We start from the raw sequence: 461,373 nt of genomic DNA, 5'->3' as shown, positions 1-461,373 counted from the left end.
GCGTATTCGGTCAGCAAGTCCGACACGATCGCGTCATCGTTCCCGGTGTACAACACGACGTCGTCGCTCCGACCGGCTTCCGCGACGGCGCGGACGACGTCCAATGTCTTGTAACGGTCAAACGGAGCCAGCTTGATGCCGACCAGATTCGGGATCTGCGCGAATCGTCGCCAGAAGTCGACCGACAAGGGACGCCCTCCCACGGCCGGCTGCAAATAGAATCCGAACAATGGAATCTCTTCGGCAACCGCTTCGCAGTGCTGCAACAAACGATCGTCGTCGGCTTGCGGCAGGGCGGCCAGCGACAACAGCCCCGCGTGATAGCCAAGCTCGGCAGCCAGGCGAGCCTCCGCGACGGCCTGGGAAGTTTCACCGCAGACGCCCGCAATCCGCACGGTCTGACGCTTGGTCTGTTGGTCGGCGGCATCGATCGCTTCCGCCGTCAACTCCAAAACGGGTTGCAGCAAACCGTGCTCGGCGGCCCGGATTTCGAACTGAGTGGTGTGAACACCGACGGCAATGCCTCCCGCCCCGGCGGCATGGTAGTAGCGCGTCAGGGCTCGCTGGGAACGCGTATCCCATCGGCCCTGATCGTCCAGGGCCAGGGGGTGCGCCGGGATCACGATCCCGGCATGAAGTGCCCGCCGCACCCAGGTCGGTGGCACCGGACCCACATGCCGCCGTCGCGTTTCAGAACGCCCCATCGCGGACCTCAAAGTGTGTCGGCTTGTTCAGCAGGCGTCCGCCATGTTGCACCCAGTGAGCGGTCCAGCGAATCAACGTTTCGGTCGGGATCGCCGGAGGGCCCAGCCGTTCTCGCAACGAAGTCGAGTTGCTCAAAAAGGCCGTTTCCGACTCGCGACCGGTCAACCGCAGCGTCCGTCCCATCAGCGACGCGAAGGTTTGGGCGACTTCACGCACCGACAGGGTTTCGGGCCCGGTCAAATTCAGCGGACGTGGCGGTGATTCGGCCAGCGCCAAACTGCGGATGATGCAATCGTTGGCGTCGCCTTGCCAAATGCAATTGAAATGTCCCTGCGTGACATCGATCGGCTCTTCCGACAGCACCTTCCTTGCGATGTCGGTCAGCACGCCGTATCGGAGATCCGTGGCGTAATTCAGCCGGATCTGAGCGACGGGCGTTCCGTTCAGCCGCGAGAAGTAGTCAAAGATCCGCTCGCGTCCCACCGCGGCATTGGCATACTCACCGACGGGCCTCAACGGATCGGACTCCAGCGAACCGCCGGAGTCGACCCCTGTGAACGCATACACGTTGCCGGTCGACAGGGCCGCGATCGGGGTTTCGCCATACCGCCGCATCACATAGCTGGGCGGCAGCGTGTTGAGCGCCCAGGTGTGGGACGGGTTCTGGCCGGTACCGAATTTTGTCCCCACCAGATAGATCACGCGTTCCGCGTCAGGAAGTTTCGCGACGGACTCCGGACACAGCAGATCCGCGCCCAGCGTTTCGACGTTTCGCTCGGTCAACCATGCACGTGCAGCCTCGTCCGAGAATCGACTGACGGCGATGACGCGCGCCGTTGAGCCCGCCTGATCGATGGCGCGCTGAGCAAGAACGGCCAGGCTGGGTCCCATTTTCCCCCCGGCACCTAACACCAGCAAGTTTCCCTGAAGCTTCGATGCAAACCGAACCAACTCGGCGGAGGGCGTCGTCAGCCAATCGTCCAACTGACGCTCGTCGGTGATCACATCGGGGCAAGAACGGACTGGCGGCATCAAGTTGCATCCCTTCGGGAGGTCGAATTTGGCCCGTCATTGTAACGCGGCTAGCACGCACCAGGGAAACAAGCGGTCAGGGAATCAACAAGCGGCTTCCGTCACCGCAAGGTGGCGAGGGCGAACCCCGGAGGAGCGATCGGATCGATCAAGATCTGCCCGGATCAAGATCTGCACGTCGGGACTGCCGGCCGGGTACACTGCGTTGCGACTCGATGCAATCACCGTGATCCGTGACCGGAGAGAGCCGTCATGATGCACAAACGCCCCACCGCCGATCGCCGCCGTCGGTTCCCCGCGTTCCCTGTCTTGTTCCTGCTGCTGGTTGTTTCCCCGGGCGTTGCGGAAGAACCACTCCCAGCCTGGAAAGCAGGTTTCGCCAAAGTCGACATCACGCCGACCGAACCGGTGCGGATGTCCGGGTACGGAAGTCGCGACCATGTCAACGAGGGTGTCGACATGCCCTTGATGGTGCGGAGCATGGCATTGCAAGCGACCTCACCAGACGCGTCGCCCTTGGTTTTGGTTTCCGTCGACACGATTGGACTTCCCGGTGCCTTGACTCAGGAGATCGCCGCGACGTTGAAGGATCGGAACGGTTTGAACCGGGAACAGATTGTGTTTTGCAGCACGCACACGCATTGTGCCCCGACTCTGGATGCGAATCTTTCCAACATTTTCACCGTTCCGCTGACTCCGGCCGAGGCAGCGGCGGCGGATCGCTATCGCAACCAACTTCGCGAGGCGATCTTGAAGGCCGTCGCAGAATCGCTCGCCAATCAATCGCCTGCCGAGTTGTCTTATGACGTCGGCAAGGCGGCGGTCGCGGCCAACCGTCGCGTGCTGGTCGACGGACGCTGGACCGGATTCGGAATCCAGAGGGACGGCCCCGTGGACCACTCGGTTCCAACCCTGCGAATCAACGCACCGGACGGAAAGCTGCGCGGCATCGTCTTCAACTACGCCTGTCACTGCACTTCGCTGGGCGGGGACCACTACCGGATCAACGGTGACTGGGCCGGCTACGCGACCGAGCAGTTGGAACGCGAGCATCCCGGCGCCGTGGCGCTCTGCACGATTGGATGTGGCGCCGACGCCAACCCCGTGACTCGTGGCAACCTGGAAGACGCGGTGATGCATGGCAAGACGCTGGCCGACGAGGTCACCCGCGTGACGACGTTGCCGATGCAGCCGGTGCGGTCGGCGCCGGTTGCCCACTTCGACTACGCGGCGTTGCCGTTCGACCTGCCGACGGAGGAAGAGTTGCGAGAACGGCTTGAGGATCCACGTCCGCAAATGCAACGCCACGCCAAAAAGCTTCTGGAAACCTATCAGTCCAAAGGACGCCTGCCCGCCACCTATCCCGTCCCCGTCCAGACTTGGCAATTCGGCGATGAATTGACGATGATCTTCATGGGCGGCGAAGTGGTTGTGGATTACGCCCTCCGGCTGAAGAAGTTGGTGGACGATCCTCAGCTGTGGGTCACCGCGTACGCGAATGATGTGCTGGGCTACATCGTGAGCGAACGGATGCGCCCCGAAGGCGGCTACGAATACGACTACTCCGGTGTTTTCTACGGTCTTCCTGGGCCCTGGGCTTCGGGATCCGAGGACAAGTTGATCGGCCAGATTCAGCGGCTGCTCGAATCGACCGAGAATCGATCTCCCGTTTCGGCTGACCAGTCACTCCACAAGCTGCGCGTCGCCGATCCGTATCGCGTCGAACTGGTCGCAGCCGAACCGCTCGTCGCCGACCCCATCAACTTTGCTTTCGACGGCGAAGGACGTCTGTGGGTGGTTGAGATGGGTGACTATCCAGAGGGGGAGCAAGGGGGAAGGGTGAAGGTGCTGCACGACACCGACCAAGACGGCCGGTTCGACACGGCGGAGACGTTTCTGTCAGAGCTTTCTTTTCCGACCGGTGTTCAACCCTGGGGCGACGGCGCGCTGATCACCGCTGCGCCCGACATCTTGTTGGCCCGCGACACGGACGGTGACGGCAAAGCGGACGACGTCCAAACCCTGTACAGCGGATTTCGATTGGCCAATCCGCAACACCGGATCAGCGGATTCGCGTTCGGTCTTGACGGCGCACTGCACCTGGCCGCGGGGGACAACTTGAGCGAGATCACCAGCGAGCGGACCGGTGAAGTCCTGGATGCGTCGGGACACGACCTGAAAATCTGGCCCGACGACGGACGCATGCAGACGACCAGCGGGCGCACGCAGTACCTTCGATCTCGCGACGACTGGGGGCATTGGTTCGGCAGCGACAACTCACGTCCCGGCTATCACTACCCCATCGAAGACCGCTACCTGCAGCGCAATCCGTCGGTCCGGTTCCCCAGCAACAACCAACCGCTGTTTCAGCCGGCCGTTGCGCCGCCCGTCTTTCCGATCACGCGAGCAACCGAACGGTTCAACGATCTGTACGCCGCGAACCGATTCACATCCGCCTGCAGCAGTCACGTCGCTCGCACGCCCATGTTTCGCTCGGGCGGCCACGATTCGCTGATGGTGTGTGAACCGGTTCACAATCTGGTCCACCGCAGCATGCTTGTCCCGGACGGCAGCACCTATCGCGCCGAGAGATTGGCAAGTGAATCGCAGAGCGAGTTCTTGGCCTCAAGCGATCCCTGGTTTCGTCCGGTTTGTGCCAAGATCGGTCCTGATGGGGCGTTGTGGATTGCGGACATGTATCGCGCCGTCATCGAGCATCCCGAATGGATCCCTGACGCCTGGCAACAACAGGTCGACTTGCGCGCCGGCGCAGACCGCGGCCGGATCTATCGGATCTCGTCCCCGCAAACCGCTGCCTACCAATCCCCGGGAATCAAGGACGCCTCGATCGACGCCCTGATCGCGATGCTGCGTTCACCCATCGGGCCTCGGCGCGACCTCGCCCACCGTCGCTTGCTGGAACTGTCCGCGGCCTCGGTTTCAGAAGCACTGAAACGGTTGGACCTGGACCAGGAATCGCCCGCGACGGTCGCTCATGTCATTTCACTGCTCGCCACCCACCGGTCCTTGGAGCCCGACACGCTCTGTGCCGCGTTGCAACGAGGGCATGCCGGATTGCAGTGCGTTGCCCTGCGACTGAGCGAATCCCAACTGGACAACCGGTTGGTGCTCGAATCAGTGTGTCGCTTGGCCCACCAGAAGGATCCGGCTGTCTTGCTGCAAACCGCCTTGACGCTGGGAGAAAGTCAATCCGATCGGGCCGGCGCAGCACTCGCCGCGATCGCGGCGCGCCCGGACCTCGATTCCTGGATGGCACGGGCGGTCGCCAGTTCGGCACAACCGCACGCCGAAGTGATCGCGGCAAACCTGTTGCAAACACTTCGCGAATCGGAATCGGTCCCCGCGGAAACGACGATGCAACTGTTCTCAGATCTGCTACTCACCGCCGGCAGCTCCAGTGACCAGCTTGCCGATTCGCTCCGGAAGACGCTGGAAGACGATCGGCTGCCAAAGGAAACCCGATGGCTGATCGCCGCGAGCGCGATGCAGGCCCAACGGACAACGAAACAAAACGAAAGCGAACTGCGAAAAGCAATCGAGCAGCTCTACCGGGACGCCATTCAGACAGCTGCCGATCAAGACCGGTCGGCGACGTTGCGGGTCAAGGCGATGGCGCTGGTGGGCTTAGGAATCGCACCGCGGGCCGAAGAACGTTCTTGGTTGCTGACGTTGATCTCTCCGGCTGTCCCGCCCGCTGTCCAATCCGCAGCGATGGACCACCTTTCGCAAGCCGGAGACGTCGAAGTCGCCGACGCATTGATCGATCGCTGGCCCAGCCTGTCGCAATCGCTACGCCAGCAATGTGTTTGGCAGTTGCTCTCACGATCCAAACTGCATCAGCAACTTCTCGACGCCATCGAATCCGGACGCATCGGCCTGAATGATCTGTCGCCGGCGGCGAAACAACAATTGCTGCAATCCGGTTCGCGCAGCATGAAAGTGCGTGCCGCACGCCTGGTCCACACTTATTCGTCTCCGGACAAGGGGCGGCTGATCGGGCGGTACCTGGAGCAAGATCCGGGACCCGGGACCGCCCCGGCGGAAGAGGGTCCAGCTTTGTTCAAGCAACATTGTGGAACATGCCATTTGCCGGGAGAATCGGGCGCGGCGGTCGGGGCAAGCTTGGAGAATCTCTCGGACCCCAGCGACGCTTCGTTAATGACATCGATCTTGGATCCCAACCGGTCGATGGAACCCAAGTACCAAACCTACCTTGTGCAAACCGTCGACGGACGATCGTTCGTCGGGACGATCGAAAGTGAAGCGGGTGAAAGCCTGACGCTGGCTCACGCTGACGGCAAACGCACTGTGCTGAACCGATCAGAAATCGAAGCGATGAAGAACACCGGTGTATCGTTGATGCCCGAAGGGTTTGAGAACACGCTTTCGCCCTCCCAGGTGCACGCGATCATCGACTACTTGCAAACGGCAACCACGCGGGCGAATTGACGGCCGGAATCGAAATGCCTGCGACAACGCCCGGCACCTCGCCTGTGCCACTTGAACGTTCCGCGCCGCCTTGACCGTTCAGACGGTTGCCGGATCAGAAGACTGATGAACCAACTTGTAAACGCAGGGGACCAACACCAAGGTCAAGAGCGTGGAAACGATCATGCCGCCCAGCAGTGCCCGGGCCAACGGGATCATCGCTTCATTGCCCGGCGCGAACTGGATCGACAGCGGGAGCATCGAAGCGACCAGCGTCAATGACGTCATCAGGATCGGGCGCAACCGGATCTGGGCCGCGGACATCGCGGCCTGATGAGCCGAGAAACCGGCGGCCCTCCGGCGATTGGCGAATTCGACCAACAGAATGGAATTGTTGACAACCACCCCGATCATCATCAGCGTGCCCATCAGGGACTGGATGTTGATGTACGTGTTGGTCAGATACAGGATCAGCATCACACCACCGATCCCCAGTGGTACCGCCAGCATGATGATCAGCGGGTCCATGAAGGATCGGAACTGGGCCATCAGGACCAGGTAGACGAGCAATGCGGCAACCGCTAGCCCCACTCCCAGCAAGCTCATCCCCGAACGCATTTTCTCGATCGGCCCACGGAGCGTCACCGACACGCCGTTGGGAAACTCCATCCCCGCCAACTTCGTTTCAATATCGCGAGCCACCGAGCCGAGGTCACGATCGGCGACGTTGACGTGAACGTCATTGACGCGAGAAATGTTGTAGTGGGCGATTTCGCCTGGAATGGTCACCCGCTTCACCGTGGCCACGTTGGACAACGGAATCGTGATCGGTCCGTCGGCCGTCTCCAATGAGATCGGGATGTTGCGAACATCGTCTAGCGATTGAAAGTCGTTGGACTCGTACTGCACGCCCATGAAAAAGTCGGTTCCCGACTTGGGATCAATCCAAATCGTTGGCGCATAGCCGACGCTGGACCCGAGTGCGGTCAAAATGGTTTGTGCGACCTGTTCCTGGTCAACACCAAGGTATTGGGCACGGGTGCGATCGACCTGGACGTCAAACTGCGGATAGTCCAGGGACTGAGCGATTTGCACGTCCGCTGTGCCGGCAATCGGTTCGATCGCTTCGACAATGCGTTCGGCAGCGTCCCGGCATTGTCCAATCGTTCCCGCAGAAACCTGGACACTGATGGGTGTGGGAACCCCTTCATTGAGCGCCATGTTGACGATGCCGCCGGAGACAAACAGGAATTGCTCCAACGGATATTCCGACGCCAATTCCTCTCGCAATCGCCGGATGTAGGTGTCGGTACCGGTGCTCCTTCCCTCCTGTCTCAGGTTGACGATCACGTAGGCGGTGTCCGGCCCGGAATTGGAACTGAGCACGGTCGAGAACCCGGCGCCCTTGCCGACGGGCAGACCGATGTTGGAAATCAGTGTTTCGATTTCGTCCTCCGGGATCACGTCCTTGATCGTGTCTTCGATCCGCGCGACCAGCTTTTCTGTTTCCACCAATGCCGTTCCCGGCAGCGTCTTGATCCGCAGCTCGAACGTGCCCGCATCCACACTGGGAAACAGTTCCGTGCCGATCCGCGGCCACAGCAGGAAGGTTGCCCCGACCGCAACGACAATCAACAGCGACGTGATGGCTGGGGCAGCCAAAACCGCACCCAACATTCTTCCGTACAGCCCGCGCGGCGGCGTTTCGGAAAGCTCGGACTCCGTCTCCAGATCCTGGCCGGACCGGACACGTTGCCTGACAAAGGTGGCGCAAAACGCCGGCACGACGGTCAGCGCAAGAATGTACGAAGCGCCAATCGTCAACGTGGCCGCAAGCGACAGCGGCGTGAACAGGTACTTGATCATTCCCGTCAGAAAGACCGCCGGCAAGAACACCGCCAACGTGGTCACGGTCCCCGCCAGAATTGCACCGGAGACCTCTTCGGTTCCATCACGAGCGGCTTCCAATGCGGACTTGCCCATCCGCTGATGCCGAATCACGTTCTCGACGACGACGATCCCGGCATCCACCACCGTGCCGATCGCCAGGGCGATTCCGCCCAACGTCATCACGTTGATCGTCTGCCCGGTGAAGGCAAAGCCCAACGCACCGATCAACACGGCGAAGGCGATGGTGGCGACAATGATCACCGTCGGAAGCACCCGACGGAGGAAAACCAGCACGACGATCGAAACCAACAGCGCCCCCAAACCGATTTGAACCAGCAGGTTCCGCATCGCCTTCCGGATGTAGCTGGATTGGTCCGAAACCAACGTCACCTCGGTGGCCTCGGGAATGTCGCCTCGCTCCTTCATCTTGGGGATTTCGGTTCCGATCCCGTCGTAGATCCGGTCCACGACCGCGATCGTGTTTTCGCCCGGCTCGCGGAGCAGCGGGCAGTAGACGCTGCGTTTTCCGTTGACACGCACGATGTTGTATTGCAAGGCCGCATCGTCCACCACGCGTGCGACGTCTCGAATGAAGATCGGACGGTCGTCGCGCACGGCGATCGGGATCGCTTCGATCTCGGCGGTCGTCGGCAACGTGTTGCGTGGATGAATTTGGTAGTCGGTTCCGCCCACGCGTGCCGTCCCGGCAGCCAACACCAGATTGGATTTGCGCATGGCCTGAACCACGTCGGTCGCGCTGACGTGGTAGGCCTGCAGTTTTGCCGGATCGACGTACACCATCATCTGGCGGAATTTGCCACCGAAGGGGTGCGGGATCTGCACGCCCTTCAGGCCGCCCATTTTGTTGCGGACCGCGTAGTATCCGATGGTGTAGAGTTCGGATTCACTGAGCCCTTCACCCGAGATCGCGGCCAGGACGACGGGCAGATTGGCCGGCTCGCTGCGCAGCGTGAAAGGCCACTCGATCCCCGGCGGCAGGTGAAACATGTCACTTGCTTCCAAGTTCACGATGTCATTCATCGCCGAACTGGGATCCGCGCCCGGTTGAAAAAACACCTTGATCACCGCCGCGCCCGGAACCGTGCGTGATTCCTGGTGTTCGATTTTCCCCGCCAGTGTCAGTGCGCGTTCGACCCGCGACGTAACCGACTTTTCCATCTCCATCGTGGGCAGCCCCGGATAGGAGAAGAAACTGACCACGACCGGCTTCTTGAAATCGGGCAGGATGTCAATCGTGATCGACGGGATCACGGCGGCGCCCAAAACGCACAACGCCACCACGGCCCCCAGAACGGCGAAACGGTTGCCAAGCGAAAATCGAATCAATCCCATCGAAGTGGTTCTCGTCTACGTTGCGTCATCGGTGATCGGCCGCGTTGCGATCGTCGGGGCGAAGTCGTTCCGCCCCCAACGCAATCCAACGCCCTGCGGGTTTGCCGGCAGCGAAAGTTGGCCAGCTGTCAAAAAGGGTGGGTGCTCAAATCGAGTCGGGGAGGTCGCCCGGTCTCGTGGGAGAGGGGGGCGAATTTGCGGCCAGGACGGCAACCTGCTCGCCGTCGACGAACCGTTTCAGATGAGCATCAATCACGTGCTGTCCGGCTCGCACTCCGGAAAGGATTTCGATCTGTGCCCCGTCATCGTTTCCGGTTTGCACCGTCGCGACCGACACTTTCTGGTCGTCCCCGACCACATACACATACGCTTGGCCGTCCTCTCCGAACCGGACCGCGCGTGACGGCAGGGTATTGGCCGCGACTTGCGTGGACAACTCAATCGTTGCCTGCCCGAACATCCCCGGGATCAGCTTGCCATCCGCGTTGTCGACCTCCACTTCGACCAACATGGTCCGCGTGCTGGGATCCAAACTGCCGCTCAACCGGGTCACGGTTCCTTCCACCGGTGACTCCGACGCGAAAGAAGGAAAGGTCAGCGAGACTTTGTCGCCGCGATTGACCAGCGCGGCATCACCCTCGGGAACGGGAATGTGAATCCGCACCCGATTCGTCTGGCTGACCACGAACAGCGGCGCGCCCGTTCCGACCTCGCTGGATTCACGCACCAACTCACCGGGCTCGACCCTGCGGTCGGTGATCACGCCGTCAAAAGGTGCCTTCACGATGGCGTAGTCCAGCAGCACGTCCGCCTGCTCCAATTGACGCTGGGCGATCTGCGTTTCAGCCTGGGCGACGCGGAGGTCGGCCTCGGCAGCAGCCCGGCGTGCCTGAGCGACGGCGACCTCGGCTTCGGCCGAATCAATCGATGACGCCACCGAATCGCGATTGGCCCGCTGGGAGTCACGTCGCTTGCGGACTTCGTCCAAAACGCGTGGCTGAAGTGATTGTCGCTGCACCAGGTCGTCGGTGCGTTCGTATTCGGCATCCGCGGCGGCCAAAGCGGCTTCGGCCCGCTTCAACCCCGACTTGGCTTCCTCGCGTTTGGCCTCCGCCGACCGCACGCCCGCTTGGGCCAAGTCCAAATTCGCCTGCGCCCGTTCCTCCTCGGCTTTCAACCGGCCGATGCGCGACTCGATGACCAACCGTTCCTTGTTCAGTTCGGGGACATCGATCTCGGCCAATTTGGCTCCGGCTTGGACGACGTCGCCGATGTCCACGAAGATTTGCTTGACGTAGCCGCTGGCCTTGGCCCGCATCTCGGCGCGGTAGAACGCGTGCACGGTCGCGGGTTGCGTGGTGGTCCGACGGACTTCCGTTTGCATCACGGCAACCGTCCGAACGGGAACCTTGCCGGTGGACGTCGACTTTTCCACCACCGGCTGATTCGGCGTGCATCCGCTGGCAACGATCATCGCTGCCACCAGCGCCATGGGCAGACATCGAGCCATGGGTAGACACCGGCGGTGCCGCGAGGGACGGAAACTCATCAAATCGGTTCCTTGGAATTCAGAGGCGCAACGTTCCGCCCGGACAAGCCGGGTCGGATCAAGTACGCCAGGGGCAAAGGCGAGTGCAGCGGCAAGCAGAGCCGGGGCGGGGAACTGCCGAGGAACCGGTACAACCCGTACGAGCGTTGTGACCGGTTCCAGCATCGGACTTTGGTCAGTTCAGCTATCCAGCATACATCGCACAACAAATGATTTCGACGTGCAACCAGCCGCGTTTTTCCGCCCCAGCGCCTTCAGCCGTCACCACCGGTCTGCCCGATTGCCGAAGCATGACCACTGCGATCATTGCTTTCGGAGCGACGCACACGACGGTACGGACTAGACCTGCGGAGGAGGGACGGATGCCCCGCCAATCGTTATTGCTATTCTTGGTGGCCTGCAGCGGATGCGCGGCTTCCACGGCGCTAACCTCGCACACCCCCAAGGACGTGATTTCCGCGTCGCGTGCGGCGCCCGTCGAACCGACGGAGCCGACCGCCCGCGGTGAGGTCGTTTCGGCGAAAACGAATGGCGTTGCAAATGAGCCGACCACCGTCGACAACGACACGGCCTTGATCGACAACGACAACTGGGTCGGCCAGCAGATTCTGCCCGTGACGCATCGCGTCGAACGCCCCGCGACGCCCGCCCAAGATCATTCCTGGTCCGGGATGCTCACTTCCGCCCCCCCGTTGGGCGAAACCGCCGATCAGGCGAAAGCGACCGCCGCGGAATGGATCGGCAGTCCCTCGGACCGGACGTTCGACAACCTGGTCGAACTGGAACCGACGGACGTGCCCGTGGCGTCGCCCGCCGGGTCCGACGCGCCGACGCGAGTGGCGTCGGCAAACCAAGGCCGGTCCGCCGATGACCGTCTGGTTGAATCCGACGCAAACTCCGCCGAAAACTCGGCGGCCGCTTCGCAGGTTACCGGCCAGGCGGATCCGACGATGGAATTGAATCTGCCCACTGCTCTGGCGATGATCGGCGGACAACACCCCGCGGTCGGTCTGGCGCGGTGGCGTGTCCAGGAAGCTTATGCCCAACTGATGCAAGCCGAATCCCTGTGGCTGCCGTCCATCCAATCCGGTTTCAGTTTCCATCGGCACGACGGAAACTACCAGGCAAGCAATGGAGAGATTGTCGACGTCAATCGCAACTCGTTCCAGTACGGATTGGGTGCCGGAGCGACCGGTGCGGGCACCACGCCTCGCCCGGGACTGGTCGCACGGTTTCACCTGGCCGACGCCCTATTTCTCCCCCAGGTCGCCGAAAAGCGTGCGTGGGCCCAGGGACACGCCGCGAAGGCGGTCGTCAACGAACAATTGCTGCGTGTTGCGATTGCCTACTTCGATCTATTGGCCGCCTGCCAGGACGCCAGCATCTTGCAGGATTCAAGCACGCGTGCGGCGGATTTGACCAAACTGACGACGGACTTTGCCGCCGCCGGACAAGGGTTACGCGCCGATGCCGACCGCGTGCGGACGGAACAGAATCTGGTCGACAATCGCCTGATCGCCGCACGCGAAGAAATCGCAATCGCCTCGGCTCGCCTGGCCCAAGCGCTCAGCATGGATGCGTCGGTGCAGCTGGTTCCGCTAGACGTCACGGTGGTGCCGCTGGAGCTGACGGCGTCGGGGCAGGACAAATCCAGTCTGATCGGCACCGCATTGGCAATGCGTCCGGAACTGAAGGAATCCCAGGCTTTGGTGGCGGCGGCCTGCGAAGCGTATCGACGTCAAAAGTACGCACCATTTGTGCCCAGCGTATTGCTGGGATTCAGCACGGGAGGATTCGGCGGCGGGCTGGGCAATGACCTCAACAATGTCGAAGGCCGCTATGACTTCGACGCTCTGGTTACTTGGGAGGTTCGCAATTTGGGCTTTGGCGAACATGCGGCGCGGCGTCAGTCGACGGCGCGACTTCAGCAGGCAAAGTTCGAAAAGATCCGCGTGATGGACCAGGTGGCGCGGGAAGTCTCCGAGGCTTGCAGCCGGGTGGAATATCGCCGCCAACGAATCGAGGCGACGCGGCAGGCAATTGCCTCGGCGGAGGACTCTTACCGGTTGAACGTCGAACGGATCCGAGACGGCCAGGGGTTGCCCCTGGAGGCACTTCAGTCGTTGCAAGCGTTGGAGTCGGCGCGACGCGCCTACCTGCAAGCCGTGGTGGACTTCAACCAGGCACAATTCCAGCTGCAGTGGGCACTTGGGTGGCAGGTCACGGGGCCGGCTTGAACCCAAGCTCGGTTGGCTCAATGATCGATCGTTTGGTCGAGCGCCGCGTTCTCGGTGATGTCGCTTTTGAAAGTTTCTTCGGCGGTCGGAGCACTCCGAGAATCTTCCGGACCGCCCGATTCTCCCGGATCACCCAGCGGGCGTGGGGCAAGTGCGTGCAACTCGCGGTTGTGACGTCTCCACCAGGCGTCTGCATCGCGGACGCTCCAATTTCCGGCTTCGGGAGAACGCTGAAGCAGATCCGCCAAATCGCGTGCGGTCTGCGGTCGTTGTGCAAGGGTCTTTTCCAAACAGGAGAGCAACGCGTTTTCGAGTTCCGGCGACACGGAACCTGGGACACGTTTGGATGGGGCTTCCGGCGTCGCCGTCGTGTGCAAGTTGCAGAGTTCGCCAATGTTTGAAGCAGAAAAAACCGGCTGGCCGGTCAACAAGAAATAGCCGACCGCTCCGACAGCATACAAGTCGCTTCGTCCGTCGACCGCATTGGGCGTCTGAAACGCTTCGGGCGACATGTACAACGGCGTACCGGTCAACGATCCGGCGCCGGACTTGTCAGAGGGATGGTTTTCGTCGACCGCCTTGACCAAGCCGAAATCCAGGACCTTGATGATGTCGGGCTCACCGCCACGGTGATTGATCATGATGTTCGCCGGCTTCACGTCCCGGTGCACCAGGCCACTGGAATGGGCCTCATAGAGCGAAGCACAGATCTGGTCGAGGATATGGATCACGCGGGCTTCCGGTTGCGGGCCATAGCGTTCAACCAGCGTCTGCAAATTGATCCCGTCAAGGTACTCCATCGCATAATAGAAAACGCCTTCGGGCGTGCGACCGTAGTCGTAGATCGCGATGGTGTGGGGATTGTTCAACTTGCAGGTAATCTGGACTTCGCGCTCAAAACGGCCGATCGAAGTCTCGTTCATCAGATCCAGGTTCAACATTTTGACGGCAGTCGGACGACGCAGCATCGAGTGATAGGCGCGATAGACTTCGCCCATCGCACCGGCGCCGATCTTTTCTTGCAGCGTGTACTGCCCGAGTTGTTTTGCCTCGATCGCCGCGCGCCGCGCTTCCCTTTGCAGACGCGCAACAATGATGGTGAACACGAAGATCGCAACCGCTGCAATTCCCAGCAGCAGGTACAGTCCCCAAAAAGTCCGCTGCAGAATCATCAGCGGCCGATAGGCCTGCGCCACATCCACCTCGGTTGCGACCCCCAGGCGGTACTTGTCCAACCAGGTCCAGGCGCCGACCACCGGAACGCCGCGATAGTCGTTGTAGCCATCCAGATCCAAATCCTGCTCACCCGCGATGGCGCTGGCCGCCATCTTCGTCAACGGGAGTTCGCTGCGGCGACGCGTCGGGCGATAGCCTTCGGTGATGTCGCCGCCCGGGTCCCGCACCTGCAACCTCAGCAGCGATCGAGCGTCCGGTTCGTCGGCAATCAGCCCCAACAAAATCAGGTCGTCATCGAATCGGCTGTTGGAAACCATCATGCCGTCCGCGTTGAACGCATAGGTTTCCCCGGATTCGCCCACACGTCCGAGTTGCATGATCCGGGTGAATTCCTGGTCGGGCCGGATCTGCAACGCGAGCGCGGCAACGACCTGGAAATTCTCATCCAGGATCGGCGTGGCGACATACATCGTCGGCTGACCGGCTCGCAATTCTCCCAGGGGCGTTTTCAAAGGCACGACGCTGGGAAACGGGACACTGACGGTTGTCTGGCCTTCGAAGACGCGGTGCAGGAATTCCGCGTACGCCGGCACATCCTTGCGACCGAGCAGCGAAGACTCGGATGCGGCGACAATGGTCCCCGTCTTGTCGGCCAAGAAATACCCGATGTAATCATGCGAGGAGATTGTCGGGGCCAGGCTGGCGGACAGCTGGCGCCGAAGCGTCTCGGGGTCAGTAACCGACGATGCGTCGGTCGGGTCCGCCTGGTTTCGCAGCAAGGCGTAGATGTGCTCTCGGATTTCCAAGTCCTTGGATTCAGTTTCCGCAATCTGCTCTTGATCCCGAAACCAGGTCTCCAACATCTCTGTTTCGAGATCAAGGATGGTTTTTAGCCCTGACGCCAGGTTGGCTCGCATCGTCCGTTCAATGGCGATTCGAGTTCCAATCCCGATTGCCGACAGGAGCAGAACGGCAATGATCGGCCAAACCCACAGTTGCCGGCGGAGGAACAGGGACGCGCGGCTGACCGAGCGCCCCATACTGCTTTGCGCCCATGTCATGTGCGCAGGTCGCTGGCGATTGCCTTGTGAGCTGCGACGAAAGACCGTGTCGACAAACTTCATGACGCGGAGGGCCGCCGGGGGCCGTGCAACGGAGTAAACAGAACATTCGTAACGATCGGCCCCTCCTAATCGCCGAGGCCACTACACTTTAGCTGCGTGCCACTCCGTCCGACGCAATTGGGAAAAAAATGATCCAGCTTTTGCCGGTGACCGAGACAATCTTCCGGATGGTCGCACGGTCCGTATTCATGATCGCTGCAACGTTCCCGGTGGCGGCAACGGCAACAGAAAACGAACCAACCGATCGGGAACCGGTTGCTCACCCCGTCGCGAAACAGGTCGCGACGGACGGCGACCCGATCCGGGTTCACGATGTGCGATCACGCTTCGTTCGTGGCCCCTGCCAGATTCGCGTGCTCGTGCCCGACAACATCTCCTCCGGCGATCGCTTGCCGGTCGTTTTCGTCTTGCCGGTCGAGGCGGGCCGAGAATCACGCTACGGCGACGGAATGACCGAAATCCTTCGGGCGGATCTGCACAACCACCACCGAGCGGTCTTTGTGTCGCCAACGTTTCCGCGGTTACCATGGTATGCCGATCATCCGACCGATCCGAAGTTGCGCCAGGAATCGCATTTGCTGAAATTCGTGGTGCCGTGGGTCGGTCAACACTACCCGGTGTCGGACGCGCGCTACCTGCTGGGTTTTAGCAAGTCCGGCTGGGGTGCCTGGACGCTGCTGCTGCGGCATTCGGACACGTTCCGCCGCGCGGCGGCATGGGATGCTCCGATGATGATGGATCGAGTCGGACGCTATGGCAGCGGGCCGATCTTCGGCAACCAGGAACAGTTCGACGCTTACCGAGTGACGACGCTGCTACGTTCCAACGCCGAGGAATTCACCGCCCGACCGCGTCTGATTCTGACCGGATTTGATAACTTCAGGGAACACCATCAACGCGTTCACAGCTTGTTGGATGAACTGGGGATTCCGCACCAGTATCGTGACGGGCCCCAACGCGATCACCGCTGGGACTCCGGGTGGATCGTCGAAGCGGCCGAACTGTTGATGAACGACAATCGATAGTTTGACCGTGACGCGTGGCGGGAAACGCCAGCGATTGTGAGCCCCGCGAACCGACCGAGAGAAAACCGACACACACCATTCAATTCAGGCAATGCTTTGAATTCCATGACGTGGCTTGATCGTCAAAGCGAACCATTGGTGAACCGCGTCACATCGCTGGCGGAGATCAACAGCGGCACTTCGAACCAGGCGGGAGTGGGGCGTGTTGCCGCGGTGGTCCGGCCGTGGTTGGAAACATTGGCGGACAAAGTTGAGATGGTCGAACTTCCCCCGATCCAGGAATTAAATGCCCAGGGACAATTTCAATCCCGCCAGTTTACCGATGCCGTCTTGGCGACGCGCCGGCCCCAGGCACCCCATCAGGTGTTGTTGAGCATCCATTTGGATACGGTTTATGGAACGGAGCATCCGTTCCAAACGGTCACGCATCCCGAACCGAATCGGTTGCGAGGTCCCGGCGTGGCGGATGCCAAGGGAGGGTTGGTGGTGATGCTGGCCGCCTTGGAAGCTTTTGAACAGTTCAGCGCGAACAGCGGATTGGATGTGCAACGGGTTGGATGGCGCGTCGTGCTCAATCCCGACGAGGAAATCGGATCGTTGGCGTCGGTCGGCCTGCTGCAAACGTTGGCCCGAGACGCCGACATCGGAATGGTGTACGAACCGACGTTGCCCGACGGCAAGCTGATTCGCCAGCGCAAGGGTTCGGGAAACTTTTCGTTGCTGGTCCGTGGCCGGAGCGCGCACGCCGGTCGCGAAATCGAACGGGGGCGCAACGCCGTCGCTATGCTGTGCCGCCTGTTTTCACAGCTGCAAACGTTGCACCGAGACGACAAATCCGTGACGGTGAATTTGGCGCGACTGATCGGCGGGGGGCCCGCCAACATCGTGCCCGATTTCGCGGCCGGCTGGTTCAACATTCGGATCGCCGACGTTTCGACCGCTGACGAAGTCATCCAACGACTGGAAAAGATGGTCGCCGAAGCCGACGGGGCCGACGGATTCAACGTCAGCCTGCACGGCGGATTCAGCAGCCTGCCCAAACCGTTCGATTCGGAAACACGCAGGCTGTTCGACCGGGTCATCGAAGCCGGACGAACGGTGGGGCTTTCCATTGAAACGGCTCAGTCGGGTGGCGTCTGCGACGGAAACAAGCTGGCCGCCGCCGGATTGACCAACGTGGATACACTGGGGCCCCGAGGTGGCAACATTCACAGCGACCAGGAGTATTGCCTGATCGACAGTCTGGTCGAACGGGCCAAATTGAGTCTGGCGATCCTGGAATCGTTCGCCAACGAGCCCGAACGATTTCCGTCGCGCGAAAGCCGGCCGAACCTCCCATGACTTCACTCGGCAAGGTGTCCCCATGGCGTCCTACAGCATTCGGTTGGTGCGTTCTAGCGATCTCTCCGACCTGGTCGCTCTGGCCCATCACGTCTCTTTCGGATTGACGACGCTGTCGCCAGACCCCGAGCGATTGCAGGATCGGATCGAAGCCTCCCACGCCGGTGACGCACCGCTGTTGGTGATGGTGGACGAAAGCGACAAGAAGATCGTCGGCACGGCGGGCATCTTCACCCGCGTCGGCGATGCGCGCCGTGCCGAGCCGTTTTATGCCTACCGGATAGAACGCAGCGTGCACCAATCCAAATCACTGGACGTGCATCACGAGATCGACACCCTGCATCTGGTCAAAATGTTCAACGGTCCGACCGAACTGGGAACCCTGTTCGTGCATCCCGAGCACCGTGGCGGTGGGAAAGGGCGTTTGCTGTCCCTGTCGCGGTTTCACTACATGTTCCAGCACCCGAAAATGTTTGATCGTCAGGTCATCACCGAGCTGCGTGGCGTCGTTGACGATCAAGGACATTCCCCCTTTTGGGATGCCCTGGGGAGGAAGTTTTTTCGAGTGGAATTCCCCGTGGCCGATGCGTTAAGCGCCCGTGACAAACGGTTCATCGCGGAACTGATGCCGCCACACCCGATTTACATTCCTTTCCTAGCTGAAGAAGGCCAGCGCGTGATCGGTGAGGTGCACCAGAACACGCGACCGGCCCGTCAAATGCTCGAGGGCGAGGGCTTTTATTTTTCGAAAATGGTCGACATCTTTGACGGGGGACCCTGCTTGCGATGCGACAGCGCCGCGATCCGATCGATCCGAGAAGCGATCGTCTGCGCGGTAGCCGAGATATGTCCACAAGCCATCCCCGCGACCGCATCGAATGAACCCACGTCGGGTGAAGCCGCACCCTTGGAATGCCTGGTCAGCTCCGTCGGCGAACCCTTTCGGTTGGTCGGGTGCGTCGCCGATCGTTCGCCCGGCGGCATCCGGATCGATGCTTCCGCCGCCGACCGGTTGGGCGTCAAACGCGGTGACAGCGTTTGCGTTTCCCCCTTGAAAGGCGCCGCGTCGCCCTTCGGCCGCGACCGTCCCATCCTTAGCGAACAAATCGTATGAGTACGCCATCAAAGAATCCGATCACCTTTGCCGTCACCAGTCCGGCCACCGGCGAAGTCGTTTGGGAAGGCCTGATCTGCACCCCGGAGCGACTGCACCAGGCGGTGTCCAAGGCTCGCGAAGCATTGGTCCCTTGGCGCAGCACCGCGGTGGAACAACGGATCGCCATCGCACGACACTTTGCGGATTTGGCCACCAAGTATCGAGACCGCCTGGCCGAAAGCATTTCGATGGAGACCGGCAAACCTCGCTGGGAGGCAACGGCTGAAGCCAAGCTGATTCCGGCCAAGGTGCAACTGTCGATCGATGCCTACCAGCAGCGGACCGCTGCTGTGCCGATCGACCTGCCCCAGGGAACGGGCTTCATTCGCTACCGGCCGATCGGTGTGATGGCCGTGCTGGGGCCGTTCAATTTCCCGGCCCACCTTCCCAACGGCCACGTGGTCCCGGCGTTGATTGCCGGCAACACCGTGGTCTTCAAACCCAGCGAGTACACGCCCGGCACGGGGGCTTTGCTGGCAGAACTTTGGCATCACGCCGGGTTGCCCGAAGGTGTCCTGCAAATCGTTCAAGGCGATCGACGGGTCGGCAGCCTGCTGATCGATGCCGACGTTGATGGCGTCCTGTTCACCGGCAGTGCCGCCGGCGGTCGATCGATTCACCGTGCCCTGGCGGACCGTCCGGAGGTGTTGCTGGCGCTGGAGATGGGCGGTAACAACCCCATGATTGTGCACGAAGTTCGGCAGCGCGAAACAGCGGCTTACTGGACCGCAGTGTCGGCATTCATCTCCGCCGGCCAACGATGCACCTGCGCTCGTCGCTTGATCCTGCCGGAGGGGGTCGAAGTCGAACCCCTTTTGGAGGAACTGGTGCGTCTGTCTCGAAATCTCCGTGCCGGTCTTCCCGGTGATTCTCCGGAACCCTTCATGGGACCGGTGATTTCTTCCGCCGCGGGGGAACGTGTTTTGCAGGCGCAACAGCGCTGGATCGACTCCGGCGGAACCCCATTATTGAAGTCGCAATCGATTGGTGAGAATCCGGCCCTGCTGACACCGGGTCTGATCGATATGACCGACGCCAAGGATCGCGAAGACGAGGAAGTGTTCGGACCGTTGTTGCAGGTGATTCGCGTGCCTGATTTTGACGCTGCTTTGGAGGAAGCCAACCGGACGCGGTTCGGATTGTCAGCGTCGCTGCTATCGGACAACCTCGATTTGCAAACCAGGTTCCGTCACGAAGTCCGGGCCGGAGTCGTCAATTGCAATCAGCCGACGATCGGCGCCAGTGGTCGATTGCCGTTCGGCGGACTGGGGATTTCCGGGAATCATCGTCCCAGCGGTTACCACGCGGCCGACTACTGTAGCGATGCCACGGCCGGAATCGAAATCGAGCACCTGGTTGCCCCGGAACGCTACTTGCCGGGCATGGGAACGTTGACATCGGAGTTGTGATGGCCCCAAACGCGGCAAGCGAATTCAATTTTGACGGACTGGTCGGCCCCACCCACAATTACGCGGGACTGGCGTTCGGCAATCTGGCGTCGCAGTCCCATCGCTTCCAAACTTCCAACCCTCGCGCGGCGGCACGTCAGGGTCTGGCGAAAATGGACCTCCTGCGTCGCTTGGGGATTCCGCAGGGGATCATTCCGCCGCAGCCACGCCCGGACATCGGCATGTTGCGTCGGCTGGGGTTCACCGGTGACGACGCGGCTGTTTTGCGTTCCGCCGCTCGCGATGCCCCCCGTCTGCTTGCCGCCGCGAGTTCGGGATCGAGTATGTGGACGGCCAACGCAGCCACGGTCTGTCCGTCGGCGGACTCCCGAGATGGTCGCGTCCATTTCACACCGGCGAACCTTGTCTCCAGCCTGCACCGCGCCTGCGAAACCGGCACCACGGCACGCTTGCTGCAAGTGATCTTTCCGGACCGCGACCAGTTCTGCCATCACCCGGCGCTGCCGGCATCGGCGGACCTGGGCGACGAAGGTGCCGCCAATCACACCCGGTTTTGTCCATCCTTCGATGATGTCGGAACGCAGCTGTTCGTGTACGGAAGCGACGCCGCGACGCGAAGCCGTTCAAGAAGTCGTCGGTTCCCTGCCCGTCAGAGCCGTCAGGCAAGTGAGGCGGTCGCGCGTCTGCACGGCTTGGACCGACGTCGCGTGGTGTTTGCTAAACAAAAGGACGCCGCCATTGATGCCGGCGTTTTTCACAACGATGTGATTTCGGTGGGACACCGCAACCTGTTTTTCTGCCACCAGGAAGCATTCGAAGACACATCCGCGGTGTGCCAAACCCTGCGGCGAGCGACCGATGATTCTGTGCGAATTCGCATGGTGCAATCACGCCAGCTTTCACTGACCGACGCCGTGTCGACCTATTTGTTCAATAGCCAAATCGTGACCGCCGCGGACGACCGCACGATCCTGATTGCGCCCTCGGAATGCTCGCAGCACCCGGCGGCACGCCGCGTGGTCCAATCCTGCCTTGCCGACCAGATCTTCGATCACGTGGAATACGTGGACGTCCGCGAAAGCATGTCCAACGGGGGCGGTCCGGCCTGTCTTCGGCTGCGCGTCGTGCTGACAACGAAACAGCAGGCCGCCGTGGCGACCGGGGTGATCCTGAATGAGCAACGGTTGGAGACGCTGAACGCGTGGATCGACCGGCGCTACCGCGAACAGCTTTCGGCCGACGACTTGGCCGATCCCAACCTGCTGCGGGAGTCACGCGAAGCACTCGATGAGTTGACGCAACTGTTGCAGCTCGGATCGGTTTACGATTTTCAATCGGCCGGAGGAACCGGATGAATCGATCGGGCGGCAAGAACGGCCGCCGAATCTTTGGCTTTCACTGGGCCACGGAGCGCGCCGGTCGCGGCAAGCCGGGAGTGCGGCGAGCCGATTGCCGTGGCAGCAACGTCTAACGTCGCAGTTCGTCCAGGCCGCATCGGCGCATGTGCTGGTCAGCGGCCAAACGCTGATCCATGGTCATGGACTCAGCCAGAATCTGCCAGTGATCCCGATCGGTCGACAACAGGCAAGCCAGCGACACCGGCGTGTCTTCGTCCGCGCGAGGACAGAGCGACATGATTTTCCGAATCCTGGCAAGCTGTTCAACGTCCAGATCGGTGCGAAGCAACGAAACCCTCAGCAAGGGTGCGGCCGTCAGTCCCAACCGCGTCAGTTCGATGGACGCCTGTCGCCGGTCGGCAATCCGCGGACTGCCAAGCTGGTCGATCAGCCGATTCACCTCGGATCGCGTGATCGCGGACAGACGGCTCGGATGCTCGCGGAGGTACGATTGCGTTTGACGCGTCAATTGGATCACACTTCGCCCCCGCAGCATCCGCGTCATCAACGATTCCAGATGGACTTCAAACCCGGCCTGGTCCTGTCCAACGATGTGCAGCATTGTCGCTCCGCGACATTCGCGGTCGACCGGGCTGGCGATGGCGGGATCGCGGCGCGTCTGCCAACAAATCTCCTCGCCTCGCGTTTGTTCCAAAACGGCGCACTCGCCCGTGGCGTGCAGAACCGACTCAATCCGCAGCGTCTGGCCGTATTCGGCGACCATTTGGACCCGCTGGTAGGAGTCGTTGTAGACGTAAAACAGCGACGGCAGGCCGCTGGAAGATGACACCGTGATGCTCTCGGAGAACGCATCGCAGGTGTCTTGGTGGGACCCTTTCTTGTATCGAACCGGATCCAAGACGATTCGCCCACCAACAAGCTGGAAGCGAACGAAGCCGGAAGCATTCAGCAGCTCCGGCTGGCGGTGTGACGACAACGCTCCGGGGCCGAGACGTTGATCGGCGGTCGGCTCATCCGCGAGAGTCGACACGGTCGGCATCGCCATCAACATGGCCAATGCAATTTGGTGGGTGTACCGCATTGCTTCACCGATCCCTTTCACGCGTGTGATCGCGTGAAAAATCATACCCGCCTTGGCCAAATTCGAACGTGAATTGGCCTTCGGCTATTACCCAATAGCGAATAATCGGTTTTGAACGTAGAGGAGTTCATCAAAGATTGAACAAAAAATCACTTTCGCCGGATCATTCGCCCCAATCCGAGGATTAGTGGCGGTCAAGCCCAAGAGTTTTTGATCGATCACTCGGTCACGCGGTAAATCAGCCGCACGTCCGAATCAAACCGGTCGACGCCCTGCAGGCGCATTTGGGGGGCGGAAGTGATTGGCCCGATCCCCCGGCCAGCGATGGGGCCCGGCGAGGCTTGACCGCCAAACAGTTTTGCCCCCACGTACACGTGACACTCGTCGATCAAGAACCGATCGGTGGTCGTGTCGAGAAAACTGCCCAGCAGCGTGGGGCCACCTTCGATCATCACGTTCGTCATCTCGTGTCCCCCCAGGTACCGCAGCACCTCGGGGATCATCGGTCCCAGCGAATCACCCGACACGTGAATGACTTTGGCACCGAGTTCGACCAGACCCAGCGTCGGGGCCTGCTGCAAGGCGTCGGAATGAAACAGCCACGTCGGAATCTCGCGAGCGGTTTGCATCAGCCGACTTTGCAACGGTGGCAGCCGACGGTTGCAGATCACCACCCGCGTTGCAACGCGCGGCGGCGACACCGGATCCCCCTGGGCAGACGTCAGCCGCGCATCCAGCCGAGGATCGTCGGCAATCACGGTCCCCATCCCGGCGATGATCGCGTCGACGCGTCCACGCAACCGATGGACATGATGACGCGACTGGGGACCGGTGATCCACTGACTTTCACCGTCACGGGTGGCGATGCGGCCGTCCGCAGTCATGGCCCACTTGGCGATCACCCACGGCATCCCGGTCCGCAACCGCTTCAGGTAGGGCGCGTTCAACGCCTCCGCTTCATGTTGGCACACACCCAGCTGGACCTCGATTCCCGCCTGCCGGAGTCGACTCAGCCCTCCACCATCGACCTTCGGGAACGGATCGGGCATGGCGACAACCACGCGTGCCAATCCGGCTTCAATCAGGGCTTCGCTGCAGGGAGGGGTCTTGCCGTGGTGGCAACAAGGCTCCAGCGTCACGTAAGCGGTGGCGCCCGCCGCATTGGCGATCGATTCGAGTGAACGGAGCGCGTCGATCTCGGCATGGGGACCGCCGAAGGCCTGGTGAAAACCTTGCCCGATTGCGTGGCCCTGTTTGACGATCACGCAGCCGACCATCGGATTCGGTTCGACCCTTCCCTGACCTCCGGCCGCCAGTTCCAGGGCGGTTCGCATCCAGCGTTCGTCTTCGCTCTCAGCGGGAAGCCCCCGCGCGGGATCGGCAGGTTCCGACGAACTCATGGGCACAGGTCCTCACCGCACACGTCCTCCGCCGCGATGAGCGCGACTCGGACCGGCGTTTGCGAATCGACGGTCGACAACTCCCAGACTCCCAGCTTCCGACCAGCGTCTCAGTCCATGCCGGGGACCCAAAGCTTGCCGCCACCCTGACCAGCCGACGCGTCCGGGGCATTGGGCTGATCGGGCGTCCATACGCCCCCGCCTCGCTGTTCCGGCGGTGCCGCCGGAGTGAACTCGGTGGGGCTGGCCGCTGCACCGCCGCCCGCTGCACCGCCACCGGCGGCACGCAACGACCCGTCGGGACGAATGATGCCCAGCTGCATCAGCAATTGCTGGACGCGAGCCATGACGGCGGGGTCGTTCCCGTAGTGCTTCTCCAATTCCATGATGGAGTTTCGGAACCCTTCCTGGTCGGCCATCCCCAAGGTCAATTCCACTTTAGCAAGCAATACCGAAGCAAAGGACAATTCGCGTGACTTCGCGAACGCGATGGCTTGGTCACCGATCTTGACCGACTCTTCCGGATCGGGGGTCGCCATCATCCACATCATGAACGCTTCCATCGTCATTCGCGGATCCAAATCGTCCGAAGCTTCCGCGTCCTTGGTCTTGTCGACCAGCTTGGAGGCAAACCGATTGCAAGCCTTCATGGCGCCCGCTGACCGCGAACGGGCCGCAAGGATGTACAGCATTTTGGGATCCAAATCATCGGGCTTGATTCGGAAGAAATCAGCCGGAGACAGATTCGACATCGTTTCGCTGGTCATTTCCAACGGCGGCATCGGATCGATTTTGGAAATCTGATACACGTCTTCCAACGCCTGGTCCAAGCTGACAATTCGCTCGTAACCCTCGATCGCACGAACGACCGAAGCCCGTTCGAACTGGACCGATCCGTCATCGGCCACCTCGGCCAGCGACTTGCCCCCCAGCATCGGAAGCGGCAGTTGGCACGCTCGCTTGCCGTCATGACTGGCGGCGAACTGGCGATTGAATCGGGTCAGCTGGGCCATCGACGTCGGCTGCGTCAGCCGGATGGGACGTTCGTCGATCACAAAGAACATCGGCACCGGTTGAGGATCGTCCAGAACCACGGTTCCGTCCGGAATCGTGTCCGTCAGCAGTTGTTGCAGATCCGCCACACGATCCTCCGTCACATCGAAGGCAATCGCTTGAGCACTTCGATCGGTTTGCTTGCCAAAGACCGCCAGCAACGTCAGGGATACCGGAGCTTCGGCCGGATCGGCGTCCGCCGACTTTTCGTCCATCGGGCGATCGCTGACAAAGAAGGCGCTTCGGGGACGCACTTCGCCTTCAGGAATCTGCAAATTGGCAAGCTGCTCCGCCGAGAGCTGTTGGGTGCGGTCGCTGGCAATCAGCGCCAACTCGGCCTGCTCCGCATTTTCAAACTCGATCCGGACGGTGCGTGTGTCGACCGCAATCGAACCGACCGGCTTGAGCAGGGCGCTGATCGCACGATACCGCCAACGAAGCTCCAGATCCATGGATTCGACCTGGGACAACAGCAGCGCGATCTCCGTTTGCTTTTCCAAGTCGCCGCGCCAAATCGCGCAGTGAAACAGACCTGACAACACGGCCGGTTGCCCCGCAGCGGATCGACGCAACGATTCGAACTTGTCTTGCGCCAGCAAAACCTTGTTGTTCCGCAGCAAGCTGACCGCTTCGTCGAATCGCTCGCCCCAATCCGCATCGGCGGGGCGCTCCATGAGCTCGGGGACATTCTTGAGCAGATGATTGACTTGCGGCGACGAATCGATCTGGGACAGAAACCCTTCCGCATCTTCGTTCTGGTAACCCTGGGAACTTGCCGCCAGCATGGCGTACAGCCGCGCCGACAAAATGATTTCGCTCTGCGCCAACCCCATCGCCACAATCAAGGCGACATCCATCAGAAAGGAGTCGACCTCACGGCCGCTTTCGTTCAGGGCCTCCAAAAAGGCTTCCGTTGCGCCGGGCATGTCACCGCTGAACACCCGTGCTGCGGCACGCTGCGTGAGGGCCAGAGGATTCGCCGGCTGCAACCGGATGAAACGATCGGCGTTCTCCGCCAAGGATTCGTACTCGCGGAGATCCAACAACAAACGGCCGCGAATCGCCAACGCCCAGGCGGCATCGGGGTGCTCTTCCAGAATGGACTTCAGCTTGTCCATTCCGGGGACAACCTGACCACCCTCGATCATCTTCAGAACTTGCTCCATCTGGCCGACAGAATTGCGGCACTTGCAGAACTTGATTTTTTTCCCGTTTCCGCACGGACAAACGGCATACAGATCGACAGACATAGCGGGGCCGAAAGGGGGGCAATTGAGTCGGGCAGGCAAAACCGACCGTGATCCTACCACGCTGTGGGCAATTGCCCCAAGCCCCGTGGCGTCTGTAGCAGAGGTTCAATTCCTCGGAGAATCGCCCCGCTCCAGCCTCCGCCCGACCTCATCCGGAGCGGCTGGCGGAGCCGGCATATCCGTGCGTTCCCGGGCGGGAGCCTTGGAACGAGTGAAACGAGGAGACGCTCTCCAAGCGCGTTCCCGGGCGGGAGCCCGGAAACGAGTGAGCACTCACAGGCTCCGCCTGGTGTCCGGCGGAGCCAATCGGCCGTGCCGATTCAAGAAACTTTGCCGTGAAACTGATCTTTCGTCGCGACGGGAAAACCTCCTATTTTGCCATCGACGGCCTGCCGCCGACCAACGCGTGAGACTCGCTCGCGGCCGGGACGTTGCCCCACCCCTTCTCATTCGATGGCCCCTCTCATTCGATGGCTCGAGCGATGGATCAACGCTGGCGACGAAATCACGATGTGTTTGAAGGGTTCCCCGGCTACCTGCCCCGTTCACAGGCCCCCCCTTCCACCGGGACGCCTCTGCCGCCCGGCGTCCCCCCGGCCACTCCCGTCGACGCCCGTGCCTGGCAGTTCGAGGTGCACCGACTGCAACAGATGCTGGCCGAAGCAAAAGCGGTCTTTGCCAAGCAGTTGTCGTCGGCTAGCGAAGCGGCCCATGCCCAGCGGGCGCGAGACCTGCAAGCGTCACAGGTTCGCCTGAACGAACTGGAGCACCAACTGGAGCAGTCGAAACAGCGGCACCAGCAGGAACTCCGCTCCGTTCGAACGCAACTGGACAATGCGCGCAAATCGGATCAGCACAAAGAAGACCAGCTCAGCAAGTTGAAGCAGGAGATTTCGAACCTCGCGGCCACCGCGGCCGCTGAACAACTGCAGCTGAGGGAGCGACACGCGGCCCTGTCGACACGGTATCAATCGCAGTTGGCCGAGACCGAAGCCCAGCTTCAGCGTCTGAAGGACTCCGCCGAACAGAAGCGACGGACGTTGATGCATTGGCAACAGGCTCATCGCCACGCCGTCGCATTGTGTGAATGGCAGCAGCTTCTGCGGACCGGTGATCGCAACCGCCTGCAAGAACTTGGCCAGGAATTGGAACAGACACGTGCCGAAGCCCAACAGGCCATCGCATCGTTGAACGAACAGGTCGAGTCGCTGGACGCGATGGCTTCCATGCTGCAGACCGACCACGAAGCGGTCGAGTTGATTTGCGCGGAGCTGGACCACCGAGTGGACGAGGGGCAATGCCTGGCGGAGGAGCTGCAAAAAGAGATCGGACATTTGCTCGATCAGGCGAATCGAGAACGTCAAGAATCGCTGCGGCGGATCGGTTCACTGGAGTCGCAGTTGCATTCCGCGGCGTGCCGACTGGAAATCGTTTCGGAAGAGAAACAGTCCTTGCTCGAATCCGTTTCGCGTCTAAAGCAGCAGGCACGTGACTATGACGCCTCCCTGTTCGCAAAAAATCAAGAACTGGAAGCGACACAGCGGCAGTCGGAGGATGCGTGCAAACAGCTGGAACAACTTCGCTGCGAACACGGGACGTTGGCCGGACAGAATGACCAACTCCGAAATCAGGTGCATGAGCTGGAAGGTTCTCGGGAGCTGCTTCAGGAACAGTTGGCCGAAACCCGTCAACGGTTAACGGAGTCTGAATCCAGCGTGACGCAGCGGGAACGTCAACTGCGTGAGTTTCAATCGGCCGCACGCGCTGCGGAGGCCCACGCCACCCTGCGGCTGAGCGAGGCTGAGCAGGAGTTCGCCATCGAAACCGAACGTCTGCAGGAGCAACTGGAAAATCAGCAAGCCGAGGTCGAGCTCCAACGCGAGCAACATGCCCAAGCCTTCGCACAACTGGAGGAGATGAGACACTCGCTGGCGACGGCGCAACAGTCGGCCGCGGCCGTCTCAAGCGAAAACGATCGCCTGCAAGAAGCCATTGACCAGCTGCGAGAACAACTGGTCGAATCCCGCCAATGCGTCGACCAACAAGCCGACCGGGTGCGTTACCTGGAGACGGCCCTGGAACAACAGAAGGCGGACCGAGAAGCATCGTCTGGCCGTCTGGCAAACTTGCAGCAAGATCTCGAAGCGTGCCGCCAAGAAAGGGCGCGCTATGCGAATCAGGTTGCCGACTTGCAGCAACAAGTCGCGGGCAAGGACTCCCGCTTGGCGTCGCTGGAAAAACTGGCCGACGACCTGCGCGCCCAACCGGCCCCATCCGCGTCGGCGGCTCCGACGGAAAACCAACTCCCCTCGGAACTCGAACAGGAATACCAGCAGCGAATCGTCGAACTTGAACGGACCAATCTGACGCTTCGCGAACGAAACTTTCAGTCATCCATCGCTCAGCAATCTGAAATCGAATCTTTACGAGACCAGCTTCGTGAACTTTGCCGCCAACGGGACGACTTGATGCGGCAGGCGGACGAATCAGCCGATCGGGCCGATGTGCTGGAAACCCAGGTCCAAACACTTTCGCAAAGCGTCGCGGAACTCAGCGAGTTCGAAAACCCGATCGGTGAAGTCAAACGGCTCAGCGGTGAACTGTCGCGTCAAATCGCAACGCATGCCCGCGAACGTGAATCCCTGATCCGCCGGATCGAACAGCTTCACGCCGCCACCACGGTCCGCTACGCGGCGTGACCGTCGCGATCACGCCGATCTTGACGAGGGCGTTTCCACCGGACGTTCTGCAGACCTTGCCGGATTTTTCCAGGTGCTGCCGAAGGTAAAACAACCGAGAAACGCGGCGAACAGCAAGAGCATCGACGCGAGATCCGGCGGGGTCATGGCCGCGGCGATCGCCGCGCAAACAAACACCGCGAAGGCCCATCGGAACCGCTTGTCACGGCGTGCGGCCAACACCAGAGCCGCGGCGCCGGCGATCAGGACCAGAAGAAGTTCAAGCGTACCCATTGAGAAGTGCATGGCATCGGTCTCCGAGAGAAAGTTCAGTGGAAGCCTCGCCGATAGCACTCCGTCGACAAACCGTCACGGATGTGGAGCGATCAATTCAAAATAGCCGCCTCCGATTTCGAGTTCAAGTTTTCCAGCATTCGGTCGCTCCAATCGCGAACCCGATCGCGTCAGTGGTGTCGCCTAGTGGATCAATTTCTCTGCATTTGTGGGTCAGTTCGGCAGAGGTCCACCTAGCGGTCAATGTCCGGCGTTCTCTGGTTCACCCTCCCGCGTGGGAGGGTCGCGGAGGAGCCCCGCGACGACGCGGGGAGGGTTATTGCTGGGCCATGCGTTGTTGAAATTCGCTTCCCGTTCTGCCCTCCCCGGAGTCTCGTGCCTCGCCTCCGACCCTCCCGCTCGCGGGAGGGTGAAGTGGCGGAATACGTCGTCGCTGGTCATTTCTGGCAGAGCCGAGCAGGCCTTTGTCCCGCGTCACGGGTTGGGAAGGGGCGTTGGCTTGTCCTCCGATTGAGTTTCCGTCACGTTGAAGGTCGTCCAACCGTTCCACCGTCGGTCTCTTTGCGAATCCGTCTTCCCGCATGAATTTCAAACCCTCCAGCCCCCGGCTGGACGACTCCTCAGCGCGCCGGCAACCGCTGGCCCCCACCGACGGCGAAACCGACAACCGATCGCCGGATGCTGACGCTTTGGCAACACCGGATGGGGAGCAACCGTCCGACTCGGCCGACGCTCCCCAGGGCTCACAAAAACCTCAGCGTTCACAGGAACCCCAACGCTCGTCAAGTAAGAAAGCCTCTGACCTTGTCCTGGCTGACGACGAAATCAGTTTGGATCACGCGATGCGGGTCGACCAGCATCGCTTGCGGCGCGCCCAACGCCGGCTGTCCGCCGAAGACTACCAGCGGCGACTCGCCGATTCGGTCGCGAAACGCAAACGTCGCGAAGCGTTCACCCCGGTGCTGGAGTATCCCGAAGAGCTTCCGATCACCGCCTACCGCGACGAAATCATTGGGTTGATCCGCTCGCGGCAAGTGTTGGTCGTGTGCGGCGAGACCGGCAGCGGTAAGAGCACGCAACTGCCAAAGTTTTGCCTGGAGGCGGGGCTGGGGCGCGGAGCCATGATTGGCCACACGCAGCCACGGCGGCTGGCCGCGCGAAGCATTGCGGACCGGCTGGCCGAAGAACTGCGGTGCCCGTTGGGCGACCAGGTCGGATACCAAGTTCGATTCGGCGACAAGACCAGCCCCGACACGCTGATCAAACTGATGACCGACGGCATCCTGCTGGCGGAAACGCAATCCAACCGGTTCCTCGATCAGTACGACGCCATCATCATCGATGAAGCTCACGAACGGTCGCTGAATATCGACTTCTTGCTGGCCTACCTGAAGGGCCTGTGCGACAAACGGCCCGATCTGAAACTGATCATCACGTCGGCCACGATTGACGCAGAGCGCTTTGCCGAACATTTCGGCGACGAAACGGGCCCGGCACCGATCTTGAATGTCGAGGGCCGCGGATACCCGGTGGAGATTCGCTATTTGCCGTGGGAAGACGTGGCCGCCCAACAGGATCGTAATCCTGATCTTGCCCGGCACGTGATTGCGGGGATTGAGAATCTGGGACGGGGATCGCAATCCGGTGGCGGCGACACCCTGATTTTCCTGCCGACCGAACGCGACATCCGCGTGGTCTCTCACCGCGTGCAAGGTCATTTCAAGCGGTTGGGGCTGGACGGCCGCGTCGAGGTTTTGCCGCTTTATGCCCGCTTGCCGCAAAAGGACCAGCAAAAGATCTTTCATCCCTCCGGCCGGCAACGACGCTTGATCTTCGCCACCAACGTTGCCGAGAGTTCTCTGACGGTCCCGGGAATCCATGCGGTGATCGATGCCGGAACCGCGCGGATCAGTCGCTACAGCCCGCGTAGCAAACTGCAGCGGCTGCCGATCGAACCGGTCAGCCGCGCCAGCGCGGACCAACGCGCCGGACGCTGCGGTCGTGTCGGACCAGGCACCTGCGTGCGTCTTTACTCTGCCGAGGACTACGCCTCTCGCGACGCCTTCACGACACCGGAGATTCGGCGAACCAACTTGGCCGCGGTTGTCCTGCAGAGCAAGATCCTGGGATTCGGGTCATTGGAGTCGCTGCCCCTGTTGGACATGCCTCGGCCGGAATCGATTCGCGAAGGGGTCCAAACCCTGATCGAATTGGGCGCCATCGATGCGGCGGGAAAATTGACCGAGATCGGTCAGACGCTCGGCCGGATGCCGGTGGACCCGCGGATCGGCCGGATCATCCTGGCGGCGGAGGAATTGAATGTGCTTCCGGAGGTGCTGCCGATCGCGGCGGCCATGGAGATTCCGGATCCCCGCCAACGGCCCCAGGACCAACAACAAGCGGCCGACGAAAACCACGCCGAGTTCCAGGACGGCGAGAGTGACTTTCTTTCGCTGCTGCGTCTGTGGCGATTCTACGAATCCACCCGCGAGAACGCCTCGCGCAGCAAGCTGACCCGCGTGTTGCAGCGCCGCTTTCTCTCCCCCACGCGGATGCGGGAATGGTCCGACACCTATCGCCAACTGCGTGAGATCGCGTTGTCTTTGAACTCGGCGAAGGGGGCAACCGGTCGAGGTAAGTCGTCGAACCTGGGAAAAATCCGCTATGCCGAACCGGGTGCCGATGGCATTGTCGACCAGGACCGTTACACCGCAATTCATCAGGCACTGCTGACAGGATTCCTGTCCGGAGTGGCCACCGCCGGAGACCAGAACACCTACCTCGGTCCGCGGAACTTGAAGTTGTACTTGTGGCCGGGCAGCGGGGTGTTCGCCAGCAAACCGAAATGGATCGTCGCGGCGGAGCTGGTCGAAACCGGAAAACAATACGCCCGCACCGTTGCCAAGATTCAACCACAGTGGATCGAAGCCGTGGGAGGGCACCTGCTCAAGGCCTCCTACAGCGATCCGCATTGGAGCACCCGGTCCAATGGTGCGTTCTGCTACCAGCGGCTCAGCCTGTTCGGATTGCCGGTCGTCACGCGTCGGAAAGTCCCGCTGGGTCCGATCGATCCGGCGACAGCCAGAGACCTGTTGATCGAACAGGGCCTGGTCGAACAACACTTGATTACCAACGCCCGGTTCGTCCGACACAACCGATCGCTGCGCGAGTCCATCGCCCAACTGGCTGCCAAAACTCGACGGCGTGACATGGTCGTCGACTCGTTTGACGTCCAGCAGTTCTATCAGCAGCATTTGCCCTCGGATGTTTGCGATCGTGGACGGCTGGAGAAGTTTGATCGCTCCGTCACGGTGCCCGAGTGGACCCAACGTCTGAAGGACTCGGCTGACTTGGCGACGTGGCTGTCGGATCCTCCCGAGATCGATGGCGACGCGAGCCACTGTTTCATGCAGCCGGCCGACCTGATGTCCATCGAGTCCCCGTCGATCACCGCGGAGGCCTTTCCAGACCAGATCACCGTCGGACGCAGCGAGTTACCGTTGCGTTATCGGTTTGAACCGGGCGCCGAAGACGACGGGATCACCGTCCGCATTCATCAGACCGCGGTCCCGCAAATCAGCGACGAACGGTTGGGGTGGATGGTTCCGGGACTGTTGCAACCCAAGATCACCGCGATGATCAAGTCGTTGCCGAAACGGATTCGCCGCAATCTGGTTCCCGCCGCAGAAGTATCGCAGCGGATCTGCGACGAACTGATGCCGCAATTTGGAACCGTCCCGTTCATGCCGGCCGTCTGCCAGGCGATGTCAAAGCACGCCGAAATGCCGGTGACCGAGGCGGACTTCCAAGCCGAGAAACTGGACGACCATCTGAACGTTCTCGTGCAGGTCGTTGATGATGAGGGAACGACGATCGCTTCAAGCCGTTCGGCCGAACCGCTGAAACGTCAATTTGCCTCCGACGCCGGTTTGGGCGAAACGCCGAATGCGGCCACCGCCGACGCTGACTTCCCCTCCGAAGTGACCACCACGTTCTCGGTCGAGACCCTGCCCCGCGAGGTCGTCCGCGAACGCGGCGGCGTGCGTGTGGCCCAGTATCCCGCCTGGACCGACCAGGGGGACGGGGTGAAGGTGGAACTGTTTCCTGATCAGCAGACCGCCGACGCGGCCATGCAACGGGGCCTGACCCGACTGTTCGCCATCGCCGAACGAAAGGAGCTTCGCCGCCAGGTACGGTGGCTACCCGGCTTGGAGGAAACCAAGATCCGGCTGGCCACCGCCGTTGGCTCGGCGAGCGTCGAAGCTGCCCTGATGGATCTGCTCGCCCGCATCGCCTTCGTGGAACAAGACGAATTGGTTCGCACCAGGGAGGCGTTTGAACAACGACGCAGTGGGCGTGCCGAACGAGTTTCGGTTGCCGTGCAGGAGCTCGCCCAATGGCTGGTGGAGCTCGGCGAGAACTACCAAGAAATGCGAGCGGAGGTCGAATCAACTTCTGCCGGACACTTTGCCGCGACGCTGGCCGATGTCCGACACCAATCCGAGTGGTTGCTCGGGCCGGACTTCCTGTCGAACACCCCCTGGCAATGGTTAAAGCATTACCCCCGGTACTTTGCCGCCATCACTTACCGGCTGCAAAAACTTCGCAGCGGCGGCGCCCCGCGCGACGCCCAAGCGAGCCAGACCGTCCAGAGCCTGTGGACACGCTGGCTGGACACGTTCCCGGAGCCGCAACGACGGTCGGAACTCCGGGCGGCCGACGAGTTCCGATGGATGATCGAAGAACTCAGGGTCAGCCTGTTTGCCCAGCCGTTGGGGACCTCGATCAAGATATCCCCCCAACGCTGCGAAAAATGGCTGGCGGGCCGCTGACGGGCCGAATCCAAAACGGGCTCCGCTGCGGCGGGTTTTCCGGTTGAATTTCGGACGAGATGCCGGTTGGATGCGGAACGCCGCTCCAAATCACGCGTCTAAAAGTGACGCAAGGTTCGGAGACCAGAAACGAGCCTGCGTTGAGGGCGGCAGCGGAGCGAATCGCCATGACGCGGCGGCGGACGAACCACGGCCACATGAACATTCTTTGGGCGGCGGAAAACCGAACCTGATCCTGACGACTGGCTGGATCCAAATAAATTTTCGCGAACTTGGGTTCGACCGAAGTAACAAAAGTCGCCTATTTCCCGCTAAGGGTGTTTAAGGGGATATAGTTCCACAGAGCAAATGTTCTGGGCAGCGTTTCGGAGGAATGCCCGCCGATGTGGCAGTTTGAGATCACGGCGCCGCAAAATCGACACGCTGCGGGCTGCCGGGCATAAAAACGGGCCACAAAGAAATGTTTTTCCGAGTCGATTCCGATCGGCAAATTACGATACAGGACTTCAAATCGAGGCTTTCCGCCGGCGGCGTTTTTGCGAACCGGCATACAGCTTGCACGTAGTGAACATCAGCTTCGGCGAATCAACGCGGCCTTCCGCCGCAAAAACTCCCGGGCTGGAAGTTGGCCTGAAACTGAACCCGGGACATAACGGACGTGTCTCTTCCCCCAACAACAAATCACGGTTCCATCACGCTCACCGAGCGATCAAAATATCCCGTACCGGAGGGTTTTGACATGTCTGCGTCTAGCGATCATACGACACCCACTCCACCGAACGAGCTTCACGACCGCGACGCGGCAAGCAGCTGGGATGAGCTTGCCACTTGTGTCCGCCGCGGCAACCGCGATGCGTTTGACCAGTGGCTGGACGCTCAATTGACAGCGATGGAATCGGATCTGCAACGATTCAGCACGCCCAACTCTCGGTTTCGGGAAGGACGCCGCTAGGCGGAGACGGATGACGTGTCGACAACGTCATCGCAGTGGGGTGTACCGCCGTCTGGCGACGTCGGCTACGGCTTGGTCAGACCTCCATCAGCGTTCATGTGGGACCCAACCAACGTAAAACCGCAGCCGAATTCGGCTGCGGTTTTTTTATTGCCGGTGAATCCGACGCCGGTCGCAAATCGTCTGCTTTACTCTTCTTTCAGCTCGCCGCTGTCGGCGATCACGATGGGCAAGCGGGTGCGTCCGCTGGAGGTGCCCAGCTGCTCGATCCGCTTGACCACGTCCATGCCCTCGATCACGCGCCCGAAGATCACGTGCTTTCCGTCCAACCAGGGGGTCGGGACGGTCGTGATGAAGAACTGCGACCCGTTGGTGTTCGGTCCGGCGTTGGCCATGCTCAGCAGCCCCGGCACGTCGTGCTTGTAGGCAAACTTTTCGTCGGCAAACTTGGCACCGTAAATGCTTTCTCCACCGGTGCCGTCTCCACGGGTGAAGTCGCCGCCCTGAAGCATGAAATCTGGGATCACGCGGTGAAAGGCGCTACCTTTGTAGTGCAACGGCTTTCCGGACTGTCCCTTGCCCTTCTCTCCGGTTGCCAGGGCGCGAAAGTTTTCAACCGTCTTGGGAACGTCCTTGCCGAACAGCCCCATGACGATGCGTCCGGCCGGCTCGCCGTTGATCTCGATATCGAAGTAGACCTTGTCAGTCACGGGGGCGTTCTCGGCGCTCTGGGCCGAGGCGTCATCGGTGCTCATGGTGATGGTGGTGGCAACAGCCAACGTAAGGAGGGTTCGAAGCATTGCTTAATTCCGAGGCGGGGGAGTCTACAGGGAACAGATCGGACGAACTAGGCATTGAAGCAAATCGGGCGGCGTGACGGACTCCGACGACGGAGCGCCGGCAAGCCCGCTCAATTCCGCAGCCGCGGGATTCAACGCACCGCCAGGCAAAATGGTTCGTCGCGCCTTACAGCGTCGTCCAAACAGACAAATCGACTGCCGCACTTGCAAGTCCCGTCGGGCCAATCTGCCACGACACTGGTCGGCCATTATCACGGAGCGGTGCCGTTTGGCCAGGGCCAAGTCACCCTCGCTGATTTATCCAGTCAACGCCGGAGGCCCGACAGCGCGCTGCCGTCCCTTCGGGACTGGAGCGAATGGGACGGCCGGAAACCGGCGTGCAAGCACGCCGGTTGCGGTGCCCACACCCCCATCCAGCGAGGTCGTTTAGCTTTTAATCACCCTCCCTCCGGGAGGGTCGCGGAGCCCCGCGACGACGCGGGGAGGGTTGTCCGGCCCGATTGATTTCAGTGGGTTCACGAACACACCCTCCCCAAAGGCTCGTGCCTCGCCTTTGACCCTCTCGGAGGGAGGGTGAATTTCAGAAAAGCACGCTTTTTCCTGGCTCGGAAAGCTGCACGACCTCCAGCCCCGAAGGGGCGACACCCGGACGGATCCGACAAGACGGATCAGACAGAACCTAGCTGAGGACGCCTTCGACAACGCGTCCGTGAACGTCGGTCAACCGGAAATCACGGCCGGCGTAGCGATACGTCAGTTGCTTGTGATCGATCCCCAGCAGATGCAACATCGTGGCGTGAAGGTCGTGCATGTGCACGCGATCCTCGCGCGCGTAGTAGCCAAACTCGTCGGTCTGACCATAGGCGAATCCCGGGCGAACGCCACCACCGGAGAGCACGACGCTGAAGCCTTGCGGGTTGTGGTCTCTTCCGTTGGAACCTTGGACCACCGGTGTGCGGCCGAATTCACCGCCCCAGACGATCAGGGTGTCATCCCACAGCCCGCGTTGGCGCAAGTCACGAATCAGCGCCGCGACAGGCTGGTCGGTTGCCAGGGCATTCTTTTCGTGGCCCGATTTGAGATTGCTGTGCTGATCCCAGACCTGGCCACTGCTGACGGTGATGAAGCGGACGCCGTTCTCCGCCAAGCGACGAGCCAACAGACAACTGCGGCCGAACGCGTCGGTCGACTTTTTCCCAATCCCGTAGGCGCGGCGCGTCCGTTCGGTCTCGTCCTCCAGATCGAACACGCCGGGTGCAGCCTGGCGCATGCGGCGCGCCAGATCGACGGCCTCGATCGCCCCTTCGATCTCTCGGTCCGGCCCGCTCCGCGCGAGATGATCGCGATTGAGTGCTTGAATCATCTGGATCCGCCGGTCGACCCGTTCGTCCGCGACGCGGCCCGTCAAATTAGCGATTCTGCCCGACCCCGGCTTACCGTTGCTGCCGATTGCCGTGGCCTGATGCATCGCCGGCAGAAACGCGGCACCGTAGTTACGCGGCCCGCCGTGTGCGGTGGCCGGACCGATCGCCACGTGGGCGGGCAAATCGGGGTGCCCGCTGCCCAAGGCGTAACTGATCCAGGCGCCCACGCTGGGGCGAACCAGGTTGTCGCTGCCGGTGTTGATCATTCCCACGGCTTGGCCGTGCGATTGACCGCGGGTGTGCATGCTGCGAATCACGCACAGCGAATCCGCAACGGTCGCCATGTGGGGCAACAATTCGCTGACCCACAGTCCCGATCGTCCGCGGCGGGCGAACTTCCAGGGCCCATTCATCAGTTTGGGAACGGCGTCCAGGTTCGGCGGGAGATCGAACGGCAACGGCTTGCCATCCTCCCGGGCCAAGCGAGGCTTGTAGTCAAATGTGTCGACGTGGCTGGGGCCGCCGTGCATGAACAAAAAGATCACGCGTTTGACCCGCGGGACGGGGGCGCCCGCCCCGGCGGAATTCGCCAGCCCGGCATCGGCACCGCGGACACCAAGCGGCGACATGGCCGACACCGCGATGGGGCCGAGCGAGAAAGCCGCGCGACGCAACAAGGTGCGTCGATCCAATGGGGACGGCGCGTTAAAAGGGTTCACGTCTGCTTCTCCGGTCAACTCAGTCGGTCATTCGAAATTCGCTGCTGGCAAAAATGGCGGCCACCAAGTCGGTCAACCGCTGCAAAGGTTCAGAGCCCGACTGTCCATCGGCATCGCCCAGCCACCGGTGCCCCAACCGAAGCTCCTTTGCCGACGGCTCACGTGACAAACACGTGCGGTAGACGTCGACGATCCATTCCGCTTCCCGCCCTTGCTGCCGCGAGGGATGCCTCGCCAGCACCGCCGCAGCGGTTTCCGCCGCCCAAGCATTGACCTGGTCACTGTTGATCAGCACCAGGGCTTGGGCCGGAACGTTGGTCGTCGGCCGCTTGCCGACCAGCAAGTCGGGATCGGCCGCGTCCAGGGCCGTCAGCATGGGGTCGATGTTGCCGCGGATGACGGGCAAGTAGATCGTTCGCACGGGTCGCTCGATTCCCGATTCGCCGTTGGTCGAATCCGCGCGATTCTTGCTGACCAAAACGCCTTTGTCGGCGACCGGCTCGATGGGCTGCTGTTGCGTCAACACGTCGGCCGCGCTGAGCATTGCGTCGCGTATCGACTCGGCCGTCAAACGTTTGCGATGGGCCCGCCACAGCAATCGGTTTTCCGGGTCGATCGCCGCCGCTTCGACGCTGTATGTGCTGGAGCGGGCGTAGGCATCTGTGAGAACCAGCTTGCGGACCAGCGGTTTCAACCGCCAACCGTTTCGCATGAAATCCAGCGCCAGCGAGTCAAGCAGTTCCGGATGCGTCGGCCGTTCGCCGCGACTGCCGAAATTGTCTACGGTCCGCACGATGCCTTCACCAAAGACCCAACCCCAGATCCGGTTGACCAGCACGCGAGAGACGAGCGGATGGTCCGGGTCGGTCAACCACTGCGCCAATTCCAATCGCCCGCTGCCGCTGGGCGATCCGATCGTCGCCTCGCCGGGCCCGCAGACTCGCACAAATCCGCGTGGAACGGGGTCGCCCAGATTCCGAACCTCGCCGCGGATATGGACCGGGCTGTCGGCGATTTCCGTGGACGGCAAATCACGCGGCGCCATCGCGACGGGAACCGGGCGCGGTTGATCTTGCTCCAATTGTTTCAACCGCTCGCGAAGAGTCTCCAGCTTGCCTCTCGCGTCGGCGAGCTCCGCTTGAGCGGACTGACGCTTTTGGTCGACCGCAGCCGGATCCACCGCGAGAAACTGGACGGCATCGGCGATCACGTAACCTTCGGTCCCGTCGTTTCGCAGCACCAACACGGCGTCCTGGCTGGCGAGAAAGGGGAACGTCCCCAACGTGAACCAGGGCCCGTTTTCGGTTGGCTGCTGCTGATTGATGACCAACGCCTGCGGGCCGTCGGCGGTGGTCAGGGTGGCGGGAACTTTCCCGGCTCGATTTCCGCCGGCGCTGTAGGCGATGCGCACGACGTAGCGGCCGTCCTCGGGTAACGCAGCGCGAAACTCGATCGACGCCTTTCCCTTGTCCGTGTTGTTGTCGTGCACGTAGCCGACACCGACGAAGCCCTTCGTGTAGGTTGACTGGACCCATTGCCCGGTCCGCGTGGCATCGGCGTCGTCCACGACAATGCCTTGTTCCACGCTGCGTTCGGCGTCCAGCACGTCCTTCTCAGCTTGCTCGATTTGTTCTTTGACCGAGCGAACCTGTTTCTGATGGTCCCGAATCGCCCGTCGATGCTCCTCACTGGTCGGCAGTTCCACCCGGTTCCAAGTGCTGACATATTTTTGCGATTCACCGCGCAGCGTCTGAGTGCTTTTGAAGATCCCGGCCAACGCGTAGTAGTCTTCCGTGGCGATCGGATCAAACTTGTGATCGTGGCATCGCGCGCATCCCAACGTCATACCTAGAAAGGCGCGGCCGATCGTGTCGATCTGTTCGTCGACCACGTCCATGGTCAATTTGACCTTGTCTCGCTCGCTTAGCATCTTCGGTCCGAGCATCAAGAAGGTGCTGGCCACGACGTTGTCGTAGCGTTGTTGTTCCGATTCGGAGGGCAACAAATCGCCGGCCACCTGCTGCCGAATCATTTGGTCCAGCGGCCGATCTTGATCAAAGGAATCGACCAGGTAGTCACGGTAACGCCAAGCATCATGGAATGTCGCATTGAAGTCGCTGCCATTGCTGTCGGCATAGCGAGCGACATCCATCCAGTGCCGTCCCCAATGCTGGGCGAAGGCGCGTGAGTTCAACAGTTCATCGACGATTCGTCGCCAGGCATCCGGCGTCGGATCTTGCAGCCATCGTTGGCGGAGCGATTCCTCGGGCGGCAGCCCCGTCAAATCGAACGCCAAACGGCGCAGCCGCGTCTCGGGCTCCGCCACCGGGTTCGGCTCCGCGCCCCGGGCCTGCAGGGCGTCCACCAGGTGGACATCGATTTGACGCGCCACGGATGAGTCCCCGTCGGGCTCGGTCAAGGACGGTTCGTACCCCGACGATGACGGTGCGGCAGGTTGCGGATGCGACAGGATTCGTCCCGACAAAGGTTGAAACGCCCAGAATTGGCGTCCCCGCTCCAAATCGATTGTTTCATCTTTCGGGACGGAACGGGGTGCTCCCGCTCGCGGGTCGATCGCGCCGGCGTTGATCCAACGGACAAAGTCTTCGACGACCTCCGCGCCCAGCGGCTCATCGGGCGGCATCTCGCTGGATTCGTAGCGGATTGCAGAAACCAGCACGCTCGCATCGGCGTCGCCCGGGCGGATGGCCGGCCCGCTGTCACCGCCGGAGCGCATCGCGCCCGCCGAATCCAACCACAGCGACCCGCCAATCTCATCGGCCTCTGCCGAGTGACAGGAATAGCAGCGTTGGACCAGCACGGGACGGATCCGCTGTTCGAAGAATTCGACCGAATCCGGCTCATACCCACGGGCTCGATTTCCGTAGATCAGGCCTGCGGTGAGCACCAGCAAGATTCGGACGCCGAGGCGGCCGGGCAGGGAATCGAACATCAAAAACAGTGCTCCAGCGAAGAGAACCGCGGCGTCAAACTCCGCAGCGTCAACGACCACGGGCCTCGAAAATCGCGCGGTCGAGGCCAGCCGCCTTGCGTCCCGCGGACTCAAGATCGGCGCCATCAGGGGGGTAGCGACAGGATCGCCGTCAAACGAGTCTATCACAAACCCACCGGCCCCGACGAACATTCGTGCACCAAGGCTCTGGCGTCGGCTGCCGAATTCGCTCAGGATTGCGCGTTCAGGGCTGCGCGCGGTGGTTGAGGGTCCGCAGCCAGATCAGTATTTTGTGGCTGCGGAAAATGGGGAGTTTTCCAAATGGGCGGAGATTGAGGCTGCCGATACTCAGGTAGCGCCACGGAGGACTCCCCCCACACGTCAGGGTTTTGCATACGCGTTGGTCGCGACTCCAGCGCGGTCCGAGCAATAAAAAATTAGGGAATCTGGGCAACCTTGTTGTCCCCAGTCGCAGGACCCGCACTCGTGCACAGTCTGAAGTGAAGTACCGCCAACTCGACCGAATCGTTTCGCTGACGCCCGGAAAGCGGCTGGTAGCCGAGCGGACCCTGCGTGCCGACGAAGAGTATCTCCGCGACCATTTCCCGCGGTTCCCCGTGATGCCCGGGGTGATGATGTTGGAGGCCCTGCATCAGGCGGCGGTCTGGATGGTTCGCACCGGAGAAGACTTCGCCCATCCGCTGGTGCTGTTGCGTGAGGTCCGTAATGTCAAGTTCGGGGATTTCCTGTCCCCCGGCCAAACGCTGCTGGTGACCGCCGAACGGATCAAGGAATCCGAGGGCCGGGTGACCGTCAAAGCGGCGGCGGAAAAGGATGGTCGGGTGACCGTCAGTGCCCGGCTGATTCTGGAGCCCTCGGGTAGCAACGAACCGCCAGAGCTTGGTACAGACGAAGACGTCAAACAGCGGGTCCGGACGCAATTTATCGAACTATTCGGTGACGTCCCCGTCACCGCGACTCAAACCACCTAAGGTTCACTGAAGGAGGCGTCGCCGGTTCGATCGGCCGATCCCAGATTTCAGCGAATGGCAAAATTTCCTAAGGAATTCACACAATGGCTCTGACAGACGAAGAGATCTTTTCCAAGGTTCAATCCTCACTGGAAGACGCGTTGGGCGTCGACGATGACGAGGTCACGATGGACGCGACCCTGGTTGGCGACCTGGGCGCCGAATCGATCGACTTTCTGGATATCGTGTTCAAGCTTGAAAAAGCCTTCGACATCCAGATTCCGCGGGAAGAGCTTTCTCCGGAAGACATCCTGACCAACAGCCAATACGTCCAGGACGGCGTGGTGACCGACGACGGCATCGCGGAACTGAAGAAGCGCATGCCGTGGGCGGATCTGAGTGATTTCGAAGCCGACCCCAAAGTTCAGAACTTTGGCAACCTGCTGACCGTCGGCGACCTGTGCCGGTACGTTGGCAGCAAGGTCAACGCCTAACCCGATCTCGACAACCGCGACCGGCCCGTCGACACCAGGCGAGTTGCCTCCGGGGGGATTCTCCATCGCGGGAGTCTCCACCGGGAACACGGGCCACCGCGCGGGAGGCCGACCCCGAAATGGTGCGGCTGATCGGGATCGCGCGGCGTCCGTCCAGGTCATGCCCCCGAACCGATGACCGCAAGTAGAAATCGGTCGGCCCCCCATCCTCATTTACACCTCACAATCGTCCATGCGCTGGTTCTGGGTCGATCGATTCACCGAATTCGTCAGCGGCTCGCACGCCCGCGGCCTGAAAAATGTGTGCTTGGACGAAGAGGTCGTTGATCGCTACTGTCCCGGGTTTCCGATGCTGCCACCGACCTTGATCATCGAGGGCATGGCGCAATTGGGCGGGATCCTGGTTGCTGAGCACTTCCAATTCAATAAACGCGTGGTGTTGGCAAAGGTTGGCAAGGCGCAATTCCATGCGCCCGCTCGCGTGGGCGACCAATTGTGCTATGAAGTCCGTTTGGACGCCGTGCAACCCGATGGCGGAACGGTGACCAGCACCAGCCATTGTGGGGATCAGTTGCAGGCCGAGATCGATCTGATGTTCGCCTTCCTGGAAGAAGGGCATCTGGTGGACGGGCCACTGTTCGAACCGGGCGACCTGAAGGTCATGCTGCAAATCATGAACTTCTTTTCGGTAGCGGTCGACGCGGACGGCAACCGATTCCCCACTTACGAAAACCTGTAGACCGAAATCAGTCCAGCATGAACAAGCAACGTCGTCGCGTCGTCGTCACCGGAATCGGGATGATCAACCCCATGGGGCACGATGCCGCCACGGTTTGGGCGGGGCTGCAGGAAGGTAAAAGCGGGGTGGGATACACGACCCTGTTTGACGCCAGCGGTTTTCCCACGCGAATCAGTGCCGAAGTCAAGAACTGGGACCTGACCGACGCCGGTGAATCGGCCGAGCGTTCCGCCAAACTGGGGCGGCACACCAAATTCGCCATCGGTGCGGCCAAACAAGCCATGGCCGATAGCGGTGTGATGGACTCAATCAGCGACCCGGTACGGTTCGGCGTGTACCTGGGCAGCGGCGAAGGCAACCAGGATTTCGCGGTCTTCAGCACGATGATGACCGCGGCCCTGGTCGACGGCGAATACGATGCATCGAAGTTCATCGCCAAGGGCCTGGAGTTGCTGGATCCCGCCAAGGAGTTGGAACAGGAACCCAACATGCCCGCGGCGCACCTGGCGACCCTGTTCAATGCCCAGGGGCCCAATATGAACTGTCTGACCGCCTGCGCCGCGAGCAGCCAGGCCGTCGGCGAGGCGACCGAAATCATTCGGCGTGGCGATGCCGATGTGATGTTGGCCGGCGGCACCCACAGCATGATTCACCCGTTCGGCGTGACCGGCTTCAACCTGCTGACGGCGCTCAGCGAAAGCAACGACGAACCCACCAAGGCATCGCGTCCGTTCGATCGCCTGCGAAACGGATTTGTTCTGGGCGAGGGCTCGGCCATGGTCGTGCTGGAGGAACTCCAGTCGGCTCTCGATCGCGGAGCCACCATCTACGGCGAAATCGCCGGGTACGGCACCACCGCCGATGCGTTCCGCATCACCGACATTCCCCCGGACGGACACGGAGGCATCGCGGCGATGCGGATGTCGATCGCCGACGCCGGCTTGACCCCGTCCGACATCCAGTACGTCAACGCCCACGGCACCAGCACGACGGTCAACGACAAGGTCGAAACGCTGGCCTGCCACGAAGTTTTTGGCGATCACGCTGCCAAGGTTCCCGTCAGCAGCACGAAAAGCATGATGGGGCACCTGATTGCGGCCGCCGGCGTGACTGAGATGATCGTCTGCCTGCTGGCGATGCGTGACTCGGTGCTGCCGCCGACCATCAATTACGAAAATCCCGACCCGCTGTGCGATTTGGATTACGTCCCCAACGAGGCACGGCCAGCCGAGATCAAGTATTCGCTCAACAACAGTTTCGGATTTGGCGGCCAAAACGTCACGCTGTGCTTGAGCCGATTCGACCGCTGAGGTCTCCATGGCAGATTTCACTGACGCCGAACTGATCGCTTTCCTTGACGAAGCGCTTTCGGACGAACGCTCCACCGAATTGGAATCGGCGCTTCGCCGGGACGGCCAACTGCGGGACCGCCTGGTGGCGGTCCGAGGCCGCGAGATGGCGGGGCTGCACACGCTGGGGGCGATCTGGCGACGTTCCCGATTGTCCTGCCCGTCACGTGAAGAACTGGGACAGTTTCTTTTGGAAACCCTGCCCGAGGATCATGCCGACTACATTCGCTTTCACCTGAAAGCCGCCGAGTGCCGCTACTGCCTGGCAAATTTGGCGGACCTGCAAGCCGCCGCCCAAAGCGACGAGAGCGAAGTCCGCCGGCGAAAGTACTTCCAGACCAGTGCGGGCTATTTGAAATAGGCGTTGCTTGAAGCGGTGTGGCTGCGCCCGCCCGAGAGTGACTTCCCGCGCTATTCGCGTTGCTGACGCAACTTCCGCCGGTGATGTCGGTGCGTTCGAAACGCATCCAATGCGGCCAACACCAATATCACCATCAAGGTGATCGTGACGATCGACCACGCGGCCACGAAGACCAAGCCCACGCCCGCGAACGTGGCGACCGCGATCAGCGCGCCACACAAGCCGATCAAGATGTTGACCAGCCGGCGAGACTTCTTCCGCTGCGCCAGGTACTCTTGATCGTCTTTGCCAGTGAAAGAATCATGCGGCCAGCCGTGATTTTCCGTCCATTGCAGCCAGAATGCAAAAAACAGCAACGTCCCTGCCAACAACAGACCCCCTGCAAACATTTCATCTCCCTCCCGACTGCGCGTCGTCCGAATCGCTGTGAGACAGCAGCCACCGGTGGGCCACCCACACGACCGCGGCGATCGATTCACCACTGCAATTGGCGGGCACGTCCTGTTCGGTGTGCCAGTAGGAAGGCGCGCCGATCCCGGGACGCGGATAATCAAAGTCGATCACATCGATGGTCGGAATCCCGGCGATCTCGTTCAGCGGTAAATGGTCGTCGCGAATCGTGTGACGCGATCGCATCACAAAAGCCCGCACTCCCAGATCACGAGCGGTCATCCAGAACGATCGAGCCACATCCTTGGCGTATCGCAGGCTGTTGGCTTCGTAGTAGATCTTCAATTCCTTGTCGCCGATCATGTCGAACAGAACACCGGCGCGATAGCCCGTCGCCGGCGGATTCTGTTTGTATTGATCGGCGAAATACGTCGATCCCAGGAAATAGCGGTCCCGGCGTTCTTGCCAGACAAATTCTTCACCATCAAACAGCACCAAATCGACACCCAGATCCGGCGGCAGGTCCTGGAATTGATTGGCCAGTTCCATCAGCCCGGCCACACCGCTGGCGCCGTCGTTGGCTCCCAGGAACGTCCCACGTTTGTTTTGCGGATCCCGGTCGGGAAACGGCCGTGTGTCGTAGTGGGCGCAAAACAAGAATCGTTGTTCGCGGTCAGGAAACCAAGACGCGATCAGATTGGTCATGGTCACCGGAGTCCCATCGTTCGGGTTCCGCGTCTCGAAGGATTGACGCTTCACCTCGGCACCTCGCTCCCGAAAGAAGGCCTCCAACAAATCCTGTTGGCGTTGCATGGCCGCGGTGCCCGAAGGACGTGGTCCCAGGTCGCACAACTGTTTCAGGTACGACATCGCGCGGTCCGGGTCGTACTGCGCCGGGATCGCACCTTGGGACGGACTCTGCACCGTCACGCCGCGGTTGAAAACCCCGGAAGCGAACGCGATCCACATCAATCCGGCCACAATCAGCCCGACCGACAGGGCCAGGATGGCAACGGACTGCGGTCGCCCGCTGCGCGGCCGATCGGATGCGGACGGATAGCCCTGGTCCGATTGGGGGACCGCCGCCGAAACCGGATGGGCCGTACGCGATCTCGGAGACCTGGTGGAGGCGTCGGCAGAAGTTTTGACCATTGAAAAATTCGGATGGTTCACGATCGGCGGTTGCGGCACAGCCCCGATTGTAAGGGGACGACCGGATCGCCGGCTAGCTGGACGGTGACACTTTGCGTGAACCGCGTGGTGCTGGGATCTGCCTGGAAACCAGCAAACCCCCGTGGCTGGCATTGCGATTGCGCTGGAACGCCACGCTCTGGCGAGCGTAGCTACAGGTTTTCAGACACGGCCTAGCCGCGTCAGAAAAGACGGTTCATCCCATTGAGCGCTGCGACGCGGTAGGCTTCGGCCATCGTGGGGTAGTTGAACGTGGTTTCGGTGAAGTACTCCAGATTGTGACACTTTGAATTCATCACCGACTGTCCGATGTGAATGATTTCGGAAGCGTTGGCGCCAAAGCAGTGCACGCCCAAAACTTCCAACGTGTCACGGTGAAACAGGATCTTCAACATGCCGACGGTGGCACCAATGATCTGCGCCCGAGCCAGACTCTTGAATTGGCTTTGGCCGACTTCGTAAGGGACGCAGGCGGCGGTCAATTCGCGTTCCGTTTTCCCGACCGAGCTGATTTCGGGGCTGGTGTAGATGCCGGTCGGAATGTCATTGATGCGCAGGTTTCCGTCTTTGCGTCCCAGGATGTGCATTCCGGCGGCGCGACCTTGCGTGTAGGCGGCGCTGGCCAGCGACGGGTACCCGATCACATCACCGACGGCGTAGATGTGCGACTTGGCGGTTTGAAACTTCTCGTCGACTTCCAACTGGCCGCGGCCGTTGGGTTCCAAACCGACGTTTTCCAATCCCAGGTCATCGGTGTTTCCGGTGCGGCCGTTGGCCCACAGCAGGATGTCGGTCTTGAGCTGTTTTCCGCTTTTGAGATGCAGCACGACGCCGTCGTCATGGCCTTCGATGCGGTCGACCGATTCGTTGTGACGAATGACCACTCCCTGGTCGCGGAGGTGGTAGGACAGGGCATCGACGATTTCGTCGTCCAAGAATTCCAGCAAACTGCTGCGGGTATTCACCAGATTCACCTTGATGCCCAGATTCCGAAACATCGAGGCATATTCCACGCCGACGACACCGGCGCCATAGATGGTGATCGAGCTCGGTTTCTCCTCCAACTGCAGAATGGTATCGCTGTCGAAGATACGTGGATGCGCAAAATCCACGTCGCTGGGATGGTAGGGTCGCGCGCCGGTCGCGATCACGAAACTGCGGCTGCGAATCCGTTCCCCTTCGTCGATCGAGATCGTGTTCTCATCGACAAACCTTGCCTGGCCGCTGATGATGGGCACGTTGTTGCGGTCGTAAAATGACTGCCGCATCGACACCTGTTTTCCGATGATCGCTTCGGTGCCGCGGCGCAGTTGCTCCATCGTCGGGCTGGCGTGAATGCCCAATTCTCGAAAGACCGGGTTCTTCAGCACGTTCATCGTGCTGGTGATGGTGTACCGCAGGGCCTTGCTGGGGATGGTGCCCCAATGGGTGCACCCGCCGCCGATCTGACGGTATCTTTCCGCGACGCCGACCCGCAGCCCGCCTTTGCATGCCTGCATCGCCGCCCCCTCACCCCCCGGGCCGGTACCGATCACGAACAGGTCAAAATCAAAGTCCTCGTTGCTCATTTTCTGTCGCTTATTGGTTCGAAATTCCGATTCGTCCGAGCTTGTTTTACGATGTTGATCGCCGGTGTCCAATCCGATGTGTCTCACGCCGACCCTGAAGCCAACGTCGCCCGCGTCCTCCGTTGGATGCGGCTGGCGTCACAATTGGGGCCACAATCGCGAGGGTCGATCGATCCTCCCGAACGTTCGGATTCCGAACAGGAACTGCCAGATTCTTCCGCCCGCCAATCGGCCGATTTGGTCGTGTTTCCCGAATGCATGCTAACCGGCTACGCCTTCGATCGCCGCGAAGATGCGATGGAAGTGGCCTTGCCGATCGACTCGCAGCATTTTTCCACGCTGTCCGAGGCGGCAAAACGCTATGACCAGTTCGTCACGCTCGGCTTTGTCGAACGCGATGGAGACCGACTGTACAACTCCGCTGCAATGCTCGGACCGCAGGGAATCGTCGGCTGCTACCGAAAAATTCATCTGCCGCATTTGGGGGTGGACCGTTTCGTCACCCGCGGCGACCGACCCTACCAAACCTACGTCGCCAGCGCGGGGGAGGGAGAAATCGCGAACATCGGACTGGGAATCTGTTACGACGCGTCGTTTCCCGAGCCGATGCGCGTCCTTGGGCTATTGGGGGCCGACGTGATCGCTTTGGGAACGAATTGGCCCGCCGCCGCCTCGCACACCGCTGAAATCGTCCCTCCGGCACGCAGCATGGAAAACCATCTTTATTTCGTGGCGGCCAACCGTGTCGGCTGGGACAACGAGTTTTCGTTTTGCGGGAAGAGCAAAATCTGCGGGCCTGATGGCGTGATCCTGGCTCGGGCCGAAGATGACCGAGAAACGCTGTTGTACGCGGATGTCGACTTGGCGATCGCCCGCAACAAACGCATCGAGCGCACACCGGGTGCCCACGTGATCGATCGATTCGCCGATCGACGCCCGCAGTTCTACGGCAGAATCACCGAGGGCTTCGGCAGCGGAAACGCGTGACGCCCAACGACGACCGAGCGATCGTGTTCGCGATCGACGCAGCCCGATCCCCATCCATCAACGCACTTCAATGTTGATCGGGCTCAACCGGTAAATGCCACTGGAAAACACCTGCTCGGCCCAGTTGTCGAATCGTTCGATCGGCTTGTCAGGCACGATCACGACGTCGCCATCTCGCAACCAGATTTCGTCGGCCGGCGTGGGTCGCTTTCCCAGGACCGCGCCTTGCAGATCCAACATCGTGGACACCAGACGCCAGTCCTCCGCGCGGCGAAAGATGACGACCTGCCGCATGTTCCCACCGGGCAGGTGGCCGCCGGCCCGCGCGATCGCCCCCAGCACGGTCGTGGGGCCGTCCAACTGAATGCGGTTCGGTGACCGCACCTGACCAAGGACATGCACGAAGTGGTCCGCCTGCCGGATCAGCACGGGTTCGGTTTCCAGCCCCACGACCCATTCTCGATAACGAAGGTTGATCTCCTTCTTCAATTCCGCCAAGGAGAACCCTTGGACGCAAACACCGCCGATCCCCGGCAACCGAATCTCGCCGTCGGGCATCACGGTGACGGTAAGCGCTTGCGGTTGCAGACCGCTGGCGCCGCCGACCGCGTTGCGAATATCCTCGGCCAATGTATTCGTCTTCACCGGCGTGACGTCGATGGACGGATCGTCGTAGAGTTTCTTGTAGCGGGCTTCCAGCAGTTGACGCAGTTGGGCGATCGTCAATCCGGCGGCCGGAATCTGACCGAGCAGTCGGACCGTGATGGTCCCGTCGGGTTGCACCGCCAGCCCGCGCTCCAGCGTGCCCCGTGTCAGGTCCTGGTCGGCGATCGATTCGATCAGCACCTCATCACCCGGCATCAACCGGTACTCGCCGACATCCTGCCGTCGCGTGATCAGGTAAATGATTTGCAACTGGTCACCGGGCCGCAGCCGATATTCCCCCAGATGCGCGAACCGGGATGGTCCCGCGTAGCCACCCGGACCGTAAGCGTCAAACGCCGCGGGCCGCATATCGCTCCAGCGTCCTTCACGTCCGCACAGGTCGGCACAATCCACCGCCCGCATGCATTTGACGCACCCCGATTGCCCTGGAGACCCGCAAGACGGATGGTGACAGTCGCAAGTCGAACCAACCGGCACAGCGGGTGAAACCAGCGGACCTCGCGGAGTCAATGGAGACGCAACGGACGGAAACGACGGCACCCGTTCCTGACCGGCGGCGGTCCGGCTTGTCGCTCCGACGACCAGCAACGCAACGACCAACGCCATTTCGGCGGCCTTCGTTCGTGCGTCCAACCGAAAGTCCATGGCGACGATTCAGGATGAATGAAGTGGGTTACAAGCAGTCACTTGGCCGAGTTCCAGTTCGCTTTCGCGGCATGGGCTCTGCCGATTGCGACACGCTTACCAATTTCGAATTCGATTGAAGAAGCGTTTGATACCCGAAGGTTCCGTGGCTTCGGGAGTTTCGCTCGAAGTGTCTGTCGCCGATGGCGATGCAACTTCCGAATGTTCGGTCTTCGGCGTCGGCTTTCGGAAGCTGGCAAACCACGCGCGGGTGGAACCGCCCGGTTCGTCGGAGTTTTCTTCGCCGCGATTCACATCCACCGGTGTCGACGTGTCGGCCGTTTGCGCCGGGGCTCCGCCGGCCGCGTGCACTCCGGCATTCACCGCCGGAGAAATCGATGCGAACTCGGACGGCGACAACTCGAACACTTCGGTAGCCCGCTGTTGCGACGGCGTCGCCGAGGCACCCGCCGAAGCGGTGCCCGCTGCCAGCTCGGTATTCCGCGACCGCTGCGTGACATCGGCCAAGGCTTTGGCAACTTCCGGGCTGGCCGACAGCTTCATTGCATGCTGCAACGTGCGCGTCGCCTCCTCATCCAACCCCATGTCGGCCAATTGCATTCCCAAGCGAGACGCCAGGCTCGCATTGCCGGGCTGCCCCTGCAGCGCGGCGCGACGCAGACACAATGCGGTCTCGACCGCCAGCGTTTTGGAATCGTTGCGGCCCAGTTGGACGGCGGCGATCAAGTCCATCGCCTGCGCCGCTTGGACCCGGCGGATGGCCAGCGGGACCAATTGACCACGGGCGTAGTCCAAATAGGCATCCACCGCCGCGGCGGCGGTAACGTCCGCCAGCGTCTGCTCTGAAAAGACGGGCGTTTGATGCGAAACGACGATCGCCCGGATCTGCCGAGGATCGATCACTTGTCCCGCCGCGGCAAAGTCGCGTGCTTCGCGGATGGCGGTGCGGGCCTCGGTGACGTGACCGGAGGCCCAGCCGGCGGGCAACGCCGACGGCGGATTCTTGGCTTCGCGAAGCGAAACATCGATTCCCGTGGCAATCATCTGCAAGGCGCGCCAAGCGGAATCTTCCGCCGAAGCCCAGGCCGCCACGGAGTATTCGCGATACGCATCATCCAACAACTCGGCAGCCCGCTTGATGCAGGTGTCCTCGGTCACCGACTGCAGCCAAGGATCGCCCATCGCTGAATCGTGGGGGGCGGTCGGACGCATCGTTGCTGGGCCCCGGTGGGCAACGGCTTCGACCGGCGTGCCATGACGAGACGACGCAGCCGCGGTGACGGCATTCGGAATGCTGGACCGACTGTTGACGTGCGTGTAGGGATTCGCGTGAACGCGTCCCACGTCGGGAACATGCGGCTTGACGGGGGACACCGTCAATTTGGCCCTGCCACTGGGACGGACCGATCCGTCCCGATCGTCCGGCGCCACGCCGGATTCAGCGGGCGTCGATGCCGTCGGTTGCGCGGGAGTCGTTGACCGGGCGCTTGTCCGAACCGGCGGCAACCGGCGAAACCCTTTCGCCATCGGCGTGTCGGAACTCGTTTGCGATGCCTGGTCATTTCGCGACAGAGGCGTCTCGGCGGCGACCGCCGTCGCCGGCACGGAACCGCACACCAGGATCACGGCCAACAACCGCAAACGTCTCCGGGTCCGGTCCAGGTGTGAAACTCGCTGATTGCGTTTCATGAATACGGCTTCCCTGCAATGAATCCTGGACGAGCAACCGAAATCGCCTTGTTTGGATGTGGCGTTCCGACGCCCGTTAGATCGGACAGGTCATGACGATGATTCCTGCCATTCCGCCCCGCCACAATTGTTGCCAGCGGTCCCTGGCGGTTGATCCCGCACAACCCGCACAGACCGCCAAAGAATCAGACCGCCAAAGAATTTACGTGCGTCGACGGGAAGACGGCCGGGGGCGTTTGCACGTTGATTTCAACGGGCGCCGCGGCGGATCACGCCAGAAGCAGAAGATGCGGACACGCCGGCAAGTGCTTCACCGCAAGGGTGTCGGTCGACCGAAATGGAACCCCTGCGCCAGATCAAACCCCATCCGACGACATGTTTCCGCTTCGCCGGGGGTTTCGATCCCTTCGGCGAGCGCCCGAATCTCCAATTCTTCCACCATCTTCACCAGGGTCTCCAGCATCCTCTGCCGGCTGGCGTCGGCCTGATCGATCCCGTGGATGAGCGAAATATCGAATTTGACGTAATCCGGTTTTGCGGCGATCAGCTCGCCAAGTCTGGCTTGGCCGGCCCCGAAGTCGTCAAACGCCAGCTCGATCCCCAATGCTTTGACCGCCCCGGACAGTTCCTTCATGACCGCCCCGTTGGTGACGCTGGCCTCGTGAATCTCCAACACCAACTCCGTCTGCCCGGACATTTCTCGGACGGCTTTCAGGGAATCGATCAGCCGTCGGAGATCCTGCAGCTCCTTCGGGTGCGTGTTGACGAAACATTTCGGACGGCCGGGGAGGTCGCGTCCGATCCGGATCCCTTCCCACCGCAACAATTCGCTCAGTTCGATTTCCAGATTCAGCTGACTGGCGGCCGTGAACATCGCTGAAACGGATTCCAGTCCGAACACGCTGCCACGTCCCAGGATTTCATGTCCCACGGTGTTGCCCGTGTGAATATCGACGATGACCTGAAAGTGGGGACGCACCAGCTTTTCGCTCATCATTCGGTCGAATTGCACCAGCGCCAGAGCTTCGTCACAGACGTTGCGCGCGATGGTCCCTGGCGATTGCGCGGTGGGTGACTGACGCAACAAGCGAAACGGAGCTTCGGCGAAGTGAATCAAGTCTTCCTGCTGGACCGCGACCTCGCCGGAAATCCGTTCCCCGTTGACATAGGTCCCGTTGGTGCTGTTAAGGTCGCGCAGGAACAATCCGCCGTCGCGCTGCGACAGCACGGCATGGTTTCCGCTGACCGTCTTGAACTGCAGCCGCAACGAGCTGCCGGAATTGCGTCCGACGGTAAACAGGGGTTCGTCGATTGCCAAATGGCGCAAAGAATCGCGCGGTTGCAAGGCGCCCGAGAGAAACCACACGTCGGCGCCGACCGCTTCGCCGGATGGCAGCGAATCAGTGACCGAGTTGTCCGTCGAGCTCATGATGGATCAGGGATGGCGTGCGTTGATGGGGGAATCGCGAACACGACGATTGCCCGCCGCCGCATCCGATGTCCAACAGAAATGTAGGTTGCGAATTCCCCCCCGCCGGATACGGAGGGGATTTTTCTCACCCGGCCGGTGTCACATTTTGTCACCGCAACCCGTTCGCCGGCGAAAGCTCACCGCCGAACGTCTCCCCCCGCATGGCACCCGGCAGGCTAATTGCGAGCTAGCTTTCATCGTCACGCGTCCTGGCCCGCGACGGCTCTGCCCCGCACGCCAGATCGTTGCCAACCCAATCATTCACCCAATCGTCATGACCACTGCGATTCACGAAACACAGGCCGTCGATACCGGACTGCTCAGCAGCCTGTTGACCGACGACACGTTCTGGCCGGCCGAAACGCAGGATCTTGCTGAAACGGGGCTCAGCGATTCTTTCGTTGAAGGACTGGTGCTTAAGACGGTGCTTAGCATCGGAACCCTCAGCGGAAGGAACCTGTCCGAGCAATTGGGGCTGCCGTTCAAGGTGATCGACCCGCTGCTGGATGTGATGCGGACCCGAAAACTGATCGCCCACGTCCGCCCGGCTCCGTTTAACGACTACTACTACTCGTTGACCGAACTGGGCCAACAACGCGCCGTCGCCCAGATGAAGCAATGTTCCTACGTGGGGCCCGCACCGGTTCCATTGTCCGACTACGTCTTAAGCGTGGAGGCGCAAGCGGCCGGATTGGAAGCCGTCACCCATGAACAGTTGCAGCAGGCGTTAACGGGAATCTCGTACCAGGAGGACTTACTGGATTCTCTCGGTCCGGCGATCAACAGCAACACCGGACTGTTCCTGTTCGGCGAGCCGGGCAACGGCAAAACGACGATCGCCAAATGCCTGACCCACTGCCTGGGGCAAGAAGTGTGGATTCCGCACGCGATCCTCGATGACGGCAATCTAATCAAGCTGAAGGACGACGCCTACCATCGTCCCTCACCTGTCCCCAAAACGGAATCGAAAATCCTCAAGGCCCAGCAATGGGACCGGCGATGGATCCGTATTCAGCGGCCCACCGTGATGGTCGGCGGGGAATTGGTGATGGAAAACCTGGAAGTCCGCCACGACGCCCGCAGCAACATCTGCGAAGCACCGTTGCAAATGAAAAGCAATTGCGGGTGTCTGCTGATCGACGATTTCGGACGCCAGCGAATCCAACCGGAAGCCTTGCTCAATCGCTGGATCGTTCCGCTGGAGAGCCACTGTGATTTCCTGACGTTGCCGACCGGAAAGAAGATTCAGATCCCCTTCGAGCAGCTGCTGATCTTTTCCACCAACCTGGATCCCAACGATTTGGTCGACGAAGCGTTCCTGCGACGCGTCCCGTACAAGATCTTCGTCGGTGATCCCAATCCCGACGAATACCGCCAGCTGATGAAGACCGTCGCCGAGCAGATGGGGTTTCCCCCCACGCCGGAAGCCGCCGAGTACCTGCTGGCCTTCTACGAACAACAAGACCGCCCGCCGCGACGCTGCCACCCCCGCGACCTGCTGAAACAGGTTGAAAGCTTTTGCCGCTACCGGCAGCAGCCGTTGGCGATTCGCCCGGATTTTTTGGAACGTGCCTGCCGCAGTTATTTCAGCCGGCTGTAGCGGAGGCATTCAGGTAATGACGTCAACCCAATCACAAAGAATCCAGGCTGGCTACGAACCGATCGATGGTTACATCCTGGAAAAGCGGCTCGGTCGCGGCGGCTACGGCGAAGTCTGGCTTGCCGAAGCGCCCGGCGGACTGAAGAAAGCGGTCAAGTTCGTTTTTGGCCAGCACGATGAACGACGTGCGACGCAGGAATTCAAATCGCTGGAACGGATCAAACGCGTCAACCATCCGTTCATCCTGACCCTGGAACGCTTCGAACTGGTTCAAGATCGCCTGGTCATCGTGACCGAACTGGCCGACGGTTCATTGGACGACGTCTTCCGCCGGTACCGCGAATCCGGTTCCTGCGGAATTCCGCGCGAAGAACTGCTGGGGTACCTCCGCGACGCCGCCGACGCGCTGGACTACCTGCACCAGTTGTACAAGCTTCAACACCTGGACATCAAACCGGCCAACCTGCTGATCGTGGGTCGACACGTGAAGGTCGCGGACTTCGGACTCCTGAAGGACCTGGGCGAGGTGGAGTCCAGTTTGATCAATGGGCTGACACCGATTTACGCACCGCCGGAAGTGTTCGATGGCCGCCCCAGTCTGCACAGCGACCAATACAGTCTGGCGGTCATGTTCCAGGAACTGCTGACCGGCTCCCGGCCGTTCAGCGGTCGCTCGCTGGCGCAGCTGGCCACACAGCATGTTCACAATGCGCCCAACTTGAACCCCCTGCCGCCTTCGGATCGCCCCTGCGTCGCGCGGGCGTTAGAAAAGTCGCCGGATCGGAGGTTCCATAGCTGCACCGAGTTTGTCGAAAAACTGTTCAACCCGCACCGTGCCGATCGCGAGCGTGATCGGGCGAACGCCAATCGTCCGCCCGAACCGGTCTTCTATCCGGTGGAGAACCTTCCCGATCTGGCCGCGGGTGCCCCGTCCAAATCGTCGGTCGACCAGACGCACGCCCTGGTGATCGGGCTGGGCGGCACCGGATCCGATTGCCTGCACCGCTTGCGAAGTCGCGTCGAAGAACTCGGCGCCGACTCGCCCCTCGTTCTCCATAGCGTCCTGATTGACACCGATCGCTTGTCGATTCAATCGGCCGAAATGATCGAGGCGACGCCTCAAGCACCGCGGAGCCATGTCCTGCACACCGCCTTGCGACAACCCAGCGAATATCGAGACTCAGGCACGTCGCGGCTGAAGACCATTTCTCGTCGATGGATCTACAACGTTCCCAGGAACCATGCGACCGGTGGAATGCGTCCGCTGGGTCGATTGGCGGCGGTCGATCACGGACCGCAGTTGTTGCAATTGCTGAGCGACGCGATCAGCGAACTTGGTCAGTCCCCCTCGCCCCGCAAGGTCTACGTCGTCGGCTCGCTCAGCGGGGGATCCGGAAGCGGCATGTACGTCGACGTCGTGCACCTGCTGCGGCACCTGCTCGATGAGTCCCGAATGGAGGACCAATGCGTGCTGTCGCTGCTGACGACAAATCGATTTCAGGGGGATCCGGCGCGTCCGCTGGCGCTGCACACCACGAAATCCGGCCTGATGGAAATCAACCACTTCCTTGCTCCGGGGAACGGATACCCGGGTGACGCGGGAGCCGGATGGCCGGCCGTCCCCGCCGCTCGCACGCCGCTGGGAGACGCCTACCTGATCACCCCGTCGGACCAACCCGGCGCAACCAACGTGATCGAAAGCGCGGTCAACTACGTCTGGGCCGACGCAACACTGTGCGGCGACTGGCTTCAACAAACCAGGGAGAGCGACCCGCGGGAATCCCAGGGACCACCGTGCATTCGATCACTCGGAATCGTGCCCATCGGAGACTCCGATGACAGCGAGATTGAACAGCTGGCGTCGGTTGCAAGTGAATCCGTTTTGATCGGATGGATCGGCGACAACACCAACATCGACGACGCGGTCCGGGCTTTCGTCCACCACGTGGAGGAACGATGCCAGAACGCGGCCGACGCCACTGTCGAATCGATCGAAGCATCGCTCGGATCGGGACGTGACCAACAGCGTGGCCGTTTGCGGAATGGATTGAAGTCGTTGGACTCCGACCAACTGGCGGACGCCGACGCGATTTGCCGCCACCTGGCCGCTGTCCTGGATGCCAACGCTGTTTCCCGTGACGCGAACGACCCGACGTCCACCTTTCGGCAACGGATCAAGCATGAAGTCACGTTGTGGCTGCACAACGGCCGATTGGACCTGGCGTCCGCGCGTCGCGCCGTGGAGTTGCTGCGCGAAGAACTCCGCCACATCGCCGAAGAATTGCTGCTCAGTAGTGAAACGGCAATCCTGCAAGTCAAGAAGATTTGGTGCCAGCGACGCAGCGAAGGGGGTCCGCGTTACGCACTGCTGGGTCGTCGTCGGGCACGCTCCGTCCACAACCTGTTGCGTGACGCCTGTGACCTCGGCGAACAACTGCTTTCGCCGGTCGCCTACCAAGTGGCAGCCGCGCGAATGAAATTCCTCGCCCAGCAGCTCCGCCGGCTGGAAAATGAGATCGCCGCCGGTTCAGCAATCCTGGAGCAGGCGTTGAAGTGGCAGCAGCAGGGCGCCCGCTGGACGACCGCCCGCTGGGGATCGATGGACCAAGCAAAACGCCAATGCCTTGCCGCAGCCATCAAACGGCTGCACTCCGATCACGCGTTGACGCTGCTGGCAGCTTCGCTGGAAGATGGAACACCGCAGGCCTGCGAAGAACAGTCGCGGCGGGTCTTGGATGTACTGACCGAATCGTCCATCGGCGTGGCCGGCGAACTGTTGCAACCGACGGCTGAAACTGCCCCATCCGAATCGACGGCCAGCCCGGAAGACACGACGTCACTGAATCATCGATCGACGGAGCATCGCAGCGGGTCGGATGCCGACGCGGACTCGCCCCACAGCGACGCACGGACCACCGACTCGACGTCTGTCAGTTCCACGCGTTCTTGGTCCTCGTCGGTCACGATCATCACCAGCTTGGAGGCCGCGTTGGCGGCCGCGAGGCCCTCGCTGCTGGATTGCGGCGGAAAGCAACGTCGTTTGCTGGTTTGCCGCAGCGAAGCAGAGAAGCAGCGTCTGATGTCGCAGCTTGACGAACCGACCCGCGCCGGGATCACCTGCATCGTCGCAACGACGTCGCTGCCGTTGTTGATTCACGAGGCGCAGCGGATCGAAGTGTCCCGGCTGATTTCCTGGCTGGACTCGATCACCGGCGACGACGGAAGCATCAGCGGGCGGTTGATCTCACGTTGCGACCTGGATCTTTCGCCACCCTGAGCCTGGCTGACATCAACACTGCGGAAATCAACGCTGCGGCAATCAACACTGCGGCAACCGAATCGTGAACGCGGTTCCCACGCCGACGCTACTTTCGACGCGGATCTTCCCGTGGTGCGCGTCGACGATCTCCTTGCAAGCGGCAAGCCCCAAGCCGGTCCCGCCTTTACCGGAATCATCCGGTCCGCTTTTGGTGGAGAAAAACGGGTCAAAGATTCGTGGCAACGTCTCCGCGGGGATTCCGGATCCGTTATCGCGAATCACCAAGTCCACAAAACCGGTCTCCTCGCTGTTGCGAAGCCGAACCGTCAATTCGCCCCCATCGGGCATCGCCTGACGGGCGTTGATCAGCAGGTTCAATAGCACCCGTTGGATCTGATTGCCGCTGGCGTTGACCTTGGAGGTCGCCGGATCGATCTCGGTCGCAACGTTGATCCGATACTTGTTCATCTCGCGTTCCAGCAGAACCAACGTGTCACGGACGATCTCGCCCAGATCGGTCGGCTCCAGCGATTCGCTGCGGTTCCTGGCCTGGGCCAGGATGGTCCCCGTGATCTTTGCCGCGCGTTCAGAAGCCTCCAGGATCTTCCCGAGCGCTTTGTCACGCGTCGCGGCGTCCTGATTGCGAATCCCCAGCCTGGCGTAGTTGATGATGGTCATCAACACGTTATTGAATTCGTGCGTCGCCGTGCTGGTCAGTTCTCCCAGTGCCGCCATCGATTGACTTCGACGCAGCTGCATTTTCAGTTGCTGGACGGCTTGCGAATCGTCTCCCATCGGGCTGCCACCCGCCGGTGGGAGCTCCCCCACGCGGTTTCTCGTCGTGGAAATGCTCGCGGACGAATTGGGGGAATCAGACGAGTTGGCAGACGTATGCATCGATTTCCTTCAGCACGTTGGTGGGTGACCGAAACGGTGTCACGCCGTGATTTCCTGGGGTGAGCGACCGATCCGTCGCGTCGCAGCGTCCTGACAGCGGGTGCGTCTCACTGTTGGCCTATCGTCGGTTTGAGCAACTTTGCTACACCCGCGATGGCTCGGTTGGCAAAGCTTGCCAGTGCTGCGTCCGCCCCGCACAACCGTCAAAGTCCCCGAGGGCGACTTTTTCGATTCTTTACTGAACGATTCTGCTCAAGCCCAAGAGTGCCTCGATGGGAACAACATCGGATGGTTCACGCGACTCGGAACAGCCGAATGTCGCCCAGCGGTTGCGGCAACGCTTGAACGAGGCCAAGGCTTTGGGGTTTGAGGTCCGATCTGAATTGTTCGACGGCGAAAACGCGAACTGGTGCATCCTGGGCGGAAAGAAGGTGTTGTTTCTGGATCTGGCCGCATCGACCAGCGAACAATTGCAACAGATCGAAGACGCCCTGCAGGATTATTCGCTCCAACGAGCCGCCTAGTGGACACACGTTCGATGTGGCTACCGTCGCCAGACGGTGGCACCGCCGCATCGTCCACGCTCTGGCGAACCTGCCAACCCGCCCCCTCGAGACGATTACCTTTGGCACCCCCGGGACGCGGGCAACCGGGCCGACGCGGGCAACCGGGCCGACGCGGGCAACCGGGCCGACGCGGTCGACCGGGACGCGGGCGATTTTCGCAACCGGATCTCACGGGATGATCCGACGCTACAATGCGTTGCCGACGGTTGACCTTGATCAGCCGACCTGTTTTTTCGCGCGCACCATGCCGGGCACCGAGGATGTTTTTTCAGCGAATGAGTTTGTCCGCCGCGGGGTCATTTAGCCGCCGGCTAGGAACCGGATTGCGCGCCGGAGCCGATGTGGTGCGGCTGCTCGAGGCCGAGTCCAAACACGGGTCTCCCCGCGAACGCGAAGCTTTCAGCCACGTCGCCGAAGAAGTCAAGGCGGGGGAAGAGATCAGCGAGGCGATGAGTCGACGCCCACGCTTCTTCCCACGATTGATGATTTCCCTGACACGGGTGGGCGAGTCCACCGGCAAATTGGAGAAGACCTTTTTGACCCTGGCTACGCACTACGAGCACCAGGTCCAACTGAGGCGTCAATTTGTCTCTTCGATCATCTGGCCTTCGATTCAGCTGGTGGTCGGGCTGGGGGTGATTTCCCTGTTCATCTACCTGATGGGGATTCTGAGACCGGCAGGCGGCGGGCAGATGGAAGACATGCTGGGATTCGGACTCCGCGGCGGGAGCGGCGTCCTGGTGTTTTGGGGCTACATCGCCGCAGTCGCTGCCATCCTCTGGGCCATGTATTTCGCGTTCACTCGAAACATTGGCGGGATCCAGAACATCCTGCCGGTGATCTACCTGATTCCCAAACTGGGGCCTTCCTTTCAAACGATCACGCTGTCGCGATTCACTCGGACCCTGGCATTGGCGTTGGGTTCCGGTTTGGACCCGATCCGGAGCGTGCGATTGAGTCTGGACAGCACCGATAGCGACTACTACCGCAGTGGAGGCGATGCGTTCGAGTCCGCGATCCGAGATCGCGGCGCGACGCTAGCCGAAGGACTTCAATCCACGAATCTGTTCCCGGAACCGTTTCTGCATTTGGTCGAAGTCGCCGAACTATCCGGCACCGAGAGCGAATCGATCGATCACTTGGCCGACGAGTACGAAGAACAATCGAAATCGGCGATGAGAACGCTTTCGGGGTTGGCCACTGCCGGCGTCTGGCTGATTGTGGCCGGGACCTTGATCTTCTTGATCCTGCGGCTCGCGATGAAGATCTTTGGCGCTTACAACGAAGCGTTGCAACAGATCTGACCGATGACGCCACCGCCAACCGGACGGTGCTGCCGCTTTGGGCATCGAACCTTCCGCTCAGGGCATGTCACCGAAAGCCGTGTCACGGGCGGCGCGTCACGGGAGCGGCGTCGACCGACGGTTTACCGCCCTCGGGCCACTCCGACGGGATCAGGCGGATATCGCCGTCGCCGCCCGGCGTCGCCACCCGCAGCGAATCGCGGACATAGTTGTGGCACTCCACGCACAAACTGGTCATGTGCAGATACGTGAAGGTCGCCCCCTGATGATTGCCTTCCTGGGCAAGCTGCTCCAACTGGTTGCAGTGGCGACGAAACTCGGCACTGAAGTGTTCATACACCGCATCGCGAGCCCTCGGCCATTCCGCGGCCTCGCTAATCAATTTCATCTCGTGAGCCCCCTGGGCGATGGCGGCAAAGTCCGCCCGCACCAGCCCCTCCAATACGCGTTGGGAACGCTTCAGCTTTGAACGCATCAGCACCCCTTCGGCGTGTTCAATCGGACTGACGGGCGGATCCGCGGCGAGCATTTTGAACGAGACCAAGCTCACCGAAACAAACACAACCACCAACGCAACTTTCATTTTCTTCGGCCTCATGCCATCGAGGTTCGCCAGGGAGCGAAAACCGCGTTGTTCCCCAAAACAACGCCGCGCGGCAAGACCGATTGAGTTGATTTCTGATCGCGGCTCGCGGAACACCCAAAAACGTGCCAATTCGCACGCGATCGCCCCATTCGACCAGCCTTTAAACCGCCAGGCGCGCGGTTGGGGACGGCAGCCATTGAAAACCGCGAAGCTTGACCAAGCGTCGCAGCTGCGCTTTGGCGACGGTCGTCAAGGTGCATTCATGCGCTCAGATCCGTCGTCGGGCAAAGCCTGACCTATTAAATCGCCCCACAAGAGCAGGGCGGCTCATTCCTAGAACAACCCTTCGTCGAGCACCGCCAGGAGGCCTTCATCGGTCATCCTTTCCGAAGCTTCTTTGCCAATTCCGTCGACCGGCGCGGAAAGCCAGTCCGAACCGATCGATTCCGATTCCGCCGAGGCGGACGGTTGCTGACGGCCGAGCATGTTGATCACCCACAGGGCATCGATCGGTGAAACCTCACCATCACCGGAGACATCATAGGAGTACGAAGCGTGGATGGATCCGGCAGACTCACCGGACGCCCCGCCGCTGCCGCCGAGCAGGTTGATGACCGCCAACGCATCGGACGGGGAAGTCGATCCGTCGTGGTTGACATCCGACGGTGACGACGAGTTTTGGAAAGGCTCCTGAAAGCTCGACGATGAGGTGGCGAACGTGGTTTGAGTCGACGAAGTGGAACTGAGTGTCGCGGTTGATTCCACTTCGATCTGGAAGAACGTTCCCGTGACTTGGAACTCGCCAAAGTTGTAGCGGTCATTCCATTGATTGGCAAAGTATTGCAGGTCACCATCAACGTAACCGGCATCGACTCCTGAAACCGTCTCCTGAACGCCGACCAACGACTGAATCGTGTCCTGCCCGTAATCAATCGATGCGAGCAATCGATCGCCGTCCGTGATCGTGAATTCGATCCAGTCGACGTTGTTGTTGTAGTACCACGTGCCTCCTTCATTTCGCACGGCCAGGAAGTGGTCGCTGTTGTCCGACAGAACCGGATTCAGCGGGAACCGCTCATGGACCGATTGCACGCTGTACATCAAATACCCGGTCCCGGTGGTCTTGTCGTCCACACCCAACCCTTTTCCCGGCGGATCAACGCTGACGGTCACCAACGTCGTGGTCGGTTCTTCGGGCGTCGTCGGATCTTCCGGATTCGTGGGGTCTTCCGGATTCGTGGGATCGCTGGTCGATTCCGCGGTGACACTGAAATAGGTCCCGGTGACTTCAAACTCGTAACGGTTGTACTTTCCGTTCCACTGATCCGGGAAGAATTGCAAATCGCCGTCGTCGTAGCCGAGATCAATTCCCTCGAAGACATCCGATTGTCCCAGCAGAGAATTGATTTCCGACGTCGCGAACTGAATGTCGGCAATCAATCGGTCCCCGCTGGCGGGCGTGAAATTGAACCAGGAGGTGTTGTTGTTGTACTGCCACGCACCGTCGTTGAAACGAACGACAATCAGGTAGAGGGCCCCGTCAGGCTCGGGTGAATTGGCGGCGAATCGGTCGTACACCGACGTCGCGCTGTACATCATGAATCCGCTGCCGGTGTTCTTGTCGGAAACTTCCACGCCACGATTCAAGGGCGCAACGGGATAAATGACCACGGGATCAGGGTCACCGCCGGGATCCCCGCCGGGGTCTCCACCCGGATCCCCACCAGGGTCGCCGCCGGGGTCGGTCACCGTTCCGGTGCGGTACTCCGTTCCGCTGACGTAGTACTCACCTTTGTTGTATTTCTCGTTCCACGTGTCCTGGAAAAACTGCAGGTCGCCGCTGACGTAGCCCAATTCGATGCCGCCAATGGTGTCGGAGGCGCCGGCCAGATCGACGACGGTCCGTGTCTCGAATTCCACCGCGGCAATCAATCGATCGCCCGGTTCGGGCTGAAAATTGCGCCAGGCCAGGTTGTCGTTGTACTGCCAGATTCCGTTCTGATAGCGGACGGCAACCAACTGATCCGCACCGCCGGCAACCGGCGGATACTGGCTGAACCGTTCGAACACCGAACGTCGACTGTGCATCAGGTAGCCCGGCCCGGCGGTGGCGTCATCGACCTGAATGCCCTTGCCGGGATCTCCCAACGGAACAATCTCCCCGGTGTCGCCTCCGGTTGTTGTGATGGAGAGTGTCGCCAATCGCGTCGACGGGTTTCCGGCAACGTCCGTCACCGTTGCTTCAATCGCGTAGTCACCGGCGGCAAACGACGAACCGCTAAGATCAAGCTGCCAGCTCCCCGCGGAGTTGCTGGTCAGCAGGGACGAACTGCCCAACAGATAGTCCACACCGTTGAAGCGAACGTTGAACGACGGATTCGTGTTGTCCCAGGTCCCCACCAGGATCGGGGACGTATCGTCGGTCGTCAGATCGCCGAGCGTCGCGTCATCTTGCAACACCCCGTCAATGGTTGGAGCGGCCGGCCCGGTCAGATCAATGATCAACGTTTGCGTCGCGGCGACATTCGCACCATTGCCGGTGCTGGCGGTCGCCCGAACAAGGTACTGCCCTTCGACCAGTGACAAAGCCGAAACATCCAGAGACCAGACGCCGTTGTTGATGGACAACTCGGCGGATGCGTCGTCGTATGGAACCCCATCCAATTCGACGACCAGGGACTCTCCGGCAAACGTCCCGTCGATCGTTGTGACCGGTTGCGATGTGATGAAGTCGCCCGCGACGCCCGTGTCAGGAGAAACCGAATCGATGCTGACGCTGACCGGGGTGCAGTCGTGGGGCAGAGCCACCAGGGGAGAGTTGTCGGCAACCAGATTTCCCTCGACCGCGTGCTCCTGACCTACGAAGGTCGGGAACATCGACGCGTAGCGGTACTGCGCCGTGCTGCCGGAACGAATCACCGTGGGTTGATAGATCCCACGGGTGTATTCTCCGCCGATGATCCAGAACGGTGCGGGCCGGTTATGAAAGATGTTCAGGTACTCACCGGTCTGGTCGTTGACGATTGCGTCGCGGACCGTCAGTCCCACGTTCCACGGCGACTCGCTGGAGACATCGGTGATGTTGGTGGGATTGCGTTCGTAGGTTCCCCCGACACGAACGATCTTCACGCTCTCGTGCACCGTGGAGCCTTGAGAGTTCCACAACAGATCCCGACCGTTGTCGGCCGCCAGCACAAACGCTTCCAAGACCTCCATGGGTTGGCCGTTGGCGTTGGTGTAACTGAAACCATCGCCGGCATTGTCACGAGCGATTGATTGATAAACGACAACGTCGGTCGTATCGAAGACGTTCAATCCGTCCAAACGGGTCGAATTGGTGAATTCGGTATCGACGATGGTCAACCGGTCAGAATTACGGACGTCCAGGGCGATGTCACCGCCGGAAAACGTCATGCCCTCGATGTAGGCTTCGTTTCCGCGAAGCTGTGCCGCAAAACGATTCAATCCCTGATGCGTGACCACCGTGTTGCCGATTCCTTGACCGATGATGTTGAATCGGAACCCGACGTTGCCGACGTCTCCCCAAGTGTACGTTCCGCTTGCGACTCGGATTTCGGCGGTGTTGGTGCCCGTCGCATCGATGGCACTGAATGCCTCGGGGATGTCGCGGAACGCGGTTCCAGGCGTCAAACCGTTCCCACCGCCGGGTGCCAGGCGGTCGACGTAAAACACTTGGCTGGTGGCCACCTTTCGAGCCTGCAGATCAATGTCGAGCAGGCCTTCCCCCGCCGCATTGATCGTGACATGCCCCAGCCTGCTAATCGGCTGGCCGTCGGGCCCGATCAAATCGTATTCCAAGGCCACGTCGCAGACGTCGATGATCTTCACGACCTGGCTATCGCTGGTCTCGTTGCCCGTCGAGTCGATGCTGGTTGCCACGACCGAGTACTCGCCCAATGGCAGCGCGGTCGCGGAAAGATCCAGCGTCCACTGATCGCCGTTGTGGGTCAGTTCGTTCGAGGCGAGCGTGTAAGACGTGCCGTCAAAGACGACTTCCAGATCCGCGATCTCGTTGTAGGTCCCTGTCAGCACGACTGTCGTATCGCTGGTGACAAAATCGCCGACGATCCCGGCATCCTGGCTGAGGCTGTCGATCGAAACGCCAATCATCTCAATCGCCCGCACCTCCGTCGCGACGCTGCCGCCCGGCACGCTCGCGGAGGCGGTCACATCGACGGTGCCGATCGGCAGCGGAAAGTCGGTCAGATCCAGCGTCCAACCACCCTGGCCGTCGGAAGACAATTGCGAGCTTGATCCGAGTGAATACTCCACGCCCGCCACGGATACCGCCAGATCACTGGCCTGCGAATAGGTCCCGTGAATCGACAATTCCCGATCGCGGGTGATGAAATCTCCGTTGACCCGCGTGTCAAAAGTAATCGATTCGATGCCAACGTCCGGCGGCGACGGATCGATCGTGATCGACCTTTGATCCAACACTTCGCCCGCCGCACCCGAAACGGTTACCAATTGAGTGCCGGCCGCAATCGGGTTGGCGGCAGAGCCGATGTTCAACGTCCAACGATCTCCGACGAAGGACAATGCATCGTCCGACGCCGCGTCGTAGACCGTTTGGCCCACCTGGACTTTCAGGGGTGTCCCCAACGCAGCCTTTCCGGAAAGCGTCAGCGTGGTTGCACTGGTGACCAGGTCGCGCTGTCCGGTGTCCGGCGTGATCGACACCAGCGCGCCGCAGGATTGATAATTGGTTTCGAAGGACGTGCCTTCGACAAAGAATTCTCCCAGGTTGAATTCTCCGTCGCCCTGGTTGGGCGTCACGTCAAAATCGGAATTCGCATACCCCAGGCTGATGCCATCGATCGTACCGACGCTGCAGACCAACGTTTCGGCGGTGTCGGAATCGAAGTTCAATTCCGCCAGCAATCGATCGTTGGCGGCCGGTGAAAAGTCGTACCAGTAAAAGTTGTCGTTGTACTGCCACTGCCCGTTCACATTCCGTGTCGCAATCAAGTGATCGCTGTTCCAGCCGATCGGGCTGCGGTCGAATCGGCTCTGAACGTTCGCCTGGCTGTACATCAGGAAGCCGCTGCCGGTAGCGGCATCGGCAACTCCCACACCTCGTCCGAGATCTCCCAACGAAAACGTCGTCAGCAGACGACGACGCTCCAAAGATTCCGCCCGTGGCCGACGAAACAGTTGAGATCTGCGTTGCGACGCTCGAGAACGTGCTTTCAAAAAATCTTGACGCCGGATCATCAAGTTTGACCTATGTTTTGCTTGACGCGGTGGATGACCGCGGGCGTGCCAGCGTCTGAGCAGTCCCCCGCCGAGCGCCACCGCGGTCGAATCGTCCCCTCCAAACCGTGACGATCAAAACGCCGCGGCAGGCGAAATGGATCCGCTAACCCGCAAGCTCGCCCCAGCCGTCACCGATGGATCGATGTACACAGACGTTAATCTGCCCACCATGCCTGTGGTAGGGTAAAAGCACACCTCAGCGGACGCATTTACACGGGTGCGAGCCGCTGCGCGAATCGTGCCGAAATCGCATGGCGAACGAGGAAATGCCGGCGTTTTTTCCCCTCACGGCCAACCGGAAGACTAGCTTCCGAAGCAGACGTCTACGGCAAGATTCGCCTCCATTGAGCGAGCAGCCCGATGACATGGCAAACCGACGCGGACGGTCCGTTCAACCAGCGTGTTGTCCTCACGCAACACCCGTCGACTCCGGTGAACTTTTCGCGTTCCACGCGATCACCGCTCGGCACCATCCGCAGAACCATCAAAACCGTTGGGCTCAGCAAAACCGGTGGCCTCAGTAAAACCGACGGCTCACGCAACCGGTCACCTGCGGGATCAGCGGTATCCGGCCCCGCTACCTGCCGGCCGGGCCGGGCGACGATTCCTCCAACGTCGTGTTGATCGCCGTGGTCAACTCGTCCAACGCGGATTCCAGACGGTTGGGGACGCCGCGATCGCCCGCACCGTAGCGCACCCCCTCGAAGCCTTCGGTCAGCACTCGCAGACCGGGCAGCAGCCTGGTGAACTGCGTTCCGACGCGTTGCAACAGCTCCCGCGGCGTTTCATCCGAATGCCGCTCGATCCCCACGCGACGCAGTTGCCGGAGCGTTTCTGCGTAAAACCGCTCGCCCGGTTCTTGGATCGCCGTGTGCCCACGCCGAGAACGGCTGAACCGAAACCAACCAGGCCAGCGAGCCTTGAGCAACAACAGAAGAATTGCCAGGCTGACGATCCCCGCGAACAACCAACGCAGGGGGACGCGTCGACGAAGACTCAGTTCACCGCCCCCCAAGTTTCCCGCCCGCAGAGAAGCAAGCTTTTGTTCGATCGTTTGGAACAGACTCTTGTAGGACGAACTGACCCGCCTCAATCCGGCAGCTTCGGCCAATTCATCGGACTGCCGTTCGGCGTCCATCTCAACGACGTAATCTTCCCACAAGTTGTTTGCCAAGCCGACGATTCCACCGGCGCGGCCGTCCGCTCGATCTTCCACCAGGCTTGCTCCCGGCGTCGGGTCCAACCGCATCCAATAGTGGCGTGTTTTTGGTTGACCGGGCACGACCAGACGACCCGGCATTTGATCGGCATCGATCAGGGCTTCAACCCATGAATGGGCGTGCAATTGGCGGGCAACATAGTATTCACCGATCTGGTTGTATTCCTCGGTGCGGTATCCGACGACCACGCGGCAGGGGATTTGCACGCTGCGCAACATCATCGCCAAAGATGACGCGAAATACTGACAGTGGCCACGGCGATCGGTGGCCAAGAACTGCTCGATCGGGTCAACGCCGGGAACCGGCGAAGAGTCCAAATTCAATGTGTAGGTGAAGTTGGCGTCGTTTGCCAAAAACGTCTCCATGGCCCTGGCAATCCCCGCCTCCGTGCGTTCATCGGGCGGCAATTGCTTCACGATCCGATCGGCCATCGCGGCGGCGGTGGGGACCAGCGATGCGTCGTATTGCAGCAGTTCACGGCGGTAGCGTGGGACCAGACTTTGCTCCCAGAACACCCGAGCAAGATCGAATCCGGACGAAGACAGCGAGCCTTCGATCGCGGACGGCTCGGCAATCCAACCGGTCTGGACTCCCTGATAAAACGCGTTCGTGCCGAACCGGTACGCGATCCGCGGGTAGGGCGGGGTGGTGTACTCGCGCGACAGGGTCCCTTGTTCGACGTTGTGGACCACGTCGGTCGCGTCACCGCTGACGTAGTACGGGGCGATCGCAAACAGCGCCGGTCGGCTCATTGCCTCGCAAGTGACTTTGACATCCACCCGATCGTACAGTGTCGCGGCATCACCGCTTCTCGGGAGGTATCGTTCAGGAAGCCGGCGAGAGACAGACGTCGAATCATCGGCCGAAGTCCACATGGACACCGGACGGGAACGAGAGAAATCAACGGAGTACCTTTCCAGCACTTTGCCACGCAGGTACAAGCTGCCGTTCAGCCGATACGGACGATCGGTCGTCTGGTCGGTCAATTCGATCTTGAGCGCTCGCTTGGGGTTTTGCATCACCTGCCCAAGCTGCTGCAGCCGCACCTCGTCGTCAAACCCGACCAACGGTGCGCCGCCCCCCACCGACCGTTCGGCATCCACCTTTCGTGGCAGGACGTAAAAGAAGGCCGCGGCGATCAGGAAGACGGCGGGCGAAAGCGTCAGCAGTGCGTAGCGAGACCAGGCCGTTGCCGAGCGACGGATCGAACGGACCGACGCGGGGGTTGCCGTGGAAACGAAGGAACTGGCCGCTTGTGTTTCGTCCGGATAGCCGATCAACAGATGCAGCAGCCGTCCCCAACGCGACTCCGCGGTGGGCGACGTCCGGGATGCCACACGCACCTCCAGACTTTCCAGTGTTGCGACAAACCCCAGCAAGCTGAGCGCGCAGGCGCCGACCAGCCCGATCGGGATCATCAGCAACCCAAAACTGATCGCATCATTGAAGATCGCGGCGACGACCAACTCCAGCAAGCAAAACACCGCCAACTGCTCCAGGATCCTCCGCGACTTCCGTTGCATCATCAAGACCGCTTGGACCAACACCAGCAGCAATGCCACGGACACCATCTGTGGCTCGCCACGCTGTTGCAGGCCCCAAAAGTCGCGCACGCAGTAGGCCGCCGCACCGCCCATCGCCAGGTAGGCACCCACCGGCGGCAATTCAAACCACCGCAGCCAATCGACGAACACGAATCCGAAGACGGCGGCAAACACGGCCAGCACCGCGATCCCTTCCGTCCCCTGCCCGCTGGACAGAACCAAGCCGCCGGCGGCCGACAGCAACGCGAATTGAAATTCCAACCGTCGCCGAACCGGCGCATCGGGCTCCGGGGCAACCGTTGGGTCGAACGCGCGATCGTCCTGCCCGGTGGGAACACCGGTGTCAGCCAATGACATGCGATGCCTCCGTGGAAGACCAACGCCGCTTCATCGGACCGGCAGGCTCATCGGCAAGGTAGCGTCGCACGCGCGGCGACTCCACATCCAGCCAACTGAGCCGCCCGGACTGGTCGAAATAGTGCCAAATCCCCCCGGCACGTTTCGCCATGGCACGGCTTTCCGCAGCACGGTGCTGACGTTCTGCCGGCGCAGCGGTTTGCGATGCATCGACCGCGACCGACGGGGCCCGCGTGATCGCGGAAATCGGCCGGTTGCTGATCGCGACGATGTCGAAGCGTCGAAGTTCGTTGGCATGCTCGGTCACGACGTCGGTCAGCCGATCGAGGTCCTCGGACGGCGACGCACCGCGGCGCCCCGCGGGAAGACGCGACAAGCAGGGGCGGGCAATGGCCAAACGACGCAACAATCCCGTCAAGTCGCTTCCACTAGCTTGCAGAAACGCTGGCTCCTCGCAAGCGTCGGCAACCAGCAGACCGACCGATCGGGTGCGCGTGGCCAGTTCCATGATCATCGTCGCCGCCAGACTGAGAACGGTTTCGAACGACCGCATGTCGCGGGCGCTCCGCGTGGAGACCAGGCCATCAACCAAAAGACAGACTCGGTGCCGGTTGCGTTGTTCGAACTGCCGAACGGCCGGAACGCCAATCCGAGCGGTCGTCCGCCAATGGACGTGCTTGATGTGGTCCCCGGATTGCCAGGGTCGGAGCCCGAAGAACTCTCCGTCGTGATTCGTTCCGCCGGTCGATCGGTTGCCTTCCCCGCCCCGGCGCGGCGGCAACAACACTTGCCATCCGCGACGCAGGGGAATCAGGTTCGGATAGACGTACAACCATTCCGCAGTCGACCGGTTCATCCGGTCGCATTGCATCAACGAAAACGGAAACGTCGTCGACGCGTACGTTGGCCCCAGCTGATAACATCCCCGCTGGTGAAACTGGCAACGCACCGAAGTGGTGGTGATCCCGCCCGGCGGCACCAAACCCACGCTGGCGACGAGGGGTGCCCGTTCGATCCGTTCCGTCCCCCCGGCTGCTTCCCTCTCGCCGGCGGGAAATCGCCGCTGCAGGGAATCCTGGATCCGGATCAACCACAACGGAAAAAACCGACTTGTGTTCCGCACTTCGTAGTGGATCAACACTGGCTCATTCGCAAACGCACCGGCAACCGGCAACCGCCGCATCTGCGTGTGACGGATGTCATGACGCCCCTGGCGCCACTGAACGATCACCACGCTGATCATCAACCCGGCCAGGATCAGCAATAAGTTGAATCCCCGCAACGAACCGCCAATGATGGCGAATAGTGCGACGAACAAGAAATGGAATCCCAGACGCGTCAGTCGATATCGATAGCGGGGTCGCAAGAGACGAGGCACCATGGGTGGTATGCGAAGAGAGATTGGACCATCACTATAGTACCAAACCGCCGACCGATCGTCGGCGGAACGTGGCACTTGGGACCTGAGCGAGCATGGCGACCGAAAACTTCCACAGCGACTTTCTGGTGATCGGCGGCGGGATCATCGGACTGGCCACGGCGTGGAAGCTGCAACGACGGTTCCCCGACTGCACCGTGGCGGTACTGGAAGCCGAACGTGAAGTCGCCCATCACCAAAGCGGCCGGAATTCGGGAGTGATCCACAGCGGAATCTATTACAAGCCGGGTTCCCAGAAAGCCCTGACCTGCCGCGACGGCAAGACGCAATTGGAAGCGTTTTGCCAGCAGTACAACGTCCCCTGGGAACGCTGCGGAAAGGTGGTCGTCGCCACCAGCGAATCGGAATTGCAGTCGCTTGATGCGATCGCCCAACGGGGAACCCAAAACGGCGTGGCCATGGAACGGCTGGACAGTGACCAACTCCGACAACGTGAACCGGCCGCCGCGGGAATCGCCGCGCTGTTGGTGCCCGAAACCGGCATCGTGGACTATCCGCAGGTTTGCCGGCAACTGGCCGAACAGATCAATCGCGGACGCGGCGTCGTCCGGCTGGACAGTCGTGCCGTCGCGATCAAGATCAAATCAGAAAGCGTGCGGGTCACCGATACCCGGAACCGGACTCACGACGCGGGGCTGTTGATCAACTGCGGCGGATTGCACAGCGATCAGATCTGTCGCCTGTGCGGGCTGGCCCCCGGAGTCCGCATCGTGCCGTTCCGTGGTGAGTATTACGAACTGAAACCGGAACGGGAGAACCTGGTCCGTCATCTGATCTATCCGGTCCCCGATCCGTCGTTTCCGTTTCTGGGCGTTCACTTCACGCGGATGATCGGCGGCGGGGTGGAATGCGGCCCCAATGCCGTCTTGGCCCTGGCGCGCGAAGGCTACGGTTGGTCGAAGATCAATGTGTCGGAACTGTGGGGGACGCTCCGCTATGCCGGTTTCCGCAGGCTGGCGAGAAAGCATTGGCGGATGGGACTGGGCGAAATGCATCGCTCGCTCAGCAAGTCCGCCTTCGTGACGGCCCTGCAGAAGTTGCTGCCATCGGTCACCACCGACGATCTGGTTCGCGGTCGCGCAGGAGTCCGCGCCCAGGCGGTTGCCAGTGACGGAAGGCTGGTCGACGATTTCCTGGTCCACAAGGCCGAAGCGGCCATCCACGTGCTGAACGCCCCCTCGCCGGCTGCCACGGCTTCGCTGGCGATCGCCGATGCGATCCTTGACCGAATCGGAACGTCTTGACATGTCGGCCGCTTCGTCCATCGAGTGCTGCAGTGTGGGGGTCGCTTTCGGACGCAACGACTTCGCCGTGTCGGATTTGACCCTGCACGTCGGCGGTGGTGAAATCATCTCGCTGATCGGTCCCAGCGGCTGCGGAAAGACAACGCTGCTGCGGGCAATCGCGGGGCTGCAACCGATGACGGTGGGCCGCGTCGAAATGAACCCACCGGCGGACACCTCCCGCGGACAGATCGGATTTGTGTTTCAACAACCGTCCCTGCTGCCCTGGGCGACGGCGCTGGAGAACGTCCAATTGCCCTTGGACATCATCGGTCGCGGTCAGCCCCAAGAACGCCGCCGCGCCGCCCTGGATGCCCTGCGGTCGGTGAAGCTGGCCGACGCGGGTGAGAAGCGACCGCACGAGCTTTCCGGCGGGATGCAAATGCGAACGTCCATCGCACGTGCACTGGTCACCGACCCCAGCGTGCTGCTGCTGGACGAACCGTTTGCCGCCTTGGACGACATGCTCCGCGGCGAGTTGGGAGAATTATTGCTGTCGCTTTGGGACCAAAGACGATTCACCGCGGTCATGGTGACCCACAACATCGCCGAGTCCATCCTGCTCTCCCGACGCATCGCGGTGATGCGCGGTGGCATCCTGGAATCGGTGTTGGAGAACCCGATCCCTTGGCCGCGCGACCAATCGCAAATGCGAACCGCCGAATTCGCCGCCTTTTTTGGCGTGGTGAGCGATCATTTGCGGGGCGCCGTCGACAATCCCGGCCGCACGCCCGACGGCGTTTGATCGGCACCACGAGAACCTTTCAAGACCAGAGAACTTTTCGACCGGGGACGAACCGTTGAATCCGCTTGCCACCGAACCGACCACCCGCCACGGGCAATGGGCTGCGGTCTTGCTGGTCGCCGCGGTTTCGGTCGGACTGTGGCAACTGCTTGCCTGGGGGATGGATCTGCCGCGTGCCCTGCTGCCCCGCCCCAATCAGGTCTGGGAAGCGGCGATCGAAAACCGGCTGGCGCTGACCAAAGCGTTCTATTCCACCGGCGTGGCCGCCACCGCCGGACTGGTCTGGGCGATCGTGATCGGATCGCTGGTCAGCGTCGTGTTCTCGCTTTCGCGGAAAATCCGGTTTGCCTTTTTTCCCTACGTGATCTTCTTGCAAACCGTTCCGATCGTCGCGATCGCCCCCCTGCTGATCATCTGGAGCGGATACGAATTGCGAACCGTCATCATTGTGACCGTCATTGTTTGCCTGTTCCCGATTATCAACAACGTGACCGCGGGCCTGACGGCGATTGATCGACAATGGGCGGACCTGTTCACGCTTTACGGCGCCGGACGCGGAACCCGTCTGTCACGCCTGCAGATTCCCGCCGCCGTTCCTTACCTGGTGCTGGGGGCAAAAACCAGCGCCGGCTTGGCTGTGATCGGCGCCATCGTGGCCGAATTCTTTGTCGGCAACGGGACCGATTATGACGGTCTGGGAACATTGATGACCAAATGGCAAGGCTTTGTGCGAACCGATGCATTGATGGCGGCCGTGTTCGCTTCCACCCTGCTGGGCGTCTTGCTGTTCGGGGCGGTGCACTTGATCGGGCTGACACTGCTGCGACGTTGGATGCCGGCGGATCACGCCAGGGCCAATCCTTGAAACTTGCCAAACAATCGATCGCGGTCCAAGCGGAATCCTGTGAAAGCGGGACGGTTCGCGCGAAGTTGCCGACGGTGCGTGCCGGTCGAACCGTCCGGCACAGGAAAAAAAAGTGTTTTGGATGCATTGCGATGGTCGATTGGAACCGATGCGAATGACCAACCTGACCGGTCATTCCGGCCCGCCCCGTCAATCGTTCCCGTTGCAGCATTCGGGCGACCCGCGGGACGCTTCGATCTGCCGCTACCGTCGTGAGTGACTGTGACAACGCTAAGAATCTTCTCCAATCAATCCGCTTCGCAAAGCAATCTGCGCGTTGGAGCGCGTTTGGATAAGTACCGGATTCAAAAGCGTCTTGGCGAAGGCGGATTCGCAACGGTCTACGCGGCCTTCGACACAATCGAAGGGCGTCATGTCGCGATCAAAATCCCCGACGATCGCTACGTCAGCAATAGCCAATCGCTGGACGACTTGCAGCGTGAGGTCCGGATCATGGCTCGCTTGGACCACCCCGGTGTGCTGCAGTTGAAAAACGCCCAGTTCGCCGGCGATCGGTTCCTGATGGTCTTTCCCTTGGGCGAAGAATCTTTGGCCGACCGCATGTGCCGGCGGATGTCGCGGGCGTTGATCGTCGATTATCTGATCCAAATGGTCGACGCGGTCGCATTCGCCCACGAAAACCGAGTTTTGCATCGCGACATCAAACCGGAGAACTTCATTCTGTTTCCCGACCAGGAAATCCGGTTGACCGATTTCGGTTTGGCGCGGATTGAATCCGGCATGCACGACGTGTCCGCGTCGGGCACCCTGGGCTACATGTCGCCCGAACAGGCGATGGGACATCCGAGTTTTCGCAGCGATGTGTTCTCGTTGGGTCTGGTGCTGTATCGCATGCTGTCCGGTGAGTTGCCCGAGTACCCCTTCGAAGCCCCGTTGCCCGGATACAATCGTCTCCGCCGCGGCGTCTCGTCCGACCTGATCGCGATCATCCGCAAAGCGATCGACCCGTCGCCCCGCAAACGCTTCCGCGATGCCGTGGCGATGAACAATGCCTTGGCCAAGATCCGCTATCCGCTGTCGGACCGCAGCGTCGCGCAGCGTGTCGGGGCCGGCCGTGGGACGCGACGGTCGACGCGACAGGCTGCTTGATGCAGTGGCCCCGCCCGCACCTCCGCTGCTGGCAATCGCGGAAGCGTCGCCGGGTGACTTCGGTCGGGCCGCGGCGATTCATTCGCTCGCCTGATCAGCTCGCGGAATTAGCTCGCTGAATTAGCTCGCTGAGTTAGCTGGCCGGGGGCGTCTCCGCCTCATGCACGAACCCCAAGTGGCCCTCGAAGTGGCGACACTGCAGCGCGTCATGCTGTGCCCGCGTCATCCGGCCAAAGATCGGATGGTCGGGCAGTTCGGCCGGAGCACGAAAGTGCTCGTAGGAATCGCGAAGATGTGCCAGCCCTTGATCGGTGCTGACCGGTTCACTGGGCCACAGGATGCCCTGCGCCTTGGCCGGCAGCTTGAATCCGGTACTCGCTTTTCGCAACACGAACGGTCGCAACAAACGAGCCGCCATTCGCATCGGTCCAGAAACGGGAGGACCGGACAACCGGCCGGTGACGATGTCCAGAGTTCGCGCCAGGTGTTCCAGAATCTGGCCCAAGGAGAACTGTCCGGTCGTTCGGACGTCGATTGAAGCCAACCGCTCCGCCTCCGCCATCGCCTGCTGGATCGATTCGAAACGCAAGCTTCGATGTTCTACGGACACGTCAAATTCTCCGGTTTCGATGGCCGTGTCTCGACACCCTCGGTGACGGATACGCTTGGTGACTGAGCGGACAGTGACTGGGCGGGCGATGGTAAGGACGCCAGCCTGCTGACATCCGATTGCGTGGACGACGACTTTGCCAAAATTGCCACTGGCGTCAGCGGCAAGGATTCGTGAGCGTCCCGATCCCCTCGATGATCACACTGCAGCGGTCGCCGGGCTTCAGGTACACGGGCGGGTCCTTGGCATCCCCGACCCCGGGTGGCGTGCCGGTGTAAATCAAATCGCCGGGTTTGAGAGTCACGAATTGTGACAGGTGGGCAATCAACGACGGAATGTCAAAGATCAGTTGCGCGGTGGTGCTGTCCTGCACGGTGTGACCATTGAGTTCCATTCGGACGCGAAGATTCGACGGATCGGGGAGTTCCGATTTGGTCGCGATGCAGGGACCCAAGGGAGCAAACGTGTCAAACGTTTTGCCCAGCAACCACTGACCGCCCGGTCGTCCTTTTTGCCAATCTCGCGCCGAAACGTCGTGGCCGCAACTGTAACCGAACACAAAGTCCATCGCCCGATCGGCGGTCACGTTCTTTGCCTCGCGACCGATCACGACCACCAATTCCGCCTCGTAGTCGACCCGCTTGGAGATGGCCGGCAATTCAATGGCTTGACCGGGCCCGATCAGCGCGGAACTGAATTTGCCAAACACCACCGGCTCGGTCGGGATTTCCGCTCCGGTTTCGATCGCGTGATCGCGATAGTTCAACCCGATGCAAATGATCTTTTCCGGCGGAGGAACTGGCGGCAACCATTGGGCCTGGTCCGACCAGCGATCGGCCGGAATCGCATCGGGATCTCCGATTGATGTCCAGTCAAAGGAGAACAGTTCGGCTTCGAACGGCGGCTGGTCGGTCAGGTGGCGCAAGGGGCACACCGCATCCTCGCGATAGATCGCATACTCGGGCTGGCCGGTGGGGCCAACGATTCGGCAAATCGGCATCGGGATCCGACCCTCCTGAATGGTGAAGGTGCTTGGCGCGCCGGCGACCGTGCCGGTTGAACGTGCCGACGGAACTGGGGGCATCGTCGCGGCTGGAGCGCCCCCCCGCAAGCCGGCACCGCGGGTCGATCAACCCAGCGACCGGACATAGCAGAAAAAGAAAAGTCCCAGATGCAGCACCAGCGTTCCCATCGACGCATAGCGGAACCTGGCCGCCGCGAATAGTCCGCCGACGGAGAGCACCGTTCCCAGCATCGCCACCATGGCACCTCCGGCCGGAAACCACCAAGCTCCCAGCACAGCGAACAGCAACACCAGGATGCCGGCCGTCGACGCGCCGATCGCGGTGTACTGCATGGGCCCCAGGTCATCGTAGGTCGGCCGCCGCCGGGCATCGCCCGCTGCAACTGCCGCGAGTGCCGGGCCGGACGGATCGGTACGAAACGGCGATCCGACCCGGACGTCCGACGCGTCCTCCGCACGGGGATCTCCGCTGACCGACGGGTTCTCCGAAACGCTGCTCGACGGAGGGTCCGACGACTGAACCAACTTCGCAACGAACGGCCTTTCATCGGCAGCTGCGTTCGCCGACGGGGGTTCCACGTTCCCCGAGGCCGCCTCGTCCGCTGGCGGCGGATCGGTGGGGGCACCCAACAACTTGCGCACGGACTCGGGCTGAGTTTGCTCGGGCTGAGATTGCTCAGGCTCAGGTGGCTCGGGCTGAGATTGCCCGGACCGCGGCGGCGTTGGATCCGGCTGGCGATGATCAGAACTCATGTATCCACTTTGATCGACGTTTTCACGGAACTCGATTCACTCTTTGCGGTGTTCCTTACCCAATTCTAACGGGTGACCGATTCCAGTGGCTGTCGGGCGGACCGCGTCGCCCCCGATGCCCGCTCCCGACCGATGGGCATGATCCGAGTCAAACATCGAACCAGAATGCCTCGGACGACCTACAATCGGTTGCTAAGATAGGGGCGGACGGCCGCCGTCGGTCGCGATTCAGTTTTTTTGCCTTCGAAATGCAGATGAGACCTTTGCAACGATACCTGACCGGCCGTGCGACCCGCGTGGCCCAATCCGCACTGGCCTGGGGCATCCTGGCGTCGCCGTTGTTGGCGGCCGATCTGGGATCGACCAAGCCGCTGACGCCGGAAATCGCGGAAGCATCGGGCGAAGCTCGCGATGCGATGGCGGCCATCCGGATTCCCGACGGCTGGCAGATCGACCTGTGGGCGGCCGAACCGGATCTCGCCAACGTGGTTGCGTTTGATATCGATTCTCGCGGCCGCGTCTACGTGTGCGAGACCTTCCGTCAGAACCGTGGGGTCACCGACAATCGCGGCCACGACCGGCAATGGCTGCTGGCGGACTTGGCGGCCAAGACCGTGCAGGATCGGATCGATTACCACAAGCGGTTGCTCGGCGAGGCGGCGGTGACGTACGCGCAGCACGACGACCGTATCCGCCGGCTGACCGACACCGATGGCGACGGCAAGGCCGACGACAGTGTGGTGTTCGCTAGCGGATTCAACCGTTTGGAAGAGGGCACCGGGGCCGGTGTCCTGGTGCGTGGCAATGACGTCTATTACACCTGCATCCCGAAGCTTTGGAAACTGATCGATCAGGATCAGGATGGCGTCGCCGATGAACGGGTCGTCCTGTCCGACGGGTACGGCGTGCGCGTCGCCTTCCGAGGCCACGACATGCACGGGCTGATCCGCGGGTACGACGGCCGGCTGTATTTCTCGATCGGAGACCGGGGTTATCACGTCCGCACCAGCGAGGGTGAGGTCTTGGCCGATCCCGCCAGCGGCGCGGTGTTCCGCTGTGAAATGGACGGTTCCGGTTTGGAGGTCTTCGCCACCGGGCTTCGCAACCCGCAAGAATTGGCGTTCAACGACAAGGGCGACTGGTTCACCGTCGACAATAACAGCGACAGTGGTGACCAGGCCCGTATCGTGCACCTGCTGCAAGACGGCGACACGGGTTGGCGGATGTATTACCAGTACCTGCCGGACCGCGGCCCGTTCAACCGCGAGCGGATTTGGGAACCGCAAAACGCTGACCAACCGGCTGCGATCGTTCCGCCGGTCGCAAACTTTACCGACGGTCCCAGCGGTTTGGCCTACTATCCGGGAACCGGGTTTGGCGACCTGCTCCGGGACGCCTTTTTCATCTGCGACTTTCGGGGCGGTCCGAGCAACAGCGGCATTCGGTCCTTTCGCGTCAAGCCGGACGGTGCGACGTACGAACTGGCATCTGACAGCCAACCCATTTGGACCTGCCTGGCAACCGACGTTGCCTTCGGCCCCGACGGCGCGCTGTACGTCAGTGATTGGGTGGACGGCTGGGACGGCCTGGGCAAAGGACGACTTTATCGTTTGACCGATCCGAAACACATCGATTCGGACATCGTTCGCGAAGTGAAGTCGCTGCTTGCCAGCGACTGGACGAAGCAAGAAACCCAACAGCTGGTCGACCAACTGGGACATCAGGACCGCCGCGTGCGTCTGGAAAGCCAATGGGAGCTGGCCCGCCGCCAACAAGTCGACGCTTTGATCGCGGTGGCCAGCGAAGCGTCCGGCGCCTCGGTGCCGCGGCGCCACGCGGTGTGGGGACTGGGCCAGCTTGCTCGTCACGGCGAGTCGGATTCGAAGATCCAATCGGCGCTGACGAACGTTTTGGCGGATGAAGACCCGATCGTCGTTGCGGCCGCTGCCACCGTCGCCGGAGAATTGGGCTGGGAATCAGCGGTCGAACCGCTGAAAGCCCAGCTGGACGCGACCGATGCACGCCTGCGTTATCACGTCATCGATGCCCTGGGGCGGTTGGAGGCCGGTGACGCCGCCGACAACATCATCAAACACCTCGTCGCGAACAACCGCCAGGACCCAGCCCTGTTCCACGCCGCGGCGATGTACCTGAGCCGCGCGGCCGACGAAAACCAGTTGACGGCGTTGCAGAAGCACGACAGCTCGACAGCCCGATTGCTGGCCGTCGTTGCCCTTCGTCGTCAGAAAAGTGGTGCCATCGCCGGTTTCCTGCAAGACTCCGACCCGGCGGTGGTGCTGGAAGCCGCACGAGCCATCCACGACGAACCGATCGCGTTTGCCACCGAAGCATTGGCTAAACGGATCGACCAGCCGATGGAATCGGAACAGTTGGTACGTCGCGTGTTGAACGCGAACTTTCGCGGCGGCGGTGCGGAGTCGGCGGTCGCTCTGGCCAAGTACGCCACGCGGACCGAAGCCCCCGAAGCGATGCGAATCGAAGCCCTGGACATGCTTTCCTCCTGGGGCTCCCCCGATCCGCTGGATCGGGTTCTCGGCGACTACCGTCCCCTGGAACCTCGCGACGCGGTCATCGCCGCGAAGGCCCTGGAACCGCAGATCGATCTGCTAATGACCGCACCGGAACGTGTTCGACTGAAAGCGATTGATGTTGCCTCTCAGCTGGGAATCAAGAAGATCGCAGGCGCGTTGGCCAAGCAAGTGGGTCAGGAATCCCGTGCCGCCGATTCCCGCGGCAAGGCCTTGGTGGCGTTGGCCCGGCTGGAACCGTCCGTGGCCGTCGACATGGCCCGCAAGATCCCGGCCGACCAGGGCGGACCATTGGGTCTGGCCGCACTGACGGTGTTGGCCGACCACGCCGCGGAATCCTCGGTCCAACGCTTTGTCGGAGCGACGAAAACCGGGGACCTGAAATCACGGCAAAAAGCTTGGGACACCCTGGGCAAGCTGAAACTCCCCGAGGCCCAGACGGCGATCCGCGACGCGGTCAACGCCTACGTGGCGGGGCAACTGTCTCCGGAAGTCCAACTGGAGGTGCTCCGTGCCGCCCAAGGCCGTTTGGGCGACGCACTGCAGCAAAAACTGCAATCCCATCGCCAGACGATCGCTCAGGAAGATCCACTGGCCACTTGGTTGGATTCCTTGTCCGGGGGCGACCCGCAGCGAGGCAGTGAACTGTTCTTCAACAAAACGGAGCTGTCCTGCGTCCGCTGCCACAAAGTGGACCGCGCCGGCGGCGAGGTGGGCCCCGAGTTGACCACCATCGGCAAACAACGCGACGCCCGCTATTTGCTGGAAGCGATCTGTTTGCCCGACGCCAAGGTGGCCGAAGGCTTTGAAACCGCGGTGATCATCGACATCGACGGTCGTGTCTTCAGCGGCATCGTCAAATCCGAAACCGACGACTACGTGGAGCTGATGCTGAACGACGGCACCCAGCAGCGGATTCTGCAGGACGAAATCGAAGCCCGCCGAAAAGGCAAGTCTTCGATGCCGGCGGACCTGATCAAACACCTGACACCCGCCGAGCTGCGCGACCTGGTCGCGTACCTGGGCAGCTTGAAGGTCAACCGGCGTGGCGAAGGCGAGGTCGAGTGACCACCGTTGCTAATCGTCACGCGATCCGTTTGACGCCTGGTCCAGATCGATGGTCGTGATCCCGACGTTGGTTTCGGCGATCATCAGGTAGCGATCATCGGGGCTGATCTGAACCGCGACCGGAGCGACCTGCCGAGGCTCCAAGGAAACCAATTCCAATCCGCTCCGCGTATCCCAAACCCGGATCACGCGGTCCAATCCGACGGTCACCAGGCGATCTCCCGAGAAGGACGCACTGACGCGGGTGACCGCTGCACTGCTGACCAACAACCGGTATTCCAGAATGGGATCCCCGGTTGACTCGGGCGTGGTGGCGCCGGGGTGCGGCCGGGCTCTCCAAATCGCACAGGTCCCGTCGTCGCTGACCGTCGCCAATCGGTCCCCGCCTCCGATCCAATCGAAATCCTGAATCGCACGTTCGTGTGCCTTCCACTTCATGATCGGTCCGTCGAACCACCTCGCCGGCTCGGCCAATCCCCCGTCGTTCGGTTGTCCGAGCGCCAAAACAAACGCGTGGCCATCCGCGGTGACACCAAGCACGGCGGACCGGTCTGGCGAAAGGCCCAATCGCAGAATCTTGCCAAGCTGCGGCATCGGACGCGTCAGCCGAAGTTGACCGCTGTGGCGATCAAACAGCAGCAGCCGCGTTCGCGCCGGGTCGTTCGCATTCCGCTCCTTGGGCTCTGATTCTGTTGCTGCGGTGGCCGCGAGCATCCAGTCCGAACCGATCAGACACGCGGCCGAAAATCGCTCATCCGGGGTCGTGTTCTCATAGGTGACAACGACCTCCTCCGCGCCGGACTGGCACAACAAAATGCGATCGCGGCAAGCGACCAGATACTCAGGTGACGGCGCGGAAGTCATCCCCGGTCGCAAGGACAAACGTTCGACACAGGTCGTGTGGCGCTGTTCGACGATCAAAGCTGAATTGTTCACCTGCCGCTCGCGATAGATCACGACCGGTCGTCGACCGCGGCTGGCCGTCGCCACGGCGATACGATCGTCCGACACCCAGGCCGCGTCGGCCAAATCCACGTTCGGCAAGAAGAGCCTGCGGACTGAGGGAGGATCGGGATTGCCCCATTTCAAGACACGGCCATCCGCACCCGCCGTCAACAGCCAATGGACGCTCCGCAAAGGGGCCTCTGATTCAGAATCATCGGCCGCCTTGATTTCCCGTCGGGCGACAAACATCAGCGAGTCTTCGACCAGGTTTTCGTGCCCTCGAAAACGATCATACGCCAACGATTCCATCCGTACCCGGCTGCCGTTGATGGGTGTCTGCTCGACAGGATCGCCGATGGCGGGATTGGGCAACTCGCAACGAGCAACAAAACCTTTTTCCCCGCCAACGGACAGGAACCTGCCATCTGGCGAGAACCGGAGATTGCGAATGACGTGGTCACCGATGCGGAACGCCCGGACCCGCGTGGGGTCCGTGTGGTCCATGACGTACACGACCCCGATCCCGTCGCACCAGGCCAAACGATGGGCATCCGGATCGAGGGCCAAACCGTTCACATTCAACCCCCGCCAAAGCAGGTCATCGCGTCGCTGCAATGGATCGGCAATCGTCCACCGTTCCACCATCCCGTCGGATTCCGGCAAACCAGACTGTCCGCCGCGACTGATGACGAATTGACCCGCGGCGCTGGAAACGATTCCCGTCACGGCGGCCTGACCGTTCCAACCGCGTTCGACGACTTCGCCTGGGATTCCGTCGGGATCAAGCGGATAGCAGGCCAGCCAACTGGTCTGAGGGGCCGAATCATCCCGAGAACCACCGCCGACCAACAGATGACGGCCGTCGCCAGCGAAAGTGATTGCCAAACCTGCCTGCCAATCCGGCCGCGCCAGTTGGGTAATAAATTTGCCCTTTCGGAGGTCCCACAGGGCGACGTCCGCCGATCCCTGGATCCAGGCCAGAAATCGGCCTTGAGGGTCCGTGACCAGCTTTCGAACCGGCGCCTCGGTTTCGCAAATCAGTTCGTAGTGATGAGGATTCCAGATTGTCCAATCGCCTTGCTCGTTCTGGACCTCTCCCGGATCGATCTGCCATTGCCAAACGCAACCGTCTTCGGCAGAGGCAAACAGATGACTTTGATCGGGCGTCATCGCCAGTGACGTGATCGGCGTGTCGCCGCGTCCTTGACGCGGGAGAAGTTGCCAGTTGGGCGATGTGGACAGCGAATCGAGCAGCCTCCACTCCCAGCCACGCAGTGCTTCTGGAATGTTATCCAGAATCTGCAGGCCCCGGGTTCGATTTCCCAAGGACATCTCCAACGAAGCCCGCGCCAGTTGAATCATATCCCGTTCGACCAGCAGATCACTGCGTTCCTCCACCAGCACGTTTTGCTGCTCTGCCAACGCATCGGCGCGATCACTCAGCTGGTGCTGTTTGACTTGCGAAACGGTCATCGCCATGGTGAGAAGGGCGACCAACGGGACGCCGATAGCGAGCAACGCATACACCGGGTGCGAACGGCACCACGACCACGCGTTTTCGAGTGCCGAAACCTTGCGAGCGCGGATCGGCTCGCGGCGACGGAATCGTTTCAAGTCGTCGCGCAGGTCGGCCGCGGAACGGTAACGTCCCTGCGGCGACTTGGTCAAACAACGTAGGATGATCGTTTCCAAGTCACGGGGCACCCCCGCACGCCGACTTCGGGGAGGCGCGGGCATCGTCGACTTGGTCGCCAACAAAACCTCCCGCGTCTTGCCGACAAACGGAGGCGAACCGACGATCATCTCGTACAGAATCGTCCCCAGCGCGTAGATATCCGAGGGTGGTTGGTTGGCGTCGGACGTCCCCTCGGCCTGTTCGGGGCTCATGTAGGCCGGCGTCCCAAGAACCGTGCCCTCGGTCGTCAACCCGGAAGAGAATGCGGGATAGCTGGCCAAGCCGAAGTCCAAAACCATCGGGCGGCCTTCGTTGAGCATCACGTTGGCCGGTTTCAGATCCCGGTGAACAATTCCCCGGTCGTGCGCGCACGCGACCGCGTCGGCAATTTGCGTCATCCAGTCGGCGGCCAAATCATAGTTCATCGGCCCGTGACGTTTTAGATGCTGCGCCAACGACGGACCGTCGATCCACTGCTGCACCAGAATCGGCAAACCGTCTTCAATCAACACCTCATAGACTTGGACCACATTGGGATGCGTGATTGCCGCCGCGGCGCGGGCTTCGGTTTGAAAACGGGCCGCGGTGGTATCGCTCATCACCCGCGTGGCATGCGGGATCTTCAACGCCACCCAACGCGCCAACCGAGCATCGCGGGCACACCAAACGCTGCCGGTTGATCCCGTCCCCAGCCGTTGCTTGATTTCAAAGCGTCCCAGCCAAACCTTTTTGGAACCCAAGCTTGCCAATTTGGACACGTTGCCCGGGGTGCCCAGACGATGTCCGCCGGAGTCCGCATCAATGGCGGTGCCGGCCCGCGTTTCGGCGGCATCGCGATAGGCGGCATCAATCGCATCCAACTCCGCCCCCAATTGATCGCGCCAGGCATCGGGAACGCCGGCCAGGAAGGGCGCGCGTTCGACGCGACCGTCCTGCAGCGAAGCTTCGTAGGCATCGCAAAGACGGTCGATCGTGATCCACTTCTCGCGTGACTCGTCCGGCATTCCTCCGGCGGTCTCACTCTCCGGCCCGTTCATCTCGGTCCTCCAGGATTGGGATCCATAGCCGTCGGATCAGGTTCAGTTTTCGCTCGACGGTTCGCGTCGCGCATCCCAACTTGTCGGCGATCTCGTCATTGGTGAAACCCTGCAGTTTCAATCGCACGATCCCTCGCAGAGTCGCTTCGGAGAGCTGTTCCAGAAACTGGTGCAACACCTCATCATAGGCGAGTTGTTCGTCGACCGGTCGCTGCGCGCGATCCCGAACCGCATCCAGCGACACCTGAGAATGCTCGATCGATTCTCCACCGCCGGCGAACGGCGTTTCGCGCGACTCGGGTTCGTCCTCGTTCCACCGCAAAGGCGATCGAATTTGCGAGTCTCCGGCCTCGGAAGCCGCAGGCATCCCCGGTGCCCGCCGGGGCGGCGTTGGAGGAACCGGTGGGAATCGCTCCGCCGGAGGAACGCGCCGCGCCCCGTCGCCACCGCGTCGCTTGGCGTTGTCGTATCGGACCGAATCGATGGCTTTGTTCTTGGTCAGTTTCGCCAGGATCGCCCACGCCTGACCACCGGAGACGAGTGCGTCCAACTGGCCGGTTTCGATCCGATCAAAGAAACTCCGAAACGCGCTCTGCGCGACATCCTGCTCGTCAGCCAATCCGCCGCTGCCCGGCAATCGCCCCCGGGCGACACGTTCCACACGAAGACGGTACCGCGCGTGCAGTTTCTCCGCCGCCACCTGACGAGCTTCCTCGTCGGCCGCATTGCGAAGCTGGCGCAGTATTTGAGTGACAGAAGAATGCGAAGAAGAGTCAGTCATGAGCTCGGGGCAGAAAAGATGAGACCGGAAGGGTTTCCGCCGTGCCGCCTCGCGTGCGAAACCATGTTCGCATAAATCGTCACCACTCGTCAGCACAATTCCGCTCGCGCGGCCAATCTTCTGCTGGCTCTGATCCGATCCGGACCGGACCAGTGGGGGATCCCGAACCGGTCTGCCCGGACCACCCGCCGTTCGACTCAAGCCATTGGGGTAGGTGCCGGAGACTTGCGGCCACCCCGCGGCGGTTCGTAGCGCGTCGCTCGACCGTGCGGCACGTTCCGCCGTCTGGCGACGGCGGCTACGGAGGTATGCCACCTGTTGCAAACCGGCGTTCGAGAATCAGCGAATCGCTAATCGATCATCACCAGATCTTCAAACGGCAACCAACGGATGTCCGGCGGCTGCCGGGGATCAGGCGTCACGATCGCTGCCGACGCGATGAACCCTTCGCGTGGTCGAAAACAGACGAACTGCCAGTGGCGACCGTCCTGCAGGTCCGAAGACAGGAAGCGGATGGTGGGACGGTCCGCGTCCAGTGACTCGAATGAGAAATCGCACAGGGGCGTGTGCAAACCGGTCCCGATGGCTTTGATGTAGGCTTCCTTGAGCGTCCAAATCTGCAGAAACCGCATTTGCTGCTCGCCCCGCGGATAGCTCCGCAACAGTCGCACCTCCGGCTGAGAAAAGTATCGCTCGGCCAGCTCGGTCGACGTCCGCCGGTCCAGACACTCCACATCCACCCCGATCAATTCGACCGCGGGGTCGGCCACGCCGCACAGCACCAGACCGTCGGTATGGGCGATGTTGAACGGCTGACAAGCTTGGGGCGGGTCGGTGACAAACGGCTTGCCGTGTGGGCCGATCCCGAACCGGATCTGATCCGGGCGGATGCCCTGACTTCCCAACAACCGGCGGGCCATCGCCCGGCCGACCACGTGTTGGTTGCGTGTCGTCGGCCGCCGAAATCGATCGGCCTGCCGCACCTCTTCGATCGGCAAACACTGCTCGCAGCGCGACTCGAAGGCCCCGGGGGCGTCCACCGAAACAGCGGCGTGCCAGATGTGAACCGACGCCGATTCCGTCGGTCCGCTGGAAGAACGGCTGGTGATCTGATCGCGCATCTCCCGATCCTCGCACGGCGTCAGGGCGAATCGGTGGTCGAGCAGTCCACATCCGTCTGACAACGGGTGGCCACCAGCGTCGGCGCGTCGGCGGTCGCGGCCAGTCGTTCCAACTCCGGACGCAGCTGTCCGGCCAGAAAAAATGATCCGCAAACGACGACGGTCCCGCCGATCGCAGCCAACCGCACCGCTTCGGCCAACGCGACCGCAGGATCTGCCTGGCACTGGATTTCGATCTCGGGGCGACGTCCACGCCAAATGGATGTCAGTTGCTGTGCTGACAACGACCGCGGGTTGGTCGTGAATTGCGTGCAGAGGATCTGATCAAAGGCCCCCTCCATTTCGTCGATCATCGCGGCGGCGTCCTTATCACGGCTGATGGCCACCACACCGACCACCGGGCCGCGAAGCTTGCCGGGAGAGCCCTCCTCGACGGCCCGTCGACGCTGCAGGGTCCGCTTGAGGGCCCGCATCGAATCCGGGTTGTGCGCCGTGTCGACCACCACCTGGACCCCGGGCGGGACTTCAAAGCGTTCCATCCGCCCGATGCATTGGACGTGCCGCAGCCCACGCCGAATCGCCTGGTCGTCGACCGAAAACGTCTCCTGCAACAGACGCACCATCGCGATCGCCAGGGAAGCATTTTCCACCTGGTGACGTCCGTCCAGCCGGACATCGACGATCAGCCGGTCGTCGTCGGCAGCGGCCGCGCGAAGCTCCTCCGCTGCGGCGCGGAACTCGAACCGGCTGCCCTGCTCCAGCGGCAGTTCGTGGGACGCAAAGAAATCACGGTCCCGTTGAAAGAGCGGCGCGCCGTTGCGGTCGGCCGCCGCAGCGATCACGTCGGCGGCTTCCGCGGTGATCGCTCCGCTGACGACCGGGGCGGCGGACTTGATGATCCCGGCTTTCTCGCCGGCGATCTCGGCGATCGTCTCGCCCAGCACCCGCTGATGGTCCAGCCCGATCGAGGTGATCGCGGCAACGCTGCTGGCACAAACGTTGGTGCTGTCCAGCCGCCCACCCAGCCCGACTTCCAACACAATCACATCACACCCGCTGCGGTCGAAGTGGTAGACAGCCATCGCCGTCGTCAGCTCAAAGAACGACAACATCCCGCCGGCCGATTCGTCGGCATCCCCCTGGGAATCCATCGACTCGACCACCGGAGCGACGGACCGGACCAGATCTATCAGGCAATCGGGTGAACAGGGCTCGCCATCGATGCGAAACCGCTCCTCCAAGTCGGTCAAATGTGGCGACGTGTACAGCCCCACGCGATAGCCGGCCGCGGTCAGGATGGCACTGACCATGGTGGCCGTGGAACCCTTGCCCTTGGTCCCGGCGATGTGCACCAGGGGAACTTTGGGGTGGCCGGTCGCGGCGTTGCCTTCGGGATGCAGGTAGCCGCCCAGCCCCAAGCGCCGGAACAGTTCCGCGGTCCGCTTCAACCGGAACTGGTAGTCCTGGTGACCGCCGCCACGTTCATAGTTGATCCGGTCGTAGAGAAACGCCAGCGCCCGGCGATAGCGGTCGGACCCAACAGATCGGGCGGGCTGGAGCGGTCGGTCTGGGGGCGGCAGGTCGTTCAACGGTTTTTCAGTTCCGGGGGGCTCGTCAACGACGCGTCTTTCGTCAGGTCAACGGCGGCATTGTTGTCGCAGGGACCGGTGGTTGGCAACGCGGCCCAATTCAAGCAAGATCCCCGATCGGGCAACATCCCCCGCATCGGAATCGGCCCGGGAAAAACTTCGAACCGTCCGCGAACCACCCGCGTAGCTCTGGGAGCCCTCGATTTTCCCGGCGGAATTTGAAATCATTTCCGGCTATTCGTCCGCCCCATTTCTGACCTTTTCGACGGAAGTCCTTGTTCGTGGATACCGAATCAACGGCGGTCGCCCAATCGGGTGACGGCACTCAACCAGACAGCGAAACGACGGCAGCGGTCACTGCGGCCACCAAGAATCCCGGTGACGTGGTGATCGAGACTCGCAACCTGAGCAAGATTTACAAGGATTTCTGGGGCCGCAAGAAGGTCCACGCGCTTAAATCGCTGGACATCGAGGTCCGCAAGGGCGAAATCTTCGGGCTGCTGGGGCCCAACGGAAGCGGCAAGTCGACCACCATCAAACTGGTGCTGGGCCTGCTGTTCCCCACCAGCGGCCGCGTGCTGGTGTTTGACAAGGATGCCAGTGAGACAAAGAAGAACGAACACATCGGCTACCTTCCCGAGGAGTCGTACCTGTACCAGTTTTTGAATGCCGAAGAGACGCTGGATTTCTACGGTCGCCTGTTCGACATGTCGGGCGAGCAACGCAAGAAGCGGATCGAGGAGCTGTTGCAACTGGTCGGTCTGCAGGGGGCCCGGCACCGCCAGCTGCGTGAGTACAGTAAAGGGATGCGTCGCCGGGTCGGATTGGCTCAGGCGCTGATCAATGACCCCGACCTGATCCTGTTGGACGAGCCGACCACCGGCTTGGACCCGATCGGGATCCGCGAGATGAAGGACCTGATTCTGGCGTTGCGGGACCAGGGCAAGACGATCCTGCTGTGCAGCCACCAACTGGGCGACGTCCAAGACGTTTGCGACCGCGTCGCGATCCTGCACCAGGGCGAATTGAAGGAACTCGGACGCGTCACCGACTTGCTGAAGGTCCAGGACGTCACCGAGGTTCACGCCAGCGGGCTCAGCGAGGACGCCAAACGCGAGATCGCGGAAGTGATCCAACGCCACGGCGGCGACCTGAAGTCGATCGACAACCCGACCACGACGATGGAAGACCTGTTCCTGAACATCGTCCGCGAAAGTGAAGCCCGACCCGGGGCTCGCCGTGTCTCGGCATCGCCCGAATCCGCTCCGACCGATGAAGGATCTGACACGGAGAGCGCCTCGTCATGACATTGCAACCAGATGATTTCTGGAGTTTCTACGAGTGGCTGCTGCGGCCGGGCGCGTTTTTGGAAAGCGCCCTGTTGCAGGGAATCGTGCTGATCATCCTGGCGATCGTCCTGGGATTGATCGTGGCCTACGTCATTTCCGCGGCCCGCTATGGTCCGGGCGAAGGTTTCTATGCGGTAGCCCGGGCGATCCGTGACTTCTTTGTGTCCGACCTTCCGGGCACCAGCCCCGGGCGTATCTACGCGCTGGCGCGACTGGCTTTCAAAGAGGCGATCCGCCGCAAGGTGTTGTTCGTAATCGGACTGTTCGTCGTCATCCTGTTACTTGCCGGATGGTATTTGAATCCCGAAAGCGACGATCCGGCGCGCCTTTACATCAGCTTCGTCCTGACAGCCACCAACTACCTGATCCTGGCGTTGGCGTTGTTCATCAGCGCATTTTCTTTGCCGCAGGACATCGAGAGCCGGACGATTTACACGATCGTCACCAAGCCGGTCCGGGCGACCGAGATCGTGCTCGGACGGATGCTGGGCTTCATCGGCGTGGGGACGGTGATGTTGGTCCCGATGGGCCTGGCCAGCTACATCTTCGTCAAACGCGGCTTGGACCACACGCACCAGGAAGTCGTCGAGGCGGAAGAGGACAACGGCCGGATCATCGGCGAAACCGATTTCGTCCGCCGTCACTCCCATCAATTCACGATCGAGCCGGGGGAAACGCAAGGTCTGACCGATTTCGTGCGTGGGCACCGACACGTCGTCACGCGTGTCGATGACGCCACCTTCACCGTCGGCCCGCCGACCGGACACCTGCGGGCCCGGATCCCGTCCTACGGATCGATTCAGTTCTACGACCGCAGCGGTGAGAAAGAAGACGCGGGAATCGACGTCGGTGCCGAACGGTTGGCCGGCGGTTACAGCAACCTGGGCATCTCGCGGTTGATCGGCGTCGCCCGAGAAACTCGCAAGATGGAACACGGATACGTCGAGGGCGGCACCTTGGGTGCTGCGGAGTTCACGTTCGACGACGTGACCGAGGCGCGGTACCCCAACGGCATTCCGGTCGACATGTCGATCCGAGCCTATCGCTCCTACAAAGGCGACATCGAAACCGGGATCCGCGGCTCGCTGACCATGCGCAACCCGGACACGAAGGCGGAATCGAATCCGATCGCTTTCATCGTCGACGAATATCAAGTCGATGAGCGCACGCTGCCGCTGGAAATCGGCGGCACCGATGCCAACGGAGAAACGCGAACGCTGCAGGTGTTTGACGACCTGGTCACCGAGGACGGTCGGTTGCAGATCGTGTTGCGGTGTTTGGACCGGAGCCAGTACCTGGGCGTGACCAAAAGCGGAATCTACCTGCGCCCGGCCGAGTCCAGCTTTGAATGGAATTTGACCAAAGCCTACCTGTCGATCTGGCTGCAAATGACGATGGTGATTGCCTTTGGTGTGATGTTCAGCACGTTTCTGAGCGGTCCGGTGGCGATGGTCGCCACGGCGGTTTGTGTCCTGCTGGGCTTTTCCGCCGAAAGCATCTACGACACGCGACACTACATCGATTCGAACGTCTCACGCGGAGGCGGACCGATCGAATCGCTGGTGCGTTTGGTCAAACAGGACGCGATGACGACCGAGTTGGACGTGGAGGGCGTGGCCAACACATTGATCAAGTCGGCCGACGCGATCATCGTCTACACCATGGACGCCGTTGCCACCGCCCTGCCGAACCTGCCCAAAATGGTTCGCACCGCCGAATACGCCGCCAGCGGGTTTGACATCTTCAATGCGATCCTAGGCCGACACGCCGTCGCCACGTTGGGCTACTGCTTGCTGGCTTTCCTGATCAGTTACTTCTTCTTGAAATCTCGCGAGATCGCGGCATGAACCAGACGAATGCTTTTCGTCGCAAGATCATCTACATCGTGATTTTGGTGGCGACCCTGGTCCCACTTTTCCTGTTGGGGCAACCGTCCGACGGCACGCCGAACTCCGGCGGTCAACTCGCGTCGATGCGCGAGAGCTACGGCATCGCCGAAAGCGACCTGGGCGAAATCAGCCCGGCCAGCGAAACGATGAAACTTGCTTCGCTGGGTTTGCGTGGCGTCGCCGCAACGCTGCTGTGGGAAAAGGCTCACGAGTATCGTGTGTTGCATGAATGGGACCGGCTGAAAGCGGCTCTCAACAACATCGCTTTGCTGCAACCACACTACGACAAGGTCTGGGAACACCAGGCGCACAACCTAGCGTACAACGTATCGGCGGAGTTTGACGACTACCGCCAACGCTATGAAATGGTCCGCGAGGGTACCGAGTTCCTGACCCGCGGCGTGCGTCAAAACCGCAAAGCCCCGCGGCTGATCTGGTACACCGGCTGGTTCTATGGCCAAAAGCTAGGCATGTCGGACGAAAAGCGACAGTTTCGGCGTCTGTTCGCCGACGACACCGTGTTGCACAACGATCTGGCCGCCGAAGGCATTGCCGTCGATAGCAACGAAGCGTTGGGACCGCTGGGTAAGCCGGACAACTGGTTGGTCGGACGACTGTGGCTCAATCGCGGCTACGACATCGTCGATGCCGGAGTCAAAATCCGCCGCCAAACGCCGCTGAACTTTTACGAAACCGGTCCCAAGTGGTCGTTCAAACACGCCGAAGCGATCGAGAAGGAAGGCATCCTGAACCAGGACGCCGAACGCGCCTGGACCAAAGCCTCCGAGGACTGGGATCGCTTCGGACAGCGCAGCATCCCCACGACGTCGCCTTTCACGATCAAACTTGGCGGCCTGGAAGACTTGCAGGAACAAAAGAACGACAAGATCGATCAGTTCCGACGGCTGGCGGGTGATTCCTACCAGAAAGCCAAACAACGCAACATCGACGCCCTTCCGGACGACCTGAAAAAGGTTCTGGAGAAGTCTCCCGAAGAACGCACCGCGGCCGGCAACGCCGCGGCGCCCGACATCCTGGCGTCGGTCGAACCGGATATGGAAACGATCGCTAAGGAGTTGCCTCCCGGGAAGCAGCTGACCGCGATGCAAATCAAGAAAGAGATTGCGGACATCGATGCCCGCATGCAAAAGACCGACGGCTACCGCAACCAGATCAATTACCCCTACTGGGAAAACCTGGCCCTGGCCGAACAAGAAGAGCGGACCGTCCGGGCCCGAAAACTGATCTACGAAGCCGAGAAAGCGAACGCCGATGCCGAGCTGGATCGGGCGATCAATCTTTACGAACAGGCCTTCGCCATCTGGGCAGAAATCTTTGACGACTACCCGATCCTGACCATCGATGATTCGGCCGAAGACCTGTTCTCCTCGATTCGTCGCTACATGATCGCAATCGACTCCCAGGACCTGCCGCCCGATTTCCCCCTGGCAGCGTTTGCCGAGATGATGCGTGAGGGCCAGGGCATCAACGATGCGGCGCTTTATGAGAAGGTTCGCAAGGAGCAAAAGCTGCTGGCGGAAAAACGCCGCAAGGAACTGGAGGCCGAAGAACGCCAACGGGAGGCCAAGGCCGCGGCCGACGCGTCGGCACCCATGGACGAGAAGCAACCCGCAGCGGATAGCGGGACCGACGAGGAATCCGAAGCGAAACCCGCCGGCAGCACCGACGCCCCGAAGGATCAGACCGAAAAGGACGCAGCCGAGACTGCTGAGCCGGCTGCCGAGGAAGAGCCCACTGACGCCTCTCCCAGCGATGACTCGCCCAGCGATGACTCATCGGACACCGACGACAAGGCAACCGACGGCGCCGAAGACGCCGACCAGCCCGCCGACAGTGATTCCGCAGACAGTGATTCCGCAGACAGTGATTCCGCAGACAGTGATTCCGCAGACAGTGATTCCGCAGACAGTGATTCCGGAGAGCCCGAAGCATCGACCGAGTCGGAACCGGAGGGTGACGAGGCCGCCAACGGCTGATCAGCTTCCGAATCGCGTCGCACCCTCATCGCCCATGCCGCGATGCTAGAATCGGCGACTCCCTCTACTGGAGTCACCGTCATGCGTGCCTGTCTCGCCCCACTTCTGCTGCTGCTCTGCATGGTGCCAAAGGTTGGCGCCGAAACACTTGTCTACGTCGGGACCTACACCCGTGGCGACACCTCCAGCCAAGGCATTTACGTCGCAACGCTGGACGAATCGGACGGATCCCTGTCAGCTCCGCGATTGGCTGCGACGGCGGAGAACCCTTCGTTTTTGGCGATCCATCCCGACGGCAAAACGCTGTACGCCGTCTCGGAGGTGTCGGACGGCGAAGGGAATTCCGGGGCCTTGATTGCCTATTCCATCCATGCTGACGGCACCCTCAAGGAGTTGAACACGCGGCGGACCGGCGGCGGTGGGGCCTGTCATGTGGCCGTTGATCCGACCGGCCAGTGCGTCGCGGTCGCGAACTATGGTGGCGGAAGCTGCGCGTCGTTTCCGATCCGCCAGGACGGTTCGCTGGGGCCCACCGCTTCGTTCCACCAGCATGTTGGTGGAAGCGGCGTGAACCCGCGTCGTCAATCGGCTCCCCACGCCCACTCCGTCAATTTCAATCGGACCGGGACGCAGGCCTTTGTCGCGGATCTGGGGATGGACCAAATCAGGCTGTACGACGTTGATCCGCAATCCGCAACGTTGACGCCGTCGTCCCCACCCTTTGTAGCACTGCCGCCGGGAAGCGGTCCCCGACACTTTTGCCTGACGCCGGACGAACAAATTGCCTTCACCAATTTGGAGATGACCTCCCAGGTCGCGATGTTGGATTACGCACCCTCCGAAGGCACGTTGTCGGTGGGGCCGATTCTTTCGACGCTTCCCTCGGACAACGCCGTCGAAGGCAATAGCACCGCGGAGTGCCTGGTCCATCCAAGCCAGAACGTCGTCTACGTCTCAAATCGGGGACACAACTCGATTGCCATGTTCCGATATGACGAGGCCCCGATGAGTCTGACTGCGCTGGGAAATCAGTCCACCGAAGGCGAGATTCCGCGGGGCTTTGGCATCACGCCCAGCGGCAACTACCTGGTGGTGGGCAATCAACGTTCTGAAACGGTCGTGACCCTGGCGATCGATCCGAAAACCGGACAGCTGTCATCGACGGGACATCAGATCCAAATCGGGTCTCCGGTCAATGTGCGGTTTCTGCAACGTTGACGTGCCCCCGCTTGTTGCCGCGGGCCACGGTCTGCAGCTGCATGCCCCGGCGAGCTCAGCGTCGGTAACCGAGCATCAGGTAGGCGAACAGATCTCGAAGCTGTTGATCGCTCAATTCACCGAGCAGATTCTCAGGCATCAAGGAGGTCTTCATCGGTTCCAATGCTTCCAGCCGGTCCCGCGCCAACGTGACGGTCTGATCATCCGCGGTTCGCAACACCACCGTATTGGGATTCCGGTCCGCAATCATTCCCGTCAACACGCGGCCGTCGTCGGTCAAGGCTTTGAAGCTTTGGAAACCCTCACGGATTTCCAAGCTGGGATCGACGATTCCCGGCAGCCAGAATTTCAAGCTCCCGCGTTCGTATCCGTCCAGGGGCGGGCCGATGGACTTGCCCTCGCCGAATAACTGGTGACAGACGGCACACTTCTTTTGAAACGACTCGCGTCCCCTTTTTGGGTCGCCGGACGAATGATCGAGCAACTCGGTCAGCCGATGGATCTCGGCGATCTTCTCGCCGGCGGACACCTTCGATGGTTCACCGAACACCTGCCGCACCCGATCGGCCAATTCGGCGTCCTCGTACGTTCGCAACAGCTGAACCACGTCCTCGGGGACTTCCGACGGCTTCAGTCGCCACTCGGTCAATTCGTCCAACAGTCGTCCGGCCCAGGCCTTTCGACTGGCCAAAGTTCGACACGCCGCATCACGCAGCCCATGTTCGGCGGAGATACGGCTGTAGAAAGATCCGATCAGCTGGTCGGCGATGTTCGGCTGGTCGTAGCTGGCTAAGGCGGTGATCGCGACGCGTTGCAATGCCGGTTCGGACGTGTCACGACCGGTCGCCAAGCGGACCAACGCGGGAACCGCCCGGTCTTCGCGGAGCTCACCGAGCGTGCGGGCGACTTCGATTCGAATCCCCAGCTCGGTTGTCGAATCTCCCAGCAACTTGATCGCCGATTCGACGGCGCCCGGTTGCCCACTCCGCAGCGCCAAGACCGCCGCGTCGCTGCCTCGGGATTGAAGATACGTCTCCAGGGCGTCGGCGAGTCGATCTGGCAGTTCCGGCATGCTTCTTCCCTGAAACGCCTTGTTCAAACCGGTCAGCAAGATCTCGCGGGCCTGGGCGGTCGGCGCCAGAGCGATCAGTTGATCACAGTGTTTCAAATCGGTCGGTAATCCGCTCGCCGCGTACCGCTGCATCAATCGACTCAGCAACGATTGCCGAGCGAGCGGAGTGTCCCAAAACGTGTCGTCCGACAGCAAATTCGCGACCGCCGACCAGTCCTCCGCATGGGCCTCCAATGCCCACCAACACAACAGCGGCAAATGCGGATCACGCAGGTCTTCCTCGTGTCTCGCAAGCTGGTCAAGGATCCCCATGGCTGTGACCGCATCGACCCGAGCCGCGGTCGAGGCCAATTGGCAGCGCACTTGCACGTCCGATTCCTGTTCCGTCATGGAAATCATTTCCGGAACACCTTCGTGGCGATCCCCCAACAGACGCACGACCCAGCGGCGGATGTCGGCGTTGGAATGTTCCAACCAACTCACGGCGCGGTCACGCGTCAGCTCGCCCATCAGGTGGATCGCCCACAGGGCTTCCAGCGACCCGGCCTGCTCCAATCGATCTTCCAGCAGATTCAGCACGTCGGAATCGCCACGCCATCCCAACTCCAACGCGGCTCGCCGACGAACCCACTTGTTGGGGTGATCGAACTTGGCTACCAACGTTTCATTTGGCAGCGTTCGCAAATCGCCTTCTTCGTAGCGGGGCCGCGTGCCAGCGGGATGCAGACGGTAGATCCGTCCGCTTTCCTTGTGCCAATTGTCGACCGGGCTCAGATGGCTGAGCCGCGTGTCGTACCAGTCGGCCAGGTAGATGGCGCCATCAGGCCCCACACCGCAATACACCGGACGAAACCAGCGGTCATCGGTTTCCACCAGGTTCTCTCGATCGACGGTGCGATAGGTCGATCCGTCGCGAATCCGACTGCTGTTCCAAACCAGGTTGTGAAGTGAATTCGGCGCCACGATCGTTCCGTCCATCGATTCGGGAAACAGCCCACCCTCGTAGATCGCGAATGCCTGCGCGAACCGCCGCGCGTCGCCTTCGAACCCCATCCCGTTGAAGTAACCGAAAGCGTAGGGATTCGTCAGCGGTCCATGTTTTCCCCAGTTCTTGTCCGCGTAGCTGCCTTGCGGGTAGTGATAGCCGCGTTTGCTGCCACCGTTGGTGCCGGAAAACACACGGCCCTTCGAATCGATTTCCAAGCTGAACGTGTTGCCGCCACCCTCGGCAAAGATTTCAAAGACCTTGGTTTCGGGGTGATACCGCCAGATGCATTGACCTTGAAAGCGAACTCCTTTGGTCACTTGCGAACTGATGGTACCGGCGGTGGTACTACCGTTGGCGCCGTACAGCCACCCGTCGGGCCCCCAGGTCAGGCTATTGGCGACGGAGTGCGTGTCTTGAAGCCCGAACCCGGACAAGTGGACTTCGGGATCTCCGTCGGGAACATCGTCATGGTCCTTGTCCGGATAGTGCAGCAGGTAGGGCGGGTTCAAAACCCAGATCCCCTTGGGCCCGACCTGCACTGAGGTGGCAATGTTCAATCCCGTCAGCACGTCTTTGCTTTGATCGTACCGGCCATCGCCGTCGGTGTCTTCAAACACGGTCAGGCGGTCGGCTCCGGGCGTTCCCATCGGCGGCGGCTGGGGAACACGATCAAACACTGCTCGCAGGTATTGATCGAACCGAACAACCTTCAACCCCGCGGGATACTGGTACTGGCGATACTGCACGACCCACATGCGGCCACGGGAGTCCCAGGACAGAAACAACGGCTGCGAGATCGCCGGTTCGCCGGCCACCAAATCCAACTCCAAGCCGTCGCGAAGGCGGAACTGTTTGGCGGCGATTTCCGGGGGCGTCGGCTGCGAGTCGTCTTGGAGCGCCCCGCGTGGCGTGAAGGACCGGATGATCGACTCGACCCGATCGTTGCCGGCAACCGCCGTGGGCCTGTCTTCTTCCTGGGCCGGCAGGGTGGTGGAAAACGCGTGCAAAATCACGCACAAGAGCGAACCCAAAGTCCAGTTGCGTCGCATGACTACTTAGCGGGCCAATCGCGGAGTGGAGGCGGGGGATTCCCGGCGGGGGCATGCGCAGTCGCCGCGCTGACCGGGTGGGGGCCAATGAGTATAGCCAACGCAGCGTGGTGAAATCGGACCGGGTCGGTTCGCCCCCGACATGTCGCCAACACGACGGGTTGGCGGTTACAATGGTTGCCCGTGATTGCCGTCGCCGCTTCCCGGTTATTCCTTCGCTCCTCAATCGGCAACGGTCACGCGTGGAATGGTTCTTCCCGGCCGTCTCGAATCCGTCTCTTCCTCCGGCACCCGAGCAGGGGATGTGACGTAGAATCGATCGTGACGGCCGCCGCACGTGTCGACAGATTTTTCGACTCAACACCGCGAGTTCTTTTTGATGCATCGCTTCATACCTTCGGGCTCCGCCCCCGCCGGATCGCTCCCTCTCCCTGGTCATTCCGGAACGCTGTGGGCTTTGCTGGCCCTGGTGGTGTTCTCGATCGTTGGCCCCCTCGGTTCGATCGGGCCGTTTGCGTTGACCGGTCCGGTCGCCGCGCAAGAGGCCGACACGACACTGCGCGTGCTGTTCCTGGGCGACAACGGTCATCACCAACCGCAACGTCGATTCTTGGAACTGCAGCCCTACCTGGAAGAGCAGGGGATCGAGCTTTCCTACACCGATCGCGTCAGTGACTTGAACCTGCCCAATCTGAAACGCTATGACGCCTTGCTGTTGTACGCCAACATTGACGAGATCGCGCCGGATCAGGCCGAGGCGCTACTGCAGTACGTCGCCGAGGGGGGCGGGTTTGTGCCGCTGCACTGCGCGACGTATTGCTTCCGCAACTCGCCCGAAGTGGTGGCGTTGATGGGGGGACAGTTTCAGCGACACGGGACCGGTGTGTTCCGGACGGAGATTGCCGCGCCCGACCATCCGGTGATGAAAGGCTTCGGCGGTTTTGAAAGCTGGGACGAAACCTACGTGCACCACCTGCACAATGAAAAGGATCGCACCGTCCTTTCGTACCGTGTCGATGACGAAGGCCGCGAACCTTGGACATGGGTCCGCACGCAAGGAGACGGGCGCGTGTTTTACACCGCATGGGGACACGACCAGCGCACCTGGACTCATCCCGGCTTTCAGAATCTGGTCGAGCGTGGAATCCGCTGGGCTGCCGGCGGTGACCCGCAGATTGCCGGCCCCTACCAGGCGGAGCGCCCGTTCCCAGTTCCCAAGATGACGGAGATGCCTACCGATCGCGCCGATTTCGAGTACGTCGACGTGGGCGGCAAGATCCCCAATTACACACCTTCATCGCGTTGGGGCACCCAGGGCGAACCGTTGAATTTGATGCAGAAACCGTTGCCGCCGGAAGAGTCGATCAAGCACCTGGTCGTTCCGGAAGGTTTCCACGTCGAACTTTTTGCCAGCGAGCCGGATCTGGGCGGCAAGCCCATCTGCATGGCCTGGGATGAACGCGGCCGCCTGTGGGTTGCGGAAACCTATGACTATCCCAACGAGCTACGTCGCAGCGGCGAGGGCCGCGACCGCATCCGGATTTGCGAAGACACCGACGGCGACGGCCGGGCCGACAAATTCACCGTGTTCGCCGAGCAATTGAGCATTCCCACCACGATGGCCTTTCACCGCGGTGGCGTGCTGGTCCAGAACGGAACGCAAACGTTGTTTCTGAAAGATACCGACGGCGACGACAAAGCCGACCAGCGCGACGTGTTGATCGAAGGCTGGGAACTGGGTGACACCCACGGCGGCGTCAGCAATTTCCAGTACGGTCTGGACAATTGGATCTGGGCCATGCAGGGCTACAACAACTCCGCCCCCGTGATCAACGACCAGCGGACGCAACGCTTTCGCATGGGATTCTTTCGGATCCGTCCGGACGGATCCGAAATCGAATTCATCCGATCCACCAACAACAACACCTGGGGCCTTGGCATCAGCGAGGAGGGATTGATTTTCGGCTCGACAGCCAACGGTTGCCCCAGCGTCTACATGCCGATTCCCAATCGTTACTACGAACAGGTGCAGGGCTGGACTCCGTCGCTGACGCTGAACTCCATCGCCGACACCAATAATTTCTCACCCATCACGGACAAGGTCCGGCAGGTGGATCATCACGGCGGTTACACGGCCGGTGCCGGGCACGCGTTGTACACGGCCCGTGAGTACCCGCGCGAATACTGGAACCGCGTCGCGTTCGTCAACGGTCCGACCGGGCACCTGGTCGGCAGCTTTGTGCTCAACCACCGCGGCACCGAGTTCCACTCGACCAGTCCGTTCAACCTGCTCGCCAGCGACGACGAATGGACCGCACCGATCATGGCCGAGGTCGGCCCCGACGGTCAGGTCTGGGTGATCGATTGGTACAACTTCATCGTCCAACACAACCCGACGCCGATCGGCTTCAAAACAGGCCGAGGCGCCGCCTACGAGACCGATCTGCGCGACAAAAAACACGGACGCATTTATCGAGTCGTCGCCGATTCTTCGACCGGATCGCCGGTACCGGACCTGTCCTCCGCCGACGCGGACCAACTGGTCCAAACGCTGACACATCCGACGATGTTGGTCCGAAAGCATGCCCAACGGTTGCTGGTCGAACGGGGCCAAAGTGATGTGGTCGATGCCCTTTTGGCCTTGGTTGCCGATCGCCAAGTGGACGAAATCGGTTTGAATGTCGGTGCGATTCACGCCCTGTGGACGTTGCAAGGTTTGGGTCTGCTGGATGGCTCCCACGAGAACGTCAATGAAGCCGTCTTCGCCGCGCTCCAGCACCCGTCCCCGGGGGTTCGCCGCAACGCCTTGCAGGTGCTGCCGCCGCTGCCCGCGTCGGTCCAAGCGTTGGTCGACGCCGGCTTGCATCGAGACAACGATCCGAATGTCCGTCTGGCGGCGATCCTGGCCATGGCAGATCTGCCCGCCGGTGAAGCCGCCGCGGGGGCCATCCGCAGCCTGCTGAATGACCCCAACGAAATGAATGACCGCTGGATCCCCGATGCGATCACCTCGGCGGCCGCGCACAACAGCGAAGCCTTCCTGACCTCGCTGGCTGATCTGCAACCGGCCGGAAACCGCGTCTTGGAACTCGTCGCACTGGTCGCCGAACACCACACGCGAAGCGAATCTGGCAGCGATCCGGCAAAGCTGCTTGCCGCGATCTCGGATGCCGACCCGCGGGTGGTCGCTGCGGTGCTGGAAGGCGTCAGCCGCGGTTGGAAAGCCGACCGCGAGATTGAATTGGCGGACGCAACCGAAAGCAAATTGGAATCCATGATCCAGCGGCTGCCTTCGGCGTCGCGTGGAACCCTGGTCAAGCTGGCCGGGCAATGGGGAAGCGAACGTTTTCGCCGTTACCAGAAAGAGATTGCCGACTCCCTGCTGAAACAGGTGCGCGACCAAGACCTGGGCGACCGGGCCCGGATCACCGCCGCCGACCAATTGATCGAGTTCATGCCGGATGACCGAGAAACCGCCGTCGACTTGCTCGACGAGGTCACGCCGCGAACGCCGCCCGAAGTGGCAGCCGGAATCATGCGAGCTTTCGATGCCTGTCGCTGGGACGGAATCGGTGAAGAGATCGTCAGCCGGCTGGGGACGCTGACTCCTGGCGTCAAAAAAGTCGCCTACGAGCAACTGTTGCGTCGCCCCCAATCGACGATGGCTCTGCTGGACGCGGCCGACGCCGGAACCGTCTCACTGGACCAACTGGCGTTGGATCAAAAGCAATCGCTTCGTTCGCACCCCAGCCAACAGATCGCCGAGCGGGCCAAGGAGATTCTCGAACGGGGCGGATCGCTGCCCAACGCAGATCGCCAGGAAGTACTCAATGACTACCTGGTGTCAACCAAATCCGAAGGGGATGTCACCGCCGGTAAAGCAGTCTTCAAAGAACACTGTTCCAAGTGCCACATGTACGGAGACATGGGAGCCAACATCGGTCCCAACTTGACCGGGATGGCCGTCCACCCCAAGGAAGAATTGTTGACCCACATCTTGGATCCCAGCCGCAATGTGGAAGGGAACTTCCGCGCCTACAACGTGCTGACCGTCGACGGCGTCGTGCTCAGCGGCATGTTGGCATCGGAATCCAAGACCGCTGTCGAACTGTTTGACACCGAAGGGAAGCGGCAAAGTGTGCTCCGCGACGACATCGAGGAACTCGTGATGTCAACCAAGTCGATCATGCCCGAAGGCTTTGAGAAGTCGATCAACAAAAAGGCGATGACCGATTTGCTGGAGTTTTTGACCGACTCCGGTCCCTACGTGCCGATTCCCCTGGATCGCTACGCGACCGCGATCAGCACCAAAGGCTTGTTCTCCGACAGCGACAACGGCCCGGACCGTCTGATCTTTTCGGACTGGAAACCCAAGCTGTTCGAGCAAGTGCCCTTCCTGTTGACCGATCCCAAGAACGGGACTCAGCCCAACATCATCTTGCTGCACGGCCCCCGCGGCAGCCTGCCGCCGAAGATGCCCCGATCGGTCTCGCTGCCGTGCAACACGGCCGCCAAGGCGATCCACCTGCTCAGCGGCGTCGGCGGCTGGAGCTTTCCGTTCGAACAAGAGAAGTCGGTCACGATGATTGTGCGTCTGCATTATGCCGATGGCAAAACCGAGGACCACGAACTGATCAACGGTGTCCACTTTGCCGATTACATTCGACGCGTGGACGTGCCCAAGAGTGAGTTTGCTTTCGAACTGGGCAACCAACAGATTCGTTACCTCTCGGTCGCTCCCGAGCGGTCGGAGAAAATCGAATCGATCGAGCTGGTCAAAGGTGAGGACGCCACCGCGCCGATTGTGATGGCCGTCACGATCGAAACCCCGCAGTCTTCCGAAGAAGGCTGATCCGGTTTCGTCGCGCGTTCGGCGGTGGCGGACCGGTCATCGTCGAACGGCGGATGCCGTCTCGTGAGCCTGGCACACGGTGTTGCCTGGCAGGCAGTGCTGACCGGAACGCGGTGCTCACTGGCAGGCAGTGTTGACCGGGAGGCAGTGTTGACCGGGAGGCAGTGTTGACCGGGAGGCAGTGTTGATCAGGCCAGGATGTCTTTGACGACGTTGCCGTGCACGTCGGTCAGACGAAAATCGCGACCGGCGTAGCGATAGGTCAAACGCGTGTGATCGAATCCCAGCAGGTGCAGGATCGTGGCGTGCAAGTCGTGAACGTGCATGCGATTTTGGACGGCCTCCAATCCGACTTCGTCGGTCTCCCCGTAGGCCATCCCGCCGCGGACTCCGCCACCCGCCATCCAGATCGTGAATCCGTCGACGTGGTGGTCCCGACCGGTGTTGGCATTGACCGGTAACTGGACCGTCGGCGTCCGCCCCATTTCGCCGCCCCAGATGACCAGCGTCTCATCCAGCAGTCCCTGCTGTTCCAGGTCGGCAAGCAGCGCCGCGATCGGCTGGTCACACTCGCCGGCCAGGCGACGATGATTGCGATCCAGGGCCGCGTGCGAGTCCCACGGCTGGCCCGCTCCGTGATACACCTGGACGTAGCGCACGCCGCGTTGAGACAATCGCCGTGCGATCAACATTTGCCGCCCCTGCAGCGTGTCGCCGTACAGGTCGCGAATGTGTTTCGGCTCGTCCGACAGGTCAAATGCGTCGCGTGATTCTCCCTGCATGCGAAACGCAAGTTCCAGCGACTCAATTCGCGCCGACAACGCCTGGTCCTCGCCGCGTTGATCCAAGTGCAACTGGTTCAGATCCTGGATCAGATCCAGCTGCCGTTTCTGGCGATCCCCGACCAGAAAATCGTTGCCGATATTGGCGATCAACTCCTCCGGATCGGTGTACTGCGTATCGACGTGCGTCCCCTGAAAGATGCCTGGCAGGAAAGCGCTCCGCCAGTTGGCGGTCGCTGCCGTGGGCAAGCCTTTGGGGCACATCACGATGAATCCTGGCAGCGACTGATTCTCCGTGCCCAACCCGTACAGGGTCCAGGATCCGACGCTGGGTCGTGGGCGAACGATGTCGCCACAATTCATCATCATCAGCCCCGGTTCGTGGTTCGGGACGTCGCTGACCATCGAACGGATCACACAAAGCTTGTCGACGTGCTGGGCGATGTTCGGGAACAGCTCGCTGACCTGCAGCCCGGATTCACCATGACGCTGAAACTTGAAGGACGACGGGCGCGCCACGCCCCCCAGGCGTTTGTCCCGCGCCAGCTTCGGATCCAATGTCTTGCCGGCGAACTTCTTCAATGCCGGTTTGGGATCGAACGAATCGATCTGGCTGGGGCCACCGTTGGCGAACAGGTGAATGACACGCTTGGCACGCCCCGGGAAATGCGGCTCCTTGGCTGCCTGCGAGTACGCTGCTTCGCAACGCTCGTCGTTCAGCAGACCGGAAAGGGCCAGCATCCCGATTCCCATTCCGCTTTGTCGCAGCAGTTGGCGACGATCGATCGACATCAGGTGCGGTCGTTGATTCATCAGATTTCAAGCCAAAGGGGAATCAGTCCACAAACAGGAATTCATTGGTCAACAGCAGTGCCTGGGCAAGTTGCGCCAGTGGCTCCAGCGGCGGCGGTGGCGGTGGACCGAAGTCCTGTTGCGATTCCCAACGCTGACCCGCCAGGTCGCCGCCGATTCCCAGGATCACCGCCTGCCAGATAAATGCGTCCGCGGTCGTGGTCGGGCCGGGTGCGACGGCCAGATCGATCACCTGCCCCTTTTGCACCTGGATCGGCGGCACAACGGTTTTGATTTCACGGTTCTGGGCGTGAAACCGCTTGTCTTGCGACTGGTGGCGCACGACCGCCGTCACGCCGTCACCGTTTTCGCGACTGTGACGCAACGACCCGGTGACTCGCACGATTCCGTCGGCGGGGGCGCGCCATCGTCGAATCACGGCATGCTGTTCATCAATGCCGGGATGTCCGCCGGCGGCCGTGAGCCGCGCGTGACGGTGCACCGGATCCGGAAACGCTTCGCTGGGCTGGTACGCCTTTCCAGTCCAAAACGGCAACGGATGCAAGGTCGGATCGGTTCCGTCGTCGCTCGCCGCGGCGCCCCAACCGTAGGACCAGGTCTGATTGACCGACTGCGGTTCGGACGCGGCTTGCCGAAGGTAAGCTTCAGCCAGCTGTTGTTCGGTGGCACTCGGCTGGCGTCCGAACACCTGTCGGTAAAGTCCGATCACTTGTCGCGACGTGGCACCGGTCTCTCCCTGGGAAACTTGATCTCCTGGCAGGGACCTCTCTGCCGCAGCAACTTGCTCGGCAATCCCCCGAGCCATTTGGGCAACGAAGGGATGATTCATGCTGAACAAAGCCTGCTGCGGAATCGTGGTCTCCGCCCGCGAAGCGGCCGAGGAAGTCGGCGAAGCAAAATCAAACGTCCGCAGAATCGGATCCATTTCGACCCGATCAACGTAGGCGTAGACGGTCCGGCGACGCGTGAAGGGCTGCTCACTCAGATGCACGCTGCGACCGCCCAACTGTGGGTCCAGTTGACCGCTGACCGCTAACATCGAGTCCCGCATCGCTTCGAAATCCAGCCGGCGTCGGTTTTGTCTCCAAAACCATTGATTCTCAGGATCCGCTGCGAAGGCGGGTTGCCGCATCTGGCTGGATTGTGCGTACGTTTGACTGGTCGTGATCATGCGGTGCAGCCATTTCAGTGACCAACCGTTCTCCACAAATTGTGACGCCAGAAAGTCCAACAATTCGGGGTGGGTCGGCGGGTCACTGCGGAGCCCGAAGTCGTCAAGGGATGTCGCCAATCCGCGGCCGAAGTAGCGTGCCCAGACGCGGTTGACGATCACCCGCGACGTCAGCGGATTGTCCGGCGCTGTCATCGCCTCGGCCAGTTCGCGGCGTCCGCTGCCGTCGACAAACGGGGCCCGATCGTCGCCAGCCAAAATGGCCGGAAACTGACGCGGCACGCGATCTCCCCTGCGGTTCGGCTCGCCACGCAGCAACACAAACGGATTGACGATCTGCTCGGCGTCTTCGATCACCATGGCGCGCGGAGGCGACCCGGGGTGATTCGCTTTGACTTCGGTGATCGCCTTTTCGAAGTCCCCCAAAATCTTTCGGCCTTTGCCGAACAGCCGAGACGCCGCCGTGACTTCGTCGACATCCAGATCAAACCAGCCACCATCTTCCGCCATCAAGACCTGACGCACCTGCTCCAGTTGATCATCGGGAAGCCGTTGCCCATTGGGTTGCTCCTGTTTCCACTCCTGCCAGGCCGACAAAGCCTGTTCGAACAGCTTCGCGTAGGATTGCACCAATGCGTGGCGACTGTCGGGTGCGTCGGCGGACAAATGTTGTGCCACGATCGGCAAGACCTGATCTCCGGATTGCCACTCGCGGAGCCACCGGTCGATTGACTTCTTGAAGACCTTTTCGTCGACCGACAACGCCTGTTGCCAGGGGCCAAGCACCGGATGTGTTTGATCGCTTCGATCTCGCAAACGCCGACTGAGTGTCCGATCCAGCGGCGTGATCGCCGTTTCAGAAAGTTCCAGCTTGTCGATCACTCCGCGAACCTGCTGACTCTTGGCGACGCTCAAACGGTAAAAACCTTCCAAGTAGATTGGCAGATCCGAAGTCAACGTCTCGACCGCTTCGCGACGAAGTTGCTGTTGATAGTCCGCCAGCTCTTGCTTCTTCGCGGACAACGCTTGCTGGAATTCGGCCCGCAGTTTCCGATCAAATTGGTCGTCGCGGAGCTGTGGCAGCTTGTCCGGAATCTCGCTGCTGGCAAAAACGCCGTACAGCGAATAGTAGTCTTCAATCGGAACCGGATCGTACTTGTGATCGTGACATCGCGCGCACGCGACCGTCAGCCCCATCACGCCGCGACACACCACATCGATCTTGTCCGCCGCCTGCTCCAACCGGTTGTTTCGAAACCGTGGCCCAACCGTCAAGAATCCCAACGCAGCAAGCTCCGGCGCGTCCGGGTCGTCGGTAAAAAAGTCGGCGGCGATCTGTTCACGAATGAATTGATCGTACGGTTTGTCGTCATTCAAACTGCGAATGACGTAATCGCGGTAGGTATAGGCGAACGGGTAACGAAGATCCGCCTGGGCCTGCCAGTCCCGGGTATCGGCGTACCGGGCGACGTCCAACCAGTACCGGGCCCAGCGTTCGCCATAGTGCTCACTTGCCAACAACCGCTCAATGGCCTCGGCAACGACAACCGAATCGGGACGGGAATCCTCGCGGAAGTAATCGATTTCGTCGGCCGTCGGAGGCAGTCCGACAATGTCAAAGGACAACCGACGCAACAACGTCGCCCGGTCCGCCGGCCGGCTGGGGTGCAGCCGATGCTGCTGCAGCTTGCGCCAGATGAACGCATCGATCGGATTGCGTCCCCAGGACGCGAACGTCCCGTCCGGCGGTGGGACGGGTGTGGGCGGGGCGACATCCGCTACCGGCTGAAACGCCCAGTGGTTTTTCGCGGCACGGCCGATCGCTTCCTGATCCCCCAACGCAATCTCGGGTTTCATTCCCGACCGGTCCGTGGCATCGTTCTTGGGAGTCCAGGGCATCCCCATCCGTATCCAACGCCGCAGCACGGCAATCTGCTCAGCCTCCAGTGGCTCGTCGGGCGGCATCTGCTCGACGCCCTTGCCCAAAACCGCGCGGAGCAGCAAGCTTTCGTCGACGTTACCCGCGATCGCAGCCGGACCACTGATGCCGCCCTGCAACACCGCTTCGAGCGAATCCAATCGCAAATCCGACTCCTGAAGCGAATCGCCGTGACACTCATGACAACGTTCGATCAGCAGCGGACGAACCTCGCGTTCGAAGAACTTTTCCTGCGGTGAGAGTCCGGCAGCCGAAACGCTGGCGACCGTCCCGACGGCCAGAATCCAGGCAATCAGAAATCGTGGCATTGGAAGTGCTGAACGGAGCAGGAGGGAGAATCACACCGGGAACGCAAGCAGAAACGCCCGGCAGGCGGGATCCTTCATTTTAATCGCTCGGGATCGTCGGCGGAAACAGCCATCCGCTTCTTCCTTTGGCTGATTGTTCACCGCAGCGGATTTGGCAAAGTGAATGCTTGCAGCGTGATGGCCGGGACGCGGCTACTTTCGCGTTGCGAACGACGACACGTCGATCAATGGTGGCGGTGGCACCAGATGGCCAGCAATCGGGAAACGAATTGCAAGTCCCGGGAATTTTTGGCCAACAGATGATCCGCGTCCGCCAACGTGACCAGACTGACCGGTCGCACGGGTTCCGCCGGGTCCCCGGGAGGGGTCTGGATCAACGACATCAAACGCAAGGCGTGTTCGTAGCCGACCGTCTCGTCCACCGGAGAATGCAACAGCAGGACCGGGCAAGTGACCTGCGCCATCGACTTCGTCACATCGTGTTTTCGAAAATCTTCCAGCATCTGTCGGCGAATCTTCCAAGTGATCCCGCCGATCGTCACGGTCCCCACACCGTCGGATTCGATCTGCGGCGACATGCGTGCCAGCAACGTCGCCAAGTGACGCGTGTCACTGGGAGCCGCCAAGGTCGCCACAAACCCCAGCTTCTGCAGGGGAGCCGCGTCGGCGTCGGTCGCGTGGGATGCGGTCACCAAGGAAGCAATGCCACCAAAGCTGTGTCCCAGCAGCGCGGTGACGGGCCCCAACTCCTGATCGGCGAAACGAATCGCGGCCGCCAGGTCCGCGAGATTGGTGGTGAAATTCGATTCCGAAAAGTTGCCACCGCTACCGCCAAGCCCCATCATGTCAAAACGCAGCACCGCAACACCAAGTTTGGCGAGTGCACGACTGATCCGAACCGTCGCTTTCAAATCCTTGTTGCAGGTAAAGCAGTGCGAAAACACGGCCACGGGACATCCGTCCGCACCGCCGTCGTCGGGATCCGGACGATCCACGATTCCGGTCAACTCCATGCCCGGCAGGCCGCCCGGGAACTTCACACGATACGCTTTGGTCGAAAATGATTTCACCGGCTGATGTCGCCCGAGTTGCGGTTTGGATGCGGGAAGCGGAATGTTGGTTTGTCACGAATTCGATGGATCCATCGTCGCCAGACCGTGGCAACCCAGTAATCTCCATCCTCTGGCGAGCGTAGCGACTTCCAACGGACGCTGTCCAGCTAACGATGATTGGACTTTCGAAAGATCAGAACGATTGCAGCACTCAGCACTGCGACCACCAATAACGCGAGCAATCCGACCAGGGCCAATTCAAAGGGGCCAGGAAACGTTTGAACCACGACGGTCTCCGTTAAAAGGAAGGAAGCTTGATTTCACGGTGCTCCGATTGACCGTGCTTGGAGCTGTCAGCCCTTGGCAGTTGACTGCCGGCCCGCCGGCAGAATTCACCGAAGAGCAGAACTCACCGATGATCTGGGAACGGCGCAGCGTCCGCTGACAATCTCTTTGCAACACATGGGGCAGATTCTGTGCCACGCCGTGGGCGCTCCGATCTGGCCAAGACCACGCCGACGCGTGGCAACCGATCCGCGGACGACGCCCTCACCAATCCTGCAGCCCAAACGTCCGCCGCCCACCACGGGCGCCGATTGCTGTATCATCGTCCCGGTCGGGAAGGTATTCTCCCCTTCGGAAGGTTTTCTGCCCGGAGCGGTGCTGACGCGACCGTTGAATCAGAGGTGCCGGATGCGTTTGGGGAATCGCAGACGGGAGACCGGACCGGAGGGCACCGGTTTGTTCCGCCTGATCGGATTCATCTTGCCTGTGCGACGAAAGTTTCTCACCACGGTTTAAGGATTGGAGCGATGTTGGTTTTGGTCGTTTGGCTCTTCGCGATGTTGGCTTCGGTGGTTGCTCTGGTTTGGGCCTACCGATTCTTTCGGGAGATGATGAATCAGGACGAAGGCACGCCGGAGATGCGTGAGATCGCCGCGAGTGTTCGCCAGGGCGCCGACGCTTACCTGAAACAGCAATACACGTGGGTGACGATCGTCTTTCTGGTCGTCGCAGCACTGCTGGCGCTGGCTTCGCTTCAGTTCAAATTGTTGAGCGCGTTCACACCGATCGCCTTCCTGACCGGCGGGTTCTTCAGCGGGTTGGCCGGATGGTTCGGGATGAAGACCGCGACGCAGGCGAGCAGCCGGACCGCCGCGGGTGCCCAGCGGTCTTTGAACGAAGGCTTGCAGGTCGCCTTCCGCAGCGGAGCCGTGATGGGATTGACGGTTGTCGGACTGGGGCTGCTGTACATCTGCCTGTGGTTTGCAATCCTGTTCTGGCTGGTTCCCATGTTCACCGGCCAGACCGAACCGCCCAACCTGGCCAGTATCTCAGTGACCATGCTGTCGTTTGGCATGGGAGCCAGTGCCCAGGCGCTGTTTGCCCGGGTTGGCGGCGGCATTTTCACCAAGGCGGCCGACGTGGGAGCGGACCTCGTGGGCAAGGTCGAACAGAGCATGAAGGAGGACTCGCCACGCAACCCCGCGACGATTGCTGACAACGTCGGCGACAACGTGGGTGATGTCGCGGGGATGGGAGCCGACCTGTACGAGTCCTACTGTGGGTCGATCCTGGCGGCAGCAGCGTTGGGCGTGGCGGCGTTCAGCTCACCGTCGGTGATTCCCGACGGCATGCAGGCCTACCAGGCTCAACTGCAAGCGATGATGCTTCCACTTGCGATCGCTGCCACCGGCATTCTGCTGTCGATCATCGGGATTTACGCGGTGCGAACCGGCGAAGAACTGTCGCAGAAGGCGCTGCTGAACGCATTGGCCAAGGGCATCAATTTGGCGGCGCTGCTGGTCATCGTTGCCGCGTTCGTCGTGACGTCGTTGCTGATGCCGAAAGTCCCCGGAACGATGTTGTTTGGCGTGCTTCCCGGCTTGGCGATCAGCATCATCGTGGGCTTGGGCGCCGGTTGGCTGATCGGAAAATGGACCGAGTACGCCACCAGCGATGAATTCAAACCGACGCAGGACCTGGCCCAGCAGGCGGAAACCGGGCCGGCAACCATCATCATCAACGGCATTGCCGACGGCATGAACAGCACCTGGGTACCCGTGCTGGTCGTTTGCGGCGCGATGCTGATGGCTTTCGGCTTTGCCAACGGCGGGAACTTCAACGACCAAAGCTTCTTTCCGCTGGGGCTTTACGGAGTGGGGATCGCAGCCGTGGGGATGCTGAGCACTTTGGGAATCACCCTGGCAACCGACGCCTACGGACCGATTGCCGACAACGCCGGTGGCAACGCGGAAATGGCGGGACTGGAAGAAACGGTCCGCAACCGAACCGATGCCTTGGATAGCTTGGGCAACACGACCGCCGCCACCGGCAAAGGGTTCGCAATCGGATCGGCAGCCCTGACCGCCCTGGCCCTGCTGGCGGCCTATGTCGAAGGCGTGCGTGACGGCTTCGTCCGCTGGGGCGCCGATGTCGCCGCGTCGGTCAGTGACGACGGCCACTACAAGATCAACGAAACCATCATCGTTCGTCGGGACGCTGACACCAGCCAAGTCTTTCTGGTTTTGGAATCGCCGACGCTCGCCGAGGAAGGTATCAACCGGTGGCGAGAGATTCCCCATCGAGAACGTTTGGACGCCGCACTCACCTGGCCGTCCGAAGAGTCTCGATTTGGTCTTCTGGAAACATCCGGCGCCAGCGTGGTCGCGATCGACCGGGCAACCCTGCGTGACTTCCTGACGTTCTACGATGCGACGCTGATGAATCCACGAGTCCTTGTCGGCGTCTTTCTGGGCGCGATGAGCACCTTCCTGTTTTGCGCGATGACCATGAAGTCGGTGGGGCGCGCCGCCCAAGGAATGGTCTTGGAAGTGCGGCGACAATTTACCGAGACCCCGGGGATCCTCGATGGCAGCGTCAAACCCGACTACGCCCGCCCGGTTTCGATCAGCACGAAAGCGGCCCAGCGCGAAATGATTCTCCCCAGCCTGCTGGGATTGTTGCTGCCGATCCTGGTCGGTTTGCTGCTCGGTGTCGGCGGCGTCGTTGGGCTGCTGGCCGGCTGTCTGACCAGCGGATTCTGCCTTGCCGTGTTCATGTCCAATAGCGGCGGTTCCTGGGACAACGCCAAGAAATACATCGAGTCGGGGCAGTACGGTGGAAAGGGCAGCGATTCCCACAAGGCAGCCGTCGTGGGCGACACGGTCGGCGACCCGTTCAAAGACACGAGCGGCCCCAGTTTGAACATCCTGATCAAGCTGATGAGCATGGTCAGCGTCGTGGTCTCCGGTCTGATCGTCCGCTACTCCCTGGTCGCGATGGGAGTGTTCTAATCCAGTCGCGAGGCGGCGACAGCCCCCTGCGTCACCGTATGCCGACGGAAACGGCTGCCGAAAACGGCACCAGCCGCGAAGCGGCGACAGCAATCCGGTTCAGCGAGAGGCGAGGCAATCCTCCCCTCGACCCTCTTTGGAAAGGAGGGTGAAATAAAGCTGCCCGCTCGTCCGAGCGGGGGGTGCGCTGAGGAGCTTGCGACGTACGCCACATCTCCACGCTCTGGCGAGCGTGGCTACAAGTCTGGCGAGAATGGCTACACGGCTGGCGAGCGTGGCTACAAGTCTGGCGAGAATGGCTACACGGCTGGCGAGCGTGGCTACAGGAACGGACAGCGGTCCGGCTAATTCACCGTCCCGTTTTCCGGAGCGCTGATGCGTCCGGCTCGAAACGCATCGGCCATGGCCAACGGCACTTCGGCTTCGGCCAACACCAGATGCGACCGGTTGCTGGCGACCTTGGCACGCATTTGCTGCTCCTCGGCAACCGCCTCGGCGCGACGGCGTTCCGCCTGCGCCCGGGCGACGCGGGTGTCGGCTTCGGCCTGGTCGCTCTGCAAACGGGCGCCGATGTTTTCGCCCACATCGATGTCGGCAATATCGATCGAAACGATCTCGAAGGCCGTCTGAGCATCCAACCCTCGCTCCAACACCACCCGCGTGATCATGTCCGGGTTCTCGAGCACGGCAAAGTGGGTTTCGGCGGAACCGATGGAGCTGATGATGGCCTCACCGACGCGAGCGATCACCGTGTCTTCGGTCGCACCCCCGATCAGTTGTTCCAGGTTGGTCCGCACCGTCACGCGGGCTCGCACACGAAGCTCAATTCCGTTCTTGGTGATCGCGCTCAGCGTTGTCTTCCCGCTGCGACTCGGCTCGGGGCAATCGATGACTTTGGGATAGACACTGGTTTGGACGGCGTCCAAGACATCACGTCCGGCCAGATCGATTGCTGCCGCCTGATCAAAATCCAACGGGATCTCCGCTCGATGGGCGGCAATGATCGCATGGATCACGTTCATCACGTTCCCACCGGCCAGGTAGTGAGCTTCCAAGCGTCGCGTGCTGATCCCGGCTTTGCGACTGATGTCCAATCCGGCTTGGGCGGCCATCACCTTGGCTTGCACGATGACGTTCGGATTGACCTTCGTGAAGTGCATCCGAATCAGGCTCGGCGCGCTGACGTCGGCAACCGACATGTACGCCTGGATCCATAGCTTGCCGTACCGCAGGGCAAAGAACCCGAAGATCGCGGCGAATACCAGAAACACAAATCCGCCAACCGCGATCAACGCGGCGTAGAACGCGGTGTTGGCCAGCGGCAACGGGGAAAGCGCCAGCGCGGGAATCGGCCCCAGCGGAGAATCACCGATCAAAGAACCGACAACGGCGGGAGAAGCTGTCGACGGCGAAACGGAGAAGAGCATGACACGTTCCTTGTGACTGGCCTTGTGACGGGAGAGGCCGTGTGACGATCGGTCGGGTGTCCGGCGAACCGGTCTCAGCGATCGACCATCTTAAAGGTGACGACGACCGACTGGCAAGTGACCGGCCAGACGCCAAATCGCTCCCTGCGGTCCGCCCAGTCGACCGCGACGCGTGCTGAGGGGGGCTTCATTGCGGGTCGGATCTCGCCGCCGCAGCCTTTTTTGGAACGACTTTTGCACGATGAGCAAGCGGGCCCGGCGAACGCAATGCTGTCAAAGGTTCGTCCGGCGTGATCCGCACCGTTTGCATTCCGTTTGACGAGAAAACGATGAAGTTAGGTTGGAAATCGCTCCCCAGGTACATTTTCAACTATCGTTTTTTGGGCGTTCTATCTACGGTTGATGTCTGATGGAGCGGCTTCGTTTGCATCCGCTGGGCGCTCTACCTGCGGCTGCGACTTGGCAGAAGTTCGACATTGTTTTGGTGTCGGCGTCAGTGATTGGGGTGATCGCGGGTTCTGGACACGTCCAACTCGCCGATAGAGCAAAGCGGCGAGACGTGCGGAACCAGAGGAGACTGGAGCAATGAAAGGCAATTGGAAACGCGGCGATTGGGCCGTTTATCGAAAAAGCAAACAAGGTTCGACGCCGGGGCGGCGAGCTGCCCAGGTGATTGCATCGCCCAAGGGCGAAACCTACCGCTACGTGGTCGACAAGTTTTGGGTCGTCGACGACGTGTTGTCCGACGGCCGGCTCCGCTTGGTCACGGCCCGTGGCAAGGTCCACACGATCAACGTGGACGACCCGAACCTGCGACGCCCTGGATTGCTGCAGCGGTTGCTGTGGCGTGAGCGCTTCGTGCAGGTCGAAGAAGGGCGAGAAAACCCGAGCGACCGATCGCACCAAGTGTTCGGCGCCTGAGACCGGCAAGACTCTGCAACGCAGGCACGCTGCCCGCGTTGCTTGAAAAGTTGTGTGTCGTCTGAGAACGCGTGGCGACGGCAGCGACTAAGCCGCAAGGCGACACTTCGAAATGGCCACGCTCGCCAGAGCGTGGAAGCTGCAGCATCGCCGCCGTCTGGCGACGGCACTTCTATCCACTTGGCCAGCTTACTCGCTTGCCGGGTACAGCAGCTCGCCTTGGCCACCCACGCTGCGGTCGCACCGGACCCGCCAAATTGCCTTCGGCAGCTCATCGCCGCCAGCAATTTTGCGCAGGACTCGGTCGAAATCGGCATCATTCAACAGTTGCAAGAATCCGGCTCGGAACGGCACGGGTTCGGTAAACCGCTGGCTGGCTTCGCCCCCCGATTCCGTGACCATCGAGTCGGCGTCGGCTAGCAGGATCGTCCCCCGTCTCATTCCCATCGCCGGCTGGCGACCAACGCTGCCCCCGACGGCAATCGTTCCGGCGATCATCAGCGCCGCCAACAGCTCCGAAGCGTCTCCGTCGACCAACAGGCAACCACGCCGCATGCGATGCCCGGCATATCGGCCGACACTTCCCCGAACGCTGACGGTCGCACCATTGATCCCCAGCCGGGATGCTCCCAGCGGCGCCCCGACCCAGTCACCCGCGCTGCCTGACAACTGGACCACGCCGCCCGTCGCTGCACTGGCCAGGTAATCTCCGACGTCGCCTTCGATCAAAAACTCCCCTCGATCATGCCTGGTCGCCAACCCGTGGACGTGACTGAGCGGACCTTCAAAAACGATCTGCTCGGAATCGGACGGGGAAACGCGAACGTCGAAACAGTCACCGAGTTCGGTGGGGACGCCGTCGACGATCAGGGAAAGCCGTTGGATTTGGGCCAAGTCCCGCGCAGCCAACTGACTTCGGTGAATGGACGAGGCATCGATGTGCGCCGGTCCCGCCCGGCGCAGTCGGAATTCCCACCGCGTCATGACATCAGCTCGGACAGGTGAAAATGATGGCGTCCCAGTTTGCCGCCGTAGTTTCCGGCGGTGACCGCATGCAGCCCTCGGCCGCCGCAACAAACACACGCCGCCGAAATCCCCTGGCGCATGGCGTGGGCGATCGCGGCTTCACTCAAGCCGTCCAGCACGATTTCCAACACCGCGTTGTCGGCGGCTCCCAACCGAGATGGCGTGACGCCGCGCAGCGTGGGGCAGAAGGCATCGTTGGTGGACGCGACCAGCGACTTGTACTTTGAACCGATCTTCGATCCGCTGCGAGTCACACCGCCGGGAAACGGCAACACCACATCGGCCAGCGGCTCGATGGCAGACACGGCGGCCCGAGCCGCCCGGCTGGCCGATTCCAAATCGCGAGCGATCAACAAAAAGTTCCCGCCCCCGATTCCGTCGGTGCGGGGGACTTCGTGCTCGCAGATGAATTCCCCGTCCATCACCGGAATCCGCCAATACCTCCTGCCGCCGAACAGCTTGCTGATTTGATGGCCGTCACCAAAGTATCGCAGCGATTTCCCCAACGCCAAACGTTTCGGACACACCGCCGGGTCCAGTCCGCCGAACAGGGCGGTGGTCGGACAGGTCAGCACACACTGACCGGCCCGACGAACAATTTGTTTCTGCAGTTCGTCGGCGGACATGGCGAAAGCCAGCACGGAAACCCCCGGTCGTCCGTCCGGCGTTTCCGCCGCCGTCAGCCGTTGCTCAAGATCGATTTCCAATTTGCAGTCGATCACGCTGGTGCCGAACCCGCTGATCGCCCGGGCGGCCTGTTCGGCCCACTCCGCATCGCTGGCGGTGATCACCAGCCGCGTGGCCTTCATGTCAAACGCTTCGGCAAACGTCGGCTCGATCCGGACACCATTGATCTCGAGGGCCTCGGCGGAATCGTTCATCGCTCGCGCCCCCGGCTGAATTGTTTGACCGGTTCGCTGCCAATGACGCTGTGCAATTCGTCGTCGCTGATCCACAGCCGGCGAAGGTCAAAACAGGAACGTTGTTGAAAGCGTTCGGCAAACCCGTCGACGGATTCCGGATTCGACACGAGATCCGCTGTCAACGTCTGCGGCGGAAGCTTGGATCGATCGCTGGCTACCGCTCGCAAGCGATCGGACGAGGTGGAATCGATCACATGTTGACCCCGCACGAAGACGTGCTCGGGCGAACGAAACATTTTTTCCAGGTTCTGATCGTCGCGACGATACAACGCCAGATCGGCGATCGCCCCGGCGGCCAAATGCCCGCGATCCGCCAGGCCCAGAATCGATGCCGGTCCGCTGCGTGTCATCGTGGCGATCTCATGGACCAAGTATTCACGGTCAATGCCGGCCAACGATGAAGCCGCGGCGGCGTCGGGATGAATCTCGGCCAACGCCGTCTCGCGAAACGAACGGTCGCCGAGCAGCCGGATCAGATGCGGGTACGCGGTAAACGGCGCTCCGTTGGGATGGTCGGTGGTCAAGAACACGCGAGCGGGGTCATCGATCGTCAAAAACAGTTCCAGGCCGATGGCCCATTGCAACGAATGAACAAACCGCCGGCGCCGGTACCGAAACGGGACGACACCGCAGCCCGCTTCGCACTCGATGTCGACCAGCGCGGTCTTTCGCGGCGTCGCCCGCTTGCGGTTGGCGTGCTGGTGCATCGAATCGGCACTGATCGTCACGGTTTGGCCGAACATGACCTGGCCCACGTCCACCGTCACGTTGGGATGACGGTTCAACGCGGCAACCAACTGTTCGGCGGCTGACGACATTCGGTAGGGACCCTCGTTGCCGTAGCAATGAAACTGCACGTGCGTCAAATGAATCGGCAGCCCGTCGGCGGCTTCAATTGTGGCCAGGGTGGAGGCGATGTTGCCGGGCACGCCCAGATTGCTGCAGTGGACATGCAGCGGATGCACCAGCCCGATCTCGTGGGTCGCGCGCGCGAGAACCCGGATGATTTGGGCCGGTGTCACGCCGTAACGGGGATGCGGGGTATCGACGTCAAACTCGCGGAGCCCAAATTTGAAGGCCGAAATGCCGCCGGGATTGACCACCTTCACCGCGATGGCCTGCGTGGCTTTGACCATCCAGGCCACGTAGTCGTTGATCAGCGACTGGGGCAGCTGATCGGCGATCATCGACAACAGGACGTCGTCATTGCCCAGGATGCAATAACCGCCGGTCGCCAAGGCCGGCATGTCATTCATCTCGCTGTGAGCGGCCCGCGCATTGGTCGGCAACATCGCGGGCTCAAAGCCGACGGTGTATCCCATTTCCAGATACCGCTTGGCGGCCACGGCAGCGACGGGCAGGAAGGCACTTTCCCCAGCAGGCTCCTGGGCGGACCGCGCAGAAGCTTGCAGCACGTCGTCCAACAACATCCGCGCGATCGCCAGCTTGCCGCCACCGATGTGCGTATGGATATCGATCCCGCCGGCCATCACGACGCAATCGGTCGCGTCGATCACGACGTCGGCGTCCTGCGGCCGAAGCGACGCACCGTCGATGATGCGGTCCCCATCGATCCAGATGTCTTCCAGGCGATCAACCTCTCGTGACGGATCGACCAGGTGTCCTCCTTGAATCAGTGTCTTCATCAATCTTGTTCTGCAGCCGCCTTCGGTCCGTCACCCTCTTTCGGCCCAGCGTTCCCATCACCGGGTACCTCGGCCGCGTCTGCTGCCTCACCAGGCGCTCCATCAGCGGGTGCCGCGTCACCCTCGCCCCGGCGACGGCGTCGCTGCCCTTCTTCGGCCGGCGCTTCGCCGTAGACGCGGTCGGTCGTGATGGTGATTCGATCCGCTTTCACCTGGTTTTCATTCGGCGGCTGGTAAAAGCCGGCGACGCTGACCGTGTCGCCCGGTTGCGCCAGTGACAGGTTGTTGTACTGAATCTGCAGTTCGGCGTCGGCCGACAAGGGGATCTGCACGGGAGTCTTTCCGGCCTGGACCGCCAGCACCCCGTTGGGTGTCAAACCGAGCAGCGAACCGACCACCGTCAACTTGCCGGCCATCATCTGCTTGCCGCGGCCCCGCTGATCGCTGTGGACCCCCGGGGTGAATTGTTCTTTGGCACGGCCATGCAATGACTGCAGCGGGACGGGCTGGAACAACGTGACCTTGTTAATCGGCGACACCGGGATTCCCCCGGGCCCGAAATCACCGCTGAATCGCACCAGCATCCCGCGTCGCAGGAACGCCGGCGAAGCCTTGGCGACAAACTGGAAGGACGACACCGTTTCCGGCAACATCACCATCGCTTCGCTGCCATCTTCCTTTTCCACCATCACAACACCGCGCCGCATGCCCTTCAACTTGCCTTTGAAATTGGTCACCTCGTTGGCTGGTGTCGCCCCGGGCCCGCCGGCGGCGAACCCGGGTGGAGCCGCATCGACGCGGGCGATGCCACAGCTCGCGGACAACCACAACGTGAGGATCCCACACAGCGTGTTGACGGTCGCGGCGCGGGGGAAAGGGAGCAGGGCAAATCGCATGGCCGGGGGCTCCTCGCGGGTGCCGGGTCGGGAGAATACTTTCGCCGACAGTTTAATCGCAACAGCCCCCGGACGCGGCGCCCGACGTCGCTATCCAACGCGTTGGAATCGACGAAAGTACAAACGCTCCAAAACAACCTTCACCCTCCCTTCGGGAGGGTCAAAGGCGAGGCACGAGCCTTTGGGGAGGGTGCCTTCAAGAATCAGCTGAAATCAATGGCGCTCGACGTGCCCTCCCCGCGTCGTCGCAAGCTCCTCCGCGACCCTCCCGGAGGGAGGGTGAAGTGGCAATCAGCCTCGCCGGCGGAGCCGGCCAGACAGCGGGTCCCAAGGCGGGAGCTTTGGAACCAGAGCCCGCTCCGCGCGGTGGCAACTGCCTCCGCAACCTCCTTACCCGCCATTTTTCCCCCGGCCGCCTTGGGCTACTTTGAGTGCAGTTCTTGCCCTCCAATTGGCCCGCTTGACGTCAATGCCATGACCGCACCCACGCCCCCCGAGCGTCTCACGACCCGCACGCTGCAAAAACGACGCGACAAAGGCGGATCGATTTCGATGCTGACCGCCTACGACTACCCCACGGCCAAGGTGTTGGATGAAGCGGGGATCGACGTGTTGTTGGTCGGCGACAGCCTGGCGATGGTCGTCCAAGGTCACTCAACCACGTTGCCGGTGACCATGGATCAAATGATCTACCACGCCGAAATGGTCGGCCGCGCGGCTGAACGGGCGCTGGTGGTCGTCGACCTGCCGTTTCCCGAAGGTCAATTGGAAATTGGCCGCAGCATTCGGTCGGCCGCGCGGGTGCTGAAGGAAACACAATGCCATGCGGTCAAGCTGGAAGGCGGCGCCGAACAGGCCGCGCGAATCGACGCCATGGTGACCGCCGGAATCCCGGTGATGGCCCACGTCGGATTGCGGCCGCAAAACGTAAACGTTGATGGCGGCTACCGGGTCCAACGAGACCAGGAGGCCCTGGTCGCCGACGCCGTGGCCGCCGAACAGGCCGGGGCCTTCGCCGTGCTGATCGAATGCGTCCCCGAATTGGTCACCAAGGCGATCCACGATGCGATTCGGGTTCCGACGATCGGGATCGGCGCCGGGGGGAACACCACCGGCCAGGTCCTGGTAACGCACGACCTGATCGGTTTGACCGCAGGCTACACGCCCAAGTTCGTTCGAAAGATGGCATCGGTCGCCGAAATCGTCCGAGACACCGCCGCATCCTTTCATCAAGCGGTCGCCGACGGATCCTTCCCAGGACCCGACGAAACATTTCGCTAAAGCTTTCCAGGGGCCGACGCCGATGCGACCGCGGAAGCCCCTGATTGCTCTTGCCGCAACGGGGTTCTAAAACACCCCGGGTAGTTCGATTGCCCCGCTTGGCCCTCCAATCGCGAGACGACATGTCCCAGACCAACACGTTGCCACGTCGCCAGGAAGTCCCCCAGCAGGACTGCTGGGATCTTTCCAGCCTGTTTTCCGACGACCAACAGTGGGAAAAAGCTTTGGCCTCGCTCGGCGAGCGGATTGAGACCTACGAATCGTTTCGGGGGCGATTGGGCGAGTCGGCCGAAACGCTGTTGCAGGCTCTGCAATTCGACTCCGACTTTTCCCGCGACGCCGAACGGGTGGCGATCTACGCGTTCCTGAAAACCACCGAAGATCAGGGCGACAGCGATTCCCAGGCGATGAAGTCGCGGTTCCAAACCCTGGCCGTTCGGGCCAGTCAGGCCGCCAGCTATCTGCAACCGGAATTGCTGGCCATCGATCCGGCGGCGATGCAAACGCTGGTCGACGATCCGATTCTGGAACCGTTTCGGCTGCAACTGGAACGTGTGCTCCGCGAACGTCCGCACACGCTGAGTGACCGGGAGGAAAAGCTGCTGGCCATGCAGGGCGAAATGGCCTCGGCCGCCGGCAACGCGTTTCGGCAATTGAACGACGTCGACCTTCGCTTTGGCACGTTGAAAGATGCCAACGGCAACGAACAAGAGTTGTCGCACGCGACGTTCATCCAGTTCCTGCACAGCCCGTCGCGTGATGTTCGTCGCGAAGCTTTCCTGCAGTATTACAAGGAAGTCGGCGAGCACGAGAACACGTTCGCCGCGACGTTGGGCGGCAGCATCCATCGCGATGTCTACTACGCCCGCGCTCGCAATCACGAATCGTCGCTGGAAGCGGCGTTGTTTCCCGATAACGTGCCGGTGGAGGTGTACGAAAACCTGATCGCGGCCGTCCGTGACTCACTGCCCAACGTGCATCGCTACTTTGACGTCCGTCGCCGCAAGATGGACTTGCCGGACATCCATCATTACGACACCTACGTCCCGATCCTCAGCGGCATGAAAAAGGAGCACACCTGGGACCAGGCAGTGGACGTCGTGATCGAATCCCTGCAACCGCTCGGTGCCGAATACATCGGGACGCTGGAGCAGGGACTGCGGAATCGGTGGGCCGACCGCTACCCGAACCGAGGCAAGCAAAGCGGTGCGTTCAGCTGCGGGTCCTTCGACGGTGATCCGTACATCCTGATGAACTTCAAACCGGACGTGCTCAATGACGTGTTCACGTTGACCCACGAAGCCGGCCATTCGATGCACAGTTGGTACTCGGCGCACCATCAACCGTTCCAGTATTACAACTACACCATTTTCGTCGCCGAAGTCGCCAGCACGTTCAACGAGCAACTGCTGACCGAACACCTGTTGAAGAAGGCCACCGACGACACCGAAAGGGCGTATCTGATCAACAACGAACTGGACAGCATTCGGGCCACCGTCGTCCGGCAAACGATGTTCGCCGAGTTCGAGAAGCGGACACACGAAATGGCCGAAGCCGGCGAACCGCTGACCGTGGCGTCGTTCCGCTCCGTCTATCGCGAACTGCTGGACGCGTACTTTGGTCCCGAGTTTGTCGTCGACAAGGAATTGGAACTGGAGTGTTTTCGCATCCCCCACTTTTATCGTGCGTTCTACGTTTACAAGTACGCCACCGGGCTGAGTGCAGCCGTGGCGCTATCGCGGCGGGTGCTCGAAGGCGGCGAATCGGAATTGAAGGACTACTTGAAATTTCTGTCCGAAGGCTGCAGCAAAGACCCGCTGGATTTGTTGCGTGATGCGGGCGTTGACATGACCAGCCCCGAACCGATCAAGACGACGCTGGAGCGGTTCAAGACGTTGACCGACGAATTGGATGCATTGCTTTGAACCGGCCGGTCCGCCTGACCAAACAGGCGATTGCCGACGGCGCCGCGGAATTGGCCGGGCGGGACCCCGCCCTGGCCAAGGTGCTCCAGGCCCACGGTCCGCCTCCACTGCTCCGCCGCCCCGCTTCGCTGGGGACACTGGTCCAGATCATTTTGGAACAACAGGTTTCGGTGGAATCCGCCAAGGCGACTTACCTGCGATTCCGGGAGGCCTGTGGGACGCCGATCCGTCCGGATGCTATCGTGCGATTGGATGTGCCCGGTCTTCGCCAGCTGGGATTCAGCCGACAGAAAGCGCGTTACACCCTGGCCCTCGCACACGACTGCCTGGAAAAGCGGTTCCGCATCCAATCGCTCTCACGGATGAATGACGAAGCGGTGCGGGAACAGATCGTGGCTCGACTGGGGCTGGGACACTGGTCGGCCGACGTGTTCTTGATGACCGCCTTGTTGCGGCCGGACGTTTTGCCGGTGGGCGATCTTGGATTGATCAAGGGCATCGAAGAAATCGACCAGACGGAGTACGCCACGCCCCAGGCGGTCATCGAGCGGGCGCGGTCCTGGCGTCCGCTTCGGAGCATCGCCACGCGAATGGTGTGGCAGTGGTATGTTCACGGACGCGGACGCGATATCTTCTAGAACGTGTTGCCCCATGACACCAGACTCGCCATCGTCGCCTTTCGCTCCGCGAATGTTGTGAAACGCGGCGTCTTTCGCGGTGCGAAAGACCGAACGTCTGTTCCCCGTGCCACCACCTTTTCTCTCCTCGGGACTCCATCGGATCCATGACGCAATTGACCTTCTGCGGTGCCGCCGGCACCGTCACCGGATCGTGTTCGCTGGTGGACACGGGAAAGCACCGATTTCTGATCGACTGCGGCTTGTTCCAGGGAAGCAAAACCACCCAGGAACTGAACTACAACGACTTCCCCTTCGATCCCAAATCGATCGATTTCTTGTTGCTGACGCACGCCCACATCGATCACTCCGGCCTGTTGCCCAAGCTGGTCAAGCAAGGCTTCAAACAAAAGATCGTGACGACCCAGGCGACGTGCGACCTGCTGCAATTCATGCTCACCGATGCCGCCTACATCCAGGAATCCGGCGTCAAGCGGCACAATAAAAACCTCCGCCGCCGCGGCCTGCCCGCGGTCGAACCGATCTACACGATGCCGGATGCGGAAGCCACCCTGCGCCTGCTCAGCGCCCAACCCTACGAAAAGTGGTTCGAACCGGCCGAAGGCATCCGCGCCCGGTTGTGGAACGCCGGCCACCTGCTCGGTTCGGCGTCGATCGAGTTGAAAATCAGCCAGCCGGGGTCCACCGAGCTTTCGCTGTTATTTTCCGGTGACATTGGTCCCGAAGAAAAAGCCTTTCACCCCGAACCGGATGCGCCGGTCGGCTACGACTACATCATTTGCGAATCCACCTACGGCGACCGACAACGGGAAGACTACACGCTGGAGAAGCGTCGCAACGCCCTGCGAGACGAATTGACCACGGCGCTCAATCGGGGCGGCAACGTCGTCATTCCCTCCTTCGCCGTCGAACGCAGCCAGGAACTGCTGCACGACATCGGCTACCTGCTGTCCAAGGGGCAGATTCCGGATGCCAACGTGTACCTGGATTCGCCGATGGCGAGGCGGGCAACGGAAGTCTTCATCAAACACGCCGACAAGCTGGAAGACGTGGAGGTCGATGAATCGGAATTGTTCCGCCATCCCAACTTCCATCTCGTCCAGTCGCTCGATGAAAGCAAGGCGATCAATAACATCAAACGCGGTGCGATCATCATTTCGGCCAGCGGAATGTGCACGGCGGGACGGATCAAGCATCACCTGAAGAACAACATTTATCGGCCCGAATGCACGGTCCTGTTCGTCGGCTACCAGTCCCCCGGGACCTTGGGGCACATCATCACCAGCGGTGCCAAAGAGGTCCGGATCTTCGGGGCCGAGTTCAAGGTCCGCGCGAACATTCGCAGCCTGGGAAACTACTCGGCCCACGCTGACCAGGATGAATTGCTTGATTGGATCATGGAGCGCTGTCCGATCACCGGCGGTCTGTTCCTGAATCACGGCGAGGAAGATGCTCGGGCCACGCTGCGAGAGTTGCTGATCAAACGCGGATTGGACGGCGACCGCATCTACCGACCGCAATTCGACGAAACGTTCGATCTGAGGCCCGGCACCAAACCGATGTCGCAGGGGGCCCCCAAGCCTCGCCTGGACGTCACCAAAACGGCACACGATTGGCACAACGACTATGCCGAATTCATGCTGGGCCTGACCCACGCCTTGGAAGGCGCCAGTGAATCCCAAAAGTACGAACTGTTGCAACGACTGAAATCGAACCTCACCCCCTCGTCCTGAGAGGTCGGGCCGCAAGCGAACACCTAAGCGTCACGCACCACCTATCAACGGGCAGACCGGCGACGCATTGGCATTTGAGTTTCAACGACGACCCCATCACCCCCACTCCACCAGACGGAGTTCTGTTTTGAAAATTAGCGACTTCCTGGAACGTCACTTTCGTCACTTCAACGCTCGTGAAACCGTGGCCGCTGCGAAGTCCTTTCGATCATTGATCGAGGACCAAGACGGGCGCATGATGGTCACCTTGGCCGGCGCCATGAGCACCGGCGAACTGGGGTTGTCGCTGGCCGAGATGATCCGTTCCGGAAAGGTCCATGCAATCACATGTACGGCGGCCAATCTGGAGGAGGACATCTTCAATCTGGTCGCCCACGACGAATACCGTGTGATCGAGAACTGGCGTGCCCTGTCGGTCGATGACGAAATGGAGTTGCTCGAGGGCGGGTTCAACCGTGTCACCGATACCTGCATCCCGGAAACGGTGATGCGGCACATCGAGGCGCGGCTGCTGAAGCTCTGGAAAGCGGCCGCCGAATCGGGCCAGGGTCGGACGCCGGCGGAATTCATGTTCGCTTTGCTGGACGATCCGGAACTGCCGCAGCACTTTCAGGTCCCCCGCGAAAACAGCTGGGTCGCTGCCGCCAAAGATGCCGGGATCCCCGTGTTCGTCCCGGGCATCGAAGACAGCACCCTGGGAAATATCTTTACCGCACGGGTGATCGACGGATCGCTGCCCGGCCACCACGCCATGCTCTCCGGCACCGTCCAGTTGCAACGGCTGTCAGAATGGTATCGCCAGACCAGTGCGGACCACCCCATCGGCTTCTTCCAGATCGGCGGCGGCATCGCGGGTGACTTTTCGATCTGCGTGGTACCGATGATGCGTCAGGACCTGAAGGAAGACATTCCGCTGTGGAGCTACTTCTGTCAGATCAGTGATGCCGTGACCAGCTTTGGCGGTTACAGCGGGGCCGTGCCCAATGAAAAAATCACGTGGGAAAAGTTGGCCCGTGACACGCCCAAATTCATGATTCAAAGTGACGCGTCGATTGTCGCGCCGCTGATCTTTGCCTACGTGCTGAACTGGTAGCGATGCAATCCGATGCCCAGTCGTTGTTGCGGCTTCACCCGGCCGCCAGCGGCTTGTCCGAAGACGAAATCCGCGAGATCGCGGCGCGGACCACCGTCAAAGCGTTCGCGACGGACGAAGCGGCCATCCGGGCCGGCGGGATGCCCGAGTCGCTCTCGCTGGTGATCGGTGGACGTTTCCGCATGGAGTCGCCGGACGGTCCGTCCGGCGCACGGATCGCCAACTACGGCCCCGGCGATCAACTGGGATTGATGCCACTTCTGCACGATGAAGCGTCGCCGGTGGACGTGATCGCCGACGAACCGTCGATGACGTTGGAGATCCAACCCAGGACGCTGTTCCGGCTGATGCGACAATACCCGCTGATGGCCAAAAACCTGCTGCGCGGCAGCACGTTCGGGATGAACGACCGGGCCGTCCGCCATCGGCTGCACCCGCGTCCGCGAACGATCACGTTCTTGCACACCTGCACGCCCACCCGCGGCGTGGTCGACCGCATCGTCCGGCGGCTGGAACAACTCGGCGAAACGGTCGGCATCATTAGCGATGACCCGCACCGATCCTCCGGCCCCCGCACCCTGGTTCACCGCGACCCGATCGACGAAAAAGCCGAAGGCCAGGTACGTGCCCAATTGGCGGATTGGAATTCGCTGGATCGCATCGTGTTCGACGTCGACCTGCACTGCAACGACATTCGCTGGCAACAGCTCGCCCACCTGTACAGCTACTCGCAGCAGATCTACCTGATGGTGACGCCGGATTCGGCTCTCGGCGAGACCCAGGCCTTGGTCAAGGTGATGAAGCAGGCGTCGGCCTGGAAGCACAAACTGGACGTGATTTGGGTGCTGCCACCGCCGGTCCAGGTTGCTCCGGCGATCAGCCCGATCTACGAACTTGCCAATCACGACTACAAGGTCGGCGAGCCGCCGGAATCCGGATTGGATCACGCGATTGAACGCGTCGTTCACGCGTTGCGGGGCGTGCGAATCGGCATCGCACTCGGCGGCGGTGCGGCACGTGGCATGTCACACTACGGCGTGCTGGATGTTTTCGAGAAAGCGAACCTGGTGATTGATGAAGTCGCGGGAACCAGCGTGGGAGCCATGCTGGGCGTAACCTATTGCAGCGGCTACGACATCCAATACGGCATCGATTGCTTCACCGCCGACCTGAAACTGCCTCGGTTGTACCGCGGCATTCGTGGCGGCAGCAAATGGTACCTGGTGCGAAAGTTTCGCTCCAACTCCTGGGACGCGATGCTGCGCAACTACCTGCAAGACTGGCGTCTGGAGCAGCTTCCGATCCCGATCCAGACCGTCGGGGTGGATCTGGTCCGGGGAGAAGAAGTGATCCGAAAAAGCGGTGATTCAGTCGACGCGATTTTGGAGAGCATCAACCTGCCGTACCTGTCGGCACCCATCTGCCGGGACGGCCAAGCGTTGGTCGACGGCGGGATGTTGAATGTGATCCCCGCCGACGCCCTGGTCCGATCGGGATGCAACTACGTGATCGCCGTGAACGTCTCGACCAAGGTGCAACCGCTGTTCGCAGGCAACACGCCGCAGACGCCCACCGAGCGGATGAAAACGCCCAACGTGCTGCAGGTCTGGGCCAGGTTGCTGGACGTTCAGTCGCGCAACCTCAGTCAGATGGGTGCGGCCTCCGCCGATTTCACGATTTCACCGGACGTCGCGAAGGTCGACATCGGAGCGTTCGAGCAAACGCCGGAGATCGCCCGGCGAGGCGCGGAGGCGGCCAGCAAGTGCCTGCGAGACCTGCAGCAACAGCTCAATCAAATCGATCACCGTCTGTTCCCGCTGCCCACCTGAGCGGCCGACAGGGGCTTGCCCACCGGTTGCATGCAGTCAAACAGCCGCAGAGCCCCGAAGGGGCGACACTCACCGGTGCCCGATCAATTCTCGAATTCAACCACTTGCAGATCTGGATACTTCTCGGCCAATTCGTCGATCACGTCGAAACCGATCGAGGTGTTGGCCACGTTCATGCTCTTCAGGTTTGGCAGCGATGCCAGCTTCAAAAAGCTCTCGTCACCGAGTTGGGTGCCGGCCAGGTTCAATCGTTCCAACTTTTGGAACTTCATCAGCGTGTCAAGCGACTCGTCGGTGATGTTGGTGGCTTTCAAATCCAATTCGGTCAGATTTACCAGCGGCGCCAGTGCCTGCAACGCTTCGTCGTTCAGTTTGGTTTCCCAAAAACCCAGGTAAGTCAGTCCGTCCAAAGAAGCGAGTTGCTTGATCCCCTCGGGGCTGATCAAACGACATTCGCTCAGGTCCAAGTAGGTCATCGCGGGCAATTTGGCGATCACGCCCAGTCCTTGGTCGTCGATGGAAGTGTCACGCAATTCCATGCGGTACATCTTGTCGGCATCGGACAGGTGCTCGATTCCTTTTCCGGTGACGTCGGTTCCACGGATCCGCAATCGCTTCAGCCGATCCAGCCCTTCCAATGAATCCATGCCCTCATCGTCGATCTTGGTGTAGTCCAACTGGATCTGCTCCAAGGTCGGGATGCCGCCCAGGGTCTTCAGCGTCTTGTTGGTGAGTGACGTGCAGTAGTTGGCGTTGAAAGATTTCAGCGGCAGATCGGCAAGGTGCTGAACGCCGGCGTCGGTGACCTTCGATTTCTCCACCTGCACGTCGGCCAGGGAGTGAAGCTTGGCCAGTTCCTTCATCGCCTCATCGCCAACGTTGCTGTTGCGAAGATCGATCGCCCGCAACTTTTGCAGCCCGTCCAGTTTCGCCAGCCCGTCGGCGCTGACGGCCGTACGGCGCAGGGCCAGCACTTCCAAATTGGTCAACTTTCCGACGGCCTCCAAAGTCTGGTCGGTGATCTTCGTGTCAGTCAGATCCAACCGTTTCAGGTTCTTCATCTCCGACAGGGCATCCAAACCCTTGTCATTGATCCCGGGCCCGGTGAACCTAGCCTCGGTCACGTTGGGAACACCGGACAGGTATTGGTACGTCTCACTGATGTCAGAGTCGCTGGCCACGGCAAGTCCGGTGACGGTTCCGGCATCGTTTCGCGTCAGCAGGTATCCGGCCTTTTCCAACGCCGCGACCGCTTCGGAATCATCTTCCGGTTGCGGTTCCGGCTGCACCTCGGGCTCGGCGGTCTGCGGTGGTGCTTCGGGGGTCTTCGAACTGCAGCCGACCAGCGCGACGCCGAAACTGAGGGCCAGGATGGAGCAGAATGCAAAGAAACGGTGGGCAGGGCTCATATCTGGATTTGCTGAAACGTTGGGAGGGGGGCGACCGGCCGAGCTCCGATGGGGGACGGACTGGGTTCGCGACAACCCTCAATTGGAGCCGAAAACGGCCCGGCTGACAACGAAGTGAAACGCCGGACGGGGACACACCACCAGAAAGGCTCGACGGGGGACCGGTCCCGGCGATCGGCAAAGGTTTGCCGGCGAACCGACAAATCCCCGCAGAAATGACTCACCGCGGCGCGGCCAAGTTGCCGCCTAGGGGCCCGGGGGTTATCCTTACAAGCTTACTAGGTTGGAGTTTTTGCGCATTGCAATGGGCTTCTCTGCCTTCGCATCCGTGCCGTAACGCCCGCCATGACTGACACACCTGACATCCTCCTTTTTTCGACAAGGAATCATTGAATGACCCACCAGACCAACCGCCGTGGTTTTTTAGGTCGTAGCGCCGCAGCCGGTGCGATCGGCGTCGGCTACTGGGCCGGCACCAGCCCCGTCTTGAAAGCACAGGAATCGTCTCTTGAGGGTCTGAGCGCCGCTTGCATCGGTGTCGGGGGCAAAGGCGGCAGCGACACCAGCCACATCGCCGAGCAAGGCGTCAACATCGCGGCCCTGTGTGACGTGGACGGCGACACGCTGGACAAGAAGAGCCGAGAATTCCCCAAAGCGGCCAAGTACCAGGATTTTCGTGAGATGCTGGACGAGATCGGCGACAAAGTCGACATCGTGACCGTCAGCACGCCGGACCACACGCACGCCGCCGCAGCCGTCCGCGCGATGCGGATGAAAAAGCACATCTACTGCCAAAAGCCGTTGACCTGGTCGATCAGCGAAGCCCGCTTGATGCGCGACACCGCCAACGAAATGGGCGTCGTCACGCAGATGGGCAACCAGGGAACCAGCGAAGACGGATTGCGCGAAGCCGTGGAAGTGATCCGCAGCGGCGCGATCGGGGACGTCACCGAAGTCCACGTGTGGTCCAACCGACCCGTCTGGCCGCAAGGCAAGGGACGCCCGGAGGGTGAAGATCCGATTCCGGAAAGCTTGAACTGGGATTGCTGGATCGGCCCGGCGCCGATGCGTCCGTTCAAGAAGGGTGAATACCATTCGTTCAACTGGCGCGGCTGGGTCGACTTCGGCACCGGTGCCCTGGGCGACATGGCCTGCCACACCACCAACATGCCCGTCATGGCCCTCAAGCTGTGGGACCCGGTGGCCGTCACGGCCGTCAAGAACCCCGGCATCTTCGAAGGAGAAACCTACCCGGCCAGCAGCGCTCTGATGTTCGAGTTCCCCGAACGCGAAGGTCTTCCGGCTTGCAAGTTCCACTGGTACGACGGTGGCGAACTGCCCAACGATGAGTTGATCAGCAAACTGCCCGAATCGTTCCAAAAGCGGATCGAGCAACAACGCAGCGGTGGCCGCAAGACCAGTGGTGCCGTCCTGGTCGGTAGCAAAGGGGTCTTGTTTTCGCCGGACGACTACGGCGCCAAGTACTACCTGTTGCCCGAAGAAGATTTCGACGGCTACCAACCGCCGGAACAGACGCTGCCGCGGATCCCGTACAAGGGCGGCGGTGACCAACGCCAGAAGTGGGAGTTCGTCAGCACCGTCAAGGGTGAATACGAGCCCGGCACGATGTCCAACTTCAACTACGCAGGACGCCTGACAGAAACCATTCTGGTCGGCAACCTGGCCCTCCGCGCCGGCGAGGGCGAGCGAATTGAGTGGAACGCCAAGGAACTGAAAAGCTCCAACCTGCCGGCCGTCAACGAATTCGTGGCCCGCGAATATCGCCAGGGCTGGGAAATCTGAGATCGGATTCAGGCGTTGCCAGCAACGCCGATGGAATCAAACAACGAAACCCGTCGCGGAACACTCCGCGGCGGGTTTTTTCTTGCCCCGAGCCGATACAACGATCGCTGATCAGCACTGCTTTCACGGAGTGACAGCCAACGATCGCGGATCCACCGGCTGTTAGCGGATCCGAGAATCGGAGACGGCGCGCGCCGCCGTTTCGCCGTCGCGAGCGACAATCTCCTTGATCATCGGAACCGTCACGCCCTGCTTGGCGCCTTGATATCGCATCGCCCGCTCAAACACGGGCAGCGGAAAGTAGGGGCTCTTGCGGCGCGCGTAACGTTCCATCGCCAACACCAAGCGGCGTTCCAATTTCTTCTCGTCGACCAGTTTGACAACCTCGCGGACGTAGCTTTGCTGACCCGCGGTGGTGGCCCGCAAACGATTGATCAGAAACTCATCCAGCGAAGCTTGCTGGGACGGAACGGCCGACAGGATTTGGGGCGCAGTGATCTGCGCCGCGACGGGTGATTCAGTCGCCAGGACCGCCAGCAGCGTCAGCGAAAGGATCGAAACGGAAGCAAACTTGCTGTGCATCACATCTACTCGTGGAATCGAGAACAGGGACCTCTCTGCGCGTACCAATTTTCCGGAGCGGCCGGCAATGGCATTTCCCCTTCACGAATTGCTTTCAAAGACTAGGTAATTTGCGAAATCTGTGACTTTCGTTTTTCGCACTCCTCGGTCCGGTCGCGCTGATTGTGTGCACGGCATGGATTGAGCCGCCGAAAAAACGGGTATTCCAGACGTTCCCGCAGCTGAAGTCCCCTGGCCGCTGACGCACTTGGTCGCGGCGGTCGGATGGGCGACAGCGCGTCTGGTGCAAACACGAAAAGTCGGCGTTGCTTCGTTCCAAGAAGATGCCGTCCTGTATTAGATGCCCAAAAGGATTCGGCGATGAACCGTTGGTTGTGGATTGGATCGTTGGCCGGTTTGCTGGTCGTCAGCACCGGATGTTTGCATCACCAAACGCGAGGCGGTTGTTCCGATGGCTCTTGCGCAACCGGCGGATGCCCGACCGGAAACTGCGGTCAAGGAACCGGCTTGCTCGGCAAGCTGAACCTGGGCTGCGGTAAGAATTGCGGTGGTGCCTGCAATGGCGGCGCCTGCAACGAGGGCGCCTGCATGTCGGGCGGCTGCAACAATGGCGCCTGCGGTGCGGTCGCCGGCTGTGGCGGCAATGGCATGTGCAGTGGCGCCTGCGGCGGCGTCTGTGGTGGACGCACCGGTTGCGTCGCCGGCCCCCTGGGTTGGCAACAAGGCGGGCTGGACTACAGCTCTCACCTGCAACCGGGTTTGCTTGGCCACCACGCTCCGGCCCAGCTGAACTCGCGGCCCTTCCAGCCGGGTCCCCCCAGCGGTCAAGTGGCCTACCCGTACTACAGCGTCCGCGGACCGCGTGACTTCCTGCTGAACGATCCGCCGACCATCGGACGCTAATCAGCGTCCCCTTGGCAGTGAAAACGCTCGCTTCGCCGGCGGTCCGATGGGACCGCTGGGAGGCACAGGCGGCTTCCGGTGAACCGAATAGCGTGGGGCGTCCCAGCCAATTGGACAACTTGGCGGCTGGGCCCCCGGAGGACTATGATCCAATTCCGGTGACGACGACTGTGGATCGGGGCCAGCCGCCAGGGGGTGATGCATGTCGCGGATCCGATTTCAATCGGAACCGGATTGGGCAAGTCCGAGTGGATCGGCGAAGTCGGCTGGGTGAACCTGACTGGGTGAACCAGACTGGCCGAACCTGACGCGGCTCGGTGCTGTCGTGGCGACAGACGGCTTGTTCGGCGATCCGGTTCAAAAGAGGATCGCGACGCCCCGACGCATTCGCCAACCATCCTCAATGAATCTCCCCGTAAGCAGACCTTCGCGAAGGGTTCGGTGTCGCTGATCCGATCCGATTCGAACCGTCGTGATCAAACCGACACAGGACAGATTTTCCTCCGTCCCCTGGAGCTAGCCGTGGCGTCCGACTTCCGATTGAAAGAACAGCTTCCGCGGCTGACCGACCGCATCGTCGCGACCTACACGCCGGATGACGCCATCAATCACCTGGGACACTGCGCCCTCCCCAGCTATGAAGCGATCATCGAAATCGTGCTGGATTTGAAGGACATTTTCTACCCCGGGTATCGACGCAAGGTCGGCCTGCACGCCGGAAACATCGTGTATCACGTGGGCAGTCTGGTGGATTCACTCCACGATCGTCTGACCACACAAATCGCCCGCGCCCTGCGACACGAGGACCGCGTCCGCAACAAGCACTCCGACTGTGAGAGCGATACCGACTTTGAAGCCAAAGGCCAGGCGATGGCGATCGAATTGCTGGACCGCATCCCCGCGATTCGCATGATGCTGGCGCGGGACGTGCAAGCCGCATTCGAAGGCGATCCGGCATGCCAGACCACCGACGAAGTGGTGTTCTGCTACCCGGGGATCGAAGCCATCACGGTGTACCGCATCGCCCATGAACTCGTGCGTTTGGACGTTCCATTCATCCCTCGCATGATGTGTGAATGGGCCCACCAGCGGACCGGCATCGACATTCACCCGGGGGCCAAGATCGGCGAGTATTTTTTCATCGATCACGGCACCGGCGTGGTGATCGGAGAGACCTGCGAAATCGGGGACCGCGTCAAGCTTTACCAAGGGGTCACCTTGGGGGCGTTGAGCTTCAAGACCGACGACAGCGGCGCGCTGATCCGGGGCCAGAAGCGGCACCCGACGATCGAAGACGGGGTCGTCGTGTATGCCAATGCGACCATCTTGGGTGGCCGCACCGTCATCGGGCACGATTCGGTGATCGGCTCCAGCGTGTGGATCACCAAAAGTGTCTCCCCTCGTACCACGGTTCTGTTGGAAAAACCTTCGCTCCGCGTCCGTGGCAGCGAAAACGATGACTCAGCGATCGAACACGCCAATTATCAGATTTAGCGGGTCCCGAAATCTGGGGGCTCCTTCGGTGGGCATTCCCGACCGGCTAGAATGTTGCGGCACGACAGGGCGTTCAGAGGCGCCCGGTCTCTGCGGGAAGACTGCTCTGGGGGAGCCTGCATTTGTCCATCTGCCCCCCGGTGGCATGTTCATTCTTCCGCCTTGCGGGAGAATGCGGTTTTGACTTCACCCTCCTTCTCACGGCGGGTCAAGCAACGGCGAGGGGAGGAATGTCGCTCTTCTGGCTGACGCTGGACTCTCGCGAAGGTGGAGCGAAGAAATTGCCGTCGATTTCCCCAGCCGGAAAACTGCACGACCGCCAACGCCGGGCATTTCCGAAACACGCCCGCCTTCCCGCCAACCAGCGCCCACCTTCCATGCCCGCACTCCAGTCGTCCGCGCTGCAACCCTTTGATGCAACCAGCCGCACCCGAATCATCTTTGGCCAAGGAACCTTTGCCAGGTTAGGGGCCCTGGCGGCGGAGTTCCGTCCGGAGTGTGTGTTGGTGGTCAGCGACCGCGGGCTGATCGATGCCGGACACTTCGCCGCAGCGGTCGATTCCTTGCAGCAGGCAGGACTGCGAGTGGAGTCGTTCCACGATTTCAGCGAGAACCCCACGTCCGACATGGTGGATGCGGGAGTGGCCAAGGCGGCGGAAGTCCAACCGGATCTGCTAATCGGACTCGGCGGCGGAAGCAGCATGGACTGTTGCAAGGGGATCAACTTTGTTTATTCCGGTGGCGGCAGCATCCATGATTACCACGGTGTCGGGAAAGCCACCGCCGACATGTTGCCGATGATCGCCATCCCGACCACCAGCGGCACCGGCAGCGAGGCGCAATCGTTCGCGTTGATCAGCGATGCCGAGACGCACGTGAAGATGGCATGTGGCGATCCCAAAGCCGCCTGCGCGATCGCGCTGTTGGATCCCGAATTGACGCTGACACAACCGCGACACGTGACCGCCCTGACCGGTATCGATGCGATCTCTCATGCCATCGAAACCTACGTTTGTACGCGTCGCAATCCGATGTCGGTGACCTACAGCCGCCGCGCCTTCGGGCTGCTGGCATCTGGCTTTTCACACGTGCTTTCTGATCCGGAAGACTTGGAAGCACGCAGCCGAATGCAGCTGGGAGCCTGTTTCGCCGGTATGGCCATCGAATCGTCCATGCTGGGCGCGGCGCATGCCACCGCCAATCCGCTAACGGCCCGACACAACATCACGCATGGCCAGGCGGTCGGGTTGATGTTGCCCGCGGTGATCCGCTTGAACGGACAGTATCACGCGGACTGGTACGCGGAGCTGTTGCGTGAAGTCGAACCCGCGGCGGTCGAAGACGAGGCGCCCGAGCAATTGGCAACGATGGTCACCCGGTGGCTGGAAGAATCGCAACTGAAAACCAGTTTGAATGCGCTCTCGATCCCGGAGAGCGGCATCGAGGGCTTCGTTGAAGAGGCGTTGCAACAATGGACCGGAACCTTCAATCCGGTACCATTGGACAAGAGCAACGCGGAAAGGCTGTACCGATCGGTCGCTTGAATCGGGGCGTCTCCGGTTGCACCACGCGCTGCCCGATGCCGCTTGGGCTCGTCCCGATGCCGCTTGGGCTCGTCCCGATGCCGCTTGGGCTCGTCCCGATGCCGCTTGGGCTCGTCCCGAATCAGGCGCCCCGCTCGGAACGGCATTCGCTCACCAGCATTCTTGCCAGGAACGTCGCGTTGCGTGCGTATCGAGGTGCCAAACGTCGTGGATCGGTGAGCATCCGATGCACCCATTCGGCTCCCAAGCGTTGCCACAACTTTGACGCGCGCTGGGCTCCCCCGGCAACAAAGTCGAACGACGCGCCAAGTTGAATGCTGACGGGTACACCCAACCGCTGGTAATTCTGAAAGATCCAACGTTCCCCTTTCGGTTGGCCAAAAGCAACCAACAACAGTTGCGCGCCCGAGCTGCGGATTCGGCGGTCCTGTTGTTCTTGCTCCTTGGACGTCAGCTCGCGAAACGGCGGCGATTCAACGCCCGCAATCCGCAGGGTGGGGTGAGTCTTTTGAAGTGCCTTGGCGCATCGCATCGCCACGCCGGGGGCGCCGCCCAGGAAATAGATTCCCCACCGGCGCCGTGCGGCCAGCTTTGCCAGGTTATAAATCATCTCACTACCGGCTACGCGTTCGGGCAAACGCGGTGATCCGAATCGGCTGCGCCACACGATCGGCTGGCCGTCGGCGACAATCAGGTCGGCCTGCTGAGTGATCTCGGGAATTCCCGCCTGCTGGTGATGCAACATCACATAATTCAAGTTGGCCGTGATCACGTAGCTGGGACGCCCGCGATCGATCAGCTGTTCAATTCTGTCGACGGCTTGCGGCAACGTCACCTTGGCAAAGGGGACTCCCCAAATGACCCGGCATTCGGGAGCTTCCGGGATGGGAGCTGACGGGAGGTCTGCCTGCAGCGGTTCCCTCAAGTTCGGTGGCTGCGATCCCGGCACGAACGACGTTGGCGCGGGGCATGCGGAGTGCGTCGGAAGAGGCGACTGCGACATCAAAGGAACCAAACTGGAATAGCGTCACCGCCGAGAGAATTCCCGGACCTTGCCCCACAGCGTGCGGGACTGCAAAACGCTACCTCGCTGCCACGAACGTCCGCCGCCCGTCCCCCGGATAGGACTTTGTCGGCGCGGCTGATGCGTCGCGTTGTGCCGCCGATGAGGCCTGTAGGGTGATTGGCGTCCCCGGCTTGAACTCATTACTCTCTTCCGTCAGCGCCCCGGCCCGACCTCTCCGTTTGCTTCTCGCCGCCAGATCGACATGCCCAAAATCACTCTCCGTCCCCCGCTGACACTCGTCATGACGCTGGAGGGATTGGCCACCGCACCGCTGGGCTGCTACGGATGTTCGTGGAATGACACGCCGGCCATCGACCAGCTGGCCGCCGAGGGAATCGTCTGGGATCGCTGGATCTCGCCGCTGGACCACCCCAACGGACTGATCGAAACGTGGCTCCGCGATTCTCAAGAAGCGGTTCGCGACTACGGAAAGGAAGGGTCGACTCGGTTCCTGACCGACGACAAAAACCTGACCATCCCGCCGGACCTGTTCGGATTTGGGTTCGTGACCCGGCTGAAACTGGATCGGTCCGAGGCTCCGGCGGAACAGTTTGATCAAACACGACTGGTTCAATTGGCCGCGGCGGCACTCGACCAGGTCGAGCCTTCCACGTCATTGATCTGGCTGCACTCGGACAGTCTACGCGAGGTGTGGGACGCCCCACTGGAATCAGACGACGACACCGAAACGGAGGACCGGGCCGAACCGGAACAGGACGCCAACGAGGTGGATAAGCCCAAGGAACCTGCCGCCGTTCGATTGCCCGACACGAGCGCGGTCCCGAAACACCAGATGCTGGCTGACGACGATCCAGATTTGCTCTTCGCATGGATGCAACGTTACGCGGCGCAGGTCCGAGTGTTGGATGGCGTCGTCGATTCGCTGGTCGAGTCGCTGCGTGGCCGCAAGCTGACCGTGCTGTTGGCAGGATCCAGCGGTTTTTCGCTGGGACAGAACGGTTGGATCGGGCATCGCGTCGGCCCGCCCCGCAGCCACGACCTTCGTCTGCCGATGATCGTCTCGACGGGCGGCCCCTTGCGGGTGCCTTCGCTGCGACGCGCGACGGAGCTCTCCCATCTGTTGCAGGCCCACGCCCGGTCCGAACCCCTGATCACGCCGCCAAGCTGGTGCGCGGTCGACGACGAGTTCTCGCCCGCGATCGTGACTGAATCCGATCGCGCCCGTCGCCTCGTTTCGACCTCCAAATGGTTCTTCCTGGAGGACGAGTCGGCGGGCGAACAATTGTTTCTCAAACCGGACGATGTCGAGGACGTCAACGACGTCGCCAGGCTCCGGCCCGATGTGATCGATCGGCTGCTGGAGACTCGTTAGCCCGACGGTGACTGACGGGTTCGAAAGCGATCGCTGGCATGCCGGAGCACCTCCCGCTCGTCGTCCGTCAACGACTCACTCCCCTGGTTCTGGATTTTTTGCAGGACCCGATCCAGATCCTGATCAACCGCGGGTGACGTTGGCGTGGACGCCGAACGTTCGGCCGGACGGTGCAACTTCAACATCGCGGCGGATTCATTGCTCAGGGATTTTTTATTTCTCAGGGATTCTTGATTGCTCAGGGATTTGGCTTTCCGCCGATGGGCGTCCACGTAACGGACTACCTTGTTCCAGGACGGGGCCAGACGCCATTGCCGTTTGAAATACAAGAAACCGAAGGCGGCGCCGCCCACGTGCGCCGCGTGAGCAATCCCGGTATCCAGCGAACGGTACCCGAACAGCGACAACGCAACCGGGTACATGTCCAACGCAAGGTAGAACAATGCCAAATGCCGGATCGGGAATGGGAACATCCCAAACATCTCGATCGAATCGTTGGGATGGCTGATCGCGTACACAACGATGATCCCCCACACCGCGCCTGAGGCCCCGATCGCCGGATTCGTTCGACCGGTCCACAGGTTGAAAGCGAGGAACGCCGCTGCGGCGGCAATCGCGGCGGCACAATAAAACAGGCAAAACTCGGTCGAACCCAAAAAGTGCTCCAGCCGGGTTCCCAGCCAAATCAGCAGGGCCATGTTGGCAACGATATGCCACGGGACGAATCGGTCGTGACAGAATGCGTAGGTCAGCAGACGCCACACTTGGCCTTTGGCCACTTTGGCTGAATCCAATGCCAGCCATTGCTGAACGAGCGAAACCTGCGGCACCATCGGCATCCAGAGCCCGACAAACTCGCCATCGACATCGGTCACACCTGGAGGCAATCCGATTCGTGGACTTTCAGGCGGTTGGGTCAGAAGGATTTGGGCAAAGAACACGACGACATTGACAATCAACAGCCAACGACAAACCGGGGGCAGATAGAAACCTGGTCCGCCCAGAGAAGTCGCGTGTGAATCACGGACGTAGTCGCGATTATCAATCCCCATTGCGGCCCCAGAATCGTTGCGTCCCCAGAATCGTTGTTTCGCCTTGGTCGGGCCGCGATTGTATCACGCCCGCACCCCCTGGCGGAGCCGCGGTCGCAGTCGGGGGCATCAAAGAATTCGCGCACGAGGAGTCATTGGTTCGACGCGACACCGGCTCGACGGGGAACTAGCCGGACAGCGTCGCTTTCCATCAAAAACACCCTGATTTGCAGTGCAATGAGCGGCAAGGCGCTGGCCGACGTTTGAAGCGAAACAACCCGCGGCTAGCGTCACGCGGCTGACTCAGAGTGGAACTGTCCAGCTAGCCGAAGGAGTCATGGAACGTCGCGATCGACGCTATCACCCCCGTCCACTTGCTCGGCCAGCAAGCGAACCCGCATTCGCACGTGGGGGCCTCCACGCGAGATCTGATGGCTGACCGCCGGACGATAGCCGTCCGCGGAAATGCGGAAACGCATCACCGAAAAGCCGCTGGTCCGGGGCCACTGCAAGCGACCGGCCGACATCACGCGTTCCAAGTTATCCCGCCAGCGGATTCGGATCTTGCCGTCCTCGTCGCTGGAAAGCGTCCCGGGAGTGATTCGAAAGGACTCGATCGCTGCCCCGGTCTCCGCATCCACGACCGTTCCGTCGATCAGCCACTTTGCGCGTGTCTCGGCATCCACCGACGCCACCGGCGGCAAGGACGCCGGTGGCTCTGCGACGGCCCTGGCCGAGCACGCGGCAAAGACCACCCACGCCAGACATTGCCACGACGAGCGGTGATGACAGCAGCGAGCCATGCCGGAATTCATTGACAGGAACAAAGGAAGGATCGGGTATTTCGGACTAATCGAGTGGACGTCCTTAGGTATCAGTCACGGAGCGTTCTCTGCTTCACCCTCCCTCCGGGAGGGTCGCGGAGGAGCTTGCGACGACGCGGGGAGGGCACGGCCGGGGTCGTTGTATTTCAGCGGGTTCTATAGGACACCCTCCCCAAAGGCTCGTGCCTCGCCTTTGACCCTCCCGGAGGGAGGGTGAATTTCAGAAAAGCAAGTCTTTTCCTGGCTCGGTTAGCTGCACGACCTCCAAGCGGCAGGGTGAAGGTTGATGTCGAGTGTTTCGCGAACGCATTACCAACATGACAATTAGCAATGGACCGACCGTGACGAGTCTCGCTCCCCAGCCTACTCAATGATCACCAACAAGTCACCGGCTTCGACCTGCGTTCCGGCGGGGGTCTGAATCCGTTTGATCATGCCTGACTTCGGAGCGTTGATGGTGGTCTCCATCTTCATCGCTTCCAGCACCATCAGCTTTTGTCCCTCCTTCACCTTGTCGCCTTCGTTGACCGCGACGGTGATCACCATTCCCGGCATGCTGGCGGCGACCTGGTTGTCATCACCGGGGTCGGCCCGGACGGCCGCCTTGGTTTCGGGCTCCAACGATTTGTCAACGACAGTGACTTCGCGAGGTTGACCGTTGAGCTCGAAAAACACGGTCCGTGTCCCGTCCGGATGAGGCTGGCCGACGGTCAAGAATCGGATGATCAAACGTTTGCCCGTCTCGATGTCCACCGCGATTTCTTCCCCTGGTTCCTGGCCATAGAAGAAATTCGGGGTCGGCAGTTTGGCGACATCCCCATAGGTGACCCGATGCGCGGCAAAGTCGGCAAACACTTTCGGATACAGCAGTTGCGTCACGGCCAGGCGATCGCTTTCTGATTCGCCCATCAGCATGGCGGATTCCTTCCGCGCCGCCGCGATGTCAGCGTCGGGCATCGATTCGCCGGGCCGCGTCGTCAACGGTGTTTGGTCGCCTAGAATTTTATCCATCACCTTTTCCGGAAAGCCTCCCGGTGGCTGGCCCATGCGGCCGCCGATCAGATCCAGCACGCTTCCGGGGTAGGCCAGGGATTTCTCACTCGCCAAGACTTCGGCGGCGGACATTTCATTGGCCACCAGGAACAACGCCATGTCCCCGACCGCCTTGCTGGTCGGTGTGACCTTCACGATGTCACCAAACAACTCATTCACTTCGGCGTAGGCTTTGCAAACTTCGGCCCATTGATCGGCCAGTCCCAGTGCCCGCGCCTGTTGGAACAGGTTGGTGTATTGCCCGCCGGGCATCTCGTGCTCGTACAGATCGCCCGTCGCCGGCAGGACGGAGCTTTCAAACGGAGCGTAGAACTCTCGCGCCGCCTGCCAATACGTGGCCAGTTGCGTCAGCGACTCGGTCTCCAAATCACTTTCACGTGGAGTGTCACGAAGCGCTTCGACCAGCGAGTTCAGATTCACCTGGCTGGTCCCGCCGGACAACGGCGCAAACGCCGCGTCGGCGATCTGCAGTCCTTCATCGGCGGCGGCCAGCAGCGTCGAAGCTTGGATCCCCGCCGTGTCGTGGGTGTGCAGATGGATCGGCAACCCGACTTCGTCGCGCAACGCACGAATCAGTTTGACCGCGGCCTTGGGCTTCAACAGCCCCGCCATGTCCTTGATGGCCAGCATGTGGGCGCCCATCTTCTCCAGTTGCTTGGCCATGTCGACGTAGTAGGCCAGGTCGTATTTGGTGCGCCGAGGATTCTGCAGATCGCCCGTGTAGCAGATGGCGGCTTCGCACACGCCACCTTCCTCGATCACGGCTTCCATGGCGACGCGCATGTTGTCTTGCCAGTTCAGCGCGTCGAACACCCGAAACACGTCCATGCCCGCCTGAACCGCCTCGCGGACGAACAACCTCACGACGTTGTCGGGATAGTTCGTGTAACCGACCGCGTTGCTGGCTCGCAGCAACATTTGCGTCAGGATGTTCGGAACGGACTCGCGCAAATCGGCCAAACGTTGCCAGGGAGACTCCTTCAGGAACCGCATGCTGGTATCGAACGTCGCTCCGCCCCACATCTCCAGCGAAAACAGGTGCGGTGCCAGACGCGCGTACGCCGGTGCGATCTGCAGCATGTCGTAGGTTCGCACCCGCGTCGCCAGCAACGATTGGTGGGCGTCGCGCATGGTGGTATCGGTCAATAGCAGTCCGGGTTGGTCTTGAATCCAACGGACCAGACCGTCGACGCCGGATTCGCGCAGGATGTCCTTGGTCCCCCGCGGCGGCTTTGCCATCACATCGATTTCCGGCAGCGGTGCCGGCGTTCGTCGCACGGCAACGGGACGATCGGCAACCAAAGAATTTCCGTTGACGATGGTTTCGCCCAAGAAGGTCAACAGGCGGGTTGCCCGGTCACGACGCTTGGGCAGTCGGAACAACTCCGGCGTCGTGTCGATCAATCGCGTGGTCGATTCGCCTTTCAAAAACGTCGGATGATTGATCAACTTCAACAAGAACGGGATGTTGGTTTTGACACCGCGAATCCGGAATTCTTGCAGACACCGATCCATTCTTGACGCCGCCGCCGCCAGCGAGGAGGCACGCGCGGTGACTTTGACCAGCATGGAATCGTAAAACGGATTGACGACGGCTCCGCTGAACGCCGTGCCGGCATCCAGGCGAATTCCCAATCCGGCTGCCGATCGGTAGTGGCTGATCCGACCGTAGTCGGGTCGAAATTGATTCTCAGGATCTTCCGTCGTGACGCGACACTGCATCGCGTAGCCGGTCGTGCGAATCTCTTCCTGGGCAGGAATCCCCAGGATCGGATCGGAAAGCGAGTTTCCCTGGGCGATCAAAATCTGGCTGCGAACGATATCGATTCCGGTGACTTCCTCGGTCACCGTGTGCTCGACCTGGATACGCGGATTCACTTCGATGAAGAAGAACTGGTTCGAATCGACGTCCAACAAGAATTCGACCGTGCCGGCGTTCTCGTAGCAGGTTCCCTCCGTGCCCACCGCGCGACCGATCCGCAGCGCCGCGTCGCACAATTCGTCTCGCACCTCCGGCGACAGGTTGGGTGCCGGGGCAAGCTCGACAACTTTCTGGTGGCGTCGCTGGACACTGCAGTCGCGTTCGAACAGGTGCACCAGATTCTTGCCGTCGCCGATGATTTGGACTTCGATGTGGCGTGCCCGTTGGACGAATCGTTCCAGGAAGACTTCGTCGCTTCCGAAGGCGGTTTTCGATTCTCGCATCGCCGCTTCCAGGGCCGCCGGCAATTGATCGGCCGATTCGACCACACGCATCCCACGTCCGCCGCCACCTTTGGCGGCTTTCAGGATCACGGGGAATCCCATCGATTCGGCCAACGCCACGGCTTCATCTGGATCCGTCAGCGGCTTGTTCTCACCGCCCAAAACCGGCACGCCGGCGTGTTCGGCCAATTGCCGAGCCGACATCTTGTCGCCCAACTGGTTCAACGATCGGACACTCGGTCCCACGAAGGCGATCCCGGCCTCACGCAGCGCCTCGGCAAACTCCGGGCGTTCCGATAGAAACCCGTAACCCGGATGCACCGCGTCGATCTCGTGCTTCTTGCACAGGGCCACGATGGCTTCAATATTCAGATAGGAGCGGATCGGTTCCCCCGGATCACCGATCTGATACGCCTCGTCGGCTTTGAAACGGTGCAGTGCGTAGCGGTCTTCGTACGAATAGATGGCCACCGTGCGAATGCCCAACTCCGTGGCGCTGCGGAAAACACGCGTCGCAATTTCGCTGCGGTTGGCAACCAAAAGTTTTCGGAAAGGCCGAATCGTCATCAATCAAGCTGTCCGTCTGGGATTGTCCGCCGGCGTCGCGCATGGTTCCGATCCCAACACGCCAGCCAGGGAAGAATCGAGAGGGACGCAATTTAGCCGATCGATGCAGCCGAGACAGCCGCGTCCCCCGCTCGCAACGACGCGATTTCAATCTTCTCCGGCCACGTCGTGAACGGGCGGCCCCGCCACCCGTCGCAGCGTTCGATCGAGCAAGACCAGTGCAAGCACCAAGGAGCCGCTCGTCAACGTCGCCAGACCAATCCCCGCCAACGCCAGCGTTCCCGTCGCCGTGCGGCTGAAGCCCGGCCAGAGCGCCGCTGCGGAAACACACACACCGGCGACGGCAAACAGCAAAACCTGCAACTCCAGCAGCAGCGTCAAGCGTGTCGCCCGGCAACGGAGGGACCACACGCGTAAGAAAATGGCCAGCAGGGCCAGTGAAGTCAGCCACGCCGAGAAACTGGACGCGGCGAACAGCGGAGCAAGCCCCAACAGAGGCTCGCCCGCGGCGACGCGTTGGCAGACCCCATACACTCCGCCGACCCCGATCGCGGACATCAACACCGTCAACCGCCCCAGACTTCGGTGCTTCCCGCGGACGCGGTTGCCGACCACGACTCCGACGATGATCAGCACCGAGCACAAAGCCGCGATCGGGACAAACGATCCCAACCCGCTTTGCGACAAACCTGCACCGATCGCCCCGCCGTACCGCGTCACGCCCAACCCGATGCTTCCCGCGGCCAGCAGCCAGCCGGGAACGAGACCACACAGAATGATCCGCACCGCCACGCCGCCCAATCGTGCCTCCGCAGCCGTCAATGCTCGTTCGGTTTCGATCGCTGGCGGACTCTCGGTGCCATCGTGCCACGGCCTGGGACTACGGTAGGGGTTGGCTGGCACCGTTTCTCTCCGCGCAACGTCATCAGGCAGGAGCGCCTTGGGCACGTTGTCCTCCGACGAAGACAGAACGGTTACTCGATCGCCAGACATGGTTGATTCCGCCAAGACCTCTTGCGATGGGGTCGCACCGACAAGTCGCCGCAATCGGACGCCGATGCATCCGCACGCACCCTGGGAAGACGCGCGGCTTCAAGGTACCGCAGCGCGACCGCGGCGGCACGTCACCGTCGGGGGGATCGTCAGGAGTCTCACGCGATCTTCAAATTCCGCCGTTTCCGTCGGCTCACGCCAAGCGGCCACTGCAGATGGTTTTCAGACAGAGCCTGGCTGGACAGCGCCACTCTCAATCAAAAAAACCGTGATTTGCGGCGCAATGAGCGGCAAATCGCTAGCCGCCGGTTGAGGCGAGAAAACCCGCGGCTAGCGTCACGCGGCTCATGTAAAGTGGCGCTGTCCAGCTGGGATCAATGAGGGGTCGAGCGCTATCCAGGGGAGGATCGCGTTGTTTTCCCCTGGCTCCCGATTCAGCCGCAAGGCATGCGAAGGGATCCCGTGTTTTCCGCACTCGGAAAACTGCCCGACCTCCAATCTCAAAAGAAAGACGACCAGCCGCATTGCTTGATTGATCCCATCATCTTCAATCGTTAGCGTGATTGAACGGGGGTCCGGCTCGGCCCGGCGCACGGGCGGTCTTTTCCGCGAGCCTGGGCAACGACGACCTGTCTGCAAGAACCGCCCGCCAAGATTCCTCCCAAGCATCCTCCCCTCCTCCATCGGCGAACCTTCCCATGATGCGATCGTGCTGCTTGTTGTTAACCGCCGCGGCGATGCTGTGCGGATCAACCTCCACCTGCCCTGCCGCCTCCAAACGTCCTCCCAACGTCGTGCTGGTGTTCATCGATGACATGGGATGGGGCGATTTTTCATGTTTCGGCGGAACCGCGGTGAAGACGGAAAACATCGATCGCATGGCTGCCGAAGGCATTCGATTCGAACAGTTTTACGTCAACTCGCCGATCTGCTCGCCCTCGCGCGTGGCAATCTCCACCGGCCAGTATCCTCAACGCTGGCGAATCACCTCGTTCTTGAACAACCGTCAAAGCAACGAAGCGCGCGGCGTCGCCCAGTGGCTGGATCCTGCCGCTCCAATGCTTGCGCGTTCGCTGCACCAGGCCGGCTATGCGACCGGTCACTTCGGCAAATGGCACATGGGCGGCCAACGTGACGTGGGCGAGGCACCGCTGATTACCGAATACGGCTTTGACGAATCATTGACCAACTTTGAAGGGTTGGGGCCACGCGTCCTGCCGCTCAAAGACGCCTACGATGGCAAGCCGCCGCAAAAACATGCCCTCGGAAGCGACCGCCTGGGACGCGGCCCCATTTTGTGGGAAGACCGCTCGACGATCACCCAAGCCTTCATCGAATCAGCGACGGAGTTCATCCGATGGGCGCATGCCGCACAGAAGCCGTTCTACGTCAACGTGTGGCCCGATGACGTTCATTCGCCCTACTTTCCGCCGAAGGCTCGTCGCGGATCGGGCCAACGGCGCGAACTGTACCATGGGGTCCTGGACACGATGGACGAGCAACTGGGCGTCCTGTTTGACTTGATTCGCGATGACGAATCCCTGCGGGACAATACTTTGATTCTGATTTGCAGCGACAACGGACCCGACATTGACGCGGGTACCGCCGGACCGTTCCGGGGACTGAAGGCGACCCTTTACGAAGGAGGCATCCGGTCTCCGTTGATCGCCTGGGGGCCCGGACTGATCGCTCCCGATGCCGCGGGCAGCACCAACCACCAATCGGTGTTTTCCGCCATCGATCTGGTCCCCAGTCTGCTATCGATCACCGGGGTCCCGAGTCCTTCCGGTGTTCAATACGACGGCGAGGATCTGTCGTCGACGTTGCTCGGTCAAGCCGAGCAGTCCAGGCAGCAGCCGTTGTTCTTTCGCCGCCCCCCGGACCGCGATGCGGCCTACTCCTTCACCGAACTGCCGGACCTGGCTGTTCGGCAGGGCCCTTGGAAACTGCTGTGTGAGTATGACGGAAGCCAGACAGAGCTTTACAACGTCGCCGAAGACCCTGCGGAGGCCAATGAGGTTTCCGAGCAGCATCCCCAGATCACGGAGAATCTCAAAAACGAAGTCTTGCAGTGGGACCGAACGATGCCGGCCGACAAGGGAGCGACCTACGAGCCGCCGGCTCGGAAACGCGCGAGACAGCAGCGCCGATCGCCGAGATGACGGTCCGAGGCGATTCCCACGCTCTGGCGAGCGTGGCTACCCGAGGATGTTTGCCAAGCCAGCGTCGCAGCAGCTACCGTCGCCAGACGGTGGTATTGCTCAAACTCCCAACCGCCGCGACCACGCTCTGGCGAGCGTGGCTACCCGAGGATGTTTGCCAAGCCAGCGTCGCAGTAGCTACCGTCGCCAGACGGTGGCATTGCTCAAACTCCCAACCGCCGCGACCACGCTCTGGCGAGCGTGGCTACCCGAGGATGTTTGCCAAGCCAGCGTCGTAGGAGCTACCGTCGCCAGACGGTGGCATTGCTCAAACTCCCACTGCCGTGAGCACGCTCTGGCGAGCGTGGCTACGGGCGAGCGTGGCTACGGGCGAGGCTCCTCGCAATCGTTAGAAAAGCCGACTAAGGGAACTGATACTCCGGATTGCTGACGTCGAAATCCTGTTCGCTGAGCCCGACATTCGTCTTCAAATCCCGGTACTCATAGGACTCCAACAACGGCAATTCCTTCGATTCACCCTCGGCGTCCGGCCATCCAAAGCTGCGATAGCTGAGGATCAACAACCGCTCAGGGTCGTAAACGACCTCGGCCAACGAGAAGTCTCCTTCTCGTCCGCTGGGAGTTTGACGGGTGACACGGATCAGCTCGCAAGCGGCCGAATCAAATTCGTGATCCCGGGTGATGGTGACGGACACGTCGGGATTGTTCACATCCTCGCTGCCGCGTTCGATCAGTTTCTCGACCAAACGAACCAACCCGATTTCGTAAATCGGATAGCGTTGGCCGTTCATTGCGAGCATTCCGTCGGGGTCCAACCACAGCGTCTTCCAGCTCAGCAGCATCGTGTTTTCATGGACCGCCATGTTTCCGTCGTACAGGTCTCCGCCCCAAATGACTTCGCGTCCCGCGCTGGACTCGGGCCGAGCAAATTTCATGTAGATCCGCATCGGTGCGTCATCGGACTCGTTTCGCATCCGCGTTTGGACCTTCAGCGACATCTCCGATTTCTCGCTCAGTTTGCCGTCGGGATTGCGTTCCTGTTTGACAAATCGCGTGGTGTAGTCTTCCAGCGAACTGGACATGTTGGCTTTTGCTTCACCGGCCAACTGCAGAACTTCCGCGATCGACGACGGCCGCACTCGCGGCATTGACGCGACTTCTGCGTCGGGATTCACGTCCTCGGTGACCGTCGGCGCGGTGTCCTGGGTGACGTCGCGACTGAGCGGATTGGCGAAAACGAGCGCCGCCCCGGCCAGCAACATCACGGTAGTCAGAATCAACCAGCGGCTGCGATTCGCTTTGAGTGACATACCCATTGGTTCGTTGTGGAAACGGTGAAGAAAATGGCCCCAAGTTCCTAAGCGACTCTCCCAATTACCATTTGAGAGGTCGCCAACGCCAGCCTGCTTTCGGCGCGGGCTGGTCGTTTGTGGCAATGCGGCGTCTCCCACGCTCTGCCGAGCGGGCGACGTCGGAGTTGTAGCTACCGTCGCCAGACGGTGGCGTCACCAATGCGGTGGCGTCACCAATGCCGCCTCCACGCTCTGGCGAGCGTGGTTTCAAGTTTTCAGCACAGACTAGAACGCCGGTTGGCCCAGCTGCTGTTGCTGCTGCTGACCGAGGATCGCGGCGGTGCCGAGCGCCCGCAGCAACCCTTCGCCGATCTTGACCTTGGACTCGGATCCGTTGTCGATGGACAGACTGACAACGGACAGTTCACCACCGTCCTGAATGCCGCTGAGCGAATTGATCACGGCGGCAACGCCAGCGTTGTCATCGACCGACTGGGCAAATTGCAAGATCGGCAGCAAACGCAAATTGAACTGACCCAATTCCTCACGCGCGCCGGCACCAGCTTCTCCGCTCTGAATGAATTCCTTCAGCAGCGATTCGCTTCCCTGTCCGACCGCGATGTAAACCGCCTTGGGCGCGGTACCGATGTGGACCTGGATCTTTTCGCCGAACACCTGACGCGCTTCGTCTTTATCCGCCGGCACATCGGCTTCGATCAGGTGCATGGTCACGCCTTCGAATTCGCTGGCGTCAAACGTGAACCGCGGCGCATCGGGGCTGTCCGGGACTTTCTTGGCCAAGTCTTTCGCCAGATCGGCGACCTTGGTGCCGTCGGCGACGAATGTTCCCATGACGAACTGGAACTGGTTCTCGCCGGCCAACAACAGACCACCCATGTCGGCTTTGCCTTCGGCCAGCGACTCGGAGATGATCTCGACCAGGCGTCCGACGTACTGATCAATTTCGTTGATCTGATCTTCGGTCAGGTTCCCTTCGTTGCTCAGAGCCCCCTTCAACATGCTCATCGACCCTTCAACGCTCTCACGAGCCTGGGTCACGGCTTCGGGACTGATCGAGCTTGCCGCGTGCAGGTAAGCTGCGGCGTCATCGCGAATGACCGAAGCGAACCGCGACGGGATCGGGTGTTGGCCGCCGTAAACGGCTGCCAACTGCGTTCCGGGAACGGCGGTGAACGAGAAATCGATGCCGATGTTTCGACCGGCCGGATCGATATTCAGCCCCAGTTTCAACTCGTCAGCTTCTTGGATCAATTGTTCGATCTGTTCAATCGACCGCTCGGCGACTTCCCGCGCCGCCTCGGCGTCCCCTTGCGTTTGATTCGCCTGTTTCTCCATCGCCTGGGTGAATCCCTGACGCATCTGGTCGATCAACATGTTGCGGATTTCGACCGGAATCTGCTGGACGTTCAACCGGACGGCCACGTCATAGGAGTTCCCCATGCCTTGGAACATCTTGGTCGAATCGGCCGGGATCAACTTCAGCGCATCCCGCGCCTGGGCCGCAACTGCCGTCTGCCCCATCTGCTTGATGTACAGCGTGTTCTGATTGATCGTGACTACCAACGTGCCGTCATCCAGTTCGTCGACCGGACCGGTTTGCGCCTCCAGACGCTTCAGGATTGGTTTGATGTCCGAGGTCGGCAGCACAATGATCGGCTGCGGCGTCCCATTGACCATCGGCACCACGACGCCGATCGGCTGGTTCATGTCCATGCCCTGGGCAAACGTGCCCGCCATCATGGAAAACATGCCGCCGAATTGCGGCTGACCGACGACGCCGGTGATGTAGTTGACGTCCTGCATCAACTTGTTGATCGATCCCAACGTCACGACGACAACGGGACGCGTCCCATCAGACAACGTGGTCGGTGTGCCTTCCGACGGGAGCAGACGTTCTTGGGCGGAAGCCACGGGGGCCGCAACGATCGACGCGGCCAGCAAGGCAACGGCCAAAACCGTCTTGCCAGCGTAGCGGGGGTGGAAACAAGCAGTCATGAAACCCTTCATCCTTAGGTGTGAATTGTGTGAGGAGTTTGATTGGAGCAACAATGTATCAGTCCATTCGTTGAGAACGTAACCAGCTTCGCCGCCGGGTTGAAGGAACCCGAAAATTCCGGCTTCCGTCATCCCACGTTCGACATGTGCACTGGCTCTCACCCGCCGCAACGGCGGTGCCCACTACCGGATCCCTACCCGTCGGCCCCGGGCAAGGTTTCACCGCAGTCAGAAAAACCACCCGATTCGCTCGGCCAACGCTTTCTCGGCCGGGCGTCAAATCCGCCGCCCGATGAGGTCGAACCCGGTGAAGTGGAAAGGGTGTCAGAACGCCGGATCCGCCGAGCTTGCAGACGCCCGACCCATTGCCGCAAACAGCAGGACGCGGGCTGCCCCAAGGCAACCTGCTCCGCCGGTCTTCTGACTTCTCCGCCAGTCTTCTAAGCGAGACTGAGCGAGCCGCAAACTGCGTTCCACTGCAAAAACCCACGAAAAAACGGCTGGTGCCACCGGGCACCAGCCGTTGATTTGCTTGCATTTCGAACGTCAAGCCCGCCGACCGAGCGGCGGTCCGCGTTTCGGTCCGCACCGGCGCGCCTCCGCTTCGGACGCACGCGGCTCAGCCGTCAGATCAGTTTCCGAATCCGCCGCCGATGCCACCGCCGCCGCCGCCGATGCCACCAGCACCACCGCCGATGCCACCGCCGATGCCGCCCGCTCCGCCACCGCCAGCTCCCCCCCCACCGGTCGAGCCGTCGACGAAGTTAAACGTCGTCACGTCACCCACTTGGGAAAAGAACGGAGCCGGGGAGATCCGCACGTAGCGTCGGTCGGCCGAGATGATGGCCAGGGTCGAAAGTGATGCCCCGGTCGGCAACACGGTCAGTTGCGGCTGGAAACCCACCGCGTTGCCCCGGCCGAAGAACGGGTTTCCGGCGATCCCGCCGGTGCCACCGGTCAGCCGCTGCACATCGCTGAACAGATCGCGCAGGACTTGGGCGGAGTCATTGCCGCCGACAAATTGCCCCAGGACTTGCTGGTTCATGTCCCGTTGCACGTCGCGCAGGTGAGCCAGCTGTGCTTCACCCAGCTTTTCTTTGCGTTTGCCGTTTTTGACCTGAAAGACACACAGCGCATCCTTTTCGGTCAGGGGGATCTCCTTGCGGATGAAATTCTGTTCGGGTCGGCCGGCATCGGTCACGATTTCAACCGTCACGTTGCCGGTCGAGACTTCGCCCCACACCTTGCGAACCAACAACCGGTATTGACCGCTGAAACCGCGTGGGCACAGATACGTTTCCGAAACCGTGCCGCTGCTGTCTTCTCCGTAGCCCGGATAAGCATCGGCCAACAGGGTCCCGCCACCGGCGGTGGACCGGTTTTCCATCGAGCAAACGGTTCCGCCGGGTTCTTCGACGGCCAGATCGATATCGGCATCGCCCGTCCAAGACACGCGGACGACGACATCGTGAGCAGCGGCCATCTTCAAGGCCTGGCCGAATTCCGCGGCTTCCTCGGTCCGGCCAGCTTCCATCAATTCAGCATACGTGCTGCGGGCGAGCAACTTGGCCTTGTCGACCACCGGCTTGTACTTGTCCGGCCAGGCTTGCGACAACACGCCTTCACAGGCCCAAGTCATCGCGCCGGGATCGTCCAACTGTTCCGCCAGACGCAAACCGATCACGTACGGTTCCCGGCGACTGGGATCCAAGTCCGAAACGCGTTTGCACAAACGCAAGGCCGCCGCGTGAGACCCGATGTCCTCCAGCCGCGCGGCGACGTGCAACACCGTGTCGGGGCTTTCGGCGAAGTCGACCGCCGACAACAGGGCCCGTTCGACCTCTTCGACCGGTGCGCCGGTCGCGGTCAATGCGATCGCATATGCCTGATACATCCACGGTTGGACATGGCCCGCGCGGATGGCTTCGGCGATGACATCCCGCGACTGAGCGAACCAGTCCACGGCCGCTTCGCGATCACCCTTCTCGTCAGCCACCGAGGCCTTCATCGAGTAGCGTGCGACGGTGGCACGAATCTGTTGGTCCAAGATTGTCAGCTGGCGTGCATCATCAATCTTCAGGCCGGCAAAATACTGCTCCCAGGCTTCCGCTTGGGTTTGGCCTTCGCTGGGGACGACATTCAGCGGCTCGATTTGGGCCGCATCTTCGCTGTCCAACACGCCGGCCGATTTGGCGGAGGCATCTTGCGATCGGTCGGTCGTCTGGGTCTTGCCACGCAGACTGGCATCGTCGGGAACGACGAACGCTCCGCCGCCGCCCATCATGCCGCCGCCCATGCCGCCCATGCCGCCGCCCATGCCACCCATGCCGCCGCCCATGCCGCCCATGCCGCCGCCCATGCCACCCATGCCGCCGCCCATCATGCCGCCGCCCATGCCGCCGCCGCCGAGCGAGACGATCGGAACGACCAGGTCACCAACCGGATACACCTTGGTGACCAAATTGTCTTCGGCCGCCTCGATCGTGGTGATCTGCATCACCTCGTCTTTGATCAGGTACGTCAAATCCAGATCCCGCAGCATCAGACGCAGGAACGAACGCAAGCTGACGTTCTTCAAGTCGATGGTCACACCGACATCGGCGTCCAAACCGATTTCCTCCAACGCTCGCGTATCGACCACGATCGGAATGTCGTGGGTCTGGCTGATCTGCTGAATCGCATCGCTGAGCGGTGTTTCGATGAACGATTGCGTCGTCTCGTCCGACAGGGCCGATTCGATGCGGCGTTCCGTTTCGTTGTCGCCAACCAGTTCGATCGAACCGTACCGTTCCAGACGACGGCGGCTCAAACGCTGCCAGACGTCGGCATCGGGGTACAGAATCGGGGGCTCGTCGACGAACGGGATGTTGCTTTTGAGAACCAACGAAAAGGCGTCGACAAAGTTCCGCTCTCGCATTTCCGTGTAGTAGCGGTCGCGGTAGTAGGTTTGCAGCGCCAAAGGTTGGTAAGCGAAGTGACGTCCGGCCACCGAATCTTCGGTGATCGTGTTTCCCGCGATCTCGGCAAACTTGACGGCGACCTCACCGTCGGCTTCGCGATAACGTCCTTCGTCGATCAAAGCGTTCATCTGCTGCGACAACGTCTTCAACGTGGCCTCGCGACGATACGTTTCCTCAAGCAACCGCGCCGTGGCCCGTGCTGCTTCGTCTTGGGCAACCAGGTTGGCTTGCTCGGCCAACCATCGTGCCTCGGCGGCGCTGGCCGCTTGGATTGCCGATTGCAGTTGGCTTTCCAGCTCCTGACGCAATTTCGGATCGATGTCCGGCAAGGTTTGCACGCGCGAGAGCACCGATTTCAGCTGCCCCGCCACACCGGTCGGATCACTTCGCAGGGTCAATTCGGCTTGACGCAACGCGGCACGGACTTCCGCACGCAGCCGCGCGTCGGCAATTCCTCGCTGAGCCTGGACGCGGTCCAACAAGTCACCGCCTCGCTCCAGAATCTCGTCATCGCCGATGATGCTACGCGACGGGGGAACGCGCGGGGCGCGACCGGCCGGTGGCGCCATCCGTCCGGCTTCCGCACCACGATCGGCCCGGGGTGCGGCGGGTTCGACCGGAACCGCAGGTCCCGGTTGCGCCGCCGGTGGCTGACTGACCGGAGGCTCCGCTGCGGGCGGCTGTGCGGCCGGCGGTTGCGGAGCAGGCTCGGCCGCGGGGGCTTCCCCAAACGGGTCTTCCGCGGGCGCATCGGCTGCCGGAGCGGAATCGCCGAACGGGCCAAAAGGATCTTCTTCCGGAGCGGTTCCGCCGGCGGCGGGTGCCGCGGGCGATTCCGGCTCGTCACCAAAAAGATCGCCAAAGGGTGAATCGTCGTTCTGGATGATCAGCGTGGTTCCGCTGCTGACCTTCTTGAGCACCTTGGCGTCTTCGTTATTCGGATCCGCCTCCAATGCCATTTCGGCAACCGCTTTGGCGCCCTTCTTGTTGCCACGTTTCAGCGCCAGCTTGCCGGCACGCACCAATTCCTCCGACTGCATCGCCAACGCGTTGGCCGTCTGACGCAACAGCAGGCTACTGGCGGTCGGCAACGTCAGGCCGTTGTTCGGTGCAGCGCTGCTGACCAATCCGGGCAAAAACGAGAAATCAGGATGGCTGGCTTCGACTTCCAAATCGGCTTTGATCCCCACGGTCGCTCCGGGGGTCTGTCCCTGCAAGGCCAGCGTGCCGGATTCGATGCGGTTCTCAAATTTGCCCAACAGGATCGTGTCGCGGTCGAGACGCAGCGGCGGCAGTCGGTCAGCCTGGACGATCGTCATCGCCTCAGGCAGACGAATCTGCTCGACCCAAATCGGTGATCGCACGGCGGATTCGGCGACACGCCGGCCGATCGCCGCCGCGGTGTTGCCGTCGGCTTCACTGACGACTCCCAGCACGCCGCCCGTCTGATTGGCCAGAATCGCCATCAGTTGCACGTTCGCCGTCGGGCCGATCGCCACACTGTGAACGGAAATTCGGTCGGCACGCAGCGCATCGACCAGGGCGGAGAATCGCTGCTCGTTTCCGGTGGCATCGATCGAAGCCCCATCGCCGATGTACACGATCGAACGCGTGTGGTCACGCGACTCGGCGAGCAACGAACCGCGAACCGCGTCAATCACGGAAACCATGTTCGTGTTGCCCAGAGGCAGTCGCCGGCCCAACCGCTCCATCGCCGCCGACACGCTGCTCTCGTCGGACTTGGCAAATGCATCGGTCAGCGACACGGCATCCACGTCCGCCGCGAAAATCCGCACGCGGTCGGAGGGCCGCAAGGAGGCCATCACCTTGGAAGCAGCCGCCAGGGACTCCCGGCGAAACTCACCGGACTGGCTGGCCGAGGTGTCAACGACGATCACCACATCGGCTGCCGCCTGAGCGACTTCACGCATCAGGGCCTCGTCGGCCGCCGGCTGGACCGAGGCCGCGAAAAAGGATTCGCCATCGGCATCGAAACTGGCGACCCGCACTTGGGCTCCGCCGGATCGATCCGATTGGGAATCGGCAGCTCCCACGGGCATTGCCAGTGACAACGAAGCCGCTGTGACCAACAGGCCTGACAGGGGGAAACGCTTCACCCCCGAAATGACCAAATTCTTAAAGCTGTGTGCGACGTCTCGCATCTGAATTCTCTCCGCGGTGCTGGAAGACAGGCATCTGCCAGTCTTCATCGGAACAACCGTTGTGTTTGCTAAGTTTCAAACCCGCCTGATGACCCGCATTTTGCGAGATCGTTGGGAATCTAGGGAAAAGGGGAAGAGTCGATCGGAAATCTTCTCGCCTGAGTCTATTTCCGCATCATTCGTCCCGCTACGAAAAAAACCGCCTTTCACCGACTCCACTGCCACTGGTGGCCGAGCACAACTGTTGCAATTTGCAACACCTGTATCGAAATCGAGCACGCAAACTCGGTGAAAATCAAGCCAAACCCCGGCTGACCTGAATTGATTGCTAGCGGTGTGCCAAACGCACGCCGTCCGACACCTCTTCACGCCGGAGGTCACGCCGTTTATTTCACCCTCCCTCTGGGAGGGTCGCGGAGGAGCTTGCGACGACGCGGGGAGGGTCGCGGACGGCGCGATTGATTTCAGCTGGTTTTGGAAGACGCCCTCCCCAAAGGCTCGTGCCTCGCCTTTGACCCTCCCAGAGGGAGGGTGAAGTGATCCGTGGATGGTCCGTTTCTCGCTGCAGCGTTTCCGCGTCGATTAAATGGCGTCACTCAAATTCGAACTTGGAGACCCCGCGGGCGTTGCTGGGCAACTGGCCGGTCACCACCACCTCTTCCACGCGATAGCGGCCGGGATTGAATCGCTGACTGCTCCGCTTGTCGGTGAAGATTTCTTGGGGCAGCACGATCGATTCACCGGCGGGCAGCGGGCTGGCCTGCATCAGCAGGTATTGACCGTTCAATTCAATCGTCAGGCGTCCGAGGGGAAAATCGGCCTGATTGGTTACCCGCACCACGGGCGTCAGGACGGCTCCCTGTCCGCCGGGCATCGTGACCGCGTCGCGATCAATCGAAACGGCAACCGGTAGCGACGGCCCCCCGACGCTGGCCGGAAACAGCGCGTACACCGCGAGTCCCGCCGCAATCATCACGGCGAATGCGACGATCAACCCGAGGCGGGACAGCCGCATCGAGGGGGCGACGTGAACGACATTCGGTTCCACCGAGCTCATGGATCAAGGTCCGCAGGACGTCGGTCTCCATCGCCCCATGAAGATCACTCGTGAAAGGTAAAAAAAAAGCCGGACGACAAATCCGGAGATCCGTCGGCCGGCAGTTGCTTCGATCCGTCGGCGGCAAAATGGAGCCGCTGGGAGAAACGCGTAAGTCTAAGCGTGCTACTGCACTTGCCGTTGAGTGACTTAGGCGAACCCTAAAAATGATCCCTCTGCCGAATTGGAAAGACCGAAGCGGGCGAGGCCTTTCTCAGGCAACGCCACTTAAGTGTAGGCTGCTCGACGTAGACAGCAAGCGCCGTTGTGTCACAGCCTCCCTGACATCGGCCCCCGCGATGGCAGGACGTGACGAAAATTTCGTTGATTGGAGGAATCACGCGCTGCCCCGGTCATGCGTTGCCGCTGGCCGCGGCGGGCTGCGATTTTTTCTTTTCGCCTGTCACATCGGCTACCGGCTGCCGCTTGGCAGGTCAGAACCCACTCCATTGGTCCGCGATTCCTTTTCCGCGAGCATCGAAACATGTGTTTTTCTGGTCATCGTCCCGGTCGGCTCCCCCAAAGTGTCTCATCCGGACGGCTCCCCGCCGCGTTGCTGCTTTTGGCCTCCGCCACGTGGGGCCTCGCCTCCCCGCTGGCCACGGCCGCCGATGGCGTCCCCGGGGACTTGCTCAGCGAGATCAAAATGTCCGACGTGGTCTCCGCCTCGGCGACCACCACCAAGCTGACCGAAGATCGCGGCACGGTCCTGGGAGTCGTCTCGCTGTCACGTTTGCTGACCGACGGCGGCATCCGCTGCGAAGTCAAATCGCAATCCGTGTTCGTCAGCTTGCAAGCATTCAACGACGCGACGACGACGGTTTCCCAGGACCAGGAAGCCGGGGAACAAGCCGGTGTCACGACAGCTGCGGGCAAAGACGAGTTAATGGAACTGACCGTCGATGCCGAAGCGGGCCGCGTCCGCGTGCGATTGCCCCTCGCCAACCGCGCCCCATCCCAACCGGTCGATGGCCAACCGTTGATGCGTCTGATCACGGCCGTCTCGCAGCAGCCGCGGATGCGGTTGCAAGCGACCGATTCTGCTTTGTCGCTGGTCGTCTCGGTGCCGAATCAAAAGCTGAACGTCACCGCGATCCGCAAGGCGGTCGTCGAGCTGTCTGGTTTTGCCGACCGGAACGCGGCAACGGTCAATGCGATCACGAAAGTTGACGCCAACCAACCCGACGCGTCGTCGAACGCTGCGTCGACCAACGCGGTCGCGAAGGCCTCCCCAACGAAGCCCACACAGCCGAAGCAAACTCTGCCGAAGCAAACTCAGCCGACCGACCCGCAAAGCTTGGTCGGGACCTGGTCGGCTAAAGTCTCCAACCAAGACGCCTGGGCGATTCGCATCAATGCCGACCAGACCTTCACCATGGTTCACACTCGAAGCGGCAAGAACGCGATCTCCAAAGGCACCTACCGGATTGCGGACCAGACTTTGGTGATCAGCGAATCCGGTGGCGTCTCGTTGTCGGGCAAACTGTCGGCGACCACTGCCAAATCGTTTCGATGGACGCTCCTGGATAAAAACGGAAAGCCCGCCACGTCATTGGATTTCCAAAAGCAATCAACCTGAAGACAGTCATCCTGACGGTGGCCTGCGAAGCCTTTCCCGGAAAGTCAGCGGAACACGTCGTGTCTGCTCAAACGCGGCAAGAACAAGGTCTTCAATCCCATTCGGGAAAGCGACGGAACGTCTCCTCTGGGTCCAGCAGCGCATTCCAACGTTCCTCGCACTCGATGCTCGGGTCGTCGGCCAGCGACTCCGACGGTTGGTTGTCACAGTCGGATTCGTCGACGGCGACTTCCCTGTCCGTCCATCCCTCGTCGGCCAACATTCCACCGAGCAGCTGGGCGACGTGAAACGACGTCTCCAATTCCTCCAGCAAGGCAGGCTGTAGCGTCCCGGCAATGATGCTGCCCAGGTGGGAATCCAGTTCGTGGCCGACGACCCAGTTCAACGGGAACCGCTCGGAGAGTTCGCACAGAAGTTGCAAGATTCGGTCGACCGCTTGACGCTGCTCGCCGCCTTCCGAAACCTCCTCCGTCGCCACCTCAAACCGAACCTGAAAACGGTTTTCAACGACGTCCGTCGCGTGATCGGCATCCACCGCGACGACCGCAATCGTCGCTGCGATGCAAACAGCGGGGTCCACGAGTCCGGCCCCCTGATGTCCTTGATCGCATCCGCTCTGAAACTGTGCAATGACCTCGTCGTACAAGCCCGGCGAGACCTGGGCGGGATCATCGATGTTGCCGAGACACAGAAAGGAAAGTTTCATCGTGAACGATCATTCGCGGATTCCCGCAAATCCAGGTTTGCGAGGATCGAAGGGTAAGGAGGAGGACCGACAGGCAGCGTGTCCCGGCGGGCAGCGTGTCCCATGCGGTTAGGGGACGCCGACGCAGGGTGTGCGGGCGGAGCGTGTGCAGGCAGAGGGGCGGCCGATTCCCGATTGTAGGTTGCTGTCGCACGTCCGGTACCAGGCGTTGCCACGGTCGCCCCGCCCTGTCGCCGTGGTGACCGTCGCTCGATCGAATGGATCGCTCCATCACTCCATCGCCCCGGTGAGCATTCGCTCTGTTACACTCACGCCGATGGGCGGAGACGTTTCCCTGGCAGCAAAGGAATGGAGCAATGTTGATTCGCGGTCGGACGTTCGCACCCTCATGGTCGCTCGCATCGCAACGGATGATCGGGTTGTTCCTGGCGGTCTTGCTCGCCGTGCTCGGCTGCCAACCGCGTTCGGTCGAAGACGCCGTTGGGATAGACCCGAGCAAGCCGACGGAGCCGCTGTCCGCCATCGAGGCGGTTGCGGAAACGCGACGTGACGGGAATGGCGATTTCATCGAAGTGGATTTGCGCGGCGCGGACTCGGTTGAAATCCTCTCGCAGTTGGCAGACCTTCCCAAGCTCCGCAGCTTGATTCTGGCGGGGACTCCGGCCTCCGACGAACACCTGGAATCCATCGCGAACATCGCGACACTGGAAAACCTTGATCTGCGTCAGTGCCCCGTCACCGACGGGGGCTTGGCCAAGCTGGCGGGCTTGAAGCGACTCAAAGCGATCAAGTTGTCCGGAAAAGACTCCGTCACCAAAGTCGGCGATGATGCCCTGCAATCGTTGGCCTCACTGCCCAACCTGAAAGTTCTGGCGCTGGACTACCTGCCGATCACCGACACGGGGTTCGCGGCGCTGGGTGCAAACAAACAATGGGTGGAGCTGTATCTGGCCGGGACGGAGATCACGGACGAATCGGCCGAAACGCTGGCGACCTTTTCGGAGCTGAAGAAATGCCGGTTGGCGGCAACCGATTTCTCTGATTCCGGCGTGAAGCAACTGGCCGGGCTCAGCCAACTGGTTGACTTGGATCTGAGCGAGTGCGTGGGCGTCGGGGACGCCTCCGGCCAGCCCCTCGGCTCGCTGGCCAAGCTTTCCAAATTGAACTTGTGGAGCACCGGCATGGGTGACGCGGGGGCCGAACAGCTGGCCGCATCCGATTCGTTGCGTTGGCTGAATCTGGACAACACCCAGCTGACCGATCGCGCCCTGCCCGCCATCGGGAAGCTGCGGGGACTGACGTTCCTGCACCTCGGATCGACCGCGATCACCGACGACGGGCTGCCAGCACTGGCCGATTTGAAGCAGTTGGAAAAACTGGTGGTCACCCGAACCGGCGTCACGGCGGACGGTGTCCAAGCGTTGCAGGAACAACTGCCGTCCACGGAAATCCAATTGGTGTATGTTCCCGGCAAGTAGTCCCGTCGGGCGAAAAGCGGTCGCTCGGCACGACGCGGGTCGCTTGACTTGGACGGACGCAGCACCAATCTTGTTAGACCGCTTCACCAGAGGGCGGGGCGATCGCTCGGCGGCCACGGCCGCCGGGAGGAAAGTCCGGGCTCCACAGGACAGGATGGTCGATAACGTCGACCGGCCGCGAGGCTAGGGCTAGTGCAACAGAGAGCAGACCGCCGAACGGTTCGCGCCTCGGCGCGGACGCGTGGTAAGGGTGAAACGGTGCGGTAAGAGCGCACCAGCGGTCAAGGTGACTTGATCGGCTCGGTAAACCCCATCCGGAGCTAGACCAAACAGGGTGCAGAAGCGGTCCGCTTCGTGACGACACCCGGGTAGGTCGCGATTGAGGCGACGAGCAATCGTCGTGCACAGATAAATGATCGCCGTCGCGCGGGCCCGGCTCGCGCGTCACAGAACCCGGCTTACAAGCCCTCTGGTGAATCGGCTTCCCGCGCCACTCGGCGTGGTTCGGCTAAGCCGACGGAATCGGCTGTCTCAAACCCCACCAGCCGCGAAGCGGTGACCGCGACACCGCGCCGGTGAGAAACGGGGGCATCGTCCCCTCTCTGAAGTGTCCGAATTCGTCTGGCGCGCCAACTCAACTTGCGTCCGGCGCCGACGATCCCGTACACCTGACGCGTCCCGTGAAGTGGCTCATGAACACCCGCAATTACCTGACCTGTCTCTGGCCCGGGCTCAGCGAGCTCTGGTGGCTTGGCCGGTTGTCAGCGCTCCCGCTGGCGATCGGGTTCGCTATCGTTCTGAATTCGCTGTTGGTGTTGCGGTTTCTGTATCCGACCTGGCTGGACCCGTTGCTGGTCCGCTTGGCCTGCTACTTGGTATTCATCAGCTGGATCTGCTGGACGATCAAGAGTGCCAAAGAGCTGCCCAAGTTGCTGCAGCCACGATTGCTCAGCGAGACCCCGGATCGGTTTCCGGACGCCCACCAAGCCTACCTGCAAGCCGATTGGCCGGCAGCGGAAAAGCTGCTGCTGGGCGTCCTCGCGATCGAGCCCCGCGACCCGCCGGCGTTGCTGCTGCTGTCCGGCGTCTATCGTCACACGGGCCGGCCGGAGTCCGCCGCGGCTCTGATTGACCAAATGAGATTGCTGGAGATCGCCGACCCCTGGCGAATTGAAATCGAGGCCGAAATGGCGAGAATCCGACGCGACCGGGAAACGTCGGACCACGGTCCCGTGGAGGACCAGGAGTCGAGCGCGAATGCGGATTCGGACGCAGAAAAACGCGTCAGTGGGGACGAGGACCAGGGCCCCTCGTGTGCTGCCGATTTGACAGCAGCCTAAGCGACCTTGGCGGTCGGCCAAATGAGCAGTGAACCGCTCGGACGGTTGCGAATTTGCCGCCCAAATTCACCTCGGTGACAACGTCATCGGAGTGATGACGGGAGGGACGTATTGCGAGCAAAACACCTGATTGTCGGTTCGTGATCACGACGTTTCGCGGTAAAGCCGGCGGGATTCGTCCGCACTCCTATCCCCCCAATTTCGTAAAACCGATAGAATCAACAATGAACGACGTCCGGTCCGTCGCCCAACCTGACCGTCGTCGCTTACTCCGTTTTCTGCGCAACGATTTTTGCCTTGTGGCGTACGGTTTGCAAAGAACAACTAGGGCCGAAAGATTCGCCAAGTTGACAGGCCGATTTTTGGACTGGCAGTCCTCGCTGGAGTGCCGACCGGATCACCCGTCAATCGAATTTCACCGGGCGATTGCCATGCGGGGTTGGAAGACGACAGGATGGTCGCTCTGATTTCCTTTGCTGGCGACAGCCGAACAATCAACCGATCGGCAAATCACATCCGATCTTGTCGTTGGGAACACCCGCCGGGTTTACGAGACTAATCAAATGTACGAACGATTTACCGACCGCGCCCGCAAGGTCATGCAATTGGCCAACCAGGAAGCGCAACGATTCAACCATGAATACATCGGCACGGAGCACATCCTGCTCGGGTTGGTGAAGGAAGGAAGCGGGGTCGCGGCCAATGTGCTGAAAAACCTGGACGTGGATCTGCGCAAGATTCGTCTGGAAGTCGAGAAGCTGGTGCAGAGCGGTCCGGAGATGGTGACCGTCGGCAAGCTTCCTCAAACCCCCCGTGCCAAAAAGGTGATCGAGTACTCCATGGAGGAGGCTCGGAATCTGAACCACAGCTACGTCGGAACCGAGCACATCCTGCTGGGATTGTTGCGCGAGCAGGAAGGTGTGGCCGCCCAGGTGTTGATGAACTTGGGTCTGAAATTGGAAGACGTGCGCGAGGAAGTGTTGAACCTGCTCGGCCATGGCCTGGAAGGCGCCGAAGTCGGCGAACGCGGCGGACGCGGCGGCGAAGAAAGCAGCAGCAGCGGTTCGTCCAGCAAGAGCGGCAAAAGCAAGACGCCGGCGTTGGACAGCTTCGGGCGTGACCTGACCGAATTAGCTCGCAAGGGCGAATTGGATCCCGTCATCGGACGCTCGCGCGAAATCGAACGTGCGATTCAAATTCTGTGCCGCCGGACCAAGAACAACCCGGTCCTGCTGGGTGAAGCGGGCGTGGGGAAAACCGCGATCGTCGAAGGGTTTGCCCAAAAGGTGATCGAAGGCGAAGTGCCGGAGATCCTGGCGGACAAGCGGATCGTCGTGTTGGACCTGGCGATGATGGTCGCCGGAACCAAGTACCGTGGTCAGTTCGAAGAACGGATCAAGGCCGTGATGACCGAAGTTCGCCGCGTCAAGAACACCATCCTGTTCATTGACGAACTTCACACCCTGGTTGGTGCCGGTGGTGCCGAAGGTGCGATCGACGCCGCCAACGTGCTCAAGCCCGCTTTGGCACGGGGCGAAATTCAGTGCATCGGTGCAACGACGTTGGACGAGTACCGCAAGTACATCGAAAAGGACAACGCCCTGGCGCGACGGTTCCAAGAGATCATCGTGGAGCCGACCGGAAAGGACGAAACCATCGAGATCCTGAAGGGGCTTCGCGAACGTTACGAAGAACACCACCGGGTGCAAATCACCGACGACGCCGTGGTCGCAGCCGTCGAGATGAGCGAGCGGTACATCACCGCCCGCTGCCTGCCCGACAAGGCCATCGACGTGATCGACGAAGCCGGTGCCCGCGTCCGTCTGCGGACCATGACCCGTCCGCCGGATCTGAAGGAAATCGACGAAGAAGTCGAACAGCTGAACAAGGAAAAGGAAGACGCGGTCGCAAACCAGGACTTCGAAAAAGCCGCCAATCTGCGTGATCAGGCCGAAAAACTTCGCAAGAAGAAAGACCAGATCACCCAGGAGTGGCGTGAGAAGAGCCAGCAAACCGATGGCGTCGTCGACGAAGAAGTCATCGCCGAAGTCGTCAGCAAGATGACCGGGATCCCCCTGACGCGTCTGTCGACCGAAGACAGCATGCGGCTGATGAAGATGGAGGAAGAACTTCACAAACGCGTCGTCAGCCAGGATCTGGCGGTTTCCGCCGTCGCCAAGGCCGTTCGCCGCAGCCGCAGCGGATTGAAAGATCCCCGTCGTCCGACCGGTTCGTTCATCTTCGCCGGGCCCACCGGTGTCGGGAAAACGTTGCTGGCCAAGGCGCTCGCCGAATACATGTTTGGTGACAGCGACGCGCTGGTGCATATCGACATGAGCGAATACATGGAGAAGCACAACGTCAGCCGATTGATCGGTGCCCCTCCCGGATTCGTCGGGTACGAAGAGGGTGGGCAGTTGACCGAAAAAATTCGGCGGCGTCCCTACGCGGTCGTCCTGTTCGATGAAATCGAAAAGGCACACCCGGATGTCTTCAACATGCTGCTGCAGGTGATGGAAGAAGGTCGGCTGACCGATTCATTCGGGCGCAACGTCGACTTCCGAAACACCATCCTGATCATGACGACCAACGCCGGCGCCGAAGCGATCAAGAACGAATCCGCCTTCGGGTTCCAACGGTCCGATTCGGATGCCAGCTACGAGTCGATGAAGAATCGGGTGATGGACCAGATCCAAAAGGTCTTCCGCCCCGAGTTCTTGAACCGGCTGGACGATACCATCATCTTCCGCCACCTGACCCGCATCGACTTGAAAGAAGTGATCGATTTCGAATTGTCCAAGGTTCGCGAACGCTTGCTCGAACGCGGCTTGGCGTTGGAACTTCGGGACGAGGCCAAGGAGTTCCTGATCCGGCGGGGTACCGACTTGGATTATGGAGCCCGTCCGCTGCGTCGCGCCATCGAGCAGCGGATCGAAGACCCGCTTAGCGAGGAATTGCTCCGCGGCGCCTTCGAAGGCAAGGACACGATCGTCGTCAAAGGCATCCTGGAAAATTCCGACGGGAAATCCATCGATCCCAAGGACATGACGGTCACCGAAGAGGGCAAGATGATCGACCCCGATGGCAAGAAGGTCAAAGTCGTTCGCCTGGAGTTCGTTGGTGAGAACCGCGGCCGGAACGAAAACAAGGAAGAACCGGTCAGCGCTTCGGTGGGCGACGGCGAAGACAACAAGAACGATTCGGACGGCTGATCGCCGGCTGAACAGCCTTGACGTCCAACATCACAAAGCCCCACGGTTCGCCGTGGGGCTTTCTCTTTGCGCCTCGCCCCAAAGCTGCCTCCCGTTTGCGGTCGGTGCAGTCTCCGCTGGCAGCCGTTCACCGGAACGCCTGGGGATTTGTTATGTTGGGCCTTCTCAAGAAACGTTTCAGTGTCGTCTTTCGCTCCGCGAAAGTGGCGAACCTCCGCCGGCACTCCTGCAACGTCTCCTTTCACAGCCAGGGCCCGGCGGCCTGAACGACCTGTCCCAGTTCGCGGTGGACGATCTGATGAGCAATGTCCCGGCCCCAACTCTGGATGACCTGCAAGGCGATTGGAAGATCGTCAGTGTGGGCCAAGACGGTGGAAAGGCACCTTTCTTTCTGCCCTGGCTGTTCAAAGCCAAGTTGCGCGTCGAGGGTGATCGCTACATCAAGTTCATGGGCGAAAACATTGTCGAGAAAGGGCGACTGCGGATCCAACCCGGCCCCGAGTTTTCGATCATGGACGAATTCATCGAGACCGGGGATGATTCCGGTCAACAGCACCTGGGCATCGTCCGCTGGGTGGGAAAAAAACTGGAACACCTGCAGGCGAAAATCGGTGATGAACGCCCGCCCGGTTTCCCCTACGGCAAGGACAGCCCCGTCGGCTACGCAATGATGAAACGCGCCTGACCTTCCAATCCGGCGTGACGGATGTCTCCCGAAGCACTCTTTCCGTGGGTCAACAACGCCACCTTGATCATGTGGTTGCTGTTGCTGTTCCTGCCCGGCTACCGAATCGTGTCCCGGTTGCTGGTCCCGGTTGTTGCCTGCGGCGCGCTGGCAACCGTCTACCTGGTCATCCTGGTCATGACGATCGGAGACGTCGAAGGCGGATTCACGTCGCTCGACGGAGTGTCCCAACTGTTCCAGAACCGCTGGGCGCTGCTGGCCGGATGGATCCACTACCTGGCGTTCGATCTGTTCATCGGGTCCTGGCAGGTGCGTGATTCACAGCGCAACGGACTCCGCCACCGCTGGATCGTCCCCACCCTGCTTTTAACCTTTCTCGTCGGGCCGATCGGACTGTTGGTGTACCTGGCGATCCGTTCTCTGGTAACCAACCAACTGGCGCTGGGCGCCCTCGAAACCGTATCGGATGAACAAGCCGTCGGTTGAACCAGCGGCCCCGCGCGGAGCGACTTGCATCAATCGGTTGTCAACGACTGCCGACTGCGTAGCGCGGACCGCAAACGCTTTGCCGCCCCCAAATCCGCCCCCGGCGGTTGATGCTCCAGCATCCAATCCACGTCATCAATCGCGGCCGCCGCGCGGCCGGTCATTCCACGCAACTGCGCACGCATCAGCCGATACTCCGGCAATTCGGGATTCAGGGCGACCAATCCATCGCTGTATCGCAACATCCCTTCCAAATCTTCATTTCTTCCGGCGATACCGATCAGATTGTTCAGCACGCGGGTCAAGATCTCCGTCGTCGAATTTGCCTGCAGGTCCTCCTCCCGAAGCCCGCGTCCGACGTGCATCAAAACGATTCGCTCCGCGTCGGCACGCATCAGCAATTCGCCACGGTCAAACACGTCGATCAAATCGGTTCGATCGGCATCGATCACCTGCCCCACGATGAAGTGTCCCGGCAGGCCGATACCGCGAACGTCGATTCCCAATCGCTGCGCCAGTTCGATGTACAGAATTGACAGCGTGATCGGCAGCCCTTCGCGGTCATCAATGACCCGATTCAAATGGCTATTGGCCGGGTGGTAGTATTCACTTCGGCTGCCGTGGTACCCGTTTTCTTCAAACAGGTACTGGTGCAAATGCTTTCGCTTGTCCACGGCATCGGCGTCCGAATCGATCCGCGTGGAGATTTCTTCTGACATGGCATCCACCCGGTCGCAATACGCTTGGATATTCACATCGGGATGATCCAATCTCGCAATCAGCAACGCTCCGCGCAGCAACCGCTGGTCCGATTCTAAATCTTCCAAATGCCTGAGCTGCTCAATCGGTTCAGCGCGTCGTACATCATCAGCAAGTTGTCGCAGACGCGCCGCCTGTTTCTCTAGCAACCTGGCCTTGCGGATGATTTCGCGCGATGCCAGGTCACCGGACGTACCCAGTTGGTGAATCTGCTCGGCACCGATTTGGTCGATGTCTACCTCGGGGACCTCCAGCTTTGCCAACCACTGCTTGGCCGAATCGCTCAGACTCGGATCCGACAGCTCGCGTCCCACCTCGAACTGTTTGAACTCGGCTTCGGTATCACGAAACTTTGCCAACCCAGCGCTCCCCCGGTCCAGCTGCGCATCGGCCGACTCGATCACCAGATGCCCATTGACGAAACACAGGATACGATCCTTTTCGATTCGGACTTTCAAGTGATTCCACTGCCCGGGCAGATAGTGTTCCGAGGAAACTTCGTCGAGCACCTGCCACGAGAACACGCTGGGACCACGGAAACAGGTCAGCCGCAGCCGACCGGCACTGGGATAGAACCCATAGTGTTTGTCTTGCCCATCGCTGTGAAACACCAAACCGGCCGCCCCGGACTCGCGGTCCAACCGCACCATCACGGCAACTTCAAACGGTCGCTCTGGGACATCTGTTTGTGAAAGCAACAAACTGCGTCCGCCGAATCCTGCCCCGGTCCCGCTGGCGGTGATCCGCCCGCCACGTTGCTGCCAGGTTGCGCCGTTGACCGACTTCCAACTTTGCGGATTCATCCGCGCAAGGCGCACCCAGCGATCGATCAACACCGGATTCGGATGTTGCTGCAGCGACAATAATTGGGCGGCGGGGATCGCGAATCCCAGGTTGTCATCGATCGCCGATTTCATGTTGATGATGCCGTGAACCCGTCCGTCAAGATCCACCAACGGGCCGCCGCTGTTGCCCTGTTCGATCGGCATCGCCAACTGCAGCAATTCTCTTCCCTGCATTTCCCGGCGGGCCGACACGATGCCCTCGACCACACTGTTCTGCAAACCCAGCGGATTTCCAAACGCCAGTACCCGGAGCCCTTGCGCCGAACGGTCATCGGAGACCAGTTCCAGTGCGGGAACGGGATGCCGGCTCACGTCCACTCGGATCAGCGCCAAATCCGAATTCACGTCCGACGCCTCCACGGACTTCACAGGCAGCATCGTCCCATCGGAAGCTTGCACGGTGAAGGGTCGACCTTCATTGATCACGTGAAAGTTGGTCGCGACCAATCCTTCGTCGTCGATCATGAACCCCGTCCCGATGCCGATTTCCTCTCCGTCGCGCCCTTGCACTCGAATGGTCGTGACGGAACGTTGAACCTGGGCGATCAACGCTTGGTCGGAGTCCTCCGGAGCGTCCTGCCCGCTCGCGAGATCCCCAGCAAGGATCCCCAACACAACGGACAGGGGCAACAAAAACATTCTGGCGTGCGTCACAAAGTCTTCTCATCGGGCGGAATGCGGACCGTTTCATGATAGCCCTGATGAACACCGCCGAACACGACGAACCGTTGCTGATTGCGTGCGGGCGCCGATTCCAGGGCTTATATTCAGTCGGAATTCATCCTCTCCCTCTCCCCCCATGCACCATGAATCGACTCGACATTGTGTGGCCGGCGACGCTGCTCTGGACGCTCTGCGTGACGACCGTGCTCGGCCAACCGCCCAACGCCCAGCGTCAAACGGTGGGGGGAATCGAGTTTCAGGTCCGCGACGGACTGACGATCCAAAAGGTTGCCGCCGAACCCCTGATCAAGTGGCCGATCGTCGTCGACTGGGATCGCCAAGGGCGACTGGTCGTGGCGGAGTCGGGAGGTGTCGGCTGGCCCATCCAAGAACACAACCAGTTGGGGCTGCACCACATCGTGCGACTGGTTGACGATGACGACGACGGGGTCTTTGATCGGCGGATCGTCGCCGCCTCCGGCTTGGCTTTCCCGGAGGGAGTGCTCTGCCTGGACAATGACATCCTGGTCTCCGCACCGCCGGTGATTTGGCGTTTGACCGATGCGGACGACGACGGCATTTGCGAACAGCGTGAGGTCTGGTTTGACGGCACGACGGTCACCAACTGTGCCAATGACTTGCACGGCCCCTACCTGGGTCCGGACGGATGGATCTACTGGTGCAAGGGAGCATTTGGCAAGCAGACACATGAACTGACCGATGGCCGAACCGTCACCAATGCGGCGGCCCACATCTATCGCCGGCACCGTTCCGGAGGTCCGATCGAATCGGTGATCAGCGGCGGGATGGACAATCCCGTGGAGGTCGCATTCACTCCGGAAGGCGAAGCATTCTTCACCAGCACGTTTTTGGTCCGCCCCGGCAACGGGCAACGCGACGGGATCGGACATGCCGTTGAGAACGCCGTGTTCGGCAAACAGAACCACGTGGTCGACGAAGTGGCACGCACCGGTCCACTGATGCAGCCGATGACGCACTTGGGTCCCGCGGCGCCCAGCGGATTGATCTGTCCCCAGTCGCCGGCATGCAAGCGTCTGATGGGCGTGCCGCCCGAGTCGAACGTCCTGGCCGCCGCCCTGTTCAACCTCCACAAGCTGAGCGTCCATCAGCTGCAGCCGGATGGAGCCACCTACCAGACGGTCGACCAGGATCTGGTGTGGACCGATCGAGTGGACTTTCACCCCACCGACCTGATCGAGGACAGCGACGGGTCGCTGCTACTGGTCGACACCGGGGGATGGTACGACCTCTGCTGCCCGACTTCACGGATCGATCAGAAAACAGCTTCCGGGGGAATCTATCGCCTGTCCCGGGAAGACCAAAGACGCGACGCCGCACCAGATTCTCGCATCGACTGGCAAGCGTTGACTCCCGCGAAATGCGTCGACCTGCTCCTTGACGATCGCCCCTGGGTTCGCCGTCACGCTGCGTTGCGGTTAGCGTCCGCCGACGCGGCCGTGATCCCGCGGCTTTTGCAGATCGCGTCCGACCAGGACCGCGCCCGTGTCGACCGCCAGGCGGCCCTGTGGGCACTGTGCCGCCTGGAATCAGCACCGGCCGACGAAGCGATGCTGGAGTTCCTTACCGATGCCGATCCGGGAATCGTCCAAACCGCCCTGCATGCACTGGCGATTCGCCGCGTGTCGATTCCGGAGCCGAAGCTGCAAATCCTGATGGACCATCCGTCGGCCCTGGTACGTCGATGCGCCCTCGAAGCTGTCGGCCGAGTGGCCGATGCGAACGCGGTCGATCTGCTGCTAGGTGCTTTTCAATCTGCGCAGGGAGACCGCCATCTGGAACATGCCGCGCTGGACGCGCTGATTCAAACCGGACGTCGCGATCCCGCGATTGCCTGGATGCGATACGCCGATACGGACACGAAACAGGTCGCGGCGTTGACTGTCCTTCAACAACTTGATCGAGCAAACCAGCTGGACACCGCCACACTGCTTTCCGCGCTCCGCAGCGACCACGCTGCCCTGCGATCGATTGCAACGCAAATCCTGGCCGACGATCCCGCAGCCGCAGCCGCGGCGATGGAGAATTGCACAGAACTGTGGCGGACCATTCCGGACTCTCAGCCCGCCGCGTCGACCTTGCACACGCTGGTGTCCAGTTGGAAGGACACGCCGGAGATCAAGACGCTGGTCGGCAGCTGGCTCGGCCGAGCAGCCGAACTTCCAGAGAGTCAACAACGGTTCCTGGCAACCAACCTCGCGAAAATTGTTTCGCAGCCGCCGGACCGCGAGACCGCCACGGCGATCACAACTTGGCTGACGCAGGCAACCGAGACCATTCACCAGGAACTTTTGGACCAGCTGGGCGAAATCAGTTTTGGCCCCCACCGCAATCTGCTGTCGAAATGTTTGCAACAACAAGCGTTGCGAGTGCCTGAGATTGTAGATCAGCTGACCTGGTTGAGCCCGATGCCCCAGGGCTCGGCGATCGACGACTCCGACCTGGAATCCGCAGTGGTCCAGGCATTCGTCTCGCGGGACGCCGAACAAGCCTTTCTGGCCGCAAAAGTCCTGCACCGAACCACGCTAAGCCAGCCTGGAGCGAGCCAATTGCTGCAATCGCTGCCGGAAGTGACACCGCGTCACTTGATGACTGCGATCGAAACGATCCATCGCTCCGGAGATTCGTCCCTGGACCAACAATTGCTTCAGAGCCTGACTTCGATCCGTTCGGCCCGCACCCTTCCCGAAGGTTTCCTGCAACAGCAATTCAAACAAGCTTCGCCATCGATCCGTCAGCGGGCCGAGCGTGTGGGGCGCGAATTGATTCAGGCTCCGGCCGACATCCGCACCGCCGTCACCAAGGTCCTCTCCGACCTGGGGCCGGGAGATCCCGTCCGAGGCCTGCAAATCTTTCGTGGCAACAAAGCCGCGTGCAGCGCCTGTCACAAAATGGGATACCTCGGGAAGGATGTGGGACCGGAACTGACCCGCATCGGTCGCAGCCGAACGCGGGAAGCGCTTTTGGAGGCGATTCTGTTTCCCAGCGCCCGGCTGGAACAGAGCTACCAATCGACACGTCTGCTGACGGTTGACGGCAATGTCCACAACGGTCTGATTCGAGATCGATCCGGTGGCATGTTGACCCTGCAGATCAATGCCGACCGCACCCTCACCTTGCCGCGCGATCAAATCGAACTGGAATCCCCCAGCGAGACCTCCGTGATGCCATCGGGACTGGGTGAATTACTGACGCAGCAAGAATTGGCCGACCTGATCGCGCTGCTGGAATCCGCGAAGTGAACCTGTCCATGCAGGGAAGACTTCACCGAGAGTCGATGGTTCAGCAACCAATGCCGCGGCCAATTCAACTCGCTTGACAGTGCCAGGTTGAGTGAGGCGTGTGGCGCTGGCCGCGGATCTTCTCGCATCAACCGGCGGCTAACGCCTTGCCGCTCATTGCACTGCAACTCGCCGTGTTTTTGATTGAAAGTACCGCTGTCCAGTTAGATCCCGATCGGCACCCATGACAGAACGAGCGACAACAACACCCACAAACAAGCACTCACGCACCAGATTCGACCCAACGTCACAAACGCCGGAATCGACTGGACGTCCAGCGACGTCCCTCGCTGTGGCGCAGCGAGGCCGATGACGATCAGAACGAACGGCAGCATGACGGTGTTCAGGACGCTCACCAGATAGAGCAGGTACACCAGCAACGGCCACACATCGAACAGTGCAAAGACCAGGGCAAAGCCCAACGTCACGATCAACAGCGTCTGAATTCCGTACCGCAAGACATTCCCCTATCCAATCAGTGAAAGAAATCGCAGCCTTTTCTGTTGGAAACGAATCAGAGATGAGTCGGGGCACGCTAACATGACGCGTTCTACCGGATCGTTCGCTGTCCCGGTCTTTCCCTTTTTGTTGCGGATCCGAAACGATTTCCATGAACGTGGTCGTTGAAATTCCGAGTGTACTGCAATCGCGTTGCGGCGTTCCCGCCGAATTGCGGATCCCGGCGGCCAGTCTGGGAGAGCTTTTTGAAGTCCTTCGCGTTCGGTTTCCCGAGTTGCACCACAGCATTTGTGATGAAACAGGTCACGTCCGCCGTCACGTGAACTTGTTTCACAATTCGTCGCTCATGACCGACAAGAATCCATCGTCCGTGTCGCTGACCGAAGGCGATGTCGTCCATATCTTCCAAGCCGTTTCCGGAGGGTGATGATGCCAGATCGCGTGCGTCTCTGCATCGGGACAAAAAAAGGACTGTTCGTTGCGGAGTCCACGTCCAACCGGGAACGGTTTTCGCTGTCAGGACCTTTCGGTGCCGGCGTCTCGGTCTATTCCGCGCTCATTGATCGCGACCAGCCCAAGCAAATCTATGCCTCCAGTTGCAATGCGTTTTTTGGCATGAAACTGTTGCGTTCCGACGACGGCGGTAAAAGCTTTAAGGAGACGCAATCTGCCCCCGCATTCCCGGAAGCTGACGGACGCGCCATTGCCAACATCTGGTCCATTGAGCGGGGACAGGATTCACGTGAACTGTGGTGTGGCGTCGAACCCGCCGCATTGTTTCACAGCGAAGACGCCGGCGAATCTTGGGAATTGGTCTCTGGGATCAGCAATCACGAACACACGCCTCACTGGCAACCTGGCAACGGCGGACTCTGTCTGCACACGATTCTCACCGATGGCGATCGGATCCACGTCGGAATCTCTACCGGAGGGCACTACGTCAGCGAAGACGGTGGAAAAGCATTTACCGCTTCCAACCGCGGCGTCGGCGCGGGATTTGTCCCGGATCCTTACCCGGAGTTTGGACAGTGCGTGCACAAGATTGCGGGCCATCCAGACGTTCCAGGAAGGCTGTACATGCAAAACCACGGCGGATGGGAAGATCGTCCCGGGATTGGTGTCTTGCGGAGCGACGATCACGGCCAAACCTGGCATTCGATCGCCGACGGGCTGCCTTCGGATTTCGGATTCCCGATCGTCGTGCACCCCCATGACGCGGACACCGTTTATGTGGTGCCGCTGGAACCGATGACGCGAACCTGCCCCGGCGGCAAGCCGGCCGTGTGGCGAAGCCAAAATGGCGGTGCGAGTTGGAATCCGCTTCGCACCGGACTGCCGGAGAAGGACAGCTACTTCACCGTGTTGCGCGACGCAATGTGTGTCGATGATCTGCCCAGTCCGGCCCTGTACTTTGGGACCACGACCGGAAAACTGTATGTCGGCCGCGATGCCGGCGAAAGCTGGAACTGCGTGTTTGATGCGCTCCCACCGATCAACGTCGTCAAAGTCGCGGTCGCCTAACCCGGCCGCCACCTGAGCCTGAACGGACATCCGGAATCTGCGTCCGAGTAGCGGTTTGCCTCTCGCAAAGGCAATTCGACCGAACTGCCGTCGATTCGCGAAGTACGGTACGAATTCTGCAGTCGAGCGGGGATCGATCGGACGCTCCAGGCCGCTTACCGGTGCGAATCCAAGATTCCGGTCCGCGTCGGCTTGACCGGATGATCCCGTCTGCAGGAACATCCGCGACGGTCCGGCGAGTCGTTCGTCGTGGTCTTGGAATAGGCGTGTGAATGAACCGGCAGTGCCCGCGGGAAGGTGTCGGTGACCGAAGGAACCCTTGATGGCAGAACCTGAACCGAACGAAACGCCGCGTGAGCGGTACAACCGCCTGAATGTCTCGCCGATCACGTTGAAGTACGTCACGGCGATGGAAAAACAATCGATGCGTCTGGGGTGGATCGCCGCTGGGATTTGGCTGTGCGGCATCCTGTTGGTCGCCTACACGTTGTACATCGGTCGCAACCTGTTCGTCCCCATTGCCGTGGCGACGTTTGCCTACCTGACCGTCCGACCGCTGGTCCGGGCGGCCCAGCGATTGGGAGTCCCGCCGCCGGTTTCGGCCGCCGTGATTGTCGTCGGCCTGGCCCTGCTGATCGGCGGCGGATCCTACATGCTCTCCGGGCCGGCCAAAGAAATGATGGCAGACGTCCCTCAATCACTCGGAGACGCGAAGAAAAAACTGAGCTTCATTTTTGACCGGCTGGAGACCGTCAATGAGGCCACCGAGAACATCACCGAAGCCACTGAGGAAGAGATGGAGGAAACGGAGGACAAACCGGTTCCCGTAGTGGTCAAGCAACCCGCCTGGACGACCTCGTCGCCTTTGATCGCCGGCACCGGAAACTTTGTCTCCTTCATGTCGATTGCGATCGTGTTGTTTTATTTCCTAACGGCAGCGGGAGAGCAATTGATCGAAAACTTGCTGCGAAGCCTTCCCACCTTTCGTTCCAAACGACAATTCATCGAGATTCTGAACAGCGTGCAGGACGGGTTGAGCCACTATCTGGCGTGGGTCACCGCAATCAACATCGCCCTGGGTTGTGCCATCGGTACCGCCATGTGGCTGTTGGGCATGCCATCCCCCGTGCTTTGGGGCGTCGCGGGAGCCCTGTTGAACTTCATCCCCATCGTCGGGGCGGTGTGCGGCGTGATCCTGGCTTTCTTTGTCGCCCTGGTCAATTTTGAACCCTCCTACGCATTCTTGGTCGCCGGAACGTACATGGCACTCACAACCCTGGAAGGTCAGTTCATCACGCCATCCTTGCTGGGCAAGTCCATGCGGCTCAGCAGCGTGCTGGTTTTTCTATCCATCGTGCTTTGGGGATGGATGTGGGGGATGATGGGCGTCTTTCTGGCCGTCCCGATCTTGATCGCGGTCACGATGATTAGCGAACGTCTGGAAGCGATGGCCCCCATCTCGGCGGTGCTCAGCGGAGGCGCCCCCGAGCCGCCGGAAACGGCGGAGTGACCACGCCCCGCTGCGTCGGCTGTCGCGCCTCCGGGGCTGGATCTTGCGGGGTGGCACCACCGGTGGGCAGCTTCTTCAAGATTCCTAGTCCCGAAGGGACGACAGACAGTGTCAACTCCTGGCCACGTTGGCATCCACGCAAGAGCCCCACTCAATCTTTCTTGCGCGGCGGATCAACCTTCCCGTCCAACGGCCACTGCACCACATAACGCTCAAAAAAGGTTTCATAAAAGGGCAAGATCTCTCGAACATCGGTTTCCTGCGATCCTGCCAATTTGAAACGCAACGGCACATCGGAAACCTTTTCCATCCTTGGTCTCCATTGGCTTGTTTCCGACTCATTCGCAGCAGAACCAGTTTCCATCCCCTGGAATCGCGGCAACCGAGGGCTCGGCAACACCTTTTCGGCCAATTGACTTTGGTTGGATGCAATACTGGCTCCGCTCCCGCTGCGAAAGTCGCTCGGCTGCAGGCCATCTGTGCCGACAGCCCCGGCCAGCAACACCGGTCCGTAGAAAAACGAAACGTACCGATTGCTGGCGGGCAACCGCTCGACACGGACGCCCATGGGCAAAGTCAAATCGATCGTATCCCCATCCTCCCATCGACGGTGCATTTTCAGATACGAGTCGGGCTGCCCACCGCCGTTGATGGAGGCTCCGTTCACCAGGCAGTCCCATTCGCCATCCAGCCAGGGCGGCCGGCGAAGACACAAACTGAACTCCCGCGGCTGCTTCAATTGCAACACCAGGCGAGTTGTCGATTCATGGGGAAAGTCGGTTTGCTGACGCAGTTGCAGCCCCAATGCATCGCATTTCAACTCCGATGCCATGAACAAATTCACGTACAGCGATTCGAAATCGGCATCATGTGCGTAAACGAAACCGCCGTACTTGCCGTGGTTTTCCATCCCCGTTCCCACACAGCACCAGAACGAATCATGCGGAGATGAAAACACGCGATAGTGCCCCGGCCGCTGCGACGTGTAGTACGCAAATCGCCCCGGTTCGGGGGCTTGGGACGCCAGCACGTGGTTGTAAAGGGCTCGTTCGATGTAGTCACAATAATGTGACTTCGGATCGTGCCGATACAGTCGTTTTGCCAGCTTGAGCATGTTGTAGGTATTGCACGTCTCTGGGCCGCACAGTTCACAAACCTGCTGTTCGAACTCGCGCGGCTTGAAGAAATGCTCCCACTGCGAATTCCCTCCCAAACTCCAAGTCCGACGTTGCACAACGTCCGTGAAAAAATTTCTGCTTGCCGCGCCATATCGCTCATCGCCGGTCAAGTCGAACAAACGCTGGTAGCCGACGAACTTGACGATTGCCGCATTGGCGTGCGTCTCATTGATCACGGAAACATTCCCGTCGGCCAACGCCTCCACCAACGGCTGCTGGTGAAACTTTTGCGCCAGACTCAGATACTTCTCCTCGCCGGTCTGGTGATAAACATCAGCCAGAATCTCATGCGGAGCACCGAATTCCGAGATCCCCATGGACATCATGTCCTGCCACGTTTCGGGCGACATTTCGCGAGTCACGTCGATCGCCCAGTCGCATAGTTCGATGAGCGTTGTTCCGGCTTGCTGATTCCCGCCCAGCAGCCACGCGTCGCGCAATCCCGCCATGGTTTTGTGAGTCACGTACCAGGCGGAAACATTGGTTCGGATCAGCCGACCCTCTCGCAAAGCTGGAAACCAGCGATCACGATCGAAAGCGTGCGTGTACAACGCCCCACCACCGGAGTGTTCCTGACAAAGAGCCATTTGTGAGACGACGTAATCGGACCGTTCCTTCAATCGTGGGTCGCCGGTGGCCAAATGCATCTGAATCAGAGCACTCAGGTAGTGACCGATCGACCCGGCACCTTCCGTGTCCCAGCCTCCATACGGCGGCGCCAACGGTTTCAGTCCCGCGAATTGGCGCAGATTCGACAACATCCGATCGGCCTCCAGCGCCAGCAGGTACTGGTGATCGACGCGTTGGGCCTCTTGAAAGGGTCCGTCCAGCAGTCGCACGTCGGCGATTCCAAAGAATTCGGCCTTTGGTTCGATCCGTTGCGTTACCTCGGATGCGACCGCCGGCTTGCCAGACGGAGGCCCTTCCGCTGACAGCGATCCCCCACTAAACCAAAGCGGCAAAATGGCGAGGGCGAACCAGCGTCCGCGGAAAGCAAAGCTTGAGATGTCGAAAACCATTGCTAGTCAGACCAAATGGCGGGATTCACTGTGCACAGATCCGGTGAACTTGCATCACGGGAAGCGAGAGAGCCCCGCAAACAACACACCCTCTTCTTACCCAATACCGGTCTGTTGTCGGGAAACAAGCTTAGCATTCGCCCTCGCATGAATCCAACGAATGGCCACGGTTGAATCATTCGACCGCCCGCTTGCGGACTCAATCCTCCGCTTCTGGATTGCCCTCGAAGTCTGCCGTCGCGGGCGGACGATAGCCCTCCAGGTCCTGCAGTGTTCCGTGAATCCAACCAGCCCCGCCGATACCGCTAACGATCTTTTCGTTCGACGTGCGGACCAGGAAATCCAGATCCCCGTGTCTCAATCGACGGACCATCTCGGATCGATCGGCGGTGTATCGGAGGTCCAATGCGGTTCCCTGACGCTGAAATTGCGCCAGCATTTCTTGCGGAAGGAATCCCCCATGCGTGCGATTCCAATTGTCCAAGTAGGCCCGAGAATTCACGCGATAGGCAAACTCCGCGAGTGCTGCCGATTCTCGATTCAAACGATTTCGATCATGCCACCATCCACAAACAACTGCGATCAAGGTCACGACAAGAATCACGGTCGACAATCGAAAACGGAATCGAGGTTGGCGCATGCTCGAGGTGATCGCTTACGGGGATAAGATTCGCTCGATCGCGAAGTGCAGGGACAGTGGATCGAGCTGCCTTGGGACGCACCATCCTACCGCTTCCCTGCGATTGTTTTTGATGGCGGGGCATCCCATCGCGTTAAACTGATCCCTGGCTGTCCCTGATTCGGGATAAACGCTGCCAGTGCGCGGCAACCGCAACATCCTCTCGTGCGTTCCCTGCCTCGACATCGCAGCCAATTGCAACACGAATCACACGATTGTTGGCCATGAATCCGTTCCGCCCGCCCACCCTCGATGACACTCCACCACCTCGTGCCGAGGATACCGGCGGGCGGTTTCGAATTCTGATCGCCCAAATGTTTTTGGCTTGGGTGATGGCCGCAATCATCGCCGGCCTGACCGCTCGATTCGTTTGGAGCCTGATGCCGTGATGGGCGACGCACGGGCCAGCGCTTCGATTTGTCACGCCACCGGGGAAGCTCCCGGCTAGGCGGTTCAAATTCTCTGGGCAGCTTCCACGCCCTTGAATTTGAACCGCATCGGCGCCTGGCAGCACAGGGGCGGCATTTCACACTTGGACCTGGGACTCCGCAGGTCTTAGCGAGACCCTGACGGGATAGGTACAGCCTTTGCATCTTTCTCGCTCACTCGTTCTACCGGAGGCCTGAGATGAGCAGCCACGCACACCATCCCCTGACGGTTGAGTCCGATGCCCACGTGGCCTCCCGTCACTTTCAAACAGCGGTACGTGTCCTCTTGGTGATCGCCTTGATCGCGACGATCGGCTGTTTGGCGTTTTACCGCCAGGCGGCCTATCTCCCCGCGATCGCCGTCCCCGTCTTGTACACCGTGCTGGCGATCGTCAACTACCTGGAAACCCGTTCGCGCGCCGAGAATCTGCGACGACCGGGCCAGTCAGAGTTGAGTGGCGAAGAATGGGAAATTGATGTGCAAACGGTTGGCATCATCACCGTTTTCAAATGCCTGTTGGCCATCGCGGTGGGGATGCTTCTTGTCGCCTCCGCTTTGTTCGACTGGGAGTTTGTCGGAGGGGTGGCGGCATGCGGGTTTTTGATCGCGGTTTTGATGAACCTGCCCTTCCTGACGCTGTTCTTCAGCGAGTCCGAAAAAGACGAATTGGACAAGCTGAATCGAGAATCGGACCAATCGTGACGGATCGTCGATCGATGTCATGCGGCGTGTGACACGACGCTTCGCATGGCCCTGGTTGGTTCAAATCCGATTCTCAGATTCCGACGGTCGAAGGCGATGCACCGATCGACGATCGCTGCAACCGTGTCGACACACAATTCTGCTGCTACCCCGCCAACTTCGTCACGCTCGCGACGATTCGTAGGTAGAATACTCCGCTGCGGCACCTGATCGATCGACCACCAGGGGCCGGCGAGTCACTCGAGAGCCGAGCCATGAAACAAAAGTCGCCGCTGACTGTGCTGATGTTTGGCCTGCTCCTGTTCGTCTTTGGGTTTCCCGTCGTGCTGTTCCTGCTAAACCTTTGGGGATGGTCCCACATAAGATGACTCGTCGCTCGCGGTCGTAACGACTTTGGGAAAGGCTCATGTGCAGTCGAATTGCTTGCCCTCGGGAGAATTCTCGCCCTCGCATCACGCGAGCCTGTCGCATCGAAAGAATGGAACAACGCATGCCGTTGTCCGCAAATCTGGGCTGGGACTTGGACGACGCGCCGGTGATTCAAGGGACCGACGCGAATGACACCATCGTGGTTCGCAAAAGCGACGACCCTTCGTTGGGCATTGAGGTCCGCGTCAATGATGCCGCGCCCCGGCACCTGCCCGCCTCACCATGGATCGCGATTCACGCCCTTCAAGGGAATGACACCATTGTCGTCGAAGGAGATCAAAACGTCTTCATCGACGCGGGAGACGGTGATGACGTCGTGGTCACATCAGCCGGCCATGATCTGGTGCTGGGCGGCCAGGGAAACGATTTTCTCGACGGCGGCGGCGGCAACGACTACCTGATGGGCGGAGCTGGCGATGACCGTCTTTTCGGCCGAGACGGTGGAGATACGCTTTACGGAGACGACCATTCGGTTTCGGCGGGAAACGATTTTCTCAACGGCGGCAACGGCGACGATCGGATCATCGCCGGTGGCGGAGCGGACACATTGTGGGGCGAAGCGGGCGACGACATCTTGGAAAGCAGTCGCGGGAGGAATGGTTGCAACACACAATCGCTGCCGCGTTTGGACAAGAACGGACAGTGGGCTTCCATCTCCACCTTGAAAGGATGTCTTGGAACCGACGCGGATGGTAGTCCCGACATGGTCGACGGCGGCTCCGGCATCGATAGCGCGTTGCTATCGCTGGAAGAAGGAGATCTTTTATTCGCCGTGGAATCGATTGTTGAGCCAATCGCTCCGATCCCGGTCAGGCCCGTCGTTCCGGACACCGACCGATTTGACGTCAACGACGACGGGCTGATCAACGGGGCCGATGCGGAGTGGATCATCGATCACCTCCATACCCGGAATGGCAGTCCAACGGACGTCTCCAAATACGACGTTTCCGGCGACGGCCGCGTCACCATTCTTGATGCGCTCAGAATCATCAACCGGCACGACGCCTCCCTACGTCAATCGGAAGGGCACGAGGGCGAACTTCTCTCGCTGGCTCAAGAACCTCAAGCCACAGCGATCTCACAGATCCTTTCCGATTGGCGAAAGAATCGCTGACCCCAAGTCGCCGCGACTCAAAACTGACTCGCTTCCGTTCCTGTCACGCGCATCTGTTGCCGGACCAACTGAATCCGGATCGTGGGCAAGCAAGTCTCAAAAGATCCGTTCAATCGTCTTCTGCATCCGGGAATGCGGGAGGAAATGGTTGCAGGTCATCAAGCCTTTGCAGGTCCCCGCGGCTCGCAGCCAAGATTCTCTCGCTCGCTGGAAAATACCGAAAAACGATTCCGAGAGACAGCAGTGTCATGACGAACGTCAATGGAACAATCGACAAGCTATAAACTCGCCCGTTCCACGGCACGCCCTGCGTCAAGATATAAATGAAATAGGGGTGAAAGACGTAGATCCCTAGTGAGTACTTCTGGCCTAGGCGAGCAGCGACCGCAAGTCGCGGACTTTCCGGCAATTGCATCGCGAGAAAAAATGCGCCCGTGGCGAAGGGGATCGTGCCGATCAGGAAATCAAATTGGAATGGTGATTTATCAAACAACTCTCGAAGTACGTAAGCCTCGACGTTCTGCAGCAGAACTCCCAAAAAGGTCAAACCCAATGCGGCTGACAAAGTCAGGCGGAGGTTTTTCCACCGTATCAGCATTCCAAGGTACAGAAACGGAAAGCACATCAAGTACCGGCTGAAGGTCTGGAATGGCCGACCGTTGGGATAATATGCGTCGAAAATCATGATTCCCAAGCTCAGAGCGACCAACGCCATGGCAGACCGATTTGTGCCGTAAATCCGCATCGCAAAGAAAACGAACAGGCCGAACGACAGCGAACTGAGAAACCAAAGATGGAAATGGGTTCCCTGGGAAAGTACCTCGGTGGAAATGATCTTTTTTGCCGCGTCCCCCAATCCGAGTTGCCAGACCAGCAAGGGAGTCATCGCGAGGCTCGACACAATCAACACCCAGAAGGCTTTCGCTGACTGATGAGCGATCCTGTTCGGATCCGAAATGAGAGAGGGGGCCGAAAAGAATCCTGAAAGCATGAAGAAGAAAGGGACCGCCCATCTACCAGAGAGTCGCATTTCTGCTCCGAAGATCCTTGGCAAGCCTTCGTAATAGCCGACGTGCAAAAAAATCACGCTCAGCGCAGCAAGCAACCTGAACGCGTCGAGCCCCAGCTGTCTTGAATTGTTGCTGGACATATTGCCAAGGAGTTCACCGTCAAGAGCATGCGGGTGGTGATCATAGCTGACTCCGGCTTTTCAGGAATCCTGACCGCACGACCACCATCTAAATCGGCTTCCACGCGAACCGGTCGGGATGCGGTTTGGGCGTTTCCGTCCATGTCACGGCGACCTGAATTGGGGTCCATTCTCTCCGAAAGTCGCGCCAAACTCGCTGGACTGCGTGGACTGCGTTCACCCGATTTCGTGCAGCAGATTCGATGTCGGTTAGAATGGGCCCGAATCGTTGGAGGTTGCGACCCGCCCCCGGATCCTACCCGGCCGAGAAAGTCGCGACACACGTCGCAAAGCCACTGGTTTCTATCAGCAAAAGGAAAACCCACCATGATGGTTTGCATGGTCCTGTTTTCGGACGAGCCGGAATTTGACCGCGACAAGTGGCAAGAGTGTGTCTCCGGGAAGCTTCCCGGCGGGATCCAGGTCGATCAAATCACCGACAAGGAGAACATCTGCCAGATCGATCTGATCGGCAAAGAGGGTGATCCAAAACCGGGCTCGTTTTTTGTTTCCAGGATGCCGGCCTTTCCCGCCGACGATGACGAACCCGGCACGCTGCTGTGGCCCGATGCAGCCGAGGAAATCCCCTCGAATCAGAGTCATTGGATCATTCCGACGGCCGAATCGGAGCTCTCGCCCGTCCAGGAAGCATTATTGCTGACGCGGATCGTCGATGCCATTCTTCGGTCGCATCCCACGGCGGTCGGCGTGCTTTGGAATCGACACGGGCTAAAGATCTCGTCGGAGAACTTTCGCGGGATCGTCGATTCGCTCGATCCCGGTGCAATTCCCAGTTCTCTGTGGATCGGCATCGAGATCGTTCCCGGACAAGACCAGGACGCGGCCACGAGCGCTTTCACGACCGGGATGGACGCGTTCGACCTGATGGAAGTGGAGGCCGTCGGCGCACCGGAACCGCCGGAGGAACTGTTTCTGCGGATCGACAGTGTCTGCCAATATCTGCTCGAGAACGGCCCCGTCTTGCGACACGGCGACACGTTGGGCGAAACCGAACACGAACGTATCCGAGTGCTGCATGCGAATTCCGCCTTCGGCCGCGAGGGCAAGGTCATTCAGTTGAAGTACGGCGGCGAAGAGCCCGGAGCGGTTTCCCCGCCCGACGACGGCTCTCCGCTGAAAGCGATTCTCGCGTTGGTGGGGATGCTGCTGGCCGCGGGGCTGCTTGTTTTCGGGATCGTCAAAGGAATCGGCGTCCTGGTCGCCGGCGGGCAGGATGATCTGCAAGCAGCAGCGTCCGCGCCGTTCCAACGCCGGTTAGCCGAACCGGCCGCTGCTCCGCCTCCCGTGCAGCCCGATGCCGACGCGCCGCAAACACCTGCTCCCTCGCCAGCAGATCGCCAGCCGACGGTGAACTCCAACACCATGGCGTCGAACACCAATCAACCGGACGAACCTTCGTCAACCGAAGTTGCTCCGGAGCAGCCGCCGGCCGCGGATGACGCCAGCGAAGACTCCGCGGATCCATCAGCGGATCCGAAGACGGCGACCCCGGAGCCGGAAATCAGGTCGCCCCAACCTGAGCAAGAAACCGCTGCCGATGCGTCGTCCGAGGAGAGCCTCCAAGAACGCATTGATGACCCGCAACAATCCAACACCAACGGCGATCCCACCCGATTCTGGCGAAACCGAAACGGAGCGGTTCTCCATCGCGCCGAAATCATTGCCGTCAAGCGGGTCGACGATATCACCCTCGTTCGGCTGCTCGAAGCCAGAGGCGAGTTCGTTGAGGTCCCCTACCTGGAACTCTCCAACGAGGACCAGGAGTATGCGAAACGCTGGTACAAAGACCAAGCCGCCAAGGACGCGACGGCTGGCAGCGAGGATGCAACGATGCCTGAGGTTGGCGACAAGGTGCGGGTCAAATGGGGCAGCCGCTGGTGGGATGGCGAGATCATTGAAATCGATGGGGATCGATTCAAGTTCAGCTACGAAGGCTGGAGTTCTCAGTGGGACGAATGGAAAAAGGCCGACCAACTCCGCTGGCCCGATGACACGCCGGTCGTCGGCGAAACGCCCGATCCTCAGTCACCATGACTTGTTTCGGTCAGCCAAGTTCCGTTGCCCGACGCACAAAGACTAAAACCGATTCATCAGGTTCTTTTCTTCGGCGCTCAATCCCACATCCTCCGAATCATCGCTGGCTTCCTGGTAAGCCTGGAAAGCGATGTAGGCGCCGGCGGCAAGGACCACCAGGCCTAGAACCATTGCGAGGACGATCGCCCAACTTTCACCCGCCATGACGCCATCGTAGAGATTCCGAATTGCACGACCCAAACGAAGCCTGGCAACGAGCAACAGTGGCATGAGAGTCATTGGGTTTTCCTCGACGGACAAAACGATCAGCGATTGAAAAGAATCGCCTGGTGGCAAGACGGTACGCTCCCCCAACCGCTTCCACCACGCCCATCCGCTCCCATCAGTCAGGAATCACGAAACCTTCATCGCGGCCTCTTGGATTGTTTTGAAATCCGTCGACTGAGACGTTCATGTCGCCACGCGCAGCGGTGCGCGGGACCAGAAGGATTGCCGCCGGTCGCTACGGAATCCAAGTAGCACGCACCGCGCCTACGAATTCGGCTTCTTCGGAGGAACCAGAGGCATGCGAATCACCAGAAACCCGGCCCTTCCAGATTGCCCCACGATAAAGACCTCGCCGTCCCGAACAATGCTTGCCCCAAGAACGGTGTTTGGGCTCTCCTTGAGTTCGATGTCGGTCTGATCGACTTGCTCACCATCCAGCCCCAGCCACCGGGCGCGAATGAAGGTCGAGCGATTCTCAATCAGGGGCGATGCCAAAAACAATGGTGCGTGCTGGTCGCCCGTGCTCAACAGCACCGACCGTCCGAAGGAATGAGAGGAGCTGTTTTGAACATCCTTTTCCCACACCCGATTCAATTGATTGTCGAATCGAGTCAACTTGATGTCGTAACCTTCCTTCAGCGATCTCCCAAATCCCTGGGGCGTTGAAAGAACAAACAAACTCCCATCGACTTCGGCGATTCCCGGTGACGAGCAGACCCGCCGAGCTTCGAGAACATGCCGGTCCTGTTCGTTTCCTGCTTCATCCATTCGCACCAAAAATAGGTCGGACGGTCCGGTACCAAACTTGCTCGTGCCGTATCGATGCGCACCGGAAAATAAGAGCGTCCCGTCGGCAAGTGGGATTCCGCCCGCGATCAGGCCGCCACCGTATCGCTTCGCACCTGGAGCCGGTTCTTTCCCCACCACCTCGCTGGGCAACTCGTCAAACACAATCGGCGTTTTCCATTGCAACATTCCGTGCTCGTTCAAACGAGCGATCCAAGCGTTGTCGATCGAATCGGGATTCAATTCTCCAGATCCGAAAGCGTAAATCCTCTCGTCGGACAGCCACAATGTCCCATCCGTTTGTTCGATTCGGCCGATCTCCGTCTCCCGTTTCACCTTGCCGTCCTTTGAAACATAGCGGATCCCGGTATCGACGCCGCGACGGACGACCAGGGCAGACCATGTTTCAGAAGGGTCCCTGGAGAACGGGCGTGGATACGCAAAAATCCCCGCGGTGTGAAGGTGGTCCGTATTGTGTCGCATCGGATCTAGCAAGATGAACCACTGCTGCTGACCGGATTCGTCAAGCGACATCATCCACAAGCGACTCTCTTCACCGTCGAACCGGGTTCCCGAGACCACCAAACGATCGCCGACCCAACCACAATCTCCGATTTGAATGCTCTTCGCGTCCTCGACGGGATAGAACTGGACAAATTTCACGCGAGTCGAGTCAAATCCGACGTCGGGCGAGGGAGTCCGATCCGAGTCCGGCTGAGCAAACCCCCGCGATGCGGACATGACCAGCAAGAACGAAGTGCAACTTGCAATGATGATCCGTTTCACTCCGGTGCCCCGTGCGATGGCGGCAGGTACGACTGCCAGGTTTCGGTCAGCAACGCGTCAACGCGACGACGCTGGGACGCGGACAATTCCAATGCGTCGACGAGCTGATCGCCAAGCGTCGCGGAACCATCCCTGTTTCACATCATAGACCAGACCGGACCGTTCGGCTTCTGAACTTCCAATCCCGCCCGATGGACCACGCCGACGGCAGGCGGCTTTCGTCGCGTCGCGACTGTAACGCATGCAGTCATCTTTGGCCCTCCTTTTCAACGAGGCTTTAGGGCCAGCGAGGGCTAACCGCGTCACGTTGACGCTCGGCCTGTTCGAAGGTCGCTACAATACCCGCCAGCCCTGCGATTTTCCGTGGACGGACGGAACCGGGGCGTGATCCTACCAAAGCTTCCCACCTGATTGATCCCTTCCATGATTCCAAGGCCGGCCCCGATGAGTCCCCAGTCATTTCGTCGCCACGTCGCCGTTGCGATACTCGTCATCTTGCCGCTCAGCTCCAACGCCAGGGCCGAGCAGCAACTTGATCTCGTGATCCAAGGGGGGCGGATCGTCGACGGGACCGGGGCTCCCTGGTACGTGGGCGACGTCGGAATTGACGACGGAGTCATTGTCAGGATCGGCCAGATCCCGGAAGCGGACGCGAAAGAGTTGCTTGACGCTCGCGGGATGATCGTGTCGCCCGGATTCATCGACATGATGGGGCAGACCGCCTCGCCCATGATCGAAGACCCGAACACGGCGATCAATCTGCTGACTCAGGGCATCACGACCATCAACGCCGGCGAGGGCGGCTCCGCGGCGCCCCTGGGTCCCGAGGAAGGCCGGCGTCAGGGATACACGACGATGGCGGAGTATTTCACTCTGGTCGAATCGAAAGGCTTGCCTGTCAATCTGGTCCAAACCATCGGCCACACGCAGGTCCGGCGGATCGTCTTGGGGGATGTCGAGCGGCGACCCAGCGACGAAGAACTGACGGAGATGCAATCGCTGGTCCATGAAGCGATGGAGGCGGGTGCGATCGGAGTTTCCACAGCGCTCATCTATCCGCCAGCGGTGTATGCACAAACCCGGGAGATCGCAGCCTTGGCGGCCGCGGCCGGAACGCACGGCGGGCGATACTACACGCACATGCGAAACGAAGGCGACTTGTTGCTCGAGGCCATCGACGAAGCACTGGAAATTGGACGCGAAGGAAAAACGCCGGTTCACATCTTTCACCTCAAAGCCGCCGGGATGCAAAACTGGGGCAAAATGCAACTCGCCATCGCGCGAATCAAGGCCGCCCGCGCGCAGGGGCATCAAGTCACCGCGGATATCTACCCCTACATCAACAACGGACTCGGCATCGCCGCACTCATTCATCCACGCCATTTCTCAAACGGTCGCCAGCAACTGTTGGCCCAGCTGGACGATCCAGACTTGCGACAAACCATCCGGACCGAAATGGAGAGTTCGGACGGCTGGGAAAACTGGTTTCGACACGCCAGTTCCGATTGGGATCGGATTGTCATCGGCCGAAGCAACGATTCGCGATACGCTGATCACGACGGAAAGTCGGTTGCGAAGATTGCCGAGGCGGTTGGCGAAGACCCCTGGGACACATTCTTTCAGCTCGTCAAAAGCGGTGCGTTCGCCTTGCCACAGACGATGTCCGATGCCAACAAGATTTTGGCAATGCAGCAGGAATTTGTCTCATTCTGCACCGACGTGGGCCCCGCGGGCGGCAGCCGATCGGCATCCCATCCCCGCGCGTACGGATCGTTTCCTCGCCTGCTTTCCAAATATGTCCGCGACCTGGGGGCGATCTCCTTGGAGCGTGCCGTCGCGCAGGCCAGTGCGGCCGCGGCGAACAACGTGATGGCCTACGATCGTGGTCGGATCGCCGTGGGGCAGGCCGCGGACGTGATCGTCTTCGACTACGAACACTTGACGGACCGGGCGGATTTCAAAGATCCGCACGCGGTGTCCGAAGGCGTCCGAGATGTCGTCGTCAACGGACGCTTGGTCCTTCGTGACGGCGAGTACACCGGAGAACGCCCGGGACGGGTGTTGCGCGGTCCCGGGTACAACGTTGAAACGGCCGCCTGCAATGTCTCCGCGGGGCCGCAGGATGATCGCTTTGCCCACTATGACCAGGCGATGCGAGATTTCATGCGTCAGCACCGTATCCCCGGCGCCTCGATCGCCGTCACCGATCAATCCAAGGTGGTTTTTGCCCGGGCCTACGGGTACGCCGACGTCGGCGCACGCCAGCAGGTCACGCCCGCCAGCCTGTTTCGAATCGCAAGCATTTCCAAGCCGATCACGGCCGTGGCAATCTTGCAGTTGATCGAAAAAGGCAAGCTGAATGCGGACGACAAAGTCTTCGACGTGCTGGATTTCGAGGACGACATCCAGTCCGCCGGTGATGCATTCGATCCCCGCTGTCGAGAGATCACGATTCGGCATTTGCTGGAACATCGTGGCGGCTGGGACCGCGACGAGTCATTTGACGCCATGTTCCAATCGGTGCGATTTGCCAATCAAGTCGGCGTCGATCCGCCCGCCGGGCCTGCGACCGTCATCAAAGCCATGCTGACGCAGCCTCTCGATTTTCAGCCCGGTGAACGCTACGCATATTCCAACTTCGGCTACTGTTTGCTCGGTCGCGTGATCGAAACACTATCCGAACAGCCCTATGACGAGTATGTGAAAGAGCATGTGTTGGCCCCGATCGGTGTGACAACCATGCGGATCGGAGCTACGCATCTGGAGGGACGGGCGGACGACGAGGTTCGGTATTATCATCCGGGCACGGCGGAGTCAGTCTTCGCGGACGACCTGAACCAAACGGTCCCGTGGCCCTATGGCGGCTGGTACCTGGAAGCGATGGATTCACACGGTGGTTGGATCGCATCCGCCACGGACCTGGCCAAGTTTGCTTCGGCGTTTGACGATCCTGACAACTGCCCGATCCTCAGCCGTGAGAGCATCGAATCGATGTATGCCTGCCCGCCAGGCTTGGCCGGACACGACGAAAACGGCGATCAGAAAGACCGCTTTTATTCACTGGGCTGGAGCAATGAAGTGGTCGCCGACGGAAAAGTCAATCACTCGCACAGCGGTTCGCTATCCGGAACCGCAACGATCATGATCCGTCGCAACGATGGCAAGAATTTCGTCGCGCTGTTGAATTCACGCGTCAGCCCCAACGCCTCGCACCTGGGCCGCGCCATCGCCGGCTTGCTTCACGAAATGGCCGACCAAGTCACCAACTGGCCAAAGCCTCAGGATCCACCGACTGTCGACCAATGATGAACTTTGATTTTGGCATTCTGGATTCAATCAACAGCATCCTCTGGGGTCCTTGGACACCGTACGTGCTGTTGGCTTGCGGGGTGCTTTTTTCAATCTGGACTCGTTTCATCCAGTTCACGGTGATGACGCACGGCGTTCAAGTCGTCCGCGGGGTCTACGACGACCCGGACGATCCGGGTGTCATCAGCCACTTTCAGGCGCTCTCCGCGGCACTTTCGGCCACGGTGGGGCTGGGGAACATTGGCGGTGTCGCGTTGGCGGTCGGCGTGGGCGGTCCGGGAGCATTGTTCTGGATGTGGATCGTCGGAATCTTGGGCATGGCGCTCAAATCGGTCGAGATCACGCTGGCGATGATGTATCGAAACACGACCGATCCGGAGAACCCGCACGGCGGAGCCATGTGGGTGGTCGAAGCGGTCGTCGGGAGCAGGGGCGGCGTTTGGAGCGTCGTGGCGCGTTGCATCGGCATCTTTTTCTGCATCACCCTGGTCATCGCGACGTTCACGAGCGGCAACATGTTCCAGGCGTGGAGTGTCGCCGAACTCACCGAGAGCTATTTCGCCGTCCCAAAGGTCATGACCGGCATCGTGATGGCGGTGATTGTGGGGCTGGTGATCGTCGGAGGCATCAAGCGGATTGGCAGCGTCGCGGGAAAACTCGTTCCGTTCATGTGCCTGCTCTATCTTGTGTCGGCTTTCACCGTGCTGGCTGTCCACATGAGCGAACTGCCCGGTATCCTGAATTCGATCATTCAGTCCGCCTTTCAGCCCACCGAGGCCAAAGGCGCCTTCATCGGTGGCAGCGCCGGTTGGGCTTTCATCCAGGGAATGAAACGGGCATTTTTCTCCAACGAAGCCGGATTGGGCTCCGCTCCGATCGCCCACGCCGCGGCCAAAACCGATGAACCCGCGCGGGAGGGAATCGTGGGCGGATTGGGGCCGTTCATCGACACGCTTTGCATCTGCACCGTCACCGGTTTGGTGATCTTGTCGACCCAAACCTGGAACCGTGCCGCGGTCGGTTCGTTCAACGGACCGGTTGCCATCAAAGCAGTCCCGAGCGATGAAGCAGCCGAGGCGACTCCCACCGCCTTCACGATCGATGCCTCGGATGACGCAACCTTGCTTCCCATCGACCCGTCGGGTGATTGGACCGTCGGTTCGCGGTTCTACTTTGTCGGCAAAGTCGGCGGTGCCTCGCATCGGGAATCGGGCAGCGGGCGAGTGAAGTTTTTCGGTGAGATTCGTTCCGATGACGACGCGGCCACAACGATCAACTGGATTCCGGTCACTGAGAACGGAGACAACTGGAACGGAGCCGTTACCGATGTGACGCTGGAGTCGGCGGAGGTTTATCGCGAATACGCGGGCGCGGAACTCACCGGATTCGCGTTCGATCGCGACTTCCCGGGTCTGGGCCGCTGGTTGGTCACTTTGGCTGCTTGGTTGTTCGCCGTGTCCTCCATGATCTCCTGGAGCTATTACGGTGAGCAGGGGATGGTCTACCTGTTCGGCGACCGAAGTGTCTTTCCCTTCAAATTGGCTTTTCTGGTCGGTGTGATTTACGCCGCCAATTGGATCGAAGATGCAAACCACATGATGATGTTGATGGACCTCGGTACCGGCGCCATGCTCTGGTCCAACATCCCGATCGTGCTGGCACTCGGGTACCTCGCGATCGGATCGTTGGACACGTACAAGAAAAGCCTTCGCGAGGGGCGTTTCAAAGTCCATCGCGGAGCATCGTCCAACGACACGTAACCGCCGTCGCCCGACGGCGGGTTCAAAACGCAACCATAGTATGCGCCCGAGTAGTAATTTGCGGTGCAATGAGCGGCGAGGCGCTAGCCGCCGGTTGAGGCGAGAAAACCCGCGGCTAGCGCCACGCGGCTCATGTAAAGTGGTGCTGTCTGGTGTTTTTTATTGAAAGTGGACGCCCCAAATCCCCCCAGCCCCGGCGGCCCTGGCCGCGGTCACGGCCGTGGCTCTCGCCTTCGCGCCCAAGCGTCATCGCCAGGCGGAATCTCAGTCGTCAAAACGCCAACTCGGCTGCATGTCGCTCTGGAGCGGAACGTCCGTCATGTAGTTGCGGAGCACTTCGATGGGAATCGAGTGCTCTCGCAGCACGCTGTCGTGAAAATCGCGATTGGTCATCTTGCCGCTCTCCACCAGGTCGCGGTGCAGGCTGCGAAGCTGAAGTCCCCCCAACATGTACGCGGCCTGGTAGAGCGGACTGTAGCCGCCCATGATCGATCGACGCACTTCCGCGGTGGCCGCGGAACGTTCGTGCCCAACCCGTTCGACCAGGTAGTCGATGCACTGCTCCGGTGTCATCGTTCCCAGGTGATAGCTGAGCGAAAAAATGATCCGCGCGCAGCGGTGTTTACGCCAAAACAACATTCCGACGCGGTCTTCAGCGCTTTGGGCAAAATCCAGATCCCACAACAGCATCTCCCAGTAGAGCGCCCAACCTTCGATCCAAAATGGGGTACTAAACACCGACCGGTAAGGTTTGTGGCGAGGCAGCATGTAGTGCTGCAGGTGATGGCCCGGAATCAATTCGTGATGAACCGTCGCACGAGCGAAATGTTCGTTGTTGCTTCGCATGCTCATCAGTTTTTCTTGATGAGTCATCTCATCGGTGGGGAAGGAAACGATGATGGTTGGACCGCCCAGGAAATAAGGATTCACACGTTGACGGTCGGGCGACATCATCGTCATCCGCCATCCGTTGGCCGCCAACGGCGGGACCGTCACCAAATCGTGCGTCTGCAAGAATCGGATCGCTTCCCAAGCCAAATCTCGAATTAGTTTGGGTTGATCACCCGGCGGAACGTGCTGCGACTTTGTGTGGTCCATCGCCGCCCGCCAATCGTCGCCAAATCCCAATTCACGCGATGCGATCTCCATTTGATTGTCGCACCACGCCATTTCACGCTTCGCCAGTTCAACCAATTCCTCGGGCGTGTGGGCGATCCATTCGTGGCGCAGTTCAAGCTCCAGGCCCTCGGCTCCGATTGGCAATCCGATGATCGTTTCTTGATCCGACTCGGGAACACCCACCAGTTTCTCGCGAATCGCGGCGCGATGCGTGTTCAAGGCTTTTTCCAGGCGGTCCATCGGTTGCTTGGCCCACCAGGTGTATTCCGGGTCATAGCCGGCGTAAAACCGATTCGCCTCGCTCGCACAGCGTTGAAGGTCGCCAATCAGCTGAGCAGCCCGCAAGCCGTCCAGCCGTTTCTTGGTCGCGGCGTCACTGCTATCGGACGGATCAAGTGTCTCAACGCCCGCAGACGCTTGCTCCGCGGCCGCGGCAACCCGATCCAGCACCTCAGCAGTCTGTGCTGCGTCGATCGGATTGACGTTCTCGCGATCCTGGCAAAACTGCAACAAGTCTCTCCAGTAGGGCAACAACTCAGCAGCTGCGTCATCCCGATCCCACTCCAGGCGATCGTTGGCCAATTGGTATTCCAACTCGGACCGCAACAGCAGGTAGTCAATCTGACCGATGCGATCGAGTGACTGAAAATCCACGTCGGCCAATTGGGTCAACCAGCCCTGGACCATTTGTTGCCGGTAGGTGCGAGCTTCCGTGTCCAGTGGTAGTCGAAAGCGACGATCCAGCGTCCGGACGTCGGCTTCATACTGAGTGATCCAGGTATCAATCTTCTGGCTGCGGGCATCCGACGAAAAGCACAGCGATAGCACCGAAAAGGCAACAAACAGAATGCTTGGGCGAACAATCATGAATCTCAATGAACCTGGCGTGTGAAGGATCCCGCGAACGAGCTGACGACAGTGTAATTGAATTCAGTATTTCATCACTCGAGACCTTTTCCGAAAACGCGCAGCCACGCTCTCCAGAGCGTGGATTTATCCCTCGTAGCTACGCTCGCCAGAGCGTGGATTTTTAATCTCGCAGCCACGCTCTCCAGAGCGTGGACTGTCTCTCTTGTAGCCACGCTCGCCAGAGGGTGGATTTTGCCGCACTGCCACCGTCTGGCGACGGTAGCTACATCGATTTCGTGATTGACGAGCATTCCGCGAAAAAGTGTTTCGCCCCAGCTAACGGCCCCCTCAAGCCCCCTTGCCCGAGCCAGAAATGAATCGGAAAAACTTCGTTCGTCGGTCGATTCTCCGGTTGGCCGTTCGACCAATGCCGTGAGCCGCGTGGCGCTAGCCGCGGATGTTCTCGCCTCAACCGGCGGCTCGCGCGCCTTGCCGCCGATCGCACTGCACATCACGGTATTTTTGATTGAAAGTGGCGCTGTTCAGGTTCGTCCGCGTGCCCGTTTCTGATCCTCTAGACTCTTAACTCTCGTCATCGCCCAGGAGATTCCGCAATGCATTTCCGTCACAAGATCACGCCTTTTCTCAGCTTCAATTCCCAGGCGGAAGAGGCCGCGAACTTTTACGTTTCGGTCCTGCCAAATTCGCGAATCGTCCAAACGGTGAAGAGCCCCAAATCCGACGCGGTGATCACCGTGGAGTTCGAATTGGCAGGGCTGACGTTCGTTGCCCTCAATACGGGTCAACCGTGGGAATTCACCGACGCTTTTTCGTTGGCGATCAGTTGCGAGACTCAAGATGAAATCGACACCTTGTGGGCCAGACTCACCGATGGCGGCGAACCAATCGCTTGCGGATGGCTCAAGGATCGGTTTGGCGTTCGCTGGCAGGTCGTCCCGGCAGCGATCGGCCAGATGATCGCCGATCCAGATCGCGACCGCGCCGGCCGTGTCTTTGACGCGATGGTGCAAATGACCAAACTGGACATCGCGAAACTTCAGGAAGCCTACGGCAAGTGAGAACGACCGATGAAATACATGTTACTGATCCACGCTGCGGAAAGCGGCTGGACGGATGATGAACGGACCGAATGCATGTTGGAGTCGATGGCGATCTGTGATGACCTGGCGGAGCGAGGCCAATGGATCGCGTCGTCTCCTTTGCATCCGGTCGCCACCGCAACGTGCGTGCGCGTCCGCGAAGGCGTCCGACAAGTCACCGACGGCCCTTTCGCCGAAACGACGGAGCAACTCGGTGGCTACTACCTGATCGACGTCGACGACATGGACCAGGCGATCGCCATCGCGAGCCGTCTGCCCCCGGCCGCCAAGGGAACCGTCGAGATTCGCCCTCTACTGCCGCTGCCCGATTCATTGTCGTTGCCGGAAGAGAAAACGGCCCTCGGGGCCGCGGCCGGCGAAGGTGATGACGATCGGACCAATTACCTTCTATTGATGTATGCCGAAGAAGGGGCCTGGCCACCGGATGAACACGCATCCGCCCTGGCGGAGTCGGTGGAGCTTTGCCATCAGTTGCACGCCCAGGGGCAATTCCTGTCCGCGGCGCCACTGCAGCCGCCGTCGACCGCCATTTGCGTTCGGCTCCGTCGCGGAAACCAGACGACCTTTGACGGACCCTTTCCAGAGACCAAGGAACAGCTTGGCGGATACTTCTTGATTCGCGTCGCGAACCTGGACGAAGCCATTCGGATTGCGGCCGCGATTCCCGGATCGCGACGAGGCACGGCAGAAATCAGACCACTATTTCCGCTACCGGAGCGCCGCTGATCCCCGCCTCGTCGGACCAGGCGATTGCAAGCTTTCGCGACCGAAGTTGTTCCCGACCCGAGGGCCCCGCGAGCGTCCCACGCTCGGTAGACTGGGATCTCGAGCGGTCTTGCTCCCATGCTCCCAACGACGTTCACTCTCTGTCGACTTGTTCGCCCGACCGCCGCCGCGCCGCCACGCTTCCTACCGCGAAGGTTCCCTCCATGAATCGCATCCTCGTCACCCTCGGCTGTTTCGTCTGGCTCCTCGGATCCATCTCCGCCACGGCGTTTGCCCAACCCGCCGATTCTCAGCCCAATCGCCCCAACGTGTTGATCATCTTCACCGATGACCAGGGCTACGCCGATCTCGGATGTTATGGGAACACAAAGAACAAAACGCCGCGACTGGATCAATTGGCAGAGCAGGGCACCCGCTTCACATCGTTCTACGCACAAACCGTCTGCGGTCCGTCTCGTTCGGCCCTGCTGACGGGTCGCTACCCGATCCGCAGCGGAGGCTGGGGTATGCCGGCATCGGAAGTCACGATCGGAGAGTTGATGCGAGACGCGGGATATCAAACCGCTTGCATCGGAAAATGGGATGTCTCCAACCGTCGCTCCATCGTGCCCCGAATGCCCAACGCGCAGGGATTTGACTACTACTTCGGTCCCCTGGGCGCCAATGATAGCGGTCGAGTGACTTTCCATGAGAACAATGAGAAAGCGGGGATGACCGACGACATGGGCAGTCTGACCAAGCTCTATACCGACAAAGCGATCGACTACCTGAAAGAAAAACGTGATCCCCAAGAACCGTTTCTTCTGTACCTCGCCCACACGATGATGCACACCATCATTGGTGCTTCCGATCGCTTTCGCGGAACATCCGAGGGAGGCTTGTACGGTGACGTGGTGGAAGAGTTCGATTACGAAACGGGACGACTGCTGGACGTGCTGGATGAGTTGGATCTACGCGACAACACGCTGGTGATCTACACGAGTGACAACGGACCGTGGAATCAGGAAAAGTACACGGACCGAAAGAAGGGACATCCAGAGGGTTCGATTTTCTGGGGCGAAGCCGGACCGCTGCGAAACGGCAAAGGCTCCTGCTACGAGGCAGGTTATCGCGTCCCGTGCATCGTCCGGTGGCCGGGAAAGGTGCCTGCCGGACGCGTCTCGGATGCAATCTTTGCAACCATCGATTTCCTTCCCACCTTCGCTGACTTGTGCGGTTTCGAGCCCCCGACCGACCGTCTGATCGACGGGATCGACCAAACCGACCTGTTGCTGGGGCGTCGCGAAACCGGGCGCGACAACTTCTACTTCCATGACGCGGGCATCCGCCAAGGAAAATGGAAATACCTCAAGCCGGATGCTCAATTCCGCGGCTACGCCGTCGAGGATAATCGGGAGAAGGTCGAAGAACTCTATGATCTGGATTTGGATTTGGGGGAACAGATCAACCTGGCAGCGAAGTACCCCGACAAAGTAGCCGAGCTGAACCGTCTGATGAAATCTGTCGAGACCGACGGCGCTGTGCCACCGCAGTTGGATCAATCGATCGGCATTCGCAAATAGGGTTTCCGCCACTCGTCAACCACTCACTTGCGGCGGTCAACGCCAGGCTTCCGCGCCATCGAAGTTATTGCACCTTTCGCGGTAGACATCATGCGAACTGATCGCCCGTTTAGCTCTTCAGCTATTCTCTTGGCCGTCTGTCTGTTTGGTTGGACAGCACGATTCGATTCCGTGTTGGCGACCGAACTCGCCGATGTGATGACCGACGCCGAAGACCAAGCCACCTTCCGATGGTTGCTTCAGCGTGCCGAGGCCGAACCGGAGTTTCACTTCCGGGGTGATCGGGTGGAGTGGGTCGGATTCGAGGGCCAAAGCAAGTACGACTGTGGATTGGTCCTGGACTCCGACGGCCACGTCACCCAGGCCTACTTCAACAAACAGGCCTTTGACAACAAAGAGCTGGCGAAGCTGGCCGGCTTCAAATACTTGCACTACATCAATTGCCAACACAACTTCGGAAGAGACAAGGGCGGACCGGGCGTTCCTCGGTCGGGAACCAACGTCCTCTCCGGAGCCGGCTGGAGCGCGTTCAAAGATCATCCGATTCGCTACATGCGTTTGGCCGGTTCGCCCTTCGACGGCGAGGGACTGAGCGCAGTGGCCGGCATCAAGGCGCTCCACACGCTGGATATTTTTCACACGGCCGTCACGGACGACGACCTCAGATCCCTGCGTGGCCATCCGAATCTGGAAGAAGTCATCGTGGGGCCCATGTGGGACGACAAGATCACCAACGAGACACTCGAGCACGTCTCTCACATCCCGAACCTGAAACGTTTCAAAGTTGTCGAAACCTACCTGTCGTATGACGGCGGCTTGGAACATCTGGCGAAACTCGGCGATCAGATCCAAAAGATCGACCTGGGCAACACGGTTGTGCCGCCCGAGGATTTACAGCGGCTACGACAAGAACTGCCCCACGCAAAGATCTCGCACGCACCGATCCCCGAAATCGGACAACTGATCATCGACAATTGGAAAGGCGCCGACCGGAAGCTCCGCAAGTGGGCACCCGCAGAGGTGATCGACCACTACGTGCGCGCAGCGAAAGAGCAGGCGCCATGACCGTGGCGTTGCTCGAGCCTGACGTGCACTAAGGCTCGTGCTCTAGCGTTCTCTCGGAGCCTTCGGGGCACACGATTCACGAGGCTGGGCAGGCGTTTGTTTGGGAAACCATCCGTCGACTCGTTTTGCCGCGAACGTGGTCACCGTCGCCGGACGATGAACGTGACGCACTTTCCACGTGGCGGCACTGCCACGGCGTCTGCCGAACTGGACGCGTTCGATCAAGGCATGCGGGTGTTTAGCCGAAACTGAAATTTAAACATTCTCCGTGGCTTTGTCTGACGATTCAGCGTTCCTGCCCGCAAGCCCGACAAACGCTTCCGCTTCAATTCTTCTTGCCATCCGTGATACCGCCGTCTTCATCCAGAACCGGTATATCCAATTGCCAAGTGGCGATTTGCCGACTGATGCCCCACCGCGCGACGCTTCAGAATCCGGCCTTAATGTTCTCGACCGAAAACGGCGCGAGCCATCTGCAATTCTTTTTGCGCGGCAAGAAACGCGATCGTCACGCCGATACGATTCAAACGCGTCGGCTGAGTCAATTCCTCGGCATTGCCGTTCAATTGCTCATCAAGGTGGATGTCGAAGCATTCCAGCCCGCCAATCAAACGCTTGCGAAATTCGGGCGACTCTTTGACCAGCTCGTCCGACATCAAAAACGGCGTCAACGCCTCCCAGCGTTGCGATGGATGCTCCAATTGCTTGACGCACCCGTTCGCCATAAATCTCGATAGCCAATTTCGCCTCCGCATTCCCATCGTGCATCGCCGGCAGGACATCCCGGGTGTCGTCGCTAATTCCCGACACTCCGAGCAAACCGCTTTGCCGGTTCAGCAGGTCGTCGACCTCATCGACCGAATGTCCATCGCGCATTGGTGGCTAACAGCAACTTGGCGCGGGCGATCACCTGAAATGATTCACACCGAGTTCCACTCGGGGCCTCCGCGACACAGAATTGATCTTTGCAGAACGATTTGCTGCTTGGCCAGCCAACGATGCCGCGGCGCCGAAATGTTAAAAAAATAACAATTTTAAGTCCTGCCCCCGCTTCCAACTGTTAGATTACTAACACGTTGGTCCTGACCTTGTTTTCCGCGAGGTGTGTGTTGCAAACTGACCTTTCCCGCCGCGAACGCGAAATTCTCGAGATCATCTACCGTCTCGGTGAATGCACTGCCAATGAGATTGTTGGTGCGCTGAACGATGACGTCGCCAACGCCACGGTACGCACCCAGCTACGGTCGCTCGAGTCGAAGGGAGCGGTCAACCACCGCCGCGTCGGGAAACGCTATGTGTATCGGCCCGCGGTCCCAAGAAAGAGTGCCGCGGCATCGGCCTTACGTCGCGTTCTCGACGTATTCTTCGCCGGTTCGGTCGAGGACGCTTTGGCGGCGCACTTGGCCGATCCAAAAACAGAGCTCACCGGAGACGAGATCAAGCGTCTCCGGAAGCTTCTCAATGCGCATTCACGGGGTGAGAAGAGATGACTCAGGAGCAATGCTGGGGGGCGGTGGACTGGTTGCTCGTCGATCCATTGGGACGAGTGATTGGGCTCAGCGTTCAGGTGGGATTGATCGTGCTGGTCTCCGCCGCGGTGGCCCGGGCGATGGCGCGTCGCAGTCCGAGCCGAACTCATTCGATCTGGTTGGCGGCAATTCTGGTCTGCTTGATCGGCTGCCCGTTAAGTCTAGTTCAAATCGGTCCGTTTTTTCGTGTCACCTTTGCTGAGCCTGTCACAGGCGAAGCGTCTCGCATGACCACCTCCGCTGTCGGATCAACGGAGAAACGCGATCCAGATGCCAGCGAGTTTGCAGGCACCGCCCGGTTGATGGAGAACCGATTTGCTGTTCGTCATTCTGATCAAATTGGTCCACTGCGAGCGGGTCCAATTCCAGCCAACCGGAAAACGGCGCAACCGAGTGTCGAAAGAATCCCTCGCCCCAATGACGATTCGGACGAGATTTCATTCCGCTCGGCAGGCATCGATGGATGGCTGATGATCTTTTATTTCGCGGGCGTTTTGTGGTTCGTCCAGCGGTTGGTGGTCGGGACGCTTCTGCTTCGCGGGATCGTGTCCCGGAGCCTAACGGCCGACGGTGACACGATCGCGATGGCGTCGGATTGTGCCAAGATTGTTGATCTCAAACAGATGCCAAACATTTTCCTCAGTCACGAGATCGCTTTCCCAATGGCATGTGGGCTCCTTCGACCCTTCGTCGTGTTGCCCACCGGTTTTACCACGTGGTCAGATCACGAGCGCCGTGCGACGTTGATGCATGAGTTGATTCACATTCGGCGTCACGACACTGTGATCCGCCACTTGTCCGCATTCAATCGGGTGATGTACTGGTTTCATCCCGCCAGTTGGTATCTCGATCGGCGCTTAACGGAATCGCGTGAATGGGCGACCGACCGGGAGTTGGTTGACCTGGCGTCCGTGTCGGGGTTGCCAGCAGAACGTTACGCGGCATGTCTGGTCTCTGTCGTCGCACGAGCGTCCGACTTTGCTCAACGCAGATCGCTCGCGACGACGTCGGCGATAGCGATGTCCGCGAGTGACGATTTGGAACAGCGACTTCGATTGGTTTTGGATGGAAAAGCGAACCGCTCGATATCTCACAAGCTTTGGATCAGGATTGCCGTTGGATTCGTCATTGCGTTTGCCGCGCTGTCGGCGGTGCCGTTCAGAATCACCCGAGCCCAAGTGCCACAAGACACGGATCAAAGCCCAGCCGACGCGGCCGCGTCTGTTCAGGAGCCCCGTCAAAGAGTTGGTCAAGGTGACAACCGCGGTCCGACTTCCGCCGCGCAGTCGTCGAACGGAACAGATCCTGCCGCTCCAATCGAGACGGCAATCAAACTGGATCCTGCCGATCCTGGCGACGAAGACTTGTGGATGAGAATCCAAAGGGCGGCACCGCGCGAGCCAGCTGAGCACGAGACTGCGATAGCGGTGATCGATCTATCGGGCACCGTTGTCGCACAGGATGGTCGGCCCATTGCCGACGCCATCGTTGTGCTTCGTGATTCCAGCACGCAGCGGATTAGTTGGGGGTTGATAAACAATCCCGTCGAATCTGACGAAGAACTCCACCTTCGCCAAGTCAGCGATGTGCTTGCCAGAACCATCAGTGACTCGCAGGGTCGGTTCGAATTCAAGGGCGTCACGGCACCCACCTACCGATCCACCGCGAAGGGCACCTGGAGCGGCGATGTGGTGGCCGCACATCCTGAAATCGGCGTCGGATTCGCAAAACTCGGACGCGAAAAAGGTAGACGCCGAAGATACGAAAATACCAGGGTTGAACTGACCGCGACGACATCGCTTTCGGGAACCTACGTCACACCCGCCGGTGAACCTATTCCAAATGCAACTGTCAGCCTTTTCCATCTGATCGCTCCCGCAGCGGATCCTTGGTCTGAGGAGAGCCTGGACCTGCAATGCAGTCAACTAACGTTGCGAACTCGAAGTGACCAGCAGGGCCAATTCACCTTCCACCATGTACCTCAGTCGATGTTTGCCTCCTTCTGGGTTTTGGACCCCGATTCCGCGGGAGCGGTAGGCAATGTGCCGACATCGGACGAGCTGACGCCTGCTGATGCGAACAGCGCCTTCTTTTTAAGGACGCCCCCAGCCTTCGACCGACCGATTCGCTTGGTTGCCGATCCCGGTGTGAAGATTTCCGGCCGCATCCGAGATTCGAACGGCAACGCCGTCGCCGACGCAATTGTCCACTTTGGCGGCTTGGTGAAACGCGCTCGCAGTGATCGGAATGGTCGCGTCGAGTACCTTGTTTCAACGAGAGACATCGCGGGATCCAATCCCGACAAATCAACCCGCAGCGACATCACGCTGGGTGTAAGGTTCGAGGATGGCAGCGGGTACCTGCCCAGCAGCCAGCGTCTGGATGTCGAATCATTGCTAGCGGGAAAGCCCTTCGATGTGATCGTCGAAAAGGGAGTCTCGATCAGTGGAACCGTCGTCGACCGCAACGGAGCATCCATTGAGGGAATCAGTGTGTTGGCATCGGCGCAGGGACTTGTGTTCTCGGATGAGTCGGATGAAAGTGGTCTATTCGATTTAACGCTCCCACCGGGCAAGCATGCCATTGTCTTCTGCAGCGAACAGGATGGGTGGGACCTTCCGACGGCAAGCGAGGCCCGCCGGCAGCTTGATGCTTCGGAAAGCATCGACGGCTCAATGCGATCCGTCGACGTATCCGACGGATCCCCGGTGACACTCGATCCGGTTGTGATCGCCAAGTCTCAGTCGATTCAGGTCATCGTCTCGCTGCCCGACGGCAGTCCCGCTCGGGACGCAAACGTGATTCTTCGGGATGAAGAAACTCGTCAGATGAGCTCCGGCCGGAATGACACAAGAGTGGTCGAGAAGGCCGATCCGGCCACAACCAATGCACTCGGTCGAGCCAGTTTGTTGCCGCGGGGCATCGTGAGCGATGGAGCGTGGGTGGACGTGTCATCGACCGGGGCCGACGACGTTCCCTACAAGGGATCGGCAAAGATCTCTGAATCAAGCAACGGAGTCCTATCGATGGTCCTCTCTCGAGCTCCCAGGCTCGAAGGTCGCGTGCTGCTGAACGGCAGACCCGTCGCCGGGGCCAAGGTTGCAATCGGCGAGTCTAGGCCGGCTGTAACTTCCAGCGGCGGACGTTCAGTGACTTCGTTTCGCGTCGCGAACAATCAGATCGTGACCACAGACGCGAAGGGCATTTACACGCTGCCGGTTTCAAATGACAAGCGTTATTCGGTACATGTCCAATCAATTCCGGGGGAGTCGAATTCGGTGGGAACTGGCTACAGTGCAACGCCGTCCGGAGGCGAGAAGGTCAGCGTTCGCGACTTCCAGTTCTATCGTGGTTCGGAGCAGATTGCCGGTCGAGTCGTCGATGCCGACGGTAACCCTGTCGCCGATGCGCGGGTGCATGTCCTTAGGCATTCCGATGCAAACCCCAACCTTTGGCTGGGACATCACGAAGCCAGCCAGTGGGCCACGGATTTGCAAGGCCGATTTGTTCTCCGACGAATGCCACCGGGAAAGTTTCGTATCATTGTCTCCGGCAAGCGCCCAGCGGACCGATCTCAGCGAGCACCTACAAATATGGTGACCGTCCCGACAGGCACGACGGATTTGACCGTACGGTTGGTCGGTGCGAATGTCGACCAACCGCTTCCAAGGCTGAAACCGATTCGTGTCAGAAAAACCAATTGATTTTTTCGCCTTTCCGCTTTTCTTTCCAACTGAATCGGGAGCCGGACGATGTCCATGTTGATGCTCGCCGCCTGCGTACTTCTCTCTGCCACGACGTCCGAGCTATCCGGCCGGGTTCTCGATTCGGACGGAAAACCGATTTCAAAAGCCATTGTCGTGGTCAGCACGGCGCGGCCGCGTCTCGGGCCCTTGACGACCTGTCCGTCGTGCTACCGAGACTGTGCGAAGCGGACGATGACCGATGAGAACGGTGATTTTCAAATCACCGGTCTTTCCGACAAGCTGCTGTTCACGCTGGCCGCTGGGGCACATGGCTACCAGGGTGCAGTGACCGAGTACTATGACCCCGGTGATGAGCCGGATGTCACCATCGAACTCAAGACGATTTCCAGTCTAAACCGAAACACGAACGTCCGCGGAAGCGTGGTCGACCTGACCGGACAACCCATCGCCGGGGCAGAAATACGCACGCGGATGATCCGCCGTGCCGGGGGACGAATCGGAGGTGCCGACGATTCGGTGACAACGTTGACTCTCACGGACGACTCGGGAGGATTCGAACTTTTGGTGGGAGATCACATCAGCGGATTCGACGTCCGTGCCGTTGCCAACGGTTTTTCCCCCGAAGACACCCAGTGGTTCAAACCGGATGACCAACCGCTCGTCATCCGACTCGGACAGGGGGCAAGTTTGAAAGGAAAGCTGGTGTTTGAAGGCCGACCTGTTTCGTCCGTCGAAGTCGGGTGTGTTCAGAAGAACCGGATGATCGGGAACGTCGTGACCCCGCGAGAGATCTTCACCGACGGGTCCGGAGTTTTCCACTTCCAAAACTTACCGCCCGATCGAGAGTACACCCTTTACACGCATACCGGGCAGAGTGCTCCGGCAGCGTTGCCGGTTAGCCTCGTTCGAGCGCCAGGGCACGGCGAGTGTGCCGAATTCGGGGATGTCTCGTTGGTGGAACCTTCAACCCTCACCCTCAGTTTCAAAACGGACGACGGATCGCCGCTTCCCAAGGACAGTTATGTGAGAATCGGTCGACCGGACGCGTGGCGAGGGTCAAAGGCAGTTCTTGCTCAACGGTCCAGTGTTGAAGTTCAACTCAATGATGTCCCTAACGAAAAGTTCGAAGTCAGCGTCCGCGTTCCGGGCTACTCCGTCTCCAGCGTGGTCCCGCCGTCCAATCTCGATCCGAATGCCCGCTACAGCATTTCGGTCAATGGCGACACACGAATGCGGTTCGTCGTGAAACGTGACAACGCCGCCGCGTCTGTGGTTCCGTCCAACCAGAGTCTCTGACGCGTTTGTCACTGGCGATGGGGATTCCGCCGACGCTTTTCACAGCCTACTTCGTTAGGTTCTGCCCAGCTGTCAGCACGCTGCAGCGGACTCGGTTCCGTCCGTGGCTGAATCTTCACCATCCGGCCGATCGCTGAAGCGTTCATTGGAAGATGCATGGTTCCGGGCCGGCTCTTTTGGCTCGGATCGATGTCACGTTCGCGATGACAATGCGGATACCCCGGCGATCAACACCAAACCAACAACGTCGCTTTGTTCGCGGCCAAGTCGATGCTTTTGACCTGCACCTTGGTGATGTTCATTCCGGTGCGGCCGCGAAGATCGTCCAGGAGGACTTGCCGAGTCGTCTCACCGAGTAGTTCGACCTTGTCGTACTCGATCGTGTACTTGCTCGCCTTGCCGTCACCGTTGCCATTCCCGTTCTTCTTCGGTTTGGCGGTCTCGGATGCCTCCGGCGGGACCCGCCCGACGATCCATTCTTTCAGCATCGCGGCGGAAAAGATCAGCGAGTTCACCAACACGATTTCCGCATAGCTTGTTTTCTTGTTCGAAAGCGAATTGATCACCGCGATGCCGATCAAGATGAACAGATACGTCATCTCCTTCGTCCCGATCGCATCGGTGCGATAGCGCAGCACGCCAAAGATGGCGAACAATCCGAGTGCCATCCCGATGTCGATCTCCAGTTTCTTCAGAGTGAAACAGATGAAGAACACCGTGACGTTCAGCATCACGGCGGTGAACGCGAAGTTGCGTTCCCGCTGATTCGGATAGATGACAAACGCGACGACCAGACTCAAAAAGACCAGGTCAATCCCAAACCGCACCAGCAGTTTGATGATGTAGTCGTCATACAAAGGGATTTCAAGAAATTCCATCGTGCGGTCCGTGCCGAAAGCCGCTCAGCCAGTTGTTGGTTTTCGATCGTCGCCTTTCACTCCGTGAAAGTTGCGTTCAATCCCGCTACGTTTGCGGAGCAGAAGGCGACATTGCAGGGCGCCCTGCCTGAAAACCAACAACCGGTTCGCTGGACAGCTCCACGTTGGGTGAGCCGCGTGGCGCTAGCCGCGGTTTTTCTCGACTCAACCGGTGGCTAGTGCCTTGCCGCTCATTGCACCGCAAATCACGGTGTTTTTGATTTAAAGTGACGCTGTCCAGTTAGGCTCTCGGATACATGGCTCAACTAAAGGTGAAAGAGACGAAAGGGTTACCAATGTTCGCTGCTCTACTCAACGACCCGCAGCAAGTACACACGTCGGGCGTCGGCGAACGCTTTTAGGTTCATCGCCCCGTGGCCGCCGCGATGTTCGGCTTGCGGTTTCGGCTGATCCCCGCTGGCTGTCGCCGCAACGAACGCTTCGTAGCTTCCCAGCTTTCGTGTTTCAGACTGGACTGCTTCATCGATTGTCTGAACGCATTGGGCGACGACGGGGCCAAGTTCGTCCCAATTCAGTGACTCTTCGGCAATTCGCTTGACGTTCCGCAGGTATTGCTCACGGTATTCGGGCACGGCCAGCACCTTGCTGCGAAGAGGCTTGCGCGGATCATCCAGACCGATCAACGGATCCAGTTCGACCGGAGACGCCATTTCAACATCGCTGCGGGACCGACGTGAGCGATCGCGAACTCCTCCGCGTCCCTCTCCCCCATCATCGCGGCCCCTGCCAAATGACGGCCGGGGTTCCCCCGGGGCCGGTCGGCCATTCCCCAGTCCGCCGGGCATACTCGGTCCGCCCGCCGTACCCGGTCCGCCCGGCATGCCCGGTCCGCCTGCGCCACGGAACGCTTCATTCATGTCGTGTGGAATGAAATGGAATTTGCCCTCCTTGTCCAGGTAGATGCTGTAGTCACTGGCGCGGATCCAATAGCCGTCAGAATTGATCAGGGCGTTGTCGAGTGCGAGAAACCACAACAATCCATCCACGTCGCAGATCGGTTCCAGCTGGGAAGGCAACTTTTCAGCCGGTGTCTCGTCAAGGACGCGACACAAATCGATCAATTTGGCCAGCGATTTCTTGCCACCGGACTTCTGCTCGTAGGGGTACTGGTAGCCGTCCGGATCTTCGCCACGGTAGTCCAAGCCGCCACCCCCGGCGGGTGAACCACTGACTTTCCAGCGGGCGCCCTTCGCGCTCGCATAGTTCTCCTTCAGGAAATCCTTGTTGAACTGTTGCACGTTCGTGTACACGCCCCAATTCTCTCCGTTGATCACCACACGCACAAAGTTGGCTTGAGGTGCGGGGATGTATTTGCGAGCGATGTGGGAATACAGCACCGTGCTGAGCATCGAATCATCGCCACTGCCGTTCAGCAAATTGAGAGTCCTGTATCCCATCAGTCGCTGGTCATCGTCGATCATGTCGACCGAAAGATTCAGCGAGCGTTTGTAGCCGGCCGGGACCATGCCGTAGGAAGACATGCCTCGAAAGCGAAGGCCGACGCCTTGGTACGTTTGACCGTCGACGGTCACGGTTGCCGGGACATCGACGTCCGTGCCGTGAAAACCCTCGAGTTCCGATTCCCAATCGTCATTTTCGAAGTCAATGAAGACGGTGCGAAAAACACCGAGGTCATACAGCCCGCCGGTTTGCGGTTGCACTGAGTCCTTCGCGACTTGGATGCCCACGCTTGCTTCCGGTCGGTCGCCCCTCGGTCCACCGGGGCCGGGACCGCGACGACCGAACCGGCCCGGCCCCCGGCCGCGACCGTCACGTTCCGCGTCTGGCGGCGGGCCGAAACCTGGGGGTGGCCCAAAACCTGGGGGTGGCCCGAAGTCGGGACCGCCGAATTCACCACCGCCCGGCGGAGGGCCGAACCCCGGACCGGGAAAGCCGCCACGTCCTCCGGGAGGGCCGGGCGGGCGTCCGCCTGGCCCTCCCGGAGGCCCATCGAATCCTCGACGTTCGGGCGGGTTCTGCTTCAACCACTCGCGGGCCTGTTCCCGTTCCGCCTGATCCAGCCAACCACTCTCGTCGGCATCAAACCGGTCCAGGATCTCGCGGTCCTTCCTACCCCCGCCGGGCGGCTGAGCGAATGTGAAGGTGGCCCAAACGAAGGAGAAAACGACAAGACAGCAGGTTCGACAGAGCATCGGCAAACTCATTTTCAATGCGACAAGACAGGTAGACCCAAGTCATTCGTTGCCGTGGGACGCCGGATCCGCCGCGAAATATTTGCCTTTTCTTCGACATCTTCATTCCGCTCCGAAATCAACCGATTTGCAGCGGCTGCGGCACAAGCAAGAAGGTCACGTTGGCTGGATTTGCCAACGGAGAGTTTATCGAAAAACAATAAAAAGAGTTGACACCAAGGCTTCGGAAGTGTTTATTGATAAACGATAAAACCGCGGAGCCGTCACGATGAACCGAAAACCGTTTTCGTTGAGTGTGCTGAAGTTACTTGTCAGCGTTTGGTGGTGGGGTCTGATCGTCTCGGGCATCGTCGCCGGCCTTTGGATCGCCGGCACGCCCGCAGACCAGCTGGAATGGGGATTGGTCGGATATGCCAGCGATATTGATACTTCTGCCCTTCAGGCAGAAGGCCGCGACGGCCAGTCAGTGAACGTCCAGTTTGATGGCCCCGCAAGAATCAAGCTCCTGTTCCCCAACAGCACAAACGTGGGGAACAGCCATTTCGGGCCCAAAGCAATGATCTTGTTTTTCCTCGGTCTCGCTTTCGCCGCGTGCATTTACTTCGTGAAGCAACTGAGAGACATTGTTCGCACCATCGACCAGAACGATCCGTTTGTGGCGGAAAACGCCCGTCGCATGAGAACGATTGGAGTCCTGATTCTCGTCTTCGCCTTCGTCAAAGGAATCGCCCAGCTGGCGATCTCTGGAATTGCCGATTCGATGGTCACGCCCACCGGTTTCAATTTGAATGGACGTCTTGAGTTTCCGGTGGGACTGATCGCGGTTGCCCTGGCAGTGATCGTGCTGTCAGAAGTCTTTCGCCACGGCTCAAGAATGCGCGAAGAACAATCGTTGACCATTTAGCAGTTCCAATGGCAATCAGAATCAAACTTTCCAACGTGATGGAACGGAAGGATGCGTCGCTGACGGAGTTGGCCGACGAAGTTGGGATCACCTTGGCAAACCTTTCGATCCTCAAGACGGGGAAAGCGAAGGCGATTCGATTCACAACACTAGATGCCATCTGCCGTGCCCTTGAATGTCAGCCTGGTGACATTCTGACATTCGAAGACGAATAGCGTCGTCTTCGTTTGCACCAACGCCCATCGAACCAAGAATGATCCTTGCCGCATTCTGCGGTCTGCCAACCGCACCAATCGCGTCACTTTGACGTGGGCTGGCCATCGTCGACCGCGGGCTGCGTTCGGGGCATCAAACGCAGCAACGCTTCCACTTGCCGGAGTGCTTTCTGCGTTTCCGGATCCGACAACATCCTGAGCGTTTCATTCGTCGATTCAATCGTTGCGGGCAGCGACACGACGGTCCGGATAAAATCTTCGACGACGTGCTTGGAATCCTGTATCTCGCGACCAACACCATCAACGAACGCTCGATCAAACTCAATGGTCGTAGTGCCTTCGCCCCGGGCGACGCCAACCCCGTCCACGCTGAACTCGTAGGAGCCTTGGACCTTCAAGCGAACGGTACCGGGTTCATCCCCGGTAGCGGCATGAGTCCAACACAGCAGAATCGAAACGAGACCGAGTCGAAGAACATTCATGGCGGATATTTCCAAAGAGGCCGATTCACGGATGACGTCCGGCCAGTATAGCCGACTTCCCACCGAGCTCGATCCAACGGTCGACGCCGCACATCGATCCAAAGCCAACGAAGAATGAGGACACGATGGCTTGGCGAGCGGTTGCTTTTCGATCGTCGCCTTTCACTCCGTGAAAGTTGCGTTCAATCCCGCTACCATTGCAGTGGCAACATTGCAAAACGACCAACTGGACCGCGATATTTTGTGTGAGCCGCGTCGCGTTAGCCGCGGGTTTTCTCACATCAACCGGCGGCCAGCGCCTTACCGCCTGCGATCCCTGGGATCCCAACGTCACTCCAATGTCAGGACGTACAACCGATGAGAGTGGTCTTTGCGATTCTGGCCGCCTGGCTGCCGTGGCTGGTGGAATCAGGCGACGCCGCTGAACCGCGTCCCCCAAACATCGTCTTCATCATGGCGGATGACCTGGGGTATGCGGACCTTGGCTGCTACGGCCAAAAGTTGATTCAGACTCCCAACATCGATCAACTTGCGACCGAAGGCATCCGGTTCACCCAGGCTTACGCCGGGGGACCGGTGTGCGCCGCGTCTCGCGCGGTTCTGATGACCGGACGGCACAACGGTCATGCTCCGGCCAGAGACAATGTCCCGCATTACCCGAGCTACCTTCAGGCCGAGGACGTGACGATGGCCGAAGTTCTCAAGCAGGCGGGTTACCGCTGTGGCGGAGTCGGCAAGTGGTCGCTCGGCGATGCCGGCACGGTGGGGCGCGCGACGAATCAAGGCTTTGATACCTGGTTCGGGTACCTCAATCAGGACCACGCACATCACTACTACGCCGAATACCTGGACGACGACGAAGGGCGTTTGGAACTTCCGGGCAACCGCAAGAACAGGACGAGCTACAGTCACGATCTGCTCACGCAACGGGCATTGGACTTCATACGCGAGGCCAAACGCGACGAACCATTTTTCCTCTACATGGCGTACACACTGCCCCACTTTTCATCCAGAAACGAAGATCAGCACGGACTTGCGGTCCCGTCAACGGCGCCGTATTCGAATCGCGACTGGGACCAGCCAGCGAAGAAGTACGCCGCGATGATCCACTTGCTAGATCGGGATGTCGGACGCGTGGTGGACTTGATCGACCAGAGCGGTTTGCGCGAGAAGACGCTGGTGATCTTCACCAGTGACAACGGCGGACATGCGAGCGTTTCTCAGCGATTCAACACAAACGGCCCGTTGCGAGGGTTCAAGCGTGACTTGACCGAGGGCGGCATCCGTGTTCCGTTCATCACTCGGTGGCCAGGGACGATTCCCGCCCAGCGGACGAGCGATGCGGTCATCGCGTTTCAGGACATGCTGCCAACGTTCGCCGAACTTGCGGGAGCGACACCGCCGCGAACCATTGACGGCAGATCGGTTGTCCACGAGCTGAAGGGACGCGAGCCCGCACAACGTCAGGGGTATCTCTACTGGGACTACGGGCACTGTCGCCGCCGCTATGACCAGGCCGTCCGGTGGAGAAACTGGAAGGGCATCAAACTCGGTGAAGACGGTGCGATTCAGTTGTACAACCTCAGTGATGACATCAGCGAAGAACACGATGTTGCAACCAAGCATCCGGACGTCGTCGAGCGCATCGCCCAAATCATGGAGTCCGCCCCGACACCCAGCAACCGGTACCCGATCGGCCAACTTTACCGCGGCAATCCCATCTGGAAACCGAGCCAGAATCCGGACCGGCCGGAACCTTGAAATCAGGTCGGGTCCGCCGTGGACCACACGCAAAGCGCAATCGCAAAAGACCGGAATGAACAGCCCAAGGCTCAATGCAATGCGACACCTACCGTTGTCGATAGGTTTTCTTGCCCTCTGTCTGATTGTGTGTCCCGCTGAAGCCGCCCAGCCCAACGTCTTGTTCATTGCCGTCGACGACCTGCGCGTCGAGTTGGGTTGTTATGGCCAATCGCACGTCCAGTCTCCCAACATCGATCGGCTGGCATCCCAGGGGACTTTGTTCGAACGGGCTTATTGTCAGCAAACGGTGTGCAATCCCTCGCGGGCTTCATTACTGACCGGGATGCGGCCCGATACGTTGCGGGCCTGGGATCTGCCGACGCACTTTCGACAGAACCGGCCCGACGCAGTCACGCTGCCACAATGCTTCAAAAAGCATGGCTACCACACACAATGCGTGGGCAAGATTTTTCATAACTGGCGGCAAGATGATTGGAAGGGCGACCCGGTTTCGTGGAGCGTCCCTTCCGTGCTGCACTACGGAACCCACGGCTCCGACAAGCCGGAAGTCGAAGGTGCGATGCCGCCTAATCTCGCATCGGGCAAAGACGGAATCGAATGTCGCGATGTGCCCGACAACGCGTACTTTGACGGTCGCGTTGCCGAAGCCGCCATCAACGCATTGGATGAGGTCAGCCGCAAGGGGAAGCCGTTTTTCCTGGCAGTCGGATTCTGGAAGCCACACACACCGTTCAATGCACCCAAAAAGTACTGGGACCTTTACGACCGGGCGACAATTCCAGTGCCGCAGCACGTCACCCCGCCGAATGACGTTCCTGACGTTGCGCTCACGAGCGCGCGTTATCAGGGCGGAGCAAACGCGGAGGTTCTCCGTGAAATGCACCACGGCCATCTGGCAGCGATCAGCTATCTCGATGCTCAGGTCGGAAAGGTGTTGGCGAAACTGGACGAATGGGGTTTGCGTGAGGAAACAATCATCGTCTTCTGGTCCGACCACGGGTTGCACCTCGGTGAGCACGGTCTGACGCGGAAGACCACCGTGTTTGAACTCGACGCCCGCGTGCCGCTGATCATTGCAACGCCGCAGCACCAACCGGGACAGCGCACCGGGGCACTGGTCGAATTGCTCGACCTCTACCCCACTCTGGCGGAACTGTGTGGACTGGATGCACCACAGGAACTGGAAGGAGTCTCGCTAAGCCCGCTACTCAGCAACCCGAAATCCCGGGTCAAGGAAGCCGCACTCACGCAGACTCCACGTCCAAATTATTTGCGTGGCAAATTGCCCGAGACCATGGGGTATTCCATGCGGACGAAACGATACCGCTACACGCAGTGGCAAGACTTTCAAACGGGACGGCTCCAAGCCCGTGAGCTCTACGACCATGACACTGACCCGCTGGAGATGACGAATCTTGCCGGTCGGGAGAAACATTCAGAACTCGTCGCCATGCTGGCCCGAAAACTTGATAGCGCATTAGGAAATCCGCCTGATCAAGTGGCGCGGCCCGGAGAGGGAGGCTATCTCCTGTCGGAGTTTCTGTATGACATTGATCAAAAACCGACGCCGCAGTGTCACGCTTCGACGATCGTCGAGACGCCGTCCGGGCTGGTAGCAGCATGGTTTGGCGGAACCAATGAACCTCACGTGGACAATTCGATCTGGCTGTCCCGGCACGTGGATGGCAAGTGGCTGAAGCCCGTCGAAATTGTCGATGGGTCCGAGGGGCGCCAGCAGGATCATCGGACCGGAAACCCGGTGCTGTTCCAGCCCAAGGACGGACCGCTGATGTTGTTCTATAAAGTCGTGCCGCGTGTCAACGGCCGGGCGAGTACGTGGTGGGGCATGCTGACGATCTCGTGGGACGATGGCAAAACGTGGTCGGCGCCGTGGAAGCTTGGTGAAGACAATGCGTTGGGCAGCCGGCCGCATCTCATCGGCCCGGTAAAGAATAAACCGATCCAGCTTGCCGACGGTGCGATCCTCTGTCCCAGTAGCAGTGAGCACGACGGGTGGCGCGTGCACTTTGAAGTCACACGCGATTTCGGCCGGACATGGAAAGTCATCGGGCCGATGAACGACGAATCAGCGTTCAACGCGATCCAGCCGAGCATCCTGACCTATCCCGACGGCCGGATGCAGATACTATGCCGCAGCAAAGATGGTGTGATCGCAGAGAGTTGGTCATCGGATGGCGGCCGGTCGTGGAGCCCCATGGCGGCAACGGAATTGCCCAATCCGAACGCGGGGACGGACGCCGTGACGCTGAACGACGGACGGCAGTTGCTGGTCTACAACCACACGGTTCGCAGCGGCCAGTTCCCGGCGGGCCGCAACATGTTGAATGTGGCGACATCACGGGATGGAAAGAATTGGAAACCGTTGCTGACCCTGGAAAGGGATCGTGGCGAGTTCTCATATCCCGCCGTGATTCAGACGTCCGACGGCAAAGTTCACATCACCTACACATGGAATCGACAAACCATCAAACACGTGGTGTTGAATCCGGAGAAGGTTGCATCAGCAACGCCAACAGAATGAGTGCGAGCGCCAAACAAATCACAGCGAGCTGGACAGTGCAACTTTGGTTGAGCCGCGTGGCACTAGCCGCGGGTATGCTCTTTAGGTGAGCCGCGTGGCGCTAGTCGCGGGTATTCTCGCCTCAACCGGCGGCCCACAAGGAAGAGCACATCACGAAGCGTCAGGTCCGGCATCTCCCATTCAACCTTTGCAGCTTTCGCCAGCGACGCGACGAGCCTTCCCTTCTAACTCAGCCGCAAGGGGACACACGGACGCTGCATCATGGCGAGCCGCCGTCGCCCGTCTTCAACCACCCGTCCGAAGGACTGGGAACGCAAGCTTGCCGCATGAGCATCAGTGCCTGGAACTTCCAGATCGCTACCAAGACGACTCGGGCCGGCGAGGTAGAATTCGCTCCTGAAAATCGTAACTCCAGGAGCAAAGCTTGCAAGAACTGCAATAAAGACAAGTGGGCGATACTGGATTCGAACCAGTGACCTCTGCCGTGTGAAAGCAGCGCTCTAACCAACTGAGCCAATCGCCCTTGAAGGGGTTCCTGGGTCTCTTTGAGTGACGGCTTTGGGAAAGGTTCGGTCGCCTTGCCAACTTCGCCCGTCTTTGGACCCGATCGGTGTGCGTAGCCTAGCCAGATTCGCACCATTTCACAACGCCCTCGATTCGGTTCTCGTTCGATCCAGAGCCACTTTTTTGTGCTCCCATTTGGTCGACCGGGATGGAATTCGCACCATGGGGGTGTGACGCACAAGGTCATCTACGCCGACGCCGAAAACCGCCCGAATCAACTTCAGGATTGGTGGTTTGTTTCGCGGGTTGCCAAGTTCTCGTCCAGGGGAACGAATAGAATCGTCCCCGCCGTGGGAACCGGGGGCGTCGACGGTGCGGCCGATACGATGGGCCCGGAACGTTTGGCACCACGGGCGAGATTTGGAATGCGGTCGTCAACAGCTGGCGCTGTTGCAATCAGGAGAGCAGAGATGGCTGATGAGAAGATTCTTTGGGAGGCGGAATTCAACCCCTCGGTCAAAACGTACTGGCTGCTCAGCGGTGGCTTGGGACTGGCCCTGTCGGTCATCGGGCTGCCGCTGGTTCCGATCTGGTTCCTGGTCGGCTCGCTCGTCACCGGTCGCTACCTGGCCAGCCATCGCTGCACGCTGACGAATCGCAATCTGAAATTCGCCAAAGGCATCTTCGTCCGTCAGGAGAAAACGGTCCCGCTGGACCGGATCACCGACCTGGGCCTGGTCCAGGGACCGATCATGCGGGCACTCGACCTGGAAGCCCTCCGTGTTGAAACCGCTGGGCAGTCCAGCCAGGGCGCGCTGGTTCAACTGACCGGCATCAAGGATGGTCGCAACTTCCGCGACGCCGTGCTCCGGCAGCGTGATCGCGTCGTCGGCAGCGACGAAGAACGAAGCACCACTTCACCGACAACCACCACATCCAACGCAAGTCAGGACGCGGCGATCCTGATCGAGATTCGTGACGCGCTGTTGCGGATGGAGAAGCGGCTTGAGGAGCGCGGCTGAAATCTCAGCCGAAAAGAGCCGGAACCGCTGAAGCCATTCCGGCGGTTGCAACCAACCAGTCGATCCTCGGACGACACGTCAACAACGTGCCTATCGCAGCCGTCGATGATCGAGACGGCGCAAGCGATGCCATCCTGCTCTCGCTGACGCCCAACCCTCCTTGAAAAGGAGGGTGAGCGGCTGTGGATGTGCCGATTCCAGAGTCGGAGATGGTCGGCGGCAATCAGCTTGGCGGGGTGAACTTGGGCGCCGAAGGCTCGTTGGACTCATCGTCCTCCTCCGCTTCGACCTTTGACGATTTCTCGTCGAAAGACATCGCACGAGTCGCCTCGTACTCCGCCGCCCGGAACTCCCGCTGGATCTCGTTGAGCCGATTTCGGAGTTCTCGGTACGTTCCGCCGGCCTTGCGCGCCACATCGGGCAGGCTGCCACCGAACAAAACGACCGCGATCACTCCGATCACCATCATTTCAAAGGGACTGAGCCCGAACATGCTATTCGCTCTTTTTCAAATCGGACTCGTCTTCGTCCTCACCCGATTCGCTCATCCCACGCTTGAACTCGTTCGCACTTCGACCGAGGTTGCGCATCAGCCCAGGCAGCTTGGCCCCGCCGAACAGCAACAAGGCCAGAAACAGGACGATCAGCATTTCCGGCATGCCGGGGAAACCGATCGCGTACAACGCCAACTGACCGACGGACAAGAGACCTACAGACATCGTTTCGCTCCAAAAGAGGCTTGAGACATTAAAATCCCTCACGCACAGATGCGGCGAAAGCGGGTCGGTCGGTTGGGCTTTCTCCTTCGGGGGGTTCGCTAAAAGAACCATCAACCCTCAGGGGCCTGCAACCACCTCCAGGACCGTCGTGTCGGGGGCGGGCGACGCCGGCAGTTGCCAATGGAAGCGGCACTACTCGCGGCGTCGTTCCCCTAGTTTATTAGATCCCGCCGCAGAGTCAAAGGCGGACGGGATCGGGAATGGCGACGATTGGTGTGAAATTGAGGTGGTTTTCACAGCCGCGGCGTCCAGTGAGCCGCAAAACGGCGGTCGGAATCCGCCGCGGATCCGAACCTCGGCAACCTAGGCCACCAACCGCAGGTCCTTGGCCACTTGTTCTTTGGCCGCGCAAATGCCTTCGATGAATTCTTCGAAAATTCGCACGTCCAATGCCGACGCGGCGGCACACTCCGGGTGGAATTGGGTGCCGACGACGAACCAATCCATCATTTCGCTCTCGATCGCCTCGATCACGCCATCGGGGCAGCGGGCGGTGACTCGGAATCCCGGGGCGACTTCGTCGATCGCCATGTGATGGCGGCTGCTGACGCGGATTTCCCCATCACCGAAGACGCGTCCGACCAACGAATCGCCTTCGACTTCCAGGGTGTGTCGGTGGTTGGGATCGTGGGGATCCAGGTGCGGCACCGCGGAGGGCAGATCTTCTTTGATGTGCAGGAACAGGTTGCCGCCCTGCTGGACGTTCAACAGCTGCATCCCGGCCCCGATGGCCAACAGCGGCAAACGACGCTCGGCGATCTCCGCCACCAGCAGGCGATCGCTGGTTTCACGCACCGGGTCCATCGGACGGACACTCGAGTGCAACATGAATCCGTCGTTGCGCGGATCCAGATCCGCTCCGCCGATCATCATGAACCCGTCGACCTGGTCGAGAATCTTTCCCAGGGAATCGGCGTCGTCCATCGGAGGAATCACGATCGGAATGCCACCGGCGGCGTGGATCGATTGGAAGTAACCCGCAGCCAAGTAGGCAAAGCCGGGTTTGTTGCGATCGGCTGCTTTGAAGTCGCAGTTGATTCCGATGACGGGCTTGCCGCTGTTGGATTCGCTTGACATCCGACGTTTCCTCTTAAAAGTCGCATAATGCAAGAATGGTGGCGCAACAGCATGCTGCGCCGCTAGACACCGAGAACATCCCAAACCTGGTCAGAACACAGGGGGCAACGCCGTGCCAAGAAAGACACCGGCGAAAATAAGAACACCTTTCCGTCGTGGAATGGGTCATGGTTCGTCCCTGAAATTCGACCGCGCTTCGAATGTGCGGTGCCGGACGGAATCACGCGACGACCGCGGATCCCTAAGGTGGCGGGAAATTACCGACGGATTTCACCGATTCCAAACGAACTCTACATCTTGTCCAGATTCGCGTCTGCTAGCACGACCAGCAGTGCTAGCAAGGCCGTTTTTTGCCAGCAATAGGCAAACTGTGCCGGCTGATCGCCAATCATCCGGGATGCTAAGCGGCCAAAAATCGGCGTGAATTGCCGTGTGCAAGCGTGTCCGCCGATGCACATCTGGCCCGGAGGGTGGCGGCTCTGAACGGGGAAAACCTTTCTCGGTCGGCGGTGCTGTCCGGTTGCAGTGCCCTGCCGCCCTGGGTGAAATGCACGTTTGCGGGCTGGATCCGCAGCCCATTCGGTCGACTTCGGCCGCCACGCCCGCCCAACCGTTTTGCTCCGAGGCAAAAGAGTGAAATTCGAGAACGTCCACCTGGCATCGATCGGCGCTTTGCTTCCCGAAGAAGTCTGGTCCAGCGACGATTTGGAGCAACGGTTGCAGCCGCTGTACCAACGGCTGAAGCTTCCCGAAGGACGGCTGGAGCTGATGTCGGGCATCGCCCAACGCCGTGTCTGGCCGGTCGGAACGGTGCCCAGTGGTCCGAGCATCCAGGCCGGAAAGCTGGCTGTCGAGGCGGCCGGGATCGACCCGGCCCAGATCGGCTGTCTGATCCACGCCAGCGTCTGCCGTGACTTCCTGGAACCGGCAACCGCGTCTCGGGTTCACCACGGGATCGGTCTGTCCAGTGACTGCTGGGTGTACGACGTGTCCAACGCCTGCCTGGGCCTGATCAACGGCGCGGTGCAGATTGCAATGATGATTGAATCCGGGGCGATCGAAGCCGGAATCGTTGTCGGTACCGAGAACAGCCGAATGCTTCTGGAGTCGACGATTGCGGCGCTCAATGCCGACACGTCGCTAGCACGCAAAGACATCAAGGGGGCGTTCGCGTCACTGACGATCGGGTCGGGCAGCTGCGCCTGGTTACTGGCTCATCGGCGGCATGCGCCGGCGGCCAGCGTGATTGAAACCGGTATCGCGGAGGCACGAACCCGCTACCACGATCTGTGTGTCAGCGACAGCGATTCGGCCGGGGCGGCGATGCAGCCGTTGATGGAAACCGATTCGGAAACGTTGATGGCCGAAGGCATCGCCACCGGCGTCGCGGCCTTTGAGAAGCTGTTACGGGAAAGCGGTTGGCGTCGCGAGTCCATCGACCGGTCCGTGTGTCACCAAGTCGGTTCGCGGCACCGATCCGCAATGCTTTCGGCGATGCAGCTTCCGCCGGAATCCGACAGCGTCTCGTTTCCCCGGCTGGGCAACACCGGCTCGGTTGCCCTCCCGCTAACCGTCGCCTCGGCGGCACAGTCGGGCGTTCTGCAACCCGGGCACCAGGTGGCGATGCTGGGAATCGGATCGGGAATCAACAGCGTCATGCTGGCGACCCGCTGGGGCGAAACCGTGATCGCGGGCAACATCGACCAGATCGCCGGTGGCACGACGGCCGAAGGGGTCTCGACGGGAGCAAATGCGAGCAGCTAACCGGCCGCCGGCGTGGTTGCTGGAAATTGGATGCGGGGACTGGTGGCGGGCGGCAAGGGATCGACGAGGGTTTGGCCCTGGGCGTTCGGAGTGTCCTGTCACCAGCGTGGGGACGCTTCTCGCAGTGCTCTGTCCCCAGCGTGGGGACGCGACTTTCGCGGAGCGAAAGGCGACTTTGGCGGACCGGCAAGAATTGATGGCTTTGGTTTCTGCGGTTGGTGCTCTGTCCCCGATTTGGTCCGCAAACTGTCGGGCTTTCAGCCTTGCGGTCCTCGAGGAAAGCTGAGACTGGGGACTTTGTCCGCGGCAGGGGGCTGCCAAGCCTTCGGCTCTCGATTAATTCCGGTGCTCTGTCCCCGATTGGTGCTCTGTCCCCCAGCGTGCGGACGCAACTTTCGCGGAGCGAAAGGCGACTTTGGCGGACCGGCAAGAATTGATGGCTTTGGTTTCTGCGGTTGGTGCTCTGTCCCCTTTCGCGGGGCGAAAGGTGGCTTTTGGCCGCCAGGCGGGCGGTTTCCAGCGGCTTGCCCGCGTTTCATACTGTTGGAGGTTCGTTCCTACCCCGTTTTGAGAAGCTCTCATGTCATTGACCATCATGCGTCGCATCAAGTTTTGCGCCGGGCATCGGCTGCACGGCCACGGCGGAAAGTGCGAGCACTTCCACGGTCACAACTACGTCGCCGATTTCTTCGTTCAGGGCCGCGAGCAGGACGACGTCGGCCGGATCATCGACTTTTCAGAGCTGAAAAAGCGGGTCAAAGGCTGGATCGACGAAAACTGGGACCACAGTTTCCTGATCTACGACCAGGACACCAACGCTCGGCAGGCCCTGGAGATGGTCAAACCGATGCGGATGTTCGTGATGCCCTACAACCCGACCGCCGAGAACATGGCCAAGTACCTGCTGGAGGAGATGTGCCCGCAGGTCTTGGAGGGCACGGGAGCGTTCGCCAGCCGCGTTCGAATCTGGGAAACCGAAGAGTCTTTCGCGGAAGCCGCACTCGATCCGGCGTCGGACGAAACCGTCGCCTACTCGGCCCTGTCCGCAGAAGCCTGATCGCTGACCGATGTCGACCGGCGGATCACGCGCCGCCGTCTGGCTACTGTGCCTCCGATTACTGGGCCATCGATGAGATCGCGACCAGAAGCACAATGATCGCCACGACGGCCCCCATGATGATGGCCAGTCGCCGCGTGTCGACTTGCCGAATCTTGGGCTCCATCCGCCGCCGAATCCGCGCCACCAACTCTTCGCGACCGGCGACGAACACGTGGCTGGTCGGATCCGTTTGCTCGGAGTCCGGCGTCGCATCCTGGGCAATCTTCAACATCACGGCCTGCACCTGGCGGGCGTTGAAGGGACGATCCTGAGCATTCTTCGCCAACAACTGCTGAATGATTTCGTCCAGCTCCTGGGGACAGTCGACGTAGTCGCGAACCGAGGGCGGCGGCTGCTTGAGGTGCTGGTCAAACAGCTGCGCATAATTCTCGCCGGTAAACACCTTCCGCGCCGTCAGCATCTCGAACATGCAACATCCGAGCGCGTACAAGTCGACTTTGCCGGACACGGAATGGTCCCCCACAATCTGCTCGGGCGCCATGTAGGCGTGGGTCCCCACAGTGATGCCGCTGGCGGTCAGGTCGCCGGCAGCCAAATCACGGGCGATGCCAAAATCTCCCAACTTGACTTCGCCGCCGCGGGTCAGAAACAGATTGCTGGGCTTCAGGTCGCGATGCACGATGCCGTGGTTGTGGACAAATTGCAGGGCACTGCAAACTTGCCGCGTGATTTCCACCACGGCGGTCCAGTGCAACGGGCCGCCGAAGTTGATGAGGTCATCGACGGTCCCACCGGGAACCACTTCCATCGCATAGAAAAGCACCAGGTCATCGCGTCCCCCGCCCAGGTACGACACGACGTTGGGGTGACGCAGACGCTCCAAAATCGTCATTTCGCGACGAAAACGGGCGCGGATCAGGGTGTTTTGACAGACACGCGGGTGCAGCTTCTTGAGCGCGACGGTCTGACCCGACTTTTTTTCCTGGGCCAGATAGATGGTGCCCACGGTGCCGACACCCAAGACATCCCCCAGCTCGTAGTCGGAGAGCTGGTTTGATGGCATGGAACAGGCTCCTGGACGTTAGGCGGTGCGGCCGTGCAAAAATTTGCAGTCGGTCGTTGGCTGGCCCGCATTGTAAACCGAGAAGCCGATTCAGTGTGACAGGGGTTTGGAGCGGGGAATTGCGTCCCGGTCTAGTTGCTGTCGAGCCTTTGGCTCTGAGGAGAGGTGGGAGCTGCGAACCGGGGACTTGCGTCCCCGGCAGGGAGCTATCGAGCCTTCGGCTCTAGGGACAACCAGAGACTGGGAGGCGGGGAATTGTGTCCCTGTTAGCGTGCTGTCGAGCCTTCGGCTCTGGGGACAACCTGAGACTGCGGGCCGGCGCTTTGCATCCCGGCAGAGTCGTGCTGCTCTAAGTTCGGCTCTGCGGAGCACCTGACCAAGAATCTGGCACCCGGGCAGGCGGAGCCTGCGAGACAGCGGGTTCCAAGGCGGGAGCCTTGGAACCAGGGGGACGATATGCGGCGGAATTAGACGCCGGCGATGTCGGTGATCTTGACGCGCGTGAACAGCTGGCGATGCCCGGTGCGGCTCTTGCTGTGCTTGCGGCGACGGAACTTTTGCACGTACAGCTTCTTGCCCTGCTTGGGGCCGAGTACCGAAGCGGTGACGCTGGCACCTTCGACCGTGGGGCTGCCCAATTTCAAACCGTCGTCGCCCTGGACCGCCAATACTTTTTCAAACGTCAGGCTTTCTCCAGACGGCGTTTCACGGTAATCCAGGTCAACTTCCATCCCGGGTTCCACGCGGTACTGGCGACCACCGTCAACGATAATGGCGTACATAGCTTCGAGTCAGTTTCTGTAAGAGTCTTCAAAATCGGGCCCCAGAGTGTATCGGCCGGCGCGCCGGACGTATAGGGCAAAAAACAGGGCAAAAACTCGCCTCCAGCGGGTCTCCACGGCGGCACCGGCACCCCCGACCGACGGGGCTGGCCGGACGGTCACGCAAGCCCCCGTGATCGGCTCAGCCGTCCAGGATTCCGTCGACCACTCTGGCCTTCTCCACACCGGTCAGCCGCATGTCCAAACCTTGGAATGGGACACTGAAGTGCTCGTGCCGAATCCCAAGCAGGTGCAGCATCGTGGCGTGCAAGTCGCGGACGTGGACGACGTCCTCAACGGCGTTGTACCCCAACTCGTCGGTCGCACCGTAGCTGATCCCGTTGCGGATGCCGCCGCCGGCCATCCACATGGAGAACCCTTTGATGTGGTGGTCGCGTCCCGGACCGCCTTTGCCTTGGAACATCGGGGTGCGTCCGAACTCGCCGCCCCAGATCACCAAGGTCTCGTCGAGCATCCCACGTTGCTTGAGATCCTGGATCAGCGCCCAGGTTGCTTGATCGGTCAGGCCACAGCAGATGTCCATGTACTTCTCCAGCCCGCCGTGGTGATCCCAACCACGGTGATACAGCTGGATGAAACGCACGCCGCGTTCGGCCAATCGCCGGGCCAACAAACAATTGCTGGCGTAAGATCCGTCCCCGGGCTTAGCCCCGTACATGTCCAGGATGTGTTGCGGTTCATCGGACATGTCAACCAATTCGGGGACGGATGTCTGCATCCGAAACGCGATCTCGTAGGCGGACAAACGTGTCTCGATCTCCGGATCGGGATACTGCTGGTAGCGATGCTGATTGATTTCGGCGATCGCATCGACCAGACGACGTTGGCCCAGCTGGCCGACGCCCGGTGGCGGATTGACGTAGTGCACCGGTTGGCCGGTGCTGTTGAATTCGACGCCCTGGTATCGGCTGGGCAAAAACCCGGACGACCATTGCCGCGATGCGATCGGCTGGGGGTTGCGTCCGCCGATGCTGGTCATCACCACGAAACCGGGCAGGTTGTCGCTTTCGCTGCCGAGCCCGTAGGTGACCCAGCTGCCCATCGACGGTCGACCGCTGATTGCGGTTCCGGTGTTCATGAAGGTATGGGCCGGATCGTGATTGATCTGCTCGGTGACCATCGACTTCACGATGCAGATGTCGTCGGCCATCTTCTGGTGGTAGGGCAGGAAGTCGCTGATGGTCTGGCCGTTCGTTCCCACGCGACGAAAGGTGGTCATCGGCCCCTGGACCTTCAATGCCTGGCCGGCCAACTGGGCGATCGGCTGGCCTTCGGTGAATGAAGCCGGCATGGGCTGACCGTGCAGCCGCTCCAGTTCCGGTTTTTGGTCAAAGGTTTCCAGGTGCGACGGCCCACCGGCCATGCACAGAAAAATCACCCGTTTGATGCGTTGGGGCAGCTCCGGCAAACCGGTAGTCCCGGGAGGCAGCCCCGGTGCCGATGCGGGCTGGCGCGCCGGGGAGGCGGTCGCGGCGGCGCCGTCGCGGGCCAACAGATTCGTCAGCGCCGCGGATCCGATGGACACACCGCCCTGGGAAAGAAACGTTCGTCGGTTCAGAAAGTTCATGAGCGGTCGGTGACAGATTCGGAAAGTGAAAGAGAGTAAGTCATGCGGCGGGAAGCGGATCGATCAAGGACGGTACAGCGTCTCATGCAGATTCATGATCGCCCGGGCCACGCTGGTCCAGGCCGCGCGTTGAACCGGTGACGCCTGGTCGGGCCAGACGATCCGGACATCGTCGGGGACCTCCAGAAAAACCCGCGCCGCGTCGTCGTCGGCCGAAAACCGCTCGGTCTCGCGGTGCAGCAGGGCCAACAGGACTTCCATTTCCTTTGGATCGGCTTGGCGTCCGATCGCGATCCGCATGGCCGAATGAATCCGATTGGCATGCTGGGTGGGATCGGTGAAGTCACCGCCAGTCTGACGCAAGATTCGGGCCGCAAACGCTTTGGCCGCGGTCACGAAGGTCGGGTCGTTCAGCAGCACCAGTGCTTCCAGCGGCGTGTTGCTGCGTGGCCGAACCGCGGTGCACTCTTCGCGACTGGGGGCGTCCAGGGCTTTGAGCATGGGGTGCAGGAATTGCCGTTGCCAGTGCGTGTAGACGCCCCGCCTCCACTGGTTCTGTCCGGAGTCTGCCTGGTATCGGCGCGTCGGAAAATTCAGGTGCCGGTAATAGCCTTGCGGTTGATACGGCTTGACGCTTGGGCCCCCGACCTGATGGTCCAGCAGCCCTGACATCTCCAACACCGAATCACGCACCGTCTCGGCAGGCAAACGATGCCCCGATTGGCCCGACGTCAGATCGTTGTACGGATCTTTCTGCCGTCGTTCCGCATCGATCGAAGGCTGCTGGCGGTACGTTTCGCTGGTCACGATCTCACGGACCGTTGCCTTCAGATTCCAACCGCTATCGAGCAGTCGGTTGGCCAAATAATCCAGCAACTCGGGATTGGTCGGCGGACTGCCCTGGCCACCGAAATCGCCCAACGTCGGGCTGATTCCGCGGCCGGTGTACAAGTACCACAAGCGGTTGGCAAACACCCTGGCGGTCAATCCTCCGACGCCGCGGTCGACATCGAACAACCAGTTTGCCAAATCCAATCGGTTGGCGCGACGCTCCGGATCCAATTCCAACGCGTCGTGAACGTCCCCCAGAAAACCGGGTATTGCCGGCTCCATGACCGGTCCGCTTTCGTCCATCCAGTTTCCTCGAGCCAACAAGCGAACCGTTCGCGGCTCGGTCGCCTTGGTGATCATCGTTCGCTGCGTGCGGGCCTTGATTTGCTCGCGCGCCTTTTCCAATTCCGCCACCCGATCCTGGTCGCCGGATTCGCTGGCCGCGTCCAGTTCCGCCTGGAGGTCCTGCAAACGCAAACGGTCGGTCCGGTTGAGCACATCCAACTCGGGCTCACGTCGAGTCGGTAAGGCGTTGGTGCCGTTGCTGAAGTGTTTCTCGTCGTCGATGTCCGCAAAGAATGCCGACAGCGAATAGAAGTCCGCCGAGGTGTAGGGATCGTACTTGTGGTCGTGACATTGGGCGCAACCCACGGTCGCGGCCATCCACACGGCTGAGAAATTGCGGACGCGATCGGCGGCGTAAATCGCTCGGTACTCTTTCGGTTGCAGCCCGCCCTCGTGCGTCGTCTGTAACAGGCGGTTGTAGCCGCTGGCGATACGCTGCTCGACCGTCGGATCTTCCATCAGATCGCCGGCCAACTGTTCCCGGCTGAATTGATCCAACGGCTTGTCGTCGTTGATCGAATTGATCACGTAGTCGCGGTAGGGCGCGATCTGGTGCACTTGATCGCCGTGGTACCCGACGGTGTCGGCAAATCGGACCAGGTCCAACCAATACTGGGCGAATCGTTCCCCGAAACTGGGCGACGCCAGCAACGCATCGACGCGGCGTTGATACGCGTCCGGCCGGGGATCGTTCCGAAACGCTTGGATCTGCTGGTACGTGGGCGGCAGCCCGGTCAGGTCCAGGTACAGACGCCGCAACTGATTGCGTCGGCTGGCGGGCGGCGACGGGGGAAGTCCCTGCGGGTCCAACGCAGATCGCACCAGCCGGTCGATCGGACCGGCGGCGGGCTGGACGCCCTCGGGCAATTCGCCGGCGGCCGGAACGTCAATTTGCTTGGGATCGACGTAGGCCCAGTAGGCTTCGTAGGGCGCACCCTGGTTGATCCAGCGGCGCAGGATCTCCCGTTCCTCCTCCGTGATCTTCTTTCCGGTTTCCGGCGGCGGCATCCGCAGATCAGGATCCGATTCGGTGATCCGCATCATGACCTCACTGTCATCGGCCTCGCCCGGAATGATCGCGTACTCGAGCGCGGATTCCTCCTGATCCAGCCGCAATCCGGCTTCACGATGATTGTCATCGGGGCCGTGGCAAAAAAAGCATTTGTCCGACAAGATCGGACGCACGTCACGATTGAACGAAAGCGGATCCTCGGCAGCGGAGGTCGGAGCGGCGAGTGCGACGACCAGGCTGGGGATCAAACACAAGGCAGAATATTTCACGAAGGACTCTTCGGGATTCTCGTTGGCGGTCGAACGGTCGGCCAGACCGAACAGAGGGGGAGGGGACCTGAGGATCACGCATGGCGCGCCCGGAACACCCTACCGACCCGGAAACGCATCCGGAGCCGAGATCAAGTCCCGGGTGGACGCTTTGGTCGGTCACGCGAGATAGCTGGCAGCCGCCACAACCGTATCAAGCTGAACGACTTTCAGCGGGACATCCGGCATCTGGACGACCGATCACGGGCCAACTCGTTGTGGGACCGATGATGGGGAAGGGGCACAATTGAGCACCGTGGGTCATTCATTATTCTAACCCGTCGCGGCATCGCAGTAAAACATTTGCCGAAAGTGCCCCGTCGTCGGGACGACTGTCTTCCCCGGGCGCAGCGGACATCGGCAGAATTCGGCTGGCATCGATCCCGTACCGGAAAAGAGGGAGTCTGCCCGCATCTTTGGCCCTCCGCGATCACTGCGGACGCTCCCGGGGCGTTTTCAAACACCGGTCGGAAATCGGCAACACGTTGTCAGCTGGACACCTTTTGGGTCGTCGGCGGGAAAGGATCTGCAGCGCTGGGCGAGAATCTGGATCGCTGGGCGGGTATCTGAATCGCTGTGCGGGCGGAGGCTTCCGCGCCCCGGTCGCGAAAAATGGAAAACAGTTGGTAAACTGCCCGCGCCAACACCTCCGCGATCGCCACGCTGCCAGCGTGTGGAGATCTCGGCAAAGCCGCCGCGCGTGGAGATCGGCACAGCCGCCGTCTGGCGACGGCAGCTACATTGAATCCGTCATCGGCAAGCTTTCCACTTCAAAGTGACGCTGTTCTACTCTTCAACCATTCGCCCCCCGCCTGAACCCGATTGAACAACATGACCGCCAGTTTGACGACCGAGCCGGCCTGGAAAAAGCTTGCCGCGCACCACAACCAGATCAAGGACCGACACCTGCGCGACTTGTTCGCCGCCGACCCCGGGCGTGGCGAAGCGCTTTCCGTCGAGGCCGAAGGGATCTTCCTGGATTATTCCAAAAATCGTATCGATTCCGAAACGCTGTCCCTGCTGGTCGAACTGGCTGAAACCGCCGGGCTGAAAGATCGCATTGAAGCGATGATGACCGGCCAAAAGATCAACACCACCGAGCAGCGGGCGGTCCTGCACACCGCACTTCGAGCCCCGCGCGACGCGAAAATCGAATTCGATGGCCAGAACGTGGTCCCGGAAGTGCACGCGGTGCTGGACAAGATGACTCGGTTCAGCGATCGGTTGACGTCGGGCGAATGGACCGGGCACACCGGCAAGCGGATCCGCAACATCGTCAACGTCGGCATCGGCGGCTCGGACCTGGGACCGGTCATGGCTTACGAAGCCCTGCGTCACTACAGCAACCGCGACCTGACGTTTCGTTTCGTGTCCAACGTCGACGGCACCGATTTCGCCGAAGCGACGCGGGACCTGGATCCTGCCGAAACGCTGTTCATCATCGCTTCGAAGACGTTCACGACGCAAGAAACGATGACCAACGCTCGCACCGCGCGAGCCTGGCTGTTGGAGGGGCTCGGTGCGGACGACAGCGCGGTCGCCAAGCATTTCGTGGCGCTATCCACCAATGCGGAGGAAGTCGCGGCGTTCGGAATCGACACCGACAACATGTTCGGTTTTTGGGATTGGGTCGGCGGACGCTACTCGATGGATTCCGCGATCGGACTGTCGACCATGTTGGCGATCTCGCCGGAAAGGTTCCGCGAGATGTTGGCGGGCTTCCACGCGATGGACGTTCACTTTCGCTCCGCCCCCTTGGCTCGCAACTTGCCGGTCATCATGGGCCTGCTGAACGTCTGGTACGTCAATTTCTTCGGATCGCAAACCGTTGCGGTCCTGCCCTACGACCAGTACCTGAAACGGTTCCCGGCGTACCTGCAACAGCTGACCATGGAGAGCAACGGGAAATCCGTCACTCTGGCTGGCGACCGGGTCAACTACGACACCAGCCCGATCTTTTGGGGCGAACCCGGAACGAACGGCCAACACTCGTTCTACCAGTTGATTCACCAAGGGACGCATCTGATCCCGTGCGACTTCATCGCCTTTGCCAAGTCGCTCAACCCGATCGGGGATCATCACGACAAACTGAACGCCAACGTGTTCGCCCAGGGAGAAGCGTTGGCGATGGGCAAAACCCGCCAGCAAGTGTTGGACGAAGGAACATCCGAAGCGCTGGCGCCGCACCGTGTGTTTGAGGGCAACCGCCCCTCCAACACGTTGCTGATCGAGGAACTGACGCCGGCGGTGCTTGGCAAGCTGGTCGCGCTGTACGAGCACAGCGTGTTCACTCAAGGCGTGATCTGGCAGATCAATCCGTTCGATCAGTGGGGCGTGGAACTGGGCAAGGTGCTGGCTAAACGGATCGTTCCGGAACTGCAATCCGATGACGGCGAATTGCAGCACGACAGTTCCACCAACGGTTTGATCCGCCGCTACCGGTCGCTGAAGGCTTAGCGGGTGGCGGTGCAATGAGCGGCAAGACGCTGGCCGCCGGTTGAAGCGAAGCAACCCGCGGCTGGCGCCACGCAGCTCACTCAAGTTGGCTGTCCACTTCGGCTCTCTCTAAATCGAGATGCTTGGTCGAAAGAGACCCAACGGCCCTCACGAATCCGACTCGGCTTCCAACACACGCATCGTCGTTTTCAGGATCGCGTCGGGCGTCAGCGACATGCTATCGATCCCCTGTCGCACCAGGAACTCGGCAAACTCCGGATAGTCGCTGGGGGCTTGTCCGCAGATGCCAATCTTGACGTGCTTTTCTTTGGCCGTCTTGATCACCGAGGCGATCGCGCGTTGGACGGCTTCGTTGCGTTCGTCAAACACGTGAGCGACGATTTCGGAATCACGGTCGACCCCCAGGATCAGCTGAGTCAGATCGTTGGATCCGATCGAGAACCCGTCGAAGATCTCCGCGAATTGATCGGCCAGGAACACGTTGCTTGGCAATTCGCACATGACGTACACCTGCAACCCGTCTTCGCCGCGCCGCAAACCGTGCTTGGCCATTTCGCTCTGCACGCGTTTGCCTTCTTCGACGGTGCGACAGAACGGGATCATGACCTTCAAGTTCTTCAGCCCCATCACGCTGCGAACCTTATCCACGGCGCGACATTCCAGCCCGAATGCCTCGCTGTAATCGGGATGGTAATACCTTGAGGCACCTCGGTATCCGATCATCGGGTTTTCTTCGATCGGTTCGTAGGCAGCTCCGCCGACCAGGTGGGCGTACTCGTTGGTTTTGAAATCGCTGAACCGCAGGATCACGTCTTTCGGATAGAACGCTGCCGCGATCATCGCGACGCCCTCGGCCAGTCGATCGACAAAGAACTGCGGCTTGTCGTCATACCCCTTGGTGACGTTCTCGATCGCCTGGCGCGTGGACTGATCCAGTGTTTCGAAATCCAACAACGCTTTGGGGTGCACCCGCACGAAATTGGTGATGATGAACTCTTCGCGTGCGAGCCCGATGCCGTCGTTGGGCAATCCGGACAACGCGAAGGCTTCCTCCGGAGAAGCGACATTCATCATCATCTTGGTGCGCGGCCGCTGCAAACCGGCCAGATCGATCTGTTCCACCTCGAACTCCAGGGCGCCCTCGTAGACACTGCCCGTGTCGCCCTCGGCACAACTGATCGTGACCTGTTGGCCGTCCTCCAGAACGCGTGTGCCCTCGACCGTTCCCACGATCGCCGGCAATCCCAACTCGCGGCTGACGATGGCCGCGTGGCAAGTCCTGCCGCCGCGGTTGGTGATGATCCCCGCGGCCCGCTTCATCACCGGTTCCCAATCCGGATCGGTCTTGTCGGTCACCAGGATCTCGCCCGTTTGAAAATCGCCCAACGCGTGCACGTCGCGGATCAATCGGACCGGGCCGGAGGCGATCTTTTCACCGACCGAACGCCCGGTCAGCAAGCATTTGGATTTCGATTTCAGATGGTAGCGTTGCAACGTGGTGGCCGCGGCACGCGATTGCACCGTCTCCGGTCGCGCCTGGACGATGTACAGTTTTCCCGTTTGTCCATCCTTGGCCCATTCCATGTCCATCGGACAGAACCCGCCGCGCAGCTCGCTGTAGTGGTCTTCGATCACGCACGCCCAGCGGGCCAATTGCAGAATGTCGTCGTCTTCCAATGCGAAACGTTCGGCGCGGTCTTTTGCCACCGGGACGTTCTTGGTCATCTTGCTGCCGCCGACGTCATAGACCATCTGCAGCTCTTTCCCGCCCAATGTCTTTTTCAGGATCGGACGAAAGCCTTCCTTCAGCGTGGGCTTGAAGACGTAATACTCGTCCGGATTGACGCTGCCCTGCACCACGTTTTCCCCGAGCCCGTAGGCGGCATTGATCAACACGGCATCCTTGAATCCGGATTCGGTATCGATCGAAAACATCACTCCCGAGGAAGCCAGGTCGGAGCGAACCATCTGCTGGATTCCGATCGATAGCGCCACCTGCATGTGATCAAAGCCGTGATGGACGCGATAAGACATCGCGCGATCGGTGAATAGCGATGCGAAACACCTGCGACAGGCATCCAACAGCGACGCCTGGCCACGAACATTCAGGTAGGTTTCCTGTTGCCCGGCAAAACTTGCATCGGGCAAGTCCTCAGCCGTCGCGCTGCTCCGCACGGCGACGTCGGCGACCGAGCCGCGCTGCTTGCAAAGTTCATGGTAGGACTCCACGATGGCATGGGAGATCTCGTCCGGAATCGGGGTCTCCAAGATCATGTGGCGGATCAACGCCCCGTGATGCTGCAGGCTGCCGATGTCGTCGACATTCATTCCGCTGAGGATCTGGGTGATCTTCGCGCCCAGACCGGTGTCATCCAGAAACACACGGTAGGCGGCCGACGTGGTCGCGAACCCCGGCGGGATCAGAACGCCGCGCGGCGTCAACTGGCGATACATTTCTCCCAACGATGCATTCTTGCCGCCGACGATACCGACGTCGTCCATTCCAATCTGGTCAAACCAACGGATGTACTCGGTCGCGACCGATGTTGCAGTATTCATAGTCGACTCGGCGAAGAATGCGTGGAACCCGAACGAACACGTCGGCGGTGACGCAACGGTCGTACCAATGAGCGCGTTCCGCCCGCTGGCCTGGGTTTCTCCCTTGGCCGCAACGAAAACAGCGCCCATTCGCACACCGTCCAATTCAGACGCTCCACTCCTGTCACACACCGGCGTGCGTCATTCCCACGTTCAACGCCACTCCTCCGACGGATCGGCGGCGGTTGATGTTTCGATTCTGCTCGACGGAGCGTTCCCCAAGCCCCCGAGTCAGGCATAAAACTTGCATCGATTCTGCTCGCATCGGTTTGCCCGGCGCGGCGACACGACCGTTTCCGCGTGGAGGTTGTCGGCATCGGTGATCCCGGCGACGGGGTGTCGGCATCCGCTACCCAAGGAATTCGCCTGCAATGAACGCTCCCGATTCTGGAACTCCCCAACCCAGTCTGTTCGCGACGTCAGACTTGCGAACAACTGCCGAATCGGACCCAGAGTCTTCCGGGGCGGCACGCTTGTCGCCGGCGACGGCAGACATACCCCGGAACCAACACTCCTCGGCCGATGCGACCGAGGGGACGCTTTCGGAGAATGCGGCCCTATCACAGTTGCTGCTGGAAATCGCCCGGCTATTGGAGGAGCAACACGCCGGTGAGTTTCGCGTTCGCGCTTATCGCAACGCGGCCGCAACCCTGCAAGAACTTCGCACGCCGGTTCGCGAGATCGAAGCTGCGGGCGGCACGCCGGCGTTGGAAGCGTTGCCCACGATCGGTCGCTCCATCGCCACGCTGATTGAACAGTACCTCCGAACCGGGCACCTTCCCCTGCTGGACCGCTTGCGGGGGGAAGAGAATGCGGAGCGGTTGTTTGCGATGATACCGACGCTGGGTCCCGAACTGTCGCACCGGATCTACGACGCGTTGCATTTGGAAACGCTTCCGGAGCTCTACGCGGCCGCCCGCGACGGACGTTTGAACAGCGTTCCGGGGATCGGCCGCAAACGTGTCCTGGCGATTCGAGACTATCTGGCCGGGAAGATCCGATCCGAGGTTCGGCCGCCGGCGGCGTCTCACCGCAACCCGCCTCAAAGCGAACAGAACCGCCAGATTCCGGTCACGGAATTGTTGTCCGTGGACGAAGAGTACCGGCGGCGTGCGGCGGAAGGGCGGCTTCCGAAGATCGCCCCGCGGCGATTCAATCCGGCTGCGGCGGCCTGGCTTCCGATTTTGCACACGGAGCGCGACGGCCGACACTACACCGCGATGTTTTCTAACACCGCTCGAGCTCACGAGTTGAACACGACGCACGATTGGGTCGTGATCTACCGCGATGACCATCAATCCGATGGGCGGTGGACCGTGATCACGTCACAGTTCGGTCCGTTGAAAGGGTGCCGGATTGTGCGGGGACGCGAAGACGATTGCCTGCACCATTACCGACGGGAGAACCGATGAGAGCGATGCGGCTGGAGAAGACGGGCTCACTTGCCGAATGTGAACAACCGCTGCGTCTGGTGGACCTTCCGATTCCCGAGCCACGGGAAGGCGAAATCCTGCTGCGGGTCACGGCCTGCGGCGTCTGCCACACGGAGCTGGATGAAATAGAAGGTCGGCTTCCGTGCAAGCTTCCGGTGGTTCCCGGACATGAGGTCGTCGGGCGGGTGGAAACCTTGGGGCCGGGCGTCAATCGGTTCGCCGCCGGAGATCGCGCGGGCGTCGGCTGGATCCACCATTCCTGCGGCGGCGCGCAGGAAAACTTGTCGCCGGAGTTCACCGCGACCGGCTGCGATGTCGATGGCGGGTACGCCGAATACATGACGGTACCGGCCGCGTATGCGGTGCCAATTCCCGCGGCGCTGGGCGATGTCGAATCGGCACCCCTGATGTGCGCCGGCGCCATCGGCTATCGCGCCCTCTCATTGACGGGACTGCACGACGGCGCGCCTCTGGGGCTGATGGGGTTCGGCGGATCGGGGCATCTGGTGTTGCAGCTATGCAAGCACCAGTATCCCAACAGCCCGGTTTATGTCTTCACCCGCGGCGAAGAGGTGCAAGCATTCGCGACCGAATTGGGTGCCGACTGGTCCGGCGGAATCAGCTCGAGCCCGCCGCAACCGTTGGCGGCCATTATCGACACGACGCCGGTCTGGAAACCGGTCGTGCAGTCGCTGGAGAAGCTTGCCCCCGGCGGCCGGTTGGTCATCAATGCGATCCGCAAAGAAGCCGGTGACCAATCCGAATTGATGCAACTGAGCTACCACAAACACCTGTGGATGGAACGGGAAATTAAGTCGGTCGCCAATCTGACCCACCACGACATCGCCGCCTTTCTGCCATTGGCGGCAGAGATCCCGATCCATCCGACCACGCAAACCTATCCGCTGGAGCAAGCGAATCGGGCGCTGTGCGATCTGCGCAACGGCAACGTCCGCGGGGCGAAGGTGCTGGAGATCTGAGCGAGGGATTGAGCACGCTCAGCCAACTTCGCGATGGACTGGGTCTCGCGACGGACCGGGTCTCGCGATTCACTTGATCGACGCCTGCTGCTTCATGACCGCGACCAGGCGATCGATCATCAGACGCTCTTTTTTGGAGATCTTCCCGAACCACATGTGGCCGCCGGTCGCCTTCGCCACGGCGATCATCTCTTGCTCAGTGAGTTCGATCAGTTTTTCTGCCGCTTGGCGGGTCATCTTGCTGAACACGCCGTGCGTGTAGCGTTTCCAGGCATCGATCCCCATGCCGCCGGGGCGTTTACGGAGCCAGTTTTCCAGCAACACATCGGCTGCCGATTCTTCTTGGATCCCGATTTTCCGTGCCTCGGCAAACACGGCGTCGTGTTCGCCATGATCGGCGTGTCCTTCCGCCCAGGCCACCAGGACCAGCGGGAACAGACGCAGGGCGAGCACGCCGTCCGCCGTCACGCCCAAGCGTCCTAGTTCATCAATCAGCGTCGGGTCATCGATTCCGGTGCTGCGGATCAGTTCACGACGGCCTTCATCGCTGGCCGCCTCACGATGCATGGTCTGGACCAGGATGTCTTCCAATTGGTCGAAATAGTGCTCCGAAGCAACCTTGGAATGCGGGTCAACGGGATCGGAATTCTTCATGGCAGGGATCGTTGGGGGGAGTTAACAAAGGACAGGAAATAGGAAACGGCAGTATTGCTTGAGCTCAGCTGGAAACGGATTCCGTCACGGCGATGCTTGAATGTTGATCGGCGGTGGAAGCGTCCGGCACATGTCGAAACAGGCTCCACAACCATTTGCACAGTTCGGGGATGACAAACACGGGCAACACCAACACCACCATTCGACCCCAAGTTTCAGCATCCAGTGGAACGGTCCGAAGCGCATTTTGCAGCACCGGAACGTACACCGCAGCCACCTGCAACGAAATCGTCAGCGCCAGCGCGGCCAGGACCCAGGGATTGCTAAAGAACCCGACGTGGTGCAGGGGCGATCGAAGGGACCGGAAATTCAGGACGTTGGCTTTCTCAATCAACACGATGCACGTGAACGCGGCGGTCTGGGCGGCGGCAACCTTGACCGGATCGCCGCTGGAAAGGTAGTCGTGAAAGAGCCACAAGGAAGCCAGTCCGATGTAGCTGCCCAGCGCCAGGATCATCGCGAAGCCGCGCGCATCCAGAACGGGTTCGGACGGTCGTCGCGGCGGACGCTGCATGACAGATTTTTCAGCCGGCTCCAAGCCCAACGCCACGGCGGTCATGCCGTCGGTCACCAGGTTCATCCAGAGAATCTGGACCGGCAGAAAGATCAACGGACCGCCGATCAGGATGTTGCAAAAGATGGCGACCACTTCGCCGGTGTTGGAGGACAACAGGTAGCGTACGAACTTTTGAATGTTGTCGTACTGACGCCGCCCTTCTTCGATTGCTCCGACGATGGAGCTGAAGTTGTCATCGGTCAGCACGATATCGGAAACGCCCTTGGCAACATCGGTGCCACGTTTGCCCATCGCGATCCCGATGTCCGCTTTTTTCAGTGCCGGCGCGTCGTTGACGCCATCGCCGGTCATGCCGACGATTTCTCCCTGACTCTGCAACGCCGTGACGATGCGCAACTTGTGTTCGGGCGTGGTGCGGGCGAACAAGACCCGCTCGCGAACCGAGCGGGCCAGTTCGTCATCGGACAGAGCGTTCAATTCCTGGCCCGTGATCGCGCGGTCGACGCGCAATCCGATTTGGCGGGCGATTGCCGTTGCCGTCACTGCGGAGTCGCCGGTGATCATCAGCACGCGAATGCCCGCCTGGCCGGCGACCTGGATGGCTTGCGGAACGGAAACGCGTGGCGGATCCATCATGCCGACGATCCCCAGCAGTTCCAGTTGCTGTTCGACCTGATCTTCGTCCAGGGATTGATCCCGCGACAGCGGACGCTGGGCGATGGCCAACGTCCGCAACCCCTGCGCGGCCATCTGGGAGAACGCCTGCCGGGCACGTCGCTCATCCGCTTCCTCCATCGGCCGCGTCTGATCTCCGTCGCGGATCTGGACGCAGCGTTCCAGGATGATTTCCGGGGCTCCTTTGACGTAGGCCAGCAAACCGTCGCGAGCATGTTCCACCACGGTCATCCGTTTGCGATCGGACGAGAAGGAGAACTCGGCCACCGGTGCAACCGACGCGGGCGGTTCCAGCCAGGCCTTGTAGGCCCCGACCACCAACGCACCTTCGGTCGGCTCGCCCCGCCCGTGCCATCCTGCCGCGTCATGAACCAGGGCGGCATGGTTGCAATGCAAGCCCGCTTCCAACAGCAAAAGCAGATCACCGCGGTCGCGATAATCCACCCGTTGTCCGCCGCTTTCAAAGTGCCCGGCCGGGTCGTAGCCGACTCCGGTCACATCAACCGCGCCGGCGCTCAACCAGATCTGCCGCACCGTCATTTCGTTCTGCGTCAGCGTTCCGGTTTTGTCGGTGCACACGACGGTCGCCGCTCCCAGACCCTCGGCCGCCCTCAACCGCCTCAACAAGGCCTTGCGACGGACCATTTCGCGAACGCCCAGTGCCAAGGTCAGCGTCACGACGGCCGGCAATCCCTCGGGAACCACGGCGACGGCCAATGAAATGGCGGTCAGAAACATCTCCATCGGCGGCTGCTGTCCCGCCCAGTATCCGGCCACGCCGACCGACAACGACACCAGAATCGCGATGATTCCCAGCTGCTTTCCCAACCGGCCCAGTTTCCGCTGCAACGGAGTCGTGTCTCGATCGATCGATTCGGTCAAGGCAGCGATCCGGCCAAACTCGGTCTCCGCACCAATGTTGACGACCACGCCGTCGCCGCGACCGGCGGTGGCGGCCGTCCCCATCCAAACCATCGACGCACGTTCGGCCAGCGGCGTCTCGGGCGGTACCGCATCGGCGCGTTTCGGCGAGGAAACCGATTCGCCGGTCAATGCAGATTCATCGATCGCCAGGTTCAACGTCCGGGTCAGTCGCACGTCCGCCGGAATGCGGCTGCCGGTGACGATTCGAACCAGATCGCCCGGGACCAGTCCCGACGCTTCAATGGTTTGTTCTTCGCCGTCACGGACCACCTGACAAGTCGGCTGCAACAAGTTGCGGAGGTCAGCCAGCGCCCGTTCGGCCTTCCATTCTTGAAAGAAGCCCAACAATCCGTTCAGCAACACGATCGCCAGGATGGTGACGGCGTCGGTCCATTCACCAATGGCCAGCGAAATGCCCGCCGCGATCAACAGGATCAGGATCAGAGCATCAAAGAATTGGCGCGCCAAAACTTGCGGCCAGGTTGGTCCGTCGGATGTCTGCAAGGTGTTGGCGCCATAGCGACGGCTGCGTTGCCGAACCTGATCGGACGTCAGACCGTCGTTGGCGTCGGTCTCCAGGCGTTTGAGCACCTCATCGACCGTAAGGGAGGCCCAAGGCTGTTTAGAAACCTTCCCCTGAGCCTCGTTCGACGGGATCGAGCGCGGCGTTTCAGTTTGATGCGTCATCGCCTCCAGCCCCTTGCACGCTGTGGCGAATCGCGGCGACCTCCTCGACCAGATCGATGCCGACCGGACACCAAGTGATGCAGCGTCCACAACCGACACATCCCGACGTGCCGAATTGGTCGTGCCAGGTCGCCAGCTTGTGCGTCAGCCACTGACGGTAGCGGCTGCGGGTCGACTGGCGAACCGTTCCGCTGGCGGTGTAGCCGAATTCGGGGTTGAAACAGGAGTCCCACTGACGGATCCGGGAGACGTCCGTTCGATCCAAATCACTGACTTCCTCAACGGTCGAACAGAAGCACGTCGGGCAGACCAACGTGCAATTGGCACAAGACAAACAGCGTTGGGCCACGTCATCCCAACGCGGATGCTCCAAGTGGTCGAGCAACAGATCATGAATGTCTTGTGTATCCAATTGTTTCGTGACGCTTTGACGGACGGCGGCCGTTTGCTGACTGGCCTGCTGCTGCGATGCGTCGTCGGCCGGTTGCAGTCGCAGTGCCGCGACCAACTCCGTTCCGGCCTGGCTGCCGGAGCGAACGCAAAACCCCGTCTCGGTTTCCGTCAAGGCGAGGTCGAATCCGCCGCCGCATTCCGGTCCGGTGTCCATCGAAGTGCAGAAGCAGGTGGGGGCAGCGGTCGAACACTCCACGGCGATGATCAAGGCCGACTGTCGCAGTCGGGCGTACACCGGGTCGGTGAACTGGTCGGACAGGAACACGCGATCCTGGATCTTGATCGCGGCCAAATCACAGGCCCGCACGCCCAAGAACGCGTACTTCACCTCAGGCTCGCTGGGCGGCGATTCAAACTGCCACCCGTCGTTGGTCAGACGCGCCCCGCCGAGCGATTGTCGTGACGGGAACAGAAACTTTTTCCACGAATCCGGACCGGCATTGAAATGAAACCATCGGGAATGCCCCGTCGGTTCGATTCGATACGTTGCCGGTTGTTGTCGGTCGCTCCAACCGGCCGGCAACTGGTCAACCGAATCGATCCGGTCATAAACAATCGCGGCGTTGCGCACGACCGGTCCGATCACTTCGTACCCGTCGTTTTGCAAGACATCGATCAATCGTTGAAATTGATCTCGCGGCAGCCAGGATGTCTCCGTCGTGGATGCTTGGCTCATCGGGGCGCACCGGGCGGGTGATGAAACAGGTCCAACAACTGCAAGCGGGTGGCAAGCAGCCGTTTGGAGATTGATGCGGCAACCGTCGTCATCACGCGGTAGCCGACGTCGTGGTTTGATTCGCAAAGCTGCCGCAACGACTCAGCATCGAAGGCCAGCAAGGTGGTGGCCGTCATCGGGACGGCGCTGGTCGTCATGCGACCGTCGCCCAGCAACGTCGACCAGGCCAGGATGTCTCCCGGGCCGACCGTCAAAATCGCTTTGCTGCCGGCGTGCGCCCCGGACATTTCCAAACGAATGCGGCCCAGATGAACCCAGTACAACCGGCGATGCACTTCGCCTTCGCGAAACAGGATCTCCTGTTCGGGCCAGGCGACGAATGACGCCAAGGTTCGAATGGCATCGGCGGACGGGGCGTCCAGATTCGCCGTCAGACCCACCGCTGCCAGGGCTTCGTCAATCATTGATTCGGTCGGTGAGGTTGTGGGCTCCCGGTCTCCGGTCGCTTGATCTTCAGGCGTTGGTTCTCGGCGTCGTTCTTCAGCTCTCCGTCGTGCGCCTCCCGCGTGGTCGCAAGCCTGTTCGCATCCGCGACCCTGACGGAGGGAGGGCGAATAAACGGGCACGATCTCCAGGGCGGTAGGGCAAAGCGAATGCCAAGCCAATTCCCGAGCCGCCATTTTTGGCCACCGGCGCCACCGGACGGCGTTTCCCGAGCGGTTGAATCCCTCACCGATCTGCGACAACGTTTGCCCTCGTCCTGGGACGGTCGCCTCCGATGCCAGGATGCCGGGCTTCTCGGACAGCGGGTACCGCGTCATTGAACTGTCACTCCGGCGAAGTCCTAAACCACTCACCAATATGCCCGAATCCGCACAGGCGCGCAGATTGGCACGTCGATCAGGAGTCGTGCAATCGCGGATTCGGCCGTGTCCCGCTGTCGGCACATCGCTTGCAAATGTCCGGCGATACCTGAACGAGGCCGTGCCCACCGAATCGGAAGTGAGCCGAGCGGCCCCGTGGACACTTGACCTACCGAGGGTTGCCCATGCCTACGACCGATGCGTTGCAGTCGTCACCGTTTCTGGTTCAGCCACTTCGTCTAGCCGGTGTGTTGACCGTTCCGGCCGACGCGAAGGGGCTGGTCGTGTTTGCCCATGGCAGTGACAGCACGCGGTTCAGCCCGCGGAACCAGGCGGTCGCGCGGCGGCTGCAGCAAGATCAGTTCGCGACGATCCTGTTCGATTTTTTGCACGAAGGCGAAGCGGCCGACCGTTCAAACACGTTCAACCCGAAGCTGTTGGGCGAGCGTTTGAAGATGGTTCTGGGCTGGATCCAAAGTCGAGACGACTTGCGACATCTGCCGCTGGGACTGTTCGGCGCCAGCACCGGCATGGCGGCGGTCGTCACCGTGGCCGCGGAGCCGAATTCGCGGATCGGTGCGATCGTTTCGCGTGGCGGTCGCACCGACCTGGTTCAACCGTTGCTGGGCCAGATCCAAGCGCCGACTTTGCTGGTCGTTGGCGAAAACGACACGCTGGTGTTGCAGTCCAACCGCTCGGCGATGCATGCCCTGACCTGCCCGTCAAAACTGGAAGTCATCCCCGGCGCCACGCACCTGTTTTCCGAGCCCGGCAAACTGGAGTCGGTCGCCGACATCGCGTCCAAGTGGTTTCGGAAACATTTGGCGGCGCCCGCGGAGTGAGTTGCAAACGAGTTTCGTCGGCGACTTGTTTTGCGTTCCAATCCCCGCAACGCTGCGATCGCTTCGCGGCTGTCAGCGGGCGGTGGACGGCGAAGATGACGGGGAATTCGATCCGCGGTTGGATTTTCCTGGACAATCGGCTACGAAGAGGATGATCCGACGCGTCTGACGTGTCTCTGCAGGTGATCCGCACCGCCAAATCGAATCGGTTCGGCGGCCCGGCAGACGCGACCTTCCGGCCCAATCCGTTCCCATTTCTGAAACGCCTTCATGTCCACGACCAAGCGAGGCGAGAAACGGACGAAGGTCTTGTTCCGGGCCACCGGGGTCACCAAGGTTTACCAGATGGGCGAGGTCGAGGTGCATGCTCTGCGCGGCGTGGACCTGGAACTCTATGCCGGAGAGTTTGTCGTCATTCTGGGAGCTTCGGGGAGCGGCAAATCCACCTTGTTGAACATTCTGGGTGGGCTGGATGTGCCGACCGGCGGCACCGTCGTGTTTCGCGATCACCGACTGACCGGAGCCGATGAAGACCAACTGACGGAGTATCGTCGCGAACACGTGGGGTTTGTGTTCCAGTTTTACAATCTGATCTCCAGTCTGACGGCGCTGGAGAACGTGGCACTGGTCGCCGACATTGCCCAGAACGCGTTGGCCCCGCGCGAAGCCTTGCGTTTGGTCGGCCTGGGGGAACGATGCGACCACTACCCGGCACAGCTTTCGGGCGGAGAACAGCAACGCGTGGCGATCGCGCGTGCGATCGGCAAGCGTCCGGACGTGTTGCTTTGCGATGAGCCGACCGGCGCGCTGGACGTCCGGACCGGCGTCGTGGTGCTGGAAGCCATCTCGCGAATCAACCAGGAGCTGGGCACGCTGACCGCCGTGATCACCCACAACGCCGCGATCGCCGCGATGGCCGATCGCGTGATTCACCTGTCCGACGGCCAGATCTCCAACATCGACACGAACGACGTCCGCGTCCAGGCGAAGGAGTTGGTCTGGTGAACCGCCTGCTGATCGCCGACCTCAAACGGATGTGGCGCCAGGGGCTGGCAATCCCCCTGTTGCTGGCCTGCGGCATCGCCCTGTTTGTGATGTCTAACAGCAGCGTCCGATCGGTGGAAAACACACGAAACCGCTACTACCAACAGTACCGTTTTGCCGACGTCTTCGCGGGACTGGTTCGGGCGCCGCAGTCGCTGGGCAACCGGATCGCGGAGATTCCCGGCGTCCAGCGGGCTCAGACGCGGATCGTCCGCGATGTGCTGCTGGACATCGACGACATGGTCGAACCGGCCTCCTGTCGTCTGGTTTCCATCGAGACCGACGACCCCAGTCCGATGAACGCGGTGTACCTGACGCGTGGAAGTTTTCCTCGCGATCCGGACCGCAGCGAAGTCATCCTGAGCGAGTTGTTCGCCGAAGCCCATCAACTGCTTCCCGGTGACACGATCGACTGCATCATGGGCGGACGCAAGCAGACCTTGCGGATCGTCGGTGTGGGTCTCTCACCGGAGTACGTGTACGTGGTCCAACCCGGTTTGATGCTGACCGACAACCGGCGCTACGGCGTCGCCTGGATGCCGCGTCGGCAAATGGAAGCGGCGTTCAACATGGAGGGGGCATTCAATTACGTCTCCATTCAATTGCAGCCGCATGCCAACACCGAAGAGGTGATCGCGCGGCTGGATCGATTGACCAAGCCGTTCGGCGGAACGGGTGCCTATGCCCGGGAGGATCAGGAATCGCACCTGAGAGTGGCCGACGAGATGTCGCAGATGAAAACGATGGCCTTCGTCATGCCCACCATCTTCCTGGCCGTTTCGGGGTTCCTGTTCAACATCGTGTTCACGCGTCTGATCAACCAACAAACCGAGCAGATCGCCACGCTGCGGGCGTTCGGCTATCGGCCTTCGGAAGTTGGCTGGCACTACGTCAAGATGGTGCTGTTGCTGGTCGGCATCGGATCCGCGATCGGATGTCTGGCCGGGATGCGGATGTCATGGTGGCTGACTGATGCGTACATCCGGTTCTTTCGTTTCCCCACGATCGACTATGAATTCGCCACGCGGTACGCGGTGATTGCGATCCTCAGCGCGGCGGCTGCGGCGATCGCAGGAACGTTTGCAGCGATCCGCAAAGCGGTTTCGTTGCAACCGGCCGTCGCGATGCGCCCGCCGGCTCCACGCGACTATCATGGCCTGTGGGCGGAGCGGACCGGGCTGTCACGTTGGCTCTCGCCCGTGGCCCGGATGGTCGTTCGTCGGTTGGAAACCAATCGGCTGTCGACCACCCTCTCGGTTCTGGGCATGGCGTTGGGAGTGGCAATCGTGGTATTGGGATCTTTCTTCGAAGACACCATCGACTACGTGGTTTCATTTCAGTTCGACAAGTCGCAACGCCAGGATGTCAATTTGACCTTCGTCGAAACGCTCTCGCCCAGCGCGGTGCACGACATGCAGCACTTGCCGGGAGTTTCGCAGGTCCAACCCTACCGTTCGGCACCGGTAAAGTTGCGTCATGGGCGACGCACCGAACGGCTTGCTTTGATGGGCCTGGACGAAGTCCCACAGCTGTACCGGATTCTTGACGACCAGGAAAAACAAGTCACCTTCCCGGTCCGCGAGGGGCTGACGCTTTCGGAAAAATTGGCCGAGACGTTGGACGTGCGGACGGGTGATCGGGTCACCGTGGAAGTCTTGGATCGCCGGCAGTTTGTCAAAGAAATGTTGGTTGCCAAGGTCTTTCCCAACTTTTCCGGGCCGGCGGCCTACCTGAACCGGCAACAGCTGCATCAATTGTTGCAAGAGGGCGAACAGTATTCGGGCGCGTTCCTGAGCGTGGACCCGGCGCGGTTGGACCAGCTGTACGAAGAAGTCAAACAGACACCCACGATCGCGGGAGTCACCGATCAGTCCGCCGCGCGCGCGGCGTTTGACGAAGCAATCTCCGAAAGCACGTCGATCATGCGGGTCGTGTACGCGGTCTTCTCGATCGGCATCGCTTTGGGCGTGATGTACAACTGCGCGATCATCATCCTGGCCGAGCGGGCGCGGGACCTGGCGACGCTGCGGGTGATGGGGTTTCGGCGACGCGAGGTTTCGATGGTGCTGCTGAGCGAATTGGCGGTGATCACGCTGCTTTCGCTGCCGATCGGACTGCCAATCGGCTACGCCTTTGCCTACCTGACGACGGTGGCCCTGGACACCGACACCCAACGATTCCCGCTGGTCATCCAGCCATCGACGTATGCTTACGCGACCGTCATCATCGTGGCTGGAGCCAGCCTGTCGGCCCTGTACGTCCGCCGGATGCTCAATTCGCTTGACCTTGTTTCCGTGTTGAAAGTGAAAGAATGATACGGCGTCTCACCGGAAAACTTCCCTGGTTGATCGTCCTGGCGTTGCTGGTTGGGCTGGTGGTGTATGGTTTTTGGCCGCAGCCGATCGAAGTCCAAACGGTCACGCCGCGACGGGGCGTGCTGGAGATCACCGTCAACGATGACGGCGAAACGCGGATCCGCGAAAAGTACGTCATTTCCGCCCCGGTCGCGGGAAAGATGTTGCGGGTCGGATTGGATGCCGGTGATCCCGTCGTTGAGGACGAAACGGTGCTGGCGAGCATCGAGCCGGCCGATCCGACGTTGCTGGACGCCCGCACCCGTGCCGAGGCGGAAGCCCGGGTGCGCGTCGCCGAAGCCGCCTACGCCCAGGCGAACGCAACAGTCGGTCGTGCCGAGGAAATTCTGGCCCTGGCCGAGCGAGAATCCGAGCGTGCCAAAAAACTGCTGGCCAAGAATGCGATTTCCCAGTCAGAGTACGACACCACGGACAACCGTCTGCGTCTGGCGATCGCCGATCTGCGTTCCGCCGAATCCGCCCGCCGCGTCGCGCAATACGAAATCGACCAGGCCGAAGCGGCGGTGTCGTACATCCGGTCCGCCTTCGACCCCACCGATGAAAACCTGTTCCAGCTGATTGCGCCCATCGACGGACGAGTCTTGAACGTCTTCCGCGAGGACTCCGGTGTGATCACCGCGTCGTCGGAAATTCTTGAGATCGGCGATCCCAAGGACCTGGAGCTGGTGATCGACGTGCTCTCGACCGATGCCGTCAAAGTCTGCCCCGGCGACAAGATCTACATCGAACACTGGGGCGGCGAGTCCACGCTGGAGGCAGTCGTCCGCAATGTGGAACCGTCGGCCTTCTTGAAAGTCTCCGCGCTGGGCGTGGAGGAGAAGCGGGTCAACGTGATCGCGGATTTTGTCGCGCCCTGGGAGCAACGCGACTCGCTGGGCGACGGCTTTCGGATTGAAGCGAGGATTGTGGTGGATGCCACGTCGCCGGATACCACCGTCGTTCCCTCCGGCGTGCTGTATCGACAGCGCGAACAGTGGCACGCGTTCCGCGTCATCGATGGCGTCGCCCGACAGATCGACGTCACGATCGGACGCTCCGACGGACTGGAAACAGAAATCCTGGGCGGCATCGAGCCCGACGACGTGTTGATCCTGCATCCCAACGAATCGCTGGAGTCGGGCACCCAGGTCGTGATCGACAACGACTGAACGGCAACCCACAACCGGCCGATCGGATCATTCCGGCGGCCAGCTTCGATGGAGCCGGTGTCGGCATTTCTTGACAGAGCCCGGCCGCACACCGGCGATGGGCCGGTGATCGAGGGCGATCGCCCGACTGTGCCAAGCGGTCCCACCGCCAAGCGCGACCATTCGCTCACCCGAGGCGCATCAGACAAGGTTTTCGCGCCGACGCTGCCGGCTTTCCGGCCCGCCGGCGGAAGGTACGCGATCTGCATTGGACCGCGACAAACCGTTTGATTGCGATTCTTCGTGCGTGGCAACCTGGCAATGCGTCCCACCGGCCAACCTTGGAAAACTGCGGCGATCCGCGTGGTGGGAATCCGCGTGGAAACGTCCGACGTGAACAGCTACGAGTTTCAGTTTCTGCGGGACCTGGACCGATCGACGTATGCGGCGTCCCCGGGTCAGTTCAACATGCTGTACTTGCCGGGGGTGGGCGAGGCAGCCATTTCGATCAGTGGGGACGCGGCTCGGAATGACCGCCTGGTTCACACCGTGCGTCACGTCGGCTCGGTCACCAGTGCGTTGAATGAGCTTCCCATCGGAGCCACGTTGGGGATGCGGGGTGCGTTTGGTTCGGCTTGGCCGATCGATACCTGCGTGGGAAACGACCTGATCCTGGTCGGCGGCGGAATCGGGCTGGCGCCGCTGCGTCCGGTCATCTACGAAGTGATCCGACGTCGCCAGGCCTTCGGAGAGGTTTCCGTGCTGATCGGGGCGAGGTCGCCTGGCGACATGCTTTATCGCGACGAGTTCGAAGCTTGGCGAAGGGCAGGCATCGATGTCCAAGCGACGGTCGATCGCGCCGACGGGAATTGGGACGGCCACATCGGCGTGGTGACCCTGCTATTGGATCGGCTGCCCATCGCCCGTCCCCAGGAGACGACGCTGATGACCTGTGGCCCTCAGGTGATGATGCAGTACGCAATCCAGACTGCCTTGGGACGGGGTCTGGCCAAACGCCGACTGTGGATCTCGATGGAACGACACATGAATTGCGCCGTTGGAACCTGTGGACACTGCCAACTGGGACCCTGGTTCATTTGCAAAGATGGGCCCGTCTTGGGATACCCGTCGATCGAACGTTGGATGGAGGTCGTGGACCTGTGAATCATTTTCCAGAAAAAGAAAAACAGCGACTGGCGGTTTTCAAACTGGCGTCCTGTGACGGCTGCCAACTTTCGTTGTTGAACTGCGAAGACGAATTGCTGGCGCTGGCGGACCGGCTGGAGATCGTCCACTTCCTGGAAGCGTCCAGCCGGTTCGGGCCGGGCCCTTTCGATCTGGCACTCGTGGAAGGTTCCGTTTCCACCCCGGAGCACATCGAACGAATTCGCGAAATCCGCCGCCAGTCTCGAATCCTGATCACGATCGGAGCCTGTGCGACTTCGGGCGGCATTCAATCGCTGCGCAACTGGGGGGACCACGAAGAATTCCTGAGTTGTGTTTATGCGCATCCCGATTACATCCAAACGTTGGCCACCAGCACGGCCATTGCCGATCACGTCCGCGTGGACTTTGAACTGCGTGGTTGCCCGATCGACCGAAACCAGTTGCTGGAAGTTCTGAAGAGCTACCTGCAGGGACGCAAGCCGCGACTTCCCACGCACAGCGTGTGTGTCGAATGCAAACGCCGCGGGACCGTCTGCATCGCGGTGGCCAGCGACCAACCGTGTTTGGGTCCGATCACGCAAGCCGGTTGCGGGGCGATCTGCCCGGCCTTCGAGCGCGCCTGCTACGGCTGCTTTGGACCCTGCGGGCAAGCCAACGGGAAATCGCTGTCCGAACACTACGTGAAGAACGGGGTGCCGGCCCGCCGGGTGATGGAATCGTTGCGACACGTCAACGCCGCGGCGGAGTTGTTTCAGATCGAAAGCGATCGCATCGAGCGCGAACACCTTGCGAGTCACCGGGATCGATGAGCAGCGAACGAATCATCACGGTGCGGGCATTGACCCGCGTCGAAGGCGAAGGAGCTCTGCACGTGCGTCTGGACGGCGACGAAGTGGAGGACGTGCGGCTGTCGATCTACGAAGCGCCGCGGTTCTTTGAAGCGTTCCTTCGTGAACGATCGATCGAAGACGTCCCGGACCTGACCGCACGAATCTGCGGGATCTGCCCGGTCGCCTACCAGATGTCGTCGGTGCACGCGTTGGAAGCCGCGTTGGGAATCACCATCACGCCCACGATCCGTCGGCTGCGACGATTGATGTATTGCGGTGAATGGATCGAAAGCCACTCGCTGCACGTGTTTCTGCTTCACGCAGCGGACTTTTTCGGGTGCGCGAGCGGGATCGAGCTGGCCAGGCAATTCCCCCAACAAGTCAACGACGGCCTGCAAATCAAACAGGCCGGCAACGCGTTGCTGGAGGTGCTCGGTGGGCGGGCGATCCATCCCGTCAACGTCCGCATCGGCGGTTTCCACCGGCTGCCCGCGGCCGGCGAGCTGACCGCGCTGTTACCCAAGCTGCGGGAAGCCCGATCGGCGGCCATTGCTGCCGCCGACTGGATCGCGGAGTTCGAATTCCCGGCCTGCGAATTCGAATGTGAATGGGTGGCCCTGACGCACCCGGATGAATACCCGATGAACGCCGGGTTGATCGGGTCGACACGGTTCCCCGCCATCGAGGTGGACGAATTCGAAGATCATTTCGAAGAGACGCAGGTTCATCACAGCACGGCCCTGCATGCGACGCGACGGGAGCGACAGACGCCTTACCTGTTGGGTCCGTTGTCGCGGTTGAATTTGAACCGTGACCGACTGCGTAAACCGGCCCGGGAAATTGCTCAACGGTTGCTGCCCCAGCGGGTGATCCACAACCGGTTCCTTTCGATCGCCGCGCGACTGGTCGAAATCGTCCACTGCCTGGATGAGGCGATCGAATCGATCCAGGACTATCGGGCCGAAGGCGAAGCGTCCTGTCGATATGCGGCCAGATCCGGTCGGGGGTGCGCCGCAACCGAGGCACCTCGCGGAACACTCTACCACGCCTATGAGATCAGCGACGACGGCCGGGTTCGTCGCGCCAAGATCGTTCCACCGACTTCACAAAACCAGCGTCAGATCGAAACCGATCTGGCCCACTTCCTGCCCGCGGTGCTGGACCAACCCGATGACCAAATCGCTTTGTCATGTGAAAAGTTGATTCGAAGCTATGACCCCTGCATCAGCTGCTCGACCCACTTTCTGAAACTGACGATGGAGCGGCGATGAATACTCATTCCCGAATCACCGCCGTTCTCGGTTTGGGATCGCCCCACGGCGACGACCAATTTGGTTGGTCGGTCGTCGATGCGTTGACACACTGCCGGAGGGCACTCCCATCAATTCACGTGCGGCTGGTCAAACTTCGGCATCCAATCGATGTGATTTCCTGGATCAATGATCAGACGCAAGTGCATCTGATCGACGCCGCCGTCGGGTGTCCAATCGATCAAGTCCTTCGATTGCGGTGCAAGGTCCCAACGGAATGGCGGACCATTGAATGCCTGCCGGCGAAAGGCACCCACGACCTCAGTTTGGGGACGGTCTTGGGAACCGCCGAATCGTTAGACAAGCCGATCGAATCGGTCACGCTTTGGCTGGGGCCCGCCCAGCAGTGTTCGCCGATCCAGCTGATGTCAGCGCGAACCGCGGAGGCCGTCGACGCCTGCGCGCGAAAACTGGAGCAAACCATCCGTGGTGCAGGACCTCTTGCCGATCCGAATTCGCACCTCACTCCGCAATCGGTGCCGCCTTCCGCACGTGCCGGTGCTGTCACGCGTGCCGAAGACTTCGACGGCGAAATGCCCGACTCCAGAATCGATCTCGAACGGTAATCGCCGCGTCCACTGTTCCCACATTTCTCTCAAGGTGAACCAGGCATGTCACGTCCCGCATTGTTCCCGTTGCTCGTGCTGGCATCCTTATCGTTGAGCAGGTTGGACATTCCGACCTCCGTCGCCCAGTCCCCGAGTCCAGCTGCGTCGGGCCAGATCCAATCGGATGCGGACGGCCCTCGCGAAGGCGGTGGATCGACGGGAATCATCCGAATGGACGTCTACGTCCGCGGCGATCGCGATTCGGCCGCCCAGGTTCAGCAGTTCGTGGACCAGCTTGCCGACCGTCGTCCCGGTTTGGAGATCCGGGTTCATGACTTGCTGAAAGAACGCGAGCGGACCGCCGATCTGTACCGGATCGCCAAACGGGCCGGCCGCGACAAACCGGTCCTGCCGGCGTTTCATTGTTGTGACCGGACGTATTTCGGATTCGTCGATCCGGCCACCAGCGGTCCGCAAATCGAACAGCTGTACACCGCGACGATCTACGCCCGAACCACGTGCAGTCGGTGTCAGAAGTTGAAGGCCTTTCTGCCGCAATTGAAGAAGCGATGGCCGGCGATCCAGTTTCAGATTCACGACGTCGACGAAGACGCCTTGGCCGGAGCCCGCTGGCAAGCCTTGTGTCGCGGTGCCGGCGCCGTGCCGGGGCTGCCGACGATCGATTTCGCTCGCCGCGTGCTGATCGGATACCAGAGCGACGAGGTGAGCGGTGCCGAATTCGAATCGCTGATCCGGCAGGTGTCCGGCGCCGCTGCGCCGCAACCGTCGCCGGAGCATGACACCGCGACGCCGGCGGTCCGGCGACCTGACCAGTCCAACCGAAAGCGTCAACAATCGCCCGTCATCGTGCTGACCGCCTGGGCACCGCAGGACACCCAAGGTGACGATGATGGGCAACAGGTCGCGCCGTCGGAAGCACCGGCCTCGGACGACTCCGCGTCGTGGGACGAGTTCGAGTTGCCCGAGGAGGCCGAGGACGCGGAAATCGGATTGGGCAGGGCTCCACCGATCGCGGTGCCATCAAGTCGCGACCTGGATGCCGTCGACGTTCCGTTGCTGGGCCGATTGCGAGTCAGCAAGTTGGGCCTGCCCCTGTTCACGCTGGCGGTCGGGCTGGTCGACGGATTCAACCCTTGTGCGATGTGGGTGCTGGTGTTTCTGCTTTCCGTTCTGGTCAACGTCCAGGATCGCAAGAAGATCTTGTTGATCGCCGGCACGTTCGTGTTCGTCAGCGGGCTCGCCTACTTTGCCTTCATGGCCGCTTGGCTGAACCTTTTCCTGTTGGTCGGGATCATCCGCCCCGTGCAAATCGCGTTGGGATTGCTGGCGGTTTTTATTGGAGCGGTCAACGTCAAAGACTTCTTCGCGTTCAAAAAGGGGATCTCTCTTTCGATTCCCGAATCCAAAAAACCGGGGCTGTACCGACGCGTCCGATCCATCGTCAATGCCAAGTACGTCACAGTGGCCCTCAGTGGCGCGGTGGCGCTGGCGATCGTCGTCAATCTGATCGAACTGTTGTGCACCGCCGGGCTGCCCGCGCTGTACACCCAAATCCTGACCGTCCAGGAATTGCCGACCTGGCAAACCTATCTGTATCTGGCTTTGTACATCGCCGCCTACATGTTCGATGACACACTGCTGGTCGGTGCGGTGATCATCACCATGTCCCATCGCAAACTGCAGGAGCGGGAGGGACGATGGTTGAAGCTGATCAGCGGGGTGGTGATTCTTGCGTTGGGCGGGGTGATGTTGCTGCGCCCGTCGTGGCTGCAATTTGGAAGCTGAGCCGCAGGACAACCGGTGGGCGGCAGCAGCAGTTCTACCGTGCCGCCGCGGGCTGTTGACAAACCAAGTCACGAAGGCGACTTCGGCATCGGATTTGCATCCCTTCGATTGATCCGAAGGCTCAATTCGGCGGTTTCCGTCGCAAAGGCATGTCCCATGGTCGTCCGCGACGCGCCCGCCAGAAAACCGATTTTGCAGAGGAGCGATACATCGATGAACGATCCATTCTTAGAAGCACAATGGAACGAGTTGGTGGAGAAGGTCAGGCAAACCGCCAGCATGGATGACGGCGGCGACCAAGCGGGGCGACTCCGTGATGCCGAAGAATTCGCACAGCTTCCAGTGCCAGAACGGTACGACGCGTACCTGGAACGTGTGCGTGAGTCCGCGGCGCTGGCAAACCGCTGGCGTGAATCGCGGGTCGAGCACGACGCGTCGCACGACGACGCGTTGGTCGACGAAGTGGGAGACGAAAGTTTCCCGGCCAGCGACCCACCGCCATTCAGTCACTCACACGCCTGAGACCATCCGCGCCGGTCAAAGTTCCGTCACGCGGGACGCGTCACTCGGTCACGTCCCGAGCGACGGCAAAGATGATCTGTTCGTCCAAAATCGCCTTTGCCGTCCACTCCAGTGTCTTGCAGTGTCCGTTGGCCGTCCAATAACGGTTGCGAAACCGCACCACCGGCTTGCCGTCCAAAAGCACGGCCATCACCGCCATCGTCTTTGCTCGGTCATCCTGATGGACAAAGTCGATGAAGGGCCGCGAGATCAGGTCGTGTTCCGTGTAGCCAAGCACGCGGGGAAAATTCGAATTGATCCGTTTGAAGACACCATCGAAGCCGGCGATGCAAAACAAGTCCAGTGACAACTCGAAGAACCGGTCCATGTCGCTTTCCAACTGCTCCAGCGCCGATTCATGATAATCGGACATCTCACTTGCAACTTCGCTCGCGTCGGTGGGTCGATCGTTCGGGTTCGGAGCCAGGCAGTGTTTCGCCAACCGAACCAATGACGGCTCCGCGATGCAACGATCCAGCCTCTGCATGGCTTGATCCAGTTTCGCCCGCCCGGCGCGAGAAAAAACCTGCTGGAGGTTCTTTCCCGTGTAGGGCGGAAAGCCCGTCAAGATTTTGCACAGCGTCGCACCGAGTCCAAACACATCCGTGCGAGTGTCGACCGGCAACGCCTTCGCCTGTTCAGGTGACATGTATGCCGGCGTCCCGCGGATGGTGGAGTAGCTCGGCGCGTGAAGCACCAAGGATTCTGAATCGGTCGATTCGGCAGATTCCACACTGGCTGGGTCATGGGACGGATTTGACGCCTTTCGGTTGCCGTCGACCACGCGCGCGAGTCCCCAATCCATCAGATGGATTTCACCGAATTCGCCCACCATCACATTGCTGGGCTTGATGTCCAAATGCAGAACACCGTGGGAATGCGTGTAGGCGAGCGTTTGGCAGACGACGGCAAACACATTCAGCACGGATCCCAGCCGAGTCCCAGGGCCTTGAGAGGTGGCGAGCCGATCACTCAGCGTTTCTCCCATCACCAATTTCATGACGTGGTACGGGCGACCATCACAACACACACCGCATTGGTAAATCGGCGGGATCGCGGGATGCTGAAGAAAACTCATCACCCGGGCTTCATTGGTGAACCGTCGTGCCAGGTTCTCGTTGCCGACCAACTCGGGCCGCAACACCTTCACCGCCACATCACGATTCAGTTCTCGGTCGCGGGCGCGATAGACGATGCCCATTCCGCCCCGCGCGATTTTTTCGATCACCTCGTAGTGAGAGGTCGCTTGCAACGCCACGGGTTGCCGCTCGTCAAGGAACTCCATGTCCTCGGTGTCGGAACTTCCGCCCAGCAGCACCGTCGTGCGTTCACCGGACCAAGAATCTTCGCCGTGAAAATCGCCCCCGGGAATTTCGCCCGGAGTCGATCCCGGCCCGCGACGCTTGGCAAACTTTGCTCGGATTCGTCGTTTTCGTTCCTCGTTTGGCGCCGGATCGCTCATGGCCGCGCCTCCTTGACTCCGCAACGCCACGCACTGAACGCCCGCCGGTGCAACGATCCGGCGGAAATAGAACGACGGATCTGGCGGAGGTCGAAGCAGCGCATCGTCGAAGTCGTTTCGATCGGGTGATTCGGATGACCCCACCCCGAATTTTATCAAACTGTTCGCTTCACCTTCCAGCAAGTCACGCCAAAACGACCATTTTTTATCCGAGTGCGTCCTCGGGCAAATCTGCCCCAGACGAACCTGTCCGAAACGGCGAACCCCGGGTCTTTCACTGGGTCTCTGCGATCCCTGTTTTCTGTGGTGATTCAAAACAACCTTCCCGTTTCGGTTGGGTAGACATCTGCGCCTTACCTGCCTCAAGACCAACTGGCGACGCCGTTTCATCAGTCGAGGCCGGCGACATTTCCACGCGAAGAAAATCTTCCCGACGTCAAAATTCTTCGTCGACACGTCGTCCGTTCGTTCGCCGGACCGCGGCGGGGAAGTCACTCACAACGAACCGAAACAAGATTGTTTCCTCGCGCAGACGACGTTTGCGGTGTCCAAGTTGTTATGCTTCAACCAGGACCGCTTGGCGTTTCAGGGCGGACCACATCTTCGGACGCAAGGACAGACACAGACAATGAAAGCTATTGCAAGAACGCTAATGCCAAGAACGCTAATGCTGTGCGCGGCGTCGGTCAGCCTGGCCGCCATCATCGGTTGCGGTGATTCGACCGAGACCACCACGACCAGCGGGGATGAGTTGAGCGAATACCTGAAAGAAAACCCCGAGCTCGCCAAGGAGGAAGAAGGCGAACCGGTTGATCCGGCGGACCTGGATGAATGACATCACGGCGAACGTTGTGATCGATGCGGTCGATGGTAACAACGTTCGCGAATGGTACTTTCTGAAACGCGGATCGCAGCGGTCGAAATCCATTGCTGTTTTCGACGATTGCGATTGGCGTTCATACGCACGGCGTTTTTTTGCGAAGCGTTTCATTGACGCGATTTCTTGCTCGTTCTGGATCCGGAGAATCGATCATGCCTTCACCTTCTTCCTATTTGTTCCAACGTCGGCGGATTCGGCGTGCGGGTTTCACCCTGGTGGAACTGTTGGTCGTCATCGCCATCATTGGCATTTTGGTGGGACTGCTATTGCCAGCGGTCCAAGCGGCCCGTGAAGCTGCGCGACGCATGAGTTGCAGCAACAACTTCAAGCAACTCGGCTTGGCGCTGCACAACTACCATTCGGCCTTCAAACAGTTGCCCAAGCAGATGGGCGGCACTTACCAATACGTCAACGGCATTCACCGAACCCCCGGGGCAACCCCGCAGAGCGCCGGTGGAAGCAATCGCAATGAATTGAGTGCCTTCCCCGGGATGCTCCAGTACATGGAACAGCAAGGTCTGTGGGAACAGATCAGCAACGTGTTCGAAGTCACAACGGGATCCAATTCGGGAACGTACTTCGCCTCCATGGGTCCGGACGCGAACATGATTCTGGCGAACCACGCGGCCAACCAGTACGACCCTTGGCTGACCGAGATCCCCACGCTGCGTTGCCCGAGTGATCCCGGCAGCGGGCTGCCGGCGAGTGCCCGAACCAATTACGCGTTCTGCCTGGGGGATGCCGTTCGGCAAACGCACGCCGGTCCCGCCAACCTGGCCGGTGTCATCAACACGGCGCGTTCGAATCGGACGGCAGCCTCCTGCCGCGGCTTTTTCGTCCCGCGCAAGTTCGTGAAATTCCGTGACGTCCTGGACGGCCTTTCCAACACCGTCATGATGGGCGAGATCAAAACCGATTTGGGCGACCGAGACATCAGCACCTACATCGCCCGCAGTGGAGGCAACCTGCGGACGAACCCGAACTTCGCCGCGTCCATGATTGACCCGGAACGACCGCGCTACTGGCTGCCGGGAACTCCCGAAGCTTCGGCGCGCGCGGACAACCGTCGCGGCTACAAGTTTGCCAGTGGCCGGGCCTGCTACACCGGATTCCACGCCATCCTGCCGCCGAACAAGCAGTGCAGCTCACACCAGAACGGTGACCTTTCGGCCGAAGGCGTCTACACGACCTCCAGCCGTCACCAGGGTGGCGTGCACATCCTGTTTGGGGACGGTGCGGTGAAGTTCATCACCGATTCGATCGAAGCGGGCAACAGCAATCACGCCACGGTGCGTTTGGCCGGCAGTGCCGCCGATCCGACCCTCTCTACGGTTCCCGGATCAGCCAGTCCGTTCGGTTTGTGGGGTGCTTTGGGAACCCGCGCCAGCAACGAGATCATCGACGAGCAACTTTAGTGGTGCGCGGTCGCCACATCGCGGCCGTTGCCAGATGTTGATCGGTCGCTGTAGCCACGCTCTGGCGAGCGTGGCTACAGCGCAGCGTCGCAGCTTCGCTGGACAGAGTCATTTTCAATCCATGAACACCGTGATTTGCAGTGCAATCAGCGGCAAAGCGCTAGCCGCCGGTGGATGCGAGTGGACCCGCGGCTAGCGGCACGCGGCTCACGCAAAGCGGCGTGGTCCAATTCGGTGCCTTGAGTTAAACCCCGGGCGCCGCCTGCCCAAACCCTGTCGGACGCGTGAACGGTCAAGACGCCCCGTCGACAACCAGTTCGGCTTCTTCGACACCGGTCCACCAGGTTTGCAAGTATCGCAGCGGTCGGTTGGGAATTCTTTTTCTCAGAAAGGCCAGAAACGGAAGTTGGTTGGTGACTTCCCACAACATGGAGACGCGGGCGATCGCGATCCGCAGCGATGTTTCGTCGTCGATGCGATACTCCAACTCCGCTCCCAGGTAATTCATGAACTGGAACGGTTCGATGGCCAGCACGTCCCGCCGCTGCACCTGGTAGCGCGCCGAGACGCCTTCGATCCAAAGGCGTCCCTGAGTTTCATCCATGCGAACCAGAACGTAGTCGTCGCCGTCGATCTGAATCTTCATTCTGGTGCGGTCGGTGTCGGAAACCTCCGCGGCGAACACGTCGCCATCGGGCTGGTCCAACAATTCTTTGCCGCGCCAACCGATGCACCAGGCCACCAGGTAGCGGTCGAGCAGCAGTGGCAGAAAAAACATCGCGATTCCCGAGAGCGAACTGGTCACGGCCAACAGGGTCAACAAGGTGGCACTGATGTCGTCGGCTTCCTCGTCGACGAACGAAAGGATCGCAACACCACCTCCCAGCAGGGCAAACCCCAGCACGAGGGCAACCAGCATGGTCTTGCCCGGAGTCCAGCCTCGTACCGGTCGATCACCGACGGGAACACAAAAGGACTCCTCGGTCGCAAACAGGTCGTCCGGAAAGTCGTCGCGGAACTTGCGCACCGATGCCTGCATGGCCGGATAGCGAAAATCACTTTCCCAGGTCTTTGCCGCCATGATCGATCTCGTTGGTGAAGAGGGCGATCCATCTTAGCGGATCGGTGGTCCGCGATGCTGTCAGCCCACGGTGGGAGAGCCCATGATAGAATGCTCTCCTTCGCAGCGAGATGCCCGTCACGATGCTCCACCGCATCGACGATGGCCCGATCACCACATCGTTGGCACCGCTTCGACGCCCGCCCCTCCCACCACAATCCCCGCGTCCGCTGCCCAGAACCTGTCCCTGGCGTCATCAACGCGTCCGACCGGCACCCATTCCCCCTGGAACGAGTCATGTGGAAAAAGCTTTGCTACCTGCTTGCGATCGCACTTCCGGCACCGGCGACTTGGGCTGAAACTGTCCCGGAGTTTTCCTGGGATGCGGTGCAAATCGATCGCATCGATATCGGATACGGGCTGGCGTTGGATGACGTCAACGGCGATGGCAAGACCGACATCGTGCTGGCCGATCAGCACACCGTCCAGTGGTACGAAAACCCGACCTGGACCAAGCACGTGATCGCCCGAGACCTGACCAAGCGCGACAACGTCTGCGTTGCCGCCAGAGACATCGACGGCGACGGCAAGTGTGAGATCGCCGTCGGCGGACAATGGAATTACAACGAAAGCGTTAAAGACGGCGCGGTATTTTACCTGATTCCGCCGGAGGACCGAACGCAGCCATGGAAACCGGTCCGATTGCACAACGAACCCAGCGTGCATCGCATGCACTGGATTCGTGCCCCGGGCGAACAGTACCGGTTGGTCGTCAAACCGCTGCGAGGACGCGGCAGCGTGGACGGCAACGGCCCCGGACTGCATGTGTTGGAGTACTTCCCGCCGACCGATCCGACCGAACCTTGGGACTACCGCGTTGTCTGCGACTTCCTGCACCTGTCGCACAACTTTCATCTGGTCAACTGGGACCAGGACGATGAGGAAGAAATGATCATCGCGGCCAAGGAGGGCGTTTGGCATTTCGACCGCCAGGGCGACACGTGGCAATCGCAACAACTGACCGACAAGTTTGCCGGCGAGATCCGTGACGGCCGCCTGCCCGGCGGCAAGCGATTCATCGCCGCGGTCGAACCCAAACACGGTGCGACCTGTGCGGTCTACACGCAACCGGATTCGCCCGACCAGCTTTGGCCTTCGTTGAAGGTCCTGGACGAATCGCTGAAAGACGGACACGCGCTCGCGTGCGCGGACTTTTTGGGAGTCGGATCCGACCAGGTCCTGGTGGGGTGGCGCGCAATGAACACTCCCGGGGTCCCCGGGATTAAACTGTTCAGCCCGTTGAATGATTCCGGCACCGAGTGGGCTGAGACTCGGATTTCCGGGGAACAGGTTGCGGTGGAGGATATCAAGGTGGGGGACCTGAACGGCGACGGAAGAATTGACATCGTCGCGGCGGCTCGTCAAACCAAGAACCTGGTGATCTTCTTCAACACCACCGACCCGGCGTCCGCCCAGGGCGGACAGTAACCCGCGCGATCTGAATGCAACCGTTTGCCTTTCCCTCCCTCCCAATCCCCTCTTTTTCGACCGATGAAATTTACACCGTTGCTGCGACTGGCCGCGTTCTCATTGCTGTTGTCTCCCTGGGCCGATGCGGCGCGACCCAACATGGTTTTCATCCTGGCCGACGACCAGGGATTTGGGGACGTCGGCGCGCTGAATCCGGAATCCAAGATCCCGACACCCAACATCGACCGCATCGCAAAGGAAGGAATGATCTTTGAGGATGGCCATTCGTCTTCCTCGGTCTGCACGCCGACGCGTTACTCCGTTCTGACCGGCCGTTATCATTGGCGGACACGCTTGCAACGTGGCGTGCTGGGCGGATTCTCCCAACCTTTGATCGCGCCCGATCGCATGACCGTGGCCTCGATGCTGCAGCAGCAAGGCTACGCGACCGCTTGCATCGGAAAGTGGCATCTGGGTTGGAATTGGCCGCTGAAAGACGGCGGCACAGCGGACGACAAAGGCAACTTTGCCAGCAGCTACGCGCAGGGTTGGGATGTCGACTACCAGGCTGACATCCAGAACGGTCCTAACACCGTCGGTTTTGATTACTTCTTCGGCATCAGCGCTTCGCTGGATATGCCGCCGTACGTGTTCGTGCGCAACGGGCGGCCGACCGAAGTCCCGACGGTGGAGAAAACGTTCATCCGCAAGGGCCCCGCGGCGGAAAGCTTCGAAGCGGTGGACGTGCTGCCGACGTTGACCGAAGAAACGGTCAAGTTCATCGACGAGCATGCCGGCGGTGACCAACCCTTCTTCGTCTACTTTCCCCTGAACGCTCCGCACACTCCGATCGTGCCGACAAAAGATTGGCAAGGCAAGAGTCAGGTGAACGCTTACGGTGACTTCACGATGCAGGTGGATTGGACCGTCGGCCAGGTTCTGGAAGCACTCGACAAGAACGGCATTGCCGACGACACGCTGGTGCTGTTCACGACCGACAACGGCTGTTCTCCGGCGGCCAAGATTGATGAACTGGAAGCCGCCGGTCACGACCAGAATTACATCTTTCGGGGGCACAAGGCGGACATCTTCGACGGCGGACACCGCGTTCCGTTTTTGGTCCGTTGGCCCGGCACCGTGCAACCGGGAACACGCACCGACCACCTGGTCGGCCAGATCGACTTCCTTGCAACGGCGGCGGAAATCACCGGAGCGGACATTCCCGACGATGCCGCCGAAGACAGCGTTTCGTTTCTTCCCACCCTGCAAGGTCGCGCCAGCAAGTCGGCACGCGATTCGATCGTTTCTCAATCGATCGGCGGTCAATTCGCGATCCGCGACGGGAATTGGAAGCTGTGTCTGTGCCCCGGGTCAGGCGGCTGGAGCAGCCCGCGGCCGGGACGCGACGACCTGTCCGGATTACCGCGTTACCAACTGTACGATCTGGCGCAGGATCCCGGCGAGCAGCAGAACCTGGTCGACCAGCACCCGGAGCGAGTCGAAAAAATGATGGGGATGATGCGCGACGCCATCGATCGGGGACGCACCACGCCCGGGGAAGCGGCGACAAATGACGTCGACGTGGTGATGATCAAACCCGTGGCCAAACCTCGCCGCAAGCGTTGACCGAGGCTGCCCGCCCGGATCCGACCGAGAAAGTCAATCGCGAAGTTGTTGGTACAACTTCGCGCGTGCCAGACGCCAGTCACGCTCGACGGTGCCTTCGCTGACGCCCAGAACCTCGGCCGTTTCGGGGATCGACAGGCCGGAAAAGAAACGCAGCTCAACCACCTCGCGTTGCCGCGGCGAGTCTTTTTCCAACGCCTCCAAAGACGCTTCCAGATCGACGAATTTGCACCCGTTGCTGGCTTCGAAATTCTCCAGCACCACGTCCAAAGAACCACGTTCGTAGTCGCCGCCGCGTTTACCGGTGTTACGTCGCCGGGCATGGTCAACCAGAATCTGCCGCATCGCACGGTTCGCTGCTGCGAAAAAGTAACGACGATCGGTCGCGTTGCCGATTGCGTCGGAGTCCAACAAGCGGATGCAGGCTTCGTTGACCAGGGCGGTGGCTTGCAGCGTGTGGTCGGCGCGTTCGCGACGCATCAGAGCGGACGCCATCTGGCGCAGCTCCTGCTGGAGTTGCTGAAACAACCGCTCCTTGACCGAGTCGTTTCCCCGGCTCAATTCGCGCAGCATCATCGAGACATCTTGCTCGGGCTGATTCATCTGAGGCGACCTTTCAAAGTGGAGTCCCTGCCGGCGTCTCGCCTGAACGGCAGTCTACTCCGAATGTCGGTCGCAAACCTCGGCGAAGTGCGATGATTCGCAAAATGTGCCGGTTCTAACTGGACAGCACCACTTTCAATCAAGAATACCGTGATTTGCAGTGCGATGAGCGGCACGGCGCTGGCCGCCGGTTGAGGCGAGAAAACCCGCGGCTAGCGTCACGCGGCTCACCCAAAGTGGCGCTGTCCAGCTAAGGACCGGTCAGCACCCTCAACATCGCGTCGGCCAGACGATTCTCTGCCGCATCATCAAACGCCACGAACATCGGAAACGAGTTGATCTCCAGGAACACCGGAGTCTCAAAATCATGCTGACAACGAAAGTCCAGCGCGCAGTAGTCGAATCCGATGGTTCCCACCAGCTGTCCGATCCGCTCGGTCAATTCACTGTCGATGACGTCGCCCGGAACCTCCATTGCGAAGACCTGGACATTCTGATCGGTGCGATAGTCGATTGCCGTCGTCGAAAGATGAAAGGCAAACAGTTCGCCTCCGATGGAAAACACACGCAGATTCTCGCCGGCCAGTTTCTCCTGCACGAACTGCGGGACCAACGCGGCCAGCCGCTCCGGCGTGCGATCCATCTCGCCGATCACCAGCGTGTGGTCGCCGCCGGCCAGCGGTTTGATGATCCTTTGGTGGGGATCGGGGACGGTCGCCAACGGTGACAGGTCGCCCAGCACCAACGATTCGGGAATTCGAAAGCCGCAATCTTTTGCCCGACGCAGGTTGCGAGACTTGTTGTTGGAATCGCCCGCGACGGCGCGATTGAGCAAGCGGATCTCCGGCCACGCCAAAGCGAACGATTCGACGGCGTCGAACGCGGCGTGGTTCTGCGCCGGGTCTCCCTGGAAAACGTTGTACCGCAAGAAAACGGATTGGGGGCGAATCGAATCGCCCCCCAAATCGATGACCGGTGACTGGAAGTCCCACGCGATTTGCCTGGCGTCCGGTCGGTCGGTGTCCCAGAACACATAGTCCTTGCCGCGCAGGTGCGCCTGGTCCACGATCCGCTGCGTGTTCGGATCCGACTCGCCGCCCACGATCAGTAATTCGGTTGCCACATCCGTCATCAAGCTGAATCCTGTTTCGGGGTCGACACACAGCCGGTTCATTTACCAGCGGCGAAAACTCTTCCAGTTTTGCGGCAACACGTTTCGGATGCCGGACGGCTCGGAGAACCGCGGGAGCACGCCGCCTTCTTCGCCGACAGCCTGGGTGGTGGCGGGCGGTGTCGGCCGCGATATCGGTTTTCCCCCCTCCTCGCCGACGGCCAGCGTGGTGGGTGTCGGCCGACCGGTGGACTCTTCGCCCCAAGCCCGCGTGGTGACCGACGATTCCTCGCCCACACGATACGTCGTGGGACGCGGCGTCGGACAGGTCGGAGCTTCCTCGCCGACGGCCAGCGTCTTCGGCGGCGAACCGCCTTCTTCACCGACGGCCTGGGTGGTCACCGGCGGACGCCCATTTTCGCCCACGGCCGCCGTCGGAGTTGGATTGCCTTCCTCTCCGATCGCGTACGTGGTCACCCGCCCGGGCGGGTGTGGATCGTGCGTGGGCAGATGGGGCAAAGAAGATTCCCCGTGCGTCAGCCGCGCACGGTGGGATCCCTCTTCGCCATGCCGCAGCGTCGTGTACTGACGACCGGACGGGCCATCCTGTGCCGCAGCCTGGGTTTTTCCAAGCAATTGGTACGCCGCCGACGAACTCAGTCCCAACGCGACGGCACGGCGCAACAGGCCGCGGCGGTCCAGGCGGCCACGGCGGGTCTGGTCGACCATTTGGTCCAAGGAATCGCCTTGTTTTTGAGGTTGGTCGCACATGATGGATCTCGGTTTAGAAGCAGTTGGGTTGGGTGTGTCGTTGCCGGACCGGCTTGCCAGTCTACTTGCAGCCGATCCCAGAAGGCGTGATTGGCCTTCGAAAGAGACCTGCGAGAACGCGGTCAGATTCCCTTAACGGAATATCTTTTTTTTGTGGGGCGTTTGTCCGGGTATCCATCGACAGGTGAAACGGTCGGGCCGTCGGCCCTGGCGGGGGACGGATCGGATCGTTTTCCCAGGCCGCAGGCCGGGGGAACCTGAGGCTATGACCCCATTGCTCGGGCTGAAAGCCCGACGTTTGCCACTCACTGAACGACGGGCACCCCGAGGGCTGAGCGAACTTCGTTCTTGGCGGCCGTCGGCAAATCGCTGGCATCCAATTCTCGCTGAATCTGCGCCAACGTTCCGCGAAACCGGACCGGCTGCGGCGTCAACTCGGGCATCGACATTTCCAGCGAAATCTGGTCACCGGTACGACTGATCGATACCGCCCGCCCACCGACTCCACCCCGCACTTCGGATCGACTGGACGCCGTCACGCCGCCGCTCGGAAAGGCCCGATTCGGCTGGACCTCGGTTCCCCAAGACTCATCCGGCCACCTCGGCTCGCGGCCGGTCAACGGAGCGCGACTCGGCGGCAGCATTTGCATCCGGCCCCGGCGGAGCACGACCATCGGCAGCGAAGGATCGGGTGCCGGCACTTCGCTCTGCCGATCCACGATCCGCCCGTTGCACTCCAACAAGATGTCGCCGGGGCGCAGGCCCAGTCGGGCGGCGTCGGAACCCGTCAAAACGGACTGGACCAACTGTCCTTCGCTTTCCGGCAGGTCGGGCAGATGCATTCGCAACAACGTCGGAACGGGAGCCAAAACCAGCGGAGGCTCCGGCACGGATTCCGTCGCTGCAGCCGGTCCGGACTCCTCGGCCGGGGAAGGCGGTTGTGCGAGGGCGGCCATGGAAAGCAATGCCAGGGCGGTCAAACCGCTGAAAAGTCGGATGGTCATCGGAGATATCCCGTGAAGGGGTGAAGGGAATGGCAGTGAGCGAAGACTGAGATTTGAAAGGGCCGGAAAGCGGTCCGGTCGGAAAGGTCATGGACCAAGTCACCGACCAGGCCGACCACACCCGGCACGCCAAAAACCTCCGGCGTCAGAAACGCCGGAGGCCGCGAGCGATGGGGCGGGGGTTTAGCGGTGGAACATTCGAATCACGTTGCGTTGCGTCCGAGGTCCGCGGTAAGTCGACTGTCCTTGGAAGTACTGGCCTTGCGAGGACTGCACCTGTGTCGGCTGCTGCGGGAAGCCGTAGTTGTTGAACTGACGGGTGTGGCTCTTGGAGTAGGCTTTGGTGTTGGTCCCGAAACCGGTCGACTGGCTGCCACCGTAGACCTGTCCGTTGCGAACCCCGGTCGATCCGCCGCTGATCACGCGTCGGTTGCCGCCTTCGCTGACAACGCCGCCGTGGCTGACGTGGGTCCCGTTGCGGCCGATGTTCAGCTGCAGGTTGTGAGCGGCTCCGACCGGCCCGCCGCCGACGCCGATGGAATTGCTCAGGGCGATCCCATCCGGACCGGCTCCGACGGCGAAGCCGTGACCGAAGTCAACGCCGTTCTTGGATTTGCTTTTCGATTTTGCGAACTGAAGCATGCTGCCGCTGGCGTTGGCACCGGCTCCCACCTTTCCCCGGCCGATGTCGACCCAGGATCCGGCCGATTGAGCCGAGACGTTGGTGGCTGACAGAGCCAGCACGAGAGCGAACAGGACGGCGGGGGCGGCGATGCGGAGGGTCAGGCGTTTCATGGCGAATTCTCAGTGGGTTGGAGTGTTTCTGGCGAACGGAAGTGCCCTTTCACCAGACCCCTGCGTGAGACGCCGCCAGCCCCCTTAAAAGAAATTGAAAAACTTTTGTGAGCCGATCTGGAACGCCCCCGGGATGCGGAATTTCGCGTCCGCCGCAGTCATCACCTTCCCGCCGCGCGCCCGCTACGCCGCCGCAATTGGGCCCTGCGAATGGCCGGCGACCCGTCCGTGACCGATACAATGAGTCGTTTCAACGTGCTTTCGGGTCAAGATTTCCCCGAGGACCTTCATTCCCCTGGCCTGAGATTCCCCTACCTGGAAGTCCCTGGCCTGAGATCCCCTGATCTGCAACTCGCCGACCCGCAATTCCCTGATCAACCGCTGCGAGGACGATGAAAGTCATCTCCCTGAACTGCAATCACTGTGGGGCGCCGCTGGAGGTGCCCAAGAAAGCCCGGTTCGTCACCTGCGGGTTCTGCGAAAGCAAGCTTGCAATCGAACACTCGGGCAACACTTACTCGACCGCCGTGATTGAGGAACTGCAGGAAACGACCCAGCAGCTGGCGCGCGACGTGGCCCGGATCAAATCCAGCTCCGACATCGAACGGCTGGACGCCCAATGGGAGCGGAAGCGCGAACAGCACATGATCACCGGCAAACACGGGGCCAAGAGCTTGCCCAGCAAAGGCGGTGCGATTGCCGCGGCGGTCTTCATGGGCGGATTCGGATTGTTTTGGACCGTGTTCGCGTTCTCGATCACCCGCGGCGCCTCCAGCGTGGGCGCTCCCGGCGCGGTCAACATCTTCCCGCTATTCGGATTGTTGTTTGTCGGGTTCGCAATCTTCGCGGCGGTGTCTCAGTTCTCCAAGGCGGAGGCCTACGAGCGAGACCTCAAACGCTACCAGAGCGAGCGTCGGCGGCTGGTCAACGACATGCAGGAAAGCGACTGACGGCGGCCGGAAACGCTCCCGCAAACCATTCAGTTCGAACGTTTCGGCGACGCGTCGGGATCCGAACTGGCCGGTTCGTGACCGACCGACTCCAAAAACGCGATCAGATCTCGAAGCTCGTCCACCGTCATGGTTTCGGACAGCCCCGACGGCATCAGGGAATCCGACAGGGCACGGTAGGCTTCGATCTCGTCGCCATCGAATCGCCGGTTCTGACCATCTTCCAGCGTCAACACGATCGCACCGCCGGCCTTGTGATCCAATTGCAGGCCGCGATGAATCTGGCCGTCAGTGGTCAAGACCATCCAGGCCTGGTACTGCGGCGGGAATTCGGCCGACGGATCCAGAATCGAGTCGATGATTTGTCGACGAGACTTTGAGACCGAAACCGAACCCAACCCCGGTCCCAAGGTGCCCCCGCGTCCGTCCAAACGATGGCACTTGGAACAGCCGACCCGAGGGTTGAAAAAGACATGACGTCCCAGCATCGCGTCGCCACCTTGGGCCAACACTTCGCGCCACCGGGAAATCGATTCGGGACGATCGTCTTTGGGTTCCGGCTGGAGGGCCTTCCGCACAGCCGGACGTAATCGTGACAGGTCGGCGGCGGCCGAACCCTCGTGAACCGTCTGGTCCCAATGCCGAAGCGTCCTCGCCGCTTGCACCGCGACTTCCAGCGGTGACGCATCAAGCAAGTGCCGCAGAGCCGATTTCGTTTCCGGGTCAGCTACCTGCTGGCCGCTGGCATCGACCAGCGCCAGCGCTTCGCAGCGGATGACGGCCGACCGCGAGGCGTCGGCAGCGATTTCGATCAACGCCTTCCGCACCGATTGGCCCGCGGTCTGTTCGATACGCGACAACCCTTTCATCGCCGCGATCACCAGCGTCTGCGCATCGGAGTCAGCATCAACATCCAATAGCTGACGCAAGAACGCTTGTTCGCGTTGACACGTCGGGTCGTCAAAACGCTCAATGGCTTGGGCCCGCACCGACGCGTCCATCGCTGGATCCTTGGCCACGTGAATCAATACGTCCGGATCCAACGTTCGTGGAATGGATTTCGCCGCATCGGCCCTGCGCTGTCGATAGGTTGTGACAAAGTCCGGTTGCAATATCTCCACGGTCGCCAAATAAGTCGCGAACAACTCCGGCGTCACCGGCGTGATTTCAATCACCCGTTGCAATTCGACCGCGAGCGAAAGATCCAAAGTGTCACCGGCCCAGATCAAGGCCGCTTGCCGGATTCGAGGATCGGGATCCGTCAAGAATTGCCGGACCTGTCCGACATCCCCTAGGTGGGCACGCTTGCCGGAAAGTAACGCCGCCATCCGTTGGCGAACGTTTCCGGAACCACACCGTTTGCGAAAATGCTCCATCTGCGGTTCAGCCAATCGCATCACCGCCACGTGATCCAGCATCGGGTTGGAAGCCTCGGTTCCGGCAAGCCATTCAACCAGCCGCGCACCATCGAAAGCTTTGATGGCAGCGATCTGGCGCTCAGCAGAATTGGTTTGGTATCCATCGAAAGACCGGAGGGGATGAATGCGTTCCACATTTGAATCGGTTGAAATCCGCCAGATGCGTCCGCGACCGTGATTGGGATAGTCGACCAACACCCAATCGGTCAGGTACACATTCCCGTTTCGATCGCTGTCGATGGCCACCGGTCGAAAGTCGGTGCCGCCGCTGATCAACACCGATCGCCCGGTCACCTCGCCGGTGTTGGCATTCATTTCAAATCGCTGGACGGAGTTCTCATTCCAGATCGTCGCCAGGACACTGTTGCCGTAGTCGGACGGAAACGACGTGCGTTGACAATCGATCAGCCCACAGGGTGCTTCGCCCGTGCCGGCCAGGAAGGGCAACGTGCCCGGCAATCGGCCGTCCCAGCCCTGGTAGGGATGCGTTCCGTCGCCACCGAACAACGAACGATATCCGTAGTCACCGCCCCGGATGACGTGCACCAATCGGTTGGGTCCTCGGGCGTCGGGATCGTTGTCCAGCAACAACAAGCGGCCCCAGCGGTCGAAATCCAAATCAAACGGATTCCAGAACCCGGTCGCGAATTCGGCCAATTCTGATCCGTCGGGTCGACAGCGGACGACGCTGCCGCCATCACCGTAGCCGGCCACCGCGGCCCCATCGGCAGCAACCAATCGGTAGGCCTTCGATGCCGTATTCCCGCGCGCGACATACATCCAACCGTCACGATCGAAGGTGATCGCCAACAAGCAGTTGTGGGCGTAGCGTTCCTTGGTCTCCAAACGCAACACTTCGCTTTGGGTTTCGAAGATGCCGTCACCGTCGCGGTCAAGCAACTCGAACACTTGGCGGGCGCAGACGACAAACAATCGCCCCTCGGGGCTGAACGCCAGGTTCATTGCTTGATGCAATCCATCGGCCACGACCGTCACGGAGTCGGCGTGGCCGTCGGCGTCGCGATCGTCAAACACCTTGATGCGATCGCTGCTGGGTCCGGGATAGTCTTCGGGCGGATGGTGCGTGTGTGATTCGATCACAAACAATCGGTCGTCGTCGGCAACCGCCAACCCGATCGGTGTTCGGATCTCCGGATCTTCGGCGAACAGAGTCAACCGCAGGCGCGGATCGGCCAGTTGTGGCTGGTCCGAACGGCAAATCTGTTCGCGGGCAACGAAGAAGGGCAGGGCGAACCAAAAGATGACCCAGGGACGGTGCAAGCGGTGATGGGCGTTGGTAAGCATGGCCGAATCATAGCCGATTCAGCGAAGCAACCTGGACACGTTGGCCTTCCTGCAACCCGTGCGGCGCCCCAAATCGTCACTCGCGGCCGCGCGGCGGCTCGGACAACGCGTCATAGCGAAATCGATGATCCGGCGCGAACAGCCGGTGCATCGCCAGGTAGACGACCAGCACGGTTCCCAAAGCGGTGGCTCCGGCGATCAGGAACATGATCACAATTTGGTACCGCACCGCCTGGGCTGGATCCATCCCGGAAACCAATTGACCGGTCATCATCCCGGGCAAGCTGACCAACCCCACGATCATCATCGAGTTGACGATCGGAATCATTCCCGTCCGAACGGCTTCTCGCATGGATTCTCCGGCCGCCTCATGCCGGGTGGCGCCCAGGGCGAGCAGGGTTTCCACCCGGTCGCGATGCCGTAGCAGCGATTCCGACAGCGTGCTCAAGCCCACGGAGATTCCGTTCAACGTGTTTCCCAGAACCATGCCCAACAGCGGAATCGCGTATTGGGGCTGGTACCACTTTTCCAGACCTTGTAGCACGAACACCAGGACGTAGGCGGTCACCAACCAGGCGCTGGCCATGACGGAACTGGTCGCAATGAAGCGGATCCCAGGAAACGATCGTCTGCTACGGCCTGCGGCGGTCATCCCGGCGATCACGGTCATCAGCGTGGCTATCAACAGCACCACGTACCAACGGTCGATCCGAAAGATCCAATTCAGAATCAAACCCAGCAACGACAACTGCACCACGGTTCGGACGCTGGCGATCAGCAACGTCTTTTCCATCCGCAAGCCCAACCAGATGGAAACACCCGCGTTGATCAGGATCAGCAGGCTGGCCAGGGCGACCTGCCCGATCGACAGTTCGACATACTCAGCCATCGCTGTCCTCCTGAACGGACAGGCTGCCGCCGCGCATCCGGTACACCGTGTCCGCAATGCGGCGGGTGATGGCCCAATCGTGCGTGACCCACAGGTACGCCCGATGGTCCGGTCGCTCTGAATGCCAGGCGGTGATCAGCGACGTGACCTGATCGGCCGTGGTCGGATCCAGCGATGACGTCGGTTCGTCCAGCAACAGGGCCGACGGTCGCAACTGCATCGCGCGGATCAGCGCAACCAGCTGCATCTCTCCACCGGAAAGCCGGTCGCCGCGTTGATCCAGAAACGATTCGTCGCGTCCGACCTGGGCCAGCCATTCCAACACCGCATCGCGATCGAATTGCCGATCCCGGTGCACCCGCAAGGCGAACGGGATTCGCAGGTTGGCTTCGACGGTCCCTTCGAAGACGGCCGGACGCTGGGCCACGTAGATCAGATCGCTGCGGTACTCGGTCGCCGTCGCGGGCGTGATCGGTTCACCGCGCCACCGCAAAGTCCCCGCGTCGATCGGTTCCAACCGTGCCAGGCTGCGAAGCAGCAGCGATTTCCCGCTGCCTGAGCTGCCGATCAGGGCGGCGCGATCGCCGCTGCGGAGCGTCAAGCAGACCTGGTCCAACAGGTTTCGCGACGCGTGGCGCCGCGAAACGTCTTCGGCGGTCAGCAGGGGCTCGCCCGCGATCAATCATCCGCCTCGGCAGCACCGACCGGCTCGCCGGCCTTCCAACGCAGAAATGCATCCAGAAAGCCTTGCAATTCACTTCCGTCCATCACGGCGTGAAAGTTGCCGACGTAATGTCCCGTGCGGGCATCCTTGACGCGTTGGTCGGGATGCAGGAAGTAGTTCCGGATCTGGCTTCCGAATCCGGTCTTGGCCTGCGTGGAATACTTCTTGGCTTCCTCCGCCTCGCGTTTTTCTTCTTCCAAACGTGCCATCTTGGCCCGCAGCATCTTCCAAGCCGTGGCGCGGTTTTGGTGTTGGCTGCGTTCGTTCTGGCACTGCACCACCGTGCTCGTGGGCACGTGGGTCAGCCGGATCGCGCTGTCGGTTTTGTTGACGTGCTGGCCGCCGGCACCGCCGGCCCGGTAGCGGTCCTCGCGAACATCCTTCTCCTGAATGTCCACTTCGATGGAATCATCGATCTCTGGTGCGACGCTGACCGCGGCGAAACTGGTTTGACGCTTGCCTTCGCTGTTGAACGGGCTGATGCGAACCAGGCGGTGCATGCCTTCCTCGCCTTTGAGGTAGCCATAGGCCATCGGGCCGCGAATCGCGATGGAGGCACTGTTGATTCCGGCTTCCTCGTTGTCGGATCGATCCAGGAGTTCAATTTTGAAATCCTGCCCGACCGCCCAGGCGGAGTACATGCGGAGCATCATCTCGGCCCAGTCGTTGGCATCGGTCCCGCCGTCGCGGGCGTTGATCGACAGGATCGCACCGGCTTCGTCGTTGGGCCCGCTGAGCAGTGCTTTGAGCTCCAAGTCATCGAGGATCTTTTCCAGCCGGCTGATTTCCGCCTCCACCTCGCCGGCAACCGATTCGTCCTCGGCAGCCATCTCCATCAACGCGGACAAATCCGCGGCGCTGCTGGACAATTCGTCCATCGGCCCGACAATGGACTTGAGCGACTTCAGCTGGCCGACCGTTTTTTGCGCCGCATCGTTGTCGTCCCAAAAATCGGGTTCCGACATTCGGGATTCGATTTCTTCGATCTGTTGGGCCTTGGTGTCGTGATCGAGGGATTGAGAAAGCTGTTTCAGGCGATTTTTGATCTCTTCACTACGCTGAACCAATTCGGCGTCCATCAGTGATCATATCCTTTTCGCCGCCGGCGAATTTTTTTGTTTCGAACAGAATCCAGGGTCAAAACTATACATGGCACGTGTTGTCCTGGCGATGAGTGGCGGGGTTGATTCGAGCGTCGCGGCGCACCTGTTGTTGGAGGCAGGGCACGACGTGATCGGTATTTTCATGCGCCACGGGGAAGAGTCCAGCCAGGTCTGCCAGGTCGATGCCTCAGCCGGCGATCAACGCCCCGATTCCTCCCCGGCCCTTCCCGTGCTGGGGGGGCGGGCGGATCACAAACAGGGCTGCTGCACCGCCAGTGACGCCGCCGACGCCAAACGTGTCGCGGCCAAATTCGGCATTCCATTTTACGCGTTGGACCTGCAGTCGGACTTCCGACGGATCGTCGATTATTTCGTTGACGACTACCTCAACGGTCGGACCCCCAATCCGTGCGTCAAGTGCAACCATTGGATCAAATTCGGGCGACTGTTCGACTACGCCGACGGCGTCGAAGCCGACTTTGTCGCCACGGGACACTACGCCCGCATGATCGACGGACAACTGCACCGCGGACGCGATTCCAACAAGGACCAGTCCTACGCGCTGTTCGGGATCCGCCGCCCGCTGCTCGCTCGGATGCTGCTGCCGGTGGGAGATTATCGCAAGAGCGAGATTCGTGAGATCGCCCAAAGCCTTCAGTTGGGCGTGGCGGGAAAGCGTGACAGCCAAGAAATCTGCTTCGTGACCCAAGGCCACCACAGTGACTTTGTCAAAGCAAAGCGGCCCGAGCTTGTTGGGTCGACCGCTGGCGAATTCGTCACCACCACGGGCGAAGTCGTCGGTCACCACCAAGGTTACGAAGCGTTCACGGTCGGACAGCGGAAGGGCCTGGGAATCGCGTTGGGGACGCCGCATTTCGTGATCCGCATCGAACCGGAAACCAATCGCGTGGTGCTGGGCGACAAGCAGTCGTTGGCCCGCGGAGAATTGACCGCGGTCGATGCCAATTGGCTGATCGATCCACGCCAGTTGAACGGTGACGACGGCGCCGGCGACGATCTGGCCGTCCAGATCCGTTACAACGGCTCGCCCGAACCCGCCAGGATCGAATTGGATCCGGATGCACCGGAGCGGTTCGTCGCTCGCTTCATCGAGCCGGTCGAAGCGGTCGCGCCCGGGCAGGCCGCCGTGGTTTACAGGGGAACCCGCGTCATCGGCGGCGGCTGGATCCAATGATCCGCGCGATGCAGCTGCCGGCGTCCGACGGTGGCGAAACTGTACGTTCCACGCTCTGGCGAGCGTGGCTACGTTTTGTACGTCTGGGCGAGCGTGGCTACGTTCTGTACGTCTGGGCGAGCGTGGCTACTTCGATGGAACGCGGTGAAGTCACCGCTTGACGACAATCCCATGGGCAGACAGAGTCCAGTTCCGGGGGCGAAGCGACCGGATGGAAGACGCGACCGAATCGGGAGGACCCACCGCATGGCGAAGAAAAAACGTTCCACACTGAAACCGACCGATGCGGAGTCATCGGAACCGCTCGACTTTGAAGCCACGTTGGAGGAGGTCGAAAAGGTTGTCACGCAGCTCGAAAGCGGACAACTTGGCTTGTCAGCCTCCTTGGTCGAGTACGAAAAAGGGATCGAGAAGATCAAACGGTGCCACGCGGCACTGGAGCAGGCGGAGCGACGGATTTCGGTTTTAATGAGCGTGGACGAAGACGGAACGCCGACGGTCGAGCCCGTCCCCGGTGAACCCGTGCCCAGTGAACCTGCGATCGGTGAACCCGAACCGGGCAAAACGACGACGTCGAACGCGGCACGCGACAACACTTGCGGGGAAAACGATCCCCCCGCAAGCGAGGTGGACGATCAAACAGGGCTGTTTTAGACTCTATCATTCCTCGCGAATGCGTTGCATTTGACATCTCCTGATCCGCGATCTCTTTTCCGCATTGTCAGCCTTGCCCTCCGATCCGACCGAATCACGGACCCGCCACCGGAATCACGCGCCGCAGGCAGCCGAATCGACCGTTCCGGATGCCGACATCTCGGCGGAGCGTCCGCTCGACGGTGTCGACAATCCTGTCGACGTTCAGGACGCCCTTGGCGATCTCTTGCCATCGATCGAACAGGCACTCGCCGAGGCGTGTCGGTTCGGCGAAGGATGCCCCGCGCGGTTGGCTGATGCCATCCGATACGCCGTGCTGGCACCGGGCAAACGTCTGCGTCCGGCTTTGGTCCTGATGGCCGCGGAAGCCTGTGGCGGGTCGGCCCGGCAGGCGATGCCCGGAGCGGTGGCGGTCGAAATGATCCACGCATACTCGCTGATTCACGACGATCTCCCGGCGATGGACGATGACGATCTGCGTCGTGGACGTCCGACCGTGCACATCGAATTTGACGAAGCCACCGCGATCCTGGCCGGAGACGCCTTGCAACCGTTGGCGATCGCCCATCTGTGCCGCCATTTATCCGATCCGGCGGTGATCGCCGAAGCGGTCCGGGTGTTGGCGACGGCGGCCGGGCCGGAACAGTTGGTGGGCGGTCAGGCCGATGATCTGGCGGCCGAAAAAGAACACCCGCCTGAATCCGATTCGCAACAACGCCCGGCAACTTTGGCGTTGCTGGAATCGATCCACCGCCGCAAAACCGGCGCATTGTTTGCCGCCTCCCTGGATTTGGGGGCGATTCTAAGCGGCGCTAGCGAGCCCGAGCGGCGGACGCTGGCCGCTTACGCCGCCGATCTCGGATTGGCGTTTCAAGTCGTAGACGATTTACTGGACTATACGGCCGACGAGGCCGAGATCGGAAAACGTGTCGGAAAGGACGCCCAACGCGGCAAGCTGACCTACCCGGGGCTGATGGGACTGGACCCCGCTCGGACCCGTGCCCGGGAACTGATCGCATCGGCCCGCGGCCACCTGGCGGTTTTCGGCCAGGCGGCATGGCGGTTAGAGACGCTGGCCCGATATGTTTTGAACCGCTCACGTTGAGGAGCGTCCGCGCTTCGACGCCCCACGATTGACCCCCAGCAGGACGGCGCATTGAACGAACCGAAACATCCCAATTTGGCAAGTCTGGAAGACGCGACGGCGTTACGTGAGTTTTCACAGGATCAGCTGAAAGCCACTGCGCTGGAAATCCGCGACGTCCTGTGCAATTTGCTGGCAACGCGGACGGCCCACTTCGCCTCCAATTTGGGCGTGGTCGAGCTTTGTCTGGCGTTGCACTGCGAATTCGACTTTCGCAAGGATCGGCTGATCTGGGACACCGGCCACCAAATCTATCCGCACAAATTGGTGACCGGCCGGTACTCGCAATTCCCAACCATCCGCACGCAGGGGGGCCTGATGGGCTACCCCAACCCGCACGAGAGCGAATACGACCTGTTCATGACCGGCCACGCCGGATGCAGTGTCAGCACGGCGGTGGGGCTCCGCAGCGGCGACCTGATGGTCGGGCAGGGCGACCGGCACACGGTGGCGGTGATCGGTGACGGTGCGTTTCCCAGCGGCATCGTGTTCGAGGCTCTGAACAACGCCGGGGAATTGAAAGACGACCTGACCATCGTGTTGAACGACAACAAGATGTCGATCTGCCCGCGGGTCGGCGCGGTCGCTGGCTATCTGGATCGGCTGCGGAGCAACCCCTACTACACCGGGCTGAAGACCGAAGTCGGCAAGTTGCTCGAACAGATTCCGATGTTTGGCGATCCCGCCGAACGGTTCCTGGCGCAGATGAAAGAGGGCGTCAAAGCCGGGTTGCTCGGCGGCATGCTGTTTGAAGAGTTGAATATTCGCTACGTCGGTCCGATCGACGGCCACGACATCACGTTGCTGCGAAAGTACCTGGCGATGGTCCGCGAGATGAAGGGACCGGTGCTGTTGCACGTGGTGACGGAAAAGGGGCACGGCTACAAACCGGCGGCTGCCGATCCGGTGTTCTTTCACACCCCGCCAGCCTTCGAAGACCAGGATGGAAAACCGGTCACCCGCAGCAGTGATGGGCTGCCGGCGTTCACCGTTCACGCTCGCGATGCGATCGGCGAGGCGCTGGCCGCCGACGAAAAGGTTTCGGTGATCACCGCGGCGATGTGCCAGGGAAACAAGTTGGAACCGATCCGCGAAAAGTTTCCCAACCAGTTCTTTGACGTCGGGATCTGCGAATCCCACGCGGTCGCCTTCGCCGCCGGGCAGTGCAAAGCCGGTGCGAGACCGATCGTCGACATCTACAGCACGTTTCTGCAGCGCAGTTACGATCAAATCTTCCAGGAGGTCTGCCTGCAGGACCTGCCGGTCGTGTTCATGCTGGACCGCGCCGGCCTGACCGGTCCGGACGGCCCAACACACCACGGCGTCTACGACATCGGCTACATGCGGCTGTTCCCCAACCTGGTCGTGATGGCACCGGGCTACGCCGAAGAGCTTGGCATGATGCTCCGGTTCGCCCTGAAACAAGATCACCCCTGCAGCATCCGTTATCCCAAAGCGTCGGCCATGAAGTGCTCGCGGTCGGTGCCCGCGATCGAATTGGGAAAAAGCGAAGTGGTTCGCCCGGGCGAGGACGGCACGATCGTCGCTTTCGGAGCGATGCTGGAAAATGCGCTTGCCGCAGCCGAATTGCTGGAGCAGGAGTTGGATGTGGAGGTCGTCAACGCCCGATTCGCCAAACCGATCGACGCCGCCATGGTCCGCCGCTCGATCACCAACGGACGATTCGTGCTGACCCTGGAAGAAAACACGGTCGTGGGCGGTTTCGGGGCGGCGTTCCTGGAATCTGCGGTCGCACAACGTTTGGACACGCGGGGCGTGCAGGTGCTGGGATTGCCGGATACCTTTGTGGAGCACGGTGATCGCAATGACCTGCTGCAGCAGAACGGGCTGAGCCCCAAAGCGATCGCCCAGCGGTGCCGCGAAGCTGCCTTGGCGTCCGAGGCGGCGGTGCCGTGACCAACCTGTCCTGATCGGCTTCATGCCGAGGCAAGAACCTGATCGGCTGCCTGCCGATCAAGCACCTGAGCGGTCGTATGCCGAGCAAGAAATCGACCAAATCGTCGCCTAAAAAAACCTGGCAGCAAAGCGATCAACCGCGACCCCGCGTTGTGATTCTGGGGACGCCCGGCCGAGAACGGGTGCGTCAGGAAGCCGTCCGGCTGGGTCCGATCATTGCGCAGCACGCCGAAATCGTCGCCCAAGATTTTTCGTTCGCCTACTCCTTCGACGATCCCGACATCGACCTGGTGATCGTGCTCGGCGGGGACGGTTCGATTCTGCAAACCGCCCGGCAGTTGTCTGGCCGGGAGATCCCGGTTCTGGGAATCAACTGTGGCAACCTGGGCTTTCTTGCGGCGCTCTCGCCCGACGACTTTCTGGAAGTTTGGCCGCAGGTCAGCTCTGGAAAATTCGCGATCGTCGACCACCTGATGTTGGCGGTGAAGCTGGTGCGCGACGGGAACTGCATTGCGGAGCAGCTGGCGCTCAATGAGGTCGCCGTGCTTGGCGGTCCACCCTACCAGATCCTGGGCATCGATCTGTTTGCCGACGGAAACCTGGCCACACGGTACCGCTGCGATGGGCTGATCCTGGCAACGCCGGTCGGTTCGACGGCGCACAATCTGTCCGCCGGCGGCCCGATCTTGCGGCGAACCTTGGACGCGGTGGTGATCTCGCCGATCAGCCCCCACACGCTGACCTATCGTCCGCTGGTTGATTCAGCCGATACGCGATTCGAGTTGACCGTCAGCGAACCCAATGAATCGACCAGCGTTGTCGTGGACGGCCGGATCCTGGGCCAGCTGCACGCGGGCGATCGCGTCCAGGTTGCACGGGCGCAGACGTCCTTTCAAATGCTGTCCGTCCCCGGCCAAAACGACTACCGAACGCTGCGGGACAAGCTGGGCTGGGGCGGATCGATCTGAATGCCCGGGACGCACCGTCTCCAAACGCCACCGGCGCATCACGCCACCGGAAACCTCCGGTGGCCGTGAGGCCCTGCACACCGAAATGACTATTTGCGGGCCGTGCGGACGATGTTATCGACCAGCCGTTCGGTCATTCGGGCGCGGTATTCCATCAGGCTGTTGTTGCCTTGAAACCCGACGACGGTTTCGTCCCAATTGAGTTCCTTGCTGATCATGTGACCGGCGTCCAGGTCGAATTTGATTTCGCCGTTGCTCAACTGCTGAACCACTTGCGCCTGCACCGAAGGTTCGTCAATCGGCGTCAACGGCTCGCTGCGGATCGACAACGTTGCCACGCCGGTCGACACCTTCTCCAGGGTGTACAGTTCACGAATCTTGATCGGTTTGACCAGACCCTCATCGGTGCGCGTTTTGATTTCGCGAGGAACCGACCAGGAGTCACCGACGGCGATCGGTTCTTCCGGCAGCGCCAAACTGAGTGATCCCATCCCCAGCGATGCCTTGCTGCCGCCGTTGTCCACGCGGTTGGTCTCCTGGCCGCGGGCGTTGATCGAGACGGTCGACAGGGTGTGGCCGATCCGCTCGGCGACCTTGGCGAACACCGGCGGGGCCAGCTCGCCGGAGGTGCTGGACCAGCGGACTTCTTCCTGATCGCCCTGCTTTTGAGTCATTTCCACCGAGTCGACGACGTGATCGAAGGTCATGTCTTTGTCGTTCACGTCGGCGACTTGCCAATGCCGCTGGCTGACGGTGTGGACCTGCGAGGATTCTTCTTTGCCTTGAAGCCGCGTCTTGGTCTTGGCGACGTGCGTGACTTCATAATTCAGTCGCTGGCCTTCGGTCAGCGAGTAACGCAGCAGGTAAGTCTCCGGTTCGGCAGTTGTCGCGACCTTGCAAACGAAGGTGCCAGAGAGCGCCAGGGCAATCATCCAAATGTTACGGCCCACAATCCATTCTCCTATTCTCGGCGGCGAAATACTTGGGTCGTGAAACTCGCAGAATCACCGACAAGTCGCAAGAGAGATTTCACCGTGGCGAGGCGTTACAAGTTGGACCGGACTCGCGGGCTGTCGCCCCTGCGGGGCTGGAAAAAAGGGGGCCGGCAACCGGGGACTGGCGTCCCCGGCAAGGAGCTTTCGAGCCTTCGGCTCATGAAAGCCGGCAAAGGTCTGGCAACCACCGGCCAAGTCAACGTGCTGCGTACCTGCCGTCGCGATCGCGGCGGAAAGCCACACTCCAGCCGGAGGTCAACGATCCAGATCGGCCATCTGCGAATTGATGGCCAGCCAGCGGTTGGTCAATTCCTTCAACTTGTCCGTCTGCTTGCCGCTGAGGTTCCGTTCTTCCTCCAGGTCGCTGGCCAAGTGATACAGCTCGAGCGGCTCGCCATGCTTGGGTCGAACGATCTTCCAATCGCCACTGCGAAGTGCCTGCTTGCCTCCGGGCATCCGCCAGAAAATCGTCTCATGGCCCTTGGCGATCGGGTCATTGATCCAATCGAACAGACACTTTCCATCGGAGGATGGATCCGCCGGCAGTCCGGCCAGGTGCAAGGCGGTCGCAGCGATGTCCAGACTGAGCACCGGGCGCGGTTCGGTCTTTCCCTCGGGCAAGCGTCCGAGAAACGACCAGACCATCGGCACCCGCACGCCGCCTTCGTACAGCGTCCCCTTTCCGCCCCGCAGCGGTGCATTGCTGCTGGTCAGCTCCTCAGTCGGTCCGCCGTTGTCGCTCAAGAACACGATCAAGGTTTCGCGTCGCAAACGGTGTTCATCGATCGCCGCGGTGATTGCTCCCACGCCGCGATCGAGGGCGACCAGCATCCCGGCAAAAATACGGCGTTGGACGTCTTGGATCCGCCGCAGCGCTTCGACGTCGTCCAGTTCCGCTTGCATCGGGCTGTGCACCGCGTTGTAACACACCATCAAACAGAACGGATCCTGATGATGTTGATCCAGAAAATCGACCGCCTCTTCGGTGATCGCTTCGGTCAGATAACGAGACTCTTCGATCACGTCCCGACCACGAAGGATGGGGTTGTCCTGGTCGTAGGCGGGTTCACTGATCCGGGCATAGTTACCGCGGATCAAATTGCCCTTGCGAACGCGTGTTCCGGCGGCCAGGGAGTTGTCGCGAATCATCGTCAGGACGTTCTGATGCGGCGGCCCGGGCACGTAAAAATGGCCCTCGTGAAGGAAGCCATAGAAGCGGTCAAATCCTCGACTGAGAGGATGCATCGGCTCCGTGGCTCCCAGGTGCCACTTCCCAATCAGTGCCGTCTGGTAGCCGGCGTCGTCAAGCTTTTTGACGAACGTCGTCTCGCTCAGCGGCAATCCCGCACCCGGCAACAAATTTCGTTTTCCGGTCGGGTTGATGTCGTAGCCGAATCGAGACTGATAGCGTCCCGTCATCAATCCGGCCCGGGACGGGCTGCAATAGGAGGAGGTCACGTAGCCGGCCGTGCAGCGGACGCCGCTTGCCGCCAGCGCATCGATCTGGGGCGTCGGGATCTCACGATTTCCCATCATCCCCGTTTCGCCATAGCCCAAATCGTCGGCAACGATGACCACCACGTTCGGAGGATTCTCCGCGGAAAAAGCCACGGAAACGGCGGACGCGAGAGCAAACAAGGCGAGAAGGAAAGACGTCGACTTCATGGCACTTGGGTTTCGAGGAGCGCGCGGGGGGGAACCGATCGGCGGGGCTTTCAGTGTAAGGCAACGACGGTCGTCCGATTCCGACTGGACACCGAAACGCTGAAGAAAGATCGGAGCCGAATCGTCCACCTCCCGTGACTCTTACTCCGAAACGGTCGAGCGCCGGCGCGTCGCGGGCGATGTTTCCCTCGCGATCGCTGGACCTTCCACTCGGACGGAAACAGAAAGGAGAACCGACACAACCCCTTGGCCCCAACGACGAACTGTCCGCCTATCGGCTGGCAACCAGAATCTGGCCGACGAACAACCAGACGAAGGTGAAGAGAATTCCGAAGGCGGTATGAATCATCTCAGTCGACACGGCAGTCTTAGGGGATGGTGGGACAACGCTTGAAAGGGTTGAGCCGCACTCCATGGCAGACGCGGAGGTCAGCGCGATCTGATCTATCGCTTTGATCGCAGCCGACGGACATCCAGTTTCACGCGCAGATTGTTTCACCAAGCCACGTCACGCGAATTCGACCTTCGTGGTCGATACGTCTGTGGAAAGTGTTGCGCTGTCCAAGTCGAAGTGAGAACAAAAACTGGGCTCGCTCCAAACGATTCCGCGAAATCACGGTTTGGGATTCAGATCAGCGAACCCAAACGCTTCAGGAGCACTTTGCCGGCCAGGCAGAATGCAGCGACTGGGAAGTTGGCACAGATGGTTCGTCTGATGGCGTTCGATGCCAGGATGATCATGCCGGGTCGGAATCTGGCCGATGCCGATCGATGACACGTGCCATTGGACGCGCGGGGGTCGATTGCGCGCCCAACTCCCGCCGGCCATGCCAGCGCCCCTTTCCTGGATATTTCATGTCGGCCGACTTGATCGACGAATCGCCAAGCCCGCCCGATTTCGCCCGCGACATCGGCGCGATTTTGTTGATCGCGCTGACGGTGCTGCTGGCGGTCTCGCTGGTCACGCGTGACGCCTCCGATCCGATCGAAACCCCGCTGTGGCCGATCAGCGCGTTGCACGTCCCCGACCAGTTGGTTTATCCGCCGGCGGACCAGATCAGCAACGCGTGCGGCTATTGGGGAGCGTTGCTGGCTTCCGGGTTGACGCAGGCCCTGGGCGTTGCGTCGGCATTCCTCGTGGCGGTCAGCGGCGGGGTCTCCGTGGCGCTATTGCGACGCGGACACGTCCGCGCGCCGGTGCTCAGATCGCTTGGCGGAACGATCACCCTGGTCGGAATCGCCGGAGTCGCCGCCATGCTGCCCCTGCAAATCGAAGGCATGCCGATCGTGGGCGGGGGCGGCTACCTGGGCGCCATGGTCTCGACTTGGCTGTTGGAGCACTTCGCTCCATTGGGGGCCTGGATCTTGATCCTGACGGTGCTGGCGATCGGCCTGCTGCTGACCACCGACTACGCCATTCTGTACGCCAGCCGAAAGATTTTTGCCGGCGGGGCCAAGGTTTCTCAGGCCGGCATGCGACGTGCCGCCGGGGCGATGCCGCCGCTATTGCGGAAACGGCGGCAACCGTTCAACGACATCACTCAGCCGTTTTCCAACGCGGACGAGTCCGCCGAAGGCTCGGCCGATGAAGAAGTCGAATTCGATTCGGCCGACGAAGCATCCGAGGAAGAAGAATCGTACAGCGAACCACGGATCAAGTTCCGCAGCGGAAAACGCAAGCGGGGGCAGGGACGTCCGACGCGCGACCAAGCGTCCACGTCGGTCGCGACTGTCGATCATGACAATTCGGCCGAAGACGTGGACCAGGGCGAAGAAGCTTACGATGAGGAGGAGTTTGACTCCGATTCGGAGACGGACGATCAGCCGGCGATCCGCGAGATCGAGGTCGAAGACGAAACCGTGGTCCTGCGTGGTGACGCCGAACACAAGGTCGCCGGTCCCAAAATCCGCCTGCCTAAAAAGCCCAAGGGCGAGGACGAATTGCAACAACTCTATGAGGACGTGGTCGAGAATGCTCCCGCCGGCAGCGAAGAATACCAACTGCCGCGGATTGAATTGCTGGAAGCCAGCGACGACATTGACTACGACGAACAACTCAGCGAGGTCCGCCGCAAGGCCAAGGTCCTGGAAGCGACCTTTCGTGACTTCGGCTTCAACATCCGCGTGGTCGAAATCGAAACCGGCCCGGTGATCGCGCAGTACGAAATCGAGTTGGAAGCCGGATTGCGGTTGAGCAAGATCACGGGGCTGGCCGAAGACCTGGCGATCGCCTTGCGGGTTCCGAGCGTCCGGATCGTGGCACCGATTCCCGGCAAGAACACCGTCGGTATCGAAGTCCCCAACGAAAAGCGTCAGGTCGTGCGTCTTCGCGATGTGATGGAAGAATCAGACACGCGATCGCTGAAGATGAACATCCCGGTCTTCCTGGGCAAGGACGTCTCGGGCAACCCGATGGTCGTTGACCTGGCCAAAATGCCCCACCTGCTGATCGCCGGTCGGACCGGTACCGGGAAAAGCGTTTGCTTGAATGCGATCATCACGTCGGTCTTGATGACTTGCCGCCCGGACGAAGTGCGGATGTTGATGATCGACCCCAAGATGGTCGAACTGAGCGGCTACGGAAAACTGCCACACCTGATGCACCCGGTGATCACCGACATGCGCAAGGCCGAAGCCATCCTGGCTTGGGCGGTCGAAAAGATGGAAGAGCGGTACTCGTTGTTGGCCAACGTCGGCGTCCGACACATCAACAGCTTCAACGATCTTGGACGAGACGAGATTCTGCGACGGCTGGAAGTCGATCCCGACGAAGACGACGGTAGCGTCCCCGACCGGTTGCCGTTCATCGTGATCGTCGCCGACGAAATGGCCGACCTGATGATGACCGCCGGAAAGGATGTCGAACAGCACATCATCCGGCTGGCGCAAAAAAGCCGCGCCGTCGGGATTCACCTGATCCTGGCCACGCAAAAACCAACGGTCGACGTGATCACCGGGTTGATCAAGAGCAACTTGCCGGCACGGCTGAGTTTCCAGGTGGCCAGCAAGACTGACAGCCGAGTGGTGCTGGACGAAAACGGGGCCGACAAACTGCTCGGAAACGGGGACATGCTGTTCCTTTGGCCCGGCACCAGCACGCTGATTCGCGGCCAGGGGACGTACCTCTCGGACGAAGAAATCGATTCGGTCTGCGCCCACTGCGGCATGGGCGAACAAAACTTTGTCGGCGAGTTGTTGAATCTGAAAGTTGCCGACGAGGACGGCGGGGACGGGCCTTCGATCGGCGAAGAACGTCCGGAGCTTTATGACAGCGCCGTGGAAGTGGTGATTCGCGAAGGCCGCGGATCCTGTTCTCTGCTGCAACGTTGCATGGGGATCGGGTACGGACGCGCCGCAAAACTGATCGACTTCATGGCCGAAGACGGAATCGTCGGACAGTACAACGGCAGCAAAGCGAGAGAAGTGCTGCTGACGATGGAGCAGTGGCACGAAATGCAGGGCATCGATCCCCCGGAAATCGACGACCCGTCCGAATCCACGACGCGGCAGGCGGGTTCATCTGATGACGATGAAGCGTACGACGAGTACGAAGACGAGGAAGAGGAAGAAGAGTACGAGGATTGGGACGAATGATCGACGCGGAAGTGCTGGCCCGGCGTGAGCCACCCCAAACGGTGGCACTGCCGTCGCGAGCTGTCGCCCCTGCGGGGCTGGAGAGAAAAAGGGGGTCCGCCAACCGGGGACTGACGTCCCCGGCAGGAAGCTATCGAGCCTTCGGCTCTTATGAGCTGCCGGCGCGATCGCGGTGGAAAAGCAAAGCTCCCACCCTCGTTCCCGGGCTCCGCCCAGGAACGCACTGCCCGCTGGCTCCGCCAGCCCTCTTGCGCGCCTCGCCACTCGATCGTCGTCGCGGGCTGTCGCCCCTGCGGGGCTGGAGAGAAAAAGGGGTCCGCCGACCGGGGACTGACGTCCCCGGCAGGGAGCTATCGAGCCTTCGGCTCTCATGACCTGCCGGCGCGATCGCGGTCAGGCCCTGTCTAACACTGCATCACGCGCTCAATGCGTGGGCAACCGTACTCGGCCGCTCCGGTATGCACTCGCAGATTCGGCTCGATCTGGGCGGTACCGCCATGGTGCGTGTGTCCGCACAAAACCGTCAACTCACGTTCCGGATGGCGTTGGGCAAACTGGCGGAGCACCCGACCGATTTGGCCGCAGACGAAAAACGGTGCCCAGGCATCGTCGGTCGTCTGGCCTTCGTACCAACAGGCTTCTCGAAACGGAGGGACGTGGGTCGCGACCAGAATGTGTTTCGCATCGTCGGGCAACGCGTCCAGCTTGACGGACAGCCGATCGGCCGACTGTGCGCCCTCACGCTTCATGAGCGAAGGCCAGTCGCTGGGATCGCTGTTTTGAAACTCGGCGATCAGCCGAAAATCATTCAGCCGGACAGGCGAATTCAGATAATCGCCTTCGGTACCGTCCCCCCAGCCATCCTCGCCCACCAGGTAGCTTCCGTCACCAAGTGGAACGGGACGGCAATCGGTCAGGTAGACCAAGGACGCCGTATCGCGGACCGCCGAGACAACGCGTTGCCGAGTCGCCGCGATCGAAGAAGCGTAGAAGTCGTGGTTGCCCAACACAAAAAAAATCTGCACCGGAAAGCTCTCGGCCATCCGGTGCAGTTGAAAGATCACATCATCGGCTTCAGAAATATCGCCGGTGATCAAGATCGCATCGGGGTTCGACGACAGCACCTCCTCGGCCCAGCGATCCCAGGCTGTCATCCGAACATGATTCAGGTGGAGGTCCGTCGTCCAAACCAGTCGCATGACCAGGCTCTGTCTGAAAACTGTTGAAACCCCGTCGCCGCTGTCCCTGGACAGCGGAAAGCGACGCTCTGACGAGCGTCGCTACACGTTTTCGGACAAGGCTTAGTTTGCCGCTGCAGCCAATGCCGCCGACGCCAGTGCTTCGGCCTTATCGGTCTTTTCCCAGGAGAAAGAATCTTCTTCGCGACCGAAGTGACCGCCGGCGGAAGTGATCTTGAAGATCGGACGCCGCAGTTGCAGGTGCTCGATGATCCCCGCGGGAGTCAGCGGGAAGTGTTCTCGGACCAGGGCGCACAACTTGTCGTCGGGGATCTTGCCGGTGCCTTCGGTGTCGACGTGCACGCTGACCGGTTCGGTCACACCGATCGCGTAGGCGAGTTGCACTTCGCAACGCTCGGCCAATTCGCTGGCGACGATGTTCTTGGCGACGTAGCGTGCCATGTAGGCGGCACTGCGGTCGACCTTCGTCGAATCCTTGCCGCTGAAGGCACCGCCGCCGTGCCGGCCCCAACCGCCGTAGGTGTCGACGATGATCTTGCGGCCCGTCAGACCGCAGTCTCCGTGCGGACCGCCAACGACAAACTTGCCGGTCGGGTTGATGTGGTAGTTGATGTCGCCTTTGACCAGGTCAGCCGGAAGCGACGGTTTGATGACTTTTTCGATGATAAACTTTTTGATTTCATCATTCGTCACGTCGGGACTGTGCTGGGCACTGACCACCACCGTGTCGATTCGCACCGGCGTGGTGCCTTCGTATTCCACGGTGACCTGGGCCTTGTTATCGGGACGCAACCAATCGACTTCGCCCGCGAACCGGGCTTCGGTGATTCGGTTGATGATCCGGTGCGAAAGCGCGATCGGCAGCGGCATCAATTCGGGCGTGTCCTTGCACGCGTAGCCGAACATCAGTCCCTGGTCGCCGGCGCCGACATCCTTGCCGGTGGCACTGTCGGAATTGACGCCTTGCGCGATGTCGGGGCTTTGCGTGTCCACCGAAACCATCACGGCACAGGTGTCGCCGCAGATTCCCATCTGGTCATCGGTGTAACCGACTTCGTTGATCGTCTGACGCACGATGTCGGAGTAATTGACGTTCGCCTGGGTGGAGATCTCACCGGCGATGATGGCGACACCGGTGGTGACCATGGTTTCGCAGGCGACACGGCTGTTGGGATCTTTCTCCAACAATGCGTCCAGGATGGAATCAGAGATGCGATCGGCCAACTTGTCCGGATGGCCCATGCTGACAGATTCACTGGTGAATAGATAACGAGCGTTGCTCACAAAGTTACTCCAAAAAAATTCGTCGTACCGGCGATTACGGGGAACGTTACACTGGGGCAGAGACGATCCCAGGGAGGGATCTGTCGCCGCCGACTAACCATGACAGCGCACCGGGAAGCGATTCGAAGAAGGTGGCGGGTACCGTCGATTCGACGCCCTGGCGACGGAGATCGACCGACTTTTTCGAACCGCTGCGACCCATAACGTAATTTGGTTCGGCCTTTGTGAGAACCGGCGATCCCGAATGTCCCCCGTCACGCCCAACCGTTGACCTGACCGCATCGATGCCTTCCTCGCCCGATCCGCCGCCCTCGACGTCATCACGCCCCTCCGAGGGCGGTCTGTCCGGCGTTGCGGGGGTTGATGGGTCCGAGCGGTCCGACCGGAGGGGCTCCCCAGCGGCCAATGCGCCGCCGCAAAATAACCCCTCCCCGCAGCCCGCCCCCCCGCAAGAGCCCCTGCCGCGATCCCGGGAAACCCCCGCCATGCTTTTATCGCTGGCGCTGCACACGGTCCTGCTGGTGGCCATCGCCTACTTCGCAGCCATCGCCCCGCGCGGCACCGGGGAGGCTCCCGACCGCCAGATCGGGATCGCGATGGTGCACCGTTTGCCGGACCGCGAGCAATACGAGGAGGTCACCCCTCAGACCTCGGAATCCGCGACCCAAAACGCCCAGGAAAACGCGTCCGACCTGGCCGCTGCCGCAGCACCCCCGTCGGACCTGTCGCCGCCGCTGGATCTGCAAGGCGTTTTGGCTGCCATGGAATCAACGCCGGCCCCACGCAGTGGCAGCGGCATCGCGGGGGACACCGAGCTGGGCGGGGACGCTTTCGGGAGCGGCGAGCGATCGGCCCAGAACACGCCAATCGGAGAACAGGCCACCACGCGACTGTTTGGTGTGTCCGGCAGCGGTTCCAGGTTTGTCTACGTCTTCGACCGCAGCGACAGCATGAACGGCTTCGGCGGCTTGCCGCTGCGAAGTGCCAAACGCGAGCTGATTCGCAGCCTGCAAAGCCTGTCCCCGCAACAGCAGTTTCAAATCATCTTCTACAACGAGAACGTCAAACCCTTTCAACTTGCCGGCACGCCGCTGCAGATGGTTTCGGGAGAACCGAACAGTTTGAATCGTGCCGAACGCTACATCGAATCGATACGCGCCTTCGGAGGCACGAAACACAAAGCCGCACTGTTGATGGCTCTGCGAATGTCACCAGACGTGATTTTCTTCCTGACCGACGCTCACATCCCCCGACTGTCTCAAAGCGAACTGAAACTCGTGCAGTCCCGCGCCGAGCAGGCCGGCACGACGATCCACGCCATCGAATTCGGGAGCAAACCGGTCGGTTCGGCCGACAGCTTCCTGCGCTCGCTGGCAGAAATGAACAACGGCCAGTACCAATACGTTGACATCCGACGCTTGGGTGATCGTGGGGCAGGAACTCCTGCGGAAGACACCTCAGGCGAAAGCGAGTCTGCCGGTAGTGAGTCTGACGCTCGGGGTTCGTCGGACACGACATCTACAGGCACGGCTTCTCGGGAACACGGTGACAGCGAAACGCCATGAAACGGTCCCTCGGCGTCGCACTGATCATCGTCTGGTCCCTCGGCATCCTGAACGGCCAAAGCCGGGCTCAAGCACCGCTTGACCAAATTCGTCTGGCTCCCCGGGTCGATGCGGCCGACTCAGAGGCGCCGGCCGGCCAGAATTCGGATGAACCGCGTTGGTATCCACGGCCGATTGTCACGGTGTCCGGGCGTCTGCAAACGCTGGACGATCGCCAGGTGTCCGTGCTGCTTCCCGACCAGACGGTGCCGACCCGCTACGCGTCCGAGCGCGTTCTGGAAGTCATTCCGGCAGAGGTTCCCGACGATCAGCAGACCGCGATTGAACAGTTCCTGGATGGCAACCACACCGCGGCGCTGACCGGTCTGATTCGCGCCGTCAACCAAGAGGACCCCAGCAAGCGTCCTCCGGTCTGGCGGCAACAGTGGCTCTCGATGATGGCCGCCCAGTCAGCGTGGCGCAGCGGGCGCGGCGAAATCGCGTTGGAGATCATCCAGCAGCTGGACCGCCGCCCCCTTCCGCCGTTGGTATTGAACCTGCTGCCGATCGAATGGACCGGCGGAACGGTCGACGCGGATGTCATCACGGTGGCCGCCGTACAGGGTGCGTCTTCGGATTCGCCGGCGGTGCGTTTGGTGGCGGCAAGTTGGCTTTTGCGTTCGGCCCAGTATCGCACAGCGGCGACTGCCGAATTGAAACGATTGGCAGCTCAGACCGAACGAGAGGAGATCGCCCGACTGGCTGCTTGTCTGCTGTGGCAAACGCTCACTCCGACGGAGGTCCAATCCGACTGGAAACGTTTGGAAGCGGAATGGCGCCGGTTACCGATGTCGCTGCGGGCCGGCCCCTTGATCGCCCTGGAGCGTCTGACGCGCAGCGCGGGGCTGGCCGATGTTGCCAAGCGATATCAGATGATGCTGCAGCTGGCGGCTCCCACTTGGCATCCGGATTTGCCCGAAGAGTCCGTGCGTACTCCATAGCCCATGCCCGCACCGTCACGAGAATCGATTGAAGAACTGTTCCTGCAGACGTTGGACGTGGAACCGTCCCAGCGGGCGGAGTTCTTGAGTCGTCACGCCGGCGGGGACGAATCCTTGCGAGCAGCCGTCCAGGAACTGCTGGATGCCGATGCCCAGGCCGGACAGGGCGACTTTTTGCAATCGGCATTGTTTGGTGGCGAGTCCCAATCAGCATCTTCCCGGGAATCGAAGGGAATCCGGTCACCCCTGCACGGCGATGCGCGGAGGCACGACGGATCTGGCGAGCACGCTTCCGATGACAATGGTCGGGGACACGGCGACCAACCGGAACGAGGCGACGGACCGGACAACCCACCGGCGGATCGCTTCCGGCTGCTGCACGCCTATCGGCAGGGCGGACTGGGAGAGGTGCTGTTGGCGCACGACCGCCAGTTGGACCGCGACGTGGCTATCAAACAGATTCGTTCCAAATGGAAGACCAGCAGCGAGGCTCGGGAACGCTTCATCCAGGAAGCCAAGGTGACCGGTCGTTTGGAACACCCGGGCATCGTCCCGGTGTACGCAATGGGCACCTGGCCCGACGGCAGCCACTACTACGCGATGCGGTTCATCGAAGGCGAAACGATGAAGGACGTGATCGCCAAGTACCACGCCGCCGATGGCGTCAGCGATGACGACAAGCTTCTCCGCCAGCGGGAACTGCTCTCGCAATTCGTCGACGTTTGCCACACGATCGAGTACGCTCACAGCAAGAAAGTGCTGCACCGCGACATCAAACCTTCCAACATCATGGTCGGCCCTTACGGTGAGACCTTGGTCGTGGACTGGGGTTTGGCCAAACTGTTGGACGCACCGTTTGAAGACTCCATGACCGCCGATTTGGCCCGCGAGTTGGCGGCCGAAAGCGGTTCCACGCCCACGCAGGTTGGCGGCACGATCGGGACGCCCCAGTACATGAGCCCCGAGCAGGCGGCGGGAAACCTGGATGACATCGGGACGAGAACCGACGTGTACTTGCTGGGCGCAACGCTGTACCAGATTCTGACCGGTGTGCCTCCACACGGTGGAGGATCGGTGGTGCGAATGTTGAAGCAGATCCGCGACGGATACCTGGTGCGACCGAGTGAATTGACCCCGGACGTTCCGCCGCCCTTGGAAGCGATTTGTTTGAAGGCGATGCAACAGCGTCCCTTTGATCGCTACGTGCACCCCGGACAAATCGCTGATGACGTCAATCGCTGGTTGGCCGACCAAAGCGTCTCGGTCTATCCGGACAGCCCATCGATGCGACTGAATCGCTGGATCCGGCAACACCGAACCGCGACGACCAGCATCGCGGTGGCGACCTTGCTTTTGGCTATCGGTGCCGTCCTGGGTTCTTGGATGTGGAACGAGGTCCGGATGCGTCAATTGCAAGCGGACCAGGAACGCCGATCAAAACAGTTGCAGTTGCGGCTGAACGCGGAACGTCGCATCGACGAACTCGCGACGGCAACCAGGTCTGCGGAACAATTGGCGGCCCAGGAAATCAGACGCGGCCGCTTTGCTCCGGCTCTGGAGATCTTGCTCAATGCGGTTTCGTCCATCGAATCGGAGTCGGAATTGGATGAACAAAGCACGCGGATCCTCGCGCGGACTCGGCGTTTGGACTCGCTGGTCAATTTCTACCGGCTTGCCGATGACGTGCAGGAACAAAACGTTCTCAGCCGCGACACCAAAGCATTGATGGCTTGCAGTGACGCGTTGAAGACGCTGGGAATCTGGGACCGTCCCGATTGGTGGAACGGGCTCCCGCACCAGGATCTCTCGCCCGCCCAGACCGATGCACTTTGCTGGGATGTCTACCAACAGCTGATGCTGATGGACGCCATGCTGATCAAGTCCATGGCCGTGCGGTTGGCCGGCGACGCGCCGCTGAGCGGAGTTGGAGGCATGTTCCGCGCCGCCGGTCGCATGCTGGGTACCGATGTCGGCAAGGCAGAAGCGGAAGCGGCGTTGATTGTCAGCGACCGCATCGATCGATTTCGACCGGCCGAAGCAACCCGCCTGTACCGCTCGGTCGCAAAAATGCGTCTGGGATCGGCAACACGTTTGCAAGGCAGTGACCTCGGCATCGCCAGGAACGGCGCCGACGCGCATTCCCTGGGCGTGCTGTGCATGTTGTCGGCCATCGACCCGGGATTCGAGATTCTGTTTCGTGGCTACCAGGGCGACGACGCGATGATCGCCGCTCGTGACTTGTTTCGCCGATCGGCCACGTTGCGGCCGGACCACTACTGGTCGCACTTGGCCCTGGGACAGATTGAATACCTGCTGGCCGAGCGCAATCCCGACCGACGCTGGGAAGACTTTGCCCCCGCCCTGATGGCTCTCGGGCACTGCATCACCTTGGCCCCCGATCGTTGTTTCGCCCTGGCCGACCGATCCAGCATTTACCGTGCCCAGGCCCGCTTGTTGCGTGATGACAAACGCTACGCGGCCGAGGATCGACGAACACGATCTGACGAACGATTGCGTTGGAGTCAGGACGATGCGCAACGGGCCATGCAATCGTCGCGGCAGCATCCCTGGGTCGGTTGGCAGTTCGGACTGGCTTTGGCCGAAGCCAACCAGATCGACCAGGCGATCGGATGTTTCGTCGAGACCGCGGAACAAACCTACCCGCTCGGCAGAATCACGGACGCAACCCTGCTGAAAGTCGACGACCTTCGGGGCCGCGCCGAAGCTGGTCAGTGGGTGCAGCAATGGGTGGCGGATGCGTCGGACAGCGAGCAGGCGTTCAACGTCGAACGTTCTTTGGCGCTGGCCGGCATCCGGTTGAATCAGTTCCGTCACGAGGAAGCAGCGCAGGCGGCGGAAGCGGCACTTTCGGCGGACCCGCAAAACGTGCGTGCCCACGCGATCCGCGCGATGGCGCGTCTGCACCAAGGCGATTTCGCGGTAGCGATGGAAGACTTGCGTACGGTTCTGGCCGCCCAGCCGCAACACCCTTGGGCGTCCTACGGACTCGGGGTCTGTCTGGAACAAACCAGAGATTCTGCGGGCGCGCTGGCGGCGTACCGCGACGCGGAACAGTTTGCCACGAACAACGAGAATCGCGCGGCCGCCGCCCTGGGCCTCAGCCGCGTGGCAGCACTCAACGAACAATTCGATCTGGCCGATCAGCAAGTCCGACTGGCGGTGGATGCGGAACCTTCCTGTGATCTGATGTCCGTCGCACGTCCGCTGGCAGAGAGATTGACGGAGCTGAAACGCCTGCGGCCCCCGACACCGGATCGAGTCGACGCCCTGTCGGACTTCATTCGCTCGCTCTCGGAGCTTCCGCGGGTGACCAAAGTTCAAGCGATGCCGGCAGCCGACCCTCAGACGCCGCGGAGTGTCGCGCTGCTCAACGCCGACTTTGAACTCGGGTCCCTGAAGTACTGGAGCGAGCCGAGCCGAGCGGGATGGGAGAGTGCCGGGGGCAGTCGGTCGTCCGCCGAAGTGACGGACACCGTGGCCAAAAGCGGACGCTATTCGCTGCACCTGCAGGTGCAGCCCCTGCGGGAGCCGCGGTCCAACGCCGCTTTGCTCAGCGCCATCTTCGGGTCCACACGGCAAGTCGTCAGCGTCCGCCCGGGGCAAACCTATGAAATCAGTTGTTGGGCCAAAGCCGAGGGGCTACAGAATGCCGCGACCGCGATCCGTGGTCCTGGCGGCGAAACGCTGTTGCAGTTCGACGGCGGCAGCTACGACTGGCGGCGTGTGGTGGCACGTTTTACCGCCCCGCCCCGAGACGACTCGCTGGACACCGCCGACACCTTCGCAGAGTTTGCTCTCCAAATCGTCGCCACCGGAAGCGGCGACTTGTGGTTGGACGATCTTCAATTGCGGTCCGTTCCGTGATCAGATCCACCTCCGCGCGTTTCAATCAGAAGTTTTTTCCGACGGTGTTTCGGGGCGCCGACGGTCCCTTTCGACCGACTCGCACCAGGCCTGCAGCGCTTCGCCCAGCCGAGTGGTTCGCTGGGCATGTTGTGACGAGACATCGTCCGATTCCGCAGGATCAGCTTCCATGTCATAGAGCCGAACCGGTTGATTCGATTCCGACTTGGGTAAACTGCGCGTGACGTAAGGCCGAACCAGCTTCCATCGACCCTCGCGAATCGCGGCATTGTGCGAGTACATCGGTTGACCGCGATTCCACTGCCAAAAATGCCGGACCGGCGGAAACGGGGTTCCGTCAATCAAGGCCTTGGACAACGGTCTGCCGTCAATCTGCAGGCCCTCCGAAACTGGAACGCCGCACATGCCCAACAGTGTGGGGAACAGGTCCACGAAATGGATCGGTTCATTGCGGTTGCCGGGCGACAATTGGCCGGGCCATCGGAAGATCATGGGCACTCGGATGCCGCCTTCGTAGATCGTGTATTTCGTGCCCCGCAGATCAAGGTTGAAGCGGGATTCCACCAACGGATCCGGTCCGTTGTCGCTGGCGAACACCACGACGGTTCGTTCGGACAGGTCCAATTCATCCAGCGTCTCAAGCAGTCGGCCGATCCCGCGGTCCAAGAGCTGGATCATCGCGTACACCGTTGCGACTTCTCGCGGCAAACCCGTCTGCATGAACGCCTTGACCTGCTCTTCGGGCGCTCCGATTGGTCGGTGAGGCGCGTAGTGCGCCAGGTGCAGAAAGAACGGTTGCTCGCGATGTCGCCGGACAAAGTCGATCGCGCGGTTCGTCAAATCCTCGGTCAAGTATTTGTCTTTGACGTGCGACGTCTCGCGTTGGATCGTCAGTTGGTAGTTGAAGTAACTGGGGACGTCCGTGTGGGTCCGAAATCCTTGAAACTCATCAAAGCCACGTTCCAGGGGATGGTAGGGTGCTCCCAACCCTGAATGCCATTTCCCGATGATTCCCGTGGCATAGCCGTTTTGCTGAAAAACATCCGCCAGCGTGGTTTCATCTTTGCGAATCCGTGTCAGCTCCGGGTACGTCTTCATGTTCAAAGTCACCACGCCGGTCCGATGCGGATAGCGTCCTGTCAGCATCGCGGCCCGCGCCGGCGCGCACACCGGTGATGCGGAGTAGGCTTGGGAGAACCAGACGCCTTCGCTCTTCAAGCGATCCAAATGGGGCGTTCGCGAACGTCCTCCGTTCAGGCTGGCAAAGTCACCCACACCCATGTCATCGGCCAGGATCAACACGACATTCGGACGAACGTCTCGCTGGTCCGCATGACAACGCGAGGCGATCAGGACGCCCAACGCAAGCAGTTTCAAAAAAAGCCATCGATCAGTCATCGGCGCGAACCAAAGGTTGGGATTGGGTGTTCAGCAAGCGGTCGGCTTTCGCCACGTCATTCGGCGGAATCACGTCATCCCGCGGAATATCGCCACGGCGCCGGATTGCCTGCCGGAGTCTGGACTGAACCGGACAGCCCCGATCGTATCAGAGTCATTGGCTCTAGCGCGGCAGCGCCGGCCGGATCAACCACGGTCCTGCCCGACGCTTGGGTTGGCATTTCGGCCGATTCAGCAACTCCGTCGGCTTGACGTCGAACGCTGCCGCGTTGCCTTCTGAATCACAAAACGCCCCTGCCAGGCGAAAATCACTTGTCCAGTGTGCCGCCACGGTGGATGATTGCGGTCTACAATGAATCGCTGCCGCGCGACTTCCGCCCCTCCCCCCGATGCTGTTTCATGAAACGCTTTCTCTTGTGCGTTTTTCTGGCTTTCTGGACTACCGCCTGCGTTGCCGGCAGCCCGGTGGAGTTGGTCGAAGCGGCAAACGTCATCCTGCGTGATCACTGCCTGGATTGTCATGGCGCTCAGGAGCAAAACGGCGGGCTGCGACTGGACGGCGTCGAACAAGGTCTCGGAGACTCCGGCAAACCAGCGATCGTGCCCGGGCAGCCGAAACAAAGCGAACTGCTCGCCCGTGTTCGCTCCTCCGACTCGGACATCCGAATGCCGCCCGAGGGCGAATCTCTGACGACCGAACAAATCGCCCAATTGGAAAAGTGGATCGCCGCCGGCGCGCCCTGGCCCAACGGAAGTGTTGCGGATGAGCGAACAGACGATCCGCCGGAGTCCGAACACTGGTCGTTCCAACCCGTGGGCGCACCATCGCCACCATCGGTCAACGACACCACATGGCCGCGGGGAGCGATCGATGGATTCATTCAGTTTCGGCGCGAGCAGGCGGGTTTGGCCGTGGCCCCCGACGCGGACGCCCTGACGTTGCTTAGGCGGGCGAGCTACGCCCTGACGGGATTGCCACCGACAGTCGCTGAAATCGATCGATTCCAGCAACAAGTGGCTCGCGTTGGCCGCCAGCGGGCATTCGCGGCGTTGATCGATGACCTGCTCAGCCGGCCCAGCTACGGAGAACGCTGGGGCCGCCACTGGATGGACTGGGTGCGTTACGCCGACACGGCCGGTGACAATTCCGACTATCCGATCCCGCAGGCCTATCTGTACCGAAACTACATCATCGACAGTTTCAACCAAGACCTTCCCTACGATCAATTTCTGACCGAACAGCTTGCCGGCGATTTGCTACCAGCGGATACCGCCGGTCAACGCGATCGACAAACGGTCGCCACCGGTTACCTGGCGATGGCGCGTCGCTTCGGCTCACTGGTGGAGCGTTATCCCTGGCATCTGACCATTGAAGACACGATCGACAATGTCGGGCGGACCATGCTGGGGATGACCCTGGCGTGTGCCCGCTGCCACGACCACAAGTTCGACCCCGTCAGCACGCGAGACTATTACGGCCTGTACGGAATCTTCGCCAGCACGCGTTACCCGTTTCCCGGGATCGAATTGTTTCAAACGCAACGCGATTTCGTCCCCCTGCTCAACGAAGTCGACCGTCGAAGCCAGCCGTCCGAGACCACCGACAAGACGAAACGACTGGTCAAAGAATTGGAATCCCAGTTGGCGAAATGTGAACGTCAAGCCGTCGAGAACGCTCAGAAAGAGAAGTCAAGTGACCTCGCGACCCAGCGTCGGCTGCGTGACGAACTTGACGCGATGCTGTTGAAGGCCCGCCGCGCCGGCGAACGGCTTGCCGATCATTTAAAAACATTGCCGACCGTCCCCGCGGCGTATGCCGTTCAGGATGCAGCGCCGACGGACGCGCGGGTTCAAATCAAAGGCGAACCGACCCGTCCCGGCGTGACGGTGCCCCGCGGCTTTCCAAGCGTGCTGGGCGGACAACGGTTGACGCCCGAAACGGCGTCATCGTCCAGTGGCCGGCTGCAATTGGCCCGCTGGATCACATCGCCGGAAAACCCGTTGACCGCTCGCGTGATCGTCAACCGGGTGTGGCAGCGCCACTTCGGAACGGGACTGGTGCCAACGACCAGCGACTTTGGAACTCGAGGCCAGATGCCCACCCATCCGGAATTGCTGGATTGGCTGGCAAGAGACTTCATGGACAACGGATGGTCCATCAAGCACCTGCACCGGCGGATCATGACCTCGCGCACCTACGCCCTTGCCAGCCAGGCCGTTGCGGACAACCACTCACGTGACCCCGACAACGCGTTGTACTGGCGATTCAACCGCCAGCGGATGGATGCGGAATCCCTTCGCGACACCTTGATGTTGCTGGCAGGCACCCTGGACACAACGCCTCACACCGAACCTCACCCATTCCCGCCACGCAAAGACTGGGCGTTCACGCAGCACCATCCCTTCAAGGACGATTACGAAAGCAATCGACGCAGCGTGTACTTGATGACCAAGCGGCTGACGGCGGATCCGTATTTCCAAACCTTTGACGGTCCCGATCGCAACGTTTGCACCAGCGACCGTGACCAATCCGTCACCTCGCTGCAAGCCTTGTATTTCACCAACGATCCGCTTCTGCATCACCACGCGACGCAACTTTCCAGCCGCCTGCTGGACGAAATCCCCTCGGCAGATCAGCGCGCTGCGATGGCGGTCCAGATGATCCTGTGCCGGCCTGCCGACGACCGGGAAGTGACGTGGCTGCTGCAACACGTGCGAGCCGCAAAACAAAGACTAGCGGAGCGACCGGATGCGGAATCGCTCGCGTGGGCCAGCCTGGTTCGCAGTCTGTTTCGTTTGAACGAATTCTTGTACCTGGATTGAGACGATGCCCGGTCCTACCACCAATCGCTGCACAATCGATCGACGCTGCTTGCTTCGGTCCATGGTCGGAGGCTCTCTGTTGATGCCGGGTTTGCTTTCCGAACTGTTGGCCGCCGAAAGCGCCCCGTTGGCACCGCGCCAACCCCATCACCGCGCCCCCGCCAAAAACGTCATCTTTATCTATGCCACCGGCGGCGTGTCGCACATCGATACGTTTGACCCCAAGTCGACTGCGTCCGGCCGGGACGGAACGGGCAAGGACCGATTGATGGGCAACCTGTTCGGTTCCGAAAGAAACAAACAGTGCGGGACGGAAGTCAGTAATCTGTTTCCCCATGTTCGTGAGGTGATGGACGAGATTTGTCTGGTCCGTTCGATGAAAGCATCTCACTTCGATCACTCCGAAGCGACGCTCGGTATGCACACCGGGTCGCCGACGTTTGCTCGCCCCAGCATGGGATCCTGGGTCAGCTATGGGCTGGGGACAGAAAACCAAAACCTGCCCAGTTTCATCGTGATCGCGCCACACCTGCCCTACGGCGGAACGCAGGTTTACGCCAACGATTTCTTGCCGGCCTTTCATCAGGGAACACGCGTGCTGCCGGGCGAGAATCCGATCGCCAATCTGCGTGCCCCCGGCAACACGGAAAACCTGCAATCGCTGGAGTTCGGCCTGGTCGAACGCATGAATCAAGCACACGCCGATCGGCGTGCCCACGACAGCGCGCTGGCGGCAAGGATTCAATCGTTTGAGACCGCTTTTCAAATGCAGCAAGCGGCCCCCGAGGCATTTGACGTCCAGCAGGAACCGGAACACATCCGGCGAATGTACGGGTTGGACCGACCGTCCAAAGGTCCCGGGGCCGATTTCGCCTGGCAATGTCTGGTCGCCCGCCGGTTAGCCGAGCGTGGCGTCCGTTTCATCGAGTTGATCGATACGGGTTCGCGCCCCAACTGGGATTCGCATGGCGAAATGCAGGAGCATGCACGTTTGGCCGACAATGTGGACCAACCCACTGCCGCCCTGATCAAGGATCTCCGACAGCGCGGCATGCTGGACGAAACCATCGTCTTGTGGGCCACCGAATTTGGACGCACGCCGACGCGCGAAGGCAAGAACGGCCGCGGCCACCACCGCGACTGCTTCAGTATTTGGCTGGCCGGCGGCGGATTCAAAGGTGGACACGTGCACGGGGCCACCGACGAGATCGGGAAGTACGCCGTGGAAAATCCTGTCGAAGTCCATGATTTGCACGCGACCGTCTTGAACCAGCTGGGGATCGATCACGAAAGGCTGACCTTTCGGCACGCCGGACGCGATTTCCGCCTGACGGACGTTCACGGCCGCATCCTCGATGACTTGATCGCCTAGCTGGACAGCGCCCCGTTCGGTGAGCCGCGTGGCGCTAGCCGGAACCGTCCAATTCTCTCTTGGCGGCGTCCAAGTAGCTTCGCACTTTCTGCTGCAGCGTTGGCAACGGGATGGATCCGGAACTCAGAACGACGTCGTGGAAGCGTCGCACGTCAAAGGTCTCGCCCAATTCGGATTCGGCCTGACGTCGCAAGTCACTGATGAACATCTCGCCCACCTTGTAGCCAAGCGCCTGACCGGGCCAACCGATGTAGCGATCCACTTCGGCGACGATGTTATGTTCCGACAGGGCGGTGTTTTCCTTCATGTAGTCGATCGCCTGTTGGCGAGTCCAACCGAGGGCGTGGATGCCGGTGTCGACGACCAAGCGACTGGCACGCCAGGCTTCCATACTCAAGCGTCCGAAGTCCTGATACGGATCTTTGTAGAAGCCAAGTTCACTTCCCAGTTTCTCGCTGTACAGCGCCCACCCCTCGATGAACGCCGTGAAGTTGCTTTGGCGTCGGATCGGATGCAATCCTTCCAGTTCGGCTTGGAGGGCCAGTTGCAAATGGTGTCCCGGAACTGCTTCGTGAAATGACAGGGCTTGCAACTGGTACAGCGGTCGGGCGGAAAGGTTGTACGTGTTGACGTAGTAAAAACCGCCACGCGATCCGTCCGTCGCCGGCGGCCAATAGTACGCGGAGGTGGTCTGCGGCGCGACGTAGGCGGGAACCTCACGAATTCCGTAAGGGATTCGCGGCAAGACGCCGAACAGTTCCGGCAGCCGCCCATCGACTTGCTTCAAAATGTAGGCCACTTCCTTCAGTAGCTGTTCCGGTGTTTCCGCGTAAAACTTCGGATCGGTTCGCAAGTGTTCCAGGAACGCCGGCAGATCACCCTGGAATTCCACGCGTTGAATGATCGCTTGCATTTCCGTACGGATTCGAGCGTTCTCCCGCTTTCCTTGCTGGTGCAGTTCTTCGGGTGTCAGATCCAAGGTCGTGAACGCGCGGATTTGTTCCTGGTACAAACGTTTCCCGCCCGGGAGCGCGCGGGCCGCAATGCTGCCTCGGCAGGCGGGAACGTAGGTCTCGCTCAGGAATTCGGCAAAACGTCGATACGCCGGAATCACGCTTTCCCGAATCGCATCGATCACCCGCGGGCGGATCGCCCGCCAACGCGGGTCACCCAACTTTTCGATCGACTGCTCGGAAATGTTTTGCAGCAGCAATGACGTTTCGGGATCGTCGACCACGTGAGCTTTTGCCTGGTTGGCACTGTCCCGCATGATGACCGCCGGCTGGACCAAACCCGCTTCGATCCCCGCGGTCATCAAGTCGATTTGTTCATCCACCAACCGGGGAAAATCGTTGAGGCGAGCGACGTAGTTGTCAAAGTCCTGCTCGGAATCAGGATTCATCAGCCGGGGGAGTTCCGGGAAACTGATGTGAAAGCCTTCGCGATTGTTGATGGGCATCAAGTGCATGCCCAACTCATAGTCCGTGCGGGCACGCTGCAGCCGCAGCCGCAGCAGATCGGCATCGACACGGTCTTCCGGATCCAATTGGTCGACGTCGATGCGTCCCAAGGCCTCCAAGAAGCGTTTCCTTTGCTGGTCGCGACGCTCATAGTCCTCCGACCGGTGACTTGCCAGCCGGTCCTGGCCCCGCGAATCGCCCACATCCGTCGCCAATAACGGATCCTCCCGCAGCTCGAAATCCCAAACCTGATCCATCAGTTCACGCAACTGCGGATCGGCGGGCCGCGCGGCGACGTCATCGGGTTCCGCCGCCAATCCGCTCGGCACCGAAACGACCAAGAACAAGACCACGAGGACGGAAGTTCGCCGCATCAGGGGCAAAAAGAATCGCATGGGGCAGCCAGTCGAAAGGACAAATTTGAGCGGAAAGGATTCAATCAAGTTTCATTTGTGCGCAAAATCAAGTGTTGCGCGGTGGAGCCGACAATCGTTTCGGCATCGAAGCAAATATAACAACCACATGAACGCATCATTTCACGTGCTCGATACCCACACCGGGGGCGAACTGACTCGCGTGCTGCTGGCACCTGAGATCGGGCTGCAGCCCGGTTCGCCTCGGGAGCAGCTCGACCAGCTCCGCACACGATTGGACTGGGTGCGGGTCGCGTTGACCAGCGAACCACGCGGCACCCCCTTCGCCGTCGGGGCGGTGGTGACGCCGCCGGTCCAGTCGACAGAGACGATCGGACAATCGTCCACCGCGGACGGTGACTCATGGAATGTGATCTTCTTCAACAACGTCGGCTACCTGGGGATGTGCGGGCATGGATTGATCGGGGTCGTGGAGGCTTTGCGGCACCAGCAGCGGATCGACACCGGTCAGCACGTTTTCCAGACGCCGGCCGGTCGAGTGACCGCCCAACTGGAACCCGACGGTCAGGTCACCTTTACGGGAGTCGAAAGCTACTGCTACCAGCATGACGTGCAGGTTTCCCTGGCAGACGGGTCCCAGGTGACCGGTGACATCGCCTATGGGGGCAATTGGTTCTTCTTGGTTGCGCATCCCGATGTCGCCAGCGATTCCATTGAATCTCTCTCGCGCCGCTGTCAACAGATCCGGGATGCGATCGACCGTGATCAAATTCGCGGGGAGGATGGGGCGATCATCGACCACATTGAACTGTGCGGACGTTTGCAGCCTGGCGAATCGGTCGGTCCTCACGGCCAGGAAACCGCCGGCTGCCACAGTTTTGTGCTGTGTCCGGGAGGCCACTTTGACCGATCCCCGTGCGGCACCGGCACCTCGGCCAAACTGGCCAGCCTGGCGGCGCGTGGTAAGTTGGAACCAGGCCAAACCTGGATCCAACAATCCGTCACCGGCAATCGTTTCCTGGCCAGGTACACGCCAGCGCGGCGCGGCGTCTTCGTCACCTTGACCGGCAAGGCGCACGTGATTGCCGAAACTCGCCAGATCATGGATCCCGATGACCCGCTGCGTTTGGGGTTGGGCTCTCGATTCGACGCGTCGGTGGCTCCCGTTCCTGAAGCCGTGGAGAGTGAATGATGCCCACAGAAACTGACGTGATCATCATCGGTGGCGGAGTCATCGGATGCTGGACCGCCTGGCATCTGCAGCAACAAGGAGCCCAGGTCACCATCGTCGATCGCGGACCGATCGGCGGTGGAGCATCGTTCGGCAATTGCGGCTACATCTGTCCCAGCCATGTTCACCCGCTTTGCGGACCTGGGGCGGTCCGTGACGGGCTGCGAAAACTGGTGCATTTCGACAAATCGTTTTCGATCACGCCCAGATGGGATCCGCAGCTTTGGCGTTGGCTGGTGGACTTCGCCAAGCACTGCAATGTGAACGACTTCCGTCACGCCTCCCAAGCCCGACACGCGTTGCTGGACTCTTCGATGTCCCTGTACCGCGAATTTGCCGAAGACCGTCGGGATCGATTGCGATGGCAAGAACAGGGGCTATTGACGGTGCACCGTCACCGGGGCTCGCTGGATGCCTACGAATCACGCGCCCGCGAGTTACAAGATGAATTCGGGTTGAACGTGCAGCGGTACGACGCTGACGCACTCTGCGATCTGGAACCGGCGTTGCGTCCGGGATTGGCCGGTGGCTGGTATTTTCCGGACGATGCCCATTTATCGCCCAGCGACTTGTTGGCCGAGTTGCGACGCGAACTGATTCAAGCCGGCGTCCAGATCCGCGAGCATTGCGACGTGGACGAACTGCAGCGGGGGAACGATCGCCTGGATTCGATTCGGCTGGGATCGGGAGAAGAACTGCGGGCCGACCGGTTCGTGTTGGCGACCGGAGCCGAGGCGGGGCGATTCGCTTCGATCCTTGGATGCCGAATCCCGGTCATTCCTGGCAAAGGATATTCGATCACTCAGCCGACCCCCACGGATGCGCCGACGATTCCGATGATTTTTGAACAGGACCACGTTGCCGTGACGCCCCTCGGTGACGCCCTGCGGATCGGTTCGACGATGCAGCTGGCGGGATTCAGCCGCACGCTACCGCGCAGCCGGATCGACCTGCTGAAACGCTCGGCACGGGCACACCTGGTGACCCCGCTGAGCGACAGCCACGAAAACCTGTGGTGCGGTTGGCGCCCAATGACCCCCGACGGCCTGCCGTGCATCGACCACGCACCGGCAACAAGCAACGTTGTCGTGGCGGCCGGAAACGGCATGGTGGGGATGGCCAGCGGCGCCGGAACCGGGCGATTGGCTGCGGAGCTGAGCCTCGGTCGTCCGCCCCACATTGATGCGACCCCGTTTCGCCTGAGCCGGTTTTCCAGCCAACGTTCGTGACCCTCCTCCACTTCCAGTGACTCCTGACCTCGGTAAATGATTCCATGTCGACTGTTTCTCAACCTCAAACACAACCTTCGATCAATGACGCCGTGTTTCGCGGCTGCATCCCCGCGTTGATGACGCCCATCGGGACGGACGGAAAGCCCGACTTGGATGCTCTGGTTCGGCACGCGACGAATCTGGTCGAAGCCGGAATGTCGGGCGTGGTGTATTGCGGATCGATGGGTGACTGGCCTTTACTAAGCGACCAGCAGCGGCGTGACGGGGTGAGCCGGCTGGTCGATGCCGGCATCAAAGTCGTCGTCGGAACCGGTTCCCAAAGCCCCAAGGTCGCCGTCGAACACGCTGCCCATGCCGCCCAGGTGGGAGCGGCCGGCTTGATGATCATCCCTCGATTGCTGTCGCGGGGAATTTCTGAAGCCGCCCAGGCAACGCATTTCGCCGAAGTGCTCTCGGCGGCGAGGGAATTGCCCGCGGTCATCTACAACAGCCCGTACTATGGCTACCAGACGAAAGCCGACCTGTACTTTCGGCTTCGCCGGGCCAACCCCAACCTGGTCGGTTTCAAAGAGTTCGGTGGTGCCGAATCGCTTCGCTATGCGGCCGAGCACATTACGTCGGGTGCTGACGGCGGCATGCTGTTGGTGGGCGTGGACACCCAAGTCTACTTCGGATTCCTGCAATGCGGGGCCGAGGGCGCGATCACCGGTATCGGCAACTGTCTGCCCGCCGAAGTGTTGCAACTGGTCTCGCTGTGCCGACGGGCCGCGGCAGGCGATAGCACCGCGCGACGGTACGCCCGTGAATTGGACGAAGCCCTGGCCGTGCTGTCACGGTTCGACGAAGGTCCCGACCTGACATTGTATTACCGCTTGATCGCCTCAGAGACGATCGATCCGGCGTACCGCCGCACGGCCCTGCCGACCGATCAACTGAGCCCTTCGCAGGAGCGCTACGCGATCGCACAGCTGCGATTGTTCCAGAGTTGGTGGAACGATTGGTCCGGCAAGGACTACTGACACCAACGCCCAGGGTGAAGCAGCCGGCGGAGCCGGCAATACAGCCGGTTCCAAGGAGGGAGCCTTGGAACCAGGGGAACCAGCGGATGGAATTCAGAAACCAGTGCCTCGTGCCCAGGCTCCCGCCTGGGTACGCACTGCAAAGCTGGCTCCGCCAGCCGGGATTGAGCATTTCAACGCCCAGGGTGAAGCAGCCGGCGGAGCCGGCAACGCAGCCGGTTCCAAGGCAGGAGCCTTGGAACCAGCGGATGGAATTTCCAGGAACCCGTGCCTCGTGCCCAGGCTCCCGCCTGGGTACGCACTGCAAAGCTGGCTCCGCCAGCCGGGATCGAGCATATCAACGCCCCGGGTGAAGCAGCCGGCGGAGCCGGCAATACAGCCGGTTCCAAGGCAGGAGCCTTGGAACCAGGGGATGGAATTCAGAAACCAGTGCCTCGTGCCCAGGCTCCCGCCTGGGTACGCACTGCAAAGCTGGCTCCGCCAGCCGGCGTCTGCGCACCGCCCCCATTCATTCGGGCGAATCCGAACCCCGCTTGGGTTCGATCAGGCAGTGGTATCCCAGACAGGGCTCCTCGGGGTCACGATGTCGATTCGCCTCGGCCAGAATCTCCTGCACCAAGCTCATCCGCTCCGGGTCCAGCGCGGCGGAAATCAGATGTTGTTGGCCGTCCGGTCCGATGGCAACGGTGGTCAACACGGCCACCGTGTCGTCATGTTCCAATGCCCGGATGATGTGCTCCCCGACCTGCTGCTCCGCGTTCTTGATGGTGGATACAAACTGTCGAATCGGGCCCGACTGCTGATCGTGAGGTGTCACCTGCGTGGGCGGCGACGACGCAGCCTGTTCGTCATGGGGGCCATCGGACGCCGAATTCATAGAAGTATTCCGAAAAGGTCGAAACGGGCTGCGGACTCAAAGTATGTCGTGAAAAACGGGCGGATCGCAAGACGGGGGTTGCTCACCGGTCACCAAAGCTTGCTTAGAACAATGGCGGAAAGTGTGCGAGCGTTCGAAAGGCATCTGGCTGATTGCGACACACCAATTCCCGGAGACCCAGCCGACGTTGCCGATTCGCGCCCGGAAGGCGTCACGGCGATCCGTCGTCCGTCGGAGTTTGCCAGAGCGGCGAAAGCTGCTGTCGCCAGTCGGATTCGCCGGCCGTCCCAATCGCCCGGTAAACCTCCCACGCGGGTTTTGGTTTGCCCAGCGGGTCGTCGCTGGTGGGTAAACCTCGCAAGCCCAAACGCAGCCCGCCCTCGTCGGGATGGTCACTGGGGCGATGATAGTCAAACGCAATGATCGAAGGACATTGGCGAAGTTTCTCCCACGCGTACAACAGGGCCGCCGCTTGCTGGCGCAACTGCTCCGCATCTGAAACATCTGCATGAAACCCCTGCTCGCTGCAGAGGACCGGTCGCACCGCCCCGTCGGCAAAGCGACAACGATCCTGATGCAGAAAACGATCCAGAACGGTCAGGTTTTTGAGAGTGATCAGTCGCGTTTCGAAGGCATCCGTGACCTGCGTATCATTCCAAGTGTCCGCCCGCCACAGGCTTTCGGGGTAAGGATGATACGCGACGCCCCACGGGTAATCTCCCTCCAACTCGCACTGTCTGATCAGCCAATTCAACATGTCGCGAGGCGCGTAGGTTTTCCACGGCCGATCATCGGGGACATTCCAGCGATGCGTCAGTGAAATAAACGCCCGGCCGTCCGGATTGTAGGTGCGCACAGCCTGGTCCACCAAACGCATGGATCGTTCGTAATGGTCCATGAAGACTTCCATCGGCTGCTGCCCCATGTTGGTCCACTGCCATCCGTAGTCGACTTCATTGTGAACGATCCAGTGATCGATCCGACCATGCATCGATTTTGTCTGGCCATAACGTTCGGCGAGCAAATGCAGAACGGCCCGGTACGCAGCGACGGCCGGTCGGGTGGTCAAATCCGGCATGGCATAGGTGCCCGCGTCAACCGCCTGGGGATGAGCCAGTTCGCCATGCGGCCGGATCAACAGGATCGCGGCCATTTGCATTCCGGCGGCGTTCCCCGTGAGCACGTTCCGGTCGACCCCAGACAAACGTTGTTCATTGACCCACCAACGGCGATTTAGAATCCGCCGTGGCACCCAACCCGGACGAGGTGAGTCGCTGATCAACCCGCTCAGCAAGATGTTCACCGAACCGTGGGTCAGCCCGAGTTCACGCAGTGTCTGTGGTTCAAACCGGCTCGTGATGCAAGTCAGCCCCTTGGCAACTTCGCTGACCGGCCGGGTGGTGCGATCGCGAACGACGGGCAGATCAACCGCTCGCGCAGGCGAAATCGGTTTCGATGCCGCCAAGCTTTCCGCCTGGACCAATCGAATCAGTTGCCAACGCACCCCCGGGAGCCGAAGCTCGGAGGCAGCATCGACCGGGACTTCGGTGGAGAACCGTCCGGACGCCGTGATTTCGACGGGATACCGGTGCTTCAACTCCTGGGAGTCCGGCCGTTCCGCCGAAATGCTTTCAGGAAATCGGGGAATCAAAAACACGTTCTTCTTTGAATCTTCCGGTGTGGAATCCGACGGTGATGCCGGCGCCAGCCATCGTCCCGTCACGATCAGTTGATCGCGCCGGGCACGGACACGCTCGACGACCGCATCCCAGGACTTTTGCTGATAGCGGCGGATATGATTTGCAAGTTCGATCTTTTCCCGGCGGAGTCGCTGTGCTTCACGTCGCTCGGTGAGTTCGTGATCGTTCATGGGACGCAGGCGGACGCCCCGCACCATCAGTTTGACTCCGGCATGATTGCCCAGGTCCAATCGAATCGCCACCGGACCTTCGGAACGGACGGCCTCGGGAGCCAGCTGGCTCAGGTTGACAACGTATTCAGTCCAACCCTCGGCCGGTGCCATCGCGGGCAGGTCCACGAAGCCATCGGCACGCGCCGGTCGTCCGGTGCGCCATTGGATTCCCGAGACGCCTTGAGGACAGAAGTAGGAAATCGAAAGCATCCAGTCGCGATCCGATGTCGGGATCGCCGGCATCTCAAACCAAAAGAATGGATCCTCGCCCATCGTTTCGATGCTCACCTGCGCATCGGTCGCGGCCACGGAGACGTCGTGGGCTTCGGCGGTGATCTCACGCCAATCGATCGAAACGTGTGAGACAGGTTCCGCTGAGTCCAATCCGGAATGGAGTCCCAACCAAACAATCAATGGGCAGATTGCAGACCGGTAGCGCGGGATCGTCATCGAATTAGGAAACCAACGGGAGCTCGGAAAGTGACGGGTCACGAACAGAATCAAGCGGATCCATGACCGCTCACACGTCACACACCATGTATGCCTGCTCGAGCGATGCGATCGGATCGTTCCCGGTCGGGATGAACTCCTGGGCGACATAGCCGTCGTATCCGGTCGCTTTGATGGCGCGGATGACCGCCGGATAGTTGATCTCTTGCTGGTCATCCAGTTCTCGGCGACCGGGATTGCCCGCCGTGTGATAATGACCGGTGATGTCTTGGTAGCGACGCACGTTTTCGATCAGGTCTCCGTTCATGATTTGAACGTGATAGATGTCGAACAGCAGCTTGAAGTTCTCGCTACCCACCGCTTGCACCAACTCCGCGCACAGGTGCACGTCATCGCCCCAGTATCCGGGATGCCCTTTCATCGGATGAATGGTTCCGTCGGGGTTACGGTGTGCTTTGCTGTTCAAGTGCTCCAGCACCAATCCGATCCCTTTCTCTTCCGCATAAGGAACCACGCGTTTCCAACAATCCAGACAGTTCTTTCGGGCCGCGGCATCGCTGATCCCGGTCTTTCGCATCCCGGTAAAGGTGATCACGTTGGGTGCCCCGAACTTGACTGCCAGATCGATCCCTTCGCGAAGCTTCTTTTCGACCTCGGCGTGATTCTCGGGATCCAGCGGTCCGTTTTGAAAACCATGGCTGCCCACCAGGGAGATCTTCAACCCCAGCGCCGTGACATCCGGATAGATGGTAGCCGGGATTCCTTCCATGGCTTCCAGTCCGATGCGTTTGCATTGACGGGCCAACTCCATCATGTCCATCGGTTTGAAGCACCAACCCATGACGGACTGTCGAATCGACCTTGGATTGTCGGCCGAAGAAGAAAATTCGGATCCCGAAGTGGATTCGGGCGACTGCCCAGCCGACGTCGACCAGGCCAGCGTTCCGCCGGCCAGGGCAAGCAAATTAGCAGACACAAAATCACGGCGTTTCACTTTCGGGTACCCTTTGGCACGATGGGGAATAACAAACGGGACCAACCGCCGTCGCCAGAGGTTCCACGGCGAGGCCCCGTGGAAACGATTCCGGATGAATTCATCTTCCGACGGCCAACACAACTGCGGCATCGGCGCGGCGCGTCAGGCGATCTAGACAGCTCTCATGCTAACCCAATTTCAACAGAGAATGTCGGATGCCGTGCGGGACCTGCGGCGTGGTGAAGTGGTCAGCTTTGGCGATGTTGCGGCCGCCGCGGGGCGGCCGACCGCGGCGCGGGCCGCCGGCCGACTGCTATCGCAAGGGTGCGACGACTTGCCATGGTGGCGCGTGGTCTACAGCGATGGTCGGCTGCCGCCGTGCAATCCGTCGCTGCAGGCGGAACGACTGCAGGAAGAAGGGGTGCAACTGCAGGGCTTTCAGGTTCGACGCGCCGCCCTGGGACGCTTCGCAAAACCGCTCCGCCGCTGACACAATTTGTCACTCGTGCGGATGCGATCACTTTCCAGCCGCGGCGACCGCAACAACCATCCCAGCGGGTGGACACCTGCCGGCCCAGCTCGCCGGCTTCTTCTTGAATCGGTCGCAGAAAACGGCCATCACAGTGGTTACGACCGTCACAGCCGGACTACACTCCGCACGATCGTTGTCGCAGGCCGCGACTCGAACGCTTACGAAAACCACCCTTGGGGTCAAAGTCTGATGCAGCGCATGAAGAGCACTTTGTCACGCCGACTTCGCATGGAGAGCTTGGAAAGTCGACGTCTACTGGCGGCAACACTGGACACCCTGTTCGACGGTGACGGCATCTATCAAGTGCCGGCGGCAGAACAAGGCGATCGGCCGAAAGCATTCCTGGACGGCGGACAAGTTATCCTTGGCGATGCCGGGGACTTCGACAACTACCTGTTGGTCGATCCCGATTCGAATCCGGTTTCCGCAACGCCGTTTGCCGCATCGGCCCCGGTGCTGGATGACCTGGATTTGATTCCTGGCGGTGGGTACATCGGCGCCGCGCGTCCATCGGGCAACACCGATCTGAACACGATCTACAAGTTGAACACCGACGGTTCCATTGACACCTCGTTCGGTGGTTCCGGTTCCGGGTTTGAAAGTTTTCTGCTTGAGGACGCGAGCACCAGCGGCAGCACCAATCCCGTCCGCTACCGATTCGACAATCCGTTCGTCACGGTCGCACCGGATGGAAGCATCTATGTTTCCGGGAACATCAGCGACGTGACGCCGGCTACGCCGACGACGGGAATCCAAACCATCCAGTTCGATCCGGTCGAGCTCTCTCCGTACCTGTCTCAGCGACGACGACTGGGGGCGATCGTCAAGCTGCAATCCGACGGGTCAATCGATCGCGGTTTCAATGACGAGTCCGCGACCAACCGTCAAGGCTTGGTTCAAACCCCGATGAATCTTCGAGATCTGGCGATCTCTCCGACCGGTGATGTCGTCGTGTCCGGACTGACCGATCCTGGATACTCTGGCGGCAACGGACCGAATGCGATCGGGCTGTCCTACTTGGAGTGGTCCACACGTGTCGAACAGTACAGTTCCGACGGCGTAGTGGATGTTTCGTTCGGCACCGGTGGTGCCACGGTAATCAGCGAGCTGAAGAATCTGGATTCGATCGGCGACATCAACAGCGTCGATTCGCTTGCTTTCGACAGCGAGGGAGGGTTGCTGCTGACGGGGTACTCTCCATCGACGCAAAACAACCCGAACGACCAAGGCATGTCGACCTACAATACGGGCGCGAGAGTGGCTCGGCTGCTGAGCGACGGTCAAATTGACGTCGACTTTGGATCCCAGGGGACCCAACAACTGACGTCGATCGACCTATTCAGCGTGCAGGGTGGCTACGCATCTCTGGCAAACCTGTCGACGGACCTGCCGATCGCCGTAGACTCCGGGACCGTCTTTGTCGGAGCCTATGAGCAACAGATGCCCGATTCGGTCAACGCTCAGCAACGGATCGCGGTCCAGGAGGGATTGCTGTACTCGTTTCCGTCGGACGATGTAACTCAAGCATCTGCCGGGCTCATCACCACTCCGCTGGGAGGCTCGACCGCGTTTTATCCCGCGGCCATCGAAGTCGACGGCGACGAATACCTCGTGGCGGGCGCCACCTTCGTCGATTCGCTGCAAGATTCGGCATTCCGCTATGGAATGACGGACGTGATCGTCGGATTGGTGCAGATGTACAACCCCAATCAGCCCGTCGCAACGGGATTCGCAACGAACCTTGCCGAGAACTCGCCGGCCGGTACTTCCGTCGGGACGGTGCAGGCAACCGATATCGATCCCGCAGACAATGTCCCCGGCGCGTTGACCTTTTCCATCACGGCCGGCAATCTCAATTCGGTCTTCGACATTGACTCGCAATCAGGTGAGATCACTGTTGGACAAAACGCGAGTCTGGACTATGAGATCCAAGATCGATATGAATTGGTAGTCACCGTCACGGACTCCGCAGGGCTGACCGATCGCGCCTCGGTGATGATCGATATCGATGACGTCCCCGAACCTAATGCGAAGCCCGTCTATGTGAACGGATCGGTTTTGGTCGTGAACGCCGAACAGAACGGGTCGACGGTTGCCGTGCGAGTTTCTCAAGGTCAGATCCAGGTCAGCTCCAGAGACTTCCCCAACGAATCTTTCCCGTTGACGGGAATTGAGTTGATCAGAATCAACGGCGGCGACGGCGATGATCGATTGATGGTGGCCAACTCCGTGACGATTCCGGTCGTGATCAGCGGCGGTGCGGGCGACGATTTCATCTCCGGCGGTTCAGCAAGTGACGCTCTGTTGGGTGGCCCGGGCAACGACTTCATCTTCGGCCGTGACGGGAACGACCTGCTTAGCGGCGGCGACGGAGTGGACGCCCTGTACGGCGGCGCCGGAGAGGACATCCTGTTCGGGGGCGCCGATGCCGACAAGCTGCTCGGCCAATCCGGCAGCGACTTCATCGTCACCGAGCAAACCGACTACGACGACGACCTCGCATCGCTCTTGCTGATTCTGCAAGAGTGGAACACGGCGGAATCGTTCGCCGATCGAGTCAACAACCTAATCCTCGGGACTGGCGAGTTCTTGTCGGATACCGAGATCCACCTGCTGATCAATGACACGATCACGAACGACGATGCATTGGACCAGGTGATCGGCAACAACGTGGACGATTTCTTGCTGCCCGAGGCGTAAGCCGACTTGATGAAACGATAGACAGTGGTCGGTTCGCACGGAAGGCGTGTCGCTTTCCGTAGCGACCGTCAGCCGTCCGTCCCCACTTTTGCGTTCGGGTGCTCCGGATCCAACGTCCACTTCGGTGGAGGCTGGAAACCTTTGGATCCCACCGAGTAGGGCGGCACCGCGTCGTCGGGCTGCAAGGCGCGATGGTCGATCAACAACCGGCCCAGTCGCTCCAATTGCTCGTTGTCGGTGGATGCCAGGTCATCGGCTTCCAATGGATCCTGCGAAAGGTGAAACAACTGGACCTGATTGGTTCCGGAACGCAATTGCGACGGCGAACGGAGACGCGGTCCGTTGACCTTTAGCTTCCATCCGTCGTGGATCACGGCCAAGTGTTCCGACTGTTCTCCCTGCTGGCCATGATAAGAAAACCAGGGGCGACTCTCCAACCGGGCCGTCAGCGGCTGCGCGGCCTCGCCCAGCAACAACGGAGCGATGTCGATTCCGTCCAGCGGTTTGTCGGTCATCGAATTCGCCTTGCCGCCAGCCAACGCGACCAACGTCGGCATCAAATCGACATAGCCCATCCGCGCATCTGACTTAGTTCCCGGTGCGATGTGACCGGGCCAACGCACACAGGCGGGCACCCGCGTGCCGCCTTCAAACACGGTCAGCTTGCTTCCGCGCAGCGGAGCGTTGTTGTCGCGAATCTTCCCGACGCCGCCGTTGTCGCTGAAGAAAAGCACGATCGTCTGGTCCGATTCGCCACTTTGCTCAATCGCTTGCAGAATCTTTCCGATCCCCTGGTCCATTTTCCAAATCATTGCCGCGTAGGTTTGCCGCACCGGCGACGACTTCCGATCACGTCTCGCCTGGCCTTGCGGTGACATCCGCTCAAAACGCTCAACGGCGGAATCGGGTGCCTGGAAGGGGGAGTGCGGTGCGTTGAACGGAACGTAGCAGAAATACGGTGCTTCTTCCGAAGCAACCTGTTTGATCCAGCCCGCCGCCGCCGCGGCAATCAAATCGGTGGAATATCCCTGCTCGTCCGACGCGTCAAAGTTCGTGTGCCAGTCACGCTCGCCCTCGCGGGTCAAGTCAAAGTAGTCAATCGCGCCGTTGTAGTGACCGTGAAAGTGGGTGAACCCCTGGTTCAGCGGATGCCATTTGGCGCGGCGGTGCCCCAGATGCCACTTGCCGAAAACTCCGCGATGTTCGTACCCCAATTCACCCAGTGCTTCGGCAATGGTTGTTTCGTCCGTCGGCAATCCAAAATCTCGCTGCGGCGGAATGACGGCCCGGGCGAGCCCGAAACGGATCGGATAGCGACCGGTCATGAACCCCGCACGCGTGGGCGAACACATCGGTGCAACATAAAACTGATCCAATTCCATTCCGTCGCGGACGATTGAATCGATGTGGGGTGTTTCAAATTCGCGGTTGTGGTACCCCACCGCGCTCCAACCCAAATCGTCAGCGAGCAGTACGACGATGTTTGGTTGGCTTTGAGCCGAAACAATCGCGTTCAAATAAAGAAAAAACGCGAAGGTTCCGATCGGGATTGATTTGATCATGCAAGCTCAGTCACGAAAGAAAACAGTCTGGTAGACAGGCCGGTTCCGCCGGATCAGGCGTGACCGGCAGCGGAGGGTTTACGCCAGCAGGCCGCGTTGGACGACACCGTGCACGTCGGTCAAACGGAATTGACGCCCCTGGTGGCGGTAGGTCAAACGCTCGTGGTTCAACCCCATCAGGTGCAACAGCGTGGCATTGAAATCATGAACGTGCACCGGGTCCTCCGCAATGGAGTATCCCAATTCGTCGGTCCGACCGTAAACCGTCCCCGGCCGTGTGCCTCCCCCGGCCATCCACAGCGTGAACGCATCGCGATGATGATCCCGTCCGGCGGAGGTCTTCTTTCCTTCACCGTTGGTACCCTGAGCCATCGGTGTCCGCCCAAACTCCGCGGACCACACGACCAGCGTCTCGTCCAAAAGGCCGCGTTGCTTCAGATCCTGAATCAAAGCCGCGACCGGGCGGTCCACTTCTTGACATTTCTTCGGCAACGATCCGGAAAGATTCCCGTGGTGGTCCCAGCCCTGGTCAAACAGCTGCACACACCGCACGCCACGTTCAACCAACCGGCGTGCCAGCAGACAGTTGTTGGCAAAACTTGGTTTGCCCGGCCCCGGACCGCCGCTGCGCAGTGTCGTGCCGTACGCGTCGTGCGTTGCCTGGGACTCGGATTCAATTTCCATCAACTCGGGGACGCTCGCTTGCATCCGGTAAGCCATTTCATACTGATCGATCCGCGTCGCAATCTCCGGATCGCCGACTTCTGATAGCGTGCTCGCGTTGATCTGGTTGACCGTATCGATCACGTCGCGACGTGATTCGCGGTCAATCCCCGGCGGATTGGAAAGAAACAGCACCGGATCTCCCTGAGACCGGAACTCGACACCCTGGTAGACCGTGGGCAGGAATCCGCTTCCCCATGCCGAATTACCGGCTCCCAGGACCGAACCGGTAATCAAAACGACGTAGCCCGGAAGGTTGCTGTTTTCCGTCCCCAAGCCGTAGTTGATCCAGGACCCCAGGGACGGACGGCCGAACCGCCCAAACCCGGTCAACATGAATAGCTGCGCCGGACCATGGTTGAATTCGTCGGTGTGCAGGGATCGAACCACACAAAGTTCATCGGCCACCGATTGCAGGTGAGGCATCAAATCCGAGAGTTCAATCCCGGACTGCCCACACTTGCGGAAGGTCCAATCCTTGGAAGTCCCAAACAGCGTGGGACGACTGCGAAGGAAAGCAAACTTCTTTCCCTCAAACATCTCATCGGGGCACAGTTCCCCGTGACGCCGCTGCAACTCCGGTTTCGGATCAAACAGATCCAAGTGCGAGGGCGAACCGACCAGATGGATGTGGATCATGTGCTTGGCACGCGCCGGGAAGTGCGGCGGACGCTCTGCCAACGGGTTGGCAACCGCGGGAGCGGCGGTCACCGATGACTCCTGAGCCAACATTTGCATCAGTGCGTAACTGCCGAAACCGAATCCGGCACGCTGCAAGATCTGTCGTCGATTGGTGGGAAGGACGTAAGGCATTAGTTCAAGGTGATTGTTTGGTCCAGATTCAAAAGCGCATTGGCCACCGCGTACCAAGCCCCCAGGCGTCGCTTGGCTTCGGACGCATCGGCGCCGCTGGCAAAGGCGGGATCTAAAAATGATTCGGGAAGAACGCCGATCCGTTGATCCACCAAGTCGGGGTTCTCAGCCAGCAGGGCGGATTGCGATTCGAACAGCGCCAGCAGAGACTCCACGGCCGACAGAGACGGTTCGCGACCGGTGGCAATCCGGTACCCATAGGCGGCCACTTCGCGTGGGTCGTCCGACCCGGATTCCAACACCATCCGCTGAGCCAGTCCCACCGCCGCCTCGGCGTACGCATGGTCGTTCAATAGCACCAACGCTTGAAGTGGCGTGTTGGTGCGGGGGCGCTGCACCGTACAGGCGGCACGGTCGGGAGCATCGAAGGTGACGAAGCTGGGATAGGGCGCCGAACGTTTCCAAACCACGTACAGCCCCCGGCGGTAACGGTCCTGGTCCTGAGCCGCCGTCCATTGCGGCTGGTTGCGACCGACGGCCCGCCAAATACCGTCGGGCTGAAACGGCATCACCGGTTCGCCCGCTCCCTCACGACACAACAGCCCCGAAATTGCCAATGCGTTGTCACGCAGCGTTTCAGCGGGCAGACGAAAGCGGGGTCCGCGTGACAACAATCGATTGTCGGGGTCCAATTCGGCCGCCCGAGCGGTAACCACCGAACTGCTTCGAAAGGTCTCCGAAAGCACCATCGTGCGGAGCAAGGATTTGACGGACCAACCCTCCGATTGAAACTCCAACGCCAGCCAATCCAGCAGCTCCGGATGTGTCGGCGCGTCTGCTTGCGTCCCAAAATCCTCGGGGGTGGCGACAATGCCGCGCCCGAAGACCTCGGCCCAGAATCGATTGACGGTCACCCTGGCTAACAACGGGTTGTCCGGATCGACAAGCCAACGGGCCAAACCGAGCCGATTGGGTGGCAGGTCCGCATCGGCCGGGTGAAGGGCGGATGGCGTCCCTGGGCTCACCGGCTCTCCCGGCGACAAGTAGTCTCCGCGACGCATCACAAAGGTCTCCCGGGACTCCGGCTGTTCGACCATCACCAGCGTCGTCTCGGGTTGGATCCGATCCCGCCGCGACACCAGCGCCCGGATCTTTCTTTCCGGGTCGCGAGTCTCGGGATCGTTGGCCAAGAAGAAGGTTCGTAACTGCTCGATCTCGGCAGCCTCGAGGGGTGTCGCTTTGCCGAGCAGTTGGGCGATCTCGTCCGTCAAGCCGACCGTCTCGGGCGGGCCGATCAAGAATGAAACTTTAGGTCGGCCGATCACGCGTCCACGCCCAAAATGCTGATCGAGCGTCACCACCAACCGCTGATCGGCCCGCGGTGCATCGACCGGCTCGGTGGTGCGAAACGTTGCCCAGTGCGGCTGATCGAACTTGGGAGCGATCGCCCAGGCGGTTTTCGGGTCGCCATCGATTGCACCGGCAACGTCATACTTGGACTGCGAGAACGACGCCTTCGCATCAGCCAACGAAATCAGGTGACGCTTCTTTCCGGTCTCGACCCGCATCTGCAAGTCGTGCAACACGAAATTCGTGCGCTTGGCGTCTCCCCGGCCGGGCCCCCGTCCTGGCAAGTCGTCGTGCTGCAACGCGTCCAAACGGACACCCAGAATCGGCCCCTCCAGGTCGTCATAGGAAAACCGGTACTCCGTCGATCCGGGCGGGTTGCCTTGCAACAGCACCGACTGATCGTCCAAGACCTGGAAAGGTTCCTCCCCGGTGCTCGAGAAATGTGGCGTCGGGGTCAGCCAACGGGCCCGACCCTGCCGGAGCGCTTCGCTGACTTGCGTTCTCCAGGCCTGGAACCGATCCTCACCGCCCAGAGCATCCTGCTTCGCGCGCAGCGACGTGATCTGCTTTTGCAACTGCTTGCGCCGCGCGGCCTGTTCATCGGTTAGCGGAAGATCCATCGTCGGGCCCACAAAGTCGAAGCGGACGCCACTTGCCTTTTCGACCTCCAACGGCGTGTTATTGAAGTAGGCAAACAGCCGGTAGTAGTCTTCCTGAGTGAACGGATCGTATTTGTGGTCGTGACACTGGGCGCACTCGATCGTCGATCCCAAAAAGACGGTGGCGGTCGTGTTGACTCGGTCAAAAACCTGTTGCACACGGTTGGCTTCTGGCTGGACCCCGGCCTCCACGTTGCATGTCGGTGTGCGGTGAAATCCGGTCGCGATTCGCGTCTGCAGATTCGCATCGGGCAACAAATCGCCCGCCAATTGTTCAATCGCAAATTGGTCGAAAGGCTTATCGCGGTTGAACGCGTCAACGACCCAATCCCGATAGGCCCACGAGGACCGCAATTGGTCGGCCTGAAATCCGTTGGAGTCGGCGTAGCGCGCCAGATCCAACCAATGCCTTGCCCAATGAACTCCGAAAGCGTCGCTGGCCAGTAATTCGTCGACCAGTCGGCGGTAGTTTTCCTCGGACGGGTCACGTTGCAGGTCGTCGATCTGCTGCAGAGTCGCGGGGAGCCCCGTCAGTGCCAAAGAAACTCGACGAGCCAGCGTGGCGGGGTCGGCCAGCGAAGGAGAAGGAAGTCCCGATCGGATTCGTTTCTGTTCGACAAAGTAATCGATCGGCGACAGGTTCCGCTGACTCGCTTGTCGTAAGGCCTGGGGATCGACCGAAGGGGCTTGATAGGCCCAATGCTCCGTGCCGGACACATCCGGCATCTCCGCGCCGTCACGAATCCACTCCCGCAAGACATTCACTTCTGTCCGGGACAACGGTTGTCCGTCCAACGGCATCAAGTCGCCGGCGCTCGCGTCGGTGACCCGCTCAATCAGCAGCGATCGATCGGGTTGCTCCGGCACCACAATGGGGACACCGCTGTCCGCGACGCCCAATACCGCATCGCGTCGAAACAACACCAACGATCCTTCCTGAGCAGACTCTCCATGACACCGATCGCAGTGCCGCTTCAAAATCGGCTGCACCTCGTCGGCGTAGTCGACGGCGAGTGCCTCTCCAGACCGCAAGGCCCAGGATGAGAGCGTGATGACGAGGATCCCGATCAGACGAACGGAGAACGTCTTTCTGTTCACGAACTTGAGACCTTGAAATGCTGAGCGATGGAGGGAGCCCACGATCAAACGCGGACGCATGTCAGGCGGGACGTCCAAAGACGACGTTGCATGCGGGGTCCAAAACGGGCAACTGGCGGTGGGGAAATCACCCTGGACCAGTCTACCCGCTTTCTCAGCACTTTGCCGAATGGATGCCTACCGAACCTGGTGACCGGCGAGCCCGATCGGCCCGGGTAACCACGTCGGTTGGAGGCATCAATCGGCGGCATTCCGATGGCCCTCGGCCGCTGGCGGCATTACTTTTTGCCTTTGCCGCCGCCCTTCCCGGAGTTGCCTCCGCCACCTTTACCGGGCCTGCCGCCGCCACCCTTTCCGGAGTTTCCGCGGCCGCCGCCACCAGCGCTGCTGGGACCGCGCGACGGCGGGCCCCCACCGCGAATCTTGTCGCCGCCCGAGGGGCCACGGTTTCGGGACGCTTGCGGGCGATTGCCCGAGGACGGTGAGGAAGGTCGCGCCATTGGCTGCCCACGGTTGCTTTGAAGTCGTCGTGGGCCCGTCGAGCTTCTCGTGGGTCCTGTCGGTGGTCGCAAGGACCGTTGCGGCGAAGCTCCCTGCGGACGATCGGGCGCCGGGCTGGACGGAGCGTTCAACCGGCCGCGCGCACTGGCTGGGCCTCGAGAACTATCTGGGCCACGAGATCGGTTTTGCAGATCAGGTCGGCTGTCCGGCTTTGATCCACGGACTTGGTCTTGGACTCGACCGCCGCGATCGCGAATCCCTTCATTTCCAGGGGAGAGGTCGCCGGGGCGGCGACCGAGGTCAAATCTCTCCTGGTTGGGCCTCCCCTCTCGACCAAATCGCTCCACGCCGGCACTGTTGCTGTCACTGCCTTGCACTCGCCCGGAAGTTTCTCCGCGGGGACCACGACCGTTTCCGCGGGCCTCGGATCCGAGCGTTTCTGGGCCTTGAGACTCCGTGGCACCCGCCACCGACTCACGCGCGGACCGCGAGCGAGCTGACTTTTCAAACTGCTTGCGATTCTCGCTCAATCGTTGTTGGCTCTCGCGGACTTGATCTCGGATCGATTCCGCTTGAGACCGACTGAGCTCTTTGAACTTGCCCTCAGACGAATTGCCTTTCACTCGATTTTCAATCGGCGCAGCCAACGCCGTCGTCGCCAGGAGATCCGATTCGACCGACGGATTGTTTTTCAGAAACTGCCGTTGGCTGGCAATGTCGTGGGGAGGCCGCATGCGTTCGTTGGACCGGTAATAGCTGTGCCGGTCGTTGACCCAGCCAATGACGTTGCGCTGCCCACCGCGCGATCGCACCGAGTAGTAAGAGAAGATCGGGTCATAGTAGGAGCCGCGGCCAAAGTAGTTCACCCAGGGAAACAAGCGACTCTGGTAGCCACCGCCGTAGTAGTCGCCAAAGTAATAGCGACCGTAGCGTGGCTGGAAGAACAAGTGAACCAACAGATTCAGACCGCTGCCCAGCACGTAACGCGGGCGGTAGGAAAAGCCGGGACGCGTGTAGATTGGTTGACGATAGTAAACGGGCGTGAACAGGGTCCCACGCCGGTCAATTGCGTAGTCCCAATAACCCGGTCGGTACACGCAACCGCGCGGCGTCCAGACGTACTGTGCCGGACTCCAGATCCAATCCGGTTGGCTTTGCGCCCAAAAACCGGGCGTCCAACGATAGTCATTCGCTTGGTAGTCCCAGTGACCGGGAACATAGAAGTAATCGTCACCGGGTTGGGGCGCACTGGGGCCTTCCTCTACCGGATCGGGAGGCGCGGGCAGGTACTCAATACTCTGCGACGCTGCACTGGTCCAAAATCCGGCGACACGTCGATAACCGTCATCGGCCTGTTCCCAATAGCCAGGTACCCAACGCTGGCCCGGCGGAACTTTTCTCCACACCCCGCTGATCCAGATGAAGTCCGAACGATCTTCGTCCCATTCCCAATAGCCCGAAATCCATTCCACATTCTTCCCCTCCGGTTGATAGCTGGGCGGGATCTCATCGATCGGCTCCGGCGGAGCCTTCGGGGTCACGGGCTGGGGTTGCGGGCCGGAGGTGTAGGCGTTCGCAAAGGCTTCATGCAACGGCCCTCGGGTCAGATACTCCACCCCTTCCTCACCCGATTCATCCAAGCTGCCGGAATCCGGCCGTCTGTCGACGCCTTCCAACTGCGGGGCGGGCAATTCGCTTCCCGCCTCCGGAAGGGGTTGTGGGGATGGAGGCTGGATGGCGTGCGCGTCAGAAAAAGTGACTGCTCCGAAACAGACCGTGGTGAAAAGCAACGGAAGGGATCGGGTCTGTATGAATGGTCTCGCTGGAAGTCGTTTAAGCATCGGTTGTCATTGGCAATGGAGTGGGTCTCCAGCTCGGCTGGCATCAGTCGCGTCATGCAAATCGTCCGGTATTCCATCCGGAGACCGCGGACGCATTTGGCATGCCAGCGAATCGGCCCAACCATCCATTTCCCACGTTTTTTGGCTCCGCGACTCCGTTTTCCCTTCCGAATGCTCCGCTGATGACGAAAACCCTTGAAAATCGTGCCCTTGTCTTCCGGGAGCTGTGCCCGATGCGAGCGGTGGGAAACCATCCATCGGCCGCTCCAACATCCGTTGGCCTGAACGATCTTCGGAGCATTCACGTCCGCTTCGCCATCACGATGACGACACTGTCGTCTCGGCAGCGACACCATCCCTGCGACCGCTCACTGAAACGTTCGTCGGCTAGGCTCTGTCTGAAAACCCGTAGCTGCTGTCGCCAGACGGCAGAATGCCACGCTTTGGCGAACGCCGCGACACGTGTTCTGACCAAGCCTGGCTGGACCACGCGTTCACGACTGCAGCTACACTGATTCAACCTGCCGGCGTTTGCCCCCTCCATTCCCTCCGCGCTCCGTTGAGCCCATGTCAGGTTTGTCACCGTTCTCTCCAAGGTCAATTGCCGTTCGGATTCTGGCTGGACTGTGGTTATCCGCCGCGACTCTGCTGTCCTTTCCCGACCAGCCGAACGCCTCCGCTGCCGAACGTCCCAACATCGTGTTTGTGATGACCGATGACCAAGGCTACTGGGACACCGGCGCGACGGGCAATCCACACATCGACACACCGCACATGGACCGGTTGGCGAGCGAGGGTGCACGACTGAACCGCTATTACGCGGCGCCGGTTTGCGCACCGACGCGGGCCGGTGTGATGACCGGTCGCTACTACCTCCGCACGGGCCTGTACAACACGCGGTTTGGCGGTGATTCGCTGGGTCGAAACGAAGTCACGGTGGCACAGTTGCTCAAACGGGCCGGATACCGCACGGGACTGTTCGGCAAATGGCACCTCGGGAAATACCATGCCTACCAGCCTCAAGAACGGGGATTCGATGAATTCTTCGGTCATTATCACGGCCACATCGAGCGCTACCAATTTCCGGACCAGGTGTATCACAACGGGCAGCCGGTCGAAGCCCGCGGCTACGTCAGCGACGTCTTCACGGACGCGGCGATCGATTTCGTTGAACACGCCGTCAAAACAAAACGCGATCCCTTCTTCTGCGCCTTGATGTACAACGCGCCTCATTCACCGTTCCTGTTGGACACGTCGCACTACAACCAACCGCAGGGCGATCTGTTGCTAACCAAATACTTGCAGCGTGGGTTGCCCATTCGCGAAGCCAGAATCTATGCGCTGATCGAACGAGTCGACCAAAACCTGGGACGTTTGCTGAAGGCGATCGACGAGGTCGGGGCAGAAAAGAACACGGTCGTCGTGTTCACCAGCGACAACGGAGGCGTGAGCAAATACTGGAAGGGCGGAATGAATGGAAACAAAGCCGGCGTGTACGAAGGCGGTGTCCGAGCACCCTGTTTTGTTCGCTGGCCCAACCGAATCGAAGCAGGCAAATCCATTGACGCCCAGACGTCTCACGTGGATTGGCTGCCAACCTTCTGTGAAATCGCCGAAACCGAGATTCCCGACGACCGCGTCATGGACGGGATCAGTCTGGTACCCTTGCTGACGACGGATTCAGACGACAGTGCCCATCGTTACGTCTACCACACCTGGGATCGGTACACGCCTAACGCGGATCAACGCTGGGCCGTCAGCGACCAACGGTGGAAACTGCTGTGCCAGGTAGGCAGGGACTCAGCGGCGTCTCGGACCAACTGGCGGTTATTCGATTTACAAGCTGACCCGGGTGAAACGCGGAACATCGCCCGCCAACATCCCCAGGAAGTTGAACGACTTCGTGAGGCGTTTCTTCAATGGTTTGAAGACGTCACCCAAGGACAGGTCTATCGACCCGTTCCTGTACCGGTCGGGCATCCCGAGGAGAACCCGGTAGAAATCGAACCCAGTTGGTCCACCCAGCACGGCGATCACATTGCCTACACCTTCGACGGCTACGACTGGGATACGATCGACCGGTGGAGGGATCCCGGCGAGCGCGCGGTTTGGAGGTTGGATGTTCAACGCCCCGGCGACTACCGGGTCAAATTGACCTATGGCTGCCGACCCCTGGATGCCGGCGGCGTGGTGCGTTTGTCCGTCGGTGACGCGTCCGTGACACACCAAGTCCGAGCGACCGCCACCGCGGACCAATTCGAATCCGCCGATGTCGGGGCGATCCATTTGGAAAGCGGTGCATCCGAATTGGTCGCCGAAGTGGTTTCCTGCCCGGGAACCGAATTGATGCGACTGAACGGCATCTCACTGGAACGCCTGCCCGACTGAAAGGTCAACGAACGGTTGCGTTACCTGAATCGCGTTGCACGCATCCGGCGACTCCGGTCATTGGCGCACCCGCTCGGACCTCCGCTTCCGCCGGTCACTGGCTTCACTCGGACACTGGCTTCACTCGTGCACCAGCGCGGCGGGATTGAGCACGACGTGCTTGACGCGTTTCCGCTTCCAGGTGTAGGTGGCATGCACTTTACCGTCCGGCGTTTGGATGATTGCCGGATAACTGAACTCAGCCCCTTTTTCCTGTTCCAACACGCCGACCCGCTGCCAGGTCTCTCCGTCATCGGAAATCGCCAGATTCAGTTGTCCGCGCCGTCCCCAACCCGTCTGACCACTTCCAAGGTGATTGTAGATCAGCAGGTGTCGCCCGTCTTGAAGGTTGACCACGTCGATTCCCGAGTTCGGATTGGGCAGCTCGGTGGCGTTCAGCGGTGACCAGGACCGTCCCCCGTCATTGGACTGGGTCGAGACGATCACGCCCTCCTTGGTTCGACAGAGCGCCTTCAACGTGCCATCGTCTTGACGCAACAAGGTCGGCTGAATGGCATTGAACTTCGAAGCGTCGTTGATCGGCCCGATCCGTTGCCAGGTCCCCGTGGGCACTCCCTGATCCAGCTCAACCCGTTCGAAGTGAATTCGCCAACCGTCGTATTCCGTGGAAGAGCCACACAGCAAACTGCCGTCGTCCAACAGAATCGGCTTGCACCGCACCGGACCGTCGATCCCCTCGGGCAATCGACGCCGATCGCGGAACGTTCGTCCCCGATCGTAGCTGACCATCATTTCGCCCCACCACTCGCGCGGATTCGGACCGACTTTAAAAAACAACAGCGTCGGGGCGTCTCCGGGCGGCTGGTACAGCACCGGATTCCAACAGGGGTAACGGAGGCCATCATGTTGCACCCCGTCGGCAACCTGCTTGGGGTTGGACCATCCGTTGCCGTCGTGGTAGCTGGTCCAGATGCCCACGTCAGTTTTGCCTTCCTTTGTCCCGGCGAACCAGGCGGAGACCAGACCACGTGAGGTCTGGCAAATGGTTGACGCATGGCATTCCGGCGTTGGTTCCCGCGTGAAGATGAATTCTTCAGCGACCAGCCCAGGCATGCGAGCCGACGAAGCGTCGTCGGTGGGAGAAACCGCAACCTCTTCGGCGGTGAATTGGCGGCAATCGTCGTGTTCGATGTAGTACAGACGTCCGTTCTCAGCGCCCACCAGCAGATCCGGTTTGGAGTCGCGATTCAGGTCGCACGCTGCTGGACTGGACGTGTGACCCGCAACGTTCCGTTCGGCCAGCCGCCCGATTTTTTTCAGCACCACTTTGCCGTCGCGATCCGCCCCGTTGCGGTACCAGGTGGCATTCTCCGAATTGACCAAGACGTCCAGTCGACCATCGCCGTCCCAATCGACCACCGCCAGCTTGACACGTCCAGAGCCGCCACACGATTTCGGGTTCAGCTGGACGGGCTGCCCGGATTCATCCACGAAGATCCGCTCCGCCTGCTTCGCACCACGCCGCAGCGTCAGAAAACCCTGCTGGTCCAGCATCACCAGATCCAGGACGCCGTCGCCGTCGAAGTCGGTTGCCAGCGGCGTGGTTCGCCACTGGGTCAACGCATTCGTCGCGCGGGTTTGCCACCAGTACCACTGCGGCGGCTGCTCGGAAGGGGTCATGGTCAATTCCGATTCAACCAACACGCCTGCTTCATTTCGCAACAATCCCAGTCGCGCGAGAATCGAGTTGTAAAGGATGTCCGGGTCGCCGTCGGCGTCCCAATCCGCGACCGACAACGTCGTGTATCCCCACTTCGCTTCGCATGGTCCCTGGATGGAGCCGCTGGGTCCGGCCAGCACGCGAAAGTCTTCCGCGCCGTGGCCGTCGGACGAACGAACCTGGAGCAACTCCGGCGCCGACCAGCGCGGCATTCCGTTCTCCGCTTCCCCCAGGTTTTCGAACAGGGCGATGTTGCCGGCGGTGTTTCCGCACAAGATATCCTCGTCGCCATCGCCATCCCAATCGTACGCAAATGGCGTGGCCAAGGCTCCAAACTTCAACGTGTCGGCCTGCTGCTGAAAGTACCGGGGCGATCGGAACACCGGCTGGCCTTCTCGCAACGTCCCCGTGTTCTCGACAAACGCAACCCGGCCGTCCTCATCCCCCACGATCAGATCCAAATCCCCATCGCCGTCCCAATCCAGAGCGGTTGGCGTGATCATCTGCAAATGCATCACCAGCGGATCGCCGGAATCATTCAACAGTTTCTGCCCAGCGGCGTACTTCGGTCCGGTCCGCGAACCGACGTTTTCAAAGTAGGTGAATCCGTCCAGAAACTCTCCGCACAGCAGATCCAAGTCACCGTCGCCGTCAAAATCCGCGAAATTCGGCGACGGCCAGCCGTAGACGTCAATGTCGCCGCCCGCCGCTTTCAGTCGCTGCGGCGTTTCGGAATAGTCCGCCTTGTCCGCGGTCCCGTCGTTGGTGATCAGGTACACGTGTCCGTGCAGCGGACCGTTCCGCCAACGTCCCATCGAATCGTAAGCATGATCCCAACCGTAGTCGGTCCAATCCCCCGCACCGACGACGATGTCTTGATCCCCGTCACCGTCGAAGTCCATGTACCGCCACATGTTTCCGCGGACGCCGTTGGAATGCACGTTGGATCGGGGATAGATCTTCTTGCCATGGTCAAAGTCGAACTTCCCGGTCGAATCGTCGCGCAGAAATTCGACGCCGCTGCGCAGAATCCTGGGCTGTTGATCGACGTAGCTGACCTGCATGTTGCTGGTCGCCTTGCCGACCCGAACCGCCGGCTTGAAGACGGGCATTTGAACCGCCGGATCCTGGCTGGGATTCTCGAAGAAGTACACACCGTTGGAGGGCTTGTCGGGGCAGGCCACCAACAGATCGATGTCGCCGTCGCCGTCGTAGTCCATCGGCATCGGCCAAGCCCACAGTCCGACGCCCAAATCCACCTCCAGACCCGGGTTGTTGTAGGAAAGCGGTTGCAGTTTCCAGTCGTCTTGACCAACGACCGCTACGGCAAAAGAGGCGGCAAAGGAGAAAACGAGCGAGACGGAAAGCAATGATCGCAGTTTTGTCGGGTCTATCATCGGGATCGTCGGTGGTGGGAGGCGGGGAGGAAGAGAGTTGGTAGGCACAGCACCGGCATCAATGACCGGCGTCGTTCCGCGGGCGCGCAAAACGCGCACCGCTCTGTCGCAGGGAATTCATCAGACGCTTTCGCATCGTGGCCGCTTTGTCAGGCATCATCGCGGCCAGGTCATTGGCTTCACTGGGATCGACGCGCAAATTGTACAGCTCGACACGATCATCCTCGGCAAACCAAAGCAGTTTGTAGTCGCCCCGCCGCATCGCCGACTGCGGCCGGGTCTGGCTGACCGAAAAATCGTCAACGCCGATGGCCGGCAACGCATCGGCGAAACCGCTTTCGGGATGGTAGTAGGGGAAATGCCAAACCAAATTGCGAGGTTCATTCGCCGACGGCGTTTCGGATCGAAAGTCAATCGCCCGGCCGTCAACGCGGTCCGCTTGCCCGCTGTCGGCTTGGCCATTGGCAGCCTGGCCGCCAGCAGCCTGACCGCTGGCAGCCTGGCCGCTGGCAGCCTGCACCAGGGTTGGCAGCAGATCATATCCGGCGACCGGCTCCGTCCGCGTCGATCCGGAAGAAACGATGCCCGGCCAGCGAACGATCATCGGCACCCGGATTCCGCCTTCGTACAGATTCCACTTGGATCCCCGCAGCGGCGCATTCCCCGTGAACTCGGGATGCCCGCCGTTGTCGGAGAAAAAGACGACCAACGTCTTCTCTCGCTGGCCCGACTCGTCCAGCGCCTGCAGGATCTGACCCACGTGATGGTCAAGCGTTTGCACGAACGCGCCATAGTCGATCCGTTTCTGACGATTGGGCACGTCGGCCGGAATCTTCTGGGCGTATTCCTCCAACAACCAACGGCACGGCGACTTGACGGGTGTGTGGACGTAGAACGATGACGCCATCAGGAAAAAGGGACTTTCCTGGCTGTCACGCAAGTGCGAGACGATCTGATTGACCATGGAATCGTCGGCGTATTCCCCCGGCTTGTCGATCGGCTCCGGGGGTTGCTTTTTTTTCCACGCGTATGGATGCGCCCCAAAGTCTTCGTGGGCGATCTGGAACCCTTGATTCGCCGGACCGTGCGTCGGACTCCATCCCAGATAGCGGCCGTGGTGCTGATTCAGATGCCACTTGCCAAAGAACGCGGTTTGATACCCCAAGTCCGTCAGCTCCTCGGCAATCGTTCGCTCCCGCAGCGGCAGATTCAACGTGAACGGCGGCGCGATCAAATCCGTCTGCGTGTCCAACTGCTGCCGGCCCGGCTGGTTCTTGGTCACGAACTCAAAGCCCAGACGAGCGGTCGTCTTTCCCGTCAGCAGGCTCGCTCGTGAGGCGGAACAGATCGGCGCCGAAGCGTAGGCTTGCGTGAAGCGGGCTCCGGATTGCGCCAGGGCATCAAGATTCGGCGTGTGGTGCCAGGGATGCCCATAGCAGCCCAAGTCGGACCACGCCAAATCATCCGCCAGAATCAAAACAATGTTTGGGGGGCGCGCGGCGACATCCGGTTGATTCGCCGCGACCGTCGCCTGATCCGCGACGATTAGCGTGATAACACAAACCAGTAAAAACAGGGCAACTCGCATCAAGGGCTCTCCTCAAACGTCAGCTGATCGTACAACGGATCTGCAAGCGATCGCATGCGTTGCATCAGCTTTCCGTGCAAGCGGCTGATCGTCGCTTGGACCGCCGGGTCCTGAGTGTCGATCAAGTTTTCCAACTCCTCGGGGTCCGATTGCAAGTCATAGAACTCATCGCGTCCTGCTTGGTGAAAGTCGCGGATCAATTTGTACCGCGGGGTTCGATAACATCGCATCGTCGCGACGCAGTAATTGATCATGCTGTACTCTGCGTACAAATCCTGATCCCAATCCTCCGGCACACGACCGCGCAACAACGGCAGCAAACTGCGTCCCCGCAATCCCTCCGGCCAATCGGTTTCCACCCCGGCCATCGCCAGGATCGTTGGAAACAGATCCAGACTGGTCACCGTCGCATCGATCCGGCTGCCAGCGCGAATGACGTCGGGCCAACGGATCACAGCGGGAACCCGCAGCGACAGGTCATACAGGTTGGGGCGATACTTGTCCGAAATCACCTTGGTGCCACGATGCATTTGACCGGGTGGGCGTCGCTTGGTCGCCCAGATTCCGTTGCCTTTGTGCCAAATGCCATGGTGCCCCATGTTGTATCCGTGATCGGAAGTGAAGATCACGACCGTTCGCTGCGCCAACGACAGCCGATCCAACTCGTCTAGCAGTCGCCCGAGGTTGCGATCGACACCACTGGTGCTGGCAAGGTATTCGCGCATCTTGCGTTTCACCATCGCGACATCCAACCCGGGATACTCCGGGATCTGCGGATCAAGCGTCGCGTAGGGCTCCCAGTCTTCGGGCGCCACGGGAAGCCAAGCGGCGTGGGGCGCCCGCGTATGGAAACACAGCAGGAACGGCTTGTCGGCGTTTCTCTGGATGAAACCGATCGCTCGGTCGGTCAACAAGTCCGTGGTCAGCCCTTCGAATGGACGCGTCTGGCCATTTTCCTCCAGCACCGGATCCTTCGGCGTCGTGCCGCCGCCGGTCAGTCCCATGAAGTAATCGAACCCGTGTCGCGTCGGATGGTAGCCTGCTCGTCCCGGCGCGGTCCAATCCCCCAGATGCCATTTGCCCACCAAACCGGTGCGGTAGCCGTGCTCCTGCAACACCTCGGCAAACGTGACGCTCTGCTCGGGTGGCAGGGCAACGGGTGAACTGGGATCGTAGAGTTTGTGGCCCGGCTGCGGGATGAAATCCTGAATCCCGAACTCGCTGGCATAGCGGCCGGTCATCAGCGCCGCCCTCGCCGGGCTGCAAACCGGTGTGGTGCAAAAACAGTTGTCCAGCGTTGCCCCTTCGGCAGCCAGACGATCCAAATTCGGAGTGGCAGCCGCCGGGACCTCACGATAGCGACCGCGACGAACGGCTTGGCCAAACGCCCACGGCGCCTGGTCGTCGGTCACGATCACCAACACGTTGGGTTGCGACCGCGGCGAATCAGCTGCCGAGCAGGCGCCCGCTCCGGCCGCCGAATAAAGCAACGCCAGAAAACCAGTCCAGATGACGACAGACTTCATTCGATCGCGGCTCCCCTGGAAAAAACACGCCCCAACACCATCATCAACGTCGGCCCCAGGACGATCACCAAGAACGGATGGAACGGACTTGCAAAGGACTCCCAGGCAACGGGCCAGTACGCCGTTCGCGAGAAGGTCATCCAAGCGATCAGCCCTGCGCCGACCAGCAGAATCAGCACCGCGGGACGGACGCGCAACCGGGGCGAGGTGATCCCCAGCAGAAACAGGCCGATAATTGCCGCGCCCAACACTCCGGACAATGTCCACCAGATGTCGAGCGCGCTGTTGGTCAATCGAACCAGCACCAACGCCATCGCGGTTCCCATCAGCCCCCACGCCAGGGTCGCCAGACGCAACACCCCCACGCGACTTCGGTCACTTGAATCCGGACGCAATAGCCGCTGGTAAAAGTCACTCATCACCAGCGTGGCGGAGGAATTTAACGACGTCGACACCGTACTCATCGCGGCGGCAAACACCGCTGCGATCAGTAGTCCGCGCAACCCCGTGGGAAGCTGCGATGCGATGAAGTGGGGAAAAACGCGATCCCCGAGATCTTCGTCGACCAACCCCGCCGCCGTTTGCTGCAGCTGCGACGCATAATCCGCCGCCCCCTCGTCGACGCCGGCTTGCATCAGTTTTTGTCGCGCCACAATCGTGCGGACTTCCTGCAGTTCCGCCGGATGACTTTCGTAAAAGACAAACAACGCGGTTCCGATGAACAGGAACAGGGCACTGACGGGAACGTACAGCAAGGCCCCCAGCCAAACGCTCTTGGCCGCTTCTCGATCGCTACGAGACGCGATGTAACGCTGCACGTAGCTCTGGTCGATTCCGAAGTTCTTTAGGTTTTCGAACAGTCCGAATGCGAGCACCACCCAAATCGTCGGCTGCGAAATCTCCAGCAGGGAATTCCCGCCCAGCGAAAACTTGTTCTCGCGCGAAGCCACTTCCATCACCTGACTCGGCCCGTCGGGCAACCCCGCGAGCAGAATCACGACGGCCACGATGGCGCCGGCCAGCAACACAAACGCTTGGATCGCATCGGCCCAGATCACCGCCACGATGCCACCCACAAACGCGTAGGCGGTCACGATCAATCCGGTCACGACGATCAACAGGCGAATGTCCCACCCGAACAAGATGGCCATCGGGAGCGCCATCAGGTACATCACGACGCCGATTCGAGCGACCTGGTAAAGAAGGTAAAAACAACTTGCGAACACCCGTGCCCACAACCCAAACCGATGCTCCAGCAGCGAGTACGCGGACACCTCCCCGGACTCTCGGTACAAGGGCAAAAAGTAGCGCACGGCGATCGCCGCCGCCGGCGGCAGCGCCAGCGAGAATGCGAACGCGTTCCAATTGTCGATGAACGCCTTCCCCGGCAACGCCAGGTAGCTGATGCTGCTCAGGTAGGTCGCAAAGATCGACATGCCACACAACCATCCCGGAAGCGTTCGCCCTCCCGCCGTGAACTGGTCGGCCGAATCATTCCTGCGCCAGAAATACAAACCCAGCAGCAGAATGCCGACGAAGTAGGCGACCAGGACGAACCAATCGAATCCACTAAAGAAAGTGGCCGCGATCATTGCGTCTTGACTCCCTCACCCGCCATCGAATCCAGCAGTTGTCGCAGCCGTGGAAGCTCCTTGCGGTACTCCGGATCGTCGACGCGGTTGACCGACTCGATTCCGTCGCGATCGTGATCGTAAAGCTCTTCTCCGATCAGTGCCTTGTCATCGGGGTTCCTCCACGCGGTGTATCGGTACCGCGGTGTCCGCACGCTGTGCCCCATCGCTTTCATCCCCTTGTCTTTGCCGTAGTAGGAGGGACGCGGGTGTTGCGTCAGGGCTGCCGGTTTGACGGAATCGACGGAGCCGTCGATCAACGGCTTCAAGCTCACGCCTTCCTGGCCTTCAGGCGCCGGAAGCCCACAGTATTCGCTAAGCGTGGGGTAAAGGTCCAGCAATTCCACGATCGCGTCGGTATTGGAGACTGTCCCGGACCGCTGCGACGCCGGGGGCACAATGATCAACGGGACGCGGGCATCGTTTTCGAAATTCGACGTCTTCGCCCACAACGTGTGATCGCCGAGCTGGAATCCATGATCGGACCAGAACACGATCAGCGTGTCGTCGGCCAGCTTCAGCCGCTCCAATTCGTCGACGACGCGGCCCACCTGGGCATCCATGTAGCTGATCGCCGCAAGGTAACCGTGCCGAAGTTCCTGGGCCGCTTCTTCGGTCAAGTTGCGTGGGTTCTTGCCCAACAACTCCTGGCTGTTGTGCCAGGCGATGCGCGGCGTCCCCTCCGGCCACTGTGGGCAGGGCGGGCCGGGAATCTTGTCGCGTTGATAGAGATCCCAATACCCCTTGGGCGCGTTGAAGGGCAGGTGCGGCTTCCAAAAACCGACGGCCAGAAAAAAGGGCTGATCGTCTTGGGCGCGTTCCCGCAATGCCTGGATCGCCAGCGATGCGATCCGACCGTCGAAATAGGCCTCGTCGGGCACGTCCCGGCATTCGCACTTGATGTCGCTGGCCAGGTTCGGCGGCAATTCGCCTTCGACCTGCGGCTTGTCATCGCCGTGACGGGCGTAGTGCATCACGGCGGGTACCGACCAGGAAACCGGATCGCCATGGATATCAGTCACCCAGTTGTGAAAGATCTTGCCAACGTCCTGCGTGAAGTAGCCGTTTTGCTTGAAGTGCTGCGGCAGCGTAACAACCTCCGGGATCGCCTCGCGAAAGTGCTTGGACAGGTTGTATTGCTGCAGGGTGTTGGGTCGTCGCCCCGTCAGCAGACTGCTTCGCGACGGATTGCACACCGCCTGGGCGCAGTACGCCCGATCGAATTGTGTCCCCCGAGCGGCCAGCCGATCCAGATTCGGTGTTTGGACCAAGGGGTGACCGTAAGACTCCAGGTCGCAGCGCAGATCGTCGGCCGCAATGAACAACACGTTCGGATGCTCCGACGCCACGGCGCTGGACAACAGCGGTCCGCGAACCAGCGGTCCGGGAGCCAGCGACAGCAGGATCAGGCACCAGCAGGAAAGACGCATCACGAAACTCTCGGGAACGAGGGGGGAGGGGGACGGAGCGAGCGTCACGCGGCGGACAACACTCCGATACGCTGCAGAATCTCAGCGACACGTTGCCGCTCGGGCGGCAGGAACGGGTTGAAGGGGTCGGCCGGCAGGTCTTCGCAGATGCCCAACAGCGACAGCGCGGACTTGGTCGCTTTGATGTGACGCGAGGCATATTTGCCGATGTCGTAGATTTCACCGAATCCGGTGATCGTCTGCATGCATGACCGCAGCGTCGCCTCGTCGTCGGCCCGAATCGCGTTGTAACACTCCACGAAGACCGCGGGCATGACGTTCGCACCACCTGCCACGCCGCCGTCGCCCCCCATCGCCAAAGCTTCGGGAAGCTTCGCTTCGGGCCCGATAAAAATTGACCAATCGGGACGGACCGATTTCAACCCGCACAGACGCCGGAAATAGTCCAGGTCCCCGCTGCTGTCTTTGACCCCGATGATCGAATCCAGTTCCGTCAACACGGACAACGTTTCAATTTCGAACCAGACCTTGGTCAGCCCTGGCATGTTGTACAACATCAGCGGCAGCGGAATCAGCGGCGTGATGTTCTGGACGTAAGCCAGCAACTCGGTCTGTCCGGCGGGGAAGTAGTAGGGCGTCGTCAGCACGGCCGCATCGGCACCGCATTCCGCGGCGTACTCGGCGAGCGAAACTGATTCCACGAACGCCGTGTCGGTCACTCCCACCAACACCGGAACGCGGCGGTCCACGATCTCCACGGCCTGCCGGATCAATTCCCGCCGCAATCGATAACTCAGGCTGGGTGCTTCTCCGGTGGTGCCCAACAGAAACACGCCGGACACGCCGCCGCGGATCACGTGCTCCAGCAGACGTTCCAGCCCCGAGTGATCCAGTTGATCACGAGCCTTCAAGGGCGTCACCAGCGGAGGCACGATGCCCGAGAGGGCCAGCGGAACGAAGGGGCGGTTGGTGTTGGTCATGGTGTCTCCCAGCGTCGACTGCGACTGGATTCGATCGTGTTCAATGTCAGATTCAAGCCGGCGACAATGTGCTGTCGCATGGCCGCTTCAGCCTGCCGACCCTTCCCTTGCTGGATCGCCCGCAGGATTTTGGTGTGGTCATCGCACGTGGCACGCATGATGGCAGCGTCATAGCCGTGACGTTCGGTCGCGAACACCCGCATCAAGGCATTGGAGCTTTCGCTACTTCGGACCATGGTCTGGTTCCCGGTGGCCTCGATGACCAGCATGTGAAACGCCAAATCATGCTTTTCGAACTCCGCCGTCTCGCGTTTGCCCGCCACCCCGGATTTGCTCGCCTTGACCTTCGTCGCGAGTGACTCCATGCGATCAACGGCTCGAGCGATGGCTTCCAACTGCGTCTCGCTGGCGCGTTCAGCGGCCTTGCAGGCTGCGTACGGCTCGATCGCTTCACGCATCTCGTACAGCTCGACCAGTTCGTCGCGGCTGACCGTCCGAACGACCGCGCCCAGCTGCGGGACGAGCTCGACGAATCCCTCGTTGGCCAACAAGCCCATGGCTTCGCGGACCGGCGTGGCGCTGATCCCCAACTCCTGCCCGACCGGCCCGTAGCGGATCCGCGTGCCGGGGGCAAATTCGCCGGCGATCAGTCGGCCGCGAAGGTGCCGATAGGCCAATTGGGCGTGGGTGCAATTCATCAAGTCCGCCGAGCGCTGTAGAGGTCTATAGACTTTAAGCGATCCTGGGCTCGATGCAAGGGCCGCGTTGAATCGGGATCGATCGGCGTCTCCGGGGCGGAAACCGCCAGCCCGCAAACGGCATTCGCTAGGCCAACACGTCGTCGATGACGTGTGCTTCTTCGACGCCGGTCAGGCGAAAATCCAATCCTTGAAACTTGTAGGTCAGGCGCTGATGATCGATGCCCAACAGATGCAACATCGTGGCGTGGAAATCGCGAACGTGCACCCGGTCTTCGACCGCGTTGTACCCGAACTCATCGGTTTGACCGTAAGACATGCCCCCTCGAACGCCGCCACCGGCCATCCACAATGAAAACCCCTTGATGTGATGGTCGCGACCGCTTCCCTGGGCCATCGGCGTGCGTCCGAACTCTCCGCCCCACACAATCAGGGTGTCTTCCAACATGCCCCGCTGCTTCAGATCCTGGATCAATGCCGCGGTCGCCTGGTCGACCAACTTGGCGGTCGTGGCAACACCTTTCTTGACGCCGCCGTGGTGATCCCACCCGCGGTGGTACAGCTGAATGAAACGGACACCTCGTTCGGCGAGGCGGCGAGCCAGCAAACAATTGCTGGCAAACGATCCGTCACCGGGCGTGCAACCGTACAGATCCAGAATCCGCTGCGGCTCGGACGACATTTCGGTCAGCTCCGGCACGGACGCCTGCATCCGAAACGCCATCTCATACCCGGCCAATCGGGTGTCGATCTCCGGATCCATCAGCGTTTCGTTTCGGATGGAGTTGATTCGGGAGACTGCGTCGACGACATCGCGTTGTTGCTGGGTGGTCACGCCGGCCGGATTCTGCACGTAGTGAACGGGGCTGCCGGTGGAATGCATCTGCACGCCCTGGTAGCGGCTTGGCAAAAACCCCGAATGCCATTGCCGGGAACTGATGGGCTGGCTTTGGCCACCGCCTTCGCTGGTCAAGACGATGAATCCCGGCAGCGTTTCCGTTTCCGCCCCCAAGCCATACAGGACCCAGGAACCCATTGAAGGACGTCCGCTGATCGCGGTCCCGGTGTTGAAGAAGGTGTGCGCCGGATCGTGATTGATTTGTTCGGTGTGCATGGACTTGATCACGCACATTTCGTCGGCCAGCTGGCCGATGTGCTCGAACACGTTGGACATCAGCAACCCGCTCTTCCCGCGCGGCGTGAATTCGTGTTGCGGCCCCATCACTTTCAATTCTTTGCCTTGCAACTGCGCGATGGGCTGGCCCGCTGTGATCGAGTCGGGCATGGCTTTACCGTCCAGCTTGGCAAGCGTTGGCTTGTAGTCAAACGTCTCCAAGTGACTGGGTCCGCCCGCCATGCACAAATGAATGACACGTTTGACCCGCGGCCGATGGTGGGGCGCAGCCAGGATGCCTTGATAGCCTGATTGCGCGGCAGACACGGGCCGACTGGCATCGGCTTCCAACAGGGCGGCCAACGCAATCGAACCGATCCCGGTTTGACGCAGGAACGTGCGGCGGGCCAAACGGCGTTGCAGCGTGGACATGAAATTCTCAGTAGCGCGTGATGGTTTCGTGCAAATTCAATAGGACGCGTGCGACGCTGGTCCAAGCCGCCAACTCCGCGGACGGCAAATCGGTTGCCAACGGAGCCTGACCGTTGGAGACGAGTTGCTCGGCCGCCTCCGGGTGCTCCCGGTAATACTGTCGGTGTTTCACATAGACGGCGTGCAGTTCGGCAGCGATTTCCGGAGGAGGCACGCGGGAAACTGCTTCCCGATAAGCCCAGCGAATTCGTTGCTCCTCGGTGCGGCCGCCTTCTCGCATCGTCCGCTCAGCGAACACGCGGGCGGCTTCGACGAACGTCGGATCGTTTAACAAGACGAGCGCTTGCAACGGCGTGTTGGACCGGGCGCGAGCGGCCGTGCACTCCTCGCGACTGGGCGCGTCAAACGCTTTCAACATCGGATGCAAGAAAGTCCGCTGCCAGTGTGTGTACAGGCCACGCCGATACTGATCGGACCCGGCATCTGCCTGATACGTTCGACGCGGGAAATTCAACTGACCGTAGTACCCCGCAGGTTGATACGGGTGGACGCTCGGGCCGCCGAGCTGTTCAACCAGCAGACCGCTGATCGCTAGCGCGGCATCGCGAACCGTTTCCGCTTGCAGACCGAATCGCCCCTGGCGGGCGAACAGGTCGTTGTATGGATCGCGACGCTTCAATTCGACCGACGCAACCGACGATCGACGGTACGCTGCGCTCAAAGCGATCGAACGCATCAAGTGCTTGATATCCCATCCCGACTGCACAAAGTCGATCGCCAGGGCATCCAGCAAATCCGGATAGGACGGATACGTCCCTTGTCCGCCAAGATCGTCGACGCTGGCGCAGATGCCGCGACCAAACAGCAGCGACCAGATGCGGTTCGCCATCGTCCGCGACGTCAGCGGGTTGTCATCACGACAAAGCCATTCGGCCAGGTCCAATCGGGTGGCGCGGTCGGCGGTTTCCAACTGGCCAAGAAACTCGGGGATCGCCGGCTGGACCTCGGGACCGGAATCGTCCATCCAGTTTCCCCGCGGCAAGACCCGAATCGTCCGCGGCGCCACGGACTTGGACACCACCGTTTGAGGTGCCGACTCGTACAATTGTTTCCGTCGTGTTCTTAGCGATTCGATCTGAGCACGTCGCTCCACCAATTCCGCGGCCTGGCTCAGGTAGTAATCCTCGACCGCGGCGGCCTGCTCCGAGGTGCGGTCCGACGGAGCGATCCGAAGCGCTGCGGCGACGGATTCTGGCATTCCTTTGGCAAGAATTGCGCCGGCCTTGTCCCAATGAACCAATCCGCCGAATTGGGTGAACGCCATGCCGTGGACTTTCGCCCCAGGGGCCAAGCCGACTTCTTCCGCATGGACCTCCAGTCGCACCCACCGCCCCGTCTCCGGCAACGCCCCGGCCCTTCGATAGGCGGCGTCGCTTTCGGGCTTGCGGCCGTAGGGGATCTCGTCGCCGCCCCAAACCATGCGATGATTCCAGTTGCCGTCGTTGAATTGCAGCATCACGGCCTGGGGCGGTTGATCGGGATCCAAATGCACCCAGGCGTAGAAACGGGAATCGGCCGAAACCTCGAATGGCGTCTCGGCATTCTGGAACAAGTGCTGAACCAAACCCTCGTTTTGCTGCCGTCGGGAAAGTGCGCCACTGTGCACCGGCCCTTGTTGTGCATCGACATAATCCCATCGCTCGCCGCGATCGCCTCCGATCCCCTGGCGATCGTCCACCCAAATGGCCTCGACTTCACCAGGTTCGTCCAGACGCTCCAATGCGGTACGTTCCCACTGGTCTTGCCGCTCGAGCAATTGTTGCTTCAGTGCCGGGACGCCCGATTCCAGGTCGGCAATCTCCCGATCCAGTTGGTCCAGCTTCTCCTGCAGCGGCGCGTCGGGAACGTGGATCATCGGCGGTCGGCTGCGAGCTCCATACACGCCGCGCTCGTCCAAGTCGGCAAAGAAGGCACCGATCGAATAAAAATCCCTTGTGGTGTAGGGATCGTACTTGTGGTCGTGGCATTGAGCACAACCCATGGTTGCACCCATAAACACCTGAGAAACGTTCCGAACACGGTCGGCAAAGTAGATCGCCAAGTATTCTTTGCCTTGCGCCCCACCTTCCTCGGTGGTCTGATTCAGTCGGTTGTATCCCGACGCCACCTGCTGCTGCAGTGTCGCATGGGGAAGCAAATCACCCGCCAACTGCTCTCGAATGAATCGATCATAGGGCAGATTCTTGTTGAACGCGTTGATGACGTAGTCACGATAAGGCGACTGCGACACATTCTGGTCTCCGTGGTAACCGACGGTATCCGCGTAGCGAACCAGGTCCAGCCAATAGATCGCCATCCGCTCGCCAAACCGTTGCGACGCCAACAGGCGATCCACCAAGGCGGCGTAGGCGCCTTCCGAGTCGTCCTGCACGAACCGATCCACTTCTTCGGGCGTCGGCGGAATTCCGGTCAGGTCCAGCGAGAGTCGCCGAATCAAAGTGATGCGGTCGGCGGGTTCGGCCGGCGTGATCCCCTCCGCGTCCAACCGATCGGCGATCAGTTGATCGATCACCGCCGTCAAGTTTTCGTCCCCTTCGCCGCCCAGCGCATCGGGGACACGCATAGGCGAATAGGCCCAATGGGGTTCGTACTCGGCGCCCTGTTGGATCCACTGCCGCAACACCTCCCGCTCGGCATCGGTCAACGGCTTGTGCGTCTCCGGCGGCGGCATCACTTCGTACTGATCCCCGGAATCAATCCGGCGAACCAGTTCGCTCGCCTCCGCATCACCCGGCACGATCACACCGGTCTCGTCGACCGCTTGGGCCCGCAGGTCCAACCGCAAGCCACCTTCAACGGTTTCCGCATCCGGGCCATGGCAAGCAAAACACTTGTCCGTCAGGATCGCGCGGACATCGCGGTTGAATCGCACCGAGGTCGGCGTCGGCGATTCGGCGGAACTGATGGCACCGAAAGTGCACGTGGAAACGACCGCGAACAGGACGACCGCAGTCAGGTTGGTACGCAACATCGCGGAATCGATGGGGAAGGAGAGGAAGCGTGGCGGGGGGAGCCCGACCTCGACCGCTTCGCAACGGGCCGGCCGGAGACTCCAGATCCATCTTCCCCAACGGTGGACGTCCCGTCCAGCGATTACCCGTGAAACCCCAGTGAAAACCTGATTCTCCGATCGGGCAGCAGTGCCGTGACCCGATGATGGGCCGCGGCAAGTCACGGCGGCCCCCCCTCCCGCTTGCGGTACAATCGTGCGGATCGGATGGCGAATGTCCAAGCGGCGGGTTGGGAACACCGATTTCGGGAACAATGACAGCAGGGAAACCAGAGAACGACGCGAAACATCGTCCACGGCGGCGTGGGCGAATCTTTTGAACAATCCAATGACGGGGAGACGTGGTCAATGAGTCATGCATGCACCCACCGAAGTCAATTCGCAGCGAGGATCGGTTGGATCAGTATTCTGCTGGGGGCCATTCTTGCCGCGGGGCCGGCAGCAACGCTCGCCTCCGCTCAGGAGCCCACCGTCCGGCTTCAAAACATCGGTGAACCTTACCGAGAACGCGGCCCCGCGATGGAGCCCAGCCATTACTTGGTGGAGCCTTCGGGACAAATCACGGCGAACGTGTTTTTCAGTCGGGGCCAGATGATTGTCGACGACGCCAACGGAACTCGCTATTTGTTTCAACGCGACCGGGACTTCGACTCCATCGACCGACGATTTATCGGCTACTGGAATTCGTCACTGAACCGCGTCATCCGGTTTCCTCGGTCCGGACGGGGAACCATGGAAGTGACAGATTTGGACGACCCCTACCCGACGTATGTCAGGTCACGGCGATCGGTGCGGCCGGCCAGGCGTTCCGGTGGTCCGCGGCCGATTCATCCACCACTGGACTACATCCCCCCATCGCTCGCACCCGGTGCGGGCTATCCTCCTTACGGCGATGGGTACGGCTATGGGTATGGCTACCTGAACGAAGGAATCTCATTGGGCGTTGGCCCGATCGGTCCGGGGCGTCCTTGGCACCGTCCACCACCGCAATCCACGCTGCTGGAATCCGAAGTGGTTCCGCGCGAACCGCTGCCGCCGGTGACCATCAATCTTCAAAACCCCGGACCGCGCGAGTTGCGCGTGACCGTGAACGATTTGTTCAACGAAGCCGGAACGCAACAAATCCGGATCGCAGCCGGCCAAACCGTGCCGATTCAAGTTCAACGCGATGCCGGTGCTGACCGCGTCCAACAGGTCTTGACCTACGCGCCCGATGGGCGTCCCATCACCCAAGAGGTCGTCACCCCGATGCCTCCGGTTTCACGCTACGAATTGGTGGTCCACGAATGGCGATTGCAGTCGGTCGCGATCGACCGCACCGGCAAGAGCCCCAACGTGATCGAAGACACGCAATTCCAAGGACGCGGATTGGGACGCTTCACCCTTCCCCCGGGAGACCAGCTGACCGGCGGAACCATCGACGTGCTCCGTTCGGCGCAGGCCGCCGACAACGCCGGCGCCGTGGCACCCCTCGTGGATGACACCAACCCCGATGGGACACCGGCCGGGACGCGTCCGCTTTCAGATTTGGAACGGATCCTGCTTCAGCAGCAACGCGCCAGCGGTCGCTGACGTTGCCGATTGATGGCGGGTCCAGGAAGGACGCTAAATCGCTGACTCCAAATGCGGATCCAGGAATGTTGGCGGACGGCGTCGCCTTCGCCAATGGGGTGATGCCCTTTGCGGTCGCGACGGCGATGCGGAATGCGTCGCGGGCGGTTACCCTGTCGTGCTGCTTGTTTCTTGCGGTCCCCCCTATTCCCCGACTCTTTCAGAGAACGTCCCCATGCGTTTCCCGACGCTCTTGCTTTTGTCCCTGTCGTTGATAAGCCCAGCGATAAGCCCAGTGATTAGCACAGCCTACTCACAGCGAATTCAGTCGCCGGAAGTCCATCCGGATGGACGCGTCACCTTACGCGTGGTCGCTCCCGAAGCCGACGAAGTGGTTGCGGAAATCAGCCGGGTGGAGGACGGACGTTTTTCCCTGACCAAAGGCGACGAAGGAATCTGGGAAGGCGTTCACGGACCGCTGAAGCCGGGCATTTACGAATACAGCTTTGAAGTTGACCAGACTCCCCAAATCGACCGTCTGAACCGTTGGATCAAGAAGTGGTATTCGCTGAACAGCCTGTTTGAAGTTCCCGGCGACCCACCGTTGTTGACCGAAGTGCAATCGGTCCCGCACGGCGTCCTGCATCATCACCTGTACTCCTCTCCGGTGACGGACTCGCAGCGACGGTGCATTGTGTACACGCCCCCCAGCTACCAGTCCGATCCGGATCGAACGTTTCCGGTGCTGTTCCTCCTCCACGGCTTCGGCGACGACCAAACCGCCTGGACGGAGGTCGGACGCGCGCACTTGATCGCTGACAACTTGATCGCGGCCGGCAAAGCCAAGGAGATGTTGATCGTGATGCCACACGGGCATCCGGTGGATTTGCCCTACGGTGATCGCGACGAAAACTATGGGGCCGAAAACAACGCCGCGATGCAGCGCGAGATCGTAGAAGTTCTGTTGCCGTGGGTCGCCGAGCACTACCGCGTCGCGTCCACACCCGAACAACGCGCCATCGCCGGGCTTTCGATGGGCGGAGGCCACGCGATCCGAATCTCTCTCGGCAGCAACGCCTTCGGTTGGGTCGGAGCGTTCAGTGCCGCTGCGCCCGAAGAAGAATCGCTACAGGAACTGTGCCCGGATCTGGAACAATTCAAACAACAGACGCGGCTGTTCTGGATCCCCTGCGGTAAGGACGATTTCTTGCTGGAACGAAACGAGGCGTTTGACAAGCAATTGAGCGACGCGGGCGTGACACACCAGTTCGTGAAGACTGCCGGGGCACACAATTGGGACGTCTGGCGAGATGACTACTTGCCGAAATACCTGCCCCAGCTGTTTGAGTCCCCGGATAGCGCCACCGCGAAGCGGAACTAAAGGACATGCTGCCGATCGACGCCTGTCTTCCGGACGTCGTGCGGGCAATTGCTGCTGGCAAGCCGGTGATTCTGCAAGCCCCACCGGGTGCCGGAAAAACGACCGGCGTGCCTCCCGCATTGCTGCAATCATCAACGCTGCCGCCAGGCCAGATCTTACTGCTGCAGCCACGTCGCCTGGCCGCCCGCGCCGCGGCGCGACGTCTGGCGGCCATGGTCGACCAGCCGGTCGGCCAAACCTACGGTTACCACGTTCGATTTGACCGGCAAGTCCGCCGCGACACATCCGTCATCGCCATGACCACGGGGATCTTGCTGCAGCGGCTGAACGCCGATCCGCTGTTGGAAGACGTGGCCTGCGTGATCGTGGATGAATTCCATGAACGTTCACTGGACGTTGACTTGGCGTTGGGAATGCTGCAACGGATCCGGACGTCGCTGCGACCCGAATTGAGGCTGGTGGTGATGAGCGCGACGCTGGAAACCGAACCGGTCGCTCGTCTTTTGAAGGACGCCGTCACGGTGAAAAGCGAGGGTCGCGCGTTCGACGTGCAAATCCACTACCAGGATTCGGTGCGACGCGAACCCGTTGAGGATCAAGTCGCCGACGTGCTACCGGAGGCACTGCGTGAGAGCGACGGAGACGTGCTGGTTTTTCTGCCCGGGGTGGGAGAAATCCATCGAACGGCCGCGCAGATCCAACGACGATCCGAATTCGCCGCTTTGCACGTGTGCAAACTTTACGGTGATCTGACGCCCGGCGACCAAGATGCGGTGCTGTCGCCGTCAGATCGACGCAAAGTGGTGCTCTCGACCAACGTTGCCGAGACGTCCGTGACCATTGAAGGAATCACCGCGGTCATCGACAGCGGCCTCGCACGGGTGATGCAATTCAACGCCGCCGTCGGCATCCCGGGATTGCAGCTGCAGCCGATTTCCAAGGCTTCGGCCGATCAACGTGCCGGCCGTGCCGGACGCACCGCACCCGGCATCTGTTTCCGGTTGTGGCCTGCCGCCATGCATCGCAGTCGGCCGGATCACACTTCGCCCGAAGTGCTGCGTTCGGATCTGTGCGGCGCCGTGCTGACGTTGGCCGCGTGGGGCGAACGTGATGTTTTCGAATTCCCCTGGGTCACCGCACCCGCGGAGGCAGCCGTTCGCCGGTCGCGTCATCTGTTGGAGCGTTTTGGTGCCGTCGATCGGAGTGGCTCGATCACGACACTGGGACGCGCCATGGTCAGCCTGCCGGTCCACCCTCGTCTGGCACGGTTGCTCGTCGCCGCATCCCAATACGATTGCCTGCAAGCCGCCTGCCTGGCCGCGGCGTTGCTCAGCGAACGTGATCCATTCCTGACACGATCGTCGCTGGAGCTGCAATCCGGAAAGAGATCCATTGAGAGCGATCTGCTGGAACGCGTCCAACGTCTGCAGCGATTCCTTGACGGAGGAAATGATCCGATGCTCCACGGCATCGCGGCCAAAAACATCGGCAAGGTGGCGAAACACCTGTCCCGTGCGATCACCGATCAGCCGGCAAGCCCCACCGGAGATTCACCGCTTTCACCGGACGAACGGTTTTCTCGCGCCTTGCTGGCCGCCTACCCGGACCGGCTGGCCAGACGGCGTGAGCCTGGCAGCCCCAAGGGAATCATGGTCGGTGGCAAAGGAGTCACCCTGGACCGTCAATCGACCGTCCACCACAGTCCGCTGTTCCTGTGCGTCGACGTGGACGACCGATCCGAAGAAACGCTGGTCCGGATCGCTTCTGAGGTTGACGAAACATGGCTGCCCAGCGAATGGCTGCAGCGCAAACGCCAGTTGCGGTTCGACCCGACCCTGCAAGCGGTCGTCGCGCGCGAGCAACTGCGATTTGACGACCTGGTTCTTCGCGAGTCTCCCGCCGAGTGCACTCCCGATGATGAAACCGCCCAGCTACTTTTTGACAGTGCGGCCGATCGATTGGATCGGATATTGGACGCGCAAGGGAAGACGACGCAAAGCTTCCTGACCCGCTGGCGATTCTTAAGCGAACACTTGCAATTGTCCGATGACGAAGGAAGTGGCGCCGCGATCCCGCCGTTCGATCCAATGCGACTGCACGAGCAACTGCGTATGTTCTGCCGCGACCGCACGTCGATCAAACAACTGATGGATGCCCCTTGGTTGGACCACCTGCGGGGCGGCTTCACCTACGAGCAACTCCAGTTTCTGGACCGGCAAGCCCCTGAAACGCTGGAGGTCCCCAGCGGCAATCGAATTCGCGTGGAGTATGCTCCCGGCGCTCCGCCTCGGTTGTCCGTCCGCATCCAAGAACTGTACGGATGGCAGACGGCGCCACGTCTGGCCGGCGGAAAAATCCCCTTGCAGCTGCAATTGCTGGGACCGAATCATCGTCCCCAACAGGTAACTGACGACCTGCAGAGCTTCTGGGAAAACACTTACCCGGCGGTTCGCAAAGAACTCAAGCGACGCTACGCCAAACACCACTGGCCCGACGCCCCGGCCAACGCCACGCCCACGCGAAACGGGCTGAAACCACGCTCCTGATCAAATGCCGGATAGGTAATCGTGACTCGCCTTCACGCGGGCCCGCAGAGTGGAAGCGAGCCCTAGGATGACGCCACACAGACCCCACCCACTAGCGGAGGCTTGCACAGTAAACAAGCGGTAAGTACTGTGCGGATTAAATCACCTGGGATATTTAGGCAACCTAGAGAAAGGGGTCGTGAAATGTTGAGCAAACATCCTTTATACCTACTCGCGTTGGCCGCGGTTCTTACGCTTTCGGCAGAACGAGCCCAAGCGGGGATTATCTCGTTCGACCCGCTGGTGGCCGGAAACGGCTCGCCGTACCTGGGGCACAGTGAAATGGGTTTCAACGTCACGCCAACCGTGGGTGATTGGTTGGTCGCACAGAGTTTTGGAAACCCGGTTCCATCCATATTCGAGAATGGCAGCGATCCTGCCGAGATCCAGATTGAGGCCGTCGGTGGTGGAACATTCACCTTTACCGCGGCAGATCTCGCCAGCAACAATGGACTTTCACAGTACGAATTCACTGGATTTCTAGGCGCGGCGACCGTGTTCTCTCAGACAGGCTCCGTCACTGCCGGACCGCCGTTCGAGTTCTTTACAATTCCTAACAACGTCGGTGTTGGGCAAGCCATCGACCGATTGTCAATTCGATTGACGCCGGTGCAGACGGTAACTTCTGTCAATATCGACAACATCAACTTGTCCAGCCCGAACAGTGCTGTACCGGAACCAAGCTCTTTCGCCATCTTCGGTGTTGGCGCGTGTTTCGCTTTCGGGGGCTCACGCCGTCGCAAACGTCCTTTGATCTAGTAGGCATCCAAGCCACGATTTGATTTTTAGGCTCATTTCGCCCGAATTCCCGGTGGACCGTTCGTCTACCGCCAAAGGTTCGTCAAGTTCTGAGCCAATGCGATGATGACCACTGCACGTGGCGACCCGTGTCGGTCATTCGTGCGTCGCGTTCTGTTGCGACGTGATTTCTCCGATCGGTTCGGCAGTTAACAGTTGCTGGAGTGTCGATCCAGAGTTTGTTCACCGAAGCACTCTTTATGCCGTACTCCATACCGATAAGTGTCGGGGCTCCATTACTACTGTCAGGAGCGAACCGACTCGCGAAAGGTTTCCGCATTTGGTCGCTCCGGTCGCGGAGATCTGCTATCAGGTAGCGGGTCAACCCGCGAATGGATCTGGGACGTGTCCTCTACCATCCGTCGGAGTACCGGCAGCAAAGTTGCGGATGGTAGGCGTGGGAGCTTTTTGCAAACCGACTCTTAGAACAGATGAGCCGACGAGAGCCCCACCACATCTCGGCGTTTAGCAACCGTTTAAAGCACCCGGTCTGATTTAGAGGAAGAAACGCGGTGACTGCTGACCGATGAATCCAGCGAAATCGACTGATGGGCCATTGCGACCCCTCCGCTGAACGAATGAAATGCAGCAGGCTCCCGATAAGGATCGTCGTCGGGTAAGATTCCCCAAAACGTTAGACTTGGTTCGCGTACGTGGCGTAGAGGTATCGAGCGTCACGCGATCGGTACCTGCGCCCGGGTGGTGGAATTGGCAGACACAGGGGATTTAAAAGCACCGTCAGCCACTTTCGCCAACATCTTGCACCGATGGGCATCAATGCCCCTGCTATGTGCTTTACGCCGTGATTTGCCGCACGAAAACATTTGACAGAACTCTGTCAATCGCGACAACTACAGGCACGCAAATGCACGAATGTGCTGTGAATGTTGTGACGTTTAAGGCACCATGAGTCCCAGGGGATTCTCTGACGGGATCTTTTGATGAGTAAGATCAAGATCTGCCCGCGGTGCGATCGGGCGAAGGCGCGGGATGAGTTTGTAAACATCTACGGCCATGCGAACCCGCGCGGCAAGTACTGCCGATCTTGCTTTGACGAACGGGAGCTTGAGCATGTCCGTGAACTGATGGATGGCCGCGACTTCTGCCTCTATTGCGGCAAACGCATACTCCGTTACTGCGAATGGAATGCTGATGGTCGCTCGACGCGGACTTTCATTCATCGTGACCACATGGATCCAGTTTCGGGCGGTGGGCATGACGAATACGGCGTGGTGGATTTGGAAACTGGCACGCTTTCCGAAGACGATCGCAACTTGGTCTATTGCTGCGCCGAATGCAATTTGAAGAAAGGTGAGATGCCATTTCTGAAGTGGCTTGAGAGACTCGCCCCCGAGTTTCAAAAGCTTGCGAGACGCGTGTACGCCGAAAAGCACGACGGAAAGCAGCCGGAGCAATTCGTTCCAGGTGAAGACATTGTGATAGTAATTCGAATCGACAACGACGATTGATCGAATACCGGGAGTGGGAGTAGCTGCCCGCGCGTTCCGCTCCGGCTGACGTCTTCACCCGTCCGCCGGCGCGGGCCCCCGTATTTACCCAAGGTGAAGAAATGCAGAACGACGAGATAAACTCTCTCTATGAGCTCATCAAAGACCGGGCATCATTGATTCGTCAAAAAGATGTCAAGAAAATGACCATCTCCGGCCTTTACGACTTGATCTACGACGTCTATTCCGAGGTGGGTGAGAGAATTATCGACGTGCAGCAGCGTCATGGGTTCTCCGTCGAGGCCGGTGAAGCTATTGCGGCATTGGACAATGGCCTAGGCCTGGACCCAGCTGTCTATCGCCGAGCGGTAGTGCACTCTATCGCTTTTCGGGTATTGGGAGCTCCCCAACCCCGGTCCGAGAAGTTCTTTGTAAGGTCAGGACGATCTGAGGGAGACCGCGATAGCAAGCGCGAACACCGTAGGGTCAGAATCAGAGATACAGCTGCGCACGAACTTATTGCCGTAGCCACGCTCGCTGATCCCGAAACACGGCGACCGGAAAGCAAGAGGGCTGAGAGCAGTTCCGAACCAAAGGTCACACCGGGACAGATCACATCCGGAGACTTGCATGCCCTGTACTCATTCCGTGCAGCCGAAGAGTACCTGCGCCGAAGTCATTGTGATCCTGAGTTGAAAGTCACTCAGCGAGACGCATTCGAAGTTCTCAAGATTCAACTTGATAAGGAAATTGACCGGCGACATGCGAACCTCCCTGAAAGTTACCATTTGCCGCGCACATTCGATGCATTCAAAAGATCGCTCTCACGAGCCAAGAAGAAAATTGCGTCTCCTGCGTAACCACCACGACAGAAGAGTGAGAAACGCCGGGCGGAGGGACAAAAGGGACAAAAGGGACAATTAGGGGACAGTCCCTCAGAAAATGCAGATTCTTTTAGCCGCAGAAAACACGAGCATTTTCGCTGCGGATCATCTTATCGCGGGACAAAAAAGGGACAAAAGGGACAAATCAAGTCCCAGAAGAGTGAACACCTTTCATTTTCGTTCACTTGGAAAGTCCCGATGCCCAAGCAATTCGAATCTGACGCACTCCCGGAACTCTTGTCCGGGGGACAAGCCCGGCAATTGGCTGGGGTGTCCGTCGTAATCTGGTTGGAACTGCTCGAAACTGAGCAACTTCCCAAACCGGTCCGTGTCGGCGGCCGCCTCAAATGGCGCAAGTCGGACGTTCTGAGCTGGATTAATGGCCTCAGCCCGACGCAAGCTTTCGCATGAAAACGCAAAGCCGGAACGATCGCTGGCCGGATCTCATGGATCGGCCAACTGCCGCCGAGTACTGGTCGGTCAGCCCGCGCAAGTTCAGCGAGTTGGTTGCGGCCGGAGTGATCAAAGGCCGCAAGCTTGGTCCCCGCTGTGTTCGGTACTGCCGTCGCGAAATGGATGAAGCCGCAGACGGGCTTCCAGTTGGAAGGGGAGCAACACCTGCCACCTGATCAGTGAACAGTCGCGATGAATTGACGACTGCCACTCAGCAAACGCGGCGGATGCCGCACAACCACCTCGCCGGTCCGCCGGCAAAACCTGACGAGGATTCAAATGACTGGACTCTTAGCACGACTGACAGACCGCCAGGCCGCCGAGCAGCGGAAACAAGAGCGGGCCTCGCAACTCGCGGCGACCCAACGTGATGTTGTGCGACGTGAATTGATCGCGATGGCGAAAGGGCAACGATCGGACGAAGCCGCAATCGAAGCGTTGGTCACCAGTCCCGAGCAACTGCATCGGTTGCTGGACCGAGCGAAAACGGCCGCTGAATTGACCGTGCTTGCCGCGGCACGGGACGAGATGAAAGCGGAAGTTGATGAACTGGTTGCCGAGCGTCAATCAGTCAATCGGACGCTGACCGTGAGAAAGACTCAACACGGCTACACGGAAATTGACGCCGAGATCAATCGAGCGTGGCGCGATGCCGAGTCCTACACCGACCTTGCCGCGGTCGGGCGTTGGCGAACCGTCCTGCGGGCGAAAGAGGATCTGGAAGACAGGCATCGGTACCTGATGGAGATCACCCGCCGCAAGCAGGGAAAACTCGGCGTGTTGGAGAGACAAACGGAGCTGCCATGGGAGCCGGATTCAACGAGTTCCCTGCAGCCGGAACAGGCATTCCCGCTGGATTGACCATCAACACATCACCGCCGCCTCGCGTCCCGGCCGGTGCGAGGTGGCTTACATCATCGGCCAAACACGGAGATTGAGATGCGACATTTCACCGAGCAAGACATCGCCAAATTCAAGCGATCTGACCGGATCGAAAACCCGACCGAGCAACAGTTTGCTCTGGCGTGCGAAGGCGCGGACCAAGCCGAAAAACTGATGGCGGCGGGATGGAAGTCCCTGGGCCACTGGATCAAGTGCCAAGAGCGAGATATCGACTCAGGGCATCGTCAGCCGCCTGCGTTGGCGTCTGCGGCATCGTAACAGCCACCAGCCACCAGGGCGATTTGAACAATCGGCACGGCGGCCGGTTGAAACAAAAACGCCCGCGACAGATTGGATCTGACGCGGGCGCAATGACTGGCTTCGGTTGCATTTGGGGGCTGCCGGAGCCAGAAGGACTCCAACCCAATGATACAGCCACCGATCCCGCGGTCAACTCAATTCAACGTCCCGACCGCCCCCGCGCCCCGGCCGGCCCGCAATCAGCCCGGGACGATCGCGGAGCAATTCTTGGCGATTGCTCGCTCGTTCCAGCTTGCCGACGAGGAACAGACGTCCGCCGCCGAACAGTGGGAGCGGGCCCGCGCTGACGTCCAGCGGAGGGCATTGCCGTGACTGTGCAAATGACGCCAGCCATCGCCGAGTCGGTCGAACAGCGACGGCAGGAGATCACCGCCTTCCTGGCGGAACAGGACGCGACCGATCGCATTGCCGCCGCGCGTGCACGTGCTGACCGCTTGGAGGCCGCCCTCGCGGCCGACGTGGGCCCTGAGATCGCGTCCAAGGCGATGGAAGCCCGCCAGGAGTGCCGGCGGCGGTTGTGGCTCGCAATGGCTTGCTGCGGGCGAGTGGCCGTCACCGACGGCGTCGTGAAGTGTTACGGGGCCGACGCCGACAAGCACACTCGCGCCCTTGCCCCCTTCAATCACGTGCCACCGGGGCTGTCTCGCAGCCTAGCGGCGCTTCTTTTGGCACGAATGACGGAGGACCAATGAGATGGCGGGTGACTGGATAAAGGTCGAAACAACCACGTGTGACAAACCGGAGGTTTTCATCATTGCAGATGAATTGGGCATCGACCCCGATGCCGTGGTCGGCAAGCTTATCCGGGTCTGGATTTGGGCTGATCAGCAAACTTTCAACGGTAACGCCGGCAGCGTTACACGTTCGTTGCTTGACCGTCTCGCTGGCGTGTCGGGATTTGCCGATGCGATGATCAAATGCGGTTGGTTGACGTTCAACGGGGACGGTTTGACGTTCCCAAATTTTGAACGTCACAACGGAAAAACAGCCAAAACACGGGCTTTAACGCGAAAACGAGTCCAGAATCATCGTAACGCACAGAGCGTTACGGATGCGTTACCAGAGAAGAGAAGAGATAGAGAAGAGATACATACACCATCAAATGATGGTGATGCGCGTGCTGAAGTGACGTCATCGAAGAATCGCCGGGGCGAATCTCGGAAGATGGCGGCCGTGGACTATTCCAGGGACTTCGAGCGATGGTGGGTGCACTACCCACGGAAGCAAGCGAAGTTCGCAGCGTCAAAAGCCTTCGTCGCGGCCATGAAAGCGATTCAGAGCGATCACAGGATTGACCGCGATGATGCCCTCGTCTGGTTGATCAAGCGAACGCGAGCGTACTCGACGGCAGTGGCCGACACTCCGCCGGACAAGGTGGCGCACCCAGCAACCTGGCTAAATGGCCGCCGCTTCGAAGACGAACTGCCAAGCGAGGTGGCGGAGGTGAGATATGCCAAACCGGAACCGATCAATGCTCGCAGGGAGGCCGCGCGTGCGTGACATCACAACATTGGCGGCCGAAAATGGCCTGCTGTCATCGATGCTGCTCGCCCCCGAGATGATCGCCGCGGTCGAGGCTACGCTCACCGAAGGCGACTTCGAAGATCCGGCGCGAGCGAAAATGTTTTCGCTTCTGGTTGAGATGAACCGCTCGGGTGAGCACATCCGCGATCAGCGATTGCTTCTGGAGCGGCTTCGAGCATCGGGACTCTTGGACGAACTCGGAGGCCCACGGCAATTCCTGGCGGAGTTCATTGACCACACCGAACCGGCAAATGCGGCCAGCTACGCGGCCCAGGTCCGCCGCAATTCGGTCCGCCGACGCATGCGAACACTGGCCAACGAGTTTCAGTCAAAAGCGGTCGCCGACGCGGATCCCGCCGATTTGGCTGGATGGCTTCAAGCGGAGCTTGGGTTGCTTCAGTCGATCGCATCGACTGACCAGCACGCGTCAACCGTTGCGGAGGCCTGCGAATCGCTCTTGCAAGAGATCCGGCATACCGCGGAGACCGGCGGGTCACCTGGCGTCCTCACCGGTATTGATCACATCGACGGATACTACGGTGGCCTTCTGCCAAGTCGGTTGTACGTCATTGCGGCCCGACCTGGCGTTGGGAAATCCTCGCTGGCGCAACAAGTCGGGGAAGCGATTGCGGCCAACAACCAAGGCGTTCTGTTCATCAGTTTGGAAATGAGCCGGCAGGAAATCGCTGCCCGGTACCTAGCAAAGCGATGCGGCATCAATGGGAAGCAACTGGCGGCGCATGCTGTATCCGCGGCGGACTTGCAGGTGATCGAGAAAGCCGCTCAGGACGCCAGGTCGCTTCCGTTTCTGATCTCAGAGCCCAACGGCCGACGGGCCACTCTGGCGGCGATCTGTGCGGAGGCGCGTGTTCGAAAGACGACTGATGGGATCGCGGCGATTGTTGTGGATTACCTCCAAATCATTGAACCGACCCATCCGAGGCAAACCGAATACGAAAAGGTCACCGAGGCCACGCGAGCTTTCAAGCAATTGTCACGCGAACTTGGGATCCCGGTTGTGCTCCTGTCGCAATTGAACCGGCAAACGGAGGCAGGGACAAAACCACGAGCGCCCCGTCTCGGCGATCTGCGATCTTCCGGCAGTATTGAGCAAGATGCCGACGGCGTTCTCTTCCTTCATGAACTCGGCCGCGGTTCCGTTCGCCTGATGGTTCCAAAGATGCGAGGCGGGGAGCGATCAGAGGCACTACTTCGATTCCATGGGCCCAGTTGCACGTTCAGCGATGCCCCGATCGAGGACCACGACAACTTCCGCGCGGAGTTCGCCGACTACGCCACTGACTCATTTTGATCCCCCTGAATGCGAGAGGAACCTTTGATGAAGATGCCAAAGCCCGACGGCGGCGACTACGAACCTTGTCCCGCGGGGAATCAGCTTGCCGTCTGCGCCCGATTGATTGATCTCGGCACTCAGTCGACCACCTACGCCGGCAAGCCCAAGCGTCAGCGAAAGCTCTACATCGAATTCCAGGTGCCAGGCGAACGAACCGCCGACGATCAACCGTTTGTCGTGGGGAACCGGTACACGTTCAGCAGTTCGGAACGCGCAACGCTTCGCCAGCACCTTGAATCATGGCGGGGGCGACGATTCACAAATGAAGAGATCGAAGACTTTGATCTTCGAAACATCCTCAATAAGCCGGCGTGTCTGTCGATCGTCCACAACGAACGGGGCGGGAATCTGTACGCCGACATCGCACACTTCAGCGGGATCCCCAAGGGGACCAGCGGGCCGGCGCTCGAGGGCCCGACCACCTACCTCTCACTCGATCCCGAGGACTTCGACCCGGAAGTGTTCGAGGCGCTTTCCGATCGGTTGAAGGAGACGATCGCGGCATCGCCGGAGTACCAGGCACTCACGTCCGGTGCGACCACCAGCCAGTCCGCAGCGACGCAGCCGACCGGTCCCGACGATGAAAACATCCCCTTCTGAGAATTCCTAGAGCAGCCGAATGAGCCACTCCGCCCTCGCTTCCCCATCGCTCGCCTCACGTCGCCGGCCGGAACACGGCCCGGGGCTCACGCGCGCCGCCGGGCCATCGCCAGCGAGGCTCACCGGAGCCCACGGGGCGGGTCCTTCCGGGGGGGGTGGGCGGTCGCGAGCGAGGGCCGCTTCGAACGGAATTCGCTGGCATCTGGGAAATTTATCAGCACCACCACCACCACGTAGGAATGGGGGGAGGGGGCCGGCGGCGGAGAAACCCGACCCCGGAGCCACGATTCCAAAAATCGCGTTAGAAGCGGTTTGTGGGCCTCTCGGAGGCCCCCCCTTCTGTTTTGCCAGGGATGGGCTTCGATTCGATTTTCGGTCGTTTCGCCCCAAACCTGTCGCCACCTACCTATGGGGGGCGACTTGGATTCTGCCCCTCTGCTGGGACGTCGCCGCGAGGCCGTCCCGAATCGAACCAAATGGCAATCCAAGCTCGGAATGCCGTCGAACCAAACCCTTTTTTGACCAGGTAACCCCATGGCCAGAGCAAAAGCGGTCGTCGAACTGACGTCCGACGAACAGCGATTACTTGACGGCTTTCGAAAGATCGAATCGGCCGACGCCTCTACCCGCGAGCACCTGAAAAAGACCGGACAGACAATCGAGCAGCACGGTAAAAGCGTCATTGACTCGATGCTGTCGGCCGGCAAGGCGACCAATGCCACAACTGAAAAAATCTTGAGCCAACTCAAGAGGACCACGAAGGAGGGTCGGCAGCTTTTCGGTGCACTAAATGACTCGATGAGCGAGCTCGGCCTGAACGGCCGGCAGTCGGTCGATGAGATCGTCGCAAAATTGGACGAAGTTGACCCCAAGGTGGCCGAGCAAGCCAAGAAAATGCTCGCTCACTGGCGAAGTGCGGACAAGCAGGTCCATTTCCACAACACCGAACAGGAAATTGAACGCCTGGGGAAGGTAAACGAAAAGGCCGCTGTCAGCAGTACTGGCGATTGGAGCACCTTCGCCACGTCGACTATCACCAAAATCGGGTCGGTCGTCACAGCCTATTTTGGGATTCAAGAGGGGATCCAGGCCGTCAACGCGTTCCTTCGAACCCAGAATGAGCTTTACTCCGAAGCGCTCAACAAGCAGACCGAGCTTGCGCAGGCTCAACAGGAAGGATTTAAGAATCTCGCAGGCCTTTCTGAGGCTAGCCGGTTGGGGCTCATTGAGTCAGCCCCCGACATCGCGCGGGCGACCGGATTCTCCAGCATTGCTGGATTGGTCAAGGCGACCGGATCCGCGGTGTCGGCTGGTGCTGACAAGGCTTCAGCTCAATCGGCCGTTACCGCTGCCGCCCTGCTTTCAATCAACACTCCTGAGGCGATCGACGAATTGTCGTCCGCCGCAATCGACTTACGCCGGGCAACTGGATCCGATGACGCCCGCGAGAACCTTGGGTTCTTGACGCTGGCCGGAACTCAGGCCCGTGTCGTGGATCCGAACGCATTGGCCGAGACGATCGCACCAGCGCTCGTAAACACGGTGGGGACGGTACCAGAACAGAACCGCAAAGAGGCGTCACGCCAGGCGGCCGCCCTGTTCGCTGCGTTCTCAAAGGAGACCGCCGACACGACGGGCCGATCGACCAGCACCGCTACCACTCAATTTGCGAACGAATTGGGCAGTTTCTTCGGCAACTTCCAGCAGCAGATGATCGATGCTCGGTCGAAGGTCGAGTTGCTCGATCGCAAGATCGCGGACGGAAAAGACACCGAGGCCAACCGCGAGGACCGAAAACGCTTGCTGGCGTTCATCGAACAGGGCAAAGGCTTTCAGGATCCGGCGACCCTCTTCGGCCGGATCAGTGCATTGCAAACCAACAACGCGATCCGCGATCAGTTTTTCTCTCGTGAGTTCGGCGAAGTCCAATTTAAAGGCGCTTTCAAAAGGGTCACGACAGCTGCCGACGCTCTCGACAAGTCGATGCGTGAGTCCTTCGGCACCATTCAGGTTGATCGAGCCGCCTTCGACAACCAGGTCCGCGAGATCTCCGGCGGAACCGCTCCGTTGCGGCTGGCCGCTCTTCAGTCGAGGTTCAAGGCGGCAAGCGAGGCATCGAAGGTCGACGACACGCTTGGAGGACTTCGCGGCTTGGTTCGCGAACAGTTTGGCCAGGTGATGGAAGAAACCCGGGGCACGGGGTTCGCTGGATTCATCGAATCATTGCCTCGTGAATTCGGGGCGCGAGACAGCATGTTCGCGTCAGCAAACCTGCCAGGAAGCTCCGTAGCGGCCGAGGCCTTCAACGCGATGACACGCACCATCGGCCGGCAAGGCTTCTTGTCGATGGGCGGAGTCAGCCTGGAAGAGGCTCCGAAGATGGAGCAGGCCGCCATCGCGGTCGAAGGCTTCCGCGGGGCGATGCTTGAAGCCGTTCGACAAGATCCTGCGTCGATCAACGAAATCGCCCGTGACATTCGAATGACGGCATCGGTTGGAGCCGATCCGCGAATCCGCCAAGCGGACGGTTCGATCGCTCAGGTTCCTCGGGAAGAGTTCTTCGGGGATCTGGTTCGCGAGCTACTGAAGGTCACCGCCGAATCGACCAGGGTTCAGAAAGAGATGAAGGCTGAACTGACCAAATCTCGAAGGGCAACAGAAGAGACGGCGCGAAATACAAAAAACGGCGGCCGTTCACCAAGCCAAGTGCAGCGGGAAACTGCCAGGGAAACCGATCGGAGGGCCGGCCGATGAGAACGCAGTTTGAAGACTCCGCCAGAGCGGTAAAGTTGGCGTCGGAATACATGGTCGCTGTCTGCGAGAACAACCACCACTTGGCCAACGATCAGGCGGCGAAGGAGTTGCTATTGCTCGCCGCAGATTCAATTCCGGGTCTCTGCATGCTTTCTGCGCGCCTCTCTGTAGCGGCAGAAGCCGCCGGGATTCTCTTCCCGGAAACGCGATCACCGAAATCCGAGATTGCCGCGGTAGCTTTGGAAATGGAGTCCGGAGCGGAGTCGGCGCGACGATCAGCAGAGACCGTCGAACGCATCCTTGACTTCTGCAAGGAGGTGGTTCAGGACCGATCGGGCACCGATGAGTTCCTGCGATTGAATGACAAGCTCCAAGCTTTGCAACAAATCGAGCGGCATCGCCAACAATGCCTGCGAGTCACTTCCGCGCTCCTGCAATCGATCGCCGATCAAATCACTTGACCAGTTTTCACCTTTCCCGAGAGAGTTATGTCTACCGTCATCCTTTCAAATCTTCCGAGCGTTGATGAAATCCAGGCAGCCATCGATCAATGCGGCCCCACTTCGCCGTTCCTGCCTCCACTGCTCGCCGCCCGCGCTGTTCGCCAGAGATTCGAGCCGCCGGCCCGTCCCGTGACGGCGGCGGCGTCGGAAAAAACGTTGATCGATGCGAGAAACAATCTGACGGAGGTTGTTTATGGCTACCAACTGGCCGAGAGTCGGATGCAGTGCAATCTCACGCCTCTCTTTGAAAAACTACTCAAGCATGGCGATCTTCCTCTCGCACTGCTCGGCAACGCCCACGCGACAATGCCAGAACGAACCTCAGAGAGCGAACGTGTGGGCGACGCGATCGAGCTGCTGAAAGCGAACATCTCGCGAGCGATCGGGAAATGAGCAAGCGTAAATGCACCCAAGACGCTCTGCGAAGAGCGTTCGATGGCATGCCGGATCTGCGACAGTTCGGCAACCCGCCAGAGGCATTGATCGCAGCCCTGTCCAAGAGCTACCGCAAACGCGCCGTTGCATTGCCGGCATCCGAACGCAGGCTCATTCGGTCTGGTGACGATGACGCTTGGGGCCGTCTTGCCTTCAGTATCGTTGCTGGCGTCGATAAGGATCTGTTTTCGAAGCACTGCCCGCCGTGGTCTTTCACGGGGAAGTTGCGACGGTCTGCGATCGAGTTCCGTTGGTTTCGCCTTCGGTCGGCAGAAGTCGGGGGACGAACGATCTACTACCCTGAGCACCGGCCACGAGTTCCGATCAACGGTGGTGAGTGGATTGCTGGATTCTCTGCTCACGCCCTTCTGAGGATCGCCGAGCGGCTTGACATTGAAGACGACAACGGCGCTGGCGCAGAGGTGATTCGGTTTGTTTCGCAGGCAAATTTCGAACCGGAGCCCGGCGGTTTCGGTCTATGGATGCGAGCGGACGCCCGCGAGTCAAGCCTGAGCGGAACGATGGTCCGCGTTCTAACTGACCATACCGACATCGAATCCTGCGAGATCCGGATCGGGCACTTCCCGGCCAGTTTTAAAGGTAGCTTCGCTATGGCTCATACACTTCTGACGCCGGCCATGACCACCAGTGGCATTAACCCGGCGCTATGTTCCATCCCGAAGTTGCGAGATAAGAATCGGCGGGCATGGACGGAGTTGATCGCGTTGCATTTGAAAACGCCAATCGTCCGATACAATCCCAGGCCAAAGAGACCATCGAAACGCCCTCTCAGTCGGTCAACCATTGAGCGTGCAATGGGGTGCGGCTGATCGAAAGGATCCAGCGGATGGAAACGACAGCGTTATTAGACTGCCCCGACGACGGCACATTTGTCCAAGTCCGACGACGACGGAAGCGAATATCGGAACCGGCAAAGACCACGCCGGCGAAACGCAACACGCCGGCCCCAACGCCAGCAATCGACGCGGAGACCCGGTACGGGACGTCGATCGCAACCAAGCTCCGCGAGGCATTTTCCCTGCAGCAACGCGGGCTCAGTCTGGATGAGGCATGCGACACTGTCTGCCTTCCGCGCCGGTACCGCGGCGAAGTCGAACCGGTCGCCAATCCAGAGTGGGTGCCGCTACCAACGGAAATCGAGCGAGATTCGGGAATGATTCGCCGCGGTGAGTTGGTCATCGACGAACGCCAAGAGAAGATCCGACGAGAGTGGCGGGAAGCTCTGGCCCGAGGGGAATCGGAACGATCCTCGCTGCTCTGGGAACTGTCTGGCCGCATCCCCGAAGATGATGCCTGGCCACCACCGCCGTGGCTTTACTCCGCGGGAATGGTCGAATGCTAGAGGTGCATCGGACAGATCGTAGGATTCTGCAAGCAATCGATCGAACAGGCTCAACGGTCGGTGAGATCCACTCGGAACTGAAACGCAAGAACATCGACTCGATTTCGCGACATACGATCCGGCGGCATCTGCCAGGTCTGGAACGTCTCGGATTGATTGCACGCCACGCCGTGACGAGGAACGATCGAGTCGTGACCGCCTGGTGCGCCAAGCAATGGAATACCTCTGCGGGGTAGTGTACACTCGGGGCCTGAAAGAGCGGTTTCGGTGTGTTTTTGGGGTAGGAAATGTCTCGCGAATGGTTTGTTGATCACAAGGGCAAGACTCTCGGGCCGTTCAGGACAAAGCAACTCAAGAGGCTTGCAGAGACAGGCCAGATCAATTCAGAAACGCGAATTCGCATCGGATCTGCAGGGAAATGGGTCCGAGCGGCGAGCGTGCGCGGACTGTTCAAATCCGAGTTGGATCAAACCTGGAATGAGAGTGAGAGCCAGCCGCTGCCCGCTCTGCCCGTTGAACCGCCTCCCGCGCCATGGGAAGCGAAGAGCAATGTGGCTGATGACCAAATCGCGAGCGTTCTAGGGGATTTCAACGCTCCGGCCGAAGCAGAATCTTTTGAGCATTTTCCAGCGTCACAATCTGTTGAGACGGATTACAAATCCTGCCCCTATTGTGGTGAGCAAATCCTTTCGACCGCGATCAAGTGTCGTTACTGCGGTGAGTTTCTGAATGCGCAAATCAACGTCAAACGTCACTCAGCAGGGCGACAGGAGAATTGGAATCCGGGAGTTGCGGCGGTGCTGAGTGTTGTGATTCCTGGTCTCGGTCAGGTTTATAAGCAGCAAATCCTAAACGGATTTGTTTGGTTCATCGCGGTTCTTCTGGGGTACGCGTTTTTCGTGATACCGGGAATCGTCTTACACATCGCGTGCGTTTTTGGAGCCGCCTCTGGCGACAAGTCGCGGTCGCCTTCTTCGTCAACTTCGTCAGCCACATCGATCATTGCCGGCGTCTTCATAGTCGGACTGATTGTTTGCGGGATCGTGGGTTTTTTCGTTGATCCGCCCGACACTAGCCGGCGGAGCGATCCGACCACTACCGCTAAGGTTCCTGCCCCGGAAGTTCAGCGACTGCAATTGGAAAGCTGGAATTGGCACCTGAGTCCCGGGGGACAGTACGTTCAAGTTGAAGGCCAAATCACGAATGTATCTTCTTCCCCATTTGATGGTGTCAAAGCAGTCGCGAGCTTCTTCGACTCCGAGGGTGGGTTCATCACTTCCGATTCCGCTTACATCGAATACCGGCCATTGCTTCCCGGCCAGACGAGCCCGTTCAGCGTGATGGTGAAACACAACCCGAGAATGGAATCGGCATCGATCGAATTTGCGAAACCCTTCGGAAATGTGATTCCGACAGTTTCAAAGGAAACGAATGCCGACGAAGATTGACCGCCTGTGTGGCACGGAGCATCTTAGGACGGTAGGATCAGCACACCGGCGGCTCCGGCGTGCAATTGCCCCTGCAATTTGCGCCGGGTGCCCCTGGCGCAGTTCGGAGTCGCCGGCTTTCTTGGCTCCCGTGGGCAAAAAACAAATGCGAACCCTCCTCCTACTCTGTGCGGCGATCGTCGCCGGTTGCTCCGATTCACGCACTGAACCTGCCCCGCCGCAGCTGAACCAGGTTGATGAACCGGCCGAGACCGAAGCCCGCGAGCAGGTTCAATCTGAATCGATCATCGCGGACGATCAAAAGAAGCCGGATGTCGTCTTCATGCTCGATCGACTGCGGGACGTCGTTGATCGGGAGGACCTGAGCGAGTTTTCAATCGGCTTTTCGCCGGCTGATTGGTCGACATTCACGGCTGAAGTTGCCCCGCCCATGACTGCTGATTCGGCAAAGGCCGTTTGGGAGAAATGGACGGCGCATCCGACTGCCATAACAAAACCGGCAAACGGTGTGATAGAGGCAAAAGTCGCGGAAGCCGTCACAATGGCCAGTGAGGACGGAGAAGCACAACTGGAATTCGACCACAAAGGATTCACCTTCGAAGTCAACGCTCAGAACGGCGGCACACCCGACAGCACGTTCGTACGGATCTCATTCATTGGTGCGGAATTCCTGAACGCGTTAAATGGCAACTGAACAAACTTGACACCGCCTTGCGGATGCGGCATGATTCAGTCGCTCGTTGATTTGGCCTGAGAACCGAATCGACTTGGCCCCGCCTTGTAAATGGCGGCGGCGACAAGAGCGAAACGTCTACCACTCTTTCAGATTTAGAAAATGACAACGGCGTCGTATTTGTGGGATCAGTCCCGAGCTGTGACCCGGCACAGGCCGGCGAGCGAAGGCCCCGACCGGGAGTAGACGCCCGGTTCTCAACAGGTACGACGCCGTTGTCGTGCGCGGACGATCCTCGTGCCGCGCAGGATTGTGCATTGCCATGAATCAGCGGAAAGAGAAAAGGGCCGCGCAGAGTCCCAAGCGGACGAGCATCAGCAAGGATGAAGTCGTGACGTTGAAAGTCATGATGGAGGCATTCGACATTCGCGACCGCCGCACCGCTTTGAAGTTGCTAAAAGCGTACGGCCTTCCGACCAGCCCCGTGGCGGGCAGGGTACTCGTCAACGGTGAGCTACTTCACGAAGCCACCAAGAACCGCCCCGAGCAATGAGAGTGCAGGCTCATGCGACGACACAGAATGAGGGCCACCGGGCCCGAATGGATGCTCGTTCGGCGAAGCGATCGCCGCAACATCGTTATCAAGTACCGAGCGGACGCGCGGTCCCCGTGGCATTTCGGATCCAGCGGAGTCAGAACCAAGAGGGAGGCGGCGAAGCTCGCCGCCGGCCTGGTCACTCGTTGGTTGGCCGACAATGGCCGGGAATGTGATCTCTGGTCGGACTTCCGAGATCGATATGAAGACGAGCACCTCGACAGCGGAAAGCCGAAGACGGCGGAAGCGTTTCGCACCGCGGCAAATCGCCTGGAATCGCTGTGCAACGTTCGGTTTATCCAAGATTTGGACGAGGCGAAGTTCAGCCAGTTTGCGGCCAAACTCCGCAAGGAGGGCAAGTCGCCGGCGACCGTTCGCGCCTATCAAGATCATTTGATGAGCGCGTTGAAATGGGCGGTCCAGATCAGAATCCTCGCTGAGCGGCCGACGCCGCCACCGATCAAGGTTGTCGAATCATCCCACGGTCGCGCGTTGACCCGCGAGGAAGCGGAACGCATCGCGATGCAGCTGCCGAAGGTTGCCGGGAAGGAATGCGCGACGCGTTGGGCATGGAACCTCGAAGCGCTTTGGCGGTCCGGATTCCGCAGCGGTGAGACGTTCGCGTTCACCTGGGAGCCGTCCAGGTTTCACCACGTCGAGGATTTGGACGGGGACCGGCCGATGATCGCGATTTCGGCGGAGCATGAGAAAGGCGGCCGGCATCGTAAAGTCCCAATGACGCCCGACTTCGCGCACCTACTGCGGGCGGTCGACCCTGCAGATCGTCGCGGCCAGGTGTTCAAGTGGACCGGCATGCGTGGCGGATTCGTCACCAAGAGAACCGTCGAAAAGAGGATCGCGCAAGCTGGCAGAAAGGCCGGCGTGATCGTCGGTCACAACACTGCCGGCGAAGATCGATTCGCAACGATCCACGACTTCCGGCGATCGTTCGGGGCCCGTTGGTCCACGAAGGTGATGCCCCCGGTCCTCCAAGCGATGATGCGTCACAAGTCGATCGAGACGACCTTGAAGTTCTACGTGGGCGAGAACGCGAAACGGAACGCGGACGCGATCTGGCTTGCTGCGGGGCACTCGGAGTCCGCTGTCGGTGACGCGGCTGAGTGCACCCCGGGCGAATTCTGCACCGCGTTGATGCAGCTGCCCGGCTGACAGCCTGGATCCAATGTCGCCGGCCGTTCAGGACGCCCCAGGACGCCGGCGCTGAACCAACAAGAAACCCAGACCCGGCACACCGCCAGGCCGGAACAGTCCCCGAAATTCGCGATGGAACAGCCAGCCGCTGTCACCCAAGGGGACGAAGTCCGCGCCGGCCGGGTCAGCACTCAAAGAATCATTCACTTCTGCGTCCGCAGAAATTCCTTCTTGGCTTTTGCAGAAGTGAACTCGATTCGGGCATCGTCGGAAACGTTCACCGATAAACTCGTCGGCGACTTCGCCGAGATTGTCAAACGCGTACCAGTGATGAAACTATTACCATCGGATGCGCAGCTTGCGTTGACGAAAACGGCTTGCGATCCACGAAACTGAACACGCTCGCACGTGACAAATAGGCCCGTTACGTCAGATGCGCCGACACCAACAGACGCCGGCAAAAGCAGAATCCCGCCATCGTCTGGTTGAACTTCAAATCGCAATTTCTGGGGTTCGTTGGCGTTTTGGACATCCGCCGCAAGGCAGGACAGCGAGGCACCAATGGCGAACGCTAGCGACATCACGCATTGAGGGATTCCCATTTTCTTGCTCCGTGTGAATTCGGGGACGTGTAGCCCCGGAGGGTACCACGGTTCAGCAATCTGGCGGAATCGCAGTTTGCGTCCCCAAGTCGCCCGGGTCATTCCCGCGATGGGTTCAGTCGGGGCAGCTCCCTCGCAATGAACAGGTACGCCAGAACGACGGCAACGATGAGAATCAGAACGGCAACTAAGAACAGGCCGCGAAGAGACGCCCCGGACTTATCGCACGCCTGGCAACGGCTGCGTGCGGTCTGGTGACTGTCTCGCACTGATCCGTCGGAAAAGAGGCCGGCGGTCTGCCCCGCCCGCCGGCCACCACCACCATACCCCACTCACGGCAGGCGTGACGGGTCCGCCGACGACGCGGGCCCGGTCGTGGTGTGAGAGACACGATCGCGGCCGGCCCGCCGGCTTACCCGATCCGCGGACTCGCAGCAGAGCCGCGGCAACGTCGCCGGCCGTTCAGGACGCCCCAGAACGCCGGCAACCAACTAACAAGAAACCCAGACCGTGGTGCACTGCCAGGTCGGAACACGTCCTGAAAATCGCGATGGAACAGCCAGCCGCTGTCACCCAAGCGGACGAAGCCCGCGCATGCAAGAACTCGCCAATGAACATTCCAGCTATGAATCTCGCGGGAACACCTGTCGCTCCTCGCACGCTCCCGCGGCCACTCGCACGCTTCAGGAGCCGAAGGGCACGCCGCCAAGTCGGAAACCCGCCGAATATCAATATTTGGCACCGGGAAATTGCCGCTGGGTAGTCAGGACTGCCACCAAAGATGGCGGTAGTGGGCGGAATTGCGAGCGGCCGCGATGACCTCGCCCCCATTTAGAGCGATTGGGCCGCACTGGCAGCCCTAGCGGCCTATTTTGCTACAAAAGGGCCATTGATTTTGCCTAAAGCCTCGATTCGGCATACGCATTGCATCGAAGTGCGAACAATGTGTAGTACTGACCCGTCTTGTACTGAAAGAGCGGCTAAACTAGTCTCTGTCGCTCAAATTCAAGGTCGGATTCCAGTTCCCAGACGGTTCCACCCAAGATCCAGTGGTAAAGGCATGTGTTGTGACAAAGCTCGAATTTGAAGCAATGAGCGTTGTCGCGGTTGGTTCCTTCAACATCTACATCTTTGAGCCGAAGTGGTTGGTGAAGCAGAACGTTGTCTCCAAGGAACCTGATCGCTTCGAATTGGCGCTCTCGCGTCCGGGGTTTCGGGTTACGGCTGGCGATCTGATTTTAACGATCGAACCTCACAGGGTGGAAATTCGCTGCGAAGATGCCGGTCGTGACTGCGTGCCCGCGATGAAGCAAATCCTGCTATCGCTCCCAGAGACGCCAATGACGGCGCTTGGTGCGAACCGACACTACTCAGGAAGGCTCGAAAGCGATGACGATTTGCCGGTGTTCAATAAAAGCGTTCCGGACAGCTTGTTTGGCGCGTGCCTCCCGACGTCCCGTGCACTTACGTTGAAGTTTCCCCCGTCGGCCCGTGTTGTCCAAGAGTTCTCACTTGAGCAAGACAAGCGTGTTGTGAAAGCCACAGCGAACGCGGAAACACTGGATTCGGACGCATCGGAGCTTGCGGAACGAATCGATTCCCTCCCCAAAGCCCTGGATTCTCTGGCCACCACTGTTTGTGATCCTTTGAATTTAGAACTTTCTCCCTCCCCTCTGAAAGTTGCACCATGACTAAGACAGCACCATCTAATTCGTGCAGTACGCCCAGCTCTGCAGGACTTTCGAAAGAGCCAGGATGGACATCATCAGTTTACGATCCTGCAGCGGAGCAGCGGCTCATGCATCGCGTTGACGAATTGCGTTCACTAAACGATGGCTGGGACGACGACGGCGCTATTGCGCCTTCCGAGGACGCCATTCATGTGGCGAAGCAGTTTATTCGGAGGGGGTGGGTAGCAAGAAATGTTCCCGAGGTCCGACCGACCGCTGACGGAGGATTGCAGTTCGACTGGCGCGCTGGCGATAGATCTCTCGAAATCGAGGTCGAAGCTGATGGGTCGGTATATTTCTTGAAATCCGATTTCTCAAACGATCAGTTCGAAGAAGACGAGATTACCCAGCCCGCATCTGGTTCTCAGGGGCACGTACGTGCCTACGAGGACCGGATCAAAGGATTGCTAACATGGGTGCGGGGCGAGTAGTTTTGTGCCAGTTGAAGGACAGGAGCCAGAGCCCACGGATGCTTTGATCTGGGTGGTTCCCAGTGAGCATTACTGGTCTGAATCACAGAATCGGCCCGCATCCAACTACTACAAGAAGCCAAAATTCTCCCTGTTCTTGGAAAGAGGTTTTGGCGAAGCAGACGCGATCGCGTATGCCAAAAAGAGGTGGGGTGAGAAGCCCTACGGCGTTGTTCGTTTGCTGTACCGAGATATGGTTGCCACGGGGTACGTCGCTCGATTCGAAACTGAGGACGGTATCCCGTGGCATCTGAACGCCTCTCGCGCACCGAATGCGGAAATCAGCAAACGGAAACAACCAAAGCAGCTTGCGGAACGTTCCGAGGTCGTTAAGCCTTGGGGCATAGATGGACCTGACTTAACGGGCAGCTAGGTCCATCCGAAATCAATTCCGAATCACTAGGTGCGATTCGACCGCTCCGCCTCGGCGCGTTTTTGCGTACCGTACGTTTCCTGGTACTATGCGCCCAGGGGATAGTCTGATCACCAAGCGCCGCTTTCCTGAGCGGCTTCCCCCGTTTTGACTTCAGGAGTCAGCACCCGTCACCAGGAAGGCGAGCTTCCCCACGCTTAAATGGCAAGCGTTTTTAAGCGGACCCACCGCAAACCGATCCCAGTAATCGCGGCAATCGTCCAGACAGAGAAGTCGGTTCCGCCTGGGGCGGAAGTTGAGGCCGGAGTAGCTTCATGGACCGATCGGACTGGCTGCAAACGCACCGCCATCGTCGACGGGGAGAAGATAATCGTCCGTTCGGCAACGTGGACGAACAAACGAAACCAGACCATCACCGCGCCAATCGACCACACCGGGGAGTTTGTGCTTCAGGTCGACCCGTACTGGATTGGCGACTACCGCAGCGGTCCGGATGAACGGAAACGCCGATCGACCGGTACCAGCGACAAAAGAGCTGCTGAACGGATCGCGGCAAAGTGGGAAGCCGACGCACAACAACGCGCCGCGGGTGTCATCGATGAAACGACGGAAAAGCTAGCCGCCCATGGAGCGACCCCGCTAGAAGATCACCTCGAGGCGTTCATCTCCTTCCGAGCGGTGAAGGGCGGAACCGAGGATCACCGGCAGCGAATGCGACGCCACATCAGGGAGTTTGCCGAAGCTGGTAAATGGAAAGCGATCCGCGACATCAATTCCGACGACGTTTCCAAACACGTTGAAACGCTCAAGACTGGCGGTTCATCCGCACGAACAATCGAGGCGCGTCTCCAGTCGGTCAAAAGCTTCACCCGCTGGCTGGCCAATCACCACCGCCTGCAACTGGATCCGCTATCGATGGTCAGCAAGCCGGACCCGCAAGCAGATCGGCGATACGAGCGACGGATGCTGTTGCCCGAGGAATGGCCCTGGCTGCAAATGGCCCTGCAGAAATCAAAGCGCAAACGCAATGGCATGAAGCCACCCGAGCGACTGCTGCTGTACCGGACCGCCATCCAGACCGGACTTCGGGCGAGCGAGCTCGGCGGCCTCACACGCGGAAAGATGATCCTCGCAGCCGAAACTCCGCACCTGCTCTGCAAGCCAGCGGGGACAAAGAACCGGAAGCCGGCAAAGCAGTACATCGACAAAAAGCTGGCCGGCGACCTGCGGAAGCACGTCAGCCGGGGCCGAGTCCGATCCCCGGTGTTCGGCATTGTCTCCCTGGAAGAACTCTCTGCGGGGCTGGAATCTGACCTGTTGGAAGCCCGCGAGACCTGGCTGAAGTCTCTCCCGGAGGCAGAACGAACCGACGCCGGAGAGTCCGACTTCCTGACCAAAACGAACCACGACAACGAATCGCTCGTCTTTCACTCGCTTCGCCACACCTGCGGGGCTTGGCTCGCTCTGGCCGGCGAACACCCAAAAGTGGTCCAAACCGTAATGCGACACGCGACGATCACCCTGACAATGGACACTTACGGGCACCTATTCCCTGGCCAGACGGAACAAGCCCCGGTAAAACTTGCCGCGATCATGGAGAAGCCGGTCGACAGTCCCGCGCAATATTGTGACGTTTAAGGCACCATGAGCCATTTCGGGGCTATTTCCTGCAGACCCCAATCAGCTTTTCGCTCGGTAATTTACGACACCTGCCCGGGTGGTGGAATTGGCAGACACAGGGGATTTAAAATCCCCCGGCCGGTTACGGCTGTGCGGGTTCGAGTCCCGCCTCGGGCACTGGTTTTTGCGACAGCGGACGCGTGACGGTGTTTTGGATTGAGGGTGGCATCGTCCAGCTACTCCGCCAAGGGCGAGGGAGTCCTCACCGAAACCGCATAAAACTCTTCGCGTCCAAGCGGCTCAATGAACGGATGGTTGCGGATCTGGCCATAGTAGGTGCCATACCCGTCCGATTTCAATTCAACATCGGTGAACCATTGTTTGCCCGTGGTTGCGTCCGTCCATCCAAATTCAATCCTGTAAGCATCCTTTTCGGGTGAGTAACGGACATCTTTCACGGAAGTCGTGATCGGACCCAGCGTCGTGCTTCGCTCAAATTGGCTGGCGACTTCTTCGGGTGGCAGTGGCCGAAGTGCACTCATTTCTCGCTGTTGATGGTCGATCTTTTGCTGCAACAACGTGGTACGTCGATGCATCATGATCGAATTGGCCACCAACCCGGCAATCGCCACCCACAGCAACGCCGTGCCGATCGACCATCGGAAACCACGCGGTTGCGTTTTCCTTGAACTTTCACCGTCATCACTCATCATTGTCGTCTCTCAATCCTTTGGTGCTTCGCGGGTCCCTGCGGTCCAAGCGGTGCGCCAACTTGAACGGCTATGGTGATGCGTGTCGATCGGCGAACTTCAAGAACTGTTTCCAGTCTTCCGGGACCGCACGATGTCCCTGCGAGTGATAGTGGAACCCCAATTGCCCTGACACGATCGGCTGGTCCAGTTCTGGAAGTGTTTCGGTACCAAGGCCTGTGCCGCCCAAAAGTCGGTACACCGGTTCGGCGGCGACCATCGCCAAAAACTCTCCCTTGGGATCGCTCCACTGATCGCTGACGCCACCGTTGATATAGACGGAACGAGGGGCGATGGCAGCGATCAACAGATGCTGATCAACCGGCAGTTCGTTCCAACGGCCCACCCAACGTTGCAGATTGCCTGCGAACTGCCAGGGGAAATTCTGTGCCATGTCGTCCAGCGTTTCGCCCCAGTCACGTCGTATCAGCGAAGCCCCCATCTCGCCCGGTACGACGCTAAAAACGCTGTGGATCCGCTGGTCATTCGCAGCCGCCCAAAGCGCCGTCTTGCCGAGTCGCGATGCTCCGGTGATCGCAATGCGGTCTTCGTTGATGTCGTCGTCGGTCTGCAGGTAGTCAACGACACGGCTGGCGCCCCACGCCCAGGCGCTGATGGTGCCCCATTGGTCGGCGGCTGGTTCGGAATGGCCCTCGGGTAACGTCAATCCGATGACTCCTCGGTTGAACGCATTCGGGCGATCGGGTTGGATGTCGTTGTAGCCGATCTGGGCGAAGGCCCAACCGTGCGCAAGTACCTCGGCGATCGGATCAAATCGCGGCGGCCCGCCGGCCCGACGCGGAAACTCGCCTCCGAAGAATGAGAGGTTCAGCAGTACTGGGACGGGACCTTTCGCCGTTTTGGGAACGTGCAATGTGACGTGCAATTTGGGCGCGTCTTCTTGATCCGCCGCACCGACGGTTCCTTCGATCTTCTTTGTTGTCGCATCACCTCGGGAGCCTTCGTCGGTTTCCATCACCTTCCAGGTGACACCGGGAGCATTCTCCGGGACTTGCCCATAAATCTGTTGTTGGTAAAAGCCAAGGATCTCCTGCCGTCGACGCTGCCACTGGTCAGCCGTCGTGACCCTTGTTCCATCCTGCATCTGCAGCGGATCAGGCAACTCATAGGCGGGCACTTGCGTCTGGTCGTAATTCGAGACGTGACCGGTTCGCTTTGCCAGCCGGACGGGATTGCCGCCTGGATCGCTGCGTCCAAGGTACGCCACGTTGTCCGCGTTGCCGGTCGTGCCCGCCGGGGCGGAATCAGGTCGAAACAGCGCCGGCAGGAGACTGGTGAGGTACTGACGCCAGACGTGGTAGTTGTGGACTCCCTCGCTGAGCCGAAACTGATGGTTGATCCCCTGCTCCTGAAGCAACCGCACAAAATTCTGGTTTCGCTCTATCAAGAAGTCGTCTTTCCCACATCCGATCCAGAATAGATCGAGGGCCTGGTTCACGTCATCGGCCCGAGCCAGGACCTCGGAAAGCTGCTCCGCCTCCGTGCCGTCCTTGTCAATCGGAACGGCGCCGCTGAACGAAGCAATCACGCTGAACCGGTCCAGATGCGTCAGCCCGATGGTGATGGCTTGGCCACCGCCCATCGACAGTCCCGCGATGGCCCGATCTTTTGGCGAGGTTCGAACCCGGTACTTGCGTTCCACCGTCGGGATCACCTCTTGCATCAGATAGGCTTCGAATCTCCGCGTGTTCGTCTTTTGCAATTCGCTGGGCGATCCATGCGCAACGGCATGTCCGAAGGGCATCACGACAATCATTTCCGCGGCATCGTCTCGCCGGATCAAATTATCCAGGATGAAATTCGCGGCGCCGATCATCACCCAGCCGATGGGCGTGTCGTTCGAACCGTGCAACAGGTACAGCACCGGATACTGTTTCTGGTGATCCTTGTCGTACCCGGGCGGTGTGTAGACGGAAAACCAACGCGTGTCGCCCAGCAGTTCGGATTGGTGGAAATTGATCTCGACGTTGCCGTGCGGAACCTCGGCGGCCTGCCACACCGCGTCGCCCGGTATATGGAAGTAAGACCCCGCGCGGGAGGCACGCAGTTTGACCGACGCGTTCTCCGGATCCGGCACCTGGACGCCGTCGATCTCGAATCCGTAGATGTGATTCCCCGGCGGAAAGGGACCGGCGGTCGCCGACCACATCCCGTCCTGGCCCTGGGCCATCGGCAATTCTTCGCCGCGTTTCAGCCAGTCGCCCAAAACCAACACTTTGGACGCGTGTGGAGCAATCACGCGAAACGTGACGCGGGCATCCCGGTGAACCTCGGGTGAAAGCCCCGCCGCAACGGCCAACCGGGGCAGGGCAGCCACCGCGATGAGCAGGGCTAAGCAGTGCAAATGCTTCACGACGAAATCCGGGGAAGGGAAAGAACCAGGATTGCGGCCCAGCTTCCAAACCAAACGGGCGGCCGCTCTCCATGGAAACCGTTTTACCACAGGACGCTGCTTCGCACCGGAACCGGACCCCGCGCGGCACGCATGTCGAAAGAGCCGGTTTCGCGACCACCAGGAGGGTCGGGGCGTCCGTCGTTTTTTGGGAATCCCCCCGACTTTTTGTCTCCACCATCGTAAAGCTACCGGCCCGATGGGCTCGGAGCAGGTAGAAAACCAGTCGAACACTCACCGCCGTCCTCGAGGCCCACCGCGATGCGACTTCCCCGCCCTTTGAGAATCCCGACGCTCAGCTTGCTGGCTGCTTCTGCTATGGGAAGCCAATGGAAGTGCCAGGCACAACCTCCAAACATCCCGACGCGGCAAATCCTGGAAGCGTTCCAGGACGGTTTTCAAAAGGCGTTCGATCAGAGAATGGCAGCGGCGGAAGCCGAGGGACGTCGCCGTAATCAGGTGGAATCGCTACGCATTGAGATGCTTTCGGGAATGACCACCGAGCAGTTTCGCGAATCCTGGCAAATCGATCTGGTCGCCGACCAGATTCCCGCCGATCGCCTGCTGGAAGATCTGGCCAAGCCGCTCGGCTGGACGGTGCATCGAACTCCTGAGACGGCCAACGCATTGACGCGTCCCATCTCCATCGAACTGCGAACCGTCTCCCGGATCCAAGCCTTCGAGACGATCTGTCGGGAGCTCGGCCTGACGCCTCGCTATCCGGATCCGATGCGTTCGTCCGCGGGCGGCGCGTTGGTTGCCGGCCTGATCGCCGCGGGAGAACAGCTTGATCCGGCCCTCAAGACCAGGCCGGCGGATAACCAAGCGGCCGACAACGCCGTGACCTTTGAAACCGGTGCGCGCAAGCTACCCGTTGCGTTTGCCGGCCCGTGTTTCATCGAAGTGACCAAGTTGGTCGAGAACCCACCGCATGCGACAGGGCGGTTGGACCTGACCGTCCACGCGCCCGGCCTTCCCCCCTCGGTTTTGGCCATCGACCAGCCCAGTCTCGCGTTCGGAAAGATTCGTAGCGTCCAAAGCAATCGAGAAACAGATCTGCTGACGGACATCAACACGGGGGCGATGGTCAACTTTCCCTGGCTCTCGCGGCAAATACCACTGAAAGGGCTCCTGCAAAACGTCGACTCCTTTTCCGTCAGCGGGAGTTGCGAACTCTGGGTGCCGACGGAGGTGGTCACGTTGGAGTTCGACCAACTGGAGGAAGGCGCATCTCAGACCGCGGGCGAATTGAAGGCCGAATTGATAGCCGTCCGGCCGATGAGCAAACGGGCCAACGGAGAAGAACGGAAGGGCTTCCGCATCCAATTGAAGTACACAGGGTCCGATGCGGGGAAACCCAAATTGTTGGGTGTTGATGACGCGGGGAGCCTCCTTTCCGCGGACGGCAAGAGTGTGTTCTGGGCAGGACGATCGGGCCATGCCAGTTTCACGATGTGGGGCGACCCGGCACGCTTGGTCGTGAAATTCCCCCGACAGACCGAAACGCTTCGCTATCCGTTTCAAATCAACGACGTCCCCCTTCAGCATTCAGATCAGCAACCGCCCCGTCTGACACCGATCGTTTACGGCACGCACGAAACGCCCGTGGACGTCGAAGTCCTGGAATTGAAAGAGGAATCCGTGTTTCGCAAAGTCCGAGCGCGGATTCAAAACCACGCCAACAAAGCCGTTCGGACCATCCACTACACGCTGCGGTATCTCGATACCAATGGCGAAGAGGTCAAAACACATCGCAGCCAACAATCCGGCTTCGGTGCGGATAAACCTCTGGTCGCCCGCCACGCCAGCGCGGAGTTCGAAGCCACCGCGTTCTTCATGCCGGACAATGCGACCGATGTGGCGTTCTCGCTCGATGCCGTCCGGTTCTCGGACTACAGCAAGTGGGAGCGTCCCGAGATCAGTCCAAAGGGGAAGCCCTGAGAGATAGCCCCAAGAGAAAGCCCCGAAACCTGGCTCTTGCGCAATTCCTCGTTGGCGATCCGGTGACGCCGCAAGAGATTCACATTCCCGCCGCAACAAAAACCCTCCATCGGAGGGACTGCCTGCCTCCATCCGGTGCACCCGCCGCCGGAACGTGATCGGCTCGGCAACGCGGGGTGGGCGACCGAGAAGCGATAGCGCTTGCTCGGGATCCGGGCTCACCGAGACCTTGATGAGGTTCTCCGCCAATTCGACTTCAACGAAAACGCGGCCGGCAAGGTCGGAAGCTCACCGGAGCCCGCGAAATCCGGATGCGCTGGCACAATCGATTCAGATTTCGGGACCCAACCCACCAATCGGTCCTGAGCGAAATCTGCGGCCCCCGGACGGTCCAAGCATTCACCTGGGCCTTATGGGCGTGCATGTTTAATCCGACGCTGCCGCGCTGTTCGCGCGGAACCCCATTTGGATTCCCTCGTCAAACCACCTCGATCGTCCGAGATGCAGTGATTTTGCGGAACTTCACGCCACCTCGACCGTCAAACGTCCACGCCAGATTGTGGGCCCCGGAGACCGTCATCCCCCCTCCCGTTGCCAGAACATGGGTGTTGGGGGCGGAAGGTTTCGGCGGTTTCGCCCGTGACGACGTCAACCGAATGCACTCGGTGGCGGCCGCCCCGGGCCTGGCCAGATCGTCAATCCCTACTGACATTTGCGGGTTTTTCCGGTCGAACTATACTCGGCACGCGTCTCTCGATTGTCCTGCCCGTCGAGACTCGGCTTGTCAAACTGCCTTATTTCAGCCGTGATTTCTTAGACAGAAACCGCACGGTCCACACACGATTTTCCACCCCACCCGGTCGATTTGCCATGACGGCGAAAGCCGCCTGCGGCGAAGAGGCCTCCTTGAAGGTCCGGTCTATGACTTCGCGAAAGCGAGCCCACTCCACGCCCAACGTCTCTCCCGCGGGCGTCAACGAGTCGAACATCAGTGAGTCAAAAGCATCCGCGTCCCGATCGATCACTCGGGGAAAACGCCGTGGAGCCAAGGCACGAGATTTGCGCCGTCGGCAGCTGATCGAATCGCTGGAGGCTCGGCACTTGATGGCCGGTCCACAGTTGATTGGCATCCAGCCGAACGACGGAGCCCTGATCACCGACGGGTCGGTGCGTGATTCTTCTCCGCGCGTGCTGACCTTCGGCTTCGACGAAGACCAGGTGCTCAATCCGAACACCTTCGATGGGATCCAGATCAGCCGCGCCGGCGAAGACGGTCAACTGGGGACCGGTGACGACGTTCCCGTCGAACCGGGCCTGATCACGCTGGGTGATCCGAACCAGAACGAGGTGGTGGTCCGCTTTGCCGAGGCGCTCCCCGATGATCGCTACCGGATCGAGGTCTTCGGGTTCGACGATGCCGGGCTGGGCGTCACGGGTTTGCGCAATACCAATAACGAATTTTTCATTCCCAGCGATCCCACCCAACGCAGCGAGGTGATCGATTTCCGGCTCAGCTTGGGCGCGCTGGTCGAGTCCGTGGTGCCACAACCGGTCGTCCGCAACAACGACGGCTCGTTGACCCAGAACCGCAACGAGATCGTGATCTACTTCAACGAGGATCCGCTGTTCGTTGAGGATGATGACAACGGTCAGCCGACGCAGCGCTCGGCCGAAAACCCGCGGTTCTATCAATTGCTGCTGACGCAGGAGACGGTGCGCACGACCGATGACGTGCTGTTCCGTCCCGACGAAGTCATCTACGACTCGGCCACGCACACGGCGCGGCTGATTTTCAGCGACGACATCAACGCCTTGCCCGGTGTCCCGCTGGAAGGCGGCACGTGGCGATTGCGCGTGGGGACGGCGGTGGATAACCGCGTCGACCTGATTTTGCCGCCGGAACAATTGCCCGTTTCGCCATCGTCCGTCACCGATTTCCAATACGACGGGCTGCGCGTCCGCTTTTCTTCGCTCCAGGTCGGTGAGTCCGGAAGCGGGACCGAAGTCAGCTTTGAGGATTCCGGTGCCGGAGGTCTGTCCGTCCGGCTGGACGGCGGCGGCAACGTGATCTTCGATTTCGGCGGCAGCACGCCGACCGTCGACGACTTGAAGGACGTCGTGCTGGCCACCCCGGCAGTCAACGCGGTCCTGGCAATCCGCTCGGAGCGGGACGGCGACAGCACGCAGGGCGGCGATCTGACGATCCCGCGCAGTGTGGTGGGTGCGCCGCCGATGGTGTTGGCGGCGGCCGGCGAAACATTGTCCACGTCCTTGGACGTCGGCATCTTCGGTCAGGACGACGCCATCACCAGTCTGGTCCTCAGCGAGTCGATCGATCCGCAGAACTTTGACATCGAATTGCTCGGCGGCAATGACGACCCCGGTCACCTGGACCTGGACGGGATCGGGACGCAACTCCGACGGCACATCAATCCCAACTTCGGGGCCGACACGACCGATGGGATCACGGAGATCCTTTACAACTTCCAAGGCATCTTCGACAGCTCCGGTTCGACCGACTTCCTGAACCAGATCACGCAGACCCAAAGGGAACGGATCCGCGAAGTGCTGAACCTGTGGTCCAGCAAGATCGGAATCCAGTTCCGCGAGACCGCGGACATGGGGGTCACGTTTGCCGTGGGAGACATCGGCAATTTGCAATCCCGGCCGGGAACCACGCTGATCGGCCCAGGTTTCGGCACCGGATCCTCGATCAGCCAAACCCTGCAAGCCTCGATCCGGATCGATCCGACGTTCCAGGAGTCGGCGCTGGTGTTCAGCAACCAGACCAGCTTTGGCCTGGACTACGGCGAGGACTTCACCCGCAAGGCGGTCGCCGGAGTTGGCTTCCTGCTGGGATTGGAGCAAGCGACGGACCTGCCGCCCCAAACCATCATGGCGCTCAGTTCGTTCTTCCTGAACCAGAGCATTGACACGCCGGTGGCGAACGTCGATCTGGAACCCATCTTCCCGGGCAACTTCGACATCCTGCACGGTCAGTACATCCATCGGCCCGATAGCGTCGACATTGACCTGTATCGGTTTGAAGTCGACCTGGACGATGCCGACAAGGTCGGGCAGTTGACGGTCGAAACCTTCGCCGAACGCTTGCCCGACAGCAGTCTGCTGGACACGACGCTGTCCCTGTTCCAAGAAGTTCACGCCTCAGCGATTTCCGACCTGGGTGTCGGTTCGGCGCTGCAAGTCCAATTTGAATCGGTCACACCGGGACGCGCGGGCAACAACACGGAAATCCGATTTGTTCGCTCCGACCGCAACGCGGGTGACACCGCGGTCCGCGTCAATCGCGTGTTGGACGACGCGGGGAATCCGATCCCGAACGTGGTGCTGTTGGACCTGCCACGTCGCGGTCCCAATGTGCCGACATTGCCCGCCCAAGCCGTCGTCGACGCGATCAACAATGACCCGTTCGCCAGCTCGATCATTCGCGCATCGATCCTCGATGGCGAGTCACAGACGGATATCAGCGGCGGCCAGGCCGCGCCGCTGCCGGTCCGCCTGTCCGGCGGACAACTGCAGAAGATCGCCCAGAACGATGATTACTTCAGCGAAGATTCGCGGGTCATCACTTCGCTCGGAGAAGGTGTTTATTACATCGGAGTCTCCGCGAGCGGCAACGACGGCTACGACCCGACGATTCCCGGAAGCGGCTATGGCGGACGGACGCAGGGCGCCTACGACCTGCACATCAAATTTGAACCGCAGGTCGACGAAGTCGACGTGATTCGCGACACCGACAGCTTGCGCGCCGGCGTTCCCGGCACGCCGTTGGACGGAGACGCCGATGGCACGCCCGGCGGCGTCCATAACTTCTGGTTCCAGACCCGACCGTTGAATCGGATCCTGAACTTTACCGATGCGGGCGACGCCGTCGTCCCCGGCCAGGAAATCGAGATCGTCTCGGGCAACGGTGTCGTCCGGACCTATGAATTCGTGCAGATTGGCCAGACCGCCACTCCGGGCAACGTGGCCGTGTTCTTCAGCGACGGTTCGGCGGGCTTCCCCACGCCGGCCGGAAACCTGGCGGCCGCGTTGGCATCAGCGATCAACACCCGCCAGGCGGAAACCGGTGTTTCGGTCACGCGTCTGGGCACGCAACTGGTATTCAACGGCGAACGGAGCATCGATCTTTCGACCGGATTCCGCGGTGCCGAAGCGATCGGACGCAACATCTTCGTCGACAAGACGGCCGGGCCGAACGCCGATGGCAGTCTGGCTCGACCGTTCAACAACATTGCCAACGGAAACGTTGCCAACGCCTTCGGCAGCGCGCTGCCGGGCGACATCGTTCGGATCGTCGGCAACGGCGGGGTCGACGGCAACATGGCCACCGAACAGGACAACTTCAGCTACCAGATCGGGATCTCCAACGTCGGCGGCAACTCGCTCAGCGACGGCCGCGCGATGGAAGTGCCGCAGGGCGTCACAACGATGATCGACGCCGGCGCTATCCTGAAAATGCGAGCGTCTTACATCAGCGTCGGCAGCAGCACGCTGCAGGTCGACCGCAGCGGTGGGGCGTTGCAGGTGCTTGGGGCGCCGCGTCTGGTTCAATTGAGCCCGCAAGGTGATCCGATCACCACGACTTTGATCGGCGACCAAGAATCGGGAATCAATGGCTATGACGACGGCAGCGTGATCATCACCAGCGTGCGAGACCGTGTGGCCGACGTTGCCGCGGCCGGAAACAGCCCCGCGGCGGGCCCGGGCGACTGGGGCGGATTGATCTATCGACGCGACGTGGACCAGTTCGAAGGACGACGGGACCTGGAGGACGACGGGGTCTTCCTGCAAAGCGTCAATCACGCCGAGATTCGCTACGGCGGCAGCAGTAATGTGTTGATCGATTCGATTCAGCAGTTGGTCAACCCGATCCAGGTCGTCAACATGCGACCGACGATCACGTTCAATGAAATCACCCGCAGTGCCGATTCGGCCATCAGCGCCTCGCCGGATAGCTTCGAAGAGACTTCGTACCAGGCACCGCGTTTCCAACAGGCCGGGGCATTCACCGCGGACTACGACCGCGTCGGGCCCGAAATCAGCCGCAACCATTTGGTCGAAAACTCGGTCAACGGTTTGTTCATCCGGGTTCCCACCACGGCCACGCAGGCTCCGCGGGAACTGACCGTTGCCGGCCGATTCGACGACATCGATGTCGTGCACGTGTTGCCGGAGAATCTGGTCGTCGCCGGGCAATCCGGCGGGTCGATCCAAGACGGCTTTGCGCCCTCACTCAGCCTGGTCACCGCGCGGCAACTGGCCGGCGGGACCCTGACGTCGGGCGATTACATCTACAAAATGACGTACGTCGACAAGGACGGGTTTGAGTCGCTTCCGAGCACGGACGATTTCTCGTTCAGCGTCGATACGACGGGAAGCAGCGTTGAATTGACCGCGTTGCCGACGGTTCAACAGAGCAGTTCGTACGTGTCACGTCGGCTGTACCGCGCACCGGCTTCCGCTAACCCGACGTTCAGCCTGATCGCCGAACTGGATACCAGCACCGCGTCGTTCATCGACGATGGAACCACCAGCGACGGCGTTCTGGATCTGACACGCCAGGGCATCCGCGGCCGCCTGGATGCATCGTTGGTGATCGACCCCGGTTTGATCATGAAGCTGCGTGGTTCCCGGATCGAGATGGGACAGGGGACGCAGTTGCTGGCCGAGGGCTTGGAAAGCAATCCGATCGTCTTCACCAGTACGCTTGACGATCGCTTCGGCGCCGGCGGCACCTTCGATACCAACAACGACAACGACACCCTCGCAGGTGCGGCGTCGCCGGATCGCGGCGACTGGTCCGGGATCTATGCCGGGCCGACTTCCAGTGTCAGTCTGGACAACGTGCAATTGGCTTACGCCGGCGGGATCAGCTTGCTCGAGGGCGGGCTGTCACGTGGCTTCGTTCCGTTGGAACTGCAACAGGCGCAGGGTCGGATCACCAATTCGCGATTCGAATTCAACGACGTCGGACAAGATGGCGCCGGCCCCGTCGGCCGCTTCGGCCGACTGTCCGTTGCCCCGTCGACCATCTTCATCCGTGGCAGCCAGCCGATCATCGTCGGCAACACCTTCGTCGACAACTATGGTCCGACCGTCAACAACGACGGCTCGATCATCGACATCGACATCGAATCGATGGGCTCCAACATCCGACGCGACGCCGGCCGACAAACCGGAGACATCGATCGGATTTCCGAGTTGGACGACAACTTCGGTCCGATGATTCGGTTCAACCGTTATCAGTTGAACGATTCCACCGTTGGTACTCAGCTTTCGGGATTGGAAATCCGTGCCGGCGAACTCACGACCGCGACGACGTTTGACGACACCGACATCGCGCACCTGCTATTCGACAGCATCGAAGTCGGCAACCTGCACAGCTCGGGCGGATTGCGTCTGCTCAGCCGGCCGGATGAAAGCCTGGTCGTCAAGTTCGCGGGCCCGGGGACGCCCAACAGCCAGACGTTCGGTACCGGCATCACCGCGACCGGATCGACGTCCAGCATTCAAGATCGGGTGGGCGGTTCGGTCCACGTGATCGGGATGCCGGGATCGCCGGTGATTCTGACCAGCCTGAACGACGACACCGTCGGTGCGGGACTGAAGCCGGACGGTTCACAGTTCACCGACCATGATGGTGACGGAACCGACACGCGACCGTTCGCCAACGACTGGCGTGGCCTGTACTTCGATCAATTCAGCAACGATTACAACATCCCGGTGCTGCCGGAATTGGAGTTGTCGACGGAAGTCGCTCCCGGATTGAATTCGTCGGTTGAAAACGCGCAGTTCCTGGGCGAACTCGCTGAAAACCTTTTGACCGGTGACCACGTCCGTCGACTCGGATTCGAAGTCGACGGCTACCTCAGCGGTTCCAACGACATCGACGTCTACAGCTTCATCGGCTCGCCCGGGACAGAAGTCTGGATCGACATCGATAAGACCAGCTTCACCCTCGATACGGTGGTCGAGCTGTTGGATGAAAACGGCAATGTGCTGGCCCGCAGCGACAACAGTTTCGAGGAAACCGCCCTGGGTGCCGGCAGCCAAGTATCGGTCTTTGATCCCGACCTGGAAGGCGTGACGACTTCGCTGCAAGCGTCCGCCGAACAGTACACCAAACGCGGCGTGGGCGGCCTGTACGAAGACTACGGATCCACCAACCCGCGGGATGCCGGAATCCACTTCCGCCTGGCCGGAAACACCGCCGATCCTAACTCGCGCAGCGTCTACTTCTTCCGCGTCCGCAGCGCGTCGGTCAATCCCGATGACGGCAACGGCGGACTGACCGGAGGCGCCTACCGTGCGCAATTGCGTCTGAAAGAGAACCAGGAATTCCCGGGAAGCGTCGTGCGTTACGCCGACATCCGCTATGCGAACCAGGGGATCCACGTTCAAGGTCTGATGTCGTCTTCGCCGCTGCTGGGTGAAGCACAAGAGAACGAGCAATTTGGCGGTTTCTTCTCCTCGGCCAGCAACGACACGGTCTTTGGCAGCACGCCCGGCCAGGGGGCACAGTACATCGGCAATCTGGTTGATAGCGTCCGTAACGTGATCAGCGTTGGCGGCGAACTGAGCAGCACCACCGACGTCGACCTGTATGAGTTCGAGGTCGATTTCTCCCAAGGCAGCGGGCTACAGTCGACGGTCTTTGATATCGACTACGCCGACGGCTTCAACCGTCCCGATACGAACATCAGCGTCTTTTACGACCCGGACGGCGTGCCGGACTTTGAAGACCCCGCCAACTTCCCACCGCAACTGGTGTTCTTTGGCAGCAGCAGCAATGTGGCCGACGACCTGGTCAGCCCCAACGGAGAGAACAGCGCGATCGAGAAACTGATCCGCGGTTCGATTTCCAATGGCGACCCGTTCATCGGTCCGGTGGCGCTGCCCGAGGGCACGTATTACGTTGCGATCACGTCCGCCAATCAGACCCCCACCAGCCTGAGCGGCGCGGTCGTCGAACCGATCAATTCGGTGGACCGGATCGTCGAAGATCGCGTGGACCGCACCAATCCGGAATCGCCGAGCACGGCCAATGGTCCCGAGATCCCGCGTCTGTTCAGCGACAATGTGATCAACGGATCGCTGTTCACGATCGGCGTGGACAACCAGGGCGGGCACGGCAAGCCGCAACACTTCGACGGCACCACGGGTCCGTTCCAACCGTCTTTGGGCGGAACGCGATACTCAGAATTGGATGTCTCGGGCACGTTTGATGCTCCGGAAGTCGTCAGTTCCACCGCGGTGTTCCCGGCCGACCTCGATGCGTTGGACTGGTCGATCGATGATGATTTCGAAATCGGCGGATCGGCCGGATTCTTCGGCACGGCTCCCAACACGTCGACGACCATCCCCCACATCTCGGTTGCCGGCAACCTGCAAAACGACCCGGGCGACCTGTACCAGTTCACCCTCAATACGGTCTCGCGGGTCATCCTGGACATCGACAACGGTTACGACATCACCGGCGAAGTCGACGATGATGACGACCCGAGCACACCGGACGTGAATGTCGATCCGTCCAGTGTCGACGTTGATTTGGTCCTGTTGGAGCCGGATCCGAACAACGCGGGCGCCTTCCGGACCGTGACTCCACCGGGCCGTGTCAACGATTCAAACAGCGTCAATGACGGTCGCGGCGGAAGCAATTCGACGTTGGACCCGTTCATCGACCAAACTTTGGCGCCGGGCGTTTACTACATCGCGGTGCTTGAACAGGGATCCACGCTGACGTTCAACGCCGACAACGTGACACTGGGCGGAGGCGGCGGTAGCGGTGTTTCGTCTTACAGGCTTCATGTCTCGGTCGAAGACCACGTCCTGCCGCCAGGCTCCGGCACGATCTCTCAGGGCGCCGAGGTCCTTTCATTCGATCGCAGCGTCAACGCGGAAAGCGGTTCGGTCACCAGCGAACCGTTCGACCTGTCGGGATACGCCGCCGCCGACCTGCCGTTCTTGTATCTGAACCGGCTCTACCAGCCGGCTGTCGGTGATTCCGCGTCCCTGACCATCATCAGCGATCAGAATCCGGACGGCACCGTGATCCACAACTTCACGGCCGGCAGCTGGGACCAATTGCGACTCTCCCTCGCCCCATTCGCCGGGCACAGCAATGTCCAATTGCAAGTTGACTACACGACCGATGGCACCGTTTCGGCCGCGATCGGGTTGCGACTGGACGACTTCATCGTCGGCTTTGCGGAACGCGGCGAAACAGTGTTCGGCGCCACCACCGGAGCGACCTTCACCAGCACCGGTTTCGGAGGCACGACGGGCAAGTACCAATTGGAAATGCGTCCCGCGACGGACTACGCATCGCCTTCATTCGGTGGGACCACGAATCTGGATGCCAGCTTCGACACCAACGACCGGCACAACCAGAGCGTCACACTGATCGCACCGGACGCATCGCAGATCGTTGACGGCGACACGTTCGTCTTGAATGATGGCGTCGCCAGCCAGACGTTTGAGTTCACGACCACCGCCGGTTCGGTCACTTTCGGCAACACGCCGGTCTTGTTCGCGCCCGGCAACAGCGCGGCGCAAATCGCCGGAGCGATTCGCACGGCGATCAACAACCAGAACATTGTGGGCATTGAAGCGTCTAGTTCCGGCGGTGCCGACACGGCGCCGACGACCGACGGTCGTTTGGCACTGACCGGCCGCGTCAACGGATCCTTCGCGCCGGTCGATTCGGCCCGCGACGTGACCGGCGGTGCTCTGTCGACCGATGCCGAAGGCAACCTGCTGATCCCGGCCATTCTGCACAACGGTCTGGGCGACGAGAACTATGTCCGGACGCAAGGCCAAGTGATCGTCGAACACAACAAGATCAGCGACGTCCGCGGTATCGGCGTTTGGTCCGAACCGGGCATTCGTGACTTCAGCCCGCGTCACATCCGTGACAATGCATTGCTCGAACCGCCGCCGGTGGCCAACAGCTACCCGGGTGCTGTTCGGAACCTGCCGACGCTGAACGACAGCGTCCTGGGCGGTTTGGCCCCTGGGATCGTGATCGAGAACAACACGATCGATCAAGCCGAATATGCGGGCATTAAAATCGACGGCCAGATCGCGCCGCTGACCATCGAAACCGGTTCGGGTGACACAATCACCGACGGCAGCACCTTCGTGATCGATGCAGCCGGCACACGTGTGGTGTTCGAATTCGAGGACATCGGCGAGGGAACGATCCCCAGTCCCAAGCGGCCCGTGTACGGTTCAAACACGAACGGCGGTGACGGTTACCGCGACGGGCACGTGCCGGTTTACTACCGACAAACCGACAGCAACCCGTCATCGGTCTACCAGGGCCGCACCTCCGCTTATACCGCATTGGAGGTGCTGCACGCGATTCGCGAATCGATCCAGGGCAGCATCCTGGTGACCAACGGCCTGGTCGAACTGGTCGATGTCACGGTGGGTCCGTCGCTGACCAGTCAGGCGCCCACCGGTGGCGGGTTCCCCGGGTTCCCAGCCTCCGATGTAAACTTCGCCACGCCCGCCCTGTACATCGAGGGTGCCAGCGCGATCTACAGCGACGACGCGGAAATCATTATTGATCAGGCCCCGGTGTACGAAGCACCGCAGCCGTTCGCGCGAATCGTCAACAACACCATTTACGGAAACGACGGGACCGAATCGGCGACGCCCGAAACGCCGTCCGAGCCGGACGACTTTTTGTCTCAGGCGACCGAAACGCATATCGGCAGCAGCCATCGTGATCCGTACGTCCGCACCGTGACGCTTGGAGACAACAGCGGACCGCTGGCGCCGGAAGCGGATGTCGACATGTACCGAGTTTACCTGGAGGTTGGCGACCGCTTGATTGTCGACATCGACACGCAGGACGACGGCCCCGACACCCTTGTGCGAATCTTCAATTCCACCGGGATTGCCCAGTCGTTCCTGGACGCCGACGGCAACCTGGTCACGGTCAGTGACAATGCGGCCGCGCCCGGCTACCTGGACCCGGCGTCGACGGTCGACACCCAAGTCACCGATGACGCCAATACGCGCGACGCGTTCGTGGACTTCACCGCATCGGTGACCGGGACGTACTTCATCGGCGTCAGCGCCGTGGGCAATGACAACTACGACCCCCAATCGCTGTCGGACCGCGTTTCCGGAAACGGCGGCTCGGGCGTCTACACCGGCGACTACACGATCTCCGTCGAAACGTACGCCCCGCGTTCGTTCGTGATGAGTCTGAACAACGGAAGTGGCGACAGCCGCAACCCGCCAAACTGGGCGGAATCGGATCGCAACGGCAGCACCGCCGCGGCGCTGATTGGCACATCGTTCACTGTCACCCAGATCCCGGACACGTCGCCGCTGGCCCCGATGGGCAACGGCACCAACGAAATCACGTTCCGATTTACCGGCCCCAACACCCCGGCACTGATCAACAACGGTGGCAACTTTGAAATCGCGGTGGCGTTGCGCGACAACTACCGCGTGCCCGACATCATGCGCGCCATCCAGAATGCTTTCGACCGAGTGTACATCACGGGCAACGGACGCTTCCCCTCGGTGCCCAACGGTGGCCCGATCCCCGCCGGCGAAGCCGATGCGCTCGGCGGCCAATCCGGTGCCGGAGCGGACCTGTTCGAATTCACGGCGTTGTACCCGCCGGACTTCAACACCAACGGATTCGGACATAACTATGCGATGACCAACGGAATCGGCGGATTGACCGATGGTGCCGGATCGACGGAGCAGTACCTCTTCATCGAAAAGGTCGCCGAAATCCACATCAGCCCCGAAGCCGCGGCGCTCGGTTTGAAGCTCGACCCGCAGCCCGGTCGCGACATCGACCAGTTGATCAATGAAACCGGCGTGATGATCGCCGGTGGAGCCAGTCCGACGTTGCTGAACAACGTGTTCCTGAACTTGCACGAAAGTCTGGTGGTGGAAGAAACTCGCTTCGACGGGTTTGGGGAACCGCGACGCGGCTCCGACAATCAGCCCAAGCCGATGGAAGTGATCGTGGTCGGATCCATCTTCCAGCACGACGAAACGACGATCACGCAGTTCAACCAGGACATGATCTTCCGGGCGTTCGAAGACACCGGCCTGACCACCCTGCGAGCACCCAGCAACGTCAATGGCGGCTCGGACGACTTCAACGAGACGCTTGGCAATGCCGACGCGGCAGTGCAGTACGCCGAGGCCAACAACTTCCAGCCCGACTTGCAGTCGATCCTGATCGATTCCGCGGTCAACTCGCTGGTCGAACGTGTCGCGATGGCCAACCTGAAAAACTCGGTCGGCCTGCCGATCAGCAACATCGTCGCGCCCGACCTGGACGTCGACGGAATCCTGCGAGCCGACAATCCGGACGTCGCCCCGCCGGGCGGGATCGGAAGTTCGGTCTTCAAGGATCGCGGATCGGTTGAACTGGCCGACCGCGTCGGTCCGATCGCGATCGCCGAGGCCCCGCGAGATAACGACGCGGAAAACCTTGACACCGATCCGAACATCAGCTTCATCAACCTGGACAGCGGCGTTTACGACGAATTCCGGATCCAGTTGCGTGACGCCGGTGACGCCTCCGACCCGTTCACCGGATCGGGGATTGACGACAGCTCCGTCGTCGTTGCGGAGATTCCGGGCGTGCGTCCGAGCGGCGCCAACGTGACCGTCTTCGAAGACGAACGGCTGCTGACGGAAGGAATCGATTACACGTTCAACTACGACGAAACCAAGAACATCATCACGCTGACCCCGCTGGCCGGGATCTGGCAGGGTGATCGGGCTTACCGCATCCAGCTGAACAACGCCGATCGCAATGTGGTGATCGCGCCCAGTGCCAGCGAGGTGAAGGACGGCGACCAGATTCAGATCACCGACAGCAACGGCGGTCAGGTCGTCTTTGAATTCGAATCGGGCTACCTGCTGCAGATGCCCGAACCGGTGACGCTGGAAATCCCCACCGTTGGGACCAACCAGGGTGGTTTGATCGACGGTGGTGTCTTCACCATCAACGACGGCAGCAACCCGCCGGTCGTGTTCGAGTTCGACTCCAACGGCACAACACTGCCAAGCAGCGTTCCGGTGACTCTTCCGACCGACCCAACGCCGAACGACGCGAACGAGTTGACCGCGTTCTTGACGATGATCGCGAACAACGTCGCCACGGCGATCCAAGGTGTGATTGACAATCCCAACCGCGAGTTCGATGTCGACGTTCGCGTCGTGGGCACTTCGGTGGTCATCGGTAGCGAACGCGGCACGTTCGCCGACGCGTCGACCAGTGGCCTGATCGCCGCGACCCGGACGCTGGGGCTTCGCGTCCCGTCGGCCGGAGCCGGCGTCGGTGGTGTCGTCGTTGGTGACACGTTCGAGCTGAGCGATGGTCGGCTGACGACCAACTTCCAGTTTACCGACACCAACAACCCGGCAACGCCAGGATTCGTCGGTGTCGACATCACGCCGACCGGTGGCGTCGGAACGACACCGCTGGACGCCGATGAAGTGGCGCTCGCCATCCAGAACGCCATCGTGCTGTCCAACCTGGAGTTACAGCCGTCGATCATCGGTCAAACCGTGTACCTGAACTTGCCGACCGACGGCAGCGCGACAGTGCCCTCCGGCCAGTTGCGCCCCGTCAGTGTCAGCCGCACGCCGGACGATGGCGACCTGATCATCTTCACGCCCAACAACGGCGATCCGGACGTGATCTTTGAGGTCAATCGCACCGACGAGCCGGACGGCAGCGGTGGGATCATGGACGACGGTGTGGCCCAAGACCACTTCGCGCTGGATATCACCCGCGGCATCACCGGGGACAACTTCGCCCGCCTGGTCGCCGGCGAGATCCAAACCAAGACGATTCCGGGTCTGAACGCCTCGCAGGTCGAGGAAGTTGATGGCGGAGTAGTCAGCATCGGCGGACAAACCGGCCTGGGACTCGACACGACCGGTTCCAGCTTGGAAGTCATCGGTTCTCCCGACGTGACCGGGCCGTCAACGCTGGAGGTTTATGGCCCGCTGTTGATGCGGGTCTCCTCCGGAACGCCCGACGATGGCGACCTGATCACCCTGATCGACCCCGCGGGCAATCCGGTCTTGCTGGAATTCGACGACAACGCGACGTTGAACAACGTCAATGCCACTCCGATCGCGTTCACACGCTTCGACAATCTGGACACGCTTGGCGCGTCGATCGTTGCAGCCATCAACGCTTCGCCGGCCGGCATCACCGCGACCTATCGCGGCAGCGGAGTCATCGATTTGGGACGCATCGACGAGAGTCGCGTCAGCACGACGTCCGGTCAGATCACAACGCAACGTGGAATCGTCAGCGATGGAGAAGTCCTGACCATCAGCCAGGGCAGCATCTCGGTCAGCTACGAGTTCGAATCGGTGAACAACGGTGGCGGCGTGGCGGCTGGCAATGTGCCCGTGCCGTTCCAGCCCGGCAGCACGCCGGAAGATGTGGCCAACAGCCTGGCCGCGGCAATCAACAGCAACAGCGGCGGTCTTCGTGTTTCCGCCGAAGTGGAAGGCGGCCTGGTCCGCCTGAACGATTTGCCGGGGACCACCGTCGACGTGTCGGCGGCACCCACGTTGCTCCTGTCGGGCGTGCCCGGCGGGGCGATCCCGATCAACATCTCGCCGGCGGATTCAGCCGAAGGTGTCAAACAGGCGATCCTGGAAGCGATCAACTCGGTCAACACCGGACCGGAAGGACAGGTCACGACGTTGATCGCGGAAGATCGGGGAGGGGCAAGCTTATTTGTCGACAACGGCACCATCTTCGAGGGCCCGATCACCAGCTTCTTCCTGCCGGCGATTCGCGACGTCCAGGGCAACCCGCTGGAAGCCAACCGCGAGGACAACACGACTCAGTTCACGATTCTGATGCCGACCGTCCTCCTGGACTTTGGGGATGCGCCCGATCCGGTCGACAACGTGCCGGGACGTTACCCGACCTTGCTGATCAACGACGGTGCCCGCCACGTCGTGACGGAGGACTTGTACCTCGGGTCGCAGATCGATGCCGACGCGGACGGACAACCGTCGGTCGATGCCGACGGCGACGACTCGGTTTCGGAAGTGACCGAAACCGGGACGCTGTTCACCGTTTCGGTCATCAGCGGCGAAGCGGTGATCAACGTCAACGCGGCGACGGTCGATCCGCTCACGCGTGACGGCGACACGATCACGATCACGACGGGGGTCTCGACCGCGACGCTCGAATTCGACTTGAACGGCCGATTCGACGAAGACAACTTCGCCATCCAGCCCGATGATCCGACTTCCGTGCCGTCGATCCTGGAAGCGATCGAAGCGGCGATCATCGAAAGCCCGGTTCAGCCGGCCGGCATCGAATTCGTCTCCACCGCCATCGTGATCAACAGCGATGACGAAGACGGAATCAGCTTCTCGAGTGATCGGAACCCGGGCGGCGTGCTGAACAAGAATGTCGCCCTGCCGATCGACGTCACCGTCACCGGCCGGGGGATTCTGCAAGGCTGGATCGACTACAACGCTGACGGCGAATGGTCACCCAGCGAGGCGATCCGGTTCTACGACGAAAACGCGTCCCTGGGCGAGGTCCAGTCGCTGGAATTCACCGGCAGCCCGACCGGCGGAACCGTCACCCTGGACTACGACGGAACCACCGTCGGCCCGATCACCTTTGCCGGGACCGGGATGGGAGGAACGACCGCGAGCAACATTCAATCCGCCTTGATCGCTGCCGGCGTCGGCGGTCCGAACGACGTGGTTGTTTCGCAGGTCGGACTGAGCGATGTCGAATTCACCGTCACGTTCACCGGCGTGTTGGCGGGTACTGACCTGCCGTTGCTGGAACTCTCGCAGAACAACCTGGATCAGGGGACGCTGCTGAGCTCCGAAATGACGAAAGCCGCCACGCCGCGGACTCAGCTTTCGCTGACCGGCAACGGCGAGCAAGTCTTCACGTTCGACACCTACATGCCGGCTTCGGCACCCGATCCGCTGTTCCCGACGCAGACCATGGCCCGGTTCCGATACTCGCGAACCGGTAACCTGTCTCCGAGCGGTCTGTCGCTCAGCGGTGAAGTGGAAGATTACGCGATCCTGCTGGTGCCGGGCGCGCCGCCGGTCGTCACGCCCCCGCAGGCCAATCGGACCTTCACGGTGGACGAGGACGGAGTCCTGCAGGCTCTGGACGCCGACGGCACGCTGACGCCTTCGGTCACAACCGACAACGGTTTGATTGCCGGCGTGATCGACCCCGACGGGGACAACGTCGCGATCTTCCCTGAAGACACCGGCATTCGCACCCTGCTGACCCCCAACGAAACCGTTGCGGGCGAACTGGACCTGCAGGCGGACGGAACATTCACCTTCATCCCCGCCCCGGACTTCAACGGCACCGTTTCATTCACCGCCCGCGTGACGGATGTGAAGCCGCAGAATCCGGATTCGCAGCTGATCAATCCGGATCCGATCCGGGTCACCATTGAGGTGTTGCCGGTGAACGACGCTCCGGTCGCAACGACCGCTGACGTCATGACCAGCCGAACGATCAACGAAGACGAGGTCACGTACTTCTTTGCCGAAGACCTGATCGATCCGTTCTACGTTCCGGGCCCGGCAAACGAAGCGAACCAGATGCTGGTCTTCCAATCGGTGTCCAGCGTGAACCTGGGCGATTCGGTTTCGTCGCTCGGCGGGATCCTGGAAATCGTCGACGACGGACGCAGCATCAAGTACACGCCGCCGGCGGACTACTTCGGTTCGATCCCGGACACCTTCAACTACGTGGTCGCGGACGTCCCCGGTGGGACCTTGATCAGTGAGACGGCCGACAAGCCGGGAACGGTTTCGGTCACCATCAATCCCATCAACGATGCCCCGATCGCCGGCAATGACTTCTACAACGCGATGGAAGACACGCCGTTGAACATCGCCATCGTCGGCGGCGGCTCCACCGTCGGCATCCTGGACAACGACGTGCCGGGGCCGCAGAACGAAATTGATCCGCCGGAAAACCAGACGGTCAGCCTGCCGACCAGTCAGTTCCCCGTGCAGACGGCACGCGGCGGTAGCGTTCGCCTGGAAAACGGCAGTCTCGTTTACCGCCCGCCGGGACTCTACAGCGGTCCCGACAGCTTCACCTATCGAATCGTCGACGACATGGGTGCCGAGTCGTTCGGCACGGTGTCGATCTCGGTCGGTGGTGAAAACGACGCCCCGATCTTCGAAGGCGTCGACGGCCAGAAGGACAGCATGGACAACCCGATCGATGAGATCACGTTCCCCGAAGCCAAGCCGGCTGCACAGCTGACTCAGTTCGACTTAAACACGTGGTTCAGCGATCCGGAAAACGACAACCTGACGTACACAGTCACCAGCAGCAATCAATCGATTGTGGCTGCCGAACTGGAAGGCAGCACGTTGACGCTAACGCGTCCCGCGTTCGCGTTCGGGACGGTGTCGTTGACGGTGATGGCCACCGATACCGGCAACCTGACGACGACCGAGACGGTGACGGTTCGGATCGCCAACGAAAACGATTCGCCGATCCTGATCGGTTCGCTCGACCCGCTCTCGGGGAACGAAGACCAAACCGTCATTCGCGAATTGACGACCGTGTTCAGCGATCCCGACGGCGACGACCTGGACTACACCGTCACGCGACTCGGCTCGATCGTTCGTCCGACGGCCCAGCAGATCACCGATCATCCGCTGATCCGATCGATCGTGTTCGTCGGCGACCAAATGCGGATCACTCCCGAGCCCAACCAGTTCGGTGTGGTCGACATTGAAATCGAGGCCTCCGATGGCAGTTTCCGAGTCAGCGATGCCTTCACGCTGACCATCAATGCGGTTCCGGACACGCCGATCGCGGTCGACGACGGGTACAACGTTCCGATCGGATCGACGCTCCGCATCCTGAGCCCGGCCAGTGGCCTGCTCCGCAACGATTCGGACGCGGACGGGGACACAATCCTGATCGATCTGGACTCGGTCACCGAACCGTCGTTCGGAACGTTGGAGATCAACGCGGACGGAACGTTCGTGTACGTCAACACCTCCGGCGCGATCGGCACGATCGACCAGTTCCAATACCGCGTGATCGACAGCACGTCGCGGACCAGCCAGTTGGCGACGGTCCAGTTGACGCTGAACCAATCGGAATACCAGAACCCGATCGACGACCTGGAAGCGGACGTCAATGCCGACGGCTTTGTTTCGCCGATCGACGCATTGCGGATCATCAACTTCCTGTCGCGTGAAGCCGATGGTCAGTCCTCGATCCCGGTCGCGGAGATCGGATCGCCACCGCCGGATTACTACGACGTCAACGGTGACGGACGCGTTTCGCCCAGCGATGCGTTGGCAGTGATCAACGAGCTTGGACGCCGCCAGGCCAACGGCCGGGAAGGCGAATCGATTGCGTCGCTGGGTGTCTCCAGCGGATTTGTTTCCGCCGGCACGATCGGATTGCCGAGCCGACAGTTGGCACCGGTGCTGGAAGAGACGCCAACGACGGACACGTTAGGCGGCGATCCCCGCGACGCGTTGTTGGCGGCCGGTCTGGAGATCACCTCCAGCCAGTTGGACTCGATCGACTTGTTGGGTAGCGAAAGCGAAACCGGGGCGAGTTCGGCGGCAAGCGTTGACGAAGCGCTGTCGCTGCTGATGGACGACATCGACCTGGATTGACGGGTTCCCGCCAAGCCAGCGGCATCGGTTGCGATGCCAAGACCGGTTGCAACGTGCCACGAGGTGGAGTGGTAAACGTTGCAACCGGTTTCTTCGGCAATTACTACTGCCAGCCCACCCGCCGCAGCCTGTTCGACTAAATTATCAGACCCGCACTTATATACGTTTGTACGCTTGAGGCCATTTGATGTCTAACCGTCGAGTCCATGCCCCGTCGCTGTCCGACCGACAACGCAGGCGAATTCGTCAGGCCAAAAAGTCCCGCGCCCGTCGCAACTTGCTGCTCGAGTTTCTAGAGCAACGTCAACTGTTGGCGGTCGGACCGCGACTGATCGACATCGAATCGAACTTTGGTGATTCGATCGATGCCACCGGACCGACACTGCGGCAAGCCCCCAACCAACTGAAGGTTTCGTTTTCATCGAACGATTCGATCGACCAAACGTCGGTGTCTTCGGGGATTCAGCTCATTGGCAGCGGCGGCGATGGAACATTTGGCGACGGCAACGAACTTGCGGTCGACCCGGCGTTCATCGGACTCGGCGGCGCCGATAACGAAGTCTTGATTCGTTTCGCCGAGACGCTGCCCGACGATCGCTACCAAATCACGGTCCGCGGCGCCGGCTCGCCGGTGACGAACACCGACGGCGATCCGTTCAACAATGGTGTCGACGTCACACGCGAGTTCCAACTGGAGAAAGGTGCGCGCGTCCTGTCGGTCGTTCCGCAGCCGGTCACACGAGATCCGGTCAGCGGCGCGCTCAGCCAGGCGTTGGATGAAGTTCATGTCTATTTCAACGACGACATGAACGTCACCAGCGTTGAAGACCGCGCGTTCTATCGTCTGGAAGACAAGACGACCGGTGAGGTTCGCCTGCCGAGCAGTGCCAGCTATGACGCTGCCGAACGGATGGTCGCGCTGACGTTTGCCGAAGACCTTCCCGCAGCGAATTTCCACCTTCAAATCGGTGAACACCACGAAGCCAACAGTTCGCTCGGCGCGGCAACCAATCTGGGGACCATTTCGCAGCAAGCGCCGTTTGCGGTGTACGAGACGCCGATCGAATTGGACGACGATGGCAACCCGATCACCCTTCCTATTCCGGATATGGGAAGCGTCGTGTCTTCCATCGCCGTCGACCAGGACTTCCTGGTGCGCGACGTTGAAGTCCAAGTGGACATCGACCATGAGGCCGGTGAAGATCTTCAAGTCTTCCTGGTATCTCCAAGCGGTCGGCGCGTCGAATTGATTCGCGATCTCGGCAGCGATCAATTGCAGGGCCAGATCTACGGGACCAAGTTCAATGATCTGGACGGTGACGGGGTTCAGGATCCGAACGAACCTGGTCTGGCCGGATGGACAATCTTCCTGGACGTCAACGACAACGCGGTGCTGGATCCATTCGAACGCAGCACGGTGACCGACGCCGATGGCAATTACTCCTTCGTCGGCCTGCCTCGTGGCGTCACCTACACGGTGGCCGAAGTCAATCAGCCTTTCTGGCAACAGACCAGCTTCACGTCCGGCGGCGAAGAAGTCCTGTTCTCGGTTGACTTCAGTGACGGCAGCACGCAGTACCTGGACATCATCCCCGATCCCATTGACGGACTCGCGGATGACGGGTTTCTGTTCCTGTTCTACGACGGATCGGCGGTCAACCGGCTCCCCGATTTTACCGGCGTCGACCAGGAGACGGCCGATCGGATCGAGTTCGAATTGCAACAGTTGCTCGACCCCGGCTTGACCGTTGACGTCAGTGTTTCGTCCACCACGGCCAATCGATTCGAAATCAACTTCACCCGGACCGGCGTGGGCACCCCTTACGATTCGCCGATCGTCCAAGTCACGCCGTTCTTGAATCGAGGAACGGCCGAGTTGAACACGGTCGCATCCTCCGAGGGCTTTTTCAACACGTCGCCATTCCCCGACAGCGACGAATGGCACCTGACCAAACTGCGTGGAAACGACAGCGGTCACAGCGGAGAAGACAGCTTCTATTTCGGGACCGAACCGGTCCCGCCTGCGACCCAGGGTCAGTATCAGAACAACGCGATTGGATCGCTATTTTCGCCGGTCATCGATCTCACCGATCCGGCGCTGCCCGATGACATCCAGTTGCAATTCAATCATCGGCTCGCCGCGGAAAGCGGTTTCGATTACGCACGGATCTTCGTGCGATCGGCGGAAGGCGAACTGCTGGGCCTCCCCTTTGAGAATTCGTCCGGGACCGGCGGATGGGTCAGCGAATCGGTTGACTTGAGCGCGTTTCGCGGTCGAGAAATCCAATTGGAGTTCAATTTCGATAGCGATGGCAGCGTCATCAATGAAGGCTGGTTCGTCGATGACATTCGGGTGACGACCACCCGCGGCGTCGCCAGCGTCTCGCTCGGCACCGGCTCTCAAGCCGGGATCGTCAAGAGTCTGCCACTGGGCAGCATGCAGCCGATCTTTGGTGAGACCAATCAGTTCGGCTATCGAGCGCAGGTGGTCAATCCAACCTTCGAAGACATCAGTGTTTCCGGCGAACGCATCTTGCAGGAGTATGTCGGACAAGGGTTCGTCAAAGACATCGGCGGATTGTCCACCGAACAATCCAACGCCATTGCGCGAGATGACAATGGGAACGTCTATCTGACCGGCGTGTTCCAGGGCACGGTTGATTTCGATCCTTCAACAACCGGCACCTTTGAACTGACCAGTGACGGCATCAACGACATCTTCGTTGCCAAGTATGATTCGGCCGGCAATTTCGTCTGGGCCAAAAGCTACGGCGGTACCGGTGTCGATACCGGCCGCAATATCGAAGTGGATGCCAGCGGAAACGTCTACTTCACCGGATCATTCTCCGGCACGGCCGACTTCGACGGCACGCCTGTTGTCAGCAACGGCAACACGGATTCGTTCGTGGCAAAGCTTGACACCGACGGAAACCTGCAGTGGGTTCGTCGCGCTGGATCGGCGACCGCAGACGAAGGCGCCGGACTGGCGCTCGATGCCTCCGGAAATGTCCTGGTCACGGGCCAGTTCACCGGCGCAGCGACTTTCGGCACGGTCCCGCTGACCAGTGTCGGAAGCAGTGATGCGTTCGTGTGGGTTTTGGACAACGACGGCAACACGGATTCGGCTTTTTCGATCGGAAGCAGTGGTACCGATCGTGGACGGGAGATTGCCGTCGACGGTGACGGAAACATCACGATCACGGGTGCATTCTCCGGTTCGGTTGATTTCAACCTTGCGGGCGGCGCGACCAACATTGACCTGTTGAGTAGCCTCGGAAGCACCGACGGTTTTGTCGTGCAGTACGCGGCTGACGGAACCTTTCGCTGGGCCAATCAAATCGGCAGCGCGGTCACCGACGATATCAAAGCGGTTGCCATCGATGCCGACAACAACGTCCTGGTCACCGGGGCCAACAACAACGACATCGTGGTCGTGAAATACGACCAAGACGGCAACCAACAGTGGACTCGAAGCTTCGGCGCAGGATCGACCGATTCGGGCGAAGACATCGCCGTCGACGATGCCGGCCGGGCCTATGTCACGGGAACGTTCCGCAGCAGTTTCAGCGGGATCACCAGCAACGGCGGAACGGATATTTTCCTGCTGCGTCTGACCGCCGACGGGGCCACCGACGTGTTGACTTCCATGGGCGGATTCCAGGATGACGCCGGTCTGGGTGTGGCGACCGACGACGATGGAAACTTCCTTCACACCGGATCGTTCCGATCGACGGTCGAATTCGATCTGGGTCCGACCACGGAAAGCCTGGTCGCCGTCGGCAGTCAGGACATGTACTTGGCGACGTATTCGACGATCCGCGGAATCGACGACGGAACCCAGTTGATCACCGCGTCGGATCTGACCGACCCGGTCAACGGCCAGTTTCGGTTTTCCTACTTCGGCAACACGTACACCGACCTGTACGTGAGCACCAATGGCGTGATCACGTTCGTCAACCCGAACGCCACGCCCGACAACGGCGACCTGACCGATTCGCCGCTGCAGGCGTCGATCTTGCCGTTCTGGGAAGACCTGTTCACCTCCAGCGGGCCCGAGGAGGCTGTGTTCTGGGAAGTTCGCGGCCGCGGCGGTGACCAGCGATTGATTATCCAGTGGAACAATGTTCGGTTGGACGGCTTGGCAGGCGCCGATGATCCGCCGTTGACCTTCCAGGTCGTCTTAAGGGAATCCGACGACTCGATCCAATTCAACTACGAAACCGTCACCGGTGCCCAGTTCATTCCGTCTGAAGAAACGACGGTGGGAACCTTCGAGTTTGGGAACCAGCAACGCCCGGCGATCGCATCCGACGCCGCGGGCAACTCGCTGGTCGTCTGGCAAAGTCCGGGGCAATCGGGACAGAGTGCAATCTATGCCCGCCGATTCGACGCTTCGGGTAATCCACTGCCCACCCCTGGCAACCCGGCTGGCGACGAATTCCTGATTCCCGGCCCGGGGTCATCCGACGTTCTGCCGGCGGTCGCGATGAACGCCAGCGGTGACGCGGTCGTCGCCTGGTACCAAACCGATGTGGCCACTCAAATCTACGTGCAACGTCTCAACGCGACGGGCGCGCTGGTCGGAACGCCTATCAAAGTCAACACGATCGACGGAGTCGATTCCAACAGCGCTCCGGAGATCGTCATCGACGACCTGGGCAATTTCACGGTGGCCTGGGGAGCCGGAGACGCGGACGGTGATTCGCAAGGATTGATTTTCCGCCGATTTGATGCGGCGGGAAATCCGCTCGACGCTCGCGACGAGATCCAAACGCTTGAATTCTTGGGACCGCCGGCATCACCCCGCAACTTCACGCTGCTGTTCAACGGATCCCAGACCAACAACATCAGCTACGCAGGCGTGAATCGCGGCAACATCACGGCTGCGAATATCCAAACGCGATTGCGTCAACTGGCCAGCCTTGGCAATCAGGTCAACGTTACACCGATCGATCTGGATGAAGTTCAGACGATTCGGCTGGGAAGCCTTCCCACCGACGGGACCTTCGAACTGTCCTATCAAGGCACCGCGATCGCCAACGCGATCACGTTTGATCCGGCCGACGCAGCGGCCAATGCAGCGGCCATTCAGACGGAATTGCGTGCATTGGCGAATATCGACGCGGCGTTGACCGTCACGGCGGTCAGCTTGCTCGAATACCGCGTCAACTTTGGCGGTGCGGACGGAAGTCAGGACCTGCCACTGCTGCAGGTCTCTAACAATGGTTTGAATCCGGCGACGACGATCGATGTTGAAGAGACCGTGAAGGGCTCCAATCCCGACGTGCGCTTTCAGGTCGCGTTCCGTGGCCAGGACGGCAGCCAGGATCAGCCGCTGATTTCCCTCGGCGACTTCAGCAATGGCGTCACGCATGTGGTCGTCGAAGAAGTCCAACAGGGCACCACCGGCGAAATCCGCGCGAACACGTATATACCAGATCGCCAACTGCTTCCCGCTTTGGCGTTGGCCGATAACGGCGAACTGTCAGTCGGTTGGTCCAGCGAATTGCAGGACGGAAGCGGGTGGGGCGTTTACGCGAAGCGATTCGACAGCAACGGCGAAGCGATTCCGGGTGATCTGAACGAGATTCAGGAAATCGAACTACTTGGACCGCCTTCGGTCGGATCGACCTATCGGCTGGCGCACGAGGGTCAGCAAACGGGTGTGATCAACTACACCGGCAACAACGTGTTCGATGCCGCCGAGATCCAATCCGAGCTAAACGCCATCGGACGCAATGTGGTCGTGACCCCGGCATCTGGGACCTCCGACGAAGTCCAATTGATCAGCTTTACCGATCCGCCGAACGAACCGACCGGCGGCACGTTCCGTCTGGCCCACGCCGGCCAGATCACCGCTGCCATCGATTACGCCGGAACGACTGCGGCCAACGGTGTGACCACCGCAAACAATATCCAGGCGGAGCTGCGCGCCTTGGGCAATACCGGGAACGGCATCACGGTGGTTCCCGCATTCACCGGCGCCACACGAGATTTTCTGGTGACCTTCGCGGGCGCCGACGGCGGTGTGGACCAGCCGCTGATGTTGTTGTTTGAGAACAACTTGGACGACGGTTCGGCGACGATCACGGAGATCAACCAGGGCGGCCGCTCCAATCTGCGGTTCCAGATCGAATTTGTCGGTGCCGACGGCAACCAGGATCGTGGCAATGTGACGTTGGCCGACAACACCGGTGGCGTCGTCGACATGGACACGGTGGTCATCCAAGACGGCAACGATTCGGAATTCTTGGTCCCAGAAAACACGCTGGGTAACCAACTGTTCCCGCATTTCAGTCCCAACCCGGCCGGAGGATTTTTGGCGGTCTGGGAGAGCCCCGATGGCGACGGCATCGGCGTGGTGGGCCGGTTGTTCGACGACACCGGATCGCCGAGCACTTCCGAGTTTCAGATCAACACACTGACTTCGGGGAGCCAAAACCGTCAGCAATCCACATTCCTGACCAATGGTGACTTTTTGGTCACTTGGTTCGGACCATCGATCGATGGAAGCTCGACCGAATTGTACGGCCGTCGTTTCACCGGGAGCGGGATCGCGTTGGGCGATGAGTTTGTGCTCAACCAGATCGTCGCAGGCGTTCAAGACAACCCGACTATCACCGCGCTGCCCGGCGGGGCGTACGCGGTCGCCTTTGAATCGTCCGCGGGTGGTGGTGGTGTTCACCTGCAGATCTTCGATAGCAACGACACGCCCGTCGGGGCTGAGCAGACGATCAGTCAGTTCGGTCAGCCCGACAAGGCGGACGTCGCCCTCGCCCGCAATGCCTCCGGCCAGACCGTCTTTGCGTGGACCGAGAATCGTCGTGACGAAGACCTCTCACAAGGAGTCTACGCCCAAACCTTCGACGCAAACGGAAATCCGATCAGCGGCGAGTTCCTGGTGGCGGAGGTGACCGACGGCGACCAAAACACGCCGCAAGTCGGAATCGACGATGCCGGAAACGTCGTCGTCGTCTGGCGCACCCTCGAGATTGTTCCGGATCCGGCAAACCCGGGCGAGTTCCTCAACACCTTCCCGATCAAAGGCCGTCGATTCGATATCAATGGTGTTGCCCTCGGTGGCGAGTTTACACCGCAGAATCAGGGAACCAATAGTACCGAACCCCTGCTATCGGTTGCCGGTGACGGCGAGTTTGTCATCAGCTTTGAACCGACCAATGGGATTCCCGAATTTTTTGCCTACGAAGCGTTTGACGCCGCGGGGAATTCCGTGGCAGCCGAACTTGTTGTTCGCCCAGAATGGGTTGGCTCGGTTGACCAAACAAGCGTCGCCTACGCGCCCTCCGGCGACTTCTTTGTCGTCGCCTGGGACGCAGACGTGGAGGTCGACGGATTTATCGACGTCCAAAGCTTTTTCCAAATCTTTGAGCCGGACGGAACACCGCGAACGCAACCCGTCGTCGTAGAGGGCGAATCGGTCCGTACCGTGCAAGTCGGTATCGACGGGGCCGGCAATATCACGGCAACGTGGACCAGCAACGCCGCGGTTAACTTTGGCGCGTACCTGAGCCGATTCGACTCCGCGGGAAATTCAATCGCAGAACCGGTCCAGGTGTATGACGTTGCGGTCGACACGAAACTGGCGGTCTCTGAAGACGGGTCCGCGAGCGTGCTGTTTGAGGATTTCAACACGGGACAAACGTATGTCCAGCGCATCACCGACCGCGGGTTGCTCATGGGCGATCCTGTGCCGATCTCGGGCGGCACCGATCGCGAAATTGCCGTCGATGATTCGTCGGAGTATCAAATCGCCTGGCTGGAAAACAACCAGATCCACACGTTCCGTTACACCTCCGACTTCCCCAGCGTCGGAATTCGCGACGCCGGTGTGCAGCAACCCGGCGAGGACCTGTTGCAAATCTGGATCGACGGCAGCCGGACTCCGTTTGTCGGTTCCGGACTCAGCACACGGATTTCCGTCGCGCCCGAAATCAGCAACTCTTTCTTCGCCATCTCCAACGGCGGCGACACGATTCTGGAGTTGGATTCGGTAACCGGGGCGACGCTCAATTCGATTCCGACTCCGGTGACCACGCCGGGCAGCGGTTCGTTGGCCCAACTCGGCACGGCCTTGTACTTCGTGGCCGACGGTGACAGCACGCTGTACACGCTGGACTCAGCCACCGGGGCCTGGATCAACACCGTGGACCTGGCGGCGCTGGGACTGAGCAATCAAATTGACGCTCTGGCGGTGCTGAACGGTCAGTTGGTGCTGCAGGACTCCGGCAATGGAAACCTGGTGTTCTTTGATCCGTTTGACGACGAAATCGTCCAGACGGTCAAACCGGCCCAAGAACTTCAAGGCGGACTTGTCGGAGGCGGTGATCGGGGCACCCTGTTTGGCATCAATGCCTCCGGCGACATCGTTGAACTGGATCCACAGGACGGGTCGGTTTTGGCCACATTGACCGATAACGGCGATCCGATATTGGGCTTGGCATTCGTTGACGGCTTCCTGGCCGCGGCGCGTGGCTCCAGCACCATTACCCGCATCGATCCCGACAGCGGTGCCTCGCTGGGCACGCTGACCAGTTCCCTTCCGGTGACCAGCCTGGGTGGCGATGGCGGCGGTGGCATTGCCCAGGCATTCGATCCCATCCTGGAACCGTTCCCCGGCACCCTGCTGGATGACGAAGCAACCGTCTCGATCACATCCGGCCAAGGCCCCTACGTCGGTAGCTATCGTCCCGCTGATCCTCTGTCGGCATTTGATGGCGAACAATCGTTGGGCGACTGGCAATTGGAAGTCCGCGACACCATGGCGGGTGACGTTGGTCAACTGAACCAGTGGCGGTTGATCCTGAACGATCCCGACGACACCCCGGCCGACTTCGCGACGCAGGCATTCATCGGAGACGAGCTGGGTGTGGGCGCCAACGACGTTGATCTTTACCGCGTCAACTTCTTGGATCCCGGCAACGTCGATATCCGCGTCACTCCCGATGCGGGATTGAATGTCACCATTCGATTGTTTGATGAAGCGGGCAACGAACTGGCGCGTTCGACCGTTGCGTCGGTTGGCGAGTTGGAACAACTGATCGCGGCGACGCCCGCGGCCGGCGTCTACTACATTGGCGTCTCCAGCAGCGGCAACGATGATTACGACCCGAACAACACCGGCTCCTCCAGCGGTGGAACGACCACCGGCGGCTACGCGCTGGAAATCCGCTTCGACCAAGTCTTCGTGGCCGACGACGACAATTCGTCTTACTTGACGGCCACCGACGTGGGTGTTCTCGGCGACGCCGGATTCATGCGTTCGGCGGAGATCGATTCGCCCGACTTCAATCTTCGACTTCCCGGTGGAATCGATGACCCCGGCCACCGGGATGTCCCCTACGAAACTCACCTCAATGGCGGCCCCCGGTCGAACATCGTCACCGCGCCCTACAACTTCCAGGATGACTACGGCGTCCTGCCCTCCGGTGACCGAGCCGTCAACGCGATTACCGAAAACCAAAAGGATCGGGCGCGAGAGATCTTTGAGATCTATGGAAAACTTTTGGGAATCCAGTTCTATGAAACCGCAAGTTCTGGCCTGACGGTGGTCACCGGTGACATGCGCGCGATTTCTCCGGACATCCCCGTCGGTCCCGGCGGTGTGGCTGGCCTGTCGGAAGGCAGCCTCTTCGGCCGCGTGATCATGGATGCCGCGGAAAACTGGGGGACCAGTTTGTACGGCGGCGGATGGTTCCAAACGGCGATGCATGAGATCGGCCACAGTCTGGGTCTCGGCCATACCTACGAGCAGCCCGCGTTGACGGTCATGGGTGATCGGCCGCAGAACCGGTTCGACGACAACGGCGAGCCGATCTTTCCCGGGCCCGTGGATGTGATCCACGCGAAACACATCCTGGCTCCATCGTCTCGTGACCTGGACCTCTACCGGTTTGAGCTGGTGGAAAACGGTACGCTCACGGCGGAGACATTTGCCGAACGCTTCAGCTCCGGTGTCAGTCTGCTCGATACCGAACTGTCGCTGTACCGCGAAACCACCCAAAACGGCCGCGTCACGCGTGAACTGATCGCGTCCAACGACGACTACTTCGGTGACGACTCACGGATTCAATTGCACCTCGGACCGGGCACGTATTACCTGGGTGTTCACAGTTCCGGTTTGGAGGACATCGATCCCGGGATTTCTGATTCAGGATTCGGCGGAATCAGCGATGGCCGATACGAAGTCGAGTTGAACTTCGTTGCTGACGCGAAGAGTCAGTTGCAGGATGCCAGCGGTGGGGCGTTCGACGGAGACTCCGATGGTGCCCCAGGCGGTGTCTACGATTTCTGGTTCCAAAGTGGACCAACGATCTTTGTCGACAAGATGAACGACACCTCCAGCGGTGCCGATGGGGATGGCTCCATCGCCGATCCGTTTGACAGCATCCCCTCCGCATTTGCCGCCGCTCGGACGCGGATCGTCGTTCCGACGGGCGGCGCCTCCGCGATCAACGAAGGCGACACGCTGGTTGTGATCGAGCCGAACGACAATTCCGAAACGTTCGTCTTTGAGTTCGCCCCCGCATCGGGTATCAGCAACCGCATCACGATTGCCGAAGACGCGACGGATGTGGAAGTCGCCCAGGCGATTGCCGACGCGATCAACGATCCGGATGTCGGCTGGACCGTGACCGCCTCGGTCAACGGTTCGATCGTCCAACTGTCCGGCATTGAACGTCGCGACCTGTCCGGCGCCCCGGGACTCATTCAATCGTCCAATCTGGTGCGAATCGTCGGCAACGGCGGAGATGATGGGGACCTGGCCACAGCGACCGACAACCGCGCCTACCTGGTTGGCCAAGACAACGACGGTGCGACGCTGATCGACGGATTGAACCTGAATGTCCCACAGGGCGTGACGGTGATGGTCGATGCTGCCGCGTTGTTCAAAATGCAGCGTTCGATCGTGGACGTCGGGACGTCCTCGCAAAACATCAACCGCGGTGGCGCTGCTTTGCAGCTTCTGGGGACACCCAACGATCCGGTGCTTTTCCGGTCTTTCCGCAATGATGCCTTCGGTGGAGACGACGACGGTCCCGGTGTGGCGCCCGAGTCGGGCGACTGGGGCGGCATCGTGATCCGCGCCGATTCGGACTTGGAAGATCAAGGCATCTTCCTGAATCACATCAACCTGGCGGACCTGAACAACGGGGGGGGCAAGGTCACGATCGATTCGCTCGAGCAGACTTTCACTCCGGTGCACCTGATCGGTGCCCGTCCGACGATCAGCAATCTTGCGATCCGCGGCAGTGCCGACGCGGCGGTTTCGGCCGACCCGAACAGCTTCGAAGAGTCTCTGGGACGAATCGGCCCGGACATTCATGACAACCTGATCGTGGACAACAGTATCAACGGCCTGTTCATTCGGATCCGAACGGATCTGGGGCAACCGCTGGACCAGTTGGATGTCCCCGCACGGTTTGATGACACCGACATCGTTCACGTGCTGACGGAAACGCTGCAAGTTGCAGGCAATCCCGGCGGCCCTGACGCAACGAGCGGCCAGCTGGTCGCGCGGTCGGGCGCCCGTCTGGCCATCGACCCCGGCACGATCGTGAAATTGGAGGGTGCCCGAATCGAAGTGGAGATCGGCGGGCAGCTGATCGCCGAAGGCTCGGAGGGATCGGAAGTCATTTTCACCGCGCTCAAAGACGACACCTACGGTGCCGGTGGCACGTCGGACACGACCAACGACGCCGACAACACGATGCCTCAGGCGGGACAGTGGGGCGGCATTTACTTTGGACACTCCTCGTCCGGCAGCCTGGATCACATCCTGCTTCAATACGGCGGTGGTGAAACCGCGATTGAAGGTGACTTTGATAACTTCAATCCGATCGAAATCCACCAGGGCGAAGTCCGAATCGCCAACAGCGTGTTCAGACGGAACCTTTCGGGCACCGCGAGCTCTGATCGCAACGGCCGCGGCAGAAATGACAATGCCGTGATCTTTGTTCGCGGAGCTCAGCCGGTATTGGTCGGAAACCAGATTTACGACAACCCCAACAGCATGGCGATCACGATCGACGTCAACTCGCTGCAAGCAAGCACACAGGCAGATCCCGGTCGACAAACCGGGGCTCTGGGTGCGTTCACCGAGTTCGTCGACAACTACGGACCGCTGGTTCGATTGAACCGATTGCAAGACAACGACCTCAATGGAATGGAGGTGCGCGGCGGCGTCCTGAAAACCGAAGGCGCTTGGGATGACGTCGACGTCGCGCACGTGGTCCGAGACGAAATCAAGATCCCGAACTTCCACTCGCTGGGCGGCTTGCGTCTGCAAAGTACGCAAGCAGGCAGCCTGGTCGTCAAGCTGGCCGGTGCGGACGCGGGCTTTACCGCCACCGGAGACCCGCTGGATATCAGCGACCGAATCGGCGGAAGCCTGTACGTGCTCGGTGCGACCAATCGACCGGTGATCTTCACCTCCTTGGATGATGACACGGTCGCGGCCGGATTTGATCTGGCAGGTGAACTGGTCTTTGACACCAACAACGACGGGGCGTCCGAAGGCCAGGCGGGTGACTGGCGTAGCTTGCGGCTGGATCGATTCAGCAACGACCGCAACGTCGCGATCCGTTTGGAAAATGAAAACGCGCGGATCGGGCAGAACGATATCAACTCGACCCCGACGACCGCCGAGTTCCTGGGCACATTGTCCGTCGATGACAAGAACGGCGACGATGACCGCCGCGTCGGGTTCACGGTGTTGGGCAAAGTCGCTCTGGACAATCCCGCTGACGCCGACGTCTACAGCTTTGATGCCAACCCCGGCACCGAAGTCTGGATCGATATCGATCGCACCGACTCCTCTCTGGACGTCGTGGTCGAATTGATCGACAGCGACGGTGTGGTGCTGGCCAGCGCCTTGAACAACTCAATCCTCACCGGCATCGCCCAGTCGCTTAACAAAGACTCCTCCTTCGGTGGCGACCTCTATACTTCCAACCCGCGTGACGCCGGAATGCGTCTGACGTTGCCTGCCGGCGACCAAAGCGTCGAGACCTACTACGTGCGGGTCCGCAGTGCTCGTCCGGGTGAAGTCGATCCCGACGTGGTCGAGGAACGCAGCCGCGGCAGCTACCAGATGCAGATTCGACTGCGTCAAATCGATGAAGTCCCCGGCTCGACCATCCGAGCCGCCGACATCCGCTACGCCACCAACGGCATCGAGGTGCTGGGGCTTCCGGCTCACTCTCACTTGACCGGCGAGGCCGCCGAGTCGAGTGCGGGCAACAACACGTTCGGCTCCGCGCAGCAACTCGGCAATTTGCTGGTCAGCGAGCGATCGACGATCAGCTTGGCCGGCGACTTGTCCGCGGCGAATGACATTGACTGGTACCAGTTCGAACTGGACATCGACCAGGTTCAGGCGATCGGAGGCGTCAATGATGGCGGAAAAACCTGGTCGACCATTTTCGACATCGACTACGCGGACGGCTTGGCACGCCCCGATACCGTGCTGGCGGTGTTTGATGAAAACGGCATCCCCATTCTGATCAGCCGCGATTCAAACGTCCAAGACGATCGCGCGTTGCCCGGACAGGGCACCAGCACCGAGGACTTGACGCGAGGCAGCGTCGGATCGCTAGATCCGTTTATCGGAAGCGTGCAAATGCCGACCGGCTTGATTCCGGCCGGGGCCAGCCGAACGTACTACGTGGCGGTGGCGTCCAACGGTCAGCTCCCCACAGCATTGTCGGGAACATTCAACGCCGGATCGGGATCATCCCTGGTTCGCTTGGAACCGGTCAATTCGGTTCGAAGGATTGCCGAGGACCACATCGGTTTCAGCGGTCACACGACCGGGACCGAGGAACGTGGCTTCACGACGGTCACGCCGGTGCAAACCCTGTTCGACATCGATTCGTCGGCGACGCTGGCAACGAACGTCATCGATTTCACTCTCAACGAGATGGTTCTGTACGTCGGCGGCCCGAGCGGCCTTTCGATGGTCAACCCGTTCACCGGTGACGTCATCGACCGAGTGGGCGACTTGAATGTGCAAACGAGCGACTTCGCAATGCGGACCGATGGCCGCATGTTCGCCATGCGGTCGTTGTTCCAAGGCAACCCGCCGCCGAACAACTCCGCCGGTGCTTTGGTGTCGATCGATCCCGCCACGGCGGGCCAAACCGTCGTCGGGAATGACGGGATCGCGGATTTTGACCCGAATACCAACCCGCCGAACATCCAACAACTGACGTCCAACAACGTTGAGGCGCTCGCCTACAACCGAACCGGCTTCAACAACAACAACAACACGCCCAATTACAGCCTCTACTACGCCGTTCAAGGCAATCGTGGATTCGGTGGCTCCCAGCCCGGCGGAGCGACGCTGTACCGCGCCAACCCGGCCAACGGATCGGCCGCGACCGCTCAGGGCCAACCCTGGGGACGCATCGGAACGATCTCAACCACGTTCACTCCGACCGGCATGGCGTTCGTGAATGACACGCTGTACGGCGTTGACGATTCCGGCCAGCTGTTCTCCATCAGCACCACCACCGGCGCGGCAACGGTGATTGCGAACCTAGGGTTTAGTTTCGAAGGCTTGTCGGCCGGACCGACCAACCTTCAAGGTGGAACCTTTGCAGATCTGCTGTTTGGTGTCACCGGCGACGGGACCCTGGTCGCATTCGACACCAACGGTGTTCTTCAGGGGGTATTCGCTGGCGGTGCGTCATCGATCTCGACCGGCGTATCATCCACCGGTCTGGCGTTCTCGCCACTGGACTTCAACCTGTGGCACCCGACCCTCAGGCGCCGAAACGACGCGGGGCACGGGATCAACAGCGCGTTCGACCTGAGCCGCGAAGATCCCTCCGATTTCAACCGTCCGTACGACACCGACGAAGCCGAGGGAGGCGTTAGCTTCTACTTCGGCATGGAAGACTGGCCGGTCCAGAACGACCAAGAGAGCTACATCCCCTATGACGGCGGCGGGCAATACGGTGTCAGTTTCAACACCCAACGAGACCTGTCGACCAATCCGGACTTCGCCAACAACTACAACCTGCCCGGCGGTGCGCTCGGCAGTCTGGCGACCAATCCGTTCAGCCTGGCCGGATACGACTCGGCCGACAAGCCAACGATCTACTTCAACTACTTCATGGACACCCAGAATGTCAACGCGGACGCCAACGACATGCGGGACAGCTTCCGCGTGCAGTTGTCGACCAACGGCGGTGCTTCGTGGAGCATGCTGGCGACGAACAACTCGCTGTTGGATGAAGAGTTGCCGGAATTCGTCTCGACGTCTTCGAACGCGTCCTTTGACTTTCGACAACGCGTCCAGGAACTGTTCGACAACACTGGGGGTTGGCGTCAGGCGCGAATCGACCTGTCTGAATTCGCCGGTGCTTCGAACATCCAGGTGCGGTTTGACTTCAGCACCTCCGGTTCGATGAACCAAGGCATCCCGGGCGATATCTACGGTGATGCGTTCGATGTCTCCCGCGCCCGGAACAACGACTTCGAGGGCGTCTACATCGACGACGTGATCATCGGATTCGCCGAACGGGGTGAGATGGTGACCGACAGCAATCCCGGCTCGCAAACCGGCTTCTTCCAGGTGCCGCGGGTTCCGGATGCTCCGGAAGAGGTTTTGGCCGGTCGCTACCAGCTGGAAATCCGGCGTGGAACCGAGTATGCCATCAATGTCAGCGACACCGATCCGGAAATCGTCGTCCTCACTCAGTACGACACCAACGACCGCATGATTCTGGGTGAAGGGATCACGCGATTTGGTGACCAAAACACCCGTCGCGAAACCGGCCAAATCCAGATCGAGCAAAACGCGATCAAGGATTCTCTGCAATACGGAATCGTCGTCGACGCGGGGGCTCGCAACTCCGATGGTGACCTGCCTTCGCCAAGCTCGGTGCGTAACCTGCCGACCGTCAATGCGGAACGGCTGGTTCCCGGGATCACGATCGAAAACAACGTGATCGCTGTCTCGGGTAACGGCGGCATCCTGTTCAGCGGCGATCCCAATAGCGGGGCCGTTCCGCTGGCCGCAGTTCCCTATGGCCGAATCCTGAACAACACGATCTTTGGCGGTGAACAACCAACGGGCACGGGCATCAACGTAACCGAAAACGCCAGCCCGACCTTGCTAAACAACATCATCGCAAACACTGACACCGCGATCTCGATCGATGGCACGTCGTCTTCGACGGTTGTTGGGGCCACGCTGCTGCAAGGAAACAACAACCCCGGCAACTTCAGCGACAACACGATGATTCCGCTGGAGAGCGACGATCCGTTGTTCGTGGACCCCTTGGGCGGAAATTTCTATCTCGCTCAAGGCAGCCCGGCGATCGACAGTTCTCGCAACACGTTGCAGGACCGACCGAGCATTGTCGCCGTCAAAAGCCCGCTGGGTATTTCTCCGTCGCCCATCACAACCCCGGATCGCGACCTGTTCAACCAGTTCCGGATCGACGATCCGACTCAGGATCCGCCACCGGGCTTGGGATCCGACATCTTCAAGGACCGCGGTGCCATCGAACGTGCGGACTTCGTCGGCCCGACCGTCCAGTTGCTGAACCCCGAGGACAATGATGCGGGCGGGATCGATTTGGATCAGACGTTTGCCGTGGTCCAACTGGCCTCCGGAGAACTGACGTCCTTCGACATCTTGTTCTCCGATGATCCGGGGATCGGCCCGGACCCGGCCACGATTACCCCGGGTGCGATTTCGGTCACCGAGAACGGATTCCTGCTGACCAGTGAGACGGATTATTTCGCGCGGTTCAATCCGAACAACGGAATCCTCAGCCTGACTCCGTCATCGGGCCAATGGTCCAACAGTTCGGTGTTCGTGATCACGCTTGATAACACCGTGATCACCGACCTGGCGGGCAATCCGTTGCAGCCGAATCGGCCCAACGGGACGACGCAGTTCACGATCCTGATGCCCGATGTCGAATTGGACTTCGGGGATGCTCCCAATAGCTACGGGACGCTGGGCACCGCCGGTGGCCCCAGACACGCGATCAGCGACACTCAGACGCCGCGTCTGGGTGATCTGGTCGACAGCGAAGTCAACGGCCAACCGGTGAACCAAGACGACACCAATGGCGTCGATGACGAAGATGGAGTTCCGGTCGGGGCGTTCGTTGGCAGCAGCACCGTCAACGGCGTGTTGTTGGCCGATGCAAGCACCGGTCAAACCTCGAATCCAAACGACGTGCTGGCGTTCCTAAACCGCAACGACGCGGCCGGTGCCGTGCTCCCGATTCAAGTCACCGGAAGTGGCGTGATCGATGCCTGGATCGACTTCAACCGCGACGGCGATTTCAACGAGAACAACGAACGGGTGCTTTCTGGCGCGGCGGTCGTGGACGGGCTGAACCAGCTGCGCGTCTTCACTCCGGCCAACGCGTCGGTAGGAATGACTTACGCCCGATTCCGGATTTCCTCGGAGGGCACCAACTCGCCCGGCGGCATCGCCAACAACGGTGAAGTCGAAGATTACCAGATCGGCATCTTTGACGTCGCTGCGGCCGACGCGGTCGACGATGATTTCTATGTCGTTTCGGAAGACGACGTGTTGACCGTCGACGGCGGTAACTTCGCCGGCCTGGTCGCTAATGATGTGCTGCCCAACGACGAGTTCGTCACGCCGCAAATTGTCATCGACGGCACGTTGGTTCCACATCCCACCGACACCATCTACCAGACCGCCAACGGTCAGGTTCGTGTCGACGATCCGGTGCTGGGCTTGTTCACCTACACGCCCAACTTGGACTTCGAAGGTGTCGACACGTTCCGGTACGCCGTCAGCACCCAACGCAACAACGGCCCTGAATTCCTGGCGACCGCGGACTTCGCCACCGTGTCGATCACGGTGACACCGTTCAACTCGCCACCGGAGTTCGACATCCCGACGGAAGTGGAAGTTTTCGAAGACGATCCGGCGACGTGGGTTGTCGACAGCTTCTTCACCAACGTGGTTGGCGGTTCACCCGACAAAGGCACGGACGAACAGGGCCAGACGGTCACCTTCACGATTCAAGAGGTCTCGTCGGCTCCCACCAACCTGATGACCGCCGATCCGGACGTCAGCTCCGGTTCATCGATCGAGTTCTTCCCGGCGACCGATATCGCGGGGACGGCCGTGTACGTCGTGACCGGGACCGACAACGGCTCTCCGGCCGAATCGGTATCAAAAACCTTCACGGTCAACGTCCGTCCGGTCAACGATCCGCCTCGCTTCGATCCGGACGTCGCCGGTACCGGTGAAGTCAACAATCCGGACGATGCCTATGCCGTCGCCCGCCAAGTCGATCCGGCCACCGGCCTGATCACCGACGCGACGATCACCTACACGCTGCGAGAGGATGTTTCGCAGCCGATCGGCGATCCGCCGCAGTCGTACTTCATCCCGTTCAGCCGCGATCCGTCGGCCACCGGTTACAACCCGGTCGGATTGATGGACGTGTTCACCGTGGGACCGGACAACGAAGCTGATCCCGCGATCGAAGGTGGCGGCCAGACTCTGTCGATGGGCACCGTGCCGATGCGAACGGTGCTGGGCGGAACGCTGACGGTCGGTGTCGATGCCCAGAACCGTCCGGGCGTCTATTACACGCCTCCGCTGGATTACAACAACCAGATCGGCGGCCCGGACTCGTTCGTCTACACGGTCGTCGACGACGGCACCAGCTACGTAGGCGGTCAGCTGGTTCCCGATCCCAAGAGTTCCAGCAACGTCGTTCAACTGGTGCTCAATCCGGTCAACGACAAGCCGCAGTTCTCGTTGAACCTGCCGCCGGCGGATCTCTCCGATCCGACCGGCGCTCGAGCGCCGATCGAAACGCCGGAAGACAGCGCGGCGACGCAGATCGAGAACTTTGCCTTCAACATTGAAGCCGGACCGCCGACCACGGCCTTCGACGAGGTCGATGCCATCAGCGGTCAGGACGTGCAGTTCTCCATCACGCCGCTGAGTTTCTCGGCGTCGGAAGCCAGTGACTTCTTCAGCGAGTTCCCGACGATCACTCCGGAAGGAACGTTGCGGTTCCGACCCGCCGCCAATGCGTTCGGCAGCTTTGATTTCGAAGTCGTCCTGACCGATGATGGCACCAGGGATCCCAACCGCGGCGACCTTTTTGAGTCGGACCCGCAGACGTTCACTGTCGATGTGCTTCCGGTCAATGACGCACCGGTGGTCCGCACGGACATCGATCCGCTCAGCTTCACCATGCTGGAGGACGGCAGCGTCGAGATTTACAGTCGAGGCGACGCGACCACGCCGGGATTGCTGGACGTCTTCGCAGTCGGACCTGACAACGAAGCGGCCGATCTGACACCGGGCGGCAACCAGACGCTCGCCCTCAAAGAACCCACCCCGCGTCAAACCGCTTTCGGCGGAACGATCACGGAGATCCGTGACAACGGGCAATTGATCGGCTTGCGTTACACGCCGCGACAAAACTTCGTGGGAACCGATTCGTTCATCTACACGGTGACCGACGATGGCGTCACCGTCGACGTCGGCAGCGGACAAACCGTTCGCCAGGATCCGCGAATCGCTTCGAACACCGTCTCGATCGAAGTCCAGCCCGTCAACGATGCACCGCAATTCAGCGGACCGTCGTCGGTCGTCGTCGACGAAGATGCCGGCATGGTTTCGATCGATGATTGGGCAACCAACGTGTTCTCGGGTCCGCCCACCGCGACCGACGAATTGGCATCCCAGGACGTGTTCTTCGTGATCACGCAAACCGGCGGGGACACGGGACTGTTTGCTTCCGAGCCGACGGCGGTCGTCGACGACAACGACCACACCGCGCAGTTGCAATTTGAAACGGCTGCCGATGCCAACGGCCAAGCCACCTTCACGGTCCAATTGTTCGATATCCCAACCGACGGAACGACCGAGGCCTCCAGTGCCGTCCGAACGTTCACGTTGACCATCAACGCGGTCAACGACGCCCCGACGTTCGATTCGCCGATGGATCCGATCACGGTCGACGAGGACAGTGGCCCCTACGCGGAGCCTTGGGCGACGAACATCAGCCCCGGACCGAGCGATGAAAGCGACCAGACGGTCCGCTTCGAAGTCGTCACTCCGGTCGATGCCCAGGACCTGTTCCAAACGCTGCCGCAAATCAGCGATGACGGGATCCTCCGCTTCGTGCCGGCACCCAATGCCAACGGAACGGTCGACCTCTCCGTCACCGCGATTGATTCGGCCGACGGAGTGAGTTCACCGCTCACGCTGCGGCTGGTCATCACCGCCCTGAACGATCCGCCGGTCGCCGTCGCCGATGACTTGATGACCGACGAAGACACGCCGTTGATGCTGACGGCGGATGATCTGCTGGCGAACGATGTCGACCCAGATGTCGGCAATCCGGATGATACGCTGACCTTGCTTCTGCCGGAGGACGGATTCTCGCTCAGCGGTGCCCGCGTCACATACAACCCCGCAACCGGAGAAATCGTTTACGATCCGACGACGGCGACCTCGCTGCAAGCGATTCCGTCCGGACAATCGGGCGTCGATTCGTTCACCTATTCGCTTCGCGACTCCCAGGGCGTTCAAAGCAACACCGTGACGGTCGCCGTCACGGTGGAAGGCGTCAACGACGCTCCGATGGGCGTCGCGGACAACCCGACCCTGAATCCATCCGGACCGACGGTCATCAATGTGCTGGCGAACGACTCCGATGTCGATGGCGAGATCGATCCGACCAGCATCGACATCACGCTGCAGCCGGCATTCGGTTCGCTGTCGATCGACAACAACGGCGTGATCACGTTCACGGCCTTCCAGAGTTTCTCGACCGAAGATCAATTCCGATATCGAGTCGCGGACTTTGAAAACGCCTACAGCGAAGAAGTGCTGGTCACCATTTCGGCCAACGCGGCGCCGATCGCTCGCGATGACCAGGCCGGCACGTACCTGAACGAACCGGTCGACATCAACGTTGTCTTGAACGATGAAGATCCCGATGCGGAAGCCGGCGCACCCGACGGTGGGTTGAATCTGCAGTCGATCGAAGTCGTTGGCGGCCCGAACCAAGGCTCCGCCGTGGTGCTCAACGACGGAACGATCCGGTACATTCCGGCGTCGGGCTTCGTGGGCGTGGACTCGTTCCAGTACACGATCACCGATAGCGAAGGTCGGACCAGTAGCCCCGGTACCGTTCGCGTGCAAGTGACGGCCAGCCGGTTGCAAAACCCGAACCTGTTCCCGGACGTCAACGACGACGGCAACATTTCGCCGATCGACGCGTTGTTGGTAATCAACCGTTTGGCTCGGGCCGATGCTCCCAGCGTGCCCGTGACCGAGAACGACATGGGACCGCCGTTCTACGATGTCAACGGCGACCAACGCATCACCCCCAGCGATGCCTTGGGAGTCATCAACGAATTGGCACGGCGCAGTGCCCTCGGCGAAGGCGAATCGGTCTCTTCGGACCGGCTGCAAACTCCGACATCGACCTCGGCGGCCATCGCCAAAGAAGATTCGGACGCACCTGCGATCGTTTCCGACAATGACCAGCCGTTGGCGGTCACCGGGCAGTCCGAAACCGAAGCGGGCGATGACCTGATCGATCTGCTCGCACAGCAGCTTGACGAATCCTCCGACGAAGCGACGGAAGATCGGCTGGCCGCTCTGGATATCGCGTTCGGCGACTTGCTGTAGCCGCGATCGTGTGAGTTGAGATTCCGAAGGGAGACCGCCAGTTCTCGGCGGCTCCCTGGGTCGCACCGGGTCGTTCAGAACCAGCGGCAGGCCATGCTGTTGGGGTCACCGTCAGCAGTCGGCGGTTCATGAAACCCTGGTGTCATGCACAGCATGACCTACGGAAACTACGGAAACTGGCGCTCGACCCTCCTTGAAACGAACGGGGGAAGTAATACGGCACGACCTCCGAGCTGGACGGTGAAGTGATTTGCTTGGACACCTGTCCGGCCGGCGGGCTCGTCCGCTTACAATGGAGAGGTGATCGCTTCTTTCCCGAACACCCCCAGTGTTTCATGTCCAACCAGTTCCCCCGCCGTTCCGCTCTCAAAACTCTGGGCGCCAGCGGTGCCCTGATGGGACTTTCCGAATCAGCTCAGTCGACAAGTTGCCAGGCTGCCGAATCCTCCGACTCCTCGCAATTTGAACCCTCGGTCAATTGGTCGGACACGCACGACCGTGTCTGGTTGGCGGGGAACTGCTGGGCCAATCCGATGGAGGACTGGGTGATTCGCGACGGTGCCGCGGAGTGTTTGACCAGCGGGGGTGATCGCAACGTCCATCTGATCACGCATCAATTGGTCGACCCGACCAAGGGATTCCAAACCAGTGTCGTGGTCACGCAGATCCAGGTTGCGGGCAAGGACGACGGCGTGGGGTTCAAAGTCGGTGTGAAAAGTGACTTGAACGAATACCGCAGCAACGTCTTTGCGAAAAGTGGTGTGAAAGCCGGGCTTCGAAATGGATCGTTGATGATCAATCGCAAAACGCAAGCGATCGAAGGCGCCGATCATCCCGAAAACTTGCGTCTGACCCTGTCCGGCCGCCCGGCGGGGGACGGTTGTGAACTGACACTCACCGCACACGACGCGTCGGGGCAGAAGCTGGGTGAACTGACCGCGCAGGTGGCCGCCGATGGGCTGCTCGGGAACATTGCGATTGTCAACAATTTCGACACGCAGCTGAAGAAAGGCCAAGGAGCTCGCTATCGTTTTCGTGATTGGTCGGTCAGCGGGGATGCGTTTGAGGTCGATCAACGTCGCGAATTCGGACCGATCCTGTGGTCCATGTATTCGCTAAGCGACTCGCGCGGCGAGGAAGGCTTCGTGATGAAGCTCACCGCATTGACCGGCCCGCTGGGAGAATCCGACAACCACGATGTCGAATTGGAGATTGAGCGTGACGGCCAGTGGCAACCGTTGGGCAAGCAAGAACTGGATCCGGACGCCTGGACCGCCACGTTTCGCGTCCCCCAATGGGACGCGACTTCCGACACGCCGTACCGAGTGACCTACCGCGAACAACATCCCAGCGGAAAAGAAACGGTGACGCATTGGCAGGGGACCATTCGGTCCAATCCGACCGGACGCCCGCTGCGTCTGGGCGCGCTGACTTGCCAGAACGACTACGCGTTTCCCTATGAACCCGTGGCCAACAATCTGGTACGGTTGGATCCGGACATGCTTTACTTCTCCGGGGACCAGCTGTACGAGAACCATGGCGGTTACGGTTTGATTCGGCGGCCCGCCGGACCAGCCATCCTGAACTATTTGCGCAAGTACTACCAGTTCGGCTGGGCCTTCCGGGAAGCGATCAAAGACCGCCCCACGCTCTGCTTGCCTGATGACCACGACGTCTTCCAGGGCAACATCTGGGGCGAGGGCGGTGCGCCGATGGACATTGAATCGGGCGGAGCGTCATCCAACGGCGGATACATCGAGCCGGCACGGATGGTGAATGTCGTTCACCGCACCAACTGCGGTCACCACCCGGATCCTTACGATCCGACCCCGGTCAAACAGGACATCAGCGTCTACTACGGCGACATGGTTTACGGCGGGGTCAGTTTCGCCGTCATCGCTGACCGCCAATGGAAAAGCGGCCCCAACCGCGTGGACACCGGCTCCGGGCGGGCGGACCACCTCAGGGACCCCGACATCGACCCGCTCAAACTGGATGAACCCGGACTGGTACTGTTGGGGGAACGCCAGGAGAAGTTCTTGAAAGACTGGGCTTCTGATTGGCGAGGCCACTCGATGAAGGTACTGCTCAGCCAGACCGTGTTCGCCGGTGTCGCCACGCATCACGGAGGATACAACGGTTACCTGGTCGCGGACCTGGATTGCGGTGGATGGCCCCAAACGCCTCGCAATCGGGCAATCGAGATCGCCCGCCCCGGCAAACCGTTGCACATCAACGGTGACCAGCACTTGACTTCCCTGGTTCAGTACGGCGTTGAAAAGCAACGCGATTCGTTCTGGTCGTTCTGCACGCCGGCGATCGCCGCCGGCTATCCCCGTTGGTGGCGACCGGACGAAGTCGGAATGCCTCACCAGCATCGTCCCAAACACGGCCTACCGAACACCGGCGAGTATCGCGACGGCTTGGGCAATCTGGTGTATGTCTACGCCGTTGGGAATCCGGAAGTCGCCTCCAAGAAGAACCGCTACGAGCGGGCACATCAAAAGGCCAGCGGATTCGGTTTGGTCGTGATCGACACCGAAGCAAAAACGTTCACGATCAATTCCTATCGATTCCTGATCGACGCCACCGAGGACCACCCGGACCATCAGTTTCCCGGTTGGCCCGTGGTGATTTACCAGGATGAGAACGCCGGCCAAAACCGGCTGGGATGACGCGTGTTCGAGCGGGTTGCGATTCCGCGTGTTCCCCGATCGGCGAGTCACCGACGAATGCGGACGAAGCAGCTTGGCGGAACCGGCGAGTCGGCAGGCAAAGCCTGCGAGACATCCGGTTCCAAGGCGGGAGCCTTGGAACCAGGAACGGAATCCCGGAACGTTCTAGCGTAGCGATGGAACAGTGCGGTCGAGGCATCTCGGCGGAACCGGCGAGTCGGCAGGCGGAGCCTGCGAGACAGCCGGTTCCAAGGCGGGAGCCTTGGAACCAGGGGATGCCGGCCGCCCCGACTCAAAACGCTCCCGGATCGGCGTCGCTGGGCATCCGCCAGTCTCCCCGCGGCGACAGGCTGACCGAACCCACTTTGGGGCCATCGGGAACGCAGTTTCTTTTGAACTGGTTGTGGAAGAAACGTTTGATGAAGGTATCCAGCGTCTGTTCGATCGTCGCGGGTGAATACGTTTCGTCAAACGCCGCCTGGGAAGCCAAGAACAGAATCTTGTCGCGGGTGAATCCGTTGCGAACGAAGTGGAACAAGAAAAAATCGTGAAGCTCGTAGGCACCGAGCGTGCTTTCGGTGCTTTGACGAATCTCTCCGTCGCTGGATGGCGGCAGCAATTCAGGTGAAATCGGGGTATCGGCAACACGGTGCAGCAGGTCGGTCAACTCGCCGTCAAAGAAATGATCCGCCGCGTAGCGGACAAGGAATCGCACCAAGGTCTTGGGGACGGACGTGTTGACGTTGTACATCGACATGTGATCGGCGTTGTACGTCGACCAACCGAGCGCCTGCTCGCTCATGTCGCCGGTTCCCAGGACGAACCCACGATTCATTAACAACATCGTGCGGATCCGAGCCTGGACGTTCTCAAACGTCAAATCCGCCGCGTCGTCAGGCAGATCATTCAGCTGGCTTTGCAGCGTTTCAACCGTCACGTCATCCGGCAAAGGGATGCCCAGCGGATCATGCTCCAGCGACCGAAACGTGTCCAAACAAAGTTGGCGAATATCGATGCAATCTCCCGTGATCTCCGTCGCTTCGATCAACCGATCGGCACTGGTGCGGGTATGGGCCGTGGTCCCGAAGCCCGGCATCGTGATGCCATGAATGCTGGTCCGCGGCCATCCAGCCGCATCACATGCCCGCACGGCGACCAACAGAGCCAAGGTGCTGTCCAAGCCTCCCGAGACCCCGATCGCTAAAGCTGTTTCCTTGGAAAGACAGCTCAATCGCTTGACCAAACCGGCAGTCTGCAGGGCGAGAATCTCTCCACAACGGGCCGCTAATTCGCCGGACTCCGATGGCACGAACGGGTGCGCATCAACATATCGGGCCAACGGGACGGAAACCGGTCGCGCCGATGCACCCTCGAATAAATCGACCCGGCGGTAGTCCAGCTCCAAATGCTCCGCGACGTCATCAAACGATCCGATGACGCGACGATCATGGGCCAAACGCTGCAAATCGACGTCACAACAGACGGAGGTCTCGGCGACCCACTCGGGTTCCAGACCGTCGCCGATCCGGCGAGACTGGCCCAGCAGCGTTCCGTTTTCGGCGATCAAGCAGTGCCCGCCGAAAACCAGGTCCGAAGTCGATTCGCCCGGGCCTGCCGAAACGTACGCATAAGCGGCAATGCAACGTCCGGATTGAGACCGGACCAGGTCGCGACGCCATTCCGCCTTGCCAATGGTTTCGTTGCTGGCGGACAGATTGATCAGCACGTTCGCACCTGCAACCGCCGCGCTACTACTCGGTGGCAGCGGAGTCCAAAAGTCTTCGCAGATCTCCACGGCAAGGACCGCCTCGCCGTAAGCGAACAACAGATCCGTCCCAAACGGAATCTCGTCGCCAGCGATCGTCACGGTCTCCGGATCCGCGGCGCCAGATCCGCGAAAGTGCCGCCCCTCGTAGAACTCGCGGTAAGTCGGCAGGAACGTCTTGGGGACGATGCCGGCAATCTCACCGTCCGCGACAACGGCCGCCACATTCATCAAAGATCCGTTGACGACCAGGGGCAAACCGATCACCACGGCTGGACGTGCCCCTTCGGATGCCCTCGCAATTCGCAGCAGTCCCTCGACGGCCCCGCGGAGCAAAGCGTCGCTGCCAAACAAGTCGCCGCAGGTGTAACCGGTCAGCCCCAGCTCCGGCAGCACCAGCAGATCCGCCACGCTACGGTTCAAATGTTCGATGACCGCATCGGTATTCGCGACCGGATTGGCGACGACGGTGGGCGGGGCGGACGCCTGAATGCGAAAGATTCCGTGTTCAAACAAGTTGATCGATCCAAGAGTGTTGATGCGTCCATCGGGCATGCGGTCACCACGATCGGCCCCCGTTCGGCCGCGACCGCAGGACAGCAGGGGACGAGATCGGACCACCGCGACACGTCGCTTGGCGGTGACCGCACGCGCATCGCCATTATATCGCCGAAGCAAAGAATCGCACGCTCCACCGCCCGGTGCCGCCGAATCGGCATCACCGTTATAATCGGATTCCTCCGAACGGTGCTCGCGACGCGGATGAAAGTGAACGCGCGTCGCGAAACTCAATCGGACCCTCACCTATGCCAGACGCCCTCAGAAGAAGAAAACAGCCATGAATCGAATGCTAACTGCCACGCTCGCAATGCTCGTGACCGCCTCCATCGCCATGGCACATTGCCAAGTTCCCTGCGGGATTTATGGTGATCAAATGCGGTTTGAAAAGATGCTTGAAGATGAGCACACGATCTCGAAGGCCCAGCTTCAGATCAATGAGCTTTCCGAAGGAAAGGTCACTGCTCAAGCAGTCAATCAGTCGGTCCGCTGGGTGACGACCAAGGAAGATCACGCAACCATGATTCAAGAGACGATCGCGTCGTACTTCATGGCGCAGCGGATCAAACCGGACGCGGACAACTACCAAAAGTCGCTGATGGCAGCGCACAAGGTCATGGTCGCCGCGATGAAGTGCAAACAGTCTGCCGATCCGGCCACCGCGGAAGACTTGGAAAAAGCGATCTTTGATTTCTACCGCGCGTACGAAGGCAAAGAACCGGCCTTCGAACATTCCCACTAGAAGAAGAATCCGGAAAAGGGGACGGGGGTGAATCGTGCGAAGCACCCGATGGGCCGTTCCGGCTATTGACCTCCGTCCCCTTTTCCTCCCTACGAATCCATGATCTGCACGATTGGTGAGCCCTCGCTGCGTTTGAGGGGCCGACCGATCGGCGTTGCCAGCTCTTCGTCATAGGGAACGCCGACCGCAGACAAAATCGTCGCGTGCAAGTCCGCGACGGTGACGGGATTCTGCAGGTCCACCAATGGGTTTTCCGAATCAAGTTTTGGCGTCGGCGAAGTCGCGCCGAACACGCCGCCCCGTCGGATGCCGCATCCGGCCAAGAAGGTCGAAAACCCGTGTGGCCAGTGATCGCGTCCCTCCGCCGGATTGATCTGCGGCGTCCGCCCGAACTCTCCGCCACAAACGACTAACGTGGTCGCCAACAGATCTTCCTCCTCCAGCCGGTCCAACAACGCGGCCAGGGCAGGATCAAGGATCTCACAGCGTGCCGACTGTAAGGAGTGATTGGTGATGTGCGAATCCCATCCGCCCAGGGTGACTTCGACGCACCGCACGCCGGCCTGAATCAAGCGAGTCGCTGCCAGGCAACCTCGGCCGAACGCCGAGTCCCCGAAGCGATCCAGCACCTGCTGCGGTTCATTGGAAACATCGAATGCTTTGACTTGCTCGCTGGTCATCATCCGCAAGGCGGCCTGAGTCGACGTTTCGTGGAGCGTGCGATTTTGATCCAGGTCCCTCAACCTTCCCCGACGAAATCGGCTCTCGATCCATTCCAGATCCTGCAGACGCCGCTGTTGCCGATCCCCCTGAACGGACGCCTTAAGGTCCGGCACGGGCGATTTGGGGTCGTCAATCTTGAACGCATCGTACGTCGGACCGAGGTAGCCGCCGCGACCCGGAGAATTTTGGGGCGAGATCGAGATGTGGCGAGGTATCTCCAGCGACTCCGGGAACTCATGGCAAAGAATGGCTCCGATCGACGGATGCACCAGCGTCGGATCAGGACGGTAACCGGTCTTCACGTTGTAGATGGCCCGCTCATGATCTCCTTCCTTGCCGGTGACACTGCGCACCAGCGACCCCAGGTGCATCCGTTCGGCGACCTGGGGAAGCGTGTCGGCAACTTCCAAGCCGGCAACGCTGGTACCGATGGCGGCGACGTCACCGCCGATCGACGTCCCGGCGTGAGGATCAAACGTTTCCAATTGGCTGGGGCCCCCTTCCAACCACAACAGAATGACACTTTTTGGACGTCCCGATTCGGTCACACCCGATTGCTCGGCCCAGGCCAACCGCTGGGCCAACGCGGACATCAGCCCAGCGCCAGCTCCGGCTCCAAGCAGCGTCCGACGTGAAAGGTGAGCGTGGGAATCGCAGAGGGAAGGGATCTTGTGCATCGTCTTTAGGTTCAAGCAACTTGATCAGGGCAGTCAGTAAGTCCAAGCGAAGCCGTCAATGATTCCAAGCAAACTCGGTGGTATTGGCCAGCGTCCAAAACAAATCCTCGATCGCCTGGCCTCGCTGTTCCGTTCCCTCCCAACGTTCCAGAAAATGCTGCCTCTCGGCATCGCTGGGAAATCGATTCAGCACGCACAGGTACACCGTCTCGATGGCTTGACCGTTCTCGCGGGCGAACAGATTGATGTGGCCGGTGGCATTCAGAACGGGATTCGTTTCCGACGATTCACGCAACATTTTTCCGTTCAGCATGACCAGGCGTTGTGGAATCGTGATCGCATCTTGGCTGAACTCGTTCTCCCCCAGGTCGCCGTAGCGTTTCAAGAAGTCATTGATGGAACCGTATTTCATCAACTGGACCAGGAAAGACGATTCGCGGTCGACGGACTTGACCCGTGCCGCCTGAGCGATCGCCCCGGCCACCTGCTCGGCCCGCAAACGTGTCAGCGGAAACACGGCAAAAGCGTCTTCGTGCTCGCCGGTGACGTCGAAGGGGGCGCGGCTGGAAAGACGAAATGCATCGCTGCGTGCAATGATCTCCAGCGTTCGACGGATGTCTCGGTGAACTTGAAAGTCGTCGACGATTGGGCGCAGCATGGGTGGCAGTGGTTCATCCAACGGCAAGTTGTCCACCGCGTCGGTCGGCGACCGGCCAAACATCAACGCCCAAAACCGGACGACGGCGGCGCGAGCGAATTGCCGGTTTTCCGGATGCGTGATCCAGCCTGCCAGCTGCGATCTCGCATCGCCCTGTTTCGGCAACAATTCCGGAGCGAACGGGACCGCGGGTTCTACCGTGGTCTCTTCGGTCGCATCCAGATACTGATAGTGGTAATCGGCATCGCCGGTGCGAATGCCTTGCAATCCATTTGTCTTGGCGCTGCTGAAAAAGGCAGCCAACTGATGGAAATCGGATTGCAAACCTTCACGCGGCTCCGTCACGTCACCCAAATTGACGTTCCCCAGGAAGTCATTGTGACATTGAAGACAATCGATCCGCATGCCCAGAAATGCCCGACTGGTCCGCGCCGCCAATCGGATCGGATCCGGCTGGCCGTCGTTGCTGTCGAACGTCACGGTCAGGAAATTTACCTCCGGCTGATCCGTCCAAAGCCCTTCCGCGGTTACCAGCTCGCGGACAATCTTGTCGTACGGCTCACCCGCCGCAATCTGCTCCGCCAGCCAATGACGAAACCGTCGCCGGCGGTAGACCACGAACGGCCCCTCGTCGGCACCGACCAAAAACCGTGTCCATCTCTCGGCCCAATAGTGGTGAAATCGCGGGTCCTCAAAGAGTTGCTGCAGATGAACCGACTCGCGCGTCGCTTCCGGCAAACTTTGCAAGTGTCGGATTTCTTCCAAAGACATCCCGCTACCGACCAACGCCAATGACATCCGCCGACAGACCGCCATCCAATCCGCCGTGTCGCTGCTTGGCAGCCCCTGCTGCTCCAACTGGTTCGCCCGGGCTCGATTGACCTGCTGGATCACTGCGGACAGCGAATCTGCAGGCAGTAATTCTGCACCACTCTCCGGCGATGGGTCCGCCGACGATCGGACCGAAGCGGAGATCGAGGTTTCAGACTCCGTCTGCCGCGGAGCGGCACTTCCGGCGGGCTCGCTCGACGCATTGGTCAGGGTGCCCTCGGCGTCCGCTCCGACTGGCTGGGTCTCATCCAACCGGGACAGCCCGGACAGCAGGAACCCCACGCCGATCAATACGACGGCGACAAACCAGATCCATTTCGCGACGAAGATCAACTTGGTTTTCATGAGTTTCGGTTGGGAATCGTCCCAGGATCTTGGCCACACGGTTAGCCGATATTTGCCGGCAGCGGTATGATCATTATGGATCAAACGGCCGCTGGCTGCCCCGGCGATTCCAGATTCATTCGCCAGCAGCAGGGCATTCTTGGGGAAACATCGGGGATTTTCCGTCGGATTCCCGGTCGCCAGCGGGACAGATCTTTCCGGCGCCCGATCCTGACCTCTGTTGCCATCACGACCAACGATGCCATGCCGAATCCCGTCGATCCCTTCTTTGAAGCCTACGACCGAGAGGAATTTGCTTACGGCGATGTGCCTTCGGCGCCGTTGGCCGCCTACTTGGAGCAAGTCGCTCCGCCGGAGGGCGGCCGAGCCATCGATCTGGGTGCGGGCGCCGGCCGCGACACTCTGGCGTTGGCGAAAGCCGGTTACGACGTCGTTGCGGTGGACCTCAGCCCGCGCGGCGCTGAAAGGATCGACCAGCGTGCCCGAGAGGCTGGCGTTGCATCACGCGTCGAAACGGTCGTCGAAAACGTTTGCCAATACCCGCTATCGACCAACGCCTACGACGTCATCTGCGCGACGACGGTGCTGGATCATTTGACCGCCGAAGAAGCTCGGCAACTGTGGCAACGGATGACGGCCGGACTCCGCCAGGGCGGCTTGTTGTACGTCGAAGTGCACACGACCGAAGATCCCGGAAGTGACCAGCCGCCCGGCAACGGGAGTGATGCCCCGGTCAGTGAAACCGCCGCCGAAGTGATCCACTACTTCCAACCCAATCAGCTGGCACGTTGGGCCAGCGAAGAAGATGCACGGCTGAGAATCCTGCGGTACGAAGAAAGACTGGAGTGGGACTACACGCACGGCCCCGAGCATCAGCACGGCAAAGCAATCCTGTTGGCCGTGCGTGCCGGAGCTCATCCTCCCTGGTATGGCCAACCGGCCGCCTTTCCGCGCCGCTAACCACGGCGTGTCGGATGGTGGGACTAGTCCCAGATCAATGGCAACCGTTCATCACCGGGCTGCATCCGACCCGCCGGACGGACTTCGGAACCTTCGGTTTTCGTCAGTCGATCGCCAAGCGCTTGGCGAAATCTTTCCGCCGCAGCTTCCAGCTCTTCGACCACCTCCGGGTGCTGCTGCGAAACATCCGTTGTTTCGCTGACGTCCGCGTCCAAGTCGTACAACGCTTTCTTTGCCATTTCACTCTGATAGGGAATCGGCAGACCGCCGGTGCCACCGGGATGCCCCTTGAGCGTGCGGTATTGGTGCGGAAAAACAAGTTTGAAGCGTTCATTGCGGACCGCGCAGAGCTCGCCGCGATAGTAACAGGGAAATGCATCGTGGGGCGATTTGGCTCCCGGTTCATCAAACATCAACGGCCGGATGTCGTGGCCGTCAATCTTTCGATCCGAAAGTTCGGCGCCGATCATGGCCGCAACGGTCGGTAACAAGTCGATGGTACCGCAGAAAGTGTCGCAGGTGGTTCCGGCGGGGATCTTCCCGGTCCAGCGCATCAACGTGGGCTCACGGTAGCCGCCCTCAAACATCGTCCCTTTGCCCTCTCGCAGGGGCGTCGCCTTGCCGGCGTGGGTGCCGTAGGACAGCCAGGGACCGTTGTCGCTGGTGAACACGACCAACGTGTCTCTCTCGGCACCGATGTCATCGATGGCGTCCAGAATCTGTCCGACGGACCAGTCGACCTCCATCACCACGTCGCCGAACAGTCCCTTGCCACTTTTGCCACGAAACGCATCGGAAACGAACAACGGGACGTGCACCATCGGGTGCGGCAGGTACAGGAAGAACGGCTTGTCAGAATCCCGCTTGATGAAATCCACGGCCCGCTCGGTGAACTGCCGCGTCATTTGCTGCTGGTCTTCGGGCTGAACCCGGTCGATCACCACCCGCGTGTCTTCGATCATCGGCAGTTCCGCCCACGGGATGGCAGCATCAGGATTCTGACGTCGTTTGGCTACCGCGTTGGGGTGCAACGGCCACATGTCGTTGCTGTAAGGGATGCCGTAGTATTCGTCGAAACCCTGGTTGGTCGGCAGAAACTTCGGATTGTGTCCCAGGTGCCATTTGCCGAACGCTGCCGTGCGATATCCCTGCGAGCGACAGATTTCCGCGATCGTGGTCTCGTCGGGATTGAGGCCGATGTCGGCTTTCGGGCCGAGGGCACCCGAGATCCCCACACGCTTGTGGTAACAACCCGTCATCAGGGCCGATCGCGAGGCACTGCAAACCGCCGACGAGACCACAAAATCGGTGAACCGACGTCCTTCGGAGGCCATCCGGTCCAGATTCGGTGTCGGATAATCGGTGGCGCCAAACGGGCCGATGTCGGCGTAGCCCATGTCGTCGATGAAAATGATCACGACATTCGGGGATGCGGCATGCAACACTGGCGAATTCGGAGCCGACCAACCGAATGCGGTGACAAAACAAGACAAGGCGACCAGGCTACGGAAAACCGTTGGCAGCGGGATTGATTTCATGGAGGAGTTTGCAAGGCTTTGCGGGGAGGAAACGGCGGGGAGGGTCCCCAGTATACAAGCACCAGACGGCTGGGCGTCAAACAGCGGGGCACCGAACCTGTGGGCGCCAAACTTCGGGGCGCCAAACATCGGGGCGCCGGACCTCTGGGCGCCCGACAGCGGCCAAGCAGTCCGTCGGGATTTGTCACACCAATCTTTTCGCAGCGGGAGAATCGAAAATGGGGCGGTCCGCAATGCAAGCTGATTCTGCAACGGAGGGGAATTCCGAATCTCGCCGGGATGAACTTGATCCACAAGCCGTGCTGCAACAGCGATTCGGCCTGGAGTCGTTTCGAGACGGCCAGCGAGAGGTGATCGACCGATTGCTGGCCGGAAAAAACGTGGCCGCCGTTTTTCCCACCGGCGGTGGCAAGAGCTTGTGCTACCAGCTGCCCAGCCAGCTCCTGTCCGGCACGACGATTGTCGTGTCGCCGCTAATCGCATTGATGAAAGACCAGTGCGACGCGCTCGCGCGCCGCGGCATCCTTGCGGTTCGACTGGATTCTTCGCTCAGCGACCAAGAGTTCCGCGATGCGATGCGGGGGCTCCGCGACGGCGTGGTGAAGTTGCTCTACGTGGCGCCCGAACGGTTTTTCAACGAACGGTTCCTCGCCTCCATCGGCTCCCTGGACGTCTCGCTGTTCGCGATCGATGAAGCCCATTGCATCAGCCAGTGGGGACACAATTTCCGCCCCGACTATCTGAAGCTTGCCGAGCTCGCCGGCGAGTTGCAGGCCGACCGTGTTCTGGCGCTCACGGCGACCGCCACTCCTGCCGTTTTGGATGACATCCGCGCCGCCTTCTCGATCGAACCGCAAGATGCGATTCGGACGCCATTCCACCGACCCAACCTGAAATTGCGCAGCACCATTGTCTCCGCGGCCGATCACTTTGAAACGCTTCACGGATTGCTCCAAGATCGACCGCCCGGTGCCACGGTGGTTTATGTCTCGCAGCAAAAGACCGCGGAATCGGTGGCACGCCAACTGAGCGAGCGTGGGACCGATGCCCTGGCGTACCATGCCGGCATGGATCCCGATCAACGCGCCGAAATCCAGCAGCGGTTTTTGGACGCGGATGCGGGAATCATCGTCGCCACGATCGCGTTCGGGATGGGAATCGACAAAGCAAACATCCGCTACGTCTACCACTTCAATCCCCCGAAATCGCTGGAAGCCTACGCCCAAGAAATCGGACGCGCCGGGCGAGACGGAAAAGATTCCATTTGCCAAATCTTGTTGAAACCGAACGATCGCGTCGTGCTGGAGAATTTCACTTACGGAGACACTCCCAGCCGACATTCGGTCGGACGCCTGATCGATTTGGTCCATGGACAAAGCGATGAATTTCACCTGTCGCATTACAAGCTCTCTTTCGAAACCGATATCCGAATCCTGGTGGTCCGAACCTTATTGACGTACCTGGAATTAGACGGGCATCTCCGCGCGACGTCTCCCCGCTACGAGACGTACAGGATCCATCCCCTGGTGACATCGCAAGCGATCTTGAAGAACTTTGACGGCGAGCGTCGCCAATTCCTGGCGGGCGTGTTGGGCCAACTGACGAAGGGGCGCAAATGGTTTCTGCTGAACACCGTTGCGGCGGCCAAGACCCTCGGCCAACCCCGTCGACGGATCGTCAAGGCGATCGATTTCATGGCGGCCCAGCGTTGGGTCGAGGTCAAGGTCAGCGATCTGGTGCACGGGTACCGTTGGGTTCGGCGGTTGGACAACCCGAAACTGCAGGCCGATGAGTACTACCAACGAATCGTCTCGCGGGAATCATCCGAGATCAGTCGGCTGGACGACGTGTACCAGGTCGCTCGGGCCGAGAGCTGCCAGGCGCAACAATTGGCCCGTCATTTTGGCGAACCGATGCCCGAGAATTGTGGACACTGCAGCTTCTGCATCGGTGAAGGGCCGCTGGAGATTCCGCCGGTCATCGCGGGCCCGATCGGTGATGGAGTTCGCCGCGCCTTGGAACAGGTCTGCCGCGAGTTTCCGGATCACTTCACCACGGCCCGACAGCGGGCTCGGTTTTTGTGCGGGCTGTCGTCACCTCAAATGTCACGTTCGCGTCTGTCGCGACATCCAAGCTTCGGCGTCTGTGACCAAATCCCGTTCAGTGAAGTGCTCCGCCAAGTTTCTAACTGACAGCGGCGTTTCTAACGGATGCCGTCATCGTTGCGGACCATGGGCCAGCTCAATGCCGGCGAAATCCAACCGACGCCCCAACTGGACAGCGCCACTTTCAATTGAAAACACCGTGATTTGCAGTGCAATGAGCGGCAAGGCGCTAGCCGCCGGTTGAGACCAGAGAACCCGCGGTTAGAGTCACCCGGCTCACCCAAAGTGACGCTGGCCAGCTAGCCAACATCGAATCGAAGTCAGGCGGCGATCGGTCGTAGAGCGGCCAAGGGAAGCCCGTTACACTGATTCGCGATCGGCGTTGGCTGTCCTGGCTGGAAAGGTCAATCCGGCGACCGGTCCCCCCCCTCGACTTCCTTCCCCGCACGCCTGAATGGATCGCCCGTGAAGACCATTGTGACCGCCACACCCAACGAGATGGGGCGCTACGTTGCCGAACATGCGGCCGCCGACTTGAAAGCCGCAATCGCTCAACAGGGAAAGGCATCCTTGATCGTTGCCACCGGAGCCTCGCAATTCGAGGTCCTTTCGCAACTGATTGAGCAACCCGGCGTGGACTGGACGCGGGTGGATGGGTTCCATCTGGACGAATACATCGGCATCGGAAGGGATCATCCGGCATCGTTCTGCCGCTACCTGCAGGAGCGTTTTGTCGATCGTGTCCCGCTGGCTTCCTTCCACTACCTGGACGGGCAAGCGGACGCTGAGCAAACGGTCCAGGACGCATCGGAACAAATCTCAAAAGTCACGGTGGATGTGGCCCTGGTGGGGATCGGAGAGAACGGTCATTTGGCGTTCAACGACCCTCCGGCCGACTTCCAGACGGAAAAGCCCTACTTGATCGTCACCTTGGACGAGCCGTGCCGTCTGCAACAAGTCGGTGAAGGCTGGTTCGATTCCCTGAGCGACGTTCCGACGCACGCGATCAGCATGTCCGTGCGGCAGATCATGAAATCGAAGAAGATCTATTGCAGCGTTCCCGATGAACGTAAGGCAGACGCCGTTCGAGCGACGCTCTGCGATCCGGTCGATCCCAAGATCCCCGCCAGCATCCTCCGCCAACATGACCAGGCCACGTTGATCGTTGATGACGCGGCCGCATCCGCATTGCCGGCCGACGTGCGCGACGCTTTGGAGCATTTTCAGTGAGCGGCTTTGTTGACGTCCAGGTCAACGGCTACGCGGGTGTTGATTTCAACAGTGACGATCTAACGCCGGAATTGCTGCGTTCGGCCTGTCAGCGACTCCGCGCCGACGGCGTCGCATCATTTTTCCCGACGATCATCACCGATGACGCGTCGTCCATGATGCGCCGCATCAGCCGCATCACGTCGGCCGTGGAAAAGGACGCCCAAATCGCTGAACTGGTCGCTGGAATCCACGTCGAAGGTCCGTTTCTCAGTCGCGAGAAAGGCTTCGTTGGCGCCCATCCACCCCAGCACGTCATGGACGCTGGTGTCGATCTGGCGATGCGGCTGGTCGATGCCGGCCGGGGAATGGTGCGTTTGCTGACGCTGGCGCCCGAATCTCCCGGATCGAGCGCCGTCATCCGACGGCTGGCCGAAGAAAAGGTGATCGTTGCCGCCGGGCACACGGATGCCTCCCTGGACCAGCTGGACCAAGCCATCGACGCGGGGTTGACGATGTTCACCCACCTGGGCAATGCCTGCCCGGCGTTGGTGCATCGCCACGACAACATCGTTCAACGGGGACTGGCGTTCGCCGATCGCTTGGACATTTCGTTCATCGCCGACGGTCACCACGTCCCATTTTTTGCTCTGGCCAATTACCTCAGCCGGGTTCCCAGTGAACGCGTCGTGATTGTCACCGACGCAATCAGTGCCGCTGGGCTGGGTCCGGGAACCTATCGCCTGGCCGGCCAAGAAGTCGAAGTCGACCCGGACCTTTCGGCTTGGGCAAAAGGGCGGGAACATTTCGCGGGCTGCGCGACGACGATGCCGCGGATGGCGGAATTGCTAAAACAGAAATTGCACGCCAGCGACGACCAGATCGATGCATGGACCCGGCGAAATCCCGGCCGCCTGCTCGCAGCGGCGGCAGGCTAACGCATTCGCTGTTTCGAGCGCAGCGAGAGGAGGATTGTCGCTCTTCTCGGTGACGCGGCGGTGATGTCGTCGCATCGCGACTGGAGTCAAGCTGCGCTGGCATGCACAGCATGCCCTACCTGAATGACGTTTTGGCCAACCTTCGTGTTGCCGACATGAACCTCAGCCGGCTTGCACCAGCTGCTGCCGCTGCAGACCTTCGATGTAGTCTCCCGAGATGTTCATCACTTCGCGGTTGTAGTACGTGTCGCGATAGATCTCGCTCTCGTCCTCCTGTTCCAACTCCTCTTGCTCTTCTTCCTTCTGAGCATCCAGTTCGGCGCGGCGGGCCATGAAAGCGGACTCTTCCAGCGGAACGGTGTTCTCTTCCTTTTGCTTGACGAACAACTCGACGCGGCGAATCAGATCCACGAACTCCTTGTCCGATTTGACGCGGCTCTCAGAATTCCGACGCAGCTGCGCCAGAAGTTCCGTGGGCACCAGGTTGTAAACGTCGTGCCGGGTCCCGTTGATGCGATCGGTTTCCAACGCGTACTTCAGATCGCTTTCGGACACGTCCATCTTTTGTGTCAAACTGGGCAGCACAACGTCGGCACGGACACCGCTTCGTTGAGTGCTTTCACCATCGGGCAGGTAGAACTGCTGCAGCGTGACCTTCAACGCGCCGTAGTTTTCCCGTTGGACGACGAACAGTTTCTCGCCCAAGTCCATCAGGGTTTGAACCGTTCCTTTGCCGTGGGTGGCAGGATCACCGACGATGATACCGCGGTTGTAGTCCTTGATCGCACCGGCAAAGATTTCGCTGGCACTGGCACTGAACTTACTTGTCAGAACCACCAGCGGCCCGCTCCATACGGTGCCCGATTCTTCATCGTTGTACTGTTGGATCTGACCGCCAGAATCCTTGACCTGAACGACCGGTCCTCGATTGATGAACAATCCGGTCAGGTTGATCGCTTCGGTCAAGCTGCCGCCGCCGTTGCGGCTCAGGTCGATCACGACGCCTTCGACTCCCTTGCCCTTGAACTCTTCCAGGATGCGGCGGACGTCTCGCGTGCTGCTGCGGAAATCGGGACGCTGCTCGCGGGCGGCTTGCATGTCCATGTAGAAGCTGGGCAGATTGATGAAGCCGATCTTCCGCGTCTCGCCGCCGGGCATCTTGTGCTCGATGACCTTGCCGCGTGCGGCGGACTGCTCCAGTTCGACCTTGGCCCGAGTGATCTTGTAGACTTCCATGGCGCCCTTGCCGCCGACCTTCACGCCCAGACGCACCAGGGTCCCCGCGTTACCGCGGATCAAGCTGACCACGTCCTTCAGTGGCATTTCCACGATGTCGACCATTTCGCCGCCGTCTCCCTGGCCGACGCTGACGATCACATCATCCGGCTTCAGCCGTCCATCCTGGTCGGCCGCACCGCCGGGAATGATTTGCATCACCACGGTGTTGCCGTCTTTCTCGCGAAGTGCCGCACCGATGCCTTGCAGCCGCAGCCCCATGCTGATGTTGAAATCCTCCAGCGTCGACGGCGACATGTAGGTGGAGTGCGGATCGAAGGCGCTGGTGACCGACGTCAGGTAGGCCTCCAGCAGATCGTCGTTGCTGTACGTTTTGAAGCGACGTGCGTAGCGCTGGTAGCGGCGACGCAGGATGTCTTTGGCTTCCTCGCCTTCGGTTTCGTCGTCGCGAAGATCCAGCAAGGCGTACTTGATCTGACGGCGCCAGCGATCACGCGCTTCCTGTTCGTTGGCCGCGTAAGACGTCGCTTCGGGATCCACGACGATCGATTCTTCCTTGGTGAAATCCAGGTCCGAATCGAGCAACTCCAACGCCATCGCGACGCGTTCGTCGACCCGCTCGGTGAAGCGGTTGAAGATCACATAAGCCAACTCCAGCCGTCCCTGTTTGACCATGTCATCGATCTGGTCTTTGTACTGGCGAAACTGGTCCACATCCGACTGCAAGAAGTACAGCTTCATCGGGTCGAACCGATCCAGGTACAGGTCGAGTGCCCGTTCGCTGATGGTGTCGTCCAGACCCGTCATCGAAATGTGGTAGCGGGGCATCAGTTGGGCGATCAGCTTGGCAATGCGACGATCCTGGGCGGTCGGCTCCGCGGCCGGTTGATCGGCGACCGCCTCGGCAGCCGGGGGTTCCGCCGTCGCGACTTGGGCCGTTGCCTGGCCACCCGAGAGGGCCGCCACCAGCGTGATGAGTGCCGTCGCGAACGTCGCGGCCAAAACCGCGGTGAGAGTCCACGTACGTGTCGGAAGGGAACGCACTGGGGAACGGCTATCCATTACTGCTTACCCAAAATCTTGGTGTGTGGGACGAGACGCGAAGTTGTTCGGACGTCGATGGTTCGTTGAAACGGATTCGGCGAGGCGCGGAAATTCAGCAAACACTCAGTCAATTCAGCGGACGCACGGTAGAACGTACCGATCAGATTACGCTCCGAACGGGAGGAAAGGTCGCCGGGTCGACGCCGGCATCCAGGATCCGCCGGCGACCGGCCCACCGTCACCATTTTAAAGGCTCTCACAATGGGCCGCGACGGAATGGTAGGGAAGAGGCGAAATCCAGGCAACGTTGTTTTCTCACTCCCCTCCGGTGGGATCTTCCACGGTCGCCAACTCGACCATTAATTCGATCTGCTTTTCACCGCGCTGAATCACGATCGGCTGCTTTGACCCGATCGGCTGGCGTTCGATCGCTTCTTGAAGGCTATTGGAATCCCGAACCCGCTCCCCGGCGAATCCGACGATCACGTCCAATGCTTGGATTCCGGCTTTTTCCGCGACCGATCCCTTGATGACCTGGTAAACGAGGATTCCCGAATAGGGTTCCAAATCAAATTTTTTCGCGATGCGGGGCTTCAATTCAACCAGCGTCGTCCCGATGGCGGCCCGCCGCACTTCTCCGTGGCGATCCAGTTCTTGGGCGATCCACTGTGCCTGGTTGATCGGGATTGCGAACCCGACGCCCTGGTAGAACCCGCTCCGCGTGGCGATCGCGGTGCTGATTCCGACCACTTTACCGTCCAGATCGATCAACGCACCGCCGGAGTTGCCCGGATTGATCGCGGCATCGGTCTGCAACATGCTGCTGCGCGGGATGCGTTCCAAACGCCGATCCTTGCCGCTGATGATCCCCGCACTGACCGTCGCCTCCAATTTGAACGGACTGCCGATCGCCAGCACCCAGTCGCCGATCTCCAACTTGTCCGAATCCCCGACGGCAATCGGGGTCAACGGCTGTTCCGAAGTGACCCGCAACATCGCCACATCGCTCTCCGGGTCGCCGCGAACCACCTGTGCGTCGACGCGCGTTTCGTCGGGCAATTGAACCACCACCCGCTTCGCGTTGTTGATCACGTGGTTGTTGGTGATGACCAATCCATCCTCGGACATGATCACCCCGGACCCCAGCCCAGTCAGTTTTTCGGTTGCCGGGGGAGGCGGCGGGATTTCGGCTCGCTCCAGCAGCGGCAGCGGATCCTCGTTTTCACCGGTTTGCTGTTCTTCCTGCTCGGTTTCGTCGCTGTCCTGGCCGTACGAGTAGATCACGACGACCGACGGCGTGGCCCGCTTTGCGGCCAGTCGAAACGCCAGAGACAATGCCCTTGGACCGGCCTGGAGCGCCGCAACGACCTCCGGGGTCGGGTTGAGATCCTCGGCGGTTGGCGGATCAACCAGTTTGATCTCCGAATCGGTTGCCGAAGGCGAACTCTTATCGTCATCTGCCGACGGTTTAGCAGCCCCGCCGACAACATCCGCTGGCGATTCGCTCTCCTTCGTGGCCTCAGAAGCTTCGGTCGCCTCCGATACCACGTCGTCCGGGCTGGCGGCATCATCGGCAGCCAACCGGTCACCGAGCACCAAGGTGACCAAGACGGAAAACATCAACGCGAGTAGCAATCGAGAAATCAACATCGCTGTTCCTGCAGGTCGACACCAAACATCCAGTTGTGCAAAAATCTTCACCGCGGGCAACCTTGACCGCCGCCGCGGTCGGCTTCGTCCACACGGCCGATAAAATCCTTGGTCGGCAAAACACCGCCGGTCAACGACTGGTTCACTATAGCGTCCGAGCCAACCAGGGTCATCCAAGATGCTTGCCGCCAACCTGCTTGTCAAAAAACGAGAGGGTGAGGAACTTTCCGACCGGGAGATTCGGTTTCTGATCGAAGGCTTCTGCGACAACACCGTCGCCGATTATCAGATGTCCGCCCTGGCGATGGCGATCTGCCTGCGAGGGATGTCGACGCGTGAGACGACGACCTTGACCGACGCCATGCTCCGCAGCGGCGACCGACTGTCGCGGGATGCATCCGGCGACCTGCCGCGTGTCGACAAGCACAGCACCGGAGGTTTGGGTGACAAGGTTTCGCTGGTCCTGGCACCCCTGCTAGCCGCCTGCGGCGTCCACGTGCCGATGATCAGCGGACGAGGATTGGGACTGTCGGGAGGCACGCTGGACAAGTTGGAGTCGATTCCGGGACTGCGGACGAATCTTTCCGGCGAAGCAGCCGATGACGTTCTCAATCGTGCCGGGGCGTTCATCATCGGTGCCAGCGAGTCGATTGCTCCCGCGGACCGTCGGCTGTATGCCCTCCGCGATGTGACCGGTACGGTCGAGTCCGTTCCGTTGATCACAGCCAGCATCCTGAGCAAGAAGCTTGCGGCGAATTTAGATGCGTTGGTGATGGACGTGAAAGTCGGCGGCGGGGCATTCATGAAAACGCAGAAGCAGGCCGCGGAGTTGGCAACGTCGCTGCGGCAGGTGGGCAACGCCGCCGGCCTGCCGACATCCACCCTCCTAAGCGACATGGACCAGCCGCTGGGTCGCGCGATCGGCAATGCGATCGAAGTCAACGAAGCCGTCGCCGTCTTGCAGAATCAGGACACGCTTGATCCGGCATTGACGACGGTCCGCGAGCTCACGCTTGCGTTGAGTGCCCCGCTGCTGCTCCAAGTCGGTTTCGCCGACGACGCATCGGAGGCAAAGCGGATGCTGGAAAAGGCTCTGCAAGACGGATCCGCGATGGAACGGTTCGAACTCATGGTCGCCGGACAGGGCGGCCGCTGGGAAAAACAGCTGCCGGTGGCACCCGGACACGTGATTGAAGCAACGGAGGACGGATTTGTGGCGGGCATCGATTGCCGAGCAATCGGGACCACAATTGTCTCGATCGGCGGCGGACGGCGGCAAACGCAAGATCCGATCGACCCGGCCGTGGGAATCGAATGCCGAGTCAGGATCGGTGAACGGGTGCTTCGCGGCCAACCAATTCTGGTTTTGCATTGCCACCGCAATCAAGAAAGTGAGTATCTTGACGGTTTACGAGATGTCGTCACCGTCACGCCGGAACGGGTTTCGCCGAATCCGGTCGTGATCTGCCTTGATGGCGAGTGATTTCGCCGGCCCTGATCGCTCGATCGGCGGCGCGATGGACACCGCGAGGTTTGGTGACTGGCATGATGGCGGAGCGACGATCGCTCGGCGGGGCAATGATGGGGCGACCCAGGATCAACCTTTCACGATGAAACAACCGATTTCTTTCCTCCTCTTTTCTAGATCCGCACTTCGCGAACATGCCCACCGATGAATGAGCTGAAAGCCAGAGAAGTTGATCGGCTGGTTCGAGCCGCGACCGAATCACGCGACCAGGCGTACGCCCCCCACAGCCACTTCTACGTGGGTGCGGCAATCTGGGTGACCGAAAGCGAAATCGTGACAGGCTGCAACGTGGAGAACGCAAGCTACTCGCTGTCGCTGTGCGCCGAGCGCGTCGCCGCTTCCACCGCAGTAGCCCGCGGCTATCGAAGCTTCCAGGCCATCGCCATCGCCAGCGTCGGCGGGGTCACACCCTGCGGAGCTTGCCGGCAATTCCTTGCCGAATTTGGCACCGACGTGCAGGTGATTCTTGCCGACGTGTTGACCGGCGCCCGACAATCGCGACGTTTGTCCCAATTGCTGCCCGAAGCGTTTGACGCTTCCAGCCTGCCGGTCACGTAACACGGCAGCGCCACTTTGCGTGAGCCGCGTGGCGCCAGCCGCGGGTTTTCTCGCACCAACCGGCGGCTAGTCGCCTTGCCGCTCATTGCACCGCAAATCTCGGTGGTTTGATTACAAGTGGCGCTGTCGAGTGAGACACCCTCCGCAAAAGGCGAGGCACGTCTTTTCCGCACTCGGAAAGCTGCATGACCTCCAGCAACTCAGGCAGCCGCCTTTGCCCCGGCACGGTAGAACGCAGCGATCGCGTCAACGACGGTCTCCTGCTCCGCTTCGGTCAGCGTGGGGAAGATCGGCAAATTCAGGATCTCGCGGCTGGCCCGTTCCGTTTCCGGTAGGGATGCTCCGTCGACGTTCAGGTATTGGAAACACTCCTGACGGTGCATCGGGACGGGATAGTAGATCTCGCTTCCGATGCCGCGTTCGGCCAGATGCGTCCGCAACGCATCGCGTCGCTGCTCGCCCACACGGATGCCGAACTGGTTCCAAACGTGAAACGCGGCGGGATCCTCGGTCGGCAACACAATCTGGTCGGGCCCGACCATTCCCGCATTCTCCAGCAGACGCATGTAGCGCGAGGCGATTTGAGCACGCGCCTCGATCGCTTCGGAAAGATGACGCAGCTTGATGCGCAACACCGCAGCCTGGAACGTGTCCAAACGGCTGTTGATCCCGACCGCCTGATGGTAGTAGCGGGGACGCATGCCGTGGCCGGCGAGCAACCGCATCCGGTCGGCGACCGCCGCGTCGCCACTGGTCAACATGCCGCCGTCGCCCATGCCACCCAGGTTCTTGGTGGGATAAAAACTGAAGCATCCGGTCAGCCCCCAACTGCCGGCCGGACGCGAGTGGTACGCCGCGCCGATCGCCTGGGCCGCGTCTTCGATCACCGGGATGTCGTGCTCACTGGCGATCTGGCAGATCCGATCGATTTGCGCGCACTGCCCGAACAGGTGCACGGGGATGATGGCGCGGGTCTGCGGGGTGATCGCATCGGCGATGCACTCCGGATCCACGTTGAAAGTGTCCGGACAAATGTCGACGAACACCGGCGTGGCGCCCAACCGGGTGATGCAACTGACCGACGCAAAGAACGTGAAACTGGGCACGATGACTTCGTCGCCCGGCTGGATGTCCAATGCCATCAAGGCCAGCAACAGGGCATCACTGCCGGAGGCGCAACCCACTGCATGATCAACCTGGCAGTAGGTCGCAATCTCACTCTCCAGTTCCACCACATCAGGACCGAACAAAAAACGGCCACTGTCGACGACCGCCGCAAGCGCCTCGACGAATTCGTCGCGGTGTGGCTTGTTGTCGCGGTTGATATCCAGCAACGGCACGCGTTGGGTTGGGCCAGCCATATGAAACCTTCCTTGGTCAAAGCTTTCTGGAAAAACGCGACCGCGGAAGACCGTTGGTTCCGGTCCGGTCCAAGCGTCGCGGTAGTTTTTGAGCGGGAAACTCGACCGATGTTGATAGCGGTCCGGGGACCGGCGGGTCAATAGAAATGCTGTCGTCCAGACCGACCCGGAGCGAACTTGCCGGCCAGGAACCTGCTCCGGTGACCGAGTCCCACGGCTGCTTGCCAACGGGCCGGTCTCCCACGGACAGCTTTCAAATCGGCGGAAATCCTAGAATAAGCTGCAGCCACGGCCCCGGACGTCCTGGGCGCCGCACGGGAAGGCCCCTCGGGACCGGCATGCGGTCGCCAGTCGTCGCCTGTCCTCTGCAGACGGCCGAGTGGGAATGCGGCCGAAACCCGCCAATTTTTTTCCGGCACGGACTAAGAATCCGCCGCCGCGTTCGTGTTCTCCCCTGAACCGCGTTCGCTTTTCCACTTTTCGCATCATGACCGATCAAGCCGCTTCCGAATCCACGGTCGACGATTCGACGCCGTCACACCCGATCGGTGGGCCGGCAGCGTGCGCCCACGCGGATCCCCCCGTCGCCGGCTGGACCACCGAAGAGATATCCGACGTGATCTGCCGGCATGAACAAAAACTGCTTGCCTATGCCTGTCGAATGCTCGGCGGCGATTGGCAGGCAGCCCAGGACGCCGTCCAAGAAACGTTTTTGCGGTTGTGTCGCGAGGACCGATCCAAAGTCGCTCCCCGCCTCGCGCCGTGGTTGTTTGCCGTCTGCCGCAGCCGAGTGATCGACATGCAACGAACCCAACATTCCCACCCGGTCGACGCGGCCGAGATCACGGTCGCCGATCCCCACCCGGACGCTTCGTCGGCGGCGATCGCGGCCGAGCAGAGCGATCACCAACGTCACCGCCTGGCGGAGTTGGTGGAGCGACTGTCGCCTCGCCAACAGGAGGTGCTGCGGCTGCGAATCCAGGCCGGACTCAGCTATCGCGAGATTGCCCAGATCACGGGTCTGACTGTCAGCAATGTCGGGTTTCACCTGCACGCCGCCGTCCGCTCGTTGAAGGATTCGGTCGCCGCAACCTGACCGACTGACTTCCCATTCCGCCGTCCATTGTTTTGTCCCAATCGCCAAGCAAGGCGTTTCAGCCGCGAGGCTTTCAGATGTCAAACTTCAACCGCCCCACCGATCCAGCCGATCTGCCCTCCGCTTGGGATGATCCCCGGGTGACCGCGTATGTGCTTGGCGAATTGTCCGATTCCCAGCGTTCGGAATTCGAAGCCGCCATCAGCGGCGACCCGGCACTCCGCCAAGCGGTGCAGGAAGCCCGCGAAGTCACCGATCAATTGAAGTCCCTTTTGAGTGACGAGAAATCACCAGGCTTGGACAAGGAACGGCGCGACAAAATCCTGGCGGCTTCGGCCGCGGGCCCGACGGCAACCGTGGCAAGCGCCGCCGATCGCTCGGGAACCGAACGCTCGGGTCACGTGCAGCTTTCATCGAAGTCCTCCACGCGGCGTTTGGTTCCTTGGTTGTTGGCGGCCGCCGCTTCGTTGTTGCTGTTGCTGGGGCTGTTGCCGACGGTGCTGACCGACCGCACCGCCATGGACACCCCCGATCAAGCCCGGTCCAAGGCCGAGCAGGCGAAGGACAAATCGTATTTCACTCAGCCGCCTGCCGACGAATCCGAACCAGCCATTCCGCCACCCGTTGCCGAGAAGCTCTCGGAACAGATGCTCGAAGAGGACGCAATTCAAAATGCGCAGGTCGAACTGCAACGCTTGGACGCTTTGGCGGGTGAGGGCGGAGATCGATCGATCAGATTCGAGTCGACCGAGGGTGAGTCACTGCGGAAAGAGCTGCTCGCCGGAAAGGCGACCGACGAGATGTTGCGACAGCAGGCGTCGGTCGTTCAAGAACAGGGAGCCACGCTAGAGCAGGAGGAACGGGGCGACGGCCAGCCCACCCCCGCGGCAGCCCAACCGACTCGGTCCTTCGGACGGCCCTCGATCCAGACGCAGGTTCCCGCTCCCGCTTCGAAACCGTTCACGGGACCTCGCAATTTTGCAGAGCCCATGAACGAAGCTGAATCGCTGTCGTTCTCGGTCGACGAATCAATCGCCACACCGATGAGGCGTGGTGCCGCGACCAAGCGTTCCGTCCGATCCGCTCCGGAATCAAACTTGGCGACAGGATCCCAGCCAGCCCCCAATGCCAATGCGCCCAGTGTCAATGCGCCCAGTGTCAATGCGCCCAGTGTCAATGCGCCCAGTGCCGAAGCCCTCAGTGCCGAAGCCCTCAGTGCCGAAGCCCTCAGTGCCGAAGCCAGCGCCAAAGCACCAGCGCCACTGCCGCCCCAACCGCAAAGCGGACTCGGCGGAGCCATGCCGCCTGCGAACCAACCCGGCGAGATCCGAGACCTGGAACGTTCGATGGGGCAACCTCAGGCAGCCGAACTGGCGGAAATCGTGAAGGGATCTGCCGAAGAAAGCATGGAGATGGATCTCGCTGGCAGCGAGCAGATGGACATGATGATGATGGAAGACGACATGGACGTGATGGGAATGGGAGGCATGAAGTTGAAAGTGCCGCCGCAGTCGGAGCCTGATCTCTATTCGCGGAATTCGTTGGAAGACTTCGAGCGTCCGGTGGTGCCTGAACAAGCCGAGGCGAAGGGCGCGTTGCCGGGCCTCAGCGGGGCGAACCAGGTCAGCGGGGCGAAACAGGACGGTGCAGCGCCGGTCGTCGCCGACCCTCAACCGTCTCTCGCACTCGAAGGGGAACTTGCAGCCGGCGGCGAACCGCTGGCCGCGTTGGGCGATGCCACGCGGCACAGTGAATTCTTCGGTGTTGATCCAAACGCCGTGTCCCGCGAGAGCCTTCTGCGCGGCAGGACCGGACCGGCGCAGACGCAATTGGGTGTCAACCGTCAACGATTTGCCCCGATCGTCGAAAACGACTTCAAGCGAGTGAAAGACGAACCGATCAGCACGTTCTCGGTCGATGTCGACACCGCCAGTTACAGCAAGGTCCGCCGAACCCTCCTCGGCGGTCGCTTGCCGGATCCAGATGCGGTGCGAATCGAAGAATTGATCAATTACTTCCACTATGCCTACCAGGCACCCGCAGCGGACGCCAAGGATCCGTTCGCCGTCGATGTGAAGCTGGCCGATTGCCCGTGGAACCGGCAACACCAATTGGCCCGGATCGCGATTCAAGGGAAGACGATGGACACCGAATCTCGTCCCCCGTGCAATCTGGTGTTCTTGCTGGATACCAGCGGTTCGATGAACGCGGAGAACAAGTTTCCGTTGGTCATCGAGGGCATGCGGATGCTGACCAAGCGGCTGACCGAGAAAGATCGGGTGGCAATCGTCGCCTACGCGGGTCGGGCTGGGACGGTCCTGGAGAGCACGCCGGCTAACAAACGCCGCAAGATTCGCCGCGCCCTGGATTCACTCTCCGCCGGCGGCAGCACCAACGGCGCAGAGGGAATTCAGTTGGCCTACGCGGCCGCTCGAGACAACTTCATCACCGACGGGGTCAACCGTGTCATCTTGTGCACCGACGGGGACTTCAATGTCGGCATCAGCGACACCGAGTCTCTTGTTCGGGTGATCGAAGAACAGGCCTCCGACGGCATCTACCTGACCGCGTTGGGATTCGGTATGGACAATCACAACGACGAAATGATGGAAAAGATCAGTGGCAAAGGCAACGGGAACTACGCCTTCATCGATACCGCCGCCGAAGCACGCAAGGTGCTGGTCCGCGAAACTGACGCCACGCTGGTCACGATTGCCAAAGACGTCAAGTTGAAGATCCAGTTCAACGCGCGGTTGTTTTCGCAGTACCGGTTGATCGGATACGAAAACCGCGTGATGCCCAAAGAAGACTTTGACAATGACAAGAAGGATGCCGGCGAGATCGGCGCCGGCCATCAGGTCACCGCCTTGTACGAGTTGATTCCGGTCCAGCGGATGAAGGAGTCGACTGAGGAATCTCCCCAAACCGAACGCCCCAAGTACTTGACCGAGCGGGCATTGACCGAAGCTGCTTCGCAAGACGAAACGGTAACGGTGGACATGCGGTACAAACTGCCAGACCAGAACGAGAGCACTCCGGTCCAGTTCGTCATCCGCGATCAGCCCCAATCCTTCGAAGAAGCCGGAGACGACTTTCGCTTTGCCGCCGCCGTCGCTTCTTTCGGAATGCAGTTGCGTGGCAGCCGGTTTGCCGGCAACTGGACGTTGAACGACGTCGAGACAACTGCCCGACAGGCGTCCGGCCAGGACGAAGACCAGGTGCGGGACGAGTTTGTCCAGCTGGTGCGGCAAGCGAAACGGTTGCGAGGCGAGTGAACGCGATTCACGCTCCTTGACAAGCAGAGTCGAGCGTCAGCGAGGTGAGGATTGCCTCGCTTCTCGCTGAGGCGGTGGTGTTGCCGCGGCTTCACGGCTGCGGTGTTTGGGGCAGCCGTTTCCGCCGGCTCCCGCCAACGGCAGGGGGCTTTCATCGCTTTGCGACTGGAACGCATGCAGTTGTGATGTCGCGAAAGTTATCTCCCGCTTCACGAGCACCGCACGGCCTCCATCGCAGGCCGGGCAGAACACTGCAGGCAAAAACTCGTGCGGATTTCTTTCTCCTAGCGGCCACTCGCAGCCGGCGCCCGACTACAATCGGCCATTGCGCCGCACCGGAACGCGTGCGTGGATCTCGTGTGACCGCCGTTCGTTGCTAAAACAGGCGATCGCGACGCGATCTCATTCTTGGATGCCTCAGGACGGGGTGATCAGGTTTCCGAGAATCGCATTTAACGGCTGCGTATTCAGCGATTCCTGTCACTCCATCCCGTGGCATCTGAGACCGAAATTCTCTCGCGCCCGCACCGCAAGAACGCGGTCGGCGAGCCTGCCGCGACCGTTCGTTCGGTTGCTGCAGACGACACAATCGTGACGCGTCGATGGGGTGGATGCCCTGACGGAATTGCACTGAGAATCCGCGCAGACAAGTCCGTCCGCCAGCCGGCCGCTGCTTAGCGAATCAGAATCAACAAGTGTTCCATCACATCCGGTCCGTCATCGCTTCCCGCCGCCATCCGCACCGCCTTTGACCCGGTTTGTGCATCCATGGGAATGAAGGCGCGACTTCCCAAACGATTGCTCCAAACATCAAAGGCCGGATTCGAGCCTCCGACGATCGGCCAGCTTTTGCCGGCATGACGAATTTCCGTGGGGTCGATTGCTTCGGAACGAACCGCATCGACCGATCGCAGCAAGGGGGCCTCGCTGATCAAAGAGAACTGCACCGACGCGACCCCGTTGCCGTCGGCTATCAATTGTTGGATCAGCCGATCAAGCTTTTTGGCGGGCGCCTGCAACAGCACCACGCGTTCCCCTTCCGACTCCGTTGCATTCTGAGCGGCATCATCCGAAGGGATCACTCCCGCCAGTGCATCCCCGATCGGCTGTTCGGCGCCGGTTTCGATTGCGGCCGACGCCAGGGCATCTTCCAACGGATCGGCGGCCCGCCCCACGTCGGTCAATTGAACACGAATCACCAGCAGACTTTGCAGCGGCTGGATCTGGGCAGCCGAAGCCGCATTCTTGGGCGCGTCATCGTCCGCGGCACGATCTTGCGGGACATTGGTCACCGAGGACTCCGCGACGGCTTCCATCGCGGGGCGGTCGAGGGTGGCCGCTGGCTCGTCGGCGCGCCCCGGTTCCATCGCTGCACCGGACGGCGTCCGATCAACCGACGCCAAACCGGACTCCGCATCCGGAAGCGGCTGCGCCCCGGCTTCTGTCGTGGAGGCTGCCGATCCCGCGTCGGCAACACGATCGCCGCTGGCGTCAATCATCGGTCCCGCCGCATCGCGTTCGGAAACCGAAGTCGGATCCTGATCGGCAAGCAGCGTGCCGGGCCGCGAGTTGGGCTCCTGGCGCTGAGCCCGATCCTGGAGCACAAACGCCGCAAAGACGATCGAGGCGGCCAGCCCCAGCGTGGCAGCGATCACCCAGCCGGTCCGACGCTCGGTGCCACCGTGGAATCGCGGCGTCGCCGCCGGTTCCACGTGCAGGGTTCCAGATTCGGCCCGTCGGAGCGGATGTTCGTCCGGCAATCCTTGATCCCGGGCATGATCGATCGCTGCCTGGACGACCTGATCGGCAAATCCGTCTGACAGTTCTGGCGGTGGCCAAGCGGCCTGTTTGGTTTCGGAAATCTGCTCACGCAGTCGCTGCAACCGCTGACGCAACGAAGGGTCATCGCGGAGCATTTGCTCAACGCGGGCGCGCTCATCGCCGCTGAGCGCATCATCCAGATGCCCCGTCAGCAATTCATCGAGCAATTCGTCAGGTAGTGCCATCGCGTTCGTCCATCCCCCAATCCCGGCGAGTCTTTCCCGGTACGGAGGATCAAATGATACAGTGCCATGCGGACCCAGAAGGCGCTCCGCGGCGTTTGGAAAGCAAACCACCATCGAGATCACGTTGGTGGCAACGAAACATCGGATGACTGTCAAGATGGGAAAGTTCCCAAAAATACCGTCAAACCCGAACGATTTTGGTTCGCCTCGCGAGACCACCCCCTCGCCGGAACCATTAACTCGACGGGCGTTCCCCCGATTTTCCTCTTGAGAACCGTCGCACTGTGACAGATCGAACCACTTTGGAAACGAACCGCAGAATCTATGACTCGATGGCAGCCGCCGGAGATCCCCTGTGCCGGCCCGCCAGCGAAGAAGAGCTGGCCCGCCCCTTGGAGGTCGTGGACCAGGCGGGCTGGTTGGGCGGTTCGATCCGCGGCAAGCGGGTGCTTTGCCTGGCGGCCGGAGGCGGACGCCAGAGTTCGCTGTACGCGGCCGCCGGGGCCCAAGTCACGGTCGTCGATCTCAGCGGCGCGATGTTGGAACTCGATCGCCGCGTTGCCGCCCAACGGGGATACCGGCTGAGGCTGCTGCAGACCACGATGGAGGATCTGGCGGGCCTGGACGACGGCGAATTTGACATCGTGATCCATCCGGTCAGCACGTGTTACGTGGCCTCCGTAGACCCCGTCTTCCGAGAAGTCGCCCGGGTCACCTGTCCCGGAGGCGTGTACATCAGTCAGCACAAGCAGCCGATCAGTCTGCAGGCGGATTACCACCGCTCCGCCGGCGGCTACACGGTGCGGCACCGCTACTATCGCGACACTCCGGTGCCACCGCCCCAGTCGACGGCGGCCAGCGTGCGTCGACTGCGGGAGCAGGGCGCGATCGAGTTCTTGCACCGCTGGGAAGATCTGATCGGCGGGATGTGCCGTGCCGGATTTCAGATCGAGGATTTGATTGAGCCGCTGCACGCGAAAGCGGAGGCCGCGAAAGATTCGTTCGCCGACCGCGCCACCTACATTCCACCCTACGTCCGCATCAAAGCGCGTCGCACGGCTGATGCGTCCGTGGCATCTCCGCGACGGCTCCTGCTGGAACCCTGAAGCTAGAATCTGAAGGCGACCGATTCGCGCTTCGTCGGCTCAGGCGCCCAGACCCATCGTCTTCCGCCACGCCGCAATTTGATCGGAGCGTCCAAGGCGATCGGTGATCGTTTGCCACTCGGTGGCGGCCGCTTGCAACGCCTGGCCCGGCTTCAGTTCACCATTCAAGCATCGGATAATCTGACGATCCAAAGCTTGGTAGTATTCCGCGGCCCCGGGCAGTAGCAGCCCCAGCGCGACCTGCCGCGTTTGAAGTCGTTGGGACAACCACCGCGTGTAGGAGCTGGACGTCGCCAAATCATCGTCGGCGGATTCGCGCGTCAGTGACAAACCATTCACCTGCTCGCGGACCGAGGCGATTCCCTCGCCGCCGATCAACCAGCCGATGAACTGTTTGGACGCATCGGTCTGCCTGCAGCCGATGCTCACGGCTGCCAGCGGCGTCTGTGGATCGAACCACAATTGGTCCGATTGAGTTTCGACCGGACAATCAGCAACCGTGATCGCGAACTCCTCACCGACGGCTTCTTCGGAGCCACTTTCGGCGGTTGTCGCAACTTCGTAGCCGATTCCCCCGCGCAGCCGGCCCCGGCGAAGGTCGTGCCAGATCTCACGGGGCGTTTTTCGTTCTCCTTCGTAGTGGCCGGCCGTTTCAATCATTTGAGTCAGCGACGCGACGTAGTCCTCGGAATCAATCACCGGTTGCAACGTGGTGCGTTTGAACAACCACCCGCGTTCGATCGACGACGCACAGCGGTTCAGAAACGAAGTCGCAGCCCACCCGTCGGCCAATGGCTCCGCGGCACGTCCTTCCAGTGTTTGCACCCAATCGTGATACTCGGACCAGGTTTTCGGACGGAACTCTTGGTCGATGGACAACACACCGAATAGCCGCGCGCCGATTGCGACGCCCCAGGTGTGACCCCCGTAGGAACCCAGCCCGTTCTGGACCGCGGGCAACGGTTTGCCATAGCGATCATGGTACTCCTGCAACGTGTCTTCGTTGAACGACACGACCGCGCCGGTTCTCTCCATCGCGCCGACGGCCATCTGCGGAAACACGGCAACGTCGACCTGGCTGGCCCGCTCCGCAATCTGTTCCATCATTGCCGAATCCCCTTCGCGAATCGGACTGATGACTTCGATCTCCAATGCCTGGGGCACGGCCATCGACCAGGCGACGCGAATCGCTTCGGCATCGGACGGTTCGCCGACCCAGGCCACCTTCAGCGGAACATCCCGTCGAATCGAGGGGGCCGCTTCGGCGGTGTCGTCCGAATCCGCCCCGCTGCGGCCGCAGCCGGCCGCGGTGACAGAGGCCAGCAACGCCAGGGCGCTCCGCCGCGTCCACTGAGCCGATCTGGACTGCGGTGCTCCGGAACCCGCTCCCGAGGATTTGGCTTCGTAGGAGTCATGGGAAACGGCGGTGTCAAAGCGGGCAGCTTGCATGTCCAATCGATCGGGCCGGAGCGGGGGAGAAGGAATCTGAAACGGAGAGCGATGAAAAGTGGCACTTTTTGTGTCAATCGTCCATCGCGATGCCGCGCGGCGAAGAACGGCTGCACGCTCGCGCGATAGGATACGCAGCCATCAGCGATCCGGTTCGACGAATCCCGATGAGGGGATTCCGTTCAGCCGCACGGGTCGCCGGGCATCGGCATTCATCCTCTCTTCAAATTTGCCAACACAACATGAGTCACTATCTGGGAATCGATATCGGCACCAGCGGAACCAAAACCCTGTTAATCGACGCCGCCGGAAAGGTCATCGCCGAAGCCGATGCGTCGTACCCGATGCATCAACCCAAACCCGGCTGGACCGAACAGGATCCGGACGACTGGTGGGCCGCCACCATCAAGACCGTCCGCGAGGTGATGCAATTGTCGAAATGCAAACCGGCAGACGTCAAGGCGATCGGGCTGAGCGGTCAAATGCACGGCAGCGTGTTTCTGGACCGGCAAGACAATGTGATTCGCCCCGCGTTGTTGTGGAACGATCAACGGACCGCGGCGGAGTGCGACGAGATCACGACGGCGGCCGGGGGGCGACGTCGCCTGATCAAGCTGGTGGCAAACCCCGCCTTGACCGGTTTCCAGGCTCCCAAGGTGCTCTGGCTTCGCAACCACGAGAAACGAAACTTCGACCGGTTGGCCAAAGTCCTGCTGCCCAAGGACGACATTCGACGAAGGATGACCGGCGAATACGTGACCGAAGTCAGTGACGCCAGCGGCACCCTGATGCTGGACGTCGTCCGCCGGCGCTGGTCCAAGTCGTTGCTTTCGAAGCTGCAACTTGACGAGTCGCTGCTTCCTGCGGTCGTGGAGAGTGAAGAGGTCACCGGCACGCTCACCGAAGCCGCCGCGGCCGCTTTGGGATTGACCACCGCCTGCAAAGTCGTCGGCGGCGCCGGAGACTGCGCCGCCGGAGCGGTCGGCAACGGTGTGGTCAAGCCGGGCGTGCTGAGCACGTCGATCGGCACCAGCGGAGTGATGTTCGTCCACAGCGATCAACCGCAATACGATGCTTCCGGCCGCCTGCACACGTTCTGCCACGCCGTCAACGGAGCGTGGCACATGATGGGCGTCAACTTGACCAGCGGCGGTTCGCTGCAGTGGTGGGTCGAATCCGTTTTGCAAAACCTGGCCGGCCTGGAAGGCAAGGACTTGTACGCCAAAGCCACCGCGGAGGCGCAACTCTGTCCGGCCGGCAGCAACGGGCTGCTGTTCCTGCCCTACCTGAATGGAGAGCGCACGCCGCACGCCGACCCGAACGCCCGCGGTGCATTCGTGGGGCTGAATCTGACGCACACCCGCGGGTCGATGACGCGCAGCGTGATGGAAGGCATCACCTTTGCCCTGCGGGACAGCCTGGCCATCATTCAATCGCTGGACGTGCCGGTTCGTGAAATCCGCGCCTCCGGTGGCGGCAGTCGCAATCCGTTTTGGCGGCAGATGCAAGCCGACGTGTTTGGCAAAAAGATCACCACGCTGAAGGTTGAACAGGGGCCCGCGTACGGCGTGGCGCTTTTGGCTGCCGTCGGCGACGGGGCCTACAAGAACGTCCAAGCCGCATGCAAAGCCACGATTGAAGTCGCCGATCAAACCCCGGTCGACCGCCGATCTGCCAAAACCTACAACGATCTGTTCCCGGTCTACCAAAAGCTTTATGGCGACCTGGCCGAATCGATGCGTACGCTCGCGGCATTGCAGCAGTAACCAACGGGACAGCGCCAGTTCCCGGTCACGATGATCGCCAGGGTGTGGAAGACCAGGTTGCCACGCCCGCCAGAGCGTGGAAAACGCAGCCCCCATCGCTAACGCTCACCGTCGTCCTTTTCATGCAACATATCGAAGTCAAAATCGTTGAGAACGTTGCGACAATCGCGATGGACCGTGCCCCGGTTTGCAATGCGATCGATTCGCAAATGATCACGGACCTGACGCAGGCGTTTTCCGATGTCCACCAGGAGAAGCGTGTCGGTGCGGTGGTGTTGACCGGAAAGGGAAAGTTTTTTTCCAGCGGTGCCGACTTGAAGTCCCTGGCCTCCATCGCCGACTTGGAACCGCTGGAGGCGCAAACCGAATGGCTGCAGTTCTGGCGTGAACTGACCGAGCTGTGCGAGACCCTGCTTCGCTTTCCCAAACCCGTGGTCGCCGCCGTCGACGGACCGGCGATCGGAGCCGGGCTGGCCCTCGCCCTGGCGGCCGACATGATCGTGCTGGGCACAGCCGGATCACTGGTTGCCAACGCGTCCCACCGCGGATTGATCGGCGGACTGACGGCGCCGCTGCTGACATTCCGATTCGGCGCCGCCGTCGCCGCACGGATGCTGCTGACCGGAATGCCGATGGAAGCTGAAGAGGCCCACCGGCTCGGAATGTGTTGCGAATTGGTCCCGTCAGACCAGATCTGGGTTGCGGCAAACACTTGGGCCAAGCATTGCACGCACGGTCCGCGCGAGGCGATGCAGGCCACCAAACGGATCCTCAACGAAAGCATCGGCGAAGCGTTGATGACGCAGCTGTCGACCGGCGCGGCGACCGCCGCGACGTTGTGCAGTACCGAAGCCGCCTCCGAAGGAATCCGCGCCTTCATCGAGAAACGACCGCCCCAGTGGCCATGAGGTCGAGAACAACTTTCACCCTCCCGCTCGCGGGAGGGTCGGAGGCGAGGAACGAGGCTCCGGGGAGGGCAGAATCGGAAGCGAGATTCCATCACGTGGTGATCACCCTCCCCGCGTCGTCGCAAGCTCCTCCGCGACCCTCCCGCTCGCGGGAGGGTGAAATTAAGCTGCACAACCTCCCTTGCGGGACGGTGAAATGACCTGTGCAAATACCAATGCACGTCAGTGAATCGCGATGTTGAAACGCTGCCCCGGCCAGCAAGACGCCGCGAACGGTGCTTGGCAGAGCTCAGCAATCAAATCGCGCGGCTGGCGATCGGGAGTTCCGCCGGGCGTTTGTCGGCCGGAATGTCTGCGACGCTCATGGGGTACGTCGCGTGTTGCTCGGCGAACTCGATCGAGCACTGCAGCGCCTCGAGAATCTTCTGCGTCTGCTTATCGAAGTGCAGGTAACTGCCCATGATCGTGTGCGCGTACTCGAATTTCGTGGGCCCCATCAGCGCGGCCCGGACGAAATTGCGCAGGTACAACCACCGCGTGCGGCGGTCCGACAACATCCGTCGCGCGATGGTCCAAAACCCCCGTGACATGCGACGCATTTCCCAGCCGTTGGGCACGTGCTTGTTTTGAATCTTGATCCGCGCGGTCGTATCCATCACGCGTGCCATGAATGCTTGCGGAGAATAAACCGAACGGACAATCGTCTGAAGTTCTTTGTAGATCTCCACCCGATTCCGCATCGTGACGAAATTCAGGCCGCTGGCGGTCTGGTCACGGGACTCATTGCTGCGCAGTTCATAGGGCCCGTCCAATTCATCGACCCAGCGATGGTTGGCATCGATCAAACGACGTTCCTTGATCAATCGCCGCGTCAGCTGCGTGTTGGGCAACGCGCTCAGCAAACCGACCATCGCCAAGGAGATGCCGCTCTCCTGGATAAACCTGACCATTGGACCATCGGTTCCCGGCTTGTCGGTATCGAACCCGATGATCAGACCCGCGGCGACGGAAATGCCGTGATCGTAAATCGTGCGGACCCGTTGGATGATGGGGGCGACCGTGTTGATCCGTTTTTGCGTGTGGATCAGCGTCTCTTCGTCCGGCGACTCGATCCCCAGGAACACGTATCGGAACTGTGTCTCCCGCATCAGCTCCAACAACTCCCGGTCATCGGCCAGATTCAAACTGGCTTCGGTGGAGAACACGAACGGGTAGCGGTGTTCGCGATTCCAGTCCTTCAACGCCAGCAACAAGGGTTTGATCAGTTTCCGATTGCCGATGAAGTTGTCATCGGTGAAATCCACCCAGCCGCGATAGCCTTGTTCATACAGCAGGTCCAGTTCGCCCAGGAACTGCTCCGGCGTTTTCACGCGGGGGCGTCGCCCAAACAATTCGATGATGTCGCAAAACTCGCAGTTGTACGGGCAGCCGCGCGAGGTTTGCAGACCGACGTGCAGGTAGTCGTCAAAAGAGATCAAGTCAAACCGCGGCCGTGGCGTCAGCCGTACGTCCGGTTTGTCCGGTGACTCGAACACGCCGCGCGGGTTCCCAGCGCGCCATTGGTCCAGCCACAACGGGACGGATGCTTCACCTTCACCGACGACGACCGCGTCCGCTTCGCGATAGATCTGCGGCTGACTGGACGGATCGGGACCGCCCACCGCGACGAACGTACCGTCCGAATTGGCACGCCTGACCAGGCTTAAGATCCCGGGCTGCTGAGGCAACATCCCGCCGGTGCAAACCAGATCCGCCCATTCCCAGTCCGCATCGGCAAGCGGCCCGACGTTCAAATCGACCAGCCGAAACTCCCAGTGCTGAGGCAACAGTGCCGCGACGGTCAGCAAGCCAAGCGGTGGCGCCGTCGCCTTGGCGCCGATCGCCCGCGCGCTCTCCACAAAGTTCCAATAGTTGGTTTGTTCGAACTCAGGCTGGATCAACAGACAGCGCACCGCTGCGTCCGGGCTGCCGGGCAGACGTGTCGCCGAATCCGTGAAATCATCCTGTCGGATGTTGTTGTGCTGTAGGTCATCGTACATCGAGTGCAACCGAAACGATCGTCACGATAGGAACAGCCTCCTTGCGATCAAACCTCCGTCAAACACGGTTTGTGGTCAGCTGAGTCTAACCACGGGTCACCGCAAGCGAGCACCAAACTTCGAAAAACCGCGTCGGCGGCGGTCGCCGGCAGCACCTGCCGTTCGCGTCGGAGCGGCCCATCAAGAAGAATCCAAAACAATTTGCCGCGGCGGCATGTCGGGCAATCGCGTCCAACGATCCGCTACAGCGAGACAGGGCCGAATTATCAACCGATAGCCGACCTTCATTCAGACGGTTGTCGCCGACGCAAGATTTACTTTCTGTTAACGACGAATAGACTGGCCACGTCGGCGTGCGGGGGGTGATTCGTCCGCCGACCGCGGTGCTCCCTGTCCAGGCTTCCCCATGCCATCCCTTTCCCGCCCTGTAAACCTGCCGGAAAACCTGCTGATCACCGGCGCGACCGGAATGGTGGGAGCGAGCGTTTTGGCGCGGCTCTCCCTTGCGGGCCGTCGATGCGTGGTCGTGGCGCGCGACAAGGGGGCGATCTCGGCACAGGACCGCCTGGACGGGATTCTGCGACGATTTGAATCCGCCTGGGACACCACGCTGCCGCGTCCCATCGTGTTTCGCGGCGACATCAACCAGGTCGACTTGGGGCTGGATGCCGAAGCACGTCGATGGATCGCGCGGCATTGCGACAGCGTGCTTCACAGCGCCGCGAGCCTGAGCTTTCTACCCGCCGCGGAGAACCCCGAGGGCGAACCTTACCGAACCAATCTGGGCGGGACCGAGAACGTCCTGAAATTTGCCGACCGGTGTGGGCTGCGCCATTTCTTTCACGTCTCCACCGCCTACGTGTGCGGAATCCAGTCTGGTCGCGTGCGAGAAGACTCACTGAACCATGGGCAAGCGTTCGCCAACGACTACGAACACAGCAAGGTTCAAGCCGAAAGTTTGGCCCGCGAGTTCTGGTTGGACGCAAACGTCCCCCAGCGATCCCTGACGGTATTTCGCCCCTCGATCGTCATCGATCCGCTCGGGCTGACGCCGGTGTCCGGAGACCGCACGATCTACGCCGCGTTCTCGATGTATCAGATGCTGGCGACGCGATTCGGGTTGCCCGAAGACGGTGAATGGTTTCGAAATCTGGGCTTCGACGGACAAGAACACAAAAACCTGATCGATGTGCACTGGATTGCTCGGGCGATCGAAACCGTTTTGGGCGACCCGCGGCATCGCGGGCGTGTGTATCACCTGACCGCCGACGGTGGCACACCGATTGGCAGTCTGGACGCCGCTTTTCGGACGGCCACCGAACGCTTCTTGAATCAACGCCAACGGACCACGCCGCCGCGCACCGACCGTTCCCAATCATCGGATCAGATCCGCGCGCAGATCGACCAGATGGCGGCTCCCTTTGTGAAGACGTTTCTGCCGCACTTCCGCGACGACCCGTCGTTTGACCGAAGCAATATCGATCGGGTGATTGCGACGAGTGACCTTCCGTCGCCGCCCCACATCGACCGTGATGAACTGCTGCAGATGATCGGGAATTGGACCGCCGGCACGCGTCCTGCGAAACACCGCGACTCGCAAGACGGGCACCGCCCGCGACGAGCAGTGACTCGACGTCGAGTGTATCGTGCAACCGAAACCTCCCAGCATCCCGACGCTGGCAGTCAAACGCCGGTGTGTTCCAAAGATAGCTCTCCCGCGGATCATCCGGGACAGCCGGACGCCGTGGCCGACGATACCGCCGCGGATGACATCGTGTTGTGCGGCTACGAAGTGCGCTTACCCGGCGGGGTCGACAATGCTTTGCAGTTTGAAAAACTGCTTTACCAGGGTCGCTCGGCCATCGACGTGCTTCCCGCTGAACGATTGGATCGATCGCTGTACATGGATCCGCATGTCGGCACACCAGGAAAGACGTACACAGAAATCGGCGGCTGGGTGGATCCCACACCGGTCGATCCCGGCGTGGCATCGGACATCGATCGGATCGGTGAATTTGATCTGACGCACCGCCAATTCGCCCAAGTCGCCGTCGCGGCGATGAAGTCGGCGATCGGTCGTGGACGTGGGCAATCGCTGGACGGGATTTCTCGCGACCGTGCCGGCATCTTTGTCGGACACAGCGGCGGCACCGAGTTGGGCGGCAGCCTGGCGCTTGCCACACTCGCCGACGCGGCAACGCTGCCCATCGTTGAAAGTCGCGAGGGGGCGATTCCCGAAACGCTGGCCCAACAGGTCCGCAAGCGTGTCAGCGAAGCCATCCGCCGCAATCGCCCCCGTCGCGAGGCGGACGGATCTCCCGAACTAAACGCGTACGCCGCCGCATCGCTTGCCGCCCGGTTGCTGGATTTTCGCGGACGTCGTGAGGTCATTGACGCCGCGTGCTCTTCGTCCCTGATCGCCCTCCAGCACGCCGCGAGTGCGATCCGCCGGGGACGCCTGGATGTGGCCGTCGTCGGTGGCGCCACCTACAACAACGTGGACAACCTGGCATTGTTTTCTCAGACCGGTGCCTGCAGCGCGACCGGTTCATTCCCCTTCGACCAGCGGGCCAGTGGGCTGGTCAGCAGCGAAGGCTACGTCGCCGTGGTCGTTGCGAAACGTTCGGCCGCGGTCGCTGCCGGCTTGAACATCCTGGCGACACTTCAGGGCGTGGGCATCTCATCCGACGGCAAGGGCAAGGGGCTGTGGGCACCGCGCAGTGAGGGCCAGCAATTGGCCATGCGTCGCGCTTGCGATCCCAAGGATCCGCTGCGGATCGACTACCTGGAATGTCACGCGACCAGCACTCAGGTCGGCGACGCAACCGAGCTTGAAAGCTTGCAGACTCTGCTGACCGATCGGCCGCGCAAGCCTCTGCCCATCGGCAGCGTGAAGAGCAACCTGGGACACTTGTTGGAAGCCGCCGGACTGGTCGGGCTGGTCAAGTGTGTGATCGCGATGCGTCGCGGTGAGATGCCACCATCGATCAATTTTGAGAATCCGACGACCTCTTTTGACTGGAACGCAAATACGGTGCGTGTCGTTGATGCGGTTGAACCTTGGCCAGAGGTGGATCCGTCGAACCATGGACGTACCGCCGCGGTCAATGCGTTCGGCATCGGCGGCCTGAATGCGCACGCGGTCATCATGCAGTCCGCGGGCAGCGACCGCCCCAACCCCATGCCTGCCGGACGTCCGATGCCGCGACGAACGGTCGATGGGCCGCCAGACAAAAAACCTTCTGAACCGTTGGCGATCGTGGGTCGGGGCTTGGTTCTGCCCGGCGCCCGCTCGGTGGAGCAATTGGGCGAACTTCTAGCCAGCGGACGCTGTGTGCTGCAACCGCCCCCGCCGCAACGCTGGCCAAGCGACGGTGGATCGACTTGCGGATCGGTCCGTCCGATCGGGATTACCGACGACGGTTCGGTGGGGATCCCGCCGGTCCTTTGCGGCTACGTGGAAGGGTTCCAGTTCGACGCGCAATCGTACCGGATCCCGCCCAAACTGGTTGGCAACGCCAATCCGGCGCAGTTGATGCTGATCGATGCCGTCCGCCAAGCGATCGAAGAGTTTGACGGCGGCAAATGGTCGGTTGATCGACAACGGGTCGGTGTCAGCATCGGAACCATGTTCGGCGGTCAGTTCAGCAATGAACTTCAGGTCGGTCTGCGGCTGCCTGAAATCTGCCGGCACCTGGTGCAAGCAGCGGTGCAGCAAGGCGTCGACCTGGAATCGGCGCAGCGATGGGCAGAAGCTTACCGACAGGCTGCGTTGGCGACTTACCCGGCGCTGCTGGACGAAACCGGAGGCTTCACCGCCAGCACGTTGGCTTCGCGGATCGCCCGCACCTTCGACTTGATGGGCGGTGCCTGTGCCGTGGATGCCGATGAGGCGTCCGGCGGGCTGGCATTGTTGACGGCCGCAGAACAGCTGGCCCAGGGAGACGTGGATCTGATGATCTGCGGAACGACCCAGCGATCGCTTGACCTGGTCGCCCTGGAACAATTGTATCGAAACGGCCGGTTGGCAACGGCGGCACCCCAACAACTGGGCTCGGATGATCCGTCGCGGATCTTCCCGGCCGAAGGGGTCGTGATCATGCTGTTGCAACGGCTTTCGGATGCCAAGCGAGCGAACCGCCCGATCTTTGGTGTCATCGATGGTCTGGCCGAATCGTATTGCGAGAATGTTCCGCTGGCGCGACAGACGTTGGCGGATCAAGAAAACGCCGACGCCGGCCATCCGTCCACCCGGATCCGACGTCAGATCGGGCACCTGGGCGGAGGTCACGGTTTCGTTCAAACCGTCGCGATGACGCTGGCCGACGCCGACAACTTGCATCAGAATCGAGACGTCCGGGACAACGCAACGGTCACCGAGATTGCCGCCGACGGATACCAGATTCGCTACACGGTCTCTCCCCCGCATCGCCAACGTCCCGTCATGACCCGGCCCCAGTCCGCTTCCCGCCAAGACACCTTGAACATCAACGCGAACTCACAGCCGGTCCAGGCAGTCTGCCTTCGAGCTTCCAGTCGTGAGGACTTGGCCACACAATTGAAACAGATCGCCGAGCGGCAGGTGACCGACCCGGTTCGCCACTTCGCCGCTGATCCGGCGAATCAGGACGACGTGGCGGCAAATCCAATGATCGCGGGGATCGTCGGTCGCAGCAGCGACGAGCTGGCTGAAGCGGCCGCGGCCTTGCTGAAAGGCCCAATGTCCGTTGGGCAAAGTGGCACCGCGTCTCGACACGCCGCCTTCGTCAAGTTGGATGACATCACCGGCGACCGAATCGCATGGACGTTCCCCGGCCAGGGTTCTCAGTACGCCGGCCAACCTCGTACGTTTGAGCTTGATCCGCAGTGCCTCGAATCCGTCGCCGAATTCGACTCCCAGCTGCAGCAATTCAAATTGCCACCGGTCGGGGATCGCTTGAACGATCCCGAATCTAAATTGGGTCGGGAAATCTGGTGGACCCAAGCCTGGTTGTTGGCCGTCGGCACGGCACTGACCGGCTTCCTGACTCGACGTGGTTTGCGTCCCGACGTCGTCCTGGGCCACAGCTTTGGAGAGTGCACGGCGGCTTGGGCTGCTGGAGTGATGTCGACCGCACAAGCCATCGAATTTGCCAAGGCACGTAGCGAAGCCGTCACGCTGCACGGCGGACCCCATGGTGAACTGCTCTCGGTGCGTGCGGAGCCATCACGTGTTGACGCGATCCTGCGACATCAACACAACGCTTGCACGATCACTCACCACAACGCACCCGAGCAAACGGTGATCGCTGGCGATCCGGAATCGATCGCGATGGCGAAACGTCACCTGTCCGCCGAGGGCGTGGCATCGGTGGTCATTCCCGTTCCGGCGGCCTTTCACACCCCCGCCATGCGCGCCGCTCGCGAGGTGTTGGACGCCCGCCAGAAACACGTCACGATGCGTCCGCCACGGTTCGCATTCCTGTCGGCGACGCAAAACCGTTACTTGGCCGAACCCGACGACATCCGTTCCAACCTGATCGACCAACTGGTCACACCGGTCGGATTCAGCGCCGCGCTGGAACGCCTGGTTGCCGACGGGTGTGGCTTGATCATCGAAGTCGGACCGAGCAACGTACTGACTCGGTTGGCGACGGCAACGGTCACGTCGCGGGCGCTCTGCCTGAGTGCAGACGATCCTCAGATCGATGCCGGCTGTCAGGTGAAACTGATCGAACTGGCCAGCCTTGCGTTCGGCACCAGTCCAATGCAGAACGTCTCGGCACCGCACGCGTCGCCGTCCGCGGACCGCCCATCCGAGACGCCTTCAACCTTCGCGCAGCCGATCCGCGATGCCCAGCCACAACCCCAGGGCGTTGACCGATTCCGCATGGTCGACGTGACCCGGCGCGGCCGCCGAAACGGCCCCCCGTCCACAGCGGCTGCCCCTCCCTCGGGTCATCGCTCGCCGAAAAATCATGCTTCGCGTCCAACTCTGAACGGGACCAGGAACGGGGTCAACAAACGACACAACGGTGCCGCTGCTGCGTTGGCAACGACGTCCACGGTCACGTCCGCCGTAGCCGAAACGGCCACGGCCGATCCGGCGCCGAGCAACGTTAGCCACCGTCGTCCGGAAAGCGCCCGCGCGTTTTTGTTCGATTTGGTTGTCGACTTGACCGGCTACGCTCCGGACATCATCGATTTCGAGGCCGACCTGGAAGCGGAACTGGGAATCGACAGCATCAAGAAGGCCCAGCTGATCGGAGAGTTGGTTCAGTGGGGCGGCCTGCAGGTCACCACCACCGATATCCGATTGTCGGACTACCGATCGATGGCAGATATCCTGGGGTTGTTGCAGCAACATCCGTCAGCCGGGGCCGACACTTTCGACGCCGTCACGACACGCCAACCAGAATCTGCCGTCCAGCCGCCATCGCCGCATGCCGCAACGGCGGACAATGCGGTAGAGTCCAGTGCGGCTCAGTCCACTGCTGCTCAGTCCAATGACGTGGATCCGATCGCGTTGGAACGCCTGATGATCGACCTGCTTGTCGACCAGACCGGCTACGATGAATCCTTGATCGACATGGATGCGGACCTGGAATCCGAACTTGGCATCGACAGCATCAAACGGGCGCAATTGTTGGGCGAGTTGGAACAACAATTTGATCTTCCGCCGATCCAACATGCCAACTTGAAGCTGGCCGACTTCCCCACGCTGGCCTCCATCCATGGTTTCATCCTGGAACAGGTCGCCAACGCGAAAAAAAAAAGTCCTGCCTGCTAGATGATTCGGTCGGACTCCGGCGTCCTGCGAGGGACGCGGCGGAGGCTGAGTCGCCTGTCAAGCCACCCGTTCCGGTTCCTTCCAGCGGCACGCATCGTTTTCTGCTGACCTTGCGTTCGTCGCAGCGACCGGTCGGCATGCCGACCTCTCCCACGTTTCACGGCAAGGCCCTGGTGCTGGGCGACAACGATCTGGCGGATTCGTTGGTCGCCAGGCTGCGGCAGTCCGGAGTTCCGGTTGATCATCTGAAGTCTCCGGCGTTGTCGACCCTTGATGCTCAATTGCAAGAGCTTTGGCAAAGCGGCGTTTCGCTGCACGTCTTCCTGACCACCGCCCATGATGCGGACGCGAATTGGGCAGCTGACGATCCGATCGGATTTCGGCGACGTCGCGAACCCGGTCTGCAAGTCCCGTATCGCTTGTGTCAACTTTGGATGCAGCGCGTCATTGACGCGGAACAAATGGACGATGCGACACTGGTCACGGTGGTGCGTGGCGGAGGAAGACTGGGGATTTCGCCCCTGGATGGTTCCCCCGACCAGGTGTCGCTTGAAACCGGCAGCATGTCCGGTTTGACAAAGGCGATGTCGATCGAAGCCTGGGTTCGCGGTTATCGCGACACGCCGATGCTGGTGATCGACCCCGCCCGCGATCAAAGTCCCAACGAGATCGTGGACGGCGTCTGGCGGGAATTGGCGGTTCCCTCCTATGACGAAGAGGTGGTAGTCTCGCCGGACGGCCGCACGGTCGTCTCCGGTCGTCACACGCCGTTGCCCTCCGGTGCCGGCTCGCAGCATCCCGGCAACACCCGTTATCCGCTGACCCCAGGCGGCGTGTGGGTGGTGGCGGGCGGTGGCCGTGGCATCACCGCAATGACCGCCATGGCGTTGGCCGAACGTCATGATCTTTCCCTGCATTTGTTGGGCATGGCACCAACGCCGAACATCGATGCGGAAACCCGCGACCATGCAATACGCGACCGCGCGGATCTGCGTCGCGTAACCATGCGTCGCGTCCAAGCGGCCGGTGACAATCCGGTCAAGCACTGGCGGCAGATGGAAAAGGCGATCGAAATCGATCTGACATTGCGCGAGTGCGAGCGGCGTGGCATCCAGGCGACTTACCACAGCGTCGACATCTCCGACAGTGACGCTGTCGAAAACGCATTGGAAATCATCCGTCGTACCGACGGACCGATTCGCGGCGTGATCCAAGGTGCCGGCTCGGGCCAAGATGCCCGATTCGATCGAAAGCGTCCCGACAAGGTGGATCAATGTCTAAGCGCGAAGATCGACGGGACCGTCGCGTTGGCTCACGCGACACGCCAGGATCCGCTGGAATGGTTCGTCGGATTCGGTTCCATCAGTGGACGGTTCGGTGCCAACGGCCACACCGACTATTCAGCGGCCAACGACATGTTGGCCAAACTGATCGGAGGCCTCGGTCGTCGTCGACCGACAACCCGTTGCGTCACCTTCCACTGGCACGCCTGGGGTGACATCGGAATGGCGACGAAGCCGGAAGCCAAACTTGCCCTGGACATGATCGGAATGAATTTCATGCCGGCCACCGAGGGCTTGGAACACTTTTTGAACGAGCTGGAGCGGGGCGGCGATGCCAGCGAAGTGTTGATCACCGACCGCCGCTACATCCGCAAGTTCTTTCAGGGCGGTGAGGACGAAGTGCCATTCAGTGCGCCCATGCTGTTGCCGAATCGACGCGGCGATGCGGAGACACCGATTGCACACACTTCCGAATTTACGGTGACGTTGGACCCGACGCATGATCGCTTCCTGAACCAGCATCTGGTTTCCGGAACTCCCACCCTGCCGATGGCCATGGCGGTTGAGCTGATTGCCGAGGCAGCTCAGATCGACAGCGGGCGACCCGTGACGGCACTCACGGAAGTGCGGGCAATCGCGCCGCTGAAAGTCCCGGGCGACGATGCATTTGCGGTGGAACTGTTTCACGCACCGGACCAGCCTTCCCGATGGACTCTGGCCTGCGACCTGCGACGCCGGGATGGACGCTTGGTGCAGTCCCGCCGTCCGCATTTTGAAGCGATCGCGGCGCACCAACAGACGACAGCGGATGACTGGACCCATTCGCCCGAGAACGGTCGCAGGCTGCAGATCGACATGAACTGGGTCGAATATTTGCCGCCCGAGGCTCCGGTCTTCCATGGTCAAGAACTGCGGTGCTTGCGAAAGATCGGATTCACTCATGACCCGGCGGGCTCCGGCGCGCCTTTGGCTGTGGGGACAATTGTCGCTCCCAGCCCGTCACACTTGGCCGGAGACCATCGGCCGCTTAGCGGCTGGATCACATCGCCCGCAACCGTCGACGCGATGCTGTATGCCGCCGGGATGTTGGCCGGGTCTGTCGCGGCACGGCCCAGTCTGCCGATTTCGATCGGTCGCATGGACCTGGGACGGCTGCCCCTGCCGGGAGAACGGGTGCACGTGACTGCCCGCTGGCTGGGCGAGCTTGAGGGCGGACGCGGTGGGCGACTTTCGGTTTTGGCAGTCGGCGACAACGACCAACTGATCGCTCGGCTGGGCGATTACCGAATCGGGTGGCTGGCGTCGTAGACCGTAAATTCAAAACATTCCGCCCGCCAAATGCCCGGCTTCGGCCGCATTTGGCGGAACGGAATCCTGTGCCACCGAAGCCGGTTAAAATGCCAGCTGCCTGTATTCCTTCCCGCCGTCTTAACCTTGCGCACCTCCGTGACACTGAACGATTTGGACGGCCGCCGTGCTCTCGTTACCGGGGCCAGTCGCGGCATCGGCCGCGCCATTGCACTGCAACTCGCGCGACAGGGCGCGTCGGTGGCGATCAACTTTCTCAATTCCGAAGCCGATGCGGTTGCCACGGCCGAACAAATTGACGCGGTCGGACGCGACGTGATGCTGGTGCGCGCGGATGTCTCTTGTCGAGAAGACGTCTCGGCCATGGTCGAACAGGTGGTCGACGCATTTGGCGGACTGGACATTGTCGTCAGCAATGCCGCCGCGGGCGGGTTCCGCGACCTGATGGAATTGACACCGGTCAATCTGGAAGCAACGCTGCGAATCAATTCGGCTTCCCTGCTGTGGCTGGTCCAGGCGGCCGCTGAATCACTTTCGGCGTCATCGCGGCACGGAAAGGTGATCGCCATCAGCAGCCATGGCGCCCACTGGGCCGTTCCACACTACGGCGCCATTGGTGCATCCAAGGCAGCGTTGGAAGCCCTGATTCGCCACCTGGCTTTGGAGCTTGGCGATCGCGGGATCAATTTCAACAGCGTGTTGCCCGGGATCATTGCGACCGATGCGGTGGCGACCATGCCCGGTGTGGAATCCTTGATCGATGCGGCCACCCAGCGGATGATGGTCGGCGAACGCAAACTGTGCGAACAGGATGTCGCGGACCTCGTCGCCTTCCTCGCCGGTCCCCGCAGCGACTTGATCCAGGGTCAAACAATCGTGATCGATGGCGGAGTGAGCATCCGTGTCTGAAGCGACGGTTCAATCGAATCCGGCGACGGCACACCGCGCCGGCGATGACGCGGGAACGTATCCCAGTTCGGTCGTGGAACGCTATCTGTCGCGAAAAGTCCACGGCACCGGCATGGTCTTCGAATCGATCTTCCGCTTGGACTCTGCTCCGGAGATCGAGCCGCTACGTCAGGCTTGGCTCCAAACCGTGCAACGCCATCGTCGATTGCGGTCCACTTTGTCCGGAACCGGCAGGCATCAACACTGGCAGCTCACCGAGATCAGGATCCCGCGTTGCTTCGCGGTGTCGGACGCACCGCTGACCGATCGTTCTGGCGGACTTCCCCTGCCAAACGTTCGCGACGGCGTGGGCGGCGTTCTGACCGTCTCTCGGTGCCAGACGCGGCCGGGAATCCGTTTTCAATTCCACCACGGAGCATGCGACGGGATCGGTGCGGCGCGGATTGTCGGCGACTTTTTTGCCGCGCTGCATGGCCATTCTCGGACACCAACGTCACAGCACGAGCCTCCGACGGCGGACGACGACGACGGCACCACGGCTGCAGCCGCGGAAACAACGTCCGAATCGGATGGCGGCGGATCTTCCGCGGGTGATGCCACCGGTACGGTGACGTTGCCAGATTTCCGCAACACATGGAAGACGATTCGCGGCCGCAACGTTCGATTCGCACCTCACGTCGTTCGCCAGGTCCGCAAAGCATCATCGGAGCCGATTGAATTCGACCATGGCGAATTTGCCCGGGACACCCTCTTGCTGGAGCTGGACACGCTGACGTCCGCCAATCTGCGCCGCTGGCTGCGAACCAAAAAGCTTCCGTTGAATGACTTTGCCGTTGCGGCGGTGTCGTTGGCGTTGGCGGAACACTCCAGCAGCGTGGCCGGTCGCCGGATGCACGTGATGGTCGTCAATCCGGTGCAAATGCGCAGTTGGCAACAACGACGCTGTTCCGCCAATCACTTGGGTTTCGCGTTCATCCGCCGTCGGCATGCCGATTTAGACAGCGCGAACCCGGCATCAGTCGAACAAGCGATCGATTCCATTCACCAGGAATTGCATTCGGTTCGATCGCTGGGGATCGCCGGAGAACTGATGTGGGGCATCGGCCAGGTCGAGCGGATTCCGGGAGTGCTACCGGTGATGGAACGCACCGGCTGGTTCAGCCCTACCGCCAGCGTGACCAGTCTGTCGAGTGTCCGCTACGCACGGCGATATGGATTCGCCGGAGGCCCAAAAGTTGGCGACGCGGACATTTTACGATTTTCGATGGCCGCCCCGCTGCAGCATGACGGACAATTGGCGGTAACCGTCTGGGACGTGGCGGGAACGATCGGGTTGTCGTTCCGTGTCGCTCAAGCCGAAACGGATTGGCTGGCGGCGGCGAACGCGGTCGCTGATTCGATCCGCAAACTTTCCGGCGCCGTTTCCAGTTCCGTGCTTCAACCAGCGACTGTCTGATGGACCAAAACTTTTTGAAACCCGCCACGATTCTGATTCTGATCGTCCTGGTCGTGTACCTGGCCATCCATCGAATCCGAAACACGGCACCGGATGTGAAACAAACATCGCGGTCGTTGTTGGTCAACGAGTTCAGTGATCCGGAGGCGGCGGCGAAAAGAAAAGCGTTGGAAGAGACCACGCTGGGATCGTTCCGAGAATTGGAAGAACGTCGTCAAGCCGAATCCAAGACCAAAAACAAGGCTTCGTTGCAGCGTGACCTGACCCTGCGGATCGGCGCCATTGGCGCCACACCGAGCCGCGATGAAATCACGATCCTGTCCAAGTTCCCCTACGCGAACAGCGAGGTACGCACCGCCTATTCGAACGCCATCGATCGGACTTGCCGGTTGTTGGTGCCGGGGATCGCCGTCGCGCCGCCACTGGTCAAACCGGAATCCGGTCAAGGCGGAACCTTGGGCCGTCTGTCCGTGCTGACCATCGGCTTGGAATACGATGATTCGGGCCCCAGAGAATTGCCGGCCGTCACGCGTGGCCAAGTGATTCAGTACTTTGACGACCACCGATTGGCCGTCCAGCCGATGCTGTATTACGACACGGAGAATCGGCCCTACTTTGGAACCGACTGCCAGGCGGCGTTTTTTGAACTGGACCGTCCGGGGCTGACGGTTCCGGCCGAGCCGATGATCGAAACAGCAATCGGCCGCTTCCGCGCCCTGGGCATCGTCGGTGCGGATCGAGACGACGTCAACGAAGACGAGATCCTGGGACGCACGCTCGCTTTGGCGTTCACCTTCGTCAAGACGGACCCGACGATCAGCGGGGAGGCCGACCGTCCCATCACGACCACGGAACTTCTGCTGCTGCATTTGACGCCGACTTGCACCGCCGACAATCCCGAAGTCCAAGTGTTCGTCACCAGTGATGACCGCGCGAATCTGCATCGCTTGGAAACGGACGGACTGCAACTGAACGCGGGCTTGCCCACCATTTCCGCCGATGTGCAGTTCAACAAGACCGTGCTGATGGGCATGTACCCGGCCGACCCCGTTGTCAGCGGCATCCACTTTCGCTCGGCGGGAATCCTTTCCACGGACACACTAAGACGGCTGAGTCAAACCGAGGAAGACAAGCCGACGGTCAGTCTGACGGAAATCCTGGACCGCTTTGGCAGTCTGGCTGGCGCATCATCGAGCGATTGAGCCACGATGCCCCGTCGCAGCAACCGCGAACTTCCGCCCGCGACCCGTCGCGGGTTGCCGTCGCCGCGAACGCCCGGGCATTGGTAAGCTTGCGGCATGAACGTTGATGAAATCGCGATGGAAGCCCTCTCGCTGGACGATCCCGATCGGCGTGAAGCGTTTCTCACCGAAGCCTGCGACGGGGATCAACGGCTCCGCCAGAAAGTGGAGTCGCTGTTGGCGGCTCTCGAACAAACCGAAGACGGACCGTTCCTGGCGTCCGGATTGTTCGGCAGCAGCGATCAGCCATCCGCCTCAAGCACCGCATCGAATGCGTCAGGCGGTGGCAGCGAACGATTCGAGATCCGATCGCGGCACGCACTTGGTGGCTTGGGTGAGGTTTGGGTCGCATTTGACCGACAGCTCGGCCGCGAAGTCGCCCTCAAACAGATCCGTCCGGAGTGGGCGCGGAACACGGACGCCACGGCCCGGTTCCGCCGCGAAGCGGAGATCACCGGGTTTCTGGAGCACCCGGGCGTGGTGCCGATCTATTCGCTCGGTCAATCAGAAGACGGGCGGCCCTACTATGCGATGCAATTCATCCGAGGGCGCACCCTGGAACAAGTCGTGACCGACCACCTGGTCGGTCACGCATCCAACCCGAACCGCCATGGATGGTACGACAACGCGACGCTGCGGGCGATCCTGGACGACTTCGTCGATGTCTGCCAGACCATCGACTATGCACACAGCCGCGGCGTCGTGCATCGCGACCTGAAGCCCGCCAACATCATGCTCGGACGTTACGGCCAGACCCTGGTTGTCGACTGGGGACTGGCAAAGATCCTGGATCAACCCGAGGACCAATCGGATGCCGCCGAACCGGGAACAATCGCTCCCGCATCGGCACCCGCGGCACGCAAGGATTTCGGACAGACGCCGCCCGACAACGCGACTCGTCACGGCGCCGCGATGGGGACGCCGCGCTTCATGAGCCCCGAACAAGCAGCCGGAAAGACCGACCAGATTCGCCCCGCGACTGACATCTACTGCCTGGGCGCGACGCTGTACTATGCCTTGACCGGACAGCCCCCGCACGTCGGCCAGAACGATCTGTCGTCCACCCTGGAACGCATCACCACCGGTCGATTCCCACCGCCTTCGACGGTGCGTTCGCAAGTGCCGAAGCCGCTGCAAGCGATTGTTTTGAAAGCGATGGCGACCGATCCGCTGCACCGCTACGCGTCGGCCGGTCAGCTTGCCGATGACGTCAAACGTTATCTGGCGGACGAACCGATCTCGGTCTTTCGCGACCGCCTTCCGAAACGCATTTCACGGTGGACTCGAAAACACCCGGCCCTGTCCGCCGCGGCTCTGGTCGGCTTGCTGTTGACGTTCGCCGGCACGGTTGCGGGACTGTCGATCCGCCAGGAGATGGCTCGCAGGGAAGCCATCGCGCTGCATCGCCAACGAGACTCTGAAAACCGATTGCAGATCCAACGGGAAGCAAGGCGGCTGAAGGCGGTCGCCGCCACCGACGCCGCCAGCGTCCGGGCCGACGCCGCGATTGCCGAAAACCGCTACGCCGACGCCGCGGAGTTGATCCGAGTCGCGATCGATCAGTCCGCTGACCAGCCTTCTTTGACAGATCGCCGCGAACGGTGGACCGCACAACACGAACGAATCGCCCGATTGGGAAAATTCAATTCGCTGCGTCAGGCGGGACAGGATCTGGATTTCCTGGGACGCGACACCGAAGCCGCGGTGCTGCTGCAACAATCGCTGGACGAATTGGGTTTCTGGCAGTCCGACACGTGGTGGGACGAACTTCCCGACGACGATCTGTCGCCCCAGCAACGCGACCGGCTGCGTTGGGACGTCTACCGTGTTCTGACCTCTTTGAATTCCTTGTATTTGACCCGGATGGTCAAGGTGATGGGCGGGGAATCCGATTCGGGTGCCCCCAGCCCGCTCCGGCTGATCCGCAGCTATCTGGCCACCGACGCTGGGACGCGTGAGGCCCGCGCGACACTGGAGCTGACCCGCCGGATTCAATCCTTTCGGCCCAGCGAGGCCGCGGACTGGCTGGGAAGCATCGCCGCATTTCGTGTCCGCGAGGGCGAACGAGTTTCCGCCGGCGAATTGGGGCCTCCTCAAAATGCGGCGGACGGGGTGGCTTTGGCGGTTTACAGTCTGATTGCCAGTGTCGATTCAAATTACCGGTCTTGGTTCGACGGCTATGGCAAAACTTTCCTGGCGTTGGACGATGATGATCCGCAACAACGCTGTCTGCGCGTCGCCCGCGAAACGCTGCGAAGGGTTTCCGATGATGCGGCCGATGACTTCTGGCTCCGACTGACCCTGGGGCAGACATACTTTCTGATCGCTCAACACGCCGAACGAAACAACCAGATCGCCAGCGCGATCGAGAACTACGAACTTTCTCGAGCAGAATACGGCCGCTGCATCGCCATTCGCCCCGACGCGCCGTTCGGCTTCGCGGACCGATCGACGGTCGCGCTGCGACAGGCCGTTTTGCTGCGGGACCACGCCGGCGCCACCGAGCACGATCGAGCCCGGGCTGCCGAACTGCTGCGACTCAGTCAGCGAGACGCCAATCAGGCGCAGCGGATTTCGCCGTCGTCTCCCTGGGTTTATTGGCACGTGGGCGCCACCGCCGCGGAACGAGGGATGTCCGCAACCGCCACCGAGGCCTTGTTGACCGCCGCCGAATTGGGATTCGATGTCGGGGCGGATTTGGATGCCCCGATGGTGCGTTTGGATGACGTCCGGGGCCGGGCGGCCGGTCTGCTGTTCGCACGAACTGCAGCCGAAAGCCTTCCCCCATTCAATCCCTCTGCCCCCGACACCGATGCGGATTCCGCGCGGCAAGCTGTACTCGTGGCGGCTTTGGAAATGTCGCGCGGGGAAATCGACCCAGCCCGCCAGTGGTCTCTGCGAGCGATCCAATACGATTCCGACAACTCGCGCGCGCATCGCATCGCCGGCTGGTGTCACTATCGAGCCCAGCAGTGGAATGATGCGGAAGAACACTTCCAACGCGCGATCGCCATCGATCCGGCCGACGCGATCGCTTTGATCGGCGCGGCCCAATTGGCCGACCGCACGGACGCCGGTTCGATGGAGCAGGCCGACCGTTGGTACCAGTCGGCCATTCGTACCGCGAAGTCCGATCGGCAGCGAGCGATCGCCTACCTGGGACTGGCTCAACACGCGTTACGCCGCGGCGACTTGAATCAGGCATTGTCGTTGATCCAAGCGGCTCGACAATTGGACGCTGCCTGTGATCTATCCCACTTCTCGCAACTGGGACGCGACGAAGCAAAACGTTTGCTCCTAAAAAGCAAATCGACTCCCTCGGCCCAGGAGCGCGAGCAGATCATGGAAACCATTCTGGCCTTGCGCGACTTCATGCAGCAGATTGCGTCGCTTCCGATCGCGTCGGTCACTCAAATCTTGGAAACCTCGTCCGAACGACCGCCGCAGCATCTGCCGCTGTTATGCGGGGGATTCGAATTGCCGGTGGAGACGTATTGGCAGATGGAAATCAGCCGCCCGGAAGCTGGCGATGCTGCGATTCCGGCTGGTTTCCAAACTCCGTTTCAACGTACCGGCACCGATAGCCATTCCGGTCAATTCTGTCTGAGCATTCGATCCGGACGCGTTGGGAAAGAGTCCACGAGGTGGCGTTTGGAACAGCGAATCCCGGCCCAGGCCGGTCACACCTACCAACTTTCCGGAGTCGCCAACATCGTCGGCAAGCAAACTCCGGCGGTGACGCTGCGGGTGCTCAACGCGGAAGGAGAATTGGCTTCGGTCATTCCGACCTCATCGACGACTTGGCAACCGTTCACCGTCCACTTCGAAGTCCCTTCGGGCTCGCCGGCGTTCACGGATCTGACGGTGGAAATCCAGGTGTCCGGTGAGGTTGCAGGCAAAATCCTGCTGGATGACCTGCGAATATCCCTGGTCCAGTGAAGCACCATGGATAGGGCGACAGAAGACACGTTCACGCGCCCGGAGGCCGCGTAGGGAGAGTGATTGAGACTGCACAACACTCTATGGGAGCGTGAAACATGGGTTCCAACGCCGAAACTGTCGCCCTCGGACCGGGAAGCAACAATTCACCAAAAACACAAATTCAGTCCCTAAGTTTTCCCATTTTGCTGCGTTAGTTTGAAACCGAGCGAGCTTAGAATCGGTTTTGCTGCAGGTGTGCTACGACGACCCGGCCCATGACGGAGACGCTCCGATGTCCCAATCGCCCGCCAGCCTTCCGAACTTTCCGTACAGGATTCAAATCGCCTCGCCTTGCGCGGTGGATTGGGATTCGATGTCTGGCGACGAGCGCGTCCGTCACTGCAGCGCCTGCTCGCGCCGTGTGTACAACCTGTCGGAAATGAACACAAAACAGGTGGTGTCGCTGATCTCGGAGCGCGACGGGGACGTTTGCGGTCGACTGTATTGTCGGCCCGACGGAACGGTGATTACCAGCGACTGCGTGCGTGGTCGACCAAAACCGAGAACCGGATACCAGTACTCAATCGCAGCCCTGCTTACCTGTGTGACGGCTTCGGCGGGATTCTGTGCGACGCTGCCGTGGATCGGACGCAAGCTCCAACCGATCATTCAGAGCTGGCTCCAGCCGGACCCG

The 461,373-nt window shown here is 60.7% G+C and carries 280 protein-coding genes, 2 tRNA genes and 1 other RNA gene (2 of these 283 cut by a window edge); 160 read left to right on the top strand and 123 right to left on the bottom strand.

All coding sequences use genetic code 11. The annotated features are described in order from the left end of the window. Together FYK55_RS02070 and FYK55_RS02065 are read right to left on the bottom strand one after the other, a co-directional pair. Positions 1 to 704: the 5' portion of a dihydrodipicolinate synthase family protein gene (locus tag FYK55_RS02070; protein ID WP_150074340.1), read on the bottom strand. 394 nt of this gene lie to the left of the window's left edge; only the first 704 of its 1,098 coding nucleotides appear in the window; the start codon lies at positions 702 to 704; its stop codon lies off the left edge, out of view. Continuing rightward, positions 691 to 1,737: an NAD-dependent epimerase/dehydratase family protein gene (locus FYK55_RS02065; RefSeq protein WP_150074338.1), complete on the bottom strand. Its 1,047-nt coding sequence runs from the start codon at positions 1,735 to 1,737 to the stop codon at positions 691 to 693. The genes FYK55_RS02070 and FYK55_RS02065 overlap by 14 nt, the downstream gene beginning before the upstream one ends. Positions 1,738 to 1,989: 252 nt before the next feature. Here FYK55_RS02065 and FYK55_RS02060 point away from each other — a divergent pair, with 252 nt between their 5' ends. Beyond that, on the top strand, positions 1,990 to 6,207 hold the full coding sequence (locus FYK55_RS02060) for a neutral/alkaline non-lysosomal ceramidase N-terminal domain-containing protein (RefSeq protein WP_150074336.1): 4,218 nt from the start codon (positions 1,990 to 1,992) through the stop codon (positions 6,205 to 6,207). A 78-nt stretch (positions 6,208 to 6,285) separates the two neighbouring features. Here FYK55_RS02060 and FYK55_RS02055 read toward each other — a convergent pair whose 3' ends face one another. Continuing rightward, positions 6,286 to 9,429 carry an efflux RND transporter permease subunit gene (locus tag FYK55_RS02055; protein ID WP_150074334.1) on the bottom strand — a complete coding sequence of 1,048 codons (3,144 nt, stop codon included), beginning with the start codon at positions 9,427 to 9,429 and terminating at the stop codon, positions 6,286 to 6,288. Between the two features lie 145 nt (positions 9,430 to 9,574). Further along, the gene (locus tag FYK55_RS02050) at positions 9,575 to 10,921 is read right to left on the bottom strand and encodes an efflux RND transporter periplasmic adaptor subunit (RefSeq protein WP_235908354.1); all 1,347 of its coding nucleotides are present in this window, start codon (positions 10,919 to 10,921) and stop codon (positions 9,575 to 9,577) included. A 419-nt stretch (positions 10,922 to 11,340) separates the two neighbouring features. Between FYK55_RS02050 and FYK55_RS02045 the strand changes: the two genes are divergently transcribed. Next, positions 11,341 to 13,215 (top strand): TolC family protein, encoded by a 1,875-nt coding sequence (locus FYK55_RS02045; protein WP_235908353.1) that lies wholly within the window; start codon positions 11,341 to 11,343, stop codon positions 13,213 to 13,215. 17 nt (positions 13,216 to 13,232) lie between these two features. Here the strand turns inward: FYK55_RS02045 and FYK55_RS02040 are convergent, their stop codons facing one another. Continuing rightward, positions 13,233 to 15,452 carry a serine/threonine protein kinase gene (locus tag FYK55_RS02040; protein WP_235908352.1) on the bottom strand — a complete coding sequence of 740 codons (2,220 nt, stop codon included), beginning with the start codon at positions 15,450 to 15,452 and terminating at the stop codon, positions 13,233 to 13,235. 191 nt (positions 15,453 to 15,643) lie between these two features. Here FYK55_RS02040 and FYK55_RS02035 point away from each other — a divergent pair, with 191 nt between their 5' ends. The 5 genes from FYK55_RS02035 to astB all read left to right on the top strand — a co-directional run bounded on the left by FYK55_RS02035 (position 15,644) and on the right by astB (position 21,801). Next, positions 15,644 to 16,540 (top strand): alpha/beta hydrolase-fold protein, encoded by an 897-nt coding sequence (locus tag FYK55_RS02035; protein WP_150074330.1) that lies wholly within the window; start codon positions 15,644 to 15,646, stop codon positions 16,538 to 16,540. Positions 16,541 to 16,645: 105 nt separating this feature from the next. Next, a complete protein-coding gene (locus FYK55_RS02030) occupies positions 16,646 to 17,881 on the top strand; it encodes a hydrolase (protein WP_150074327.1) in 1,236 nt (411 codons plus the stop codon). A 22-nt stretch (positions 17,882 to 17,903) separates the two neighbouring features. Beyond that, positions 17,904 to 18,995 carry an arginine N-succinyltransferase gene (locus tag FYK55_RS02025; RefSeq protein ID WP_150074326.1) on the top strand — a complete coding sequence of 364 codons (1,092 nt, stop codon included), beginning with the start codon at positions 17,904 to 17,906 and terminating at the stop codon, positions 18,993 to 18,995. Then, positions 18,992 to 20,446 (top strand): succinylglutamate-semialdehyde dehydrogenase, encoded by a 1,455-nt coding sequence (gene astD / locus FYK55_RS02020; RefSeq protein WP_150074324.1) that lies wholly within the window; start codon positions 18,992 to 18,994, stop codon positions 20,444 to 20,446. Before FYK55_RS02025 ends, astD begins: the two co-directional genes overlap by 4 nt. Continuing rightward, positions 20,446 to 21,801 carry an N-succinylarginine dihydrolase gene (gene astB, locus FYK55_RS02015; RefSeq protein ID WP_150074321.1) on the top strand — a complete coding sequence of 452 codons (1,356 nt, stop codon included), beginning with the start codon at positions 20,446 to 20,448 and terminating at the stop codon, positions 21,799 to 21,801. Before astD ends, astB begins: the two co-directional genes overlap by 1 nt. 112 nt (positions 21,802 to 21,913) lie before the next feature. Here astB and FYK55_RS02010 read toward each other — a convergent pair whose 3' ends face one another. The 3 genes from FYK55_RS02010 to FYK55_RS02000 form a co-directional block, all read right to left on the bottom strand. Next, positions 21,914 to 22,930: a hypothetical protein gene (locus FYK55_RS02010; protein ID WP_150074319.1), complete on the bottom strand. Its 1,017-nt coding sequence runs from the start codon at positions 22,928 to 22,930 to the stop codon at positions 21,914 to 21,916. Positions 22,931 to 23,103: 173 nt separating this feature from the next. Beyond that, positions 23,104 to 24,285 carry a bifunctional diaminohydroxyphosphoribosylaminopyrimidine deaminase/5-amino-6-(5-phosphoribosylamino)uracil reductase RibD gene (ribD, locus tag FYK55_RS02005; RefSeq protein WP_150074317.1) on the bottom strand — a complete coding sequence of 394 codons (1,182 nt, stop codon included), beginning with the start codon at positions 24,283 to 24,285 and terminating at the stop codon, positions 23,104 to 23,106. Positions 24,286 to 24,395: 110 nt separating this feature from the next. Next, the gene (locus FYK55_RS02000; protein ID WP_161604256.1) at positions 24,396 to 26,504 is read right to left on the bottom strand and encodes a tetratricopeptide repeat protein; all 2,109 of its coding nucleotides are present in this window, start codon (positions 26,502 to 26,504) and stop codon (positions 24,396 to 24,398) included. Positions 26,505 to 27,070: 566 nt separating this feature from the next. Here FYK55_RS02000 and FYK55_RS01995 point away from each other — a divergent pair. Then, positions 27,071 to 29,287 carry a hypothetical protein gene (locus tag FYK55_RS01995; protein ID WP_150074313.1) on the top strand — a complete coding sequence of 739 codons (2,217 nt, stop codon included), beginning with the start codon at positions 27,071 to 27,073 and terminating at the stop codon, positions 29,285 to 29,287. A gap of 9 nt (positions 29,288 to 29,296) precedes the next feature. Here FYK55_RS01995 and FYK55_RS01990 read toward each other — a convergent pair whose 3' ends face one another. Beyond that, complete coding sequence (locus tag FYK55_RS01990) at positions 29,297 to 29,572, bottom strand: hypothetical protein (RefSeq protein WP_150074311.1); 276 nt, start codon at positions 29,570 to 29,572, stop codon at positions 29,297 to 29,299. Between the two features lie 569 nt (positions 29,573 to 30,141). Here FYK55_RS01990 and hrpA point away from each other — a divergent pair. Both hrpA and FYK55_RS01980 read left to right on the top strand, forming a co-directional pair. Then, entirely contained in the window at positions 30,142 to 34,392 is a 4,251-nt protein-coding gene (gene hrpA, locus FYK55_RS01985; RefSeq protein ID WP_235908351.1) for an ATP-dependent RNA helicase HrpA, read from the top strand. Between the two features lie 739 nt (positions 34,393 to 35,131). After that, the gene (locus FYK55_RS01980) at positions 35,132 to 35,344 is read left to right on the top strand and encodes a hypothetical protein (protein ID WP_150074309.1); all 213 of its coding nucleotides are present in this window, start codon (positions 35,132 to 35,134) and stop codon (positions 35,342 to 35,344) included. A 188-nt stretch (positions 35,345 to 35,532) separates the two neighbouring features. Here FYK55_RS01980 and FYK55_RS01975 read toward each other — a convergent pair whose 3' ends face one another. From FYK55_RS01975 to FYK55_RS01965, 3 genes are all read right to left on the bottom strand, one after another. Beyond that, complete coding sequence (locus tag FYK55_RS01975; RefSeq protein ID WP_261344942.1) at positions 35,533 to 36,099, bottom strand: peptidylprolyl isomerase; 567 nt, start codon at positions 36,097 to 36,099, stop codon at positions 35,533 to 35,535. A gap of 724 nt (positions 36,100 to 36,823) precedes the next feature. After that, on the bottom strand, positions 36,824 to 38,227 hold the full coding sequence (locus FYK55_RS01970) for a DUF1501 domain-containing protein (RefSeq protein WP_235908350.1): 1,404 nt from the start codon (positions 38,225 to 38,227) through the stop codon (positions 36,824 to 36,826). A gap of 19 nt (positions 38,228 to 38,246) precedes the next feature. Further along, a complete protein-coding gene (locus tag FYK55_RS01965) occupies positions 38,247 to 41,180 on the bottom strand; it encodes a DUF1553 domain-containing protein (protein ID WP_150074305.1) in 2,934 nt (977 codons plus the stop codon). A 500-nt stretch (positions 41,181 to 41,680) separates the two neighbouring features. Between FYK55_RS01965 and FYK55_RS01960 the strand changes: the two genes are divergently transcribed. From FYK55_RS01960 to FYK55_RS01940, 5 genes are all read left to right on the top strand, one after another. Further along, positions 41,681 to 42,172: a 3-hydroxyacyl-ACP dehydratase FabZ family protein gene (locus tag FYK55_RS01960; RefSeq protein WP_150074304.1), complete on the top strand. Its 492-nt coding sequence runs from the start codon at positions 41,681 to 41,683 to the stop codon at positions 42,170 to 42,172. An 83-nt stretch (positions 42,173 to 42,255) separates the two neighbouring features. Next, on the top strand, positions 42,256 to 42,645 hold the full coding sequence (locus FYK55_RS01955; protein WP_150074303.1) for an acyl carrier protein: 390 nt from the start codon (positions 42,256 to 42,258) through the stop codon (positions 42,643 to 42,645). Between the two features lie 232 nt (positions 42,646 to 42,877). Continuing rightward, positions 42,878 to 43,384 (top strand): 3-hydroxyacyl-ACP dehydratase FabZ family protein, encoded by a 507-nt coding sequence (locus FYK55_RS01950; RefSeq protein WP_150074302.1) that lies wholly within the window; start codon positions 42,878 to 42,880, stop codon positions 43,382 to 43,384. 17 nt (positions 43,385 to 43,401) lie between these two features. Further along, positions 43,402 to 44,694, top strand: a complete 1,293-nt coding sequence (locus FYK55_RS01945) for a beta-ketoacyl-[acyl-carrier-protein] synthase family protein (protein ID WP_150074301.1) — start codon at positions 43,402 to 43,404, stop codon at positions 44,692 to 44,694. A 7-nt stretch (positions 44,695 to 44,701) separates the two neighbouring features. Next, positions 44,702 to 45,094, top strand: coding sequence for a hypothetical protein (locus FYK55_RS01940; protein ID WP_150074300.1), 393 nt, complete (start codon positions 44,702 to 44,704; stop codon positions 45,092 to 45,094). A 50-nt stretch (positions 45,095 to 45,144) separates the two neighbouring features. On the opposite strand, the gene FYK55_RS01935 is transcribed toward FYK55_RS01940, so the two are convergent. The 3 genes from FYK55_RS01935 to sthA form a co-directional block, all read right to left on the bottom strand. After that, positions 45,145 to 45,483 (bottom strand): EscU/YscU/HrcU family type III secretion system export apparatus switch protein, encoded by a 339-nt coding sequence (locus FYK55_RS01935; RefSeq protein ID WP_150074299.1) that lies wholly within the window; start codon positions 45,481 to 45,483, stop codon positions 45,145 to 45,147. 1 nt (position 45,484) lies between these two features. Continuing rightward, complete coding sequence (locus FYK55_RS01930; protein ID WP_390621699.1) at positions 45,485 to 46,636, bottom strand: M28 family peptidase; 1,152 nt, start codon at positions 46,634 to 46,636, stop codon at positions 45,485 to 45,487. 221 nt (positions 46,637 to 46,857) lie between these two features. Continuing rightward, on the bottom strand, positions 46,858 to 48,243 hold the full coding sequence (sthA, locus tag FYK55_RS01925; protein ID WP_150074298.1) for a Si-specific NAD(P)(+) transhydrogenase: 1,386 nt from the start codon (positions 48,241 to 48,243) through the stop codon (positions 46,858 to 46,860). A 51-nt stretch (positions 48,244 to 48,294) separates the two neighbouring features. Here sthA and FYK55_RS01920 point away from each other — a divergent pair, with 51 nt between their 5' ends. After that, positions 48,295 to 49,230 carry a carbon-nitrogen hydrolase family protein gene (locus FYK55_RS01920; RefSeq protein ID WP_150074297.1) on the top strand — a complete coding sequence of 312 codons (936 nt, stop codon included), beginning with the start codon at positions 48,295 to 48,297 and terminating at the stop codon, positions 49,228 to 49,230. A 57-nt stretch (positions 49,231 to 49,287) separates the two neighbouring features. Here the strand turns inward: FYK55_RS01920 and FYK55_RS01915 are convergent, their stop codons facing one another. The 3 genes from FYK55_RS01915 to FYK55_RS01905 form a co-directional block, all read right to left on the bottom strand. Beyond that, the gene (locus FYK55_RS01915) at positions 49,288 to 50,541 is read right to left on the bottom strand and encodes a polysaccharide biosynthesis/export family protein (RefSeq protein ID WP_235908349.1); all 1,254 of its coding nucleotides are present in this window, start codon (positions 50,539 to 50,541) and stop codon (positions 49,288 to 49,290) included. A 96-nt stretch (positions 50,542 to 50,637) separates the two neighbouring features. Continuing rightward, positions 50,638 to 52,230, bottom strand: coding sequence for a hypothetical protein (locus tag FYK55_RS01910; protein ID WP_150074296.1), 1,593 nt, complete (start codon positions 52,228 to 52,230; stop codon positions 50,638 to 50,640). A 310-nt stretch (positions 52,231 to 52,540) separates the two neighbouring features. Further along, positions 52,541 to 53,659, bottom strand: coding sequence for an EAL domain-containing protein (locus FYK55_RS01905; RefSeq protein WP_150074295.1), 1,119 nt, complete (start codon positions 53,657 to 53,659; stop codon positions 52,541 to 52,543). Between the two features lie 316 nt (positions 53,660 to 53,975). On the opposite strand from FYK55_RS01905, the gene FYK55_RS01900 reads away from it, so the two are divergent. Both FYK55_RS01900 and FYK55_RS01895 read left to right on the top strand, forming a co-directional pair. Then, entirely contained in the window at positions 53,976 to 55,301 is a 1,326-nt protein-coding gene (locus tag FYK55_RS01900) for an AAA family ATPase (RefSeq protein ID WP_150074294.1), read from the top strand. Positions 55,302 to 55,317: 16 nt separating this feature from the next. Continuing rightward, the gene (locus FYK55_RS01895) at positions 55,318 to 58,578 is read left to right on the top strand and encodes a protein kinase domain-containing protein (protein ID WP_150074293.1); all 3,261 of its coding nucleotides are present in this window, start codon (positions 55,318 to 55,320) and stop codon (positions 58,576 to 58,578) included. Positions 58,579 to 58,620: 42 nt separating this feature from the next. On the opposite strand, the gene FYK55_RS01890 is transcribed toward FYK55_RS01895, so the two are convergent. Next, on the bottom strand, positions 58,621 to 59,355 hold the full coding sequence (locus FYK55_RS01890; protein ID WP_150074615.1) for a sensor histidine kinase: 735 nt from the start codon (positions 59,353 to 59,355) through the stop codon (positions 58,621 to 58,623). A gap of 374 nt (positions 59,356 to 59,729) precedes the next feature. Here FYK55_RS01890 and FYK55_RS01885 point away from each other — a divergent pair, with 374 nt between their 5' ends. Next, complete coding sequence (locus FYK55_RS01885) at positions 59,730 to 59,981, top strand: hypothetical protein (RefSeq protein ID WP_150074292.1); 252 nt, start codon at positions 59,730 to 59,732, stop codon at positions 59,979 to 59,981. Between the two features lie 317 nt (positions 59,982 to 60,298). Next, entirely contained in the window at positions 60,299 to 61,327 is a 1,029-nt protein-coding gene (locus FYK55_RS01875; protein ID WP_235908348.1) for a type II secretion system F family protein, read from the top strand. 82 nt (positions 61,328 to 61,409) lie between these two features. Here FYK55_RS01875 and FYK55_RS01870 read toward each other — a convergent pair whose 3' ends face one another. The 4 genes from FYK55_RS01870 to FYK55_RS01855 all read right to left on the bottom strand — a co-directional run bounded on the left by FYK55_RS01870 (position 61,410) and on the right by FYK55_RS01855 (position 71,695). Further along, entirely contained in the window at positions 61,410 to 61,925 is a 516-nt protein-coding gene (locus FYK55_RS01870) for a hypothetical protein (RefSeq protein ID WP_161604255.1), read from the bottom strand. Positions 61,926 to 62,246: 321 nt separating this feature from the next. After that, positions 62,247 to 67,064: a dockerin type I domain-containing protein gene (locus FYK55_RS01865; protein WP_150074288.1), complete on the bottom strand. Its 4,818-nt coding sequence runs from the start codon at positions 67,062 to 67,064 to the stop codon at positions 62,247 to 62,249. 706 nt (positions 67,065 to 67,770) lie between these two features. Next, positions 67,771 to 70,314 (bottom strand): DUF4129 domain-containing transglutaminase family protein, encoded by a 2,544-nt coding sequence (locus tag FYK55_RS01860; protein WP_150074287.1) that lies wholly within the window; start codon positions 70,312 to 70,314, stop codon positions 67,771 to 67,773. Beyond that, positions 70,301 to 71,695 carry a DUF58 domain-containing protein gene (locus tag FYK55_RS01855; protein ID WP_150074286.1) on the bottom strand — a complete coding sequence of 465 codons (1,395 nt, stop codon included), beginning with the start codon at positions 71,693 to 71,695 and terminating at the stop codon, positions 70,301 to 70,303. The genes FYK55_RS01860 and FYK55_RS01855 overlap by 14 nt, the downstream gene beginning before the upstream one ends. A gap of 92 nt (positions 71,696 to 71,787) precedes the next feature. On the opposite strand from FYK55_RS01855, the gene lhgO reads away from it, so the two are divergent. The 4 genes from lhgO (at position 71,788) to FYK55_RS01835 (ending at position 75,794) form a co-directional block, all read left to right on the top strand. Further along, on the top strand, positions 71,788 to 72,996 hold the full coding sequence (gene lhgO / locus FYK55_RS01850) for an L-2-hydroxyglutarate oxidase (protein ID WP_150074285.1): 1,209 nt from the start codon (positions 71,788 to 71,790) through the stop codon (positions 72,994 to 72,996). After that, on the top strand, positions 72,965 to 73,780 hold the full coding sequence (locus FYK55_RS01845; protein WP_235908347.1) for an ABC transporter ATP-binding protein: 816 nt from the start codon (positions 72,965 to 72,967) through the stop codon (positions 73,778 to 73,780). The genes lhgO and FYK55_RS01845 overlap by 32 nt, the downstream gene beginning before the upstream one ends. Positions 73,781 to 73,835: 55 nt before the next feature. After that, entirely contained in the window at positions 73,836 to 74,645 is an 810-nt protein-coding gene (locus FYK55_RS01840; protein WP_235908346.1) for an ABC transporter permease, read from the top strand. A gap of 261 nt (positions 74,646 to 74,906) precedes the next feature. After that, entirely contained in the window at positions 74,907 to 75,794 is an 888-nt protein-coding gene (locus FYK55_RS01835; RefSeq protein WP_150074284.1) for a serine/threonine-protein kinase, read from the top strand. A gap of 133 nt (positions 75,795 to 75,927) precedes the next feature. Here FYK55_RS01835 and FYK55_RS01830 read toward each other — a convergent pair whose 3' ends face one another. The 3 genes from FYK55_RS01830 to FYK55_RS01820 all read right to left on the bottom strand — a co-directional run bounded on the left by FYK55_RS01830 (position 75,928) and on the right by FYK55_RS01820 (position 78,181). Beyond that, positions 75,928 to 76,404: a DUF1569 domain-containing protein gene (locus FYK55_RS01830; protein WP_150074283.1), complete on the bottom strand. Its 477-nt coding sequence runs from the start codon at positions 76,402 to 76,404 to the stop codon at positions 75,928 to 75,930. Positions 76,405 to 76,561: 157 nt separating this feature from the next. Then, complete coding sequence (locus tag FYK55_RS01825) at positions 76,562 to 77,404, bottom strand: fumarylacetoacetate hydrolase family protein (protein WP_150074282.1); 843 nt, start codon at positions 77,402 to 77,404, stop codon at positions 76,562 to 76,564. 129 nt (positions 77,405 to 77,533) lie between these two features. After that, positions 77,534 to 78,181: a hypothetical protein gene (locus tag FYK55_RS01820; RefSeq protein WP_150074281.1), complete on the bottom strand. Its 648-nt coding sequence runs from the start codon at positions 78,179 to 78,181 to the stop codon at positions 77,534 to 77,536. Positions 78,182 to 78,435: 254 nt separating this feature from the next. Between FYK55_RS01820 and FYK55_RS01815 the strand changes: the two genes are divergently transcribed. Next, positions 78,436 to 81,798, top strand: coding sequence for a PVC-type heme-binding CxxCH protein (locus FYK55_RS01815; protein WP_235908345.1), 3,363 nt, complete (start codon positions 78,436 to 78,438; stop codon positions 81,796 to 81,798). 9 nt (positions 81,799 to 81,807) lie between these two features. On the opposite strand, the gene FYK55_RS01810 is transcribed toward FYK55_RS01815, so the two are convergent. The 4 genes from FYK55_RS01810 to FYK55_RS01795 form a co-directional block, all read right to left on the bottom strand. After that, entirely contained in the window at positions 81,808 to 85,455 is a 3,648-nt protein-coding gene (locus FYK55_RS01810; RefSeq protein ID WP_150074279.1) for a WD40 repeat domain-containing serine/threonine protein kinase, read from the bottom strand. Further along, positions 85,436 to 86,236 (bottom strand): ECF-type sigma factor, encoded by an 801-nt coding sequence (locus tag FYK55_RS01805; protein ID WP_150074278.1) that lies wholly within the window; start codon positions 86,234 to 86,236, stop codon positions 85,436 to 85,438. Before FYK55_RS01805 ends, FYK55_RS01810 begins: the two co-directional genes overlap by 20 nt. A 350-nt stretch (positions 86,237 to 86,586) precedes the next feature. Further along, complete coding sequence (locus tag FYK55_RS01800) at positions 86,587 to 87,357, bottom strand: 4'-phosphopantetheinyl transferase family protein (RefSeq protein ID WP_150074277.1); 771 nt, start codon at positions 87,355 to 87,357, stop codon at positions 86,587 to 86,589. A 20-nt stretch (positions 87,358 to 87,377) separates the two neighbouring features. Continuing rightward, positions 87,378 to 88,946, bottom strand: coding sequence for a bifunctional folylpolyglutamate synthase/dihydrofolate synthase (locus FYK55_RS01795; RefSeq protein WP_150074276.1), 1,569 nt, complete (start codon positions 88,944 to 88,946; stop codon positions 87,378 to 87,380). A gap of 383 nt (positions 88,947 to 89,329) precedes the next feature. Between FYK55_RS01795 and FYK55_RS01790 the strand changes: the two genes are divergently transcribed. The 4 genes from FYK55_RS01790 to FYK55_RS01775 all read left to right on the top strand — a co-directional run bounded on the left by FYK55_RS01790 (position 89,330) and on the right by FYK55_RS01775 (position 95,399). Then, positions 89,330 to 90,253 (top strand): ABC transporter ATP-binding protein, encoded by a 924-nt coding sequence (locus FYK55_RS01790; RefSeq protein ID WP_390621701.1) that lies wholly within the window; start codon positions 89,330 to 89,332, stop codon positions 90,251 to 90,253. Next, positions 90,250 to 92,142 carry an ABC transporter permease gene (locus FYK55_RS01785; RefSeq protein ID WP_150074274.1) on the top strand — a complete coding sequence of 631 codons (1,893 nt, stop codon included), beginning with the start codon at positions 90,250 to 90,252 and terminating at the stop codon, positions 92,140 to 92,142. The genes FYK55_RS01790 and FYK55_RS01785 overlap by 4 nt, the downstream gene beginning before the upstream one ends. After that, positions 92,139 to 94,181, top strand: coding sequence for an IRE (iron responsive element) (locus tag FYK55_RS01780; protein WP_201743587.1), 2,043 nt, complete (start codon positions 92,139 to 92,141; stop codon positions 94,179 to 94,181). Before FYK55_RS01785 ends, FYK55_RS01780 begins: the two co-directional genes overlap by 4 nt. A gap of 81 nt (positions 94,182 to 94,262) precedes the next feature. After that, positions 94,263 to 95,399, top strand: a complete 1,137-nt coding sequence (locus tag FYK55_RS01775) for a lactonase family protein (RefSeq protein ID WP_161604254.1) — start codon at positions 94,263 to 94,265, stop codon at positions 95,397 to 95,399. A gap of 55 nt (positions 95,400 to 95,454) precedes the next feature. Here FYK55_RS01775 and FYK55_RS01770 read toward each other — a convergent pair whose 3' ends face one another. Then, positions 95,455 to 98,508, bottom strand: coding sequence for a PVC-type heme-binding CxxCH protein (locus FYK55_RS01770; protein ID WP_150074272.1), 3,054 nt, complete (start codon positions 98,506 to 98,508; stop codon positions 95,455 to 95,457). 379 nt (positions 98,509 to 98,887) lie between these two features. On the opposite strand from FYK55_RS01770, the gene FYK55_RS01765 reads away from it, so the two are divergent. Further along, positions 98,888 to 103,360, top strand: a complete 4,473-nt coding sequence (locus FYK55_RS01765) for a PVC-type heme-binding CxxCH protein (protein ID WP_150074271.1) — start codon at positions 98,888 to 98,890, stop codon at positions 103,358 to 103,360. Between the two features lie 188 nt (positions 103,361 to 103,548). On the opposite strand, the gene FYK55_RS01760 is transcribed toward FYK55_RS01765, so the two are convergent. The 3 genes from FYK55_RS01760 to FYK55_RS01750 all read right to left on the bottom strand — a co-directional run bounded on the left by FYK55_RS01760 (position 103,549) and on the right by FYK55_RS01750 (position 109,443). Then, on the bottom strand, positions 103,549 to 104,955 hold the full coding sequence (locus tag FYK55_RS01760; protein ID WP_235908344.1) for a DUF1501 domain-containing protein: 1,407 nt from the start codon (positions 104,953 to 104,955) through the stop codon (positions 103,549 to 103,551). 22 nt (positions 104,956 to 104,977) lie between these two features. Continuing rightward, a complete protein-coding gene (locus FYK55_RS01755; RefSeq protein ID WP_150074270.1) occupies positions 104,978 to 108,373 on the bottom strand; it encodes a PSD1 and planctomycete cytochrome C domain-containing protein in 3,396 nt (1,131 codons plus the stop codon). A gap of 224 nt (positions 108,374 to 108,597) precedes the next feature. Beyond that, positions 108,598 to 109,443 carry an alpha/beta hydrolase family protein gene (locus FYK55_RS01750; RefSeq protein ID WP_235908343.1) on the bottom strand — a complete coding sequence of 282 codons (846 nt, stop codon included), beginning with the start codon at positions 109,441 to 109,443 and terminating at the stop codon, positions 108,598 to 108,600. 794 nt (positions 109,444 to 110,237) lie between these two features. Between FYK55_RS01750 and FYK55_RS01745 the strand changes: the two genes are divergently transcribed. Further along, on the top strand, positions 110,238 to 112,721 hold the full coding sequence (locus FYK55_RS01745) for a sodium-translocating pyrophosphatase (protein WP_150074269.1): 2,484 nt from the start codon (positions 110,238 to 110,240) through the stop codon (positions 112,719 to 112,721). 344 nt (positions 112,722 to 113,065) lie between these two features. On the opposite strand, the gene floA is transcribed toward FYK55_RS01745, so the two are convergent. Next, the gene (gene floA / locus FYK55_RS01740) at positions 113,066 to 114,148 is read right to left on the bottom strand and encodes a flotillin-like protein FloA (protein ID WP_235908342.1); all 1,083 of its coding nucleotides are present in this window, start codon (positions 114,146 to 114,148) and stop codon (positions 113,066 to 113,068) included. 585 nt (positions 114,149 to 114,733) lie between these two features. Between floA and FYK55_RS01735 the strand changes: the two genes are divergently transcribed. Next, the gene (locus tag FYK55_RS01735; protein WP_201743586.1) at positions 114,734 to 115,069 is read left to right on the top strand and encodes a hypothetical protein; all 336 of its coding nucleotides are present in this window, start codon (positions 114,734 to 114,736) and stop codon (positions 115,067 to 115,069) included. A gap of 189 nt (positions 115,070 to 115,258) precedes the next feature. Here the strand turns inward: FYK55_RS01735 and FYK55_RS01730 are convergent, their stop codons facing one another. From FYK55_RS01730 to FYK55_RS01715, 4 genes are read right to left on the bottom strand one after another with little or no spacing between them, the layout of a single operon-like run. Next, a complete protein-coding gene (locus FYK55_RS01730; RefSeq protein WP_150074268.1) occupies positions 115,259 to 116,053 on the bottom strand; it encodes a hypothetical protein in 795 nt (264 codons plus the stop codon). Continuing rightward, positions 116,050 to 116,976: a formylmethanofuran--tetrahydromethanopterin N-formyltransferase gene (fhcD, locus tag FYK55_RS01725; protein ID WP_150074267.1), complete on the bottom strand. Its 927-nt coding sequence runs from the start codon at positions 116,974 to 116,976 to the stop codon at positions 116,050 to 116,052. Before fhcD ends, FYK55_RS01730 begins: the two co-directional genes overlap by 4 nt. Then, complete coding sequence (locus tag FYK55_RS01720) at positions 116,973 to 118,664, bottom strand: formylmethanofuran dehydrogenase subunit A (RefSeq protein WP_150074266.1); 1,692 nt, start codon at positions 118,662 to 118,664, stop codon at positions 116,973 to 116,975. Before FYK55_RS01720 ends, fhcD begins: the two co-directional genes overlap by 4 nt. Beyond that, positions 118,664 to 119,560, bottom strand: coding sequence for a hypothetical protein (locus FYK55_RS01715; protein ID WP_150074265.1), 897 nt, complete (start codon positions 119,558 to 119,560; stop codon positions 118,664 to 118,666). The genes FYK55_RS01720 and FYK55_RS01715 overlap by 1 nt, the downstream gene beginning before the upstream one ends. Positions 119,561 to 120,034: 474 nt before the next feature. Between FYK55_RS01715 and panB the strand changes: the two genes are divergently transcribed. The 6 genes from panB (at position 120,035) to FYK55_RS01685 (ending at position 128,059) form a co-directional block, all read left to right on the top strand. Beyond that, positions 120,035 to 120,841, top strand: a complete 807-nt coding sequence (gene panB / locus FYK55_RS01710) for a 3-methyl-2-oxobutanoate hydroxymethyltransferase (RefSeq protein ID WP_150074264.1) — start codon at positions 120,035 to 120,037, stop codon at positions 120,839 to 120,841. 122 nt (positions 120,842 to 120,963) lie between these two features. After that, positions 120,964 to 122,766, top strand: coding sequence for an oligoendopeptidase F (gene pepF, locus FYK55_RS01705; protein ID WP_150074263.1), 1,803 nt, complete (start codon positions 120,964 to 120,966; stop codon positions 122,764 to 122,766). After that, complete coding sequence (locus tag FYK55_RS01700; RefSeq protein ID WP_235908341.1) at positions 122,763 to 123,404, top strand: DNA-3-methyladenine glycosylase family protein; 642 nt, start codon at positions 122,763 to 122,765, stop codon at positions 123,402 to 123,404. The genes pepF and FYK55_RS01700 overlap by 4 nt, the downstream gene beginning before the upstream one ends. 146 nt (positions 123,405 to 123,550) lie before the next feature. Then, positions 123,551 to 125,137: an MBL fold metallo-hydrolase gene (locus FYK55_RS01695; protein ID WP_150074262.1), complete on the top strand. Its 1,587-nt coding sequence runs from the start codon at positions 123,551 to 123,553 to the stop codon at positions 125,135 to 125,137. Between the two features lie 127 nt (positions 125,138 to 125,264). Continuing rightward, a complete protein-coding gene (locus FYK55_RS01690; protein WP_150074261.1) occupies positions 125,265 to 126,230 on the top strand; it encodes a deoxyhypusine synthase family protein in 966 nt (321 codons plus the stop codon). A gap of 2 nt (positions 126,231 to 126,232) precedes the next feature. Further along, complete coding sequence (locus FYK55_RS01685; RefSeq protein ID WP_150074260.1) at positions 126,233 to 128,059, top strand: patatin-like phospholipase family protein; 1,827 nt, start codon at positions 126,233 to 126,235, stop codon at positions 128,057 to 128,059. Positions 128,060 to 128,142: 83 nt separating this feature from the next. Here FYK55_RS01685 and FYK55_RS01680 read toward each other — a convergent pair whose 3' ends face one another. After that, the gene (locus FYK55_RS01680; RefSeq protein WP_150074259.1) at positions 128,143 to 129,468 is read right to left on the bottom strand and encodes a leucine-rich repeat domain-containing protein; all 1,326 of its coding nucleotides are present in this window, start codon (positions 129,466 to 129,468) and stop codon (positions 128,143 to 128,145) included. 393 nt (positions 129,469 to 129,861) lie between these two features. Between FYK55_RS01680 and FYK55_RS01675 the strand changes: the two genes are divergently transcribed. Continuing rightward, positions 129,862 to 131,271 carry a Gfo/Idh/MocA family protein gene (locus tag FYK55_RS01675; protein WP_150074258.1) on the top strand — a complete coding sequence of 470 codons (1,410 nt, stop codon included), beginning with the start codon at positions 129,862 to 129,864 and terminating at the stop codon, positions 131,269 to 131,271. Positions 131,272 to 131,433: 162 nt separating this feature from the next. Here the strand turns inward: FYK55_RS01675 and FYK55_RS01670 are convergent, their stop codons facing one another. Then, positions 131,434 to 131,853, bottom strand: coding sequence for a hypothetical protein (locus FYK55_RS01670; RefSeq protein WP_150074257.1), 420 nt, complete (start codon positions 131,851 to 131,853; stop codon positions 131,434 to 131,436). A 360-nt stretch (positions 131,854 to 132,213) separates the two neighbouring features. On the opposite strand from FYK55_RS01670, the gene FYK55_RS01665 reads away from it, so the two are divergent. From FYK55_RS01665 to FYK55_RS01655, 3 genes are all read left to right on the top strand, one after another. Then, on the top strand, positions 132,214 to 132,756 hold the full coding sequence (locus FYK55_RS01665; RefSeq protein ID WP_150074256.1) for a hypothetical protein: 543 nt from the start codon (positions 132,214 to 132,216) through the stop codon (positions 132,754 to 132,756). Between the two features lie 522 nt (positions 132,757 to 133,278). Beyond that, complete coding sequence (epsC, locus tag FYK55_RS01660) at positions 133,279 to 134,250, top strand: serine O-acetyltransferase EpsC (protein ID WP_150074255.1); 972 nt, start codon at positions 133,279 to 133,281, stop codon at positions 134,248 to 134,250. 401 nt (positions 134,251 to 134,651) lie between these two features. Next, a complete protein-coding gene (locus FYK55_RS01655; RefSeq protein ID WP_150074604.1) occupies positions 134,652 to 135,794 on the top strand; it encodes an iron-containing alcohol dehydrogenase in 1,143 nt (380 codons plus the stop codon). Positions 135,795 to 135,915: 121 nt separating this feature from the next. On the opposite strand, the gene FYK55_RS01645 is transcribed toward FYK55_RS01655, so the two are convergent. Further along, a complete protein-coding gene (locus FYK55_RS01645) occupies positions 135,916 to 136,719 on the bottom strand; it encodes a WecB/TagA/CpsF family glycosyltransferase (RefSeq protein ID WP_235908339.1) in 804 nt (267 codons plus the stop codon). Positions 136,720 to 137,062: 343 nt separating this feature from the next. On the opposite strand from FYK55_RS01645, the gene FYK55_RS01640 reads away from it, so the two are divergent. Continuing rightward, positions 137,063 to 138,193 (top strand): hypothetical protein, encoded by a 1,131-nt coding sequence (locus FYK55_RS01640; protein ID WP_150074253.1) that lies wholly within the window; start codon positions 137,063 to 137,065, stop codon positions 138,191 to 138,193. Here the strand turns inward: FYK55_RS01640 and FYK55_RS01635 are convergent. The 4 genes from FYK55_RS01635 to FYK55_RS01620 form a co-directional block, all read right to left on the bottom strand. Further along, complete coding sequence (locus FYK55_RS01635; RefSeq protein WP_150074252.1) at positions 138,190 to 139,245, bottom strand: rhomboid family intramembrane serine protease; 1,056 nt, start codon at positions 139,243 to 139,245, stop codon at positions 138,190 to 138,192. The two genes, FYK55_RS01640 and FYK55_RS01635, sit on opposite strands and share 4 nt — an antisense overlap. Positions 139,246 to 139,559: 314 nt before the next feature. Further along, on the bottom strand, positions 139,560 to 140,027 hold the full coding sequence (locus FYK55_RS01630; RefSeq protein WP_150074251.1) for a hypothetical protein: 468 nt from the start codon (positions 140,025 to 140,027) through the stop codon (positions 139,560 to 139,562). Between the two features lie 384 nt (positions 140,028 to 140,411). After that, positions 140,412 to 143,873, bottom strand: a complete 3,462-nt coding sequence (locus FYK55_RS01625; RefSeq protein WP_150074250.1) for a pyruvate carboxylase — start codon at positions 143,871 to 143,873, stop codon at positions 140,412 to 140,414. 147 nt (positions 143,874 to 144,020) lie between these two features. Continuing rightward, entirely contained in the window at positions 144,021 to 144,866 is an 846-nt protein-coding gene (locus tag FYK55_RS01620) for a hypothetical protein (protein ID WP_150074249.1), read from the bottom strand. A 698-nt stretch (positions 144,867 to 145,564) separates the two neighbouring features. Between FYK55_RS01620 and FYK55_RS01615 the strand changes: the two genes are divergently transcribed. Further along, positions 145,565 to 147,028 (top strand): sulfatase-like hydrolase/transferase, encoded by a 1,464-nt coding sequence (locus tag FYK55_RS01615; protein ID WP_150074248.1) that lies wholly within the window; start codon positions 145,565 to 145,567, stop codon positions 147,026 to 147,028. A gap of 401 nt (positions 147,029 to 147,429) precedes the next feature. Here the strand turns inward: FYK55_RS01615 and FYK55_RS01610 are convergent, their stop codons facing one another. The 4 genes from FYK55_RS01610 to FYK55_RS01595 all read right to left on the bottom strand — a co-directional run bounded on the left by FYK55_RS01610 (position 147,430) and on the right by FYK55_RS01595 (position 156,515). Further along, positions 147,430 to 148,338, bottom strand: coding sequence for a DUF1571 domain-containing protein (locus tag FYK55_RS01610; protein WP_161604253.1), 909 nt, complete (start codon positions 148,336 to 148,338; stop codon positions 147,430 to 147,432). A 267-nt stretch (positions 148,339 to 148,605) separates the two neighbouring features. Then, a complete protein-coding gene (locus FYK55_RS01605; RefSeq protein ID WP_150074246.1) occupies positions 148,606 to 150,336 on the bottom strand; it encodes a hypothetical protein in 1,731 nt (576 codons plus the stop codon). Between the two features lie 631 nt (positions 150,337 to 150,967). After that, positions 150,968 to 155,506, bottom strand: a complete 4,539-nt coding sequence (locus FYK55_RS01600) for a VWA domain-containing protein (protein WP_235908338.1) — start codon at positions 155,504 to 155,506, stop codon at positions 150,968 to 150,970. A 544-nt stretch (positions 155,507 to 156,050) separates the two neighbouring features. Continuing rightward, positions 156,051 to 156,515 (bottom strand): hypothetical protein, encoded by a 465-nt coding sequence (locus tag FYK55_RS01595; protein WP_150074245.1) that lies wholly within the window; start codon positions 156,513 to 156,515, stop codon positions 156,051 to 156,053. Between the two features lie 523 nt (positions 156,516 to 157,038). On the opposite strand from FYK55_RS01595, the gene FYK55_RS01590 reads away from it, so the two are divergent. Next, the gene (locus FYK55_RS01590) at positions 157,039 to 158,133 is read left to right on the top strand and encodes a lipocalin-like domain-containing protein (protein ID WP_161604252.1); all 1,095 of its coding nucleotides are present in this window, start codon (positions 157,039 to 157,041) and stop codon (positions 158,131 to 158,133) included. A 91-nt stretch (positions 158,134 to 158,224) separates the two neighbouring features. On the opposite strand, the gene FYK55_RS01585 is transcribed toward FYK55_RS01590, so the two are convergent. Next, positions 158,225 to 158,839, bottom strand: coding sequence for a hypothetical protein (locus FYK55_RS01585; RefSeq protein WP_150074243.1), 615 nt, complete (start codon positions 158,837 to 158,839; stop codon positions 158,225 to 158,227). Positions 158,840 to 159,195: 356 nt separating this feature from the next. Between FYK55_RS01585 and FYK55_RS01580 the strand changes: the two genes are divergently transcribed. The 6 genes from FYK55_RS01580 to FYK55_RS01555 all read left to right on the top strand — a co-directional run bounded on the left by FYK55_RS01580 (position 159,196) and on the right by FYK55_RS01555 (position 166,040). Further along, a complete protein-coding gene (locus tag FYK55_RS01580; protein ID WP_150074242.1) occupies positions 159,196 to 160,317 on the top strand; it encodes a leucine-rich repeat domain-containing protein in 1,122 nt (373 codons plus the stop codon). Positions 160,318 to 160,403: 86 nt separating this feature from the next. After that, positions 160,404 to 160,794, top strand: an RNA gene (gene rnpB, locus FYK55_RS01575) — RNase P RNA component class A. 215 nt (positions 160,795 to 161,009) lie between these two features. Continuing rightward, positions 161,010 to 161,657: a tetratricopeptide repeat protein gene (locus FYK55_RS01570; RefSeq protein WP_150074241.1), complete on the top strand. Its 648-nt coding sequence runs from the start codon at positions 161,010 to 161,012 to the stop codon at positions 161,655 to 161,657. Positions 161,658 to 162,220: 563 nt separating this feature from the next. Beyond that, on the top strand, positions 162,221 to 164,869 hold the full coding sequence (locus tag FYK55_RS01565) for an ATP-dependent Clp protease ATP-binding subunit (RefSeq protein WP_150074240.1): 2,649 nt from the start codon (positions 162,221 to 162,223) through the stop codon (positions 164,867 to 164,869). Between the two features lie 298 nt (positions 164,870 to 165,167). Continuing rightward, positions 165,168 to 165,554 carry a hypothetical protein gene (locus FYK55_RS29565; protein WP_235908337.1) on the top strand — a complete coding sequence of 129 codons (387 nt, stop codon included), beginning with the start codon at positions 165,168 to 165,170 and terminating at the stop codon, positions 165,552 to 165,554. Between the two features lie 21 nt (positions 165,555 to 165,575). Further along, entirely contained in the window at positions 165,576 to 166,040 is a 465-nt protein-coding gene (locus FYK55_RS01555; protein WP_150074239.1) for an ABA4-like family protein, read from the top strand. A gap of 29 nt (positions 166,041 to 166,069) precedes the next feature. On the opposite strand, the gene FYK55_RS01550 is transcribed toward FYK55_RS01555, so the two are convergent. Next, a complete protein-coding gene (locus tag FYK55_RS01550; protein ID WP_161604251.1) occupies positions 166,070 to 168,283 on the bottom strand; it encodes a transglutaminase family protein in 2,214 nt (737 codons plus the stop codon). A 167-nt stretch (positions 168,284 to 168,450) separates the two neighbouring features. Here FYK55_RS01550 and FYK55_RS01545 point away from each other — a divergent pair, with 167 nt between their 5' ends. Further along, complete coding sequence (locus FYK55_RS01545) at positions 168,451 to 171,588, top strand: DUF7133 domain-containing protein (RefSeq protein ID WP_161604250.1); 3,138 nt, start codon at positions 168,451 to 168,453, stop codon at positions 171,586 to 171,588. Positions 171,589 to 171,791: 203 nt separating this feature from the next. Here FYK55_RS01545 and FYK55_RS01540 read toward each other — a convergent pair whose 3' ends face one another. After that, positions 171,792 to 172,085 carry a hypothetical protein gene (locus tag FYK55_RS01540; RefSeq protein ID WP_150074236.1) on the bottom strand — a complete coding sequence of 98 codons (294 nt, stop codon included), beginning with the start codon at positions 172,083 to 172,085 and terminating at the stop codon, positions 171,792 to 171,794. A 152-nt stretch (positions 172,086 to 172,237) separates the two neighbouring features. On the opposite strand from FYK55_RS01540, the gene FYK55_RS01535 reads away from it, so the two are divergent. The 3 genes from FYK55_RS01535 to FYK55_RS01525 all read left to right on the top strand — a co-directional run bounded on the left by FYK55_RS01535 (position 172,238) and on the right by FYK55_RS01525 (position 175,117). Then, the gene (locus FYK55_RS01535) at positions 172,238 to 172,513 is read left to right on the top strand and encodes a MoaD/ThiS family protein (protein ID WP_150074235.1); all 276 of its coding nucleotides are present in this window, start codon (positions 172,238 to 172,240) and stop codon (positions 172,511 to 172,513) included. Next, positions 172,513 to 173,607, top strand: a complete 1,095-nt coding sequence (locus FYK55_RS01530) for a WD40/YVTN/BNR-like repeat-containing protein (protein WP_201743585.1) — start codon at positions 172,513 to 172,515, stop codon at positions 173,605 to 173,607. The genes FYK55_RS01535 and FYK55_RS01530 overlap by 1 nt, the downstream gene beginning before the upstream one ends. A gap of 322 nt (positions 173,608 to 173,929) precedes the next feature. Beyond that, positions 173,930 to 175,117, top strand: a complete 1,188-nt coding sequence (locus FYK55_RS01525; protein WP_150074233.1) for an AI-2E family transporter — start codon at positions 173,930 to 173,932, stop codon at positions 175,115 to 175,117. A gap of 151 nt (positions 175,118 to 175,268) precedes the next feature. Here FYK55_RS01525 and FYK55_RS01520 read toward each other — a convergent pair whose 3' ends face one another. Further along, positions 175,269 to 177,314, bottom strand: coding sequence for a beta-L-arabinofuranosidase domain-containing protein (locus tag FYK55_RS01520; RefSeq protein WP_150074232.1), 2,046 nt, complete (start codon positions 177,312 to 177,314; stop codon positions 175,269 to 175,271). Between the two features lie 199 nt (positions 177,315 to 177,513). After that, on the bottom strand, positions 177,514 to 177,954 hold the full coding sequence (locus FYK55_RS01515) for a hypothetical protein (protein WP_161604249.1): 441 nt from the start codon (positions 177,952 to 177,954) through the stop codon (positions 177,514 to 177,516). Between the two features lie 263 nt (positions 177,955 to 178,217). Between FYK55_RS01515 and FYK55_RS28880 the strand changes: the two genes are divergently transcribed. From FYK55_RS28880 to FYK55_RS01505, 3 genes are all read left to right on the top strand, one after another. Then, positions 178,218 to 178,382: a hypothetical protein gene (locus tag FYK55_RS28880; RefSeq protein ID WP_161604248.1), complete on the top strand. Its 165-nt coding sequence runs from the start codon at positions 178,218 to 178,220 to the stop codon at positions 178,380 to 178,382. 238 nt (positions 178,383 to 178,620) lie between these two features. After that, a complete protein-coding gene (locus tag FYK55_RS01510; RefSeq protein ID WP_150074230.1) occupies positions 178,621 to 179,124 on the top strand; it encodes a hypothetical protein in 504 nt (167 codons plus the stop codon). A 490-nt stretch (positions 179,125 to 179,614) separates the two neighbouring features. After that, on the top strand, positions 179,615 to 180,667 hold the full coding sequence (locus tag FYK55_RS01505; protein WP_161604247.1) for a dockerin type I domain-containing protein: 1,053 nt from the start codon (positions 179,615 to 179,617) through the stop codon (positions 180,665 to 180,667). A gap of 109 nt (positions 180,668 to 180,776) precedes the next feature. Here the strand turns inward: FYK55_RS01505 and FYK55_RS01500 are convergent, their stop codons facing one another. Continuing rightward, positions 180,777 to 181,817 carry an acyltransferase gene (locus FYK55_RS01500; protein WP_150074228.1) on the bottom strand — a complete coding sequence of 347 codons (1,041 nt, stop codon included), beginning with the start codon at positions 181,815 to 181,817 and terminating at the stop codon, positions 180,777 to 180,779. A gap of 366 nt (positions 181,818 to 182,183) precedes the next feature. On the opposite strand from FYK55_RS01500, the gene FYK55_RS01495 reads away from it, so the two are divergent. Continuing rightward, on the top strand, positions 182,184 to 183,911 hold the full coding sequence (locus tag FYK55_RS01495) for a DUF4261 domain-containing protein (RefSeq protein WP_161604246.1): 1,728 nt from the start codon (positions 182,184 to 182,186) through the stop codon (positions 183,909 to 183,911). A 42-nt stretch (positions 183,912 to 183,953) separates the two neighbouring features. Here the strand turns inward: FYK55_RS01495 and FYK55_RS01490 are convergent, their stop codons facing one another. Both FYK55_RS01490 and FYK55_RS01485 read right to left on the bottom strand, forming a co-directional pair. Then, positions 183,954 to 184,190, bottom strand: coding sequence for a hypothetical protein (locus tag FYK55_RS01490; RefSeq protein WP_150074226.1), 237 nt, complete (start codon positions 184,188 to 184,190; stop codon positions 183,954 to 183,956). 252 nt (positions 184,191 to 184,442) lie between these two features. Continuing rightward, complete coding sequence (locus FYK55_RS01485; protein ID WP_150074225.1) at positions 184,443 to 185,750, bottom strand: hypothetical protein; 1,308 nt, start codon at positions 185,748 to 185,750, stop codon at positions 184,443 to 184,445. A gap of 423 nt (positions 185,751 to 186,173) precedes the next feature. Between FYK55_RS01485 and FYK55_RS01480 the strand changes: the two genes are divergently transcribed. Next, on the top strand, positions 186,174 to 189,056 hold the full coding sequence (locus FYK55_RS01480) for a serine hydrolase (RefSeq protein ID WP_150074224.1): 2,883 nt from the start codon (positions 186,174 to 186,176) through the stop codon (positions 189,054 to 189,056). Next, a complete protein-coding gene (locus FYK55_RS01475) occupies positions 189,053 to 190,819 on the top strand; it encodes an alanine/glycine:cation symporter family protein (protein WP_150074223.1) in 1,767 nt (588 codons plus the stop codon). The genes FYK55_RS01480 and FYK55_RS01475 overlap by 4 nt, the downstream gene beginning before the upstream one ends. Before the next feature lie 264 nt (positions 190,820 to 191,083). On the opposite strand, the gene FYK55_RS01470 is transcribed toward FYK55_RS01475, so the two are convergent. Then, positions 191,084 to 192,805, bottom strand: a complete 1,722-nt coding sequence (locus tag FYK55_RS01470) for a DUF885 family protein (protein ID WP_150074222.1) — start codon at positions 192,803 to 192,805, stop codon at positions 191,084 to 191,086. 596 nt (positions 192,806 to 193,401) lie between these two features. On the opposite strand from FYK55_RS01470, the gene FYK55_RS01465 reads away from it, so the two are divergent. The 4 genes from FYK55_RS01465 to FYK55_RS01450 all read left to right on the top strand — a co-directional run bounded on the left by FYK55_RS01465 (position 193,402) and on the right by FYK55_RS01450 (position 197,261). Continuing rightward, positions 193,402 to 193,866, top strand: a complete 465-nt coding sequence (locus tag FYK55_RS01465) for a VOC family protein (RefSeq protein WP_150074221.1) — start codon at positions 193,402 to 193,404, stop codon at positions 193,864 to 193,866. Positions 193,867 to 193,884: 18 nt separating this feature from the next. After that, the gene (locus FYK55_RS01460; RefSeq protein WP_235908336.1) at positions 193,885 to 194,634 is read left to right on the top strand and encodes a YciI family protein; all 750 of its coding nucleotides are present in this window, start codon (positions 193,885 to 193,887) and stop codon (positions 194,632 to 194,634) included. A gap of 203 nt (positions 194,635 to 194,837) precedes the next feature. After that, positions 194,838 to 196,196, top strand: coding sequence for a sulfatase-like hydrolase/transferase (locus FYK55_RS01455; RefSeq protein WP_150074219.1), 1,359 nt, complete (start codon positions 194,838 to 194,840; stop codon positions 196,194 to 196,196). 171 nt (positions 196,197 to 196,367) lie between these two features. Next, on the top strand, positions 196,368 to 197,261 hold the full coding sequence (locus tag FYK55_RS01450; protein ID WP_235908335.1) for a hypothetical protein: 894 nt from the start codon (positions 196,368 to 196,370) through the stop codon (positions 197,259 to 197,261). 573 nt (positions 197,262 to 197,834) lie between these two features. Here FYK55_RS01450 and FYK55_RS30065 read toward each other — a convergent pair. Then, positions 197,835 to 198,137, bottom strand: coding sequence for a hypothetical protein (locus FYK55_RS30065; RefSeq protein ID WP_150074217.1), 303 nt, complete (start codon positions 198,135 to 198,137; stop codon positions 197,835 to 197,837). Between the two features lie 233 nt (positions 198,138 to 198,370). Here FYK55_RS30065 and FYK55_RS01440 point away from each other — a divergent pair, with 233 nt between their 5' ends. Then, the gene (locus tag FYK55_RS01440) at positions 198,371 to 198,751 is read left to right on the top strand and encodes a BlaI/MecI/CopY family transcriptional regulator (RefSeq protein ID WP_161604243.1); all 381 of its coding nucleotides are present in this window, start codon (positions 198,371 to 198,373) and stop codon (positions 198,749 to 198,751) included. A gap of 246 nt (positions 198,752 to 198,997) precedes the next feature. Here FYK55_RS01440 and FYK55_RS29555 read toward each other — a convergent pair whose 3' ends face one another. Next, a complete protein-coding gene (locus FYK55_RS29555; RefSeq protein ID WP_235908333.1) occupies positions 198,998 to 199,231 on the bottom strand; it encodes a hypothetical protein in 234 nt (77 codons plus the stop codon). On the opposite strand from FYK55_RS29555, the gene FYK55_RS01435 reads away from it, so the two are divergent. Then, positions 199,129 to 202,494 (top strand): carboxypeptidase regulatory-like domain-containing protein, encoded by a 3,366-nt coding sequence (locus FYK55_RS01435; RefSeq protein WP_261344941.1) that lies wholly within the window; start codon positions 199,129 to 199,131, stop codon positions 202,492 to 202,494. The two genes, FYK55_RS29555 and FYK55_RS01435, sit on opposite strands and share 103 nt — an antisense overlap. 48 nt (positions 202,495 to 202,542) lie before the next feature. Next, positions 202,543 to 203,793, top strand: a complete 1,251-nt coding sequence (locus FYK55_RS01430) for an MSCRAMM family protein (protein ID WP_150074214.1) — start codon at positions 202,543 to 202,545, stop codon at positions 203,791 to 203,793. A gap of 227 nt (positions 203,794 to 204,020) precedes the next feature. Here FYK55_RS01430 and FYK55_RS01425 read toward each other — a convergent pair whose 3' ends face one another. Together FYK55_RS01425 and FYK55_RS01420 are read right to left on the bottom strand one after the other, a co-directional pair. After that, positions 204,021 to 204,671, bottom strand: coding sequence for a DUF4956 domain-containing protein (locus tag FYK55_RS01425; RefSeq protein WP_150074213.1), 651 nt, complete (start codon positions 204,669 to 204,671; stop codon positions 204,021 to 204,023). A 347-nt stretch (positions 204,672 to 205,018) separates the two neighbouring features. Continuing rightward, positions 205,019 to 206,419 carry a CotH kinase family protein gene (locus FYK55_RS01420; protein ID WP_315854033.1) on the bottom strand — a complete coding sequence of 467 codons (1,401 nt, stop codon included), beginning with the start codon at positions 206,417 to 206,419 and terminating at the stop codon, positions 205,019 to 205,021. Positions 206,420 to 207,152: 733 nt separating this feature from the next. Between FYK55_RS01420 and FYK55_RS01415 the strand changes: the two genes are divergently transcribed. After that, on the top strand, positions 207,153 to 207,788 hold the full coding sequence (locus FYK55_RS01415; RefSeq protein WP_150074211.1) for a DUF2975 domain-containing protein: 636 nt from the start codon (positions 207,153 to 207,155) through the stop codon (positions 207,786 to 207,788). An 8-nt stretch (positions 207,789 to 207,796) separates the two neighbouring features. Then, on the top strand, positions 207,797 to 208,003 hold the full coding sequence (locus FYK55_RS01410) for a helix-turn-helix domain-containing protein (protein ID WP_150074210.1): 207 nt from the start codon (positions 207,797 to 207,799) through the stop codon (positions 208,001 to 208,003). Positions 208,004 to 208,086: 83 nt separating this feature from the next. On the opposite strand, the gene FYK55_RS01405 is transcribed toward FYK55_RS01410, so the two are convergent. After that, on the bottom strand, positions 208,087 to 208,485 hold the full coding sequence (locus FYK55_RS01405; RefSeq protein WP_150074209.1) for a hypothetical protein: 399 nt from the start codon (positions 208,483 to 208,485) through the stop codon (positions 208,087 to 208,089). A 357-nt stretch (positions 208,486 to 208,842) separates the two neighbouring features. Here FYK55_RS01405 and FYK55_RS01400 point away from each other — a divergent pair, with 357 nt between their 5' ends. Together FYK55_RS01400 and FYK55_RS29550 are read left to right on the top strand one after the other, a co-directional pair. Then, a complete protein-coding gene (locus FYK55_RS01400) occupies positions 208,843 to 210,246 on the top strand; it encodes a sulfatase-like hydrolase/transferase (RefSeq protein WP_150074208.1) in 1,404 nt (467 codons plus the stop codon). A gap of 79 nt (positions 210,247 to 210,325) precedes the next feature. Continuing rightward, the gene (locus tag FYK55_RS29550) at positions 210,326 to 212,791 is read left to right on the top strand and encodes an exo-alpha-sialidase (protein ID WP_235908331.1); all 2,466 of its coding nucleotides are present in this window, start codon (positions 210,326 to 210,328) and stop codon (positions 212,789 to 212,791) included. Positions 212,792 to 213,240: 449 nt separating this feature from the next. Here the strand turns inward: FYK55_RS29550 and FYK55_RS01390 are convergent. After that, a tRNA-Val gene (locus FYK55_RS01390) sits at positions 213,241 to 213,314 on the bottom strand. A 451-nt stretch (positions 213,315 to 213,765) separates the two neighbouring features. Between FYK55_RS01390 and FYK55_RS01385 the strand changes: the two genes are divergently transcribed. Beyond that, entirely contained in the window at positions 213,766 to 214,317 is a 552-nt protein-coding gene (locus tag FYK55_RS01385; protein WP_150074207.1) for a PH domain-containing protein, read from the top strand. A gap of 223 nt (positions 214,318 to 214,540) precedes the next feature. Here the strand turns inward: FYK55_RS01385 and FYK55_RS01380 are convergent, their stop codons facing one another. The 3 genes from FYK55_RS01380 to FYK55_RS01370 form a co-directional block, all read right to left on the bottom strand. After that, entirely contained in the window at positions 214,541 to 214,810 is a 270-nt protein-coding gene (locus FYK55_RS01380; RefSeq protein WP_150074206.1) for a Sec-independent protein translocase subunit TatA/TatB, read from the bottom strand. A 1-nt stretch (position 214,811) separates the two neighbouring features. Next, positions 214,812 to 215,036, bottom strand: coding sequence for a twin-arginine translocase TatA/TatE family subunit (locus FYK55_RS01375; protein WP_150074205.1), 225 nt, complete (start codon positions 215,034 to 215,036; stop codon positions 214,812 to 214,814). 363 nt (positions 215,037 to 215,399) lie between these two features. After that, the gene (locus FYK55_RS01370; protein ID WP_150074204.1) at positions 215,400 to 216,173 is read right to left on the bottom strand and encodes a gamma-glutamyl-gamma-aminobutyrate hydrolase family protein; all 774 of its coding nucleotides are present in this window, start codon (positions 216,171 to 216,173) and stop codon (positions 215,400 to 215,402) included. A 633-nt stretch (positions 216,174 to 216,806) separates the two neighbouring features. Between FYK55_RS01370 and FYK55_RS01365 the strand changes: the two genes are divergently transcribed. Beyond that, positions 216,807 to 217,937: a 3-oxoacyl-ACP synthase III gene (locus tag FYK55_RS01365; RefSeq protein WP_150074203.1), complete on the top strand. Its 1,131-nt coding sequence runs from the start codon at positions 216,807 to 216,809 to the stop codon at positions 217,935 to 217,937. Between the two features lie 580 nt (positions 217,938 to 218,517). Continuing rightward, positions 218,518 to 218,994: a 6-pyruvoyl trahydropterin synthase family protein gene (locus tag FYK55_RS01360; RefSeq protein WP_150074202.1), complete on the top strand. Its 477-nt coding sequence runs from the start codon at positions 218,518 to 218,520 to the stop codon at positions 218,992 to 218,994. A 58-nt stretch (positions 218,995 to 219,052) separates the two neighbouring features. Here the strand turns inward: FYK55_RS01360 and FYK55_RS01355 are convergent, their stop codons facing one another. From FYK55_RS01355 to FYK55_RS01340, 4 genes are all read right to left on the bottom strand, one after another. After that, on the bottom strand, positions 219,053 to 220,060 hold the full coding sequence (locus tag FYK55_RS01355) for a serine/threonine protein kinase (protein WP_150074201.1): 1,008 nt from the start codon (positions 220,058 to 220,060) through the stop codon (positions 219,053 to 219,055). Positions 220,061 to 220,527: 467 nt separating this feature from the next. Beyond that, positions 220,528 to 220,842 carry a 50S ribosomal protein L21 gene (gene rplU, locus FYK55_RS01350; RefSeq protein WP_150074200.1) on the bottom strand — a complete coding sequence of 105 codons (315 nt, stop codon included), beginning with the start codon at positions 220,840 to 220,842 and terminating at the stop codon, positions 220,528 to 220,530. A gap of 181 nt (positions 220,843 to 221,023) precedes the next feature. After that, positions 221,024 to 222,469, bottom strand: coding sequence for a DUF1501 domain-containing protein (locus FYK55_RS01345; RefSeq protein WP_150074199.1), 1,446 nt, complete (start codon positions 222,467 to 222,469; stop codon positions 221,024 to 221,026). Between the two features lie 63 nt (positions 222,470 to 222,532). After that, the gene (locus tag FYK55_RS01340; protein WP_150074198.1) at positions 222,533 to 224,926 is read right to left on the bottom strand and encodes a PSD1 and planctomycete cytochrome C domain-containing protein; all 2,394 of its coding nucleotides are present in this window, start codon (positions 224,924 to 224,926) and stop codon (positions 222,533 to 222,535) included. An 870-nt stretch (positions 224,927 to 225,796) separates the two neighbouring features. Between FYK55_RS01340 and pgi the strand changes: the two genes are divergently transcribed. Next, a complete protein-coding gene (gene pgi, locus FYK55_RS01335) occupies positions 225,797 to 227,422 on the top strand; it encodes a glucose-6-phosphate isomerase (protein ID WP_150074197.1) in 1,626 nt (541 codons plus the stop codon). Between the two features lie 147 nt (positions 227,423 to 227,569). On the opposite strand, the gene ppsA is transcribed toward pgi, so the two are convergent. Next, positions 227,570 to 229,981 (bottom strand): phosphoenolpyruvate synthase, encoded by a 2,412-nt coding sequence (gene ppsA, locus FYK55_RS01330; RefSeq protein ID WP_150074196.1) that lies wholly within the window; start codon positions 229,979 to 229,981, stop codon positions 227,570 to 227,572. A 410-nt stretch (positions 229,982 to 230,391) separates the two neighbouring features. Here ppsA and FYK55_RS01325 point away from each other — a divergent pair, with 410 nt between their 5' ends. Both FYK55_RS01325 and FYK55_RS01320 read left to right on the top strand, forming a co-directional pair. Beyond that, positions 230,392 to 231,432, top strand: coding sequence for a DNA polymerase III (locus tag FYK55_RS01325; RefSeq protein ID WP_150074195.1), 1,041 nt, complete (start codon positions 230,392 to 230,394; stop codon positions 231,430 to 231,432). Next, complete coding sequence (locus FYK55_RS01320) at positions 231,399 to 232,433, top strand: zinc-dependent alcohol dehydrogenase family protein (protein ID WP_235908330.1); 1,035 nt, start codon at positions 231,399 to 231,401, stop codon at positions 232,431 to 232,433. The genes FYK55_RS01325 and FYK55_RS01320 overlap by 34 nt, the downstream gene beginning before the upstream one ends. Before the next feature lie 69 nt (positions 232,434 to 232,502). Here FYK55_RS01320 and FYK55_RS01315 read toward each other — a convergent pair whose 3' ends face one another. The 4 genes from FYK55_RS01315 to FYK55_RS28875 all read right to left on the bottom strand — a co-directional run bounded on the left by FYK55_RS01315 (position 232,503) and on the right by FYK55_RS28875 (position 237,543). Beyond that, positions 232,503 to 233,087 carry a hypothetical protein gene (locus FYK55_RS01315; RefSeq protein ID WP_150074193.1) on the bottom strand — a complete coding sequence of 195 codons (585 nt, stop codon included), beginning with the start codon at positions 233,085 to 233,087 and terminating at the stop codon, positions 232,503 to 232,505. Between the two features lie 64 nt (positions 233,088 to 233,151). Beyond that, entirely contained in the window at positions 233,152 to 235,950 is a 2,799-nt protein-coding gene (locus tag FYK55_RS01310; RefSeq protein WP_150074192.1) for a cation-translocating P-type ATPase, read from the bottom strand. Continuing rightward, complete coding sequence (locus tag FYK55_RS01305; RefSeq protein WP_150074191.1) at positions 235,934 to 237,079, bottom strand: 4Fe-4S dicluster domain-containing protein; 1,146 nt, start codon at positions 237,077 to 237,079, stop codon at positions 235,934 to 235,936. Before FYK55_RS01305 ends, FYK55_RS01310 begins: the two co-directional genes overlap by 17 nt. Beyond that, a complete protein-coding gene (locus FYK55_RS28875) occupies positions 237,076 to 237,543 on the bottom strand; it encodes a Crp/Fnr family transcriptional regulator (RefSeq protein WP_161604242.1) in 468 nt (155 codons plus the stop codon). Before FYK55_RS28875 ends, FYK55_RS01305 begins: the two co-directional genes overlap by 4 nt. Positions 237,544 to 238,127: 584 nt before the next feature. Here FYK55_RS28875 and FYK55_RS01295 point away from each other — a divergent pair. The 10 genes from FYK55_RS01295 (at position 238,128) to FYK55_RS01250 (ending at position 249,513) form a co-directional block, all read left to right on the top strand. Continuing rightward, on the top strand, positions 238,128 to 238,784 hold the full coding sequence (locus FYK55_RS01295) for a dienelactone hydrolase family protein (protein ID WP_150074189.1): 657 nt from the start codon (positions 238,128 to 238,130) through the stop codon (positions 238,782 to 238,784). 270 nt (positions 238,785 to 239,054) lie between these two features. Next, a complete protein-coding gene (locus FYK55_RS01290) occupies positions 239,055 to 239,789 on the top strand; it encodes an ABC transporter ATP-binding protein (protein WP_150074188.1) in 735 nt (244 codons plus the stop codon). Further along, positions 239,786 to 242,143, top strand: a complete 2,358-nt coding sequence (locus FYK55_RS01285; RefSeq protein ID WP_150074187.1) for an ABC transporter permease — start codon at positions 239,786 to 239,788, stop codon at positions 242,141 to 242,143. Before FYK55_RS01290 ends, FYK55_RS01285 begins: the two co-directional genes overlap by 4 nt. Continuing rightward, positions 242,140 to 243,351 carry an efflux RND transporter periplasmic adaptor subunit gene (locus tag FYK55_RS01280; protein ID WP_150074186.1) on the top strand — a complete coding sequence of 404 codons (1,212 nt, stop codon included), beginning with the start codon at positions 242,140 to 242,142 and terminating at the stop codon, positions 243,349 to 243,351. The genes FYK55_RS01285 and FYK55_RS01280 overlap by 4 nt, the downstream gene beginning before the upstream one ends. A gap of 270 nt (positions 243,352 to 243,621) precedes the next feature. Then, a complete protein-coding gene (locus FYK55_RS01275; RefSeq protein ID WP_235908329.1) occupies positions 243,622 to 244,494 on the top strand; it encodes an FAD/NAD(P)-binding protein in 873 nt (290 codons plus the stop codon). After that, entirely contained in the window at positions 244,491 to 245,306 is an 816-nt protein-coding gene (locus FYK55_RS01270) for an NADH-quinone oxidoreductase subunit B family protein (RefSeq protein ID WP_150074185.1), read from the top strand. Before FYK55_RS01275 ends, FYK55_RS01270 begins: the two co-directional genes overlap by 4 nt. Then, a complete protein-coding gene (locus FYK55_RS01265) occupies positions 245,303 to 246,598 on the top strand; it encodes a Ni/Fe hydrogenase subunit alpha (protein ID WP_150074184.1) in 1,296 nt (431 codons plus the stop codon). Before FYK55_RS01270 ends, FYK55_RS01265 begins: the two co-directional genes overlap by 4 nt. Next, a complete protein-coding gene (locus FYK55_RS01260) occupies positions 246,595 to 247,203 on the top strand; it encodes a hypothetical protein (protein WP_150074183.1) in 609 nt (202 codons plus the stop codon). The genes FYK55_RS01265 and FYK55_RS01260 overlap by 4 nt, the downstream gene beginning before the upstream one ends. A gap of 45 nt (positions 247,204 to 247,248) precedes the next feature. Continuing rightward, the gene (locus FYK55_RS01255; RefSeq protein ID WP_150074182.1) at positions 247,249 to 248,991 is read left to right on the top strand and encodes a glutaredoxin family protein; all 1,743 of its coding nucleotides are present in this window, start codon (positions 247,249 to 247,251) and stop codon (positions 248,989 to 248,991) included. A gap of 213 nt (positions 248,992 to 249,204) precedes the next feature. Continuing rightward, a complete protein-coding gene (locus FYK55_RS01250) occupies positions 249,205 to 249,513 on the top strand; it encodes a hypothetical protein (RefSeq protein WP_150074181.1) in 309 nt (102 codons plus the stop codon). 40 nt (positions 249,514 to 249,553) lie between these two features. Here the strand turns inward: FYK55_RS01250 and FYK55_RS01245 are convergent, their stop codons facing one another. Next, on the bottom strand, positions 249,554 to 251,014 hold the full coding sequence (locus tag FYK55_RS01245) for a protein kinase domain-containing protein (RefSeq protein ID WP_161604241.1): 1,461 nt from the start codon (positions 251,012 to 251,014) through the stop codon (positions 249,554 to 249,556). A 652-nt stretch (positions 251,015 to 251,666) separates the two neighbouring features. Between FYK55_RS01245 and FYK55_RS01240 the strand changes: the two genes are divergently transcribed. Both FYK55_RS01240 and FYK55_RS01235 read left to right on the top strand, forming a co-directional pair. Next, positions 251,667 to 251,849 (top strand): hypothetical protein, encoded by a 183-nt coding sequence (locus FYK55_RS01240; protein WP_150074179.1) that lies wholly within the window; start codon positions 251,667 to 251,669, stop codon positions 251,847 to 251,849. Between the two features lie 197 nt (positions 251,850 to 252,046). Next, entirely contained in the window at positions 252,047 to 253,309 is a 1,263-nt protein-coding gene (locus FYK55_RS01235) for a DUF1559 domain-containing protein (RefSeq protein ID WP_150074178.1), read from the top strand. Positions 253,310 to 253,601: 292 nt separating this feature from the next. On the opposite strand, the gene FYK55_RS01230 is transcribed toward FYK55_RS01235, so the two are convergent. Then, positions 253,602 to 254,390 carry a hypothetical protein gene (locus FYK55_RS01230; protein WP_150074177.1) on the bottom strand — a complete coding sequence of 263 codons (789 nt, stop codon included), beginning with the start codon at positions 254,388 to 254,390 and terminating at the stop codon, positions 253,602 to 253,604. 276 nt (positions 254,391 to 254,666) lie between these two features. On the opposite strand from FYK55_RS01230, the gene FYK55_RS01225 reads away from it, so the two are divergent. Continuing rightward, a complete protein-coding gene (locus FYK55_RS01225; protein ID WP_161604240.1) occupies positions 254,667 to 255,857 on the top strand; it encodes an FG-GAP repeat domain-containing protein in 1,191 nt (396 codons plus the stop codon). Positions 255,858 to 255,920: 63 nt separating this feature from the next. Next, on the top strand, positions 255,921 to 257,465 hold the full coding sequence (locus FYK55_RS01220) for a sulfatase family protein (protein ID WP_150074175.1): 1,545 nt from the start codon (positions 255,921 to 255,923) through the stop codon (positions 257,463 to 257,465). Between the two features lie 33 nt (positions 257,466 to 257,498). Here FYK55_RS01220 and FYK55_RS01215 read toward each other — a convergent pair whose 3' ends face one another. The 5 genes from FYK55_RS01215 to FYK55_RS01195 form a co-directional block, all read right to left on the bottom strand. Continuing rightward, positions 257,499 to 258,068 (bottom strand): ECF-type sigma factor, encoded by a 570-nt coding sequence (locus FYK55_RS01215; RefSeq protein WP_150074174.1) that lies wholly within the window; start codon positions 258,066 to 258,068, stop codon positions 257,499 to 257,501. Positions 258,069 to 258,318: 250 nt separating this feature from the next. Beyond that, positions 258,319 to 259,200: an ATP-grasp domain-containing protein gene (locus tag FYK55_RS01210; protein ID WP_150074173.1), complete on the bottom strand. Its 882-nt coding sequence runs from the start codon at positions 259,198 to 259,200 to the stop codon at positions 258,319 to 258,321. A 42-nt stretch (positions 259,201 to 259,242) separates the two neighbouring features. Continuing rightward, entirely contained in the window at positions 259,243 to 259,950 is a 708-nt protein-coding gene (locus FYK55_RS01205) for a hypothetical protein (protein WP_150074172.1), read from the bottom strand. A 305-nt stretch (positions 259,951 to 260,255) separates the two neighbouring features. Beyond that, positions 260,256 to 260,954 carry a PDZ domain-containing protein gene (locus FYK55_RS01200; protein ID WP_150074171.1) on the bottom strand — a complete coding sequence of 233 codons (699 nt, stop codon included), beginning with the start codon at positions 260,952 to 260,954 and terminating at the stop codon, positions 260,256 to 260,258. 183 nt (positions 260,955 to 261,137) lie between these two features. Beyond that, positions 261,138 to 261,749: a hypothetical protein gene (locus FYK55_RS01195; protein ID WP_150074170.1), complete on the bottom strand. Its 612-nt coding sequence runs from the start codon at positions 261,747 to 261,749 to the stop codon at positions 261,138 to 261,140. A 392-nt stretch (positions 261,750 to 262,141) separates the two neighbouring features. Here FYK55_RS01195 and FYK55_RS01190 point away from each other — a divergent pair, with 392 nt between their 5' ends. After that, positions 262,142 to 262,699 (top strand): hypothetical protein, encoded by a 558-nt coding sequence (locus FYK55_RS01190; RefSeq protein ID WP_150074169.1) that lies wholly within the window; start codon positions 262,142 to 262,144, stop codon positions 262,697 to 262,699. A gap of 29 nt (positions 262,700 to 262,728) precedes the next feature. Here FYK55_RS01190 and FYK55_RS01185 read toward each other — a convergent pair whose 3' ends face one another. The 4 genes from FYK55_RS01185 to prfB all read right to left on the bottom strand — a co-directional run bounded on the left by FYK55_RS01185 (position 262,729) and on the right by prfB (position 268,114). Beyond that, a complete protein-coding gene (locus FYK55_RS01185; protein ID WP_150074168.1) occupies positions 262,729 to 265,422 on the bottom strand; it encodes a PVC-type heme-binding CxxCH protein in 2,694 nt (897 codons plus the stop codon). A gap of 76 nt (positions 265,423 to 265,498) precedes the next feature. Further along, the gene (locus tag FYK55_RS01180) at positions 265,499 to 266,311 is read right to left on the bottom strand and encodes an ABC transporter permease (protein WP_150074167.1); all 813 of its coding nucleotides are present in this window, start codon (positions 266,309 to 266,311) and stop codon (positions 265,499 to 265,501) included. Continuing rightward, a complete protein-coding gene (locus FYK55_RS01175; protein ID WP_150074166.1) occupies positions 266,304 to 266,993 on the bottom strand; it encodes an ABC transporter ATP-binding protein in 690 nt (229 codons plus the stop codon). The genes FYK55_RS01180 and FYK55_RS01175 overlap by 8 nt, the downstream gene beginning before the upstream one ends. Next, on the bottom strand, positions 266,990 to 268,114 hold the full coding sequence (prfB, locus tag FYK55_RS01170; protein ID WP_150074165.1) for a peptide chain release factor 2: 1,125 nt from the start codon (positions 268,112 to 268,114) through the stop codon (positions 266,990 to 266,992). Before prfB ends, FYK55_RS01175 begins: the two co-directional genes overlap by 4 nt. A 70-nt stretch (positions 268,115 to 268,184) precedes the next feature. On the opposite strand from prfB, the gene mnmA reads away from it, so the two are divergent. From mnmA to FYK55_RS01145, 5 genes are all read left to right on the top strand, one after another. Beyond that, the gene (gene mnmA / locus FYK55_RS01165; RefSeq protein WP_150074164.1) at positions 268,185 to 269,333 is read left to right on the top strand and encodes a tRNA 2-thiouridine(34) synthase MnmA; all 1,149 of its coding nucleotides are present in this window, start codon (positions 268,185 to 268,187) and stop codon (positions 269,331 to 269,333) included. Positions 269,334 to 269,579: 246 nt separating this feature from the next. After that, positions 269,580 to 269,987, top strand: a complete 408-nt coding sequence (gene xseB / locus FYK55_RS01160) for an exodeoxyribonuclease VII small subunit (RefSeq protein ID WP_161604239.1) — start codon at positions 269,580 to 269,582, stop codon at positions 269,985 to 269,987. 64 nt (positions 269,988 to 270,051) lie between these two features. Then, the gene (locus FYK55_RS01155) at positions 270,052 to 271,092 is read left to right on the top strand and encodes a polyprenyl synthetase family protein (protein ID WP_235908328.1); all 1,041 of its coding nucleotides are present in this window, start codon (positions 270,052 to 270,054) and stop codon (positions 271,090 to 271,092) included. A gap of 51 nt (positions 271,093 to 271,143) precedes the next feature. Beyond that, on the top strand, positions 271,144 to 273,048 hold the full coding sequence (gene dxs / locus FYK55_RS01150) for a 1-deoxy-D-xylulose-5-phosphate synthase (protein WP_150074162.1): 1,905 nt from the start codon (positions 271,144 to 271,146) through the stop codon (positions 273,046 to 273,048). A 77-nt stretch (positions 273,049 to 273,125) separates the two neighbouring features. Beyond that, positions 273,126 to 274,016, top strand: a complete 891-nt coding sequence (locus tag FYK55_RS01145) for an NAD(+)/NADH kinase (RefSeq protein WP_150074161.1) — start codon at positions 273,126 to 273,128, stop codon at positions 274,014 to 274,016. Positions 274,017 to 274,105: 89 nt separating this feature from the next. On the opposite strand, the gene FYK55_RS01140 is transcribed toward FYK55_RS01145, so the two are convergent. Next, positions 274,106 to 274,966: a hypothetical protein gene (locus FYK55_RS01140; RefSeq protein ID WP_150074160.1), complete on the bottom strand. Its 861-nt coding sequence runs from the start codon at positions 274,964 to 274,966 to the stop codon at positions 274,106 to 274,108. A 300-nt stretch (positions 274,967 to 275,266) separates the two neighbouring features. Next, the gene (locus FYK55_RS01135) at positions 275,267 to 276,676 is read right to left on the bottom strand and encodes a sulfatase-like hydrolase/transferase (protein ID WP_150074159.1); all 1,410 of its coding nucleotides are present in this window, start codon (positions 276,674 to 276,676) and stop codon (positions 275,267 to 275,269) included. Positions 276,677 to 277,531: 855 nt separating this feature from the next. Between FYK55_RS01135 and FYK55_RS01130 the strand changes: the two genes are divergently transcribed. Beyond that, complete coding sequence (locus tag FYK55_RS01130; protein WP_150074158.1) at positions 277,532 to 280,270, top strand: DNA translocase FtsK; 2,739 nt, start codon at positions 277,532 to 277,534, stop codon at positions 280,268 to 280,270. 404 nt (positions 280,271 to 280,674) lie between these two features. Here the strand turns inward: FYK55_RS01130 and FYK55_RS01125 are convergent, their stop codons facing one another. Beyond that, entirely contained in the window at positions 280,675 to 281,469 is a 795-nt protein-coding gene (locus FYK55_RS01125; RefSeq protein ID WP_150074157.1) for a metallophosphoesterase family protein, read from the bottom strand. 102 nt (positions 281,470 to 281,571) lie between these two features. Further along, complete coding sequence (gene metK / locus FYK55_RS01120) at positions 281,572 to 282,753, bottom strand: methionine adenosyltransferase (protein ID WP_150074156.1); 1,182 nt, start codon at positions 282,751 to 282,753, stop codon at positions 281,572 to 281,574. A gap of 485 nt (positions 282,754 to 283,238) precedes the next feature. On the opposite strand from metK, the gene FYK55_RS01115 reads away from it, so the two are divergent. From FYK55_RS01115 to FYK55_RS01105, 3 genes are read left to right on the top strand one after another with little or no spacing between them, the layout of a single operon-like run. Further along, positions 283,239 to 284,318: a hypothetical protein gene (locus FYK55_RS01115; RefSeq protein WP_150074155.1), complete on the top strand. Its 1,080-nt coding sequence runs from the start codon at positions 283,239 to 283,241 to the stop codon at positions 284,316 to 284,318. Continuing rightward, entirely contained in the window at positions 284,315 to 285,298 is a 984-nt protein-coding gene (locus FYK55_RS01110; protein WP_150074154.1) for a hypothetical protein, read from the top strand. Before FYK55_RS01115 ends, FYK55_RS01110 begins: the two co-directional genes overlap by 4 nt. Positions 285,299 to 285,301: 3 nt before the next feature. Continuing rightward, on the top strand, positions 285,302 to 289,183 hold the full coding sequence (locus FYK55_RS01105; protein WP_150074153.1) for a protein kinase domain-containing protein: 3,882 nt from the start codon (positions 285,302 to 285,304) through the stop codon (positions 289,181 to 289,183). 21 nt (positions 289,184 to 289,204) lie between these two features. Here FYK55_RS01105 and FYK55_RS01100 read toward each other — a convergent pair whose 3' ends face one another. Further along, positions 289,205 to 290,581: a sulfatase-like hydrolase/transferase gene (locus FYK55_RS01100; RefSeq protein ID WP_150074152.1), complete on the bottom strand. Its 1,377-nt coding sequence runs from the start codon at positions 290,579 to 290,581 to the stop codon at positions 289,205 to 289,207. 399 nt (positions 290,582 to 290,980) lie between these two features. Between FYK55_RS01100 and FYK55_RS01095 the strand changes: the two genes are divergently transcribed. Both FYK55_RS01095 and FYK55_RS01090 read left to right on the top strand, forming a co-directional pair. After that, positions 290,981 to 293,404, top strand: a complete 2,424-nt coding sequence (locus FYK55_RS01095) for a PSD1 and planctomycete cytochrome C domain-containing protein (protein WP_161604238.1) — start codon at positions 290,981 to 290,983, stop codon at positions 293,402 to 293,404. A gap of 4 nt (positions 293,405 to 293,408) precedes the next feature. Further along, positions 293,409 to 294,776, top strand: coding sequence for a DUF1501 domain-containing protein (locus tag FYK55_RS01090; protein ID WP_201743584.1), 1,368 nt, complete (start codon positions 293,409 to 293,411; stop codon positions 294,774 to 294,776). A gap of 34 nt (positions 294,777 to 294,810) precedes the next feature. Here the strand turns inward: FYK55_RS01090 and FYK55_RS01085 are convergent, their stop codons facing one another. After that, entirely contained in the window at positions 294,811 to 296,631 is a 1,821-nt protein-coding gene (locus FYK55_RS01085) for a DUF885 domain-containing protein (RefSeq protein WP_150074150.1), read from the bottom strand. A 127-nt stretch (positions 296,632 to 296,758) separates the two neighbouring features. Between FYK55_RS01085 and FYK55_RS01080 the strand changes: the two genes are divergently transcribed. Genes FYK55_RS01080 through FYK55_RS01070 form a run of 3 tightly spaced genes read left to right on the top strand, consistent with a single transcriptional unit; the run spans position 296,759 to position 300,092 of the window. Further along, positions 296,759 to 297,802, top strand: a complete 1,044-nt coding sequence (locus tag FYK55_RS01080) for a proline racemase family protein (RefSeq protein WP_150074149.1) — start codon at positions 296,759 to 296,761, stop codon at positions 297,800 to 297,802. Next, positions 297,799 to 299,070 (top strand): NAD(P)/FAD-dependent oxidoreductase, encoded by a 1,272-nt coding sequence (locus tag FYK55_RS01075; RefSeq protein WP_150074148.1) that lies wholly within the window; start codon positions 297,799 to 297,801, stop codon positions 299,068 to 299,070. Before FYK55_RS01080 ends, FYK55_RS01075 begins: the two co-directional genes overlap by 4 nt. A 44-nt stretch (positions 299,071 to 299,114) precedes the next feature. Continuing rightward, a complete protein-coding gene (locus FYK55_RS01070) occupies positions 299,115 to 300,092 on the top strand; it encodes a dihydrodipicolinate synthase family protein (protein WP_150074147.1) in 978 nt (325 codons plus the stop codon). A 508-nt stretch (positions 300,093 to 300,600) separates the two neighbouring features. Here FYK55_RS01070 and FYK55_RS01065 read toward each other — a convergent pair. From FYK55_RS01065 to FYK55_RS01055, 3 genes are all read right to left on the bottom strand, one after another. Then, the gene (locus tag FYK55_RS01065; RefSeq protein ID WP_150074146.1) at positions 300,601 to 300,969 is read right to left on the bottom strand and encodes a hypothetical protein; all 369 of its coding nucleotides are present in this window, start codon (positions 300,967 to 300,969) and stop codon (positions 300,601 to 300,603) included. Positions 300,970 to 301,180: 211 nt separating this feature from the next. Then, positions 301,181 to 303,283, bottom strand: coding sequence for a DUF5722 domain-containing protein (locus FYK55_RS01060; protein WP_161604237.1), 2,103 nt, complete (start codon positions 303,281 to 303,283; stop codon positions 301,181 to 301,183). A gap of 118 nt (positions 303,284 to 303,401) precedes the next feature. Then, on the bottom strand, positions 303,402 to 304,325 hold the full coding sequence (locus FYK55_RS01055) for a TIM barrel protein (RefSeq protein ID WP_235908327.1): 924 nt from the start codon (positions 304,323 to 304,325) through the stop codon (positions 303,402 to 303,404). 166 nt (positions 304,326 to 304,491) lie between these two features. Here FYK55_RS01055 and FYK55_RS01050 point away from each other — a divergent pair, with 166 nt between their 5' ends. Both FYK55_RS01050 and FYK55_RS30035 read left to right on the top strand, forming a co-directional pair. Beyond that, positions 304,492 to 304,797 (top strand): MGMT family protein, encoded by a 306-nt coding sequence (locus FYK55_RS01050; RefSeq protein ID WP_150074144.1) that lies wholly within the window; start codon positions 304,492 to 304,494, stop codon positions 304,795 to 304,797. Between the two features lie 240 nt (positions 304,798 to 305,037). Continuing rightward, positions 305,038 to 307,539, top strand: a complete 2,502-nt coding sequence (locus FYK55_RS30035; protein ID WP_161604236.1) for a cadherin domain-containing protein — start codon at positions 305,038 to 305,040, stop codon at positions 307,537 to 307,539. Positions 307,540 to 307,607: 68 nt separating this feature from the next. Here the strand turns inward: FYK55_RS30035 and FYK55_RS01040 are convergent, their stop codons facing one another. The 4 genes from FYK55_RS01040 to FYK55_RS01025 all read right to left on the bottom strand — a co-directional run bounded on the left by FYK55_RS01040 (position 307,608) and on the right by FYK55_RS01025 (position 315,936). Further along, positions 307,608 to 309,101, bottom strand: coding sequence for a sulfatase-like hydrolase/transferase (locus FYK55_RS01040; protein WP_150074142.1), 1,494 nt, complete (start codon positions 309,099 to 309,101; stop codon positions 307,608 to 307,610). Between the two features lie 78 nt (positions 309,102 to 309,179). Next, complete coding sequence (locus tag FYK55_RS01035; protein WP_150074141.1) at positions 309,180 to 310,637, bottom strand: DUF1501 domain-containing protein; 1,458 nt, start codon at positions 310,635 to 310,637, stop codon at positions 309,180 to 309,182. Continuing rightward, positions 310,637 to 313,744, bottom strand: a complete 3,108-nt coding sequence (locus tag FYK55_RS01030; RefSeq protein WP_235908326.1) for a PSD1 and planctomycete cytochrome C domain-containing protein — start codon at positions 313,742 to 313,744, stop codon at positions 310,637 to 310,639. The genes FYK55_RS01035 and FYK55_RS01030 overlap by 1 nt, the downstream gene beginning before the upstream one ends. Positions 313,745 to 314,022: 278 nt before the next feature. Beyond that, a complete protein-coding gene (locus FYK55_RS01025) occupies positions 314,023 to 315,936 on the bottom strand; it encodes a hypothetical protein (protein ID WP_235908325.1) in 1,914 nt (637 codons plus the stop codon). 717 nt (positions 315,937 to 316,653) lie between these two features. On the opposite strand from FYK55_RS01025, the gene FYK55_RS01020 reads away from it, so the two are divergent. Continuing rightward, positions 316,654 to 318,474: an arylsulfatase gene (locus FYK55_RS01020; protein ID WP_150074139.1), complete on the top strand. Its 1,821-nt coding sequence runs from the start codon at positions 316,654 to 316,656 to the stop codon at positions 318,472 to 318,474. Positions 318,475 to 318,594: 120 nt separating this feature from the next. On the opposite strand, the gene FYK55_RS01015 is transcribed toward FYK55_RS01020, so the two are convergent. The 9 genes from FYK55_RS01015 to FYK55_RS00975 all read right to left on the bottom strand — a co-directional run bounded on the left by FYK55_RS01015 (position 318,595) and on the right by FYK55_RS00975 (position 334,021). Then, a complete protein-coding gene (locus FYK55_RS01015; RefSeq protein ID WP_150074138.1) occupies positions 318,595 to 321,591 on the bottom strand; it encodes an exo-alpha-sialidase in 2,997 nt (998 codons plus the stop codon). Positions 321,592 to 321,649: 58 nt separating this feature from the next. Continuing rightward, the gene (locus tag FYK55_RS01010; RefSeq protein WP_150074137.1) at positions 321,650 to 323,179 is read right to left on the bottom strand and encodes a sulfatase; all 1,530 of its coding nucleotides are present in this window, start codon (positions 323,177 to 323,179) and stop codon (positions 321,650 to 321,652) included. Then, positions 323,179 to 324,705, bottom strand: coding sequence for a sulfatase-like hydrolase/transferase (locus FYK55_RS01005; protein WP_150074136.1), 1,527 nt, complete (start codon positions 324,703 to 324,705; stop codon positions 323,179 to 323,181). The genes FYK55_RS01010 and FYK55_RS01005 overlap by 1 nt, the downstream gene beginning before the upstream one ends. Beyond that, complete coding sequence (locus tag FYK55_RS01000) at positions 324,702 to 326,297, bottom strand: sodium:solute symporter (protein WP_150074135.1); 1,596 nt, start codon at positions 326,295 to 326,297, stop codon at positions 324,702 to 324,704. The genes FYK55_RS01005 and FYK55_RS01000 overlap by 4 nt, the downstream gene beginning before the upstream one ends. Beyond that, a complete protein-coding gene (locus tag FYK55_RS00995) occupies positions 326,294 to 327,766 on the bottom strand; it encodes a sulfatase (RefSeq protein ID WP_150074134.1) in 1,473 nt (490 codons plus the stop codon). The genes FYK55_RS01000 and FYK55_RS00995 overlap by 4 nt, the downstream gene beginning before the upstream one ends. Positions 327,767 to 327,810: 44 nt before the next feature. Continuing rightward, entirely contained in the window at positions 327,811 to 328,746 is a 936-nt protein-coding gene (locus tag FYK55_RS00990; RefSeq protein WP_150074133.1) for a dihydrodipicolinate synthase family protein, read from the bottom strand. Next, complete coding sequence (locus tag FYK55_RS00985) at positions 328,743 to 329,444, bottom strand: GntR family transcriptional regulator (RefSeq protein WP_150074132.1); 702 nt, start codon at positions 329,442 to 329,444, stop codon at positions 328,743 to 328,745. The genes FYK55_RS00990 and FYK55_RS00985 overlap by 4 nt, the downstream gene beginning before the upstream one ends. A gap of 127 nt (positions 329,445 to 329,571) precedes the next feature. Continuing rightward, positions 329,572 to 330,990, bottom strand: coding sequence for a DUF1501 domain-containing protein (locus FYK55_RS00980; RefSeq protein ID WP_150074131.1), 1,419 nt, complete (start codon positions 330,988 to 330,990; stop codon positions 329,572 to 329,574). Positions 330,991 to 330,997: 7 nt separating this feature from the next. Continuing rightward, positions 330,998 to 334,021 carry a PSD1 and planctomycete cytochrome C domain-containing protein gene (locus tag FYK55_RS00975; RefSeq protein WP_150074130.1) on the bottom strand — a complete coding sequence of 1,008 codons (3,024 nt, stop codon included), beginning with the start codon at positions 334,019 to 334,021 and terminating at the stop codon, positions 330,998 to 331,000. Positions 334,022 to 334,408: 387 nt separating this feature from the next. Between FYK55_RS00975 and FYK55_RS00970 the strand changes: the two genes are divergently transcribed. From FYK55_RS00970 to FYK55_RS00865, 23 genes are all read left to right on the top strand, one after another. Next, a complete protein-coding gene (locus tag FYK55_RS00970; protein ID WP_150074129.1) occupies positions 334,409 to 335,632 on the top strand; it encodes a hypothetical protein in 1,224 nt (407 codons plus the stop codon). A gap of 274 nt (positions 335,633 to 335,906) precedes the next feature. Next, positions 335,907 to 336,992 (top strand): alpha/beta hydrolase-fold protein, encoded by a 1,086-nt coding sequence (locus FYK55_RS00965; RefSeq protein ID WP_161604234.1) that lies wholly within the window; start codon positions 335,907 to 335,909, stop codon positions 336,990 to 336,992. Between the two features lie 5 nt (positions 336,993 to 336,997). Then, the gene (gene hrpB, locus FYK55_RS00960) at positions 336,998 to 339,538 is read left to right on the top strand and encodes an ATP-dependent helicase HrpB (protein WP_150074127.1); all 2,541 of its coding nucleotides are present in this window, start codon (positions 336,998 to 337,000) and stop codon (positions 339,536 to 339,538) included. A 183-nt stretch (positions 339,539 to 339,721) separates the two neighbouring features. Next, on the top strand, positions 339,722 to 340,336 hold the full coding sequence (locus FYK55_RS00955; RefSeq protein WP_150074126.1) for a PEP-CTERM sorting domain-containing protein: 615 nt from the start codon (positions 339,722 to 339,724) through the stop codon (positions 340,334 to 340,336). Between the two features lie 980 nt (positions 340,337 to 341,316). Then, positions 341,317 to 341,844 (top strand): HNH endonuclease, encoded by a 528-nt coding sequence (locus FYK55_RS00950; protein ID WP_150074125.1) that lies wholly within the window; start codon positions 341,317 to 341,319, stop codon positions 341,842 to 341,844. Between the two features lie 101 nt (positions 341,845 to 341,945). Then, positions 341,946 to 342,683 carry a hypothetical protein gene (locus tag FYK55_RS00945; RefSeq protein WP_150074124.1) on the top strand — a complete coding sequence of 246 codons (738 nt, stop codon included), beginning with the start codon at positions 341,946 to 341,948 and terminating at the stop codon, positions 342,681 to 342,683. Between the two features lie 756 nt (positions 342,684 to 343,439). Further along, a complete protein-coding gene (locus FYK55_RS00940; protein ID WP_150074123.1) occupies positions 343,440 to 344,021 on the top strand; it encodes a hypothetical protein in 582 nt (193 codons plus the stop codon). 78 nt (positions 344,022 to 344,099) lie between these two features. Then, positions 344,100 to 344,321: a hypothetical protein gene (locus tag FYK55_RS00935; protein ID WP_150074122.1), complete on the top strand. Its 222-nt coding sequence runs from the start codon at positions 344,100 to 344,102 to the stop codon at positions 344,319 to 344,321. Between the two features lie 147 nt (positions 344,322 to 344,468). Beyond that, positions 344,469 to 344,675 carry a hypothetical protein gene (locus FYK55_RS00930; RefSeq protein ID WP_150074121.1) on the top strand — a complete coding sequence of 69 codons (207 nt, stop codon included), beginning with the start codon at positions 344,469 to 344,471 and terminating at the stop codon, positions 344,673 to 344,675. A gap of 8 nt (positions 344,676 to 344,683) precedes the next feature. After that, complete coding sequence (locus FYK55_RS00925; protein WP_161604233.1) at positions 344,684 to 345,055, top strand: hypothetical protein; 372 nt, start codon at positions 344,684 to 344,686, stop codon at positions 345,053 to 345,055. 1 nt (position 345,056) lies between these two features. Next, positions 345,057 to 345,863, top strand: a complete 807-nt coding sequence (locus FYK55_RS00920; RefSeq protein WP_150074119.1) for a hypothetical protein — start codon at positions 345,057 to 345,059, stop codon at positions 345,861 to 345,863. Continuing rightward, complete coding sequence (locus tag FYK55_RS00915; RefSeq protein ID WP_161604232.1) at positions 345,856 to 347,199, top strand: replicative DNA helicase; 1,344 nt, start codon at positions 345,856 to 345,858, stop codon at positions 347,197 to 347,199. Before FYK55_RS00920 ends, FYK55_RS00915 begins: the two co-directional genes overlap by 8 nt. A gap of 27 nt (positions 347,200 to 347,226) precedes the next feature. Continuing rightward, complete coding sequence (locus FYK55_RS00910; RefSeq protein ID WP_150074117.1) at positions 347,227 to 347,841, top strand: phage replication initiation protein, NGO0469 family; 615 nt, start codon at positions 347,227 to 347,229, stop codon at positions 347,839 to 347,841. 534 nt (positions 347,842 to 348,375) lie between these two features. After that, positions 348,376 to 350,595, top strand: coding sequence for a hypothetical protein (locus tag FYK55_RS00905; RefSeq protein WP_150074116.1), 2,220 nt, complete (start codon positions 348,376 to 348,378; stop codon positions 350,593 to 350,595). Continuing rightward, on the top strand, positions 350,592 to 351,056 hold the full coding sequence (locus tag FYK55_RS00900; protein ID WP_150074115.1) for a hypothetical protein: 465 nt from the start codon (positions 350,592 to 350,594) through the stop codon (positions 351,054 to 351,056). The genes FYK55_RS00905 and FYK55_RS00900 overlap by 4 nt, the downstream gene beginning before the upstream one ends. Before the next feature lie 27 nt (positions 351,057 to 351,083). Next, positions 351,084 to 351,491 (top strand): hypothetical protein, encoded by a 408-nt coding sequence (locus tag FYK55_RS00895; protein WP_150074114.1) that lies wholly within the window; start codon positions 351,084 to 351,086, stop codon positions 351,489 to 351,491. An 86-nt stretch (positions 351,492 to 351,577) separates the two neighbouring features. After that, on the top strand, positions 351,578 to 352,363 hold the full coding sequence (locus FYK55_RS28870) for a hypothetical protein (protein ID WP_161604231.1): 786 nt from the start codon (positions 351,578 to 351,580) through the stop codon (positions 352,361 to 352,363). 17 nt (positions 352,364 to 352,380) lie between these two features. Next, positions 352,381 to 352,896: a hypothetical protein gene (locus FYK55_RS00890; protein ID WP_150074113.1), complete on the top strand. Its 516-nt coding sequence runs from the start codon at positions 352,381 to 352,383 to the stop codon at positions 352,894 to 352,896. Further along, positions 352,890 to 353,132, top strand: a complete 243-nt coding sequence (locus FYK55_RS30060) for a helix-turn-helix domain-containing protein (protein WP_150074112.1) — start codon at positions 352,890 to 352,892, stop codon at positions 353,130 to 353,132. The genes FYK55_RS00890 and FYK55_RS30060 overlap by 7 nt, the downstream gene beginning before the upstream one ends. Positions 353,133 to 353,183: 51 nt before the next feature. Continuing rightward, positions 353,184 to 354,344, top strand: coding sequence for a GYF domain-containing protein (locus tag FYK55_RS00880; RefSeq protein WP_150074111.1), 1,161 nt, complete (start codon positions 353,184 to 353,186; stop codon positions 354,342 to 354,344). 145 nt (positions 354,345 to 354,489) lie between these two features. Next, complete coding sequence (locus tag FYK55_RS00875) at positions 354,490 to 355,038, top strand: hypothetical protein (RefSeq protein WP_150074110.1); 549 nt, start codon at positions 354,490 to 354,492, stop codon at positions 355,036 to 355,038. A gap of 301 nt (positions 355,039 to 355,339) precedes the next feature. Next, complete coding sequence (locus tag FYK55_RS00870; protein ID WP_150074109.1) at positions 355,340 to 355,570, top strand: sn-glycerol-1-phosphate dehydrogenase; 231 nt, start codon at positions 355,340 to 355,342, stop codon at positions 355,568 to 355,570. A 51-nt stretch (positions 355,571 to 355,621) separates the two neighbouring features. Beyond that, the gene (locus FYK55_RS00865) at positions 355,622 to 356,782 is read left to right on the top strand and encodes a tyrosine-type recombinase/integrase (RefSeq protein WP_161604230.1); all 1,161 of its coding nucleotides are present in this window, start codon (positions 355,622 to 355,624) and stop codon (positions 356,780 to 356,782) included. A gap of 185 nt (positions 356,783 to 356,967) precedes the next feature. On the opposite strand, the gene FYK55_RS00860 is transcribed toward FYK55_RS00865, so the two are convergent. Next, positions 356,968 to 357,366: a hypothetical protein gene (locus FYK55_RS00860; protein WP_150074107.1), complete on the bottom strand. Its 399-nt coding sequence runs from the start codon at positions 357,364 to 357,366 to the stop codon at positions 356,968 to 356,970. A 1,067-nt stretch (positions 357,367 to 358,433) separates the two neighbouring features. Here FYK55_RS00860 and FYK55_RS00855 point away from each other — a divergent pair. The 4 genes from FYK55_RS00855 (at position 358,434) to FYK55_RS00840 (ending at position 361,736) form a co-directional block, all read left to right on the top strand. Next, positions 358,434 to 359,057: a hypothetical protein gene (locus tag FYK55_RS00855; RefSeq protein ID WP_150074106.1), complete on the top strand. Its 624-nt coding sequence runs from the start codon at positions 358,434 to 358,436 to the stop codon at positions 359,055 to 359,057. A 107-nt stretch (positions 359,058 to 359,164) separates the two neighbouring features. Beyond that, complete coding sequence (locus FYK55_RS00850; RefSeq protein ID WP_150074105.1) at positions 359,165 to 359,527, top strand: hypothetical protein; 363 nt, start codon at positions 359,165 to 359,167, stop codon at positions 359,525 to 359,527. Between the two features lie 613 nt (positions 359,528 to 360,140). Next, complete coding sequence (locus tag FYK55_RS00845; protein WP_150074104.1) at positions 360,141 to 361,577, top strand: tyrosine-type recombinase/integrase; 1,437 nt, start codon at positions 360,141 to 360,143, stop codon at positions 361,575 to 361,577. A 73-nt stretch (positions 361,578 to 361,650) separates the two neighbouring features. After that, positions 361,651 to 361,736 (top strand) — tRNA-Leu (locus FYK55_RS00840). Between the two features lie 59 nt (positions 361,737 to 361,795). Here the strand turns inward: FYK55_RS00840 and FYK55_RS00835 are convergent. Next, positions 361,796 to 362,272 carry a hypothetical protein gene (locus FYK55_RS00835; RefSeq protein ID WP_150074103.1) on the bottom strand — a complete coding sequence of 159 codons (477 nt, stop codon included), beginning with the start codon at positions 362,270 to 362,272 and terminating at the stop codon, positions 361,796 to 361,798. 67 nt (positions 362,273 to 362,339) lie between these two features. Then, positions 362,340 to 364,682, bottom strand: coding sequence for an esterase (locus FYK55_RS00830; RefSeq protein WP_161604229.1), 2,343 nt, complete (start codon positions 364,680 to 364,682; stop codon positions 362,340 to 362,342). 300 nt (positions 364,683 to 364,982) lie between these two features. Between FYK55_RS00830 and FYK55_RS00825 the strand changes: the two genes are divergently transcribed. From FYK55_RS00825 to FYK55_RS00810, 4 genes are all read left to right on the top strand, one after another. Next, entirely contained in the window at positions 364,983 to 366,662 is a 1,680-nt protein-coding gene (locus tag FYK55_RS00825) for a hypothetical protein (RefSeq protein ID WP_150074101.1), read from the top strand. Positions 366,663 to 367,583: 921 nt separating this feature from the next. Beyond that, the gene (locus FYK55_RS00820; RefSeq protein WP_235908324.1) at positions 367,584 to 385,358 is read left to right on the top strand and encodes a tandem-95 repeat protein; all 17,775 of its coding nucleotides are present in this window, start codon (positions 367,584 to 367,586) and stop codon (positions 385,356 to 385,358) included. A gap of 187 nt (positions 385,359 to 385,545) precedes the next feature. Continuing rightward, positions 385,546 to 407,046, top strand: coding sequence for a tandem-95 repeat protein (locus FYK55_RS00815; RefSeq protein ID WP_150074099.1), 21,501 nt, complete (start codon positions 385,546 to 385,548; stop codon positions 407,044 to 407,046). A gap of 335 nt (positions 407,047 to 407,381) precedes the next feature. After that, a complete protein-coding gene (locus FYK55_RS00810) occupies positions 407,382 to 409,721 on the top strand; it encodes an alkaline phosphatase D family protein (protein ID WP_150074098.1) in 2,340 nt (779 codons plus the stop codon). Between the two features lie 292 nt (positions 409,722 to 410,013). On the opposite strand, the gene FYK55_RS00805 is transcribed toward FYK55_RS00810, so the two are convergent. Next, positions 410,014 to 412,041 carry an NAD(+) synthase gene (locus FYK55_RS00805; RefSeq protein WP_150074590.1) on the bottom strand — a complete coding sequence of 676 codons (2,028 nt, stop codon included), beginning with the start codon at positions 412,039 to 412,041 and terminating at the stop codon, positions 410,014 to 410,016. A gap of 283 nt (positions 412,042 to 412,324) precedes the next feature. Here FYK55_RS00805 and FYK55_RS00800 point away from each other — a divergent pair, with 283 nt between their 5' ends. Further along, the gene (locus FYK55_RS00800) at positions 412,325 to 412,786 is read left to right on the top strand and encodes a superoxide dismutase [Ni] (protein ID WP_150074097.1); all 462 of its coding nucleotides are present in this window, start codon (positions 412,325 to 412,327) and stop codon (positions 412,784 to 412,786) included. 89 nt (positions 412,787 to 412,875) lie between these two features. On the opposite strand, the gene FYK55_RS00795 is transcribed toward FYK55_RS00800, so the two are convergent. Together FYK55_RS00795 and FYK55_RS00790 are read right to left on the bottom strand one after the other, a co-directional pair. Next, positions 412,876 to 414,102 (bottom strand): DUF1501 domain-containing protein, encoded by a 1,227-nt coding sequence (locus FYK55_RS00795; protein WP_315854032.1) that lies wholly within the window; start codon positions 414,100 to 414,102, stop codon positions 412,876 to 412,878. A gap of 139 nt (positions 414,103 to 414,241) precedes the next feature. Next, complete coding sequence (locus FYK55_RS00790; RefSeq protein ID WP_150074095.1) at positions 414,242 to 416,020, bottom strand: DUF1549 domain-containing protein; 1,779 nt, start codon at positions 416,018 to 416,020, stop codon at positions 414,242 to 414,244. 243 nt (positions 416,021 to 416,263) lie between these two features. On the opposite strand from FYK55_RS00790, the gene FYK55_RS00785 reads away from it, so the two are divergent. Continuing rightward, positions 416,264 to 416,980 (top strand): class I SAM-dependent methyltransferase, encoded by a 717-nt coding sequence (locus tag FYK55_RS00785; protein ID WP_150074094.1) that lies wholly within the window; start codon positions 416,264 to 416,266, stop codon positions 416,978 to 416,980. Positions 416,981 to 417,003: 23 nt separating this feature from the next. Here FYK55_RS00785 and FYK55_RS00780 read toward each other — a convergent pair whose 3' ends face one another. Beyond that, positions 417,004 to 418,518, bottom strand: coding sequence for a sulfatase family protein (locus tag FYK55_RS00780; RefSeq protein ID WP_150074093.1), 1,515 nt, complete (start codon positions 418,516 to 418,518; stop codon positions 417,004 to 417,006). 233 nt (positions 418,519 to 418,751) lie between these two features. Between FYK55_RS00780 and FYK55_RS00775 the strand changes: the two genes are divergently transcribed. The 3 genes from FYK55_RS00775 (at position 418,752) to FYK55_RS00765 (ending at position 422,770) form a co-directional block, all read left to right on the top strand. Continuing rightward, positions 418,752 to 420,710, top strand: coding sequence for a RecQ family ATP-dependent DNA helicase (locus FYK55_RS00775; protein ID WP_150074092.1), 1,959 nt, complete (start codon positions 418,752 to 418,754; stop codon positions 420,708 to 420,710). A gap of 378 nt (positions 420,711 to 421,088) precedes the next feature. After that, positions 421,089 to 421,853: a glucosamine-6-phosphate deaminase gene (locus FYK55_RS00770; RefSeq protein ID WP_315854031.1), complete on the top strand. Its 765-nt coding sequence runs from the start codon at positions 421,089 to 421,091 to the stop codon at positions 421,851 to 421,853. Next, positions 421,850 to 422,770, top strand: coding sequence for an N-acetylglucosamine-6-phosphate deacetylase (locus FYK55_RS00765; protein WP_150074091.1), 921 nt, complete (start codon positions 421,850 to 421,852; stop codon positions 422,768 to 422,770). Before FYK55_RS00770 ends, FYK55_RS00765 begins: the two co-directional genes overlap by 4 nt. A 162-nt stretch (positions 422,771 to 422,932) precedes the next feature. On the opposite strand, the gene FYK55_RS00760 is transcribed toward FYK55_RS00765, so the two are convergent. Together FYK55_RS00760 and FYK55_RS00755 are read right to left on the bottom strand one after the other, a co-directional pair. Further along, the gene (locus FYK55_RS00760) at positions 422,933 to 425,050 is read right to left on the bottom strand and encodes a carboxy terminal-processing peptidase (RefSeq protein ID WP_235908323.1); all 2,118 of its coding nucleotides are present in this window, start codon (positions 425,048 to 425,050) and stop codon (positions 422,933 to 422,935) included. A 315-nt stretch (positions 425,051 to 425,365) separates the two neighbouring features. Further along, positions 425,366 to 426,700: a S1C family serine protease gene (locus FYK55_RS00755; protein WP_235908322.1), complete on the bottom strand. Its 1,335-nt coding sequence runs from the start codon at positions 426,698 to 426,700 to the stop codon at positions 425,366 to 425,368. A 178-nt stretch (positions 426,701 to 426,878) separates the two neighbouring features. Here FYK55_RS00755 and FYK55_RS00750 point away from each other — a divergent pair, with 178 nt between their 5' ends. Next, positions 426,879 to 428,183, top strand: a complete 1,305-nt coding sequence (locus tag FYK55_RS00750) for a thymidine phosphorylase (RefSeq protein ID WP_150074089.1) — start codon at positions 426,879 to 426,881, stop codon at positions 428,181 to 428,183. Between the two features lie 189 nt (positions 428,184 to 428,372). After that, positions 428,373 to 428,786 (top strand): cytidine deaminase, encoded by a 414-nt coding sequence (locus FYK55_RS00745; RefSeq protein ID WP_150074088.1) that lies wholly within the window; start codon positions 428,373 to 428,375, stop codon positions 428,784 to 428,786. Positions 428,787 to 428,986: 200 nt separating this feature from the next. On the opposite strand, the gene FYK55_RS00740 is transcribed toward FYK55_RS00745, so the two are convergent. After that, complete coding sequence (locus FYK55_RS00740) at positions 428,987 to 430,147, bottom strand: DegT/DnrJ/EryC1/StrS family aminotransferase (RefSeq protein ID WP_150074087.1); 1,161 nt, start codon at positions 430,145 to 430,147, stop codon at positions 428,987 to 428,989. Positions 430,148 to 430,634: 487 nt separating this feature from the next. Between FYK55_RS00740 and FYK55_RS00735 the strand changes: the two genes are divergently transcribed. Together FYK55_RS00735 and FYK55_RS00730 are read left to right on the top strand one after the other, a co-directional pair. Further along, positions 430,635 to 431,243 carry an RNA polymerase sigma factor gene (locus tag FYK55_RS00735; RefSeq protein ID WP_150074086.1) on the top strand — a complete coding sequence of 203 codons (609 nt, stop codon included), beginning with the start codon at positions 430,635 to 430,637 and terminating at the stop codon, positions 431,241 to 431,243. Between the two features lie 77 nt (positions 431,244 to 431,320). After that, complete coding sequence (locus FYK55_RS00730; RefSeq protein WP_150074085.1) at positions 431,321 to 434,518, top strand: YfbK domain-containing protein; 3,198 nt, start codon at positions 431,321 to 431,323, stop codon at positions 434,516 to 434,518. A gap of 674 nt (positions 434,519 to 435,192) precedes the next feature. Here the strand turns inward: FYK55_RS00730 and FYK55_RS00725 are convergent. Further along, positions 435,193 to 436,524, bottom strand: a complete 1,332-nt coding sequence (locus FYK55_RS00725) for a hypothetical protein (protein WP_150074084.1) — start codon at positions 436,522 to 436,524, stop codon at positions 435,193 to 435,195. Positions 436,525 to 436,808: 284 nt separating this feature from the next. Here FYK55_RS00725 and FYK55_RS00720 point away from each other — a divergent pair, with 284 nt between their 5' ends. Then, the gene (locus FYK55_RS00720; RefSeq protein WP_390621697.1) at positions 436,809 to 437,630 is read left to right on the top strand and encodes a class I SAM-dependent methyltransferase; all 822 of its coding nucleotides are present in this window, start codon (positions 436,809 to 436,811) and stop codon (positions 437,628 to 437,630) included. A gap of 39 nt (positions 437,631 to 437,669) precedes the next feature. Here the strand turns inward: FYK55_RS00720 and FYK55_RS00715 are convergent, their stop codons facing one another. Continuing rightward, entirely contained in the window at positions 437,670 to 439,079 is a 1,410-nt protein-coding gene (locus tag FYK55_RS00715; RefSeq protein ID WP_150074083.1) for a hypothetical protein, read from the bottom strand. A 242-nt stretch (positions 439,080 to 439,321) separates the two neighbouring features. On the opposite strand from FYK55_RS00715, the gene xylB reads away from it, so the two are divergent. Then, positions 439,322 to 440,845, top strand: a complete 1,524-nt coding sequence (xylB, locus tag FYK55_RS00710; protein ID WP_150074082.1) for a xylulokinase — start codon at positions 439,322 to 439,324, stop codon at positions 440,843 to 440,845. 122 nt (positions 440,846 to 440,967) lie between these two features. Further along, complete coding sequence (locus FYK55_RS00705; RefSeq protein ID WP_150074081.1) at positions 440,968 to 441,753, top strand: enoyl-CoA hydratase/isomerase family protein; 786 nt, start codon at positions 440,968 to 440,970, stop codon at positions 441,751 to 441,753. 296 nt (positions 441,754 to 442,049) lie between these two features. On the opposite strand, the gene FYK55_RS00700 is transcribed toward FYK55_RS00705, so the two are convergent. Continuing rightward, positions 442,050 to 443,792 carry a B12-binding domain-containing radical SAM protein gene (locus FYK55_RS00700; RefSeq protein WP_201743583.1) on the bottom strand — a complete coding sequence of 581 codons (1,743 nt, stop codon included), beginning with the start codon at positions 443,790 to 443,792 and terminating at the stop codon, positions 442,050 to 442,052. 406 nt (positions 443,793 to 444,198) lie between these two features. Between FYK55_RS00700 and FYK55_RS00695 the strand changes: the two genes are divergently transcribed. The 7 genes from FYK55_RS00695 to FYK55_RS00665 all read left to right on the top strand — a co-directional run. Next, positions 444,199 to 450,561, top strand: a complete 6,363-nt coding sequence (locus tag FYK55_RS00695) for a type I polyketide synthase (protein ID WP_150074080.1) — start codon at positions 444,199 to 444,201, stop codon at positions 450,559 to 450,561. A 137-nt stretch (positions 450,562 to 450,698) separates the two neighbouring features. Beyond that, positions 450,699 to 453,152 (top strand): SDR family oxidoreductase, encoded by a 2,454-nt coding sequence (locus tag FYK55_RS00690; RefSeq protein ID WP_150074079.1) that lies wholly within the window; start codon positions 450,699 to 450,701, stop codon positions 453,150 to 453,152. A gap of 138 nt (positions 453,153 to 453,290) precedes the next feature. Beyond that, positions 453,291 to 454,061 carry an SDR family oxidoreductase gene (locus tag FYK55_RS00685; RefSeq protein ID WP_235908321.1) on the top strand — a complete coding sequence of 257 codons (771 nt, stop codon included), beginning with the start codon at positions 453,291 to 453,293 and terminating at the stop codon, positions 454,059 to 454,061. Continuing rightward, complete coding sequence (locus tag FYK55_RS00680) at positions 454,054 to 455,517, top strand: hypothetical protein (protein ID WP_150074077.1); 1,464 nt, start codon at positions 454,054 to 454,056, stop codon at positions 455,515 to 455,517. The genes FYK55_RS00685 and FYK55_RS00680 overlap by 8 nt, the downstream gene beginning before the upstream one ends. Next, positions 455,517 to 456,719: a hypothetical protein gene (locus tag FYK55_RS00675; RefSeq protein ID WP_150074076.1), complete on the top strand. Its 1,203-nt coding sequence runs from the start codon at positions 455,517 to 455,519 to the stop codon at positions 456,717 to 456,719. The genes FYK55_RS00680 and FYK55_RS00675 overlap by 1 nt, the downstream gene beginning before the upstream one ends. A gap of 96 nt (positions 456,720 to 456,815) precedes the next feature. After that, the gene (locus FYK55_RS00670; RefSeq protein ID WP_150074075.1) at positions 456,816 to 460,697 is read left to right on the top strand and encodes a protein kinase domain-containing protein; all 3,882 of its coding nucleotides are present in this window, start codon (positions 456,816 to 456,818) and stop codon (positions 460,695 to 460,697) included. 274 nt (positions 460,698 to 460,971) lie between these two features. After that, positions 460,972 to 461,373: the 5' portion of a hypothetical protein gene (locus FYK55_RS00665; protein WP_150074074.1), read on the top strand. The gene runs 111 nt beyond the window's last position; the window shows 402 of its 513 coding nt (coding positions 1–402); it begins with the start codon at positions 460,972 to 460,974; its stop codon lies beyond the right edge, outside the window.

The organism is Roseiconus nitratireducens (genome assembly GCF_008629675.1).
In the GTDB taxonomy this organism is placed as follows: Bacteria; Planctomycetota; Planctomycetia; order Pirellulales; family Pirellulaceae; genus Stieleria; species Stieleria nitratireducens.
Note: the sequence above shows the minus strand (reverse complement) of the source record. Positions and strands in the feature narration are given on the sequence as shown.

Excerpts from the sequence above, each read along its gene's own strand:
- FYK55_RS02065 (WP_150074338.1), bottom strand. The coding sequence starts at position 1,737 with ATGCCGCCAGTCCGTTCTTGCCCCGATGTGATCACCGACGAGCGTCAG.
- FYK55_RS02060 (WP_150074336.1), top strand. The coding sequence starts at position 1,990 with ATGATGCACAAACGCCCCACCGCCGATCGCCGCCGTCGGTTCCCCGCG.
- FYK55_RS02055 (WP_150074334.1), bottom strand. The coding sequence starts at position 9,429 with ATGGGATTGATTCGATTTTCGCTTGGCAACCGTTTCGCCGTTCTGGGG.
- FYK55_RS02050 (WP_235908354.1), bottom strand. The coding sequence starts at position 10,921 with ATGGCGCTGGTGGCAGCGATGATCGTTGCCAGCGGATGCACGCCGAAT.
- FYK55_RS02045 (WP_235908353.1), top strand. The coding sequence starts at position 11,341 with ATGCCCCGCCAATCGTTATTGCTATTCTTGGTGGCCTGCAGCGGATGC.
- FYK55_RS02040 (WP_235908352.1), bottom strand. The coding sequence starts at position 15,452 with ATGACATGGGCGCAAAGCAGTATGGGGCGCTCGGTCAGCCGCGCGTCC.
- FYK55_RS02035 (WP_150074330.1), top strand. The coding sequence starts at position 15,644 with ATGATCCAGCTTTTGCCGGTGACCGAGACAATCTTCCGGATGGTCGCA.
- FYK55_RS02030 (WP_150074327.1), top strand. The coding sequence starts at position 16,646 with ATGACGTGGCTTGATCGTCAAAGCGAACCATTGGTGAACCGCGTCACA.
- FYK55_RS02025 (WP_150074326.1), top strand. The coding sequence starts at position 17,904 with ATGGCGTCCTACAGCATTCGGTTGGTGCGTTCTAGCGATCTCTCCGAC.
- astD (WP_150074324.1), top strand. The coding sequence starts at position 18,992 with ATGAGTACGCCATCAAAGAATCCGATCACCTTTGCCGTCACCAGTCCG.
- astB (WP_150074321.1), top strand. The coding sequence starts at position 20,446 with ATGGCCCCAAACGCGGCAAGCGAATTCAATTTTGACGGACTGGTCGGC.
- FYK55_RS02010 (WP_150074319.1), bottom strand. The coding sequence starts at position 22,930 with ATGATTTTTCACGCGATCACACGCGTGAAAGGGATCGGTGAAGCAATG.
- ribD (WP_150074317.1), bottom strand. The coding sequence starts at position 24,285 with ATGAGTTCGTCGGAACCTGCCGATCCCGCGCGGGGGCTTCCCGCTGAG.
- FYK55_RS02000 (WP_161604256.1), bottom strand. The coding sequence starts at position 26,504 with ATGGAGCAAGTTCTGAAGATGATCGAGGGTGGTCAGGTTGTCCCCGGA.
- FYK55_RS01995 (WP_150074313.1), top strand. The coding sequence starts at position 27,071 with ATGGATCAACGCTGGCGACGAAATCACGATGTGTTTGAAGGGTTCCCC.
- FYK55_RS01990 (WP_150074311.1), bottom strand. The coding sequence starts at position 29,572 with ATGCACTTCTCAATGGGTACGCTTGAACTTCTTCTGGTCCTGATCGCC.
- hrpA (WP_235908351.1), top strand. The coding sequence starts at position 30,142 with ATGAATTTCAAACCCTCCAGCCCCCGGCTGGACGACTCCTCAGCGCGC.
- FYK55_RS01980 (WP_150074309.1), top strand. The coding sequence starts at position 35,132 with ATGTCTGCGTCTAGCGATCATACGACACCCACTCCACCGAACGAGCTT.
- FYK55_RS01975 (WP_261344942.1), bottom strand. The coding sequence starts at position 36,099 with ATGAGCACCGATGACGCCTCGGCCCAGAGCGCCGAGAACGCCCCCGTG.
- FYK55_RS01965 (WP_150074305.1), bottom strand. The coding sequence starts at position 41,180 with ATGTTCGATTCCCTGCCCGGCCGCCTCGGCGTCCGAATCTTGCTGGTG.
- FYK55_RS01955 (WP_150074303.1), top strand. The coding sequence starts at position 42,256 with ATGGCTCTGACAGACGAAGAGATCTTTTCCAAGGTTCAATCCTCACTG.
- FYK55_RS01950 (WP_150074302.1), top strand. The coding sequence starts at position 42,878 with ATGCGCTGGTTCTGGGTCGATCGATTCACCGAATTCGTCAGCGGCTCG.
- FYK55_RS01945 (WP_150074301.1), top strand. The coding sequence starts at position 43,402 with ATGAACAAGCAACGTCGTCGCGTCGTCGTCACCGGAATCGGGATGATC.
- FYK55_RS01940 (WP_150074300.1), top strand. The coding sequence starts at position 44,702 with ATGGCAGATTTCACTGACGCCGAACTGATCGCTTTCCTTGACGAAGCG.
- FYK55_RS01935 (WP_150074299.1), bottom strand. The coding sequence starts at position 45,483 with ATGTTTGCAGGGGGTCTGTTGTTGGCAGGGACGTTGCTGTTTTTTGCA.
- FYK55_RS01930 (WP_390621699.1), bottom strand. The coding sequence starts at position 46,636 with ATGGTCAAAACTTCTGCCGACGCCTCCACCAGGTCTCCGAGATCGCGT.
- sthA (WP_150074298.1), bottom strand. The coding sequence starts at position 48,243 with ATGAGCAACGAGGACTTTGATTTTGACCTGTTCGTGATCGGTACCGGC.
- FYK55_RS01920 (WP_150074297.1), top strand. The coding sequence starts at position 48,295 with ATGTTGATCGCCGGTGTCCAATCCGATGTGTCTCACGCCGACCCTGAA.
- FYK55_RS01915 (WP_235908349.1), bottom strand. The coding sequence starts at position 50,541 with ATGGACTTTCGGTTGGACGCACGAACGAAGGCCGCCGAAATGGCGTTG.
- FYK55_RS01910 (WP_150074296.1), bottom strand. The coding sequence starts at position 52,230 with ATGAAACGCAATCAGCGAGTTTCACACCTGGACCGGACCCGGAGACGT.
- FYK55_RS01905 (WP_150074295.1), bottom strand. The coding sequence starts at position 53,659 with ATGAGCTCGACGGACAACTCGGTCACTGATTCGCTGCCATCCGGCGAA.
- FYK55_RS01900 (WP_150074294.1), top strand. The coding sequence starts at position 53,976 with ATGACCACTGCGATTCACGAAACACAGGCCGTCGATACCGGACTGCTC.
- FYK55_RS01895 (WP_150074293.1), top strand. The coding sequence starts at position 55,318 with ATGACGTCAACCCAATCACAAAGAATCCAGGCTGGCTACGAACCGATC.
- FYK55_RS01890 (WP_150074615.1), bottom strand. The coding sequence starts at position 59,355 with ATGGGAGACGATTCGCAAGCCGTCCAGCAACTGAAAATGCAGCTGCGT.
- FYK55_RS01885 (WP_150074292.1), top strand. The coding sequence starts at position 59,730 with ATGGGAACAACATCGGATGGTTCACGCGACTCGGAACAGCCGAATGTC.
- FYK55_RS01875 (WP_235908348.1), top strand. The coding sequence starts at position 60,299 with ATGAGTTTGTCCGCCGCGGGGTCATTTAGCCGCCGGCTAGGAACCGGA.
- FYK55_RS01870 (WP_161604255.1), bottom strand. The coding sequence starts at position 61,925 with ATGAGGCCGAAGAAAATGAAAGTTGCGTTGGTGGTTGTGTTTGTTTCG.
- FYK55_RS01860 (WP_150074287.1), bottom strand. The coding sequence starts at position 70,314 with ATGTCATTGGCTGACACCGGTGTTCCCACCGGGCAGGACGATCGCGCG.
- FYK55_RS01855 (WP_150074286.1), bottom strand. The coding sequence starts at position 71,695 with ATGGTGCCTCGTCTCTTGCGACCCCGCTATCGATATCGACTGACGCGT.
- lhgO (WP_150074285.1), top strand. The coding sequence starts at position 71,788 with ATGGCGACCGAAAACTTCCACAGCGACTTTCTGGTGATCGGCGGCGGG.
- FYK55_RS01845 (WP_235908347.1), top strand. The coding sequence starts at position 72,965 with ATGCGATCCTTGACCGAATCGGAACGTCTTGACATGTCGGCCGCTTCG.
- FYK55_RS01825 (WP_150074282.1), bottom strand. The coding sequence starts at position 77,404 with ATGCCGATTTGCCGAATCGTTGGCCCCACCGGCCAGCCCGAGTATGCG.
- FYK55_RS01820 (WP_150074281.1), bottom strand. The coding sequence starts at position 78,181 with ATGAGTTCTGATCATCGCCAGCCGGATCCAACGCCGCCGCGGTCCGGG.
- FYK55_RS01815 (WP_235908345.1), top strand. The coding sequence starts at position 78,436 with ATGAGACCTTTGCAACGATACCTGACCGGCCGTGCGACCCGCGTGGCC.
- FYK55_RS01810 (WP_150074279.1), bottom strand. The coding sequence starts at position 85,455 with ATGAACGGGCCGGAGAGTGAGACCGCCGGAGGAATGCCGGACGAGTCA.
- FYK55_RS01805 (WP_150074278.1), bottom strand. The coding sequence starts at position 86,236 with ATGACTGACTCTTCTTCGCATTCTTCTGTCACTCAAATACTGCGCCAG.
- FYK55_RS01800 (WP_150074277.1), bottom strand. The coding sequence starts at position 87,357 with ATGCGCGATCAGATCACCAGCCGTTCTTCCAGCGGACCGACGGAATCG.
- FYK55_RS01785 (WP_150074274.1), top strand. The coding sequence starts at position 90,250 with ATGACATTGCAACCAGATGATTTCTGGAGTTTCTACGAGTGGCTGCTG.
- FYK55_RS01780 (WP_201743587.1), top strand. The coding sequence starts at position 92,139 with ATGAACCAGACGAATGCTTTTCGTCGCAAGATCATCTACATCGTGATT.
- FYK55_RS01775 (WP_161604254.1), top strand. The coding sequence starts at position 94,263 with ATGCGTGCCTGTCTCGCCCCACTTCTGCTGCTGCTCTGCATGGTGCCA.
- FYK55_RS01770 (WP_150074272.1), bottom strand. The coding sequence starts at position 98,508 with ATGCGACGCAACTGGACTTTGGGTTCGCTCTTGTGCGTGATTTTGCAC.
- FYK55_RS01765 (WP_150074271.1), top strand. The coding sequence starts at position 98,888 with ATGCATCGCTTCATACCTTCGGGCTCCGCCCCCGCCGGATCGCTCCCT.
- FYK55_RS01760 (WP_235908344.1), bottom strand. The coding sequence starts at position 104,955 with ATGAATCAACGACCGCACCTGATGTCGATCGATCGTCGCCAACTGCTG.
- FYK55_RS01755 (WP_150074270.1), bottom strand. The coding sequence starts at position 108,373 with ATGCCACGATTTCTGATTGCCTGGATTCTGGCCGTCGGGACGGTCGCC.
- FYK55_RS01745 (WP_150074269.1), top strand. The coding sequence starts at position 110,238 with ATGTTGGTTTTGGTCGTTTGGCTCTTCGCGATGTTGGCTTCGGTGGTT.
- floA (WP_235908342.1), bottom strand. The coding sequence starts at position 114,148 with ATGCTCTTCTCCGTTTCGCCGTCGACAGCTTCTCCCGCCGTTGTCGGT.
- FYK55_RS01735 (WP_201743586.1), top strand. The coding sequence starts at position 114,734 with ATGAAAGGCAATTGGAAACGCGGCGATTGGGCCGTTTATCGAAAAAGC.
- FYK55_RS01730 (WP_150074268.1), bottom strand. The coding sequence starts at position 116,053 with ATGACGCGGTGGGAATTCCGACTGCGCCGGGCGGGACCGGCGCACATC.
- fhcD (WP_150074267.1), bottom strand. The coding sequence starts at position 116,976 with ATGAACGATTCCGCCGAGGCCCTCGAGATCAATGGTGTCCGGATCGAG.
- FYK55_RS01720 (WP_150074266.1), bottom strand. The coding sequence starts at position 118,664 with ATGAAGACACTGATTCAAGGAGGACACCTGGTCGATCCGTCACGAGAG.
- FYK55_RS01715 (WP_150074265.1), bottom strand. The coding sequence starts at position 119,560 with ATGCGATTTGCCCTGCTCCCTTTCCCCCGCGCCGCGACCGTCAACACG.
- panB (WP_150074264.1), top strand. The coding sequence starts at position 120,035 with ATGACCGCACCCACGCCCCCCGAGCGTCTCACGACCCGCACGCTGCAA.
- pepF (WP_150074263.1), top strand. The coding sequence starts at position 120,964 with ATGTCCCAGACCAACACGTTGCCACGTCGCCAGGAAGTCCCCCAGCAG.
- FYK55_RS01695 (WP_150074262.1), top strand. The coding sequence starts at position 123,551 with ATGACGCAATTGACCTTCTGCGGTGCCGCCGGCACCGTCACCGGATCG.
- FYK55_RS01685 (WP_150074260.1), top strand. The coding sequence starts at position 126,233 with ATGCAATCCGATGCCCAGTCGTTGTTGCGGCTTCACCCGGCCGCCAGC.
- FYK55_RS01680 (WP_150074259.1), bottom strand. The coding sequence starts at position 129,468 with ATGAGCCCTGCCCACCGTTTCTTTGCATTCTGCTCCATCCTGGCCCTC.
- FYK55_RS01675 (WP_150074258.1), top strand. The coding sequence starts at position 129,862 with ATGACCCACCAGACCAACCGCCGTGGTTTTTTAGGTCGTAGCGCCGCA.
- FYK55_RS01670 (WP_150074257.1), bottom strand. The coding sequence starts at position 131,853 with ATGCACAGCAAGTTTGCTTCCGTTTCGATCCTTTCGCTGACGCTGCTG.
- FYK55_RS01665 (WP_150074256.1), top strand. The coding sequence starts at position 132,214 with ATGAACCGTTGGTTGTGGATTGGATCGTTGGCCGGTTTGCTGGTCGTC.
- FYK55_RS01640 (WP_150074253.1), top strand. The coding sequence starts at position 137,063 with ATGCCCAAAATCACTCTCCGTCCCCCGCTGACACTCGTCATGACGCTG.
- FYK55_RS01635 (WP_150074252.1), bottom strand. The coding sequence starts at position 139,245 with ATGGGGATTGATAATCGCGACTACGTCCGTGATTCACACGCGACTTCT.
- FYK55_RS01630 (WP_150074251.1), bottom strand. The coding sequence starts at position 140,027 with ATGGCTCGCTGCTGTCATCACCGCTCGTCGTGGCAATGTCTGGCGTGG.
- FYK55_RS01625 (WP_150074250.1), bottom strand. The coding sequence starts at position 143,873 with ATGACGATTCGGCCTTTCCGAAAACTTTTGGTTGCCAACCGCAGCGAA.
- FYK55_RS01620 (WP_150074249.1), bottom strand. The coding sequence starts at position 144,866 with ATGTCTGGCGATCGAGTAACCGTTCTGTCTTCGTCGGAGGACAACGTG.
- FYK55_RS01615 (WP_150074248.1), top strand. The coding sequence starts at position 145,565 with ATGATGCGATCGTGCTGCTTGTTGTTAACCGCCGCGGCGATGCTGTGC.
- FYK55_RS01610 (WP_161604253.1), bottom strand. The coding sequence starts at position 148,338 with ATGTCACTCAAAGCGAATCGCAGCCGCTGGTTGATTCTGACTACCGTG.
- FYK55_RS01605 (WP_150074246.1), bottom strand. The coding sequence starts at position 150,336 with ATGACTGCTTGTTTCCACCCCCGCTACGCTGGCAAGACGGTTTTGGCC.
- FYK55_RS01600 (WP_235908338.1), bottom strand. The coding sequence starts at position 155,506 with ATGAAGACTGGCAGATGCCTGTCTTCCAGCACCGCGGAGAGAATTCAG.
- FYK55_RS01595 (WP_150074245.1), bottom strand. The coding sequence starts at position 156,515 with ATGAGCTCGGTGGAACCGAATGTCGTTCACGTCGCCCCCTCGATGCGG.
- FYK55_RS01590 (WP_161604252.1), top strand. The coding sequence starts at position 157,039 with ATGTGTTTTTCTGGTCATCGTCCCGGTCGGCTCCCCCAAAGTGTCTCA.
- FYK55_RS01585 (WP_150074243.1), bottom strand. The coding sequence starts at position 158,839 with ATGAAACTTTCCTTTCTGTGTCTCGGCAACATCGATGATCCCGCCCAG.
- FYK55_RS01580 (WP_150074242.1), top strand. The coding sequence starts at position 159,196 with ATGTTGATTCGCGGTCGGACGTTCGCACCCTCATGGTCGCTCGCATCG.
- FYK55_RS01570 (WP_150074241.1), top strand. The coding sequence starts at position 161,010 with ATGAACACCCGCAATTACCTGACCTGTCTCTGGCCCGGGCTCAGCGAG.
- FYK55_RS01565 (WP_150074240.1), top strand. The coding sequence starts at position 162,221 with ATGTACGAACGATTTACCGACCGCGCCCGCAAGGTCATGCAATTGGCC.
- FYK55_RS29565 (WP_235908337.1), top strand. The coding sequence starts at position 165,168 with ATGAGCAATGTCCCGGCCCCAACTCTGGATGACCTGCAAGGCGATTGG.
- FYK55_RS01555 (WP_150074239.1), top strand. The coding sequence starts at position 165,576 with ATGTCTCCCGAAGCACTCTTTCCGTGGGTCAACAACGCCACCTTGATC.
- FYK55_RS01550 (WP_161604251.1), bottom strand. The coding sequence starts at position 168,283 with ATGTTTTTGTTGCCCCTGTCCGTTGTGTTGGGGATCCTTGCTGGGGAT.
- FYK55_RS01545 (WP_161604250.1), top strand. The coding sequence starts at position 168,451 with ATGAATCGACTCGACATTGTGTGGCCGGCGACGCTGCTCTGGACGCTC.
- FYK55_RS01535 (WP_150074235.1), top strand. The coding sequence starts at position 172,238 with ATGAACGTGGTCGTTGAAATTCCGAGTGTACTGCAATCGCGTTGCGGC.
- FYK55_RS01530 (WP_201743585.1), top strand. The coding sequence starts at position 172,513 with ATGATGCCAGATCGCGTGCGTCTCTGCATCGGGACAAAAAAAGGACTG.
- FYK55_RS01525 (WP_150074233.1), top strand. The coding sequence starts at position 173,930 with ATGGCAGAACCTGAACCGAACGAAACGCCGCGTGAGCGGTACAACCGC.
- FYK55_RS01520 (WP_150074232.1), bottom strand. The coding sequence starts at position 177,314 with ATGGTTTTCGACATCTCAAGCTTTGCTTTCCGCGGACGCTGGTTCGCC.
- FYK55_RS01515 (WP_161604249.1), bottom strand. The coding sequence starts at position 177,954 with ATGCGCCAACCTCGATTCCGTTTTCGATTGTCGACCGTGATTCTTGTC.
- FYK55_RS28880 (WP_161604248.1), top strand. The coding sequence starts at position 178,218 with ATGAATCCGTTCCGCCCGCCCACCCTCGATGACACTCCACCACCTCGT.
- FYK55_RS01510 (WP_150074230.1), top strand. The coding sequence starts at position 178,621 with ATGAGCAGCCACGCACACCATCCCCTGACGGTTGAGTCCGATGCCCAC.
- FYK55_RS01505 (WP_161604247.1), top strand. The coding sequence starts at position 179,615 with ATGCCGTTGTCCGCAAATCTGGGCTGGGACTTGGACGACGCGCCGGTG.
- FYK55_RS01500 (WP_150074228.1), bottom strand. The coding sequence starts at position 181,817 with ATGTCCAGCAACAATTCAAGACAGCTGGGGCTCGACGCGTTCAGGTTG.
- FYK55_RS01495 (WP_161604246.1), top strand. The coding sequence starts at position 182,184 with ATGATGGTTTGCATGGTCCTGTTTTCGGACGAGCCGGAATTTGACCGC.
- FYK55_RS01490 (WP_150074226.1), bottom strand. The coding sequence starts at position 184,190 with ATGACTCTCATGCCACTGTTGCTCGTTGCCAGGCTTCGTTTGGGTCGT.
- FYK55_RS01480 (WP_150074224.1), top strand. The coding sequence starts at position 186,174 with ATGATTCCAAGGCCGGCCCCGATGAGTCCCCAGTCATTTCGTCGCCAC.
- FYK55_RS01475 (WP_150074223.1), top strand. The coding sequence starts at position 189,053 with ATGATGAACTTTGATTTTGGCATTCTGGATTCAATCAACAGCATCCTC.
- FYK55_RS01470 (WP_150074222.1), bottom strand. The coding sequence starts at position 192,805 with ATGATTGTTCGCCCAAGCATTCTGTTTGTTGCCTTTTCGGTGCTATCG.
- FYK55_RS01465 (WP_150074221.1), top strand. The coding sequence starts at position 193,402 with ATGCATTTCCGTCACAAGATCACGCCTTTTCTCAGCTTCAATTCCCAG.
- FYK55_RS01460 (WP_235908336.1), top strand. The coding sequence starts at position 193,885 with ATGTTACTGATCCACGCTGCGGAAAGCGGCTGGACGGATGATGAACGG.
- FYK55_RS01455 (WP_150074219.1), top strand. The coding sequence starts at position 194,838 with ATGAATCGCATCCTCGTCACCCTCGGCTGTTTCGTCTGGCTCCTCGGA.
- FYK55_RS30065 (WP_150074217.1), bottom strand. The coding sequence starts at position 198,137 with ATGCGCGATGGACATTCGGTCGATGAGGTCGACGACCTGCTGAACCGG.
- FYK55_RS29555 (WP_235908333.1), bottom strand. The coding sequence starts at position 199,231 with ATGAAATCTCGTCCGAATCGTCATTGGGGCGAGGGATTCTTTCGACAC.
- FYK55_RS01430 (WP_150074214.1), top strand. The coding sequence starts at position 202,543 with ATGTCCATGTTGATGCTCGCCGCCTGCGTACTTCTCTCTGCCACGACG.
- FYK55_RS01425 (WP_150074213.1), bottom strand. The coding sequence starts at position 204,671 with ATGGAATTTCTTGAAATCCCTTTGTATGACGACTACATCATCAAACTG.
- FYK55_RS01415 (WP_150074211.1), top strand. The coding sequence starts at position 207,153 with ATGAACCGAAAACCGTTTTCGTTGAGTGTGCTGAAGTTACTTGTCAGC.
- FYK55_RS01410 (WP_150074210.1), top strand. The coding sequence starts at position 207,797 with ATGGCAATCAGAATCAAACTTTCCAACGTGATGGAACGGAAGGATGCG.
- FYK55_RS01405 (WP_150074209.1), bottom strand. The coding sequence starts at position 208,485 with ATGAATGTTCTTCGACTCGGTCTCGTTTCGATTCTGCTGTGTTGGACT.
- FYK55_RS01400 (WP_150074208.1), top strand. The coding sequence starts at position 208,843 with ATGAGAGTGGTCTTTGCGATTCTGGCCGCCTGGCTGCCGTGGCTGGTG.
- FYK55_RS29550 (WP_235908331.1), top strand. The coding sequence starts at position 210,326 with ATGCGACACCTACCGTTGTCGATAGGTTTTCTTGCCCTCTGTCTGATT.
- FYK55_RS01385 (WP_150074207.1), top strand. The coding sequence starts at position 213,766 with ATGGCTGATGAGAAGATTCTTTGGGAGGCGGAATTCAACCCCTCGGTC.
- FYK55_RS01380 (WP_150074206.1), bottom strand. The coding sequence starts at position 214,810 with ATGTTCGGGCTCAGTCCCTTTGAAATGATGGTGATCGGAGTGATCGCG.
- FYK55_RS01375 (WP_150074205.1), bottom strand. The coding sequence starts at position 215,036 with ATGTCTGTAGGTCTCTTGTCCGTCGGTCAGTTGGCGTTGTACGCGATC.
- FYK55_RS01370 (WP_150074204.1), bottom strand. The coding sequence starts at position 216,173 with ATGTCAAGCGAATCCAACAGCGGCAAGCCCGTCATCGGAATCAACTGC.
- FYK55_RS01360 (WP_150074202.1), top strand. The coding sequence starts at position 218,518 with ATGTCATTGACCATCATGCGTCGCATCAAGTTTTGCGCCGGGCATCGG.
- FYK55_RS01355 (WP_150074201.1), bottom strand. The coding sequence starts at position 220,060 with ATGCCATCAAACCAGCTCTCCGACTACGAGCTGGGGGATGTCTTGGGT.
- rplU (WP_150074200.1), bottom strand. The coding sequence starts at position 220,842 with ATGTACGCCATTATCGTTGACGGTGGTCGCCAGTACCGCGTGGAACCC.
- FYK55_RS01345 (WP_150074199.1), bottom strand. The coding sequence starts at position 222,469 with ATGAACTTTCTGAACCGACGAACGTTTCTTTCCCAGGGCGGTGTGTCC.
- pgi (WP_150074197.1), top strand. The coding sequence starts at position 225,797 with ATGACCGCCAGTTTGACGACCGAGCCGGCCTGGAAAAAGCTTGCCGCG.
- ppsA (WP_150074196.1), bottom strand. The coding sequence starts at position 229,981 with ATGAATACTGCAACATCGGTCGCGACCGAGTACATCCGTTGGTTTGAC.
- FYK55_RS01325 (WP_150074195.1), top strand. The coding sequence starts at position 230,392 with ATGAACGCTCCCGATTCTGGAACTCCCCAACCCAGTCTGTTCGCGACG.
- FYK55_RS01315 (WP_150074193.1), bottom strand. The coding sequence starts at position 233,087 with ATGAAGAATTCCGATCCCGTTGACCCGCATTCCAAGGTTGCTTCGGAG.
- FYK55_RS01310 (WP_150074192.1), bottom strand. The coding sequence starts at position 235,950 with ATGACGCATCAAACTGAAACGCCGCGCTCGATCCCGTCGAACGAGGCT.
- FYK55_RS01305 (WP_150074191.1), bottom strand. The coding sequence starts at position 237,079 with ATGAGCCAAGCATCCACGACGGAGACATCCTGGCTGCCGCGAGATCAA.
- FYK55_RS28875 (WP_161604242.1), bottom strand. The coding sequence starts at position 237,543 with ATGATTGACGAAGCCCTGGCAGCGGTGGGTCTGACGGCGAATCTGGAC.
- FYK55_RS01295 (WP_150074189.1), top strand. The coding sequence starts at position 238,128 with ATGCCTACGACCGATGCGTTGCAGTCGTCACCGTTTCTGGTTCAGCCA.
- FYK55_RS01290 (WP_150074188.1), top strand. The coding sequence starts at position 239,055 with ATGTCCACGACCAAGCGAGGCGAGAAACGGACGAAGGTCTTGTTCCGG.
- FYK55_RS01280 (WP_150074186.1), top strand. The coding sequence starts at position 242,140 with ATGATACGGCGTCTCACCGGAAAACTTCCCTGGTTGATCGTCCTGGCG.
- FYK55_RS01265 (WP_150074184.1), top strand. The coding sequence starts at position 245,303 with ATGAGCAGCGAACGAATCATCACGGTGCGGGCATTGACCCGCGTCGAA.
- FYK55_RS01260 (WP_150074183.1), top strand. The coding sequence starts at position 246,595 with ATGAATACTCATTCCCGAATCACCGCCGTTCTCGGTTTGGGATCGCCC.
- FYK55_RS01255 (WP_150074182.1), top strand. The coding sequence starts at position 247,249 with ATGTCACGTCCCGCATTGTTCCCGTTGCTCGTGCTGGCATCCTTATCG.
- FYK55_RS01250 (WP_150074181.1), top strand. The coding sequence starts at position 249,205 with ATGAACGATCCATTCTTAGAAGCACAATGGAACGAGTTGGTGGAGAAG.
- FYK55_RS01245 (WP_161604241.1), bottom strand. The coding sequence starts at position 251,014 with ATGAGCGATCCGGCGCCAAACGAGGAACGAAAACGACGAATCCGAGCA.
- FYK55_RS01240 (WP_150074179.1), top strand. The coding sequence starts at position 251,667 with ATGCCAAGAACGCTAATGCTGTGCGCGGCGTCGGTCAGCCTGGCCGCC.
- FYK55_RS01235 (WP_150074178.1), top strand. The coding sequence starts at position 252,047 with ATGCCTTCACCTTCTTCCTATTTGTTCCAACGTCGGCGGATTCGGCGT.
- FYK55_RS01230 (WP_150074177.1), bottom strand. The coding sequence starts at position 254,390 with ATGGCGGCAAAGACCTGGGAAAGTGATTTTCGCTATCCGGCCATGCAG.
- FYK55_RS01225 (WP_161604240.1), top strand. The coding sequence starts at position 254,667 with ATGTGGAAAAAGCTTTGCTACCTGCTTGCGATCGCACTTCCGGCACCG.
- FYK55_RS01220 (WP_150074175.1), top strand. The coding sequence starts at position 255,921 with ATGAAATTTACACCGTTGCTGCGACTGGCCGCGTTCTCATTGCTGTTG.
- FYK55_RS01215 (WP_150074174.1), bottom strand. The coding sequence starts at position 258,068 with ATGAATCAGCCCGAGCAAGATGTCTCGATGATGCTGCGCGAATTGAGC.
- FYK55_RS01210 (WP_150074173.1), bottom strand. The coding sequence starts at position 259,200 with ATGACGGATGTGGCAACCGAATTACTGATCGTGGGCGGCGAGTCGGAT.
- FYK55_RS01205 (WP_150074172.1), bottom strand. The coding sequence starts at position 259,950 with ATGTGCGACCAACCTCAAAAACAAGGCGATTCCTTGGACCAAATGGTC.
- FYK55_RS01200 (WP_150074171.1), bottom strand. The coding sequence starts at position 260,954 with ATGACCATCCGACTTTTCAGCGGTTTGACCGCCCTGGCATTGCTTTCC.
- FYK55_RS01195 (WP_150074170.1), bottom strand. The coding sequence starts at position 261,749 with ATGAAACGCCTGACCCTCCGCATCGCCGCCCCCGCCGTCCTGTTCGCT.
- FYK55_RS01190 (WP_150074169.1), top strand. The coding sequence starts at position 262,142 with ATGAAAGTCATCTCCCTGAACTGCAATCACTGTGGGGCGCCGCTGGAG.
- FYK55_RS01185 (WP_150074168.1), bottom strand. The coding sequence starts at position 265,422 with ATGCTTACCAACGCCCATCACCGCTTGCACCGTCCCTGGGTCATCTTT.
- FYK55_RS01180 (WP_150074167.1), bottom strand. The coding sequence starts at position 266,311 with ATGGCTGAGTATGTCGAACTGTCGATCGGGCAGGTCGCCCTGGCCAGC.
- prfB (WP_150074165.1), bottom strand. The coding sequence starts at position 268,114 with ATGGACGCCGAATTGGTTCAGCGTAGTGAAGAGATCAAAAATCGCCTG.
- mnmA (WP_150074164.1), top strand. The coding sequence starts at position 268,185 with ATGGCACGTGTTGTCCTGGCGATGAGTGGCGGGGTTGATTCGAGCGTC.
- xseB (WP_161604239.1), top strand. The coding sequence starts at position 269,580 with ATGGCGAAGAAAAAACGTTCCACACTGAAACCGACCGATGCGGAGTCA.
- FYK55_RS01145 (WP_150074161.1), top strand. The coding sequence starts at position 273,126 with ATGCCGAGCAAGAAATCGACCAAATCGTCGCCTAAAAAAACCTGGCAG.
- FYK55_RS01135 (WP_150074159.1), bottom strand. The coding sequence starts at position 276,676 with ATGAAGTCGACGTCTTTCCTTCTCGCCTTGTTTGCTCTCGCGTCCGCC.
- FYK55_RS01130 (WP_150074158.1), top strand. The coding sequence starts at position 277,532 with ATGTCGGCCGACTTGATCGACGAATCGCCAAGCCCGCCCGATTTCGCC.
- FYK55_RS01125 (WP_150074157.1), bottom strand. The coding sequence starts at position 281,469 with ATGCGACTGGTTTGGACGACGGACCTCCACCTGAATCATGTTCGGATG.
- FYK55_RS01115 (WP_150074155.1), top strand. The coding sequence starts at position 283,239 with ATGCTTTTATCGCTGGCGCTGCACACGGTCCTGCTGGTGGCCATCGCC.
- FYK55_RS01110 (WP_150074154.1), top strand. The coding sequence starts at position 284,315 with ATGAAACGGTCCCTCGGCGTCGCACTGATCATCGTCTGGTCCCTCGGC.
- FYK55_RS01105 (WP_150074153.1), top strand. The coding sequence starts at position 285,302 with ATGCCCGCACCGTCACGAGAATCGATTGAAGAACTGTTCCTGCAGACG.
- FYK55_RS01100 (WP_150074152.1), bottom strand. The coding sequence starts at position 290,581 with ATGACTGATCGATGGCTTTTTTTGAAACTGCTTGCGTTGGGCGTCCTG.
- FYK55_RS01095 (WP_161604238.1), top strand. The coding sequence starts at position 290,981 with ATGAAACGCTTTCTCTTGTGCGTTTTTCTGGCTTTCTGGACTACCGCC.
- FYK55_RS01090 (WP_201743584.1), top strand. The coding sequence starts at position 293,409 with ATGCCCGGTCCTACCACCAATCGCTGCACAATCGATCGACGCTGCTTG.
- FYK55_RS01085 (WP_150074150.1), bottom strand. The coding sequence starts at position 296,631 with ATGCGATTCTTTTTGCCCCTGATGCGGCGAACTTCCGTCCTCGTGGTC.
- FYK55_RS01080 (WP_150074149.1), top strand. The coding sequence starts at position 296,759 with ATGAACGCATCATTTCACGTGCTCGATACCCACACCGGGGGCGAACTG.
- FYK55_RS01075 (WP_150074148.1), top strand. The coding sequence starts at position 297,799 with ATGATGCCCACAGAAACTGACGTGATCATCATCGGTGGCGGAGTCATC.
- FYK55_RS01070 (WP_150074147.1), top strand. The coding sequence starts at position 299,115 with ATGTCGACTGTTTCTCAACCTCAAACACAACCTTCGATCAATGACGCC.
- FYK55_RS01065 (WP_150074146.1), bottom strand. The coding sequence starts at position 300,969 with ATGAATTCGGCGTCCGATGGCCCCCATGACGAACAGGCTGCGTCGTCG.
- FYK55_RS01050 (WP_150074144.1), top strand. The coding sequence starts at position 304,492 with ATGCTAACCCAATTTCAACAGAGAATGTCGGATGCCGTGCGGGACCTG.
- FYK55_RS30035 (WP_161604236.1), top strand. The coding sequence starts at position 305,038 with ATGAAGAGCACTTTGTCACGCCGACTTCGCATGGAGAGCTTGGAAAGT.
- FYK55_RS01040 (WP_150074142.1), bottom strand. The coding sequence starts at position 309,101 with ATGATCAAATCAATCCCGATCGGAACCTTCGCGTTTTTTCTTTATTTG.
- FYK55_RS01035 (WP_150074141.1), bottom strand. The coding sequence starts at position 310,637 with ATGCCTTACGTCCTTCCCACCAATCGACGACAGATCTTGCAGCGTGCC.
- FYK55_RS01020 (WP_150074139.1), top strand. The coding sequence starts at position 316,654 with ATGTCAGGTTTGTCACCGTTCTCTCCAAGGTCAATTGCCGTTCGGATT.
- FYK55_RS01015 (WP_150074138.1), bottom strand. The coding sequence starts at position 321,591 with ATGATAGACCCGACAAAACTGCGATCATTGCTTTCCGTCTCGCTCGTT.
- FYK55_RS01010 (WP_150074137.1), bottom strand. The coding sequence starts at position 323,179 with ATGCGAGTTGCCCTGTTTTTACTGGTTTGTGTTATCACGCTAATCGTC.
- FYK55_RS01005 (WP_150074136.1), bottom strand. The coding sequence starts at position 324,705 with ATGAAGTCTGTCGTCATCTGGACTGGTTTTCTGGCGTTGCTTTATTCG.
- FYK55_RS01000 (WP_150074135.1), bottom strand. The coding sequence starts at position 326,297 with ATGATCGCGGCCACTTTCTTTAGTGGATTCGATTGGTTCGTCCTGGTC.
- FYK55_RS00995 (WP_150074134.1), bottom strand. The coding sequence starts at position 327,766 with ATGCGTCTTTCCTGCTGGTGCCTGATCCTGCTGTCGCTGGCTCCCGGA.
- FYK55_RS00990 (WP_150074133.1), bottom strand. The coding sequence starts at position 328,746 with ATGACCAACACCAACCGCCCCTTCGTTCCGCTGGCCCTCTCGGGCATC.
- FYK55_RS00985 (WP_150074132.1), bottom strand. The coding sequence starts at position 329,444 with ATGAATTGCACCCACGCCCAATTGGCCTATCGGCACCTTCGCGGCCGA.
- FYK55_RS00980 (WP_150074131.1), bottom strand. The coding sequence starts at position 330,990 with ATGTCCACGCTGCAACGCCGTTTGGCCCGCCGCACGTTCCTGCGTCAA.
- FYK55_RS00975 (WP_150074130.1), bottom strand. The coding sequence starts at position 334,021 with ATGTTGCGTACCAACCTGACTGCGGTCGTCCTGTTCGCGGTCGTTTCC.
- FYK55_RS00970 (WP_150074129.1), top strand. The coding sequence starts at position 334,409 with ATGAGTCATGCATGCACCCACCGAAGTCAATTCGCAGCGAGGATCGGT.
- hrpB (WP_150074127.1), top strand. The coding sequence starts at position 336,998 with ATGCTGCCGATCGACGCCTGTCTTCCGGACGTCGTGCGGGCAATTGCT.
- FYK55_RS00955 (WP_150074126.1), top strand. The coding sequence starts at position 339,722 with ATGTTGAGCAAACATCCTTTATACCTACTCGCGTTGGCCGCGGTTCTT.
- FYK55_RS00950 (WP_150074125.1), top strand. The coding sequence starts at position 341,317 with ATGAGTAAGATCAAGATCTGCCCGCGGTGCGATCGGGCGAAGGCGCGG.
- FYK55_RS00945 (WP_150074124.1), top strand. The coding sequence starts at position 341,946 with ATGCAGAACGACGAGATAAACTCTCTCTATGAGCTCATCAAAGACCGG.
- FYK55_RS00940 (WP_150074123.1), top strand. The coding sequence starts at position 343,440 with ATGACTGGACTCTTAGCACGACTGACAGACCGCCAGGCCGCCGAGCAG.
- FYK55_RS00935 (WP_150074122.1), top strand. The coding sequence starts at position 344,100 with ATGCGACATTTCACCGAGCAAGACATCGCCAAATTCAAGCGATCTGAC.
- FYK55_RS00930 (WP_150074121.1), top strand. The coding sequence starts at position 344,469 with ATGATACAGCCACCGATCCCGCGGTCAACTCAATTCAACGTCCCGACC.
- FYK55_RS00925 (WP_161604233.1), top strand. The coding sequence starts at position 344,684 with ATGACGCCAGCCATCGCCGAGTCGGTCGAACAGCGACGGCAGGAGATC.
- FYK55_RS00920 (WP_150074119.1), top strand. The coding sequence starts at position 345,057 with ATGGCGGGTGACTGGATAAAGGTCGAAACAACCACGTGTGACAAACCG.
- FYK55_RS00910 (WP_150074117.1), top strand. The coding sequence starts at position 347,227 with ATGAAGATGCCAAAGCCCGACGGCGGCGACTACGAACCTTGTCCCGCG.
- FYK55_RS00905 (WP_150074116.1), top strand. The coding sequence starts at position 348,376 with ATGGCCAGAGCAAAAGCGGTCGTCGAACTGACGTCCGACGAACAGCGA.
- FYK55_RS00900 (WP_150074115.1), top strand. The coding sequence starts at position 350,592 with ATGAGAACGCAGTTTGAAGACTCCGCCAGAGCGGTAAAGTTGGCGTCG.
- FYK55_RS00895 (WP_150074114.1), top strand. The coding sequence starts at position 351,084 with ATGTCTACCGTCATCCTTTCAAATCTTCCGAGCGTTGATGAAATCCAG.
- FYK55_RS00890 (WP_150074113.1), top strand. The coding sequence starts at position 352,381 with ATGGAAACGACAGCGTTATTAGACTGCCCCGACGACGGCACATTTGTC.
- FYK55_RS30060 (WP_150074112.1), top strand. The coding sequence starts at position 352,890 with ATGCTAGAGGTGCATCGGACAGATCGTAGGATTCTGCAAGCAATCGAT.
- FYK55_RS00880 (WP_150074111.1), top strand. The coding sequence starts at position 353,184 with ATGTCTCGCGAATGGTTTGTTGATCACAAGGGCAAGACTCTCGGGCCG.
- FYK55_RS00875 (WP_150074110.1), top strand. The coding sequence starts at position 354,490 with ATGCGAACCCTCCTCCTACTCTGTGCGGCGATCGTCGCCGGTTGCTCC.
- FYK55_RS00870 (WP_150074109.1), top strand. The coding sequence starts at position 355,340 with ATGAATCAGCGGAAAGAGAAAAGGGCCGCGCAGAGTCCCAAGCGGACG.
- FYK55_RS00865 (WP_161604230.1), top strand. The coding sequence starts at position 355,622 with ATGCTCGTTCGGCGAAGCGATCGCCGCAACATCGTTATCAAGTACCGA.
- FYK55_RS00860 (WP_150074107.1), bottom strand. The coding sequence starts at position 357,366 with ATGGGAATCCCTCAATGCGTGATGTCGCTAGCGTTCGCCATTGGTGCC.
- FYK55_RS00850 (WP_150074105.1), top strand. The coding sequence starts at position 359,165 with ATGCATCGCGTTGACGAATTGCGTTCACTAAACGATGGCTGGGACGAC.
- FYK55_RS00845 (WP_150074104.1), top strand. The coding sequence starts at position 360,141 with ATGGCAAGCGTTTTTAAGCGGACCCACCGCAAACCGATCCCAGTAATC.
- FYK55_RS00835 (WP_150074103.1), bottom strand. The coding sequence starts at position 362,272 with ATGATGAGTGATGACGGTGAAAGTTCAAGGAAAACGCAACCGCGTGGT.
- FYK55_RS00825 (WP_150074101.1), top strand. The coding sequence starts at position 364,983 with ATGCGACTTCCCCGCCCTTTGAGAATCCCGACGCTCAGCTTGCTGGCT.
- FYK55_RS00820 (WP_235908324.1), top strand. The coding sequence starts at position 367,584 with ATGACTTCGCGAAAGCGAGCCCACTCCACGCCCAACGTCTCTCCCGCG.
- FYK55_RS00815 (WP_150074099.1), top strand. The coding sequence starts at position 385,546 with ATGTCTAACCGTCGAGTCCATGCCCCGTCGCTGTCCGACCGACAACGC.
- FYK55_RS00810 (WP_150074098.1), top strand. The coding sequence starts at position 407,382 with ATGTCCAACCAGTTCCCCCGCCGTTCCGCTCTCAAAACTCTGGGCGCC.
- FYK55_RS00805 (WP_150074590.1), bottom strand. The coding sequence starts at position 412,041 with ATGCCCGATGGACGCATCAACACTCTTGGATCGATCAACTTGTTTGAA.
- FYK55_RS00800 (WP_150074097.1), top strand. The coding sequence starts at position 412,325 with ATGAATCGAATGCTAACTGCCACGCTCGCAATGCTCGTGACCGCCTCC.
- FYK55_RS00795 (WP_315854032.1), bottom strand. The coding sequence starts at position 414,102 with ATGTCCGCGTTGGCCCAGCGGTTGGCCTGGGCCGAGCAATCGGGTGTG.
- FYK55_RS00790 (WP_150074095.1), bottom strand. The coding sequence starts at position 416,020 with ATGAAAACCAAGTTGATCTTCGTCGCGAAATGGATCTGGTTTGTCGCC.
- FYK55_RS00785 (WP_150074094.1), top strand. The coding sequence starts at position 416,264 with ATGCCGAATCCCGTCGATCCCTTCTTTGAAGCCTACGACCGAGAGGAA.
- FYK55_RS00780 (WP_150074093.1), bottom strand. The coding sequence starts at position 418,518 with ATGAAATCAATCCCGCTGCCAACGGTTTTCCGTAGCCTGGTCGCCTTG.
- FYK55_RS00775 (WP_150074092.1), top strand. The coding sequence starts at position 418,752 with ATGCAAGCTGATTCTGCAACGGAGGGGAATTCCGAATCTCGCCGGGAT.
- FYK55_RS00755 (WP_235908322.1), bottom strand. The coding sequence starts at position 426,700 with ATGTTGATTTCTCGATTGCTACTCGCGTTGATGTTTTCCGTCTTGGTC.
- FYK55_RS00750 (WP_150074089.1), top strand. The coding sequence starts at position 426,879 with ATGCTTGCCGCCAACCTGCTTGTCAAAAAACGAGAGGGTGAGGAACTT.
- FYK55_RS00745 (WP_150074088.1), top strand. The coding sequence starts at position 428,373 with ATGAATGAGCTGAAAGCCAGAGAAGTTGATCGGCTGGTTCGAGCCGCG.
- FYK55_RS00740 (WP_150074087.1), bottom strand. The coding sequence starts at position 430,147 with ATGGCTGGCCCAACCCAACGCGTGCCGTTGCTGGATATCAACCGCGAC.
- FYK55_RS00735 (WP_150074086.1), top strand. The coding sequence starts at position 430,635 with ATGACCGATCAAGCCGCTTCCGAATCCACGGTCGACGATTCGACGCCG.
- FYK55_RS00730 (WP_150074085.1), top strand. The coding sequence starts at position 431,321 with ATGTCAAACTTCAACCGCCCCACCGATCCAGCCGATCTGCCCTCCGCT.
- FYK55_RS00725 (WP_150074084.1), bottom strand. The coding sequence starts at position 436,524 with ATGGCACTACCTGACGAATTGCTCGATGAATTGCTGACGGGGCATCTG.
- FYK55_RS00715 (WP_150074083.1), bottom strand. The coding sequence starts at position 439,079 with ATGCAAGCTGCCCGCTTTGACACCGCCGTTTCCCATGACTCCTACGAA.
- xylB (WP_150074082.1), top strand. The coding sequence starts at position 439,322 with ATGAGTCACTATCTGGGAATCGATATCGGCACCAGCGGAACCAAAACC.
- FYK55_RS00705 (WP_150074081.1), top strand. The coding sequence starts at position 440,968 with ATGCAACATATCGAAGTCAAAATCGTTGAGAACGTTGCGACAATCGCG.
- FYK55_RS00700 (WP_201743583.1), bottom strand. The coding sequence starts at position 443,792 with ATGTACGATGACCTACAGCACAACAACATCCGACAGGATGATTTCACG.
- FYK55_RS00695 (WP_150074080.1), top strand. The coding sequence starts at position 444,199 with ATGCCATCCCTTTCCCGCCCTGTAAACCTGCCGGAAAACCTGCTGATC.
- FYK55_RS00690 (WP_150074079.1), top strand. The coding sequence starts at position 450,699 with ATGCCGACCTCTCCCACGTTTCACGGCAAGGCCCTGGTGCTGGGCGAC.
- FYK55_RS00675 (WP_150074076.1), top strand. The coding sequence starts at position 455,517 with ATGGACCAAAACTTTTTGAAACCCGCCACGATTCTGATTCTGATCGTC.
- FYK55_RS00670 (WP_150074075.1), top strand. The coding sequence starts at position 456,816 with ATGAACGTTGATGAAATCGCGATGGAAGCCCTCTCGCTGGACGATCCC.